This window comes from Asanoa sp. NPDC049475, assembly GCF_040676915.1.
Taxonomy (GTDB): Bacteria; Actinomycetota; Actinomycetes; order Mycobacteriales; family Micromonosporaceae; genus Asanoa.
In genome coordinates, this window is sequence record NZ_JBFAPY010000003.1 from 1 (window position 1) to 457,254 (window position 457,254).

General features: G+C 70.9%; 430 protein-coding genes, 5 tRNA genes and 4 pseudogenes (1 of these 439 only partly in view). 146 read left to right on the top strand and 293 right to left on the bottom strand.

The window, feature by feature from the left end; genetic code table 11:
* Positions 1–863: 863 nt before the first annotated feature.
* Positions 864–3,767 carry a preprotein translocase subunit SecA gene (secA, locus tag AB0J88_RS11120; protein ID WP_364346058.1) on the bottom strand — a complete coding sequence of 968 codons (2,904 nt, stop codon included), beginning with the start codon at positions 3,765–3,767 and terminating at the stop codon, positions 864–866.
* A 162-nt stretch (positions 3,768–3,929) separates the two neighbouring features.
* Here secA and AB0J88_RS11125 point away from each other — a divergent pair, with 162 nt between their 5' ends.
* The 4 genes from AB0J88_RS11125 (at position 3,930) to AB0J88_RS11140 (ending at position 8,083) form a co-directional block, all read left to right on the top strand.
* Positions 3,930–5,090, top strand: a complete 1,161-nt coding sequence (locus AB0J88_RS11125; protein ID WP_364346056.1) for a GNAT family protein — start codon at positions 3,930–3,932, stop codon at positions 5,088–5,090.
* Positions 5,087–6,199 carry a GNAT family N-acetyltransferase gene (locus tag AB0J88_RS11130; protein WP_364346054.1) on the top strand — a complete coding sequence of 371 codons (1,113 nt, stop codon included), beginning with the start codon at positions 5,087–5,089 and terminating at the stop codon, positions 6,197–6,199. The genes AB0J88_RS11125 and AB0J88_RS11130 overlap by 4 nt, the downstream gene beginning before the upstream one ends.
* A 65-nt stretch (positions 6,200–6,264) precedes the next feature.
* Positions 6,265–6,663 carry a hypothetical protein gene (locus AB0J88_RS11135; protein WP_364737876.1) on the top strand — a complete coding sequence of 133 codons (399 nt, stop codon included), beginning with the start codon at positions 6,265–6,267 and terminating at the stop codon, positions 6,661–6,663.
* Between the two features lie 22 nt (positions 6,664–6,685).
* A complete protein-coding gene (locus AB0J88_RS11140; protein WP_364737879.1) occupies positions 6,686–8,083 on the top strand; it encodes a glutathionylspermidine synthase family protein in 1,398 nt (465 codons plus the stop codon).
* Here AB0J88_RS11140 and raiA read toward each other — a convergent pair.
* The 5 genes from raiA to mtrA form a co-directional block, all read right to left on the bottom strand.
* Positions 8,072–8,710: a ribosome-associated translation inhibitor RaiA gene (gene raiA, locus AB0J88_RS11145; protein ID WP_364346048.1), complete on the bottom strand. Its 639-nt coding sequence runs from the start codon at positions 8,708–8,710 to the stop codon at positions 8,072–8,074. The genes AB0J88_RS11140 and raiA overlap by 12 nt on opposite strands.
* 253 nt (positions 8,711–8,963) lie before the next feature.
* Positions 8,964–9,677: a phosphoribosyltransferase family protein gene (locus AB0J88_RS11150; RefSeq protein WP_364346147.1), complete on the bottom strand. Its 714-nt coding sequence runs from the start codon at positions 9,675–9,677 to the stop codon at positions 8,964–8,966.
* On the bottom strand, positions 9,674–11,443 hold the full coding sequence (locus AB0J88_RS11155) for an LpqB family beta-propeller domain-containing protein (RefSeq protein ID WP_364346046.1): 1,770 nt from the start codon (positions 11,441–11,443) through the stop codon (positions 9,674–9,676). Before AB0J88_RS11155 ends, AB0J88_RS11150 begins: the two co-directional genes overlap by 4 nt.
* Positions 11,440–13,044 (bottom strand): MtrAB system histidine kinase MtrB, encoded by a 1,605-nt coding sequence (mtrB, locus tag AB0J88_RS11160; RefSeq protein WP_364346044.1) that lies wholly within the window; start codon positions 13,042–13,044, stop codon positions 11,440–11,442. Before mtrB ends, AB0J88_RS11155 begins: the two co-directional genes overlap by 4 nt.
* 94 nt (positions 13,045–13,138) lie before the next feature.
* Positions 13,139–13,828 (bottom strand): MtrAB system response regulator MtrA, encoded by a 690-nt coding sequence (mtrA, locus tag AB0J88_RS11165; RefSeq protein WP_116066793.1) that lies wholly within the window; start codon positions 13,826–13,828, stop codon positions 13,139–13,141.
* A 170-nt stretch (positions 13,829–13,998) separates the two neighbouring features.
* Between mtrA and AB0J88_RS11170 the strand changes: the two genes are divergently transcribed.
* The 5 genes from AB0J88_RS11170 to AB0J88_RS11190 are packed head-to-tail and all read left to right on the top strand — an operon-like array spanning position 13,999 to position 19,097.
* On the top strand, positions 13,999–14,862 hold the full coding sequence (locus tag AB0J88_RS11170) for a hypothetical protein (protein WP_364346042.1): 864 nt from the start codon (positions 13,999–14,001) through the stop codon (positions 14,860–14,862).
* Positions 14,859–15,443 carry a DUF4129 domain-containing protein gene (locus AB0J88_RS11175; RefSeq protein WP_364346040.1) on the top strand — a complete coding sequence of 195 codons (585 nt, stop codon included), beginning with the start codon at positions 14,859–14,861 and terminating at the stop codon, positions 15,441–15,443. The genes AB0J88_RS11170 and AB0J88_RS11175 overlap by 4 nt, the downstream gene beginning before the upstream one ends.
* Positions 15,440–16,816 carry a DUF4350 domain-containing protein gene (locus tag AB0J88_RS11180; RefSeq protein ID WP_364346038.1) on the top strand — a complete coding sequence of 459 codons (1,377 nt, stop codon included), beginning with the start codon at positions 15,440–15,442 and terminating at the stop codon, positions 16,814–16,816. Before AB0J88_RS11175 ends, AB0J88_RS11180 begins: the two co-directional genes overlap by 4 nt.
* Positions 16,813–17,790, top strand: a complete 978-nt coding sequence (locus AB0J88_RS11185; RefSeq protein ID WP_364346036.1) for a MoxR family ATPase — start codon at positions 16,813–16,815, stop codon at positions 17,788–17,790. The genes AB0J88_RS11180 and AB0J88_RS11185 overlap by 4 nt, the downstream gene beginning before the upstream one ends.
* Positions 17,791–17,792: 2 nt before the next feature.
* Positions 17,793–19,097 (top strand): DUF58 domain-containing protein, encoded by a 1,305-nt coding sequence (locus AB0J88_RS11190; protein ID WP_364346034.1) that lies wholly within the window; start codon positions 17,793–17,795, stop codon positions 19,095–19,097.
* 136 nt (positions 19,098–19,233) lie between these two features.
* On the opposite strand, the gene AB0J88_RS11195 is transcribed toward AB0J88_RS11190, so the two are convergent.
* The gene (locus tag AB0J88_RS11195; RefSeq protein WP_364346032.1) at positions 19,234–20,193 is read right to left on the bottom strand and encodes an RDD family protein; all 960 of its coding nucleotides are present in this window, start codon (positions 20,191–20,193) and stop codon (positions 19,234–19,236) included.
* A gap of 24 nt (positions 20,194–20,217) precedes the next feature.
* Between AB0J88_RS11195 and AB0J88_RS11200 the strand changes: the two genes are divergently transcribed.
* Positions 20,218–21,339, top strand: a complete 1,122-nt coding sequence (locus tag AB0J88_RS11200) for a stage II sporulation protein M (protein WP_364346030.1) — start codon at positions 20,218–20,220, stop codon at positions 21,337–21,339.
* Here AB0J88_RS11200 and efeB read toward each other — a convergent pair.
* From efeB to efeU, 3 genes are read right to left on the bottom strand one after another with little or no spacing between them, the layout of a single operon-like run.
* On the bottom strand, positions 21,332–22,600 hold the full coding sequence (gene efeB, locus AB0J88_RS11205; RefSeq protein ID WP_364346028.1) for an iron uptake transporter deferrochelatase/peroxidase subunit: 1,269 nt from the start codon (positions 22,598–22,600) through the stop codon (positions 21,332–21,334). The two genes, AB0J88_RS11200 and efeB, sit on opposite strands and share 8 nt — an antisense overlap.
* 4 nt (positions 22,601–22,604) lie before the next feature.
* On the bottom strand, positions 22,605–23,741 hold the full coding sequence (gene efeO, locus AB0J88_RS11210; RefSeq protein WP_364346026.1) for an iron uptake system protein EfeO: 1,137 nt from the start codon (positions 23,739–23,741) through the stop codon (positions 22,605–22,607).
* Between the two features lie 14 nt (positions 23,742–23,755).
* Positions 23,756–24,622: an iron uptake transporter permease EfeU gene (gene efeU / locus AB0J88_RS11215; RefSeq protein WP_364346024.1), complete on the bottom strand. Its 867-nt coding sequence runs from the start codon at positions 24,620–24,622 to the stop codon at positions 23,756–23,758.
* Between the two features lie 115 nt (positions 24,623–24,737).
* Here efeU and AB0J88_RS11220 point away from each other — a divergent pair, with 115 nt between their 5' ends.
* Positions 24,738–24,896, top strand: coding sequence for a hypothetical protein (locus AB0J88_RS11220; protein ID WP_364346022.1), 159 nt, complete (start codon positions 24,738–24,740; stop codon positions 24,894–24,896).
* Here the strand turns inward: AB0J88_RS11220 and AB0J88_RS11225 are convergent.
* The 13 genes from AB0J88_RS11225 to AB0J88_RS11285 form a co-directional block, all read right to left on the bottom strand.
* Positions 24,893–25,930: an AAA family ATPase gene (locus tag AB0J88_RS11225; protein WP_364346020.1), complete on the bottom strand. Its 1,038-nt coding sequence runs from the start codon at positions 25,928–25,930 to the stop codon at positions 24,893–24,895. The genes AB0J88_RS11220 and AB0J88_RS11225 overlap by 4 nt on opposite strands.
* A gap of 145 nt (positions 25,931–26,075) precedes the next feature.
* Positions 26,076–26,687 carry a nicotinamide riboside transporter PnuC gene (pnuC, locus tag AB0J88_RS11230; RefSeq protein WP_364346018.1) on the bottom strand — a complete coding sequence of 204 codons (612 nt, stop codon included), beginning with the start codon at positions 26,685–26,687 and terminating at the stop codon, positions 26,076–26,078.
* A gap of 191 nt (positions 26,688–26,878) precedes the next feature.
* Entirely contained in the window at positions 26,879–28,372 is a 1,494-nt protein-coding gene (gene ahcY / locus AB0J88_RS11235; RefSeq protein WP_364346016.1) for an adenosylhomocysteinase, read from the bottom strand.
* Positions 28,373–28,805: 433 nt separating this feature from the next.
* Positions 28,806–29,987, bottom strand: a complete 1,182-nt coding sequence (gene manA, locus AB0J88_RS11240; protein ID WP_364346014.1) for a mannose-6-phosphate isomerase, class I — start codon at positions 29,985–29,987, stop codon at positions 28,806–28,808.
* Positions 29,988–30,251: 264 nt separating this feature from the next.
* Positions 30,252–31,223 (bottom strand): cation diffusion facilitator family transporter, encoded by a 972-nt coding sequence (locus AB0J88_RS11245; protein ID WP_364346012.1) that lies wholly within the window; start codon positions 31,221–31,223, stop codon positions 30,252–30,254.
* A 10-nt stretch (positions 31,224–31,233) separates the two neighbouring features.
* A complete protein-coding gene (locus AB0J88_RS11250) occupies positions 31,234–32,445 on the bottom strand; it encodes an SIS domain-containing protein (RefSeq protein WP_364346010.1) in 1,212 nt (403 codons plus the stop codon).
* Complete coding sequence (locus AB0J88_RS11255) at positions 32,445–32,630, bottom strand: Trm112 family protein (protein WP_364346008.1); 186 nt, start codon at positions 32,628–32,630, stop codon at positions 32,445–32,447. The genes AB0J88_RS11250 and AB0J88_RS11255 overlap by 1 nt, the downstream gene beginning before the upstream one ends.
* Positions 32,631–32,677: 47 nt before the next feature.
* The gene (locus AB0J88_RS11260) at positions 32,678–34,057 is read right to left on the bottom strand and encodes a phosphomannomutase/phosphoglucomutase (protein WP_364346006.1); all 1,380 of its coding nucleotides are present in this window, start codon (positions 34,055–34,057) and stop codon (positions 32,678–32,680) included.
* A gap of 117 nt (positions 34,058–34,174) precedes the next feature.
* Positions 34,175–35,113, bottom strand: coding sequence for a hypothetical protein (locus AB0J88_RS11265; protein WP_364346004.1), 939 nt, complete (start codon positions 35,111–35,113; stop codon positions 34,175–34,177).
* Positions 35,114–35,254: 141 nt separating this feature from the next.
* Positions 35,255–35,557 carry a hypothetical protein gene (locus AB0J88_RS11270; RefSeq protein ID WP_364346002.1) on the bottom strand — a complete coding sequence of 101 codons (303 nt, stop codon included), beginning with the start codon at positions 35,555–35,557 and terminating at the stop codon, positions 35,255–35,257.
* Complete coding sequence (locus AB0J88_RS11275; protein ID WP_364346000.1) at positions 35,532–38,708, bottom strand: hypothetical protein; 3,177 nt, start codon at positions 38,706–38,708, stop codon at positions 35,532–35,534. The genes AB0J88_RS11270 and AB0J88_RS11275 overlap by 26 nt, the downstream gene beginning before the upstream one ends.
* Positions 38,705–38,986 carry a hypothetical protein gene (locus AB0J88_RS11280; RefSeq protein WP_364345998.1) on the bottom strand — a complete coding sequence of 94 codons (282 nt, stop codon included), beginning with the start codon at positions 38,984–38,986 and terminating at the stop codon, positions 38,705–38,707. Before AB0J88_RS11280 ends, AB0J88_RS11275 begins: the two co-directional genes overlap by 4 nt.
* Entirely contained in the window at positions 38,979–39,371 is a 393-nt protein-coding gene (locus tag AB0J88_RS11285) for a YbaB/EbfC family nucleoid-associated protein (RefSeq protein ID WP_364345996.1), read from the bottom strand. Before AB0J88_RS11285 ends, AB0J88_RS11280 begins: the two co-directional genes overlap by 8 nt.
* Before the next feature lie 273 nt (positions 39,372–39,644).
* Here AB0J88_RS11285 and AB0J88_RS11290 point away from each other — a divergent pair, with 273 nt between their 5' ends.
* From AB0J88_RS11290 to AB0J88_RS11300, 3 genes are read left to right on the top strand one after another with little or no spacing between them, the layout of a single operon-like run.
* Complete coding sequence (locus tag AB0J88_RS11290; RefSeq protein WP_364345994.1) at positions 39,645–40,670, top strand: polyprenyl synthetase family protein; 1,026 nt, start codon at positions 39,645–39,647, stop codon at positions 40,668–40,670.
* Positions 40,667–42,142 (top strand): GEVED domain-containing protein, encoded by a 1,476-nt coding sequence (locus tag AB0J88_RS11295; RefSeq protein ID WP_364345992.1) that lies wholly within the window; start codon positions 40,667–40,669, stop codon positions 42,140–42,142. Before AB0J88_RS11290 ends, AB0J88_RS11295 begins: the two co-directional genes overlap by 4 nt.
* A complete protein-coding gene (locus tag AB0J88_RS11300) occupies positions 42,139–42,912 on the top strand; it encodes a hypothetical protein (protein WP_364345990.1) in 774 nt (257 codons plus the stop codon). Before AB0J88_RS11295 ends, AB0J88_RS11300 begins: the two co-directional genes overlap by 4 nt.
* Here AB0J88_RS11300 and gabT read toward each other — a convergent pair.
* Positions 42,889–44,175, bottom strand: a complete 1,287-nt coding sequence (gene gabT / locus AB0J88_RS11305; RefSeq protein ID WP_364346145.1) for a 4-aminobutyrate--2-oxoglutarate transaminase — start codon at positions 44,173–44,175, stop codon at positions 42,889–42,891. The genes AB0J88_RS11300 and gabT overlap by 24 nt on opposite strands.
* Positions 44,172–45,608, bottom strand: a complete 1,437-nt coding sequence (locus AB0J88_RS11310; RefSeq protein WP_364345988.1) for a gamma-aminobutyraldehyde dehydrogenase — start codon at positions 45,606–45,608, stop codon at positions 44,172–44,174. The genes gabT and AB0J88_RS11310 overlap by 4 nt, the downstream gene beginning before the upstream one ends.
* 137 nt (positions 45,609–45,745) lie before the next feature.
* Here AB0J88_RS11310 and AB0J88_RS11315 point away from each other — a divergent pair, with 137 nt between their 5' ends.
* Entirely contained in the window at positions 45,746–47,185 is a 1,440-nt protein-coding gene (locus tag AB0J88_RS11315; protein WP_364345986.1) for an aldehyde dehydrogenase family protein, read from the top strand.
* Positions 47,186–47,313: 128 nt separating this feature from the next.
* The gene (locus AB0J88_RS11320; protein ID WP_364345984.1) at positions 47,314–47,748 is read left to right on the top strand and encodes an NUDIX domain-containing protein; all 435 of its coding nucleotides are present in this window, start codon (positions 47,314–47,316) and stop codon (positions 47,746–47,748) included.
* Here the strand turns inward: AB0J88_RS11320 and AB0J88_RS11325 are convergent.
* From AB0J88_RS11325 to AB0J88_RS11355, 7 genes are all read right to left on the bottom strand, one after another.
* Positions 47,745–48,248: a hypothetical protein gene (locus AB0J88_RS11325; RefSeq protein WP_364345982.1), complete on the bottom strand. Its 504-nt coding sequence runs from the start codon at positions 48,246–48,248 to the stop codon at positions 47,745–47,747. The two genes, AB0J88_RS11320 and AB0J88_RS11325, sit on opposite strands and share 4 nt — an antisense overlap.
* 339 nt (positions 48,249–48,587) lie before the next feature.
* Positions 48,588–49,781 carry a saccharopine dehydrogenase C-terminal domain-containing protein gene (locus tag AB0J88_RS11330; protein ID WP_364345980.1) on the bottom strand — a complete coding sequence of 398 codons (1,194 nt, stop codon included), beginning with the start codon at positions 49,779–49,781 and terminating at the stop codon, positions 48,588–48,590.
* Complete coding sequence (locus AB0J88_RS11335) at positions 49,781–51,175, bottom strand: FAD-dependent oxidoreductase (RefSeq protein ID WP_364345978.1); 1,395 nt, start codon at positions 51,173–51,175, stop codon at positions 49,781–49,783. The genes AB0J88_RS11330 and AB0J88_RS11335 overlap by 1 nt, the downstream gene beginning before the upstream one ends.
* Positions 51,172–51,963 (bottom strand): ABC transporter permease, encoded by a 792-nt coding sequence (locus tag AB0J88_RS11340; protein WP_364345976.1) that lies wholly within the window; start codon positions 51,961–51,963, stop codon positions 51,172–51,174. Before AB0J88_RS11340 ends, AB0J88_RS11335 begins: the two co-directional genes overlap by 4 nt.
* Positions 51,964–52,872, bottom strand: coding sequence for an ABC transporter permease (locus AB0J88_RS11345; protein ID WP_364346143.1), 909 nt, complete (start codon positions 52,870–52,872; stop codon positions 51,964–51,966).
* Positions 52,873–52,877: 5 nt separating this feature from the next.
* Positions 52,878–54,032 (bottom strand): ABC transporter ATP-binding protein, encoded by a 1,155-nt coding sequence (locus tag AB0J88_RS11350; RefSeq protein ID WP_364345974.1) that lies wholly within the window; start codon positions 54,030–54,032, stop codon positions 52,878–52,880.
* A 1-nt stretch (position 54,033) separates the two neighbouring features.
* Positions 54,034–55,266 (bottom strand): spermidine/putrescine ABC transporter substrate-binding protein, encoded by a 1,233-nt coding sequence (locus AB0J88_RS11355; protein WP_364345972.1) that lies wholly within the window; start codon positions 55,264–55,266, stop codon positions 54,034–54,036.
* Positions 55,267–55,437: 171 nt separating this feature from the next.
* Here AB0J88_RS11355 and AB0J88_RS11360 point away from each other — a divergent pair, with 171 nt between their 5' ends.
* The 3 genes from AB0J88_RS11360 to AB0J88_RS11370 all read left to right on the top strand — a co-directional run bounded on the left by AB0J88_RS11360 (position 55,438) and on the right by AB0J88_RS11370 (position 58,758).
* Entirely contained in the window at positions 55,438–55,938 is a 501-nt protein-coding gene (locus AB0J88_RS11360) for an Lrp/AsnC family transcriptional regulator (RefSeq protein WP_364346141.1), read from the top strand.
* Positions 55,939–56,065: 127 nt separating this feature from the next.
* Positions 56,066–57,412, top strand: a complete 1,347-nt coding sequence (locus tag AB0J88_RS11365) for an aspartate aminotransferase family protein (RefSeq protein ID WP_364345970.1) — start codon at positions 56,066–56,068, stop codon at positions 57,410–57,412.
* Positions 57,413–57,423: 11 nt separating this feature from the next.
* Positions 57,424–58,758 (top strand): FAD-dependent oxidoreductase, encoded by a 1,335-nt coding sequence (locus tag AB0J88_RS11370; RefSeq protein ID WP_364346139.1) that lies wholly within the window; start codon positions 57,424–57,426, stop codon positions 58,756–58,758.
* 134 nt (positions 58,759–58,892) lie between these two features.
* Here AB0J88_RS11370 and AB0J88_RS11375 read toward each other — a convergent pair whose 3' ends face one another.
* Positions 58,893–59,255 carry a DUF3499 domain-containing protein gene (locus tag AB0J88_RS11375; protein WP_089245310.1) on the bottom strand — a complete coding sequence of 121 codons (363 nt, stop codon included), beginning with the start codon at positions 59,253–59,255 and terminating at the stop codon, positions 58,893–58,895.
* 101 nt (positions 59,256–59,356) lie between these two features.
* Between AB0J88_RS11375 and AB0J88_RS11380 the strand changes: the two genes are divergently transcribed.
* Positions 59,357–59,800 carry a metallopeptidase family protein gene (locus AB0J88_RS11380; protein ID WP_089245308.1) on the top strand — a complete coding sequence of 148 codons (444 nt, stop codon included), beginning with the start codon at positions 59,357–59,359 and terminating at the stop codon, positions 59,798–59,800.
* 379 nt (positions 59,801–60,179) lie between these two features.
* Here the strand turns inward: AB0J88_RS11380 and AB0J88_RS11385 are convergent, their stop codons facing one another.
* The 4 genes from AB0J88_RS11385 to cofD all read right to left on the bottom strand — a co-directional run bounded on the left by AB0J88_RS11385 (position 60,180) and on the right by cofD (position 66,212).
* On the bottom strand, positions 60,180–60,443 hold the full coding sequence (locus AB0J88_RS11385; RefSeq protein ID WP_089245306.1) for a WhiB family transcriptional regulator: 264 nt from the start codon (positions 60,441–60,443) through the stop codon (positions 60,180–60,182).
* A gap of 866 nt (positions 60,444–61,309) precedes the next feature.
* On the bottom strand, positions 61,310–63,841 hold the full coding sequence (locus AB0J88_RS11390; RefSeq protein ID WP_364346137.1) for a bifunctional FO biosynthesis protein CofGH: 2,532 nt from the start codon (positions 63,839–63,841) through the stop codon (positions 61,310–61,312).
* A 149-nt stretch (positions 63,842–63,990) separates the two neighbouring features.
* Positions 63,991–65,238 carry a coenzyme F420-0:L-glutamate ligase gene (locus AB0J88_RS11395; protein WP_364345967.1) on the bottom strand — a complete coding sequence of 416 codons (1,248 nt, stop codon included), beginning with the start codon at positions 65,236–65,238 and terminating at the stop codon, positions 63,991–63,993.
* A 38-nt stretch (positions 65,239–65,276) separates the two neighbouring features.
* Positions 65,277–66,212: a 2-phospho-L-lactate transferase gene (cofD, locus tag AB0J88_RS11400; RefSeq protein ID WP_364345965.1), complete on the bottom strand. Its 936-nt coding sequence runs from the start codon at positions 66,210–66,212 to the stop codon at positions 65,277–65,279.
* Positions 66,213–66,302: 90 nt separating this feature from the next.
* Here cofD and AB0J88_RS11405 point away from each other — a divergent pair, with 90 nt between their 5' ends.
* Both AB0J88_RS11405 and AB0J88_RS11410 read left to right on the top strand, forming a co-directional pair.
* A complete protein-coding gene (locus tag AB0J88_RS11405) occupies positions 66,303–67,361 on the top strand; it encodes a hypothetical protein (protein ID WP_364345963.1) in 1,059 nt (352 codons plus the stop codon).
* A 676-nt stretch (positions 67,362–68,037) separates the two neighbouring features.
* A complete protein-coding gene (locus AB0J88_RS11410; RefSeq protein ID WP_364345961.1) occupies positions 68,038–68,967 on the top strand; it encodes a winged helix-turn-helix domain-containing protein in 930 nt (309 codons plus the stop codon).
* Between the two features lie 87 nt (positions 68,968–69,054).
* Here the strand turns inward: AB0J88_RS11410 and AB0J88_RS11415 are convergent, their stop codons facing one another.
* The 3 genes from AB0J88_RS11415 to AB0J88_RS11425 are packed head-to-tail and all read right to left on the bottom strand — an operon-like array spanning position 69,055 to position 72,406.
* Entirely contained in the window at positions 69,055–70,092 is a 1,038-nt protein-coding gene (locus AB0J88_RS11415) for a hypothetical protein (protein WP_364345959.1), read from the bottom strand.
* A 23-nt stretch (positions 70,093–70,115) separates the two neighbouring features.
* Positions 70,116–71,219 (bottom strand): sugar phosphate nucleotidyltransferase, encoded by a 1,104-nt coding sequence (locus AB0J88_RS11420; protein WP_364345957.1) that lies wholly within the window; start codon positions 71,217–71,219, stop codon positions 70,116–70,118.
* 44 nt (positions 71,220–71,263) lie between these two features.
* On the bottom strand, positions 71,264–72,406 hold the full coding sequence (locus tag AB0J88_RS11425) for a glycosyltransferase family 1 protein (protein WP_364345955.1): 1,143 nt from the start codon (positions 72,404–72,406) through the stop codon (positions 71,264–71,266).
* Between the two features lie 137 nt (positions 72,407–72,543).
* Here AB0J88_RS11425 and AB0J88_RS11430 point away from each other — a divergent pair, with 137 nt between their 5' ends.
* Positions 72,544–73,221 carry a TIGR03089 family protein gene (locus tag AB0J88_RS11430; RefSeq protein WP_364345953.1) on the top strand — a complete coding sequence of 226 codons (678 nt, stop codon included), beginning with the start codon at positions 72,544–72,546 and terminating at the stop codon, positions 73,219–73,221.
* On the opposite strand, the gene AB0J88_RS11435 is transcribed toward AB0J88_RS11430, so the two are convergent.
* Entirely contained in the window at positions 73,214–75,169 is a 1,956-nt protein-coding gene (locus AB0J88_RS11435; protein WP_364345951.1) for an acetoacetate--CoA ligase, read from the bottom strand. The genes AB0J88_RS11430 and AB0J88_RS11435 overlap by 8 nt on opposite strands.
* 88 nt (positions 75,170–75,257) lie before the next feature.
* On the opposite strand from AB0J88_RS11435, the gene AB0J88_RS11440 reads away from it, so the two are divergent.
* Positions 75,258–75,923 carry a hypothetical protein gene (locus tag AB0J88_RS11440; RefSeq protein ID WP_364345949.1) on the top strand — a complete coding sequence of 222 codons (666 nt, stop codon included), beginning with the start codon at positions 75,258–75,260 and terminating at the stop codon, positions 75,921–75,923.
* A gap of 85 nt (positions 75,924–76,008) precedes the next feature.
* Positions 76,009–77,547, top strand: a complete 1,539-nt coding sequence (locus AB0J88_RS11445) for a hypothetical protein (RefSeq protein ID WP_364345947.1) — start codon at positions 76,009–76,011, stop codon at positions 77,545–77,547.
* 10 nt (positions 77,548–77,557) lie between these two features.
* On the opposite strand, the gene AB0J88_RS11450 is transcribed toward AB0J88_RS11445, so the two are convergent.
* A complete protein-coding gene (locus AB0J88_RS11450) occupies positions 77,558–78,721 on the bottom strand; it encodes an acyl-CoA dehydrogenase family protein (protein ID WP_364346135.1) in 1,164 nt (387 codons plus the stop codon).
* Between the two features lie 272 nt (positions 78,722–78,993).
* Here AB0J88_RS11450 and AB0J88_RS11455 point away from each other — a divergent pair, with 272 nt between their 5' ends.
* Positions 78,994–80,421: a UDP-glucose/GDP-mannose dehydrogenase family protein gene (locus AB0J88_RS11455; protein ID WP_364345945.1), complete on the top strand. Its 1,428-nt coding sequence runs from the start codon at positions 78,994–78,996 to the stop codon at positions 80,419–80,421.
* A 180-nt stretch (positions 80,422–80,601) separates the two neighbouring features.
* Positions 80,602–85,899, top strand: a complete 5,298-nt coding sequence (locus AB0J88_RS11460) for a permease (protein WP_364345943.1) — start codon at positions 80,602–80,604, stop codon at positions 85,897–85,899.
* Here the strand turns inward: AB0J88_RS11460 and AB0J88_RS11465 are convergent.
* From AB0J88_RS11465 to mca, 9 genes are all read right to left on the bottom strand, one after another.
* Positions 85,896–86,342: a GNAT family N-acetyltransferase gene (locus AB0J88_RS11465; protein WP_364345941.1), complete on the bottom strand. Its 447-nt coding sequence runs from the start codon at positions 86,340–86,342 to the stop codon at positions 85,896–85,898. The genes AB0J88_RS11460 and AB0J88_RS11465 overlap by 4 nt on opposite strands.
* On the bottom strand, positions 86,339–86,836 hold the full coding sequence (purE, locus tag AB0J88_RS11470; RefSeq protein WP_364345939.1) for a 5-(carboxyamino)imidazole ribonucleotide mutase: 498 nt from the start codon (positions 86,834–86,836) through the stop codon (positions 86,339–86,341). Before purE ends, AB0J88_RS11465 begins: the two co-directional genes overlap by 4 nt.
* Positions 86,833–87,984, bottom strand: a complete 1,152-nt coding sequence (locus AB0J88_RS11475; RefSeq protein ID WP_364345937.1) for a 5-(carboxyamino)imidazole ribonucleotide synthase — start codon at positions 87,982–87,984, stop codon at positions 86,833–86,835. The genes purE and AB0J88_RS11475 overlap by 4 nt, the downstream gene beginning before the upstream one ends.
* A gap of 23 nt (positions 87,985–88,007) precedes the next feature.
* Entirely contained in the window at positions 88,008–90,005 is a 1,998-nt protein-coding gene (locus AB0J88_RS11480) for a thioredoxin domain-containing protein (protein ID WP_364345935.1), read from the bottom strand.
* Positions 90,006–90,203: 198 nt separating this feature from the next.
* Positions 90,204–90,641, bottom strand: a complete 438-nt coding sequence (gene coaD, locus AB0J88_RS11485) for a pantetheine-phosphate adenylyltransferase (RefSeq protein WP_364345933.1) — start codon at positions 90,639–90,641, stop codon at positions 90,204–90,206.
* 9 nt (positions 90,642–90,650) lie between these two features.
* Complete coding sequence (locus AB0J88_RS11490) at positions 90,651–90,935, bottom strand: hypothetical protein (RefSeq protein WP_364345931.1); 285 nt, start codon at positions 90,933–90,935, stop codon at positions 90,651–90,653.
* A gap of 264 nt (positions 90,936–91,199) precedes the next feature.
* The gene (locus AB0J88_RS11495; protein WP_364345929.1) at positions 91,200–93,725 is read right to left on the bottom strand and encodes a GGDEF domain-containing phosphodiesterase; all 2,526 of its coding nucleotides are present in this window, start codon (positions 93,723–93,725) and stop codon (positions 91,200–91,202) included.
* Positions 93,726–93,984: 259 nt separating this feature from the next.
* A complete protein-coding gene (locus AB0J88_RS11500; RefSeq protein WP_364345927.1) occupies positions 93,985–94,233 on the bottom strand; it encodes a hypothetical protein in 249 nt (82 codons plus the stop codon).
* 62 nt (positions 94,234–94,295) lie between these two features.
* On the bottom strand, positions 94,296–95,177 hold the full coding sequence (mca, locus tag AB0J88_RS11505) for a mycothiol conjugate amidase Mca (protein WP_364345925.1): 882 nt from the start codon (positions 95,175–95,177) through the stop codon (positions 94,296–94,298).
* Positions 95,178–95,300: 123 nt separating this feature from the next.
* Here mca and AB0J88_RS11510 point away from each other — a divergent pair, with 123 nt between their 5' ends.
* Together AB0J88_RS11510 and greA are read left to right on the top strand one after the other, a co-directional pair.
* Complete coding sequence (locus tag AB0J88_RS11510; protein WP_364345923.1) at positions 95,301–95,747, top strand: DUF4307 domain-containing protein; 447 nt, start codon at positions 95,301–95,303, stop codon at positions 95,745–95,747.
* Positions 95,748–95,834: 87 nt separating this feature from the next.
* Entirely contained in the window at positions 95,835–96,335 is a 501-nt protein-coding gene (gene greA, locus AB0J88_RS11515) for a transcription elongation factor GreA (RefSeq protein ID WP_364345921.1), read from the top strand.
* Between the two features lie 39 nt (positions 96,336–96,374).
* Here the strand turns inward: greA and ilvA are convergent, their stop codons facing one another.
* From ilvA to AB0J88_RS11540, 5 genes are all read right to left on the bottom strand, one after another.
* Positions 96,375–97,586 carry a threonine ammonia-lyase gene (gene ilvA, locus AB0J88_RS11520; RefSeq protein WP_364345919.1) on the bottom strand — a complete coding sequence of 404 codons (1,212 nt, stop codon included), beginning with the start codon at positions 97,584–97,586 and terminating at the stop codon, positions 96,375–96,377.
* The gene (locus AB0J88_RS11525) at positions 97,583–98,578 is read right to left on the bottom strand and encodes a DUF4328 domain-containing protein (protein WP_364345917.1); all 996 of its coding nucleotides are present in this window, start codon (positions 98,576–98,578) and stop codon (positions 97,583–97,585) included. The genes ilvA and AB0J88_RS11525 overlap by 4 nt, the downstream gene beginning before the upstream one ends.
* Entirely contained in the window at positions 98,575–99,285 is a 711-nt protein-coding gene (locus AB0J88_RS11530) for a DUF4328 domain-containing protein (protein WP_364345915.1), read from the bottom strand. The genes AB0J88_RS11525 and AB0J88_RS11530 overlap by 4 nt, the downstream gene beginning before the upstream one ends.
* Before the next feature lie 94 nt (positions 99,286–99,379).
* Positions 99,380–100,780 (bottom strand): amidase family protein, encoded by a 1,401-nt coding sequence (locus AB0J88_RS11535; RefSeq protein ID WP_364345913.1) that lies wholly within the window; start codon positions 100,778–100,780, stop codon positions 99,380–99,382.
* Between the two features lie 72 nt (positions 100,781–100,852).
* Positions 100,853–101,995: a cystathionine gamma-synthase gene (locus tag AB0J88_RS11540; RefSeq protein ID WP_364345911.1), complete on the bottom strand. Its 1,143-nt coding sequence runs from the start codon at positions 101,993–101,995 to the stop codon at positions 100,853–100,855.
* A gap of 23 nt (positions 101,996–102,018) precedes the next feature.
* Between AB0J88_RS11540 and AB0J88_RS11545 the strand changes: the two genes are divergently transcribed.
* Positions 102,019–102,429 (top strand): HIT family protein, encoded by a 411-nt coding sequence (locus AB0J88_RS11545; protein ID WP_364345909.1) that lies wholly within the window; start codon positions 102,019–102,021, stop codon positions 102,427–102,429.
* Between the two features lie 10 nt (positions 102,430–102,439).
* On the top strand, positions 102,440–103,294 hold the full coding sequence (locus AB0J88_RS11550; RefSeq protein WP_364345907.1) for an NAD(P)-dependent oxidoreductase: 855 nt from the start codon (positions 102,440–102,442) through the stop codon (positions 103,292–103,294).
* Positions 103,295–103,299: 5 nt separating this feature from the next.
* Here the strand turns inward: AB0J88_RS11550 and AB0J88_RS11555 are convergent, their stop codons facing one another.
* The 6 genes from AB0J88_RS11555 to AB0J88_RS11580 form a co-directional block, all read right to left on the bottom strand.
* On the bottom strand, positions 103,300–103,713 hold the full coding sequence (locus tag AB0J88_RS11555) for a type II toxin-antitoxin system VapC family toxin (RefSeq protein WP_364345905.1): 414 nt from the start codon (positions 103,711–103,713) through the stop codon (positions 103,300–103,302).
* On the bottom strand, positions 103,710–103,913 hold the full coding sequence (locus AB0J88_RS11560) for a hypothetical protein (RefSeq protein WP_364345903.1): 204 nt from the start codon (positions 103,911–103,913) through the stop codon (positions 103,710–103,712). Before AB0J88_RS11560 ends, AB0J88_RS11555 begins: the two co-directional genes overlap by 4 nt.
* Before the next feature lie 74 nt (positions 103,914–103,987).
* Positions 103,988–104,317, bottom strand: coding sequence for a nucleoside triphosphate pyrophosphohydrolase family protein (locus tag AB0J88_RS11565; RefSeq protein WP_364345901.1), 330 nt, complete (start codon positions 104,315–104,317; stop codon positions 103,988–103,990).
* Between the two features lie 53 nt (positions 104,318–104,370).
* Positions 104,371–105,030: a peptide-methionine (S)-S-oxide reductase MsrA gene (msrA, locus tag AB0J88_RS11570; protein WP_364345899.1), complete on the bottom strand. Its 660-nt coding sequence runs from the start codon at positions 105,028–105,030 to the stop codon at positions 104,371–104,373.
* Positions 105,031–105,188: 158 nt separating this feature from the next.
* Positions 105,189–106,427, bottom strand: a complete 1,239-nt coding sequence (locus AB0J88_RS11575) for a family 16 glycosylhydrolase (protein WP_364345898.1) — start codon at positions 106,425–106,427, stop codon at positions 105,189–105,191.
* A 100-nt stretch (positions 106,428–106,527) separates the two neighbouring features.
* Positions 106,528–108,225, bottom strand: coding sequence for a VWA domain-containing protein (locus AB0J88_RS11580; protein WP_364345896.1), 1,698 nt, complete (start codon positions 108,223–108,225; stop codon positions 106,528–106,530).
* A 440-nt stretch (positions 108,226–108,665) separates the two neighbouring features.
* Here AB0J88_RS11580 and AB0J88_RS11585 point away from each other — a divergent pair, with 440 nt between their 5' ends.
* The 3 genes from AB0J88_RS11585 (at position 108,666) to AB0J88_RS11595 (ending at position 112,598) form a co-directional block, all read left to right on the top strand.
* Positions 108,666–109,193 (top strand): GNAT family N-acetyltransferase, encoded by a 528-nt coding sequence (locus tag AB0J88_RS11585; RefSeq protein ID WP_364345894.1) that lies wholly within the window; start codon positions 108,666–108,668, stop codon positions 109,191–109,193.
* A gap of 640 nt (positions 109,194–109,833) precedes the next feature.
* Positions 109,834–111,594 (top strand): aminotransferase class V-fold PLP-dependent enzyme, encoded by a 1,761-nt coding sequence (locus AB0J88_RS11590; protein WP_364345892.1) that lies wholly within the window; start codon positions 109,834–109,836, stop codon positions 111,592–111,594.
* 44 nt (positions 111,595–111,638) lie between these two features.
* The gene (locus tag AB0J88_RS11595) at positions 111,639–112,598 is read left to right on the top strand and encodes a trypsin-like peptidase domain-containing protein (protein WP_364345890.1); all 960 of its coding nucleotides are present in this window, start codon (positions 111,639–111,641) and stop codon (positions 112,596–112,598) included.
* Positions 112,599–112,659: 61 nt separating this feature from the next.
* Here AB0J88_RS11595 and AB0J88_RS11600 read toward each other — a convergent pair whose 3' ends face one another.
* From AB0J88_RS11600 to AB0J88_RS11610, 3 genes are all read right to left on the bottom strand, one after another.
* The gene (locus AB0J88_RS11600) at positions 112,660–114,360 is read right to left on the bottom strand and encodes a choice-of-anchor A family protein (protein WP_364345888.1); all 1,701 of its coding nucleotides are present in this window, start codon (positions 114,358–114,360) and stop codon (positions 112,660–112,662) included.
* Between the two features lie 104 nt (positions 114,361–114,464).
* Positions 114,465–115,835: a cystathionine beta-synthase gene (locus AB0J88_RS11605; protein ID WP_364345886.1), complete on the bottom strand. Its 1,371-nt coding sequence runs from the start codon at positions 115,833–115,835 to the stop codon at positions 114,465–114,467.
* 64 nt (positions 115,836–115,899) lie between these two features.
* Complete coding sequence (locus tag AB0J88_RS11610) at positions 115,900–116,256, bottom strand: YkvA family protein (protein WP_364345884.1); 357 nt, start codon at positions 116,254–116,256, stop codon at positions 115,900–115,902.
* Positions 116,257–116,413: 157 nt separating this feature from the next.
* Between AB0J88_RS11610 and AB0J88_RS11615 the strand changes: the two genes are divergently transcribed.
* The 3 genes from AB0J88_RS11615 to AB0J88_RS11625 all read left to right on the top strand — a co-directional run bounded on the left by AB0J88_RS11615 (position 116,414) and on the right by AB0J88_RS11625 (position 119,632).
* Complete coding sequence (locus AB0J88_RS11615) at positions 116,414–117,517, top strand: SGNH/GDSL hydrolase family protein (protein WP_364345882.1); 1,104 nt, start codon at positions 116,414–116,416, stop codon at positions 117,515–117,517.
* Entirely contained in the window at positions 117,514–118,308 is a 795-nt protein-coding gene (locus AB0J88_RS11620) for an SGNH/GDSL hydrolase family protein (protein ID WP_364345880.1), read from the top strand. Before AB0J88_RS11615 ends, AB0J88_RS11620 begins: the two co-directional genes overlap by 4 nt.
* Before the next feature lie 61 nt (positions 118,309–118,369).
* Positions 118,370–119,632, top strand: a complete 1,263-nt coding sequence (locus AB0J88_RS11625; RefSeq protein WP_364345878.1) for an acetyl-CoA C-acetyltransferase — start codon at positions 118,370–118,372, stop codon at positions 119,630–119,632.
* A 46-nt stretch (positions 119,633–119,678) separates the two neighbouring features.
* Here AB0J88_RS11625 and AB0J88_RS11630 read toward each other — a convergent pair whose 3' ends face one another.
* From AB0J88_RS11630 to AB0J88_RS11640, 3 genes are all read right to left on the bottom strand, one after another.
* Positions 119,679–120,710 carry a hypothetical protein gene (locus AB0J88_RS11630; RefSeq protein ID WP_364345876.1) on the bottom strand — a complete coding sequence of 344 codons (1,032 nt, stop codon included), beginning with the start codon at positions 120,708–120,710 and terminating at the stop codon, positions 119,679–119,681.
* 114 nt (positions 120,711–120,824) lie between these two features.
* Positions 120,825–121,721 carry an ABC transporter substrate-binding protein gene (locus AB0J88_RS11635; RefSeq protein ID WP_364345874.1) on the bottom strand — a complete coding sequence of 299 codons (897 nt, stop codon included), beginning with the start codon at positions 121,719–121,721 and terminating at the stop codon, positions 120,825–120,827.
* Positions 121,706–123,544: a hypothetical protein gene (locus AB0J88_RS11640; RefSeq protein ID WP_364345872.1), complete on the bottom strand. Its 1,839-nt coding sequence runs from the start codon at positions 123,542–123,544 to the stop codon at positions 121,706–121,708. Before AB0J88_RS11640 ends, AB0J88_RS11635 begins: the two co-directional genes overlap by 16 nt.
* Before the next feature lie 101 nt (positions 123,545–123,645).
* On the opposite strand from AB0J88_RS11640, the gene AB0J88_RS11645 reads away from it, so the two are divergent.
* Positions 123,646–123,726: transfer RNA gene (locus tag AB0J88_RS11645), tRNA-Leu, on the top strand.
* A 24-nt stretch (positions 123,727–123,750) separates the two neighbouring features.
* Here AB0J88_RS11645 and AB0J88_RS11650 read toward each other — a convergent pair.
* Both AB0J88_RS11650 and AB0J88_RS11655 read right to left on the bottom strand, forming a co-directional pair.
* Positions 123,751–124,566 carry a GNAT family N-acetyltransferase gene (locus AB0J88_RS11650; RefSeq protein ID WP_364345870.1) on the bottom strand — a complete coding sequence of 272 codons (816 nt, stop codon included), beginning with the start codon at positions 124,564–124,566 and terminating at the stop codon, positions 123,751–123,753.
* A gap of 55 nt (positions 124,567–124,621) precedes the next feature.
* Positions 124,622–125,548 (bottom strand): sigma-70 family RNA polymerase sigma factor, encoded by a 927-nt coding sequence (locus tag AB0J88_RS11655; protein WP_364345868.1) that lies wholly within the window; start codon positions 125,546–125,548, stop codon positions 124,622–124,624.
* Positions 125,549–125,647: 99 nt separating this feature from the next.
* On the opposite strand from AB0J88_RS11655, the gene AB0J88_RS11660 reads away from it, so the two are divergent.
* The 3 genes from AB0J88_RS11660 (at position 125,648) to AB0J88_RS11670 (ending at position 127,628) form a co-directional block, all read left to right on the top strand.
* Positions 125,648–126,448, top strand: coding sequence for a Bax inhibitor-1/YccA family protein (locus AB0J88_RS11660; RefSeq protein WP_364346133.1), 801 nt, complete (start codon positions 125,648–125,650; stop codon positions 126,446–126,448).
* Between the two features lie 87 nt (positions 126,449–126,535).
* Entirely contained in the window at positions 126,536–127,297 is a 762-nt protein-coding gene (locus AB0J88_RS11665; RefSeq protein ID WP_364345866.1) for a Bax inhibitor-1/YccA family protein, read from the top strand.
* 10 nt (positions 127,298–127,307) lie between these two features.
* Positions 127,308–127,628 carry a hypothetical protein gene (locus AB0J88_RS11670; protein ID WP_364345864.1) on the top strand — a complete coding sequence of 107 codons (321 nt, stop codon included), beginning with the start codon at positions 127,308–127,310 and terminating at the stop codon, positions 127,626–127,628.
* Between the two features lie 162 nt (positions 127,629–127,790).
* On the opposite strand, the gene AB0J88_RS11675 is transcribed toward AB0J88_RS11670, so the two are convergent.
* Positions 127,791–128,624, bottom strand: a complete 834-nt coding sequence (locus AB0J88_RS11675) for an alpha/beta hydrolase (RefSeq protein ID WP_364345862.1) — start codon at positions 128,622–128,624, stop codon at positions 127,791–127,793.
* 104 nt (positions 128,625–128,728) lie between these two features.
* On the opposite strand from AB0J88_RS11675, the gene AB0J88_RS11680 reads away from it, so the two are divergent.
* The 10 genes from AB0J88_RS11680 to AB0J88_RS11725 all read left to right on the top strand — a co-directional run bounded on the left by AB0J88_RS11680 (position 128,729) and on the right by AB0J88_RS11725 (position 137,429).
* Positions 128,729–129,061, top strand: a complete 333-nt coding sequence (locus tag AB0J88_RS11680) for a PadR family transcriptional regulator (RefSeq protein WP_090788273.1) — start codon at positions 128,729–128,731, stop codon at positions 129,059–129,061.
* Complete coding sequence (locus tag AB0J88_RS11685; protein WP_364345860.1) at positions 129,058–130,035, top strand: hypothetical protein; 978 nt, start codon at positions 129,058–129,060, stop codon at positions 130,033–130,035. Before AB0J88_RS11680 ends, AB0J88_RS11685 begins: the two co-directional genes overlap by 4 nt.
* A gap of 178 nt (positions 130,036–130,213) precedes the next feature.
* Positions 130,214–130,912 carry a dienelactone hydrolase family protein gene (locus tag AB0J88_RS11690; protein ID WP_364345858.1) on the top strand — a complete coding sequence of 233 codons (699 nt, stop codon included), beginning with the start codon at positions 130,214–130,216 and terminating at the stop codon, positions 130,910–130,912.
* A gap of 9 nt (positions 130,913–130,921) precedes the next feature.
* On the top strand, positions 130,922–131,665 hold the full coding sequence (locus tag AB0J88_RS11695; RefSeq protein ID WP_364345856.1) for a uracil-DNA glycosylase: 744 nt from the start codon (positions 130,922–130,924) through the stop codon (positions 131,663–131,665).
* 2 nt (positions 131,666–131,667) lie between these two features.
* Entirely contained in the window at positions 131,668–132,375 is a 708-nt protein-coding gene (locus tag AB0J88_RS11700; RefSeq protein ID WP_364345854.1) for a DUF4129 domain-containing protein, read from the top strand.
* Positions 132,372–133,004 (top strand): hypothetical protein, encoded by a 633-nt coding sequence (locus tag AB0J88_RS11705; protein WP_364345852.1) that lies wholly within the window; start codon positions 132,372–132,374, stop codon positions 133,002–133,004. The genes AB0J88_RS11700 and AB0J88_RS11705 overlap by 4 nt, the downstream gene beginning before the upstream one ends.
* A complete protein-coding gene (locus AB0J88_RS11710; protein WP_364345850.1) occupies positions 133,001–134,053 on the top strand; it encodes a MoxR family ATPase in 1,053 nt (350 codons plus the stop codon). The genes AB0J88_RS11705 and AB0J88_RS11710 overlap by 4 nt, the downstream gene beginning before the upstream one ends.
* A complete protein-coding gene (locus AB0J88_RS11715; RefSeq protein WP_364345848.1) occupies positions 134,050–135,414 on the top strand; it encodes a DUF58 domain-containing protein in 1,365 nt (454 codons plus the stop codon). Before AB0J88_RS11710 ends, AB0J88_RS11715 begins: the two co-directional genes overlap by 4 nt.
* Positions 135,411–135,977 (top strand): hypothetical protein, encoded by a 567-nt coding sequence (locus tag AB0J88_RS11720; protein ID WP_364345846.1) that lies wholly within the window; start codon positions 135,411–135,413, stop codon positions 135,975–135,977. Before AB0J88_RS11715 ends, AB0J88_RS11720 begins: the two co-directional genes overlap by 4 nt.
* Positions 135,978–136,064: 87 nt before the next feature.
* A complete protein-coding gene (locus AB0J88_RS11725; RefSeq protein WP_364345844.1) occupies positions 136,065–137,429 on the top strand; it encodes an NAD(P)/FAD-dependent oxidoreductase in 1,365 nt (454 codons plus the stop codon).
* 15 nt (positions 137,430–137,444) lie between these two features.
* Here AB0J88_RS11725 and AB0J88_RS11730 read toward each other — a convergent pair whose 3' ends face one another.
* Entirely contained in the window at positions 137,445–138,371 is a 927-nt protein-coding gene (locus tag AB0J88_RS11730) for an oxidoreductase (RefSeq protein ID WP_364345842.1), read from the bottom strand.
* Between the two features lie 74 nt (positions 138,372–138,445).
* Between AB0J88_RS11730 and AB0J88_RS11735 the strand changes: the two genes are divergently transcribed.
* Positions 138,446–139,024, top strand: coding sequence for a TetR/AcrR family transcriptional regulator (locus AB0J88_RS11735; RefSeq protein ID WP_364345840.1), 579 nt, complete (start codon positions 138,446–138,448; stop codon positions 139,022–139,024).
* On the opposite strand, the gene AB0J88_RS11740 is transcribed toward AB0J88_RS11735, so the two are convergent.
* From AB0J88_RS11740 to eno, 5 genes are all read right to left on the bottom strand, one after another.
* Positions 138,980–139,897, bottom strand: coding sequence for a Ppx/GppA phosphatase family protein (locus AB0J88_RS11740; RefSeq protein WP_364345838.1), 918 nt, complete (start codon positions 139,895–139,897; stop codon positions 138,980–138,982). The two genes, AB0J88_RS11735 and AB0J88_RS11740, sit on opposite strands and share 45 nt — an antisense overlap.
* Before the next feature lie 10 nt (positions 139,898–139,907).
* A complete protein-coding gene (locus AB0J88_RS11745) occupies positions 139,908–140,411 on the bottom strand; it encodes an amino-acid N-acetyltransferase (protein WP_364345836.1) in 504 nt (167 codons plus the stop codon).
* Positions 140,411–140,929, bottom strand: a complete 519-nt coding sequence (locus tag AB0J88_RS11750) for a DUF501 domain-containing protein (protein ID WP_364345834.1) — start codon at positions 140,927–140,929, stop codon at positions 140,411–140,413. Before AB0J88_RS11750 ends, AB0J88_RS11745 begins: the two co-directional genes overlap by 1 nt.
* Positions 140,926–141,540, bottom strand: a complete 615-nt coding sequence (locus AB0J88_RS11755; protein ID WP_364345832.1) for a septum formation initiator family protein — start codon at positions 141,538–141,540, stop codon at positions 140,926–140,928. Before AB0J88_RS11755 ends, AB0J88_RS11750 begins: the two co-directional genes overlap by 4 nt.
* A 70-nt stretch (positions 141,541–141,610) precedes the next feature.
* The gene (gene eno, locus AB0J88_RS11760; RefSeq protein WP_364345830.1) at positions 141,611–142,897 is read right to left on the bottom strand and encodes a phosphopyruvate hydratase; all 1,287 of its coding nucleotides are present in this window, start codon (positions 142,895–142,897) and stop codon (positions 141,611–141,613) included.
* 126 nt (positions 142,898–143,023) lie between these two features.
* Between eno and nudC the strand changes: the two genes are divergently transcribed.
* The gene (gene nudC / locus AB0J88_RS11765; protein WP_364345828.1) at positions 143,024–143,827 is read left to right on the top strand and encodes an NAD(+) diphosphatase; all 804 of its coding nucleotides are present in this window, start codon (positions 143,024–143,026) and stop codon (positions 143,825–143,827) included.
* On the opposite strand, the gene AB0J88_RS11770 is transcribed toward nudC, so the two are convergent.
* The 5 genes from AB0J88_RS11770 to AB0J88_RS11790 all read right to left on the bottom strand — a co-directional run bounded on the left by AB0J88_RS11770 (position 143,773) and on the right by AB0J88_RS11790 (position 148,596).
* The gene (locus AB0J88_RS11770; protein WP_364345826.1) at positions 143,773–144,228 is read right to left on the bottom strand and encodes an ASCH domain-containing protein; all 456 of its coding nucleotides are present in this window, start codon (positions 144,226–144,228) and stop codon (positions 143,773–143,775) included. The genes nudC and AB0J88_RS11770 overlap by 55 nt on opposite strands.
* Positions 144,225–145,847, bottom strand: coding sequence for a DUF885 domain-containing protein (locus AB0J88_RS11775; protein WP_364345824.1), 1,623 nt, complete (start codon positions 145,845–145,847; stop codon positions 144,225–144,227). Before AB0J88_RS11775 ends, AB0J88_RS11770 begins: the two co-directional genes overlap by 4 nt.
* A 10-nt stretch (positions 145,848–145,857) precedes the next feature.
* Positions 145,858–146,967, bottom strand: coding sequence for a transposase (locus tag AB0J88_RS11780; protein WP_364345822.1), 1,110 nt, complete (start codon positions 146,965–146,967; stop codon positions 145,858–145,860).
* Positions 146,928–147,131 carry a helix-turn-helix domain-containing protein gene (locus AB0J88_RS11785; RefSeq protein ID WP_364345820.1) on the bottom strand — a complete coding sequence of 68 codons (204 nt, stop codon included), beginning with the start codon at positions 147,129–147,131 and terminating at the stop codon, positions 146,928–146,930. Before AB0J88_RS11785 ends, AB0J88_RS11780 begins: the two co-directional genes overlap by 40 nt.
* A 91-nt stretch (positions 147,132–147,222) precedes the next feature.
* Positions 147,223–148,596 (bottom strand): PLP-dependent aminotransferase family protein, encoded by a 1,374-nt coding sequence (locus AB0J88_RS11790; RefSeq protein ID WP_364345818.1) that lies wholly within the window; start codon positions 148,594–148,596, stop codon positions 147,223–147,225.
* A gap of 66 nt (positions 148,597–148,662) precedes the next feature.
* On the opposite strand from AB0J88_RS11790, the gene AB0J88_RS11795 reads away from it, so the two are divergent.
* Positions 148,663–149,607 (top strand): DMT family transporter, encoded by a 945-nt coding sequence (locus tag AB0J88_RS11795; protein ID WP_364345816.1) that lies wholly within the window; start codon positions 148,663–148,665, stop codon positions 149,605–149,607.
* Here the strand turns inward: AB0J88_RS11795 and AB0J88_RS11800 are convergent.
* The 4 genes from AB0J88_RS11800 to AB0J88_RS11815 form a co-directional block, all read right to left on the bottom strand.
* Complete coding sequence (locus AB0J88_RS11800; protein WP_364345814.1) at positions 149,571–150,512, bottom strand: MazG family protein; 942 nt, start codon at positions 150,510–150,512, stop codon at positions 149,571–149,573. The genes AB0J88_RS11795 and AB0J88_RS11800 overlap by 37 nt on opposite strands.
* A gap of 7 nt (positions 150,513–150,519) precedes the next feature.
* A complete protein-coding gene (locus AB0J88_RS11805) occupies positions 150,520–151,254 on the bottom strand; it encodes a hypothetical protein (RefSeq protein ID WP_364345812.1) in 735 nt (244 codons plus the stop codon).
* Positions 151,255–151,292: 38 nt separating this feature from the next.
* Positions 151,293–154,871, bottom strand: coding sequence for a transcription-repair coupling factor (mfd, locus tag AB0J88_RS11810; RefSeq protein WP_364345810.1), 3,579 nt, complete (start codon positions 154,869–154,871; stop codon positions 151,293–151,295).
* Between the two features lie 166 nt (positions 154,872–155,037).
* Complete coding sequence (locus AB0J88_RS11815; RefSeq protein WP_364345808.1) at positions 155,038–156,063, bottom strand: S66 peptidase family protein; 1,026 nt, start codon at positions 156,061–156,063, stop codon at positions 155,038–155,040.
* Between the two features lie 158 nt (positions 156,064–156,221).
* On the opposite strand from AB0J88_RS11815, the gene ppc reads away from it, so the two are divergent.
* The 3 genes from ppc to AB0J88_RS11830 all read left to right on the top strand — a co-directional run bounded on the left by ppc (position 156,222) and on the right by AB0J88_RS11830 (position 161,729).
* Complete coding sequence (gene ppc / locus AB0J88_RS11820) at positions 156,222–158,999, top strand: phosphoenolpyruvate carboxylase (protein ID WP_364346131.1); 2,778 nt, start codon at positions 156,222–156,224, stop codon at positions 158,997–158,999.
* Between the two features lie 36 nt (positions 159,000–159,035).
* Positions 159,036–159,788 carry a hypothetical protein gene (locus tag AB0J88_RS11825; RefSeq protein WP_364345806.1) on the top strand — a complete coding sequence of 251 codons (753 nt, stop codon included), beginning with the start codon at positions 159,036–159,038 and terminating at the stop codon, positions 159,786–159,788.
* Positions 159,789–160,265: 477 nt separating this feature from the next.
* A complete protein-coding gene (locus AB0J88_RS11830; protein ID WP_364345804.1) occupies positions 160,266–161,729 on the top strand; it encodes a hypothetical protein in 1,464 nt (487 codons plus the stop codon).
* A 58-nt stretch (positions 161,730–161,787) separates the two neighbouring features.
* Here the strand turns inward: AB0J88_RS11830 and AB0J88_RS11835 are convergent, their stop codons facing one another.
* The 4 genes from AB0J88_RS11835 to AB0J88_RS11850 are packed head-to-tail and all read right to left on the bottom strand — an operon-like array spanning position 161,788 to position 165,179.
* Positions 161,788–162,498 carry an ABC transporter permease subunit gene (locus AB0J88_RS11835; RefSeq protein WP_364345802.1) on the bottom strand — a complete coding sequence of 237 codons (711 nt, stop codon included), beginning with the start codon at positions 162,496–162,498 and terminating at the stop codon, positions 161,788–161,790.
* The gene (locus AB0J88_RS11840; protein WP_364345800.1) at positions 162,498–163,406 is read right to left on the bottom strand and encodes an ABC transporter ATP-binding protein; all 909 of its coding nucleotides are present in this window, start codon (positions 163,404–163,406) and stop codon (positions 162,498–162,500) included. Before AB0J88_RS11840 ends, AB0J88_RS11835 begins: the two co-directional genes overlap by 1 nt.
* Positions 163,403–164,272 carry an ABC transporter permease subunit gene (locus AB0J88_RS11845; protein WP_364345798.1) on the bottom strand — a complete coding sequence of 290 codons (870 nt, stop codon included), beginning with the start codon at positions 164,270–164,272 and terminating at the stop codon, positions 163,403–163,405. The genes AB0J88_RS11840 and AB0J88_RS11845 overlap by 4 nt, the downstream gene beginning before the upstream one ends.
* Complete coding sequence (locus AB0J88_RS11850; RefSeq protein ID WP_364345796.1) at positions 164,265–165,179, bottom strand: ABC transporter ATP-binding protein; 915 nt, start codon at positions 165,177–165,179, stop codon at positions 164,265–164,267. The genes AB0J88_RS11845 and AB0J88_RS11850 overlap by 8 nt, the downstream gene beginning before the upstream one ends.
* Before the next feature lie 183 nt (positions 165,180–165,362).
* Between AB0J88_RS11850 and cysC the strand changes: the two genes are divergently transcribed.
* Positions 165,363–166,865: an adenylyl-sulfate kinase gene (gene cysC / locus AB0J88_RS11855; protein ID WP_364346129.1), complete on the top strand. Its 1,503-nt coding sequence runs from the start codon at positions 165,363–165,365 to the stop codon at positions 166,863–166,865.
* A gap of 6 nt (positions 166,866–166,871) precedes the next feature.
* Here cysC and AB0J88_RS11860 read toward each other — a convergent pair whose 3' ends face one another.
* Both AB0J88_RS11860 and AB0J88_RS11865 read right to left on the bottom strand, forming a co-directional pair.
* The gene (locus AB0J88_RS11860) at positions 166,872–167,177 is read right to left on the bottom strand and encodes a hypothetical protein (protein WP_364345794.1); all 306 of its coding nucleotides are present in this window, start codon (positions 167,175–167,177) and stop codon (positions 166,872–166,874) included.
* A 217-nt stretch (positions 167,178–167,394) separates the two neighbouring features.
* Positions 167,395–167,973: a TetR/AcrR family transcriptional regulator gene (locus AB0J88_RS11865; RefSeq protein ID WP_364345792.1), complete on the bottom strand. Its 579-nt coding sequence runs from the start codon at positions 167,971–167,973 to the stop codon at positions 167,395–167,397.
* Between the two features lie 145 nt (positions 167,974–168,118).
* Between AB0J88_RS11865 and AB0J88_RS11870 the strand changes: the two genes are divergently transcribed.
* The 3 genes from AB0J88_RS11870 to AB0J88_RS11880 all read left to right on the top strand — a co-directional run bounded on the left by AB0J88_RS11870 (position 168,119) and on the right by AB0J88_RS11880 (position 169,801).
* Positions 168,119–168,808, top strand: coding sequence for a hypothetical protein (locus AB0J88_RS11870; protein WP_364345790.1), 690 nt, complete (start codon positions 168,119–168,121; stop codon positions 168,806–168,808).
* 203 nt (positions 168,809–169,011) lie between these two features.
* Positions 169,012–169,335 (top strand): metalloregulator ArsR/SmtB family transcription factor, encoded by a 324-nt coding sequence (locus AB0J88_RS11875; protein ID WP_364345788.1) that lies wholly within the window; start codon positions 169,012–169,014, stop codon positions 169,333–169,335.
* 1 nt (position 169,336) lies between these two features.
* Positions 169,337–169,801 carry an SRPBCC family protein gene (locus AB0J88_RS11880; RefSeq protein WP_364345786.1) on the top strand — a complete coding sequence of 155 codons (465 nt, stop codon included), beginning with the start codon at positions 169,337–169,339 and terminating at the stop codon, positions 169,799–169,801.
* A 33-nt stretch (positions 169,802–169,834) separates the two neighbouring features.
* On the opposite strand, the gene AB0J88_RS11885 is transcribed toward AB0J88_RS11880, so the two are convergent.
* Positions 169,835–171,805: a glycosyl hydrolase gene (locus tag AB0J88_RS11885; RefSeq protein ID WP_364345784.1), complete on the bottom strand. Its 1,971-nt coding sequence runs from the start codon at positions 171,803–171,805 to the stop codon at positions 169,835–169,837.
* 186 nt (positions 171,806–171,991) lie between these two features.
* Here AB0J88_RS11885 and AB0J88_RS11890 point away from each other — a divergent pair, with 186 nt between their 5' ends.
* Genes AB0J88_RS11890 through AB0J88_RS11915 form a run of 6 tightly spaced genes read left to right on the top strand, consistent with a single transcriptional unit; the run spans position 171,992 to position 180,104 of the window.
* Entirely contained in the window at positions 171,992–173,965 is a 1,974-nt protein-coding gene (locus tag AB0J88_RS11890) for a Wzz/FepE/Etk N-terminal domain-containing protein (protein WP_364345782.1), read from the top strand.
* Positions 173,943–175,334 carry a hypothetical protein gene (locus tag AB0J88_RS11895; protein ID WP_364345780.1) on the top strand — a complete coding sequence of 464 codons (1,392 nt, stop codon included), beginning with the start codon at positions 173,943–173,945 and terminating at the stop codon, positions 175,332–175,334. The genes AB0J88_RS11890 and AB0J88_RS11895 overlap by 23 nt, the downstream gene beginning before the upstream one ends.
* Positions 175,331–176,590 (top strand): hypothetical protein, encoded by a 1,260-nt coding sequence (locus AB0J88_RS11900; RefSeq protein WP_364345779.1) that lies wholly within the window; start codon positions 175,331–175,333, stop codon positions 176,588–176,590. Before AB0J88_RS11895 ends, AB0J88_RS11900 begins: the two co-directional genes overlap by 4 nt.
* Positions 176,587–177,459, top strand: coding sequence for a sulfotransferase (locus AB0J88_RS11905; RefSeq protein WP_364345777.1), 873 nt, complete (start codon positions 176,587–176,589; stop codon positions 177,457–177,459). The genes AB0J88_RS11900 and AB0J88_RS11905 overlap by 4 nt, the downstream gene beginning before the upstream one ends.
* Positions 177,456–179,060, top strand: coding sequence for a lipopolysaccharide biosynthesis protein (locus AB0J88_RS11910; RefSeq protein WP_364345775.1), 1,605 nt, complete (start codon positions 177,456–177,458; stop codon positions 179,058–179,060). Before AB0J88_RS11905 ends, AB0J88_RS11910 begins: the two co-directional genes overlap by 4 nt.
* Positions 179,061–179,102: 42 nt before the next feature.
* The gene (locus tag AB0J88_RS11915; protein WP_364345773.1) at positions 179,103–180,104 is read left to right on the top strand and encodes a glycosyl hydrolase; all 1,002 of its coding nucleotides are present in this window, start codon (positions 179,103–179,105) and stop codon (positions 180,102–180,104) included.
* Here the strand turns inward: AB0J88_RS11915 and AB0J88_RS11920 are convergent.
* A complete protein-coding gene (locus AB0J88_RS11920) occupies positions 180,101–180,814 on the bottom strand; it encodes a WecB/TagA/CpsF family glycosyltransferase (protein ID WP_364345771.1) in 714 nt (237 codons plus the stop codon). The two genes, AB0J88_RS11915 and AB0J88_RS11920, sit on opposite strands and share 4 nt — an antisense overlap.
* Before the next feature lie 104 nt (positions 180,815–180,918).
* Between AB0J88_RS11920 and AB0J88_RS11925 the strand changes: the two genes are divergently transcribed.
* The 5 genes from AB0J88_RS11925 to AB0J88_RS11945 are packed head-to-tail and all read left to right on the top strand — an operon-like array spanning position 180,919 to position 186,105.
* Entirely contained in the window at positions 180,919–181,866 is a 948-nt protein-coding gene (locus AB0J88_RS11925) for a sulfotransferase domain-containing protein (protein WP_364345769.1), read from the top strand.
* Entirely contained in the window at positions 181,863–182,780 is a 918-nt protein-coding gene (locus AB0J88_RS11930; protein ID WP_364345767.1) for a glycosyltransferase family A protein, read from the top strand. The genes AB0J88_RS11925 and AB0J88_RS11930 overlap by 4 nt, the downstream gene beginning before the upstream one ends.
* 31 nt (positions 182,781–182,811) lie before the next feature.
* On the top strand, positions 182,812–183,615 hold the full coding sequence (locus AB0J88_RS11935; protein ID WP_364345765.1) for an alpha/beta fold hydrolase: 804 nt from the start codon (positions 182,812–182,814) through the stop codon (positions 183,613–183,615).
* A complete protein-coding gene (locus tag AB0J88_RS11940) occupies positions 183,612–184,841 on the top strand; it encodes a hypothetical protein (RefSeq protein WP_364345763.1) in 1,230 nt (409 codons plus the stop codon). Before AB0J88_RS11935 ends, AB0J88_RS11940 begins: the two co-directional genes overlap by 4 nt.
* Before the next feature lie 58 nt (positions 184,842–184,899).
* On the top strand, positions 184,900–186,105 hold the full coding sequence (locus AB0J88_RS11945) for a hypothetical protein (RefSeq protein ID WP_364345761.1): 1,206 nt from the start codon (positions 184,900–184,902) through the stop codon (positions 186,103–186,105).
* Positions 186,106–186,299: 194 nt separating this feature from the next.
* Here AB0J88_RS11945 and AB0J88_RS11950 read toward each other — a convergent pair whose 3' ends face one another.
* Both AB0J88_RS11950 and AB0J88_RS11955 read right to left on the bottom strand, forming a co-directional pair.
* On the bottom strand, positions 186,300–186,926 hold the full coding sequence (locus AB0J88_RS11950) for an RraA family protein (RefSeq protein ID WP_364345759.1): 627 nt from the start codon (positions 186,924–186,926) through the stop codon (positions 186,300–186,302).
* 4 nt (positions 186,927–186,930) lie between these two features.
* The gene (locus AB0J88_RS11955; RefSeq protein ID WP_364345757.1) at positions 186,931–188,169 is read right to left on the bottom strand and encodes an MFS transporter; all 1,239 of its coding nucleotides are present in this window, start codon (positions 188,167–188,169) and stop codon (positions 186,931–186,933) included.
* An 88-nt stretch (positions 188,170–188,257) separates the two neighbouring features.
* Here AB0J88_RS11955 and AB0J88_RS11960 point away from each other — a divergent pair, with 88 nt between their 5' ends.
* From AB0J88_RS11960 to AB0J88_RS11970, 3 genes are read left to right on the top strand one after another with little or no spacing between them, the layout of a single operon-like run.
* Positions 188,258–188,614 (top strand): hypothetical protein, encoded by a 357-nt coding sequence (locus AB0J88_RS11960; RefSeq protein ID WP_364345755.1) that lies wholly within the window; start codon positions 188,258–188,260, stop codon positions 188,612–188,614.
* Positions 188,614–189,183, top strand: coding sequence for a helix-turn-helix domain-containing protein (locus tag AB0J88_RS11965; protein ID WP_364345753.1), 570 nt, complete (start codon positions 188,614–188,616; stop codon positions 189,181–189,183). The genes AB0J88_RS11960 and AB0J88_RS11965 overlap by 1 nt, the downstream gene beginning before the upstream one ends.
* A gap of 35 nt (positions 189,184–189,218) precedes the next feature.
* The gene (locus AB0J88_RS11970; RefSeq protein ID WP_364345751.1) at positions 189,219–190,241 is read left to right on the top strand and encodes an aldo/keto reductase; all 1,023 of its coding nucleotides are present in this window, start codon (positions 189,219–189,221) and stop codon (positions 190,239–190,241) included.
* On the opposite strand, the gene AB0J88_RS11975 is transcribed toward AB0J88_RS11970, so the two are convergent.
* The 6 genes from AB0J88_RS11975 to AB0J88_RS12000 all read right to left on the bottom strand — a co-directional run bounded on the left by AB0J88_RS11975 (position 190,238) and on the right by AB0J88_RS12000 (position 197,510).
* Positions 190,238–191,698, bottom strand: coding sequence for a metallophosphoesterase (locus AB0J88_RS11975; protein WP_364345749.1), 1,461 nt, complete (start codon positions 191,696–191,698; stop codon positions 190,238–190,240). The two genes, AB0J88_RS11970 and AB0J88_RS11975, sit on opposite strands and share 4 nt — an antisense overlap.
* Before the next feature lie 55 nt (positions 191,699–191,753).
* On the bottom strand, positions 191,754–192,764 hold the full coding sequence (locus AB0J88_RS11980; protein WP_364345747.1) for a dipeptide ABC transporter ATP-binding protein: 1,011 nt from the start codon (positions 192,762–192,764) through the stop codon (positions 191,754–191,756).
* The gene (locus tag AB0J88_RS11985; protein WP_364345746.1) at positions 192,748–193,902 is read right to left on the bottom strand and encodes an ABC transporter ATP-binding protein; all 1,155 of its coding nucleotides are present in this window, start codon (positions 193,900–193,902) and stop codon (positions 192,748–192,750) included. Before AB0J88_RS11985 ends, AB0J88_RS11980 begins: the two co-directional genes overlap by 17 nt.
* Entirely contained in the window at positions 193,902–194,843 is a 942-nt protein-coding gene (locus AB0J88_RS11990) for an ABC transporter permease (RefSeq protein WP_364345745.1), read from the bottom strand. Before AB0J88_RS11990 ends, AB0J88_RS11985 begins: the two co-directional genes overlap by 1 nt.
* Positions 194,836–195,762, bottom strand: a complete 927-nt coding sequence (locus tag AB0J88_RS11995; protein ID WP_364345744.1) for an ABC transporter permease — start codon at positions 195,760–195,762, stop codon at positions 194,836–194,838. Before AB0J88_RS11995 ends, AB0J88_RS11990 begins: the two co-directional genes overlap by 8 nt.
* Positions 195,763–195,872: 110 nt before the next feature.
* Positions 195,873–197,510, bottom strand: a complete 1,638-nt coding sequence (locus tag AB0J88_RS12000) for an ABC transporter substrate-binding protein (RefSeq protein ID WP_364345743.1) — start codon at positions 197,508–197,510, stop codon at positions 195,873–195,875.
* Positions 197,511–198,017: 507 nt separating this feature from the next.
* Between AB0J88_RS12000 and AB0J88_RS12005 the strand changes: the two genes are divergently transcribed.
* Both AB0J88_RS12005 and mdh read left to right on the top strand, forming a co-directional pair.
* Positions 198,018–199,181: a peptidoglycan DD-metalloendopeptidase family protein gene (locus tag AB0J88_RS12005; protein ID WP_364345742.1), complete on the top strand. Its 1,164-nt coding sequence runs from the start codon at positions 198,018–198,020 to the stop codon at positions 199,179–199,181.
* A 69-nt stretch (positions 199,182–199,250) separates the two neighbouring features.
* Positions 199,251–200,201 carry a malate dehydrogenase gene (mdh, locus tag AB0J88_RS12010; RefSeq protein ID WP_364345741.1) on the top strand — a complete coding sequence of 317 codons (951 nt, stop codon included), beginning with the start codon at positions 199,251–199,253 and terminating at the stop codon, positions 200,199–200,201.
* Here mdh and AB0J88_RS12015 read toward each other — a convergent pair.
* Entirely contained in the window at positions 200,198–200,992 is a 795-nt protein-coding gene (locus AB0J88_RS12015; RefSeq protein ID WP_364345740.1) for an MBL fold metallo-hydrolase, read from the bottom strand. The genes mdh and AB0J88_RS12015 overlap by 4 nt on opposite strands.
* A 97-nt stretch (positions 200,993–201,089) precedes the next feature.
* Between AB0J88_RS12015 and AB0J88_RS12020 the strand changes: the two genes are divergently transcribed.
* Genes AB0J88_RS12020 through AB0J88_RS12035 form a run of 4 tightly spaced genes read left to right on the top strand, consistent with a single transcriptional unit; the run spans position 201,090 to position 204,389 of the window.
* Positions 201,090–202,304, top strand: coding sequence for an NADP-dependent isocitrate dehydrogenase (locus tag AB0J88_RS12020; protein WP_364345738.1), 1,215 nt, complete (start codon positions 201,090–201,092; stop codon positions 202,302–202,304).
* A gap of 59 nt (positions 202,305–202,363) precedes the next feature.
* Complete coding sequence (locus AB0J88_RS12025; protein ID WP_364345736.1) at positions 202,364–203,149, top strand: methyltransferase domain-containing protein; 786 nt, start codon at positions 202,364–202,366, stop codon at positions 203,147–203,149.
* Positions 203,146–203,751, top strand: a complete 606-nt coding sequence (locus tag AB0J88_RS12030) for a pentapeptide repeat-containing protein (protein ID WP_364345734.1) — start codon at positions 203,146–203,148, stop codon at positions 203,749–203,751. Before AB0J88_RS12025 ends, AB0J88_RS12030 begins: the two co-directional genes overlap by 4 nt.
* Positions 203,751–204,389: a formylglycine-generating enzyme family protein gene (locus AB0J88_RS12035; protein ID WP_364346127.1), complete on the top strand. Its 639-nt coding sequence runs from the start codon at positions 203,751–203,753 to the stop codon at positions 204,387–204,389. Before AB0J88_RS12030 ends, AB0J88_RS12035 begins: the two co-directional genes overlap by 1 nt.
* A 27-nt stretch (positions 204,390–204,416) precedes the next feature.
* Here AB0J88_RS12035 and AB0J88_RS12040 read toward each other — a convergent pair whose 3' ends face one another.
* Positions 204,417–204,962, bottom strand: coding sequence for an HD domain-containing protein (locus AB0J88_RS12040; protein WP_364345732.1), 546 nt, complete (start codon positions 204,960–204,962; stop codon positions 204,417–204,419).
* 68 nt (positions 204,963–205,030) lie between these two features.
* Here AB0J88_RS12040 and AB0J88_RS12045 point away from each other — a divergent pair, with 68 nt between their 5' ends.
* Positions 205,031–205,456: a hypothetical protein gene (locus AB0J88_RS12045; protein WP_364345730.1), complete on the top strand. Its 426-nt coding sequence runs from the start codon at positions 205,031–205,033 to the stop codon at positions 205,454–205,456.
* Positions 205,457–205,464: 8 nt separating this feature from the next.
* Here AB0J88_RS12045 and purH read toward each other — a convergent pair whose 3' ends face one another.
* Together purH and purN are read right to left on the bottom strand one after the other, a co-directional pair.
* Positions 205,465–207,021, bottom strand: coding sequence for a bifunctional phosphoribosylaminoimidazolecarboxamide formyltransferase/IMP cyclohydrolase (gene purH, locus AB0J88_RS12050; protein ID WP_364345728.1), 1,557 nt, complete (start codon positions 207,019–207,021; stop codon positions 205,465–205,467).
* A complete protein-coding gene (gene purN / locus AB0J88_RS12055; protein ID WP_364345726.1) occupies positions 207,018–207,629 on the bottom strand; it encodes a phosphoribosylglycinamide formyltransferase in 612 nt (203 codons plus the stop codon). Before purN ends, purH begins: the two co-directional genes overlap by 4 nt.
* Before the next feature lie 106 nt (positions 207,630–207,735).
* Between purN and AB0J88_RS12060 the strand changes: the two genes are divergently transcribed.
* Complete coding sequence (locus tag AB0J88_RS12060; RefSeq protein WP_364345724.1) at positions 207,736–208,044, top strand: hypothetical protein; 309 nt, start codon at positions 207,736–207,738, stop codon at positions 208,042–208,044.
* A 31-nt stretch (positions 208,045–208,075) separates the two neighbouring features.
* On the opposite strand, the gene AB0J88_RS12065 is transcribed toward AB0J88_RS12060, so the two are convergent.
* Complete coding sequence (locus AB0J88_RS12065) at positions 208,076–209,542, bottom strand: DUF6350 family protein (protein ID WP_364345722.1); 1,467 nt, start codon at positions 209,540–209,542, stop codon at positions 208,076–208,078.
* Between the two features lie 647 nt (positions 209,543–210,189).
* On the opposite strand from AB0J88_RS12065, the gene AB0J88_RS12070 reads away from it, so the two are divergent.
* Positions 210,190–210,438, top strand: a complete 249-nt coding sequence (locus tag AB0J88_RS12070; protein ID WP_089245068.1) for a hypothetical protein — start codon at positions 210,190–210,192, stop codon at positions 210,436–210,438.
* A 51-nt stretch (positions 210,439–210,489) separates the two neighbouring features.
* Here AB0J88_RS12070 and sucD read toward each other — a convergent pair whose 3' ends face one another.
* The 3 genes from sucD to AB0J88_RS12085 form a co-directional block, all read right to left on the bottom strand.
* Positions 210,490–211,377: a succinate--CoA ligase subunit alpha gene (gene sucD, locus AB0J88_RS12075; RefSeq protein ID WP_364345720.1), complete on the bottom strand. Its 888-nt coding sequence runs from the start codon at positions 211,375–211,377 to the stop codon at positions 210,490–210,492.
* A 2-nt stretch (positions 211,378–211,379) separates the two neighbouring features.
* A complete protein-coding gene (gene sucC, locus AB0J88_RS12080; RefSeq protein ID WP_364345718.1) occupies positions 211,380–212,558 on the bottom strand; it encodes an ADP-forming succinate--CoA ligase subunit beta in 1,179 nt (392 codons plus the stop codon).
* Between the two features lie 327 nt (positions 212,559–212,885).
* Entirely contained in the window at positions 212,886–213,290 is a 405-nt protein-coding gene (locus tag AB0J88_RS12085) for a cobalamin B12-binding domain-containing protein (RefSeq protein WP_364345716.1), read from the bottom strand.
* A 346-nt stretch (positions 213,291–213,636) separates the two neighbouring features.
* Here AB0J88_RS12085 and AB0J88_RS12090 point away from each other — a divergent pair, with 346 nt between their 5' ends.
* Complete coding sequence (locus AB0J88_RS12090; RefSeq protein ID WP_364345715.1) at positions 213,637–214,341, top strand: M23 family metallopeptidase; 705 nt, start codon at positions 213,637–213,639, stop codon at positions 214,339–214,341.
* A 292-nt stretch (positions 214,342–214,633) separates the two neighbouring features.
* Positions 214,634–215,494, top strand: a complete 861-nt coding sequence (locus AB0J88_RS12095; RefSeq protein ID WP_364345713.1) for a M23 family metallopeptidase — start codon at positions 214,634–214,636, stop codon at positions 215,492–215,494.
* Between the two features lie 64 nt (positions 215,495–215,558).
* On the opposite strand, the gene AB0J88_RS12100 is transcribed toward AB0J88_RS12095, so the two are convergent.
* The 3 genes from AB0J88_RS12100 to pcrA all read right to left on the bottom strand — a co-directional run bounded on the left by AB0J88_RS12100 (position 215,559) and on the right by pcrA (position 219,106).
* Entirely contained in the window at positions 215,559–215,816 is a 258-nt protein-coding gene (locus AB0J88_RS12100; RefSeq protein ID WP_364345711.1) for a hypothetical protein, read from the bottom strand.
* Positions 215,817–216,037: 221 nt separating this feature from the next.
* The gene (locus tag AB0J88_RS12105; RefSeq protein ID WP_364345709.1) at positions 216,038–216,304 is read right to left on the bottom strand and encodes a hypothetical protein; all 267 of its coding nucleotides are present in this window, start codon (positions 216,302–216,304) and stop codon (positions 216,038–216,040) included.
* 393 nt (positions 216,305–216,697) lie between these two features.
* Entirely contained in the window at positions 216,698–219,106 is a 2,409-nt protein-coding gene (pcrA, locus tag AB0J88_RS12110) for a DNA helicase PcrA (protein WP_364345707.1), read from the bottom strand.
* Between the two features lie 195 nt (positions 219,107–219,301).
* Between pcrA and AB0J88_RS12115 the strand changes: the two genes are divergently transcribed.
* Together AB0J88_RS12115 and AB0J88_RS12120 are read left to right on the top strand one after the other, a co-directional pair.
* Positions 219,302–221,134, top strand: a complete 1,833-nt coding sequence (locus AB0J88_RS12115; protein ID WP_364345705.1) for a bifunctional metallophosphatase/5'-nucleotidase — start codon at positions 219,302–219,304, stop codon at positions 221,132–221,134.
* A 291-nt stretch (positions 221,135–221,425) separates the two neighbouring features.
* The gene (locus AB0J88_RS12120; RefSeq protein ID WP_364345703.1) at positions 221,426–221,719 is read left to right on the top strand and encodes a chorismate mutase; all 294 of its coding nucleotides are present in this window, start codon (positions 221,426–221,428) and stop codon (positions 221,717–221,719) included.
* 365 nt (positions 221,720–222,084) lie between these two features.
* Here the strand turns inward: AB0J88_RS12120 and AB0J88_RS12125 are convergent, their stop codons facing one another.
* Positions 222,085–222,843 carry a GNAT family N-acetyltransferase gene (locus tag AB0J88_RS12125; protein WP_364345701.1) on the bottom strand — a complete coding sequence of 253 codons (759 nt, stop codon included), beginning with the start codon at positions 222,841–222,843 and terminating at the stop codon, positions 222,085–222,087.
* Positions 222,844–222,942: 99 nt separating this feature from the next.
* On the opposite strand from AB0J88_RS12125, the gene AB0J88_RS12130 reads away from it, so the two are divergent.
* Positions 222,943–223,857, top strand: coding sequence for a MerR family transcriptional regulator (locus AB0J88_RS12130; protein ID WP_364345699.1), 915 nt, complete (start codon positions 222,943–222,945; stop codon positions 223,855–223,857).
* Positions 223,858–223,906: 49 nt separating this feature from the next.
* On the opposite strand, the gene AB0J88_RS12135 is transcribed toward AB0J88_RS12130, so the two are convergent.
* The 7 genes from AB0J88_RS12135 to AB0J88_RS12165 form a co-directional block, all read right to left on the bottom strand.
* On the bottom strand, positions 223,907–224,944 hold the full coding sequence (locus tag AB0J88_RS12135) for a dipeptide ABC transporter ATP-binding protein (RefSeq protein WP_364345697.1): 1,038 nt from the start codon (positions 224,942–224,944) through the stop codon (positions 223,907–223,909).
* On the bottom strand, positions 224,941–226,023 hold the full coding sequence (locus AB0J88_RS12140) for an ABC transporter ATP-binding protein (protein WP_364345695.1): 1,083 nt from the start codon (positions 226,021–226,023) through the stop codon (positions 224,941–224,943). Before AB0J88_RS12140 ends, AB0J88_RS12135 begins: the two co-directional genes overlap by 4 nt.
* A 19-nt stretch (positions 226,024–226,042) precedes the next feature.
* Positions 226,043–227,035, bottom strand: a complete 993-nt coding sequence (locus tag AB0J88_RS12145; RefSeq protein WP_364345693.1) for an ABC transporter permease — start codon at positions 227,033–227,035, stop codon at positions 226,043–226,045.
* A 107-nt stretch (positions 227,036–227,142) separates the two neighbouring features.
* Positions 227,143–228,891: an ABC transporter substrate-binding protein gene (locus AB0J88_RS12150; protein ID WP_364345691.1), complete on the bottom strand. Its 1,749-nt coding sequence runs from the start codon at positions 228,889–228,891 to the stop codon at positions 227,143–227,145.
* Positions 228,892–228,987: 96 nt separating this feature from the next.
* Complete coding sequence (locus tag AB0J88_RS12155; protein WP_364345689.1) at positions 228,988–230,037, bottom strand: ABC transporter permease; 1,050 nt, start codon at positions 230,035–230,037, stop codon at positions 228,988–228,990.
* A gap of 898 nt (positions 230,038–230,935) precedes the next feature.
* Positions 230,936–231,607, bottom strand: a complete 672-nt coding sequence (locus AB0J88_RS12160) for a response regulator transcription factor (protein ID WP_090788106.1) — start codon at positions 231,605–231,607, stop codon at positions 230,936–230,938.
* Between the two features lie 7 nt (positions 231,608–231,614).
* Positions 231,615–232,868 carry a PspC domain-containing protein gene (locus AB0J88_RS12165; RefSeq protein ID WP_364346125.1) on the bottom strand — a complete coding sequence of 418 codons (1,254 nt, stop codon included), beginning with the start codon at positions 232,866–232,868 and terminating at the stop codon, positions 231,615–231,617.
* A 154-nt stretch (positions 232,869–233,022) separates the two neighbouring features.
* Between AB0J88_RS12165 and AB0J88_RS12170 the strand changes: the two genes are divergently transcribed.
* The 3 genes from AB0J88_RS12170 to AB0J88_RS12180 all read left to right on the top strand — a co-directional run bounded on the left by AB0J88_RS12170 (position 233,023) and on the right by AB0J88_RS12180 (position 236,268).
* Positions 233,023–234,579, top strand: a complete 1,557-nt coding sequence (locus AB0J88_RS12170; protein ID WP_364345687.1) for a PspC domain-containing protein — start codon at positions 233,023–233,025, stop codon at positions 234,577–234,579.
* Positions 234,576–234,899 carry a hypothetical protein gene (locus AB0J88_RS12175; protein WP_364345685.1) on the top strand — a complete coding sequence of 108 codons (324 nt, stop codon included), beginning with the start codon at positions 234,576–234,578 and terminating at the stop codon, positions 234,897–234,899. The genes AB0J88_RS12170 and AB0J88_RS12175 overlap by 4 nt, the downstream gene beginning before the upstream one ends.
* Positions 234,900–235,017: 118 nt before the next feature.
* Complete coding sequence (locus AB0J88_RS12180; protein WP_364345683.1) at positions 235,018–236,268, top strand: phosphatidylserine decarboxylase; 1,251 nt, start codon at positions 235,018–235,020, stop codon at positions 236,266–236,268.
* On the opposite strand, the gene AB0J88_RS12185 is transcribed toward AB0J88_RS12180, so the two are convergent.
* From AB0J88_RS12185 to AB0J88_RS12205, 5 genes are read right to left on the bottom strand one after another with little or no spacing between them, the layout of a single operon-like run.
* A complete protein-coding gene (locus tag AB0J88_RS12185) occupies positions 236,265–236,861 on the bottom strand; it encodes an energy-coupling factor transporter transmembrane protein EcfT (RefSeq protein WP_364345681.1) in 597 nt (198 codons plus the stop codon). The two genes, AB0J88_RS12180 and AB0J88_RS12185, sit on opposite strands and share 4 nt — an antisense overlap.
* On the bottom strand, positions 236,858–237,547 hold the full coding sequence (locus AB0J88_RS12190; protein WP_364345679.1) for an ABC transporter ATP-binding protein: 690 nt from the start codon (positions 237,545–237,547) through the stop codon (positions 236,858–236,860). The genes AB0J88_RS12185 and AB0J88_RS12190 overlap by 4 nt, the downstream gene beginning before the upstream one ends.
* On the bottom strand, positions 237,544–238,653 hold the full coding sequence (locus AB0J88_RS12195) for a thiolase family protein (protein ID WP_364345677.1): 1,110 nt from the start codon (positions 238,651–238,653) through the stop codon (positions 237,544–237,546). The genes AB0J88_RS12190 and AB0J88_RS12195 overlap by 4 nt, the downstream gene beginning before the upstream one ends.
* Complete coding sequence (locus AB0J88_RS12200; RefSeq protein ID WP_364345675.1) at positions 238,646–239,905, bottom strand: AMP-binding protein; 1,260 nt, start codon at positions 239,903–239,905, stop codon at positions 238,646–238,648. The genes AB0J88_RS12195 and AB0J88_RS12200 overlap by 8 nt, the downstream gene beginning before the upstream one ends.
* A complete protein-coding gene (locus tag AB0J88_RS12205) occupies positions 239,902–240,516 on the bottom strand; it encodes a biotin transporter BioY (RefSeq protein ID WP_364345673.1) in 615 nt (204 codons plus the stop codon). Before AB0J88_RS12205 ends, AB0J88_RS12200 begins: the two co-directional genes overlap by 4 nt.
* Before the next feature lie 42 nt (positions 240,517–240,558).
* Between AB0J88_RS12205 and AB0J88_RS12210 the strand changes: the two genes are divergently transcribed.
* Positions 240,559–241,191 carry a TetR family transcriptional regulator gene (locus AB0J88_RS12210; protein ID WP_364345671.1) on the top strand — a complete coding sequence of 211 codons (633 nt, stop codon included), beginning with the start codon at positions 240,559–240,561 and terminating at the stop codon, positions 241,189–241,191.
* Between the two features lie 112 nt (positions 241,192–241,303).
* Here the strand turns inward: AB0J88_RS12210 and AB0J88_RS12215 are convergent, their stop codons facing one another.
* The 3 genes from AB0J88_RS12215 to AB0J88_RS12225 form a co-directional block, all read right to left on the bottom strand.
* On the bottom strand, positions 241,304–242,146 hold the full coding sequence (locus AB0J88_RS12215) for a CDP-alcohol phosphatidyltransferase family protein (protein WP_364346123.1): 843 nt from the start codon (positions 242,144–242,146) through the stop codon (positions 241,304–241,306).
* Between the two features lie 374 nt (positions 242,147–242,520).
* Positions 242,521–243,426 carry an NUDIX domain-containing protein gene (locus AB0J88_RS12220; protein ID WP_364345669.1) on the bottom strand — a complete coding sequence of 302 codons (906 nt, stop codon included), beginning with the start codon at positions 243,424–243,426 and terminating at the stop codon, positions 242,521–242,523.
* A 104-nt stretch (positions 243,427–243,530) separates the two neighbouring features.
* Positions 243,531–244,478 carry an NUDIX domain-containing protein gene (locus tag AB0J88_RS12225; protein ID WP_364345667.1) on the bottom strand — a complete coding sequence of 316 codons (948 nt, stop codon included), beginning with the start codon at positions 244,476–244,478 and terminating at the stop codon, positions 243,531–243,533.
* A 146-nt stretch (positions 244,479–244,624) separates the two neighbouring features.
* On the opposite strand from AB0J88_RS12225, the pseudogene AB0J88_RS12230 reads away from it, so the two are divergent.
* A pseudogene (locus AB0J88_RS12230) lies at positions 244,625–244,828 on the top strand (PspC domain-containing protein); the annotation flags it as partial.
* Between the two features lie 377 nt (positions 244,829–245,205).
* Here AB0J88_RS12230 and guaA read toward each other — a convergent pair.
* From guaA to AB0J88_RS12255, 5 genes are read right to left on the bottom strand one after another with little or no spacing between them, the layout of a single operon-like run.
* Positions 245,206–246,759, bottom strand: coding sequence for a glutamine-hydrolyzing GMP synthase (guaA, locus tag AB0J88_RS12235; protein WP_364345665.1), 1,554 nt, complete (start codon positions 246,757–246,759; stop codon positions 245,206–245,208).
* An 11-nt stretch (positions 246,760–246,770) separates the two neighbouring features.
* Positions 246,771–247,946 carry a hypothetical protein gene (locus tag AB0J88_RS12240; RefSeq protein WP_364345663.1) on the bottom strand — a complete coding sequence of 392 codons (1,176 nt, stop codon included), beginning with the start codon at positions 247,944–247,946 and terminating at the stop codon, positions 246,771–246,773.
* A gap of 44 nt (positions 247,947–247,990) precedes the next feature.
* Complete coding sequence (locus AB0J88_RS12245) at positions 247,991–249,328, bottom strand: HAMP domain-containing sensor histidine kinase (RefSeq protein ID WP_364345661.1); 1,338 nt, start codon at positions 249,326–249,328, stop codon at positions 247,991–247,993.
* The gene (locus tag AB0J88_RS12250) at positions 249,325–249,993 is read right to left on the bottom strand and encodes a response regulator transcription factor (protein WP_364345659.1); all 669 of its coding nucleotides are present in this window, start codon (positions 249,991–249,993) and stop codon (positions 249,325–249,327) included. The genes AB0J88_RS12245 and AB0J88_RS12250 overlap by 4 nt, the downstream gene beginning before the upstream one ends.
* A gap of 10 nt (positions 249,994–250,003) precedes the next feature.
* On the bottom strand, positions 250,004–251,653 hold the full coding sequence (locus AB0J88_RS12255) for a GMC family oxidoreductase (RefSeq protein ID WP_364345657.1): 1,650 nt from the start codon (positions 251,651–251,653) through the stop codon (positions 250,004–250,006).
* Between the two features lie 61 nt (positions 251,654–251,714).
* On the opposite strand from AB0J88_RS12255, the gene AB0J88_RS12260 reads away from it, so the two are divergent.
* Entirely contained in the window at positions 251,715–252,848 is a 1,134-nt protein-coding gene (locus AB0J88_RS12260; RefSeq protein WP_364345655.1) for an LCP family protein, read from the top strand.
* Here AB0J88_RS12260 and AB0J88_RS12265 read toward each other — a convergent pair.
* The 4 genes from AB0J88_RS12265 to guaB are packed head-to-tail and all read right to left on the bottom strand — an operon-like array spanning position 252,845 to position 257,615.
* Complete coding sequence (locus tag AB0J88_RS12265) at positions 252,845–254,248, bottom strand: M1 family metallopeptidase (protein ID WP_364346121.1); 1,404 nt, start codon at positions 254,246–254,248, stop codon at positions 252,845–252,847. The two genes, AB0J88_RS12260 and AB0J88_RS12265, sit on opposite strands and share 4 nt — an antisense overlap.
* Before the next feature lie 26 nt (positions 254,249–254,274).
* Positions 254,275–254,931 carry a TMEM175 family protein gene (locus AB0J88_RS12270; protein WP_364345653.1) on the bottom strand — a complete coding sequence of 219 codons (657 nt, stop codon included), beginning with the start codon at positions 254,929–254,931 and terminating at the stop codon, positions 254,275–254,277.
* 17 nt (positions 254,932–254,948) lie between these two features.
* Positions 254,949–256,067, bottom strand: a complete 1,119-nt coding sequence (locus AB0J88_RS12275) for a GuaB3 family IMP dehydrogenase-related protein (protein WP_364345651.1) — start codon at positions 256,065–256,067, stop codon at positions 254,949–254,951.
* A gap of 9 nt (positions 256,068–256,076) precedes the next feature.
* Positions 256,077–257,615 (bottom strand): IMP dehydrogenase, encoded by a 1,539-nt coding sequence (guaB, locus tag AB0J88_RS12280; protein WP_364345649.1) that lies wholly within the window; start codon positions 257,613–257,615, stop codon positions 256,077–256,079.
* A gap of 115 nt (positions 257,616–257,730) precedes the next feature.
* On the opposite strand from guaB, the gene AB0J88_RS12285 reads away from it, so the two are divergent.
* Positions 257,731–258,156: a DUF5319 domain-containing protein gene (locus tag AB0J88_RS12285; protein WP_364345647.1), complete on the top strand. Its 426-nt coding sequence runs from the start codon at positions 257,731–257,733 to the stop codon at positions 258,154–258,156.
* 54 nt (positions 258,157–258,210) lie between these two features.
* Here AB0J88_RS12285 and AB0J88_RS12290 read toward each other — a convergent pair whose 3' ends face one another.
* Positions 258,211–259,032 (bottom strand): helix-turn-helix transcriptional regulator, encoded by an 822-nt coding sequence (locus tag AB0J88_RS12290; protein WP_364345645.1) that lies wholly within the window; start codon positions 259,030–259,032, stop codon positions 258,211–258,213.
* Between the two features lie 215 nt (positions 259,033–259,247).
* On the opposite strand from AB0J88_RS12290, the gene AB0J88_RS12295 reads away from it, so the two are divergent.
* Positions 259,248–259,655 carry a WhiB family transcriptional regulator gene (locus AB0J88_RS12295; protein ID WP_364345643.1) on the top strand — a complete coding sequence of 136 codons (408 nt, stop codon included), beginning with the start codon at positions 259,248–259,250 and terminating at the stop codon, positions 259,653–259,655.
* A 48-nt stretch (positions 259,656–259,703) separates the two neighbouring features.
* Here AB0J88_RS12295 and AB0J88_RS12300 read toward each other — a convergent pair whose 3' ends face one another.
* From AB0J88_RS12300 to groES, 3 genes are all read right to left on the bottom strand, one after another.
* Positions 259,704–261,257, bottom strand: coding sequence for a molybdopterin-dependent oxidoreductase (locus AB0J88_RS12300; RefSeq protein WP_364345641.1), 1,554 nt, complete (start codon positions 261,255–261,257; stop codon positions 259,704–259,706).
* A gap of 74 nt (positions 261,258–261,331) precedes the next feature.
* Complete coding sequence (gene groL, locus AB0J88_RS12305) at positions 261,332–262,969, bottom strand: chaperonin GroEL (RefSeq protein ID WP_364345639.1); 1,638 nt, start codon at positions 262,967–262,969, stop codon at positions 261,332–261,334.
* 78 nt (positions 262,970–263,047) lie between these two features.
* Positions 263,048–263,362: a co-chaperone GroES gene (gene groES, locus AB0J88_RS12310; protein ID WP_089244996.1), complete on the bottom strand. Its 315-nt coding sequence runs from the start codon at positions 263,360–263,362 to the stop codon at positions 263,048–263,050.
* 209 nt (positions 263,363–263,571) lie between these two features.
* Between groES and AB0J88_RS12315 the strand changes: the two are divergent.
* Together AB0J88_RS12315 and ybaK are read left to right on the top strand one after the other, a co-directional pair.
* Positions 263,572–264,711: pseudogene (locus tag AB0J88_RS12315) on the top strand (methyltransferase domain-containing protein); the annotation flags it as partial.
* 22 nt (positions 264,712–264,733) lie between these two features.
* Positions 264,734–265,219 (top strand): Cys-tRNA(Pro) deacylase, encoded by a 486-nt coding sequence (ybaK, locus tag AB0J88_RS12320; protein ID WP_364345637.1) that lies wholly within the window; start codon positions 264,734–264,736, stop codon positions 265,217–265,219.
* 153 nt (positions 265,220–265,372) lie between these two features.
* On the opposite strand, the gene AB0J88_RS12325 is transcribed toward ybaK, so the two are convergent.
* The 3 genes from AB0J88_RS12325 to AB0J88_RS12335 all read right to left on the bottom strand — a co-directional run bounded on the left by AB0J88_RS12325 (position 265,373) and on the right by AB0J88_RS12335 (position 268,666).
* Positions 265,373–266,644, bottom strand: a complete 1,272-nt coding sequence (locus tag AB0J88_RS12325; protein WP_364345635.1) for an ABC transporter permease — start codon at positions 266,642–266,644, stop codon at positions 265,373–265,375.
* Entirely contained in the window at positions 266,641–267,462 is an 822-nt protein-coding gene (locus AB0J88_RS12330) for an ATP-binding cassette domain-containing protein (RefSeq protein WP_364345633.1), read from the bottom strand. The genes AB0J88_RS12325 and AB0J88_RS12330 overlap by 4 nt, the downstream gene beginning before the upstream one ends.
* Positions 267,463–267,556: 94 nt before the next feature.
* A complete protein-coding gene (locus tag AB0J88_RS12335; RefSeq protein WP_364345631.1) occupies positions 267,557–268,666 on the bottom strand; it encodes a substrate-binding domain-containing protein in 1,110 nt (369 codons plus the stop codon).
* Positions 268,667–268,909: 243 nt separating this feature from the next.
* Here AB0J88_RS12335 and AB0J88_RS12340 point away from each other — a divergent pair, with 243 nt between their 5' ends.
* On the top strand, positions 268,910–269,182 hold the full coding sequence (locus AB0J88_RS12340) for a DUF1707 domain-containing protein (RefSeq protein WP_364737899.1): 273 nt from the start codon (positions 268,910–268,912) through the stop codon (positions 269,180–269,182).
* Between the two features lie 10 nt (positions 269,183–269,192).
* Here the strand turns inward: AB0J88_RS12340 and AB0J88_RS12345 are convergent, their stop codons facing one another.
* The 12 genes from AB0J88_RS12345 to AB0J88_RS12400 are packed head-to-tail and all read right to left on the bottom strand — an operon-like array spanning position 269,193 to position 280,371.
* A complete protein-coding gene (locus AB0J88_RS12345) occupies positions 269,193–270,989 on the bottom strand; it encodes an ABC transporter ATP-binding protein (protein WP_364345627.1) in 1,797 nt (598 codons plus the stop codon).
* On the bottom strand, positions 270,986–272,683 hold the full coding sequence (locus AB0J88_RS12350; RefSeq protein WP_364345625.1) for an ABC transporter ATP-binding protein: 1,698 nt from the start codon (positions 272,681–272,683) through the stop codon (positions 270,986–270,988). The genes AB0J88_RS12345 and AB0J88_RS12350 overlap by 4 nt, the downstream gene beginning before the upstream one ends.
* A 43-nt stretch (positions 272,684–272,726) precedes the next feature.
* Positions 272,727–272,981 (bottom strand): hypothetical protein, encoded by a 255-nt coding sequence (locus AB0J88_RS12355; RefSeq protein ID WP_364345623.1) that lies wholly within the window; start codon positions 272,979–272,981, stop codon positions 272,727–272,729.
* An 11-nt stretch (positions 272,982–272,992) separates the two neighbouring features.
* The gene (gene tsaD / locus AB0J88_RS12360) at positions 272,993–274,036 is read right to left on the bottom strand and encodes a tRNA (adenosine(37)-N6)-threonylcarbamoyltransferase complex transferase subunit TsaD (protein ID WP_364345621.1); all 1,044 of its coding nucleotides are present in this window, start codon (positions 274,034–274,036) and stop codon (positions 272,993–272,995) included.
* Positions 274,029–274,466 (bottom strand): ribosomal protein S18-alanine N-acetyltransferase, encoded by a 438-nt coding sequence (gene rimI, locus AB0J88_RS12365; protein WP_364345620.1) that lies wholly within the window; start codon positions 274,464–274,466, stop codon positions 274,029–274,031. The genes tsaD and rimI overlap by 8 nt, the downstream gene beginning before the upstream one ends.
* Entirely contained in the window at positions 274,463–275,122 is a 660-nt protein-coding gene (tsaB, locus tag AB0J88_RS12370; protein ID WP_364345618.1) for a tRNA (adenosine(37)-N6)-threonylcarbamoyltransferase complex dimerization subunit type 1 TsaB, read from the bottom strand. Before tsaB ends, rimI begins: the two co-directional genes overlap by 4 nt.
* 38 nt (positions 275,123–275,160) lie before the next feature.
* Complete coding sequence (ung, locus tag AB0J88_RS12375) at positions 275,161–275,856, bottom strand: uracil-DNA glycosylase (RefSeq protein WP_364345616.1); 696 nt, start codon at positions 275,854–275,856, stop codon at positions 275,161–275,163.
* Positions 275,853–276,338, bottom strand: a complete 486-nt coding sequence (gene tsaE, locus AB0J88_RS12380) for a tRNA (adenosine(37)-N6)-threonylcarbamoyltransferase complex ATPase subunit type 1 TsaE (protein WP_364345614.1) — start codon at positions 276,336–276,338, stop codon at positions 275,853–275,855. The genes ung and tsaE overlap by 4 nt, the downstream gene beginning before the upstream one ends.
* Positions 276,335–277,402 carry an alpha/beta hydrolase gene (locus AB0J88_RS12385; protein WP_364345612.1) on the bottom strand — a complete coding sequence of 356 codons (1,068 nt, stop codon included), beginning with the start codon at positions 277,400–277,402 and terminating at the stop codon, positions 276,335–276,337. The genes tsaE and AB0J88_RS12385 overlap by 4 nt, the downstream gene beginning before the upstream one ends.
* Positions 277,399–278,520, bottom strand: coding sequence for an alanine racemase (gene alr / locus AB0J88_RS12390; protein WP_364345610.1), 1,122 nt, complete (start codon positions 278,518–278,520; stop codon positions 277,399–277,401). The genes AB0J88_RS12385 and alr overlap by 4 nt, the downstream gene beginning before the upstream one ends.
* Positions 278,521–278,530: 10 nt before the next feature.
* Positions 278,531–280,006, bottom strand: coding sequence for an NAD(P)H-hydrate dehydratase (locus AB0J88_RS12395; protein WP_364345608.1), 1,476 nt, complete (start codon positions 280,004–280,006; stop codon positions 278,531–278,533).
* Positions 280,003–280,371, bottom strand: coding sequence for a holo-ACP synthase (locus AB0J88_RS12400; protein WP_364345606.1), 369 nt, complete (start codon positions 280,369–280,371; stop codon positions 280,003–280,005). Before AB0J88_RS12400 ends, AB0J88_RS12395 begins: the two co-directional genes overlap by 4 nt.
* Positions 280,372–280,520: 149 nt before the next feature.
* Here AB0J88_RS12400 and AB0J88_RS12405 point away from each other — a divergent pair, with 149 nt between their 5' ends.
* Positions 280,521–280,802 carry a hypothetical protein gene (locus AB0J88_RS12405; protein WP_364345604.1) on the top strand — a complete coding sequence of 94 codons (282 nt, stop codon included), beginning with the start codon at positions 280,521–280,523 and terminating at the stop codon, positions 280,800–280,802.
* A gap of 10 nt (positions 280,803–280,812) precedes the next feature.
* Positions 280,813–282,420 carry an alpha/beta hydrolase gene (locus AB0J88_RS12410; protein ID WP_364345602.1) on the top strand — a complete coding sequence of 536 codons (1,608 nt, stop codon included), beginning with the start codon at positions 280,813–280,815 and terminating at the stop codon, positions 282,418–282,420.
* Positions 282,421–283,174: 754 nt separating this feature from the next.
* Here the strand turns inward: AB0J88_RS12410 and glmS are convergent.
* Positions 283,175–285,073 (bottom strand): glutamine--fructose-6-phosphate transaminase (isomerizing), encoded by a 1,899-nt coding sequence (glmS, locus tag AB0J88_RS12415; protein ID WP_364345600.1) that lies wholly within the window; start codon positions 285,071–285,073, stop codon positions 283,175–283,177.
* A gap of 363 nt (positions 285,074–285,436) precedes the next feature.
* Entirely contained in the window at positions 285,437–285,931 is a 495-nt protein-coding gene (locus AB0J88_RS12420) for a hypothetical protein (RefSeq protein ID WP_364345598.1), read from the bottom strand.
* Between the two features lie 97 nt (positions 285,932–286,028).
* Between AB0J88_RS12420 and AB0J88_RS12425 the strand changes: the two genes are divergently transcribed.
* Positions 286,029–287,051 carry an MmpS family transport accessory protein gene (locus tag AB0J88_RS12425; protein WP_364345596.1) on the top strand — a complete coding sequence of 341 codons (1,023 nt, stop codon included), beginning with the start codon at positions 286,029–286,031 and terminating at the stop codon, positions 287,049–287,051.
* A gap of 12 nt (positions 287,052–287,063) precedes the next feature.
* Here the strand turns inward: AB0J88_RS12425 and AB0J88_RS12430 are convergent, their stop codons facing one another.
* Both AB0J88_RS12430 and AB0J88_RS12435 read right to left on the bottom strand, forming a co-directional pair.
* Complete coding sequence (locus AB0J88_RS12430; RefSeq protein WP_364345594.1) at positions 287,064–287,828, bottom strand: ABC transporter permease; 765 nt, start codon at positions 287,826–287,828, stop codon at positions 287,064–287,066.
* Entirely contained in the window at positions 287,825–288,742 is a 918-nt protein-coding gene (locus AB0J88_RS12435) for an ATP-binding cassette domain-containing protein (RefSeq protein WP_364345592.1), read from the bottom strand. Before AB0J88_RS12435 ends, AB0J88_RS12430 begins: the two co-directional genes overlap by 4 nt.
* A gap of 67 nt (positions 288,743–288,809) precedes the next feature.
* Between AB0J88_RS12435 and AB0J88_RS12440 the strand changes: the two genes are divergently transcribed.
* Complete coding sequence (locus AB0J88_RS12440) at positions 288,810–289,565, top strand: TetR/AcrR family transcriptional regulator (RefSeq protein WP_364345590.1); 756 nt, start codon at positions 288,810–288,812, stop codon at positions 289,563–289,565.
* Positions 289,562–290,731: a pyridoxal phosphate-dependent aminotransferase gene (locus tag AB0J88_RS12445; RefSeq protein WP_364345588.1), complete on the top strand. Its 1,170-nt coding sequence runs from the start codon at positions 289,562–289,564 to the stop codon at positions 290,729–290,731. The genes AB0J88_RS12440 and AB0J88_RS12445 overlap by 4 nt, the downstream gene beginning before the upstream one ends.
* Here AB0J88_RS12445 and AB0J88_RS12450 read toward each other — a convergent pair.
* The 5 genes from AB0J88_RS12450 to AB0J88_RS12470 form a co-directional block, all read right to left on the bottom strand.
* Positions 290,728–291,102: a DoxX family protein gene (locus AB0J88_RS12450; RefSeq protein WP_364345586.1), complete on the bottom strand. Its 375-nt coding sequence runs from the start codon at positions 291,100–291,102 to the stop codon at positions 290,728–290,730. The genes AB0J88_RS12445 and AB0J88_RS12450 overlap by 4 nt on opposite strands.
* A gap of 62 nt (positions 291,103–291,164) precedes the next feature.
* A complete protein-coding gene (gene glmM / locus AB0J88_RS12455; RefSeq protein ID WP_364345584.1) occupies positions 291,165–292,514 on the bottom strand; it encodes a phosphoglucosamine mutase in 1,350 nt (449 codons plus the stop codon).
* Positions 292,515–292,606: 92 nt separating this feature from the next.
* Entirely contained in the window at positions 292,607–293,080 is a 474-nt protein-coding gene (rpsI, locus tag AB0J88_RS12460) for a 30S ribosomal protein S9 (RefSeq protein WP_364346119.1), read from the bottom strand.
* Between the two features lie 23 nt (positions 293,081–293,103).
* Positions 293,104–293,547: a 50S ribosomal protein L13 gene (rplM, locus tag AB0J88_RS12465; RefSeq protein ID WP_089244943.1), complete on the bottom strand. Its 444-nt coding sequence runs from the start codon at positions 293,545–293,547 to the stop codon at positions 293,104–293,106.
* A 129-nt stretch (positions 293,548–293,676) separates the two neighbouring features.
* A complete protein-coding gene (locus AB0J88_RS12470) occupies positions 293,677–294,756 on the bottom strand; it encodes a uroporphyrinogen-III synthase (protein WP_364345582.1) in 1,080 nt (359 codons plus the stop codon).
* A 119-nt stretch (positions 294,757–294,875) separates the two neighbouring features.
* Between AB0J88_RS12470 and AB0J88_RS12475 the strand changes: the two genes are divergently transcribed.
* The 3 genes from AB0J88_RS12475 to AB0J88_RS12485 all read left to right on the top strand — a co-directional run bounded on the left by AB0J88_RS12475 (position 294,876) and on the right by AB0J88_RS12485 (position 298,411).
* Positions 294,876–295,133 (top strand): DUF6364 family protein, encoded by a 258-nt coding sequence (locus AB0J88_RS12475; protein ID WP_364345580.1) that lies wholly within the window; start codon positions 294,876–294,878, stop codon positions 295,131–295,133.
* Positions 295,123–295,416: a type II toxin-antitoxin system PemK/MazF family toxin gene (locus AB0J88_RS12480; RefSeq protein WP_090788000.1), complete on the top strand. Its 294-nt coding sequence runs from the start codon at positions 295,123–295,125 to the stop codon at positions 295,414–295,416. The genes AB0J88_RS12475 and AB0J88_RS12480 overlap by 11 nt, the downstream gene beginning before the upstream one ends.
* A 70-nt stretch (positions 295,417–295,486) precedes the next feature.
* Positions 295,487–298,411 carry a hypothetical protein gene (locus AB0J88_RS12485; protein WP_364345578.1) on the top strand — a complete coding sequence of 975 codons (2,925 nt, stop codon included), beginning with the start codon at positions 295,487–295,489 and terminating at the stop codon, positions 298,409–298,411.
* A 127-nt stretch (positions 298,412–298,538) separates the two neighbouring features.
* Here AB0J88_RS12485 and thiD read toward each other — a convergent pair whose 3' ends face one another.
* Both thiD and AB0J88_RS12495 read right to left on the bottom strand, forming a co-directional pair.
* A complete protein-coding gene (thiD, locus tag AB0J88_RS12490) occupies positions 298,539–299,348 on the bottom strand; it encodes a bifunctional hydroxymethylpyrimidine kinase/phosphomethylpyrimidine kinase (protein WP_364345577.1) in 810 nt (269 codons plus the stop codon).
* Between the two features lie 89 nt (positions 299,349–299,437).
* Positions 299,438–300,382: an aldo/keto reductase gene (locus tag AB0J88_RS12495; RefSeq protein ID WP_364346117.1), complete on the bottom strand. Its 945-nt coding sequence runs from the start codon at positions 300,380–300,382 to the stop codon at positions 299,438–299,440.
* A 191-nt stretch (positions 300,383–300,573) separates the two neighbouring features.
* Here AB0J88_RS12495 and AB0J88_RS12500 point away from each other — a divergent pair, with 191 nt between their 5' ends.
* The gene (locus AB0J88_RS12500) at positions 300,574–301,527 is read left to right on the top strand and encodes a glycosyltransferase family 2 protein (protein WP_364345575.1); all 954 of its coding nucleotides are present in this window, start codon (positions 300,574–300,576) and stop codon (positions 301,525–301,527) included.
* Between the two features lie 13 nt (positions 301,528–301,540).
* On the top strand, positions 301,541–303,052 hold the full coding sequence (locus tag AB0J88_RS12505; protein ID WP_364345573.1) for a hypothetical protein: 1,512 nt from the start codon (positions 301,541–301,543) through the stop codon (positions 303,050–303,052).
* Between the two features lie 325 nt (positions 303,053–303,377).
* On the opposite strand, the gene AB0J88_RS12510 is transcribed toward AB0J88_RS12505, so the two are convergent.
* From AB0J88_RS12510 to AB0J88_RS12530, 5 genes are read right to left on the bottom strand one after another with little or no spacing between them, the layout of a single operon-like run.
* Positions 303,378–304,118: a class I SAM-dependent methyltransferase gene (locus AB0J88_RS12510; RefSeq protein WP_364345571.1), complete on the bottom strand. Its 741-nt coding sequence runs from the start codon at positions 304,116–304,118 to the stop codon at positions 303,378–303,380.
* Positions 304,115–305,257: a glycosyltransferase gene (locus AB0J88_RS12515; RefSeq protein WP_364345569.1), complete on the bottom strand. Its 1,143-nt coding sequence runs from the start codon at positions 305,255–305,257 to the stop codon at positions 304,115–304,117. Before AB0J88_RS12515 ends, AB0J88_RS12510 begins: the two co-directional genes overlap by 4 nt.
* A gap of 48 nt (positions 305,258–305,305) precedes the next feature.
* Positions 305,306–306,313 carry a lysylphosphatidylglycerol synthase transmembrane domain-containing protein gene (locus AB0J88_RS12520; protein ID WP_364345567.1) on the bottom strand — a complete coding sequence of 336 codons (1,008 nt, stop codon included), beginning with the start codon at positions 306,311–306,313 and terminating at the stop codon, positions 305,306–305,308.
* Between the two features lie 19 nt (positions 306,314–306,332).
* Positions 306,333–308,012 (bottom strand): ATP-binding cassette domain-containing protein, encoded by a 1,680-nt coding sequence (locus tag AB0J88_RS12525; protein ID WP_364345565.1) that lies wholly within the window; start codon positions 308,010–308,012, stop codon positions 306,333–306,335.
* Between the two features lie 27 nt (positions 308,013–308,039).
* Positions 308,040–308,660, bottom strand: coding sequence for a methyltransferase (locus tag AB0J88_RS12530; RefSeq protein ID WP_364345563.1), 621 nt, complete (start codon positions 308,658–308,660; stop codon positions 308,040–308,042).
* 112 nt (positions 308,661–308,772) lie between these two features.
* On the opposite strand from AB0J88_RS12530, the gene AB0J88_RS12535 reads away from it, so the two are divergent.
* Positions 308,773–309,504, top strand: a complete 732-nt coding sequence (locus AB0J88_RS12535) for a hypothetical protein (RefSeq protein ID WP_364345561.1) — start codon at positions 308,773–308,775, stop codon at positions 309,502–309,504.
* On the opposite strand, the gene truA is transcribed toward AB0J88_RS12535, so the two are convergent.
* From truA to AB0J88_RS12580, 9 genes are all read right to left on the bottom strand, one after another.
* A complete protein-coding gene (gene truA, locus AB0J88_RS12540) occupies positions 309,501–310,319 on the bottom strand; it encodes a tRNA pseudouridine(38-40) synthase TruA (RefSeq protein ID WP_364345559.1) in 819 nt (272 codons plus the stop codon). The genes AB0J88_RS12535 and truA overlap by 4 nt on opposite strands.
* 67 nt (positions 310,320–310,386) lie before the next feature.
* Positions 310,387–310,908, bottom strand: coding sequence for a 50S ribosomal protein L17 (gene rplQ, locus AB0J88_RS12545; protein WP_364345557.1), 522 nt, complete (start codon positions 310,906–310,908; stop codon positions 310,387–310,389).
* A gap of 32 nt (positions 310,909–310,940) precedes the next feature.
* Positions 310,941–311,963, bottom strand: coding sequence for a DNA-directed RNA polymerase subunit alpha (locus tag AB0J88_RS12550; RefSeq protein WP_089244909.1), 1,023 nt, complete (start codon positions 311,961–311,963; stop codon positions 310,941–310,943).
* A gap of 98 nt (positions 311,964–312,061) precedes the next feature.
* The gene (gene rpsD, locus AB0J88_RS12555; protein ID WP_203700048.1) at positions 312,062–312,688 is read right to left on the bottom strand and encodes a 30S ribosomal protein S4; all 627 of its coding nucleotides are present in this window, start codon (positions 312,686–312,688) and stop codon (positions 312,062–312,064) included.
* A 14-nt stretch (positions 312,689–312,702) separates the two neighbouring features.
* Positions 312,703–313,110 carry a 30S ribosomal protein S11 gene (gene rpsK / locus AB0J88_RS12560; RefSeq protein WP_030329919.1) on the bottom strand — a complete coding sequence of 136 codons (408 nt, stop codon included), beginning with the start codon at positions 313,108–313,110 and terminating at the stop codon, positions 312,703–312,705.
* Between the two features lie 19 nt (positions 313,111–313,129).
* Complete coding sequence (rpsM, locus tag AB0J88_RS12565; RefSeq protein ID WP_364345554.1) at positions 313,130–313,510, bottom strand: 30S ribosomal protein S13; 381 nt, start codon at positions 313,508–313,510, stop codon at positions 313,130–313,132.
* A gap of 156 nt (positions 313,511–313,666) precedes the next feature.
* Entirely contained in the window at positions 313,667–313,780 is a 114-nt protein-coding gene (gene rpmJ, locus AB0J88_RS12570) for a 50S ribosomal protein L36 (RefSeq protein ID WP_023358216.1), read from the bottom strand.
* Positions 313,781–313,873: 93 nt separating this feature from the next.
* Positions 313,874–314,095, bottom strand: coding sequence for a translation initiation factor IF-1 (infA, locus tag AB0J88_RS12575; protein WP_007073013.1), 222 nt, complete (start codon positions 314,093–314,095; stop codon positions 313,874–313,876).
* Positions 314,096–314,301: 206 nt separating this feature from the next.
* Positions 314,302–314,823 carry a DUF1707 domain-containing protein gene (locus AB0J88_RS12580; protein ID WP_364345552.1) on the bottom strand — a complete coding sequence of 174 codons (522 nt, stop codon included), beginning with the start codon at positions 314,821–314,823 and terminating at the stop codon, positions 314,302–314,304.
* A 41-nt stretch (positions 314,824–314,864) separates the two neighbouring features.
* Between AB0J88_RS12580 and AB0J88_RS12585 the strand changes: the two genes are divergently transcribed.
* Positions 314,865–315,641, top strand: coding sequence for a class I SAM-dependent methyltransferase (locus AB0J88_RS12585; protein WP_364345550.1), 777 nt, complete (start codon positions 314,865–314,867; stop codon positions 315,639–315,641).
* Here AB0J88_RS12585 and AB0J88_RS12590 read toward each other — a convergent pair.
* The 31 genes and pseudogenes from AB0J88_RS12590 to AB0J88_RS12740 form a co-directional block, all read right to left on the bottom strand.
* Positions 315,626–317,698, bottom strand: coding sequence for a prolyl oligopeptidase family serine peptidase (locus tag AB0J88_RS12590; protein WP_364345548.1), 2,073 nt, complete (start codon positions 317,696–317,698; stop codon positions 315,626–315,628). The two genes, AB0J88_RS12585 and AB0J88_RS12590, sit on opposite strands and share 16 nt — an antisense overlap.
* A 42-nt stretch (positions 317,699–317,740) precedes the next feature.
* A complete protein-coding gene (map, locus tag AB0J88_RS12595) occupies positions 317,741–318,598 on the bottom strand; it encodes a type I methionyl aminopeptidase (protein ID WP_364345546.1) in 858 nt (285 codons plus the stop codon).
* 17 nt (positions 318,599–318,615) lie between these two features.
* Complete coding sequence (locus tag AB0J88_RS12600) at positions 318,616–319,269, bottom strand: adenylate kinase (RefSeq protein WP_089244899.1); 654 nt, start codon at positions 319,267–319,269, stop codon at positions 318,616–318,618.
* A complete protein-coding gene (secY, locus tag AB0J88_RS12605; protein WP_364345544.1) occupies positions 319,269–320,597 on the bottom strand; it encodes a preprotein translocase subunit SecY in 1,329 nt (442 codons plus the stop codon). Before secY ends, AB0J88_RS12600 begins: the two co-directional genes overlap by 1 nt.
* Positions 320,598–320,827: 230 nt before the next feature.
* Positions 320,828–321,271: a 50S ribosomal protein L15 gene (gene rplO / locus AB0J88_RS12610; RefSeq protein WP_364345542.1), complete on the bottom strand. Its 444-nt coding sequence runs from the start codon at positions 321,269–321,271 to the stop codon at positions 320,828–320,830.
* Positions 321,271–321,453 (bottom strand): 50S ribosomal protein L30, encoded by a 183-nt coding sequence (gene rpmD, locus AB0J88_RS12615; protein ID WP_089244893.1) that lies wholly within the window; start codon positions 321,451–321,453, stop codon positions 321,271–321,273. The genes rplO and rpmD overlap by 1 nt, the downstream gene beginning before the upstream one ends.
* Positions 321,453–322,067, bottom strand: a complete 615-nt coding sequence (gene rpsE / locus AB0J88_RS12620) for a 30S ribosomal protein S5 (RefSeq protein ID WP_364345540.1) — start codon at positions 322,065–322,067, stop codon at positions 321,453–321,455. Before rpsE ends, rpmD begins: the two co-directional genes overlap by 1 nt.
* A 30-nt stretch (positions 322,068–322,097) precedes the next feature.
* The gene (rplR, locus tag AB0J88_RS12625) at positions 322,098–322,487 is read right to left on the bottom strand and encodes a 50S ribosomal protein L18 (protein ID WP_089244889.1); all 390 of its coding nucleotides are present in this window, start codon (positions 322,485–322,487) and stop codon (positions 322,098–322,100) included.
* Positions 322,484–323,023 (bottom strand): 50S ribosomal protein L6, encoded by a 540-nt coding sequence (rplF, locus tag AB0J88_RS12630; protein WP_364345538.1) that lies wholly within the window; start codon positions 323,021–323,023, stop codon positions 322,484–322,486. The genes rplR and rplF overlap by 4 nt, the downstream gene beginning before the upstream one ends.
* A gap of 17 nt (positions 323,024–323,040) precedes the next feature.
* Positions 323,041–323,448 carry a 30S ribosomal protein S8 gene (rpsH, locus tag AB0J88_RS12635; protein ID WP_116067063.1) on the bottom strand — a complete coding sequence of 136 codons (408 nt, stop codon included), beginning with the start codon at positions 323,446–323,448 and terminating at the stop codon, positions 323,041–323,043.
* Positions 323,449–323,521: 73 nt separating this feature from the next.
* Positions 323,522–323,707: a type Z 30S ribosomal protein S14 gene (locus AB0J88_RS12640; protein WP_033342853.1), complete on the bottom strand. Its 186-nt coding sequence runs from the start codon at positions 323,705–323,707 to the stop codon at positions 323,522–323,524.
* Between the two features lie 4 nt (positions 323,708–323,711).
* Positions 323,712–324,278, bottom strand: a complete 567-nt coding sequence (gene rplE, locus AB0J88_RS12645; RefSeq protein ID WP_089244883.1) for a 50S ribosomal protein L5 — start codon at positions 324,276–324,278, stop codon at positions 323,712–323,714.
* Entirely contained in the window at positions 324,278–324,592 is a 315-nt protein-coding gene (gene rplX / locus AB0J88_RS12650) for a 50S ribosomal protein L24 (protein WP_089244881.1), read from the bottom strand. The genes rplE and rplX overlap by 1 nt, the downstream gene beginning before the upstream one ends.
* Positions 324,593–324,594: 2 nt before the next feature.
* Complete coding sequence (gene rplN, locus AB0J88_RS12655) at positions 324,595–324,963, bottom strand: 50S ribosomal protein L14 (protein WP_089244879.1); 369 nt, start codon at positions 324,961–324,963, stop codon at positions 324,595–324,597.
* A gap of 64 nt (positions 324,964–325,027) precedes the next feature.
* Entirely contained in the window at positions 325,028–325,303 is a 276-nt protein-coding gene (gene rpsQ / locus AB0J88_RS12660; protein ID WP_089244877.1) for a 30S ribosomal protein S17, read from the bottom strand.
* The gene (rpmC, locus tag AB0J88_RS12665; protein ID WP_089244875.1) at positions 325,303–325,536 is read right to left on the bottom strand and encodes a 50S ribosomal protein L29; all 234 of its coding nucleotides are present in this window, start codon (positions 325,534–325,536) and stop codon (positions 325,303–325,305) included. Before rpmC ends, rpsQ begins: the two co-directional genes overlap by 1 nt.
* A complete protein-coding gene (gene rplP, locus AB0J88_RS12670; protein ID WP_090787916.1) occupies positions 325,536–325,961 on the bottom strand; it encodes a 50S ribosomal protein L16 in 426 nt (141 codons plus the stop codon). Before rplP ends, rpmC begins: the two co-directional genes overlap by 1 nt.
* A 5-nt stretch (positions 325,962–325,966) precedes the next feature.
* Positions 325,967–326,881: a 30S ribosomal protein S3 gene (gene rpsC, locus AB0J88_RS12675; RefSeq protein ID WP_364345534.1), complete on the bottom strand. Its 915-nt coding sequence runs from the start codon at positions 326,879–326,881 to the stop codon at positions 325,967–325,969.
* A gap of 134 nt (positions 326,882–327,015) precedes the next feature.
* A pseudogene (gene rplV / locus AB0J88_RS12680) lies at positions 327,016–327,465 on the bottom strand (50S ribosomal protein L22); the annotation flags it as partial.
* Between the two features lie 35 nt (positions 327,466–327,500).
* Positions 327,501–327,782, bottom strand: a complete 282-nt coding sequence (gene rpsS / locus AB0J88_RS12685; RefSeq protein WP_364345532.1) for a 30S ribosomal protein S19 — start codon at positions 327,780–327,782, stop codon at positions 327,501–327,503.
* A gap of 6 nt (positions 327,783–327,788) precedes the next feature.
* The gene (rplB, locus tag AB0J88_RS12690; RefSeq protein WP_089244867.1) at positions 327,789–328,628 is read right to left on the bottom strand and encodes a 50S ribosomal protein L2; all 840 of its coding nucleotides are present in this window, start codon (positions 328,626–328,628) and stop codon (positions 327,789–327,791) included.
* Positions 328,629–328,640: 12 nt separating this feature from the next.
* Positions 328,641–328,943, bottom strand: coding sequence for a 50S ribosomal protein L23 (rplW, locus tag AB0J88_RS12695; protein ID WP_089244865.1), 303 nt, complete (start codon positions 328,941–328,943; stop codon positions 328,641–328,643).
* Positions 328,943–329,590, bottom strand: a complete 648-nt coding sequence (rplD, locus tag AB0J88_RS12700; RefSeq protein ID WP_364345530.1) for a 50S ribosomal protein L4 — start codon at positions 329,588–329,590, stop codon at positions 328,943–328,945. Before rplD ends, rplW begins: the two co-directional genes overlap by 1 nt.
* Positions 329,590–330,246: a 50S ribosomal protein L3 gene (rplC, locus tag AB0J88_RS12705; protein ID WP_364345528.1), complete on the bottom strand. Its 657-nt coding sequence runs from the start codon at positions 330,244–330,246 to the stop codon at positions 329,590–329,592. The genes rplD and rplC overlap by 1 nt, the downstream gene beginning before the upstream one ends.
* A gap of 13 nt (positions 330,247–330,259) precedes the next feature.
* Positions 330,260–330,568: a 30S ribosomal protein S10 gene (gene rpsJ / locus AB0J88_RS12710; protein WP_007073037.1), complete on the bottom strand. Its 309-nt coding sequence runs from the start codon at positions 330,566–330,568 to the stop codon at positions 330,260–330,262.
* Positions 330,569–330,872: 304 nt separating this feature from the next.
* On the bottom strand, positions 330,873–332,066 hold the full coding sequence (gene tuf / locus AB0J88_RS12715) for an elongation factor Tu (protein WP_364345526.1): 1,194 nt from the start codon (positions 332,064–332,066) through the stop codon (positions 330,873–330,875).
* Positions 332,067–332,179: 113 nt separating this feature from the next.
* Positions 332,180–334,276: an elongation factor G gene (fusA, locus tag AB0J88_RS12720; protein WP_364345525.1), complete on the bottom strand. Its 2,097-nt coding sequence runs from the start codon at positions 334,274–334,276 to the stop codon at positions 332,180–332,182.
* Between the two features lie 33 nt (positions 334,277–334,309).
* Positions 334,310–334,783, bottom strand: a complete 474-nt coding sequence (rpsG, locus tag AB0J88_RS12725) for a 30S ribosomal protein S7 (RefSeq protein ID WP_089244855.1) — start codon at positions 334,781–334,783, stop codon at positions 334,310–334,312.
* Between the two features lies 1 nt (position 334,784).
* On the bottom strand, positions 334,785–335,159 hold the full coding sequence (gene rpsL, locus AB0J88_RS12730; protein WP_014440718.1) for a 30S ribosomal protein S12: 375 nt from the start codon (positions 335,157–335,159) through the stop codon (positions 334,785–334,787).
* A gap of 395 nt (positions 335,160–335,554) precedes the next feature.
* Positions 335,555–336,034: a hypothetical protein gene (locus tag AB0J88_RS12735; protein ID WP_364345523.1), complete on the bottom strand. Its 480-nt coding sequence runs from the start codon at positions 336,032–336,034 to the stop codon at positions 335,555–335,557.
* A gap of 71 nt (positions 336,035–336,105) precedes the next feature.
* Complete coding sequence (locus tag AB0J88_RS12740) at positions 336,106–336,450, bottom strand: hypothetical protein (protein WP_364345521.1); 345 nt, start codon at positions 336,448–336,450, stop codon at positions 336,106–336,108.
* A gap of 45 nt (positions 336,451–336,495) precedes the next feature.
* Here AB0J88_RS12740 and AB0J88_RS12745 point away from each other — a divergent pair, with 45 nt between their 5' ends.
* Positions 336,496–337,197, top strand: coding sequence for an APH(3') family aminoglycoside O-phosphotransferase (locus AB0J88_RS12745; RefSeq protein WP_364345519.1), 702 nt, complete (start codon positions 336,496–336,498; stop codon positions 337,195–337,197).
* Here AB0J88_RS12745 and AB0J88_RS12750 read toward each other — a convergent pair.
* The 19 genes from AB0J88_RS12750 to AB0J88_RS12840 all read right to left on the bottom strand — a co-directional run bounded on the left by AB0J88_RS12750 (position 337,194) and on the right by AB0J88_RS12840 (position 356,867).
* Entirely contained in the window at positions 337,194–337,703 is a 510-nt protein-coding gene (locus AB0J88_RS12750) for an AAA family ATPase (RefSeq protein WP_364345517.1), read from the bottom strand. The genes AB0J88_RS12745 and AB0J88_RS12750 overlap by 4 nt on opposite strands.
* A 165-nt stretch (positions 337,704–337,868) precedes the next feature.
* Complete coding sequence (locus AB0J88_RS12755) at positions 337,869–341,759, bottom strand: DNA-directed RNA polymerase subunit beta' (RefSeq protein ID WP_364345515.1); 3,891 nt, start codon at positions 341,757–341,759, stop codon at positions 337,869–337,871.
* 80 nt (positions 341,760–341,839) lie between these two features.
* Positions 341,840–345,271 carry a DNA-directed RNA polymerase subunit beta gene (locus AB0J88_RS12760; protein WP_364345513.1) on the bottom strand — a complete coding sequence of 1,144 codons (3,432 nt, stop codon included), beginning with the start codon at positions 345,269–345,271 and terminating at the stop codon, positions 341,840–341,842.
* 441 nt (positions 345,272–345,712) lie between these two features.
* Positions 345,713–346,099: a 50S ribosomal protein L7/L12 gene (gene rplL, locus AB0J88_RS12765; RefSeq protein WP_364345511.1), complete on the bottom strand. Its 387-nt coding sequence runs from the start codon at positions 346,097–346,099 to the stop codon at positions 345,713–345,715.
* Positions 346,100–346,141: 42 nt separating this feature from the next.
* Positions 346,142–346,696 carry a 50S ribosomal protein L10 gene (gene rplJ, locus AB0J88_RS12770; RefSeq protein WP_089244843.1) on the bottom strand — a complete coding sequence of 185 codons (555 nt, stop codon included), beginning with the start codon at positions 346,694–346,696 and terminating at the stop codon, positions 346,142–346,144.
* Between the two features lie 237 nt (positions 346,697–346,933).
* Positions 346,934–347,596 (bottom strand): hypothetical protein, encoded by a 663-nt coding sequence (locus AB0J88_RS12775; protein WP_364345509.1) that lies wholly within the window; start codon positions 347,594–347,596, stop codon positions 346,934–346,936.
* Positions 347,593–348,267, bottom strand: coding sequence for an ATP-binding cassette domain-containing protein (locus AB0J88_RS12780; RefSeq protein ID WP_364345507.1), 675 nt, complete (start codon positions 348,265–348,267; stop codon positions 347,593–347,595). The genes AB0J88_RS12775 and AB0J88_RS12780 overlap by 4 nt, the downstream gene beginning before the upstream one ends.
* Positions 348,268–349,673: 1,406 nt before the next feature.
* Positions 349,674–350,390, bottom strand: coding sequence for a 50S ribosomal protein L1 (gene rplA, locus AB0J88_RS12785; protein WP_364345506.1), 717 nt, complete (start codon positions 350,388–350,390; stop codon positions 349,674–349,676).
* A gap of 62 nt (positions 350,391–350,452) precedes the next feature.
* A complete protein-coding gene (rplK, locus tag AB0J88_RS12790; RefSeq protein WP_364345504.1) occupies positions 350,453–350,884 on the bottom strand; it encodes a 50S ribosomal protein L11 in 432 nt (143 codons plus the stop codon).
* A gap of 200 nt (positions 350,885–351,084) precedes the next feature.
* On the bottom strand, positions 351,085–351,831 hold the full coding sequence (nusG, locus tag AB0J88_RS12795) for a transcription termination/antitermination protein NusG (protein ID WP_364345502.1): 747 nt from the start codon (positions 351,829–351,831) through the stop codon (positions 351,085–351,087).
* Positions 351,832–351,897: 66 nt separating this feature from the next.
* On the bottom strand, positions 351,898–352,278 hold the full coding sequence (gene secE / locus AB0J88_RS12800) for a preprotein translocase subunit SecE (RefSeq protein ID WP_089244835.1): 381 nt from the start codon (positions 352,276–352,278) through the stop codon (positions 351,898–351,900).
* Positions 352,279–352,407: 129 nt separating this feature from the next.
* Positions 352,408–352,480, bottom strand: a tRNA-Trp gene (locus tag AB0J88_RS12805).
* Positions 352,481–352,561: 81 nt separating this feature from the next.
* The gene (locus AB0J88_RS12810) at positions 352,562–352,963 is read right to left on the bottom strand and encodes a MaoC family dehydratase (protein ID WP_364345500.1); all 402 of its coding nucleotides are present in this window, start codon (positions 352,961–352,963) and stop codon (positions 352,562–352,564) included.
* Between the two features lie 3 nt (positions 352,964–352,966).
* Complete coding sequence (locus AB0J88_RS12815; RefSeq protein WP_364345498.1) at positions 352,967–353,413, bottom strand: MaoC family dehydratase N-terminal domain-containing protein; 447 nt, start codon at positions 353,411–353,413, stop codon at positions 352,967–352,969.
* Positions 353,414–353,559: 146 nt separating this feature from the next.
* Positions 353,560–353,727, bottom strand: coding sequence for a 50S ribosomal protein L33 (rpmG, locus tag AB0J88_RS12820; protein ID WP_030436491.1), 168 nt, complete (start codon positions 353,725–353,727; stop codon positions 353,560–353,562).
* 104 nt (positions 353,728–353,831) lie between these two features.
* Positions 353,832–353,904, bottom strand: a tRNA-Met gene (locus tag AB0J88_RS12825).
* A gap of 13 nt (positions 353,905–353,917) precedes the next feature.
* Positions 353,918–353,990: transfer RNA gene (locus tag AB0J88_RS12830), tRNA-Thr, on the bottom strand.
* 92 nt (positions 353,991–354,082) lie between these two features.
* Positions 354,083–356,563, bottom strand: a complete 2,481-nt coding sequence (locus AB0J88_RS12835; protein WP_364346115.1) for a bifunctional diguanylate cyclase/phosphodiesterase — start codon at positions 356,561–356,563, stop codon at positions 354,083–354,085.
* A gap of 106 nt (positions 356,564–356,669) precedes the next feature.
* Positions 356,670–356,867 (bottom strand): hypothetical protein, encoded by a 198-nt coding sequence (locus AB0J88_RS12840; RefSeq protein WP_364345496.1) that lies wholly within the window; start codon positions 356,865–356,867, stop codon positions 356,670–356,672.
* A gap of 212 nt (positions 356,868–357,079) precedes the next feature.
* Here AB0J88_RS12840 and AB0J88_RS12845 point away from each other — a divergent pair, with 212 nt between their 5' ends.
* Complete coding sequence (locus AB0J88_RS12845) at positions 357,080–357,541, top strand: HEAT repeat domain-containing protein (protein ID WP_364345494.1); 462 nt, start codon at positions 357,080–357,082, stop codon at positions 357,539–357,541.
* Positions 357,542–357,654: 113 nt separating this feature from the next.
* Here AB0J88_RS12845 and AB0J88_RS12850 read toward each other — a convergent pair whose 3' ends face one another.
* A complete protein-coding gene (locus tag AB0J88_RS12850; protein ID WP_364345492.1) occupies positions 357,655–358,083 on the bottom strand; it encodes a VOC family protein in 429 nt (142 codons plus the stop codon).
* A 138-nt stretch (positions 358,084–358,221) separates the two neighbouring features.
* Positions 358,222–358,305 (bottom strand) — tRNA-Tyr (locus AB0J88_RS12855).
* Between the two features lie 147 nt (positions 358,306–358,452).
* Between AB0J88_RS12855 and AB0J88_RS12860 the strand changes: the two genes are divergently transcribed.
* On the top strand, positions 358,453–358,950 hold the full coding sequence (locus AB0J88_RS12860; RefSeq protein WP_364346114.1) for a YajQ family cyclic di-GMP-binding protein: 498 nt from the start codon (positions 358,453–358,455) through the stop codon (positions 358,948–358,950).
* Positions 358,951–359,193: 243 nt separating this feature from the next.
* On the opposite strand, the gene AB0J88_RS12865 is transcribed toward AB0J88_RS12860, so the two are convergent.
* The 15 genes from AB0J88_RS12865 to AB0J88_RS12935 all read right to left on the bottom strand — a co-directional run bounded on the left by AB0J88_RS12865 (position 359,194) and on the right by AB0J88_RS12935 (position 375,366).
* Positions 359,194–360,453 (bottom strand): MFS transporter, encoded by a 1,260-nt coding sequence (locus AB0J88_RS12865; RefSeq protein ID WP_364345490.1) that lies wholly within the window; start codon positions 360,451–360,453, stop codon positions 359,194–359,196.
* Between the two features lie 86 nt (positions 360,454–360,539).
* Positions 360,540–361,418 (bottom strand): zinc metalloprotease HtpX, encoded by an 879-nt coding sequence (htpX, locus tag AB0J88_RS12870; RefSeq protein ID WP_364345489.1) that lies wholly within the window; start codon positions 361,416–361,418, stop codon positions 360,540–360,542.
* 1,632 nt (positions 361,419–363,050) lie between these two features.
* Positions 363,051–364,538 carry an NADH-quinone oxidoreductase subunit N gene (locus tag AB0J88_RS12875; protein ID WP_364345487.1) on the bottom strand — a complete coding sequence of 496 codons (1,488 nt, stop codon included), beginning with the start codon at positions 364,536–364,538 and terminating at the stop codon, positions 363,051–363,053.
* A complete protein-coding gene (locus AB0J88_RS12880) occupies positions 364,535–366,058 on the bottom strand; it encodes an NADH-quinone oxidoreductase subunit M (RefSeq protein ID WP_364345485.1) in 1,524 nt (507 codons plus the stop codon). The genes AB0J88_RS12875 and AB0J88_RS12880 overlap by 4 nt, the downstream gene beginning before the upstream one ends.
* Positions 366,055–367,914, bottom strand: a complete 1,860-nt coding sequence (locus AB0J88_RS12885; protein WP_364345483.1) for an NADH-quinone oxidoreductase subunit L — start codon at positions 367,912–367,914, stop codon at positions 366,055–366,057. Before AB0J88_RS12885 ends, AB0J88_RS12880 begins: the two co-directional genes overlap by 4 nt.
* Positions 367,911–368,258, bottom strand: coding sequence for an NADH-quinone oxidoreductase subunit NuoK (gene nuoK, locus AB0J88_RS12890; protein ID WP_364345481.1), 348 nt, complete (start codon positions 368,256–368,258; stop codon positions 367,911–367,913). Before nuoK ends, AB0J88_RS12885 begins: the two co-directional genes overlap by 4 nt.
* Positions 368,255–368,758: an NADH-quinone oxidoreductase subunit J gene (locus AB0J88_RS12895; RefSeq protein ID WP_364345479.1), complete on the bottom strand. Its 504-nt coding sequence runs from the start codon at positions 368,756–368,758 to the stop codon at positions 368,255–368,257. Before AB0J88_RS12895 ends, nuoK begins: the two co-directional genes overlap by 4 nt.
* Positions 368,755–369,309: an NADH-quinone oxidoreductase subunit I gene (locus tag AB0J88_RS12900; RefSeq protein ID WP_364345477.1), complete on the bottom strand. Its 555-nt coding sequence runs from the start codon at positions 369,307–369,309 to the stop codon at positions 368,755–368,757. The genes AB0J88_RS12895 and AB0J88_RS12900 overlap by 4 nt, the downstream gene beginning before the upstream one ends.
* Positions 369,310–369,419: 110 nt before the next feature.
* Positions 369,420–370,196: a hypothetical protein gene (locus AB0J88_RS12905; protein WP_364345476.1), complete on the bottom strand. Its 777-nt coding sequence runs from the start codon at positions 370,194–370,196 to the stop codon at positions 369,420–369,422.
* Between the two features lie 95 nt (positions 370,197–370,291).
* A complete protein-coding gene (locus tag AB0J88_RS12910) occupies positions 370,292–371,014 on the bottom strand; it encodes a response regulator transcription factor (RefSeq protein ID WP_364345474.1) in 723 nt (240 codons plus the stop codon).
* Entirely contained in the window at positions 370,984–372,114 is a 1,131-nt protein-coding gene (locus AB0J88_RS12915; RefSeq protein ID WP_364345472.1) for a hypothetical protein, read from the bottom strand. The genes AB0J88_RS12910 and AB0J88_RS12915 overlap by 31 nt, the downstream gene beginning before the upstream one ends.
* Positions 372,104–373,270, bottom strand: coding sequence for an ATP-binding protein (locus AB0J88_RS12920; RefSeq protein ID WP_364737886.1), 1,167 nt, complete (start codon positions 373,268–373,270; stop codon positions 372,104–372,106). The genes AB0J88_RS12915 and AB0J88_RS12920 overlap by 11 nt, the downstream gene beginning before the upstream one ends.
* A 163-nt stretch (positions 373,271–373,433) precedes the next feature.
* Positions 373,434–373,841 carry an ester cyclase gene (locus tag AB0J88_RS12925; protein ID WP_364345468.1) on the bottom strand — a complete coding sequence of 136 codons (408 nt, stop codon included), beginning with the start codon at positions 373,839–373,841 and terminating at the stop codon, positions 373,434–373,436.
* A complete protein-coding gene (locus AB0J88_RS12930; protein WP_364345466.1) occupies positions 373,838–374,797 on the bottom strand; it encodes a complex I subunit 1 family protein in 960 nt (319 codons plus the stop codon). Before AB0J88_RS12930 ends, AB0J88_RS12925 begins: the two co-directional genes overlap by 4 nt.
* The gene (locus tag AB0J88_RS12935) at positions 374,797–375,366 is read right to left on the bottom strand and encodes an NADH-quinone oxidoreductase subunit C (protein WP_364345464.1); all 570 of its coding nucleotides are present in this window, start codon (positions 375,364–375,366) and stop codon (positions 374,797–374,799) included. The genes AB0J88_RS12930 and AB0J88_RS12935 overlap by 1 nt, the downstream gene beginning before the upstream one ends.
* Positions 375,367–375,388: 22 nt before the next feature.
* Here AB0J88_RS12935 and AB0J88_RS12940 point away from each other — a divergent pair, with 22 nt between their 5' ends.
* From AB0J88_RS12940 to AB0J88_RS12950, 3 genes are all read left to right on the top strand, one after another.
* On the top strand, positions 375,389–376,351 hold the full coding sequence (locus tag AB0J88_RS12940; protein WP_364345462.1) for a 2-oxoglutarate and iron-dependent oxygenase domain-containing protein: 963 nt from the start codon (positions 375,389–375,391) through the stop codon (positions 376,349–376,351).
* Between the two features lie 279 nt (positions 376,352–376,630).
* Complete coding sequence (locus AB0J88_RS12945) at positions 376,631–377,128, top strand: SigE family RNA polymerase sigma factor (protein ID WP_364345460.1); 498 nt, start codon at positions 376,631–376,633, stop codon at positions 377,126–377,128.
* Positions 377,121–377,867: a hypothetical protein gene (locus tag AB0J88_RS12950; protein ID WP_364345458.1), complete on the top strand. Its 747-nt coding sequence runs from the start codon at positions 377,121–377,123 to the stop codon at positions 377,865–377,867. The genes AB0J88_RS12945 and AB0J88_RS12950 overlap by 8 nt, the downstream gene beginning before the upstream one ends.
* On the opposite strand, the gene AB0J88_RS12955 is transcribed toward AB0J88_RS12950, so the two are convergent.
* The gene (locus AB0J88_RS12955) at positions 377,860–378,777 is read right to left on the bottom strand and encodes a helix-turn-helix domain-containing GNAT family N-acetyltransferase (protein ID WP_364345456.1); all 918 of its coding nucleotides are present in this window, start codon (positions 378,775–378,777) and stop codon (positions 377,860–377,862) included. The two genes, AB0J88_RS12950 and AB0J88_RS12955, sit on opposite strands and share 8 nt — an antisense overlap.
* A 90-nt stretch (positions 378,778–378,867) precedes the next feature.
* On the opposite strand from AB0J88_RS12955, the gene AB0J88_RS12960 reads away from it, so the two are divergent.
* Entirely contained in the window at positions 378,868–379,920 is a 1,053-nt protein-coding gene (locus AB0J88_RS12960) for a glucose 1-dehydrogenase (protein ID WP_364345454.1), read from the top strand.
* Here the strand turns inward: AB0J88_RS12960 and AB0J88_RS12965 are convergent.
* Both AB0J88_RS12965 and proB read right to left on the bottom strand, forming a co-directional pair.
* Complete coding sequence (locus AB0J88_RS12965) at positions 379,909–381,153, bottom strand: glutamate-5-semialdehyde dehydrogenase (RefSeq protein ID WP_364345452.1); 1,245 nt, start codon at positions 381,151–381,153, stop codon at positions 379,909–379,911. The genes AB0J88_RS12960 and AB0J88_RS12965 overlap by 12 nt on opposite strands.
* A gap of 22 nt (positions 381,154–381,175) precedes the next feature.
* Entirely contained in the window at positions 381,176–382,285 is a 1,110-nt protein-coding gene (gene proB, locus AB0J88_RS12970; RefSeq protein ID WP_364345450.1) for a glutamate 5-kinase, read from the bottom strand.
* A 60-nt stretch (positions 382,286–382,345) separates the two neighbouring features.
* Here proB and AB0J88_RS12975 point away from each other — a divergent pair, with 60 nt between their 5' ends.
* Entirely contained in the window at positions 382,346–382,651 is a 306-nt protein-coding gene (locus AB0J88_RS12975) for an MGMT family protein (protein WP_364345448.1), read from the top strand.
* A 6-nt stretch (positions 382,652–382,657) separates the two neighbouring features.
* On the opposite strand, the gene AB0J88_RS12980 is transcribed toward AB0J88_RS12975, so the two are convergent.
* The gene (locus AB0J88_RS12980) at positions 382,658–384,055 is read right to left on the bottom strand and encodes a gamma-glutamyltransferase (protein WP_364345446.1); all 1,398 of its coding nucleotides are present in this window, start codon (positions 384,053–384,055) and stop codon (positions 382,658–382,660) included.
* A gap of 89 nt (positions 384,056–384,144) precedes the next feature.
* On the opposite strand from AB0J88_RS12980, the gene AB0J88_RS12985 reads away from it, so the two are divergent.
* The 5 genes and pseudogenes from AB0J88_RS12985 to AB0J88_RS13005 all read left to right on the top strand — a co-directional run bounded on the left by AB0J88_RS12985 (position 384,145) and on the right by AB0J88_RS13005 (position 389,940).
* Positions 384,145–385,530 carry an MFS transporter gene (locus AB0J88_RS12985; protein ID WP_364345444.1) on the top strand — a complete coding sequence of 462 codons (1,386 nt, stop codon included), beginning with the start codon at positions 384,145–384,147 and terminating at the stop codon, positions 385,528–385,530.
* Positions 385,531–385,540: 10 nt separating this feature from the next.
* The gene (locus AB0J88_RS12990) at positions 385,541–387,004 is read left to right on the top strand and encodes an aminotransferase class V-fold PLP-dependent enzyme (RefSeq protein WP_364345442.1); all 1,464 of its coding nucleotides are present in this window, start codon (positions 385,541–385,543) and stop codon (positions 387,002–387,004) included.
* A 10-nt stretch (positions 387,005–387,014) separates the two neighbouring features.
* A pseudogene (locus AB0J88_RS12995) lies at positions 387,015–387,503 on the top strand (NADH-quinone oxidoreductase subunit B family protein); the annotation flags it as partial.
* Positions 387,504–387,811: 308 nt separating this feature from the next.
* On the top strand, positions 387,812–388,600 hold the full coding sequence (locus tag AB0J88_RS13000) for an SDR family NAD(P)-dependent oxidoreductase (protein WP_364345441.1): 789 nt from the start codon (positions 387,812–387,814) through the stop codon (positions 388,598–388,600).
* A 38-nt stretch (positions 388,601–388,638) separates the two neighbouring features.
* Positions 388,639–389,940, top strand: coding sequence for a DUF2252 domain-containing protein (locus AB0J88_RS13005; RefSeq protein ID WP_364345439.1), 1,302 nt, complete (start codon positions 388,639–388,641; stop codon positions 389,938–389,940).
* Here AB0J88_RS13005 and AB0J88_RS13010 read toward each other — a convergent pair.
* The 6 genes from AB0J88_RS13010 to AB0J88_RS13035 form a co-directional block, all read right to left on the bottom strand.
* The gene (locus AB0J88_RS13010) at positions 389,933–390,754 is read right to left on the bottom strand and encodes a prenyltransferase/squalene oxidase repeat-containing protein (protein ID WP_364345437.1); all 822 of its coding nucleotides are present in this window, start codon (positions 390,752–390,754) and stop codon (positions 389,933–389,935) included. The two genes, AB0J88_RS13005 and AB0J88_RS13010, sit on opposite strands and share 8 nt — an antisense overlap.
* Positions 390,755–390,886: 132 nt before the next feature.
* A complete protein-coding gene (gene moeZ / locus AB0J88_RS13015; RefSeq protein ID WP_364345435.1) occupies positions 390,887–392,068 on the bottom strand; it encodes an adenylyltransferase/sulfurtransferase MoeZ in 1,182 nt (393 codons plus the stop codon).
* 106 nt (positions 392,069–392,174) lie between these two features.
* On the bottom strand, positions 392,175–392,993 hold the full coding sequence (locus tag AB0J88_RS13020; RefSeq protein WP_364345433.1) for a DUF3152 domain-containing protein: 819 nt from the start codon (positions 392,991–392,993) through the stop codon (positions 392,175–392,177).
* A gap of 39 nt (positions 392,994–393,032) precedes the next feature.
* Entirely contained in the window at positions 393,033–393,776 is a 744-nt protein-coding gene (locus AB0J88_RS13025; RefSeq protein WP_364345431.1) for a DUF3152 domain-containing protein, read from the bottom strand.
* A gap of 158 nt (positions 393,777–393,934) precedes the next feature.
* Positions 393,935–394,900: an alpha/beta hydrolase gene (locus AB0J88_RS13030; RefSeq protein ID WP_364345429.1), complete on the bottom strand. Its 966-nt coding sequence runs from the start codon at positions 394,898–394,900 to the stop codon at positions 393,935–393,937.
* Between the two features lie 31 nt (positions 394,901–394,931).
* The gene (locus AB0J88_RS13035; RefSeq protein ID WP_364345427.1) at positions 394,932–398,306 is read right to left on the bottom strand and encodes a hypothetical protein; all 3,375 of its coding nucleotides are present in this window, start codon (positions 398,304–398,306) and stop codon (positions 394,932–394,934) included.
* A gap of 150 nt (positions 398,307–398,456) precedes the next feature.
* On the opposite strand from AB0J88_RS13035, the gene AB0J88_RS13040 reads away from it, so the two are divergent.
* Complete coding sequence (locus AB0J88_RS13040) at positions 398,457–399,125, top strand: TetR/AcrR family transcriptional regulator (RefSeq protein WP_364345425.1); 669 nt, start codon at positions 398,457–398,459, stop codon at positions 399,123–399,125.
* Positions 399,126–399,217: 92 nt separating this feature from the next.
* The gene (locus AB0J88_RS13045; RefSeq protein WP_364345423.1) at positions 399,218–399,442 is read left to right on the top strand and encodes a DUF3107 domain-containing protein; all 225 of its coding nucleotides are present in this window, start codon (positions 399,218–399,220) and stop codon (positions 399,440–399,442) included.
* A 19-nt stretch (positions 399,443–399,461) separates the two neighbouring features.
* On the opposite strand, the gene AB0J88_RS13050 is transcribed toward AB0J88_RS13045, so the two are convergent.
* From AB0J88_RS13050 to AB0J88_RS13060, 3 genes are read right to left on the bottom strand one after another with little or no spacing between them, the layout of a single operon-like run.
* Complete coding sequence (locus AB0J88_RS13050; RefSeq protein WP_364345421.1) at positions 399,462–399,854, bottom strand: type II toxin-antitoxin system VapC family toxin; 393 nt, start codon at positions 399,852–399,854, stop codon at positions 399,462–399,464.
* On the bottom strand, positions 399,851–400,135 hold the full coding sequence (locus AB0J88_RS13055) for a type II toxin-antitoxin system Phd/YefM family antitoxin (RefSeq protein ID WP_364345419.1): 285 nt from the start codon (positions 400,133–400,135) through the stop codon (positions 399,851–399,853). Before AB0J88_RS13055 ends, AB0J88_RS13050 begins: the two co-directional genes overlap by 4 nt.
* A 51-nt stretch (positions 400,136–400,186) precedes the next feature.
* Entirely contained in the window at positions 400,187–400,870 is a 684-nt protein-coding gene (locus AB0J88_RS13060; protein ID WP_364345417.1) for a ferritin-like fold-containing protein, read from the bottom strand.
* Between the two features lie 253 nt (positions 400,871–401,123).
* On the opposite strand from AB0J88_RS13060, the gene AB0J88_RS13065 reads away from it, so the two are divergent.
* A complete protein-coding gene (locus tag AB0J88_RS13065) occupies positions 401,124–402,773 on the top strand; it encodes a DEAD/DEAH box helicase (protein WP_364345415.1) in 1,650 nt (549 codons plus the stop codon).
* Positions 402,774–402,827: 54 nt separating this feature from the next.
* Here AB0J88_RS13065 and AB0J88_RS13070 read toward each other — a convergent pair whose 3' ends face one another.
* On the bottom strand, positions 402,828–403,475 hold the full coding sequence (locus AB0J88_RS13070) for a biliverdin-producing heme oxygenase (RefSeq protein ID WP_364345413.1): 648 nt from the start codon (positions 403,473–403,475) through the stop codon (positions 402,828–402,830).
* Between the two features lie 74 nt (positions 403,476–403,549).
* Here AB0J88_RS13070 and AB0J88_RS13075 point away from each other — a divergent pair, with 74 nt between their 5' ends.
* Entirely contained in the window at positions 403,550–404,539 is a 990-nt protein-coding gene (locus AB0J88_RS13075; RefSeq protein WP_364345411.1) for an MBL fold metallo-hydrolase, read from the top strand.
* Positions 404,540–404,541: 2 nt separating this feature from the next.
* Positions 404,542–405,678, top strand: coding sequence for an SAM-dependent methyltransferase (locus tag AB0J88_RS13080; protein ID WP_364345409.1), 1,137 nt, complete (start codon positions 404,542–404,544; stop codon positions 405,676–405,678).
* Here the strand turns inward: AB0J88_RS13080 and AB0J88_RS13085 are convergent.
* Positions 405,675–406,067, bottom strand: coding sequence for a hypothetical protein (locus tag AB0J88_RS13085; RefSeq protein ID WP_364345407.1), 393 nt, complete (start codon positions 406,065–406,067; stop codon positions 405,675–405,677). The genes AB0J88_RS13080 and AB0J88_RS13085 overlap by 4 nt on opposite strands.
* 346 nt (positions 406,068–406,413) lie before the next feature.
* Between AB0J88_RS13085 and AB0J88_RS13090 the strand changes: the two genes are divergently transcribed.
* Positions 406,414–406,821, top strand: coding sequence for a helix-turn-helix transcriptional regulator (locus tag AB0J88_RS13090; protein ID WP_089255043.1), 408 nt, complete (start codon positions 406,414–406,416; stop codon positions 406,819–406,821).
* On the opposite strand, the gene AB0J88_RS13095 is transcribed toward AB0J88_RS13090, so the two are convergent.
* Genes AB0J88_RS13095 through AB0J88_RS13105 form a run of 3 tightly spaced genes read right to left on the bottom strand, consistent with a single transcriptional unit; the run spans position 406,818 to position 408,332 of the window.
* Positions 406,818–407,804, bottom strand: coding sequence for a hypothetical protein (locus tag AB0J88_RS13095; RefSeq protein ID WP_364345405.1), 987 nt, complete (start codon positions 407,802–407,804; stop codon positions 406,818–406,820). The two genes, AB0J88_RS13090 and AB0J88_RS13095, sit on opposite strands and share 4 nt — an antisense overlap.
* On the bottom strand, positions 407,797–408,012 hold the full coding sequence (locus tag AB0J88_RS13100) for a heavy-metal-associated domain-containing protein (protein WP_364345403.1): 216 nt from the start codon (positions 408,010–408,012) through the stop codon (positions 407,797–407,799). Before AB0J88_RS13100 ends, AB0J88_RS13095 begins: the two co-directional genes overlap by 8 nt.
* Before the next feature lie 20 nt (positions 408,013–408,032).
* Entirely contained in the window at positions 408,033–408,332 is a 300-nt protein-coding gene (locus tag AB0J88_RS13105) for a metal-sensitive transcriptional regulator (RefSeq protein ID WP_089255046.1), read from the bottom strand.
* Positions 408,333–408,420: 88 nt separating this feature from the next.
* Between AB0J88_RS13105 and AB0J88_RS13110 the strand changes: the two genes are divergently transcribed.
* Positions 408,421–409,389, top strand: coding sequence for an NlpC/P60 family protein (locus AB0J88_RS13110; RefSeq protein WP_364345401.1), 969 nt, complete (start codon positions 408,421–408,423; stop codon positions 409,387–409,389).
* Here the strand turns inward: AB0J88_RS13110 and AB0J88_RS13115 are convergent.
* The 9 genes from AB0J88_RS13115 to AB0J88_RS13155 form a co-directional block, all read right to left on the bottom strand.
* A complete protein-coding gene (locus tag AB0J88_RS13115) occupies positions 409,386–411,509 on the bottom strand; it encodes a DEAD/DEAH box helicase (RefSeq protein WP_364345399.1) in 2,124 nt (707 codons plus the stop codon). The genes AB0J88_RS13110 and AB0J88_RS13115 overlap by 4 nt on opposite strands.
* Positions 411,510–411,548: 39 nt before the next feature.
* Entirely contained in the window at positions 411,549–413,141 is a 1,593-nt protein-coding gene (locus AB0J88_RS13120; RefSeq protein WP_364345397.1) for an asparagine synthase-related protein, read from the bottom strand.
* A 9-nt stretch (positions 413,142–413,150) separates the two neighbouring features.
* A complete protein-coding gene (locus AB0J88_RS13125) occupies positions 413,151–414,056 on the bottom strand; it encodes a DUF5715 family protein (RefSeq protein ID WP_364345395.1) in 906 nt (301 codons plus the stop codon).
* 278 nt (positions 414,057–414,334) lie between these two features.
* On the bottom strand, positions 414,335–415,438 hold the full coding sequence (locus AB0J88_RS13130) for a branched-chain amino acid ABC transporter permease (protein ID WP_364345393.1): 1,104 nt from the start codon (positions 415,436–415,438) through the stop codon (positions 414,335–414,337).
* The gene (locus AB0J88_RS13135) at positions 415,435–416,325 is read right to left on the bottom strand and encodes a branched-chain amino acid ABC transporter permease (RefSeq protein ID WP_364345391.1); all 891 of its coding nucleotides are present in this window, start codon (positions 416,323–416,325) and stop codon (positions 415,435–415,437) included. Before AB0J88_RS13135 ends, AB0J88_RS13130 begins: the two co-directional genes overlap by 4 nt.
* Entirely contained in the window at positions 416,325–417,053 is a 729-nt protein-coding gene (locus AB0J88_RS13140; RefSeq protein WP_364345389.1) for an ATP-binding cassette domain-containing protein, read from the bottom strand. Before AB0J88_RS13140 ends, AB0J88_RS13135 begins: the two co-directional genes overlap by 1 nt.
* On the bottom strand, positions 417,050–417,802 hold the full coding sequence (locus AB0J88_RS13145) for an ABC transporter ATP-binding protein (RefSeq protein WP_364345387.1): 753 nt from the start codon (positions 417,800–417,802) through the stop codon (positions 417,050–417,052). The genes AB0J88_RS13140 and AB0J88_RS13145 overlap by 4 nt, the downstream gene beginning before the upstream one ends.
* An 11-nt stretch (positions 417,803–417,813) precedes the next feature.
* Positions 417,814–419,016 (bottom strand): substrate-binding domain-containing protein, encoded by a 1,203-nt coding sequence (locus tag AB0J88_RS13150; protein ID WP_364345385.1) that lies wholly within the window; start codon positions 419,014–419,016, stop codon positions 417,814–417,816.
* Positions 419,017–419,131: 115 nt separating this feature from the next.
* Positions 419,132–420,247 carry a glycerophosphodiester phosphodiesterase gene (locus AB0J88_RS13155; protein WP_364345383.1) on the bottom strand — a complete coding sequence of 372 codons (1,116 nt, stop codon included), beginning with the start codon at positions 420,245–420,247 and terminating at the stop codon, positions 419,132–419,134.
* A 68-nt stretch (positions 420,248–420,315) separates the two neighbouring features.
* Between AB0J88_RS13155 and AB0J88_RS13160 the strand changes: the two genes are divergently transcribed.
* Together AB0J88_RS13160 and AB0J88_RS13165 are read left to right on the top strand one after the other, a co-directional pair.
* Positions 420,316–421,650, top strand: coding sequence for a potassium transporter TrkG (locus tag AB0J88_RS13160; RefSeq protein WP_364345381.1), 1,335 nt, complete (start codon positions 420,316–420,318; stop codon positions 421,648–421,650).
* Positions 421,643–422,308 carry a TrkA family potassium uptake protein gene (locus AB0J88_RS13165; protein WP_364345379.1) on the top strand — a complete coding sequence of 222 codons (666 nt, stop codon included), beginning with the start codon at positions 421,643–421,645 and terminating at the stop codon, positions 422,306–422,308. Before AB0J88_RS13160 ends, AB0J88_RS13165 begins: the two co-directional genes overlap by 8 nt.
* A 7-nt stretch (positions 422,309–422,315) precedes the next feature.
* Here the strand turns inward: AB0J88_RS13165 and AB0J88_RS13170 are convergent, their stop codons facing one another.
* The 7 genes from AB0J88_RS13170 to AB0J88_RS13200 all read right to left on the bottom strand — a co-directional run bounded on the left by AB0J88_RS13170 (position 422,316) and on the right by AB0J88_RS13200 (position 430,698).
* Positions 422,316–423,890 (bottom strand): serine/threonine-protein kinase, encoded by a 1,575-nt coding sequence (locus AB0J88_RS13170; protein WP_364345377.1) that lies wholly within the window; start codon positions 423,888–423,890, stop codon positions 422,316–422,318.
* Between the two features lie 41 nt (positions 423,891–423,931).
* The gene (locus AB0J88_RS13175; protein ID WP_364345375.1) at positions 423,932–425,476 is read right to left on the bottom strand and encodes a fused MFS/spermidine synthase; all 1,545 of its coding nucleotides are present in this window, start codon (positions 425,474–425,476) and stop codon (positions 423,932–423,934) included.
* Between the two features lie 18 nt (positions 425,477–425,494).
* Positions 425,495–426,523: a hypothetical protein gene (locus AB0J88_RS13180; protein ID WP_364345373.1), complete on the bottom strand. Its 1,029-nt coding sequence runs from the start codon at positions 426,521–426,523 to the stop codon at positions 425,495–425,497.
* 99 nt (positions 426,524–426,622) lie between these two features.
* Complete coding sequence (locus AB0J88_RS13185; protein ID WP_364346113.1) at positions 426,623–427,429, bottom strand: inositol monophosphatase family protein; 807 nt, start codon at positions 427,427–427,429, stop codon at positions 426,623–426,625.
* 10 nt (positions 427,430–427,439) lie between these two features.
* Positions 427,440–427,892, bottom strand: coding sequence for a response regulator (locus AB0J88_RS13190; protein ID WP_089255059.1), 453 nt, complete (start codon positions 427,890–427,892; stop codon positions 427,440–427,442).
* On the bottom strand, positions 427,889–429,508 hold the full coding sequence (locus AB0J88_RS13195; RefSeq protein WP_364345371.1) for an ATP-binding protein: 1,620 nt from the start codon (positions 429,506–429,508) through the stop codon (positions 427,889–427,891). The genes AB0J88_RS13190 and AB0J88_RS13195 overlap by 4 nt, the downstream gene beginning before the upstream one ends.
* Positions 429,505–430,698 carry a fused response regulator/phosphatase gene (locus AB0J88_RS13200; protein WP_364346112.1) on the bottom strand — a complete coding sequence of 398 codons (1,194 nt, stop codon included), beginning with the start codon at positions 430,696–430,698 and terminating at the stop codon, positions 429,505–429,507. The genes AB0J88_RS13195 and AB0J88_RS13200 overlap by 4 nt, the downstream gene beginning before the upstream one ends.
* A gap of 167 nt (positions 430,699–430,865) precedes the next feature.
* On the opposite strand from AB0J88_RS13200, the gene AB0J88_RS13205 reads away from it, so the two are divergent.
* A complete protein-coding gene (locus tag AB0J88_RS13205; RefSeq protein WP_364345369.1) occupies positions 430,866–433,259 on the top strand; it encodes a M28 family peptidase in 2,394 nt (797 codons plus the stop codon).
* Positions 433,260–433,314: 55 nt separating this feature from the next.
* Here the strand turns inward: AB0J88_RS13205 and AB0J88_RS13210 are convergent, their stop codons facing one another.
* The 4 genes from AB0J88_RS13210 to AB0J88_RS13225 form a co-directional block, all read right to left on the bottom strand.
* Complete coding sequence (locus AB0J88_RS13210; RefSeq protein ID WP_364345367.1) at positions 433,315–434,616, bottom strand: hypothetical protein; 1,302 nt, start codon at positions 434,614–434,616, stop codon at positions 433,315–433,317.
* A 97-nt stretch (positions 434,617–434,713) separates the two neighbouring features.
* Entirely contained in the window at positions 434,714–434,968 is a 255-nt protein-coding gene (locus AB0J88_RS13215; protein ID WP_364345365.1) for a Smr/MutS family protein, read from the bottom strand.
* The gene (locus AB0J88_RS13220; protein ID WP_364345363.1) at positions 434,965–435,330 is read right to left on the bottom strand and encodes a tetratricopeptide repeat protein; all 366 of its coding nucleotides are present in this window, start codon (positions 435,328–435,330) and stop codon (positions 434,965–434,967) included. Before AB0J88_RS13220 ends, AB0J88_RS13215 begins: the two co-directional genes overlap by 4 nt.
* A gap of 19 nt (positions 435,331–435,349) precedes the next feature.
* Positions 435,350–436,102 carry an ROK family protein gene (locus tag AB0J88_RS13225; RefSeq protein WP_364345361.1) on the bottom strand — a complete coding sequence of 251 codons (753 nt, stop codon included), beginning with the start codon at positions 436,100–436,102 and terminating at the stop codon, positions 435,350–435,352.
* A gap of 80 nt (positions 436,103–436,182) precedes the next feature.
* Here AB0J88_RS13225 and AB0J88_RS13230 point away from each other — a divergent pair, with 80 nt between their 5' ends.
* The 5 genes from AB0J88_RS13230 to AB0J88_RS13250 are packed head-to-tail and all read left to right on the top strand — an operon-like array spanning position 436,183 to position 440,664.
* Positions 436,183–437,805, top strand: coding sequence for an ABC-F family ATP-binding cassette domain-containing protein (locus tag AB0J88_RS13230; protein WP_364345359.1), 1,623 nt, complete (start codon positions 436,183–436,185; stop codon positions 437,803–437,805).
* 37 nt (positions 437,806–437,842) lie between these two features.
* Positions 437,843–438,169 carry a metalloregulator ArsR/SmtB family transcription factor gene (locus AB0J88_RS13235; RefSeq protein WP_176984772.1) on the top strand — a complete coding sequence of 109 codons (327 nt, stop codon included), beginning with the start codon at positions 437,843–437,845 and terminating at the stop codon, positions 438,167–438,169.
* Between the two features lie 53 nt (positions 438,170–438,222).
* Entirely contained in the window at positions 438,223–438,792 is a 570-nt protein-coding gene (locus tag AB0J88_RS13240; protein WP_364345357.1) for an NAD(P)H-dependent oxidoreductase, read from the top strand.
* A 31-nt stretch (positions 438,793–438,823) separates the two neighbouring features.
* Positions 438,824–439,816: an ATP-binding cassette domain-containing protein gene (locus AB0J88_RS13245; RefSeq protein WP_364345355.1), complete on the top strand. Its 993-nt coding sequence runs from the start codon at positions 438,824–438,826 to the stop codon at positions 439,814–439,816.
* Positions 439,813–440,664, top strand: a complete 852-nt coding sequence (locus AB0J88_RS13250; RefSeq protein WP_364345353.1) for an ABC transporter permease — start codon at positions 439,813–439,815, stop codon at positions 440,662–440,664. The genes AB0J88_RS13245 and AB0J88_RS13250 overlap by 4 nt, the downstream gene beginning before the upstream one ends.
* A gap of 404 nt (positions 440,665–441,068) precedes the next feature.
* Here the strand turns inward: AB0J88_RS13250 and AB0J88_RS13255 are convergent, their stop codons facing one another.
* Complete coding sequence (locus AB0J88_RS13255) at positions 441,069–444,731, bottom strand: AAA family ATPase (protein WP_364345351.1); 3,663 nt, start codon at positions 444,729–444,731, stop codon at positions 441,069–441,071.
* A gap of 38 nt (positions 444,732–444,769) precedes the next feature.
* Complete coding sequence (locus AB0J88_RS13260; protein ID WP_364345349.1) at positions 444,770–445,993, bottom strand: hypothetical protein; 1,224 nt, start codon at positions 445,991–445,993, stop codon at positions 444,770–444,772.
* Between the two features lie 76 nt (positions 445,994–446,069).
* Between AB0J88_RS13260 and AB0J88_RS13265 the strand changes: the two genes are divergently transcribed.
* From AB0J88_RS13265 to AB0J88_RS13280, 4 genes are all read left to right on the top strand, one after another.
* Positions 446,070–447,362, top strand: a complete 1,293-nt coding sequence (locus AB0J88_RS13265) for a citrate synthase (protein ID WP_364345347.1) — start codon at positions 446,070–446,072, stop codon at positions 447,360–447,362.
* A 111-nt stretch (positions 447,363–447,473) separates the two neighbouring features.
* Positions 447,474–449,078 carry an ABC-F family ATP-binding cassette domain-containing protein gene (locus tag AB0J88_RS13270; protein WP_364345345.1) on the top strand — a complete coding sequence of 535 codons (1,605 nt, stop codon included), beginning with the start codon at positions 447,474–447,476 and terminating at the stop codon, positions 449,076–449,078.
* Positions 449,079–449,087: 9 nt separating this feature from the next.
* The gene (locus AB0J88_RS13275) at positions 449,088–449,483 is read left to right on the top strand and encodes a TOBE domain-containing protein (protein ID WP_364345343.1); all 396 of its coding nucleotides are present in this window, start codon (positions 449,088–449,090) and stop codon (positions 449,481–449,483) included.
* 54 nt (positions 449,484–449,537) lie between these two features.
* The gene (locus AB0J88_RS13280; RefSeq protein WP_364345341.1) at positions 449,538–451,541 is read left to right on the top strand and encodes an FAD-dependent oxidoreductase; all 2,004 of its coding nucleotides are present in this window, start codon (positions 449,538–449,540) and stop codon (positions 451,539–451,541) included.
* Between the two features lie 3 nt (positions 451,542–451,544).
* On the opposite strand, the gene AB0J88_RS13285 is transcribed toward AB0J88_RS13280, so the two are convergent.
* The 3 genes from AB0J88_RS13285 to AB0J88_RS13295 all read right to left on the bottom strand — a co-directional run bounded on the left by AB0J88_RS13285 (position 451,545) and on the right by AB0J88_RS13295 (position 455,254).
* On the bottom strand, positions 451,545–452,201 hold the full coding sequence (locus tag AB0J88_RS13285; RefSeq protein WP_364345339.1) for a hypothetical protein: 657 nt from the start codon (positions 452,199–452,201) through the stop codon (positions 451,545–451,547).
* 780 nt (positions 452,202–452,981) lie between these two features.
* Entirely contained in the window at positions 452,982–454,502 is a 1,521-nt protein-coding gene (locus tag AB0J88_RS13290; protein ID WP_364346111.1) for an MDR family MFS transporter, read from the bottom strand.
* Positions 454,503–454,630: 128 nt separating this feature from the next.
* Positions 454,631–455,254, bottom strand: coding sequence for a TetR family transcriptional regulator (locus AB0J88_RS13295; protein ID WP_364345337.1), 624 nt, complete (start codon positions 455,252–455,254; stop codon positions 454,631–454,633).
* A gap of 153 nt (positions 455,255–455,407) precedes the next feature.
* On the opposite strand from AB0J88_RS13295, the gene AB0J88_RS13300 reads away from it, so the two are divergent.
* Together AB0J88_RS13300 and AB0J88_RS13305 are read left to right on the top strand one after the other, a co-directional pair.
* Positions 455,408–455,761, top strand: coding sequence for a hypothetical protein (locus tag AB0J88_RS13300; protein ID WP_364345335.1), 354 nt, complete (start codon positions 455,408–455,410; stop codon positions 455,759–455,761).
* A gap of 15 nt (positions 455,762–455,776) precedes the next feature.
* On the top strand, positions 455,777–456,739 hold the full coding sequence (locus AB0J88_RS13305; protein ID WP_364345333.1) for an ATP-dependent DNA ligase: 963 nt from the start codon (positions 455,777–455,779) through the stop codon (positions 456,737–456,739).
* On the opposite strand, the gene AB0J88_RS13310 is transcribed toward AB0J88_RS13305, so the two are convergent.
* Positions 456,736–457,254, bottom strand: the 3' portion of a protein-coding gene (locus AB0J88_RS13310; RefSeq protein ID WP_364345331.1) for an aldo/keto reductase. The gene runs 456 nt beyond the window's last position; the window shows 519 of its 975 coding nt (coding positions 457–975); its start codon lies beyond the right edge, outside the window — the gene reads right to left on this strand; the stop codon is at positions 456,736–456,738. The two genes, AB0J88_RS13305 and AB0J88_RS13310, sit on opposite strands and share 4 nt — an antisense overlap.

Below are 457,254 nucleotides of genomic sequence, written 5' to 3' on the forward strand. Positions count from 1 at the left end.
GTGGGCCGTGGGCCGTGTGGGCCGCGGCCGCGGGCCGCGGGCCGTGGGCCGTGGGCCGTGGGCCGTGGGCCGTGGGCCGTGTGGGCCGCGGCCGCGGGCCGCGGGCCGTGGGCCGTGGGCCGTGGGCCGTGGGCCGTGGGCCGTGGGCCGTGGCCCGTCAGTCGTGGCCGTTGCCCGTGGCCCGGGCCGTGGTCCACACGCCCGTGGCCCATATGCCCATGGGCCACACGCCCATGGGCGTGGAAGTCACCTCATACGCCCGAGTCCGTCCCCCATACGCCCGAGGCCGCGGCCGTCGCCCCTGACGGCCATGGCCGTGGCCGATACGCCCGTGGCCGCGGTCCGCGGCCTGTGGGCCGAGGCCCGTAAGCGCTGGGCCGTGATCATGTGTGAGCTATCTGGAAGACCCAGAGCCGAAACGTTGATCCGGTGCGCCAGATCTGGCCGACACGCCGTCCCAGAACCAGACCAGCCGCACCCGATCACGACCCAGGCCCATCCGGGACCAGACCGGCCACACCCGATCACCGCTCGCGCCGCCAACAACCAACCATCAGGGTCACGACACACCGCGCCGCAGCTCGACAGCGGCCAGCCCACTATCGCGGCCCGAGCCAACCACCGGCCTACACGCACAGCCAGCCAAACAGATGTTGATCTCTATCGGCACAACCGGACCACCGACACCCCTGGGCCACACCCACCAGCGGTAGTCAGGACCTACTCGTCTAATCGCCGCCTCACCCGAAACGCCGCAGGGACCGCGGCGGGTGGGGCGGGTCGTTGGCGTCACTGGATAGGAGGGAGGACACGAGAAAGCCCGCCTCCCAACAGGGTGGCGGGCTTTCTCAGAGCACCTCAGGTCACGGAGTCGGTGCCCCGTGGCAGCGCTTGTATTTCTTGCCTGAGCCGCATGGGCACGGCGCGTTGCGGGAGGGGCCGTTGCTCGGCTGGGCTGCCGTGCGGCCCGGGGACGGGCGGCGGCCCGGCGACGGGCGCGGGCGGTCGCCGGCCGCGGGGGCCGGGTTGCCGACGCCCAGGGCCGGCGCGTGCTGCATCGGGGGCTGCGGCTGGGTGTGCTGGACCGCAACCCCACCACCGCCGGCGGCTCCGTCGATCGTGGGGGCCGAATATTGCAGGCCGCCCTGCGGGCGCGACGAGCGGCCCAGGCCCTTGGCCTTGATCTCGATCGTGGCGTCGTCGGGCATCGGGAGGGCGCCGCCCGCGGCGGGCTCGGCTGCGGCGGGGGCCGGGGCCTCCTCGACCTGGACGTCCAGGTTGTAGAGGAAGCCGACCGTCTCCTCCTTGATGCCGTCCATCATCGTGGCGAACATCTCGAAGCCCTCGCGCTGGTATTCGACCACCGGGTCGCGTTGCGCGTAGGCCCGCAGGCTGATGCCCTCCTGCAGGTAGTCCATCTCGTAGAGGTGCTCGCGCCACTTGCGGTCGATCACCTGGAGCAGGACCATCCGCTCGAGCTGGCGGGTCGCCTCGGTGCCGAGCTCTTCCTCACGCCGGTCGTACGCGTTGTGCGCGTCGTCCTTCAACCGGGCGACCAGGAACTCGGAGTCGATGCTGTTGCGCTCGCCGCCGGCCTCTTCCTCGATGTCGTCGATCGTCACGCCGACCGGGTAGAGCTGCTTGAGCGAGGACCACAACTGGTCGAGGTCCCAGTCCTCGGCGTAGCCGTCGGCGGTCGCGCCCTCCACGTAGGCGCCGACCACGTCGTCGATCATGTGGCGGACCTGCTCGTGGAGGTCTTCGCCGTCGAGCACGCGCTTGCGCTCGGCGTAGATGACCTGGCGCTGCTTGTTGAGCACCTCGTCGTACTTGAGGACGTTCTTGCGGATCTCGGCGTTCTGGCCCTCGATCTGGGCCTGCGCGCTGCGGATCTGCCGGGTCACCATCTTGGACTCGATCGGCACATCCTCGGGGATGTTGAACCGCTCCATGACGGCTTCGACCGCACCCGCGCGGAAGCGGCGCATCAGCTCGTCCTGGAGCGACAGGTAGAACCGGGACTCGCCCGGGTCGCCCTGCCGGCCGGAACGACCGCGCAGCTGGTTGTCGATGCGGCGCGACTCGTGCCGCTCGGTGCCCAGCACGTAGAGCCCGCCCGCCTCGACCACCTCGGCGGCCTCGGCGTCGCAGTGCTGCTTCCAGCGGGGCAGGATCTCCTCGAACGCCTTGGCGTAGTCGTCCTCGTGCTCGACCGGGTCGAGGCCGCGCTGGTGCAGCTCGGCCGCCGCCAGGTTGTCGGCGCTGCCGCCGAGCAGGATGTCGGTGCCTCGGCCGGCCATGTTGGTCGCGACCGTGACCGCGCCCCGCCGGCCCGCCTGCGCGATGATCTCGGCCTCCTGCGCGTGGTATTTCGCGTTGAGGACCGAGTGCGGGATGCCGCGCCGGCGCAGGAGCTGCGAGAGGATCTCGGAGTTCTCGACCGAGACGGTGCCGACCAGGATCGGCTGGCCGAGCGCGTGCCGCTCCGCGATGTCTTCGACGACCGCGTTGAACTTGGCCTTCTCGGTCTTGTAGATGACGTCGGGCCGGTCGAAGCGGATCATCGGCCGGTGGGTCGGGATGCTGACCACGCCGACGTTGTAGACCTTGTTGAACTCGCCGGCCTCGGTCTGGGCCGTACCGGTCATGCCGGACAGCTTCTCGTACAGCCGGAAGTAGTTCTGCAGCGTGATCGTCGCAAGAGTCTGGTTCTCCTGCTTGATCTCGACGCCTTCCTTGGCCTCGATCGCCTGGTGCATGCCCTCGTTGTAGCGGCGGCCGTGCAGGATGCGCCCGGTGAACTCGTCGACGATCAGGACCTCACCGTCGTTGACGATGTAGTCCTTGTCGCGCTTGTAGAGCTCTTTCGCCTTGATCGCGTTGTTGAGGTAGCCGACCAGGGGCGTGTTGACCGACTCGTAGAGGTTGTCGATGCCCAGCCGGTCTTCGACCTTGGCGACGCCGCGCTCGGTGATCGCGATCGTGCGCTTGGCGTAGTCGACCTCGTAGTCGCCCTCGCCGTCCTTGCCGGGCTGGAGCCGGGCGACGACCGAGGAGAACTCGGAGTACCACCGGGCGGAGTGCTCGGCCGGGCCGGAGATGATCAGCGGCGTGCGCGCCTCGTCGATGAGGATGGAGTCGACCTCGTCGACGATCGCGAAGTTGTGACCCCGCTGCACCAGCTCGTCCTTCGACCACGCCATGTTGTCGCGCAGGTAGTCGAAGCCGAACTCGTTGTTGGTGCCGTAGGTGATGTCGCACTCATAAGCCGCCCGGTGCTCCGCCGCCGGCCGGTTGGGCAGGACCACGCCCACGGTGAGGCCGAGGAAGTTGTGCACCTGGCCGACCCACTCGGCGTCACGTTGCGCCAGGTAGTCGTTGACGGTGATGACGTGCACACCCTTGCCGGAGAGGCCGTTGAGGTAGGCCGGGAAGACGCCGGTCAGGGTCTTGCCCTCACCGGTCTTCATCTCCGAGATGTTGCCGAAGTGCAACGCCGCGCCGCCCATGAGCTGCACGTCGTAGGCCCGCTGGCCCAGCACCCGGTGCGCCGCCTCACGGGCGGTCGCGAAGGCTTCGGGCAGCAGGTCGTCGAGGGTCTCCCCCTCGGCGAGCCGCTCCCGGTATTGGAAGGTCAGGTCGCGGAGCTCTTCATCGGTGAGGTTGACGTAGTCGTCCTCGATCGAGTTGACCGCAGCCGCGATGGCCTTGAGCCGGCGCAGCATGCGTCCTTCGCCCGCACGAAGGAACTTTTCCAGAATCGACACGGATCAACGCTCCCCTAGACGGTCTGCCGAACTATCGTAGGCGCTCCTCCGGGCTGACTGTCAGGGGCGGTTCCCGACGAGCAGGTTATAACGGACATAACGAAGCTAACGCCAGGCGAAATCCCGTTATGCCCCGCGAGATGTGTCCGGCAGGATGACCGCGTGGAGCCCCCGAAGATCATCACAGGTGGCCTGGTCATCCGGGCGTGGCAGCCGGCAGACGCGGCCGAGGTGGAACGGGCCTGCCAAGATCCGGACATCCAGCGCTGGACCTCCGTTCCGGTGCCGTACCGCCGCGAGCACGCCGACTTCTTCGTGTCGCAACTCTCCCCCACGAAGTGGCAGGACGGCACCGGAGCCCCGCTCGGCGTCTTCGACGAGCGCACCGGCGAGCTGCTCGGCTCGACCGGGTTGATCTCCGTCACGGGTGAGAGCGCGGAGATCGGCTACTGGACCGCGCCCTGGGCCCGCGGTCGGGGGTCGGCCACCGCCGCCACCCGCGCGGTGGCCCGGTGGGCGATCGAGGCTCTGGGCGTACGCCGCCTCGTCTGGCGCGCCGAGGTCGGCAACCACCTGTCACGGCTGGTCGCGCTGCGCTCCGGCTTCACCATCGAGGGCATCGCCCGGCACGACATCGAGGACCGCGACGGCAGCCGCCGCGACGCCTGGGTGGGCTCGCTGTTGCCCGGCGACCCCACCGACCCCGAGGTCGCCGACGCCGACGTCCGCCGCGCCATCGCGTTCGCCGGAGAGCAGCCCGACCTCTTCGCGGCCACCCGCAGCGGGGAGATCAAGCTGCGCGCGCTCGAGGAACGCGACATCGACGCGATCGCCGAGAGCTCCAACGACCCGGAGACGGTCCGCTGGACCACGGTCCCCCACCCCTACCGCCGCGAGCACGCCGAGAGCTTCGTGCGGGACCTCGCACCCGGCAACTGGCTGCGCGGCGTCGGTGCCGTGTTCGCGATCGGAGAACCCGAGACCGACGCGTACGCCGGCCTGATGGAACTGCGGCTGCACCCCACCCGCTCGGCGCTCGCCGACGTCGGTTTCGTGGTGCCGCCGCACGCGCGCGGTCGTGGCTTCGCGCCGGCCGCCCTCGCCGCCGTCTGCGCCTGGGGCTTCACCTCGCTCGGCGTCGACCGGGTCGGCTGGTGGGCCAACGTCGGCAACGAGGCGTCCCGCCGGGTCGCGGAGAAGGCCGGCTTCACGTTCGAGGGCACCAACCGCCGCTACCTCGACCACCGCGGTGAGCGGATCGACGCCTGGACCGGCGCGCTGTTAGCGTCCGATGAGCCGTTCAACGGGAGGACAGCCGGATGAAACCGGAACCGATCGAAACGCCGACCGTACGGCTGCGCCTCCTTCGCGAGGACGACGCCGCGGACGTCGAGGCCGCCTGCAACGATCCGCGGATCCAGCGCTTCCTGCCGGCCCTGCCCCGTCCGTACACCCGTGAGAACGCCCTGACCTGGATCGACGACGAGTCGCAGTGGGCGGCCGGCGGAGCGAGCTTCGCGGTCGCCGACCCGGCCACCGACCGGCTGCTCGGCACGGTCGGCCTGCACCACGTCGACAGCGGCCGCGCGCAGGGCGAGATCGGCTACTGGGCGGCGCCGTGGGCGCGCGGCAAGGGCGTCACCACGGCCGCGACCCTGGCCCTGGCCGAGCGCGCCTTCGCCGAGGGCTTCGACCGGCTCGAGATCCTGGTCGACCTGGCCAATCCGAAGAGCGTCCGGGTGGCGCTGGCGGCCGGTTTTCACCCCGAGGGCACCCGGCGAGGTGCGGCCCGCAACGCCGACGGTTCGCGGCGCGACGTCATGGTGTTCGCCCGGCTGGTCGGTGACCCCGCCAAGCCGGCCCTGCGAGCGCTGCCCGACCTGCCCGGGGGCGAGCTCACCGACGGCGTGGTTACCCTGCGCCCGCTCGGTCCCGGCGACGAGGACTTCTACCACGAGCTGTTCAGCGTCCCCGACATCGTCGCGTCGCACGTCCCGCCGGTGCCACCGGACCGCGAGGAGATCCGGCTGCGCTGCGAGCGGGCGGAGAGCCGCTGGTTGCTGGGGGAGCGCATCGACCTGGTGATGGTCGACGCCGCCACCGGCGCACCGGCCGGCGACATCGGGCTCTACTACCAGGAGCCGCCGACCGGGCAGGCGATGATCGGCTACTGCGTGCTGCCGGCGTTCCGCGGCCGGGGCTTCTCCAGGCGGGCCAGTGTGCTGCTGTGCCGGTGGGCGTTCGCCAACACCTCGATCGCCCGGATGATCGCCGGCACCAACCCGACCAACGGCGGCTCGCAGCGCGTCCTGGAGGCGGCCGGGTTCCTGCGGGAGGGCTACCAGCGCAACCGGCTTCCGGGCATGGCCGGCGGACGCATCGACGACATCCTCTGGGCACTCCTACCCGGTGATCTCCGCGAGAACGGCTGAACGGATCATCGTCCTCGTTGCGATGGTCTATTAGTGTGAGCCCACTTGCAGCGCGGACCTGGGAGATGATGATGACTGCTCGGCGGCGCAACACCGCGCGCGTCGTGCTGGGCGCCGCGTTCCTCGGCCTGGCCGCCGGCGGCACCGCGGCCTGTGACTCGGCCGACGACGACCACACCTTCTACTGCGTCGACCAGAACGACACCGTCGTCGACGAGGACGACTGCGACGACGACGGCGACGGCCGCGGCGGCTTCTTCTTCTGGGCGCACTCGCCGCGCTACGCCAAGGGCCTCAAGCCTGGCGCGAAGCTACCCGGCGGCGGCTCGAAGTTCGCCTACAACGACGCGGCGCAGCGCAGTGCCTGGGGCCTGCCGGCGACCGGCCGGGTCAGCAACGGCACGGTGAAGTCGAACGTGGTCGGCAGCGGCGGCGACGGCAGCAGCAAGTCGTCCGGCGGCTGAGGTGCGACGAGTCGCGCATGGTGTGCAGCGGCAGGGCTGGGAGCAGACGAACGCGTCGCTCGGGCTGACGTACAACGCCACTCCCCTGGCCGACGGGCGCGTCCTGTCGTACTGGCGGGAGGGTCCGTTCTACGACTTCGACCTCGACGAGATCCTGGCGCTCGAGCAGGCGGCCACCACCCTGCACCGGATGTGTGTCGCCGCCGGTGACCACATCGTCGCCGGCTGCCCGCGCCGCGACCGCACGGTGCGCCGCGAGGCGTACCTGTCCGCCGAGTGCTGGCCCGACACCTGCCTCCTGGCGAAGATCGGCGTCCCGGAGTACGTGCACGAGCAGGTGATCCGCACCTGGTTCGACGGTGACAAGGACGCCTGGACGCACGCCGACAAGGACCTGTTCGGCGCCCACACGCACGCACCGCAGACCCCGGACTACTCGCCGAGCGTCTACGGGCGGTTCGACCTCTGGTACGCGGGCAAGGGCAGCACACCGAAGTTGCTCGAGTTCAACGCGCAGACGCCCACCGCGCTGCTGGAGAGCGCCGTGATCCAGTGGTCGTGGCTGGAGCAGACCGGCCAGACCCACCACCACGAGCGGCAGTGGAACGCCGTGCACGAGGGGCTGGTCGAGGCCTGGCGGCGCAACATGGCGGAGCTACGCGCGGCCCGACCGTGGCTGCCCGAGCGCCCGACGATCTATTTCGCGTACGAGACCAGCGAGACCTCCGGCGAGGACCGGATGAACGTCGCCTACCTGATGGAGACGGCGAACCAGGCCGGCTTTCCCACCGAGCTGATCGCGATGAGCCAGATCGGGGTCGACCAGGTCGACGGCAGCGTCCGGTTCCAGCAGGGGCAGTTCGAGGTCGGCCCGCAGATCGACGTGATCTTCATCCTCTACCCGTGGGAATGGCTCTGGCACGAGGAGGGCGGCCGGCCGATCTTCCGGAACATGGCCGACCCCACCAAGCGCGGCACGGTCTGGATCGAGCCGCCGTGGACCGCCGCGCTGTGGTCCAACAAGGGCCTGCTGCCGGTGCTGTGGGAGCTGTTCGGCGACAAGCCGGAGGGCGAGCTGCTGCTCCCGGCCTACTTCTCCGAAGACAAACCAGCCACGATGACGTCGTACGCGAAGAAGCCCATCTGGTCCCGTGAGGGCGCCAACGTCGAGCTCGTCCGCGACAACGTGCCGCTGGCCACCAACGCCGGCGAGTACGGCCGTGAGGGCTTCGTCTATCAGGAGCTCCGCGAGCTGCCGTCGTTCCCCGGTGCGGAAGGCGACTGCCACCCGGTGCTCGGCGTCTGGATGGTCGACGGCGAGCCGGCGGGCATGGGCATCCGGGAAGGAGTGGGCGTCGACGGGCTGATCACCCGAAACGACGCCCACTTCGTCCCGCACACGATCGGGTCACACCTGTAGCGAGATGATCCCGTAGTCGTAGCCCTTGCGCCGGTAGACGACGCTCGGCTGGCCGCTTTCCTTGTCGTTGAAGAGATAGAAGTCGTGGCCGACGAGCTCCATCTGGAACAGCGCGTCGTCGACGGTCATCGGCTCACCCGGGTGCTCCTTGACCCGGGCGACGTGCCAGGGCTGGTCGTCCTGCTCGTCCTGGTTGAGCACGGAGTACCGGTCGGCCGGGTCGTCGAGCACCGCGGTGCTCGACCGGGCACTGGGCACCGCCGGTGCCGCCGCCGACGGCAACGAGGCCGTGTGCTCGGCCACGGAGACGGGCGGGCGGCCGCGATGCACGCGACGCCGGTCGGCCGCCCGGCGCAACCGGCTGTCGAGGCGCGTGATGGCCGCGTCGAGAGCGGCGTAGAAGTCGGATGCGCAAGCCTCGGCGCGGACCACCGGCCCGCGGGACGCGCATGTGATCTCGACCCGTTGACAGTGGTCGGACTGACGCGGATTGCGTTCGTGGAATAGCTCGACGTCGACCCGGATCAACTTCTGGTCGTATCGCTCGACCTTCGCCAACTTGTCGGCGACATGGATCCGGAAATGATCGGGCACCTCAACGTTTCGGCCCTTGACGACGATGTCCACGCGTTACCTCCCACAACGATCTGTGCTGATGCGGTGGTGAATGAATGGCCGGCAACGCCGCGCGTCATGACCCTGGGCGTCGACCGACCGGACGGTGCGCCTCCTCTCGGATGCGGGTCCCCCTCGGGGCTGTGGACCACAGTCCTACCCCGGTGAATTTCACGCTAACGCCGGTTGGCGCTTCAGTCACCCCCTGTCAGCCCGGGGGTTCGGAGAAGTTTCGCCCAGTGGGCGCGATCGGGTGAAAACGGATCTACTGAGGGTGACGTTTGCGTGTCGCTGCGATAAGGGCGGCGGCTTCGACGGGAATCTTGGCGCGCGTCAGCAACGTCGTCAACGCGGCCAGCGTGGCGCCGGTCGTGACGATGTCGTCGACGACGACCACCGCGCTCCCGGAGGCGGCGCGTTCGGCGGCGCGGGCATGCCGGGACGGCCTGAGGCCGAAGGCTGCTGCGGCGGCAATTGCGCGCTGCGCACTGTCGAGGTGGGTGGCGTCCGGTTTCGGCAACGCACGCACCGGTTGCGCCACGAGTGTCGGCCAACCGGCCCTGCGCAACCTCTTCGCCGCGCGGTCGGCCAGGCGGCGGAGGTGGTCTCCGTGCCGTTCGCGGACCGCGGCCGCGGTCGAGGGCACCGGCAGCAGGAGGACCGGGCGGCGGACGCCACCGGCGGCCGTGGCAACGGACTCGGCCAGCAAGGCGCCCAGCGGGGCAGCCAAGGACACGCGACCACGTTCCTTGTACGCGAGCAGGGCTTCCCGGAGCGGGCCGGCGTACTCGCCCGCCGCGACGCAGGGCGGCAGGCCCGGTGGCGCCGGTTCAGGACGCACTGCTCGCGGGCGCAGAGCGGCCAGGGCGGCGGCACAGGCCGCGCAGGTTCCCTGGCGCAGCGGCACGTGGGCGGTGCGGCAGCCCGCGCACTCGGCCGGCAGCACCAGGTCGGCGAGCGCGGCGAGAACCACGGTCAGAAGACGAAGAACGGCGCGGTCGGCTGGGTGTCGCCAGAGCCCGGCGACGCGGTTGGTGCGTCGTCGACCATCGAGCGCACCAACTGCGTCGAGGAGCCCGCGGCCAGCCAGGCGAGATCCTGGGCCTGGTAGAGGATGGTGGCGGATCGGCCGAGCGCCTTGATCTCCGGATAGGCGGCGATCATCGCGATCCGCCCCTCCCCGTCGTAGATCCGTTGCGTGCGCCGCGCACCGTCGACGCTGACGTCGACGATCGACATGCGACCCTGGCTGTCCTTGCCGCTCACCGACACGGCGGTCTCGCCGCTCCAGGCCACCGCCGATACATCTGCCAGGGGGGTGCTGAGCAGCCGCGGGTTGCCCAGGCTCAGTTGGCCGTCCTGCATGACCGAGACCGGCACGACGTAGAGCTTCCCGTTGGCGATCACCGCGATCCGTTGGCCATCGAGCGCGGCCGCGACCGAGGTGACGTTGTTGAGGCCCCTGTCTGCCGGTTTGGTCGCCTTGCGGCCCGGGCCGAACGCGTAGAGCCCACCGTCGGTCGGCACGAGACCCGTCCGCGACCGCGGCAGCCAGACCGGCGGCGCCGTCGGCGTGACCCCGGCGACGGTTGCGAGCGCCTCGACCTGGCTGTCACCGGTGGCCGAGCCCATCCTCAGCTGGTTGGTCGTCGTGACGACGGCCGCGTCCAGCCCGGTGGAGGTCCGGTTCACCGCCGCCCACCGGACGTCCTTGTTGACCGGGTCGGCCAGCGGGACGGGCGCCGGGATGCCGGCCGGCGAGCCCAGCGCGCGGATCTTGTGGTCGAGCATCGCGTACGCGTGCGGCTGGGGGGCGATCGAGTAGGGCGTGCGCTCGATCAGGTCCCGCACGGGAAACTGGTCTTCGAGCTGACCGTTGATCTTGAGCTGCAACGACTGCGTCCCGAGGTCGCTGACCGTCCAAGCCACCTGCCGCAGGAGATAGTTGCCGCCCGCGTCGCGGTCGACCGCGGGCGGCGACCAGTTCATCGTGAGCTGGCCGTTGACGATGGGCGCGTTGATCAGCAGCTTGCTGTCCTTCGGCAACTCCAGGGCCACGCCCTCGAGCCACGGTGACGGGCCGCCCTCGATCATCGCCAGCAGCTCGGTCGGCACCCGGGACAGCGGCACCTCGCTGGGCAGCCAGCGCAGGTCCGGCACGAGCGCGGTGCGGTCGGTGTTCCAGAAGTAGACCGTGCGCTCGGTGTAGTAGCTCTTGAGCGCTTCGACATCGAGCAGCACGTCATCGGGCACCTTGGTCAGGCGCCAACCGCCCTCACTGCCGGACTCGGATCGCACCGTCAGGTCGTAGCCCTCGGCGGTCGAGGTCGGCGCCAGGATCTCGCCCGCGGAGTTGAGTATGCCGACCTGTTGGACCGCGACGTGGACGTTGCGACCGTCGTCCGCGACGACGATGTCGGTGACGCGCACCACGGTGACCTCGTCCTTGAGCGAGGGCTTGCGGGTGGCGTCGCCGGCCACGTAGTCCTGGAGGCGTTGGCTGGTGGTGCCGCCCGGGTCGAACTCGCCCGCCGCCGCGGTGAGGAAGTTGCGGACGAACTCCTTGACGGACGTCGCCTGCGTCCGCTTCGGGGGCGTCAACGCGATGCTGGTCTGCTGGTCGGCGCCGGACACCGGGCCGGCCCGGTCGACCTGGACGTCGGTGTGGTCAGGTATCCCGCACCCCGCCAGAAGACCCGCCGCGAGCCCGGCCGCGGCGACCAGGGCACCGACCCGGCGGCTCACGGTGCCACCTCCGCCGGAGCCTGGGTGATCGCGCGGGGCTGCGGCGCCGCGGGCAGGTCGGCGTCTTCGGGCACCAGCCGCACCGGCGAGGAGGTGAGCCGGTCGCCGGCGCGCACAGGGAGCGTCAGCCGGAACTGGGCGCCCTGACCCGGCGCACCCCAGGCCTCCAGCCAACCGCCGTGCAGGCGGGCGTCCTCGAGGCTGATGGACAGGCCGAGCCCGGTGCCGCCGGTCTGCCGAGCCCGGGACGGGTCGGCCCGCCAGAACCGGTTGAAGACCAGCTTCTCCTCGCCCGGCTTGAGCCCGAGGCCGTGGTCGCGGACCGCGACCGCCGCCGCCACCCCGTCGGTCACCAGCCGCACCACGACCGGTCGGCCCTCGGCATGCTCGACAGCGTTGCCGACCAGGTTGCGCAGGATCCGCTCGACCCGGCGCGGGTCGGCCTCGACGATGACCGGGCTGGCCGGGACCTCCACACGCAACTCCACCCCGCAGCGCTCAGCCAGGGCGCGCAGGGGTTCGACTCCGCGGTGGACGAGCGGCACCAGGTCGGTGGGCTCGGCGTCGAGCATGGCGAAGCCGGCGTCGTACCGGCTGATCTCCAGCAGGTCGGTGAGCAGGCTCTCGAACCGGTCGAGCTCGGTCTGCAGGATCTCGGCGGTGCGGGACACGTCGGCCGGGAAGCGCTCGCGCTCGGCGAAGATCAGGTCGGCCGCCATCCGGACGGTGGTCAACGGCGTGCGCAGCTCGTGCGAGACGTCGGAGGTGAACCGGCGTTGCAGGCGGGACATGTCTTCCAGCCGGACGATCTGGCGTTGGAGGTTGGCGGCCATCTGGTTGAACGAGGCGGCGAGCAGCGCCAGGTCGTCTTCGCCGGAGACCACCATCCGTTGGTCGAGCAGGCCGGCGGAAAGCCGCTGCGCCGTGCGCGCGGCCACCCGGACAGGGCGGACGACCAGCCGGGTGACGAGCGCGGAGAGCAGGCCGAGCAGCAGCACCAGCGTGGCGCCCGTGGCCAGCACGGTGGTGTTGATCTGGGTCGCCGCCGAGTCCTGGGTGGTCAGCGGCTCGATGTAGTAGAGCTCGACCTGCCCGAACTTGGTGCTGACCGGAGTGCCCTTGACCAGGTATTTCACCCGGCCGGCGCCGAGGTTGGCCGACCGGATGGCGGTCGCCCGGCCGCCGTCGCGGACCACCCGGGTGATATCGCCGCTCAGCACGCCGGAGATGTCGCCCGGGCGGGACTGCACGGCGGTGATCTCGTTGACGTTGTCGGCCCGGACCACGACCAGCCCCGAGCTCGGGTCCTGCGAGTCACCGCCGGCGAGGTTGGAGACGATGTCCTGGAGGGTGCCCCGCACGTTGGGCTCGTAGGGCTTGCCGAAGACGATGAGCTGCTCGCGGGCGAAGTCCTGGCCGCTGTCGAGCTGGGCGTCGACGCTCTGCTTGGCCCGGTCGAGCAGGATCGTCGAGCTGCGGTAGGCCACGACGTAGGCGAAGACGGCGACCAGCAGGCTGGAGACCACCAGGGTCAGCGTGACCACCCGGACCTGCAGCGAGCGGCGCCAGGTGTGCTCGACCGTGACCAGGAAGAGCGTCACCTGCCGAACGATGAGACCCCAAAGGGCCCGGGCACGCGCCCGGGCCGTTCGGAAGACTTCGTCGAGTGACGCTCTGCTCACAGCGAAACCCAGGTTATCCGGTGCCGGCCTTGTAGCCGACACCACGGACGGTGAGGATGATCTCCGGCCGTTCGGGGTCTGGCTCGATCTTGGCGCGCAGTCGCTGGACGTGCACGTTGACCAGGCGGGTGTCGGCCGCGTGCCGGTAGCCCCACACCTGCTCCAGCAGCACCTCGCGGGTGAACACCTGCCGCGGCTTGCGGGCCAGCGCGACCAGCAGGTCGAACTCGAGCGGAGTCAGCTTGACCTCTTCGCCGTCGCGCGTGACCGTGTGCGCCGGCACGTCGATGGTGATCTGGTTGCCGGGCGGTCCGATGGTCAACATCTCGGGCGCCGCGTCTTCGCCCCGGCGCAGCCGGGCGCGCATGCGGGCCACGAGCTCCTTGGGCTTGAACGGCTTGACCACGTAGTCGTCGGCACCGGACTCGAGCCCGAGGACCACGTCGACGGTGTCGCTCTTGGCGGTCAGCATGACGATCGGGACGCCCGACTCCGACCGGATCGACCGGGCCACGTCGATGCCGCTCATGCCGGGAAGCATCAGGTCGAGCAGCACGATGTCGGGCCGGTTGTCACGGAACGCGGACAGGGCACGCTCGCCGTCGGCCACGAACGAGGGCAGGAACCCCTCACTGCGCAGCACGATGCCGAGCATCTCCGCCAACGCGGGATCGTCGTCCACCACCAGAACCCGGGCTCTCATGGCACCAATATTCCATCTGCGTTCATCGCGGTGTGACCGGCCGGCCGGGGGAATATCCGCGCTGACCCGGTGACCGGTCCCCACAATTCGGTCGTTGAGCGCTGATCCGGGCCACCAGGTGCGCAATATCCCGCCCTCCGGTCCCCGAGCGTGACGTGCGCCATGCCACGATGACCGCTATCCCACGCAGCCTCCCGGAGTCGACCCTGGAAACGTCCGCCATTCCCCGGCGCCCCCTGACGATGGGCGAGCTGCTGGACGCCGCCCTCCTGGTGCTGCGCGGGCACGCCGCCGCGCTGCTGCCGCTGGCGGCGGTCCTGGCGGTCGGTGAGCAGTGGCTGCTGGGTCCGCTGCGCGAGTGGGTCGGCCTCGACCTGCTCGACCCGTTCCGGTCCCTGGACCGCAACCTCGGCCCGCTCTGGACGCTGCTCTGCGTCGGCGCCGGCTGCGAGGCGTTGATCATCGCGCTGGTGGCCGCGCCGGCGTCCCGCGCCGCCGGCGCCCTCCTGCTGGGCCGGCCGCTCGACAATCGGGGCGTGCTCGACCCGAGAGGCCTCCGCCCGGTCGCCACCCTCTTCCTGGCGCTGTTCGCCGGTCTGGTTGTCGCGACCCTGTCGTTCGCCGGGCCGGCCTGGGCGGTCGGCTTCGGGTTCTGCGCGCTGGCCGTGCCGGTGCTGGTGACGGACCGGGTCAACCCGTTCCGGGCGATCGGGCGGGGCATCGTGCTCGCCGGCCGGTCCGGCGCCCGCGGCGTGTGGGTGCTGCTGCTCGCGTACCTCACCTGGTGGTTGATCCGGTTGCTCGTCGGCACCGCGGGCGGCAACTTCCTCGCCCGCCTCGTGCCGCTGTCGCCCGACGCGCTCGGCGTGCTGCTCACCGCCATGCGGGTGGCGGTCAACACGCTGGCCTACGCCGCCCTCGCCTGCCTCGCCGCGACCCTGCACCTCGAGACCCGGTTCCGCACCGAGGGGCTCGACATCGCGCTGAGCCGTGGCCACGGTCCCGCCGAGGAGCCGCTGGCGGTGCGGCGATGAGCCGTTGGTGGACCGAGACCGCGGCGGCGCTCAGCGACGTCCTCGGTCTCGGCTGGGTCCTGCTCATCCTGCTGCTCCTCGCGACGGCGGTCGCCGTGCTCTGGTCGACCTGGTCGCGCCTGCGCTGGCCCCGGCTGCGATTCGGCCGCCGCCGCCGCCGTCGCCCCGCCGCCGAGCCCGAGAAGGCCGTGGAGCCGATGGCCGACGAGGCGGAGCCGGACGCCCTGCCCGACCTGCCGGCGGCGACATTCGTCTCCCGCGCGGACCGGTTCGCCGCGCAGGGCCAGTGGGCGGAGGCGGTCCGTGAGCGGCTGCGGGCGGTGGTCCGGCTGCTGGTCGACCGCAGGGTGATCGAGCACCATCCAGGATGGACGGTCACCGAGCTGGCGTCCGCCGCCGGCCGGAACGCGCCGGCCACCGACCAGCCGCTCAGCGCGGCCGGCACGATCTTCTCCGACATCTGGTACGGCGAGAAGCCGGCCACGGAAGACGACGACGCCAGCATGAAGCGGCTCGCGTCGGAGGTCGACCGTGCGGTGTCCGGCGGCCGGGTGCCGGCGAGCCGACGGGGCGGGTCATGACGACCACCGGCAGACGGGCCGCGCTGCGCCGGGGCTGGCGGCGCGGCCGGCGCACCCTGATCCCGTTCGGCGTGGTCGCCCTGCTGTTCGTCGGCACGCTGGTGACGCACGCCGTCGACACACCCGACAGCGGCGACGAAGCCTTCCTCTCCCCGGTCAGCGACGCGGCGATCGGCTCGGCCCGGCTCGCCGACGACCTGCGCGGTCGGGGCGTCACCGTCGTACGGCACACCGATCCGCGCGCCGCCCTCACCGACGCCGGTGGCGCGACGCTGTTCGTGCCCGCTGCCGAATACCTCGACCCGCAGAGTGTGAGCATGCTGCGGTCGCTGCCGGCGAGCACGCGGGTGGTGCTGGTCGACCCGCCGGCCCGGGCGCTGCGGGGCGCGGACGTGCCGCTGCTGCGTGGCGGGAGGCGGTGGGCGACGGCGCCCGTGACCTCCGGCGGCTGTGCGATCCCGGGCATCACCGAGGCCGGCGCCACGGCCGTGCGCCGGCAGTCCTACGTGGTCGAGGGGACGTTCGGCGGCGGCTACGACGCGTGCTACGACCGGGCCGTGCTGCGGTTCGGTTACCCGCAGGAAGTCGTGGTGGTCGGCGCGGCGGACCCGTTCCTCAACGGACGTCTCGACGAGCACGACAACCGCACGTTCGCTGCGGGCCTCCTGTCGACGCGGCCCAAGCTCGTCTGGCTCGACCTGCACGAGCGGTTCGAGCCGCCGGAACAGCCCAAGCCGAGCTACACCCCGGACCCGTCGGGGCAGGAGACCTACGAGCAGCCGACGGAAGAGCCGGCCGGCGAGTACACCGCGCCGCCCGCCCGCGACCGCGACGGCCCGCCCGGCCGGGGCAGCGCCGGCGACGACGACGGCGGCGACAGCGCCTCGATCACCGACGCGTTCCCGCCGTGGGTCTGGGCGATGCTGGCCACCCTGGGCGCCGCGCTGCTCCTGCTGCTCCTCTGGGCCGGGCGCCGGCTCGGCCCCGCGGTCTCCGAGCCGCTGCCCGTCGAGGTCCGATCCGGCGAGACGGTGCTCGGCCGCGGCCGCCTCTACCAGCGCGCCAAGGCCCGTGGCCCAGCCGCCGAGGTGCTCCGCCAGGCCGCGCGCAAACGGATCGAGCCAGCCCTCGGGCTCGATCCCGAACACACCCCTTCCGACGTGGTCGCCGCCGTCGCCGCCCGCACCGGGCGCGACCCGGCGCAGGTCGACGGGCTGCTCTACGGTCCCGCGCCGGCACACGACGACGAGCTGCTCGACCTGGCCCGGGCTCTGCACAGCGTGGCCGACGAGGTCGGCGGCGTCGTACCCGCGGGACAGTCCCGCGACACCCAGCCCGGCAGCGCCGGGCCCGACCAAGGAGAACCACGGTGACCCTCGCCGCCGGCCTGACCGCCGAGACCGATCCCCGGGTGGCCCTGCACCGGCTGCGCGCCGAGGTCGCCAAGGCGGTGGTCGGGCAGGACGCGGTCGTCACCGGGTTGCTGATCGGCCTGCTCTGCCGCGGCCACGTGCTGCTCGAAGGCGTACCCGGCGTGGCGAAGACCCTGTTGGTGCGGTCTTTCGCGGCCGCGCTGGACCTCGACATGAAGCGGCTCCAGTTCACCCCCGACCTGATGCCCGGCGACGTGACCGGCTCGCTGGTCTACGACCCGCACGGTGCCGCGTTCACGTTCCGCCAGGGTCCGGTGTTCACCAACCTGCTGCTCGCCGACGAGATCAACCGGACGCCGCCCAAGACCCAGTCGGCGCTGCTGGAGGTCATGGAGGAGCGCCAGGTGTCGGTCGAGGGCGTGCCTCGGCCGCTGCCGGAGCCGTTCCTGGTGATCGCCACGCAGAACCCGATCGAGTACGAGGGCACCTACCCGCTGCCCGAGGCGCAGCTCGACCGCTTCCTCCTCAAGCTCGCGGTGCCGCTGCCCACCCGCGACGAGGAGCTCGGCGTGCTGCGCGCACACCACCAGGGCTTCAACCCGCGCGACCTGTCCGCCGCCGGGATCCGGCCGGTGGCCACCGCGGCCGACCTGGCCGCCGGGCGCGAGGCGGTCGGCAAGGTCGGCGTGGTCGACATGGTGCTCGGCTACGTCGTCGACCTGTGCCGGGCCACCCGGGTCTCCCCCTCGCTGGAGCTGGGCGCGTCTCCGCGTGGCGCCACCGCGCTGCTCGCGGCGGCCAAGGCCTGGGCCTGGATCTCCGGTCGCGAATACGTCACGCCCGATGACGTCAAGGCCGTCACTCGGTCGACGCTGCGCCACCGGGTGCGGCTGCGCCCCGAGGCCGAGCTCGAGGGCGTGACCGTCGACCAGATCCTCGACGCGGTGCTCGGCACCGTACCGACCCCGCGCTGACCATGGTCACCTGGCGTGCCGCCCTGCTGCTGGGCCTCGCCGCGCTCACCATGCCGCTGTGGGCGGCACCGTGGTGGGCCGCGGCGGTCGCCGGCGGCCTCGTCCTGACACTGTCCGCTGTGGACTTCGCACTCGCCGCGGCACTGCGGGACCTCGTGCTGGCCCGCGACGGCGACTCGGCGGTCCGGCTCGGCCAGTCGGCCACCGTGCGGCTGCGGGTGCGCAACAACGGCACGCGTACGCTCCGCGCCGACATCCGCGACGCCTGGGTCCCGTCGGCCGGCGCGGTGACCCCGCGCGGACGGGTGGAGGTGCCGCCCCGCACCAGCGTGACGCTGCCCGCCGAGCTGACCCCGACCCGCCGGGGCGACCGGCCCGCCGTCCGGGTCACCGTGCGCTCGCACGGCCCGCTCGGCCTCGCGTTCCGGCAGCGTCTCGAGCACCCGGCCACCCCGCCCTGGCGGTTGCGGGTGCTGCCCCGGTTCGCGTCCCGCCAGCTGCTGCCCGAGAAGACCGCGCGGCTGCGCGTGCTCGACGGCACCATCGTGACGCGCGGTCGGGGCCAGGGCACCGAGTTCGACGCGCTGCGCGAGTACGTGATCGGCGACGACGTCCGATCGATCGACTGGCGGGCCAGCGCCCGCCGGTCCGACGTGATGGTCCGCACCTGGCGTCCGGAACGCGACCGCCGGGTGGTGTGCGTGCTGGACACCGGCCGCACCTCGGCCGTCCGGATCGGCGACGAGCCCCGGCTGGACGCGGCGATGGACGCGGCACTCCTGCTGGCGACTCTCGCGTCCCGGGCCGGCGACCAGGTCGACCTGCTGGCCGTCGACACCGCGGTGCGCGCGTCCGTGTCCGGTGCCGGCCGCCAGGTGCTGCTGGCCCGCCTGGTCAACGCGCTCGCGCCGCTCCAGCCGGCGCTGGTCGAGACCGACTTCGAGCTCGTCGTCGGCGAGGTCCTGCGGCGGGAGCGCAAGCGCGCGCTGATCGTGCTGTTCACCGCCCTCGAACCGGGCGCGCTGGGCGAGGGCCTGTTGCCGGTGCTGCCGAGGCTGGTCGCCCGGCACAAGGTCGTCGTGGCGGCCACGCACGACCCGGTGCTGCGCGACCTGACCACCCGCGATCCGGCCACGGCGGCCGACGTCTACGCGGCCGCGGCCGGGCATCGGGCGCTGTCCGAACGCGACCGGGTCGCGGCGGCCCTGCGCCGCGGCGGTGTCGAGGTGGTCGACGCCCCCGCCACGGAGTTCGCGGGAGCGGTCGCCGACACCTACCTGACCCTGAAGGCGCTCGCGCGCCTCTGACTTCGTGCGGAGGAAGGCACACGCGCCGCCACGCGGCGCCTGTGCCTGCCGCAGCGCGGCTTGGCCCGGCCCGGCTTGGCCCGGCCCGGCTTGGCCCGGCCCGGCTTGGCTCGGCGTGGCTTGGCTCGGCGTGGCTCTAGAAGGGTCGCGGTTGGTGGGCCGTGACCGGCCAGGCAAGCGGAGGCGTGTCGTCCGAGTAGGGCGAGCCAGGACGCACCAGCGCTTCCGCTGGTCCCGCCGACGGCAGGGCCGCCAACGTCTGCGGCACCAGGTCCGGCCAGATCGCCGCACTCACCGCCCGCGCGCGGGCGAGCCGCAGCCGAGCCCGCCGGTGCCGTTCGGCGATCACCGCGGCCAGGTAGGCCCAGCCCGGCACGTCCGGCGGGGGCGGCGGGGTGGTCACGGCGGCCACCTCGGCGGCCAGCGTGCGGCCCAGCTGGGTGCGCGCCGGTTCGCGAAGCTCCCGACCGCGGGCCAGGAAGTGCCGGACGGCCAGGGCGAGCTCGTCGGAGACTCCGGTGAGGTCGAGGGTGAGCGCCCACTCGGCCAGCCGGGGCGGCATGCCGGGCACCCAGCCCCAGCCCGCCGGCGTGCGCTCGTGGATCACCATGGTGCCGGCGACCAGGTCGCCGAGGCGCTTGCCGCGCGGGTTGCCGAGCATCGTCAACAGGGCGGCGATCCAGGTGACCGGCGGCAGCAGCACGCCCGGCCACTCGGTGGCGACGCCGACCAGGCTGCGGGTCAGGGCGTGCCGCAACCGCACCGGGCCACCGTCGTCGCGGACCACCCGCAGCCCCAGAGCGGCCTTGCCGGCCGTCCGGCCACGAAAGACGGTCTCGCAGGTGACCGGGTAGCCGACCAGCAACAACACGGTGCAGACCACCGTGATGCCCTGGATGGTGGCGTTGTCGAGGTCGGCCGGGATCGAGGACAGGAACGCCGACACGACGACGAACAGGATCAGGCCCAGACCGAGGATGACCAGCAGGTCGATGAGCAGGGCGGTGACCCGCGATCCGGCCCGGGCCGCGCGCACCTCGAGCTCCACGGCCTCGCCGGTGACGACCCGGTCGGTCGAGAGAGGTTGCGCGGTCACCCGCACAGTGAACACTATGAGCGCGTGGATCTCGACGCCTACGTAGCCGAGCATGACGCCGAGTGGCGGAGGCTGGAGCATCTCTCCGGCAAACGCCGCCTGGCCGCCGTCGAGGTCGACGAACTCGTCACGCTTTACCAGCGCACGGCGACGCATCTGTCGGTGGTGCGCAGCCGTACCCCCGACCCGGCTTTGATCGCCCGTCTGTCCCGGCTCGTGCTGGCCAGCCGGGCCGCGATCTCACCCGGCCGCCGGATGCGGCTCGCCGACGTCGGCCGGTTCTTCACCGTCGGGTTCCCGCTCGCGGCCTATCGCGCCTGGCCGTGGTGGTGCGCGGTGGCCACGCTGTTCACCGCGCTGAGCTTCTTCCTGATCTTCTACACCGCCGGGCATCCCGAGGTCGCCAGCGCGCTGATCGGCGACGAGGCGGCGCGCCGGCTGGTCGAGACGGAGTTCGCCGCCTACTACTCCGAGTACTCGCCGCAGACCTTCGCGTTCTCCCTGTGGACGCACAACGCCTGGCTGTCGGTGCAGTGCCTGGCGTCCGGCGTGCTGGTCCTGCCGGTCCTCTGGCTCCTGTGGAACAACGCGCTCAACATCGGGCTGAGCGGCGGCGTGATGGTCCAGTACGGCGAGGCGGAGCAGTTCTTCAGCCTGATCACGCCGCACGGCCTGCTGGAGCTCACCGGCGTCTACGTGGCCGCCGGCGTGGGCCTGCGGATCGCCGGCGCCTGGATCCGCCCGCCCCGGCACCTGACCCGCACGCGGGCGGTGGCCGCGGCCGGGCGCGAGGGCCTGCTGGTCGCGATCGGCCTGGTGATCCTGTTCGCGGTGTCCGGTGTGATCGAGGCGTTCGTGACGCCGTCGCCGCTGCCGCCGGTGCTGAAGATCGCCATCGGGGCCACGGCCTGGCTGGGCTTCATCGGCTACGTGATGCTGTTCGGCTCCGCCGCGGAGCAGGCGGCGAAAGCCCGCGCCACAGCGGCCGCGGAGGCCGAGCTCGCCGCGATACTGGCGGGTTCGGACCGAAGACGATCGACATTGGACTCGGGTCCGTCGGCGGCACGACCGTCGCTCCCGCCAGAGTCCGGGCCGGTCCCTGGCGGGCCCGTCCCTGCGGCGTCCGCGTCGGCACGTTCTAACTGAACAGGGCGCGGCCCCAGTAGTCGCCGCCGTCCCGCACGCCGGGCGGGCAGGCGAACAGGGCGCTCGACACGTGGCGGATGTACTCGTTCATCACGTCGTGCCGGGCGAGGTTGAGCTGGATCGGCACGAACTGCTTGTGCGCGTCGCGCTGGAACGAGATGAAGAACAGACCCGCGTTGAGCCGGCCGAGGCCGTCGGAGCCGTCGACGAAGTTGTAGCCCCGGCGCAGGATCCGGGCGCCGCCGTTCTGGCTGTGGTGGGCCAGCTTCACGTGCGCGACGTCGGCGATCGCCGGTTCGCCGTTCGGGCCCTTGACGGTGAAGTCGAGCTCGTCGAACTCGTTCTGGTGGCCGAGCGGCGCGCCGGTGCCCTTGGCCCGCCCGACGATCTCCTCCTGCTCACCGAGCGACGTACGGTCCCAGGTCTCGATGGTCATCCGGATCTTCCGGGCCACCAGGTAGGAACCGCCGTCCATCCAGGACGCTCCGTCGGCCGCCCGAGCCCACAGGTGCTCGTCGAGCAGCGCGGTGTCCTCGGCCTTGAGGTTGGCCGTGCCGTCCTTGAAGCCGAACAGGTTGCGCGGGGTGACCTGGTCGCGCGACGTCGACGAGGTGCGACCGAAGCCGAGCTGCGACCAGCGCACGCTGACCACACCCATGCCGATGCGGGCGAGGTTGCGGATCGCGTGCACCGCCACCTGGGGGTCGTTGGCGCACGCCTGCACGCACAGGTCGCCGCCGGAGATCTCCGGCTGGAGCGCGTCGGCGGGGAACTTCGGCAGGTCCGCCAGCGCGGCCGGGCGCTTGGCTGCGATGCCGAAGCGGTCGACGCCGGACGCGTCGCGGAACAGCGTCGGGCCGAAGCCCACGGTCAGCGTCAGGCCCGCCGGCGGCAGGTCGAGCGCCTCGCCGGTGTCGTCCGGCGGCGCCTCCGGGATCCCGTTGACCGCGCCGATCGTGCCCGCGTCCTGGCCCTGGGTCATCCGGGCGGCCGCCGCCGTCCAGTCCTGGAGCATCGACACCAGCCGGTCGCGGTCCTTGGTGACCACGTCGAAGGCGACGAAGTGCAGCCGGTCCTGGGCCGGTGTGACGATGCCGGCCTGGTGGTCGCCGTGGAACGGGACAGCACCACTGGCCGCCGACGCCGGAACCGAGGGTTCCGAGTCAGCGGCCAGCACGGCCGTCGCGCCGGCAGCGGCACCCGCGATGCCGGCCACGCCGACACCCGCGATCGTCATCGCCTTACGACGCGTGATTCCCATCTGCTTAACCCGCCACCACCGCGGCGACCTTGCTGATCGGCTCGGCCAGCGCGTTGATCGCGTCGGAGAGGGCCTTCAGGTCGTCCTGCGAGAGCTCGTTGTGGAACTTCCAGCCGTCGCCGTCGCGGTGCTTGGCCAGCGCGCTGTCGACGTTGGCGAACTCGGTGTCGAGCTGCTTGACCAGGTCGGCGTTGCGCTGCTCGAGCGCCGGGCGGAGCGCGGAGACGGCCGCCTTGGAGCCTTCGACGTTGGCGTTGAAGTCCCACAGGTCGGTGTGCGAGTAGCGGTCCTCCTCGCCCGTGATCTTGCCCGTGGCCACCTCGTCCAAAAGCTCCTTGGCGCCGTTGGCGAGCTGGAGCGGCGAGAGCTTCTCGGCGTTGGCCTTGGCGACGATCTCCTTGATGTTGACCATCAGCTCGTCGGCCATCGGGCCGGACTTGGAGATGTCGCCGGTCTTCCACAGGTCGCGCTCGATCGCGTGGAAGCCGGTGAACTTCATGCCCTCCTCGACGACCTCTTCCCGGCCGTCGATCTTGGGGTCGAGGTCACCGAAGATCTCGGCGACGGGCTCGATCCGCTCCCAGTACGTGCGGGCGACCGGGAAGAGCGTCTTGGCCTTCGCGACGTCGCCGGCCTTGACCGCGTCGACGAACTCCTGCGTCTTCACCAGCAGGGCGTCGGTCTGGCTCTTCACGTAACGCGAATAGCTGTCGGTGGCGTCCTTGAGGGCGGCGTCCTCGGTGAGCGGCGCGGCGGAGCCGTTGACCTTCAGCGGGCCGCGGATGCCCTTGCCGATCATCCCGGGCTTGCAGGCGGTCTCGTACGTGCCGGCGGGGAGCTCGACGTGCAGGTCGCGGCTCAGGCCCGGAACGATGTTCTCGACCTCGCCCATCACCCGGTCGCCGGCGGCGTACACGTAGAACTCGGTGACCTTGGCGCCCTTGTTCGTGATCTTGAACTGCACCGTGCCCGCGTCGACGTCGGTGATGCCGACCTCGCAGCCGGTGTCGCTGGCGTTGACCGCGATCGGGCCACCCTTGTCCGCGGCGGCGTCGGCGCCCTTGTCGTCGCTGCCGGAGCAGGCGGCCAGGCCGCCCGCCAACAGGGCGACCGCGACGGTCGCGAGGTATCTGCTGCGCATACGAGGACTCCTGATCAGGCCTGCGGCGAGGATGCCGAGGTGGTGGTTTCGATGGGCGCGGGGGCCGGCTTCGGCTTGCTCTTCGCCGGCTTGAGGAAGATCGCGAGGACCGGGATGCCGTACGCGACCCAAGCGATCGTCTCCAGGACGGTCGGCGCCGGGGTGATGTTGAACATGCCGGCGAGCAGGCTGCCGTACCAGGAGCCGGGGTCGAGGGTGCCGCTGATGTCGAAGGCCAGCGTGTTGATCCCCGGCAGCACACCGGACTCCTGGAAGTCGTGCACCGCGTACTTGAGGATGCCCGCGGCCACCAGGATCAGCAGCGCGCCGGTCCAGGTGAAGAACTTGCCGAGGTTGATCCGCACGGCCGTGCCGTACAGCAGGACGCCGATGACGATCGCGGTCGCGACGCCGCCGATCAGGGCGTAGAGCGGGCCGCCGTCGGTCTCCACTCCCTGCACCGCGGAGTAGAAGATCAGGGCGGTCTCCAGGCCTTCGCGCACGACGGCGAGGAACGCCATCACGGCTACCGCGATGGACCCGACCGCGAGCGCGTCGGTCATCCTCGTGCGCAGCTCACCGGCGATGGACCGGGCGGCCTTGCGCATCCAGAAGATCATCCAGGTGACGAAGACGACCGCCGCGAGCGAGGTGATCGCCTCGAAGAGCTCGCGGTCCTTGTAGTCGGCGAGCAGCGTGGTGCTCGTGTAGGTCAGCAGCCAGCCAAAGAGGACCGAGAGTGCGACCGCGAGCGCGACACCCGCCCAGACCTGGATGAGGCGGTCTTTGCGCTGGGACTTGACCAGGAAGGCAACCAGAATGCTGACCACGAGGGTCGCTTCCAGTCCTTCGCGCAGGCCGATCAGGTACGTCGCGAACATGTCAGCGGACTCCGGTCACGCTAGGTGATAGGCGCGCCTAAGTAAGGGCAGCCATACCTTCTCCCCGCCCGGCTGCGAAAGTCAAGCCGCGCGTTGAACGGGTAACGTCCCGCGCGTGAAGGCCTTCATCCCGTGGCTGACCGTGCTGGCGTTGGTCATCGCACTCAACGCCCTGCGGCTGCGACCACTCGCGACGGCGCTCGCGGTGGGCTGGCTGATCTACTGCGTGTGGACCTGGGTACGCCCGAAACGTCCGCAACGCCGCCCCAATTAGAGCGGTTCGGCCAGGTTCCAGCCCTGGGCGAGGAGGCGCGCGCAGGCGTCGTGCGCTGTCGCGAGCCGCTCCTCCAACGTCCCGGTCAGCTCGACGACCGGCACCGGCGCGCCGGCCAGCGCGGCCCGGAACCGGCCGGTCATCCACTCGCGAACGTGCTCACCATCACGCAGGCCGTCCTGCTCGAACGGCACCCGTTCGTGGTCGGTCAACAGGTAGAGGTCGGGCCAGCGCGCGGCGGCTCGCACCTTTTCCGAGGATTTGCCGAGATAGCGCTCTTCCCAGATCGCGGTGGCGCGGGCGTCGGTGTCGCAGACGAGAAGCGGACCACTGTCTCTGGCGGCCTCGTCGGCCGCGGCCTCCTGGCGGCGGGCCACCTCGACGAAGTCGGCCTCGTCCCAGGTGACGTCGAAGACGGTCGCGCCCGGACCGAGGGCGGCGAGCTTGCGTTCGGTGAGCTCGCGGCCGTACTCGGGGACCCAGGCCGTGCTGAACTCCTTTGCCAGCGCGCGGGCAACGGTGGTGGTGCCGGTCGACTCGGCGCCGACCACGACGACGCGGCGCACGAACCAGGCGCGCACCTGCGGCCTGAGCGCGTCCCAGTGGGCCACGGGGTCGGCACGGACGGCGGTGCCGGAGACGGGAACTCGTTCGCGGCCCGGATCGAAGGGGACGTGGTCGGCGTCGAACCTTCGTGCCAGCTCGGGGCCATATTCCTCGGAGGAGAAGACCGCGTCGATCTCGGCGTCGCCCGCGGCTTCCCGGAACAGCGCACAGTGCGCGTCCCAGGCGGCGGGGTCGTCGTAGTCGATCGGATGGTCGTCGTAGCGGCCGACGAACCGGACGTGCGGCGTCGCTTGATGCGCCTCCTCCAGCCACCGGACCCGCAGCTCCAACGGAATCGACTCGCGCCGCGACGGAGCGACCACGACGGTGACCGCAGCACACCGCGCGGCGGCATAGTGGATCAGCGCATGATGGCCGGCGTGCGGCGGATAGAACTTGCCGACGATCAGGCCGTGCCGGTGGATCATGCAGTCTCCAGGCTCGGGTGGCCCGCCAGGCGGTGCCGGTGATCCATGCCGCGCCGGCCGGCCATCCCCCTCACCAGGCTTTCGCGGCCCGCCGAGCCGTGCCCGTCACCCATGCTGCGCCGGCGGCTCAGACCGCGTCGGGCGGTCATGTCGTTGCCGGGGTTGGATGGCGGGCCGAGCGCCATTGGTGCAGGCCGAAGACGCAGAGGGTGAGGAAGATCAGATAGAGGGCGGCGGTCAGGTAGAGGCCCTTGTAGGCGTACAGGGGGATGTAGATCAGGTCGGCGGTGATCCACAGCCACCAGCTTTCCCAGCGTTTGCGGGTCTGGCCGTAGGTGGCGAGCAGGCTCAGTGCCGTGGTGACCGCGTCCGGGAACGGGACCGTCGAGTCTGTTGCCCGGTCGAGGAAGAGGGTGAGGGCGGCGGTGAGGGCGATGCCGGCTACGGCGATCACCGCCCACTCCCTCGGGCTGGTGTCGGAGACCTGGAGGCGGGTGCGGTGCTCGCCGCCGTAGAGCCAGGACCACCAGCCGTAGAAGCCGAGCAGCACGTAGAGGATCTGGAGGCCGGCGTCGGCGTAGAGGCCGGCGGTCCAGAAGACCAGCATCAGCAGCGCGACGTTGAGGATGCCGACGGGCCAGTTGCTGATCCGCTGCCGCGCGACGAGCCAGACGTTGAGCGCGCCGGTGACGAACCCGAGAACCTCGGCCCACGACGTCGGCGTGCCGCCGATCGTGAAGGCGGCATCCGTGAGCATCCGTGTTTCCTAGATAGACGATGGCCCTCCGCCGGCTGCGCCGGCGAAGGGCCATCGTCCTTGATTTTGATCAGTAACGGTAGTGCCCGCGGACCTGGCAGCGGGCGGGCCCGGGTTTGGCCCGCCCGCGGTCTCCGGCGGGAGCGACGGTCGCGCCCCCGACGAACCCGGGACCAGATCCTGCTTTGGATCTAGTACCGGTAGTGGTCCGGCTTGTAGGGGCCTTCGACGGCGACGCCGAGGTATCCCGCCTGCTCCTTGGTGAGCTCGGTGAGGTGGACCCCGAGGGCGTCGAGGTGCAGCCGCGCGACCTTCTCGTCGAGGTGCTTGGGCAGGGTGTAGACGCCGATCGGGTACTCCTCGAGCTTCGTGAAGAGCTCGATCTGCGCGATCGTCTGGTTGCTGAAGCTGTTGGACATCACGAAGCTCGGGTGGCCGGTCGCGTTGCCCAGGTTGAGCAGGCGGCCCTCCGACAGCACGATGACCGAGTGGCCGTCGGCGAAGCGCCACTCGTCGACCTGCGGCTTGATGTTGATCCGCTCGGTGTCGGCGCGCTTGGCCAGGCCGGCCATGTCGATCTCGTTGTCGAAGTGCCCGATGTTGCCGACGATCGCCTGGTGCTTCATCCGCGCCATGTGCTCGTTGGTGATCACGTTGAAGCAGCCGGTCGCGGTGACGAAGATGTCGGCGGTCTCGACGACGTCCTCGAGGGTGGCGACCTGGTAGCCGTCCATCGCCGCCTGGAGCGCGCAGATCGGGTCGATCTCCGTGACGATGACGCGGGCGCCCTGGCCGCGGAGGCTCTCGGCGCAGCCCTTGCCGACGTCGCCGTAGCCGGCCACGACCGCGACCTTGCCGCCGATCAGCACGTCGGTCGCCCGGTTGATGCCGTCGATCAGCGAGTGGCGGCAACCGTACTTGTTGTCGAACTTCGACTTGGTGACCGAGTCGTTGACGTTGATCGCCGGGAAGAGCAGGCTGCCGGTCTGCTGCATCTCGTAGAGGCGGTGCACGCCGGTGGTGGTCTCCTCGGTGACGCCCTTGATGCCGGCGGCGACCCGGGTCCAGCGGCGGTTGTCCTCCGCGAGCGAGCGGTGGAGGAGGCCGAGAATGACGGCGTACTCCTCCGAGTCGGCGGTGTCCACGCTCGGGGCGGCGCCAAGACCTTCGAACTCGGCACCCTTGTGTACGAGCAGGGTGGCGTCGCCGCCGTCGTCGAGGATCATGTTCGGGCCCTCGCCGTCGGGCCAGAGGAGCACCTGCTCGGTGCACCACCAGTACTCCTCGAGGGTCTCGCCCTTCCAGGCGTAGACCGGGACGCCGGCCGGCGCCTCGGGGGTGCCCTCGGGTCCGACGACGATCGCGGCGGCGGCGTGGTCCTGGGTCGAGAAGATGTTGCAGGACGCCCAGCGGACCGTCGCGCCGAGCGCGGTCAATGTCTCGATGAGCACCGCGGTCTGGATGGTCATGTGCAGCGACCCGGTGATGCGGGCGCCCTTCAGCGGCTGGGCAGCGGCGAACTCGCGCCGGAGCGCCATCAGGCCGGGCATCTCGTGCTCGGCGAGCTGGATCTCCTTGCGGCCGAAGGCGGCAAGGGACAGGTCGGCCACCTTGAAGTCGCCTTCGGCGAGGGTGCGCGGACGGTCCCCGGTCGACGCGCCGTGCGCCGGAAGGGTGCTGGTCATGAAAGCTCCTAGTCGGTCGCGTCCCTGCTGGGCTCTGCGGCTGATCGCGACCATCGAGCTTACGCGGAGGGCTGGTGTGAAGCAGCGTTACCCCGGGCTGGTCCGCTCCGGTCGCGGGGGGCGGCTCCGCGCTTCTCACCCAAGCCGGCGGCCCCCGTCCGCACATAGCGCACGGGGCGGTGGGTGGTCTGCGGACTAAACCGCTCGACCCCACACCGCCCCGTGCATCCCCCCGGTTTGGTTCCCCCGCGCGTGACTCGGACCTTCGTCGCGATAACGCTGCGTGGTTATAGAGTCACACCGCGCGATCGCCTCTGTCAAGAGAATGCGGATATTTCCTGATCTGTTCCGGCCTTGGTCGCCTGGCCTGGGCTCGCGGCTTCCGCTCCTGATCGTCGTTGCTGGAGTGGCGTTCTTCGGCTTGTGTCCGGGTTTAGTCGCCCAGGGAGGCGACATAGACCTCACCGGCACCGGCGATCATGAGCGGGCCGGCACTGGCTGGGCCCACCGCAGCGCGGCCTGGAGTGAGCGAGACCACGCCGGTGGCGTCCCCGATCGTGATCTCGCCCGCGGTGCAGAGGGCCAAAATCGGGCCGCTGAGGCTGAGTTGGGTCGGCCTGGTGACGCGGTGGAGGGCGAAGTCGTCGACGGGTACGGGCCAGGTGTGCACGCCCGGGGCGACTTCTTCGGGCTTGACCACTGGCTCTTCGAGTACGTCGAAGCGGAGCACTCGGAGGAGCTCGCCCACGTCGACTCGCTTCGGGGTGAGGCCGCCGCGGAGGACGTTGTCGCTGGCGGCCATGATCTCGACTCCGGACCCGCTCAGGTAGGAGTGGAGGTTGCCCGCCGGCATCCAGACCGCGTCTCCTGGGGCTAGATGGACGTGGTTGAGCAGGAGGGCGACCAGGACTCCGGGGTCGCTGGGGTAATGCTGGGCGAGGCGCCGCACCAGAGCGAGATCGTCGGCGAACGCATCGCCGGCGCGGTCGTCGCCCGCCGCATTGCCGGCGGGGTCGCTCGCGGCGTCGCCGACGGGGTTGCCTGCGGTGACCAGTTTGATCAGGTCGGTGCGGTTGCCTGGCCAGGTCAGGAGGAGCTCGACGGCGTCGGCCAGTTCGCGTCGGCGGAGGTGCTCCACGATCGAGGCCAGGGCCTCGCCGCCAAGGGCCTCCAGGGCGTCCGCGGAGCGGCGCGGGTCGCGAAAGCCGCACAAGGCGTCGAACGGCTCGATGGCGACGAGAAGCTCCGGTTTGTGGTTGGCGTCGACGTAGTTCGGGTCGCCCGCGGTGAACCGTTCGCTGGCGCGTTCCAGGTCGGGGTGGGCCTGCAACGACAGCGGGGCTTCGGCGGCCAAGAGCTTGAGCAGGAACGGCAGGCGAGGGCCGAAGCGGGCCACCGTGTCCGCGCCGAGCCAGCCCGTCGGCGCCGCCCCGATCGCGTCGGCCAGGCTCACCGGGCCGTCTTCGCCGTCCAAAGTCGACGGAGCGCCGGGGTGCGCGCCCACCCAGAGCTCGGCCTCCGGACCCGCAGTAGGCGCCGCGCGACCCTGTAGTCGGGCGAGCACCGTGCGCGAACCCCAAGCATAGTCGCGGATGGGGCTGTCAAGTAGTTCCACAGTGGCCGGTCCCTGGGGTAGGCGCTGTCGCGCGAAACGTGTGCCTGCTCGGCGTCCGGACCCCCGGCAGAGCCATCCCGGACGCCGTGCGGGCATCTGGCCGATCATCGCGCGCGGTGGTCGCCCGGTCGACCGCGAGCGGGTGTCGCGGTGACCCGCACGACACCGTGCGCGCCGTTTGGTCGCGTCGCACCTCGCAGATCCGGTCACCCAGGCCCGAACCGCCGATGACCGTCATGTCGGCTCACCCTGCCGTTGACCGGTCTAGTGAGCGTTGATGCCTTCGGCCGTTTCCGCGGCGGCGCCGTCACCGGCCGCAGCGGCCCGGGTGCTGTAGATGTCCGGTTCGAGGTAGATCACGCGGGCGATCGGGACCGCCTCGCGTACCCGTGCTTCGGCCGCGTTGATCGCCCGTGCGACCTCGTCGGCGTGGGCGTCGGGCGTCACCGCGATCTTCGCGGCCACCAGTAGCTCTTCAGGACCGAGGTGCAGGGTCTTCATGTGGATGATCCGGTCGACGCCGTCGCCGACCAGCGACTTCTCGATCGCCCGGGTGTTCTCCGGGCTCGCGCCCTCGCCGAGGAGCAGGCTCTTGGTCTCGACCGCGAGGATGATCGCGATGGCCACCAGCAGCACACCGATCATGGCGGTGCCGAGCGCGTCCCACTTGCCGTTGCCGGTGGCCAGGGTCATCGAGACCCCGAACAGTGCGAACACCAGACCGAGCAGCGCGCCGGTGTCTTCCAGCAGCACCACCGGTAGCTCCGGCGCCTTCGCCCGGCGGACGAAGGCGACCCACGACGCCTTGCCACGAAGCGGGTTGGACTCGTGGATCGCGGTGCGCAGTGAGTACGACTCGAGCGCGATCGCCACGACCAACACCGCGATGGGAACCCACTGCCACTCGGTGATGCCGTGCGGATCCTCGTACTTGTGCCAGGCCTCGTAGAGCGCGAACAGGCCGCCGACGCTGAACAGGATGATCGAGACGATGAACGCGTAGACGTAGCGCTCACGCCCGTACCCGAAGGGGTGTTCCGGTGTGGCTGTCCGGGTCGCCCGCCGCCCACCGAGCAGCAGCAGAAGTTGGTTGCCCGAGTCGGCCACCGAGTGGATCGCTTCCGCGAGCATCGACGACGAGCCGGTGAGGACGAACGCCAGGAACTTCGTGACCGCGATGCCGAGGTTGGCGGCAAGCGCCGCGATGATCGCCCGCGTGCCGCCGCCGGCACTCATGTCACTGCACTCATGGGTTCGAAAGCTCCTTCATCTCGGAAACGGCCGGCACCGCCATCGGATCCAGACCGTGTGCGAGAGCGAGGTAGACCGACGCGAAGTCAGGAACAGCGACCAGGGACGCCAGCCGCTCCAGCGACGAGCCGCCCTCGGCGGTGAGCACGTCGCAGCGCACGCCACGCCGCTCGGCCAACGTCTGGATCGCGTCCGCGCGGCGCTCCTCGACGGCGAGGGGCTCGTCGGTGTCGTCGTCGGCGTTGAGGCCACCGTCGCGCAGCAGCACCACGCGTAGTCGGCTGGCCTGCGCACCGTCTTCGTCGTCGAACGGGTCGGCGAAGATGTCCCGGTCGCTCTCGACCAGACCGCCGAACACGCCGTCGAGCAGGCCGACCCGGCCACGACCTGCCTCGCCGAGCGCCCCGGCGACCACCGGGTAGCGGGCGTTGGCTGACAGCGTGTCGGCGAACCGGCGCGCTGCCACGGTCGCCAGCGGCGACGAGCCCCAGACGATCGGCACCGAGCCGGCCAGGCCCAGCGCCAGCGACTTCGCCGGGTTGACGAATGACTCCGCGCTGGGCCGGCAGCGCTCGGCATCAGCGTCGAGCCGGGCCGCGGTCTCCGCGAAGTCAGCCTCGTTGACCTTGACCAGGCCCAGGGTGCGCGCGGCGAGCAGCACCGGCACCGTCAGCGCCCACAGACTCGCGCGGGCGGGGGCGCGGCGCGGCACAGGGATGAACGGGGCACGCGCCCGCTCGACGACCGACTGAAGCTCGGAGTCGGGTGCGCCGATGCCGACCAGCCGAGCTCCCCGACGGGCGGCCGCGTCTGCGGCGGCGAGCGCCTCGGGGCTGTGGCCGGACGCGCTGATCGCGATCACCACGTCGGCGGCACCCACCCAGCCGGGGACGCCGGCGCTGCGGTGGGCGATGACGGGCGCGCGGGACCGGGGACCCGCCGCCATCGCGAGGATCTCACCCGTGCGGGCGGCGGTGCCTGCGCCGGCGATCACCACGGCGCGGGGCAGGCCGTCGTCTTCGAGCGCGGAGAGATTGGCCTCGGCGGCGAGGGCCGCGGACTCGCGCACCTGGGCGCCGGCGGAGGCCGTCATCCGCAGCATGCCGCTCGGATCGTTCTCGGCCATCGCCTCCTGGTTGTCGAGCAGGGCCTCGTCGGCCACCCGCTGACCGCGCAGGCCGGCGGCACCGCCCACCGGGGTATCCATCAGCTCGCCTCCGGCGCCGGCGGGCGGGCCTCGTCGAGCAGGAGGATCGGGATGTCGTCGCGGACCTCGAACACCCGGTGACACTCGGTGCACGTCAGCGTCTGCGCCGCCGCGTCGTAGGTCAACGGAGCGTGATGTGTGTCGGGGCAGGCGAGGATGTCCAGCAACTGCTGATCCAGGGCCATCGTGCGGCTCCTTCCAGGTGCGGGCGGCGGGCCGTCCGGCGACGATCTTAGCGGCGGATGAGACCCAGGGCCTCGTCGCGGAGTTCAGCCATGCGCGTAGCCGTCGGCGCCTCGACGTTGAGCCGGAGCAGCGGCTCGGTGTTGGACGCACGTAGGTTGATCCACGCGCCGTCCGGGAAGGTCAACGTCAGACCGTCGAGCTCGTCGACCACGGCGTCCGGGTAGGCGGCGCGTACCTCCTGCTGCTTGGCCTTCTGGTCCTGGACCGTCGAGTTGATCTCACCGGACGCGACGTAGCGCTCGAACTCGGCGGCGAGCCGGGACAGCGGCTCGGGCTGACCGCCGAGGGCCGCGAGCACGTGCATCGCGGCGAGCATGCCGGTGTCGGCGAACCAGAACTCGCGGAAGTAGTAGTGCGCCGAGTGCTCACCGCCGAACACGGCATTGGTGCGCGCCATGTCCGCCTTGATGAACGAATGCCCGACCCGGCTGCGTACGGGAGTGCCGCCGTTCTCTCTGATGATCTCCGGCACGGCGCTCGACGTAATCAGGTTGTGGATGATCGTCTCGCCGGGGTGCTTGGCCAGCTCACGGGCGGCCACCAGCGCGGTGACCGCACTGGGGCTGACCGGCTCGCCGCGCTCGTCGATCACGAAGCAGCGGTCGGCGTCGCCGTCGAACGCGAGCCCGATGTCAGCGCCGTGCTGCACGACGGCGTGCTGGAGGTCGACCAGGTTCTTGGGCTCGAGCGGGTTGGCCTCGTGGTTGGGGAACGACCCGTCGAGCTCGAAGTAGAGCGGGACGATCGTCAACGGCAGGGCCTCGAGCGCCTGGTCGCCGAGGACCGCCGGGACCGTGTAGCCGCCCATCCCGTTGCCGGCGTCGACGACCACCTTGAGGGGCCGGATGCCGCGCAGGTCGACCAGCTCGCGCAGGTAGCGGGCATAGTCGGCGAGCACCTCGCGCCGCTCCGCGCGGGCACCCGGTGTGGGTGTCGGTGCGTCTCCGTCGAGGATGCGCTGGGCGTTGTCCCGGATCTCGGCGAGGCCGGAATCCAGGCTGATCGGCTTGGCCCCGGCCAGGCAGAGCTTGATGCCGTTGTATTGCGCGGGGTTGTGACTGGCCGTGAACATCGCGCCGGGCAGATCGAGCGTGCCGGCCGCGAAGTAGAGCATGTCCGTCGAGCCGAGGCCCGCCTCGACCACGCCGAGCCCCGCGCTGAGCACGCCCCGGGCGAAGGCGGCGGACATCCCGGGAGAGGTCGCGCGCATGTCGTGGGCGATGACCACGCTCGTCGAGTCGGGGTGCGTGGACGCGAGGAACTGCGCGAAGCCGGCGCCTAGCGCCTCAGCGACCCGCTCGTCCCACTGGTCCGGGACGACACCGCGGATGTCGTAGGCCTTGACGATCTGGGACAGCTCGGACAACGCACTCGCTCCTTGGACGATGCCAGCGTTTCGCCGCCGAGCGTAACGGAGGGGTGCGGGCGGCGCCTGAAGGCACTCGTGGGCTGTGGATAACCGCGGGCTGTGGATAACCCGATCTCAGTCCTCGATACGCGGGAAAATCACCGTCTGCTGGTCGCCGCCACCGGGCCCGGCCGCCGGACGGATGGGAGGAAGGAAGATGGTCTGCGAGTCGGGCGCCGCCGCCCGCCTTCCACGTCGCCCATGCTCGGGGGCGGGTCCGCCACCGGCCCGGTCAGCACGCAGCTGGCGCACCAGGAACACGATCAAGGCAGCGCCGACGCCGACCAGCACGAGCCCGCCGACCATGACCAGCCCGCTCATCCCGAGGAAACCGCTGCTGCCCGAGTCGTGCGGCGGCACCGGCACGCCGACGGCGAGCGGGCTCTTGTCCGGGTCGTCGAACGGCTCAGCCGTCGACGGCTCCTCGGTCTTGGTCCGGGCCGTAGGCGTAGGGGACTTCTTGGTGGGCTTCTTCGTCGGCGTCACCCGAGCGCCGTTGACCTGGGCCGCAGCCGACTCACTGCCGATGCCCTGCCCGCGCCCGTTGAACACCTGGCCGATCAGCGTGACACTGCCGCCCGGGGTCCCGTTGGCGAAGCTGACCCGATACCGGCCGACGGCGGTCTGCCGCTCACAGATCGTGGCGCGGTCCGGCGCGGTCCGCTCGGTGACCACCACGCCGGGGCCGGCGTCGGACACGACAACGGGCCGCCACTGCCCGCGGCTCAAGGTGTCGACCCGCACCTGGCCGGCGTTCATACCGTTGGCGAGTCGGATACCCAGGGCGGTACGCACGTTGACGCAGCCACGATCCCGGCGAGTGACGCTGACGGACGCGGAGCCGGGGTTACCGCCGGCGTTGAAGGTGCGCACGGCCCGCAGATCAATCCGCTCATCCGCGGCGCTGGCAGTGCCGGCGGAAACCACGAGCCCGACGCCGATCGCGCCGACCAGCCCGACACCGATCGCCAACAACGCCACCACCCGACGGCCACCACGCCGATCCGCCATCATCACCATCTCCCGTGTCCCGCGCTCACGTCCGGCGGACACGCTACCCGGTGGCCCTTGACAGGCCTGTCGCAGAAGGCCGCGAGATAGACCGTACGTAGTGGCACCGCAACAACCCGCAATGTCATGTTCCTGACGCCACACTCAGTCACCCTGAGGAGGCCTCCCCCGCCACCGAAACACCCAGCCGATCGTCTCTTCATCGGGCAGCTCCTCACCGCCCGTAATTTCGGGAACGATGCCTTCGGCGACGGAGCGATCGATGCTCTCCCAGCGATCATCGTTGCGGTCGTCATCGAGGAAACGCACGACCAACTCCGGGTTGTAGCTCCAGGCCTTGAGCTTGTGGTCCCACAGCAGGCCGTGCCCTGCGCTCACGTCCATGACGAAGAGGCCAGCTGCCCGGTCCCTGTCTCGCCTGTTATAGACGGCGTAGTAGCGGTACATCGTCGCCTCCTCCCTCAGGATGATCATCGACCGGGAAGTCGGCCGGGTCCAGCCCGAACTCGTGCACGATCTGCGCGAACGTCAGGCCGTTCGACTCAAGCCAGGCCCGATAGTCGCCCCAGACGTCTGGCTTTCGCCTTATCCATTTGGCGAAGCTTGTGTTTCTCGGTTGTGCGAGCTCGGCCAGTCCCGGAGGGATGCGTTCCGCCAGTCGTAACTGCTGGTTGACCGCGAGGGTGCGCAGAAAGGCATGAACGCGGCGAGGGCTCGAGCCGAACTCCCCCGGCGGGCCGTTGGTGCGGACAACTTGGTAAAGCCCGTGCGTCAACTTCCCCGCTCGCTGCGAGTCGGTTGTCGGCAGTTGGAGCTCCAATTGTTGGCCGCCTGGCGCGCGCAGCGTGAGATTCAGCCCGTAGAAACGGTTGCCCGCGGACCAGAAGTTCTTCAGCGAGTCTCCGTCAGTGGAGTACCCCAGGTCGGCGAGGCTACGAAGGACACACCGCACCGCCGGTGAGCAGGTCGAATCGCCGGGCACGACCATCGAGAATCGCAGAACATCGTTCACGTCTTCGGCGAACTGCTCCACTGAGTCATTCGTGGCTCGCGCCTCGTCGTCATACTTGCGGGCGAGGGACGCGAGACTCTTGATCCGTTGATCGGTGCCGTCCAGTCTCAACGGTGGATCGGCTTCCAACATCGCCGAGACCCGCGCGGCGACCGAGACGAGTTCCGCCTGAATCTCGTCAGCGGTGGCTTCGGCCGCAGCGCGGAGGCCATCAAGCACACGGCGTTCCTCGGCGTCAAGATCAACATCGAGCTCGTTCTCAGCCCAGCCGAGTACGACGGGAGTTCGTTCGGTTCCGAAGAGGTGAACGGGCAGGAGGCTGCGTTGATGAGCGGCGTTATACAAAGCCAACTCACCAAACGTCACTGCGACGGCGCCGCGCTCGTGGCGGATGGGTCCTTCGTCTCCGCCCGCGAACCAGGTGCCGTCGGGCAGCTCGCGGATGTCGTCGCGCAGAGGATGGGCGGCTGTGTGGTCCGGTGGCCATTCGTCTGGCCAATCCGCGAGTCGCTCCGACGGTGAGTGGACCACGACTGGGATGCGTTCCAGACCGGCGGTACGTGCGGCACGAAGTAATTTGTCATCCAAGGTCACGTAGGTGCCGTCGCCCCAGCGGACTCCGTGGATGGGAGGGCCCTTCCAGCCATTCGGTTGGATTTTGGTCGGCTGGCTTTCGTGCGTGGGGCTGATGCTGCGTTGGGTGAACCGGATCTGGTCCGTGCGCAGCATCGCCACCTTCGGCAGCGCGCGCTCGTAGAGGGAACGTTCCGCCGCGCTCAAGGTGCTCGGGTCGACGCCCAGGTCCGAGTACGTCGCTGATCCAACACCGATCGCTCTCAACTGCCGTTGAGTCGGGTCGCCGAACATCACGGCTAGTTGTGGCGGCAGATTGCTCGCTACCGCTCCGCTGGTGACAACGGTTGGCGACAAGGACTGCTGCGGCAGGCCGGCGACCGCTCCCGCATCCGTCGGGCTCGTCCTGACGGGTGTGCCGGCGACATCCGCAGGGGACGGGCTGCCGGGCTGGTTCCCGCCGGGCACGTCAGCTGAAGCCACAACGACAGCGGCGGGGCCGTCGGCCCCGAGCGTCACAGGCCGCAGGGCTCCGCTCACCGTGGAAGCCGATCCCTCGGAGCCGCCCCCGGCCGCCAAGTGTTGGACCGAACCAGCATCGGCGCCTCCGAACGGTGACGCTGGGATGCCGGCCTCGACCTTGCTTGGCACGGGTTCCAGCGCCACGTCGCCACGCGTTCCGGCCGACGACGTGAGATCGGCCGCTGCCAAGCCAGACTGGACCTCGTCCGCTTTCTCCAGAGCTCTCGTACCGTTGTCGACCGCGCCTCCGGAAATCTGGGCGCCGCCGGCCTGGTCAGGTTCGGAGGTCCCACCGACCGGGTCACGTTCCAGACCAAACCCGGCCGTGCGCGGCTTATCAAGCACTGCCGAGCCGTCGTCGACCGTGCCGCCGGTGGATCCGGCGGTGGCAGCCTGGCCCGCGCCGGTCCGATCAGGGTCGGAGGCCGCTCCAAACGGGTTACGTTCCAGGCCTAACCCGACCTCCAGCACAGCCGAACCGTGGTCGACCGCGCCGCTCGCGGTTCCGGAGGTGGCAGCCCCCGCGATGTCAACCTGGTCCTGGTCCGGGCCCGCGCCGACCGGACGGGGTTCCACGCCGGACCCGACCTCGATCGGCCTATCCAGCGACGCCAAACGGTGGTCGACTGTGCCGCTCGTGGCTCCGGATGCTGCGGCCCTCGCTGCCTCGGTCGGGTCAGGGAGGCCGGAACCCGTTGCCAGGCTCGCCGCTGTCTCGGCCAAGGACTCCGAAGCGGCCGACCGCCCCGCTTTCGCCGCCAACCCCGCAGCCGGGTTCGGGGCCAGGTGGCCAGCCGAACCCGCAACCCCGCCCGCGAAACCGCCCACCGCCGACATCCCCACGGCCCGCAGATCGAACAAGTCACGATGGCCGGCGGCACGCTGATAGGACTGGATGCCCGCCGACGTCCCAGCCTCCTGCGCCGACTCCGCCACCCCCGCGAACAGGACGCGTGCCACGGGCCGGGACAGGCGGCTGATCAGCCGCCCGAAGATTCGGTGGATTGCCGCCCGCGTGGCCGCGGCCGCCGCCGCTGCCGCCGGGCTCGCCGCGCCCGCGGTCAAGGCCATCGCCACCACCAGCGCCAGCAGTTCGATGGCTAGGAGGACCACCTCGATCCAGACCTCGATCTTCGCGGCCTCGATCTCGGCTCCGCACGACTCCACCGCCGTGCCCAAGGTGGCGAAGGCGTTCGGTAGTTGGCTCAGGCCCGCCGAAAGCTCACGCCACTCCTCCGCGAACGCCGACGCCGCCGGCCCCGCATACGCCGCCGACACTGCGGACGCTGCCGACGAGGATTCCGCCAGCACCTCCGACACCTGCGCCGAAGCCGCGTACCAGGCCTCCGCCACGTTCCAGACCGCGCGTTCGTCTCCCTCCGGCCACTGCACGCCGATCACCCATTCGAGGCACTCGTACGCCCACCCGGGCAGGCCGTCCCACGGCAAGGTGTCCAGCGGGTGTGGGATCGGGCTCGGCAGCACCGTCACGAAGGGAAGCGGCGCGCTGCCGCCCGGTCGCTGTCCATCGTGGATGATGACGCGGCCAGCACCGCCTCGCCCAGACGGCTCAGCGCCGACGCCATGGAGGACCACGCCGCCAGAGCAGAGGACGCGGCTGGCAGATAGGCGGACGCGAACGTCGCTCCGGCCTCGTCCGACCCCCACGGATCACCCGACGGGATCGACACCACCGACGACCTGCCTATCGCGGCCAGGTCGCGGGCCGCCGCGACGACAGACACCGGATCCAGGTAGACCTCAGCCATGACGACGCAGCAGGGCGTCGAACTGGCCGCTTCGCACGTAGTCGGCCACCCCCGATCCCGGCGGCAGATAGCCCGCCACCAGGTCCTGGACCGCCGCGGCGGACGACGACGTGGCATCGCGGACTGTCGTCGTGACCACCGCCGCCAGCTGGTCCGGTCGATGGGCGCGGTAGGCGCCCGGGTCCAGCGACAGCCGCACCAGGTGGCCGCGGGCGTCGACGGTCGCGATGACCAGGCCGTCGGCTGACTGTGCTGTCGACGAGAACGCGGACAGGCGTTCTCGCAGCTCAGCCATGCCCGCGCGGAGGCGTTCGTATTGGCCTAGGACCTCGTCGGCTCGCCCGCGGAGGGCGTCGTTGACCGCGCGGTCCGCGCGCTGTGCCATTGCCGATTCTCCCAACCCCGCAGGCAGAGATCACCGTAAGTCACGCAGACGATACCTGGAGACATAGATCGATGTGACCCCGTCGACACGAAGTTTCCGGTGCCGGGCCATGTCCCGGGGCCACCGCCGCGCGTTGAGGTAGGAGCCGGCTCACCTGACGGGTGAAACCCCAGGTCAAGCCCGCGTACGGGGTCTTGGCGCGCCTTGGGCGAACTGATCTTATGTGCCAAAAGGCCGCCGGAGCCGAACCTGTACAGATTGGACGGTGCAGACGTGACTGTCACCCTGGGAAACCGGTCCGCGATCCCGGCACCGCGCCGTGGGTCCGGGGTCTTCGAGCGCGCCCGGACGGTCACCGAGCCGGCACTGCGGGCCGCGGTCGACAGCCTGCCCCCCACGACCCGGCGCACCGTCGGCCACCACTTCGGGTGGTGGGACAGCACACGCACGGACACCACTGGCACGGACACCACAGGCAGGGAAGACCGCACGCGTACGCCCGCCAAAGCCATCCGCCCCGCCCTGGTCCTGGTGGCCGCCGAAGCGGTCGGCGGCACCCCCGTCGGCATGGCAGCCGTGGCAGCCGTGCCCGCCGCGATCCCGGCCGCCGTCGCCGTGGAGCTCGTGCACAACTTCGCCCAGCTCCGCGCCGAGAACACCATCGTGTCGAAGGTCTTCGGCACCACAGCGGCGCGACTCGCCGGCGACGCGCTTCTCGCCCTGGCCTTCGACGTGCTCGCCACGACCTCCCACCCCGGCACCGCGACCGCCGCCCACACGCTCAGCGCGACCATCGCACAGCTGATCGAGGGAGAGGCCATCACCGGCCTCGACGAGGACTTCCGCACGGCCCGCCGCCGCACCGGCGCCCTCCTGGAATGCAGCGCCGGCCTCGGCGGCCTGTTCGGCGGCGGCACGCCCGCCCAGATCGCCGCCCTGCGCGGCTTCGGCGCCGAACTCGGCCTGGCCATGCAGCTCACCGACGACCGGCGAGGCATCTGGGGAGCCGGACATCCCGACCTGCGCAACCGCAAGCGCACCCTGCCCGTGGTCGCCGCACTCGCCTCCAGGTCCGCGACCGCCGGGCGCATCGCGGAGGCGTACGAGGAAGCGTTGTCCGATGTAGACGCGAAGGAGCTGGCCGACGCGCTGGAGGCCGACGGCTGGCGCGACTGGTGTGTAGCCGAGGCCGAACGGCACCTGCGCGCCGCCCTCGATCAGCTAGAGCCCGGCATCACCACGGAGCGCCGCCAGGATCTGCGCGCGATCGTCCGGCTGGTCGGTGACCGGGACCGGTGAACCACCGTGTCGCCGCGGCGGTCTGCGCCGCGGCCTTCCTCAGCGCCCCGGCACCGGTCTCGGCCGCGCCGAAACCAGCGGTCTGCTACAACGCCACCTATCTGACGAGCGACCAGAGCCTGATCAGGCTCGACGACGACGCGACCAGCCCGAAGACCGTCGCCCGCTTCGACGCACCGCTGGACGCCGTCGCCTACGTGCCGGACACACAGAGGTTCTGGGCGCTCAGCGACGACCGGGTGATCAGCTTCGACCAGACGGGCCGGATCACCAAGAGAGCGCCAGTTCCAACCGCGCTCCAGGCACAAATCGCGACCAGCGCGGCGGCGGCCACCCGCGACCGCTGGATCGTCCGCACCGACCGCGAGGTCGTCACGTACAAGATGCCGGCTCTTGAGGAGGTCGAGCGGCACGAGATCGACGGCCCAGGCGCGGACATCCTGCTCAGACCCCAGATCGCCGACTGGGACCTCGACGGCGGCAAGCTCTACACGATCGCGTCAGGCCAGCTCCTCAGGATCGATCCCCACACCGGCAGGGCCACGCCAGTGGCCACCCCCACCGGTCTGCCCAGGACGGGCACCTTCGGCGCGATCACCATCGATCCACAAGGGACCCTGCACGCCCTCCACGACCAGACGGGCCGCATCTACGACGTCAAGCTCAGCAAACCGTCAGCGGCGACGACGAGAACCAACACGAGACCGACAACCAGATCGGACGCCGCCGCCTGCCCCGAGGCCTGGGACTACGGCGACGCCGGGACCCCGTATCCGACCAGCCGCGCGAAGAACGGGCCGCGACACAAGATCACCACCGGCCTGGCCCTAGGCCGGAGCGTCACCCCGGAGACCGATGCCACCAAGCTGGACCAGGACGACGCCCTGGCCCGGCCCGCGACGGTCGACCCCGACGGCACCCTGACGGTAGCCATCACCGTCACCAACCAGACCGGCCACAACGCCCTCCTGGCCGCCTGGCACGACCTGGACTGCAACGGCCGCTTCGACGACCGCGACGTCGCGACCAAGATCGTCAGGCCCAGCAGCGAACCCCGCACGGTCCACCTGACGTGGAAAGGAAAAGTCGCCCCGTCCACGCTGCGGATCCGCCTCTACGGCGGCCCGGACGGCTACAACGCGCCGTCACCGAAACCGACCGGTCCAGCCGACAGCGGCGAGGTCGAGGACCACCCGATCACCGCGGAACCCGCAGAACCCGTGGCGAGCAGCCACCCCACGAAGAAGAAACTCGACATCCAACCCCTCGCCGGCCCCCCGGCCACGGTGCCCGACCAGGGGGTCGCCCCGGTGCCGGTCCCCTACCCCGAGCGACCCCACCACCCGGTCGCCACCAACGCCAGGCCGATCGAGAAGGACCGTCTCCCGCTGACCTGGACGGTCTTCGTCGGGCTGCTGGTGCCGGCCGCGTCCGTAGCCGCCCGCGCGGCCGCCAAGAGAGGAAGTCGATGAACACGCTGCTCGCCGGGATCGCCGTGGTGCTCGCCGCGGCCCTCGCGTCCGTCATCGGGTTCACGATGGTGTCCCGCTGGGTGCCGCGGCGCTGGCGGGTCGCGGACGGCGACGCCGCCGGCACGGTCTATTCGACGATCGGCATGGTGTACGCGATCCTGATCGCGATCGCCGCCATCGCGGTGTGGGAGCCACGCGCCGACGCCGCGAGCAACACGGAGGCGGAGGCGAGCAGCCTGGTCGAGGCGTACTGGTCGGCCAACCGCCTCGCCCCCGCCGACCGGGACGACGTGCGCGGTCTGATCGTGGGTTACCTCCAGGTCGCCGGCGGCTCCGAGTGGGACCACCTGCGCACCGCGCACAGCGGCACGATGAGCGCCGAGAACCTGTCGACGGAGCTTCGCGAGCGGGTCGACGCGGTGCGACCCGCGACCGAGGCCGAGCAGGCCGCGCACCAGATGCTGGCCGGGCAGGTCAGCACCGCCGCGACCGCCCGCCGCGCCCGGATCGGCGACGCCGACTCCCGCATGCCGGCGCCCCTCTGGCCCATCCTGATCGGCGGAGCCGTGGTCAGCGTCGGGTTCCTCTACCTGTTCGGCCTGCGCCGCACGGTCCCCAATGGACTCATGTTCGCCACGCTCGGCGGCATGGTCGCCCTGATGCTCTTCGTCCTCTACCAGGTGGAGCTGCCGTACAGCCGAGGGTTCGCGGTCGATCCTGACGCGTTGCGGGCCGCTCTGGAAACGCTACGCGGCTCCGACGGCCTCTAAAGAGGAAGCCAGCACCTCGAGCCCGCGCTCCAGCGTGCCGTCGTCGATCACCAACGGTGGCAGGAAGCGCAGCACGTTGCCGTACGTGCCGCAGGTCAGCGTGAGCAGTCCGCGCCGGTGACACTCCGCCGAGACAGCGCTCGTGGTCACCGGATCGGGGGTCAGGGTGCCCGGCTGGGTGAGCTCGATGGCCTGCATGGCACCGCGGCCACGTACCTCGGCGATCCGCGGGTCCGCGGCGGCCAGGTCGCGGAGCCGGCCGCCCAACGTCAGGTCGATCCGCCTGGCGGCCGTGACCAGGTCGAGCTCGCGCATCGTCTCGATCGAGGCCAGCGCGGCGGCGCAGGCCAGCGGGTTGCCCCCGTAGGTGCCGCCCAGGCCACCGGGATGCACCGCGTCCATGATGTCGGCGCGGCCGGTCACCGCACCCAGCGGCAAACCGCCGGCGATGCCCTTGGCCAGGGTCATCAGGTCGGGCACGACGCCCTCGTGCGACGACGCGAACCAGTCACCCGTACGGCAGAAACCGGTCTGGATCTCGTCGGCGATGAACACCGCTCCCGCCTCGCGCGCCCACGCGGACAGCGCCGGCAGGAACCCCGGCGCAGGCACCACGAAGCCGCCCTCACCCTGGATCGGCTCGACCAGCACCGCGGCGACGTTGGTCGCGCCGATCTGCGCCGTGACGAGCTCCAACGCGCGGGCGGCGGCTTCGGCACCGGACAGCCCGCCGTCGCGCAACGGGTAGGACATCGGCACCCGGTAGACCTCACCGGCGAACGGGCCGAAGCGGTGCTTGTACGGCATGTTCTTCGCGGTCAACGCCATCGTGAGGTTGGTGCGACCGTGGTACGCGTGGTCGAACACGACCACCGCCGTGCGCCCGGTCGCGTGCCGCGCGATCTTCACCGCGTTCTCCACGGCCTCGGCGCCGGAGTTGACCAGCATCGAGCGCTTCTCGACGTCACCGGGGGCCAGCGCGTTCAGCGTCTCGCAGACGGAGACGTAGAGCTCGTACGGTGCGACCATGAAGCACGTGTGGGTGAACCGCTCCACCTGCTCGCGCACGGCCGCGACGACGCGCGGCGCCGAGTTGCCGACGGAGGTCACCGCGATGCCGGAGGCGAAGTCGATCCACTCCTTGCCGTCGACGTCGGTCAGGGTCCCGCCGCCAGCACGGTCCACATAGGAGCTGATGACCGAGCTGACGCCGCGTGCCACGGCGGCTGTCCGCCGCTTGTGCAGGTCCGACGAGGCCATCAGCCCTCCAGGTTGTGCATCACGTGCTTGACCCGGGTGTAGTCCTCCAGGCTGTAGACCGACAGGTCCTTGCCGTGGCCGGAGTGCTTGAAGCCGCCGTGCGGCATCTCCGACACGAACGGGATGTGCGTGTTGACCCAGACGCAGCCGAAGTCGAGCCGCCGGGTCATCCGCATGGCCCGGCCGTGGTCCCGGGTCCAGACCGAGGCGGACAGCCCGTATTCGACGCCGTTGGCCCAGCGGACGGCCTCGTCCTCGTCGGTGAACCGCTGCACGGTGATCACCGGCCCGAAGACCTCGTCCTGGATGATCTCGTCCCGCTGCCGCACGCCCGAGACGACCGTCGGCGAGTAGAAGTAGCCCCGCTCGCCGACCCGCCCGCCTCCGACCTCGACCGCGGCGTGGTCGGGCAGCCGGTCCACGAACCCGGTGACCCGGCCGAGCTGGTTGGCGTTGTTGAGCGGCCCGTAGAGCACGTCCTCCTCGTCGGGTCCGCCGGTCTTCGTGTTGCGGGCCTGCTCGACGAGCGCGGCGAGGAAGTCGTCGTGGATGCCCGGGCCGGCCAGCACGCGGGTCGCGGCGGTGCAGTCCTGGCCGGCGTTGAAGTAGCCGCCGACCGCGATGGCCTCGGCCGCCGCGGCCACGTCGGCGTCGTCGAACAGCACGACCGGCGCCTTGCCGCCCAGCTCCAGGTGGGTGCGCTTGAGGTCGGGGGCGGCGGCCGCGGCCACCTCCTTGCCCGCCCGGGTCGAGCCGGTGATCGAGACGAGCTGCGGCACGGGGTGCGCCACCACCGCGCGGCCGGTGTCGCGGTCGCCGGTCACCACGTTGAACACGCCGGCCGGGAAGAACTCGGACGCGATCTCGGCGAGCAGCAGCGTGCTGACCGGCGTGGTGTCACTCGGCTTGAGGACGACGCAGTTGCCGGCCGCCAACGCGGGAGCGATCTTCCAGATGGCCATCATCAGCGGGTAGTTCCACGGCGTCACCTGGCCGACGACGCCGAGGGGCTCGCGGCGCACGTACGACGTGTGCCCGGCCAGGTACTCGCCCGCCGACCGGCCCTCGAGCATGCGCGCGGCGCCCGCGAAGAACCGCAGCTCGTCGACCGCCGGCGGCAGCTCCTCCTCGGTGGTGAGCTGGCGGGGCTTGCCGGTGTTGCGCACCTCGGCGTCGACGAGCTCGGCGGCCCGGGACTCGACGGCGTCGGCGAACTTGAGCAGCGCGAGCTGCCGCTGGGCCGGGGTCACCTCACGCCAGCTCTCGAACGCCGTCGCGGCCGCCGTCATCGCCCGGTCGACGTCAGCCGGACCGGAGATCGGCGCCTGCGCGAAGACCTCACCGGTGCACGGGTCGAGCAGGTCGCTGAAGTTGCCGTCGACCGGGTCGACGTAGTCACCGTTGACGAAGTTGCGCAGCTGCTGCTTGTCGCTCATGGCGGGCGTCTCCAGGCTGGGGGCTCTGTTGCATGACGTATTCGCAACTCTCACGCCATCTTTGCGACCGAATCCGTTGCTGACAAGGGCTGTCGCCACCGTTTCCGCGAACCTGGCTGCTGAGTTACGCTGCGGCCGTGGACCAGCGCGCGTTCTACGTAGCAGGCCGGCCCGAGCACGGCACCGATCCGGTGACGGTCCGGCATCCCTTCGACGGTCATGCGGTCGGCACCACCACCTTCGCGACGTCCGAGCAGGTCGAACGCGCGGTCAGCGCGGCCGCGGAGGTCGCCGCCACGGCCGCGGCCCTTCCCGCGCACGCCCGCGCCGCCGCCCTCGACCACGTCTCCGCCCGGCTCAAGGAACGCGCCGACGAGGTCGCCCACCTGATCACGGCCGAGAACGGCAAGCCGCTCAAGTGGGCGCGCGCCGAGGCGGCCCGGGCCGTGTCGACGTTCCGCTGGGCGGCCGAGGAAGCGCGCCGGTTCGCCGGCGACCTGCAACGCCTCGACACCGACCCGGCCGCGACGGGCCGTCTGGCCGTGGTGCGCCGCTTCCCGCGCGGCCCGGTCCTCGGCATCGCGCCGTTCAACTTCCCGTTGAACCTGGTCGCGCACAAGGTCGCCCCGGCGATCGCGGCCGGCGCGCCGATCATCGTGAAGCCGGCGCCGGCCACACCGCTGAGCGCGCTGTTGCTGGGCGAGATCCTCGCGGAGACTGCACTGCCGGCGGGCATGTTCTCGGTGCTGCCGCTGCCGAACGAGCAGGCCGCCACGCTGGTGGAGGACCCACGGCTCCCGGTGGTCAGCTTCACCGGCTCGGGGCCGGTGGGCGCGTCGATCCGGCGTGCGGTGCCCGACAAGCACGTCACGCTGGAACTCGGCGGCAACGCGGCGGTGCTGCTGTGCGAGGACTGGACCGCGGACGCCGACCTGACCTGGGCGGCCGAGCGGATCGCGACATTCTCCAACTACCAGGCCGGCCAGAGCTGCATCGCGGTGCAACGGGTCTTCGTACACGAGTGGATCTATGACGGTTTCCTCCCCCGGTTGGTGGCCGCCGTAGCGGCGCTGCGCACGGGCGACCCCTCGGACGAGGCGACCGACGTCGGCCCACTGATCTCCGAGGCGGCGGCCCAGCGGGTCGAGTCGTGGGTGGACGAGGCGGTCACGGCGGGCGCGACGATCGAGGTGGGCGGCCTGCGCGCGGGAGCGACGTACCCGCCGACCGTGCTGTCGCGCCCCCCGAAGGACGCGAAGGTCAACCGCGAGGAGGTCTTCGGCCCGGTCCTGGTGGTGTCGCCCGTGCCGTCCGACGCGGCGGGCTTCGAGGCGATCAACGACTCGGACTACGGCCTGCAGGCGGGGGTCTTCACCCGCAACATCCAGACGGCCTTCACGGCCCACCGCACCCTCTCGGTCGGCGGGGTCATCGTCGGGGACGTGCCTTCGTACCGGGCCGACCAGATGCCCTATGGGGGCGTGAAGGGATCGGGGGTCGGGCGCGAGGGGCTGCGGAGCGCGATGGACGACTACACCGAGCCGCGGGTCATGGTCTTGACGGGCCTGGATCTTTAGTTTCTTTTACGCGCGTTCGCGGTGGGCACGACCGTTTGCTCCCGCGCGCAACGGGCGCGGCCCAAACCCGGGGCCGCGCCCTGCCTGGTCCGCGGTGGGTTGTCGTACCCGGGTGCTCTAATCCCGCCATGCATGTCATCGTCACGGGCGCACTCGTCGAAAACGGCTCGGTCCTGCTGGTGCACCGCAGCCCGACCCGCCATGCGTATCCAGATCTATGGGACCTGCCCGGAGGTCATGTCGAAGCGGGCGAGTCGCAGCTGGCAGCCCTGGCGCGCGAGATGCACGAAGAGGTCGGCGTGCACATCGCCACGGAGTCCTCGTCACGACTGGGCGTTCTGCACGCCGGCAGCGACGAGGACCCCGTTCACCTGAACGTCTGGCACATCGGCGACTGGGTCGGCTCGCCGACCAATCGTGCCCCTGACGAGCATGACGACATGGCCTGGGTAGCTCTGAGCGACCTCGGCGATCGTCCCCTGGTGCATGCCGGCCTGCCGGCATTGCTTCACTCTCTACCTGAGCCCGACCGACTACGCCGGCGCGACGAGCCGCTGGTCTAAGCCGACTCGGTGTTGGGGCCGCGGCGGCGTAGTTCGTCGACCGCGCCCATCGCGTCCCGGAGCTCACCCAGCCACTGGTCCGCGTGCTGACCTACGAGGCGGACGCACCAGGCCAAGGCTTCGGATCGGCTGCGGGCTACGCCGGCGTCCACCAGGGTGTCCAGGACCTGGCGGTCCGACTGGCGCAGGCGGGTCATCACCGGCGCCGAGAAGGTTGTGAACAGTGCCTCCGTCGAGCCGCAGGTGGCGCCCCAGCTGACTTTGCGGCGCCAGCGGTGCTCGATCTGTTGGGCGATCTTGATTCGTTGGTCTCGGGTGTCTTCGCGGTGTTGGGCGATGCGGCCCTGCTCCGCTGACGCTCGGTCCGCGTCCGACGCGTCATCGCCCAGCTGCGGCACGGGCAGCCGGCCAATGATCATGACCTCGTCGCGGTCGATCGTGACCGCGGGTGGGTCGGTGAACCAGCCGTCCGGCACCGCTCCGGCGATCCAGGCCGCCAAACCCTCCGACGGTGGTGGCTCGGCTCGTCCGCCTCGGCCGCCGCCTGCTTCCCATGGGCCTCGGAAACCCCTCATGGCGCACCTCCTGATTACTTGATTACAGCATTACACCGCTACAGGAGGGCGCACAGAGCCAAGCGGTTCGCCCTGAGCGAAAGCGCCGCGCATGTCAGCAGGGGGTTGTTGCGGATCCCGACAAGAGGCGGCGCCGGCTGATCAGCTCGCGGCGGCTTAGCCGCGCTGCTCGTCATCGTCCGCCGGGACCCGTGAGGTGGCGGATCGACAACCAATAGGACCGCGATTCGAAGCCGGTCCGACGACTACGAAGGAGCTACAGCGTCAGCGCATCGCCCACGGCGACCCGTAGGCCACCAGCAGATCCAGGAACGGCCGCGGCGGGAAGGCTTCCGGGCCCAGGACGCCCGCGCCTGACCAGGCGCCGTCGGACAGCAGCTCCAGCGCCACCACCGGGTTCACCGCGGTCTGCCAGACCACCGCCTGGTGGCCGTACTCGCGCATCGACCACTCGTTGTCGACCACGTGGTAGAGGTAGACCTCGCGCGGCGCGCCGGAGACGCCCGTGCCCCGCACCCACGTGCCGGCGCACGTCTTGCCCCTCATCAACGGCCCGAGGGTCGCCGGGTCCGGCAGGCAGGCCGCCACCACGTCGCGCGGGGCCACCGATACGTCGCCGACCTTGACCGGTACCGCCGAGTCCAGGCCGAGGCGGTGCAACGTCCGCAGCACCGCGATGAAGTCGGCCCCCAGGCCGTACTTGAACGTCACCCGGCCCGCGTCCACCCACCGCGGAATCAGCAGCACCTCTTCGTGCTCGACGTTCACACACTCGACCGGGCCGATGCCCTCCGGGAAGTCGAACACCTCCGGCTCCGAGAACGGCTCCGTCGTGAACCAGCCACGCCCGCGCTCGTACACCACCGGCGGGTTCAGGCACTCCTCGATCGTCGTCCAGATCGAGAACGACGGCGCGAACGCGTGCCCGTCGACCACCAGGTTCGAGCCGTCCCGCACCCCGATCTCGTCGATCGACGTGAACAGCTCGTCGGCCGCGTACCGGGCGAAGATGTCCGACAGCCCCGGCTCCACCCCGATCCCGACCAGCGCGAGCCGCCCCGACTCCTCCCACAGCGACGCCGTCTCGAACTGGGACGCACCGAGCACGACACCGGTCGACGAGTATGGAGATACGGGGTGCGGCTGCGACAGCGACATCGCCATGTCCAGATAGTCGGCACCGGCCGCGAACGCACCGTCGAAGATCGACATGACGAACCGCGGGTCGACCGCGTTGAACACGTGCGTGGCACCGGCGGCCAGGTCCCGCACCTCTGTCGACGACGACGCGTCGACCCGGGCGGCGGAGAAACGAGGGTCGTCGACCGAGGCCACCACTGCCGACGCTCGCTCCAGCGAATAGTCGGCCACCACCCACGACGAGAAGAACGAGCGCCGCGCGGCGATCGCGGCGGCGGCGGCGCCGACACCGCCCGCACCGATCTGTAGGACACGCATCAGGAATCGAACCCCAAACCGAATCTGTCGAGGGTACGCAGCCACAGGTTGCGCCGGCCGTCATGTGCGTCGGCGTGCGCCATCGACCAGCGGGTCGCGTTGATGACCAGTGAGCGCAACGGTTCCGGCGGGAACGGCATCGGGCGGCTGCGTACGAAGTCCAAGGTGGTCAAAGGTGTCGGAGAGCCGGACAGCAGGTCCAGCGCGACCCGCGCACCGAACCGGGTGGCACCGACGCCGAGGCCGGTGAACCCGGTCGCATACGCCAGCCGCCCACCCAGAGCCGTGCCGAAGAAGGCGCAGAACCGCGTGCAGGTGTCGACCACCCCGCCCCAGCGATGGGTGAAGGTCACCTCCGCCAACTGCGGGAAGGTCTCGAAGAAGTGCCGCGCCAACGTGGCGAACGTCGGCGCCTCACGGGCGAGCGACGGCGCCATCCGGTTGCCGTAGTGGTAGACGGCGTCGTACCCGCCGAACAGGATCCGGTTGTCGGCCGTGAGCCGGTAGTAATGGAACTGGTTGCCAGAGTCCGCCAACCCCTGGCGACGAAGCCAGCCGACGGACGCGAGCTGCGCCGCGGTCAACGGCCGGGTCACCAACGCGTAGTCGTAGACCGGCACGACATAGGCACGCAGCCGGCGCAGCAACGGCGGGAACGCGTTGGCGGCCAACACGACACCGCCGGCCCGCACCGCCCCACCGGCACAGCGAGCGAGAACCCCGGCCCCCGACCGCACCAGCCCCGTCACCCGCGTGTGCTCGTAGATCCGCACGCCCAAGGAGAGACAGGCTGCCCGCAACCCCCACGCCAACCGGGCCGGATCGAGCATGACCGTCCGGTCGCGGTGCCAGACGCCGCCCAGATAGGTCGGCGAGTCGACCTCGGCCCGCACCTCGGCCCGACCGAGCACCACCACGTCGTGCCCGTGCCGCCTGGCCAACGCGGCATCGGCGGCGAGGTCCGCGAGCTGGTGTGGTGCGGTCGCAAGCGAGATCTCCCCGGTGCGCTCGACGTCGCACCGGATGTCGAACAGCGAGATCGTGGCCAGCAGGGCGTCCAGGTTGGCCGCGCCAAGCGTCTCCAAGGTGGAGATCTCGTCCGGGAACCGGGCCGCCCCGTTGGCCAGGCCGTGGGTCAGCGACGACGCCAGGAACCCGCCGTTGCGCCCGGACGCCGCCCACCCGCAGGTGCCGGCCTCGACCAGCACCACGTCGCGACCGGGGTCGTCCTGCTTGGCCAACAGCGCCGCCCAGAGCCCGGCATAGCCCCCGCCGACGACCAGCAGGTCGGCGTCCAACGATCCGGAGAGCGGAGGCAGCGGGTCGGGGCGCTCGGGACGGTCGAGCCAGAAGACCCGGGGCTGCGCGTCCGCGAGCGCGCGACCGACGTTCATGCCACTCGCGCCCCCCGCCGCCGTCGCACGTTCGTCGCCAGCACCAGCAGCAGCGCGATCGCGAACATAGCCGTGCCGATCACGTTGACCTGCGGCGGGATGCCTCGCTGGTTGGCACCCCAAACGTACATGGGGAAGGTCACCGTGTTGCCCGAGTTGAAGTTCGTGATGATGAAGTCGTCGAAGGACAGTGAGAACGCCAGCAGGGCCGCGGCGACGATCCCGGGCAGCACCAGCGGCAGGGTGATCCGCCGGAAGGTCTGGAACGGCGTCGCGTAGAGGTCCATCGCGGCCTCTTCCAGCCGGGCGTCCATGCCGGCCAGCCGGGCCTTGACCGTGACCACCACGAACGACACGCAGAACATGATGTGCGCGATCAGGATGGTCACGAAGCCGAGCTGGAGGCCGCCCGCGGTGAACAGCGCCAGCAGCGACGTGCCCATCACGAGCTCGGGGGTCGCCATCGGCAGGAAGATCAGCAGGTTGGTCAGGCTGCGGCCGCGGAAGCGGTGCCGGGCCAGCGCGAACGCCATCAGCGTGCCCAGGATGGTCGCGAACACCGTTGCCAGGAGGCCGATCCAGGCCGAGCGGCTGACCGCGTCGCACAGGTCCGGCGGCCCGCACAGGTTGGTCCAGTTGTCGGTGGTGAACGCGTTGAAGTCGTACGACAGCCGACTCGACGGGCGGTTGAACGACAGGCCGGCGACGACCGCGATCGGCAGGAACAGGTAGAGCAGCACCATGAGGCCGACCGTCATCACCCAGTGGTCGGCGAGCCAACGCCTCATCTAGACCACCTCGTCAGTGCCGGAGCGACGCACGTACGTGAAGACGATGACCAGGATGATCGCCATCAGGAGGAACGACAGCGCCGCGCCCTGGGGTGGCTCCTGGCGGGACAGGAACGCCGAGTTCACCACGTTGCCGACCATGTTGGTGTTGGTGTTGCCGAGCAGCGCGGCGTTGATGTAGTCGCCCACCGCCGGGATGAAGAACAGCAGCGTGCCGGCGACCAGGCCGGGCATCGACAGCGGCAGCGTGACCTTGACGAACGTCCGGGTCGGGCTGGCGTAGAGGTCGCCGGCCGCCTCGAGCAGCCGGTAGTCGAGCCGTTCGAGGCTGGCGTAGAGGGGCAACACCAGGAACGGCAGGAAGTTGTACGTCAGGCCGAGTATCACCGCGACCGGTGTCGCGAGCAGCCGGCCCTCGTCGCCGAGCAGGCCGATGTCGCGCAGGAAGCCGACGAGCCAGCCGTTGTCCGACAGGATCGTCTTCCAGGCCAGCGTGCGCACCAGGAAGCTGGTGAACATCGGCGCGACCACGCAGACCAGCAGCAGGTTCTTCCACCGGCCGGCCTTCTGGGCGATCGCGTACGCCAGCGGGTAGCCGATCAGGATGCCGATCACGGTGGCGATGGCCGCGTAGCTGAACGAACGGACGAGCTGCGGCCAGGCGTACGCGATCGCGTCGGGGTAGTTGCCGAACTCCCACGTCATCGCGTAGCCGGTGGTCACCGAGCCCGACGGGTCGTAGAGGCTGGTCGCGCCGAGCTGGATCGTCGGCACGACGAAGAACAGGAACAGCCAGGCGGCACCGGGGAACAGCAGCAGGTACGGAAGCCAGCGCCGGCGGTCACGCCGTTCCGCTTGTACTCCGCCGGTGGGTGCGTCGACCGGGCGCGCACCGACCCCGGTCAGGAGTGTCACGACCCGACCCCGACCGCGTCCGGCGAGTCCAGCAGCGGGGTGGTCTGGTCGCCCTCTCCGGCCGCGCGCGGCAGCAGGAACGCGTGCTGCGGGTGCCAGTGCGCGGTCACCTCGGAGCCGACCGCGAACTGGGTCGCGTCACCGCCGTTGGGCGCGAAGACCGCGAGCTCGGTGCCCCAGCCGGTGCGCACGAGGTACTGCGTGCTCACGCCGACGTAGGACGAGTCGGTGATGACGCCGGCCACGGACTGGTGGCCGGCCGGCACGGCAGCGCCGGCCGGGACCAGGGCGAGCTTCTCCGGGCGTACGCCGAGGAAGACCGGACCCCGCTGCGTGCGCGACCGCTGCGCCGGCACAGCGAACCGCTGGTCGTAGGCTTCGACCAGGACGTCGCCACCGTGCTGACCAGCGGCCTCGCCGGCCAGCAGGTTGGACTGGCCCAGGAAGTTGGCCACGAACGCGGTCGCGGGGTACTCGTAGATCTCCGCGGGCCGGCCGAGCTGCTCGATCTTGCCCGTGTTCATCACGGCGACCGTGTCGGCCATCGTCATGGCCTCCTCCTGGTCGTGCGTGACGTGCACGAAGGTGATGCCGACCTCGGTTTGGATGCGCTTGAGCTCGATCTGCATCTGCCGGCGCAGCTTGAGGTCGAGGGCGCCGAGCGGCTCGTCGAGCAGCAGCACCTGCGGGTGGTTGATCAACGCCCGGGCCAGCGCGACCCGCTGCTGCTGGCCGCCGGAGAGCTCGGCCGGCCGGCGCTTGCCGAAGCCGCCCAGCTGCACCAGCTCCAACATCTCGTCGACCTGGCGCTTGACCTCGCGCACCTTGCGCCGGCGCAACCCGAACGCCACGTTCTCGTGGACGTCGAGATGCGGGAACAGCGCGTAGCTCTGGAACACGGTGTTGACCGGCCGCTGGTATGCCCGCAGCCGGGTGATCTCGCGGTCGCCGAGCCGGATCTCGCCGGTGGTCGGCTCCTCCAGCCCGGCGACCATCCGCAGCGTGGTGGTCTTGCCGCACCCGGACGCGCCGAGCAGTGCGAAGAACGCGCCCTGCGGGACGGTCAGGCTCAGGTCGTCGACCGCGGTGAACTCGCCGAACCGCTTGGTGACGTTGGTGATCCGCAGGTCGCCGGTCTCGGGTGCCGTCATCTCAGGCTCCGATGACCCGCTGGAACGCGGACTCGTACTCGCGCTCCTCGGCCTCCGTGAGCGCCTTGAAGACCTTGGTGTTCGACAGCAGCGCGTCGTCGGGGAAGATCAGCGGATTGTTCGCCAGCTCCGGGTCGATCTTCTCCATCGCTTCCTTGGCGCCGACGACCGGACAGATGTAGTTGACGTACGCGGCGAGCTCGGCCGCCACCGCCGGGTCGTAGTAGTAGTCCAGGAACGCTTCGGCGTTGGCCTTGTGCGTGGCCTTGTTGGGCACCGACGAGTTGTCGGAGTAGAGCATCGCGCCGCTCTCCGGCGCCACGAACTTCACCTTCGGGTCCTCGATGCCGAGCTGGATGATGTCGCCGGACCAGCCGATGCACGCCGCGATGTCGCCCTTGGCGAGTTCCGGCGCGTAGTCGTTGCCGGTGAACCGGCGGATCTGCCCGGCGTCGACCGCCTTCTGCAGCTTGTTGATCGCGTCATCGAACTGCGCCTTGGTGAAGTCCGACGGGTTGTGCCCGTTGGACTGCAGGATCAGCCCCATCGTGTCGCGCATCTCGGTCAGTGCGGTCACCTTGCCCTTGAGGTCGGGCCGGGTCAGCAGGTCGTCGACCGACTTGATCTCCTTGGTGACGTTGCCGTTGTAGGCGAGGCCCGCCAGGCCCGACTGCCACGGCACCGCGTACTCGTTGTTCTTGTCGAAGGGTCGCCCCTTGAGCGAGGGCAGCAGGTTCTTCTGGAAGTTCGGCATCTTCGCGGCGTCGAGCTTCTGCAGCCAGCCCAGCCGGATCATGCGGGCCGTCATCCAGTCGGTGAGCACGATGACGTCGCGGTCGGTCGGCTGGCACGCCGTGAGCTGGTTCTGCACCTTGCCGAAGAACTCGTTGTTGTCGTTGATGTCTTCCGTATAGCTGACGGTGATGCCAGTCTTCTGTTCGAACGCGACGAGGGTCGGGCGCTTCGACTCGTCCTTGTCATCGACGTCGATATATTGGGGCCAGTTCGAAACGGTGAGCTTCTTCTCCGAGCCGGAGCTGTCCTCGCTGACGCAGCTCGCCTCGGTCTGCTGCGCACCCTTGGTGCCGCAGGCGACGAGCGCGCCACCGGAGACCGCGAGTGCTCCGGAAGCGAGCGCACCCCGCATCAGGGTGCGACGGGACAGGGAGGAGCGCGTGAACGAAAGCAGGGCCGCGGCCTCGGGGGACAACGGCGGACGCGAGCGATTGCGCATCGGGGACTCCCGGGTTCGGTCTAGTTGGGGGGATCTAGACGACGACCGATCCTGACATGCGATAACCCCTGTCACAAGGGATTCCGTTGCCACTCTCGTAGTTGACGACGAAATACGGAAGACTTGCCGCTGTAATGCACGTCCTTTACTGAGGAGGATCTAGAAATGGGCATGTCGGGCAACGGGGCGGGTCCCCGCCGGGCTGTGGTCCGCGAAGGGGCCAGCCACGCGCTGCTCGACGATGTCGCCAAGCAGATCATCGAGCAGCTTCAGGAGGACGGACGGCGGCCGTACGCGACGATCGGCAAGGCGGTCGGGCTCTCCGAGGCGGCGGTCCGGCAGCGGGTCCAGCGTCTGCTCGACGCCGGAGTGATGCAGATCGTGGCGGTGACCGACCCGCTCCAGCTCGGCTTTCCCCGCCAGGCGATGATCGGGCTGCGCGTCGCCGGCGACCTGGAGCTGGTGGCCGACCGGCTGGCCGAGCTGCACGAGGTCGACTACGTGGTGATCACGGCGGGCTCGTTCGACCTGCTGTGCGAGGTGGTGTGCCGCGACGACGACCACCTGCTGGAGATTCTCAAGCGGCTGCGGACGGTCGAGGGCGTGCTCTCCACCGAGGCGTTCGTCTATCTCAAACTGCGGAAGCAGACCTATTCATGGGGTACGGCCTAGCTTCGGATTTCGTGGCGTTCTTGGCTTTTGGCTTCCGGAACCCTTGCCTCGCGCCAGGTTTTTGTGCGATAACCGTTGTAGGTGCTGCGAGCTCACCAGCTCGCACGACGACGCGATGGGGACTGCGATGGCCAACGCCACCGACCACCTGTGGATGCACTTCACCCGGATGTCCAGCTATCGCGACGGGGAGGTGCCCACGATCGTCCGTGGGGAAGGCGCCTACGTCTGGGACGACCAGGGCCGCCGCTACCTCGACGGGCTGTCGGGCCTGTTCGTGGTCAACGCGGGCCACGGCCGCACCGAGCTCGCCGACGCCGCCGCCAAGCAGTCCGCGGAGCTGGCGTTCTTCCCGCTGTGGTCCTACGCCCATCCGACCGCGGTCGAGCTTGCGTCCCGGATCGCCTCGCTGACGCCCGGCGACCTCAACCGGGTGTTCTTCACGACCGGCGGGTCCGAGGCGGTCGAGTCGGCGTGGAAGCTGGCCCGGGCCTACTTCAAACGGGTCGGCAAGCCGAACAAGCACAAGGTGGTCAGCCGGCACATCGCCTACCACGGCACCTCGATGGGCGCGCTGTCGATCACCGGGCTGCCGGGCATCAAGTCGGACTTCGAGCCGCTCGTGCCGGGCGGGATCAAGGTGCCGAACACGAACTTCTACCGCGCGCCGGAGCATGGGTCGTCTCTCGACGACTTCGGGCGGTGGGCGGCGGACGAGATCGCGCGGGCGATCGAGCGTGAGGGGCCGGACACTGTTGCGGCGGTGTTCCTCGAGCCTGTGCAGAACTCGGGCGGCTGCTTCCCGCCACCGCCTGGATACTTCTCGCGGGTTCGAGAGATTTGCGACGCGTACGACGTGTTGCTGGTCTCTGATGAAGTGATCTGTGCTTGGGGTCGGCTCGGTTACTACTTCGGGGCTGAGCGCTATGGCTACCAGCCCGACATCATCACCACTGCCAAGGGCCTGACCTCCGGGTACGCGCCGCTGGGAGCGATGATCGCGTCGGACCGGCTGATCGAGCCGTTCCTGGGCGCGACGGAGATGTTCGCGCACGGCATCACGTTCGGCGGGCATCCGGTGTCGTGCGCGGTGGCGCTGGCCAACCTGGACGTGTTCGCGCGGGAGGACCTGACGGGTCACGTGCGCTCTGTCGAAGGTGCCTTCCGGTCCACCTTGGAGAAGCTGCTGGACCTGCCGATCGTCGGCGACGTCCGGGGTGACGGGTTCTTCTACGGGATCGAGCTGGTCAAGGACAAGGCGACCAGGGCGACCTTCGACGAGGCGGAGTCCGAGCGACTGCTGCGCGGCTTCCTGTCGACGGCGCTGTTCCAGGCCGGCCTGTACTGCCGGGCGGACGACCGGGGTGACCCGGTGGTGCAGCTCGCGCCGCCGCTGATCTGCGAGCAGCAGCAGTTCGACGAGATGGAGCAGATCCTGCGTTCGGTGCTGACGGAGGCGTGGCAGCGCCTGTGATCTCGTACTGGATGGGGCCGCCGCCCACGTTGCGACCTCCGCTGTCGGGGTCTGTCTCGTGCGACGTGGCGATCGTGGGCGCGGGCTTCACCGGGTTGTGGACCGCGTACTACCTGAGCTCGTTGGATCCGTCGTTGCGGGTGGTGGTGCTGGAGAGCGCGTACGCGGGGTTCGGCGCTTCGGGGCGAAACGGGGGTTGGTGCTCGGCGCTGCTGCCGACGTCGTTGCCGTCGTTGGCCCGGCGCCACGGCCGCTCCGCGGCGATCTCCTTCCAGCAGGCGATGAACGCGACGGTCGACGAGGTCGGGCGGGTGTGCGCGACCGAAGGAATCGCGTGCGACTTCCACAAGGGCGGGACGGTGTCGGTGGCCCGGTCGTCGGCGCAGCTCGCCCGGGCTGCCGGGACTGTTTCGTCGTACGCCTCCTTCGGGTTCGACGAGGTGTCGCTGCTGTCGGCGCCCGAGGCGTCCGCGCGGCTCGGGGCGACGTCGGTGCTGGGCGGGGTGTTCACCCCGCACTGCGCGGCCATCCAGCCGGCTTCGCTGGTGCGGGGGTTGGCGTCGGTGGTCGCGGCTCGCGGGGTCGCTCTCTACGAGGGGACGCCGGTGACCTCGCTGCGGCCGGGGGCTTGTGTGACACCGTTCGGCACTGTGCGGGCACCGGTGGTGGTGCGGGCGACGGAGGGCTACACGGCGGGGCTGCCCGGTCATGGGCGAGCGGTGGCGCCGGTCTACTCGCTGATGGTGGCGACGCCGCCGCTGCCGTCGTCGACCTGGGACGCCATCGGGCTTGCCGACCGGGAGACGTTCACGGACTTCCGCCACCTGATCATCTACGGGCAGCGGACCGCTGACGGGCGGCTGGCCTTCGGCGGGCGGGGCGCGCCGTACCACTTCGGCTCGGCGGTGTCGCCGTCGTTCGATCTTGAGCCTTCGGTCTTCGCGGCGCTGCGGCAGACGTTGGTCGATCTGTTTCCGGTGCTGGGGCCGGTCGCGGAGATCTCACACGCGTGGGGTGGGCCGCTCGGGGTCACGCGGGACTGGACGGCTTCGGTGGGGTTGGACCGGGCGTCGGGGCTGGCGTGGGCGGGCGGCTATGTCGGGGACGGGGTGGGGACCAGCAATCTGGCTGGGCGGACGCTGGCGGACCTGATCCTGGAGCGGTCGTCTGAGCTTGTGGGGCTGCCCTGGGTGGGGCACCGGTCGCGGTCATGGGAACCGGAGCCGTTGCGGTGGCTGGGCATCAACGCGGCCCTGCGCGCGACGGCGTCGGCTGACGCAGCCGAGGCACGCACCGGGCGACCCGCACGACGAGCAGACCTGATCGCGCGGTTGGTGGGCGGCTGACCGCGGTCTTTCGTGCTCTCCTGGCTCGTGTGCTTTGCGACCCTCTGCCTCGGCGGCCTCAGCAGTGATCTCCTGCCACAGGGGTCCGCGAGGCTCCGCCCGCCGTCGGCAGCCTGCCCACCGGCCCGCTGGTGTTACTGGCTGGGCGGGATGACGCGGAGGTGGCCGCGGCGGCCTTGTTGGTGGCCTGCGTGCGGGAGGTCGTCGTAGTCGTCGTAGCGGCCTGGGCGGGCCGCCTCACGTACCGCGTCGGCCAGGGCGACCAGGTCGTCGGTCGTGGGTGGTGGCGGCTGGAACTCGCCCTCGTGGCGCACCACTTCCCAGCCGCGGGGGGCGGTCAGAGAGCGGGCGTGCGTCTCGCAGAGGTCATAGGTATGCGGCTCCGCGAAGGCAGCCAACGGCCCGACGACGGCGGTTGACTCGTGGTAAACGTAGGTCAGCGTGGCGACAGCCGGCCTGGGACAGCCGTTCCTGGAGCAACGCCGTGGAGACCTCACGGCGGCACGTTATCGCCCCCACCCGGGCGTTGCCCCGCCTTGCGCCGCGACACGCCGATCGCGGGGCTAGGCTGAGGCTGCTTTTCTCCAGGAGGTGCACGATGACCAGCCCCGCCAACCGCCGGCCGCCGTCCGGTCGGCGCCGTGACCGGCACGGTCGCGGGCTGCGGGGACGCTTGGTCCCCGCGACGGTGCCGCTGGCGCGTACCAAGGCAGAGATCTTCGATGATCTTGTCCTGGACACGGTCGAGACCCTGGAGCATCGGTTCGCGAAGGAGCTCGCCGGGGTCGAGTTCGCGGTGGAGGACGTGCCGCCGGAGCTCAACGTGTACGACACGGACGTGCTCGAAGACGGCGAGGTCCCGCTGGCCCGCCTCCTGCCGGGCCGCCCCGGCCGAGCCGACATGGCGCCGCGAATCGTCCTCTACCGGCGGCCGCTGGAGTTCCGCGCGATGGACCACGACGACCTGGCCGACCTGGTCCACGACGTGATCATCGAGCAGGTCGCCAACCTGCTGGGCCTAGACCCGGACGAGCTGAGCTGACGCCGGGCTGATCTTGCCCGGCCGAGCCAGCCGCTTGGCCGTATGACCTCTCGCGCGGCCGTCGCCTCCACCGCCTCACCCGGAATTCGACACGATCCGGGACACCTTGGGTGTGTCCGCGGTGGGGGTGTTCAATCCGCCAGCCACCTGTCCCGACGTGACAGCCGCAATCGCACCTGCCCGGACCAACCATCGGCGCATCCGACAGCTGCTCCAGTGCCCGCTCTTCCACCCACTCCGCCACCTCGGCGTGCCCCGGATGCGGTCGAGGGCCCGCATCGCTGGCGATGATGGCCCTCGTTCCCCGGTATGTTCTTGTGCCGCCTTCGGCGCGGGTTCCCCCTCCGCGCTTGGTGCCGGCTGACGTTTCGTTGCCCGGTCAGGCGACGACGCGCCGCTTCAGCTTGCGTCGCTCGCGTTCCGACAGGCCGCCCCAGATGCCGAACCGCTCGTCGTGGCCGAGCGCGTACTCGAGGCATTCGGCCTTGACGTCGCAGCGCGAGCAGATCCGCTTGGCCTCGCGGGTCGAACCGCCCTTTTCCGGGAAGAACGCTTCCGGGTCGGTCTGGGAGCACAGTGCACGCTCCTGCCATTCCGGCGCGTTGCCCAGCAGGTCGGCGACCTCGACACGGCCACCATCCATAACGTTGCCTCCTTTCGCACGCCGGCCTGCGACCGGCGTAACCCCCTCGCGGAAGGCCCTACTTTTTCGCCCGTACGGTCCGATTTGTCATGTCCCGTTCGAACGACCCCAGTGAAATTACACGCGTGTAATGCGTGCGTCGTCAAGCGGAACCTGATAAATAGGCCCACTCACCGGCGTGCCGTGGGCGACTCGCGGATGGCGCCGTGGTCCTTCGGCTCCCTACCGATCCAGACCCCAGGCGGGTAACGCTCGCTCGACCACTTTCCCACCAGCTCAGACGCCACAACCGCACATAAGAGATCAAACCACGACATCCCTAGCTTGATCCACCCGGCCTCCGCTAGTCCCCCGGTCGAGGGCACGAATCGGGCGAGTGATTACCCCTTTCAGATGATCATGCAAACCTGGTGGTTCGCTGTAGGAACCGTCAGCTTTCGGACCCGCTGAACCGCATCGGCTCCAGCAAACGCGAAGCGTCTCGAGCGGCTATCTCGAAAGTCGCGGCGGCCGACACCGGCCCGAATCAGCAGTGGCCCTTTGACGACGACCGGGACGCGCCGACCGCCATCCGGCCCACGCCCGGCGCCGCGAAGGCCAAACCGCCGCGCCCTTCTTCCGATCCGTGCGAGCGGACCAACCTCAACCCGACAGCTTGCCCATGCCAGGCGATCCGATCCAGTCCATGCGAGCAACGACGGATCCCCGCCGCGGGGCGCAGCCTGGCCTCACGATCGCGCAGCGACAGGCCAAGGCGCACGCAGCCCTCCCCGCCCGACATCACCGACAGACGGGCAGGACGCAGCCGGCCGAGCCCCGTGCCGGCGATCGGGGCGCCGCCGGCCGAGCCTCGCGTCGGCGGCGTGTCAGTGCAGGCCGTAGGCCGTCGTGCGTTCGCGGGCCGGGCGGCCGGCTGCGGTGGCTATGGCCTTGAGCTGCTCTACCGTGCGCGACGAGCCGTTGGCCGAGCCCGCCATGCGCGAGATGGTCTCCTCCATCAGCGTGCCGCCGAGGTCGTTGCAGCCGCCGTTGAGCATCGCGACCGTGCCCTCGTCTCCGAGCTTTACCCACGAGCACTGGATGTTGGCGATGCGGCCGTGCAGGAGTAGTCGGGCCATCGCGTGGACTACCCGGTTCTCGCGCCACGTCGGGCCCGGGCGAGCGATGCCCGCCAGGTAGATCGGGGCGTTGGTGTGGACGAACGGCAGGGCTACGAACTCGGTGAAGCCGCCTGTGCGGTCCTGCACCCCCGCCAGCACCCGGAAGTGGCCTAGCCATTGGCGCGGGTGGTCGACGTGCCCGTACATCATCGTGGAGCTCGACCGGATGCCTAGCTCGTGGGCCGTCGAGACCACGTCGACCCAGGTGGCGGCCGGGAGTTTGCCCTTGGTGAGCACCCAGCGCACGTCGTCGTCGAGGATCTCCGCCGCGGTGCCCGGGATCGTGTCGAGGCCGGCTTCGCGCAGGGTCTCCAGCCACTCGCGGACCGGCATGCCGCCTTTCGCGGCGCCCGTGACGATCTCCATGGGTGAGAAGGCGTGGACGTGCATGCCCGGCACGCGCTGTTTGATCGCGCGGACCATCTCGGCATATGCGGTGACCGGCAGCTTCGGGTCGATGCCGCCCTGCATGCAGACCTCGGTGGCGCCGGCCGCCCAGGCCTCCTCGGCGCGGTCGGCGACCTGGTCGACCGACAGGCGGTAGGCGTCGGCGTCGCGTTCGCGCTGGGCGAAGGCGCAGAAACGGCAGCCCACGTAGCAGACGTTCGAGAAATTGATGTTGCGGTTGACCACGTACGTCACGTCGTCGCCGACCGTGTCGCGGCGGACGTCGTCGGCGATGCGACAGAGCTCGTCGAGCGCCGTGCCGTCGGCGTTGAACAGGGCCATGGCCGCTGCTTCGTGCCGCTCCTCGAGCAGGGCCGCCGGGTCGGTTGCCGCCAAACGCAAGCCGGCCAGGACGTCGGACGGCTGGCGCTCCACCGACGCGCCCCGACCTAGGTCGACCGCTTCCGGCGCGATGCGTTCGGCTACCTCGGACCAGTCGCCGTAGACCGAGTCGAAGTCGCCACGGCGGTCGCCGGTGCGGCCGGTGGTGTCGATCGTCGCGTGCAGGTCGGTGCGACCGCCGGGTACGAACGCCTCGTCCGGCTCCTGCCAGGCCCGGCCGACCGGCCCCGTGCCCTCGGCCGCCAGCCCGCTCACCGGATCGGCCAGCGCCGCCACGTGGCCCGCCAGCCGGGGGTCCAGCCAGGGGTCGCCGCGTCGCACGTACTCGGGATAAATGGTCAGTCGTTCCCGCAGCGTGAAACCGGAGGCGGCCGAGCGGGCGGCAAGCTCGTCGATCATCGGCCAGGGGCGTTCCGGGTTGACGTGATCGGGGGTCACCGGCGAGACGCCGCCCCAGTCGTCGATGCCGGCGCGCAGCAGCAGGTCGTATTCGCCCTCGATCAGGTTGGGCGGTGCCTGGATGCGGGCGCCGGGGCCGAGAATGATCCGGCTGACCGCGATCGTCGCGGCGAGGTCGAGCAGCTCGGCGTCGGGCATGCCGCGCATCGCGGTGTCCGGCTTGGCCCGGAAGTTCTGGATGATGACTTCCTGGATGTGGCCGTATTCGCGCGCCGAACGGCGGATCGCGAACACCGAGTCGGCGCGCTCAACCAGGTTTTCGCCGATGCCGATCAGGATGCCGGTGGTGAACGGCACGCCGACCCGGCCCGCGTCGTCGAGCACCCGCAGCCGAACCGCGGGCTCCTTGTCGGGTGAGCCGAAGTGCGGGCCGCTCTTGTCGGACCACAGCCGGGTCGCGGTGGTCTCGAGCATCATGCCCATGCTCGGCGCGACCGGCTTGAGGCGCTGGAGCTCGGCCCAGGTCATGACGCCCGGGTTGAGGTGCGGCAGCAGACCGGTCTCTTCGAGCACGGCGATCGCGCTGGCCCGCACGTAGTCGAGCGTCGAGTCATAGCCCCGCGCGTCGAGCCATTCGCGCGCCGCCGGCCAACGCTCCTCGGGCCGGTCGCCGAGGGTGAACAGCGCTTCCTTGCAGCCCTGCGCCGCGCCTTCGCGGGCGATTGCCACGACCTCGTCGCGGTCCAGGAACGCGGCCGGCAGACGGTGCGGCACCGTGGCGAAGGTGCAGTAATGGCAACGGTCCCGGCAGAGGCGGGTCAAGGGAATGAAGACCTTGCGCGAGTACGTCACGACGCCCGGCCGCCCGGCATCGCGCAGGCCGGCGTCGCGGATGGCGCCGGCGACGCCCAGCAGCTCGTCGAGTGCCTCACCGCGGGCGGCCATCAGGTCCGCCGCCTCGCCCTGGTCGAGCGCCTTGCCGTCAGCGGCACGCGCCAGTGCCCGCCGGATGCTCGCCGGGGTCGGCGGCGGGGGCGAGGTCGGGATCAGATCAGCCACCGTTGAAGCGTAGGCCGTGCCACCGACAGGAATCCGTGGCGGCGGTCACGGCTCAAAAATCTTGGACGATCGGGAACCATCCGACCGCCTCGATCCGATGAAGAGGGTATGAACGAAGCCCACTCGGAGCGAGCACCACCTCAGCGGACGGTGACCACCACGTGTGGCCCCTGAGCGTCCTCGATGGTCTCCATCGTGGAACCGAGACCCTCGGCGGCCAATGCCGCACGCAGGCACTGTACGTCCACGCCCAACGACACGAGAGCCGCGCCGGTGGCCTCCGCAGGCCGACAAACGACGCGGCCACGGGCGACACCGTCGCGGGCGCGGACGTTATCGGCGTCGCGGGCGCGGGTGCCATCGCCGTCGGCGCCGTGGGGGCGCACGGCATCGGCATCGCGCATGTCATCGGCACTGCGGGCGTGGCCGCGATCGCCGTCGGCATCGGCATCGCTGGCGCGGACGCCGTCGCCATTGGCGTGCCAGGGGCCATTGCTGTCCCCGGGGAGCAGGTCTGCGGCGAATGTCGCCGTGGATCCGGGAGTGATCGTCGCCAACGCGCGGGTCAGCGCTTTTTCGACGTTGACCTCGTCCAACGCGGAGAAGGGAGGCTGACCGTGGTCGGACAGGCGGGCCGCGGCCCGGAGTCCGTCGGCGCGGGCTTCGGACGTGCCGAGCGAGAACAGGTCCTGATCAGCGCCACGAACCAGCACCGCGGCGCCGTCGCCGTCGGCTTCCGGGAGTGGGGCGTCGAGATATCCGCGTACGACCGCCACCGGCACCTGGGCGCACTTGCCCTTGACCAGCTCGCCGGCGGCGGCGAGCTCGTCGACAACGGCCATCTGGGTGATGGAGAGCTCGTTGCCGTACGGGTCGACCTCGCCCCGGTGGTCCCGGATCGCGGGGATACCGGCGGCACCGAGTGCGACGTCGGTGAGTCCGTTGCGCCATGGTCGGCCCATGGTGTCGGAGATCACTACGGCGACGTCGAGGCCGTGCCGCTCGCGCAGGGTGGTTCGCAGCGCGCGGGCGGAGGCATCCGGGTCCTTGGGCAGCAGCACCAGGTGGGCGCGGTCGACGTTCGAAGCGTCGATGCCGGCCGACGCCATCACGAAGCCGTGGTGGGTCTGCACGATCCGGGTCTGGCCGCGGCGGGCCACCGGGCGGGCGGTCTCGGCGCGCAACACCTCATCACGAGCGACCGCGCGCTCGTCACCGTCGACCGGCACGTCGACCAGGCTGCCCTCCGCCTTCGACACGATCTTGCTCGTCACCACCAGCACGTCGCCGGCGCGCAGCCACGGTGCGGCGGCGGTGATCGCCGCCGCGAGGTCGTCGCCGGGGTGCACGTCGCCGATGCCTTCGACTGGCAACACTTCGAGCCGCATGCCCACTCCCCCGCCACCGGCTACCGAGTCAGTCGCAGTCATACCAGTTCGACGGCCGCGCGGACCATCTCGGCCGTGGTCTGCTCGTCCGTCATCCAGAGCGGCACCGCCTTGACCGTGACCCCTGCCACCTCGGCACCGGCGTCGGTGCTGTCGACCAGCCAGCCGTCGAGGATGCCGCCGTCCCTGCGGGCGCCGTACATCCCGCCGACCGCGGCCGCCGTGCAGGGCACGCCCAGCACGGCAAGGCACTTGTCGGCCATGCCGCGCACCGGGCTGCCACCGATGATCGGCGAGAACCCGACCACGGGAGCGGTCAACGCGGCGCGCAGGCCCGGCACGGCCAGGATCGGGCCGATGCTGACCACGGGGTTGCTGGGTGCGACCAGCACGAGGTCGGCGGTGGCCAGCGCTTCGAGCACGCCGGCGGCCGGCTTCGCGGTGTCGGCACCGACGAACACGAAGCGCTTGGTCGGCACGTCACCGCGGTGGCGTACCCACCATTCCTGGAAGTGGATCGCCTTCTCGCCGTCGAGGTCGACCACCACGTGCGTCTCGAAGCGGTCGTCGGTGGCCGGCAACATGCGCACGCCCGGCTGCCAGCGCTGGCACAGCGCCTCGGTGACGGCGGAGAGGGGGTAGCCGGCGTTCAGCATCTGACTGCGCACCAGGTGGGTGGCGATGTCCTTGTCGCCGAGACCGAACCAGGTCGGCTCCGCGGCGTACGCGGCCAGCTCTTCCTTGACCGCCCAGGTCTCCCCGACCCGCCCCCAACCGCGTTCTGGGTCCGCGGCGCCACCCAGGGTATACATGACGCTGTCGAGGTCCGGACAAATCCGCAGGCCGTGCATGGTCACGTCATCGCCGACGTTGACGACCGCGGTCACCTCGGCACCGGTGGCTCGGGCATATGCCCGAACGCCGGTCAAGAACCGCGCGCCGCCAATACCACCAGCCAAAACGACGATGTGCATCTCGCAATCCTTACCTACACTGCCGGTTTCCCGGCGTCCGGGCGACTACGCTCACGAAAGCCATCTTCCGTCATCGCCCCAGGGGGAGCCGTGACCACCCAACCCGAGGCCGGGTCGACTACTGAACAGACCTCGGCCAACCAGATCACCAAACCCTGGCGCGAGCTGATCGCGCTGGTGCTGGTCGGCGCCAACGCCGTCCTGCTGTTCGTGGGGCTGATCGATCTGCTCGTGCCCTATTCGGCGAATGTCGGGTTCTCCAGCCGGGCCGGCGGAAGCTTCTTCGACTTCGCGGGCATCGAGGCGATCGTGCTGCCTCTGCTGGCCGTGCTCTTGGCCACACACCTGAAGCCGGCCGTGCCGCGCGCCAAGCTGGTCACGCAGGTGGCGCTGGCGGAGTACGCCGTGTCCGCCGTCTTCGGCGTGATCGCGCTGCTGGCCTGGCTGTTCGGCTCGCTGGTCGACGGCGAGGTCCGGGCGGCGTTCACGGGCCTGCTGGTCCGCATCGCGTACGCGGGCATCTTCGCGGCCGCCGGCTTCCTGATCTACAAGGTCTGGCGGACCCTCTACTACGTGCCGCGCCCCAAGCCACAGCCCGGCATGTACGGCGCACCGGCTGGCTACCCGCAGCCCGGTCCCGGTCAGCCTGGCTATGGGCAGGGCCAGCCCGGTCAGCCCGGGTACGGCGCACCCGCCGCCTACGGCCAGCCTGGCTACCCGCCGCCGCCGGCCTACCCAGGTGCGGCTCCGGGCCTCGGTGGTCCCGGCACTCCGGGTGGACAGCCCGCGGCAGGTCCGGGCGCGCCGGGTCAGCCTGGCGCCTACCCGCCGCCGGCCGGTCCCTCGGCCTCGGCGAGTGAGCCGGCCACCTGGCCGCCGGTGCCGGGTGCTGGTTCGCCGCAGGCGACCCAGACGATCACGGCTCCTCCGGTCTCGGCCCCGCCGGTGCCGCCGACGCCCACGCCCACGCCCGCGCCGGCCAGCCCGGCCGCGCCTGTCGCCGAGGCGGACGAGCCCACCACCGCGATCCCCACGCCAGAGGGCGAGCGGACCCAGGTGATCAACCCGGCCAGCCAGCAGCCGAGTGCCGGCTCCGCGCCGCCGCCGGCCGCGGCCGACGACGAGCCGACCCGGCCCGACGTTCGCTGAGACGAAATTCGGGGGCAGCAGGCCGGCACCATGCCGGACTCGCTGCCCCCGTTTTCATGTCCGCACCCAGACCCCGCCTGGGTGGCGTCAAAGGTCCCGTGATTCAGCACGGGTGCGCTGAGGCCGCGAAGACGCCGGGGGTGGAGGGCCAACGTTGCAAGGGGCCGGCGTTGGACGTGTCGAAAGCGCAGAGATCCAGCGCGTGCCTTGCGGTGGTTGGTGTACGGAGGCCCGCGACCCGCTGCGGGACCTAGCGGGTCGCGGGCAAGACTGTGTGGCCGCGACGGTGCAACCCCGGCCAGGCGGCACCACCCGCCGAGCCCCCACGTCGCGGCGGGTGGTGCCGTTGTGGCGCGGACCCGGGAGGAAGGTCGACGCGCGGCACGCCCGGCCGCCACCTCCACGACGAGTGGTCGCGGGCCCTCGTTGGTGTCGGCCGGGCGGCAATGCCGCCCCGCTCATGTGGGCGCTAACACGAGCATGGCCAAACCGCACGGTGAGTGCGAGGACTTTCAGCCAGAGCTGAAACATTGAGGTCAGCCGGTACGCTCAATCCCACGGACGCCCGCCATCCCCCTCCTGGAGCGGAGCCCTCGAGATCGTGCTGCGGATCCATTTCACCCGTGACGATGTCGCGCGCACGCGCGTCGCGCCCGGGGCGGATCCTGTTTGGGAGTTGATTCTCAGCCTGCATCTCTTTCAGGCCCGCCGGGCTGAGCGGGACCCGCTGCTCGCCGGTTGGCGGCGTGACGTCGCCGCCGGGCTTCGGCACAGCGACGACCGCGACAGCGTCCGGCTGTTGTTCGCGCTCAACCCGCCGCAGGGCTACTTTCCCGACTTCCTGACCCCGTTCGAGAGCCGCGCCGGGCTGTTGCCGGGGCTCGATGCGATCCGGTCGACGCCTACCGCCAACCTGCGCCGCGACCTGAACCGGCTGGCCTCCGGCAACGCGGCTGGCACGTCAGTCGCCAACCGGCTGCCGGTCAGCGTGTCCGACCTCGCCCGCGGTGACGTCGCGACGTTGCATCGGCTGACCGGTTCGATGGAGGCCTACCGGGCGCTGGCAATCGCTCCCTACTGGAGCCGGATCGAGAGTGCGGTCGAGGCCGATCGCAGCCAGCGCGCCCGCGCCATGCTCGCCGACGGGGCCGACGGGCTGTTGAGCAGCCTCCGGCCGGCCATGCGGTGGGACGGAGAAGTCCTGGAGGTCCGCCACTACCCGGCCGATAGGGACCTCCACCTCGACGGCCGCGGGCTGCTGCTCGTCCCCGCGTTCTTCTGCACGCGCACGCCGGTCAGTCTCGTCGACCCGGACCTGCCGCCGGTGCTCGTCTATCCGGTCGAGCGGCTCGGCGGCCTCGACCAGCCGGCCGAGCCAGGGCGGCCGGCCCTGGCCGCGTTGCTCGGCCGCACCCGCGCCCGGGTGCTCGAGGTGGTCGACGGCGGTTGCTCCACCGGCGAGATCGCCCGCCGGCTCGACATCTCGGCGGCCGCCGCCAGCCAGCACGCCGCCGTGCTGCGCAACGCCGGTCTCCTCGTCAGCCGCCGCGACGGCAACACCATGCTGCACACGTTGACCCCGCTGGGCCGGGCGATGCTCGACTAGGAGGCCGGGCTGCGACGAGCCCAGGCGCCGCGTGGCCGCACGGCACCTTCACGACGTCTGGACTCGACGCCAGATACGAGACAGGGCCTAGTCGTGCCAGAGTGCGATGCGGTGGTCCTCGTCGGTCACGTAGATCCGTTCGCCGTCCAGCACCGCGATCCCTTCCACGTTGTGGAACGGCGCCAGGTCGTCGACGACCTGGCCGGGCACCCGGCTGCCGGAGCCCAGGGCGAACCGCACGTGCGTACACGTGATGTCTCCGCCCGTCGGGTGGTCGTCGAGCAGCACCGAGCCCTTCCCCAACGCGTCGATCGAACCGACGACCGCCTCGAAACCGTCACCCGAGGCCGTCAAGGCGCGGAAGCCCGTCAGCGTGCCGGGCGGGGTGACGCCGGTCAGCGCACAGGCGCGCACCACCGCGGGCCACGTGCGCGGGTCGGCGTCGAACATCCCCTCCACCCCGGAGATCTCCACGAGGATCGGCTCGCCGTCCTGGGTAACCGGGAAGCGCAGGCCGAGCAGCAACGTGCCGGACGGCGTGAAGGCCGCGGCCTCGACGTTCACCGGCAGGTCCCCGGCGATCACCCGTGAGGTCCAGCTCTTCGCCTTCGCCGCACCACGCACCTGGGTCTCGCGGATGAACTGCCGCTGCACCCGCTCGCCGGGCGGCAGCGGGCTGATGTCGGCCGCCAGCAACGCATCGTTGATCGCCCGGTGCAGCCGAAGCTGGTTGCGCACCACGTGCAGCTTCACCACACCGCGAGCGGCGTCGTCCTCGCGGAACCGGGCGAAGAACGCCCGTCTCGGCCGCAGCGGGCCGCCCTTGGAGCCGAAGTGCGAGCCGACGACGTAGACCCATCCGTCGCGGTGCGCCAGCGCCTCTCCGTCCTCCGTGCGGCCCGCCTCCGCCCCGGCGTCGAAGCCCTGGTGGTGCGCCGCCCAGCGGCCCTCGTGGTCCTGCACGAGCAGGGCCACGCAGGCCTCGACCGGACCTTCGTCGAGCACCGTCCACAGGCCACGACGAGCGCCGTGGGCTTCCAACAAAGACGGCGAGAGTACGGGCAGCAGGTCACTGGCCTCGTTGCCGGCAACGGACAACTCCACATGGCGCAATGGGGCGGTCATGCGATCAGCCTAAGGACCAAGGGCTAGCAAAAACCCTCGTCGCCTCGTTCCTTGAGTTCGTCGACCAGTTGCTTGACCTCTTGGGAGCGCGCGCGGGAGCAGACCAGCACCACGTCGGGCGTGTCCACGATCACCAGATCGCCTACGCCGAGGGCCGCCACCAGCCGCCCCGAGTGCGGCACGACGACCAGGCGGTCGGTGTCGCGCAGCAGCACCCCCGGCTTCTCGCCCGGGTGGTCCGCGCCGCCGCCCAGGACCACGTTGCCGCGCGAGTCTCCCGGCAGCACGTCGCCCAGGGTCTGGAAGTCGCCCACGTCGGTCCAACCGAAGTCGCCGGGCACCGTGCCGACCTTGCCGGCCGCGGCGGCGCCCTCCATGACCGCGTAGTCGACCGAGATCTTCGTCAGGGTCGGCCAGACGGTCGTGACGACCTCGTCGCGGTCAGGCCGGTCCCAGGCCTCCGCGACCCGGCACAGGCCCTCGTGCAGGCTCGGCTGCTGGCGGGCGAGCTCCGCGAGGAACGCGTCGACCCGCCAGACGAACATGCCGGCGTTCCACAGGTAGTCGCCGGAGTCGACATACTGCTTGGCCAGCTCGTACGCCGGCTTCTCCGCGAACGCCTCGACCATCCGCACCGGACCAGGGCCGACCTCGGCGCCGCAGCGCAGATAGCCGTAGCCCGTCTCCGGGCGGGTCGGCTTGATCGCGATGGTCATCAGCAGGCCGCGCTCGGCACCAGCGACCGCCTGCCGGACCACTTCGACGAACTGGGCCGGGTTGGTGATCAGGTGGTCGGCGGCGAAAGCGCCCATGATCGCTGACGGGTCGTGCCGGGCGATCAGTGCCGCCGCGAGGCCGATCGCCGCGCAGGAGTCCCGCGCGGACGGCTCGACCAGGATGTTCTCCTCGGGCAGCGCGGTGAGCTGCCGGGCGACGGACGCCGCGTGGGCGGCGCCGGTCACCACCATCGTCTGCTCCGGGCCGGCCAGCGGCGCCACGCGCTCGACCGTCGCCTGCAGCAACGACATCGGGCTGCCGCTCAGCGGATGGAGGAACTTCGGCTGGTGGAGACGGGACAGCGGCCACAGTCGAGTGCCACTGCCGCCGGCGAGGATGACGGCGTGCATCGGGACATCATGCCGGACCCCCGCAAAGCTGGCAGCAGGGTCCGTCATGCGCGCGCCCGCTGCCAGGCCGCGATGTGCACCTCGGCGCTGGACTCCCAGGTGAACTCCTTGGCCCGGTCGAAGCCCGCCTTGCCCAGCGCCATCCGGCGCGGCTCGTCGTCGAGCAGCGCGGCCAGGTCGACCGCGATCTGGTCAGGGTCTTCGCTCGTGTACGCCACCGCGTCACCGCCGACCTCGGGCAGCGACAGCCGGGGCGTGGTCAGCACCGGCACCGCACACGCCATGGCCTCGAGGATGGGCAGGCCGAAACCTTCACCGAAGCTCGGGTACGCCGCGACGAGCGCACCGCCGAGGAAGCCGGGCAGGTCGGCGTAGCGCAGGTAGCCAGGACGCAGCAGGCGCAGGTGGCCCGGCACCTCGGCGACCGCGCGGTCGATGTCGTCGTCGTGACCCTGGCCGCCGGCGACCACCAGCGCGGGCGGGTTGGGCCGGTCGTGCACCGCCTTGACCCAGCCGCGGATCAGGCTCGGCACGTTCTTGCGGGGCTCCTTGGCACCGAGGAACGCGACGTAGTCGGTGCCGGCAAGACCCAGCCGAGCCGCGACGCGCGCCTTCTCCTCGGCGGTCGGTGGGTGGAAGGCGGTCGGGTCGACGCCGTGGTAGGCCACGTCGACCCGGGTCGGGTCGGCGTCGAGCAGCCGGATCAGCTCGTCGCGGGTCGCCTTGCTCGGCACGATCACCCGGTGTGCCCGCCGCAGCGAGGTCTTGATGGCGCTGCGGAAGAACGTGCGCCGGGACTTGTCGTAGTGCTCGGGCTCGGTGAAGAACGTGGCGTCGTGGACGGTGACCGTCACGGGGCAGCCGGCCCGCAGCGGGCAGGTGTAGAACGGCGAGTGCAGCACGTCGGCACCGACCTGCTGGGCGAGCAGCGGCAGGCCGGTCTGCTCCCAGGCGAGCCGGGCCGGCCGGTGCGCGACCGCGGCCGGCGCGGCGACCACCTCGGCCGCGGGCAGCATCCGGCTGTAACGCTCCGCGTCGGTGCGCAGCCCCACCACCGCGAGCTCCACCTCAGAGCCGATGACCTTGCCGAGCGCTCCTAGGAGCCCGTCGACGTAGCGGCCCACGCCGCCGCGGTCAGCGGGAACGCTGGTGGCGTCGACGAGTACGCGGGGCGGACCGGAAGTCACGGTGCGGGCTCCTCACGGGTGCGGTGTGTGCCAGGCCACTATGGTCCCAAGCCTACGCTGAGCCAGCGACGGGTCGGAGCCGGTGACACCGTGACGACACGGCGAACGATCGATGCCTAACCGGTAAGGTGCGACCGATGGTCGAAGAGAGCGCGGACGGAATCGCCCGGATGTTCGCGGCAGCAATCCGCCGAGATCCGACAAGACCGCTTTTGACGTGGTACGACGACGCGACCGGCGAGCGCACCGAACTGTCCGGCGCCACGCTCGACAACTGGGTCGAGAAGACCGCCAACCTGCTGGTCGACGGCTCGGGGCTGGGCGACGGCGACCGGGCCGGCGTGCTGCTGCCCCCGCACTGGCAGACCGCTGCCGTGCTGCTCGGCTGCTGGGCGGCCGGCGTGGAGGTCGCGAGCGCGCCCGGACCCGTGGACGTCCTGTTCGCCACCGAGGCGCGGGTCGCGGAGGGTGACGACTGGCCGGCCGGGGACCGTTACGCGCTGTCACTGCACCCGCTCGCCCTGCCGATGCGCGAGGTGCCGGTGGGCTGGCAGGACTACACGGTCGCGGTGCGGGTCTTCGGTGACGTCTTCGCCGCGTACCCCCGTGGCGCCTCCGACTGGAAGAGCGAAGATCCGTTCGGCCTGCGGCCGGGCGACCGGGTGTTGATCGACGCCGCGACCCACCCGGACCCGCGGGACTGGCTGCTCGCGCCGCTGGCCGCCGGCGCCAGCATCGTGCTCTGCGGCAACCTCGACCGGGCCAAGCTCGCCGGCCGGATCGCCAGCGAGCAGGTCACCCGCGACCTCAGCTGACGCCTTCGCGGGCCAGCTTCTCGAACGCGGCCAACGACTCCGGGTTGGCCAGTGCGCCCTTGGCCGCCGCGGTCTCGGCCGGCGTACCCGTGAGGATCTTCTTCACCGGCACCTCGAGCTTCTTGCCGGACAGCGTCCGCGGTACGCCCGGGATCCGGTAGACCGCGTCCGGGACGTGCCGTGGCGACAGGGCGGTGCGCAGCTCCTTGGCGATCTTGGCCGTCAGGTTGCCGTCGAGGTCGCGCTCGTCGGTGGTGACCACGAACAGCAGCAGGTCACCGGCGCCGCCCTCGCTGTCCTCCAGGTGGATGACCAGCGAGTCGGCGATCTCCGGCAGCCCTTCGACCACCGAGTAGAACTCGGACGTGCCCAGCCGCACGCCGCCCCGGTTGAGGGTGGCGTCGGAGCGGCCGGTGATCACGCAGCCGCCGTGCTCGTTGATGGTGATCCAGTCGCCGTGGCGCCAGACGCCCGGATAGACGTCGAAGTACGCCTCCCGGTAACGGCTGCCGTCCGGGTCGTTCCAGAAGCCGACCGGCATGCTCGGCATCGGCTCGGTGATCACGAGCTCGCCGAGCTGGTCGCGCACCGGCGTGCCGTCCGGCCCGAACGCCTCGACGGCCGCGCCCAACGCCCGGCAGGCGATCTCGCCGGACCGCACCGGGAGCAGCGGCACGCCGCCGACGAAGCCCGTGCACACGTCGGTGCCGCCGGACAGCGACTGGAGCTGGAGGGTGTCGCTGACGTCCGCGTACACCCAGGCGAAGCCCTCGGGCGGCAGCGGAGCACCGGTCGAGCCGAGCCCGCGCAACGCGGTCAGGTCGTGGTCGGCGCGTGGCACCAAACCGGATTTCCGACAGGCCAGCAGGAACGGCGCCGACGTTCCGAAATAGGTCATCCGCGTCTCTTCCGCCAGCTCCCACAGCGTGTCGAGGCTCGGCGCGCCGGGGTTGCCGTCGAACAGCACGATCGTCGCACCGACCGCCGGGGCCGAGACGAGGAAGTTCCACATCATCCAGCCGGTCGTGGTGAACCAGAAGAACCGGTCCGCCGGGCCGAGGTCGTGGTGCAGCGCGAGCATCTTGAGGTGCTCGACCAGGATGCCGCCGTGCCCGTGGACGATCGGCTTGGGCAGGCCGGTGGTGCCCGACGAGTAGAGGACGTAGAGCGGGTGGTCGAACGGCACCGGCGCGAAGGTCAGCGGCTCGTCGGTGGGGGCGGTGAGCGCGTCCCAGCCGGAACCCGCCTCCGGGCGCAGGTAGTTGATCATCACGAGGTGCTCGACCGACGGCAGCGCCGCCCGGATCGCCTCGACCTCGCCCGCGCGGTCGACCGGCTTGTCGCCGTAGCGGTAGCCGTCGACCGCGACCAGCACCTTGGGCTCGATCTGCTGCCAACGGTCGCAGACGCTGCGGGTGCCGAACTCGGGCGCGCACGACGAGAAGATCGCGCCCAGGCTGGCCGCGGCGAGCATCAGCACGTACGTCTCGGGGATGTTCGGCGCGTACGCCGCGACCCGGTCACCGGGCTCGACACCCAACCGGCGCAGACCCGCGGCGCACCTGCGTACCGCGTCGCGTAGCTCGTCCTTGGTCAGGGTCTGCGGAGCCCGGGTCTGGCCGTGCGCGATCACGGCGGGGTCGTCGCCGGCCCGGCCGGGCATCCGCAGCACGTTTTCCGCGTAGTTCAGCGTCGCCCCCGGGAACCACCGTGTGCCGGGCATGTGCCGATCCGTGATCGTTTCCGTCGGTGGTGTGTGGCTGACGACCTCGAAGTAGTCCCAGATCGAGCGCCAGAAATCCGGGATGTTCTGGACAGACCACAGCCGCAGCGCCTCGTAGTCGGCGAAGGCCAGACCCCGCTCACGTTCGAGCCAGTGCAGGTAGTGGCCGATCCGGCTGGTCTGGCGTGCGTCGGACGGCGGCGTCCACAACACCTCGTTGCTCATCCGGCCATCCTCCCCTATGCGAGGGCGCTGACATGTGGGTGCCGCGCACACATTCACGGTCCGGAACACCCTCCGGTACGGTGCTCGCGTGCGTCATCTGTGGAGCCTGCTCGCCGGCATCGTCGCCGCGCCGCTGGTCTGGATTCTGCTCGCGCTCGGCCAGGACGGATCGACCTCGACGATCACGACCTGGGCCGACACCTCCGCGTTCAACACCGCGCGGCTGATCGAGCCCGCGGTCTACCTCGCCGCCGCCGGGATCGCTCTCGGCGTGCTCGCCACGCTGCGCTGGTCGCCGCTCGGTCCACTGGTCGCCGGCCTGCTGCTGATGGCGCCGTACGTGGGCATGTTCATCGCCCCGCTGCGGGTGCGGTCGGCCGTGCCGGGTGGCTGGCGGCTGTTCGGCGACCCGCTGCAGCTTCGCCTGCCGCTCGACAACGGCACGCTGCTGTTCCTCGGCCTGCTGCTGGCGATGGCGGCCTTCAGCGTGCAGCGGTGGCGCCGCTGGCCGGTCGCCGCCACCGCCGCGCCGGCGGGGTCCGGTGTGGACGACACCGACCCCGACCTGTTCGGCGGCGGGTTCAGCCCCGACCCGGACACCCGTCCGCCGTCGCTGGCCTACCCACCGGCCGACGTGCCGGCTCCCCGGGCCGAGACGTTCGGCTCGCCACGCCCCGCCGACGTGCCCACCGCCGGGGGCTCCCCTTGGTCGTCGCCGCCGGCGCCGTACCGGCCGGACGGTAAGGCCGAATAGGCGACAGAGTTCGTCGCTCCCGCGGGGTACGGTGCGCTTCACCTGGGTCGATCCACCGGATTGACCGCAGCCCGCGGGAGGCCCGATGCGCCATCTCGGATCGCTGCTCTTGTCGCTGCTCCTGGCACCGGTCATCTGGGTGCTGGCCGGCTACGGGATGAACGAGGTCTCGATCGGCGTCGGGCGGTTCGACCTGCGCATGGTCGGCGGCTACGCGGCCCTCGCCGCGGCCGGTGTGCTGCTCACGCTGCTGGTGCTGACCCGGCTCTCCCCGGTGGGGCCGGCGACGGCCGGGCTCGCGTTCATCGTGGTCAGCGTGTGGGCCGGTCAGGACCCGGGACTGTTCCAGGACCTGTTCTCGGCCTCCGTGTTCGGCCGCCCGGCCGGCCTGGTCAACCCGATCGTGGGAATCGGCCCGGTGGTCGGCACACTGCTGCTGCTGACGGTGACCAGCCCGCGGCGCTGGCGGCGGCATCCGGCACCCGCGGTGCCCGCGCAGCCGGTCTATCCGGGGGCCACGGTCGGTCAGCCTGGCTACCCGCCGGCGGCCTATCCGACCTCGCCGGCCTTCGCGGCGGCTCCGGGATCGCCGGCCGCTCCCTACTCGACCGGGGTGATCTACGGCCAGGGGTACGGGCAGCCGGGTCCAGTGCCCGCGCCGACCTCGGGCGCTCCGGCTAGCGGCCCGCCCGGGTCGCCGTCGCCGGCCTCGGCGCCGCCGGCTGGGCCGCCGCCGCTATCCGGCCAGACGGTTCCGCCGCCGGCCTCGGGGCCGCCGCTGCTCCCGGGACAGTTCATTCCGCCGCCACCCTCTGGGCCGGCTGGGCCGCCCCCGTCCGGGCCGCCAAGTCCGCCGCCGCCGGCCAGGCAGATGGTTCCGCCGCCGCCCTCCGGGCCGGCTGGGCCGCCACCGCCGTCCGGGCCGCCAAGTCCGCCGCCCTCCGGGCCGCCCGATCCGCCGCCGCCCGCTGGGCAGATGGTTCCGCCTCCGCCGCGGCACGCGTCCGGGCCGCCGCCGGCGGCCGGGCCGTCGCCCGCCTCCGCCGGTGCCTGGTCGACGCCGCCGCGCCCGCCGGCGAGCCCGCCGCGTCCGCCGGGCAGCGAGCGGACGCCGCCGCCTCCGCCGCCGCGGTTCACGCCGCACGTGCCGCGCCAGCCGGGCGCCAGCGAGGCGGCCGACGCCACGGACGCCACGACGCGGTTGAGCCCGCCCACCGACGAGACCACCCGCATCACGCCACCGCCCGCCACGGACGAGACCAGCCGGCTCGCCCCTCCGGACGACGACGAGCAGACCACCCTGCTGAAACCGCCGGCCTCCGACGACGAACGGACCACGGTGCTCAAGCCGCCGACCTCGGACGGTGACGAGCAGTCCACGCTGCTGCGGTCCGCGACGACAGGCGAAGAGGCGACGGATCCTCCGGCCTCAGACAGCGACGACGAGCAGACGACCCTGCTGAGCCCGGCCGCCGACGACCCAGACGCGAGCGACGAAGCCGCCCCGGACGGCCGCACCCGGCCGCTGCACGGCACGCCGCCACCGCCGGCGGCCTACCCACCGCCGGGCCACGCCACCCCGACCACGCCGCCCACCGACCCGGACGCCACCACCCGGTTCTGAGGAGCGCCCGTCAGCCGTTGAGCAGCTGGCGGGCCATCACGACCCGCTGGACCTGGTTGGTGCCCTCGTAGATCTGCGTGATCTTGGCGTCGCGCATCATCCGTTCGAGGGGGTAGTCGCGCGTGTACCCGTACCCGCCGAGCAGCTGGACCGCGTCGGTGGTGATCTCCATGGCGGCGTCGGAGGCGAAGCACTTGGCGGCCGCGCCGAAGTAGGTCAGGTCGGCGTCACCGCGCTCGGACCGCCCGGCCGCCGCGTAGGTGAGCTCGCGCGCGGCCGTGAGCTTCATGCCCATGTCCGCGAGCATGAACTGCACGCCCTGGAAGTCGGCGATGGGCTTGCCGAACTGGTGACGTTCCTTCACGTACCCGAGGGCGTAGTCGAGCGCCCCCGACGCGATGCCGACCGCCTGCGCGGCGATGGTCACGCGGGTGTGGTCGAGGGTGCGCATCGCGGTGGCGAACCCGGTGCCGACCTCGCCAATCCGGCGCGAATCCGGAATATGCACATTGTCGAAGTAAACCTCGCGGGTCGGCGAGCCCTTGATGCCCAGCTTCTTCTCGGGTGCGCCGAACGAGACACCGGCATCCGACTTGGACACCACGAACGCCGAGATGCCGCGCGACCGGGCTCCCGGCTCGGTGACCGCGAAGACCGTGTAGAACTCCGACACACCGGCGTTCGTGATCCAGCGCTTGACCCCGTTGAGCACCCAGCCGTCGCCGGAGCGCTCGGCCCGGGTCGTCATCGACACGGCGTCGCTGCCGGCGTCGGGCTCGGAGAGGCAGTACGAGAACATCGCCTCGCCCCGCGCGACCGGCGGCAGGAACTCGGCCTTGACCGCGTCGGAGCCGGCCAGCAGCAGCGGCATCGTGCCCAGCTTGTTGACCGCGGGGATCAGCGACGACGCGGCACAGGCGCGCGCCACCTCCTCGATCACGATCGCGGTGGCCAGGGCGTCGGCGCCGGCACCGCCGTATTCGACCGGGATGTGCGGCGCGTGGAAGTCGGCCGCGCGCAACGCCTCGTACGACGCCTTGGGGAAGTCGCCGGTTTCGTCCGCGTGCGCGGCATTGGGCGCGACGCGTGCGTCACACAACTCTCGGACCGCGGCCCGGATGGTGCTGTGCTCTTCTGGCAGTTGGTAAACGTCGAACGAACCCTGAGTCATGATTGCGGCCCTCCCCTGGCCGGCGGACAGCGCCACCGGTAGCGTGCGTCGGGCATGTGTCTATCCGGCCCAGTGCTGAGGATACCGACCGGTAACGTTGGCTCGGATGCACAGTGGGTAGGCTCACGCACTATCCTCGCCTGCGCACGTAGGTGAACCCGCTCCGGCGGGCCAGAAGTACAGATGTCCTAACTGACGCGCCGTGCGGGCGCGGCCAGCCCCGACAACGACGTGGCGCACAGTGGCGCTGCCGAGCGTGAGCGGAGAACCAAGGCGTGACGATCCCGTACCCGAACACCCAGCCCATGCCGGCGATCGCGGCGGTGACGCCACCGTCCGGTGCCGCCCGCCCGCGGCTGACCTTCCTCGGCACCGGTTACCTGGGTGCGACGTACGCCATCTGCTACGCCGAGCTGGGCTACGAGGTGCTCGGCTTCGACGTCGACGAGGCGAAGATCGCCGGACTGGCCGCCGGCGTGGTCCCGTTCCACGAGCCCGGCCTCGACGAGCTGCTGCGGCGCAACATCGCCGCCGGCCGGCTGCGCTTCTCGACCGACTACCAGGAGGCCGCCGAGTTCGGCGACGTCCACTTCATCTGCGTCGGCACCCCACAGCGGGGCGACGGCATGGGCGCCGACCTGACCTACGTCGAGACCGCCGTGGTCAACCTCGCCCAGCACCTGACCCGCAAGGCCCTGATCGTCGGCAAGTCCACCGTGCCGGTCGGCACCGCCGAGTGGATCGAGCAGCTGGTCGGCAAGCACGTCGCGCCAGAGCTCGGTGTCGAGGTCGCGTGGAGCCCCGAGTTCCTCCAGGAGGGCTTCGCCGTCGAAGACGTGCTGCGCCCCAACCGGATCGTGGTCGGCGTCAAGAGCGACTGGGCCAACGGGCTGCTCTACTCGGCGCACAAGGGCGTCTTCGACCTGGCCGCCACCGAGGACCGCGAGGTGCCGCTGGTCATCACCGACTTCGCGACCGCCGAGCTGGTCAAGGTCGCCGCCAACGCGTTCCTGGCCACCAAGATCTCGTTCATCAACGCGATGGCCGAGGTCTGCGAGGTCGCGGGCGGCGACGTCACCCAGCTCTCCCGGGCGATCGGTTACGACCCCCGCATCGGCAACCGCTTCCTCCAGGCCGGCGTCGGCTTCGGCGGCGGCTGCCTGCCCAAGGACATCCGCGCGTTCCAGGCCCGCGCCCAGGAGCTCGGTGCCGGCGAGGCGCTGCGCTTCCTGCACGAGGTCGACCTGATCAACCTGCGCCGCCGCACCCGGGTGCTCAACCTGGCCGCCGACCTGCTCGGCCGCCGCTCCGGCCCGGCCGGTCCGGACCTGTCCGGCGCCCGGATCGCGGTGCTCGGCGCGACCTTCAAGCCCAACTCCGACGACATCCGCGACGCGCCGTCGCTGGCCGTCGCCGGGCTGCTGCTCAAGGCCGGCGCGGACGTCCGGGTCTACGACCCGGAGGGCATGGACAACGCCAAGAAGGCCGCGCCCGACCTGACGTACGAGGCCAGCCTCAACGACGCGGTCCGCGACGCCGACCTAGTCTGCGTGCTGACCGAGTGGGCCGACTTCCGCAACGCCGACCCGGTGGCCCTCGGCGACCTGGTCGCGGGCAAGAAGGTCATCGACGGCCGCAACTGCCTGGACCCGGCACTGTGGACCCAGGCCGGCTGGACCTACCGCGGGATGGGCCGCCCGTAACAGTCTGTTTCATCGAAGGGCGCTCCTGGGGTTTCGCACCCCGGGGGCGCCCTTTCACATTGGAGGGACGTCACCGATTTCGGGTGTCGCGTCCGGACACGCCCAAAGGGACTGTTCAATCGACGTCCAGTATGGGCATGCTTCGGTATAGGCGTCACTGTCCTGCCGCGAAGAGGTGCGATGGAAAGGTATCCGTGTCCCTCCTGCGGTCGGGAGATCGATCCGGCTCCCCGCTGCCCCTACTGCAATGCCGAGCAGGGTCGATGGGCCGACGAGGTGCAGCGCATCGAGCGCGAGATCGCCGAGATCCGCCGCCAGGACATCCAGCTCGCGCGTGACCAGCGGCTGCTCGCCCAGCGGATGCAGGCTGCCCGGTTCCAGCGCGACATCCTCGCCGCGGCCAACCAGGAACGGCTCAAGGAGCAGATCAAGAAGCCGCGCCGGGTGCTGCGCCGCCGGGCCACCAAGCGTCCGCCGACCGCCGACCCGACCGCTGCCCGGATCCCCCGGCAGCAGCCGACCGGCGCGGGAGCACCGCCGGAGCCGCCTCCGCCACCACGGGTGCAGGACCTTGACGACGAGGGGGTACGCCCGGAGGCGTCGCCCCGTGAGATCCAGAACGTCTACCTCGGCCTGGGCGCACTCCTGCTCGGCGTCGCGGCGGTGGTCTTCGCGGGCGTGACGCCGTTCGCGATCCCCCGCCTGGCGATCCTTGCCGGCGCGGCCGCGCTGATGTTGGGCGTCGCGCCGTTCGTCCGCGCCCGGCAGCTGAGCTCCACCGCCGAGACCGTCTCCGCGGTCGGCCTGACGCTCGTGCCGCTGATCGGCTACGCGCTCTACCTGGTCCCCGCCGTCCGCACCGGCCCCGTGCCCGGGGAGGTGTTCGGCGGCATCGTGTTCGCGGTGACGGCGGCGATCGCGGCGGTCTACGCCAGCGCGACCGGCCTCAGCGTGCCGCGCTACGCCACCGTGCTCGCCCTTCAGCCGGTCATCCCGCTGCTCGCGCACGGCTCGATCGACGGGCCGACCGGTTGGGCGTTCTCGCTGGCCGCCGTCGCCGCCATGGACGTGTGGCTGGGCCGGCAGTACGCCGCCTTCGGCTCCCTCGTCCCGCCCGCCTGGTCGGCCCGACTGGCGCCGCCCCGGCCGGCCACCCCCGCCGAGCCGCCCGCGGCCCAGCCCGTCGCTGACAAGACGACCGCCGGCGACGTCGACTCGAGCACAGCCCCGGCGGCCGCGGACACACCCAAGGTGTCCCGGATCGTGTCGAGCCCGGTGCCCGGGCAGCGCACCGACGACGAGGCCGCGGCTGAGCCCGCGGCGCGCCGTCCCGAGGCTGCCGCCGAGGAGGACGAGGTCCTGCTCGACGCCGGTCCCACCGACGCGCCCGTGTCCGGCCCGCCGCCGCAGACCGAGGTCGCCGCCCGCTGGCTGCGCGAGATGTCGTGGGTGCTGTTCGGCGTCGCGATCGGCGCCGCCCTGATCTACGCGGTGGCCGGGCTGGTCGAGGCCCGCACCCTGCCGGCGGCCACCGTGGCCGGCATCGCGCTGGTGCTGGCCGCCGGCATCGGGCTGATCGGCTCCCTCCAGCTCCGTCGCCGGCCGCTGCCCGACGTGGCTGGTGCCGTCATGACGCTGGCCATCATCGGCGCGGCCGGCCGGGTCGCCTCGGTCGCGCTGCCCGGACACGCGTTGGTCGTGGTCGCCGCGATCATCGCGCTGATCGGCTTCGGCGTCCGCGCCCTGCCCGACGACTCCCGCCGCGGCCCCCAGCTCGCCTCGACGGCCGCGCTGCTGGTGATGGGCATGGTGATCGCCGGCAACACGCTGCGCGCCGCGATCGCGCCGATCGACGCCTCGTTGCCGATGTGGCGGGCCGACCTGACCGCGTACGACGGGAAGCTGGACGCCGCCATCGGCTCCGCGCAGTGGCAGCTCGCGGTCGCGGCCGCCCTGCTCACCATCGCCGCCGTGCTGGCCGCCCCGCAGGAGATCCGGCGTGAGCTGGCGGTCGCCGGGGCGGCTCTGACCGCCCTCGCCGCGCCGGCCTCGTTCAACCTCGGCTGGGCCGCCGCGCCGTGGCCGCCCGCGATCGCCGCGATCGCCATCGGCGTGGCCGGCCTCTGGGCTCGCACCAACCGCGCCGGCGTCGCGCACGCCGTCGGCGCCGCCCTGGTCGGGCTGGCCGCGGCGGGTGCCTCGACGGCCCGCCCGGCGCTGACCGCCGCTGTGCTGTTCGTGATCGCCGCCAGCGGCGCGCTGATCGCCGCGGCCGCGCGATCGGGCACCATCCGCGACAACGCCGGGGCCGACCCGGTCGGCGAGTGGGCGGCCGGTGGTGCGGCGTTCGCGTTCCCGGGCGCGGTGGCGAGCTTCGTCGCCGCGACCGTGCCGAGCCCCAACGCCACCGTGCCGATCCTGGCCACGGGCTTCCTCGCGGTCTGCGCGACGCTCAGCTTCGCGGCGCTCAACCAGGTGGCCGAGCGGCACCTGAGCGTCCCGCTGACGGTCGGCACCGGGCTCGGCGCGATGACCGTCGCCGCGGCCGCGTTCGCCGCACCGCAGTCGATGGTCGCCGACAAGCTGGTCGGCGCGCTGATGCTGGTCGCCGCAATGCTGCTGTTCCTGGCACCGTCGATCGACCACGGCCGGCGGGCCGACCGGATGCTCGACGGCGCCGACTTCGCCTCGGCGGCCGCGACCACCGCGCTGATCGGTGCACTGGCCCGGATCGCGGCCATCCTCGCGCCCGGCGGGGAGATCGCCACCGTGGCCGCGATGATCCTGGTCGTCGCCATCGCCGTGCGGGCACTGCCCGAGGGCTGGCGGCGCGGCCCCGCCCTGGGCATCGCGGTCGGCGGCGGGGTGATCGCGGCGGTCGCCGGCTACCAGTCCCTCGCCGGTGGCCTGCGGATCCTCGCCACCCCCGGCGCGCTCTGGGAGGCCGACCTCTCCCGCTGGCCCGGCAGCACCGAGGCGGTCGGCGCGTGGCAGGCACCGGTGGCGCTCGTGCTGCTCGCCGGGGCGGCCGCGATCGTGCTGCCCCGTCCCTGGTCCTACGACGTCGCCGGCGTCTTCGTCGGCCTGGCCACGATCGGTGCGCCGGCCGCCCTCGGCCTGCCCTGGTACTCACCGATCCTGGTCGGCGGCGCCGTCGCCACCGTCTATGGCGTGGCCGCCGTGATGGCCGCCGACCCCCGGGCCGGCATCGCCCGCATCTGGGTGGCCGCCGCCGTCGCCCTGCACGCGGTCGGCGCCAGCGTCGTGCGCCCGTGGACCACCGCGGCGGCGCTCGGCATCATCGTGCTGATCGGCGCCGTCGTCGCGGGCCTGGCCGCCAACGCCGTGGCCGACCCGGTGGACGACGCCGGCCCGCGGTGGACGCTGTTCACCCGCCCCGGCGGCGGCACGGGCGCCACCACCGAGTCCGCCGGCTACCCCGGCGCGGAGGCCGCTGCCCCAATCGGGGTCGACACCCAGGTGCGGGCCGCGGGAGCCGTGCCCAACAGCCGGCCGGGAAGCGAACGGATAACCGTGCCGGCCGGCGACGACGACTTCGGCCCAGCCACCGGCGGCGGCGGGACCGCGACCATGACCCGGCCGCGCGCGACCGCCACCGGCGAGCGGGTGGTCACCTCGACCGAGATCGCCGCGCCGCCGCACCTGAGCACCGTCGGCGGGCTCGCCCTGGGCGGCGCGCTGCTGGCTCTCCCGGGCGCCCTGGCCGGCTTCGCCGCGTCGGTGGGCAGCTCCGCCGTCGTGGTGCTGACGGCCGCCCTGGCCGGCTCCAGCCTCGGGATGGCCCTGCTGGCGCTGACCCGCACCCGGATGGCGCCGTTCCTCGCGTACGCCTCTGTCGGACTGGCCGGCGGCGCCACGATCACCGCCGCCACCGCGCTCGGCACCGGCGTCTCGCCCGGCGTCTACGCTGCCGCCGCGGCGATGCTCGGCATCCTCGCCGAACTGTTGCGCGCGACCGTGTCGCCGGGCGGCGAGGCGGAGCGGGTCCGGCGGTGGAGCGCGTTCGGGTCCGGCCCCTGGCGCCGCCAGCTCGGCGCCTCCGGCCGGCGCTGGTCGCTGGAGCCGGCGATGGGTGCGCTGCTGCTGGCCGTACCCGGCATCCTCTTCGCGCTCTATGCCCTCGGCCCCGCGCTGATCGCCTCTCTGATCGACCCGCTCCAGGTGGTCAACCGGATATGGGAAGGGCCGCCCCTGGCACTGCTGGACCCGCCTGAGGCCGCCGTCGACCCGTCCAACGTGCTCTCCGCACTGCTGCTGACCGTGGCGGCCGGGCTCGCCGCGCTGGCGTTCTCCGGCGGCCGTCCGGCCCGCGCGATCCCCGTGGTGCTGCCTGGCATCGCGGTGACCATCCTGATCACGCCGGTGTCGCTCGGCCTCGGCTGGCCGCAGACCACCCAGGCGGCGTTGGCGGTCTTCGCGGTCGCCATGCTCTCCCTGGCGCTGACCCCGCCGCCGCCGGAGTCGGAGCTGGCGCAGTCGCTGCGCTCCGCCCGGATCGCCGGCTTCGTGATCGGCCTGGCCGCCGGCAACGCCGGCCTGTCCGGCAGCCTGGCCACCCGCGAGATGACGCTGTTCACGCTGGGCAGCGCGGTTGCGGTCGGCGCGGCGGCGGCCCTGTACGGCAAGACCGAGCGCGCCCGCATCCTCGGCTGGCTGTTCGCCGCGATCATGGCGCAGGCCTTCGTGTTGACGCTCGGGCTGGTCGGCGGCCTGCCGCGCACGACGTCGGCGTTCGGCGTGCTGGGCGTCGGCGCCGCGCTGCTGGTCGGCGCCGCGCTGGTGCCCCGGCTGCGCCGCCCCGAGGCGCAACGCGAGGCGACCACGGTGGAGTGGAGCGGCTACGGGGCCGGCCTGATCGCGTTCGCGCTGGCCTTCGACTCGCTGCCGCACCTGGCCGGCCTGCTGGCCGCCTGGGGCGCGGTGCTCGGCGTCGCGGCCGGCCGGCCCAACCGCCGGGCCTCGCGCCGCCGGGTCATCTTCTACTCGGCCCTGGGCTGCGAGGTCGTCGCCTGGTGGCTGCTGATGAACCTCGTCGAGGTGCGGCTGCTCGAGGCGTACACGCTGCCGTTCGCCGCGGTCGCGCTGGTGGCCGGCCTGATCGAGCTGCGCCAGCGGCCGTCGCTGGGCAGCTGGGTGGCGTACGGCCCGGCGCTGGTGACGGCGTTCCTGCCGACGACGGTGCTGGTGCTGACCCGCGACACCACCGACACGCGGGAGCTGCTGCTGCTGGTCGGCGCGGCGGCGACGCTCATCTTCGGCGCGATGGTCAAGCAGCAGGCACCGGTCATCGTGGGCGCGGTGGTCACCGGCATCTCGGCGATCCACTTCACCGTGACCCGGGTCGGCCCGTACTACGTCGTCCTGCCGATCGGCCTCATCCTGCTGGTCCTGGGCGCCAACAACGAGAACCGCCGCCGAGCCCAGGAACGCATCCGCAGCCTGCGCGGGATGCGCTAAAGCGTGTAGTGCCGCAACTGGACCGGGCCGCCTTCGGGACCGGTCCAGCCGGCCCTGGTGGTGTGGGTGTGCTGCCAGCCGTTGGCCGCGTAGAAGGCGACCGCGGCCGACCGCTGCTCGTCGGTGACCTCGAGGCTCAGCCGGATGCCGTGCTCGGCCGCCCAGGCCGTCGCCTGACCCACCAGCGCGGTGCCGACGGAGCGGCGGCGCGCGGCCGGCGTGACGAACAGCCGGCACAGCTCGCCGCCCTGGATCGCGACGTGGCCCGCGATCGTGCCTTCCGGCAGCTCGGCCACCCAGGCCCGCGCGAGACCGGGAGGATCCAGCCAGCCAACCGGATCCGAAGGCCAGTTCAGCGGGTACGCGTCAGCGTCGTGCACCGCGCGCAGCGCCGCGACGCAGCCCGGGAGGTCGGCCTCGTGACGGGGGCGGACGAGGATCATTCCGACCGCAGCGACGCCTTGAGGGCGGCTTCCTTCTCGGCGACCAGCACCTCGAGGCCGGCCTGGAACTCCTGCATGCGCTGGCGCAGCGCCGGGTCGGCGGCGGCCAGGATCCGGACGGCCAGCAGGCCCGCGTTGCGCGCGCCGCCGATCGAGACCGTGGCCACCGGCACACCGGCCGGCATCTGGACGATCGAGAGCAGCGAGTCCATGCCGTCGAGGTACTTCAGCGGGACGGGTACCCCGATCACCGGCAGCGGGGTGGCCGACGCGACCATGCCTGGCAGGTGTGCGGCACCGCCCGCACCCGCGATGATCACCCGCAGGCCACGATCCGCGGCCGTACGGGCGTACGCGATCATCTTGTCGGGTGTGCGGTGTGCGGACACCACGCCGACCTCGTAGCCGACGCCGAACTCGTCGAGCGCCTCCGCCGCGGCGCGCATCGTCGCCCAGTCGGAGTCGCTTCCCATGATCAAGCCGACGGCGGTCACTCGTGCGTCCCTTCGCGTAGCCACCAAGCCGCGCGGGCGGCGCGGGCGCGCAACGACGCCAGGTCGTCGCCCAGGACCGTCACGTGGCCGATCTTGCGGCCGGGACGGGTCTGCTTGCCGTAGAGATGCACGCGGGCGCCGGGGTCCTCGGCGAACAGGTGGTGCATCCGCTCGTCGATCGACATGCCGCCGGGCGGGCCACCGAGCACGTTGGCCGACACCACGACCGGCGCGGCCAGCGCGGTGTCGCCGAGCGGGTAGTCGAGCACCGCCCGCAGGTGCTGCTCGAACTGCGACGTCCGGGCGCCCTCGATGGTCCAGTGGCCTGAGTTGTGGGGCCGCATGGCGAGCTCGTTGACGACCAGCCCGGCCGACGTCTCGAACAGCTCGACGGCGAGCAGCCCGACCACGCCGAGCGCGGTAGCCAGGTCGATCGCGAGCTTCTGCGCCTCGACGGCGAGGTCCTCGGGCAGCAGCGGCGCCGGCGCCAGCACTTCGACGTTGATGCCGTCGCGCTGGACGGTCTCGACCACCGGGTACGCGGCGACCTGCCCGAACGGCGACCGGGCCACCTGCACGGCGAGCTCGCGCCGCAAGGGCACCATCTCCTCGCCGATCAGCTCCGTGCCGCTGGCCAGCACCTCGGCGGCCGCCGCGGGTGAGTCGACGACCCACACGCCGCGCCCGTCGTAGCCGCCCCGGGACGCCTTGAGCACCAGCGGCCAGCCGACCCGCTCGCCGAACGCGGCCAGGTCTTCAGGTGAGGCGATCGGCTGCCAGCGCGGCACCGGCGCACCGAGCTCCGACAGCCGCTCCCGCATCCGCCGCTTGTCCTGCGCGAACACCAGCGCGTCGGCCGAAGGAAAGATCTTGACGCCGTCGGCGGCCAGGGCGCGGATGTGCGCCTCCGGCACGTGCTCGTGGTCGAAGGTGACCACGTCACAGCTTTTGGCGAAGGTGCGCAGCGCCGCCAGGTCGGTGTGCTCGCCGATCTGCACGTCGGCGGCGACCAGCGCCGCACCGTCGTCAGGATGGGCGGCGAGCACCCGCAGCGACTGGCCGAGGGCGATAGCGGCCTGGTGGGTCATGCGGGCCAGCTGGCCACCACCCACCATGCCGACGACAGGCAGTCCGGTCCGTGAATCCATGGCGCGCGAAGCCTATCCCGGCCTTACCGGCGCGCGAGCTGCGCGGTGAGGTCCGCCACCGCGGTCGTCGGGCGATCACAGACGAAACCGCGGCAGACGTACGCCGTGGGTGCGCCGTCGACGAGCGGACGATCAGCCAGCAGGGGTACGCCCGGCGCGTCAGGAGCACCAACGAGCACCACCGCACCCGGCGGCGCGAGCTCGTAAGCGGTCGCGACCAGCGGATCACCCGTCGGGTCGTCCTGCGTGGCGATCACGATCTCGTACGGCCCGGACAGCAACGCCTCGCCGGTAGCGGCCGCATAACCGCTGAACCGCGGATACCGCGACACGATCGGCGCGACGGTCCCCAGCGCGGCCTCGGCCGCGTCCCGGTAGCGCGGCTCACCACTCAGGGCGGTGTAGCTGGTCAACGCCGCCGCGAGCGCCGACAACCCGGACGGTGTCGCGTTGTCGGTCGGGTCCGCCGGCCGCGTGACCAACCGCTCGGCATCGTCGGCGGTGTCGTAGTAGCCACCGTTGCCGGTCGGGAAGTGCGCCAGGGCGGCATCGAGCAACGCGCCGGCCAACGCCAACCAACGCCCGTCGAGCGTCGCCTGGTGCACGGCACAGAACGCCTCGGCGACAGCGCCGTAGTCGTCGAGCACCCCTGGCGGATCACCGACCAGACCGTCGCGCGAGACCCGCCGCAACCGGCCGTCCACCACGTGCCGCTCGGCCAACAGCGTCGCCGCCTTGACCGCGGCGTCCAACGACTCCGCGCCACCGGTGGCGAAGTAATGCTCGACCAGCCCGACGATCGCCATCCCGTTCCAGGACGCGACCACCTTGTCGTCCCGAGCCGGCTGCGGCCGCTGGTCACGGGCGGCCAGCAACCGCTGCCGAACATCCGCCCACCGGTCCACCACGGGCGGGTTCGCGTCGTCGATGTCGCGGGCGAGCCGCAGAACGCTGGCACCCTTCTCGAACGTCCCGGCAGCGGTCACCCCGAAAACACCGGCGGCGTACGCCCCGTCGTCGACACCGAGAGCATCGACCAGCTGGCCCGGCGTCCACGAGTACGTGAGACCCTCCACCCCGTCGGTGTCGGCGTCGAGAGACGAGGCGAAGCCGCCTTCGGGCGTACCCAGATCACGCACGACGAACTGCGCCGTCTCGTCGGCGACCCGGCGAGCCAACGGATCCCCCGTCAACCGCCACAGGTGCGTGTAGACGCGCAGCAGCAGCCCGTTGTCGTACAGCATCTTCTCGAAATGCGGCACGATCCACCGAGCGTCGACGGAGTAGCGAGCGAACCCACCGGCAAGCTGGTCATAGATCCCACCGCGAGCCATCGCCTCACACGTGTGCCGCACGACCTCCAACGACCGCGCGTTGCCGGTCCGCTGGAAGTGCCGCAGCAGGAAGAGCAGGTTCATCTGCGGCGGAAACTTCGGCGCCCCACCAAAGCCGCCGTTCTCACTGTCGTACTCGCCGGCCAACTTGGCGGCGGCCCCGTCCAACACCTCAGCCGTCAACGGCGCGCTGATCCCACCGAGCGCCTGCGCGCCGCCAATGGCCTCGACAACGGCAGCACCCTGCCGCATGACGTCTTCACGCTGCTCCTGCCAAGCCTTGGTCACCGACTCGAGCAGGCGGGAGAAGTTGGCCTTGGGAAAGTAGGTCCCGCAGAAGAACGGAGTCCCGTCAGGCGCCGCGAACACCGTCATCGGCCAGCCACCCTGCCCGGTCATAGCCTGGGTAGCAGTCATGTAGACCGCGTCGACGTCGGGCCGCTCCTCCCGGTCGACCTTGACGCTGACAAAGCTGTCATTCATCAACTTGGCCACACCAGCATCTTCAAAGCTCTCGTGCGCCATCACGTGACACCAGTGACAAGCCGCGTAACCCACCGAGATCAACACCGGCACGTCCCGGCGTTTGGCCTCCTCGAACGCGGCGCTCCCCCAGGGCCACCAGTCGACGGGGTTGTCGGCGTGCTGAAGCAGGTACGGGGACGTGGCGTCACCTAGGCGGTTCACTGTTCCAGCCTGTCACAGCCTTTGGGCTGTCGCTCTCAGCGCGCCCTCCGTCCCACGACCGGTCGCCCCTCGTCTCCTCGGGTTTCGGTTCGTCGTTGGTCGCGGTCCTGGGCGGGGGACACAGTCCATTGGGTGGCCTTCGCTTCGCCTTACCGGCTACGCACAATGTCCCGTTGGTGGGTCGTGCGTTCCGCTGGGTCAGGTTCGCAGAGTTCGTAGTGCCGTGGATGACATCGTCGCTAGGTCTGGGCGGGTTGGCACGAAGACTGTCGTGACGCCTAGCGCCTCGTTCATCGCCGCTAGCTCGTGTTCGCGGTCGTAGTCGGTCGGGTCGCGCACGCCACGGACTATCACGGTGCAGTCGTGGTGTCGGCAGTAGTCCGCGGTCAAGCCGTGCCAGGCGGCTACGGAGACGTTGTGCCAGTCCGATGGAAGCGCGCGCTCGATCTGGGCTGCCCGCGCCGAGGTCGGCTGGGTCGGGCGTTTGTCGTCGTTGACTGCGACCAGGACGGTGACGTGGTCGAACAACCGGCGTGACCGTTCAACGAGGTCGAAATGGCCCGGGGTGAAGGGGTCGAAAGTGCCGGGATAGACCGCTCGAATCGGGCCGACACCGACAGCAGGCGCGTGTGCCACCTGGTCAGGCTAGAGCGACGTGGAGGGCTGCTTCGCGCGGGTAGCCAGGCCGCAAACCGGACGGCCTTTGATCTCCGACGCCCACTCCCGCGCCAACGCGTCTGCCGCAGCGCGACCGCGCACGTGGGCGCGACGAGACTTGTCGCTGCCGGTGGTCGAGTAGGCCACCACGAGCCAACGCCCGCTCACCGCCCGCCAAGGCCACACGGCAACAGTCGCCAGCAGCGCCGCCAACCACATGACCAGCCACCAGACGATGGGCAGGAGATTCAGGGCGAGCACGATGCCGGTCATGTCGGCGGAATCGGGGAAGTCCCATCCCCTGTAGACGGGTCGCCAAGCAAGCCGCCGCCGCCCAACCCGCCAAACGTCCCACTCACCGGTCGCGCCCCTGGCCACCACTCGCACCAAGCCATTGTGTGCGTCGACGACAACAGAAAGCGACCCTGCGGCCTGAGCCACCCACTGATCGCGCAGCGGGGATCAACCAATGGACAGTGACCCGCGACCGGGAGCCGGAGTCGACAAACGCGGAAGTGGGTCAGGGCGGGGGACGGCTCAAGCCGACCCATCAGCCCGAAGCGGAAAGACCTTGGCCCGAGCCGAATCAGTAAGTTGGCTAAGAACGGCCACGATCTTGTCAGCAGGCATCGGCTTGAAGAAGTGGTAGCCCTGGGCCGCAGCGCAGCCCAAGTTCTCGAGGGCCGCGCGCTGGGCAGCCGTCTCGACGCCCTCGGCGACGACCCGAAGACCCAACTCCTGGCCGAGGTTGATCGTGAAGCGGACGATCGCGGCGGCCTGGGGGGACTCGGCCATGCGCATCACGAACGAGCGGTCCACTTTGACTTCGTCGACCGGCACCCGCTCGAGGAAGGCCAGCGATGAATAGCCCGTGCCGAAGTCGTCGAGGGCGATCCGGATGCCCATGGAGCGTAGGCCGGCCAGGACCTCGTCGATGACCTCCTGGTCGCTCATGACCACTGTCTCGGTGATCTCGAAGACCAACCGGTCGGGCCCGACGTTGTGCTGGCGGAGGAGCTCGGCGACGGCGTTCGGGAGGTGCTGGTCGAGCAGGTTGTGCGCCGAGAGGTTCACCGCGATCGGCACGTCCATGTCATGCGCGGCCACGTCTGCGGCGACCCGCAGGGCACGGTCGATGACGTACAGCGTGAAGGCTCCGAGGAGGTCGCTGTCCTCGGCGGCGCGCACGAAGTCGCCGGGCTTGAGGATGCCGCGGCGTGGGTGGCGCCAGCGGATCAGGGCCTCGACGCCGGTCGGTGCGCCCGTGGTCAGGTCGACCGCCGGCTGCAGCGCCAGCACGAGCTGGTCCTCGGCCTCGAGCGCCTCGCGGAGCTCGGACAGCAACGTCAGCTGGTCGGTGCTGCTCTCGTCGCGGCTGGGGTCGTAGCAGGCGGTGTTGCCGCCCCCACCTTCCTTCGCCTGCCGGAGCGCGATGTCAGCGCGGCGGAGCAACTCGCCCATGTTGGCCCCGCCGGCAGCCGCGACGACGACGCCGGCGGACGCCTCGACCGCCAGGGCGATGCCCTGCACCTCGGTGGTGGCGGCTACGGCGTCGACCATCTCGTCGGCCCGGTCCAGCGCGCGGGACGTGGTCATCCGCTCGGGGCCGGCGATCAGCAGCGCGAACTGGTCACCGCCGAGGCGGCCCAGCAGTTCGCCCGGCCCGGTCAGGGTGTTCATGCGGGTCGCGGTGGCGGCGAGCAGCTCGTCGCCGGCGGCGTGGCCCAGGGTGTCGTTGACGGCGCGGAACCGGTTGATGTCGAGGACCAGCAGCGCGATCGCGTGGTCGCGGCCGAGCCGGCGCAGGGCCGCGTCGCCCTGTGCGACCACAGCGGCGCGGTTGAGCAGGCCGGTCGGTGCGTCGTGCACGGCGTCGTACGACGAGCGTTCCTGGAGCAGTGACCACGCCCGGTGGGTGACGGCGTCGTGGAGGGCGACCGCCAGGGTGTCGCCGAAGGACCGCAGCGCGAACTCGTCGCGGGCGGACGGCAGGGTCGGGCTGGGCAGCGCGACCCGGATCTGGCCGACGAGCTGGCCGCGGACGGTGAGCTCGCGGACGAGCGTGGAGTCGTCGCCGTCGGTGGCCGGGCGCTCGTCGACGTCTTCGGCGCCGCTGCCGCCGTCGGCGTCGCCCCAGTGGCGCCGCCAGCCGCCGTCCATCCGGACCACGTCGAGGTCGACCCGTTCGGCGACCAGCAGGCGCAGCGCGCCGGCGACCCCGGCCGCGGCGACCTCTTCCTCGTCGAGTTTCTTGAGGGCGCTGGTCGCGCCCGCGAACTCTTCCCAGGCGCGGCGCTCGTCGGCGGCCCGCAGGCGCTGCCCGTAGGTCTGCTGGAGCAGCCAGAGCGCGGGCGGGAGCAGGAACAGCCAGGCCGGGTCGGAGTGGACCATGGCCACCACGGCGAGGCCGACGACGACGTTGCCGATGAACATCAGCAGCTTGTCGTTGAGCGCCCGCAGCAAAGTCGCGAACACGGGGACGCCGTGCACGAGGCGCAGGAAGAGCACGGCCAGCAGGGCACCCACGAGCAGGTACGTGAGCGCACCGAGGATCAGGGCCACGGCGAGCGGCGGGGTGAGCGGTGCGCCGATCGGGTCGGAGAGCAGGCAGGCGACCGTGACGGCGCCGGCGACCGCGACGGTTTGGCTGGCCGCGATGAACACGACCTCGAGCGGGGTGCGGAGCTTCGCGAAGACCGACATGAGGAGCCAGGCGGCGAACGTGCCGGCGAACGTGGCGGCCGGCAGCCAGCCCGAGGGTGCGGCGTAGAGGCCGATGATCAAGCCGGCCTCGCCCCAGGTGACGGATAGTCGCCCGGAGCCGATGCGTAGTCGGAGGCTGGCGAGCTGGGCCAGCGCCATCAGGCCGCAGGCGATGCCGAACCGGGCGGCCGGCGGCAGCGGGTCGCCTTCGCGGAGGAACGCCGGCCAGAGCAGCCCGCTGATCGTCGCGACGACCGCGAGCACGACGAGCATGGCGGTGAAGGCGTGCGCGCGGACGGGCACCTCGCTCGCGCCGGAGCCCCGGACCGCCCGGTCGATGCCGGCGCGCAGCGCGCTCATCGCTTGCTCCCGTCCATGGGACGGTCGACGTGAACGCGGCGATGATCGGCAAACGACAGATCATGCCGGGAGCGGCCGGCGATCGTCATCGGCGCCCCCTTCCGCGCACGCCACGGAAACCCACACGGGTCCCCACGGCGGAAGGCTAAGCCAATCCGAGTGGGCGCAACAGGGGTCAGACGTCTGGTTTGGCCGTCAATGGGTGCCGTCGTGCCTGGTCAGCACCGGATTGCCCAGTCTGGAACGAATCCAGTGGTGGTCAGGAACGGTCAATCGGGTCAGATGGTTTCGCGGCGACAGATTTCGCGGTGGTCGGATCCACGACACTGTCATCCGGTCCGGGGAACCGCTCGGGCAGCCGCCGGAGGCGGCTGTTCATGTTGCGGATCAACAGAACCGTCGCGGTGCCCAGCAGGATGATGAGCAGCAGCCCCATCGGGCCGGCCAGGCCGCCCTCCCGGGTGTCACCGAAGTTGTTGACCGCGAGCACGTCGACGACAGTCCGCATCGGCGGCACACTCCTTCTCAGCCCGGGGGTCGGCAGCGGCCCTTCACGCTACGCCCGCCTGCTCAGCGGGCGCGCACCGCCTCCCGTACGCCCGCGAACAGGTCGGACTCGGGCACCGGGCTGTCGACCAGCGACTTGACCAGCTCGAAGTCTTCGGTCGGCCAGACCTTGCGCTGGAGGTCGAGCGGCACCCGGAACCAGGCGCCGTCGGGATCGACCTGGGTGGCGTGCGCCCGCAACGCGTCGTCGCGGGTCTCGAAGTATTCGCCGCACTCGACCCTGGTGGTGACCCGGTCGCCCTTGTCTTCGCGGGAGTCCCAGTCCTTGAGCCAGTCGGTGTAGGGCGACTCCAGCCCCGCGGCCAGCATCGCCTCGTGGGTGGCGAGCAGCCGGGCCCGGCTCCAGCCGATGTTGTAGTAGAGCTTGAGCGGCTGCCACGGCTCGCCGAGGTCGGGGTAGCGCTCGGGGTCACCGGCCGCCTCGAACGCAGCCACGCTGACCTTGTGGCACATGATGTGGTCGGGGTGCGGGTAGCCACCGTTCTCGTCGTAGGTGGTCACCACGTGCGGCCGGAACTCCCGCATCAGCCGCACCAGCGGCGCCGTGGCCACCTCGAGCGGCTGGAGCGCGAAACAGCCCTCCGGCAGCGGCGGCAGCGGGTCGCCCTCGGGCAGCCCCGAGTCGACGAAGCCCAGCCAGGCCTGCTTGATGCCGAGGATCGCCCGGGCCGCGTCCATCTCGGCGCGGCGGATCTCGGCGATGTTCTCCCAGACGTCGGGCCGGTCGAGCTTGGGGTTGAGCACGCTGCCGCGCTCGCCGCCCGTGCAGGTCGCGACCAGCACCTCGACACCTTCAGCCACATAGCGCGCGGCCGACGCGGCACCCTTGCTGGACTCGTCGTCCGGATGGGCGTGGACGGCCATCAGACGCAACTGCTCTGCCACGGACTGCTCCCCCTCGAACCTGCCTCGGACCTGCTCATCCTCGGCTGCGAGGATGGAACCCTGCCATTCTGGCGGATCGCACCGACAAGATTTCGCCGGGACCTAGCCGCAGGGGTGCCCCCGTTGACCGAGACTCCGACATCAGCCACACCAACCACGCCGCCCGCGCCGGTGTTCCCGCCCGGCCGTTACGGCCGTCGGCGCGAGCCCCAGCGGCGCCGGCCCGTGCTGGTCGCCGGCCTGGCCCTGGTGGTCCTGGTGATCGGCGCGCTCGTGTCCGTCCGGCTATACAAAAACTACGGCGACCCGGCGTACGACGCCCAGGTAGTGACCTACACCGACATCAGCGACGCCGGGCTCACGCTCACGTTCCGGGTCACGATCCCAGAGGGTGGTCAGGCCAGCTGCGTGCTGCGGGCGCGCGCCAAGGACGGCTCCGAGGTCGGCCGCCAGGAGGTCGTGGTCCGGGACCAGTCCGGCGACGGTGCCACCACAACGGTCACCGAACGCCTGGTCACGACGGCTGAGCCGTTTATCGGAGAAGTGCTGCGCTGCGTACCCGCGCAATAAACGGGTGTTTCGGGCGCGACACCCGGTCGTCGATCGCTGGTAAGTTGGAAGTTCGTACTTGTCACCCGCCACCCAAGGAGATCGTCTGTGTCCACGACCGACCGCGGGACTCCCGTCACCTGGTTGTCCCAGGACGCGCATGACCGGCTCCAGGCGGAACTCGACGAGCTGATCAAGGCCCGCCCGGTGATCGCCGCCGAGATCAACGCCCGCCGCGAGGAAGGCGACCTGCGCGAGAACGGCGGCTACCACGCCGCCCGCGAGGAGCAGGGCAAGCAGGAGCACCGGATCAGCTACCTCAAGGAGCTGCTGCGCACCGCGCAGGTCGGCGATGCCCCCACCGCCGACGCCGTCGCGCCCGGCACCGTGGTGACGATCCACTTCGACGACGACGCCGACGACACCGAGACGTTCCTGCTCGGCTCGCGCGAGATCTCGGCGACCACCGACCTGACCGTCTACAGCCCTGAATCGGCGCTCGGCAAGGCCATCCTCGGCGCGCACAACGGCGACACCGTGACCTACACGGCCCCCAGCGGCGCCGACATCAAGGTCACCGTGGTCAAGTTCGCCCCCTTCGAGGGCTAGGCAAGCTGCTAGGTCGGCGGAGTTCCGACTCCGCCGACCTCACGCGAACGACACGACGTATCCGCTGGCTCGCAGTGCGCCGACCACCTGGTCGGAATGTTCCGAGCCGCGGGTCTCGACCGACAGCGCGACCTCGACCTCGCCGAGGCGCAGCCGCGGGTTCTGGCGCTGGTGCACCACGTCGACCACATTGGCGTGCTGGTCGGCGATCTGCCCCAGCAGGTTGGCGAGCTGGCCCGGCCGGTCCGCGCAGCGCACCGTGAACCGCAGGAAGCGGTCGGCCGCGGCGAGGCCGTGCTCGATCACCCGCATCAGCAGGAGCGGGTCGATGTTGCCGCCCGAGAGCACCGCGACCGTCGGCGGCTCGGCCTCGACGACGCCGGCGAGCAGCGCCGCGACGCCGACCGCGCCGGCCGGCTCGACGACCAGCTTGCCGCGCTCGAGCAACATCAGCAGCGCCCGGGAGATGTCCTCCTCGGTCACCGTGACGATCTCGTCGACCAGCTTCTCGACGTGCGCGAAGGTGATCTCGCCGGGGCAGCCGACCGCGATGCCGTCGGCGATCGTCGAATAGTTCGACAGCCGGGTCGGCTCCCCCGCCACCAGCGAGGGCGGGAAGGCGGCGGCGTTGGCGGCCTGCACCCCGATCACGCGTACGTGTGGATTGATCGCCTTCGCCGCCACGGCCAGCCCTGAGACGAGGCCGCCGCCACCGACCGCGGTCACGATCGTGCGGACCTGCGGGCACTGTTCGAGGATCTCCAGTGCGACCGTGCCCTGGCCGGCGATCACGTCGGGGTGGTCGAAGGGGTGTATGAAGACCGCGCCCGTGCGGTCGGCGAACTCCTTGGCCGCCACCAGCGACTCGTCGACCGTGGCACCGACGAGCTCGATGGCCGCGCCGTAGCCCTTGGTCGCCGCGACCTTCGGCAGTGGTGCGCCCTCGGGCATGAAGACGGTGGCGCTGGTGCCGAGCATCTCGGCGGCCAGCGCGACGCCCTGCGCGTGGTTGCCGGCGCTGGCCGCGACCACGCCGCGCGCGCGTTCGGCCCCGGAGAGCCGGGCGATCCGGACGTACGCTCCGCGAACCTTGTACGAGCCGGCACGCTGCAGGTTCTCGCACTTGAGCCAGGCCGGGCCGCCGAGTCGGGCGCTCAGGGGGCGGGAGGGTTCCATCGGCGTGGTACGCACGACGCCGGCGAGCAGCTCACGCGCCGCCTCGACGTCGGCCAGCCCGACAAGGTCCGTCATGCCCCGATGGTCGCACTTCCATCGCCGTCCGGCGCGGCGGCCCGTGGTGTTACGCCGATCACTGGGTCGGCCACGGGGGTGGTGCCGGCGCCGCCCGGGCCGGTGCCGGCGCCGGCGGCGCCCGCGCCGGGCGAGCCCGCAACGTCCCGGCCGGGCACGCCCGCAGCGTCCGGGCCGACGCCTGCTGGATCGATCCCCTGGCCGGCCTCGGACGAGGCGGCGGGATCCCAGCGCTCCGCGCCGGGCGGCTCGGCCGGCACGCCCCCGAGCGCGGTCGGCGCTCCGGAAGGGGCCGACAGGGCGCGGTTCTCCTCCTCGTACCAGCCTCGGTAGATCCGTTCCTCCTGCGCCGCGGAGGTCCGGGAGACGGTGAACGCGAACGCGGCCGCGGCGATGACGCCCGCGGCGCCGGCCACGGTGGTGCCGCGCGCGAGCTCTCCGTAGAAGTTCGACACCAGCTGCGGGTCGACGGTGTCGTACGCGTAGAGCGCGTTCTCGGCCCACAGGTTTCCGACGCGGTCGGCGATCCACGTGACCAACAGCGCGATCCACCAGATGACGGCTACCCGAGTGACCCAGCGATTGTGGGTGCTCTCCCGGGCCGCGTTCGCCATGATCCGGCCGGGCACGAACAGGTTGGCGATCGGCAGGAACCAGCCGCCGATGGCCCAGCCGGCCGGGATCGACGGCTTCGCGTCCGGGAACGCGTCGAGATTCTTGCGCGCCCGCCAGAGCCAGATGATCGTCAGCGCCAGCGACGCGAGCTGCAGCACGCCGTAGGCGCGGGCGGCGACGTCGACGACGCGTTCCAACGTCGAGGCGGTGTCGAGGCTGCCGGTGTATCCGCTCCGGTCGATGCTGATCTTGATCATCCAGCACAACACCGCGACGATCGCGAGGGCCAACGCGGTCAGGCCCACCACCACGATCGCGGCCACGGCCACCCCGCGGTTGCGATAGGTCCGGTGGCCTTCGTAGACGAACTGGTTCACGCGCTCGCCGCCATGGCCCGGTTCTGCTCCTCGTACCAGCCTCGGTGGATCCGCTCCTCCTGCGCCACGGAGATCCGCGTGACGGCGAAGGCGAACCCGATCGCGGCGACGAGGCCGGCAGCGGCGGCCACGGTGGTGACGGTGGCCCACGAGGCGTAGTAGTCCGCGAGGACGGCCAGGTCGGTGACGTCGACGGAGAAGCGCCGGCTGTCCGCCGAGGCCGCCCCGAGGCGATAGGCGAACATCGCCACCACCAGGCCGATCCACCAGACGACGACCGCGGCGGCCACGGACCGCTCGCGGGTGCTCTGGCGCGCCACGTTGAACGCGATGCGGCCGGGCACGACGAAGTTGGCGATCGGCACGAACCAGCCGCCGACGGTCCAGGCCTGCGACATGATCGGCGCCGCGCCCGGGAAGGCGTCGAGGTTCTTCCGCGCCCGCCAGAGCCAGATCATGGTCAGCCCCAGCGACAGGAACTGCGTCGCGGTGAAGACCAGCGTGCCGATCACCGTGAGGCGTTGGAACGCGTGCGCGGTGTCCAGCCGGCCCGCCACGGCCGCACGGTCGAGGCTGACCGCGATCGCCCAGAACAGCACCGCGACGGACGTCAGGCTCACCGCGGCCAGCCCGACCGCGACGGTCGCGGCCACGCCGACGCTGCGTACCCGATAGGTCCGGCGACCTTCGTGGACAGCCTCACTCATCAACGCATCCCCCGTTTTCGATCTTGAACGGAGGAGATTGTCCGTGTCGCGCGCCGAACCGGAGATCAACCGGACAGGCAGAGATCGACGCCGATCAGGCGGCGCCGGCCGGGTCCTCGACGCGCGGCCACGAGCGGGCGTGCCGGGGCCAGGGCGCGGCCACCTCGAACTGGCCGGCGATCGACAGCAGCAGCGACTCGCTGCCGGGCGGACCGACCAGCTGCACACCGAGCGGCAGCCCGTCGGGCCGCATGCCGACCGGCACGACCAGCGCGGGCAGGCCGGCGATGTTCCACGGCGCGGCAAAGGGCGCGTACCGCAGGCTGGTCGTCAGGTTGGCCCGCCACGACCGCGCGGACCACAGGTCGGCCGGCGGTGGCGCGGCGGCCAGGGCCGGGGTGACCAGCACGTCGACGTTGTTGTCGGTGAAGAAGTCGATCGAGCGCTGCCGCCAGGCGTCGCGGTCGTCCTGACGGACGTAGCCACGGCGGGTCACCCAGTCGCCCAGCTTCGCGTGCCGGCGGCTGCGCGGCTGCAGCGCGGCCCGGTCGAGCGAGTCGAAGTCGGCGTCGCTGGCCGCCGCGGCGAACCAGTGCGCCATGCCCTTCAGGCCGAGCGACACCGGATAGACCGGGTCGACCGAGGCCACGTCGTGCCCGGCGTTGACCAGCAGCTTCGACGCGGTCGCGACCGCCTCGCGGTTGGGTGGGTCCAGGCGGATGCCGCTCACCGGCGAGCGGGTCGACAGGGCCACGCGCAGCCGGGTGGGCTCGACCAGCTTCTCGGGGTTGCGGCCGGCCAGCACCCCGAACACCAGGGCCGCGTCGGCCACGCTGGTGGCGAGCACGCCGTGCTCACTGAGCCCGAACCAGCCGTCGGCGCCGAGCTCGCGGGGCACCACGTCGCGGCCCGGCTTGAGGCCGACCAGACCGCAACAGGCCGCGGGGATGCGGATCGAGCCGAGCCCGTCGGTGCCGTGCGCGACGGGCACCATGCCGCTGGCCACCGCGGCCGCCGCGCCACCCGAGGAGCCGCCCGGCGTGCGGTCGGTGCGCCACGGGTTGCGGGTCACCGCGGTCTCGTCGTCGGTCATGCCGAACAGCGCGAGCTCCGGCATCCGGGTGATGCCGACAGCCACCGCGCCCGCACCCCGCAGCCGGCGGACCACCTCGTGGTCCTCGGCCGCGACGGGCGTACGCGCGGCGGCGGAGCCGTTCCAGATCGGCATGCCGGCGATCGCGGTGTTCTCCTTGATCGCCACCGGGACGCCGGCCAGCGGCAGGCTGGACAGGTCCTCGAGGACGTCGACCTCCTCCGCCTCGACGATCGCCGCGCCGGCCCGGACGGTCCGGAAGGCGGATACGACCGGGTCGGCGGCGGCGATGTGGTCGAGATGGTCGGCGACGACCCGGGTCGCGGTCGTGTCACCACGCCGCACCGCACGCGCGATCTGGCGCGCGGTCGCACCGACCCAGCTGGGCACAGTCTCAGGCACGGGCCACCCTCCCCATCGGGCCGCACTCACCGGGCCGCTCCCGCGACCCGTGCCCCGCAGTGTCTCAATAGGTCAACCGAGCGCGCGCTCCAGGTCGGCCAGAAGGTCGTCACCAGTCTCGATGCCGACAGACAGCCGCACCAGGTCGGCCGGCACCTCGAGCGGCGAACCGGCCGCGCTGGCGTGCGTCATCCGGCCCGGGTGCTCGATCAGCGACTCCACCCCACCCAGCGACTCGGCCAGGATGAACAGCTCGGTGCTCTCGCAGATGCGTACCGCCGCTTCCTCACCGCCCGCGGCGCGGAACGAGACCATGCCGCCGAACCGCTTCATCTGCTTGGCGGCGGTCTCGTGCCCCGGGTGGGTCGGCAGGCCCGGGTAGAGCACCTCGGACACCGCCTTGTGGTGACGCAGGTAGTCGACCACGCGCTCGGCGTTGTCGCAGTGCCGGTCCATGCGTACACCCAGGGTCCGGATGCCCCGCATGGTCAGCCAGGCGTCGAACGGTCCGTTGACCGAACCCATGGCGTTCTGGTGGTACGCGAGGCGCTCGCCGAGCTCGTCGTCGCTCACGATCAGCGCGCCGCCGACGACGTCGGAGTGGCCGCCGAGGTACTTCGTCGTCGAGTGGACCACCACGTCGGCACCGAGGCCGAGCGGCTGCTGCAGGTAGGGCGAGGCGAAGGTGTTGTCGACGACCAGGAGCGCGCCGGCGTCGTGGGCCAGGGCGGCGGTCGCGGCGATGTCGTTGACGCCGAGCAGCGGGTTCGAGGGGGTCTCGACCCAGATCAGCTTCGTCTGACCTGGTCGGATCGCGTTCCGCATCGTGTCGAGGTGGTGGATGCTCGCGGCGGTCCAGGTCAGCCCCCAGCGCTCGGCCACCTTGGCGAAGAGCCGGAACGTGCCGCCGTACGCGTCGTCGGGGATCACCACATGGTCGCCCGGCTGGCAGACGGTGCGCAGCAGGGTGTCCTCGGCGGCGAGGCCGCTCGCGAAGGCCAGGCCGCGTCGACCGCCCTCCAGCGCGCGCAGGCACTCCTGCAGGGCGTCGCGGGTGGGGTTGCCGGACCGGCTGTACTCGTAGCCTTCCCGGGGCTGTCCGACCCCGTCCTGGGCGTACGTGCTGGTCTGGTAGATCGGCGGCACGACCGACCCGGTGCGCGCCTCCGGATCCTGGCCGGCGTGGATGGCGAGCGTCTCGAAACCGTAGGTCATTGGATGGAGGCTAGTCTTCGTCGGTGGCCGAGTGCGTGTTCTGCGGCATCGTGGCGGGCGAGGTGCCCGCATTCGTGGTGGGATCGACGGTGGAATGCGTCGCTTTCCTGGATACCCGGCCGGTGTTCAAAGGCCACACTTTGGTGGTGCCGCGCACACATCTCGTGGTTTTGTCGGATTTGCCGGCTTCGTTACTGCCCGGATATTTCGGGTTCGTGCAGGCGGTCGATCGGGCAGTGCAGTCCGCGCTCTCGGCCGGCGGTTCGTTCGTGGCGCTGAACAACCGCGTCTCGCAGTCGGTGCCGCACCTGCACACGCACGTCGTACCCCGGACGAAGGGTGACGGTTTGCGGGGTTTCTTCTGGCCGCGAACCAAGTACGCGACGGACGACGAGGCCCGGGACTACGCGAAGCGGATCGGCTCGGCGCTGTAGTTTCCGTGGGATGACAACACGAGTCGTCGTCACGGGCGGCAGCGGCAAGCTGGGCCGGGCCGTGGTGCGAGATCTTCTTTCGCACGGGTACGAGGTGCACAACGTCGACCGGGTGCAGTCACCCGATCCGGTGGCGCCGTTCACGCGGATCGACCTGGGCGACTACGGCCAGGTGGTCGAGGCGCTGTCGGGCATCGAGGACCGCTACGCGTCCGTCGACGCGGTGGTCCACCTGGGCGCGATCCCGGCACCGGGCCTGACCGCCAACGCGGCGACGTTCACCCACAACATCACGGCAACCCACCACGTCTTCGCGGCGGCCCGCGCGGCCGGCATCACCAATGTGGTCTGGGCAAGCAGCGAGACCCTGCTGGGCCTGCCCTTCCTGGAGGTGCCGCCGCCGTACCTCCCGGTTGACGAGGAATACCCAGCGCGCCCGCAGTCGTCCTACGCGCTGGCCAAACACCTCGAAGAACAGATGGCAGAGCAGTTCTGCCGCTGGAACCCGGCCCTGAAAATGATCGGCCTACGCTTCTCGAACGTCATGGAACCATCGGACTACGCGGCGTTCCCGTCCTATGCGGACGACCCGCGGCTGCGAAGCTGGAACGCCTGGTCCTACATCGACGCCCGAGACGGAGCCCAGGCGGTGCGGCTGGCGCTGGAACTGGAAGCGACAGGCATGGACATCTTCATCATCGCCAACGCGGACTCGGTGATGCCGCAGAGGTCAGCAGACCTGGCGGCAGAGGTCTTCCCGAACATCCCGATCACGCGCGACGTGGGCGAACACGGCACGTTCCTGTCGATCGAGAAGGCCCGCCGAGTCCTGGGCTACGAACCCCAACACACCTGGCGCTCCTGACGCAGCTATGCGCTGGGGTTCACGAGCACCAGCCCATGGTGTTCGACGAAGTCGGCGTAGTCCTTGACGTTATAGGTCGCGAGGGGCAGGCCCTCTGTGAGACAGGAAGCCGCGATCCAGGCGTCGTTGGACGGATGCATCCGGCCACGACGCCGACCGGCGGCCGACAAGCGGCCCCAGGCCTGGGCGGTCTCCCACCCGGCGTCGAGCATGAGGCAGTGGGACATCCATCCGTCGAGCGCGGCGAGGTTGCGATGGCTCCAGTCGCGTAGCGAGGCCCATTGCGTCAACTCACCGACGCTGACGAAGGTCAGGCACCACGCCGTGCCGACGAGACGTGCCGACATGGCTCGGTCGACCTTGTTTCGGAAGATGCGGGACGCGACGTCAGTGTCGAGGACGACGTAGTTCACGGTCACGCCAGATTCGCGTGGCGTTCCGCATCGACGTGGGACAGGAAGGCGGATAGCTCAGCGTCGCTTTCGAAGATGCCGAAATCGGCCATGTCCGCGAGGTCGCGAACCGGGACGATGCCACGACGTCGCGCTTGCTCGTCGAGCGACTCGCGACCATGCGAGAACCGCCGCGAACGGTCGAAGCGCTGAGCTCCGGTAGACATGAGTCACACCTCCGTCGCCCAGTGTGACAGCCCGGACGCCGATCCGTTGTCCCGTGCCGGCCAGCTTGGGTCGCTCAGCGGTTGTCGCCGCTGCCGCCCAGGACGCCTCGGGATTGGCGGCTGGCCAGTTTGGCCAGGTTGGCCTTCGCGATGTCGTCGAGGGACAGGTCGAGGTAGTCGGCGAGCACCGCCAGGTACCAGAGCACGTCTCCGAGTTCCCGGCCGATGTCAGCCCGGTCGATCCGGGACTCGTCGCTCTCCAGGTCCCGGACCCACTTCTTGAACTTCTCGGCGACCTCCCCCGACTCGCCGACCAGACCCAGGACCAGGTGGAGCAGTTCGTTCTTCTTGTCGCGGGGCGCGGCAGTGCGCAGCGCGCCCCGCTGATAGTGGTCCAGGTCCATGACGATCAAGTATGCGGGTCTGGCGCGGGTCCAGGGACCCGCGCCAGCGGCCGTCAGGCCGTCTTGGCCACGCCCACCGGGCAGGTCATTCCGTTCGGGCCGTGGTTGCAGTAGCCGTACGGGTTCTTCGCGTCCGACAGGTACTGCTGGTGGTAATCCTCGGCGTAGTAGAAGTCGGCCAGCTTGCCGATCTCCGTCGTGATGTCGCCGCGGCCAGTCGCTCGCACGATCGGGGTGAAGGCGTCCCGGGACGACTGGGCGGTTGCCAACTGCTCGTCCGTCGTCGCGTAGATCGCCGAGCGGTACTGGGTGCCCACGTCGTTGCCCTGGCGCATTCCCTGGGTCGGGTCGTGGTTCTCCCAGAAGACCTTGAGCAGGTCCTCGTAGTCAATCTTGCTCGGGTCGTAGACGACCTGGACCACCTCGGTGTGGCCGGTGCGTCCGGAGCAGACCTCTTCGTACGTGGGGTTGCGGGTCTGGCCGCCGGCGTATCCGGCCGCCGTCGAGATCACGCCCGGCAGCGTCCAGAACAGGCGCTCGGCGCCCCAGAAACAGCCCATGCCGAAGACGGCGACCTGGGCGCCCTCCGGCCACGGTCCGACCATCGGCGTGCCGAGCACCACGTGCTTGTCGGCCACCGGCAACCCGAGCGGGTGGCCCGGCAGGGCCTCACCGGGGGCGGGCAGGTCGGACTTCATTCGACGCAGGAACACGGTGGAAACTCCTCTCGTTCCGCCAGGTGTAACAGCGCGAACGAGACAACCCTTACCCGCGTACGCGAGGTAGGACCGGGTGTGACGGGTGAGCAAACGAAGGGGCCCACCCAGGACGGAAATGGGCCCCTTCGCCCGAAGCGGTCGGGCGGGCAGCGTCAGCTGCGCGACCACTTCTGGTTGGCACCGCCGCCGCAGTCCCAGATCTGCAGCCTGGTGCCGTTTGCCGAGCTGGCGCCCGTGGCGTCCATGCACTTGTTCGACTGGGGATTGACGATGTCGTTGGCGCTCGTGAAGGTCCACCGTTGCGCGCCGCTGCCGTTGCAGTCCCAGAGTTGCAGCTTCGCGCCGTTCGCCGTCGAACCCGACGGGACGTCGAGGCACTTGCCCAGCGCCCGCACCGAGCCGTCGGAGGCCCAGGTCCACTGCTGCGCGCCCGTTCCGTTGCAGTCCCACAGCTGCACCGCGGTGCCGTTCGCGGTCCCGGCGCCCGCCACGTCCACGCACTTGCCGCCGATGCCGGTGATCCGGCCGCCGCCGGTCGGCGGGTTGGTCCCACCCGGCAGGGCGTACGCGCGGACATAGTCGACGGTCATCGACTGCGGGAACGACGTCGAGCCGTCCGGGTAGCCGGGCCAGTAGCCACCGACCGCGACGTTCATGATCATGAAGAAGTTGTGGTCGAAGACCCAGCGGTCACCACCCAGATCGGCGGGCGTACGGCGCTGGTACTCGTTGCCGTCCACGTACCAGATGATCAGGTTGGGTGACCAGTCGACGGCGAAGGTGTGGAACGCGTCGGCGAACGCGCCACCGATCGTGTAGCCGGCTCCGATGCCCTCCGCGCCCGAGTAGCCCGGGCCGTGGATCGTGCCGTGCACCATGTTCGGCTCGCGGCCGATGTTCTCCATGATGTCGATCTCGCCGCTGGTCGGCCAGTTCACCGGGTTGCCGAGCATCCAGAACGCCGGCCAGATGCCCTGACCGCGCGGGATCTTCATGCGGGCCTCGAACCGGCCGTAGGTCCGGTTGAACGTGGCCGCGGTGAGCAGCCGGGCGGACGTGTACTGGCAGGTGCCGTAGTGGCACTGGAAGTTGGAGGGGTTCTCCCGGCGCGCGGTGATCACCAGGTTGCCCGCGCCGTCCATGGCGGCGTTGCGTGTGCTGTTCGTGTAGTACTGCTGCTCGTTGTTGCCCCAGCCGCTGCCGCCGATGTCGAAGCGCCACTTCGACTGGTCGACGGCGCTGCCGGCGGGTCCGTTGAACTCGTCGGACCAGACGAGCGCGCCTGGCGGTGGTGCGGCGCTGGCAGGAGCGGCGGCCAGCGGCACGACCAGCGTGGTCGCGACGAAGACGGCGCTCGCCGCGGCTGCGATCAGTGTGCGGGGACGGAGCACGACGATCACCTCATCAGCGGAATCCAATGACGGACGTAACTGTCTGGAAACCTGTCAGATAGATGAACGTCGTGTCAAGAGAGCGCTCTCAAAAGCTCGCTCAACCGTGCAGGCCGCCCGCCGCTACGTGGATGAACACCGCCGACACCTCGTTGGCCGTCGCCAGCGTGTCGACGTATCCCTCGGCCGGCTCGAGCGCCTTCTCCAGGGCCGCCGACGACTCCTTGGTCGCGGCGGCGTCGCCGAACACCACCACGCTCAGGCTCACCGGGCGCTCGGGGTCGGCCGCCGCACGCAGGTCCGCCGTCAGCGCCGAGAGGGTCAGCCGCGAGTCGGCATCCTGGTTGCGGCCGTCGGTGAAGATCACGACCCGGTTGGGTACGTCCTTACGAGCGTCATTCTGGGCGCTCTTGTACGCGGCGAGGATCGTCTCGTACAACCCGGTGCCCCCGGACCGGGTCTTGAGCTGCCCGCAGGCCTCGGTCGTCGCCTGCCGGTGCGACTCGGTCAACGACTCGGCGGGCAACACCTCGCGGTAGTCGCGCGGCGGGTCGAGCTGGTCGCCGAACTCCCAGAGGCCGATGCGGCTGTCGTCGGGCAGCAGGTTCTCCAGCTCCTCGCACCCCTGCGCGACGAGCTGGATCAGCGACCGGTCGGAACCCGGCGCCGGGTCGTCCATCGAGCCCGAGACGTCGACGACCACCAACAGGTCGGTCTGGCGGTCCTCGGCGTACCAGGTGGCCAGCACGTGGTCGACGTGGTGCGCGCCGAGGAACGGCATCGCCTTGGCGGCCAGCGACGGGAGCTGGCCGGCGCCCGGCGGCGGCTCGTCGGACGACGGGGGCCGCAGGCCGGTGGCGGTGATCGCTTCGTCCCCGGCGGCCGACTCCAGAGCGTCGAGCAGCCGGCCGAGGGCGGCCGCGCGGTCCTCGTCGGCCAGCGCCGCCTTGGTCGGGAACCAGGTGTAGCGCAGGGCCACCCGCCAGTCCTTGCCGGCGAGCACAGCCCGATCGCGGTCGAGCTTGCCGAGCTGCGGCACGAGCGCGTACTCCGCGACCAGGCCGACCTCGCCCGGCCTCTGGGGCAGCGCGACCGCGCCGCCGCGCACGGTGCGGGTCTTGAGGTACGCCCGGGACAGCACCTGGGCCGACGCGTCCATCCCCTGCCCCTCCCAGACGGTCTCCGCCATCGAGCCGGCGCCGACCATGCCGTCGCCGGAGGTGCCGGGCTCGCGTACGGCCAGCTTCACGTCGGGGTCGGTGTCGAGGAGGGTGGCCAGGGCAAGCCAGGAGTCGCCGGCGGCGCGCAGCTTCGTCGCGGTCGCCGCGTCGGTGACCATGTAGATCGGGCTTTCGGCGACCACGGTGCCGGCGCCGCCGGCACCGACCGTGTTCTCCGGACCGAGCCGGACCAGGTCGAGGTCGGGCGCGGTGCCGACCCACGAGGTGTCGTCAGGGATCCAGAGGTCGGCGCCGGTCTGGCGGACCGTGTCGGACGCGGCTCGGCCGTCGGCGACCACGATGTCCATCCGCACGCACTTGTCGGCCTTGCCGAGCTCGGGGGCCATGGCGGCGAGCACAGGCGCGAACGACGAGGCCGTGACCACCTTGAGCTTCCGCTCGCAGGCCGGGTCGCCGGACGACAGCGCCGACCAGCCGTCACTGCGGACGAGGATGATGCCGCCGACGACCAGGGCCGGCAGCCCGAGCAGCAGCAAGGTGAGCACCGTCCAGCGGGCCGCCCCTCCGCGGGCCGCGTGCTTGCCGATCACGTCGAACGATCCCCCTCGACTGGCCACGACCGTCCCCCAAAACGGTCGGTTCCGCGGATGCTGCCCCGAAATTCGATCTCTGCACTCGCGCCAAAAGTGGCATATGACCCAGAAAAAACCGTTGCTCGGCACCTCGTCGCGTGGATAGCGTGGCGATACACGGGAAAGGAGGTGGTCCAGCTTTGTATAGCACTGGGACTCGTGAGGTGGCTGCCCGCTAGCCGCTGTCCTTGACAGTTTTCGTTCGTCGAGACCGTGTGGCAGCGGTGCGGCGAAACTCAAGCAGCCACCCGACCCCCGGGGCGCCGGCCCAGTCCAGCCGGCCCGTGTTCGCACGGTCGTCCCCGGGGGTCGAACCTTTCCGGGGGCATCGTCGGGCGAATACCTAGGATTGAAGGCGATCCGTACGGACGACCTGGTTCGATCCGATCAGACAATCGGCTGACAGCCGTTCTGGAGCCATTTCCGTGACGCTCTCGCTACGACCCGCACAGGCCGCCGACATCGACGACATCGGTGCACTCCATTACAACTCCCGCATTGCCGCCTATCGCGATTTCGTGCCCCTTGCCGGGCTCAGCGCGCTCTCCCCGGAATCGCTCACCGCGTGGTGGCGAGAAAGATTCGCCTACGAGTCCGACACGCACCGGCTGACGATGGCGGTCGACGACGGCCGACTCGTCGGCTTCAGCTATGTCGGGCCGGAGGAATACCACGAACCCGACGTCGGCCAGTTGTACGCGATCCACCTCGACCCGGCGGCGCAGGGGCGCGGGATCGGGCGTGCGCTGATGGTCGACGCGCTGGAGGCGATGAGCCACCGGGGCTGGGAGCGGGTCGTGCTCTGGGTGCTCGAAGGCAACACGCACGCCCGGCGCTTCTACGAGCGCGGTGGCTGGCGGCCCGACGGCCGCGAACGCGAGGAAATGATGGGCGCGGCTCCCACCCGCCAACTCCGCTACGAACGGCGGAATTGGCTGGGCGAGAGTGCGTGACCTAGATATGCGGGGGAACCGATTGGTCACGCACCCTCGCCCGCCGTACCCAACCGTTGACCGGTGATGCCTGGCCGGAGGCATCGTGACCGACGGAGGCTAGTCGGTCCGGACCGCGGATGGGTGTTCGCGGGAATGCCGCTGTGCTGGCGGAGCACGCGGCGGTCACCGCTGGGGTTGAGGTCTTCAGTTAGCTGACAGCCGGCTCGCACGGACGCTGTTGAGGTCGTGCCGGGCTGTCCAGCCTTCACGCCATGAGCGACGGGATGCCGCCAGGGCGTGCTCGGCGACGCGCCGGGAGTGGCAGGGCCAGGCCCCACCGCATCCGTCGCAGCCACCGTCGCGGCCGGGTCGTGCGTGCCGCCCGAGCATGTCCCAGGCGTCTTGCCAGAGGAGCCGGTCGACAACATCGTCCGGCGCGGTTTCGCGGGCCGAGGTGGTCCGCACGGTATGGTCGACGCTGACCATCGGTCCCCCTTGTTCGCGGCGGCCCGCCGGCCGCCGTACGCATATGGAACCGTCTCGCGGTCGCCCGCAATCGGACAGTCTGTGCGACTTCCCGGAATAATCCGGTTTGTAAGGACTAGCGGGTCCCCGACAATCGCGTCCGAAACCCGTAGCGCGCTCACATAATGACCCCATGAGCAGGGCAGAGCCGCCCATGGCACCTGGACCTCCGGTCGGCGCAAAACCCGAGGAAGGGGAGCCGCCGCTGCTGCGCCTGATTCGCGAGGGCGTCATCGGCGATGACCAGGTGATGTGGGGGCCATATGGTCCCCGCCGGGTGACCTATGCCGACTACACCGCCTCGGGCCGATCCCTGGACTTCATCGAGGACTTCCTCCGCGCCGAGGTGCTGCCCCGCTACGCCAACACCCACACCGAGTCGTCCGGCACCGGACGGCAGACCACCCGGCTCCGCGAGGACGCCCGGGCGATCATCCGCGAGGCGGTCGGCGGGGACGCCGACACCGTGGTGATCTTCGCCGGCTCAGGCGCCACCGGCGCGATCGACAAGCTGGTCCGGATTCTCGGCATCCGGCTGCCGGCCGAGCTCGACGACGCCTACGCCCTGAAGGACAAGATCCCTCCCGAGCAGCGCCCCGTCGTGTTCATCGGCCCCTACGAGCACCATTCCAACGAGCTGCCCTGGCGGGAGTCGATCGCCGACGTGGTGGTCGTGCCCGAGGACGCCGACGGGCACGTGGACTGCGCGGCGCTGGCCGAAGCGCTGGCCCGGTACGCCGACCGGTCACTCAAGATCGGGTCGTTCTCGGCCGCCTCCAACGTCACCGGCATCCTGACCGACGCCGCCACGATCTCCGCCCTGCTGCACGAGCACGGCGCCCTGGCCTGCTGGGACTACGCCGCCGCCGGGCCGTACGTGGACATCGACATGGCCGGCAAGGACGCCATCTTCCTGTCGCCGCACAAGCTCGTCGGTGGGCCGGGCACACCGGGCGTGCTGGTGGTGCGCCGACACCTCCTGCTCAACCGGGTGCCGACCGTGCCCGGCGGCGGCACCGTCGACTATGTCAACGCGGTCGAGCACCACTACCTGAGCGACCCGACCCACCGGGAGGAGGGCGGCACGCCGGCGATCGTCGAGTCGATCCGGGCCGGTCTGGTGTTCGCGCTCAAGCGGGCCGTCGGCACCGAGGTGATCCACGAGCAGGAGGAGCGGTTCCGGCGGACCGCGACGGACGCGTGGGCGGTGAACCCGGCGATCGAGGTGCTCGGCAACCCGCGCGCCGACCGGCTCTCGATCCTGTCTTTCGTCGTACGCCGGCCGGGTGGTCGTTTCCTCCACCACAACTTCGTCGTGGCGCTGCTCAACGACCTGTTCGGCATCCAGTCCCGGGGAGGCTGCTCGTGTGCCGGCCCGTACGGCCATCGGCTGCTCGGCATCGACCTCGAGCACTCCCACCGGTTCGAGCGCGAGGTGATGGCCGGCTGCGCGGGGATCAAGCCGGGCTGGGTGCGGGTCAGCTTCAACTACTTCCTCACCGACGCGGTCTGCCGCTACATCGTCGAGGCCGTCGACCTGGTCGCCCGCGACGGCTGGAAGCTGCTGCCGGACTACCGCTTCGACCCGCACACCGGGCTCTGGCGCCATCGTCTGGGCCTGGCCGAGCCGGCGTTGCGCCTGACCGGGCTCACCTTCGACGCCGCCGGGGTGCGGTGGGCCGACGCGGTGCCCGTCGAACGGGCCACCGAGGAGGCGCTGCCGGGCTACCTGGCCGAGGCCAGGACGATCTTCAACGGGTACGACGGCAGCGGCTGCGTCGAGGGGGACGCCGGTTCCGCCGTCTCACCCGGCTTCGAAGCGCTGCGCTGGTTCGACCTGCCCGCCGTCTGCCTGGAGCCGATCGAACCCGCTCCCGCGCCCCTTTCGCTCTGAGCGAATACCGCAATCCCGGCGGGCCGAGCCGTGTTGTGGATGGCGTGGATACCGAACGGACCGAACCGGAGCGCGACGAGGGCGCCGCGCTCGACGCCTACTCCCAGGTCGTCACGACGGTCGCCGCACAGATCCTGCCCAGCGTGGCCGCCGTGGCGGTGCGCACCAGCCGGGGCGCCGGGGCGGGTTCCGCGGTGACCTTCACCGACGACGGTTTTCTGCTCACCAGCGCCCACGTGGTCGAGGGCGCGTCCGGCGGCACCGCGACCTTCGGCGACGGCGCCGAGGCCGGCTTCGACGTCGTAGGCCGCGACCCCCTCTCCGACCTCGCCGTGCTCCGCGTGCGCAACCCGGGCGCCCGCCCGGCCCCACTGGGCGACGCCGACCGGCTGCGGATCGGCCAGCTCGTCGTGGCCGTCGGCAACCCGATGGGCCTGGCCGGCTCGGTCACCGCGGGCGTCGTCTCCGGCCTCGGGCGGTCGCTGCCGGCCCGCGACGGGCGCGCCATCCGGCTGATCGACGACGTGATCCAGACCGACGCGGCGCTGAACCCGGGCAACTCCGGTGGCGCGCTGGTCGACTCCTCCGGCCAGGTGATCGGCATCAACACCGCGGTGGCGGGCTACGGGCTCGGTCTCGCGGTGCCGATCAACCGCAACACCCGGCAGATCATCGGAGACCTGATCCAGGACGGCCGCGTACGCCGTGCCTGGCTCGGCGTCGCCGGTGTGCCGGTGCCGTTGCCACCCCAGGTCACGCAGCGCTCCGGGCAGCGCAGCGGGCTGCGGGTGGTCGAGGTCGTGCCGGGCAGCCCGGCCGGGGTCGCCGGGATCTACCTGGGCGACATCCTGCTGACCGCGGGCGGCCAGCAGATCCAGAACGTGCAGGCCCTACAGCGCCTGATGCTCGGCCCGGCGATCGGCAACCGCCTGCCGGTGACCCTGCTGCGCCGCGGCGCGTACGTGGACGTCGTGACCGTCCCCGCCGAGCTCAGCACCCGCTAGACGTGGTCGAGCCGGCTCCCCCTGCCGAAGGGGAGCCGGCTCGGCCGGGTGGTGCCGGGTTCTACAGGGCGTGGCGGCGGTGGCGGCTCTTGCGGCGGCGGCCGAGGAGCAGCAGCGCGGCGCTGACCACCAGGATCGACAGGCCGGCGATCACCAGGCGGACGGTCGACGGGCGGGTCAGCTCCTCGCCGCCCTCCGCGCCACCCTGGCCGGGCAGCGGTCCGTAGTTGGCGACCACCGCGGGCTCCGTGCTGCCCGACGGCGTGGCGGTCGGTCCGGACGGGGTGGCCGCCGGGCTCGTCGCGTCGGCGCTCGGGAAGTACGGCAGGTTGTCGTCCCCCGGTTCCACCGCGCCGGCGTCGTCGGCCGGGTCGCCGTTTGCCGCGGGCTCGTCACTGGGCACCGGCTCGCCGGGCAGCACGGGCGCCTCGCCCGCCTGTGCGGGAGTCTCGGCCGGCACCACCGGAAGCTCCTGGGTGGCCGGCTCCGTGGGTTCCACCGCCGAGGGGGCCGGCTCGGACGGCGGCAGGAACCGTGGGTCCGTCGGCCATACCCACGGCAGCTTGCTGTCCATCGGCGCCGGATCGGTCGGGCCGGGCTGGTCTGTCGGCACTGCCGGATCGGTCGGGATCTCGCCGATGCTGGGCGGCTCCACGAACGAGGCGGTGGCGCTGGGCGTCGGTGACCAGGTCCGGACCGGAACGGTCCTAGCCGATCGCGTCGGTGCTGCGGCGACCGGCTCGGTGGTCGCCGGCGGCGCGGTCGCGGCCGTGCGGGATGTCGCCGCACCGCACTGCACCGTCGTGTTGAACGGCAGGTCGTGCGTCTCGCCGCCGTTGGCCGCTGGCGTGCCGTGCGTGTAGCTGCGTACCACGACGTTCCCTTCGTTGTTGGCGGAGTTGACGTCGGTGAAGGCCGCGTTCGGCGCGTAAATGGTGCCTTCCGCGGTGTCGGCGCCAACCTGCGTGATGCTGGTGGCGTCCGGGAAGTTCATCAGGATGTACGGCGCCTGCTCGTCACTGATCCCGGCGAAGTTCGCGGTGCGCCACTCGTAGTCGGCACCCGTGCCGACGTTGACCAGCAGCGGCGTCTCGGCGCTGGGCTGCGTGTTGAAGGTCAGGTCGGACAGGTTGTTGAACTCGGCGCCGGTCAGGTTCAGCACGTTGGTCTGGTTCGGCGTGAGCGACACGTACGCCCGGGTGCCCGGCGTGCTGACCGGGCGGTCCAGGACACCGCCGCCGGAGTTGCGCAGCTTCACCGTCTCGGCGCAGGTGCCGAACTGCTGCGACCGTTCGCGGAACGCGGCGAACACACCGGGGAAGTCGAGCGACTGCTGCACGTCGAGGCTGGCCTTGCGGGCGCCGGGGACGGGAGTCGCCGCGTCCGCGCCGCGCAGCACCACGGAAGCGCCGTCGTCCTTGCCGGACGCGCCGAAGACCTTGGCGTCGACCACCTTCGGCGCGCCGATCAGCGCCCGGCCACCGATCACCAGTGGGCTGTCGCCGCTGCCGACCCGCGCGTTGCGCTCCGTCGCGATGCGGTACGCCGAGCCGAACGTGAGGTCTCCGCCGATGGCGACCGGGCCTTCGCTCTCGGTGCCGGTCAGCGTCGCGTCGCGTTCGACGAGCACGAGGAAGCCGAGCCCGCCTTCGACCGGGTTGACCGGACCGGTCGCGGACGCCGGCGTCAACATCCACAGCGAAGCGCCGGCCGCGACGGCTCCCACCGCCGTCGCGGCCAACCATCTGGCTTTCCTGGCCATGCGTAAACCGCCCCCCGAAGCGAATAAACCTCCAAGAGGTAGTATTCACCGCGAATGGGACAGAGTTCGCGTTTTGCCTTAACTGGCCATTATCGGAAGAAAATTCAGCGCGAACCCAGGTGGGCCAGCAGGTCCTGCCGGGTGATCACGCCCTTGGGCTTGCCGTCGATCAGCACGAGTGCGGCATCGGACTTCTCCATGAGCGCCACGGCCTCGCTGACCGGCTGGCCGCCACCGATCATCGGCAGGGGCGAGTGCATGTGCTTCTCGACCATGTCGTGCAGGTGGGCCTGGCCGGTGAACAGCGCGTCCAGCAGCTCCTTCTCGACGATCGAGCCGGCCACCTCGCCGGTCACCACCGGGGGCTCCGCCTTGAGCACGGGCACCTGCGACACGCCGTACTCCCGCATCCGGTCGATCGCCTCGCGGACCGGGTCGGTCGGGTGCACGTGCACGAGCTCCGGCATCTCGCCGCTCTTGCCGGCCAGCACGTCCCGCACGGTCGGCTCGGCGCCGCCGGTGGCCAGGAAGCCGTACCGGGCCATCCACTCGTCGTTGAAGATCTTCGACAGGTAGCCCCGGCCGCCGTCGGGCAGCAGCACCACGATCACGTCGTCCGGGCCGGCGCGGTGCGCCACCTCGAGCGCGGCCGCGACCGCCATGCCGCACGAGCCGCCGACCAGCAGGCCCTCCTCGCGGGCGAGCCGGCGGGTGATGTCGAACGAGGTCTTGTCGGAGACCTCCACGATCTCGTCGCAGATCTCCCGGTCGTAGGTCTCCGGCCAGAAGTCCTCGCCGACGCCTTCGACCAGGTACGGCCGGCCGGTGCCGCCAGAGTAGACCGAGCCCTCCGGGTCGGCGCCGATCACCTTGACGGCGCCGCCGGAGACCTCCTTGAGGTAGCGGCCGACGCCGGAGATCGTGCCGCCGGTGCCGACGCCCGCCACGAAGTGGGTCACCCGGCCGGCGGTCTGCTCCCACACCTCGGGACCCGTCGTCTCGTAGTGCGAGCGCGGGTTCTCCTTGTTGGCGTACTGGTTGGGCTTCCAGGCGCCCGGGATCTCGGCGGCGAGCCGGTCCGAGACGTTGTAGTACGACCGCGGGTCCTCCGGCGCGACGGCGGTCGGGCAGACCACCACCTCGGCGCCGTACGCGCGCAGCACGTCACGCTTGTCCTCGCTGACCTTGTCCGGGCAGACGAAGACGCAGCGGTAACCCTTGAGCTGGGCGACCAGGGCCAGCCCCACCCCCGTGTTGCCACTGGTCGGCTCCACGATCGTGCCGCCGGCCTGGAGCAGGCCGGCCTTCTCGGCGGCCTCGACCATCCGCAGCGCGATGCGGTCCTTGACCGAGCCACCGGGGTTGAAGTATTCGACCTTCGCCAGCACAGTCGCGTCGATGCCGGCGGCGACGGTGCGCAACCGGACGAGCGGCGTGTTACCGATGAGGTCGACGACGTTGTCGTAGTAGCGCACGGCGTTGTGCCCTTCTGGTCCGCCCCGCCGGGTCGGCGGGTCGATCCCAGCCTACGTGCGCTGGTCAGCCCAGCACGGTGCCGGGTATGACCGCGTTCCGGCGGGCCTCCCAGGCCAGGAAGCGGTCGGTCTCGGCGAGCACGGTGCCGGCCAGCCACGTCACCATCACCACGTCGTCGACCAGCCCGAACACCGCGAGGAAGGCTTCCGGCACGAAGTCGAGCGGGGAGACCACGTAGATCGTCGCGGCGGTCATTAGGGCCAGGCGCAGGCCACCGTCGTACTCACCGGACGAGGTTGCCTTGATCATCCGGGGCAGGGCCGCCAGGCGCTTGCCCAGACCAGGACCACCGCGGGCACCGGCGGTCAACGCCTTGCCCAGTGCGACGAACGCCGCGGTGCGCTTCAACGTCTTCGCCATCGGCTATCGACCTCCTCCGCACCATGATGCCCAGAACGCGCCACCCTGAACCGCCGCGAGGTTTGATCCGCGAAACACCCCATGGAGCGTGGAGCACTTTTTGGGCGCAGCGGCGTTAGCCTCGTAGCCGGGAAGCGAAACATGGGGGGCACAGCCAATGGGGGCAGCCGAGGCACCGGCCTGGCGCACCGCCGCCCGGACGGTCGCGCGGTTCACGGCCGTCGGAGCGGGCGTGACGGCGTTCGGAGCGGTGGCGGGAGCCGCGCTCATCGTCGGGCAGGCCGAGCAGGCCCGCCGGCGCATCCCGCAGGCCCAGGAGCCGCCGCCGCGCGGTGACGGCGTCTACGGCACCCGGTTCCCGGGTCCCCCGATCGAGATGGTGGTCGTCGGCGACTCGTCGGCCGCGGGCTACGGGGTGCACAAGCCCCGCGAGACACCCGGCGCCCTGCTCGCGACCGGCGTCTCCCGCCGCCTCCAGCGCCCGGTCCGGCTGCACCGGCACGCCGTGGTCGGCGCCCTGTCGGCGGGCCTGCCGCACCAGGTCGAGGCCGCCCTCGAGCGCACGCCACACCCCGACGTCGCCGTGATCATCATTGGTGGCAACGACGTCACGCACCGCACCAGCACCCACATCGCGGTGCGGCATCTGGTCAACGCCGTCCGCAAGTTCCGCGCGGCCGGCGCCCGGGTGATCGTCGGCACCTGCCCCGACCTGGGCACCATCCAGCCCATCCAGCCGCCGCTGCGCTGGCTCGCCGGCCGGTGGAGCCGCCAGCTCGCCGCCGCGCAGACCGTCGCCAGCGTCGAGGCCGGCGCGTGGACGGTCTCCCTCGGTGACCTGCTCGGTCCCCGGTTCGCGGCCGAGCCGGCACGGATGTTCGGCCTCGACCGGTTCCACCCGTCCGCCGACGGCTACGCACTGGCCGCCGCGGCGATGCTGCCCAGCGTGCTGGCCGCGCTCGGAGCGCCCGAGGAGCGAGTCGCGCTCACGGCCGGCGAAGGTGTGCGCTCGCTGCCGCAGGCGGCACAGGAAGCCGCTCGCCAGCCCGGCACCGAAGTCAGCGGCACGCAGGTCGCGGGCCGTGACCGCGGCCCCGCCGGACGGTGGGCGCAGCTGCGCCATCGCCCGGCCGCGTGGTTCGGCCCCGGCCCGCGCGGTGCCCGTCGCCTGTTCGGGAACTTCCGCGGAGCCGCGCCGACGTTACCCTTGGAGCCGGCACGCGACGACGCGGAGCCGTCCACGGTGGAGGAGTTGGCATGACGTCTCGCGGTCTGGTCGGCCGGTTGGGCCGCACGGCCGCCATGACGCTGCTGGCCAGCGGCCTCGCCGGCACCGCATTGCTGGCCGGCGAGTTCGTCGCCGCCCGCAACCGCCGCTACGCGCAGCCGCAGCTCGGACTGGCCCTGCGCACCTCCGTGGGCCGCGAAGGCGCCCCCGAGGTGCGGCTGGTGCTGCTCGGCGACTCCACATCGCTCGGTGTCGGCGTCGACGACGTCGGCGACACGGTCGGCGGCCAGCTCGCCCGGCTGCTGGCCGACGACGCCGGGGTGCGCGTGCACCTGTCGTCCGTCGGCGTCTCCGGCTCGCGCTCCACGGACCTCACCACCCAGGTGGCCCGGGCGCTGCTCGGCGAACGGCCCGACCTGGCCGTCATCCTGATCGGCGCCAACGACGCGACCGCGCTGCGCCGGCCCGGCGAGTCGGCCGCTTACCTGGCGGCCGCGGTGCGCCGGCTGCGCGACGCCGGTGTCGAGGTCGTCGTCGGCACCTGCCCCGACCTGGGCGCGGCCCGCGCTATCGAACAGCCGCTGCGCGAGATCGCCGGCTGGTGGGGCCGCCAGACCGCGGCGGCGCAGGGCCGGGCGGTCCGAGCCGCCGGTGGGGCCGTGGTCGACCTCGGCGCGGAGACGGGCGCGGTGTTCCGGGCCGACGCGGGCACGCTGTGCTTCGACGGTTTCCATCCGTCGGCCGACGGCTACCGGGTTTGGGCCCACGCCCTGCTCCCGGCCGTGTCCGCGCTGGCCGGGCTGGGTCGGTCAGCCGCTCCCTGACCCCACGCGATTGAGAGGAATCACATCCTCACGCTCGGCGTGCGTCGGGTTAACGTGGGACATGGCCATCCAGTCTGACCGCGACGCTGTCATCGTCGCCACCGCTCGTTCGCCCATCGGTCGGGCCGTCAAAGGGTCGCTGCGGGAGCTGCGGGCCGACGACCTGACGGCCACCATCGTGCGCGCGGCGCTCGACAAGGTGCCCGAGCTCGACCCGACCACGATCGACGACCTCTACCTCGGTTGTGGCCTGCCCGGCGGCGAGCAGGGCTTCAACATGGCGCGGGTGGTCGCCACCATGCTCGACCTCGACGGGCTGCCGGGTGCCACGATCACCCGCTACTGCTCGTCGTCGCTCCAGACGACCCGGATGGCCTTCCACGCGATCCGCGCCGGCGAGGGCGACGTGTTCATCTCGGCCGGCGTCGAGTGCGTGTCGCGGTTCGCCCGCGGCTCGTCCGACTCGCTGCCGCCCGAGGCGCAGGAGCTCGTCGGCGGCCCGTGGGAGAACGCGCGCTTCGCCCCGGCCCGCGTGCGCTCGAAGCAGCGCGCGGCCGGCGGTGGCGAGGTCTGGCACGACCCCCGCCAGGACGGCGAGCTGCCCGACATCTACCTCGCGATGGGCCAGACGGCCGAGAACCTGGCCCAGGTCAAGGGCGTGAGCCGCGAGGAGATGGACGAGTTCGGCGTACGCAGCCAGAACCTCGCGGAGAAGGCTATCGCCGACGGGTTCTGGGCACGCGAGATCACCCCGGTGACGACGCCGAGCGGCACGGTGGTGTCGCAGGACGACGGCCCGCGGGCCGGTGTCACCCTCGAAGGCGTGGCGGGCCTCAAGCCGGTCTTCCGCCCCGACGGCCGCATCACCGCCGGCAACTGCTGCCCCCTCAACGACGGCGCCGCCGCGGTCATCGTGATGAGCGCGGGCCGCGCCCGCGACCTCGGCATCACGCCGCTGGCCCGCATCGTCTCGACCGGCGTCACCGCCCTGTCCCCGGAGATCATGGGCCTCGGCCCGGTCGGCGCGTCGCTGCAGGCGCTGAAGCGGGCGGGCATGACCATCGACGACGTCGACCTGGTCGAGATCAACGAGGCGTTCGCGGCCCAGGTCATCCCGTCCTACCAGGACCTGGGCATCCCGATCGACAAGCTCAACGTGATGGGCGGAGCGATCGCGGTGGGCCACCCCTTCGGCATGACCGGCGCCCGCATCACCGGCACTTTGATCAACTCCCTGGACTGGAACGACAAGACCATCGGCCTGGAGACGATGTGCGTCGGCGGCGGCCAGGGCATGGCGATGGTTCTGGAGCGGCTCAGCTGACCGCGTGCGTGCCCCGTCGGCCCAACGGCCGACGGGGCGCACGTGCCTAGCAGTTCGGTGCCGAGGTTCCCACGGCACAGACCACGCTGACACCGGGTGATGCGGTGCCGGACGTGGTCGAGGTGAAGACCGTTTGGGTCTCGCTGTTGAACTTCGGACCGAACATGTACGTCAGGCCCGAGTAGCCGTACGAGTTCACGGACGTCAGCAGCGTCGCCGTGGTGTAGACGGCCGGGTTGGTGGTGCCGTAGATCCACGGGCCGCCCGAAGATCCGCCGTTCATGTTGCAGGCGACGCCCCAGGTCGCGGCACCGTTCGGATCGTCGATCGTCGGGCCGGTGCAGTACACGAGGTCGTTGCCCTTGTACTTGCCTTCCGCGGGATACCCGAACGCCCACTTCGAGACGCTGTTGGCGACAGCCGTGGTGTTCAGGCCGTAGCCGCCGGTGGCGGCATCGAGCTCGGCGGTGCCGCTTCCGGCGATCCGGAGTCCGACCCGGGCGAAGCCGTAGTCGACGCGCACGGTCGCGTTCGACCCGAATCCGCTCGGGACGAAGTCGTCGTGGGCGCTGAGCAGGTTCGCCCGCCAGCAGCCGTCCGTCCGGGTGGCGCAGTCGTAGCTCGGTTGGGCGTCGAAGTTCGGCAGGTACAGGAAGTTGTAGGACCAGCCTTCGGCACCGTCGAAGACACAGTGCCCGGCCGTCAGGACGATCGAGTAGCCGTTGCTGGTCGAGCCGTCGTTGACGACGCTGCCGGAACAGATCCAGTCGGAGCCGCCGGAGGAGAACAGGATTCTGCCCGAGCGCTGCTGGATCGCGCCGCCGTTGGGCCACGAGGCGCCCGTGACCGCGCCGCCGGATGGGGGCTTGGCGTTCGGAACCATCTTCCCGGCGTCGGTGCGGACGTAGTCGCGGACCTTCGCGTGGGCGATCCGCGCGGGGGTCCAATAGGCGAGCACGCGGGCGTCCTCCCCGCGGTCCGACGCGGACGGGTTGGCCTGCGCGGGGGTGCCGAGCAGGCCGACAGCGACGAGGGCCACCGCACCGATACGCGCGGCGATCCGGATCGTAGGTCTCAACGTTCCTCCAGGGGGTCGTGGAGTTGAGCCGGTACCCCCAATAGCGCACGCATCGACGAACGTGTTTCACCTGGCGGAACGATGGTGATGGATGCGGTGATTCCAGACAGCCGGCTATCCGACGCGGGTGATCCGGCCGGGCGGTGGTTGTCCCACGGCGTCCGTGTGCAGGATCGCGGCCAGGGCCTCGACACCGTCAACCAGGCGGGGGCCGGCACGGACGATCAACGCGTCGGCGTCGACGGCCCAGACCGGGGTCGACGGGAAATGCGGCAGGATCGCGCGGGCCTGCTGGGCGGCGCCGACGACGTCGTAGCCGCACGGGGCCACGACGACGACGTCCGGGCGGGCCTCCTGGAAAGCGGCCCAGGTGGTCGCGGTCGAGCGGGCGCCCGGGTGGGCCACGACGGGGGTGCCGCCGGCGGCGGTGACCAGGTCGGGGATCCAGTGGCCGGCACCGAAGGGCGGGTCCACCCACTCCACCACCGCGACGCGCGGGCGGGGCCGCCCGGCCACCGCGGTCGCGACCGCCGACAGCCGGCCGCGTAGTCCGGTGACCAGGGTGGCGGCCGCCGCGGCGGCGAAGGCGCGGTCGCCGACCGCGATGATCGAGTCGAGCACCTCGGCCAGCGTGTGGGGGTCCAGCGTGAGGACGTCCGACTGGCAGCCCAGGTGGTCCAGCGCGTCCGTGACCCGGCCCGACGGCAGGGCGCAGACGCGGCACAGGTCCTGGGTCAGGATCAGGTCCGGATTCAGGTCGGCCAGGGCGTCCGCGTGCAGGGTGTACAGGTCCGTGCCGGTCTCCGCCGCCGATCGCACGTACGCGTCGATCTCCGCCGGGGTCAGGTCGCGGGTGTCCCGGCCCCCGACCACTATCGCCGGGTTGAAACCGGCCGGGACCGTGCACTCGAAGGTCACCCCGACCAGGTCGTCGCCCAGCCCAAGGGCGTAGACGATCTCGGTCGCGGACGGGAGCAACGAGACGATGCGCAGGGTCAGCCGACCTTCCACGTCGTCACGTCGGCGATCCGCGTGCCTGGGCCGATCAGTTGCTCCAGCGTGGTGCGCAGGGTGGCCTCGTTGACCGTGCCGTCGGCCAGCACCACGCACTGCGCCTTCCAGAAGGCGAAGTCGGCCTTGGCCTGCGCCCGCTGGAAGTCGCCGATGCCCGGCACGACGCCTTCCGTGGCGGCCTGTGTGATCAGCTGTGAGGTGGGCTGCTTGAAGGTGCCCATCGACGCCGTGCCGTTGGCGCCGTACGGCGCGATGAAGAAGCCCTCCGGGATCCCGAAACCGGCGTCGGCCGCCGCGGCCCAGCGCATCGGCCACGGTTCCTTCGGCGTCGCCAACGGGACCGGCACCATCACTCCGCCTGGTGAGACGCACTCGCGCCAGTGACCGCCGCTGATGAACTCCGGCACCGGGGCGCGGTCGACGGTCGGCAGCGGCTTCGGGAAGACCGGCACCAGGGCGATCGCCACCAGCACCGGCACCAGGACGCGGCCCGGCTGCCACTCCATCTTGAGCGCGGTGTCGACCGCGACGACGAGCACCGTCGCGATCAGCGGGATCAGCGCCAACGCGAACCGCATCGGCAGCGCGCCGTCGACGACCGGGAGGCCGAGGAGCAGCCGATAAGGCCCGCTGATGTCGCTGCGCGTGCCGTTGACGACCACCTCGGGGCCGAGCGACAGCGCCGCCATCACGACCGCGGCGATCGTGCACGCCAGCACCAGCGGGCGGCGGATCAGCCAGGCCGCGCAGCCGATCGCGACGAGGATCAGCGGCCAGCCGAGGAACGTGTTGTATTCGGCCGCGCCGGTGCTCAGCCGCGCGTTCTCGTCCTTGCCGAACAGCGACAGCGGCGAGATGGTCTTGAAGCTGGCCAGGTCGGCCGAGAAGAAGTGCGGGCTGAACACGCCGTTGGGCACGCTCTGCGGACCCTTGAACTGGAACCACAACGGGTACGCCAGCGCCACGACCGAGAGCACGACCGCGACCGCTAGGCCGCCCAGGGCACCGCGGAGTGCCCGGCGGCTGAAGGCGGGCCGGGCGCCGACGTAGACCAGCGTCATGATCACGAGGGTGAGCGCGGTGAGGAACAGGACCTCTTCACCGATGAACACCTGGATCGTGACGGTGAGCGCGAGGACCACGCCGAAGACCACGATGCGGCGCCAGTTGCGCCCGCCCTCGCGGTCGGCGTTGATCGGGTCCTCCGGGTCGGCGGCGCGGACGATGTTGACCACCGCCCAGATCAGCACCGGCACCAGCCACAGCGCGGTCATGTGGAGGTGGCTGTTGTTCTGGGAGATCATGCCGGGCGCGAAGCCGCAGAACCCGCCGCCGATGGCCGCGGCGAGCCGGTGCGTGCGCAGCACCCGCCGGAAGAGCAGGTAGAACGCGACCGCGGTGAGCCCGAGGGTCAGGGTGGCCAGCAGCGCGAACGTGACCGGAGCGCCGAACAGCAGGGTGATCGGCGAGAACAGCGCCCCGAGCGCGATGACCGTGGTGTTGGCCATCAGGTTGACCCCGTCCGGCGCGTTCAACCGGTCGGTGATCAGCGAGAAGTCGCCGTGCAGCACCCGCGAGTCGACCGCGAGGAACCACTCGTAGAGCGTCTGGTCCTCGGGGTTGAGGCCGAGCACCTTGCCGGTCGGCGAGGGCCACAGGCCGTGCATGACCCATGCCGCCAGCAGCAGGAAGCCGATGCAGATGGCCAGGTCCGCGAGGTGTGGCCGGAGCCGGTCGACCGACCAGCGCGCAAACCGCCCCGGCGCCGGTGGCGGGTCGGCGGGGTCGGCCTGCTGCGCGGCGCGGGCAGTGCTGGTCACGCGCTAGACCCTAGTATGCGAAGTGGCGTGGCACGTGCCGCCTCCACCGTAGCCGCGGCCAACCGGTTACCGTGACAGGCGGTTACCGTGAGAGTGACGCTGCCCGGGTGGTGGAACGGCAGACACGGCTGCCTTAAAAGCGGCTGCCGAAAGGCGTGCGGGTTCGAGTCCCGCTCCGGGCACGGCAAGGTCCAACGCAGACGATGTCAGGCGTGCCAGCGCCAGTTCTGCCGCGCGTAGCGGACCGTCAGGCCGGCGCGCACCAGGTTGTCCAGCGACGGGTTGCGCTCGCCCGGCGCGGGCCGCCCGGTCTCGGCCACCAGCCAACGACAGCCCGCCGCCCGGGCGGCCTCGGCCCGGGCGGTGATCAGCGCCGACTGTGCGCCCTGGTTGCGGTGGTCGGGCAACACGGTGCCGGCGCTGAGCGCGGCGACCGAGCCGTGGATGAAGAGGTTCCCGACGCCGACCAGGTCGGACCCGTCCCAGACGCCGTACGGCCGGAACGCCGGGTTCCGCACCGCCCCCGAGATCATCTGGTCCAGGCCCTCGGTCGGCATGCCGAACCCCCGCAGGAGCACCTGCGCCCATTCGTCGAAATCCGCCGCCTCCACCGGAGCGACCCGCAGCCGGGTGCCCCCGGCAGGCCGGACCGCCTCGACGGGCGCCGCGAGCTTGATCCAGGATCCGGCCGGCTCGAGGCCGAAGGCGCGCCTGATCTCCTCCCAGCCGGAAGGAAGCACCGCGGGCGCGATCTGGATGACCGCGCTCGGCGTGCCCTCTGACCGGTAAAACCCGATGATCCGATCGACCAGGTCCGGCGTCACGGGTTCGGTGAACCCGAACCCCAGTGCCTTGCTCCAGTAGCCGGAGGGATCGTGGCGCACGGACAGCACCACCCCGCCCCCGATCCTGGCGGCCGCGAGCCCCAGCCGCTCCCGGACGTCCGGTGCCGGTGAGCTCTCGTACGCGAACATCGTCTCCGCCTCGGCCCCCTCGACCGAGGCGACGAATTCTGTGGTCACACCGCCAAGATGCGGCAATCGGTCGCGAAGTTCGACGCCGACACGGTGTCCGTCGTCACGTGACCGGGCGCGGCAGGTGGAAGAGCCGCGTCCGCTGCACCAGGCCGCCCTCGCGGTGCTGCACCCAGACCGCTCCCGGCGGGCAGTGCGCCGGGTCGTCCGGCGGGCTGACCAGGTCGAACTCCCAGATGTCGAGGTCGCGGCTGGACACCACGTTGGTCACCCGGTGTCCCACACCGTCGGTCAGGTCGTTGTCCATGCCCCGCAGCAGGAACTCGTGGCCGGTGGCCTGGATGTCCGGCGGCCAGAACGACTCGACCGTCGGCGACCAGTCCTCGGCCAGCACCGTGGCGAACTGACCGCGATCCGCGGCGGCGAACGTCTCCTCGGCGTTCCGGCGGCGGGCCGCGGTGCGGGCGGTCGTGTCGTCGTGCGCGTGGTCGGCGGTGGCCAGGAGGGCCTCGGCCAGCTTCTTGCGGGCCTCGCTGAGCCGGCTGCGGACGGTGCCGACCGGCACGCCACAGGCGTCGGCGATGTCCTGGTACGAGGTGACGCCCGTGAAGTGGCGCAGCATGACGACCAGCCGCAACGACGGGGAGAGCTCGTCGAGCGCGTGCCATACCCAGTCCCGGGCGGCGTGCTGTTCGAGCAGCTCAGCCGGGTCGGGCTCGGCCGACGGCAGGGTCTGCGCCAGCCGCTCGTCCAGGGTGGCGGGGATCGGCCCGCGCAGCCGCATCCGGCACGCGTTCCGGACGATCATGCGCAGCCAGGGGCCGGCCGCCGACGGGTCACGCAGGTCGCCGATCCGCCTTAGCGCGACCAACGCCGCCTCCTGCACCGCGTCTTCGGCGTCGGGGCCGGCACCGAGGATGCCGTAGGCGACGGCGAGCTGGCCGGCTCGGTGCCGAGTGAGCAACGAACCCAGTGAGCTCACGTCGCCGGCCTGCGCGGCGAGCACCAGGTCAGAGTCGGTAGCTGGCATTTGGACCAAGGTACGCGTCGCCGGAACGTGATTCTCCACTTGTTCGCGCATTGCCAGTACCCTTTGGGCACCAAATTCTTCCCTCATGGAGGCGTGACTGTGAAGACGTCCAACCCGGTGCTGGCGGGGCTGGGCCAGGCAGCCGAGCGCGAACGCGCAGCCGGCCAGTCTGGCTACGCCCAGCCGTACCCGGCGGGCGCGGGAGCCTATCCGGCCGCACCGCCCGCGGTACGACCGATGTCGATCGACGACGTCGTCATCAAGACTGTCGCGCTCCTCGCACTCGTGGGCGTCTCGGCCACGGTCGCGTGGAACGCGATCCCTGACTCGATGGTGTTCCCGGCTCTGATCGTCTCCCTGATCGGCGGGCTGGGCCTGGGCCTGGTCATCTCGTTCATGCGGATGGCCCACCCGGCGCTGATCATCACGTACGCCGTGATCGAGGGCGTCTTCGTGGGCCTGGTCAGCGAGTTCTACGAGAACATCGCGGGCTACCGGGGCATCGTGCTCCAGGCCGTGGTCGCCACCTTCGGCGTGTTCTTCCTGATGGCCATGCTCTACAAGGCCAAGGTCATCCGGGCCACGCCGCGGTTCGTCAAGTTCATGGTGGCGGCGCTGGCCGGCGTCTTCGCGGTGATCATGATCAACCTGCTGCTGTCGCTGTTCGGCTTCAACACCGGCCTGCGTGACAACGGCGCGCTGGGCATCGGCTTCAGCCTCGTCTGCATCGTGATCGCGTCGCTCAGCTTCGTGCTCAGCTTCCACGAGGTCGAAGAGGGCGTCCGGATGGGCCTGCCCGAGCGTTACTCGTGGGTCGCCGCGTTCGGCATCCTGGTCAGCCTCATCTGGCTCTACCTCGAGGTGCTGCGCCTGCTGAGCTTCCTGCAAGGCGACGACTGACCCTTGGCCTAACGGAGCGCCCCCGACGTCGCAAGACGCGGGGGCGCTCCCATTTTCGGACGCTATGGTCGGAACCGGGGGTACGCCATGCAGAGTTCCAACCCGGTCCTGACCCATCTCGACGACACCGCCCGCACCGAGCGCCAGGTGCTCGGCCAGGCGCCGGCCACCGGCGCGATGACCGTCGACGACGTGGTCGTCCGCACGGTCGCCCTGCTCCTGCTGACCACGGCCGTCGCCGCGGTCTCGTGGTTCACCATCGAGAGCGGCCCGGCGCTGCGCTTCGGCATCATCGGCGGCTCGATCGCCAGCCTCGTCCTCGTGCTGGTGATCAGCTTCCGGCGGATCACCAACCCCGCGGTCATCAGCCTGTACGCGATCCTGCAAGGCGTGCTGCTCGGGGTGGCCAGCCGGGGGTTCGAGGAGCTCTACCCCGGCATCGTCATCCAGGCGGTGGTGGGCACCCTCGGCGTCTTCCTCGGCATGGGCCTGCTCTACCGGGCCAGGATCATCCGCGCCACGCCCCGGTTCACCCGGTTCGTGATCGGCGCGCTGATCGGGGTGGTCGTGCTCGGCTTCGCCAACCTGATCGTGTTCTGGGTCAGCGGCCGGCAGGGCCTGGAGGTCTACACCCAGTCCGGTCAGGTCGGGTGGGTGCCGTACGTCTTCGCGGTCGTCTGCATCGGCGTCGGCGCGCTCACCTTCATCCTCGACTTCAACGCCGTCGAGCAGGGCGTCCGGTACGGCCTGCCGCGCCGCTACGCCTGGTACTGCGCGTTCGGCATGCTGGTCGGCCTGATCTACCTCTACTGGCAGATCCTCCGCCTGCTGAGCTACATCCGGCGATAGGTTGTCGCTCGTGACGGATCAGGACCTTGGGCGCATCGTCGACCTGTTGACCCGGCAGGTCTCGCACTGGCAAGCGCCGCGGTGGGCGGCTCCCGCGGCGAACGGGGAGGGCACCCGGGGCGACGCGGTCTACCACCTGGTCCAGCGCCTCGCCGACCTCGCCGCCGACGTGGAAGGCCGGGTCCGCCAGGAGGTGCCGCGTCTCGACAACGACGCCTCACTCCCCGACCAGCTCCGCGTGGTCTCCGCCGACCTCATCGCCGCCGACCCGGCCCCGGAGATCCTGGTCGTCGCGGCCACCGACGTCGCCAACGTCCGCACCTTGCTCTAGGGCCTTTATCGTGGGTCAGGGTGGTGCGCCGGCGAGGTCGAGGCGGCGTCCGGGCGTGCGCGGAGGCCGGTCGGATACCGGTGTTGTATCTGGCCGGTCTCCGCGTGCGCCCGGACGCCGCCTGGATCCGGCGGCGTGCCGCCATGATCCACGATAAAGGCCCTAAGGCTTGCGGTAGCCGCCGGTCCACCACGAGGTGACCAGGTCGGCGTACGTGGTCGGCGCCTCTTCCCACGCGAAGTGCGCGGCGTCGATGATGTCGAGCTTGCTGTGCGGCAGGCGGTCGTGCAGGAACTCCGCGTTCGCCGTCGGCACCGCGCGGTCGTCCCGGCCCGCGATGATCTCGACGGGCGTCGTCAGGGTGCCGAGCTTGTCGCGGAGCACGGGCAGGTCCTCCGGGTAGGCCCGCGCATAGCTCATGGACTCGACGAACCTGTCTCCCTCGTACGACGAGAGGTAGTCCTCCCTGATCTTGCCCGGCAGGTCGTAGTCCTGGATGGTCCCCAGCGCCGCGTTGACGATCACGCGGCCGTCGACCGCGCGGTACTCGTCGACGCTCGGGCTCAGCACCCAGTCCCGCAGCGGCCCCTCCAGGGTGATCGGCACGCTGCTGGCCCCGCTTCCCACGACGAGGCTGCGCAGCCGGCCGGGGTGGTTGGCCGCCGCGAACAGCGCCGTGCCGGTGCCGACGTCGGGGCCGACCATGTGCGGCTGCTCGAGCTCGAACTCGTCGGCGACGCGCACCACGAAGTCGCCCATCGCGTGCGGTGACATCATCGCGTCGCGGCGCTGGGACCGGCCGAAGCCGGGCAGGTCGATCGCGACCAGGTGAGTGTCCTCGGCGAGGTGCGACCACATCTGGTCGAACGCGTAGACGCTCTCCGGCCACGGGCTGAGCAGCAGGGCGTCGGCGTCGCGCGGCGCGCTCTCGGCGTACCGGACGGAGAGCCCGTCGATCCGGCGGAACTGGGGTTTGATCTGCTGGGTTTTCGCCATTGACATCTCCTCCTCCCGCCGGACTTACCCGTAAATGCGGCTTTAACCCGTTTGGGCTACCCCGCGCTTGACACTACCTCGCAATGCGAAGTAGCTTCTCCACCGTGGACACCACCCAGCTGCTCAAGGGGGTGCTCGACCTCGCTGTGCTGGCCGTGCTCAAGGACGAGGACGGTTACGGCTACGACATCCTGCGCCGGTTGCGGACGGCCGGGCTCGACGAGGTCGGCGACGCCTCCGTCTACGGCACCCTGCGCCGGCTCTTCCAGGCCGGGCTCCTGACCACCTACGTCGTGCCGAGCGAGGAGGGGCCGCACCGCAAGTACTACGGCCTCAACGCCGCCGGTCGCGACCAGCTCAACCGCGCCGGCAAGACCTGGCGCACGTTCGCCTCCACGATGGACGGCCTGCTCGACGAACGGGGGGTGGCGGCATGAACGTCACGACAGAGCAGGAGGCTTATCTGGAGGCGGTTCGGCGCGCGCTCGCCGACCTCGACCCGGCTGTCCGCGACGAGCTTCTGGAGGACCTGCCGGAGCACTTCGCGGAGGTCGCCGCCGAGGGCGACGCCACGTTGGTCGAGCGGCTCGGGCCGCCCGAGGCGTACGCGGCCGAGCTTCGTACGGCCGCCGGTCTCGGCGTCGTGACCACGCCCACCGCCCGCGGCTTCGACGATCGGATCGCCGCTGTCGTGCGCCGGGCACGCGGCGTGGTCGGTGCGGCCGACCGCAAGACCGGCCCGCTGCTCGGCTACGGACGGGCCAGCGAGTTCCTCCGCATGCTGACGCCGGCCTGGTGGGTGCTCCGCGGATACCTGGCCGCGATGGCGATCACCTGGATGACCTCCAACGGCAACGAGGCCGGGCTGCTCCCTCGGCTCGGCGGCAGCACCCTGGCGGCCACGCTCCTGCTCGCGGTCTGCCTGGTGGGGTCGATCTGGCTCGGCCGCCGCGAGCCCACGCTCTCGTCGACGCCCCGGACCGGGCTCGCGATCGGCGGAGTGGCGCTGGTGCTCTTCGGCCTCGTCGTCTTCGACAAGGCCGACACGTACGGCGGCGGCTGGGACCAGCCCCAGAGCGTGTCAGGCAACCCGTACGAGTACATCCAGGACGTCTACGTCTACGACTCGAACGGCAACCCGCTGACCGACGTGAGCCTGTACGACCAGGGCGGCAACCCGATCCAGCTCGGCGATCCGTACCGCTGCCAGGAGGCGTTCTACCAGGCTCAGGCAGGCGCCCCGATGTATCCGTACTGCCCGAACCAGCGGCCCTACGTCGTCGCGCCGCGGGCCGGCCAGGTCGAGGAACCGCAGGCGGAGCCGACGGAGGTGGCGCCGACGGTCGACCCGAGCGAGACGCCGCCGCCGCCGACCACCACGCCGACGCCGACGCCGACGGGGACCAACTGAACATCATATCGATCCGCATCGAGGGCGACGCGGCGTGCACCGAGCGCGAAAAGCGAGGTGTATGCCACGTCGCTGTCGTCTTTCGTTCGCCCGTACGGCATGGCAAGGTTTTGGCACCGCTACCCGCGGACCGCATTTACGGCAGCCGACGATGTCTGACCCGACAGGAGGACGGCCCATGGGTACGAAGGTCAGTTTCCCGAGCCTTGGGGGCACCACCGACGGCTACCTCGCCGTGCCGGCCGGTGCCACCGCAGGCGCACCCGGCGTGATCGTGCTGCACGAGTGGTGGGGCCTCACCCCGCACATCACCGCGATCGCCGACCGCTTCGCCGAGGCAGGCTTCGTCGCCCTCGCGCCCGACCTCTACCGGGGCCGCTCGACGGCCGACCGGGAGACCGCACACCAGCTGGCCACCGACCTCTCGCGCGAGCGGGTCGCACACGACCTGACCGGCGCGGCCGAGTTCCTCGCGGCCCGCCCCGAGGTCGACGGCGAGATCGGCGCGGTCGGCTTCAGCATCGGCGGCAGCCTCGCCCTCTGGGCACCGACGCTCTCCGAGCGCATCACAGCCGGCGTCGGCTTCTACCCCTCGCTGCCCTGGGAGTGGGCCGCACCCGAGTGGTCCGGCTATGCCGGCAAGCACGCGGTGATCCACTGCACCGAGGAAGACGGCACCTCGGCCGCGCCAGCGATCACGTCGGCCGCGGACTCGATCGTGGCGGGCGGCGGCACCGTGAAGCTCTACGACTACCCCGGCAGCCGGCACTCGTTCTTCAACGACGACCACCCGGAGAGCTACGACCGGGTCGACGCGGTGACGGCCTGGGCACGCACCATCGAGACCGTACGGAGACTGGCGCCCACGGTGGTGTAAGAACAAGCGGTGGTGGTGCACTCCCCCGCCGAGGTCGTCGCGCGCGCGGCCGGCTCGGCCGACCTGTCCGCGCTGGACGCCGGCGTGGTCGACTGCTTCGCCTGCCCGCGCCTGGTCGCGTGGCGGGAAGAGGTGGCGGCGACCCGCCGGGCGGCGTTCCGTGACCAGGTCTACTGGGGACGGCCGGTGCCCGGTTTCGGCGCCGCTGACGCGCGCATCGCGATCCTCGGTCTGGCACCGGCCGCACACGGCGGCAACCGCACCGGCCGGATCTTCACCGGCGACCGCTCGGGGGACGTGCTGTTCGCCGCGCTGCACCGGGCGGGCCTGGCCAACCAGCCGACCAGCGTGTCCGCTGACGACGGGCTCGAACTGGACGACCTGCGGATCTTCGCGTCGGTGCGGTGCGCCCCTCCGGACAACAAGCCGACGCCGGTCGAGCGCGACACGTGCGCGCCCTGGCTCTGGCGCGAGCTCGAACTGATAAAACCGACTGTGCGCGTCGTGGTCGCGCTGGGTGCGTTCGCGTGGGCCGCATGGTGGCCGGCGATGAGCAGGGTGTACGGCGGCGCGCCGCCCAGTCCGCGCCCAGCGTTCGGTCATGGGGCACACTGGACGAGCCCGGACGGTGGAATTCCTCACCTGCTCGGGTGCTATCACGTCAGCCAGCAGAACACCTTCACCGGCCGGCTGACGCCCGCGATGCTCGACGACATCTTCGCTCGGGCCAAGGAGTTGGCCAGGGGGGCATAGGCATGGATCTCGCATCCCTGCGCCGCTGGTGGCCGCTCGCGCTGGTGGTCGGCCTGCTCGGCCTCGCCGCGCTGGCCGCCGGCCACTCGTCGCTGCAGATCGGCCAGGTCGAGGCCAAACCGGCGGCCGAACAGGCGCAAGGTGGGCAGGAGGACTTCAGCCAGCCGGTCCAGCCCTCTTTCCCACCCGAGGAGGAGGTCGCCGCGGCCGAGCCCCGCGAGCTTCCCGGCTGGCTCGCGCCGGCCGCCGGCATCCTCTGCGCGGCCGTCGTGCTCGTGGTCGTCGTGCTGGTGATCTGGATCCTGCTCCGCGACGGCCTGCGCCGGCTGCGCCGGCGCCCGGTGAAATACGCGGACCCGGCCGCACCGGCCCCCAACGCCGACCAGGTCGTCGCCGCCGTCGAAGCCGGCCTGACCGACCTGTCCGACACCGACGGCGATCCGCGCCGGGCGGTGATCGCCTGCTGGCTGCGGCTGGAGCAGGCGGCCGCCGCGGCCGGCACGCCCAAGCAGGTCGGCGACAGCCCCACCGACCTGGTCGCCCGGCTGCTGCATGCGCACCAGATCAGCGCCGACGTGCTGGCCGCGCTGGCCGACGTCTACCGCGAGGCGCGCTACGCCACCCACGCCGTCGACGACCGCATGCGCACCCAGGCCCGCTCGGCCCTCCAGCGGATCCGCACCGAGCTCATGGCAGGGGCGTCGGTATGACCCGCGCGGCTGACTACGACGACGATCTCGACGATCGCGTCGAGGACGAGACCCTGATCGACGACCTCTTCACGTTCGAGGAGGACGACGAGCCCGCGCGCCGGGGCGGCCGCTCCGGCACCGGCCTGCGCTGGTGGATCAAGGCGGCGTTCGTCGGGGCCGCGCTCGCGGCGGTCGCGATCTTCGGGCTGCGGGTGGCCGGCTACACGGTGCCGATCGTCGCGGTCGTCAGCGTCATCGTCGCCCTGATCGTGCTACGCCGGGTGACCAGCGCGCTCGTACCGCCCCAGCTGACCCGCCATCGCCGGCGCTCCTCGGTGGCGGCGACCGAGGACGGCTCGTACAACTTCAGCGAGCGCGACGCGCTTCGCACGGTGGTCGGCCGCTGGGAGCGCCTGCTGCAGCGGGCCGGCAGCGACGCCGGATCCGCCCGCGCCGTGCAGCGCACGCTCGCCGAGATCGTCGACGAGCGGCTGCGCCAGCGGCACGGCCTGACCCGTGCCGGCGAGCCGGACCGGGCGCGCGCGCTGCTCGGCGAACCGCTGTGGACCTATCTGGCCAAACCGCCCACCCGCAACCTGGCGCCGCGCGACGCGACGGCCTACGTCCAGTCATTGGAGAGGTTATGAAAGACCTGGTCCCGGTGCCCGTCTACGAGGTCGGCCGGATGGCGCGGGCGGTGCTCGACTCGGTCGGCAGCGTGGTGGTCGGCAAGCGTGACCCGCTCGAGCTCGTGCTGGCCGGCATCCTGGCCGGCGGGCACGTGCTCCTCGAAGACCTCCCCGGGCTGGGCAAGACGCTGACCGCGAGGTCGTTCGCGCAGGCGCTCGGGCTGGACTTCCGCCGGCTCCAGTTCACCCCTGACCTGCTGCCGGCCGACGTGACGGGCTCGTTCCTCTACGACCAGCGGCGCGCCGACTTCAGCTTCCGGGCCGGCCCGGTCTTCACCAACCTGCTGCTCGCCGACGAGATCAACCGGACACCGCCGAAGACCCAGTCGGCGCTGCTCGAGGCCATGCAGGAGAAGCAGGTCTCGGTCGAAGGTGTCACGTACCGGCTGGACCCGCCGTTCCACGTGCTCGCGACCGCCAACCCGATCGAGTACGAGGGCACCTACCCGCTGCCCGAGGCCCAGCTCGACCGGTTCCTGCTGCGGGTCTCGTTCGGCTACCCGAACCGCGACGAGGAGTGGGAGGTCCTCCAGCGCCGGATGTCCCGCCGGCAGGAGGAGGCCGAGCTCCAGCCCGTCGTCGACGCCGGCACGCTGCGCGGCATGCAGGCCGCGATCGAGGACGTCGCGGTCGAGGACTCGATCGGCCGCTACATCGTCAACCTGACCGCGGCGACCCGCGAGCACCCGTCGGTGCTGGTCGGTGCCTCGCCGCGTGGCTCCTTGGCGCTGCTGCTGCTGGCCCGCGCCAAGGCGGTCCTCGCCGGCCGCGACTACGTGGTGCCCGAGGACGTCAAGGAGGTGGCGGCGCCCGCGCTGGCCCACCGGATCACGCTGCGCCCCGAGATGTGGCTGCGCCGGGTCGACCCGTCGTTCGTCGTCGCCGAGGTGCTCGACCAGACGCCGGCCCCGGCCAGCGGCGCGCTGCCCAGCTACAACGCGATGACCGACACGAACCCCGGGGTCCGCCTCGCCGAGGTGCCGACGCCGTCTCGCCACGGGCAATGACTCTCCTTGAGGAACGGCCGGCGGTGCCCGAGGTGGTGGCGCCGGTCGAGGACGAGCAGGCCGAGCCGCAGTGGGTGCCGACCCGCGCGCTCGGGCGGGCGGTGCTGCTCACCGGCCTCATGCTGATCGCCGGTGTGCTGCTCGGCCGGGTCGACCTGGTGGTGCTGGCCGCGCCGTTCGCCATCGGCACCGCCTTCGCCCTGCGCCGCCGGCCGGGTGCGGTGCCTCGGATCCGGCTGGGCACGGACGACGCCCACCACGTCGAGGGCGCCTCGCTCACCGCAGGCGTGCAGGTGGTCAACCGCGACACCGTGGGTTATGACCTGGTCGTGGTACGTACCCTCGTCTCGCCCTGGCTCTCCGTCGAGAAGGCCGACCGCCCGCACGTCATCACGGTCGCCCGCGGCGGCTCCAAGGAGATCGAGCTCGACGGCGAGGCGTTGCGCTGGGGCCGGCACCCGCTCGGCCCGGCGTCCGCCCGGATCACCGCCTGCGACGGGCTGATCGCCGGACGCCCGGTGGTCAGCAGCGCCCGCAACGTCCGGGTCTACCCGTCGACCGAGCCGTTCGACGCCGACGAGGCGATGCCCCGCGCCGCCGGCCTGGTCGGCGGCCACCGCTCCCGGCGACCGGGCGAGGGCGGTGAGCTGGCCGGCGTGCGGATCTTCGGACCGGGTGACCGGCTGCGCCGCGTCGACTGGCGGGTCTCGCTGCGCACCGAGCGCCTGCACGTCGCCGCGACGCTGTCCGACCGGGACGCCGAGGTCGTGCTGCTGCTCGACGTGCTCAACGAGGCCGGCCGCTCCGGCGGGGCGAAGGGCTCCGCCTCGGTGATCGACATGACGGTCCGCTCGGCGGCCGCCATCGCCGAGCACTACCTGCACCGGGGCGACCGGGTCTCGCTGCTGGAGTACGGTCCGGTCGCGCGGCGGCTCCGCCCGGCCACGGGCCGCCGGCAGTATCTGACGGTGCTCGAGTGGCTGTTGGACGTGAAGGTCATTCCGGCCGAGTTCCAGCCGTACGACACGGTCTTCGGCTCCCAGGTGCTCTCGCACAACGCGCTCGTCGTCGTGCTGACCCCGCTGATCGACAACCGGTCCGCGGAGATGCTGGCCCGGCTGGCCCGATCCGGCCGCTACGTGGTCGCGGTCGACACGCTGCCTGAGCAGGCGGCGCCGCCGGTCCGCGGGCCGTGGACGGAGATCGCCCACCGGGTCTGGCGACTCGAACGGGACAACATGATCGACCAGCTTCGCGAGCACGGCGTGCCCGTGGTCGCCTGGGCGGGCGCCGGCAGCCTCGACACGGTGCTGCGCGACGTGGCCCGGCTGGCCTCGGCACCGAAGGCGGTGGGTCGATGATCGGGGCGCTCACGCAGAGGTTCCGGCGGCTGCACACGACCATCACCCGCGCCACGATGGTCCCACTGCTGATCCGCGTCGGCGGCTTCGCCGCGTTCCTGGCCGCGATGGGCTTCGCCTTCCCGCCCGCGCTGTTCTTCGGGCGTACCGTCGCAGCTCTGGTCCTGGTGGCCGCCCTCCCGGCGCTCGCGCCGCGCGGAGTGACCACCACGCTGCTCATCGTGGCGATCGTGGTCGGCTGGGTGATCGTGACCGCCGAGTCGGTCGAGGGCATCGAGCTTTGGCGCCTCCTGGGCCTGTCGACCTCGCTCTACCTGGCCCACTCCCTGGCCGCGCTGGCCGCGGTGCTGCCCAGCGACGCCCTGGTCGCGACCGAGGTCCTGGCCCGCTGGGTGGCCCGGGCGGCGGCGGTGGTGCTGGCCGCGGCGGTCTGCGGCGTGCTCCTGGTCTCGATCGCGGGCATCGGTGGCGACTCGTCGCTGACCCTGGCCGCGCTGGGCGGTCTGGTGGTCGCCGTCACAATCGCCGCTGTCCTGGGCTGGCTCGTCAAGCGCCGCGCCTGAACGTCATGCAGGTCACATGGTTGTCCTCCATCACAAATCGCCCTTCTGAGGCGGCGATCGCGGGGCGTTAAGAGGATCGTTGACGACGTGAGACCTCAACGGATTCTCGTGGTCGGTGCCGGGCACGTCGGGCTTTACGCGGCTCTTCGCATGTCGAAGAAGCTGCGTGCCCGCGAGGCCGAGGTGACCGTTGTCGATCCGAACCCGCACATGACGTACCAGCCGTTCCTCCCTGAGGCATCGGCGGGCAACATCTCCCCTCGGCACGCCGTCGTGCCGCTGCGGCGCGAGTTGCGCAACTGTCACATCGTCGCCGGGACCGTCACCGACGTCTCCCACGACCGCAAGGTCGCCACGGTGCAGCCGATCATCGGCCCGCCGCGCGAGATCGAGTACGACCACATCATCGTGGCGCCGGGCTCCGTCTCCCGTACCCTGCCGATCCCGGGTCTGCGCGAGCACGGCATCGGGTTCAAGACCATCGGCGAGGCCATCTACCTGCGCAACCACGTGCTCGACCAGCTCGACGTGGCTGCCGCGACCACCGACCCGGCCGTACGCGAGCGGGCGTTGACCTTCGTCTTCGTCGGCGGCGGCTACGCCGGCATCGAGGCCGTGGCCGAGATGGAGGACATGGCGCACGACGCGGTCAAGCGCTACTACCCGGAGCTGTCCACCGACGAGATGCACTGGGTGCTCGTCGAGGCGACCAACCGGGTGCTGCCCGAGGTCGACCGCGACATGGGCGCGTACACGGTGCAGGTGCTCCTCAAGCGCAAGCTCGACATCCGCCTCGGCACCCGCCTGGAGTCGTGCGTCGACGGCATCGTCAAGCTCTCCGACGGCGACAGCATGCCGGCCGACACGATCGTCTGGACCGCGGGCGTGAAGCCGTCGCCGATGCTCGACTTCGTCGACCTGCCGAAGGACCAGCGCGGCCGGCTCACGGCCAACGCCAGTCTCCAGATCGTCGACGGCGACGAGGTCGTCGAGGGCGCCTGGACCGCCGGCGACTGCGCCGCGGTGCCCGACCTCACCGGTCCGCCCGGGTCGTTCTGCTCCCCGAGCGCGCAGCACGCGGTGCGCCAGGCCAAGCAGCTCGCCGACAACATCCGCTCGGTGATCCGGGGCCGCAAGCCGAAGCAGTACAAGCACAAGCACGCCGGCAGCGTGGCCAGCCTCGGCCTGCACAAGGGCGTGGCCCAGGTCTACGGCATCAAGCTCACGGGCATCCTGGCGTGGCTGATGCACCGGGCGTACCACCTGAGCCGGATCCCGTCGACGAACCGCAAGGTGCGGGTCCTGATCGACTGGACGCTGGCCCTGTTCCTGCGCCGCGAGACGGTCTCCCTGGGTCAGCTGCACGACCCGAAGGAAGAGTTCACCGAGGTGACTCCGCACATTCCGGCGCCGCCAACCGAACGGGAACCGGCGATAGCCGGCCGCAGATGAGGCAGAGGGGCGCCCCTACCCGGGGGCGCCCCTCGTCGCTTCATAGGTGACACCGCTAAGCCGCTCCGACTCGGCCCAGAGACGCTCCTGGAGGGCGACGTCGCGGCTGGCCGGGGCGGCCGGCACCAGCACCGCGTCGCGCCCGGTGAACTCCCGCCATCCGCTCGGCCCGAAGTAGTCACCACCGGCGGCGTGCGCGTCGGTCGCCGCACGCAGGGACGGCAGCGCCGCCTGCCGCTCGTCTTGGATCAGCCAGGAGAACAGCCACTTCGTGCGCCGGCTGACCACGAACCGGAAATGCCAAGGGCTGTGCCGCATGAGTTCGGTGCGGGCGGCGCCCGGATGCGCGGCGACCGACCGGCCGGCGCTGCCCAACCGCCGCTGGAGAGCGAACGCGAAGAGCAGGTTGGCCAGCTTCGACTGGTTGTACGCGGCCTGCGGCACATAACCGCGGGTCGAATGCAGGTCGGCGAAGTCGATCCGCCCGCGCCAGTGGCCGGCACTGCTGACGGTGACCACCCGCGGGTCCGGGGCGGCGAGCAGGCGGTCGAGCAGCAACCCGGTCAGGGCGAAATGGCCGAGGTGGTTGACGCCGAACTGCAGCTCGAAGCCGTCCTCCGTGCGGCCGTAAGGCGGGATCATCACGCCCGCACTGTTGATCAACAGGTCCAGCCGGTCGTGCAGCTGGTGGAAGCGGTCCGCCGCGGTCGCGATCGAGGCGAGCGAGGCGAGGTCCAGGTGGAGCGGCTCGGCTACTCCGCCGGTTCGGCGGATCGCGGTCGCGACCCAGCCGGCCTTGGTCAGGTCACGGCAGCCCAGCACGACGGTCGCGCCGTGCTGAGCGAGCACCTCGGCGGTCACGCGCCCGATGCCGGTGTTGGCGCCGGTCACCAGCGCGACCTGGCCGCGGAGATCGCCGATGTCGTGGATCGTCCAGCTCATGACTCTCCCTCTATAATCGGGACGGGCATCCCGAATATACGGGATGAGCGTCCCGTTTAGGAAGGGGTCGAAACGTGCGTGCCGATGGCGTCCGGAACCGCCGCAGGGTGCTCGACGCGGCGATGGCGGCATTCGCGACGGACGGGCTCTCGATCCCGGTCGCCGAGGTGGCCCGCCGGGCCGGCGTGGGCACCGGCACGGTAAGCCGGCATTTCCCGACGAAGGAGTCGCTCTACGAGGCGATCGTCTCGACCCGGGTGGCGGAGATCGTCGGCCGCGCCGAGGAGCTCGCGGCCACGCACCCACCCGGGGAGGCGTTCTACGCCTTCCTGCGCTACATGGTCGACCAGGCGGCCGAGAACCGTGGGTTGGCCGAAGCGCTGGCCGGCGCCGGCTTCGACATCGAGGCGGCGGCCGCCAGCGGTGGCCACGATCTGGCCGGCACGGAGGCGGGCCTGCTGGCTCGCGCCCAAGAGGCCGGAGCGGTCCGTCCGGACGTGACCACCCCGGACGTCAAAGCGCTGATCGTGGGTTGCCTCGCCCGCGAGCAGACCGGCCCGGACGCGATCGCCCGAAACCGAATGGTCCAGATCGTGAGTGCGGGCCTGTTACGCGAGGCTGTACGCGATCCCGTCGAGGATGTCGTGCTCTGAGGCCACCACCGACGACATGCCGGCGCGCTCCATGATGATCCGCAGGACCAGGGCGCCGGCGCCGATCACGTCCGCGCGCCCGGGGTGCATGATCGGGTTTTCCAGGCGTTCCGCCGGTGTCTTCGACAGCAGGTCGGCGGTCACCTTCGCCACGTCGTCGTACGAGATGCGGGCGTGGTGGATCCGGGTCGGGTCGTAGCCCGGCAGGTCCAGGGCGATGCCGACCACCGTCGTGACCGAACCCGCGACCCCGACCAGCGTCGCCGCCTCCCGCCCCGGCACGGCCTCCAGCGCCCGGTCGACAGCCGCCGCGATGTCGGTCTCCGCCGCCGCCACCTCGGACGCCGTCGGTGGGGTGCTGTGCAGGTGCCGCTCGGTCATCCGGACGCAGCCGATGTCGACCGAGATCGCCGCAGACGGTCCGGCCGCCGACGAGCCCGTGACGAACTCCGTGGACCCGCCGCCGATGTCGACGATCAGGAACGGCGCCGGAGCGACCAAGCCACGCACGGCGCCCGTGTACGACAGGTGGGCCTCGGCGTCGCCGGTGACCACCTCGGGCGCCACGCCCAAGGTGGTCAGCACCATGTCGGTGAAGTCCGTGGCGTTGGCCGCGTCGCGGGACGCCGAGGTCGCGCACATCCGCACGCGGGAGGCGCCCAGCGCGCGAATCTGGGCCGTGTAGTCGGCCAGCGCCACCCGCGTCCGTTCGATCGCCTCCGGCGCCAGCCGGCCCGTCTGGTCGACGCCCTGGCCGAGCCGGACGATCTCCATCCGGCGGGTCACGTCGGTCAGGGTCCCATCGGCGCCCACGTCGGCGACGAGCAGGCGGATGGAGTTGGTCCCACAGTCGATCGCAGCTACCCGGGTCACAAGGTCGACACTACGAGAGATGCAACAACATCCGCGTGTTGCCCAGAGTGTTGGGTTTGACGCGTTCGAGGTCCAGGAACTCCGCGACACCTTCGTCGTACGAGCGCAGGAGCTGCTCGAACACCGCCTGCGGCACCGGCGCTCCGTCGATCTCCCGGAACCCGAACCGGCCGAAGAAGTCGGTCTCGAACGTGAGCACGAACACGCGGCGCACGCCGACCTCACGCGCGGCGGCCAGCAGCGCGGTCACCAGGTCGTGGCCGATCTTGCGGCCTTGGTGGGCCTGGTCGACCGCGACCGTGCGGATCTCGGCGAGGTCCTCCCACATCACGTGCAGCGCGCCGCACCCGACGACGGTGTCGCCGTCGACCGCGACCCAGAACTCCAGCACGTCCTCGTAGAGCGTGACCGTGGCCTTGCTGAGCAGCCGGCCGTCGGGGCTGAACGCGTCGATGAGTCCGCGGATCGCCCGCACGTCGCCGGTGCGGGCGCGCCGGATGACGACGTCGGCCATCAGTCGGCCACCTCGACGCAGGGGCCGCCCTCCCACCAGGGGCCGATCTGCTCCAGCGCCTCGTCGCCGAACGGGTTGACGCCGGGGCCGACGGCGAGCGCGTGCCCGACCAGCACGTGCAGGCACTTCACCCGGCCCGGCATGCCGCCGGCCGAGATGCCGTCGATCTCCTCGACGTGCGCGACCGCCTCGCGCCGCGCCAGATAGTCCTCGTGCGCGGCCCGGTAGCGGGCGGCGAGCTCCGGGTCCTCGGCGAGCCGGGCGGCCATCTCCTTCATCAGCCCGGCCGACTCCAACCGGCTGCACGCGGCCGTCATGCGAGGGCAGGTCAGGTAGAACAGCGTCGGGAACGGCGTGCCGTCGGCGAGCCGCGGCGTGGTCTCGACGACGGTGGGCAGGCTGCACGGGCAGCGGTGCGCAACCGCGCGGATCGCTCGCGGCGGCCGGCCGAGCTGGGCGCCGACGGCGGCACGGTCGCGTTCGGTGGCCTCTTCGCGCACCGGGGGCGGGGGGATCATCCTGCACTCTCCGCGTTGGCTGCTTCGACACTGGACCACAGCGTCCCGTACCAGGGATCGGGCTCGGGTGGCGTGGCTCCCGGCGGCGGGAGACCCGCGTCGCGAGCGGCGCCGTCCGGGTCGGAGAGCAGGATCAACAGCTCTTCGCCGGGGAGGACCATGAAGAACCGGCTCCTCGCCTGGGTCTTGATGTAGTTCGGGTCTTTCCACAGCGCGGCCTCGTCCTGCAGCCGCTTGATGGTCTCGCGTTGGGCGGCCTGGGCCGACTCCATCTCCGCGATGTCCGACTGCTGGTTGAGATAGACCCGGATCGGATACGTGTACGCCAGTGCCAGCGCGATCAGCACCGCCACCAGCACGGTGGCCCGGCCGGTCAGCCGGCGTGGCTGGGGCGCCGCGGTGCGGCGAGCGGTGCCGGCGGTGGCCCCCGGCGCGCCCCGGCGGGCGGCGGCCGGCCGGTTGGGCGAGCGTGGCGTGCCAGCCGAGCGCGCGGCCACGACGGTCTCGCGGCTGGACCTGGTGGTGCTGGCCCGGCCGGTTGCGGCACCGCGGCCGGCGCCGGTTGGGCGACGGGAGGGTCCCTGCCCGCTGGGCATGCGGCGCTGCGTCACTTCCCGACACCCCCTCCCCCGAGGTCCCGGCGTTCCGGGGCCTCCGCGGAGGCCCCGGACACACGCGGGGTCAGCTAGCCGAACGGTACCTCGGGAACGCCCCGGCACCCGCGTAGCGCGCCGCGTCCGCGAGTTCCTCTTCGATCCGGAGGAGCTGGTTGTATTTGGCAACCCGGTCGGAGCGGGCCGGCGCGCCGGTCTTGATCTGGCCGGAGCCGACCGCGACGGCCAGGTCGGCGATCGTGGTGTCCTCGGTCTCGCCGGAGCGGTGGCTCATCATCGTCGAGAAACCGGCCCGGTGCGCCAGGTCGACCGCGTCGAACGTCTCGGTCAGCGAGCCGATCTGGTTGACCTTGACGAGCACCGCGTTGGCGGAGCGCTCGGCGATGCCGCGGGCGATCCGCTGCGGGTTGGTGACGAACAGATCGTCGCCGACGATCTGCACCCGGTCACCGACGCGCGCGGTGAACGACGTCCAGCCGGCCCAGTCGTCCTCGGCCAGCGGGTCCTCGATCGACACGATCGGGTAGTCGGCGACGAGCTTCTCGTAGTACGCGCTCATCTCGTCGGCGCTGCGCTTCTCGCCCTCGAACGTGTAGACGCCGTCGGCGAAGAACTCGGTCGCGGCCACGTCGAGCGCGAGCACGATGTCGGTGCCCAGCCGGTAGCCGGCCTTCTCGACCGCCTCGGCGATCAGGTCCAGCGCGGCGGCGTTGGTCGGCAGGTTCGGCGCGAAGCCGCCCTCGTCGCCCAGGCCGGTGGACAGGCCCTTGGCCTTGAGCACGCTCTTGAGGGCGTGGTAGACCTCGGCGCCCGAGCGGACCGCCTCGCGGAAGGTCGGAGCGCCGATCGGCGCGATCATGAACTCCTGCACGTCGACGTTCGAGTCCGCGTGCGCGCCGCCGTTGAGGATGTTCATCATCGGCACCGGCAGCAGGTGCGCGTTCGGACCGCCCAGGTAGCGGAACAGGCTGAGCTCCGACGAACCGGCGGCGGCCTTCGCGACGGCCAGCGAGACGCCCAGGATGGCGTTGGCGCCGAGCTGCGACTTGTCGGGGGTGCCGTCGATGTCGAGCATCTTCTGGTCGATCAGCCGCTGCTCGCTGGCCTCGAAGCCCACGAGCTGGTCGACGATCCGGTCCTCGATGTTGGCGACGGCCTTCTCGACGCCCTTGCCGTTGTAACGGCCCTTGTCGCCGTCACGCAGCTCGATCGCCTCGAACGCACCCGTCGACGCGCCCGACGGCACCGCGGCCCGCGCGATCGTGCCGTCGTCGAGCCCGACCTCGACCTCGACGGTGGGGTTGCCGCGCGAGTCCAGGATCTCCCGGGCGACGATTCCCTCAATGGTGGCCACTGTTCAGACTCCTACCGTGTGTTGATGGTCGTGGTCTCGCGGCCGCGACGCTGCGTCCCCGTGAAAGCGTCGCCGCTGCGACGCGAAGTCCCCGCAAGCAGCGTATCGGGCGCTACTCTCGGCTCCGTGAGCCGGTTCGTGCCTGACGCCGTCGCCACGGCGCCGCCCAGCCCATCCGACCACTGCGTGCTCGTCGCAGGTCGCCGGCTGTTGACCCCGTTCCCCCGCCGCGGCGACCTCGACGCGCTCCCCGACGACGTGGCCTGGGTGCCGCTCGGCGCGCTCGACGGGGTCCGGGTCTGGGCCGCCGGCCTGCCCGAGCGGATCGACACCCTCGGCCGCTGGCGGGGCTGGCCCGCGGTCGCGGCGACGCTCGACGAGCCGCTCGCCGCGCTGGCCGGCCGAGCGTTACAGATCGTCACCTGGCGGCACAGCCACCGGTACTGCGGCGCCTGCGCGACGGAGCTGACCGACGTGCCGGGCGAGCATGCCCGCCGCTGCCCCGGTTGCGATCTGTACGTCCCGATGCAGCTATCCCCCGCCGTGTTGACCGCGATCCGCCGCGGTGACGAGATCCTGCTGGTCAAGCACACGTACGGGCCGAAAGAGCTGTGGGCGCTGGTCGCGGGCTTCGTCGAGGCCGGCGAGTCGCTGGAGGAGGCGGTGCACCGCGAGGTCGGCGAGGAGGTCGGCCTGACGGTCTCCGGCCTGCGCTACTTCGGCAGCCAGCCGTGGGCGATGTCGGGGCCGGGCGTGGTGCTGACCGGATTCCTGGCCACGGCGGCTCCCGACGCGGAGCCGGTCGTCGACGGCAAGGAACTGGCCGAGGCCCGCTGGTGGCCATTGAACGCCCTGCCCGACGCGCTGCCGCCGGCCTACTCGATCTCGCGCTGGCTGATCGACGCGGCCGTGGCCGAGTCGGCCCGGTAGACCACGCGAAACCGTTGGGCGACGATCAGCGTGTCGTCGTCGACGGTGAAGTCGGGGTCGCCCAGCTCCGCGCGCACCTCCGGGCTGTGCCAGAACTCCTCGTGCCCCGCCCGCCAGTCGGCCACCGAGGCGTAGCCCTCGCCCTCGTCGTACGCGTGCTGGAGGTCGACGTCGCCGACGCGGACCTCGCGCACCTCGGTCAGCTCGATGGCCGCGACCCGCCGGCCGTCGGAGTCGACCACGGCCTCGACCAGGCCCACCACGGGCAGCGGCTCGTCGACGTAGCCGGCCCGCAGCGCCGAGGTGCTCGTCTTGGTGCCGCTCAGGATCGCGGCGACGAGCTTGTCGCGCAGCGGGCCGGGGAAGCCGAACTCGGCCGTGGGCAGGTCGTCGAGGTTCACAGGCGGGGCTCCAGACCGAGCAGGAGGGGCAGGTGGCGCGGCGGCGGGGAGCCGTGCGCGATCATCGCGTCGTGCCAGGCCCGCGTCGAGGTGCCGGCCGGGCGGCGCAGGGCGGTGTCCAGGATCTCCTGGTAGCCGACGAAGTACGTGGACAGCTGCGTCGACGTGAGCAGGGCGCGGCGCCACTTGCCGGCCGCCTCGCCCTCCTCCTGGAAGCCGGGGCCGGTCATCAGCGCCATCGCCTCGTCCTCGGTCATGCCGTCGCAGTGCACGGCCTGGTCGAGGATCGCGTTGATGGTCATCCGGAGCTGCATCTTGAGCTGCTGAAGCCGGATCGGCAGGCCGCCGAAGCGCAGGCCGGTCATCAGCTCCTCGGCGTAGACCGCCCAGCCCTCCGCGAACGGGCCGGAGACGCCGAGCTTGCGCACCCGGGTGGTGCCCTGGAACCGGCGCGAGTGGGCGAGCTGGAGGTAGTGCCCCGGCATCGCCTCGTGCACGGTCAGGTTGCGGATCATGTGGTTGTTGTACTCGCGGTAGAACGACTCCACGCGCTCCGGCGACCAGTCGGCGGGGGTCGGCGAGATGCAGTAGAACGTCGGCAGCTCGGCGGTCTCGAGCTGGCCCGGCGAGTCGCAGTAGGCGACGGCGACGCCGCGGGCGAACTCCGGCATCTCCTGGATCACACAGGGGTCGTCGACGAGCGTGACCAGGTCGTGTTCGCGTACGAAGTCAGTGGTCTCGACCATCGTCGCCTTCGCCAGGTCGACGATCGTGTCGTTGTCGGGGTGCTCCGCGCCGAGCCGCCCGAGCGCCTCCCGCACGGTCTCGTCGGTCGCCGGCCCACCGGTCATCTCGGCGGCCGCGCGGCGCAGGTCCGCACCGACCCGCTCGAGGTTCTCCCGCGCCCGCTCGAGCACCTGGCCGGCGGTGAGCTCGGTGTCGAGGGTGTGCCAGAGCCGCGCCTCCCAGAGCCGGCGACCGAGCCGGGGATCACGCTCGGCGGTCGGCAACTGAGCCCGCAGCCAGTCGACGAACCCGTCCAAGGCGGCGACCGCGGCATCGGCGGCCGGCTCCACGGTGGACCGCATCGGCGGCGCCTGCTCCAGCATCGCCGGCACCTCGTCGCGCACCAGCGCGGCCGCGCCGGCGAACTGCCCGATCGCGGTCTCGACGTGGATCCGCGGCAGGTCCGTGAGCACGGCACGCGCGGTGGCCAGGGCGTCCGGCACCGCTTCGAGCCGCTGCGTCAGGCTTTCGAGGCGCACGTCGACCGGCGCGAACGGACGCGCGATCAGCTCGTGGATCAGGTCGCCCGGGTTGTGCACGAGCGGGTTCCACTCGTGCTCGCGTACCTCCGACAGCTCGAACATGCCGCGCTCGACCCGGGCGGTCAGGATCGCGTGGTCGACCTGCTCCTGAGTGTCGAGCGCGTCGCTGTCGACCTCGGCGAGCGCACCGCTGGCGTCGCGCAGCATGGCGAACCGCGCCTGGACCGCGTCGGCCGACAGATTGGGCAGCTCACCGTCGAGGCGATGGTCACCGGCCGACGCGGCGAGGTGCGGGTCACTGTCGAGAAGCGCGTCGACAATCCGCTCGGCAAGAGGCACGAACTCGGGCATGCGCTCCAACCTAGACGTTGACTTCCTTCCCCGCTTGAAGGCAGGGATTACCGTTACGGGAGCGCGTACGCGCAGCGAGCCGTTCCGATGGTTGGCGCTTCGCAGACCGGCTGTCGCCGAGGTCTCCACGCCCTGTGACCGCCAGCCCGGCGGCAAGAACGTTCTTCGCCGCGTTCACATCAGCGTGCGCCCGGTGCCCGCAGGCGACGCACAGAAAGAGGGCTTGGCTATCGCGGCTCTCTCTGGCGACATGCTTGCAGGCATTGCAGGTCTGCGATGTGAACGCAGGATTGACTTTGACGACGGTTGCGCCGTGCTGCCGAGCGGCGTGTTCAAGCCGCAGCAGGAAGCCACCCCAGCCCTTCGCGAGAATGGCTCTGTTCAGACCGGCCTTCTGCCGGACATTGCGGCCGGGCTGCTCGGGGGATCCTTTGGCGCTCGTGGTCATTTGCTGTATCCGCAGGGCCTCGACCGTGACCATGCCATGCGAACGAACCAACCGAACTGCGCTCTGGGCGGCAAAGTCGATCCGCCGTGCCCTGATACGCGCGTTGAGCCGGGCGAGTTGTCCGCGAACCGATTCCCGACGCTTAGATCGCGTGTTGCGGCCGCAGGACCGCAGTGACCGGGATAGCCGTTGCTGCAACCGCTGCAGGCGCGCCATCTCGTCGGGCGTCGCGAAAACACGGTTGAACGTCTCCCCATCCGACGTCGCCACCGCGATCACAACACCCAAATCGACACCGACCGGCGGCTTTCCGTTCGGGGCAACCTCGGCCGCGCCGTCCTCTACGCAGAACGAGATGTACCAGCGGCCACCCTCACGGGACACAGTCGCGTTGCGGATCGTGCCGCCGAGCGGACGACTCCAACGGAATCGCACCGGCCCGAGCTTCGGCAACCGAACCTGACCCCATCGGCGGTTGATTCGGCGCACCCTCATATGACTTGGATCAGGGAACCGGAACGATGGGGCTGAACGCGTCTTGGACCGCCACCGCACCTTCCACGTTCCGTGGGTCCTACAAGCCCGGTCCAGGTCGCGCAGCGTCTGTTGGAGCGTGTGCGACGGGGCCTCCCTCAGCCACTCGCACGCCGGGTCCTTCTTCGCATCGGCCATCTGACGAGCCTGTTCATGTATCCCACAAACGCGCCGCGCCGCCGGTACTCTCGGCGCTGCTCCAGTGCGGTGTTCCAAACGGCACGGCACACCGCGCCGAACCGCTCGGCATTGTCCTGCTGTTCGGCGGTTAGGGCCAGGAGGTAGCGGCGGCCGGTCAGCATTACGCGACCTTCCCCTTGCCTACGTAGGGTCACCGGTACCCTACATCGGCGTGCCCCTATTTCCTGCGCGACAGGCTCGACACACGAGTAGTCAGATGAGCTCGCTCAGCCGGTAAACGCTCGCGGCGATGCGGTCCGGTGGCTGGCTCGCGTAGCCGATGACCAGTCCCGGTGGGCCGCCCGGTGCGAGTCGCGTCGCGCTCAGTGGCACCGGGCCGAGGCCTGCCGCGTGGGCCTTTGCCGCCAGGGCGGCGTCGTCGGTGCCCGGCGGCAGTTCGACGACCAGGTGCAGGCCGGCGGCGACTCCGTGCACCCGACACTGCGGCAGGTAGGTGGCGAGCGCGGCGACCAGCGCGTCGCGGCGCCCGCGGTACGCGCGGCGGGCGTGCCGCAGGTGGCGGTCGTAGCCGCCGGTCGCGAGCAGGTCCGCGAAGGCGAGTTGCTCCAGCGCCGGTCCACCGTGGTCGGCCGCGTCCTTGGCGGCGTGCACCGCACGGCGGCGGTCCCGCGGCGGGCAGAGCCAACCCAGCCGCAGTGCCGGTGCCAGCGCCTTGCTGGCCGAGCCGAGGTGCGCGACCACGTCCGGCGCGAGTCCCTGCAGGCAGCCGACCGGGTCGCGGTCGTAGCGGAACTCGGCGTCGTAGTCGTCCTCGACGACGAGGCCGCCCGTCTCCCGCGCCCAGGCGATCAGCTCCGCGCGGCGGTGCGGGGCCAGCACGACCCCGGTCGGGTACTGGTGGGCCGGGGTGACCATGACGGCCTGGACGTCACTGGACCGCAGCACCGACACGTCGAGGCCGTCCTCGTCGACCGGGATCGGCACCAGCCGCAACCCGTGCGACGTCATATGGTCCCGGATGCTCGGGCTGCCCGGGTCCTCGACGCCGAACCGGTCGGCGCCCGCCAGGCGCAGGTGGTGCGCGATCAACGCGAAGGCCTGCGCGGCGCCGGTGGTGACGACGACGTCGTCGGCGGTGACCCGGGCGGCGCGGACCCGGCCCAGGTAGTCGGCCAACGTCTGGCGGACCTGTGGCGAGCCCGTGGCGTCGGTGTATCCGAGGTCGGAAGCGGTCGCGGTGGTCAGCACCCGCTCGTACGCGCGGCGCCAGGCGGCGCGCGGAAACCCGGCCAGGTCCGGTGTCCCCGGGCGCAGGTCGATCGGCAGGCTTTGCTCTGCACCCACCGACGCACCACCCCGGTCGACGAGTGGTGCGTCGGTGGGTGCAGAGCAAGCGACAGTAGTTCCCGAGCCTTGCTGCGAGATCAGTCGGCCTTCGGCGACCAGCTGCTCGAAGGCCGTGACCACCACTCCGCGGGACACCCGTAGGTCCGTGGCCAGTTGGCGCGTGGACGGCAGCCGCGCACCGGGCGCGAGCCGGCCGTCCGCGATCGCGGCCCGCAGGGCGGCGGTGAGCTGCTCGCCGAGCCTTGGTCGGGACCGGTCGAGGTCTAGCAACGCGTCCATGTGGTCTCCTCAACCGGGTCACGAGTGGACCTGTCGACCGGACCATTGTGCTCCTAGCGTCGAGTCGTGACCATCTCCAAAGGGACCGCCGTGGCCCTGTCCGTGCTCGGCATGACGCTGGTCGGCAGCTCGGTGGCCGTGAGCGAGCTCCTCCTCGACTATCCGACGCTGACCGCTCAGGCCATCCGCTACACCGCCGCCGCGGCCGTGCTCTTCCTGATCGCCCACCGGTTCCCGCGTCTCGGCGGCGCGCGGCCCGGTGTCCGTCCGACGGCCCGCGAGCTCGGCATCCTGCTCGTGGTCGCGGCGACCGGCATGGCGGGCTTCAACGCGTGCATCATGCTCGCCCTCCACCACGACACCGAGCCGGCCGTGGTCGGCACCGTCATCGGCGCCGCGCCGCTCGGGTTGGCTCTGCTCGGGCCGCTCGTCGCCCGCCGGCGGGGCCGGCCCAGCGCGCGGCTCGTCGCGGCCGCCGTGGTCGTGGTCGCCGGCACCGCGCTCGTCGAGGGCACCGGCCGGGCCAGCGGGATCGGCCTGCTCGCCGCCGCCGGCGCGCTGGTCGGCGAGATCCTGTTCTCCCTGCTCGCGGCCGTGGTCCTGCCCAGGCTCGGCGCGGTGCGGGTGGCCGCGTACAGCTGCGCCCTTGCCGTTCCTTTGCTGTTCGGCGGTGCGCTGGTGGCCGGGGAGACCGCCACCTGGCGGCTTCCGACCCCGGTCGAGGCCGGCGCCCTGGTCTACCTGGCGTTGCTGATGACGGTCACGGCGTTCGTCGTCTGGTTCATCGGCCTGGAGCGCCTCGGCATCGAGCAGGCCGGCATCCTGGTCGGCCTGATGCCGGTCGCCACGCTGGCCACCGCTGCCGTGATGGCGACGGCTCTGCCCGGGGTCGGTCCCGCACTCGGCGTGCTGACGGTCGCGGTCGGGCTGGCCTTCGGCCTCACGGGCCGGTCGCAGCCCACCGTCCGGCCAGATCAGGAGCGCTCGGCCGCCTTGACGGTCTCGGCGTAGCGCAGGGCCGCCGCGCGAAGCTCGGCCTCGGGGTCCTCGCCCGCGGCTCGGGCGGCGGCGACCAGCCGGAGCAGGCGGGAGCCGAGGTCGTCGCCCTCGGGCAGCGCGACGTCGATGCCGGCCCGCTCGGCCCGCTGCATGAACTTGGCGGCCAGCGCGAGCGCGGGCTGGGCCAGCGCGACCCCGTCCAGCACCGAGTCCCGGGACTTCTCGGCCTTCTTGATCTGCTCCCAGTTGTCGATGATCTCGTCGACCGAGCCGACCTCGGTGCCCGCGAAGACGTGCGGGTTGCGCCGGATCATCTTGTCCACCAGGCCGGCGGCGACGTCGTCGACCGTCCAGCGGCGCCCCTCGGGCAGCTCCTCGGCCAGCCGGGCGTGCAGGACCACCTGGAGCAGCACGTCGCCGAGCTCTTCGCGCAGGCCCGTGAGGTCCTCGGCCTCGATCGCGTCGTAGGCCTCGTAGGCCTCTTCCAGCATGAACTGGGCCAGCGAGCGGTGGGTCTGCGCCCGCTTCCACGGGTCGCCGCCGGGTGAGTAGAGGCGGTCCATCACGGCGACGGCGTCCAGCAGCCGGGCGCCGGCCGGGTCCCAGGAGCCGTAGGTCACCTCGAGCTCGGCCAGGCCGGGCTGCCGTGCCAGGCGTACGCCCAGCTCACGGGCCAGATCCGGGTCGCCGGTCGGCCCGGCCAGCCAGACCACGTCGCGGTCTCGGGCCTGCGCCAGCAGGGTGTCGACCGTCGGCGGAACGACGGTCACGTCCCCGCCGGCCTCCCGCACCGCATCCGTCAGCGGGCTCTCGGCGGCGGCCAGCACGGGCTGCGCGCGCACGGCGTCCCAGGCGGCCGCGGTCAACAGGCCGGCCGGGAGGCGCGGCGAGGTGACCAGCAGGAGGATGCGGGGCACTTCAGGCTTACGCGCGGTCGCTGACCGTGTCGCTGCCGACCAGGTACGGCAGGTCGTAGAAGACCGCACCGCCCTGGGAGGAGACCACCAGCGGGGCGGACAGCGGCAGGTAGCGCGGGTTGACCGTGGTGTCGTTGGCGGACGCCGCCTTCTCCAGCATGCCGGTGAGCTGGTACGCGGCCGACACGAACTCGCCGCCGCCGAAGGCCTGCTTGATCTGCGCCAGGTCGAAGCCCGCCTCGATCGCCTTGACCTTGACCAGCGCCGCGTAGACGCCCTGGAGCTGCTCGTCGGTCACGGCCGGCACCGAGGTGCCCATCTTGGCGAAGATGCCCTGCGACAGGTTGACCCACTCGGTGTAGTCCACCGCGTACTGGCTCGTCGCCGGGACGCCGAGCTCGCCGGCCACCTGGTCGGCGGTGACCGCGTTGACCGGCTGCACGCCCTGCTCCGACGCGACCTGACGGCCGAGGGCCAGCGTGACCTCGAGGTCGACGACCTGCTGGCGGCTGACCGCCGGGCCGGGCACCTTGGTCGGCTCGGCGGCAGGCTGCTCCTGCGCTGCCGGCGTCGCCGAGGCACCCGCGCCCGCACCGTCGAAGATCTGCGTCACCTGGTTCTCGGTGACCTTCCGGTCGCCGATGTAGGCGGCGACGGACGGCTCGGAGCGGCAGGCCGCCAGGCCACCCAGACCGAGGGCGGCGACGACCACGATCGACGCGATGCGGCGAGCACGAAGCATGGTCGACACTCTCTCACGAGTCGCCGTCAGCTCGATTGTCACCCCAGGACGTCCTTGACCAGTTGCTCGCACCATTGCAGCAGGGCCTGGTCGCGCAGCGGCTCCCCGCCGACCCGGCGCGTGGTCGGGCGCGGGACGCTGACCTGGTCGGTCGCCGCCTTGTAGACCGCGTCCGGGTAGTAGCGCTTGAGCCGCAGCTGCCGCGAGTCGGGCAACGGCATCGGCGAGAACCGCAGGTGGCGGCCTTGCACCGAGACGTCGGTGATCCCCTGCGCGCGCATCACCAGGCGGAACCGGGCGATGGCCACGAGGTTGCGGACCGGCTCCGGCGGCTCGCCGTAGCGGTCGGTCAGCTCGGCGACGATCTCGTCGAGCTTCTCGGCGTTGCGGGCCTCGGCCAGCTTGCGGTACATCTCCAGCCGCAGCCGCTCGACCGCGATGTAGTCGTGCGGCAGGTTGGCGTCGACCGGCAGATCGATCTTGAAGTCGAAGTCCTCCTCGGGCTTCTCGCCCTTGAACGCCGACACGGCCTCGCCGACCATCCGCACGTAGAGGTCGAACCCGACGCCCTCGATGTGCCCGGACTGCTCGCCACCGAGCAGGTTGCCGGCGCCGCGGATCTCCAGGTCCTTCATGGCCACGTACATGCCGGCGCCGAGCTCCGTGTGCTGGGCGATGGTGGCCAGCCGCTCGTGCGCGTGCTCGGTCAGCGGCTTGTCCGGCGGGTAGAGGAAGTAGGCGTACGCCCGCTCCCGGCCCCGGCCGACCCGACCGCGGATCTGGTGCAGCTGGGCCAGACCGAGCAGGTCGGCCCGCTCCACGATCAGCGTGTTGGCGTTCGGGATGTCGATGCCGGACTCGACGATCGTGGTGCAGACCAGGACGTCATATTCCTTTTCCCAGAACCCGACCATGACCTTCTCCAGGGCGTCCTCGCCCATCTGGCCGTGCGCCACCGCGATGCGCGCCTCGGGCACCAGCTCACGCAGCCGGCGCGCCGCCCGGTCGATCGACTCGACCCGGTTGTGCAGGTAGAAGACCTGCCCGTCCCGCAGCAGCTCGCGGTGGATGGTCGCGGCGACCTGGCGGTCGTCCTGCGCGCCCACGAAGGTCAGCACCGGGTGCCGCTCCTCGGGCGGGGTGGCGATCGTCGACATCTCGCGGATGCCGGTGATGGCCATTTCGAGGGTACGAGGGATCGGCGTCGCCGACATCGTCAGCACGTCGACCGAGGTGCGCAGCGACTTGAGCCGCTCCTTGTGCTCGACGCCGAACCGCTGCTCCTCGTCGACCACGATCATGCCGAGGTTCTTGAACCGGGTCGCCGACTGCAGCAGCCGGTGCGTGCCGATCACGATGTCGGCCGTGCCGGAGGCGGCCATGTCGAGCGTCTGCTCGGCCTCCTTGGGCGTCTGGAACCGGGAGAGCTGCCGGATCTCGACCGGGAACTGGTTCATCCGCTCGGAGAACGTGTTGTAGTGCTGCTGTGCCAACAGGGTCGTCGGCACGAGCACGGCGACCTGCTTGCCGTCCTGCACCGCCTTGAAGGCCGCGCGTACCGCGATCTCGGTCTTGCCGTAACCGACGTCGCCACAGATCAGCCGGTCCATCGGGATCGCCTGCTCCATGTCGTGCTTGACCTCGTCGATCGCCGACAGCTGGTCGGGCGTCTCGGTCCACGGGAAGGCGTCTTCGAGCTCGCGCTGCCAGGGCGTGTCCGGGCCGAACGAGTGCCCCTTGGACGCCTTGCGGGCCGCGTACAACTGGATCAGTTGGGCCGCGATCTCCCGGACGGCCTTGCGCGCCCTGGTCTTGGCCTTCTGCCAGTCGGTGCCGCCCATCTTGTGCAGCGCCGGCGTCTCCCCGCCGACGTAGCGCGAGAGCTGGTCGAGCTGGTCGGTCGGCACGTACAACCGGTCGCCGGGCTGTCCTCGCTTCGACGCCGCGTATTCGATCACCAGGTATTCGCGGCTCGCGCCGTTGACCACGCGCTGCACGAGCTCGACGTACTTGCCGATGCCGTGCTGCTCGTGCACGACGAAGTCGCCGTTGCGCAACTCCAGCGGGTCGATCGTGTTGCGCCGACGGCTGGGCATCTTGCGCATGTCGCGGGTCGTCGCGCCGCGCCCGCCGGTCACGTCGTTGCCGGTCAGCACGACCAGCTTGGACGCCTCGTCGACGAACCCGTGGTTGAGCCCGCCGCAGGTGACGAGGACGTCGCCGCTCTTCGGTGGTGCGTCGATGCTCTCGGTGAGCACGGCGCCGAGCCCGGCGTCGCGCATGACCTCGACGGCCCGCTGGGCCGGCCCGTGGCCCTCGAAGACGAGCGCGACGGCCCAGCCGGCAGCCCGCCACTCCTCGACGTCCTTGACAACGCGGGCGGTCTCACCGTGGTAGAGCGTGGTCGGCTGGGCGGACAGCGCGATCGCGTCGCCGGCGTCCGGGGTGACCGTCACCGCCTCGACCGGGTCCTCCCACGGCTGCGGCTCGGCCTCGACGACGCTCTCGACGAGGCCGAACGGCGAGACGGACCACCAGGGCTGACGCAGCTCGGCGGCGGCGTGGCGCACCTCGGCCAACGTCTTGAACGCGGCGGCCCCGAGGTCGATCGGCGCCTGCCCACCGACGGCGGCCGCGGCCCAGGAGGCCTGGAGGAACTCGTCGCTGGTGCGCACGAGGTCGTGCGCCCGGGTGCGGATGCGCTCGGGGTCGCAGAGCAGGACGTGCGTGTCCTTGGGCATGCAGTGCACGAGAAGCTCGAGCTCGTCGGCCCCGACCAGCGCAGGCGCCAGCGACTCCATGCCCTCGACCGGGATGCCCTCGGCCAGCTTGTCGAGGATCTCGAGGAGCTCGGGATGTTTCTCGCTGAGTTGTCGGGCTTTGCGCTTGACGTCGTCGGTCAGCAGCAGCTCGCGACAAGGCGGCGCGAACAATGTCTCGACTTTGTCGATGGTCCGCTGGTCGGCGACGGCGAAGGTGCGGATCTCCTCGACCTGGTCACCCCAGAACTCGACCCGGGAGGGGTGCTCGTCGGTGGGCGGAAAGACGTCGAGAATCCCACCGCGTACGGCGAACTCGCCGCGCTTGGTGACCAGGTCGACCCGCGCGTACGCCATGTCGTTGAGCCGGTGCGCGACCTCGTCGAGATCGGCGTCCTCTCCGGCCCGGAGCTCGACCGGCTCGAGGTCACCAAGGCGCTTGAGCTGGGGCTGGAGCATGCTGCGGACGGGGGCGACGACCACCTTGACGGGGTTGCCCTCGGGATGGGCCAGCCTTCTGAGCACGGCGAGCCGCCGCCCGACGGTGTCGGAGCGGGGAGAGAGCCGCTCGTGGGGCAACGTCTCCCAGGCGGGGTAGCTGACGACCTGGTCCTCAGGGAGCAGGCTGCCGAGCGCGGCGACGAGATCGTCGGCCTCACGGGAGGTGGCGGTGACGGCGAGCACGGGCCGATCGGCGCCGTGACTCTCGGCCGCGACAGCGGCGACAACGAAGGGCCGGAGCGCGGCGGGCGCGGTGAGATCGAGCCCGTCAGCGTCGGGAAACCCGGCCCGGGCAAGATCGCGCGCACGGGCCAACCCCGCGTCACCCAGGGCCGCGGCCAGCAGACCATGAAGCATGGATGATCCTTTCGGGCACGCAGAACGTCCCCCCGACCGACCAGGACGGGGGGTGCGACGTGCTGGTCAAGCGTACGCCCGACGTACGACAACCCGCCTCGGCGTTCTCCGAGGGATAGAACGACGTGGGTGCCCGTTTTGTTCCACTCGGGCGGACGAGCGGACCTCAGTAGCGGACTGAGATCCGGCGGGTCGCGGCGTCGATTGTCACCTCGCCGCCGTACGGGAGGATTTGTTGCGGGTCAGTGTGGCCTATGTCGAGGTCCAGGACGACCAGCGCCTCCGGAGCGTATTCGCCTGCCGCACGCAGCACCGCCGCCCGCTGGTCCTCCGCATACGCACGCTTGGCGTCCGGGGCCAGCCGGTTGAGGCGGTCCCAGCACTTGGCCCGCCCGACCAGGATCGCTGGGACGTTGGTCAGCCAGCCGCGTTCGCCCAGGTTGCGGAGCATGTAATAGACCTCGATCGCCGGCGGCATGTCTTCCGAGGTCTCCATGAAGAAGACCGCGTCCGCGGGCGGGGGCGCGACCACGTCGGAGGCGAGCAGCCAGGTCAGGACCTCGATGTTGCCGCCCCACAGCCGGCCGGTCACCGAGGCGCTCGGGCCGTGCCAGCGCCACCCGGGCGAGGCGAACATCGCCTGCTCGGCGTTCGCATAGTCGGGCGTGTGCCAGTCGACCGGCTCGTCCGTGTAGTCCGGCGACGGGGTCAGGTCGAACCAGCCAGGGCGGAACAACGCCGCTTCCAGGGAGTCGTGGGTCAGCGGGTGCATCGCGCCCGCGCGGCCCAGCTGCACCAGGACCGAGGCACCGTGGTAGCCCACGATGCCGAGGCCGCTGAGGTAGTTGAGCAGCGTGGTGTTGTCGGAGTAGCCGAAGAACGGCTTCGGGTGCGCACGGAGGGCCGCGGGGTCCAGATGGCGCAGAATCCGCAGTTGATCGTCGCCGCCGATCGTGGCCACGACCGCGTCGATGGTCGGGTCCGTGAAGGCCGCCATGACGTCGCGGGCGCGGTCGGCCGGGGACGCTCCGAGGACCCTGGTGGTGGGAAATTCCACCGGCTCGAGCTTGAAATCCTCGCGCATGCGGCGGAGGCCGAGCTCGAACACCTCGGGAAAGATCGCTGGGAGGCCGGCAGACGGGGAGATCACCGCGACGCGCGAACCAGGCCGAGGTTTGGTTGGGTACTCCATGCAGGAAGGCTAGTCACCAGCGCAAACAGGATTAACCGCCCAGGAAGCAACGGCCACACCGCCCGCCGGTCCAGTTGGCGCAGGTAGCATCATCATGCACGGGACAGCGCTGTCCGCCCCGCACCGCCGTAAGGAGCGCACCCGTGTCCGACCCCACTGTGCCGACCACTCCTGACGATCCCGATGCCGCCCTGCGGGCCGACATCCGCCGGCTCGGCACCCTGCTCGGCCACACGCTGGCCCGTCAGGAAGGGCGTCCGCTGCTCGACCTCGTCGAGGAGATCCGCGCGCTGGTCCGCAGCGACGCCGAGGCGGCCGCGACCCGGCTCTCGTCGATGGACGTCACCACCGGCACCAAGCTCGCCCGGGCCTTCTCCACCTACTTCCACCTCGCCAACATCACCGAGCAGGTGCACCGCGCCCGCGAGCTGCGGCGGAGGCGGGCGACTGCCGGCGGCTGGCTGGACCAGGCGGCCAAGTTGATCGCCGAGCGGGGCGTACCCGCCGACGAGATCGCCGCGGCCGGTCGACGGCTCGCCGTGCGGCCGGTCTTCACCGCGCACCCGACCGAGGCCGCCCGTCGGTCCATCCTGTCGAAGCTGCGGGCGGTCGCCGACGAGCTCGACGCCGAGGCCGCCGAGAGCGTGCTCTACGGCGCCCCGCCGCACGCCGACGACCGGCGCCTCGCCGAGCTGCTCGACCTGCTCTGGCAGACCGACGAGCTGCGCCTCGACCGGCCCGACCCGACCGACGAGGCGCGCAACGCGATCTACTACCTGCGCGACCTCTACGCCGACGCCGCGCCGCAGGTGCTCGACGACCTCGCCGACACGCTGCGCCGGCTGGGCATCGAGACCTCGCCGACCGCGCGTCCGCTGACCTTCGGCACCTGGATCGGTGGCGACCGCGACGGCAACCCGTTCGTCACCCCGAAGGTCACCCGCGACGTGCTGCTCATCCAGTACGAGCACGGCATCCAGGCCACCGAGCAGGCTCTCGACGACCTGATCAACGAGGTCTCGGTGTCCCGGCGGCTGCGCGGGGTGTCCCTCGACCTGTCCGCGAGCCTGGCCCGTGACCTCGACAACCTGCCCGAGGTCGCCGAGCGCTTCCGCCGGGTCAACGCCGAGGAGCCGTACCGGCTGAAGGCTCGTTGTGTGAAGGCCAAGCTGGCCAACACCCGGCTGCGGCTGGCCCGGGGCACCGCCCACGTGCCGGGGCGCGACTACCGCGGCACCGTCGACCTGATCGCCGACCTCGAGCTGATGCGCGCCTCGCTCGCCCGCAACGCCGGCCAGCTCACGGCCGTCGGCAAGCTGGCCAGCGCCATCCGCACGGTGTCCTCGTTCGGGCTGCACCTGGCCACGATGGACATCCGCGAGCACGCCGAGGCCCACCACGCGGTGCTGGCCCAGCTCTACGGCCACGTCGGCGAGGTCACCGACTACCGCAGCCTGCCGCGCGACGAGCGCACCAAGCTGCTCGCCACGGAGCTGTCCGGGCGTCGTCCGCTGGCCGGCGTCGGCACCGCGCTCTCCGATTCAGCGCGCAAGACGTTCGACGTGTTCACCGCGATCCGCGAGGCCCAGGACCGGTTCGGTCCCGAGGTCATCGAGTCGTACATCATCTCGATGACCCTCGGCGTCGACGACGTGCTCGCCGCGGCCGTGCTGGCCCGGGAAGCCGGCCTGGTCGACGTGCACAACAACCGCGCCGACGTCGGTTTCGTGCCGCTGCTGGAGACGCCCGCCGAGCTCACCGCCGGCGGCGAGATCCTCGACGAGCTGCTGTCGCTGCCGGCCTACCGGGCGCTGGTGCGGGCGCGCGGTGACGTGCAGGAGGTCATGCTCGGCTACTCCGACTCCAACAAGGAAGCCGGCATCACCACCTCGCAGTGGTCGATCCACCGGGCCCAGCGCGCGCTTCGCGATGTCGCTGCCCGGCATGGCGTACGCCTGACGCTCTTCCACGGTCGCGGCGGCACCGTCGGCCGTGGCGGTGGCCCGACCCACGAGGCGATCCTGGCGCAGCCCTACGGCACGCTGGACGGCTCGATCAAGGTCACGGAGCAGGGTGAAGTCATTTCGGATAAATACACCTTGCCGGCTTTGGCCCGGGAGAACCTCGAGCTGACCGTGGCGGCGGTGCTCCAGGCGACGTTGCTGCACACCGAGCCGCGCCAGCCGCTGGAGATGCTGTCCAAGTGGGACGACTCGATGGATGTCGTGTCCGCGGCGGCCTTCTCCGCGTACCGCGGCCTGGTCGAAGATCCTGATCTGCCCGACTATTTCTGGGCCTCGACCCCGACCGAGCTGCTCGGCGCGCTCAACATCGGCTCCCGTCCGGCCAAGCGGCCCAACGCCAACGCCGGGCTCGGCGGGCTGCGGGCGATCCCGTGGGTGTTCGGCTGGACCCAGTCACGGCAGATCGTGCCGGGTTGGTTCGGCGTCGGTTCGGGCCTCCAGGCGGCGCGGGCGGCCGGTCTCGCGCCGGTGCTCGAGGAGATGCACAACGAGTGGCACTTCTTCCGGACGTTCCTGTCCAACGTGGAGATGATGCTGACGAAGACCGACCTGTCCATCTCGCGGCGCTACGTCGACACGCTGGTCCCGGAGCCGCTGCGGCGGATCTTCGAGGTCATCGAGCAGGAGTACGAGCTGACGAAGCGCGAGGTCCTGGCGATCACCGGTTCCCCGGCGCTGCTGGAGAACAACGCGGTGCTCCAGCGCACGTTGGCGGTCCGGGACACCTATCTGGAGCCGCTGCACCACCTTCAGGTCGCGCTGCTGCGCCAGTACCGGGACTCGGGTGCGGCCGGGCGCGCGGTGGCCACGGCTCCGGGCGGGCGGCGGGGTCCGGGCGACGGCCAGGCGTTGGAGCGGGCGCTGCTGACCACGGTCAACGGCATCGCGGCGGGCATGCGCAACACGGGTTGATAGAAATCTGTCGCACCCTGCTGCGACCATCGATGCATGACGGCGGTTGACGCGCTGCGCGGAGCGGGAGCGTGGCCTCGGGTACGCCCGTGGTTGCGCTACCTGATCCTCGGGCTGTGGGTGGTCTGGGCCGCGGCGGCGTGGTGGACAGCGCCTCGGCAGTCCACGGTCGAACGGGCGATCGCCGACGCGGAGGCCGGCCGCGTCGTCGCGCACCAGAGCGTCGCGTCGTTCGGTGACGCCAACCGGGCGTCGCTGTGGTTCACGCCGGTCGGGCTCTCGTCCGGCGGGCCGCAGGAGGGCGTGTTCAGCGAGATCCTCGTCTGGCGCACCGGTTTCGGGCGGGTGCACTACGCGCAGGTGCAGCGCTACGAGGTCGAGAACGGCGGCCTGATCGAGGGCACGTCGGCCGAGGCGAAGCGGCTGGCAGCGGTGCTGCCTGAGGAGAGCACACCGCTCCTCTCCTTCGCGCCGGTGCTGGCCACCGTGATCGTGCTGCTCAGCCTGGCGATCCTGATCCAGGGGCCGGCGCCGGGTCTGGGCACCCGGTGGTTCTGGTTCTTCCTCGGCGGGTTGCCGTTCGGGCTCGGTGTGCTCCTCTGGCTGCGGGCCGAGCGCCCGTGGACCGAGCCCGAGCCGCCCGCGCCCGACAAGAAGACCGGCCAGCCGAAGCGGTACTCGGGGCTGACCGGTCTAGGTCTCATGATCCTCGGCGGGATCGGTCTCTCCATCGTGGTCGCTTTGTCGCGCTCCCTACCTGAGTGGCTCGTGCCGAGCGCGCTCCCCTAGCTGGTGCCCGGCGACGGCCAGCCAGTGGAGCGGGCGCTGCGGACCGCGGTCAACGGCCTCGCGGCCGGGATGCCCAACACCGGCTGAGCGCTCGGCGCGGGCGCGGTCACACATCGATTCGACAACCTGGCCGGTGCGGTCCGAAACGGACCGTCGTCACTGGCGCACGCACTTCGCCCGCGCCGTGGTCGACGGGTTGGCGGAACTACGCCATTGGTCGAGGCCGCTCCGGTGCCGCAGGAACATCCATAATGGCTCGGAAGCGATCGGGGGCGGTCGTTAGGAACGGTCCCACCGAATTGACGTACGCGAGCGAGGAAACAACCGATGTCCGAGGGACCCCGTTCCGTTCCCCCGTCCACCCCCGCCGTCCCGCCTCCGGCGGGTTACTGGGCAGCTGGCCAGGTGCCGGCCGGACGACCGCAGCCGCAGACTCCACAGCCTGGGCCGTCGGCCCACCCACAGGGTCCAGCGCCAATGGCGCCACACGGGCAGTTCCCGCCGCACGACCCGCAAGCGCAGTTCGGGTCGCACGTGCCGTACGGGCCTCCCGCGGTTGTCCCGCCGGCGGGCCCGAAGTCGAAGCGCGGGCTCTGGATTCTGCTCGGCTCGGTACTGGCGGTCGTGTTGCTGATCACGGGAACGCTGTTCGGGCTCAGGAGCTATTTCCAAGGTCAGCAGGCCGAGCGAGCCGCCGCGTACGCTGCCAGGGAAGACGAGCGCAACCCCATCAAGCGGGCAGAGATCGACGCCCTGCTGGCGGGACTGACCAAGGCGCTCAAGGACCGTGACGAGAAGGCGTTCCTGGCGGCCTACGACCCGGCGCAGAAGAAGCTGGTGAGCCAGCAGACCACGCTGTTCCGCAACCTGGTCAAAGTGCCCTTCGCTGAGGCCACCTTCATGCGATACGGAGGAGGCTCGGACTTCAAGCCGCTCGGCACCGGAGCCAGCGTCGAACAGCCTGTGGCGTTCGTGCACAAGCTCGACGGGTATGACCTGCACCCGGTGAGCGAAGAATACAGATGGACCATCGTCCGGACCGAAAAGGGCGCCCCGATCAAGGTCACGGCGGCGAAGGGGATCACCTCTGACGACTCGTTCGTCAGTTACTATCCCGCGCCCTGGGACAAGTGGCGCAACATCCACGTCGAGCGGACCAAGCACACGCTGTTCATCGTCGACGCGTCGTTGAAGGCCCAGGCCCGGCGGTACGCCCCGGAGGCCGAACGGGCCGCGGTGGCGAACCTCGCCGCTTGGCGGGCCGGCGGCGTGTCCGGCGCGATCCCGCAGGGTTTCGTCATCTCCTTGGTGAAGGGCAGAAAGGATCTGGGTTCGCTCTACCGGGAGTCCAAGGAGGTGCCGCCGGAGGCGGGGTTCTCCCTGGCGTTGTCGACTTTCGAGGACCCCAACGCACTGGTCGACGACGATACGAATCCCCAGGTCGGGGGCAGTCGCGTGGTGGTCGACCTGGGCAGCCCCTTCTTCAGGCCGAGTGAGCCCGACGGGCCTGGGCTGCTCTTTCGGCACGAGCTGGGACATTCTTTGGCGGCCGCGCTCACCTTCCAGAAGCCGTCGGAGTTCGCTAGCCGGTCATCATGGCTGATAGAGGGATTCGCCGAATACCTCGCGTACGAGCGGCGGCCCTGGACGGTGAGTGGCCGCACCCCGGCGGTCAAGCAGTCCCTGCGCGACGGCTACGCGTTGCGGCTGCAGGACGATTTCGACTTGAGCAACCCGGAGAGTTCCAACCTCGACTACTGGGCCGGCCATTCGGCGGTCGGCTACATGGCCGAGAAATACGGGGAGCAGAAGACCTTCGAGGTGGTCGCGGAGCATTACCGGGGGAAGGAGGTCGGGGACGCGCTACAACAGGTGCTCGGTGTCTCGGACAAAGACTTCAACGAGGCCTGGAAGAGTTACGTCCTCGCCAAGATTCGCTGATTCCCACCGGAAGTGGTGGTGGCCGGCGAGAGATATCTCGCCGGCCCCTCCCCTACATCTAGCTGGTCTCGCCGGTGACCGAGAACGAGCTCAGTTTGCGGATGGCCAGCACCAGGAAGCCGATCGTCACCACGATGCTCATCACGACCGCGACCGTGAACGACACGTTGCCGTTCAGGAACGGTGAGCCGGAGGCCTTGTCTGCGATGGCCAGCGAATACTGCTGCACCGACAGCACCCGGGTGCCGCTGACCAGGTTCGACAGGAGGCCTTCCCAGATGATCACGTAGACGAGGCCCAGCAGCACCGGGCGCCGGGAGATCAGGCTGAGCGCTACGAAGATCGTCGAATAGAGCACCGCGCCGACCGTGGAGCCGACGATCAGACCGAGTCCCAGCCGCGGGCCGGAGGCCAGCGCGCCGACGATGTAGAACGGGACCGCCGCGGTGGCGGCCGTGACCGCGATCGACACGAGCAGCTTCGGCACGATGATCCGCCAGCGGGCCAGCGGCTTCGAGAGGATGTGCGTGATCGTGCCGTCGTCGATCTCCGCGCCGAGCACGCCCGTGCCGACGATCAACGCGACGATCGGCAGCAGCGTCGTGAAGCCCATCGCGACGATGACCGGCTGGGTCCACTCCTCCGGGCCGACTCCTTCGAGCCGAGGGATGAGCGCGACCCCGATCATCAGGATCGGCAGGGGCAGGAGCAGCAGGAACCGGCGCCGGCCGAGCAGGCCGCGCGTGGTGATCCAGGCGACCGTGGACATCAGGCCTCCACCAGGTAAGAGAAGACGCTTTCGAGAGACTCGTCGGAGGGCAGCAGCCGGCGCACCCGGATGCCTTCCTTGAGCGCGATCCGGGGCAGCGCCCGGGTGAAACTGCCGTAGTCGCCGGCCCGCACCGTGAGCCCGTCGCGGGTCAGGTCGACGCCGTTGACCGACGGCTGGTGCATGAGCGCCACCGCCAGTCGCCGGTCGTCGGTCGACTGCACCGCGAACACGTGCGGCCGGTTGGTCATCAGCCGGCGGATCGTGCGGAAATCGCCGGACGCCGCGAGCCGGCCGGAGACCATGACCTGCACGGTGCCGGAGAGCTGCTCGACCTCTTCGAGGATGTGCGAGCTGAACAGGATCGTCCGGCCGGCCTGGCCGAGGCGGTGCAGCAGATCCATCATGTGCATCCGCTGCCGCGGGTCCATGCCGTTGAAGGGCTCGTCGAGCAGCAGCACGTCGGGTTCGTGCACCAGCGCCGCCGCGACCCGGGTGCGCTGTCGCATGCCCTTGGAGTAGGTGCCGATCCGGCGGTCCTGGAACTCGCCCATCTCGACCAGGTCGAGCGCCCGCGTGGCCGCCGCGGCCGGGTCGGGCAGCCCGTGCAGCTTGGCGCTGACGAGCACGAACTCGTGAGCGGTGAGGTACGCGTGGACCGACTCGCGCTCGCTGACCAGGCCGATCTTGCGGTAGACCTCGGGGTTGCGCCAGGTCGGCTCGCCGTCGACGGTCAGCGTGCCGCGCGAGGGTGCCAGGAAGCCGGCCATCATGTGCAGGAGCGTCGTCTTGCCGGCGCCGTTCGGGCCGAGCAGGCCGGTCACCCCGGGGCCGAGCGTCATGGTCACGTCGTTGACGGCGACCACGTTGCCGTACCAGCGGGACACGCCCGTGACGTCGAGGGTCATGACTGCGACACCTTCCGGTAGCGGGCGATCAGGAGCGTCACGCACAGTGCGATGAGGCCGAGCGCGACCGCGGCGTACAACGGCCCGAAGGAACCGATGCCGAGCTCCTCGCTCGAGCTCGACGGATCGAACAGCCAGTCACCGACGCCGCCGACGAGGCTCGCCGGGTTGAATAGCTGGGCGAGCTGGTGCGCCGTCTCGGACGGCAGGATGTAGAACATCGCCACGATCGGTGCGGTGATCAGGAACGAGCCGACGATCGCCGCCGCCGCGACCGCGCGCCGCTTGAGCAGTGACGCGACCAGGATCGCGATGCTGCCGAAGACGACCGCGTAGAGCGCCGTGTAGACCACGCCGAGGCCCGCGTCGGCCAGCTCGTTCATCACGTTGCCGAAACCCTTGACCGAGAACGCGGCCCCGATGAAGACCAGCACCTGGCCGCCGCCCCAGACGAGCACGATCGCGGTGACCAGGGCCGACAGCTTGGCCAGCGCGTAGTCGGCCGGGCGCAGCGGCCGGGAGAAGTAGAGCGGGAGCACACCGCTGTGCAGGTCACGGGAGACGAGCTCCGGCGCCGCGATCGCCACGAACAGCACCATCAGGGTGCTCAGCACCTGCGGCAGCTCCGAGTACTTCAGGACGACCTCGCCGGTCTGCGCCCGGATCGCCATGATGACGATGCCGACGATCGCGACCACGCCGACGATCAGCCAGGGGAAGATCTTCGCCTTGAAGCTGCGACCCAGCCCGAACACGGAACGCAGGCTCTGCGTGTAGAGCGCCAGGAACACGTCGCCGCGCCCGAGCCGCTCGCCCTCGTACCGCTGGTATCCGATGTCGTGGATGACACCCGCGGGGCTAGACATGCGCGGCCTCCCGGTCGGCGAAGAGCTCGGCCACCCGGTGGCGGCGCTGGTCGAGGCGGTGCAACGGCAGGTCGAGATCGGCCACCGCGGTCAGGATCCGGTCATAGGTCAGATCGTCTTCCAGGGGTACGAGCAGCGCGTGGCCGTCGCGGGTGACCGGCAGCCGCATCTCCAGCAGCCGCTGCTCGAGGTCCGTGTCGCCCTCGCTGACCTCGACGACCAGCACGTCGGTCGACGTGGTCATCGCGGAGACGTTGTCGGACCGCAGCAGCTTGCCGCCGTCGATCGCGATCAGGTGGTCGCAGATCCGCTCGACCTCGCCGAGCAGGTGCGAGCAGACCACCACGGAGATGCCGAACTCGGTGCCGATCCGCTGCACGAGCGCGAGCATCGCGTCGCGGCCCGCCGGGTCGAGGCCGTTGGTCGGCTCGTCGAGCAACAGGAGATCGGGATCGTGTACGAGCGCCTGGGCGAGCTTCACCCGCTGCTTCATGCCGGTCGAGTAGCCGCCGACCTGGCGGTAGCGCTCCTCGTAGAGACCGACGTGCCGGAGCGCCTCCGACGCGCGCTCACGGGCGGTGGTCTTCGGCAGCCCGCTCATCCGGCCGAGGTGCGTGACCAGTTCGGCGGCGCTGAGGTCGGGCGGCAGGCTGTCGTTCTCGGGCATGTAGCCGACCTTCGCGCGGACCCCCATGGGGTCGACGGTGGGGTCGAGCCCGAGCACCCGCACCCGGCCGGACGTGGGCGGCAGCAGCCCGAGCAGGATCTTGATCAAGGTCGACTTGCCCGCGCCGTTGGCGCCGACGAGCCCGATGATCCCCGGCTCGACGCTGACCGTGAGGTCGGACAGCGCGGTGACCCGGCCGCCGTACGTCTTGGTGAGCGACTCGGTCGCGATGAGTGTCACGCGGCTCAGCGTATGACCCAGCGTCACCTTCGTGGATCCGGCGCACCCCCGATCGTCGCCTTAGTTCTCCCTGAGACGCCTCCTAAGGGATAGGTGGGTCCGACTCGACCCCTCGGGTGGTGGGCTGAGACACTTGGGCGCGGATTGACCGAGGGGGTTGGTTTGAGCGAGCGCGGGTGGCTGATGCCCGACGAGATGCTGCGCGACGCGCCGGCATACAACCCTCGGCCGGGCGAACTCGCCGACCTGGAGCTGCTGCTCAGTGGTGCTTACGCGCCGTTGACCGGTTTCCTCGGCCGGGCCGACCTGACTTCCCTCCAGCGGCGCGGCCGGCTCGCCGACGGGACCCCGTGGCCGCTGCCGGTGACCCTGGAGGTCCCCGAGTCGCTGGCCCTCGGCCTCGTCCTGGAGGACCCGACCCGACGCTCGGTGGTGCTCACCGACCAGGAGGGCGCCCCGATCGCGGCGATCGAGGTCGACGACGCGTGGCCGACGCGCGAGGGCCGCTACGGGGTCGGCGGCGTGGTCCGGCAGATCGGCGACGGGCGGCACGGCCCGTTCCAGCGGCTGCGCCGGACGCCGGGAGAGGTACGCGAGCTGCTCCCGCCCGGCCGGGTGCTCGGCGTGGTCGCCGACCGCCCGCTGCACCGGCCGCAGTTGGCGCAGATCGCGCACGCCGCGCGTACCCTGGCCGCCCATGTCTTGATCTTGATCCCGGTCGGCGACGCGGGTCCGGGTGGCCTTTCGCCGGAGGTGCTGGTCCGCACGGTGTTCGCCGCGCGTGACCGGATGCCGCCCGCCACGCTGGTCGCGGTGCCCCTGGTCCGCCGGGGCGACGAGATCCGCGACGCGCTGCTGCGGGCGCGGGTGGCCGCGGCCTACGGCGTCACCCATCTGCTCTCGACGGGCGACATGCTCTCGGGCGGCGGGCCGCGGGTGCTGGTGCCGCGCGAGCTGGCCTACGACAACCGCGACGGCCAGTGGCGCTGGCGCGACGACATCCCGCCCCGCAACCGCCGGCTGGCGTTGTCGAACGAGGAGATCGACGACCTGCTCGACCGGGGCTTCCCGCTGCCGGAGTGGCACACCCCGCCGGCGGTGGCGAAGGAACTGGCCCGGGCGCGCCCGCCACGCCGCCAGCGCGGCCTGGTGGTGTTCCTGACGGGTCTGTCGGGTTCCGGGAAGTCGACGGTCGCGCGGGGCATCGCCGACCACCTGCGCGAGACCGGCGACCGCACCGTGACGCTGCTCGACGGCGACGTGGTGCGCCGGGAGCTGTCGGCGGGGCTGGGCTTCAGCAAGGAAGACCGCGACCTCAACATCCGCCGGATCGGCTGGGTGGCGGCCGAGGTGGCCCGGCATCGCGGGATGGCGATCTGCTGCCCGATCGCGCCGTATGCCGAGGCACGTCGCACGGCCCGCGAGATGGCCACGCTGGCGGGGGCCGGGTTCGTGCTGGTGCACGTGGCTACGCCGCTGGAGGTTTGCGAGCAACGGGACCGCAAGGGCTTGTACGCCAAGGCGCGAGCGGGCCTGATCAAGGGCATGACGGGAATCGACGACCCGTACGAGACCCCGCGCGACGCCGAGCTCACGATCGACACGAGCACGCTCAGCGTCGACGAGGCGGTCGCGACAGTCCTGGACTACCTGACCGAGACGGGCTGGGTCGAGCCCAAGCACTGAGCCGCCTCAGCCAAGGGTAAACTCGGCGACCAAGTCGACGAGGGTCCCGACCACGGCCGGAAACTCGGGGCGCGGCGGCTCGGGGCAACCGGGCAACTCGACCGGGGCGGGGAAGATGCGAAGCAGTGCGTCGACCGTGCGTCGCTGATGTGTCGGGTTCTCCGGGACCGAGGGCAGGACGGCGACGGGCGTGCCGATCGTGGCCAGTTCCTCGTCACGCAGGCCACGCAGCGTCTGACCCGCCAGCAGGTCGTCGACGATCCGCGCCGCGGCGCCGAGTGCGGTGAGACCTCGGCGGGTGCGCGCGTCCACCTCCGCGTCCCCGCGACCAAGGTGACCGGCCGGTCGGGCAGCGCGGCAGCGAGGTGGTCGGCCTCGGCCGTCCAGCTCGGTGGCCGCATCGCCCGGTCGGGCGCCAGCACCTCGATGCCGCGCCGCTCGAGGCCGGCCACGATCCCGGGTTGCCGCCAGAACCTGTCCGCGTCCATGTCGTCGTCCCACAGCCCGCCGTGGATCAGGACGACCGTGCTCACGAGGTGGGGGCCAAGCCGGCGAAGGCGATGCGGAGGATCTCGTCTGCCTGGGCCGGTGAGGGTGGGCGGGTGTGCAGCAGCGCGCGGTAGTAGATCGGGCCGTAGAGCAGTTCCACCACGTCGTCGAGGTCCGCGTCGGCGCGGATCTGGCCTTGCTCCCGGGCCACTCGCAGTCGTTCCCGCGCGGCGTTGACTCGCGGCTTGACCAGGCCGTCCAGGAAGGACTTGGCCAGTTCCGGGTCGTCCTGCGCCGCTCCTATCAGGCTCAGGTACGGCGCGAAGTCGGGGCTCGACAGGATCGACGCCACGCCGGCCATCTGGGTGCGTAGGTCCGCCAGCAGGTCGCCGGTGTTCGGGAAGTCCGTTGCCGAGCCGGCCAGCTCGTTGATGCCCTCCTCGACCACCGCGGCTTTGGACGGCCACCAGCGGTAGATCGTCTGCTTGCCGACGCCCGCTCGCTTGGCGATCTCCTCGACCGTCGTGCGGGCCAGGCCCTGCTCTCGGCACAGGGCGAGGGCCGCCTCGACGATCGCTTGGCGCGACCGCTCGTTGCGGCGGTCCAGGTTCGGGCTCATGCGTCGAACGATAGCAAGAGACGAGACGGTCCGTCTTGACGGATGGGCGAACCGGAGCCTAGCGTCGAAACATAGCGAGACGATACGTCTCGTCGCGGCTCGCCCAACAACGGCGCCGCACCACACCGAACGAAAGGACTCGCCCATGAGCGAGGCAGCGATCCGCCGCACCGCCGGCACCTTCGGCATCCTGGCCAGCCTGTTCATCGTCGTGCAGGTGCCGCTCTACTTCCTCTACGAGACACCGCCCGATTGGGACATCCTGACCCGCAGCCTGGTCGGGATCACCGGCTGCACGCTCTACCTGGTGTTCTTCGCCGGGCTGCGGCAGCTGATCCGCACGGTCGACCCCCGCGCGGAGTGGCTGGCGAGCCTCGTCCAGATCGCCGGCACACTCTGGGTCGTCATGGTCTTCGTGACGCAGTCGATGGAGGCCGGCGCGGCCATCTCCGTCGACCACGACATCGACACGACCACCACCGGCCCGTTCGCCCCGGCGCAGTACCTGATGCAGGGCGGGATCTCCCGGCTCCTGGTGGCGCTGTTGCTGATCTCGCTGGGCATCGCGGTGGGCCGGCTGCGGTTCCTGCCGTCGTGGGTGGGCCGCTCGGCGTACGTCCTCGCCGTGATCAACCTGGCCTTCGTGCCGGCGGTGTTCTTCGGTGACGACGCCGCCGACTTCTACAGCGCGCAGGGTTGGGGCACCACCGCCAGCATGGGCGCGCTCTGGAGCCTGTGGACACTCGCGGTCAGCATCAGCACCCTGCGCAGCGCCCGCGACGCGGAGGCGGCGACGCGGCACGCGAGCCACCCGGAAGTGCCGGCCTACGCCTGACGAACACCCGCCGACGTGCCCGGGTTCGAGGGGGACCCGGGCACGCGGCCGTCCGCACCCGAGTCGCGCTGAGATGCGCGACCCGGACGGCTCGAAGTACCACCGCCGCCGCTAGAAACCGCGAACCGCTTGACATCAGCACCCGTGAGCAGCATATTAAACCTATGAGTTGATTAACCGAGTGGTTGAGGAAGGCGGCAGCGGTGGACCGGTTGAGCGAGGTGTTCAGCGCTCTCGCTGACCCCACGCGGCGGGCGATATTGGCTCGGCTCGCGGAGGGCGAGGCGACGGTCAACGAGATCGCGGAGCCGTTCCCCATCAGCCTTCAGGCCGTGTCCAAGCACCTGAAGGTGCTCGAGCGGGCCGGGCTCATCACGCGAGGCAAAGAGGCGCAGTGGCGGCCGTGCCGGTTGGACGCCGCGCCGTTGCGAGGTGTCGCCGAATGGGTGACGGAATACCGGCGCTTCTGGGAGGAGCGCTACGACGAGCTGGGCACGTATCTGACGAAGATCCAGAAGGAGAACTGAGATGCCCCAGAACCTGACCGTGACCACACCGTCCGACCTCGAAGTCAAGATGGTGCGCGTGTTCGACGCGCCGCAGGCGCTGGTCTTCGAGGCGCACTCGTCGTGCGAGCACGTCAAGCACTGGTGGGGGCGCGGCAATCCGCTCGACTGCGAGATGGACTTCCGGGTCGGCGGCGCCTGGCGCTTCGTCGAGCACGCTCCCGACGGCGACTGGGCGTTCCGGGGTGAGTACCGGGACATCGAGGCGCCGAACCGGATCGTGCAGACCTTCGAGTTCGAGGGCATGCCCGGCCAGATCTGCGTCGAGACGCTGGAGCTCACCGAGGAGGGCGGCAAGACGACCGTCACCAGCGTCACGCGCTTCGACACCAAGGAAGAGCGCGACGGCATGATCGAGTCCGGGATGTCCGAGGGCGCCGGCCAGTCCTACGACGCGCTGGCGGCGTACCTCGCGAAGCTGTCGTGAAGCAACGGGTGCCCCCGCGAAAGGGGGCACCCGTCACTCCAGGTCCACCTGGAAGTTCTGGTCGAGACCGAGCCGGCGGTACGCGGCCAGGCCGTCGGCGGTGCGCGTCACGCGCGAGTCCTTTCCACTCTGGTCGGCCGGCGTGTCGAAGTAGACCATCGCCTTGAGCCGCGGGAAGAGCGAGATCTGTTTGGCCACCGAGTCGAACACCTCGGCCTGGTGGTCGCGGTCCTGCGACGAGTACCAGACACCCCACTCGGCCAGCATGAACGGCTTGGTCGGATGCCGCTGTGCCGCGTAGTTGTAGAAGCCCGGCCAGTTCGGCGCGGTGCTCGACGTGCGGTTCATCAGCTCGCTGAAGTCGCCGTAGCCGTGCTCGCCGGGCACGCTGTGCGCGTAGACGTCCCAGCCCAGCCAGTCGACCACGTCGTCACCGGGATACAGATCCTCCCACCACGACTGCGTCAGCCACGGGATGTACGCCATGTGCACCATCACCGTCACCAGGTTGGTCACGCCCTGCGCCCGGATGCGGTTGACGACGTACCGGAACATGTTGCGGTAGTCGGTCGCCGTGTAACCGGAGCCGCTGTTGGCTCGGACGTCGTTCTCCGGCTCGTGGTGCACGGTGAAGAAGAACGGCTCGGTGAAGTTGTCGCGGATGTGCTCGGCCAGCCGGTCCAGATAGTTGTCGGTGTCCTCGTCCCCCCGGGCGATCTGCCCCCAGCTCGCGCCGGTCGGCTTCCAGTTGAGGAAGAGCAGGCGCGGCTTGGCCGGGTCGCGGGCGATCCGCATCTCCATCGAGGTCGGGAAGATCTCCGTGCCGCGGTGGTAGGCGTGGTAGATCGCCTGCGTGCGCCCGGTGTCCGACTCGAAGTCGACCAGCGCCTCGTCACGTGGCTGGTCGGTGTGCGCACCAGGTGCGACACCCCAGAGAACACCACAGGTGGGTACGAGCTTCGCCCCCAACGTGCAGCGCGGATCACCCGGGGTGGTGGTGGGAGTCGGCGCCGGCGTGGTCGGCCCGGCGGTCGGTGACGCGGTCGGGCTCGCGGTCGGACCAGGTGTCGTCGGGTCGGTGGTCGGAGTCGGCGTCGTGGTCGGAGTCGGGTTCGTAGTCGGAGTCGGGTTCGTAGTCGGAGTCGGGTTCGTAGTCGGAGTCGGGTTCGCGGTCGGAGTCGGGTCGTCCGTCGGCGTCGGGTCGTCGGTGGGTGTCGGATCGTCCGTCGGGTCCGGCAGGCCGGGCAGGTCCGGCAGGTCCGGCAGGTCCGGCAACGGCGGCAGGCTCGGCCGCGGGAACGACGGCACACCGGGCACGTCGTCGGGATCCGGCACGCCTGGCGCGCCGCCCACACCCGGAATCCCGGGCGCTCCGCCGCCTCCGGGAATCCCCGGCGCCCCGCCGGCCCACGGGAACACGGCGTCCTGCCACGACACCCGCAGCGTCGGCTCGATGCGGCCCTGTGCCGGGCGCACGTCGTCGGCGTCGAAGAAATCGGCCAGCCCACCGCCGGGCGCGGTCACCGCGAACGCGTACGTTCCCCGGCCCTTGATCGCCTTGGAGACGTCGAACCGGACCGACCTGTCGGAGCGTCCGGGCCGGGCCGCGGCGATCACCGAGCCCAGGCGCGGCGCGGTGCGCCGGTCCAGCCGGTCCTCCAGCCACGAGGTCGCGGGCACCTGGCTGAGCTCGATCAGCGGTGGCAGCGCGCCGGCCCGCCGGGTCAGCGTGAGCTCGGCGGCGGCCGGCTTGCGCTTGGCCCGCTGGCTCGTCACGTCGAACTTGAGGTAGGTGACCGCGGCGCCGCCACCGATGCCCCCGGCCACCAGCTGGAGCCGGCCGCTGTTCGGCCCGTCAGCCACGGTCGTGGTGTAGCCGTCAGCGCTCGCGGCCAGGCGAAGGTCAGGGTTGGACCCGAGGGCTCCGCCGACGACGCCCAGCAGGATGGCGAAGCCGGTAAGGCCGGCCGCGATCGCGGTCCGGACGCCAAGTGGTCTGACCATCAGGTTCCCTCCATCGTGACGCCTGCTTACCGGCGTGGCTGATGGTGCACACGTCCGACTTTATCCAAAATCAGCTACTTAGGAGCATTAGCGGTTTTTATGAGTGACTGACTCATACGCCCTATGTACTATTTCGTCCCCCGACGGGCGAGTTACGCGATACCCGGCACGCCCGTTGAACCTCCCGTGGAAACCACCGGCCCCACCGCCCCGGACCTGTCGGACTACCTCGGCCTGCTCCGCAGGCAGTGGTGGCTGGTCGTGCTCGGCTGTGCGCTCGGCGTCGGCGCCGGCTTCGGCGCCACCCAGGTCATGCCGAAGACCTACGAGTCCGTCACCTCGGTGCTCGTGCAGCCGGCCGGCCAGGACACCAACGTGGCCGGCGGCCGCACCAAGGGCGACATCAACCTCGACACCGAGGCGCAGCTCGTCGGCTCGACCCAGATCGCGGTCGGCGCGGCCGATCTGCTCCGCTCCGGCGACGCGCCGGACGTGCTGGCCAAGGGCGTGTCGGTCACCGTCCCGCCGAACACCGCGGTCCTGGAGATCACCTACAAGGCGCCGGACCCCGCCCGGGCGCAAACCGGTTCCCACGCCTTCGCCGAGGCGTACCTGCGCAACCGCGAGGCCAGCGCGCAGGCCGGCATCGACGCGCAGATCTCCGCCCTGAACAGCAAGGTCAAGCAGCTCAACACGAGCCTCACGCAGATCAACTCCAAGCTCGCCGATCTGCCCCGGGACAGCGCGTCGCGGCCGAGCCTGGAGAGCCAGCGGAGCACCAACCAGAGCCAGCTCAACTCGATCAGCGGCAAGCTCAACGACCTGACCACCGAGACGGTCAGCGCAGGCAAGATCATTAGTGACGCGCAGCTGCCCAGCTCGCCGAGCAAGCCCAACGGAAAGCTCAACCTGGCCACCGGCGCGATGCTGGGACTGCTGCTCGGGCTGTCGGTCGCGGTCGTCCGGGAGCGGCTCGACCGGCGGGTCCGCGCGGCCGCCGACGTGGAGCGGGCGGCCCGGGTGCCGGTGCTGGCCGAGCTCACGCTGGCCAGCGGCCCACAGCTCGACGAGGTCTTCCAGCCGTACGCGACCGGCGGCCGCACCTTCAACCGCCTGCGGAACGAGGTGCTGGCCAGCCTCCGTCCCGAGGACCGCGTCGTGGTCGTGGCAGGTGCCAGCCGGGGCGTGGCATCCACCCTGGTCGCCGCCAACCTGGCCGCCGCCATGGCGCGCAGCGGCAGCGAGGTGCTGCTGCTGGGCGCCCACCTGCCGGACAGCATCGCCGACGCAGCGCCGCTGGCCCGGCTGTTCGGAATCGGCGCCACTCCTGGTCTAGGGGACGTACTGACCGGCAAGGTCCCGCTGCGCGCGGCCGTGCAGCGGGCGCCCCGCGTGCCGTCGCTGCGGGTGATCACCACGGGTGGCACCGGCAGCGCCGGCGGGCTGCTCCAGTCGCAGGCGCTGCGTCAGGCGCTCGGCCAGCTTCGCCGCCGGGACTGGTACATCGTGATCGACGCACCCTCCACCGCCAGCAGCGCCGACGCGCAGAGCCTGGCCCGCCTCGCCGACGCGGCCATCCTCACCGTCGAGCTGCGCCGCACCCGCCGGCCGGAGGTCGTCGACGCGGTCGCCCAGCTCACCCGGGTCGGCACCCCGCTGCTCGGCACCGTGGTGATCCCCCGGCTGATGCCGGCCGTGGAGAGCCAGTCCGCGCTCGGCGACGACGACACGGATTTCAGCCACGACGAGGACATGCCGGACTTCGACGACCTGCGCGACCTCGACGCCTCCGGCGACGTGCTGCGCGACCGACGCGGCGAGCGCGCGACGATCGGCGAGCGCGGCGAGCGCGGCGAGCGGGGTGACCGCGGCGACCGAAGCGACCGCGGTGAGCCCCGCGGCGACCAATGGGCCGACAAGGGCCGCGACCTCCCCCGCGCCCGGCCCGCCGGTTCCGAGGAAGACTCCGGCGACCTGAGCGTGGCCGGCGTCAACCTCTCCGGCGACCAGCCCCGCCTGCGCAACCGGCCGACGTCGCCCCGCCGCCCGGGCCGCGCCAAGCCCGAGGACCCCGACACCGCGGTGCTGCGCCGGCTCGACGGCGAGACCCTCCGCGACATGGACCGCGCCGCCAACAATGGTCAGCACACCGCTTCGTGACCGCGGCCGCCCCGCTTCGGCGCGGCGGCCGCTGGCAGCGGACGTCTGGCTCCCCGCCTGGCCGCTGACCGGAATCCTGCTCCTCTATCCACTGTGGTGGGCACTCGGCCTCGGCGTCCTGATCTTCCCGTTGGCCGCCGTGCCGATGGCCTGGTACCTGATCAAGGTCCACAGCGCCGGCCGCCCCGTACGCCTGCCACCCGGTTTTGCCTTCTGGGTCGTGTTCCTGGCCGTGCTGGTCATCGGCGTGGCCGTGCTCGGCGCCGACCCGACGGGCACGGTGCCCGAGCGCGGGCTGGAGCGGATCCCCGGCGTGCTGTTCCGGCTCGGCGAGTACGCGGCGCTGACCGTGCTCCTGCTCTACGCCGGCAACCTGACCGAGCGCGAGCTACCCATCGCCAAACTGGTCCGGCAGCTCGCCTGGCTGTTCGCCGTCACGGTCGCCGGCGGCCTGCTCGGCGTCTTCGCGGGCACGTTCGAGTTCACCTCGCCGATCGAGCTCCTGCTGCCCGAGCACATCCGCGACAAGGGCTTCATCCGCAGCCTGGTCCACCCGTACGCGGCCCAGATCCACGACATCCTCGGTGACGACCGGCCCCGCCCGGCGGCGCCCTGGGGCTACACGAACACCTGGGGCAACAACTTCTGCCTGCTGATGGTCTGGTTCTGCGCGGCCGTGTTCGGCTCGGTCAACCGCCGCCGCACCAAGATCCTCGCCGTGGCCTGCCTCGCGGCCTCGGTCATCCCCGTGGTCATCTCGCTGAACCGGGGGCTGTGGATCGGCATCGGCGTCGCGGCCCTGTACGCGGCCGTCCGCCTGGCTCTCGCCGGCCGGGTCTGGGTGATCGGCGTCCTGATCGCCGCGCTCGCCGCGGTGGGCGCGGCCCTGGCGGTCACCCCGCTGGGCGACGTGGTCACCGCGCGGCTCGACAACGGCAAGTCCAACGGCGTCCGCTCGTACCTGGTCGAGCGGGCCGTGACCGGCGCGGTTGAGTCACCGTTGATCGGCTTCGGGTCGACCCGCACCACGATCGGCGGGCGGAACTCGATCACCGTCGGCGAGAGCCACGACTGCGAGCGGTGCGGCAACTTCACCATCGGCGGCAACGGCCAGTTCTGGCAGCTCATCTTCGCCCACGGGGCGATCGGCACCCTGGGCTACCTGGGCTTCTTCGGCTACGGGCTCTGGCGGTTCAGGCGGGACCGCAGCCCGATCGGCATCGCCGGCGGTTGCGCGCTGGTCGGCTCGTTCGTGGCGATGTTCTGGTACAACACGCTGGTCACCCCGCTGGCGTTCATGTTCCTCGCGTACGCGCTGCTCTGGCGCAACGCGCATCAGCCCCGGGAGAAGAGCGGAGTGACCCCTTGAGCCCTGTCGCCACGGCGCCGGCCCACCTACGCGCGCGGGACGCCCAGTTACGTTCGGCCTACCTGCGCGAGGTGCTGGACCTGCTCTATCCGGCACCCTGCTTCACCGACGGGGCTCCGGGCGACGACACCGACGGCCGGGTGGCCGGCACGGCGGTGGCCGACTACCTGGTGGTGCCCGACGTGCGGCGGCCCCGCCTGCTGGTGCCGGCCCGGTCCCGGCGGATCGCCGCCGCCGCGGTCCGCCGGTACGCCGAGCCGCAGGGCCGGATCGCCAAGCTCAAGCGGGACGCGGTGGTCACCGCGCTGCGCAGTGGGGCGAGCGCATTGCTGCTGCGGGACCGGATCCGCGTCTACGGGCCGGATGCCGAGACCATCGACGGCTACCTGCGGCGGGCGCTCGGTGCCGACGTCACGTTGAGCATCCACATCGGACCGGCGCGGGCCAACCGCAAGCCGGTGCTGCAGCTGATCGCCCGGGACGGTCACACGATCGGCTTCGGCAAGCTGGGCACCGGGCCACTGACCCGCCGGCTGGTGCGGGCCGAGACGTCGGCCCTGCAGGCGTTGTCGCACGCCGTGGTCGACGACGTCACCATCCCCACCGTGCTGCACAGCGGGCAGTGGCGGGGCCACCAGGTGCTGGTCCAGAGCGCGCTGCCGGTCTGGCAGCCGAGGGCGCCGCTCGGTGCCGAGCGGCTGGCCGCCGCCCAGAAGGCCGTCGCGCTGTGCTGCGGCACGTCCAAGGGCTGGCTGTCGACCAGCCCGTACTGGTCGGAACTGCGCGAGCGGCTGGCCGGGGTCACCGACCGGCCGGACGGTGCCGCCCTGGCCGCGGCCGCCCGTGACCTGGCCGCGCGGGCCGGCGACACCGACCTGCGCTACGGCGCCTGGCACGGCGACTGGGCGCCGTGGAACATGGCGGCGCTGGCCGGATCACTGCTGGTCTGGGACTGGGAACGGTTCACGCTGGGCGTGCCGATGGGGTTCGACGCGCTGCACTACGAGTTGCAGCGCCGGATCCAGAGCGACCCCGACGCGGAGGCCGCCGTCGAGCGCACCGTCACCCGGGCACCGCGGCTGCTCGCGCCGTTCGACGTGCCGAGGGAGGCGGCCGAGCTCACCGCGCTGCTCTACCTGATCGACCTGGCCACGCGTTATCTCGCCGATCGGCAGGCCGAGGCCGGTGCCCGACTCGGTGTGCTCGGCACCTGGCTGCTGCCCGTCCTCGTCCGCCGCGTGGAGGCGTTCCGGTGAAGTCGTCACATGTCCCGGCCCCGGTCAAGCGGATCGTCCATTTCGGATCCCGGTCGTACGGCCGGATCACCGCGCCCGCCCGGATGCTCCCGTCGTTCCTGATCTGTGGCGGTCAGCGGTGCGGCACGACCTCGCTGTACCGCGCGCTGGCCGCGCACCCGGTGGTGCTCAAAGCGGTGCTGCACAAGGGCGTGCACTACTTCGACACGGCGTACCAGCACGGACTGTCGTGGTACCGCGGGCATTTCCCGCTGCAGCGCACGGCGGACAAGGTGGCCGAGCGGTTCGGGATGCCGGCCCAGACCTTCGAGTCGAGCCCGTACTACATGTACCACCCGCACGCGGTCGCCCGGATCGCCCGCGACCTGCCCGGCGTCAAGCTGGTCACGCTGGTCCGGGACCCGGTCGAGCGCGCCTACTCCCAGCACGCCCACGAGCTCGCCCGCGGGTTCGAGGCCGAGCCGTCGTTCGCGCGGGCGCTCGCGCTCGAACCGGGCCGGCTGCACGGCCAGGAGGAGCGGCTCGCCGACGACCCGACCTACTACAGCTTCGCCCACCAGCACCACGCCTACCGGGCACGCGGCGAGTACGCGACGTATCTCGCGGCGATGGCCGGCCGGATCGGCCGCGACCGGCTGCTGGTGGTGGAGAGCGAACGGTTCTTCACCACGCCGGAAGAGGTCTACGACGAGGTGCTGGCGTTCCTCGGGCTGCCGAACATGGGCTACCCGGAGTTCGAGCGGCACAACGCCCGGCCGCGCGAGTCGGCCATGGACGAGCGGACCCGGCGCGACCTGACCAGCCATTTCGCGGCGTACGACGACCGCCTGACCGAATGGCTCGGCCACCCGCCGGTCTGGCGCCGATGACCGCGCCCCCGGCGCTCCCCGCGTTCGTCGCCGACTCGCCAGAATCGCCAGAAGCCGCGGCGGAGACGAAGAAGGCGATCGGCGGTGTCGCCCGGGGCGGGGTGGCGGGGATTCTCGGCGCCGGCGTGGCCGGGCTGGCCGGGCTCGCGGTCACCTGGCTGGTGGCACACCGGCTCGGGCCGGAGCACGCGGGCGCGTTCTTCGCCGCCACGGCGGCCTTCGTGCTCACCTCGACGCTCGCGAAGCTCGGCACCCAGACCGGGCTGGTCTACTGGCCGGCCCGGCTGCGCGCCCGAGGGCACGGGTTCCTGCTGGGCGCCTGCCTACGCAGCGCGTTCGCGCCGGTGGTGTGCGCGGCGCTGGCCGTCGGCGTGGCGCTGTTCGTGGGCGCGCCCGAGCTGGCCCGGCTGACCGTCGGTGACGCGGCGCCGCCGGTGCACGCGGCGCTGGTCACCCAACTGCGCCTACTCGCCGCGTTCGTGCCGCTGGCCGTGCTGTCCGACACGCTGCTCGCCGCCACCCGTGGCTACCGGCTGATCCGGCCGACCGTGCTGCTCGACAAGCTGGTCCGGCCCGGCCTCCAGACGGTCGGCGTGGCGGCGGTGGCGGTCAGCGGCGCGGCCGGCCCGAGCCTGTTCGCCCTCGCGTGGGCACTGCCGTACGTGCCGACCGCCCTGCTCGCCGGTTACGCGCTGCATCGCGCGCACACCAGGACCATGGGCGACATCGTGCCGACCCGGGTGAAGCGCTCGCACCGGGTCAGCATGCGCCGGGCGTTCTGGCGCTTCACCGGGCCGCGCTCGATCGCCTCTGTCGCCCAGCTCGCCCTGCAACGGGTCGACGTGCTGCTGGTCGCCGCGCTGGCCGGGCTCGGCGCCGCCGGCCTCTACGCGGTCGCCGGGCGGTTCGTCGTGCTGGGCCAGTTCGCCAACCAGGGCATCTCGCAGGCCGTGCAGCCCCGCCTGGCCGAGGCGCTCGCCCTCAAAGACCGCGCCGCCGCCAACACCCTCTACCAGACCGCGACCGGCTGGCTCGTGCTGCTCACCTGGCCGCTCTATCTGCTGGTGATGACATACGCGCCGGCGTACCTGGGCATCTTCGGCTCCGCCTACCGCGACGCGGCCACCATCGTGGTGGTGCTGGCCGCCGCGATGTTGGTGGCGACCGGCTGCGGGATGGTCGACATCGTGCTGTCCATGGCCGGCCGGACCGCCTGGAACCTGGGCAACGTGCTGGTCGCGCTCGGCCTGACGATCGCGCTCGACCTGGCCTTGATCCCCAAGCTGGGCGCGCTCGGAGCCGCGATCGGGCTCGCCGCCGCGGTCGTGGCCAACAACGTGCTGCCGCTCGCCCAGGTCGGGTTCGGGATGGGACTGCACCCGTTCGGCAGCGGCTGGCTGTCCGCGGCCGGGGTCACGGTGCTCAGCTTCGGCGTCGCGCCACGGCTCGTCGGCCTCGCCCTCGGGACAGGAGCCGGCGCCACCGTGACCGCCCTGGGTGTAGCGGTCACCACGTATCTGGCCGGTGTCCGCCTCCTGCGCGGGCCGCTCGCGTTGGACGCGTTGAAGGCGCTTCGCCCGGGTCGTCGCAAGAAGCGCTGACCCGCGCCGGGTTTACGGTCCGTCCGACGAAAGAGGAGAAACGTGGTCGCGCGTATCCCCGCCGCCGTTGTGTCCGTCATCGTCCTGGCCGCCGCACTGGCCGGATGCACGGCGACCGACCCGTCGCCGGCGCCGTCAGCCGATTTCGGCCGGCATCCGCCGGGGGTCGCGACCAGGACCGGACCGTTCGAGAGCGGACCGGTCAAGGCACCCACGGACAAGGTCTGGGTCGGCGCCTGGGTCAAGCCGGCGGTCTGGGGGCAGGCGGGACGCCGCGACGCGGTGCTCGGTGTCGAGAAGAAGCTCGGGCGGCGGTTCGACGTCATCAACACCTACCGGACCTTCGACGAGAAGTTCTGGACCGAGACCGACAAGGAGTACGTCAAGCGGGGCAGCATCGTCATGGTCAGCTGGGCCTCCGGCGACACGCGGTCCATGCTGGACGGTCAGCACGACGAGATGATCCGCGCCCAGGCCAAGCGCGTCGCGCGGGCGAAGCGGCCCGTGATGATGCGGTTCCGGTGGGAGATGGACCGGCCCAACCTGCGGGCGACGATGTGGTCGCCGGAGGACTACATCGCGGCGTGGAAGTACACCCGGCAGATCTTCAAGGAGGAGGGCGCGACCAACGCGTCATGGGTGTGGTGCCCGACCGCCGAAGGCTTCGACCGGGGTGACGCGCCGGCGTTCTATCCGGGCGACGACCAGGTCGACTGGACCTGCGTCGACGTCTACGCGAGCAGTTCGTACCGGCCACTCGACGAGCTCATGGGCAACTTCCTGAAGTGGGCGGGCCAGCGGCCGAAGCCGATCATCGTTGGCGAGTTCGGGGTGGCCCGCGAGTGGGGTCCGGACCGCCGCGCGGAGTGGATGCGGGACGCCACCCGGGTGTTCCAGGCCAACCCGCAGATCCGCGCGGTGGCCTACTTCGACTCGGATCCGGACGACAACCCGTCGACGCTGCACTTCAAGATCTCGGACGACGAGCAGGCGTTCGCGGCGTTCCGCGAGTTGGCGGATGCCCTGGCCGGGGACCGGCCCTAGCGTCGTGTCGCGGTGGCCAGCAGGCGCAGGGCGTACGGGGCGTCGTGGCGCAGGTAGCGGCGGGCCAGTCTGCGGGGTTCGGTCTTGAGCCGGTGCGCCCACTCCAGGCCGGCCCGCTGCATCCACGCCGGCGCGCGGTGCTGGAGGCCGGCGACGAAGTTGACGGCCATGCCGCAGCCGAGGAACCACGTGTCGGGCAGTTCGGCGCGCAGCCTGCCGATCAGCCGCTCCTGCCGGGGGAAGCCGATGCCGACGAAGACGAGGTCGGGTCGTGCCGCCTTGACGGTGGTGACGGCCCGGTCGACCGCGGCGGGGTCGGCGTCGAAGCCGAAGGGTGGGGACTCGTGGCCGGCGATCCCCAGGCCGGGGAACCGTTCGGCCAGCTTGTCGGCGGCCTGCTCGGCCAACGCCGGTGAGTCGCCGCCCAGGACGAACACCGAGCGGGCGTCCTCGGCCAGGCCTGCGGAGAGCGACCAGATGAGGCTGGAACCCGTGACCCGCTCCGGCAGCGGGTTGCGGGCCAGCCGGCTGGCCCAGACCAGCGGCATGCCGTCGGCGACGACCAGGGTGGCGTCGTCCAGGAAGGACCGCACCTCCGGGTCGAGCCTGGCCCGCCGGACGATGTCGACGTTGGGCGTGAGGATGCGCCCGCCGTCCCCGCGCTTCAACGCCTGCCGCACCACGGTGACCACTCGACGTTCGGTGATCATGTGGAGCCGCGAACCATCCAGGTGAACTCGGGCAAATCCGTAATGAAGCGACACTTCGGCTCTCCCGCTCGTTATGTATGTGAAACGAGCAAAGGTGGGTAAAAGTGGCACGAGTTCTCTTCGTCGGCGGACTGGGCCGCAGCGGCACCACGCTGGTCGAACGGCTGCTCGGTGAGCTGCCCGGGGTCTGCGCGCTCGGGGAGGTCGTGCACCTCTGGCAACGCGACATCCGCGGCGACGAACGCTGCGGATGCGGCGACCGCTTCTCCGCGTGCGAGTTCTGGACCCGGGTCGGCGAGCTCGCCTTCGGCGGCTGGGCCAATGTCGACGTCTACCGGGTGCTGGCACTCCAGGCGGCGGTGGAACGGACTCGGCACATTCCCCGGCTCGCCTCGACCCGGCTGCCCGAGGACTATCGCGTGCGGGTGAGGGAGTACGCCGGTTACTACACCGCCGTCTACCGGGCGGCCGCCGAGGTGACCGGGGCGTCCGTGCTCGTGGACTCGTCCAAGCACAGCGCGCTGGCCCACTGCCTGCGCTGGTCCGCCGACCTGGACCTGCGGGTGGCACACGTCGTGCGCGACCCGCGCGGCGTCGCGCACAGCTGGACCAAGGTGGTGGCCCGGCCGGAGACCGACGGCGAGAGCGAGATGACGCGCTACTCCCCCGGGCGCTCGGCGATGCTCTGGAATGCGCACAACGCCGCGTTCGGCCTCCTCGCCCGCCTCGGGGTGCCGTTGCTGCGGGTGCGCTACGAGCAGTTCGTCGCCGACCCCCGCGCCGCCCTGCTCGAGCTGGCCTCCTTTGCCGGGCTCGGTCTGGGCGAGTCCGATCTGGACTTCCTCTCCGAGTCCCACGCCGACCTGACCCTCGGCCACAGCGCCGCCGGCAACCCGATGCGGTTCTCGGTCGGCCGGATACCGCTGCGCCGTGACGACGGCTGGCTGCGCGGCCTCCCCAACACCGACCGGCGTCTGGTCGGTGCCGTGTGCGCCCCGCTGCTGCGCGCGTACGGCTACCCGGTCATGGTCTCCCGCGGAGGCACGCGGTGACGCCCTGGCCGTCGGTCGGTGTGGTGATCCCGACCCGGAACCGGCCCGAGTTGCTCCGGCGGGCGTTGGAAGCGGTGCGCCGGCAGGACTATCCCGGACAGTTGCGGGTCGTGGTGGCGTTCGACCAGACCGAGCCGGACCTGTTGCTGGCCACCACGGACGGCGTACCGGTGATGGTCATCTCGAACTGGCGCACGTCCGGTCTGGCCGGCACCCGCAACAGCGGGATCCTCGCCCTCGACACCGACCTGGTGGCCTTCTGCGACGACGATGACGAGTGGGCGCCGGACAAGCTGCGGGTGCAGGTGCCGGCGCTGCAGGCCTCCTCGGCCGAGTTCGCGACCTGTGCCATCGCGGTGTCGTACCAGGGAAAGGTCACTCCCCGGCTGGCCGGGATGGCCTCGGTCGGCGTCGCGGAGCTCGCCCGCTCGAGGATGGCGATGCTGCACTCGTCGACCTTCCTGATGAAGCGGTCCGCGCTGGTCGAGTCCGACCGGATCGGGCTGGTCGCGGAGGACGCGCCGGGCTCGCAGAACGAGGACTGGGACCTGCTGCTGCGGGCCGCCCGCCGGCATCCGATCGTGCACGTCGACGAGCCGCTGGTGCAGGTGCTCTGGGGGCGCAGTTCGCATTACGCGTACGAGTACCAGACCAAGATCTCCTCGCTGCGCTGGATGATGGAGCGGCATCCGGAGATCAGTGGCTGCGCACCTGGCGCGGCCCGGGTCTACGGCCAGCTCGCCTGCTGGAACGCGGCCTCCGGCAACCGCGCCGAGGCGTGGAAGTGGACGCGGCAGGCCGTGAAGGCCAACTGGCGCGAGCCGCGCACGGCGATCGCGATGGCCGCCCTCACCCGCGCGGTCAAGGTGGAGAACGTGCTCTCGACCCTGCACCGGTACGGCCGGGGGATCTGAAACTGTCACTGGTCGCGGCTACATTCACGCCGTGAAGGTGACTGTCGCCGACGGCGTCGGGCTCAACGTGCTCCACACGGCGGGCCCGTCGGCGCCCGCGTTCGTGCTCGTCCACGGGTTGGCGTCCAACGCGCGCCTCTGGTCCGCGGTGGCCGCCTCGTTGGCTGCCGCTGGGCATCCCTCCTATGCCGTCGACCTACGCGGGCACGGCGAGTCAGACCTGCCCTCCTCGGGGTTCTCCACGGCGGTCGCGGCCGCCGACCTGGCCACGGTGATCTCTTCCCTCGGTCTCGAGCGACCCGTGGTGGCCGGGCAGTCCTGGGGCGGCAACGTGGTGGTGCGGTTGGCGGCCACCCACCCTGACCTGGTCGGTGCGCTGGCTCTGGTCGACGGCGGGTGGATCGACCTGCCTTCCACGTTTGGTTCATGGCCGGCGTGCGAGGCGGCGTTGCGGCCACCTCCGCTCGACGGGCTGCGGGCTGCGGACTTCCGCGCTCGGCTGCGGTCCGGACATCCCGACTGGTCCTCGGAGGCGATCGAGGCGACGCTGGCCAACCTACGGGTCGGCCCTGACGGGCTCGTGTCGCGGCGGTTGCCGGTCCCACGGCACATGGAGATCCTGCGGAGCATGTATGACGAGCCGCCTTCGCAGTGGTATCCCGCGTTGACGATGCCCGTCCTGCTGATGCCGGCCGGACGCGGTCTCCCCTCGCCCGCGGTCGCCGACGCCATCCCCCGCGCCCGCGTCCGTCCTTATCCCGGTGGCGACCACGACCTGCACGCCCAACGGCCCGCCGAGGTGGCCGCCGACCTGCTGTCGCTGGTGCGGTCATGAGCCGGCTGCTGGTGGTCATGGGCTCCGGTGAGACGGCGCCGACGATGGTCAAGCCCCACCGGGCGGTGTTCGAGCGGGTGACCGGGCCGGGCGTGCTGCTCGACACGCCCTACGGCTTCCAGTCCAACGCCGACGACATCTCCGCGCGCGCGGTCCGCTATTTCGACCAGAGTGTCGGGCGCGCGGTCTCGGTGGTCTCCTGGCGCCGGCCGCCGGTCGACGCGGTGGCCCGCGAGCTCGCGCTCACGTCGCTGCGGGCGGCGGGCTGGGTGTTCGCCGGGCCGGGCAGCCCGACCTACACGCTGCGCCAGTGGCGGGACACCGCCGTGCCGGAGCTGCTGGCCGACAAGCTGACCCGTTCGGGCGTGGTGCTGTTCGCGTCGGCGGCGGCGTTGACCTTAGGCACCCACACGGTGCCGGTCTACGAGATCTACAAGGCCGGCATCGAGCCGCACTGGGAGCCCGGGCTCAACCTGATCGAGGCGGTGTTGGGTTTCCCGGCGGTGCTCATCCCGCACTACGACAACGCCGAGGGCGGCAACCACGACACCCGCTACTGCTATCTGGGCGCGGAGCGCCTGGCGTTCCTGGAGGCCGAGCTCCCGCCTGGCCATCTGATCATCGGCGTCGACGAGCACACGGCGGTCGTCTTCGACCTCGACGCGAAGACGGCGACGGTGTCGGGCAACGGGGTGCTGACGCTGCGCCGGAGCGGCGAGAGCGCGATCTTCCCCGCGGGCTCGGTGCTGTCGTTCGGTGACCTTTCCGCCGGTCCGTCGGCCACTGTCATCGCCGCTCCGATCCTCGCCGCGCCGGCGGTGGCGGCCGACCAGCCGTCGTTGCGGGGCACGGCCGATGCCCTGGAGGTCCGGTTCACCGCGGCCCTCGACGCACGCGACGTCGCCACCTGCGTGGCGACGATGCTCGAGCTCGAACAGGCCATCGTCGACTGGGCGGGCGACACCGAGACCAGCGACGGCGCCGACCGTCCGCGGTCGCTGCTGCGCGGCATGGTGGTCCGGCTCGGCGAGCTGGCCCGGCGAGGCGCGGCCGACCCGGCGGAGACGGTCGGGCCGTTCGTCGAGGCGTTGGTGGAGCTACGCACCCGGGCGCGGGAGCACCGCGACTACGCCACCTCCGATGCGGTGCGCGACCGGCTGACCGCGGCGGGCGTCGAGTTGCGCGACACCGCCGACGGCCCGACCTGGCACCTCATGACCGATTAGCCATTGCTCGCCCCGCATAGAATTCCACACGCGACCGTCCACGAAGGGGCCGAGCGTCATGGAGGACCGGACCGTCTCGAAACTGCGGGTCCAATACGAATCGGACTGGCCGCGTTATCAACGGTTCGCGGACGCGCTGCGCATCCTGCTCGACAGCCTGTGCCGGGAGACCGAAATAGAGATCGACTCGGTGCAGGCGCGGGCGAAAGACGGCAAGAGCGTCGCGGAGAAGCTTCGCCGCAAGACCTACAAAGACCTGGACGCGCTGACGGACAAGGTCGGGGTGCGCGTCATCACCCGATACCTCGGCGACGTCCAGGAGGTCACCGATCTGGTCGAGCGCGAGTTCGAGATCGTCGAGGCGGTCCACCACGGCCGCGGCAATGTGGCCACGTTCGGCTACAGCAGCGAGCACATGCTGATCCGGCTCCGCGAGCCGCGCAGTTCGCTGCCCGAGTGGAGCGACTACAAGGACCTGGTCGCCGAGTTGCAGGTCCGGTCGATCCTGCAGCACGCGTGGGCGTTGATCAGCCACAGCCTCGAATACAAGACCGAGAGCGAGGTCCCGGAAGACGGTCGCCGCAAGCTCTACCGCGTGGCGGCGATGCTGGAGGCCAGCGACGAACTGTTCGACGACTTCCGCGAGAGCGTGACGTCCACCCGGAAGCGCTACCGCTCGCAGGAAGGCCGCGCCGAGTGGCGAAGCCTGCCGGTCGACCGGGACGCCCTCCGCGAGATGTGGTCCAAACTGCCGATCCGCCAACTCCACGAGTCGGCCGTAGCGGCGGGCTGGCGATCCGACGCCGACACGAAGTCCATGATCGACCTGTGGTCGACGGCAGAGGGGCAGAGCGACACGTCGGGGTTCTGGGAGAGCAGCGTCTCACGGCTGGTGGCGGTCCTGCGCCGGAGCGGCATCGACAACCTGGGCGAGCTCGCCGACCTGATGACGACGGTGGCCAACGAGGCGGCGTGGTTGACGGCCTTCCGCGAGGAGAGCACCGCCTACACCCCGTGGGCGGTGGCCCCGGACATCGTGCTCCTGTACCTGATCTGCGTCGGCGGCGACGCGGAACTGGAACGCATAGCCCGCCGAAGCGGCCTGAACGAAGACCTCACGGACGCGGCGGCCCGCTTCTCGAAGCGCCAGCCGACCACCGAGCGCGCGACACGCGACCGGCCCGCCGGCAGAGCGCCTCAACCACCCCGCCAAACCGGACCACGCGGCGACCGACCAGCAACCCAACCCGCAGCATCGGACTAGCCGCTTAACGCGAGCAACACCGCCGTCACAGCCAAGCCACCTTTCCGCACCATCCGGACCACCCGCTTGTCGCGAGCAAGACCACCCGTCGCAACCGAGCCGCCCTTTCCCGGCCATCCAGACCAGCCGCTCATCGCGAGCAAGGCCAACCGTCGCAACCGAGCCACCCTTTCCGGGCGATCCGGAGACGTCGCTTACCGCTCGACGAAGCCGTGCTCGCGCAGGATGGCGTCGATGCGGGCGCGGTGGGCAGCTTCCCACTCGTCGAGGGTCTCCGCCGCCTCCGCGGCGAGCTTCGCCTGGGCGTCGGCGAGGACCGATGTGCGGCGGTCGTGCGGGATCACCACGACGCCCTCCTCGTCGGCCACCACCAGGTCGCCGGGCTGCACCAGCACGCCTCCGCAGCGGGCCGGCTCGTTCAGTGGGGCCACGGCCGCCTTCGTGCCCGGCTTGGGAACCACTCCTCGGGCGAAGACCGGGAAGCCCATCTCGCGCACCTCGGCCAGGTCGCGGATCACGCCGTCCACGACGAAGCCCGCGATCCCCCGCCGCTGTGCGACGGCGCAGACGTTCCCGCCGGCCACCGCATAGTCGACGTCCCCTGTCTCGACGACCACCACCGAGCCGGCCGGTGCACGGTAGATCGCCGCGTGCAGCATCAGGTTGTCGCCCGGTGGGCAGCGGACCGGATAGGCCGGACCCGCGATCCGCGGCGCCGGCGTCCACAGTGGGCGGATGCCGAGATCCATCACCTGGTCGCGGTCGAGCAGGTCAGCGAAGGTGGTGGTGGGCACGTACGCGAACTCGTTCAGTAAGGGCACGTTGTCAACGCTTTCCGTTGGATAGCACGCTCGGGACCACGGGCACCCGCTGGCGCAGGCCCCACCGCACGATCGGCGGGTAGGCCAGGCCGGCCACCGCGAACACCGCCGCCAGCGCGATCCAGCCCGGCCCGCCCCAGCCTATTACCAAGCCCGTGAGCAGCGGCGGCGCCAACATGTTGCCGATTTGGCGCCCGGTTTGCAGTGCGCCCTGGTACTGGCCCTGTGCCCAGTCCGGCGCCAGGTCGAAGGCGACGGCGAACGTCGCGCTCGACAGCCAGAGCTCGCCCAGCACGTGCACCGCCGCGGCCGTCAGGATCAGCGCGCCGGCCAGTCGGGCCGAGCGGCCTGCGGTCAGGGCGAAGAGGACGCAGGAGGCGGCCACTACCAGCGCCCCGCGGCGGCTGACCGGCACCGCTTCGGTCGCCGTCGACACGCCTCGGGACGCCCAGACCTGGAGCGTCACGCAACCGACCGTGTTGACCAGCAGCGCCGCGGACACCACGGCCGCCGGTGCGTGCGTGCGGGTGACCAGCCACAGCGGCAGGGCCAGCGCGAGCAACCCGTTGTAGAGGGCCGCGACCACGCCGTCCACCAGCGCGAACGCCACGAACGGACGATCTCGCAGGGCCGCCAGCCGTGGCCCGCCGACCGGCCGCGGCGCCCGCGTGACCTCGCCGGCGCGGCTGGCCACCACGGCCGCGAGCAGGTAGCTCGCCGCGTTGCCGAACAGCACGGCCAGATACCCGGCCCGGCTGTCGAGCAGCAACGGCACCGCGGCCGCGGCCGTGCCGAGGGCGATGCCGGCGTTGTTGGTCGAGCGGATGAACGCGCGCGTGCGGACCCGCTCCTCCGGTGGCACCGCACCCGCGATCATCGCGCCGGTCGCCGCTTTGACCGTCGCGTCGCCCACCGCGATCACGCAGGCGAGCAGCGCGTACGACCACAGGTGGTGCACCCGCGTCAGCCCGGCGAAACACCCGGCGAGCGCGACCAACGCCGTCACCTGCACGCGCCGGGCACCCCACCGGTCGACCAACGCCCCCATCGGCGTGCTCAGCCCGATCCCGGCGAACGCGGCGGCGCTGAGCCCCAGCGCGACCTGACCCGGCGTCAGCCCGACCGACCGGGTGAGGAACAACGCCCCGGTCGCCAGGTACGCGCCGTTGCCAACGGTGTTCACCAGGGTGGCGAACATCAGGACCCGCGGCGTACCGGGCGCCGGTAGCAGCTTGCCGATCACGGACCGATCTAACAGTACGTACGTACGGTTTGCAACTATGAGGGCGCTCACGTGGTAACCGGACTCGCGAGTCCGGTACGGTCCCGCCATGGCATTCGCTCGCATCAGCGACGCCGTCCGGGAGCTGGCCTTCGAGCCGACGCTCCCGCCGGACGAGGCGCTCGACAGGTACTACGCACCCGACTACACCCACCGCGCCGACGGGGAGGTGCTCGACCGAGCCGCCTTCGCCGAGATGGTGGCCGGCATGCGCGCCCGCATCGCCCGCGGCACCGTCACGGTCCTCGACGAGCTCCAGGTCGGCTCGACGTACGCCGAACGACACGTCTACGACGTCACGATGACCGACGGCACGGAGTTGCACCGCGAGATCTACTTCTTCGCCGAGTACGCGCCGGACGGCCGCTTCCGCTCGGTCAACGAGACCGGCTTCGACGTGCCCTGATGGTCGGCCCACCGAGTCGCGCGGACGCCCGGCGCAACCACGACCGGGTCCTCGCCGCCGCCCGCGAGCTGTTCGCCCGGCACGGCCTGAGCGTGACCGTGCCCCAGGTCGCCGAGCGCGCCGAGGTCGGCCGGGCCACGGTCTACCGCAGCTACCCCACCAAGGACGACCTGATCCTGGCGGTAGCGCGAGACGGGTTCCGCCAACTGGACGAGCGCCTCGACGCGGCACTGGCGGATCCCGAGCCGTACGCGGCGCTGTGCGGTTTCGTCCCCGATCTGTTCGAGACGCTCGCCCGCGACCGCGGCCTGGCCGAAGCCTTCTTCGAAGGCCACCTCGTGCCCGCCGCCGAGCTGCTGCGAAAGCTCGCCCAGCTCGTCGAGGCGGCCAAGCCATCGGGCCGGATCCGCCAGGACCTGACCGAGCTCGACCTCCGCGTCGTCCTGTGTGGACCGGCCCGCCAACTGATCGAGTTGGACCAGTGGGACCCACCGACCTGGCACCGATACGCGGGCATGGTGCTGGATGCGCTGCGGCCCAGTCGCGTACCCGAGGGGCTCTCGGGTTAGATTTGGCCGGCCAGAAGATCAGCATGGAGGTCGGCATGCGCTACCGGAAGCTCGGGTCCACGGGAACGATCGTGTCGACTCTGTGCCTCGGCACGATGACGTTCGGCAACGAGACGGACGAGGCCGGCTCGCACGCCCAGCTCGACCGCTTCGTCGAGGCCGGCGGCACCTTCCTCGACACCGCCGACGTCTACTCGCGGGGCGTCTCCGAGCAGATCATCGGGCGCTGGCTGGCCGCCCGGCCCGGCGTACGCGACAAGCTCGTGATCGCGACCAAGGGCCGCTTCCCGATGGGCGACGGCAACAACGACGCCGGACTGTCCCGGGTGCACCTGTCGCGGGCGCTTGACGCGAGCCTGGCCCGGCTCGGTGTCGAGACGATCGACCTCTACCAGGCGCACGCCTGGGACCCGCAGACCCCGATCGAGGAGACGCTGCGCTTCTTCGACGACGCCGTGCGCGCGGGGAAGATCCGTTATGTCGGTGTCAGCAACTTCGTCGGCTGGCAGCTCCAGAAGGCGACGCTGCTGGCCCGGTTCGCCGGGCAGGCGCCGATCGTGACGGTGCAGCCGCAGTACAACCTGCTGGCCCGCGACATCGAGCACGAGGTCGTGCCGGTCTGCCTCAACGAGGGCATCGGCATCCTGCCGTGGTCGCCGCTCGGCGGCGGCTGGCTGACCGGCAAGTACCGCCGCGACGAGCTGCCCACGGGCGCGACCCGGCTGGGCGAGAACCCGAACCGGGGCGTCGAGGCGTACGCCGGCCGCAACGCCGCCGAGCAGACCTGGGAGGTCGTCGATGCCGTGCGCGAGGTCGCCAAGGCGCGCGACGCGTCGATGGCGGCGGTCGCGCTGGCCTGGCTGGCCGACGCACCCGCGGTCACGTCGGTGATCCTCGGCGCCCGCACGATCGAGCAGCTCGACGACAACCTGACGGCCGGCGACCTCGTGCTCGACGCCGCCGAGCGCGCCCGCCTCGACGAGGCCAGCGCCCCGCGCGTCGCCGACTACCCCTACGGCCCGGCCGGCGTTGGCCAGCAGTCCCGCAAGGTCCCTTAAGAGCAGCCGACGAACTGCGCCGGTCCGAGGTCGCAGTTCGTGCCCGTCACCACCGCTCCGGTCTGGTCGAAGAAGCGCACGTTCCAGCCCGGCGACAGGTCCCGCAGGACCGCGTAGCCGAACTCGCGCCGGGTGATCAGCTGGCCCAGCGGCTCACCGTCGACGTTCTTGCCGATCATGTCGGCGTCGACCCAGTCCTGGCGGTCGAGCGTGGTGCCCGACGCCCCGACGGTGAGCTGCGGTGGTCGCCGGGCCGCGGTGGTGACGCCGAAGTCGAGCGCCTGGTAGAGATGCACGTGGCCCGACAGCACCACGTCGATCCGCTGGTCGAGCTGGTGCGCCGCCGACGCCCGCACCGCGTCGTCGAGCAGCTCGTCGATCCACTCCGGGTTGTTGTTTGCGGTGCGCCCGTGCACGGCCCACAGCGGCGTGTGGCTGAGCAGGAAGTTGTCTCCACCGCGGACAAGGTTGTTGTTGATCTGGTTGAACTGCGCCGTGTAGGTCGCCAGCCGGGCGCCGTGGTCGCAGGTCGACCCCTCGTCGGACGCGCACGACGTGTCCATCAGGATCAGTCCGAGCGTCCCGGCGTCGATCCGCTCCGGCGGCGTGAAGTCCTCGGGGCTCGACCCGGAGCACGCGGTCGTGCTCGGCGTGGTCGCCAGGTAGCGGAACCAGACCTCCCCGCTGCGCCCGCAGTTCTCGTGGTTGCCCCGGACGAACACGAACGGCGCCTGGCCGAGCAGCTTCTCCGCCGGCAGGAAGAAGTCGGTGACCAGGCAGCCCCAGGTGTGCGCGTTGTTGCCGAGCCCGGCGGCACCACACAGCGGCGTCGGCTGCCGGCTCGGCCTGGTCCGGTAGAGGTAGTCGCCGACGTGGACGGCCAGGTCGGGCGGCACCGGCCGGACGGCGGCGCTGTCCGTCACCGGTATCAGCGGCCAGCCGGGTGGGGTGCAGTCCTGCATCGGCCCAGCGGCCGGGATGCGGCACCCCGTGTCACCGATGACGGCGATGTTCTCGGGGCGCCGCTTGCTCGCGCCCGGCTGCGTCCAGTCGGGCAACGGCACGACACCGAACGGATCGGGATGCACGGGCACGCCGACACCGCTCACGTCGATCCGCGCGGCGGTCGCGGCCCGGTCGACCCGCAACGCACAGAGCGTCGCCGAGGTCGGATAGCGACCGACACGAGACTCGACGGCCATCTGCCGCGGCGACGACTGCCCGCCGACGGTGACCACCAGCGCAGGGCAGCCGGTCTCCGGGGTGGCGTACCTGACCTGGGTGCCGCTCGGCGTCAGCTGCGTCCAGGCCCAGCCCATCCGCGGCGGGTCCTGCGGCCCGTAGCCGCTGTCCTGTCCGGCATCCGGCCGCGCGGCAGGCGCCGGCCCGGAACCGAGCGCCGCCACCAGCACGACGCTGACCGCGACCGCGAACCGCATAACAGATCGACGTTTCACCCGGGGGATCATTCCAGGAGAAACCGAGCAAATAGGGCAGTGACACCCGGCGGGCTCAGGCGATGACCTGGTGCAGCTCCGCGTAGTGGCAGGCGGAGGGGTGCGGGTCGACGGCCCGCTGCGACAGCGGTGGCTCCTCGCTCGCGCAGCGGGGCTGCGCCTTCCAGCAACGCGTCCGGAAGCGGCAGCCGCTGGGCGGGTCCGCCGGCGACGGCACGTCACCGCTCAGGCGGATGATCTGGCGACGCGCGCGGGCCGTCGGGTCCGGCACCGGAACCGCCGACAGCAGAGCCTGCGTGTACGGGTGCGTCGGGCGCAGGTAGACCTGGTCGGCGGTGCCGGTCTCGACGATCCGGCCGAGGTACATCACGGCGATCCGGTCGCTGATGTGCCGAACCACCGACAGGTCGTGCGCGATGAAGATGTACGCCAGCCCGAGCTCGTCCTGCAGCCGTTCCAGCAGGTTGACCACCTGCGCCTGCACCGAGACGTCCAAGGCCGACACCGGCTCGTCGCAGATGATCACCTCGGGCCGCAGGGCGAGCGCGCGGGCGATGCCGATGCGCTGGCGCTGGCCGCCCGAGAACTGGTGCGGGTAGCGGTTCGCGTGCTCCGGCGACAGGCCGACCTGATCCAGGAGCTCGCGTACCGCCTGGTCGCGGTTGCCCTTCGGGGCCGCCTCCGGGTGGATGTCGAACGGCTCGCCGACGATGTCCGCGACGGTCATGCGCGGGTTCAGCGACGTGTACGGGTCCTGCATGACCATCTGCATCGACCGGCGCAGCCGGCGCAGGTCGCCGGCGCGCATCCGGAAGAGGTCGTGGCCCTTGAGGTAGGCCCGGCCGGCCGTCGGCGACTCGAGCCGCATCAGCAGCTTGGCCAGCGTCGACTTGCCGCAGCCGGACTCGCCGACCAGCCCGAGCGTCTCGCCGGGACGCAGCTCGAAGCTGACCCCGTCGACCGCCTTGACCGCGCCGACCTTTTTCGGCAACAGCACGCCGCGGCTGATCGGGTAGTGCTTGACGGCGTTCTCGACCCGCAGGATCGGCTCACGCAAGACGGGCATCGAGCGCCTCCGGCGGGAAGTGGCAGGCGCTGGCCCGGTCGAGCCGGCCGATCCGCGTCAGCACCGGCGAGGTCATCCGGCACATCTGCTGCGCCCACGGGCACCGAGGGTGGAAGGCACAACCCTCGGGGATGGCCGTCGGGTTCGGCGGGGTGCCGCTGATCGAGTGCAGACCATGGCCACGGTGGTCCAGGCGAGGGACCGAGGCGAGCAGGCCACGGGTGTACGGGTGCGCGGGCGACGCGTACAGCGTGTGCACGTCGGCCTGCTCGACGACCCGGCCGGCGTACATCACGGTGATCCGGTCCGCGACGTCGGCGACCACGCCGAGGTCGTGCGTGATGAGGATGAGCGCCATCTCGAGCTCGGCCCGCAGCGTCGCCAGCAGGTCCATGATCTGGGCCTGCACCGTCACGTCCAGGGCGGTGGTCGGCTCGTCGGCGATCAGCACCTTCGGCCGCATGGCCAGCGCCATCGCGATCATGACGCGTTGCCGCATGCCGCCCGAGAACTCGTGCGGGTAGTCGTCGACGCGCTCGGCCGCGGCCGGGATCTGCACCATGTCCATGAGCTCGATCGCGCGGCGCCGCGCGTCGGCCTTGCCGATCCCCCGCCGGGACCGGAGCGCCTCGGTGATCTGCCACCCGACCGGGAACACCGGGTTGAGGGCGGACAGCGCGTCCTGGAAGACCATGGCGATCTCCTGGCCACGCACCTGCCGGCGGCGGTCGGGAGACACCGTCAGCAGGTCCTCGCCGCCGAACACCACCTGGCCGCCGCGTACCACCGCCGGTGGGGTGTCCAGGATGCCCATCACGGCCTGCGCCGTGACCGACTTGCCGGAGCCGGACTCGCCGAGGATGGCCAGCGTCTCGCCGGGGTCGACGTGGAACGACACGCCGTTGACCACGCGCGCGACGCCGTCCCGGGTGTCGAACTCGACCCGCAGATCGCGCACGTCGAGCAGGTGCTCACCGGAGCGCGGCTGGTTGACCCGCGCCCGGCTCGGCGGCGTCGACCAGGCCGCGGTCGGCGTGTCCCAACCGCCCCGGTTCGGGTCGTCCCAACCGGCGACGACCGGCGCGGACTGTCCCTGTTGGGTCGGCCATTGCTGCTGGTACGGATTCGAGTGGGTCATCAGCGCAGCTTCGGGTCGAAGGCGTCCCGGATGGCGTCGCCGAGCATGATGAACGCGAGCACCGTCAGGGTGAGGAATACCGAGGGCGCGACCAGCGGCACCGCCGCTTCCCGCACGTGCTTGCCGGCGGTGGCGATGTCGATGCCCCAGGAGATCGCCGGTGGTCGCAGGCCGATGTTGAGGAACGACAGGGTCGCCTCGGTAGCGATGAACGTGCCGAGCGCGATGGTCAGCACCACGATGAACGGCGCGAGTGCGTTCGGCAGGATGTGACGCCACATGATCCGCAGAGGGCCGGCCCCGAGCATCCGGGCCGCGGCGACGTAGTCCTGACTTCGGGCGGCGATCACCGACGAGCGCATGACCCGGGCCGCGGTGGTCCAACCGAGGATGCCGAGCACGATGACCACGGTCGCGATGCCGGAGCCCTGGCGGTCCGCGGAGAGCCGCTTGCTCAGCACGATGGCCGCCAGCAGCAGCGGGATGCCGAGCACGACGTCGACCACCCGGGACAGGATCGCGTCGAGCCAGCCGCCGAAGTAGCCGGCCAGCATGCCGAAGACCAGGCCGATGACCCCGGTCATGAGTACGGCGAACACGCCCACCAGCACGGAGGCGCGGGCGCCGTGCACGGTGCGGGAGAAGACGTCGCAGCCCTGGAAGTCGTAGCCGAAGATCGCACCGCCGGACGGCCCGGCGAACTGGCGGCGGGTGTTGCAGGCGGTCGGGTCGGCCGAGCTGAACCGTCCCGGCGCGACGGCCATCAGCACGATCAGCACCACCAGGGCCGACGCGACCCAGAAGATCCAGTTGCGGCGCAGGTCGTACCAGGCGTCGGCGGTGAGGCTGCGGGTCTTCGCGGTCGCCGCGGGGCCGGCGGGCGGGTCGGCCGAGGGGCGGACACCGAGCTCGGTGGTCGCCGCCATCTCCAGGTCACTCATACCGGATCCTCGGGTCGAGTACGGCGTAGAGCAGGTCGACGAGCAGGTTCGTGACCAGGAAGACGACGACCAGCACGCTGACGAAGCCGACCACCAGCGGGCCGTCCTCGGTCTGGATGCCCAGGAGCAGCTTGGAGCCGACGCCCGGAATGTTGAACACGCCCTCGGTGATGATCGCGCCGGCCATCAGGGTGCCGAGGTCGACACCGATCAGGGTGATCACCGGGATCAACGAGTTGCGCAGCACGTGCACGGCGACCACCCGGCGGGCGGAGAGCCCCTTCGCGCGGGCGGTGCGCACGTAGTCGGCACGGACGTTCTCTGCGACTGACGCGCGCGTCAGCCGCAGCATGGTCGCGGTCGAGGCCGCGCCGAGCACGAGCGCCGGCAGGATGAGCCCGTAAAGGCTGGGTCTGGCGCCGGCCGTGGTGGGGAACCAGCCGAGCTTGACGCCGAAGACGAGCTGGGCGATCGGGGCAAGCACGATGATCGGCAGCCCGACCACGACCAGGGTCAGCGCGAGCGTGGTGTTGTCGAAGACGCTGCCCCGACGCAAGCCGGCGACCAGGCCGGCGGCGATGCCGAACAGCGTGGCGAAGAACAGCGCGAGCAGCGCGAGTTTGATCGTGTTGGGCCAGGCATCGGACATCACGTCGCCGATCGGCCGGCCGGTGAGCGTCTTGCCGAAGTCGCCGGTCAGCAGGCCGCGCATGTAATAGCCGTACTGCACCAGGAACGGGTCGTTCAGGTGGTACTGCTCGGTCAGCACCTGCCGGACGTTGTCACTGACCGGTCGGTCACCCGCGAGCGCCTGGATGGGGTCGTTCTGGTTCGCGAACATCAGCGCGTACACCACGAAGGTCGTCCCGATGAAGGTGACGACCATCTGGAGCAGACGCCTGATGATGTAGCGAGCCATGCGTGCCAGTCTCTGTGCGCCGGGTGCGGGGTGATGAACTTACCTCGCGTCTCCTGACGGCCGACGACCGCCGGTCCCCGAAAGAACCGGCGGTCGCGCGGTGCGTCAGGTCAGCCCAGCACCTCGATCTGGTTGAGGTCGATCCGGCTGAACAGGTCGACGACCACGTTCTGCACGCGGGTCGAGAACCCGTAGTTGTTCTGCGTGAAGCGCAGCGGAATGACCGGAAGCTGCTGGGCCAGGATGTTCTCGGCCTCCTGGTACTTCTTGATCGACTCTTCCGGCGTGTTGGCCGCGGCGCCCTCTCCGACCAGCCGGTCGAAGTCGGCGTTGCTGAAGCCGTAGTAGTTCGACGAGCCCTTGGTCGTGTAGAGCGGACCCAGGTAGCTCTCCATGGACGGGTAGTCCATGGTCCAGCCGAGCCGGAAGATGCCGACCGGCTTCTTCTCCTCGACCTTGGTCAGCAGGTCCGCGATCTTCGCTTCCGGCGCGGTCACGCACTCGACGCCGAGGTTGGCGTTGAGCTGGTTGCACGTCGCGTCGATCCAGTCCTTGTGCGGACCGTCGGAGTTGTAGGCGAGCGTGAGCTTCTTGGGACCGTCGTTCTGCTCGTAGAGCGTCTTGGCCTTGCCCGGGTCGAACTCGCAGGCCTCACCGCAGGTGTTCTCGCGGTAGCCGGCGACGACCGGGGAGACGAACGAGCGGGCGGACTGCTGCGAGCCCTTGAACACCGACCGGACGATCTCGTCGCGGTCGATCGCCATCGAGATCGCCTTGCGCACCTCGGGCTTCGAGAACTCCGGCTCGAACGTCGGGAACGCCAGGAACTGGAACTGCGACGCCGAGCTGCGCTGGAAGCGGTCGCCGAGGTCGTCGGGCGCGGTCACGATGCTCTCGGTCGGGATCTGCGGGATCACGTCGAGGTTGTCGGAGAGCACGTCCGCGTACGCGGCGCTGGGCTGCAGGTAGATGCGGAACTCGACGCCGCCGACCTTGGGCTTCGCGCCCGGGTAACCGTCGTACTTCGCGACCTCGACCTTGGCGTCGTGCTCCCACTTGCCGTTCATCTGGAACGGGCCGTTGCCGATCGGGGCGGCCTCGAAGTCTTCGTTGATCACGCCGGGAGCGGAGAAGGCGGCCTCCGGCAGCGGGTAGAACGCGCTGTAGCCGAGCACCGTCTCGAACTCCGTGAACGGCTCGGACAACGTGACCTGGAACGTCAGGTCGTCGATCTTCTTCAGGCCGCTCATCGTCTTGGCCTTCGGCGGCGCGGGCTTCTCCGGGCCGTCGGCGCCGTCCGGGTCCTCGCCGAGCTGGGTGGCCCCGAAGCCCTGGATCCGGCTGAAGAAGTAGCCGTTGTTCTGCGCGTTCTCGCCGTACGCCGCGTAGTTCCAGGCGTTGATGTAGTTGTCGGCCTTGACCTTCTCGCCGTTGTGGAAGGTGTAGCCGTCCTTGAGCTTGATGGTCCAGACCCGGTGGTCGTCGGAGGCCTCGACCGACTGGGCGGCGTCCGGCACCGGCTTGAAGTTCTGGTCGTAGTTGACCAGGCCGGCGTAGAGCGCGGACAGCACCTGGATGCCGCTCGCGTCGTTGGTGTTGGACGGCAGGAGGTGCTGCGGTTCGGAGATCTGGATGCTGACCACACCCGTCGGATCGACCTTCGCCGAGTCGCCGCTGTTGCATCCGACCAGACCGGCGGTGACGGCCAGGGGAACGACGGTCCGGGCGATCAGCCTGCGAACCTGCATGGAGCCTCCTTGGTGGCACTTGCTCGCGCGCGCGGGTCGACGCGCCACCGGTCGGGTGACGCAGTGCAACGTCGGCAAAGGTAAGTCAACGGACTCCCTCAGCCAAACCGGCGGATCACGACGAGGTCACGGCGCCGGCCCGCCGGGTGTTGCGGTCAAGCTCTTCGTCTGTTGTGGAACGGCCACACAGCGCAAGGTCCACGAGTGGGCCGCGCCAAATTATGCCTCAGGTCTCGGGGCAAAACGGCCCGTCCTCAAGACCGACATGTCGGACATGGAGCGTGGATCGCCGCGAGCAAGCAACTACCCGCTGTGAGCGGTGCTCGATCGAGCGGGCCTTACCTGCGGACCGATCGCGCGCCCGTCGGGGCCGGTTGCCACATCCGCCCGCGCCGGGTCGCGTCGCCTCGCCGACCAATGTGGTCGATCGACACCGAAACCCGAGCGCCCGGATCGCCGTCGGCGTGGCGACGTGACCAAAATGCCCCAATTTCCGATCATCGTATTATGCGACTCCGTATCGCAATAGCCGCATCTGCCGTCCTAACCGCACTGATCGGAACCGCCGGGGTCGCCAGCAGCGCGCACGCCGGCCCGAAGGCCGACCTCACCGCCGTGGTGCGGCAACTGCTGATCGCCCGGAGCAAGTCGTCGGCGGTCACCGCGCCCGAGCCACAGGTCAACATCGCCCCGCGCACCACGAACACCTGGGGCTTCGGCACCGCGGTGCTCGTCGCGAAGGAGGCGGCCGGAGCGTACCCGGAGGGGTGGCTCTTCATCGCCCACCGCGACAAGAAGGGCTGGACCGCCGCGCTCGAGGGCGAGCCGGCGTTCGCCACCCTCGCCGGCAAGTCGCCGATCCTGAGCGCCGAGGAGCGCCAGGTGTTCGGAGTCGACCGCCGGGCCGAGAAGTCGCTCGACAAGCGCACCGGCCTGCGGCTGCCGTACGCCAACGGCCAGTCCTGGATCCTGACCGGCGGCCCGCACCGGATGAGCAACACGGTCCGCAGCTCGATCGACCTGTCCGGTGGTGACGGCCGGGTGCTGGCGGCCCGCGCCGGGCTCGCGTACACGATGTGCTCGTCGGGCAAGGGTTGGCTCCGGGTCATCCACGACCGCGGCTGGGCCACGGACTACTACCACCTCTCCGGCAACATCAAGGCGAGCGGCAAGAAGGTCGCGGACGGCGAGTTCCTGGGCAACATCGGCAACGACGTCTCCTGCGGCGGCTCGTCGACGGGGGCGCACGTGCACTTCTCCCTGCGCTACAACAACAAGTACTTCGCGATCGACGGCACCGCGATCGGCAAGTGGGTCATCGAAGAGAAGCCCGCCCTGTACGACGGGTTCGCGCTGCACGGCTCGACGCGGGCCGAGGTCGGCAACGAGCTCTACAACTACGGCCGGCTGGGCTTCCGCCAGGGCATCGTCGACACCAACGGCGGCGGCAGCACCATCCACCGGTCGGGTCCGGGCGTGAGCTATGCCCAGGTCGGTGCGACGGGGGACGGCGAGACCATCGACATCGTGTGCTCCAAGCGGGGCACCATGCACACCGGGCGGAACGGGTTCACCACGAACCTGTGGAGCAAGCTGCGGGACGGCAGCTACATCAGCGACGCGTTCCTCTGGACCGGGCGCAGTGACCCGGTGAACGGCTGGTGCCCCTAGGTCCGGCGGTCCTGACCGGCGCTGATACGGTCGCGGGAAATCTGCCGGTAACAGGGAGTTGAGGCGACCATGGGCAAGAAGGTCACCGTCGTCGGTGCCGGTTTCTACGGCTCGACGACGGCGCAGCGGCTGGCCGAGTACGACGTCTTCGAGACCGTCGTGCTGACCGACATCATCGACGGCAAGCCCGAGGGTCTCGCCCTCGACATGAACCAGTCCCGGCCGATCGAGGGCTTCGAGACCGAGGTCATCGGTGTCACCACGGGCACCGACGGCTCCGGCTACGAGAAGATCGCCGGCTCCGACATCGTCGTGATCACCGCCGGCCTGCCGCGCAAGCCGGGCATGAGCCGGATGGACCTGCTGGAGACCAACGCCAAGATCGTCCGTGGCGTCTCCGAGCAGGTGGCCCGGCACGCGCCGAACGCCGTCGTGATCGTCGTGTCGAACCCGCTCGACGAGATGACCGCGCTGGCCCAGATCGCCACCGGCTTCCCGAAGAACCAGGTGCTCGGCCAGGCGGGCATGCTCGACACCGCCCGGTTCAGCAACTTCGTCGCGGAGACGCTGGCCGTGCCGGTCGGCACCGTGAAGACCCTGACGCTCGGCTCGCACGGCGACACGATGGTCCCGGTGCCCTCGCAGTGCACGGTCAACGGCAAGCCGCTGTCCGAGCTGCTGCCGGCCGAGAAGATCGACGAGCTCGTCGTTCGCACCCGCAACGGTGGCGCCGAGGTGGTCGCGCTGCTCAAGACGGGTTCGGCCTACTACGCCCCGTCGGCCGCCGCGGCCCGCATGGCCCGCGCGGTCGCCGAGGACAGCGGCGCGGTCCTGCCGGTCTGCGCCTGGGTCGACGGTGAGTACGGCATCTCCGGCGTCTACCTCGGCGTCGAGGCCGAAATCGGCGCCGGTGGCGTGAAGCGGGTCGTCGAGACCGACCTCACCGAGTCGGAGAAGGCCGCCCTGGGCGAGGCCGCCGAGGCGGTCCGCGCCAAGCAGGGCGACGTCGCGAACCTCTAGATCCTGATGAAGGGGTCACCCAGGTGGGAAACCGCCAGGGTGGCCCCTTTTTCGCGCGCGTCACGCAACAGCTCCACGCGGGTCGTGCGGGCGAGATCCGGATCCATTTCATGGTTGTACGCCGTCTCCGGCGCGACCACCTGCACCGCGTGCACGAACAGGTCGCCTGTGAAGACCATCGTGTCGCCGCCGTCTTCGAGCAGGACGCACTGATGGCCAGGGGTGTGGCCCGGAGTGTGGATGACCCGCAACCCCGGCGCCAGCCGGTGTTCGCCGTCGACCGCGTCGAGCTGACCGGCGGCCAGCAGCGGGTCCAGCGCATAGGGTCCGGCCGGGGCCGCGTACTCCCGGATGGTCTTGATCTCGGTCTGCTGCATGACGTAGCGCGCGTTCGGGAAGAACGGCTTGCCCGCCTGCGTCGCCCAGCCGATGTGGTCGGTGTGCAGGTGGGTCAGGACGACCGCGTCGACCTCGCCCGGGTCGATGCCGGCCTCCGCGAGCGAGGCGGGCAGCCGGCCGGGCACCGGTGCCCATTCGGCGGCGGGCGAGTCGGCCGGGCCGATGCCCGCGTCGACGACTGCGACGCGGTTGCCGAGGCGGATCGCGAAGCACCGGAAGCGCAGGAGCCAGTCGCCGCCGGCGGTCACCGAGGCCGGGTCGGTCTCGTCGGCTTTGCGCCAATCATCCGCTGACGCGGTGGGAAATGCCTTTGTACGCGGTTCGAAAAAGGGACCTTCACCGTCAGGCAGGACGATGATCGTGGCTTCTCCGACCTGGTGCTGGAGGGGCATCGCCCGATGCTCCCACGGCGAGGGGCGCGAGGAGGGCCCCCAAACGTCTGCAGTACGCTCGTACTGCTAACGAGAAGTCCGAGAGGAGCGCCGGCGAATGGCCAAGATCAAGGTAGCGAATCCGGTCGTCGAGCTCGACGGCGACGAGATGACCCGGATCATCTGGAAGCAGATCCGCGAGCAGCTGGTCCAGCCGTACCTCGATGTCGACCTCGAGTACTACGACCTGTCGATCCAGCACCGCGACGCGACCGACGACCAGGTCACCGTCGACGCGGCCAACGCCATCAAGCGGCACGGCGTCGGCGTCAAGTGCGCGACCATCACCCCCGACGAGGCCCGCGTCGAAGAGTTCGGCCTCAAGAAGATGTGGCGTTCGCCGAACGGCACGATCCGCAACATCCTCGGCGGCGTCGTGTTCCGCGAGCCGATCGTGATGTCCAACGTGCCGCGCCTGGTGCCCGGCTGGACCAAGCCGATCGTGATCGGCCGTCACGCGCACGGCGACCAATACAAGGCGACCGACTTCGTGGTACCCGGCCCGGGTCGCGTCACCATCACCTACACGCCGGCTGATGGTTCTGAGCCCATGGAGTTCGAGATCGCCGACTTCCCCGGCGGCGGCGTCGCGATGGGCATGTACAACTACGACGAGTCGATCCGCGACTTCGCCCGGGCCTCGTTCCGTTACGGCCTGGAGCGGCACTACCCGGTCTACCTGTCGACCAAGAACACGATCCTCAAGGCGTACGACGGTCGCTTCAAGGACCTGTTCCAGGAGGTCTTCGACGCCGAGTTCAAGGAGGCGTTCGCGGAGGCGGGCATCACCTACGAGCACCGGCTGATCGACGACATGGTCGCGGCGGCGCTCAAGTGGGAGGGCGGCTTCGTCTGGGCCGCCAAGAACTACGACGGCGACGTGCAGTCGGACACCGTGGCGCAGGGCTTCGGCTCGCTGGGCCTGATGACCTCGGTGCTGATGACGCCGGACGGCAAGACCGTCGAGGCCGAGGCCGCGCACGGCACGGTCACCCGGCACTACCGCCAGTGGCAGAAGGGCGAGAAGACGTCGACGAACCCGATCGCGTCGATCTTCGCCTGGACCCGCGGCCTGGCCCACCGGGGCAAGGTCGACAACACCCCGGCGGTCACGGACTTCGCCAACAAGCTGGAGCAGGTCTGCATCGAGACCGTCGAGGGCGGCCAGATGACCAAGGACCTGGCCCTGCTCATCTCCCGCGACGCCCCGTGGCTGACCACCGACGAGTTCATGAACGCACTCGACGAGAACCTGGCCCGCAAGATCGGCTAATGGGTTTCCGGAGCCCGTCCACGCTAGCCGTGGGCGGGCTCCTTCTATCTACTGGATGCATGTCCTACGCGATGTCCGCGTCGGCGGCCGAGTACTACGAGTCGACGTTCGTCCCGGCGCTGTTCGGCCCGTGGGCGCGGCGGGCGGTCGCGGCCGCCCCGTTGATGCCCGGAATGGCCGTCCTCGACGTGGCCTGCGGCACCGGCGCGGTCGCGCGGGCAGCGGCCCCGGTGGTCGGCTCGACCGGCACCGTGGTAGGGGTCGATCGGAATCCGGCCATGCTCGCCGTGGCTCGGCGGCTGCGTCCGGAGCTGCGCTGGGTCGAGGGTGACGCGTGCGCCTTGCCGTTCGCCTCTGGCGTCTTCGACGTGGCCATCTCGCAGGCCGGGCTGATGTTCTTCGGCGACCGGGTCTCGGCGCTGCGGGAGCTGGGCCGGGTGGCGCGGCGGGTGGTCGTGCAGGTGCCCGGCCGGCTCTCCGAGAGTGCCGGCTACCGCGCGCTGGCCGAGGTGGTCTCGCGGCACGCCGGCCCGGCGACCGGTGACCTGCTGTCCGTCTACTTCAGCGCCGGGTCGCCGTGGCTGCTGGCGGATCTGATAGCGCGGGCCGGCCTGCTGGTCGACCGCCTGGAGACCTGGACGGGTGCGACCCGGCTGGACTCGCTGGACACCTTCCTCGCCGTGGAGCTCCTGCCGTTCGGTGCGCTCGACCCTGAGGTGCACGACCGGGTCATCGCCGACTGCCGCACCGCCCTGGCCCGTTTCGTCGACGCGGACGGCGCCGTGGCGGCCCCGCTCGAAGTCCAGCTGGTCACGGCGCGGGCGGATGGCATGCTGTCGGGGTGATCGAAGCGGGTGCGACGTACGTTGACGAGCGGTTCGCGGTCGAGGACTGGGCGCTGGACGAGCTCGACCGGGTCACCTTCGAGCGCTGTGCGTTCGACGAGGTCGACCTGACCGAGGCCGTGCTGACCGGTTGCCGGTTCGACGAGTGCGACCTGTCGATGGTGAAGCTCTCCAGCGCGGTGCTGACCCGCTGCGCCCTGTTGCGCTGCACGATCCGCAAGTCCGTGTTCTTCAACGCCCAGCTCGACGACTGCAAGCTGACCGGCACCACGTTCGACGAGTGCGACCTGCGCCCGCTGACCGTGACCGGCGGCGACTGGTCGTTCGTCGTGGCGCGCGGCGCGAAGCTCAGCGGCGTCCGCCTGGCCGGGGTCAAGCTGCGCGACGCCGACCTCAGCGACGCCGACCTGACCCGGTGCGACCTGCGGGGCGCCGACCTGGCCGGCGCCCACCTCCGGCAGGCGGCGCTGAAGGGTGCCGACCTGCGGGACGCGGACCTCGCGAACGTGGCGCTGAACGAGATCGACCTGACCGGCGTACGCCTGGATCTGGCTCAGGCGGCTCTGGTGGCGACCAGCTACGGCGCCATCGTCGAGCCGTGATGGTTCCGGTGCCGGCCGGGGAGGTGACGCTTTCCGACCGGCGCACGCAACGCCGCTGGCCGGTCACGGTGGACGCCTTCCAGCTGGGCGCATTCCCGGTGACGCAGGCCGAATATGCGGCGACGACCGGTGCCCGCCCGAGCACGGCGGCCGGCGAGCGGTTGCCGGTGGAGACGGTCTCGTGGTGGGACGCGGTCCGGTTCTGCAACGCCCTTTCGGCGGCCGAGGGCCTGGCTCCCGCCTACGCTCTTCGCGGCGACGAGGTGGACTGGGATCGGTCGGCCGACGGCTACCGGCTGCCGACGGAGGCCGAATGGGAGCACGCGTGCCGCGCCGGCACGACCGGCCCGCGCTACGGCGAGCTCGACGAGATCGCCTGGTATCGCGCCAACTCCGGCGACCGGATCCACGAGGTCGGCACCCGCGAGCCCAACGCCTGGGGCCTTTCCGACATGCTCGGCAACGTGTGGGACTGGTGCTGGGACGTCTACGACGCGGAGGTCTACGGCACGTACCGGGTCCTCCGCGGCGGCGGCTGGTTCGACGAGCAGTGGAGCTGCCGCGCCTCGGTCCGGCGCCGCAGCCACCCGACCTTCCGCGTCGACGATGTGGGCTTCCGCGTCGCCCGCTCCCGATGAACCGGCCGAGCTGATCCGATCCCACCTCTAGGCGGGATGACGCGCCTGGTAGTCCAGCCGGTCGTCAGCACCGGCCGCGATGACGTCGAGGATGTCGTCGAGCCCGGCGAAGGCCTCCCACCGCTCGATGTCGCAGGCGGCCGCGATGCGCGCCGTGACCAGGTCTTCGAGGTCCGGCACCCGCTTCGCCTTCCAGACCTTGTCGGCCAGGCTGACCAGGTGGTCGTCGACGGTCGTGCCCGGCGCGGTCCAACTGCCGTGCGTACCGGCGAACCGCGCCAGATCTGGTGCCACACCACGCGCGACGAGCAGCGCCTCGCCTGCGGGCTCATGTCTTGATCCGGGACCGGTCAGCTCCTCGCGGTGGACCACCTTGCCGATGTCGTGAGTGGCCGCGCCATAAAGGACGGCGGCCCGATCGAAGGCCAGCGCCGGAAAGCGGGCCGCGAGCGCGTCGGTCAGCTCAACGGCGACATCGTGTACGGCACGCAGGTGCGCGACCAGCCGAGCCGGTGCGTCGAGCGCCACCAACAGTTCCTTGACCACATCCGGCAACGGCCGCAGCGTTCGCATCCGCACCACAGTAGCCAGGATGGAACCTACGACCGTCGCCGTGGCTCTGCCTAGGCATGGTCATGGGGGTGCGACGTCTCGGTGTGGTGCTGGCCGGTTCGGTGCTGGTGCTCGCGGGAGCGTGTTCGGGGGATCGGGAAGTCGCACCACCGGCCGCTTGCTCGTCGCCGGTCAACAACGAGATGCGGGGCACCGGGTCGCTGTGGGCGTTGTTCTTCCCCACCCAGGGGCAGACCGCACCCGTGGTCGCCGGGGCCGAGGTGAAGATCGTGTGGAAGATCGGCGGCGAGGGCGACTTCACCGTCTCCGCGACCGGCCCCGACGGCGCCCAGGCGAAACTGGCCTGGGGGCCGACGGGACACGGCAGCAGCACGTGGGAACGCCCCGGCACCGAGTACGGCACCGGCCTCGTGTTCCCCACACCCGGCTGCTGGACGATCACCGCCGCACGCGCCAACGGCGAACGCGGCGAGCTCCGGCTGACCGTCGCCTAGGGCCGGTCCTAGTGGAAGAAGTGCCGGGCGCCGGTGAAGTACATGGTCACCCCGGCCGCCTCCGCTGCCGCGATCACCTCTTCGTCGCGCATCGAGCCGCCCGGTTGCACGACCGCGCGTACCCCGGCCTCCGCCAGGATCTCGAAGCCGTCCGCGAACGGGAAGAACGCGTCCGACGCGGCGACCGCGCCGGCGGCCCGCTCCGCGCCGGCCCGGGAGACCGCCAGCCGAGCGGAGTCCACGCGGTTGACCTGGCCCATGCCGACGCCGACCGAGGCGCCGTCGCGGGCCAGCAGGATGGCGTTGGACTTGACCGAGCGGACCGCCCGCCACGCGAACGCCAGGTCGGCCAACACGTCGTCCGGAACCGGGGTGCCGACGGCCAGGCGCCACGCGGCCGGGTCGTCGCCCGGCGCGTCGATCGCGTCGCGCATCTGCACCAGGACGCCGCCGGTGATCGGCTTCCACTCGGCTGGCAACGGTGCGAAGGCCGGTGCCTTCAGCAGGCGGATGCTCTTCTTGCGGCTCAGGATGTCCAGCGCGCCGTCGGCGAAGGCCGGCGCCACCAGCACCTCGGTGAAGATCTCCGCGACCTGCTCGGCCATCTCGACGGTGACCTCGCGGTTGACCGCGATCACGCCGCCGTAGGCCGACACCGGGTCACACGCGTTGGCCTTGCGGTGGGCGTCGGCCACGTCGTCACCGACCGCGATGCCGCACGGGTTGGCGTGCTTGATGATCGCGACGGCCGGGGCGTCGAAGTCGTGCGCCGAGCGCCACGCGGCGTCCGCGTCGACGTAGTTGTTGTAGGACATCTCCTTGCCGTGCAGTTGCTCGGCCTGCGCCAGCCCGGGCGGCGACGACGGGTTCGTGTAGAGCGCCGCCTGCTGGTGCGGGTTCTCGCCGTACCGCAGCGGCGTCTCGACGTGGAGCGTGAGCCCGGCGAAGGTCGGCCATTCGGCGGGCGCCACCGTGGTCGCGAAGAAGTCGGCCACCGCGACGTCGTAGTCCGCGATGTCGGCGAACGCCTTCGCCGCCAGGGCGCGACGCTCCGCGAGGGTGAACCCACCACCGGAAACAGCGTTGAGCACCATCGGGTACGCCGCCGGCGAGGTCACCACCGCGACCGAGGCGTGGTTCTTCGCGGCCGCGCGGACCATCGCCGGGCCGCCGATGTCGATCTGCTCGATGGACTCGTCGACCGAGGCGCCGGACGCGACCGTCTCCTGGAACGGGTACAGGTTGGACACCAGTAGCTCGAACGGCGCGATGTCGAGGTCCGTGAGCTGTTCGAGGTGGGCCGGCAGGCGGGTGTCGGCGAGCAGGCCGGCGTGCACCCGCGGGTGCAGCGTCTTGACCCGGCCGTCGAGCACCTCCGGAAAGCCGGTCAGGTCCTCCACCTTGGTGACCGGCACGCCCGCGGCCGCGATCGCGGCGGCTGTCGAACCGGTCGACACGATCTCCACGCCGCCGGCGTGCAGGGCGGTGGCGAGCTCGGTCAGCCCGGTCTTGTCATACACGCTGACCAAGGCTCGTCGCAGCGGCCGCCGCGCGTCGTCGTTCATGGGATGGTGACCTTCCTTCCGGTGATGGTCCAGCCCTCGCGGACCAGGCGGCCGACGTTGTCGACGAGTTGCTTGCGCTCGGCGACCTTGATCCGCTCGGTGAGCGTCTCCTCGGTGTCGTCCGGCAGGACCGGCACGGCGACCTGGGCCACGATCGGTCCTGTGTCGACACCCGCGTCGACGAAGAACAGCGTCGCTCCGGCGAGCTTGACCCCGTAGTCCAACGCGTCGCGCGGCCCGTGGATGCCGGGGAACGCCGGCAGCAGCGCGTTGTGCGTGTTGAGGTAGCGGTCGCCGAAGGCGCTCAGGAAATGGTCGCCGACCAGCTTGAGGAAGCCGGCGGAGACGACGAGGTCGGGCTTGTGCTCGGCGACGCGCTGCGTCAGCGCGACGTCCCAGGCGTCCCGGGTCGGATGGTCTTTCACCCGTTCGACGAAGGTCGGCAGGCCGGCGGCGGTTGCCCGGTCGAGGCCGGCGATGCCGTCGCGGTCGGCGCCGACCGCCACCACCGTCGCGCCGTAGCCGGGATCGGCACAGGCATCGAGAAGGGCGGCCAGGTTGCTGCCGGAGCCGGAGATCAGAACCACGATGCGAGCGGACGCGGGCACGTAGGTAGACGATACCGGCCCACCTGCTCACCCCTTGCGACCGGCCTTGACGCAGTGATGATCTTCCAGGAATATTTCCAGGTCAACGACCCTGGAAGGACACTTCGTGACCAACCCATACCCGCCGCAGGGTTACGGCCCGCCGGCCCAACCGCAGAACAACACGATGGGCCTCGTGGCGCTGATCCTCGGCATCGCCTCGATCCCGCTCGTGTGCTGCGCGCCGCTGGGCCTCGCGGCCGGCATCGCCGCCGCCATCCTCGGCCACCTGGGCAAGCAGAAGGTGGCGCAGGGGCTGGCGAACAACCTCGGCCAGGCCAAGGCCGGCTTCATCTGCGGCATCGTCGGCGCCGCCCTGGCCGTGCTGTCGATCGTGCTCGGCCTGCTCAACGTCTTCAACTCGCCCGGCCTCTGACGGACGGACCGACCCTCGCCGGGCCCCGTTGTCACGGACCGGCGAGGGCTCGGGTCGCCGCGGCGCCGACTGTGGCGCCGATCGTCACCACGACCGCGCCGGCCAGCGCGACCTGCCAGGGCACCGGACCCATCTCGGCCAGCCGGGGGCCGCCGACCGGCCCTCGTGAGACCAACGCGGCCGCGCCGAGCAACAGACCCGCGATCGGCCCGCCCAGCGCGGCGGCGCCGACCAGCGAACCCCACGAGCCCCGCCGGCCGCCCAGGTGTCCGGCGGCCACGTCTCCGGCCCGCAGCCTGAGCACCCGGCGGGCCAGCAGCCAGCCGGCGACCATCCCGGCCAGCACCGGCACCGCCAGCAGCAGCGCACCGAGGCCGCCGACCGGTCCCTTGGGGATGCCCGCGGCGAGCGGCAGCGGCAGCAACGTGCCGACGTCGACCTCGGTGGTCCGCACGACGGTGTCCACCCCGACAGCGAAACCCGGACCCAGCAGGTACGCGGCGGCCCAGATCGCGGCATTCGGCGCGTACGCCAGACAGATCAACGTGATGCCCACCTGCCCGGCGACGCCGGTGCGATAGGCGCCGAGCACGTCGGCGGCGTCACCGCCGCTGAGGGCGACCGAGAGGCCCGCCATCGCGGCGCCGGTGCCGAGCACGAGGATCGTGCCGACCACGCCCGTGCGGATGCCGTCGCGCAGCACCGGGTTCATCCGCACCGCCATGACCCGCAGCGCTCCGGTCACCCGCAGCGCGCCGACCAGCGCGGCCAGGAAGCCGAAGACCAGGAAGTGCAGGAAGGCCTGCGACGCGGAGGTCTCGAGACCGGGGCGGTCGACCAGGAGCGCCGCGGCGGTGCCGACCACGCCGTAGCCGAGACCCACGGTGCCGGCGACCGCGGCGGCCTGCATGGGTGAGCCGCGATGGGCGATGCCGTACGCCCGGCTGGTGTGCACGCCGGCCCGGCTGACCCGCCAGGCGGCGAAGACGGCAACCGCGAGCGGTGGCAGGCCGAGCGGGCCGAGCGAGGTGCCCAGCGGCACGCCGTGCGCGAGCAGCCAGCCGGCCAGCCCGGCCCGGGTGGCCCCGCCGAGCGCGTTGACCCCTTCGCTGAGCTGAGCCAGGGTGAGCACGACGGCCACCGGCAGGAACGAGAACACCGCGGCGAAGAGGGCGGCGACCGGGCCGGCGACCAGCAGCGGTGCGCGGCCGGGTGGCGGTGCCGTGCGCTGGCGGGGCAGCCGGACGGTCGGGCGGTTGCCCACGTCGATCCGCTCCGTCGGGCGGTTGCGGAGCTCGGCCTCGTCGGGCTCGGGGTCTGCGTCCGGCTCGTCGTCCGTCTCGGCGGCGCGCTCGCGGACCAGAGGCGGGTCGTCGTGGCGCGGCAGGTCTAGACCGATCGCCTCCGCGTCCGTGCCCATGCCGGGGATGGGGCCCGTCGCCGGGTCCCGTCGGTCGTCGGCGGCCGGTGACTGGCCGTCGGGCGTCGGACTGCGCATCGCCGCCTACTTTTTCACGCCGGCCCCACTGGTTACGCGCGACACCACGGACCTCGATCATCGCGTCAACCGGCGAAAGCGGACAAGCTTCGTAAAATAGGGGATAACATACGGCGAACCACCTGATTCGGTCCCGAACGACCGGGAGGCGCCGCATGACCGCCGAGTATCCGCCCCGCGGGCAGGAGCCGGACGAGCCGCACCGATCCGCCGGCCCGCCACCGCCCGGCGGTGCCGGCTCCGCGTCGGGCCCTCCCGATCCCGCGTGGGGACCGCCCGGAGCACCGACCGGGCCGTCCTATCCGCCCGGTGGACCGGTGACGCCCGGGGCCGATCCGGACCCGCCGGGTGCGTACCCGCCGCCGTCCGACGCGCCGTCGGGCTATCCCGGCTACCCCGGTCAGGCGTCCTATCCCCCGCCGCCGGGGCAGGAGCCGCCACCGGGCGGCTATCCACCGGGTCAGGAACCGCCGGGCTACGGTCCGCCGGTCGGCTACCCGCCACCCGGGCAGCAGCCCGGCTACCCACCGCCGCCCGGGCAGGAGCCCGGCTACCCGCCGCCTCCCTACGGAGGCGGTGGCGGACCGGGAGGACCGGGCGGGCCGGGCGGGCCGGGCGGCCCCGGTGGTCCCGGTGGGCGCTTCCCGATGGGGCGCGGCTCGGGCTGGGGCGCGCAGGACCACTCCAAGTTCTGGGGCATCCTGGGCATCGTCATCGGCCTGATCTGCTGCGGCGTCCTCGGCATCATCTTCGGCGTCCTCTCGCTGCGCGACGCCCGCCGATTCGGCCAGTCACAGCTGCTCGGCTGGCTGGCGATCGCGCTCAGCGTGATCAACATCGTGGCCAGCCTGGTACTCAACTTCACCCGGCAGTACCCGGGCGTCTACTACCACTAGGAACGCGAACGGGGGACGGCGCGAACGCCGTCCCCCGTACCGTCGCAGGCCCTATCGGCCCTGGATGGTCTCCCGCATCAGGCGCGCGGTCTCGCTCGGCGTCTTGCCGACCTTGACCCCAGCCGCCTCCAGCGCCACCTTCTTGGCGTCGGCCGTGCCGGCCGAACCCGAGATGATCGCGCCCGCGTGGCCCATGGTCTTGCCGGGCGGTGCGGTGAAGCCGGCGATGTACGCCACGACCGGCTTGGTCACGTGCTCCTTGATGAAGGCCGCCGCGCGCTCCTCGGCGTCGCCGCCGATCTCACCGATCATGACGATCGCGTCGGTCTCGGGGTCGTCCTGGAACGCGGCCAGCGCGTCGATGTGGGTCGTCCCGATGACCGGGTCGCCGCCGATGCCCACGCTGGTCGAGAAGCCGATGTCGCGCAGCTCGTACATGAGCTGGTAGGTCAGCGTGCCGCTCTTGCTGACCAGGCCGATCCGGCCGGCGGGGGTGATGTCGGCGGGGATGATGCCCGCGTTGGACGCGCCCGGGGAGGCGATGCCCGGGCAGTTCGGGCCGATGATCCGGGTCCGCTGACCCTTCTCGACGTTGTAGGCCCAGAACGCGGCGGTGTCGTGCACCGGCACGCCCTCGGTGATCACCACGGCCAGCGGGATCTCGGCGTCGATCGCCTCGACCACGGCGGCCTTGGTGAACTGCGGCGGCACGAAGATGACGGAGACGTCAGCCCCGGTCTCCTTCATCGCGTCGGCGACCGACGCGAAGACCGGCAGCGACGTGCCGTCGAAGTCGACGGTGGTGCCCGCCTTGCGGGGGTTCACGCCGCCGACCACGTGGGTGCCAGCCGCCAGCATCCGGCGGGTGTGCTTGGAACCCTCGGAGCCGGTCATCCCCTGGACGATGACCTTCGAGTCCTTGGTCAGCCAGATTGCCATTGTCAGACCCCCGCAGCCGCGAGCTCGGCGGCACGCTCGGCCGCACCGTCCATCGTGTCCACCCGCTCGACGAGCGGGTTCGCCGCGCCGTCCAGGATCGCCCGGCCGGCCTCGGCGTTGTTGCCGTCCAAGCGGACGACCAGCGGCTTGGTGACCGCCTCGCCGCGCTGCTCGAGCAGCGCCAGCGCCTGGATGATGCCGTTGGCGACCTCGTCGCAGGCGGTGATGCCGCCGAAGACGTTGACGAACACGCTCTTGACGCTGGGGTCGGAGAGCACGATCTCGAGGCCGTTGGCCATCACGGCCGCGCTCGCGCCGCCGCCGATGTCGAGGAAGTTGGCCGGCTTGACGTTGCCGTGCCGCTCACCCGCGTACGCGACCACGTCGAGAGTCGACATGACCAGACCCGCGCCGTTGCCGATGATGCCGACCTGGCCGTCGAGCTTGACGTAGTTGAGGTCCTTGGCCTTGGCGGCCTGCTCGAGCGGGTCGACCGTGCTCTGGTCGACCAGAGCCTCGTGGTCGGGGTGCCGGAAGCCGGCGTTCTCGTCCAGCGTGATCTTGGCGTCGAGGCAGAGCACCCGGCCGCTGGACACCTTCGCCAGCGGGTTGACCTCGACCAGCGTAGCGTCCTCGGCGACGAACGCCCGCCACAGCTTGATCGCGATCTCGATGATCTCGTCGGCCACCTCGGCGGGGAACTGCGCCTTGGCGACGATCTCCTTGGCGGTCGCGACGTCCACACCCTTGTTGGCGTCGATGGCGACCTTGGCCACGCGCTCGGGGGTCTCCGCGGCGACCTGCTCGATGTCCATGCCGCCCGCGACGCTCGCGATGCACAGGAACGTGCGGTTCGCGCGGTCGAGCAGGTAGGAGAAGTAGTACTCCTCCACGATGTCCGCCGTCTCGGCGAGCATCACCTTGTGGACCGTGTGGCCCTTGATGTCCATCCCGAGGATGTCGGTCGCGCGGGCCACCGTCTCCTCCGGCCCGTCGGCCAGCTTGACGCCGCCGGCCTTACCGCGGCCACCGACCTTGACCTGGGCCTTCACGACCACACGGCCGCCGAGGCGCTCGGCGATCGCGCGGGCCTCCTCCGGGGTCTCGGCGACACCACCGGCGAGCACGGGGAGCCCGTGTCGCTCGAAGAGATCGCGCCCCTGGTACTCGTACAGGTCCACGTTTACGCGTCCCGTCCTCGTCTCCGCGACGCACCCTTGCGCCGCGCCCATTCTGGTGTTTGAGGGGAGCCTATCCACGGGGGCGGCGTCGGCAACCCGGCCGGGTCACGGGTGTGCGGCACTCCACAGGATCGGGCTTCCCGGAAATTTCTGAGATGGCGCGTAACCGCCGGATAAGGGCGTCGTTGACTTCAGTGTCGGCACGCAAGCGACAAAGCCGACGAAAAACGGCCGATGCCCTGTCGGTCGAGGGGTGGCGGCGGGGCATCGTGCATAGAGAGGCCGGGCGTGTGAGGGGTGCGTCCGGCCTCTCCCCTTATTCCTGACTTACCCGACTGGCTGAGCCACGTTTTCGCGTACCCAGTCGACGATGCCCTGGGTGGTCGCACCCGGCGTGAAGATCTTCGCGACGCCCATTCGCTGCAATTCGGGAATGTCGCCTTCGGGAATGATGCCCCCGCCGAAAACCACGATGTCGCCGGCGCCGCGCGATTCCAGCAGTTCGACAACGCGCTTGAACAGCGTCATGTGCGCGCCGGAGAGGACGGACAGCCCGACGGCGTCGGCGTCTTCCTGGATGGCGGTCTCGACGATCTGTTCGGGCGTCTGGTGCAGCCCGGTGTAGACAACCTCCATGCCCGCGTCGCGCAACGCGCGCGCGACCACCTTGGCGCCACGGTCGTGCCCGTCCAGGCCGGGCTTCGCCACCACAACCCGTATACGTGCGCTCATGCTGTCCTCCGCGGGGGCTACGTTGCCTGAACGAACGGTAACCCGATCACTCCCTTAGGGGCGACACCGGGTGCGGCGTGCCACATGACAATACGTAATGCTCGATGTTACGGAGAGCTATTAACGAGGCTCCCCACAAAAGGTTACGAAATCAGGCAATCCACTGCGGACGGTCGGACTTAATGTCCGCGAAACACTCGCTCAGCTTGAGAGTCGCTTAAGGGACGGCTACCGTGTCCACGGCTGCCAAACCGATTCCCCCCGGAATGGCACTGCGGATCACCGGCGTTCACCCCCCGTGACAAACGCCGTCTCCGCCTTACTGTTCCGACAACGGAGGGTGTGCGTGCGCCAGCGCTTGTCGTCTGAGAAGGACCGCTATCGCGGTCGTCGGCGCGTACCCACCCCGCCTCGCAGCCGCTACGCGATCGTCGTCACCGGAGCCTTCGTCGGTGCCGGTGTGGTCGCCCTCGGCGCGAGCGCGATGCCGGACGCCAAGGCCGTCGACCCCCAGGTTCTGGCGGACCTGCACGGCGCCACCGTCGACAACGCCTTCCAAGATCGTGCTGACCAGGCCGGCAAGGCCTCGCGGTCCGAGCGCACCGACAAGATGGAGACCTCGCTCGCCGAGTCTCCCGACGTCTGGCAGCTCCCGCTCTCCGGCTACACCTTCACCAACCCCTACGGGGTGCAGGGCAAGCAGCTGCACGCCGGCATCGACCTGGTCGCACCCGAGGGCACGCCGTTCGCCGCGGTGCACGACGGCGTCGTCAAGGAAGCCGGCTGGATCGGTGGATACGGGATGGCCGTGATCGTCGACCACGGCGACGGCACCGAGGTCATCTACGGGCACGCCCGGCAGCTCCTGGTCCAGAAGGGCCAGCAGGTCAAGGCGGGCGACATGATCGGCCTGGTGGGCAGCACCGGCCACGCGTACGGCTCGCAGCTCTGCATCGAAACGCAGGTTGACGGCGAGTCCACGGACCCGATCCCGTTCTTCAAGGAGCGCGGAGTGGACATCCAGCTACAAGTTGCCTCAATCTACGGCTGAGTAGCCGCCCCTGCACGCAGGGTATTGTCCGTCGAACCGCCCGTCGCGAATGCGATGGGCGGTTTTTCGTTGCCCATCGACCGGCAAAGTTTCCTACGCCACAGTGACCGCTGTGACGCCGGTCACTGATCTTGCTGCGCCGCTTACCGGGTTGTAGCGGTCCAGATCGGGACATAGCCTCCCTCACTCAGCGTGGTCATCGACACGGCATACGCATGGCTGTCGCCGCGTTGAATACGGCTCGTACAACGATTTGCCGGTCCGTGCCGCACAACCACGGAGGTTCACCCTCGTGCAATCGAACTACCCGTACGACCAGCAGCCTGAGCAGGAGTTCCACGCTCAAAACGGGCCAGTTGAGCCGACGCCGCCGGCGCCGCTCGGGGTCCGCGACCGCGTGCGCTCGTCGCTCGCCGGGCGCGGTCGCGTCGCCGCGCTGGCCGCCGTCGGCCTGCTCGGCCTCGGCATCGCGGGTGGCGCTGTCGCTACTCTGGGTAACGATGACTCGACATCCCCCACCACCATCGCCGTGGCCGACCAGCAGGCGCGCATCGACGCCGCCAGCCGCGCCGACCGCGCGCTGCGTTCCCCCGTCGCGGTTCCGACCGTGAGCCCCACCACCGAGGCCGCCACCCCCAAGGCCGAGGCGAAGGACCCCAAGTCGGACAAGAAGAAGGCCACGGCCACCAAGAAGGCCGCCCCCAAGGCCGCCGCGAAGCCCAAGCCTTCCGGTCCGACCATCTCGAAGGCCGGCTGGACCTCTCCCATGCCGGGCTCCGAGATCACCTCCTGCTTCGGCATGCGCTGGGGTGTCCCCCACCAGGGAATAGACTTCGCGATGCCGGAGAACACCCCTGAGCGGGCCGCAGCGGCCGGCACCGTCATCGCCGCCGGCTGGGCGTACACCGGCTACGGCATCTCGGTGGTCATCGACCACGGCGACGGCTACTTCACCCACTACGCGCACCAGAACCGCACCGCGGTCGAGGTGGGCCAGAAGGTGAAGGCCGGCCAGATCATCGGCTACGAAGGCTCCACCGGCGACTCCACCGGCCCCCACCTGCACTTCGAGGTGCACCAGGGCGCCATGTGGAACCAGATCGACCCCGCCCCGTTCTTGAAGGAGAAGGGCGTGCCGATCGTCGGCTGCTAAGGCTTGTCTCGCCCCCCGGAAACGATGGGTCCGACTCCACCCGGAGTCGGGCCCATCGTCGGTTTCAGGTCAGCGTCGCGCGCCGCCTCAGTCGCACGAGCCCCAACCCGGCGAACGGCGCGACCAGGAGACAAAGCACTCCCACGTTGTGCAGCAGCGCCAGCCCGACCATCGGAAGCGCCAGCACGACGACGCGACCGCGGACCGACCCGGGCAACGCGGGCACGGCCGCGGCGAGCAGGACGGTGGTGACGGCCACCACGGTGACGCCCAGCGCACCGGTCTCGTACCGCCGTTGCCCGCCGACGGGCAGCCACGGCACCGTGCCGGTGAACGGCGGGCGCGGGAGCCAGCCGGTCAGCGCGGCGACGAAGGCGATCGTCGGGAAGATCGCGAGCAGACTACTGATATGTGTCGAGCAGTGAAGGCTCCCGTGCGCCCCAGGCAGGAGTCGAACCCGCTATCCGCCGCTTTAGAAGCGGCCGCCCGGCCGTTGGACCTCTGGGGCTTGGCGGTGGGCGGCCTACACCGCCCACCCATGGGTTAGGACGCGTCGGATTCCACTTCGGTTGCACGCGCGGTCTTGAGTTCGTCCGAACTGAGCGATCGGCCGAGCTCGTCGAGCGCGCGAAGGACGAACCGCTGGTTGACGACACGCTGGTTCAGCCGCTCGAGGGCGGCGGCCTGCCGCCAGACCTTCTGCTGCAGCCAGCGGGTCGCCTTCGGCAGGTCACCGGCGAGCTGCGCTTGGAGCGCGTCGCGCTCGGCCGCCAGCTCGACCAGTTGAGCCCTCAGGTCAGTCGTGGTCATGGATTGTCACCTCCCCTCGCGGTCTTGAAGGCGAGAGGGAGGTGCGCGACGAGCCGCCGATCGGGCGACTCGATCGCGACAGCGGTGAGAGCACCGTCGAGATCAGGTTCGTGGAACGCGACGGCGTCAGGGGCATCGGCGCGCAGCCGGGTCAGGGCGAGCTCGTCCGGTGCGGCCAGCAGGACGACGGTCTGGGGCGCATGGCCATGACGAGCGGTGAAGACGATCGCGGCGTGCGCCAGTTGGGCGGCCTGGTCACCGGGCGGGAGGTCTTCGCGGGTGACGAGGTAGAGGCGGCGGCCCTATGGGTGCGGCATGTCTTCAGGGTAGGAGGGTGGGTCAAGAGTGCCCTCCCCGATTCGCCCTCACCCACAGCGCGCAACCAAGGACGATCTAGAGCTTCTCCACCGGTGCGTGCCGAAGGACCAGCCACATCGTCTGGTCACCGAAGTCGATCTGAGCTCGGGCACTCGGCCCCTGACCCTCGACAGCGAGCACGCGCCCAAGCCCGTACCGCTGGTGATTGACCCGATCCCCCACCGAGACCTTGGGCGCCGCCTGCCGCAGCTCAGAAGCCGTCGACAGCTTGCTGCCGTCGATCCCCAGCCGCTGCGCCAGCGCGGCGGCCTTGGGCGTGCCACCAGAAAAGCCGCCACCCCGCGCGGCCCCGCCGCTGGCCGAGCCAGCCCCACGGTTGCCGACCCCGCCCCCGGTGCCGGACCACGACGTGTAAGAACCCTCGGTGCGCTCCCAGCGCACCAGCTCTTCCGGGAGCTCCGCGATGAACCGCGACGTCGGGTTGTAGGACGGCGCGCCCCAAGCGGACCGCGTCACGGCCCGCGACAGATAGAGCCGCTGCCGGGCACGGGTGATGCCCACGTACGCCAGCCGCCGCTCTTCCTCCAGCTCGTTGTTGTCGCCGAGCGCGCGCATGTGCGGGAAGACGCCGTCTTCGAGGCCCGTCAGGAAGACGATCGGGAACTCCAGGCCCTTGGCCGTGTGCAGCGTCATCAGGGTGACCACGCCCTGGTGTTCGGGGTCGTCAGACGGGACCTGGTCGGCGTCGGCGACCAGGGCGACCTGCTCCAGGAAACCCGCCAGGGTGGCCTGCTCGTCGTTGCCCTCGACGCGTTCGGTGAACTCGCGGGCGACGGAGACCAGCTCCTGGAGGTTCTCGACGCGGCCCGCGTCCTGCGGGTCGGTGCTCTCCTCCAGCTCGGCCAGATAGCCCGAGCGGGTCAGGGTCGCCTCCAGCACCTCTTCGGGCGGTGCCGTCTCGGAGAGCTCGCGCAGCCCGTCGAGCAGCGCCACGAAGTCGGCGATGCCGTTGACCGCGCGGCTGGAGATGCCGGGGGCGTCGGCCGCCCGGCGCATCGCGGCGCCGAAGGAGATGCGGTCGCGGGACGACAAGGCCTCGACCGCGCCCTCGGCCCGGTCGCCGATGCCGCGGCGTGGGGTGTTCATGATGCGCCGGATGCTGACCGTGTCGTCGTCGTTGACGATGGCGCGCAGGTAGGCGAGCGCGTCGCGGACCTCGCGCCGCTCGTAGAAGCGGACGCCGCCGACCACCTTGTAGGGCAGGCCGACCCGGATGAACACCTCTTCGAAGACGCGGGACTGCGCGTTGGTGCGGTAGAAGACCGCGACGTCACCGGGGCGCGCGTCGGCGTCGTCGGTGAGGCGGTCGATCTCGCGGGCCACCCAGTCGGCCTCGGCGTGCTCGGTGTCGGCGACGTAGCCCACGATGCTCTCGCCGGCGCCCTGGTCGCTCCACAGGCGCTTGGGCTTGCGCGACGGGTTCCGGCTGATCACCGCGTTGGCCGCGTTGAGGATGGTCTGGGTCGAGCGGTAGTTCTGCTCCAACAGGATGGTGCGGGCGTTGGTGTAGTCGCGCTCGAACTCGAGGATGTTGCGGATGGTCGCGCCACGGAAGGCGTAGATGGACTGGTCGGCGTCACCGACGACGCACAGCTCGGCGGGCTCGAGGCCCTCGGTGCCGGAGACCAGCTCCTTGATGAGCTGGTACTGCGCGTGGTTGGTGTCCTGGTATTCGTCGACCAGGACGTGCCGGAAGCGTCGCCGATAGTTCTCTGCGACGTGCGGGTGCGACTGGAACAGGTGCACCGTCGTCATGATCAGGTCGTCGAAGTCGAGCGCGTGCGCCTCTTTGAGGCGGCGCTGGTAGAGCGTGTAGGCCTCGGCGACCGCGCGCTCCATCGGACCCTTGGCGCGGTCGGCGAAGGTCTCCGGGTCGACGAGCTCGTTCTTCAGGTTGGAGACCTGGGCGGCCAGGCCGCGGGCCGGGTGCCGCTTCGGGTCGAGGTCGAGCTCGCGGGCGACGAGCTGCATCAACCGGCGGGAGTCGTCGGCGTCGTAGATCGAGAACGTCGACTTGAGGCCGGCGTGCTCGTGCTCGGCGCGCAGGATGCGCACGCAGGCGGAGTGGAAGGTCGACACCCACATCAGCCGGGCGCGGTTGCCGACCAGCGCGGCCACCCGCTCCTTCATCTCGCCGGCCGCCTTGTTGGTGAACGTGATCGCGATGACCTGGCCGGGGTGCACGTCGCGGGCCGCCAGCAGGTAGGCGATGCGGTGGGTCAGCACCCGCGTCTTGCCGGAGCCGGCACCGGCCACGATCAGCAGCGGTGAGCCCGCATGGGTCACCGCGTCGCGCTGTGGGCCGTTGAGGCCGGCCACCAGCGCTTCGGGGTCGAGTTGGGGCCGCCTGGGCCGGCTGTCGGCATCGTCGGCGAGCACAGCGGGCCGGCGGTCAGGACTGGGGATTTCGAAGAGAGCACGCATCGCACCGCGAAGTCTATTCCGACCGTCCGACAACTTCCGGAGGCGGCGGTGCGACCGAACGGCCCGCTCGGACCCCTATCCGACACCCTCATGTCATCAATGCAGGTCTGGTGTCTTGTCCCCCGAAAGAGAACGATGACCTCTGTCGCGTCTCCCCGTCCGGGTGACGCCCCAATCGATCACACAGGATGTGAAATGCCGATCACGAGTCGACCTAGCCGGTGGCTGCGCTACCTCGCGGCACCGGCCATCACCCTCGGGGTGATCGTCGCCCTCCCCGGGGCCGGCCCGTCGCCCGCGTCCGCGGCACCCGCGCTGACGCCGGTCTCGGTCACCTTCGGGCAATCGCACGGCGCCAAGCTGGCCCAGGGCAACCTGCTCGGGTTCAACGACTTCCACGGGTCCATCGACCCGCCGACCGGGTCCGGCGCCGCCGTCACCGGCGTTCCGGCCGGCGGCTCGGAATACCTGACCACCGCGGTCAAGCGGCTGCGCGCCGAGGCGAAGAGCGAGGGCCGCACCAGCACCACCGTCGGCGCCGGCGACATGGTCGGCGCGTCGCCGCTGGTCAGCGCCGCGTTCCACGACGAGCCGACGATCGAGATGCTCAACGTGCTGGGCATGGAGATCACCTCGGTCGGCAACCACGAGTTCGACGAGGGCACCGACGAGCTCAAGCGCCTGCAATACGGAGGCTGCCACCCGGTCGACGGCTGCCAGGACGGTGACCCGTTCTACGGCGCCGACTTCACGTACCTCGCGGCCAACGTGGTGACCAAGCGGCTCAACCTGCCGCTGCTGCTGCCGTTCAACATCCGGATCGTCGACGGCGTGCCGGTCGGCTTCGTGGGCATGACCCTCGAGGGCACACCGGGCATCGTCAACCCCGCCGGCATCCAGGACGTCAACTTCAAGGACGAGATCGAGACCGCCAACAAGTACGCCACGCTCCTGCGGCTGCTGGGCGTCAAGTCGATGGTGCTGCTGCTGCACGAGGGCGGGTCGCAGTCCGGCACCCCGCAGACGGTCGACACCTGCACCAACTTCGCCGGGCCGGTCGTCGACATCGTCAAGGGCCTGCGGCCGGAGTACGGCATCGTCGTCTCCGGTCACACGCACCGCTTCTACTCGTGCTCCGTGCCCAACTCCGCGGGCAACCAGGTCGTGGTCACCAGCGCCGGCACCAACGGCCAGCTGGTCACCGACATCGACTACTCGCTCGACAAGAAGACGGGCAAGTTCGCCGCGATCACCGCGCGCAACGTGATCGCCGAGAACGGGGTCCGCAACGCGGACGGCACCTTCCAGACCAACCCCGACGGCACGTTCGTCCGCAACCCGGCGCTGGTCGACCCGGCGGCGAAGCGGCTTGCCGACAAGTACCGCACCGCCGTCGCTCCGATCTCCAACCGGGTGGTCGGCTCGATCACCGGCGACATCGTCCGCGACAACCAGCCCAACCAGGAGAGCCCGCTCGGTGACGTGATCGCCGACGCGCAGCTCGCCTGGACGCAGACGGACGGCGCCCAGATCGCCTTCATGAACCCGGGCGGCATCCGGGCCTCGCTCTCGTACGCCAACTCCCCCGGCGGCGAGGCACCCGGCCAGGTGACCTACGGCGAGGCGTTCACCGTGCAGCCGTTCAACAACCTGGTCGTCACCCAGACGGTGACCGGCGCGCTGATCAAGAACGTGCTGGAGCAGCAGTTCGTCGGCTTCGGCGGGCAGACCAGCCAGAAGGTGCTCCAGGTTTCCGCGGGCTTCACGTACACCTACGACACCACGCTGCCGGCGGGCTCGCGGGTCAGCAACCTCGCGCTGAACGGCACCCCGATCGACCCGGCCGCCACCTACCGCCTCACCACCAACGACTTCCTGGCCAACGGTGGCGACGGCTTCACCAACCTGACCGGTGGCACCAACCGCACCACGGCACCCGGTTTCGACGTCGACGCACTGGTCGCCTACATCGGCGCGAACGCACCGGTGGCGCCGGGACCGGCCAACCGCATCACCCGGCTCGGCTGATTCGCCCGTGAGCGCCCGTCCTGTCCCGCTGGTCGGGATGGGTCGGGCGCCACACCCCGGTGGCTCTTGCGTCTGTTTGGGAGCCGCGGGCATACTTGCCAACGTGATCCAGCGTCCGCGATTTTACTTTTACTACGGCACCGGGAGTCCGGCAGCTGTAGGTCGCGCCTGAGCACAAGACCTGCGAAAAGCCCCGGGCTCCTGGAGCCCGGGGCTTTTTCTCGCCTCGGGGTCCCAGCGCCGCCCCACCCAGCCAGAAGAGAAACCGAGATGGCCCCCGAGGAGCACGACATGAGCACCAACGCCGTCGCACAGCCGACCACCGGCACGGAAGACGAGGACGCCGCAGCGCGCATCCGCGCGATGCGCGAGCGGATCGACGCGATCGACACCGCGCTGATCGAGCTGTGGCAGGAACGCGCTCGGCTGTCGCAACAGGTGGGCGCGACTCGGGTCGCCTCGGGTGGCACCCGCCTCGTGCTGTCGCGTGAGCGGGAGATCCTGGAGAAGTTCCGCACGGAACTCGGCGCCGACGGCACCCAACTCGCGCTGCTGATCCTGCGCGCGGGCCGCGGGGCGCTCTGAGAAACGCCCACGCCGCCGCGCGTACGGGGGCGGCATGGGTCTATGCCCGTCTACGACCGGACCACGTTCCCGCGTCGGTAGGCCGGGGCACGCTCGACCCCGAGCTGGCCGGGTGGCTGCCGCACGGTCCTACGCTCGGCGCGGACGTGTCCATCGCGCAGGGCCGACGCGACCACGAGATGCTCGGCGAAGGGCCGTAGCCGGACATCGGCGCGGTCCACACGCTCGTGCTGCCCGGGCCGCACGGTACGTCACGCCGATGAACGCGGACCCACGGGTTCCCGCAGTTCACCCGCTGGTCCGCGGCCTGCCACCAGGCCACGATGGAGCTGTCCGACCTAATCGGCAGCCGGATCGGCTGACTCTCAGCCGGCGGTGAACACGGACCACGTCTCGGCGGTGCGGAAACCCATGGCGGCGTAGAGCGGCTCGCCCATCACCGAGGCGTTCAGGTACGCGGTTCGCGCGCCCTCGCGGTAGGCGTCACGGAGCACGGCCGCCGTCGCGATCCGCCCGTAACCCCGGCGGCGGTGCTCCGGCGGCACGGAAATGTTGAAGACGCCGACCGTGTCGTCGACCCGCACGCCGAACGAGGTGGCGACCACCGCTCCGGCGACCTCGACGACGTAGGGCGCCATGGCCGGGTTGTCGAGCAGCGCGGGCGCGCTGAACCCCGTGAAGATGTGCTCCGGGGCCTCGAAGCCGGCGGCCAGCGCCCGGCGGTAGAGGTCGCTCTCCGCGCCCGAGATGCGGCGCACGGTGGGCTCGTCCGTGGTCGCGTCGGCGTCCGTGAGCTCCTTGACCATGAACGGCAGCAGGCTGCTCCGGTCGAGCTTGTGGTCGGCCGCGACCGCCGCGACCCGCTCGGCCGCGTCGGCGTTCCGCACCTGCAGGCTCCACGGGAGGTCAGCCAGCCGCGGCGAGGCCGCGAACGCCGCCACCTCGTCGGCGTCGACCGCCGGCCCGATCTGGATCACGCCGTTCATCGTCGGCACCGGCAGGCCGGTGACCAGCTCCGCCGTCCCGCGCGGGCCGAGCCGCTCGTACGAGCCGGGCAGTGCCTCCGTGCACAGCACGATCGCCCGCCGCCAAGCCTCGACCAGGTCGTCGATCTGTTCCCCCATGCGCCCGACCGTACGAAACCGCTGGCCGCGGAGGTAGCTGTCGTGGCCCAGGTCATAGCGTTTGCATCTCCAGCTGGTGGAGGTCGGAAGGTGGACGGCATGCGGTACTCGATAGGAGACCTGGCGCGCCGCACCGGGCTGCCGGTGCGCACGATCCGGTTCTACTCCGACGCCGGGCTCCTGCCGCCGACCGACCGCAGCGCCGCCAACCACCGCCGCTACGACGTCGCCGCGGTCGCGCGCCTGGACCTCATCCGTACGCTCCGCGAACTCGGCCTGGACCTGGCCACGATCCGGCGGGTGCTGGCCGAGGACCTCACGGTGGCGCAGGCCGCCGACCGGCACGCCGACGCGCTCGACGTGCAGATCCGGGTGCTGCGGCTGCGCCGGGCCGTGCTGCGTGCGGTGGCCAGGCGCGACACCGACCCAGAGGAGATGGCTCTCATGCACCGTGTCGTCCAACTGTCCGAGGCCGAACGGCACCGTCTGATCGAGGACTTCGTCGACCGGGCCTTCGGCGGCATCGACGCCAACCAGGACTTCGTCGTGTGGCTGCGGTCGACGCAGCCCTACCTGCCGGACGATCCGAGCACCGCCCAGGTCGACGCCTGGGTCGAGCTGGCCGAGCTCGTCCGCGACGAGGACTTCGTCGCGAGTGTGCGACGGATGGCCGAACACCAGGCCGCGGAGATCGCCGAGGGCGGTCGGATGGGCCTGCACCACAAGCTGACCATCGAGGTACGCGACCAGGTCAGCGCGGCGATCGCGGCCGGCGTCGAGCCGACCGGGCCGGAGGCGGCCGTCGTACTGTCCGATGTGGTCGCACGCTACGCCGAGACCTTCGAGACGACGGACTCCCCCGAATACCGAGCGAAGCTGTTGGCCCGGCTGCGGACGGCCAACGACCCGCGGACCGAGCGGTACGTCCACCTGATCGGCGTGATCAACGGCTGGCCGACCACGCCGCCGCTGGCTCCGGTCTTCGACTGGTTGATCACGGCCCTGGCACGGTGAAATGCGAAAGAGGCAGGTCGGTGACCTGCCTCTTTCGTACGACCAGGCACTACTTGATCGTGCCGTCCTCCGGGAAGTGGCACGCGGCGGTGGTGCCGTTCGGCTTGATCGTGAGCGGCGGCTCCTCCGTCGCGCAGATCTCCTGTGCCTTCCAGCAACGGGTGCGGAAGCGGCACCCCGACGGCGGGTTGAGCGGGGTCGGCACGTCGCCCTCGAGGCGGATGCGGCCCGAGGCGCCCATCTTGGTCACGTCCGGCACCGCCGAGAGCAGCGCGCGGGTGTACGGGTGGGCCGGGCGCTCGTAGATCGAGTTGCGGTCGCCGATCTCGACGAGCTTGCCGAGGTACATGACGCCGATCCGCTGGCAGAAGTGCCGGACCACGGCCAGGTCGTGCGCGATGAACACGAACGCCAGGTCGAGGTCGCGCTGGAGGCCGCGGAGCAGGTTGATGACCTGCGCCTGGATCGACACGTCGAGCGCGGAGACCGGCTCGTCAGCGACGATGATCTTCGGCTTCAGGGCCAGCGCGCGGGCGACACCGATGCGCTGGCGCTGGCCGCCGGAGAACTCGTGCGGGTACCGGTTGTAGTGCTCCGGGTTGAGGCCGACGAGCTCGAGCAGCTCCTGGACGCGCTTCTTCACGCCGCCGGGCGGGTTGATCCCGTTGACCTGCAACGGCATCGCCACGATCCGGCCCACCGTGTGCCGCGGGTTCAGCGACGCGTACGGGTCCTGGAAGATGATCTGCATGTCCTGCCGGAGCTGACGCAGGCCGCCGCCCTTGGCGTGGCTGATGTCCTTGCCCTCGAAGGTGATCTTCCCCGAGGTCGGCTCCAGCAGGCGCACCAGCATGCGACCGGTTGTGGTCTTGCCACAGCCGGACTCACCGACGAGCCCGAGGGTCTCGCCCGGCTTGACGGAGAAGCTGACACCGTCGACGGCACGCACCAGGCCGGTCTTGCCGAACAGGCCGGACCGCACCGGGAAGTGCTTGGTCAGGTCTTCGACCACCAGCAGCGGCTCGCCGGACGGGCGGGACGGCTTGACCGGCTCGGTGCCGGGCTCCTGGACCAGGGTCTCGGTCATTGCGCGACTCCAGCGGACGGTGCGATGTCCTCGGCGTAGAACTTGGTGCGGTCCGCCTCGGACAGATGACAGGCGACCAGGTGACCCCGTTCGAGGACCTGGTGAAGCTCGGGCACCTCGGTGAGCGACCGGTCGCCGTTGCGGCCGGCGTAGCGGCAACGCGGGTGGAAGGCGCAGCCGCTGGGCAGGTTGATCAGCGACGGCGGGTTGCCCTTGATCGGCACGAGGTCTGCGTCGGAGTCGCCGTGCAGCGACGGCACGCTGGCCAGCAGGCCCCACGTGTAGGGGTGCTGCGGGCGCCGCATGACCTGCTCGACGGTGCCGAACTCCACGGCCCGGCCGCCGTACATGACGAGCACCTCGTCGGCCACCTGCGCGACCACGCCGAGGTCGTGCGTGATCATGATGATCGCGGAGTTGAACTCGCGCTGGAGGTCCTCGAGCAGGTCGAGGATCTGCGCCTGCACGGTCACGTCGAGCGCGGTGGTCGGCTCGTCGGCGATCAGCAGGTCGGGGTCGTTGACCAGGGCCATCGCGATCATGGCGCGCTGCCGCATGCCGCCCGAGAACTCATGGGGGTACGAGTCGGCCCGGCGCGCGGGCTGCGGGATGCCGACGCGGCCGAGCATCTCGATGGCGCGCTTCTTCGCCTCGCTCTTCGACGCGTTCGGGTGGTGGACCTTGTAGGCCTCGGCGATCTGCGCGCCCACCTTGTAATAGGGGTGCAGCGCGGACAGCGGGTCCTGGAAGATCATGGCCATGTCGCGGCCGCGGAGGCGCCGGGTCTGCTCCTCGGTCATGCCGACCACGTTGCGGTCGCCGACCAGGATCTCGCCGGAGATGCGGGCACGCTTGGTGTTGTGCAGACCCATGATGGTCAGCGAGGTCACGCTCTTGCCGGAGCCGGACTCGCCGACGATGCCCAGGGTCTTGCCGCGCTCGACCGAAAACGACACTCCGTCGACGGCCTTGACCACGCCGTCTTCGGTCGGGAACTGCACACGCAGGTCGTTGACCCGCAGGTACGGACCCTTGTCGGTGGTCGTCGGGCTGTTCGGCGCCGAGGCTGGTGCGGTCACTGTTGTTCTCCCTCGCGCTTCAGCTCAGCCGGACCCGTGGGTCGATCACGGCATACAGCAGGTCAACGATCAGGTTGGCGATGACGATGAACACCGCCGCCAGGAGGACCGTAGCCACGACGATCGGCAGGTTCAGGAAGTTGACGGCCTCGACGGTCTCCTTGCCGAGACCACGCAGGCCGAAGATGGTCTCGGTGATGAACGTGCCACCGAGCGACGCACCGATGTCGAGGCCGGCGATCGTCACGATCGGCGTGATCGCGGCGCGCAGCGCGTGCTTGGTGTAGACGCGGCTCAGCGGCAGGCCCTTGGCCCGGGCGGTGCGCACGTAGTCCTCGGAGAGCGTCTCCAGCATCTGTGCGCGCGACAGCCGGGCGTAGATCGCCGAGTTGAGGAACCCCAGCGTGACCCACGGCAGGATCAGGCCGCTCGCCCACTGCAGCGGATTCTCGGTGAACGGGGTGTACGACGGGAACGGCAGCAGTCCGGTGGCGTACACGGTGCCGTAGAGCAGGATCAGGCCGAAGAAGAAGACCTGCATCGACGCGCCGGTCAGCGAGATGCCGATCGCGACCTTGTCGAACAGGGTGCCTCTGCGCAACGCCGAGATCATGCCTAGCGAGACGCCGATCAACAGCCAGAGGATCGCGGCGCCGATGACGATGCTGACGGTGACCGGCAGGGTACGGCCGAGGATCGCGGTGACGGGCTCGTTGTTACGGAAGGAGTAGCCGAGGCAGGGCGCGTCGCAGCGCTGCTCGAAGGCGGATCCCTCGGCGTACGTCCGCCCGACGAAGACGCCCTTCATGAAGGCGGTGTACTGCTCGACGATCGGCTCGCGCAGGCCGAGGCGGGTCTCCACCGCGGCGATGCTGGCCGGGTCGCAGTTCTTCCCGCACATGACCTTCGCCGGCGACGACGGCACAGCGAAGAACAGCCCGAAGACGATGATGCTGATCGCGATGATCGTCGCGACGCCGACGAGCACGCGGCGGGTGATGAACCGGACCATGGGACGCACCTATCCGATGACGATTGCCGGGCCGGGTGCGGGTGGCTGTCCTGTGGGAAGCCACCCGCACCCGATCACAGCGGTTCAGGGAACGCTAGTGGAACCTGTTACTGCTTGACGTAGATCTTGTTCAGCTGGATGGCGCCGAAGGCGTCACTCAGGAACACGTTGCCGACCTTCGAGCCGAAGAGCTCGTGGGTGGCGTCGTAGTACGCCGGGATCTCGGGAAGGAACTCGGTCATGATCTTCTTGTCGAGCGCCATCCACGCCGCGTCCTGCTCGGCCGCGGACAGGGTCTTGATGCGGTCGATCTCGGCGTCGATGCTCGGCTCGGCGAAGTAGGCCAGGTTCTGGTTGCCCTCGTCGACGATCTCGCGGCTGTCGTACAGCGGCGGGATGATGGTCGAACCGGTCGGCCAGTCCGAACCCCAACCGTGCAGGTAGAGGTCGAACGGGGTGTTCTTGCGGCCGACCTCGTCGTAGTAGCTGGTCGCCTCGATGGCCTTCAGGGTGACCTGGAAGCCCGCCTTGACCAGGCTGGCACGGATCGCCTCAGCCTGCGCGGTACGCAGCGGCGTGTTGCTGTGCGCCAGCACCAGCGGCGGCGGCGTGGTGCCGCCCAGGATCTCCTTGACCTTGTTGACGTCACCGGTCGCCGGAGCGTTGTAGGCGTCGTACGCCTCGAAGCCCGCGGTGGTCGGGGACATCAGCGTGCTGGCCGGCGTACCGGCCGAGGTGCCACCGATCGCCTTGAGCGCGGCGTCACGGTCGAGACCGTAGTAGAGCGCCTCACGGATCTTCTTGTCCTTGATCCGCTGGTTGTTGATGCCCAGGTACCAGACGTACTGCGTCGGGCCCTTGGCAACACGCTCGGCCACACCGGCACCGGTGGTACGCGGCAGAACGGCCGGCGGGGTGTCACCCCAGGTGATGCTGGCCTGGTCGGCCGGCGCGTCGGCGACGAGCCGCTCAGCGATCTGCTGCTGGTCGAGACCGAAGGTGAACTTGTAGACGTCCGGGTACGCGGTGCGGATCGGGTCCGTGTTGGCGTCCCAGTTCGGGTTGCGCTCCAGCTCGAGCACGTTGTCGCGGGTGTAGGACTTGACCTTGTACGGACCCGAGGAGAACGGCTTCAGGTCGTACTGGCCCTTGGTGTCCTTGGCCTGCGGCACCGGCGCGGACGTCGGCAGCGCGGCCGCGTACGGCATGTCGCAGTGCGGGGCCGCGAAGGTGAACTTGATGGTCTTGTCGTCCGGCGTCTCGATGCCGGCCGGCATCTGGCCACCCTCGTAGGGGCCCTTGTAGGTGGCGTTGTAGGCGCCGCCCGGGTAGAGCCACTGCTGGATGTAGTGCGGACCCTCGTTGAGCTCCGGCGCGAAGCTACGCGCGATGCCCCACGCGATGTCCTTCGTGGTGATCGCCGAGCCGTCCTCGTACTTCAGGCCGTCGCGGAGCTTGAACTCCCAGACCTTGCAGTCCTTGTTGACGTCGGTGCCCGGGTTCGTGGCCAGGTCGCCGACGAGCAGCATCTTGCCGCTGCCGTCCTCGACGTAACCGTTGAGCGAGCGGTAGATCAGGTTGCCCGTCAGCTGCTGCACGTTGACGTAGTTACGGGCAGGGTCGAGGTGCTCGAAGTCAGCCTGCTGCATGACCGTGAGCGTGCCGCCCTTGGTGGCACCGTCGACGGCCTTCGCCGGCCCGGTGTTGTCGGCGGCCTCGTAGGAGATCGACCCGGACTGGGTCTGCGCCTGCGGCGTGTCGCCGCCCCCGCCATTATTGGTGGTTTCACTACAACCCGCGGCAGTAAGTGCCACGGTCAGAGCGCCGACAACCAGCGCCCCTCCCTTAAATCGCACGATCTTCTCCCTTCCCGCCCGGCTGGGGGCTCCCTCAGCTCCCGAGATTTCCGAACGAAACGTGCGTGTTGCAAAGTCTTGTGATGCTCCGCGGGTCTAGCGCGTGGACTTCGGGTCCAAGGCGTCCCGCAGGGAGTCACCGAGCAGGTTGAATGCCAACACCAGGATGAAGATCGTCAGGCCGGGCCACAGCGTGTAGAACGGGTCGCTGGCCACGTAGGCGATCGAGTTGAAGATCATCCGACCGAGGTCGGGAGTGGGCTCGATGACGCCGATGTTGACGAACGCCAGCGCGGCCTCGGTGGTGATGAAGGCCGGCACGTTCAGCGACAGCGTGACCAGGATGGGCGCCCAGATGTTGGGCAGCAGCTGCCGGAAGAGGATGTGTCGCGTGCCCGCGCCGGCCGCTCGGGCGGCCTCGACGAACTCGCGCTCGCGCAGGGCGATCACCTGGCCGCGGACGAGCCGCGCGGTGTAGGTCCAGCTGAACATGCCGAACGTCGCGATGATCAGACCGACGCGGAAGCTGGCGGGGATCGCGTCGCGAGCGCCGAAGAAGCGGTCCTCGACGATCGGGATGACCGCCAGCGCGAAGATCAGGAAGGGGAACGCCAGCGTCAGGTCGATGACCCAGTTGATCGCGCTGTCGAGCCAGCCGCGGGCGTAGCCCGCGAGGATTCCGATCAGGACGCCGATGGTCGAGGCGACGATCGCCGAGGCGAACGCGATCAGCAGCGAGGTGCGCATGCCGTAGACCAGCTGCATCAGGATGTCGCGGCCGTTGCCGGGCTCGAGGCCCAGCCAGTGCGTGCTGTTCATGCCGCCGGCGTAGCCGAGGGGCATCGCGAAGTCGTTGAGCTTGTCGGTGAACGGCTGCGTCGGCGACATGCCGCGCAGCTTGCCGATCACCGGCGAAAGGAGCGCGATGATGCCGAGAATGACGAGCGTGATCGCGCTGATCGCGGCCGTGCGGTCGCGCTTGAGGCGCAACCAGGCGAGCTGACCGGGCGAACGACCGACGAACTCTTTCTTCTGCGCCTCAACGGGGGCGTCGACCGGGGAATTGACCTCCAACGCGACGGTCCCGCCAAGGCCGTCGGTCGCGCCGGCGGCAGGGACGTCATGCGCCGAGTCGGTCTTCCTCATGGACGGGGGCCTCCTAGATCGGACGAAGGGTCGCTTCGCCTGTTCGGCAAAAGCTAGCCGTCATGAAGCGACTTCGGAATAGTCGAATGCATCGTTCAGATAACAGTGATGTCAGCGAACGGGCAGTCAGGTGTAACAGCGAGCCGACCGTGCACATCAGACGGAAGGCAGCGCAAATCGGACCAAATCGACCGCGCTCTACGCGATCGCTTGGTGGCGATTTGCGCCGATCCACCAGTGTGTCCAATAGCCACCCGCCAGCGTTCCGACACGCTCCGTGCAGCCGACGAGACGCGCCAGCGGAGATTTTAGGTTGCACGGATGGGCGAAGATTGTGATGGAGCCTTGCGGCCGCGCGGCGAGTTGTGTCGACCGCCGGCCACGTAGACGGCGGTCCGCCGCTGCTTGCCCAACCCACGTCCACCGGCCAGGCGAAGCGACCGGACAACCGGCGCGGCAAACGCAGCCGCTAGATCAACACATCTCGCCGCCGGACACAAGAGTTTGCCCCGAGCATCTAACAGGCCGGCAACAATTCACCACGATCGGTCGGCACGACATTGCCCTCCGTCAACCTTCAGCAGCCGCGAATCACTCTCGACATCGCGAGGCACGCGCCAACCTGCAATGAGCCCAAGCCCCCACCACGGAATCCGGCCACGGCCCGCAAGGGCACCCGCTGTCGCGGCCCGCAGCGACTGGGCGTCGTGCCGAGACACGCCGCGGTGGTTGGGCTCGCCAACAGGCGGACCTGGCAGCGCAGCGCAGCGGAGCGGTCTCTGGCGGGAGCAACGGTCCGCACCACCGCGGACCCGAGTAAATCCGAATGTTCAGACGAAGCGGCGCGTCACCCACCCGATGCGGGCGCTACCCAGAGACATCGGGTGGATTCGAATATTTACACCAGGCGGCGGTCGGCGGCCCAGCGGGAGAGTTCGTAGCGGTTCGACATCTGGAGCTTGCGGAGGACGTTGGACACGTGCGTCTCCACGGTCTTGATGGAGATGAACAGCTCCTTCGCGATCTCCTTGTACGCGTAGCCGCGGGCCAGCAGCCGGAGCACCTCGCGCTCCCGGTTCGTCAGCTGGTCCAGCTCCGGGTCCGCGACCGCGGTGTCCGAGCGGCTCGCGAAGGCGTCCAGCACGAAGCCGGCCAGGCGCGGGCTGAAGACCGCGTCACCGTCGGCGACCCGGCGGATCGCGGCGGCGAGCTCCTCCGAGGAGATGGTCTTGGTGACGTAGCCGCGGGCGCCCGCGCGGATCAGGCCGATCACGTCTTCGGCCGCGTCCGAGACGCTGAGGGCCAGGAAGCGGACCTGCGGATGGGTACGGCGGACCACCTCGAGCACCGCGCGGCCGCCGCCGTCGGGCATGTGGACGTCGAGCAGGACCACGTCGGGCTCGAGTGCTCCGATGCGGCTGACGGCCTCGGCCACGGTGCTGGCCTCGCCGATCACGTCGACCCGGCCGGCCAGTTCGGCGCGGACGCCGGCCCGGAACATGGCGTGGTCGTCGACGACGAATACCCGCAACGCCTGTGGCGCCTCGGTCGGCGTGGGGTTCTCGGTCATGTGACGCTCACCTGTCCTTGCTGGCGTTTGCTGGGGTCGACATCCGTGCGATCGGCAGGAACAAGCGCACCTCGGTGCCGGTGCCCGGCTCGCTGCGGATCTCCGATCGGCCGCCGTGGCGGGCCATCCGTCCGATGATCGAGCCGCGCACCCCGTGTCGGGTGTCTTCCACTGTAGAGGGGTCGAATCCCGCACCGCGATCGCGGACGAAGACGCTCAGCTGGTCGGGTTCGGCCTCGGCGTAGAGCGACACGGTCTGCACCTTGGCGTGCCGGGCGGCGTTGACCATGGCCTCCCGCGCGGCGGCGACCAGCGCGCCGACCCGTTCGTCGGTCTCCCGGTCGCCGACCACGACGGTCTCGACCGTGATCGCGAAGGTGTCCTCGACCTCGGCCGCCGCCTGCTCCAGCGCCGCCGCGAACCGCTCGGTCGGGGACGCCGTCGGCTTGTAGAGCCAGTTGCGCAGCGAGCGTTCCTGGCCGCGAGCCAGCCGCTGGACCACCTTGACGTCGCCGGCGTTGCGCTGGATCAGCGCGAGCGTGTGCAGCACCTGGTCGTGCACCATGGCGGCGACCTCGGCGCGCTCCTGTTCGCGGATCCGGCCCTCGCGCTCGGCCCGGAGCTGGTTGAACGTGCGCCACAGGGCCGGGCCGGCCACCACCGCGACGCCGAACAGGCCGACCAGCGCGAAGATCACGCCGTTGATCACGGCGCCGATGTCGCCCGACGGCGCGTAGACCGCGACCACGCCGATGACACCGGTCGCGACGAGTACGCCGCCGCCGATGAAGCGCAGGAGGAAAGCCCGTCGGTCGCTCTCGTCAACCACCGCCGCCAGCCACGGCATCGAGGGCAGCGTCTCGCTCCACTGCCGGCGCCGTTCGGGGTCGGACTGGTGCCAGATCACGCCCGCGCCGACCGCGACCAGGGCGATCAGCCAGCCTCCGGTGGCCGCCGCGCCGACGGAGTTGAGCAGCAGGGCCTGGGTGATCAGGACCCCGATGCCGATCAGCAGGAAGGGCAGCACCTGGGCCAGGCCGCGCCGGGTCGTGTCGCCCGAGGTGCGGGGGCGTTGCGGCAGGACCGCCCAGAACGCGGCGTAGAGCAGGAGCCCGAGCCCGCTGAACCCCAGCAGCAACACGAACGCCACGCGCACCCGGGTGGGTGGCACACCGAGGTGCTCGGCCAGTCCGGCGGCGACACCGGCGACCATGCGGCGGTCGCGGGCGCGGTACAGGCGCGGTGCGGCTTGTGCGGTGATGGCGGGCCTCCTTTCGGGTGATTTCGATGGTCACACGTGAAGACGTGCCGCGACCACGGGGAGGCCCCCTAACCTGGGGCGCCGTATTTCTCAGGGTGCGCTCAGGGTCCGCTCCGGAGGTCGCTCGGGCCAGGGCACCGCCAATATCGACGGTATGACCGAGACCCCCGAGACACCGGCCGGCGCGCGCCCGGCGGACGAGGCCGCCGCGCCGCCGCCCGGACCACCACCGCCGCCCCCGCCCGGGGCCGGCACCCCCGGTGCCGGCGCGCACGGGGCCGGCACGCACGGGGCCGGCACGGCGCCGGGCACGGCCGGCTTCGCCACGCGGTACGGGCTCACCCGCCCGTACAACGGCCGATACCTCGCCGGGGTCTGCGCCGCGATCGGCCGGGCCACCAACACCGACCCGATCCTGTGGCGCGTGCTGTTCGCCGTGCTCACCCTGTTCTTCGCCGTCGGGGTGCTGATCTACGTCACGGCCTGGCTGCTGATCCCGGCCGAGGGCGACACCGCCTCGCCGATCGAGTCAGTGCTCGGCAAGGGCCGGTCGAGCATGTCGCCGGTCACCGCGATCGTGCTCGGTGTCGGTTGCACGGTGTTGTTCGGCTTCCTGGTCACCGACGCGTTCCGCGCGGTCGTGCTGGGCGCCGCGATTCTGATAGGAGGCGCGTTGCTGCTCAACCGCAACCAGCGCGGGCCGCAGCCCGTGCCGGCCGGGCCGGGGGACGACCGGTTCACCTGGTCCAACATCTCGCCCTGGTCGGGCTCGGCACCCTGGGGCGGCGCCACGCCGTGGCGGTCCGCTCCGGAGCAGCCGACCCAGCCGTTCGCCGCCGCACCGGCCCCTTCCGGGCCGCCGCCGGTCGCGGTCGACGAGCCGACCCGGACGTACGAGGAGTCGACCCTGAGGCACGAGGAGCCGACACGGACGTACGACGCGCCGCAGCCGACCGCGCAGTTCCCGCCTACCGCCGGGCCGTACCCGCCGCGGCAGCAGGGATACCAGCCGCCGTTCGCGCCCTACGGCCCGTACGGTGGACCACCGCCCCCGCCCCCAGCCTCCCCGCCGAAGCCCGCCAAGCCGCCGAAGCCACCGAAGGAGCGCTCGGCGCTGGGCTTCGCGACCTTCTCGATGATCTTCATCGCGATGGGCGTCGTGGCGATGCTCGACCTGCTCAACGTGATCCGGGTGCGCCCGACCACGTATTTCGCCGCCGCCCTGCTGACCATCGCGCTCGGCCTGCTGGTCGGCGCCTGGCTGGGCCGCGCCCGGTGGCTGATCGCGCTCGGCCTGGCCGCCGCGGCGGCGCTGGGCATCTCGTCCATCGCCGAGTACCAGATCGACCACGACAAGATCGGGCCGCGCGAGGCGGTCTGGGAGCCGCGGTCGATGGACGAGCTCCGGCCCAGCTACCGGCTGCCGTTCGGTGACGCCCGGCTCGACCTGACCAGCCTCGACTTCACCGGCCAGTCCAGGGCGGTCGACGTCAACATCAACGCGGGCGACCTCGAGATCCGGGTGCCCGAGAACGTCGACGTGCTGGTCGACGTCAACGTCGACGCCGGCGACGCGCAGATCTTCGACCGGTCGACCAGCGGTCTGGGCCAGTCGATGACCGTAGCGGACAACGGCCCCGACGGTGAGGGCGGCGGGTCGCTGCGGCTGACCATCAGTGCCAACGCCGGACGCGTGGAGGTGACCCGATGAAGGCGCACAAGACCGACGCCGTCTCACTGGTCTTCGCCGTGATCTTCATGGCGATCTTCGGCTGGTGGGTGTTCGCCCAGGTCGTCAACGTCAACGTGCCGGCCGCGGGCTGGTGGGTCGCGTTCGGGCTGATCCTGCTGGGCCTGCTCGGCCTGTTCGGCGCGGTCCGGTCGGCGCGCAACGCCAACGCGGCTCAGCGGTCGGCGACCCCGGTCAGCCCGGCCACCGATCAGTTCCCGTCGATCGACCCGGAGCCGACGGCCACCGCGGACCTCGGCAGCCCCGTCTCGGCTCCGCCGCGCGGTCAAAACGACGACTGAGCCCCGCGCCACCTATGCTGGCCGGTGGAGGTTTTCACCTCCGCCGGCCAGTGCCATGTCAAGCAGGCATCACCGACCGCCGGCATCACCAATTCGATCGCTGAGGAGCCAGCCCGACATGACCGCCTCCCCCGCGCACCCCGCCGACCGCGGCCGCGACAGCTACGGCGAGCGCGCCGCGCGCACGCTCACCGCCGAGCTCGCCCGCCACGCCGGCCCCAAGACCGCCCTGGTGGTCGGTGCCGCGCCGGAGTCGGCGGTGCTCCAGGCCGCGATCGACGCCCTGCTGCCGGGCGACGCGCTGGTCGTCACCCCGGGCGCGGGCACCACCAGCGCCGCGCTGCGAGCCCACGTGCACCAGCAGGGCCAGTGGGTCACCGACCGGGTGCGCGTGGCCGAGTCGGTCGGCGAGGCCGACCCGGCCCAGGTCGTGATCGTCGCCGAGGCGCAGACCGGCTCCGCGGAAGACGCCCGGGCGACCATCGACGGCCTCGCGAAGTACCTGGCGGACGGCGGCGTGCTGTCCGTCGGCGCACCGGCGCTGCCCGGCCTGACCGGTGGTGCCGCCGCCGAGCTCGACCGGCAGGCCGCCCTCTTCGGCGTGGGCTCCGACCTGGTGCTGGCCAACCGGCCGCCGGTGCGGGTGCATCGGCTGCGGTTCTCGCCGGCCGACGCGGCGCTGGCCGAGCGGCTCGCCCCGGCCTACCGGCCGTCGAGCGTCCCGCTGACCCGCTCGATGCACATCGACTCCAACGGCGTGGCCGCCGCCGGCATCGCCCTCGGCGTGGCCGCGCTGACCCGTCGCGCCCGCCCGTCGTCCAAGCTGTGGCTGGTGCCGGCCCTGGCGGCGCTGCCGGTCGCCGCCTTCTTCCGGGACCCCGAGCGCGACGTGCCCGAGGACCCGACTGCCGTGGTGGCGGCGTCCGACGGCAAGGTCCTGTCGGTCGAGCGGGTCACCGACGAGCGGTTCGGCGAGGGCGAGTTCCTGCGGGTCGCGGTCTTCCTGTCGGTCCTCGACGTGCACGTCAACCGCAGCCCGGTGGCCGGCAAGGTGGTCGACTACTTCGTCACCGACGGCGGCTACGCGGCCGCGATGAAGCCGGCGGCGGAGCACAACGTGGCCGCGTACACGGTGCTCGACACCCCGCGCGGCACCGTCGTCGTGGCCCAGCGGACGGGCCTGATCGCCCGCCGGATCGTGCAGCGCGCGCCCGTCGGCGCGCTGCTGGCCCGGGGCGAGCGCTTCGGCCTGATCCGGTTCGGTTCGCGCACCGACGTCTACCTGCCCGCCGGCACCGCGGACGCGCTCGTGGCGCCTGGCGACCGGGTCGTCGGCGGCGCGTCGGTGATCGCCCGGTGGCGCTCCTAGTCGACGCCGCGGGCGTTGAGGGCGTCCGCCAGGTCGTCCGAGTGCTTCAACGCCATGATCAATAAAGGCACGACGAAGGCCAGGGGCGCCACGGGTACGCCGCGGGCGCGCTGGGCCTCCCGGATCTGAGTCGCGAAACCGGCGATGACCGGGATCGTCGTGATGGTCATGGAGAGCATCAGCGCGACCCGGCTCGGGTTGACGCCCAGCCGGCGCAGCGGCGTCAGCGCGCGCTCGATCGCGTCGACCAACTGCTCGGTGCGGGTGGTCAGGGTGACCAGGTTGGCCAAGAGGATCACCACGACCACCCGCACGACGTTGGCCGCCATGGTCAACGCGGGCAGGAAGAAGACCTGGCTCAACACCATCACGAGCACCAACCAGCGCAGCTTGTACGCCTGGCGGGCGATCTCGAGCGCGCCGAGCCCCGCGACGAGATAGCAGCCGGCGACCGCCAGCGCGGTGCCGGTCAGCGTCCAGGGGTTCGCCGGGGCGAGCGAGACTCCCAGCGCGAGCGCCATGACGACGAGGAGCTTCGGGCCGGCCGGCAGGCGGTGCAGCAGGCTGTCGCCGGGGCGGTACAGGGAGATCACGTCTGGTCCTGGTCGTGCTCGTACCGCGCGATGACCGGATCCGGGTCGCCCTGGTCGACCACCTGGCCGTCCTCGAACCGCACGACGATGTCGCAGCGCGCGGCCAGCCGCAGGTCGTGGGTGGCGAGGACGAGCTGCTGGGGCATCTCGTCGAGCAGGAAGCGGGCGATCCGCCGGCTGTTGGCCGCGTCCAGGTAGGCGGTCGGCTCGTCGGCCACCACCAGGCCCGGTTCGCCGATCAGCACCGCGCACAGGGCGAGCAGCTGCTTCTGGCCGCCGGAGAGGCTGTGTGCGGGCGAGTCGGCGTACTCGGTGAGCCCGACCCGCTCCAGTGCGGCCGCGACGCGCTCGCGGACCTCGCCGCGGGACAGCCCGCGGCCGCGCAGCGAGAAGGCGGCGTCCTCGGCGACCGTCGGCATGATGATCTGGGTGTCGGGGTTGCTGAACACGAACCCGACCCGGCGGCGCAGCTGCCTCGACTGCCGGACGGGGTCGATGCCGTGCACCCGCACCTCGCCCGTGGTCGGGGTGACCAGGCCGTTGAGCGTACGGGCGAACGTCGACTTGCCGGACCCGTTGGAGCCGATCACCGCGATTCGGCGCTGGTCGAGGTGCAGCGAGACCTCCCGCAGCGCGACACGGCCCGGGAACTCGACCGTGACGGCCGACAGCTCGATCTCGGTCACCGGACGACCTCGAACAGCGCGGCCACACCGAGCCCGCCGCCGACGGCCGCGGTGGCCAGGCCCAACGTGCCGGCCGGTGCGCCCGACCGGACGAGGCGGCTGAACAGGCGGACCACGCTGACGGCGCCGCTCGCGCCCCACGGGTGGCCGAGCGCGAGCGCGCCGCCGTCGGCGCAGACCCGCTCGTCCTGGTCGGGCAGCCCCAGTCGGGTGAGCGCGGCGAGCACCTGCGCGGCGAAGGCCTCGACGATCTCGATGGCGGCGATGTCGGCGAGCGTGACGCCGGCGGTCGCCAGGAGGCGCTCGACCGCCGGGACCGGGCCGAGGCCCGGCAGCGCCGGGTCACAGCCGACGGTGGCGGTGGCGATGACCGCCAGACCCGTGCCCCCGGGTGCGAGCGCGACGGCGGCGGCCCCGTCGCTGTCGCGGCAGGAGTTGCCCGCGGTGAGGGTGTCGCCGGCTCCGGGGAACAGCGGTGGGAACCGGTCGAGCATCGTCGGGATGCGTTCGCGTGGACCGGCGTCGGCGGTCACCCCGGCCAGCGGCACGAGCTCGGCGTCGAAGCCTCCTCGGCCGCGGGTCAGGACCGCGAGGCGGTGGCTCCGAGCGGCGTACGCGTCCTGGCGGTCGCGGTCGATCCGGTCCAGGATCGCGAGGTCCTGCGCGGCGCGGACCATGTCGGGGTCGGGATGACCGGGTGGCGCGAACGGCGCCCGGTCGTAGGCCACGCCGCCGGCGATCCGGGTCGGCGCCGTGGAGCAGCTCTCCACCCCGCCGGCGATGCGCACTCGGTGGTCGCCGGCCCGGATCGCCTCGGCCGCCGTGATGATCGCGGCCAGGCCGCTGCCGCACTGCCGGTCGATGGTCATGCCCGGCACGCTCACGTCCAGGCCAGCCGCCAGCGCGGCGACCCGGGCGACGTTGCCTCCGGGACCCACGCAGTTGCCGAGGACGACGTCGGCCACCTCGGCTTCCGTGTCGTCCGCGCAGGCGCGGATCACCGGCGCGGCCAGCTCCGCGGCGGTCAGCCCGGCGAGCGCACCGCCCTGGGGCGTGATCGGTGTGCGCCGCGCGGCCACCACGACCGGCGTGTTCGCGTCAACCAATGCGGGTCACCCGCCCTTCGATCGCCGCGTGGCGGATCTGCTCCCTGGCCGGCTTGCCGGTGGCCGTCCGGGGCAGCTTGTCGGTCCAGAACCAGCGTCGCGGCCGGTGGGTGCCGGTCAGCAGCGTGCCGGCCTGGCTGCGCAGCTCGGCGGCCGTGGGCGGCCGCCGGCCCGGCTCGGTCTCGATCAGGGCGGCGACCAGCTCGCCGGCGCGCTCGTTCGGCAACGCGAAGACCACGGCGTCGGCGATTCCTTCGATGCCGAGCAGGGCGGCCTCGACGTCCTCCGGCACGACGGTCGCGGCGGCGGTCAGGATGGCACCGTCGCTGCGGCCACGCAGCCGCAGCGGACCGGTCAGGTCCGGGTCGACGAGGTCGCCCACGGTGCCCCAGCCGTCCTCGTCACGCCGGAAGGGTCCGTCGGTCCCGGCCGCGCTCCGGCCGGGACCAGAGTCGTCGGTCGCGGTCAGGTAGCCGGCGGCGAAGTAGGGGGAACGGACCCACAGGACACCGTCTTCGACGCGGAGCTCGACGCCCTCGAACGGGCGCAGGCCCTGGCCATCGGGGTCGACCGCGACGAACGACAGCTCGGCGGCGCCGTAGTAGCTGACCACCCGGATCCCGGCCGCCTCCGCGCGGGCGCGCAGCTCCGGGTCGAGGCGTGCGCCGCCGATCAGGGCGACCCGCAGCCGGTGTGGGGCGCCGGTCTCCAGGATGTCGCGCAGCGCGTACGGGGTGCCGTGCAGCACGGTGGCGTACGCCAGGTCGGCGGCCGAAACGGTGTGGGTGCGGGGAAGCAGCACCGCGGCACCGAGCGACCGCGCGTGCGCGACCGAGAACATCGTCACCGAGGAGACCAGCGGGGACGGCAGATAGAGGACGTCGTCGCCGGTGAGCCCGGTCAGTCGCTCGACGGCCGGGAACGAGGCCGCCCAGGACGCGGCGGTCCGCACGATCATGCGCGGCGCGCCCGTGCTGCCCGAGGTGAACGTGCCCCACCCCAGGCCCGGCACGGGTGGGGCCGACTCGACGCGACGGCGCAGGCCGGCCCAGTAGGTGGCGTCCCAGCGGTCGTCGCCGACCAGCGGCACACCACCGGCCTCGTGCACGCCGAGGGCGGTGATCAGGGCGGTGACCCGGTCGGGATGACGGATGGGAACCGTTCGGCCTTTTACGTGACCGCTCGCCGCGGCGATCCGGTCGCTGAGCTGTGCCGCTGACAGGACCGCGTCCCCGCAGCGCAGTGCGGTCACGAAGGGACCCGCCGGAGCCGGGTGGGGTTGCCGAACGCACGGGGGTACGCGCGCCAGAGCGCCATCGTGATCACCGTTGCGGCCACCACCTTGAGCAGGTCGCCGGGCAGGAAGGCGGCGCTGGTGGTCGCGGTCTCGCGCAGCGGCAGCCCGGTGACCGCGGACTGCACCGGGATGCCGATCGCGTAGACCACCAGGGCGCCGCCGACGAAGCAGCCGACCGCGGTCCGCCACCAGACCGGCGGGCGGCCGCCGAGCCGGACGATCGCGCCGACCACGAAGGCGCCGAAGATCCAGCCGATCAGGAAGCCCGCGGACGGACCAGCGAAGACGCCGGCACCGCCTCGGCCGCCGGACAGCAGCGGGAGGCCGGCCAGGACCAGCACCAGGAAGATGACCACGGCGGCCGCACCGCGCCACGCACCCAGCACCGCGCCGGCGAGCATGACCCCGAGGGTCTGCGCGGTGATCGGCACGGCTCCGCCGATGGGTATCGCGCCGGGAAGGCCCAGCACCGCCAGGATGGCGGCGAAGGCCACGATTCTCGTGATGTCGCGCGTTTCGAGCCTGCGAGATCCGTCCATCGTCTCCCCCTCTTGAACGCCGTTCACCTGAACACCGTTCTCCTGAACGGCGTTCACTATAGTGGTGGGATGCCGAGATCGGATAGCGCCGGGTATGTCCGCAACAGCCGCGATGATGTCGTGAGCGCGGCCCTCGGGATTCTCGACCAACAGGGTCTGCCCGACCTGACCATGCGGCACCTGGCAACCACGCTCGGCGTCGCGCCCAGCGCGCTGTACTGGCACTTTCCCAACAAGCAGTCGCTGCTGGCCGCGGTCTCGGACCGGATCATCGCGGGCGCGCGCCCGACCCAGGCGTCTCCGGACGACTGGCAGGCCGCGGTCCGAGCCGAGGCAGCGGCGCTGCACGACGCACTGCTGGCGTTCAAGGACGGCGCCGAGGTGGTGTCGAGCACGCTCGCACTGGGGCTGGGAGCGGAAGACCTGCAGCGGCGGCTGACGGCGGCTCTCGGCCGCGGCGGCTTCGACGACCGCACGGTCGCGCTGGCCGCCGAGACGATGGTGCACTTCATCGTGGGCCACGCGTTCCACCGCCAACAGCGCATGCAGGCCGACAGCCTGGGCGCGGTGGCCGAGCGGCACTCGCTGGACCACAAGAACCCGACCGACCAGCCCCACGAGCCCCAGGCGTTCGAATTCGGGATCACGATGCTCGTCGCCGGCCTGGAGGCGGCCCAGACCCGCCAGCCGCGACCCGCCTGACTCGAGCCGGCCGTCGACGGCCGGCCACCATGCCGGCCCGGCGCAGATCATGACCCAAGGCGAGCCAAAGGCCCCCGCCGTTTCCGGTGGGGGCCTTTGGCGTGTGTCCAGGTCAGGCGGTGCGGCGCTGGCGGAGCCAGAGCAGGGGGCCGCTGGCCAGGTACGCGATGACGATCGCGAAGAACGTGGCGCGGATGTCGAGCAGGCCGCCGATCACCGGCACCAGGAGCAGCCACGGTGGCAGCTTCACCAGTCGGGCCAGCTTGGCGTACGGGAAGCTCGAGACCATCGTGAAGGCCAGGATCGCGACGCCGGCCACCACGAAGGTGCCGGAGACGGGCAGGCCGATCAGGACCGCCAGCGCGAGTACCGCCGCGGCCATCGTCGTCGGCACACCGCAGAAGAAGCGGCCGTCCTTCGGCGAGACGTTGAAGCGGGCCAGTCGGATCGCGGCGCAGCCGGCGACCAGGGCGCAGGCCACCGCGGCCGCGGCCGTGGAGACCGTGCCAGCCAGCGAGGCGTAGACCACGACCGGTGCGGCGAGGCCGAACGAGCACATGTCGGCCAGCGAGTCCATCTGGGCACCGAACGGGCTGGCCACGCCGAGGCGGCGGGCGAGCATGCCGTCGAGACCGTCGAAGACGACGCAGGCGACGAGGCAGATCGCGGCGATGCGGACGTCGCCCTGCATCGCCAGGAAGATGGCCAGCAGGCCGAGCCCGAGGCTGGCCAGCGTGCAGCCGTTGACCACGGTGAACTTCGCGCGCCGGGCGAGCGTGCGCTCACCGGGCAGCAACGGGATCGACATGCCAGCGGCGGGAGCGGGCTCGCTCGGGCCGACGGCCGGGCTGACGGGCGCGATCGCCTGGATCTCGCGGACAGCCAGCGGGTCGATGGAGTGACTGTCCGGGTGCACCACGGCGACCCGGGAACGCCGCCCGACGCGTACGCGCAGGACCTGCCGGGCGAGCGTGCTGCCGCCCCGACGAAGGCCATACCACCGGCGACCGCCGGGGCGCGGACTGTCGAAAGCGAGGCGCGGACTATCGGTGGTGATACGCCGACGCCAAGGGGCTCTCGGCACGTGGTCCTCCAGGTCCGGATCGGATCTCTCCGCCGCCAGATCGAACAACCGCCCGATCTTGCGGTCTACACCATCGCACAGATGGGGCTGGTTGGCGAGACTCGTACACGGTTCTATCGGATGAACCAGGCACGAACGCGACAGTTTTCATTTAAGCGGCATAGCCGACGGTACGAGCTCTTGGCCCAACCACCGATTATAGGCCCTAGGCAGCCACATTGGTGATTTGTGGGTGTCTGGGCAGCTCAGGCGGCCCAAGCGTCGGTAGCGGTCGCCGCGACATCGGTGAGCGTCAGCCCGCGGAGCTCGTCGCGGCCGAACCAACGGGCGTCGACCGTCGATCCGTTCACCTCGGCAACCCGGGGCTCGGTGGGCGTGCTGACCGCGACGCGGTAGATCACCCGCACCGCGTGCCAGTCCATCGGATGTGGCTCTGGCCCGATCGCCCGCGGGTTGTGGCGGTCGGACACCCCGAGCAGCTCGACGACCTCACCCACCTGGCCGGACTCCTCCGCGATCTCCCGCAACAGCCCGGCAGCCGGCTGCTCGCCGAAGTCGGTGCCGCCGCCGGGCAGGTGCCACTTGCCCGCACCGGGAAACCCTTGAGAGATCTTCGTCAGGAGTACGCCGCGCGGCGAGGTCACCAACCCGTAGGCGGCGAACCTCTGGCCCCGGTCCTTCCTCTGCGGCGGCGGCCGACGGCGCCCGAGGGGGTGCGGTGCGGCGAAGTCCAGCGGGACGACCGGCTGGCCGAGGATCTCGGCGGTGAAGGGCATGAGGCGCAGGTCGGCCAGGTCGCGCTGGTCGACCCAGGCGACGTCGTCGCTGGTGCCGGCCGCTTCCCTTCGGAGGGTGCCGCGGAGCACGCGGACCTCGTACACGATCAGGTCGTAATGCCAGACGACCTCGATGTCCCGGAGCTCGCGCACGGACGCGAGCGCGGTCAGTGGACGGCCGAGCTCGATCTCGAGGCCGGTTTCCTCGCGGTACTCGCGGACCAGCGCGTGGGCGGGTGCCTCACCGTGTTCGAGACCGCCGCCGGGGAGCTGCCAGACCCCGGGAAAGTCGGACTTGTCGGACGAGCGGGCGAGCAAGACCCGATCGCCGTCCCGGCACAGCCCGTACGCACCGATTCGCCGCCGTCGCTCCATCGAGAACGATCTTACCGGCCGGTACGCCGGCGCTCCTGTCGCAGGAAGCCACGAGGTCGCGATCCGGGGTACGCCGCCCAAGCGCTCGTTCTCGAGCGCTCCCGTCACTCAGGGAACGCGGCGCGGACGGCTTCGGCGGTGACCTCGGTGGTCGCTGACGACGGCAGGTCGCGTAGCTCGTCGGCCGGGAACCAGCGCGCGGCGTCGGTCGAGCCGCCCACATCGGCGACGCGGGCAGCGACCGGGCTGTCGACGGCGACCCGGTAGAACGCGCGGACGCCGTGCCAGTCGATCGGGTAGCCCTCGGGGCCGAGCGACGCCGCGTCCCGGTGGCTGGCCACGCCGAGCAGGGAGACGAGACGGCCGGTCTGGCCGGTCTCCTCGACCAGCTCGCGGAGCAGGGCCGCGCCGGGCTGCTCGCCGAAGTCGGTGCCACCGCCCGGGAGGTGCCAGCAACCCGCGCCGGGGTAACCCGGGGCGACCCGGGTCAGCAGCACACGCCCGTCGGGGTCGGTGGCGACCGCGTAGGCGGCGAAGCGCTGGGCGCGGTGCAGGCCGTCGGGGCCGGGCGCCGCGTAGAACGACGGGAAGTCGGGGGTCTCGTCGGGGCGCAGGTCGATCGAGCCGGGCGGCAGGCCGAGCGCGTTGGCCGTGAACGGGCGCAGCGGCAGGCCCTTGGCCTCGTCGAGGGTGTGCCAGCGGGCGAGGTCGGTGGGCTGGCCGACCCGGTCGACCAGGGTGCCGCCACGGACCGACGCCGCGTAGATGAGGCGGTCAGTGTGGATGGTGACGCCGCGGTGCGGCAGGGCGCGCATGTCGGCGAGGACGTCGTGCAGGCCGGTCACGGTGATCGAGAGACCGGTCTCGGCCGCACTCTCGCGTACCACCGTGTGGTTGGGGTCCTCGCCATGATCGACAGCGCCGCCGGGAAGGGACCAGGCGCCCGGGGTGCCGGACCGCGTGGACGCCCGGACCAACAGCACACGACCGCTGCCGTCGGTGCAGACGGCATAAGCGGCGATGCGGCGGACAGGCTCGAGCGCTGGGGTCACAGAGGGAGATTCTTCCCGAATCACTCGACACCTCCGGGGCTGGAGTCGGATTGCTGACACTTGATCACCCGCAGGGGTCAAGTTTCAGGGTACGGGTCCGGGCGGTACCCGAGGTAGAACCGTCCTGCCGGGTGGACCGTAGAAGCATGACGACGAGCGCGAACCCACCGTACAAACAACTACGCCGAACCACCGACGACAAGATCATCGCAGGCGTCTGCGGCGGCCTCGGCCGCTACTTCGGCGTCGACCCGGTCCTGATGCGAGTGATCTTCGCGGTCACCGTGGTCCTGACCGGCGGCCTGGCGCTGCTGGCGTACCCGGTGCTGTGGTTCCTCATGCCGGAGGACCGTCAGGCCGCCGGGACCTGGGGTCCGGGCGGCGGAGCGCCGGCGGACTGGCAGGCGCAGACCCGCGGGGGCAGCTACTACCAGCCGCCGACGTACCCGGGGCCGACGAACCAGCAGCCGGGTCCGCAGGCGTCCTACGTGGAGCCGACGTACCCGACATCGAACGCGGACCCCGGTCCGACAACGGGCACGGGCTTCGGCACCGGAACGGGCACGAACGAGGGCGACGACCCGAACACCACGCCGCGCGCGTAGGGGGCGGTTCCGGTCGTCGACGGAACGTTGCCGGCCCGCACAAGCGGGCCGGCAACAGCCGAGCCTGCCTACCGCAGCCACGCGGGCGCGAGCCGGTCGTGATGGCTTAGTGGTTGGTTGGGCTACTCCCACTCGATGGTGCCCGGGGGCTTGCTGGTCACGTCGAGGACCACGCGGTTCACCTCTCGGACCTCGTTCGTGATGCGGGTCGAGATGCGGGCGATCACGTCGTAGGGCAGGCGGGACCAGTCCGCGGTCATCGCGTCCTCGCTGGACACCGGGCGCAGGACCACCGGGTGGCCGTACGTGCGGCCGTCGCCCTGGACACCGACGCTGCGGACGTCCGCGAGCAGGACCACCGGGAACTGCCACACGTCGCGGTCGAGGCCGGCCGCGGTGAGCTCCTCGCGGGCGATCTGGTCGGCCGCGCGCAGGATGTCGAGCCGGTCGCGGCTGACCGCGCCGATGATGCGGATCGCGAGGCCCGGGCCGGGGAACGGGTGCCGCCAGACCATCGGGTCGGGCAGGCCCAGGGCCGTGCCGAGGGTGCGCACCTCGTCCTTGAACAGCGTGCGCAACGGCTCGACCAGGCTGAACTTGAGGTCGTCGGGCAGGCCACCCACGTTGTGGTGCGACTTGATGTTGGCCGTGCCGGTGCCGCCGCCGGACTCGACCACGTCCGGGTAGAGCGTGCCCTGCACCAGGAACTCCACGTCGCCTTCGGCGGCCACCTCGCGGGCGGCCTGCTCGAAGACGCGGATGAACTCCCGGCCGATGATTTTGCGCTTCTGCTCCGGGTCGGTCACACCGTCGAGCGCCGCGAGGAACCGGTCCGCGGCGTCGACCACCTTGAGCTTGACGCCGGTCGCCTCGACGTAGTCCTTCTCCACCTGCTCGGCCTCGCCGGCCCGCAGCAGGCCGTGGTCGACGAACACGCAGGTGAGCTGGTCACCGACGGCCTTGTGGACGAGCGCCGCCGCCACCGCGGAGTCGACGCCGCCGGAGAGGCCGCAGATGACCTCCTTGTCGCCGACCCGCTCGCGGATCGCGGCGACCTGGTCGTCGATGATGTTGTCGGGAGTCCAACTGGGCTCGATGCCGGCGATGTCGTAGAGGAACCGCGTCAGCACGTCCTGGCCGTGCGCGGTGTGCATGACCTCGGGGTGGAACTGGGTGCCGGCGCGCCGCCCGACCAGGTCCTCGAACGCGGCCACCTCGGCGCCCGGCGTAGCGGCGGTGACCGTGAAGCCGGCCGGCGCCGCGGTCACGCTGTCGCCGTGGCTCATCCACACCGGCAGCGCGGCCGGCAGGTCACGCAGCAGCACACCGGCCTCTGGGGCCACGGTGAGCTGGGTGCCCCCGAACTCGCGGCGGCCGGTGTGGGCCACCGTGCCGCCGAGGGCCTGGGCCATCGCCTGGAAGCCGTAGCAGATGCCGAACACCGGGACACCCGTGTCGAACAGGTCGCTGTCGACCTGCGGGGCGCCAACCTCGTAGACGCTGGACGGCCCACCAGACAGGATGATCGCGACCGGATCCTTGGCCAGCATGTCCTTGACCGGCATGGTGTGCGGCACGATCTCGGAGTAGACCTTCGCCTCCCGCACCCGGCGTGCGATGAGCTGTGCGTACTGCGCGCCGTAGTCGACGACAAGAACCGGGCGTGGCGTGGTCATGCGTCCGGAGTTTACCGACCGTGCCCGGCCAGCCGTCGCTCGCTCACCCCCTCCGGAGCGTGGGCGGGACGCATCTCACGGCGGCCGACCACCCATCGGGTGACGACCAGCAACAGCACTGCCGTCGCGGCGAAGACGCCGTTGCCGATCCAGCGGAGCCGATCGTCCGGCCCGTAGAGCGAGGTCAGCACGAACGCCAGCCAGGCATAGGTCAGCAATGCCCCCGCCAGCAACCCCAGCAGGTGCCGGTCGCCCCAACCGGGTCGCCGCGCCAGCCACGCCACGGTGACGGCGGCAATCGACGTGGTCACGACATCGATCCCGAACCCGAGCCAGTTCTCCGGGACGGCGGCGTGCGCGCTGGCAGTAACGAAGGTCACTACGCCAACCACCCACGGCCGCGGCGGCCCCGCACGACCGTCGGCGGTCGGCGCTCGTCGCCGGTGCGGCCCAACCAAGGCCACCACGCCGCTCGCCCAGGACCGCCGCGGCCACGAACGGCCGTCGGCAGGCGCCGCTCGCCGCTTTGGCGGCGCGACGGAGGGCACCATGCCGGTGGCCGACGGCCGCAGTGGCGGCGGATGATCGCCGGCGGGCGGTGATAGTCGGCGGCGCGGTATCAGGAAGCTCAGGATGATCAGGGCTATCGCCGTCACCGCGGCCACCGTGAGTTGGTGTGGTGCGGCCAGAAAACCCTCCTGGTCGCGTAGGTCCTTGAAGATCAGCCAACACCCGAGCAGGTAGCCCAGCGCCGTGAACGAGAGCCCTACCGGACCCAGCCATGGCTGATCGCGCCGGCTTGGGAACCACAGCTCGACCAGGGCGATCGGCACCCCGATGCTCCACACCGCGTGGCCGACGAGGAACGCGGCCGCGTTGTAGGCGCTTATCCCTAGCCATGGCACCGGGGTCACACCCGTTTGGTCCAGGCTCTCGAAGGTCTGGTTGAACAGCGACTGGTCGACCAGACCGGCCTCGATCACTCCGTAGGCGGTCGCCAGCAGGAAGATCGTCGGCCAGCCGCGGCCAGTGCGGCGGGTCAGTTCGCGCACCAGGAGCGCTCCGCAGCCGTAGAGCGGGACCAGGAAGGGCAGCAGCGGCAGGCGCTCGATCGAGATGTTGCCCAGCAGGTATTCGCCCACCCACGGGGCGAGCACGAGCAGCAGGAGCACGGACCAGAAGCGCATGGGAACAGCCTGGGGGCGGGCTGTGAGAGGGCGGTGAGGGGCGATTAAGAATCTGATGAGAGTGGGAGCGTCACCGTGAAGACCGCGCCGGCGACCGAGATCGTGCCGCCGTGTGCCGTCACTACCGACCGGGCGATCGCGAGGCCAAGACCTACGCCGCCAGACGGCGCCCCAGAACCCCGGAAGAACCGCTCGAACACCGCTGACTCGAGGCCGGCCGGCACACCCGCACCTTCGTCGGCCACGACCAATCGGGCAACCCCGTCAGCTCCGGAGACCGACACCGTCACCGTGCCTGTGCCGTGGTTGAGGGCGTTGTCGACCAGGATCCATACCAACCGCCGCAAGGCGTCGGCGTCGCCCAGGACCATTGCCGGGTCTGAGCCCGCGCAGGACACCGATGCCTGACGGCAGACCGAGCGTGCCACCGCCAGCAGGTCCACCGAGGACAGCGCCGGGGACGCTCCGCCGTCCGAGCGGGCCAGCAGCAGCAGGTCGTCCAGCAACCGCGCCATCCGGGCGCTGTCCGCTTCGAGATCCGCCAGCGCGTCAGCACGATCGGCAGCCAACGCGTCAGGGTGCGCCAGCAGGAAACCGACGTTCCCCCGGATCGTCGTCAGCGGCGTACGAAGCTCGTGCGAGGCGTCAGCCGTGAAGCGACGCTGCGCCGCCAAAGCTGACTCGGTCTGTGCGTACGCCGACGCCAGCCGGTCCATCATCGTGTTGAAGCTGACCGTCAACCGCCCGAGGTCGTCCCGTTGCCGCACCGCGGGCAACCGTCGGGTCAGGTCCGCCGACCCGCCCACCGAGTCGGCCAGCGACGCCAGCACCCGCAGCGGCCGCAGCGCCCGGCCCACCGCGAACCACGTAGCCGCGAACGCCGCCACCAGCCCCAGGAACCCGACGACCGCCAACACCCCGACCATCCCCCGCCGCTCCGCCTGGAGCGCCCGGATCGGTTGCGCGGCCACGACGTGCCCCTGAGCCCACGGCACCACCCAAACCCGGGTCGGCACGCCCGAGAGCGACACCGTCGCCCCAGACCCAGCCGCCACGGCCGGCAGCGCGGACGAGGAACGCGGCGGCCAGGCACCCACGTGCCCCGTCGACGAGAGCACGGAGCCCGAGGAGTCCAGCACCACCACGATCGCCTCACCGGTCGCCACCGCGTCGACCAGAGTCAAGGGCCGGGCGGTGACCGAGGACGGCGGCATATCGCCGAGCGCCCGCGCCGCCGCCGACGCTCGCGAGGCCAGCAGACGATCCTGGTCGGTGGCGAACCCGTACGACAGCAGCACATAGATCAACACCGCGACCACCGCGTAGATCACCGCCACGACGGCGACGCCGAACAGCGTGACGCGCGCCCGGATCGAGATCACCGCAGCACGTACCCGACGCCGCGCACGGTCTGCACCAGCCGCGGTTCGCCACCCGCCTCCAGCTTGCCCCGCAGATATCCGATGTAGACGTCGACGACGTTGCTGGCCACCGGCTCACCGCCCCAGACCGCCGACAGCAGCTGCGACCGGCGGAAGACCTGACGCGGATGCCGCACGAGGTACGCCAACAGGTCGAACTCCAACGCCGTCAGAGCGACCGGCCGCCCACCCCGCCGCACCTCCCGAGCCCCGGGATCGACCACCAGATCGGCGAACCGCAGCACGTCGACCGAGGCCGGCGCCCGCCGCAGCAGGGCCCGCACCCGAGCCAGCAGCTCCTCGACAGCGAACGGCTTGACCAGATAGTCGTCAGCACCCGCGTCGAGCCCGTCGACCCGGTCACCGGTGGCGTCCCGGGCCGTCAACATCAGCACCAACGCCGTCCCGCCGGCGGCCCGCAAAGCCCGGCATACCCCGAAGCCGTCGAGCCCGGGCAGATTCACGTCGAGCACGACGAGATCGGGCGAGGACCGGATCGCCGCGGCCAGCCCGGCCGGCCCGTCGGACGACAGGCTGACCGCATAGCCCGCGTACTCCAGCGACCGGCGCAAGGCGGCGGCCACCCGCGCGTCGTCCTCGATCACGAGCACCCGCGCCGCCGTCATGGCCGGCAGGCTAGCGCAGCGCGCCCGGCGCCGTGGGTGGCACAGCGGGCGACGACGGCCAGACGCGATCCACCGCCGCATAGGGAGCACCCAACGGGGGCCGCGGATCGGCCGAGCCCTTGTTGGGCCAGAACGACAACGCCCGCTCGGCCAACGCCGTGATCGTCAGCGACGGGTTGACACCGAGATTCGCCGGCACCGCCGCGCCGTCGACCACGTGCAGCCCCGGATGGCCGTACACCCGTTGATAGGGATCGACCACCCCAGAGGCAGCGGACGCGCCGATCGCCGCACCTCCCAGGATGTGCGCGGTGATCGGAATGTCGAACGCTTCGGTCAACGACCCGCCCGGGACCCCACCGATCTCCTCGGCCAACAGCCGGGCCGCCGTGTTGCCCGCCGGCACCCACGTCGGGTTCGGCGCGCCGTGGCCAGGCGTGGACACCAGCCGCCCGCGCCGCCAAGCGAGTGTCAGCGAGTTGTCGACCGACTGCATCACCAGCGCGATCACCGTGCGCCGGGACCAGTCCCGCACGGACAGCGCGCGCAGATAGGTCAGCGGCTGCCGGCCCAGCGTCGCCAGCAGCCGCCGGACGCGGTGCGGGCCGCCGTCGACCAGCGCCGACTGGAGCAGCCCCATCGAGTTGGAGCCGCGCCCATAACGGACCGGTTCGATGTGCGTACGCGCGTCGGGATGGAACGAGCTCGTGATCGCCGCGCCCTCCGAGTAGTCGACCCGACTGCGCCCAGCCACCGTCGCGCCCAGGATCGACTCGGAGTTGGTCCGCACCAGCGCGCCCAGCCGGGACGAGAGACCGGGCAGCGCGGACGAGAACAGGAGCCGGACCGTCCCGAGCGCCCCGGCCGCGAACACCACCTGGTCGGCCTCGACAACGGACCGCCGCCGGCCGCCGGTGCGAACAGTGGAGATCGCGTACCCGGAAGAAAGGGGTCGCACCTCGACCACGGTGGTCAGCGGCCGCACCGATGCGCCCAGCTGCTCGGCCAGCCAGAGATAGTTCTTGACCAGGCTGTTCTTGGCGCCGTGCCGGCACCCGGTCATGCACGCGCCGCAGTGCAGGCAGCCGGTGCGCGCCGGCCCCGCCCCGCCGAAATAGGGATCGGAGACGGTCTCACCCGGCCGGCCGAAGTGGATGCCGACCGGCGTCGGGTGGAAGGTCGAGCCGACCCCCATCCGGTCGGCCACCGCGCGCATCGCCCGGTCCGCGGGGGTGGTCAGCGGGTACGTCGCGACGCCGAGCATCCGTTTGGCCTGGTCGTAATGGGGTGCCAGCTCGGCCTGCCAGTCGGCGATGCCCTGCCACTGCGGGTCGGTGTAGAACTCCGGCAGCGGTTCGTAGAGCGTGTTGGCGTAGACCAGCGACCCGCCGCCGACCCCGGCACCGGAGAGCACGAGAACTTTGTCGCCGGCGGCGCCCCGACGCGCCGGACGCAGCACGTCGATCCGCTGGATCCCGAAGCACCGCAGCCGGGGCGCCCAGAGGAAGCGCCGCAGCCGCCAGGAGGTCGCGGGCAGTTCGTCGTCGGCGAACCGCCGCCCCGCCTCCAGCACGAGGACCGAGTAACCCTTCTCCACCAGGCGCAACGCGGCGACGCTGCCCCCGAATCCGGAGCCGATGACGACCACGTCGTACCGCATGCCCTCATCATTACCGGCCGGTAGGTATTGCGCCATCGCGAAATCCCGTCATCATTTCGGCGTGACAGGCACGGGGAACGAAGCGCACGGGTTCTGGCAGCGACTCGGCGGGCGCAGGCCCGTGCTCCTGGTCGCGGCGGCGGTGGTCATCGTGCTGCTGATCGGCGGCGCGGTGTTCGCGGCGACCCGGGGCGACTCCCCCGAGCCTTTGGCTGCCCCGTCCAGCCCACCAGTCGCCACCGCGGAAACGACCCCGACCCCGACCCCGACCGTGCAACCCGGCGCCGACATGCGTGGCCCGCTCGACCTCCTGCTGGTCGGCGTCGACACCCGCGTCTCCGTGCCCGGCTGGGAGCCGCACGCCGACGCGGTCCTGATCCTGCACGTCGACGCGGACCTCGAGAGCGGCTACCTGTTCTCGTTGCCGCGCGACCTGGTCGTCGACATCCCGGCGTTCCCGAAGGCGGGCTACCGCGGCGGCACGACGAAGCTGACCCACGCGATGAGCTACGGCAGCCGGCGCGGCAAGGGCGAGCCCTCGGCCACACAGGGCTATGAGCTGCTCAGCAAGACGGTCAGCGCGTACACCGGGATCAAGAGGTTCCAGGCCGGAGCGATCCTGAACTTCGGCGGCTTCGAGAAGCTGATCAACGAGCTCGGCGGCATCGACATGTACGTCGACCAGAAGGTGGTGTCGAAACACCGCCAGCCCAACGGCAAGCCGCGGACCCTGAGCGGCGGCGACTACGTGGGGCCGCAGGCGACGTACAACCCGGGGAACCGGCATTTCAAGGGCTGGCAGGCGATCGACTATGCCCGGCAGCGCTACACCGCCGGCGGCGACTACGCCCGGCAGCGCCACCAGCAGCAACTGATCAAGGCGATCCTGGCGAAGGCGCTGTCGACGGGCCTGCCCACCGACGCGGACGCGATCCAGCGGCTGATCAAGGCGCTGGGCAAGTCGGTCGACGTGATGGCCGGAGAGCGCACCCCGGTCGAGTACGGCTTCGCCCTGTCCAAGCTGCGTCCGGAGACGCTGACGCTGGTCTCCCTGCCGGGTGGCAGCGTGGGCAGTGGCGGCGGCTACCGGGGCGAGCAGCTGACCAAGGAAGGCCGCGACTTCATCAAGCAGCTCCGGGCGGGCAAGGCGGACGCGTACCTCAAAGCCCACCCGAAGCTGGTCGTCAAGCGTTAGCCGGCGGGCTTCGGAGGCGCGGTCTTCGAGGTCAGCCAGGTCATCAGGAAGTCGCGGAGCGGCTTGCCGGCGATCCGCTCGGCCAGGGCGATGAACTCGTCGGTGGTCGCGGTGGCGTTGCGCTTCTGGCTGGTCCACTCCTGGAGGATCCGGAAGAACGCGTCGTCGCCGACCTCGAGCCGCAGGGCGTGCACGGTCAGCCCGCCGCGCACGTAGACCGAGTTGCCGAACAGCCCCGCCTTGCCCGGGTCGTAGGTCGGGTCGGTCCAGGTGACGCTGTCGTACGCCTTGTCGAAGGAGGTCTGGACCGGCACCTCGGTGTCGTGCTCCGCCCACAGCCACTCGGCGTAGGTCGCGAAGCCCTCGTTGAGCCAGATGTCCTTCCACGCCTTGATCGACACGCTGTCGCCGAACCACTGGTGTGCGAGCTCGTGCGCGACGACCCACTCGTTGGTCGCGCTGCCGAAGAAGGAGTCGCTGTAGACCGGGCGGGACTGGGTCTCCAGCGCGTACCTGATGCGGCCGTCGACGACCACGATGCCGCCGTACGCGTCGAAGGGGTACGGCCCGAACTGGGTGGCCAGGAAGTCGGCGACCTCGCCGGTGCGGGCCATCGCCTTGTCCGCGTTGGAGCCGCGGGGCAGCCCGGCGTCGACGGCCGTCACGAACGGCTTGCCCTGGTGCGTGGCGGTGGTGACGCGGTAGTTGCCGATCACCACCGTCGACAGGTAGCTGGCCAACGGCTGCGTCTCGCTCCAGCGCCAGGTGGTCCAGCCGTCCTTTTCGGTCTTCTCCCCCGGCACGCCGTTGCTCAGCGCGGCGACGCCGGACGGAACGGTCATCTCCAGCGCGAAGGTCGCCTTGTCGCTCGGGTGGTCGTTGACCGGGTACCAGCTGCTCGCCGACTCGGGCTGGCCGAGCGCGATGGCCCCGGTCGCGGTGGCCAGCCAGCCGCCGGTGCCGAGCTCCGGGCTCGTGATCGCCTGCGGCACGCCCGCGTACGTCACCGCGGTCGTGAAGGTGCTGTCCTTGCGCAGCCCGGTCTTGGGCGTGACGACCAGCTCGTCGCTCTCGCGCCGCTGTTCGGCGGCCGCACCGTCCACCGTGACGGCCGAGACCTCCGGGCCGCGGAAGTCCAGGTTGAACCGGGAGAGGTTCTGCGTGGCCTTGGCGGTGATCTTCGCGGTGCCCTCGAGGCGGTCACTGGCTGGGTCGTAGCGCAATGCCAGCGCGTAGTTGGTGACGTCGTAGCCACCGTTGCCGTAGGTCGGGAAGTAGGGGTCTCCGATGCCGGCGGCGCCGGGGGCGAAACCCTCGTCCGCCGAGCCGGAGTCGGTGCAGGCGGCCGCGCCGCCGATGGTCAGGACCGTCAGGACGGCGAGCGCCGATCGCCTGATCATCATCACCAGAGCCTAATCGTCGGTAGTCACGGACGCGTCTCACGACGCGGTCGGTTGACGGGGCGGTCGGACCTGCCGCTGAACCGCTGCACCAGAACCAGGAGGACCAGCGAAACGAGCCCGACCTCGCGGTTGACCAGCGTGAGCAGGATGGCGAGGGCGAACACCGCGGTGGTGCCGACGGTCGGCAGGATCTGGTCGCGCACCGACCGTCGGTCGTCGGCCGGCCGCAGCCACGGGTGCACGGCGACGTACCAGGCCTGGAAGAGCATCAGGAGGCCGATGCCGAGGAGCACGAGCAGGTAGAAGATGGCCGCACCGTCGTTGGTCGCCTCTTCGGTGAAGAGCCGAGCGGTCGGGTACGGCAGGAAGACGATCAGCAGCAGCCAGAAGGTGTTGATCGTGAGGAGCTTCTCGTCGTAGTCGACGAGGTACTCCCACAGCCTGCGGTGAGCGCCCCAGAACTGCGCGATGACCAGGAACGAGACGAGGAAGCCCAGGATCTCCGGCGAGAAGCGGTCGAGCTGGTCGACGACCGGCTCCTGCGGGTTGTCCGTGGCGATGTCGACCAGCGGCAGCACGAGCAGCGTGAGCGCGATCGACATGACCGCGTCACTGAACGAGATGGCGCGGTCGAGTCCACGACCGCGCCGCTCCCGTGCTTCGTCCGCCGGATCGGACATAAGCCCCAGTATGGGGCCTAGCGATCGATGACCAGACCGACCTTCTGGAACTCCTTGAGGTCGCGGTAGCCGCACTTGGCCATCGCGCGCTTGAGACCGCCGAACAGGTTGAGCTGGCCGTCCGGGTCGTCGGCGGGGCCGTAGAGCAGCTGCTCCAGGCTGCCCAGCGGCGGGCCGGCGACACCGAAGGCACCACGCGGCAGCTTCGGGTGGCTGGACACCGAGTGCCACCAGGCGCCGTTGGCCGGCGCCTCGGCCGCCTGGGTGAGCGGCTCGCCGAGCATCACCGCGTCGGCGCCGCAGCCGAGCGCCTTGGCGATGTCGCCGGAGGTCTGCACGTCGCCGTCGGCGATCAGGTGCACGTAGCGGCCGCCGGTCTCGTCGAGGTAGTCACGGCGGGCCGCGGCCGCGTCGGCGATCGCGGTGGCCATCGGCACCCGGATGCCGAGCACGGTGTCGGTGGTCGACCACTCGTCGGCGCCCACGCCGACGATCACGCCGGCCGCGCCGGTGCGCATCAGGTGCAGCGCGGTCTTGTAGTCGGTGCAACCGCCGACGATGACCGGCAGGTCGAGGTCGGCGATGAACTCCTTGAGGTTGAGCGGCTCGTCGGTGGTCGAGACGTGCTCGGCCGAGACCAGCGTGCCCTGGATGACCAGTATGTCGACGCCCGCGTCGAGGATCACCGGCGCCAGCGCGAGCGTGTGCTGCGGAGACACCCGGACCGCGACGGTGACGCCGCCCTCACGGATCTCGCGGACCCGCTCGACGATCAGCTCGGGCCGGATCGGCTCGGCGTAGACCTCCTGCAGCCGGCGGGTCGCCGGGGAGTCCTCGTCGAGCGCGGCCAGCTCGTCGAGGATCTTGCTCGGGTCCTCGTAGCGGGTCCACAGGCCCTCGACGTTGAGCACGCCGAGACCGCCGAGCTGGCCCAGGGCCACGGCGGAGGCCGGGCTCATCGAGGCGTCGCTCGGGTGCCCCACACAGGGGATCTTGAAGGGGTAGGCGTCGAGCTGCCACGACGTCGACACGTCGTCGACGTCGCGGGTACGGCGGCTCGGCACGATTGCGATGTCGTCCAGGTGATAGCCGCGCTGCGCGGTCTTCCCTAATCCGATCTCGACCACGTCACGCACGGAGACTCCTTATCGGGAGTGGTAGTTGGGTGCCTCGACGGTCATCTGGATGTCGTGCGGGTGGCTCTCCTTGAGCCCGGCCGCGGTGATCCGGATGAGCTGGCCGCGCCGGTGCATCTCGGTGATGTCCTCCGCGCCCACGTAGCCCATGGCCGCCCGCAGGCCGCCGATGAGCTGGTGCGCCACCTGGGACAGCGGGCCGCGGTAGGGCACCTGGCCCTCGACGCCCTCCGGCACCAGCTTGTCCTCGGAGAGGACGTCGTCCTGGAAGTAGCGGTCCTTCGAGTAGGACCGGCCCTGGCCACGCGACTGCATCGCACCCAGGGAACCCATTCCCCGGTACGACTTGAACTGCTTGCCGTTGATGAAGATCAGCTCGCCGGGGCTCTCCTCGCACCCGGCCAGCAGGCTGCCCAGCATCACCGAGTGGGCGCCGGCCACGATGGCCTTGGCGATGTCACCGGAGAACTGGATGCCGCCGTCGGCGATCACCGGCACGCCGGCCGGGCGGGCGGCCCGGGTCGCCTCCATGATCGCGGTGATCTGCGGCACGCCGACGCCGGCGACGACCCGCGTGGTGCAGATCGCGCCCGGACCGATGCCGACCTTGACCGCGTCGGCGCCGGCCTCGACGTGCGCCTTGGCGCCCGCGTAGGTCGCGACGTTGCCGCCCACGACCTCGACCGAGGTCTCCCGCTTGAGCCGGGCGACCATCTCCAGCACGTTGCGGCTGTGGCCGTGCGAGCTGTCGACCATCAGCACGTCGACACCGGCGTCGATGAGCAGCCGGGCGCGCTTGTAGGCCTCGTCACCGACGCCCACCGCGGCCGCGACCCGCAGCCGGCCGGCGTCGTCCTTGGTGGCGTTGGGGTACTGCTCGCTCTTGGTGAAGTCCTTGACCGTGATCAGCCCGCGCAGCCGGCCGTTGTCGTCGACGAGCGGCAGCTTCTCGATCTTGTGCTGCCGCAGCAGCGCCAGGGCCTCGTCCTTGGTCACCCCGACCTGGGCGGTGACCAGCGGCATCCGGGTCATGACCTCGTGCACGGGGGTGTTGCCGTTGGTGACGAAGCGCATGTCGCGGTTGGTGACTATTCCGACCAGCGCACCGCCGTTGTCGACCACCGGGACGCCGGAGATGCGGTAGCGCCCGCAGAGCGCGTCGACGTCGCGGATGGTGTCGTCCGGGCTGCAGGTCACCGGGTTGGTGATCATGCCGGCCTCGGAGCGCTTGACGAGGTCGACCTGGAGCGCCTGGTCTTCCATCGACAGGTTGCGGTGCAGCACGCCGATGCCGCCGTTGCGGGCCATCGCGATCGCCATGCGGGCCTCGGTCACGGTGTCCATCGCGCTGGACATCAGTGGAATGCCGAGACGCACGTTGCGGGTGAGGAAGGTGCCGGTCTCGACCTGGCTCGGGACGACGTCGCTCTCCCCCGGCTGGAGCAGGACGTCGTCGAAGGTCAGGCCGAGCGGCACGGTCGCCGCGGAACCCGCTCCCGGGTCTCCGAAGGTGCCGACCGGCAGGTCGTTGACGGGCGAGTTGTCCATGGTTTGTCCCCTCAGCGGCGCGATACGCCATGCTACCCGCGCGGGCGCGCGGCCCGGCCGGCGCGCCCCGGTCCGGGCAGGCGCGATGGGCCGGAAAACGACTACGGTGGGAAGGGTGAACGACGAGCCCATCGATCCGTTCAAGGACGACCCCGCCGCGGGCCTGTCCGACGACGCGGGCGACGACGACCCGACTCTCGACCCATTGACCGAGGTCGAGCGGCAGGACGTGCTCGAAGACCTGGCCGATCTCGAGGTTTACCAGGCGCTGCTTGGGCCGGTCGGGATCCGCGGGCTGGTCATCGAGTGTGAAGACTGCCACGAACCCCACTATTTCGACTGGGACCTGCTCCGCGGCAACCTGCGTCACCTGCTGAGCTCAGGCCGGCCGCGGGTGCACGAGCCGGCCTACGATCCCGATCCCGACCACTACGTCACCTGGGAGTACGCCAAGGGTTACGCCGACGGCGTGCACGACACCCTGGCCGACGAAGCCGACGATCCCGAGCCACCCGGCGGACCGGGCGGCCCGGGATCGTAAGTCGCCTCACACCTGACCGGCCAAGGAGAGGGGTGCGGCCGGTCGGTGCGTGAGTCAGGCCACGAGGCCCGATCGGAAGCCGGCGGCAACGGCGTGCGCACGGTCGCGCGCGCCCAGCTTCCGGAACAGTCGCCGAGCGTGGGTCTTCACCGTGTCCTCCGACACGAACAACTCACGCCCGATCTCGGCATTGCTCTTCCCATCGGCCATGCCGCGAAGCACCTGGAGCTCCCGCTCGGTGAGCGCGGCTCGCCGGGTGACCGGCTCCTCACGCGCGCCGTAGCGGTTGACCGGGTCCGGCTGGCCCCCGAAGTAGCGACCCTCTTCGGCGTTGTCGCGGACGTCGATGCCGGGGCCGACATCTCCGCGCTGCACCGGGACGACGGCGGTCGACTCGGCGAGGCCGATCTGTGGGTGTCCGGCACCCACTCCGGCCTGCATCCGCATCGGCCCGGCGTTGCGGCTGGCCGCGGCGCCGGCGAGACCGCCGACCGCGGCCGGCACCCGGCCGGCGACGCAGAGCAGCAGCACCGCCTTGGCCACGACGCTGACCAGATCCTGGTCACCGCCCTGGATCAAGGCTCGGGCTCCGGCGTTCACGGCGGCGGCCGCGATCCTCGGGTCCTCGGACCCGAAGAGCACGATCGTCGCGCCCGGCGCCCGCCCCAGCACGCGCTGGGTGAATCCGACGGTGTCCGGTCTGGTGACGGCTGTGTCCGCGAGCACCACGTCAGCGGGGCGCTCGGCGAGACGGAGCAATACCTCGGGCTCGGATACCGCAGTTCTGACGGCGCCGGCTACTCCGAGCCGGGCCGCTGCCGCATTGACGTTCTGCGCGGCCTGCGATGTCCGAACGCAAACGAGGACAGTACGCACGGTGGTCCTCCTCTCCTCATAGAAGAGGACCACGCAGCGCTGAGATCATTACGGCGTTTCAGTGGAAAGAACAGGAAAGTTCCGGACAGTTCGCCACGCCGATGCGATAGGTGCGCGCAACGAATCGATCAGGCACGTGTGAGGTGACACCGCCTGGGGTAGTGACACCCCAAGTCCAGTACGGCGCGGAGGCGCGCGCGGAAGGAGGGGTGCCGATGTCCAACGTACGCAGGCTGCCCGGTCCCATCGACGAACGTTGGGACTGGCAGCGGCTAGGTGCCTGCCGAGGCCGCGACAGTGCCCAGTTCTTCCATCCCGACGGAGAGCGCGGCTCGTCCCGCAACCGCCGCGAGATGAAGGCCAAGCAGGTCTGCGGCACCTGCCCGGTGCGCGCCGAGTGCGCCGCGCACGCCCTCTCGGTGCGTGAGCCCTACGGCGTCTGGGGCGGTTTCAGCGAGTCCGAACGGCTCCGCCTGCTGGCGGTGGGCTGGGAGGACCTGGCCGACCGCAGGCAGATCAGGGTCGACGTCGAACGGCTCGAGGCCCGCCTCGGCCGCCCGCACAAGGCGGTGCCCGCCCAGCTTCGGCCGTCCCCCGCGCCGGCCCAGCGGCGCGCCAGCTGACCACCTCATTCTTCCGGTCCGGGACCCCGAGTGGTCCCGGACCGCTGTTCATCCGACGGTGACCGAGACGCTGTGGTAGCCGGTCGCCCCGTCCGGGAGCACATCCGCCGGCTGCGAGGTCTGCGTCGCTCCGGTCCTGTCGGTGGCCCGGACCTTCAGTTCGTGATCGCCTTCGGTGGCGTCCCAGTTCCACGACCACTGCACCCAGGTGTCGTCGGAGACCGCGCGGGCCAGTCGGGCCTCCTGCCACAGTCCGTTGTCGACCTGCACCTCTACTTTGGCGATCCCCCGGTGCTGCGCCCACGCGACACCGGCCACCGTGATCGGGCCGGGCCGCAGCCCGTTGCGCCCGCGCGGGGTGTCGATCCGGGACTGCGTCTTGATCGGACCCTTCGCCGACCAGCCCCGTGGCACCCAGTAGGCGTCGTAGTCGGCGAAGCTGGTCAGCTCGAGCTCGACGACCCATTTGGTGGCCGAGACATAGCCGTACAGGCCGGGCACGACGACGCGCACCGGGAAGCCGTGCTCGATCGGCAGCGGAGCGCCGTTCATGCCGACGGCGAGCATCGCGTCACGGCCGTCGCGCATGACCTCGGTCGGCGTGCCGCAGGTCCAGCCGTCGGCCGAGCGACCTACCACCTGGTCCGCGCCGTCGAGCGGCTGCGCCTCGTCCAGGAGCTGCTTCAGGGGTACGCCGAGCCAGCGCGCGTTGCCGATGAGGTCACCGCCGACCTCGTTGGACACGCAGGCCAGGGTGACGTAGCGCTCGATCATCGGCCGGGCCAGCAGCTCGGCATAGGTCAACCGGATCTCCTTGCGCACCCGGCCGTGGATCCGCAGCGTCCAGTCCGTCGGGTCGACCTGCGGCACGACGAGGGCGGTGTCGATGCGGTAGAACGCGTCGTTCGGTGTGACGTAGGACGAGAGGTCGGCCAGCCGCAGGTCGGCACCGGCCGGCACCTCAGGCGCCGGAGTGGCCGGAGCCGGCAGGCGCACCTCGGCGCGGGCCGTCGACACACTGCGCCGGGTCGAGAGCCAGCGCCCGGCGAAACCGAGTGCGACCGCGCCGGCGATGAACGCGAGGCCGCCACGGAGGAACCTGCGCCGGCCGGCGATCGCCTCTTCCTCTTCCTGGACGCTTGGTGCGACGAGCTCTGTCACCTCGGCCGGGGCCAGTGGGCCGACGACCAGCAGCCAGAGGGTGGCGCCGGCGGCGGCGGCACCGAGCAGGGCCGGCAGGGCGGTCGCGGGTCCGGCGTCCGGGCGGGTCAGGGCCGCGGCGACGCCGACCGCGGCGAACACGCCGATGCCCGCGAAGCCGGCCCACAGCCACCGCACGGAGAGCGCACCGATCACGGCGGCGAACAGTCCGAGCAGGATCGCGGTGCCGACCAGCAGGGCGGTCTTGTCGTGCACGCCGAACAGCGTGATGGCGAACTGCTTGAGGGACTCGGGCACGTGGTCGACGACCACGCCGCCGACGGCGACCAGCGGGGCGCTGCGCGACCCGGTCACCACGGCGACCACCTCGGCCAGGCCGAGCGCGACGGCGGCGGCCGCGACCCCGGCCAGCGCACCGAACTTCCACGACTTGCGTGTCACGCCCGCAAGTGTGCTCCAAACAGAACCGCGCGGCCGGGGTCGCCCCTGGCCGCGCGGATCTCGTAATGGATTTGTCAGAAGCCCGGGCCGTGCTGGTGGCCGTGGCCGTGGCCGTGACCGCCCTCGGCGGGCTCCGCCTTCTCCGGCTTCTCGACCACCAGGCTCTCCGTGGTGAGCAGCAGGCCGGCGATCGACGCGGCGTTGAGCACCGCGTTGCGGGTCACCTTGACCGGGTCGATGATGCCGTCCTTGGCCAGGTCGACGAACTCACCGGTCGCGGCGTTGAGGCCGTGGCCCCAGTCCTTGTCGCGAACCTTCTCGACGATGACGTAGCCGTCGTGGCCGGCGTTCTCGGCGATCCAGCGCAGCGGCTCGACGAGTGCCTTGCGGACGATCGCGACGCCGGTCTTCTGGTCGCCGGTCAGGCCCAGGTCGCCGTCGAGCACGGAGACGATCTGCACCAGGGCGGCGCCGCCGCCGGGCACGGTGCCCTCCTCGACCGCGGCCTTGGTCGCCGCGATGGCGTCCTCGATGCGGTGCTTGCGCTCCTTGAGCTCCACCTCGGTGGCGCCGCCGGCCTTGATCACCGCGATGCCGCCGGACAGCTTGGCCAGCCGCTCGGCCAGCTTCTCCTTGTCCCAGTCGGAGTCGGAGGCCTCGATCTCCTTGCGGATCTGGGAGACCCGCTCGGAGACCTCGGTGCTGCTGCCGCCGCCGTCGATGACGGTGGTGTTGTCCTTGTCGATGACGACGCGCCGGGCGGTGCCGAGCTGGTCGATGCCGACCTGGTCGAGCTTGTAGCCGAGCTCCGGAGCGATCACCTCGCCGCCGGTCAGGATCGCCATGTCCTGGAGCATCGCCTTGCGGCGGTCACCGAAGCCCGGCGCCTTGACGGCGGCGATCTTCAGCGTCTTGCGCACCGCGTTGACCGCGAGCGTCGCGAGCGCCTGGCCCTCGACGTCCTCGGCCACGAGCAGCAGCGGCTTGCCGGCCTGGACGACCTTCTCCAGCAGCGGCAGCAGCTCCTCGACCGCGGAGATCTTCTGGGTGGTGATCAGGATGTACGGCTCGTCGAGCACCGCCTCCTGCGCCTCCGCGTCGGTCACGAAGTGCGGGGAGATGAAGCCCTTGTCGAACTGCAGACCCTCCGTCACCTCGAGCTCGGTGGCCAGCGTCGAGCCTTCCTCGACGGTGATGACACCGTCGCGGCCGACCTTCTCCATCGCCTCGGAGATCAGCTCGCCGATGGTGGCGTCCTGGGCCGAGATGGTGGCGACGTTGGCGATGGAGCCCTTGGTGTCGACGTCGGCGGCCTTGCCCAGCAGGGCCTCGGACACCGCGTTGGCGGCGGCGTCGATGCCGCGCTTGAGGTCGCTCGGGCTCGCGCCGGCGGCGACGTTGCGGAGGCCCTCGCGGACCATGGCCTGGGCCAGCACCGTCGCGGTGGTGGTGCCGTCACCAGCCACGTCGTTGGTCTTGGTCGCCACCTCCTTGACGAGCTGCGCACCCAGGTTCTCGTACGGGTTGGTGAGCTCGATCTCCTTGGCGATGGTCACACCATCGTTGGTGATCGTCGGAGCGCCGAACTTCTTGTCGAGGACGACGTTGCGCCCGCGCGGGCCGAGGGTGACCTTGACCGTGTCCGCGAGGGTGTTGACGCCGTGCTCGAGCAGGTGTCGCGCGTCGTCCGAGAAGCTCAGGATCTTCGCCATTTAAGTCCCTTCAAACGCACGGTGCCCCGGCCCGGGCAGAACCGGTCCGGGGCACCACGCACTTCAGCTTGTGATCAGTTACTTCTCGATGACCGCGAGGACGTCGCGGGCGGAGAGCACCAGGTACTCCTCGCCGGCGTACTTGACCTCGGTGCCGCCGTACTTCGAGTAGATCACCGTGTCGCCGACCTTGACGTCAACCGGAACGCGGTTGCCGTTGTCGTCGACCCGGCCCGGGCCGACGGCCTTGACGGTGCCCTCTTGCGGCTTCTCCTTGGCGGTGTCGGGGATCACGATGCCCGACGCCGTGGTCGTCTCAGCCTCGTTGGCCTGGACGAGAATCCGGTCCTCGAGAGGCTTGATCGCAACCTTGGTCGCGGTAGTCACGGGCATACCCTCCTGGGGTATCAGGTTCGTAGCCGGCCGAGAATCCGACCGGCGCCAATTTGCCTCATGCCACCAGGGCGGGACCGTCGTCGCGGGTGCCGGACCTGCCTGGCGTTGTTGGCACCCTCAGACTGAGAGTGCTAATCGCAGGTTATTCCGCGACTAGCACTCCGTCAAGGAGAGTGCCAGCTCGCCACACCCGGGAGAATCACTTCGTGGACCTGCACGACCTGCGTACCCCCGACGGCGAAGCCGCCCTGGCAGCGGCGACCGACCTGGTCGGTGGCGACCCGCTCGCCGCAGCCGCCGCGCTGCGCTCGGCGGGTGTGCCGCCCGACCTCGCGGCCGCCGCACTCACCCAGGCCACGCTACGCCGGCAGGCGGTGGCCAAGTTCGGTGCCTCGGCGAGCGACATGTACTTCACCCGGGCGGGGCTCGAACAGGCGACCCGGTCGGTGGTGGCCGACCGGCGGGCTTCGCGGTTGGTGGCCGCTGGGGTTCGGTCCCTCGCCGACCTGGGCTGCGGGATCGGCGCCGACTCGCTGGCCGCGGCTCGGGCCGGGATCCGGGTCGTCGGCGTCGAGATCGACCCGGCCACGGCGGAGGTCGCGGCCGCGAACGGCACCGGCCTGTTCTCGGTGGTGCGGGCCGATGCCACCACCTTCGACGTCAGTGGGTTCGACGCGGTCTTCTGCGATCCGGCCCGGCGCCAGGCCGGTGGGCGGCGGGTGTTCGACCCGGCGGCGTACTCGCCGTCCTGGGATTTCGTCGCCGACCTGGCGGCCCGCTCTCCCCGGGTGGCGGTCAAGGTGGCGCCGGGTTTCGACCACTCCCGGGTGCCGCCGGGCGCGGAGACCGAGCTGGTCAGTGTCGACCGGGATGTGGTCGAGGCCACCCTGTGGTGCGGCCTGCTGGCCTCGGTGCCCCGCCGGGCGACGGTGATCCGCGCGGGGGTGGCATCGGCGCTGACCGGCTCGGGCACCGTGGCGGCACCGGTCGGCCCGGTCGGCGGTTACCTCTACGACCCCGACGGCGCGGTGGTCCGGGCAGGCCTGGTCGCCGAGTTCGCCGCGACCGTGGATGGGCGGTTGGGCGACCCGACCATCGCGTACGTGTGGACCGACTCGCCGGCACCGACCCCATTCGGCCGCTGTTTCGCGGTGACCGACGTGCTGCCGTTCTCCCTGAAGCGGCTGCGGGCGGAACTGCGCTCCAGGGACGTCGGCACGGTGGAGATCCTCAAGCGGGGCTCGGCGCTGGACCCGGCCCAGTTCCGCCGGGACCTGCGGTTGCGGGGACGGGCCTCGATCTCGCTGCTGCTGACCCGGGTGGCGGGTGCGCAGGTGGCAGTGCTCGCGACACCGATAACCTTCGAAGGTGGCCAAGAAAGCGCAGGGAACGCCGGCGACGGTGGTGTTGACCCGCGAGAAGGTCCCGTTCACGACGCACCCCTATGACGTGGACCCGAAGACGTCGGGCTACGGCGAGGCGGTGGCGGCGGCGCTGGGCCTGGAGCCGGCGCGGGTCTTCAAGACCCTGATCGCGACGGTCGACGGACAGCTAGGCGTGGGTGTGGTCCCGGTGGCGCGAACCCTCGACCTCAAGGCGTTGGCGGCCGCGCTCGGTGGCAAGCGGGCCGCTATGGCTGAGCCGGCGGCGGCCGAGCGGGCTACCGGGTACGTCACCGGGGGGATCTCGCCCCTCGGGCAGCGGTCGCGGTTGCCCTTGGTGCTGGACGACTCGGCTCTGGCGTTCGAGACCATCTTCGTTTCGGCTGGGAAGCGGGGGTTGCAGCTAGAGCTCTCCCCCGCAGACCTGGTCCACCTCACGGGAGCCGCGGTAGCGGCAATCGCCACGGGCTAAGGCCGCACGCAGCCAATAGGCCGCTCGCGCGGCCCAGGGGTGGGTCCCCGCAGCTCGGGTGGGGTCCGGGGCAAGGCCCCGGAGACGCGACCACCACAAGCGCCGAAAAGCCCCCGACGGCCGAAGCCATCGGGGGCCTTCCAAAACGATCGGCTAGACCCGACCGGTAGACCGCGCCCGCCGACGCGAGATCGCGTCGACGCTCGCGGCGACCAGCAGGACCAGACCGGTCACCATGTAGACCACGCTCGACGGCTGGTTGAGCAGGCCCATGCCGTTGATGATGATCGCGATCACGAAGCCACCGAGGATGGCGTCGACGATCCGGCCCTTGCCGCCGAAGAGGCTCGTGCCGCCGATGACGGCCGCGCCCACCGCGTACAGCAGGGTCGAGGCGCCGCCCGTGCCGGGCGAGATCGAGTTGTCGCGGCTGGCGAGCATGATGCCGCCGACCGCTGCCAACGTCGAAGCGATCATGAAGCAGGCCAGCTTGACCAGGCCCACGTTGATGCCGGCGCGGCGGGCCGCTTCGGCGTTGCCGCCGACCGCGTACACGTGCCGGCCGAACGACGTCTTCGTGAGCAGGAAGGTCAAACCGACCAGCAGGACCAGCAGCACCGCCACCACGATCGGGACGCCCTTGAGCGAGGTGATCGCGGGGTTGCGGCTGCGCTCGATGCTGAGCCAGTACGTCGCCAGGCCGAGCAGCACCGCCAGTGCGGCGATCTTGGCCAGGGTGACCTGGATCGGCTCGAACGTCAGGCCGCTGGAACGGCGCTTCGCACCGCGGCGCAGGACGATGGCCGCGTAGCCACCGACGATCACCGCGAACAGCACCCAGCCCAGCCAGACCGGCATGTCGTTGTTGTTGATCGCGCGCAGCGTGTCGTCGCGGATGGCGATGGTGCCACCCTCACCGATCAGCTGGAGCAGCACGCCCTGCAATCCGAGGAACGCCGCCAGGGTCACGACGAACGACGGAATGCCCAGCTTGGCCACCAGCAGACCGATGAGCAGACCGACCACGGCACCCGTGAGCAGACAGGCGATCAGGCCCAGGGGCCAGGACCAGCCCCAGCGCGTGACCACGACGCCCATCACGGCGGCCGCCGTGCCCGCCGTGTAACCGGCGGACAGGTCGATCTCGCCGAGCAGCAGGACGAAGACCAGGCCCATCGCGATGACGATGACGGCCGCCGCCTGGTGGATCAGGTTGGCGAAGTTGAACGCGTTGGTGAACGTGTTGGGGCGCAGGGCCGCGAACACGATGACCAGCGCGATGATGCCGAGCAGGGCGGGCAGGGAGCCGGCGTCGCCGCCGCGGACCCGCGCCCACCAGTTGCCGACCGCCGTGCCGAGCGGGTTGCCCGGGCCGGTCTCCTCGACGTGCTCTTCGGTCGTCTCGACCTTCGTCGGGGCGGTCATTTCAACTCCCCGTTGCCGTTGGTGATGCCACCGATGGCATCCGACCGTCCGGTCGTGATGACCTCGACGACCTGGTTGCTCTTGACGTCCTTGGTCTTCATCTGCGCCGCCATGCGCCCCAGGTAGAGGACCGAGATCCGGTCGGCCACCTGGAACACGTCGTTGAGGTTGTGGCTGATCAGCACGACCGCGAGACCGTTGTCGGCCAACTGGCGCACCAGCCGCAGCACCTGCTCGGTCTGCGCGACGCCGAGGGCGGCGGTCGGCTCGTCGAGCACCACGAGCTTGGAGTTCCAGATCACCGCGCGGGCGATCGCCACCGTCTGGCGCTGGCCACCGGAGAGGCTGGCGACCACCTGACGGATCGACTTGACCGTGCGAACCGAGAGGCCGGCCAGCGTTTCCTGGGCCCGACGCTCCATCGTCGCCTCGTCGAGGATGCCGTTCTTCGTGACCTCACGGCCGAGGAACAGGTTGTCGACGATGTCCAGGTTGTCGCAGAGCGCCAGGTCCTGGTAAACGACCTCGATGCCGAGCTCGTTGGCGTGTTTGGGGTTCGTCACCGTGACCTGCCGGCCGTCGAAGACGTAGTCCCCGGAATCGAACGGCTGACTGCCGGCGATTCCCTTGATCAGGGTGCTTTTGCCCGCGCCGTTGTCGCCGACGAGCGCGGTCACCTGTCCCGCATATGCATCGAAGTCCACGTCCTGCAGGACGTGGACCGCACCGAAGCTCTTGTTGATACCGCGCAACGACAGCAGTGGCGCGGCGTCATCGGTCGCCGTCGCCGCCCCCGCAGCGCCCTCCGGCACCGTCATGGTCACCTCACTAGTTGTTTCCCGGCCCGGCAGTAACCGTGGCCTCAAGCGCCCAAAGGCCCGGCAGGTCTCCCTGCCGGGCCATCGGCGTCACTTACTGAACGCCTGCCGAAGTGCAGAGCGCGGCGTACTGGCCGGTGCAGATGTCGCTGGCCTTCCAGAAGCCATCCGCGATGACGTCCTTGACGGAGTCCTTGTAGATGGCCTGCGGGGTGGCGAGCGCGGAGGGGACGTCCTTGTTGAGGACGGTGTCCTTGACCGTGCCGTTGACCAGGTCGCTGCCCGGGGTCTCGCCGTTGATCAGCGCGATCGCGAGCTTGGAGGCCGTGTCGGCCTCCTTCTTGATGGCCTTGTAGACGGTCATGCACTGGTTGCCGGAGAGGATGGCCTGGAGGCCTTCCTTGCTGGCGTCCTGGCCGGTGACCGGCACCTTGCCGTTGAGACCGTTGGCGGTCAGACGGGCGATGATGCCCTGGGCCATGGTGTCGTTGGCGGAGATGACGCCGTCGACCTTGCCGCCGGCCTGGGTGTAGAGCTGCTCGAACGCGGTGCCCGCGATGGTGGCGTCCCACTTACCGGTCTGGTCACCGACGATGGTGTAGTCGCCGCTGTCCACCTTCGGCTTCAGCGCCTCGACGTAGCCCTGCTTGAACAGCGCGGCGTTGTTGTCGGTCGGGTCACCGTTGATCTGAACGATGTTGGCCTTGGTCTTGCCAGCGTCGGTCAGGCACTTGGTGAGGCCTTCGCCCATCAGCTTGCCGACCTGGACGTTGTCGAAGGAGACGTAGTAAGACGCCTCGCCACCCAGGGTCAGGCGGTCGTAGTCGATCGTCTTGATGCCGGCGCCCTGGGCCTTCTTCAGGCAGGCGCTGCCGGAGTCGGAGTCGAGGTTGACGATCAGGAGGACGGAGACGCCCTCGTTGATCATGCTGTCGCACAGGGTGCCGAACTTGGCCTTGTCACCATCGGCGTTCTGGATGTTGGCCGTGATGCCGGCGCCGTCGAACGCTGCCTTGAGCAGCGGACGGTCGTTGGCCTCCCAGCGCGGAGAAGTGGAGGCGTCGGGCAGGATCACGCCGACCTTCTTGGCGGCGGTGCCGCCACCGGTGGAGTCGCCACCACCGTCGTCGGACCCACAACCCGCAAGTGCCAGCGCGCCGACCGCCATAGTGGCGACAGCGACCGACAAAAATCGGTTACGCATAACCTTGGACTCCTTCATGGCCGTTGAACGGACCGCGCGGGGGCGAACGGCGTTGTCAACCTCCCGGACCCTGGCGATCCGAAACACAAAATACTCGCGCATTTGACGCGCTACCTCGCGCGGTCGGCACGCTGCCGTAACGATCCGGTCACGGCACTGGAACCGGCTTGTATGCGTTCGGGCGAGCCGAGAAAGCGCTCTCAGAGCGTACGCTTTCGCCCGCGGAGAGGGGATAGGTTGACTTTGGATACTCGTGCGTCGGACGACGATCGACAGCGCGTGGTCGAACTGTTACAGCAGCACACCGCCGCTGGTCGACTGAGCCTCGACGAGTTCACGGATCGTGTCGGAAACGCTTACGCCGCCAGCACTCTGCGTGATCTGGCGGTGGTGACCAGCGATCTTCCGCCGCTTCCTGAGAGCCCACACACAGGTCGCCGTGACCTACTTGTGCTCTTCGCCGTCGCCGCCGTGACCTTGCTGTTACTGGGCCTCTACATGACCGTGACCCGTTGAGAGCGAACGATTACGCCACTGTCGAATAAGGACTTTGGCGCTGTTTCTGGGCCGAATGCCCTTCCTCGCCATGCCACGACCGCCAGAGCGCGGCGTACGAGCCTCCGGCGGCGACAAGCTCGGCGTGCGAACCGAGCTCCGTGATGCGTCCGTCCTCCACCACCGCGACCCGGTCCGCGTCGTGCGCCGAGAAGAGCCGGTGCGCGATGGCGATGACGGTGCGCCCCTGCAGGACTGCGGCGAGTGACCGCTCCAGGTGCCGGGCCGCCCGCGGGTCGATGAGCGAGGTGGCCTCGTCGAGCACCAGGGTGTGCGGGTCCGCCAGCACCAGCCGCGCCAACGCGAGCTGCTGAGCCTGGGCCGGCGGCACGGTGTGGCCGCCGGTGCCGACCACGGTGTCCAATGCGGACGGAAGGGTCTCGACCCAGTCGAGGGCGTCGACCGCCGCCAGCGCGGCCCGCACCTCGTCGTCCGTCGCGCCAGGCCGGGCCATCACCAGGTTGTCGCGGATCGTACCGATGAAGACGTGGTGCTCCTGGGTCACCAACGCGACGTGCGAGCGAAGCTCGTCCAGCGGCAGCGACGCCAGCGGGACGCCGCCGACCGTGATCGAGCCGCCCGTAGGAGCGTGGATGCCGGCCAGCAGCCGGCCCAGCGTCGACTTGCCGGCCCCGGACGGACCGACCATCGCCAGCCGCTCCCCCGGCTCGACGGTCAGGTCGATGCCGTGCAGGACCTCCCGACCCTCCACATAGGCGTACCGCACGTCCTGCGCGACCAGGCGCTGACCGCGTCCGGACGGCTGCTCTGCGGTTTCCACGGTCGGGGCGGGCCGGCCCGCTACACCGAGCAGCCGGGCCAGCGAGGCGCCGCCGACCTGGAGCTCGTCGAGCCACGACAGCAGGCGGTCGATCGGGTCGACCAGAGCCTGCACGTAAAGGGTCGCGGCGGTGACCTGGCCCAGGGTCACCCAGCCCTCGAGGTAGAACCAGCCGCCGACGAGCAGCGTCGCCACGACCGGCACCACGTAGCCGACCTCGACGATCGGGAACCAGACGGTACGCAGCATCAGCGTGTATCGCTCCGCCGCGTACGACCGGGCGATGTCGCTGTCGGTGCGCGCCCGCCGGCGGTCCTGCAGGCGCAGCGCCTCCGTCGTGCGGGAGCCCTCGACGGTCTCGCTGATCCCGTCGGTGATGTCGGAGTAGGCGGCGTTCTCCCTCAGGTAGCCGGCCGGCGCGCGGCGCAGGTACCACCGGGTGCCGAACCAGAGCATCGGCACCGCGATGAGGCAGGGCAGGGCCAGCAGCGGGCTGGTGAGCAGGATCGCGCCGACCACGAACACCGCGGTGACGGTCGCGATCAGGGTCTCGGGCACGGCGAAGCGAACGCTGTGCGAGAGCGCGGAGACGTCACGCGACGTGCGGGTGAGCAGGTCGCCCGTGCCAGCTCGCTCCACCGTGGACAGTGGGATGGCCAGGATCCGGTCGACGAACTCCTCCCGCAGCTCGGCCAGCACCCGCTCGCCGAGCCGGGCCGAGCAGAACGCGGCGAACCGGGTCAGGATCGCCTGCGTGACCACGAAGGCCGCGATGGCCAGCGCGACCTCGTCGACGGTGCGGCTGGTGGTGCCGGCGGACAGGCCCTCGACCAGGTTGCCGAGCAACCGCGGCGCGACGAGCCCGGCGACGGCGGCCAGACCGTGCAGGCCGAGGGCGAGCGCCAACGACCCGGGATGACGCCTCACCAGGGTGCGCGCGTACCGCCGCACCTCCTGGGCGTCAGCGACGGGGAGCTGCCGAGTCATTCGTCCTCCTCCCGGGTAACGGCGGCGGCGTAGTCGGGGCGGCGGCGCAGCAGGTCGCGGTGGGTGCCCGCGGCCACCACCCGGCCACCGTCGACGAAGGCGACCTCGTCGGCCTGGTCGAGCACCAGCGGGCTGGTCGTGCAGACGACCGTGGTGCGGCCGGCGCGGGCGGTGCCGAGCCGGGCCGCGATCCGGGCTTCGGTGTGCGCGTCGACGGCACTGGTCGGCTCGACCAGCACCAGCGTCTCCGGGTCGGCGACCAGCGCGCGGGCCAGCCGGAGCCGCTGTTGCTGGCCGCCGGAGAACTCGCGGCCGCGCTCGGCGACCACGGCGTCGAGCCCCTCAGGCAGCGCGTCGACCACGTCGGTGGCGCTGGCCGCGTCGAGAGCGTCCGCCACGTGCCGGTCGCCCTTGCCTGCCGGGTCGAGCTCGTCGCGCAGGGGTCCGGCGAACAGCCGGGCGTCGTTGTCGGCCAACAGGATCCGCTCGCGCACGTCGGCCAGGTCCAGCTCGGCCAGGGGTACGCCGGACAAGGTCACGTCGCCGTCGGCGAACCGGCCGAGCCGGTCGGCGATCGCGGCCGCGTCGCCGGGCTCCCGGGCCGCGATGGCGGTCAACCGCCCGGGTCGGACGGTCAGGCCGGACTCGGCGTCGACCAGCGGGCCGTGCGAGGCGGTCACCGGTGCGGCGGGCGAGCTGAACTCGGGCTCCAGCGTGAACATCCGCACCACCCGGCGGGCGGCCACGTGGCCCCGGGTCAGCCGGTCGATCGTCTCGGTGAGCTGACGCAGCGGGCTGACCAGGAACGCCGCGTAACCGTAGAGGGCGACGAGCTCGCCGGCGGTGATCTCGCCGCGCAGGGCGAACCGGGCGCCGAGCCAGGTGACCAGCACCAGGAACATGCCAGGCAGCAGGATCTCCGCAGCCGCGAGGAGGGACTCGATCCGCGCGACGCGTACACCGGCGGATCGCAGATCCTGTGACTCGGCGCGATAGCGGCCGGCGAACGTCGACTCGCCGCCCACGCCGCGCAGCACCCGTAGGCCGGCGACCAGGTCGCCGGCCCGGGTGGTCAGCTTGCCCTCCTGGTCGCGGTAGGCCTGCTGGCGGCGCTGGAGCGGTTTGATGAGCGCGCCCGCGATCAGCATCATCACCGGCACGCCCACGACGACCACCAGGCCGAGCGGCACCGAGGTGGTGATCAGGATGACGCCGACGGTGACCACGGCGACCAGCGAGCCGGTGCCCCGAGCGGTGATGTCGAGGGCGCCGCCGATGTGGTTGATGTCCGAGGTGCCGATGCTGACCACCTCGCCCGTGGACAACCGTTTGGGCAGCGTGGCGCCGATCCGGTTGGCCTCCTGGACGGTGAGTTGCACCGTGCGGTAGATGGCGGAGAGGTAGTTGAACGCGGCCATGCGGTGGCGCAGGATGCCGGTCACGCCGGTGACCAGGCCGAGGCCGAACAGCACCGCGCCCCAGCGCAACAGGCCGTCCCGGTCGCGGGCGGCCAGGCCCGCGTCGATCGCCCGGCCGACGGTGGCGGGGATCAGCGCCTGGCTGACCATCCAGAGCGTCGCGAACGCGATCGCGGCGAGCAGCGAACGCCAGGTGCGAGCAGCCAGCCACAGCAGATAGCGCGTGGCCGACCGGACGTCGGGGTTGCCGGGATCGCCGACGGGTAAGGGCCGCATAACAGCCCGAAGCTAAATGATCAACTTTGGGCGGCGCCACCGATTATCGGTCGACGAGCGTGAAGTCCCACTCGTGCGGTGGCCTGGCCACCAGCATCGTCGGCGGTGCGGCCAGCGGCTCGGGGTCGCTGCGCCATCTGGAAATCACGACGCAGCGGTCGTCGGACGAAGAGAACACCTCGCTGGTGATGTGCAGCGGGCTGACCTCGATGCGCGGCAGGGCGGTGTCGCAGACCCATTCGACGAGGTCGGGCAGTCGCCCCTTCTCGGCGCGGGCCTCCCACATGCGCACGATCACGTCGCGGGACATTACACACTCACGAGCGTCAACGGCATCGCGGAGTCGGCCGGCAGATCCAGCCGACTGGGCCGGACCCCGGCGGCGACCAGGTGCGAGCCGAGCGCGGCGACCATCGCGCCGTTGTCGGTGCACAGCTTCGGCCGCGGCACCCGCACGGTGATGCCCGCCTTGGCGGCGCGCTCCTCGGCCAGGGCGCGCAGCCGCGAGTTGGCCGCCACCCCGCCGCCGATCACCAGCGTGTCGACGCCGTGCTGCCGGCAGGCGTCGATCGCCTTGGCAGTGAGCACGTCGCAGACAGCGTCCTGGAACGAGGCCGCCACGTCGTTGACCGGCACCGGCTCGCCGGACCGCTCGCGCGCCTCGACCCAGCGGGCCACGGCGGTCTTCAGGCCGGAGAACGAGAAGTCGAAGCGGTGGGCGGCCTGGTCCTTGGCGGCGGTGAGGCCGCGCGGGAAGGCGATCGTGGCCTGGCCGTCGCGAGCCGCGCGGTCGATCGGCGGCCCGCCCGGGAACGGCATGCCGAGCAGCCGGGCCACCTTGTCGAAGGCCTCGCCGGCCGCGTCGTCGATGGTCGACCCGAGCGGGGTCACCCCGCCGGCCAGGTCGTCGACCAGCAGCAGCGACGAGTGTCCGCCGGAGACCAGCAGGGCGATCGCCGGCTCGGGCAGGGGGCCGTGCTCCAGCGTGTCGACCGCGACGTGGGCGGCCAGGTGGTTGACGCCGTAGATCGGCTTCTCGGCGGCGACGGCGTAGCCCTTGGCGGCGGCGACGCCGACCAGCAGCGCTCCGGCCAGGCCCGGACCCGACGTCACGGCGATCGCGTCGATGTCGGCCAACGTCACGCCGGCCTCGTCGAGCGCCCGCTGCATCGTCGGCACCATGGCCTCGAGGTGGGCGCGGCTGGCCACCTCGGGCACCACGCCGCCGAACCGCGCGTGCAGGTCCACACTGGACGCCAGCGCGTCGGCGAGCAGCGTCGTGCCACGGACGATGCCGACGCCCGTCTCGTCACAAGAAGTCTCGATGCCCAGGACCAAGGGTTCGTCAATCACGTCTCATCACCAGTGCGTCCGTGTTGCTGGGTTGGTAATAGCCACGGCGTACGCCGATCGGCTCGAAACCGTAGGTGGCGTAGAGCTTCTGGGCCGGTGCGTTGTCGACGGCGACCTCGAGCAGCACGGCGTGGGCCCTGCGGCGGGCGGCCTCGGCGAGCAGCGCCTCCAGGATCGTGCGGCCGATGCCCTGGCGCTGCGCGTCGCGTACGACCGCGATGTTCTGGATCCAGGCCTCGTCGCCGTTGACCGCGAGCCCGCCGTAGCCCAGAATCCGGCCCTCGTCCTCGGCGACCAGGTAGTAGTGGCCGCTGGAGAGCTCGTTCCAGAACATGCCGGCCGACCACTTCTCGGCGCCGAACAGGTCCTCCTCGATCGGCAGCAGTTGGGCGATGTGCCACCACCGCAGCCGGGTCAACGTTCCGGTCACTGGAGCACCGGCTTGTGCCCTCCCGCCGCGGCGACAGCATCCGGGCGGCGGAGGTAGAGGGGCGTGAGCGGCTCGGTCGGCGCACCGGCGAGGATCCGCTCGGCGGCCAGCCGGACGAACGCGTCGACCACCGGGTAGCGCGGCTCGTCGAGAACCTTCACGCCGAGCCGGTCGGCGTATTTCAGGGCACCGTCGCCGAGCGCGACGGTGGCCTGCCGCGCGACCACGTCCGGCACGTCGACGTGCGGACCCTCGATGCGCGCGCCGGCCTGGTCGTAGAGGGCCCAGTAGACCTCGCGGCGGCGGGCGTCGGTGGCAACCAGCGTGACCTGGCCCGGCACGCCGCCGATGGCGTCGAGGGAGCAGACGCCGTACGTCGGGATGCCCAGGACCTGGCCCATGCTGGCGGCGGTGACCAGGCCCACCCGCAGCCCGGTGAACGGACCCGGGCCGGTGCCCGCGACGATCGCCGTGAGGTCGCGGACCGTCGCGCCGGACTTCCGGAGCACCTCGTCGATCTCCGGAGCCATCAGCTCGCCGTGCGCCCGACCGTCGACCGTGCGCAGCTCGGCGATCACGGTGTGGCCGGTCGGGGTGACGTCGGCCAGCGCCGCGGTGACCGCGGGGGTCGACGTGTCGAGAACGAGAACGAGCACGATATGCACCTTATCCGGCGCGCTGGGGTGGGTGCCGCTCAGGCGGGGTCTGGGGTGCCCGCCGAACGGCTCCAGTCGATCGGCGTCAGGCCGGCGTCGGCCAGGGCCTTGTTGGCGGCGCTGAAGGGGCGGCTGCCCAGGAACCCCCGGGGGTTGAGCGGGCTCGGGTGGCCGGCCTCCAGCACGACGTGCGCCGGGTTGGTGACCAGGGCCGCCTTCTTGCGGGCGTAGCTGCCCCAGAGCAGGAACACCACCCGGTCGGGTTGGTCCTGGAGGGCGCGGATGGTGGCGTCGGTGAACGCCTCCCAACCCTTGTTGGCGTGCGACCCCGCGGCTCCCTCGCGCACCGTCAGCACCGCGTTGAGCAGCAGCACCCCTTGCCTGGCCCAGCCTCGCAGGTCGCCACCGTCGGGCGCGGCGGCGCCGAGATCGGCGGCGAGCTCCTTGTAGACGTTGCGGAGCGACGGCGGCACGCGTACGCCTGGCTGCACGCTGAAGCTGAGCCCGTGGGCCTGGCCGGCCTTGTGGTACGGGTCCTGGCCGAGGATGACCACGCGGGTGTCGGCGGGCTTGCACAGCCGATAGGCGGTGAACAGGTCCGGCAGCGGCGGGAAAACCGCTGTGGCCGCGTATTCGGCAGCCACGAACGCGCCCAGGTCGGCGGTGGCGGCCGGGTCGAGGTGCGATTCCAGCGCGGTGCGCCACTCGTCGGGCAGCAGGTCGGGCAGGTTCACCGGGCGTCCTCCGTGAGCGTCGCGACGCGGGCGGCCCAGTCGCCGCCGGTCGGCTCCAGCTCGATCACCCTGGTGTCGTCGTCGCGCCGGTCGATGCGCACCTGGAGGTGGTCGTCGCGTAGCTGCTCGACGATGCCCTCGCCCCACTCGACCACGGTCACCGCGTCGTCCATCGACGCGTCGAGGTCGAGCCCGTCGATCTCGGCCAGCGGGTCGGCCGCGGCGCCGATCCGGTACGCGTCGGCGTGCACCAGCGGCACCGTGCCGCCCCGCGCCGGGTCCGGCCGGTGCACCCGGGCGATCACGAAGGTCGGCGAGGTGACGTCACCCAGCACGTGCAGACCCGCGCCGATGCCCTGCACCAGCGCGGTCTTGCCGGCGCCCAGCGGGCCGGTGAGCACGACCAGGTCGCCGGCGCGCAGCACGGCGGCCAGCCGGGCACCGAACGCCCGCGTGTCGTCCACAGTGGTCAGCTCGATCATGCCGAGATCTTCTCCAGGAAGGTGATGAGCGTCGAGTTGACCTCGTCGGCATGTTCGAGCATGACGACGTGGCCACTGTCGCTGACTTTCACGAACTCCGCGTCGGGCAGGTGCCGAAGGATCTCCTCGGAGTGCGCGACGGGTGTGATCATGTCTTTGTCGCCGACGATTATCACGGTGGGCGTGCGCTCGAGGGCGGCCAGCGCCGGATAGCGGGCGTGGGTGTAGAGGGTGCGCAGGTAGCGGGCGACCGTGTCGACCGAGGTGCGCGAGTTCATCTTCTCCACATAGGACACCAGCGACGGGCTCGGCCGCGACTCGCCGAAGCCGTAGCGCCGGGTGAGCAGCCAGGCCAGATCGGTGGCGGCGACCCGCGTGCGGTCGATGGCCGGGCCGGTGAGCCGGGTCGCGCTGTTGACCAGCGGCAGCAGCGGGCCACCGACGCGGCCGATCAGCGCGGGCAGGCCCAGCCTGGTCTCGTCGATCAGGCCGCCCGAGGTGGCGATCAGCACGCAGCCCTTGACCCGGTCCTCGAAGAACTCCGGGTAGAGCTCGGCGAACGCCATGATGGTCATGCCGCCCATCGAGTGCCCGACCAGGATCAGCGGGCCGTCGGGGACGGTCTCGGCCAGCACCGCGTGCAGCGTCTCGCCGAGCGCCGGGAGCTCGTATTCGCCGGTCTCCATCCGGCCGGAGCGGCCGTGGCCGGGCTGGTCGTAGAAGACCATGCGGTGTTCGCCACGAGCCGTCAGCGCGCTGCGCTGGAAGTGGAACGTGCCCATGTCGAGGCAGAAGCCGTGCACGAAGACGATGGTCGGCTTCGGGTCTTGCGGCGCGGCTGCCGGCTCGACCACTTCGACGTGGATGTCGGTGCCGTCGGCGGTGGTGACGACGAGCGACTCGTCATAGGGCAGGCGGTCAAACGGCTCGTCGACGTACGGGTCGGACACGCCGCGCTTCGAGCGGCGGACGACCGCGCGTTCGACCGCGATCCCGGTGGCGATGCCGGCCGCGGCCAGACCGACCACCGCGCCGACGATTCCCGCGCGGCGTCGGGTGCTCATCCACCGTCCTTCTCGTCGTAGACCCGCTGGACTCTGGTGCTTCCGAAGCGGGTGACGATCTCATAGTTGATCGTGTCGATCGCGTCGGCCCAGTCGTCGGCGGTGGGGCCGCCGTTGTCGCCGGAGCCGAACAGCGTGGCCACGTCACCCGGCGCGACCTGCTGGTCGCCGACGTCGAGCACGATCTGGTCCATGCAGACGCGGCCGGCGATGGTGTGGCGGACCCCGTCGATCGCGACCGGCCCGACGTTGGACGCGTGCCGCGGGACACCGTCGGCGTAACCGAGCGGGACGACGGCGAGTGTGGTCTCGCGGTCGGTGGTGTAGGTGTGGCCGTAGGAGACGCCGGTGCCGGCCGGGACCCGCTTGGTGAGCATGATCCGGGCGCGGGCGGTCATCGCCGGGCGCAGGCCGTAGCGCTCACCCGGGACCGGCGACAGCCCGTAGACCGCGATGCCCGGGCGCACCAGGTCGAAGTGGGCGTCCGGCCGGGTGAGTGTGGCGGCCGAGTTGGCGATGTGGCGTAGCTGCGGGCGGACGCCGAGCCGCTCGGCCACCGCCAGCGCGTCACGGAAGGCGTCGAGCTGGAGGTCGATGGTCTCGTGGCCGGGCGCGTCCGCGTAGACGAAGTGGCTCCAGATGCCGATGATCTCGATCGCGCCGTCGGCCTGGGCCTTGGCGGCCGCCTCGACCAGGGCCGGCCAGTCGTCGGCGGTCGCGCCACCCCGCGAGAGGCCGGTGTCGATTTTCAGATGCACGCGGGTGGGTCGCTGGGCCTTCTGGCCGGCTGTGATCATCTCGTCGAGTTGGCCGAGGCTGGCGGCGCTCAGGTCGATGTCGTTGGCGACGCCCTCGTGCAGGGGCAGGCCCGGGGCGAGCAGCCAGGCCAGGACGGGTGCGGTGATGCCGGCGCGGCGCAGGCCGAGCGCCTCGTCGAGGGTGCACACGCCGAGCCACGTCGCGCCGCCGGCCAGGGCGGCCCGGGCGGCGGGGACCAGGCCATGGCCGTAGCCGTCGCCCTTGACGACCGCCATCACCGCGGCGCTGGTGCCGGCACGCAGCCGGGCCACGTTGGCGCGGATGGCGTCGAGGTCGACGCGGACTTCGGCTTGCCACATGGTGCTTAGCCTACTTGGGGGTAACGACGTTTTCCGGGTCACCCGGGCGGAGGTCGTTGACTACGGGGCGTAGAGCGGCGGCCACGTCGGACGCGCTGACCGGGCCGTGGCGGGCCGCTTCCCGCCCGGCGAGTCCGTGCAGGTAGGCGGCTGTGACGGCGGCCACCTCCGGACGCAGGCCGCCGGCCAGCAGGGAGCCGAGCAGGCCGGCCAGGACGTCGCCCGTCCCTCCGGTGGCCAGGGCCGCGCTGCCGGTCGGGTTCGCGTACGCCTGGCCGCTCGGGGTCGCCACGATCGTGCGGTCACCCTTGAGGAGGACCACCGCGTTGGTGTGCGCGGCCAGGCGCTGGGCGGCGGCGACCCGGTCGGGACCGGGCTCCTCACCGGCCAGCCGGGCGAACTCGCGGTCGTGCGGGGTCAGCACCAGCGGCGCGCTGCGGCCCCGCATCAGGTCGGCCATCGTGCCGTCGACCAGCAGGTTCAGCGCGTCGGCGTCGAGCACCACCGGGAGGCTGCTGGCCAGGACCGTGCGTACCGCGGTGGCCGCCGCCTCGTCCGTGCCCAGGCCGCTGCCGACGACCCAGGCCTGCACCCGACCCGCGTCGGTGATCCGGTCCGTGGCGACGACGCTCGGGTGCGCCTGCACGACGTACTGGCGGGCGCCGCCGGCATAGCGGACCATGCCGGTCGGGCCGGCCAGCGCGCCCCAGGTGGACAGGATCGCGGCACCCGGGTACGTCGTGGAGCCGGTCGCGATGCCGACCACGCCCCGGGTGTACTTCTCGTCGGTCGGGCGGTGTTTCGGCAGCGCGTCGGCGATGTCTTTCCGGTCCGGCACCAGGATCGCGGGGTCGGCCTTGAGCCACGGACGCAGGCCGATGTCGACCAGTTCGACCTCGCCGGCCAGCGGGGCGGCCGGGCCGACCACGTGGGCCGGCTTGAGGCAGCCGAAGGTGACGGTGACGTCGGCCTGGACCGCTTTCCCTGGTACGTCGCCCGTGTCGACCTCGACACCGCTGGGCACGTCGACGGCGACGATCATGGGGCGCCGGCCGTCGCGGCCCCGTCGGCCGGTGGCTTTGTGCAGCATGGCCGCGGCACCGCTGCGCAGGCCGCCCTTGGCACCAATGCCGACGATGCCGTCGACGATCAGGTCCACTGTGCGGGGCGGCTGCTCGGCGGTGCGGCCTCCGCCGGCTTTCAAGGCCTTCAGGCCCGCTTCGTGTACGCGGCCCGGGTCCAGCACGATCGCGGTGACCGCGGCGCCGCGGTTGGCCAGGATCGCGCCGGCGTAGAGGGCGTCGCCGCCGTTGTTGCCCGGGCCGACGAGGAGCGTGACGTGTGAGCCGTACACGTTTCGCAGGATGAGCGCGCAGCGGCGGGCGAGGCCCGCGGCGGCGCGTTGCATCAGGGTGCCCTCCGGGAGGCGGGCCATCAGGGCCTCTTCGGCCGCGCGCACGTCGGCGACCCGCCAGGCTTTCCTCATTGCTCCGCCACCACCATCGCGGAGGCGATGCCGCCGTCGTGGGAGAGCGAGAGGTGCCAGCGGTTGACGCCGCGTTCGGCCGCCGCCGCGGCGACCGTGCCGCTCACCGTGAGCCAGGGTCGGCCGTCCGGGTCGGTGACGATCTCGCAGTCGTGCCAGTGCAGGCCGGCGGGGGCGCCGAGGGCCTTGGCCACGGCTTCCTTGGCCGCGAACCGGGCGGCCAGGGACTCCGGTGGGCGCGGGTTGCCGGAGCCGGTGAACCGCTCCGCCTCGGTGAAGAGCCGGTCGCCGAGCAGTGGTGTCCGGGTCAGTGCCCCGGTGAACCGCTCGACGAGGACCACATCGATCCCGACAGCGACGATCATCGGTCCACCCTATTAGCAATGCGGGTACGCGGTGCACAAGCCTTGTGGACAGCCGCGGTTCCCCGGCTCCTTCGCTTGTCCACAGCCTGATTCTCGGGCCTTGTCGCCGCCCTAGCGTGACCTCCTGACTTCTTTCTGGGGAGGTTGACGTGGACGGTGACCTGCGGGTCGATCCCGGCTTGTTGCGCGACCGGGCGACCGAGCTCGACCTGGTGGCCCGCGCTCTGGCCTGCGGCCCTGACGACCTGTGCGTCCCGGCGCCGGATTGGGCGGCAGGAGCCTCCCTCGCCGGCTTGGCGGGCGAGGTGTCCTCGGCGCTGGGCGCGGCGGCTGCACGGGTGGCCCACTCGGGCGGGCTGCTACGTGACGCCGCGCGCTCCTATGAGGAGGCCGACCTGCGGGCGGCGATCCGGCTGCACCGGGTCGGGTGAGTGTCCCGTGGTGACCTACGCGCAGTTGTGGCGGGCCGACCCGGCCCGGTGGCGGGCGGCGGGTGCGGCCTGGGCTCGGTTGGCGGCCGACGTCGGGCGGCGCGCTGCCGAGCTCGGCGCGGTGGCCGGCCGCGTCTCCGACGGCTGGCGGGGCGCCGCGGGCTCGGCGGCCGGCGGGCACGTGCGCGCGCTGCGCGCACCGCTCGTCGCCGCGCGGCTGGCGTTCGTCGAGACAGACCAGGTGCTCGCCGGGTTCGCGTCCGCGCTGACCCGGGCCCGAGGGATGCTCGCCGCGGCCGTGGCCGGGGCGGCGCCGGCACATGTCGAGATCGACCGCATGGGCCGCACGGCGCCGGACGTCTCGGTCACGGGGATCGACCGGGTCGCCGCCCTGCACGCGGCCGACCGGGTCGGGACCGAGATCGTCGTGGCGCTGGCCGCGGCCACCAACGCCGACCGGGAGACCGCCGCGGCCCTGGACCGGCTGGCCGCGGCGGCCGGCGCGGGCTGGCCGACGGCACCGCCCCGGCACCGGCCGGCGGCCGGCGCTTCTCCGAGATCCGTCCGTGAGTGGTGGGCGGGGTTGACGTCGGCGGAGCGGCGGTGGCTGCTGGTGCACGAGCCGTTGCACGTCGGTCGCCTCGACGGTGTGCCGGTCGCGGCCCGAGACCAGGCCAACCGGGCTCTGCTGGCGGGGTGGCGGGCCGATCTGGTGCGGGAGCGGGCCGAGGCGGTCCGCACGGCGATGCCGCGCCACGCGGCGGTCTCCGCCAGCCTGCGGCTGGTAGGTCTGATCTCGGGCATCGACGCGGTCGACGCCCGGTTGTCAGCCGAGACGGGCGAGCGGGCCTATTTGCTGAGCCTGGTGCCCGAGGGCGACGGGCGCGTGGTGCTGGCCCTGGGCGACCCGGACAGGGCTGACAACGTGCTGGCCTACGTGCCGGGAATGACCGCCGACCTGACCGCGGTCCGCGACGACCTGGCCCGCACGGAGGCGATGTCCGCCCGAGCGGCCACGGTGGACCCGGCCCAACGCACGTCGACGGTGCTGTGGCTCGACTACGACGCGCCGTCCCACCTCGGCGAGGCGGTGTTCGCGACGCGGGCGCACGACGCGGGGCCGGGGCTGCACCGCTTCGCGGAGGGCCTACGGGCGACCCACGAGGGCCCGCCGGCACACCAGACGGTGCTGGGCCTGAGCTACGGCTCACTGACGGTCGGGGCGACGGCGAGCTCGACAGGCCTGTCCGCCGACAACCTGATCTTCGTGGGCTCACCGGGCGTCGGCGTCGACCACGCGTCAGCGCTGGGCTTGCCGGCGTCGCGAGTCTGGTCGACGACGGCGGCCGACGACCCGATCGCCTATTTGGCGCCGGGCTGGCAGGAGCCGTTCAACCGACTGGGAGCGGAGCTGGCCAACCCGTTCCGGCCGGACCTACGTCCACACCCCAACGAAGACCTGTGGTTCGGCCCCAACCCGAGCAACCCGGATTTCGGCGCCCAGGTCTTCACCAGCGACCCGGGCGGCCACAGCGGCTACTGGCGCGCGGACAACGACGCCCTGACGGACATAGCCCGAATAGCCCTGGGCCCAGAACACCAATCCCAAGTCGAATGAGAGCGGGCGCAGTCGCCTGAACCAGAACGGTCAAGCGCGGACGGCCGTCCGGGTCGCGTCGGCAGGGCGCGCCTGCAGAACCCGACCGGCCAGCGCCGACCGGTCGAGGCAAGATCGAGCAGGAGTGCGGACCGGCCCGCTGTTGTTGTCTCGACCTGGCGTCGCTGTCGCCGCGTTCGGGCAGCCGCGGCGGGTGCCACCGCGGCCGTCCCCGCGCGGCCCGCACCCGTCCACACAAACCGCGGCGGTGCTACCGCGCCGTCCCCGCCCGCACCCCTCCACGCAACCGGGCCGCCACGTCGGACGGACGTCGTCGCAAGACGGGCAACGCCCGCCGAGGCAGGCCAGACCCTTCGCCGCCGATCTGCGCGCCGAGCGCCATCGGAGCGGTCACCTAATCGCGGTGTCGGGCCGGTCATCGCCGGGCTCAGGCGATACCTCGGGCCGACGGCGAAGCGCTTGCCGTGCAGGCCTGCCAGCGATGATCGGCCGGACCAGGTCGGTCGCCGGCGGTAGCAACCAGGGCCACGGGCCGGCTGTCGCCAGTCCCACGCCCGCGACCCATCCGGATACAAGTACTCGCGTGCTGCCGAAGCAGCACGCGAGTAGTTAGGTCATCGCTGGGCGACCCATCGCGGACCTGGCAGCGTAGCGAAGCGGAGCGGTCCCCGGCGGGAGCGACGGTCGCAACCACCGCGAACCCGGGAAATGATCGGCTCCCGGGTCTCCAGATCCTGACCTCCGCCGTTTGCCCTTACTCGACCGTGACCGACTTCGCGAGGTTCCTGGGTTGGTCGACGTCGTGGCCGCGGGCGGAGGCGATCTCGCAGGCGAGTACCTGCAGCGGGACCGTCGTGACCAGCGGGGCCAGCAGGGTCGGTGTGCGGGGCACGTAGATCAGGTGGTCGGCGTAGGGCACGACCGCCTCGTCGCCGTCTTCGGCGATCACGATTGTGCGGGCGCCGCGGGCTCGGACTTCCTGGATGTTCGAGACGATCTTGTCGTGGAGCATTCCTCGGCCCGCGGGTGAGGGGACCACGCAGACGACCGGGGTGCCGTGGTCGATCAGGGCGATCGGGCCGTGCTTGAGCTCGCCGGCCGCGAAGCCCTCCGCGTGGATGTAGGCGAGTTCCTTCAGCTTGAGCGCGCCCTCCAGGGCGACCGGGTAGCCCACGTGGCGGCCGATGAACAGGATCGTGCCGGCGCTGGCGAGGTCACGGGCCAGCTCGCGGACCGGGTCCATGCGGCTGAGCAGCGTGCGCAGCTTGTCGGGCATCTCCTGCAACTGCTCGACGACGGCGCCCACCTCGTCGGCGTACTTGATGCCCCGGACCTGCGCCAGGTGCAGGCCGATCAGGTAGCAGGCGACGACCATGGTCAGGAAGGCCTTGGTCGAGGCGACCGCGATCTCCGGGCCGCCGTGCGTGTAGAGCACGGCGTCGGACTCGCGCGGGATGGTCGAGCCGTTGGTGTTGCAGATGGCGAGCACTCGGGCCTTCTGGTCCTTGGCGTGCCGGAGCGCCATCAGGGTGTCCATGGTCTCGCCGGACTGGGAGATCGCGACGACCAGAGTGGAGCGGTCGAGCACCGGGTCGCGGTAGCGGAACTCGCTGGCCAGCTCGACCTCGCAGGGGATGCGGGTCCAGTGCTCGATCGCGTACTTGGCGACGAGCCCGGCGTGGTAGGCGGTGCCGCAGGCGACGATGAAGATCTTGTCGACGTCGCGCAGGTCCTGGTCGGTGAGGCGGACCTCGTCGAGGCGGATGTCGCCCTGCTCGGTCAGTCGGCCGATCAGGGTCTCGGCGATCGCCTGGGGTTGCTCGGCGATCTCCTTGAGCATGAAGTAGTCGTAGCCGCCCTTTTCGGCCGCCGACGCGTCCCAGTCGATGTGGAAGTCGCGGCCGGTGGCGGCACCGCCACCGAAATCGGTGATCTCGATGGCGTCGGGGGTGATCAGCACGACCTGGTCCTGGCCGAGCTCGATCGCCTCCCGGGTGTGCTCGATGAACGCCGAGACGTCGCTGGCCAGGAAGTTCTCGCCGACACCCCGACCGACCACGAGCGGTGAGTTGCGGCGGGCCGCGGCCACGGCGCCGGGCGTGCCGGCGTCGGTCGCGAGCAGCGTGAACGCGCCTTCCAGCCGCCGGCAGACCCGGCGCATCGCCTCCGCGAGCGCCTGCGGGCGGTCGATGCCTGGGTTCTCGAGGTGTACGGCGGCGAGGGCGATCTCCATCAGGTGCGCCGCGACCTCGGTGTCCGTGTCGCTGGCGAACTCGATGCCGGTCGCCTCCAACTCGGCCCGCAGCGCCGCGAAATTCTCGATGATGCCGTTATGGATGACCGCGACCCGGCCGTTGCGCGACAGGTGTGGGTGGGCGTTGCGGTCCGTCGGGCCGCCGTGGGTCGCCCAACGGGTGTGGCCGATCGCGGTCGTGCCGCTGCCGATGTGGGTCTCGGCGGAGTCGGCCGGGCGCTCGGCGAGGGCCTTCTCGAGGTTGGAGAGCTTGCCCGCACGCTTCTCGGTCAGCAGGCAGTCGGCGCCGACGACAGCGACGCCGGCCGAGTCGTAGCCGCGGTATTCGAGTCGCCGCAGCCCGTCGAGCACGGTGCCGAGCGCCGGGCGGGCGCCCACGTAACCCACGATTCCACACATGAGCCAGACTCTAGCCGAAAATCGCTCATGGCGCGTGCTCGAAAGTGTGCCTATCAATCATCTGACATGAGCGATGCACCGTGTACGTTCCGTGCCCGCCGAGCACTCTCACCAGCCCGGTCGAGACCGCCCGTTGTGGACCGCAACCGGTACTGTCGGCCCGTATCGCATCGGCCGGACGGAACCGCCGTTTGACGGCTTTCCGCTTGCCCGAGGCATCGGTTTCGGGGACGCTCGACGGCGTCCCGCGCCGTGGGTCGCCGCCCATGGCCGCCCCTCGCTTGGAGCGCAGATGAGCCGTCCCACCCCGCCCGAGCCCGACGAAACGGGAGACGGCGAGCACGCGTCGGACAGGACGCAGGCCTATCCGCCTCCGCCTCCGTTCCCGTCGACCACCCCGGCGCCCCCACCGCCGACCACGGACACCGAACCGACCGCACCGCTGAGCCCGGCTGGGCCGACGGCTTCGGTCAGCCCGGCCCCTCCCGCGCCGCCGGAAAGCGCCGCGCCGCTCGCGCCGTCGGCCAGCCCCGCGCCGCCCGCGCCGTCGGACCCGCCCGCGCCGCCGGCGCCGCAGGTCAGCTCCGCGCCACCCGCGCCGCGAGCACCTGAGGCTGAGGAGACCGAGTCTCTGACCGTGACCGGGTCGGGAGCTGCGGCCAGCCCGGCGCAATCCACGCCCCCGGTCAGTTCGGCTCCGCCGGCGCCCTCGGCCAGCTCGGCTTCGCCAACACCGCCAGTCAGCTCGGCTCCCCCGGCGCCGTCGGCCAGCTCGGCTTCGCCAACACCGCCAGTCAGCTCGGCTCCGCCGGTCAGCTCGGCGCCACCCGCGCCCACCGCCGGCCCCGCTTGGCCCACGCCGCCCGTCAGCTCGGCCCCGCCGAGGCCTTCGGCCCCGTCCTACCCGCCGGCCGGCGGAGCGCCGCCCGCGGCCGGGTTCACCTTGCCTCCGGCGGTGCCGGCCGACGCGCCGCCCCCGCCGGGCAGTGACGCGGGACCGACCGCACCCCTGGCCAGCGACACCGCGCGTCCGCCGTCCTCCGGTGGGCAGCCGACCACTCCGCTGCCGCCGCCCACGGCCACCCCGCCACGCGGTGGGACGCCGACCTTCACCCCCGGCTCCGCGCCGGTCTATCCCACCGGCAGTCCGGTCGGTTATCCGTCCAGCGCGCCGCCCGGCTATTCCACCGAGACCCCGCCCGGCGGCTCGTACCCGAAGACCTCGCCTCTGCCCGATCCCTACAACCCGGGTGAGCCGAGCCCCTACGCCCGCCCGCCGGGCACCCCGGCCGACGCCCCGTTCGCTCCCCCGGACGCCGCCGCTCCCAGCGGGCCCTACGCGCCCCCGGCCAACCCCTACGCCCCGCCGCCCAGCCCGTACACGCCCGGCTACGGACCAAGCGCTCCGTACAACCCCTACAACGCCGCTCCGGTCTATGACCAGCCCGTCAAGAAGAAGCGGGGCAACGGGCCGATCATCGCCCTGGTCGTGGTCCTCGCCCTGCTGTTCTGCGGCGGCGCCGCCACCGCCGGTGGCCTGTTGATCGCCAACGCCGGCGGCGACGAGGACCCCGTCGTCACGCAGCCGACGAACCCGGCCGCCCCGGACCCGGATCCCGTCGACCCGTTGCCGACCTTCGACCCGGACGACGATCCCCAGGGCCTGCCGACCGAGTTGCCCGGCCTGCCGGGGATCGCCGGCAAGACCATCGTCTACGAGGTCACCGGCACGGGACGCGCCGACATCACCTATGTCGACGATCTCGCCGGCGAGACCCGTCAGCTGAAAAACCAGAAGCTGCCGTGGACCCACGAGTTCACCAGCGGCACGGGTTCCCTGCTGTTGACCGTGAGCGCCACCCGGTCCAACGGTGACAACGAAGGCCTGGGTTGCCGGATCACGGTCAACGGCAAGGAGTCGGCTTCGGACAACGGCAGCCTCATCGGCGCCTTCTGCATCGGGACGATCTTCGACTGACGCAACCAGCAATCAGGCGGTGCGGCGGCGGAACAGCACCGCCGCCCAGCTGAACGCCACCAATGTGATGCCGCCGAACCAGAGCAGGGCGATCCACCAGCTCGACCCGATCGGCGTGCCCATCAGCAGGCCGCGCGTCGTCTCCACGATCGGCGTGATCGGTTGGTGTTCGGCCACGCCGCGCAGCCAACTCGGCAACGTGTCGACGGGCACGAACGCGCTCGAGACGTACGGCAGGAAAGTGATCGCGAAGGTAGCGCCTCCGGCCGCGTCCACCGTGCGCACCAGCAGGCCCAGGCACGCCGCGAGCCACGAGATCGACAGCATGAACAGCGCCAGGAAGCCGATGGCCGCCAGCCAGTCGGTGACGCCGGCGGCGGGTCGCCAGCCCACCAGCAGGCCCACCCCGATCACCAGAGCCATCGCGACCAGGTTGCGCACCACGCTGGCGACCACGTGTCCGGTGAGGACGGCCGAGCTCACCACCGGCATCGAGCGGATGCGGTCGATGAGCCCGCCGACCATGTCGTGGGTGACGCTGACCGCGGTGGTCGACGCCCCGAAGCCGGCACAAAGGATGATGATTCCGGGTACGACGTAGTTGACGTACGCCGTGCCCGAGTTGATCGCGCCGCCGAAGATGTAGACGAAGATCAGCATCAGCATGATCGGCAACATGACCGCCATCAGCAGCGCCTCGACGTTGCGAGCCGAGATGCGCAGGCTGCGGCCGATCATGGCGAGCGAGTTGTCGACCGCCCAGTAGGCGCTGGTCATCGCGGGCCACCTCCGGTCAGGGCGAAGAACACGTCATCGAGCGTGGGCCGGTGGACGGCGACCTTGTCGACGGTCGCACCGATCTTGTCCATCCGGTCGAGCAGTTCGCGCACCTCGGCCGCGGTGCCGTTGGTCGCCACGGTCACGGACGTAGCGGTCGAGGCGACCGGATCGAGGTCGGCGACCGCCAACGCGACGGCCGCGGGCGACGCGAACGACAGCGAGACCCGCTCCCCGCCGACCCGCACCTTCAGGGACTCGGCGGTCCCGTCGGCCACCGCCACCCCGCGGTCGATCAGCATGATCCGGTCGGCCAACTGGTCGGCCTCTTCCAGGTACTGGGTAGTCAGGAAGATCGTCGACCCCGCGTCGGCCAACTCGCGCACGAACGCCCACATCTGTTGCCGGCTGCGCGGATCGAGCCCGGTGGTCGGCTCGTCGAGAAAAATCACCGGCGGCGAAGTGACCAGGCTCATCGCGAGATCGAGCCGGCGCCGCATGCCGCCCGAGTAGGTCTTGACCAGCTTGCGCCCGGCTTCGGCGAGGTCGAACCGCTCCAACAGCGCATCTGCCCGCCGGGAAGCCGCCGACCGCCCGAGCCGCCGCAACCGACCGACCATGACCAGGTTCTCCCGGCCGGTCTGCAACTCGTCGACCGCCGCGTACTGCCCCGTCAGACTGATCTTCTGCCGCACCTCGAAGGCCGAGGTCACCACGTCGTGCCCGACCACCGAGGCGCGCCCGGCATCCGGCCGGACCAGCGTCGCGAGGATCCGCACCAGCGTCGTCTTGCCGGCACCGTTCGGACCGAGCAGCCCGAACACGGTCCCCGCCGGCACGGCGAGGTCAATGTCGGTCAACACCTGTTGCGCACCGTACGACTTCGAGACTCCTTGGACCTGGATCGCGTCCACGCCCTCCCCCAACTGTTTATGGCCTACGCTAATTGGTTTAGGCTATACGCAGTTTTAGGATGAAGCAATGTCCGACCTGCCACCCGGTGTCGACGTGCTGTGGGGACGCCGCGAGCCCGCCAAGCGCGGCCCGCGCCCCAACCTCAGCATCGACCAGATCGTCGACGCCGCCATCGAAATCGCCTCGGCCGAGGGGCTCGGACCCCTCTCGATGAACCGGGTGGCCGAGAAGCTGGGCAAGTCGGCGATGTCGCTCTACCGCTACGTGCGCACCAAGGACGAGCTGCTCCAGCTGATGATCGACGTGTGCGCCGTCAAGAACCCACCGCCCGAGCCCGACCAGGACGCGGGTTGGCGACCCAATCTGGAGCGCTGGGCGTACGCCCTGGTCGAGCTCTATCGCCGTTTCCCCTGGGTCCTGCACGTGCCACTCGGTCCGACCCCGCCCGTCGGCCCCGGCCAGCTCACCTGGCTTGACCGCGGCCTGGCCTGTTTCCGCAGGACCAGCGTGCCCTCCGAGCTCCGGATCGGCGTGGTGATGCTGCTGCTGGTCTTCATCCGCGGTCAGGTCCGCATGGCCCAGGAGATCAACCAGGGCGCGGCCGGTGTCGCGCTGGGTTATCCCGCGTACGACAGGATGTTGCGGCTGGTGGTCGACAAGGACCGACTTCCGGACCTCGCCCAACTGCTCGACGACGGCATCTTCGACGACCCCGAAGAGGGGATGAGCGAACAGGAGCTCGACATGGAGGTCAGGTTCGGCCTCACCATGATTTTCGACGGCATCGAGCGCCTGGTCGCCGCCCACGAGGAGGAACAGTGACGGACCCGTTGGTCGCGCGGATGCGCCCGTTCGGCACCACGATCTTCGCCGAGATGTCCGCGCTCGCGGTGCGCACCGGCGCCGTCAACCTGGGCCAGGGCTTCCCGGACACCGACGGTCCGAAGGAGATGCTGGACGCCGCGGCGGAGGCGATCCACAACGGAGCCAACCAGTACCCGCCCGGCCCGGGCATTCCGGCGCTGCGGGCCGCGATCAGCGCGCACCAGCGACGGTTCTGGGGCCTCCACTACGACCCGGACGGCGAGGTGCTGGTCACGGCCGGCGCGACGGAGGCGGTGGCGGCGGCCATCCTCGCCCTGTGCGAGCCCGGCGACGAGGTGGTCTGCTTCGAGCCCTACTACGACTCGTACGCGGCCGCGATCGCGCTCGCCGGTGCCGTCCGCCGGCCGGTGACGCTGCGGCCGGACGCCGACGGCCACTACAGCGTGGACCCCGGCGAGCTGCGTCGCGCGTTCGGCCCGCGTACCCGGATGGTGCTGTTGAACTCGCCCCACAACCCGACGGGCAAGGTCTTCACGCGCGCGGAGCTGGCCCTGGTCGCGGAGCTGTGCCAGGCGCACGACGTCTACGCGGTCACCGACGAGGTCTACGAGCACCTGGTCTTCACCGACGCCGCGACCCCGCACGTGCCACTCGCGACCCTGCCCGGCATGCGCGAGCGCACGCTGCGGATCTCGTCGGCCGGCAAGACCTTCTCCTGCACGGGTTGGAAGATCGGCTGGGCCAGCGGGCCGCGCGAGCTGGTCTCGGCGGCGCTGCGGGTCAAGCAGTTCCTGACGTTCGTCAACGGCTCGCCGTTCCAGCCGGCCGTCGCGATCGCGCTCGGCCTGCCTGACGACTACTTCGACGAGTTCCGCGCCGGGCTGCAGGCGCAGCGCGACCTGCTCGTCGCCGGTCTGCGCGACGCCGGCTTCGACGTGCTGCTTCCGGAAGGCACCTACTTCGTCACGGCCGACATCACGCCGTTGGGCGGCACCGACGGCGTGGAGTTCTGCCGATCGCTGCCGGAGCGCTCCGGCGTCGTGGCGGTGCCGACCCAGGTGTTCTACGACCACGAGGACGCCGGCCGCCGCCTGGTCAGGTTCGCCTTCTGCAAACGACCGGCCGTCCTCAACGAGGCGGTCGCCCGCCTGAGGAAAGACTAGAAGGAGTACGGACCGAAGCGGCCCCAGACGACCACGGCGGCCAGCACGAGCAGCACCAGGTTGGCGATCACCATCGGCGTCTCGCGCCGGCGGCCGTGCACCACCACCGCGCCGATCATCAGCAGCACGATGCCGACGGCGGCCAGCGGCACGAGGATCTCGGCGACGCCGAACAGCGCCGGCAGGATCAGGCCGACGCCGGCCAGGATGTCCAGGGCGCCGATCGCCTTGACCGCGTTGGGCGAGAAGCCTTCGGTCCAGCCCAGACCGGTCTCGATCAGCTTCTCTTTCGGCTGGAGCATCTTCATCAGGCCGGCGGCGACGAACGCACCGCCGAGCAGAACGGCGATGATCCAGAGCACGACATTCATGGGGGGTGTCCGATCTCCTAAAAGTTGAATCGTCAACTAAAGGAGATCGAACGTCAAGATTCTCAGGCCGGCGACGCGGTACGCACAGCGGAGGCGAGCCGCTCCGCGACGTCCTGAGCGACCTCGGCGGTGGCCGCCTCGACCATCACCCGCACCAGCGGCTCGGTGCCCGACGGGCGAAGCAGCACCCGGCCCGTGTCGCCGAGCTCGGCCTCGGCCGCCTTGGCCGCCGCCAGCACCGCGGGGTCCTGCGCGCCGACCGTACGGTCGCCCACCCGCACGTTGATCAGCACCTGCGGCAGCTTGGTGACCACCGACGCCAGCTCGGCCAGCGACTTGCCGGACGTGGCCATCCGGGCCATCAGGTGCAGGCCGGCGAGCACACCGTCACCGGTGGTCGCGTACGCCGGCATGATGATGTGGCCGCTCTGCTCGCCGCCGAGCGCGAGCCCGGAGGCGCGCAGCTCGTCGAGCACGTAGCGGTCGCCCACCTTGGTCTCGACCAGCTTGACTCCCTGGTCGCGCATGGCGATCTTCAGGCCGAGGTTGCTCATCACGGTCGTGACCAGCGTGTCGTTGGTCAGCGTGCCGGCCTCGCGCATGGCCAGGGCCAAGATCGCCATGATCTGGTCGCCGTCGACCTCGTCGCCCGTCGCCGTCACCGCGAGGCACCGGTCGGCGTCGCCGTCGACCGCGATGCCCAGGTCGGCGCCGTTGGCGATGACCGCCTCCCGCACGGCGTCGAGGTGCGTCGAGCCACAGCCGTCGTTGATGTTGAGGCCGTCCGGCTCGGCGTGGATCGCGATCACTTCGGCGCCCGCCTCGCGGTAGACCACGGGGGCGATGTCGGCGGCGGCACCGTTGGCGCAGTCGACGACGACCTTGAGCCCGGCCAGCGGCTGGGTGATCGAGCCGATCAGGTGCTGCACGTAGTGGTCGGCGCCGTCGAGCAGGTCGTGCGCGCGGCCGACGCCCGCGCCCGTGGGCCGGGTCCAGCCGGCGGTGCCGGCCTCGATCGCCGCCTCGATCCGGTGCTCGATGTCGTCCGGCAGCTTGTGCCCGCCGGCCGCGAAGATCTTGATGCCGTTGTCGGGCATCGGGTTGTGCGAGGCCGAGAGCATCACGCCGAAGTCGGCCTTGGTCTCCGCGACCAGGTAGGCCACGGCGGGGGTGGGCAGCACGCCGACCCGCACCACGTTGGCGCCCGCGCTGGTCAGGCCGGCGACGGTGGCCGCCTCGAGCATCTCGCCGGACGCCCGCGGGTCGCGGCCCACGACGGCCAGCGGCGGGTGGGACCGGTCGACTTCGGCGAGGGTACGGGCGGCGGCGACCGCCACGGCGAGCGCGAGCTCCGGGGTGAGGTCGGCGTTCGCCTTACCGCGTACCCCGTCGGTGCCGAAGAGACGACCCATCTGATCCTCCGCTGTAATTCGGGTCCGGGAATGCCAACGGCCGGGACGCCGTCGCCGTGGCGATGGCGGTTCCCGGCCGTGTGGTCAGTGAATCAACGCTTGGAGTACTGCGGAGCCTTACGGGCCTTCTTGAGACCGTACTTCTTGCTTTCCTTGACCCGCGCGTCACGGGTGAGGAAGCCGGCCTTCTTGAGCGCCGGGCGGTCGTCGGGCTCGTTGGTGATCAGCGCACGGGCGATCGCGAGGCGCAGCGCGCCGGCCTGCCCGGTGATGCCACCGCCGCGGAGGTTGGCGATGACGTCGAACGCCTCGGCCTTCTCCGTCGTGACCAGGGGCTCGCGGATGAGCTGCTGGTGGACCTTGCTCGGGAAGTACTCCTCGAGCTCACGGCCGTTGCACGTGATCTTGCCGCTGCCCGGCACGATGCGCACGCGGACGATGGCTTCCTTGCGACGGCCCACGGTCTGGATCGGGCGGTCGCCGCGCGGGGCGCGGGTCGCGGGGGCGGGCGTCGGAGCGGTGGCCTCGGCGACGGCGACCGGGGTGGCCGCGCTGACATCGGTCATGTTGGTGACTTCCTCGTCCGCGCTCACTGCGCGATCTGCTTGATCTCGAACGGCACCGGCTGCTGCGCGGCGTGCGGGTGCTCGGCGCCGGGGTAGACCTTCAGCTTCTTGATCAGCTGACGACCGAGCTTGTTGTGCGGGAGCATGCCCTTGACGGCGAGCTCGACCGCGTGTTCGGGGCGCTTCGCGAGGAGCTCCTCGTAAGCGACCTGCTTGAGACCGCCCGGGTAACCGGAGTGGCGGTAGGCGACCTTGTTCTGCCGCTTGTTGCCGGTCAGGGCGACCTTGCCAGCGTTGATGACCACGACGAAGTCGCCGGTGTCGACGTGGGGGGCGAAGGTCGGCTTGTGCTTGCCGCGCAGCAGCGTGGCCGCGTGGGTGGCCAACCGGCCCAGCACGACGTCAGACGCGTCGATGATGAGCCACTGACGCTCGATCTCACCCGGCTTCGGGCTGTACGTACGCACAGGTTTACCTTGTCTCGTCGTCGGTCTGGGGTCGCGCGCCAGAAAGTAAGTCACGTCGCGCACAACAGCAGACAACAATACCTGCTGCGAGCAGGCAGGGTCAAAACGGGGTTGTGGCCGGGGCCACCGTCAGTCTACAGCCAGTCGGTAGCCGCGTTTGACCACGGTCTGCACCACTCTAGGGGCACCCAAACCGGCCCTCAGCCGGGCCACCGCCATCTCGACGGCGTGCTCGTCAGCGCCCCTCGGCAGGGTCCGCTGGAGGGCGCCCCGGGAGAAGACCCGGCCGGGCTCCGCGGCCAGCGCCCGGAGCACCGCCATCGGGCCCGGGGCGAGTGGTTTCAGGGAGCCGTCGACCACCGCCGCGTGGCCCCGGAGGGTGAGGTCGTGGCCGGCCGCCCGCACGCTGACCGCCCGTGGCGGGAGCTCCTTGACGATCGTCCGCACGAGGGCGCTCAGCCGGGGTTTCGCCGGTGCGACCACCGGGACGCCGTGCCGGCGCAGCGGGGCCGCCGTGACCGGACCCACGCAGGCGGCCAGCACGTCGTGGCGGAGGGCGTCGAGCACGTCGTTGCTGCCCGGCCCGGCCGCCCGCAGCAGGGCGTTGACGGCGGGGGCGGAGGTGAACGCGACCGCGTCGACCAGGCGGCCGGTGACCAGGTCCACCAGGCGGTGCAGCGGGGCCGGGTCGAGCGGGGGCGCCCAGCGGTACACCGGGATCTCGATCACGGTCGCGCCGGCGGCCTCCAGTGCGGAGGTCCACTCGGGCTGGCGCTCGCCGGGCAACTGCATGGCCACCACCTGACCGCGTACGCCCCGGTCGCGGAGGTGGTCGATCACCTCCGCGTAGCTCTCCTCGATCGGCGCCGCGTGGTCTGGCCCCCCTCGTACCCGGGGATCCCTGGTGACCAGATACGCCTGGGCCAGGACTCCGCGCAGCGGCTCCGCCAGCCCCCAGCCGGCAGCCGCCTCCAGCCAGCCGCGCATGCCGATCGAGGTGTTGGCGACCACGATGTCCGGCGGGCGGTCCAGGCAGGCTCTGGTGGCCGCGCGCAGCTCGCTGTCGTCCGCGAGCGGGACGATGCGCAGGGCGGGCGCGAGGACGACCCGGGCGCCGCTGCGCTCGAGCAGCGCGCCAAGAGTGTCTCGGCTCCGGTCGGCAGTGACGCCAACGGTGAAACCCGTCAGTTCGCCGGACCGCTGGGCCATGCCGGAAGCGTGCCGGTGTCCCGTTTCGGCGCGGCGTCCCGTTTGTTTCAAAAGTGCTAAGAGCTGCGGTGTGGTCGCTGAGAGGTACTCGTCGGATGCATCTTGGTATGGTCGTTGGTATGACCGCGAAGGTGACCCTCTCGTTCTCCGACGAGACCATCGAAGAGGCCCGCCGGTTCGCCAAGCGCGAGGGGATGTCCCTGTCCGCGTGGATGGACCAGGCCGCCCGGGAGAAGGCGGTCCGCGAGCTGTTCACGGCGCACGCGGCGGTGGTCGGCCGGGCCGGCCAGGAGCTCGAGGCCGCCGCGCTGGCCGACGAGCGCGAGGCGGCGATGGTCGACGAGGCCCTCTTCGGAGGCGACGGGCGTGCCGCGTAGGGGCGAGATCTGGCGCATCAACGGCGCCCGTGAACGCCTCGGCCTGGTGGTCAGCTCCGACCTCTACAACAGCACCGACGTACCCATCCTGATCGTGGTCGAAGTGGTCGAGTCCGATCTGTTGCGTGACTCACCGTTGGCCGTGCCGATGGGGTCCTATGTGGTCATGCCCGACCGGCTGTCGTCGCCGATGAAGAAGTGGTTCACCGAGGTCGTCGATGTGGCCGACAGTGACACGATGTTCCGCGTCTCGCGCGCCCTGCGCATCCTGCAGAACCTCTGACCCTGCGTAGTTATCCACAGTCTCCGATCGGCGGGTGGCGGTCCGCTGGCATGGGCCGTACCGTGCCCGCATGGCCTATCGGACCTGGGGCAGGGTGCTGCTCACGGCGCTCGGCGTCGGCCTGCTCGCTGGTGCCGGCCAACTCGGCTTCGCCTACGGGCTAGGCGTGGTGCGGTTCGCCCGTGACTTTGAGCAGTCGCCCGGGCAGTGGACGGCACACCTCGCCTGGGTGGCGTGGTTCGCGATGCTGGCCGCGGTCGCCGGTGCGCTGGCGGGCCACTGGCTGGCCGCGCGCGACGACCTACGACCGACGATCGGCGCGCGGGTAGCGGTCGCCGTCGCCGGCGGTGTCGGCGCGATGGCCGTCGCGCCGCTCGCGATGTTGCCGTCCCGGGTGGCGACGATCGGCTCCGGCAACGCGGTGACGATCGCCGGCCTGTCCGCGGTCCTCGGCGCGCTCGTGGGCGTGTTCGCGGCGGTGGCGGTGCTGTCACAGCGGGTCGCCGGGCTCAACCTCGGCGCGGTCGCTGTCCTCGTCTGGCTGGTCGCGCTGCTGTCGGTCGCTCCGTCGCTGGGCCCGGACGATCCGCTGCCGAACGTACGCCTCGGCGTCCTCGACGCGACCTGGCTCGGCGACGGTCTCGCCCAGCGGCTGGCCGTGATCGTGATGCCGGCGATCGCGCTGGCGGCCGGCGCCGGCATCGGCGCCCTGGCCCGTTGGCGCGGGCTGCCGCTGATCCCGGTCGCGGTGTCAGGCGTGGTGGGTCCGGCAATGCTGGCGGTGGCCTACCTGATCGCCGGCCCGGGCGACGACCCCGACCGCTACCAGGCCGCGCCCTACTGGGGTGCGCTGATCGCGGTGGCCGCTGGTGGCCTGGGCTCCGTCCTGGCCGCGGTGGCGCGGCAGCTCACCGGCGGCGAACGACCGGCGCCCAGCGCGCCGGGGCGGCACGGCGACCACACCGCGGAGGTGTTCCCGGGCCGCGCGACCACCGACGACGACCCGAAGGCGCGCGACGAGGAGCCGACCCGCCCGTTCAACGCCTGGGGCGACCCGACCACGACGAGCTCGTTCGACCGCGGCGACCTCGATCCGCCGCCGCCCCCCAAACGCGACGACGACCTCTTCGGTGGGAGCGCGAGCCCGCGCGATGCGCTGGGTGGCAGCTTCAGCACCCCTGGTCAGGACGACCCGCTCGGGGGGAGCCCTGGTCGGGACGACCCGCTCGGCGGGTCCGGCCAGGGGCGGGCGCGGGATCTCGGCGATGTCGAGCGGTCGGCGCCGCCGTGGGTCGGCGACGGGCCGACGAGCGGCTCGCTGTTCAACCCGCCCACGCCGGTGGCGCCGCCGCGGCAGCCAGAGGTCGTCTCGCCTCCGCCGGGTCCGGAGCCAACGCCGATCCGCCCCTTCGACCGGCAGCCCGCCAACGGGCCGGGTGACTGGCGCACCGACAAGACCTCGAGCTTCACGCCGGCTTCGGTGCCGGTGGTGCCGGCCAACGGCCCCGCGCGGCGCGACGACGGCGACGTCCAGCAGCGACCCACCGCGATCCGGCCCCAGCCGCCGGCGCCGAGCCGCGTGCCGCGCCAGTCGAACGCGGGTGACGCCGGCGACCTGGCCCCGATCGACCTGCCGGACCAGCCCGCCCGCACGGGTTCCGGCGCGGGGCGGCACGGCGGACCGGTGCGGCTCGACGACCCGACCCAGACCAGCGGCGCGAGCCAACTCGGGCGACGCGGCGCTCCGGAAGAGCCGGCCCAGACCAGCGGCGCGGGCCAACTCGGGCGACGCGGCGCTCCCGAAGAGCCGGCCCCGACCAGCGGTGCCGGACGTCTTGGCAGCTCCGGGCGGCACGGTGGCGCCGACGACTCGGCTCAGACCGGTGGCGCCGCGCAGTCGAGCCCGTCGGACTGGCGCAGCCGATCCAACTGGTCCGGCGGCTCGGCGGGCAATGGCGAAACCGATCGCGAGATGCCGGACTGGCGGCTCGCGCCGCCGGCCTGGACCCCACCGCCTCCGATCACGCCGGTGGCCTCCCCCGACCCGACGGTCAGCGGACCGGCGGTGACGCCAGAGCCCCGCGTCGAAGCGACGCCGGCCGAGGCCGCACCGGCCAAGGCGCCCGAGCAGAAGCGCCGCGGCCTGTTCCGCCGCAAGAACAAGTCCGAGCCGACGACACCCGCACCGGCCGAGAGCGACTGGGTCGACGTGCCGACGGCGACAGACCCCGCGCCCACCGCCGACGACGCGCCCGCGGGCGACGACGGCGAGGCGCCGACGGGTCCGCGCGGCTTCGGGTTCGGTGGGCTGGTCAGCGGCCGCTTCGGCGGCGCCGCCCAGGCGACCGAGCCGACCGACGCCTGGGCCGACCGCGACACGGGCTCGCGCACCGGGAGCTTCGACGCCGGGCCGACCCGCCGGCGCCCGGGCGCGCTCGACGGCGACGCGGGGTTCGGCGGCGAGACCAGCTCCGTGCCCGACACCAAGGACGAGGGCGGTCGGCGGTCGTGGGCCGACCGGGCTCGCGGCCGCGACGACGAGACCCCAGCCGAGTCCGCCGCCGACGGCGGCACGGCGGCCAAGGAGCCGGGACGGCGGAAGGGCGGGCGCTCCGAGCGGCACCTGCGCAGCGTCGACCTCGGCGGCGACACGGGCAGTTGGGACATCGACGACCCGGAGCCGGCCAAGCCGACCAACGACGAGGACGCCAAACCGGACGGCGCCGAGCCGGCACCGTCGCGGGGACTCTTCCGTCGTAACCGCAAGGACAACACCTCCGAGGCCGCCGAGGCGCCGACCGAGCAATCTGACGAGCCGGCACCCGAGCCCGCCCGCGGGCGCCGCGGCAAAGGCGTCGACAAGCCGATCGGGCAGCGCGACGAGGAATACGTCGACTGGGTCACCGGCCTCGGTGCCCCCGAGCCGGTCAACGAACGCCGCCGCGACGACACGCCGCGCCGCAGCCTGCGGTCGACGACGCAGAAGGACGACTAGGCCCTGGCTCGTATCTGGGCCCGTCGCAACCGGCCTCAGATACGAAACAGGGCCTAAGCGGGTGGGTCCTGCCGATCAACGCGAGCCGAGCCGCCCTCGTGCACCGCGTTGATCGGCAGGGCGGGCCTCAACCAGCGGAGAACGCCGCGAAGGTCGACCAGCCGAAGTGGTCCAGCGGTCCGCTGCCGCTGCCCAACTGCCAGTCGCGGGCGCCGGACAGGCCGCGCGACACGTACTCCTTGGCGAACACCAGCGCCTCCAGGACCTCTTCGCCCAGGGCGAGGCGGCCGGCGATCGCCGCTGCGAAGGTGCAGCCGGTGCCGCGGTTGTTGCGGGTCTGCACTCTCGGGTAGCGCAGGAACCGGGCACCGGCATCGGTCCAGACCGCGTCGACCGCCTCGTCGCCCGCGACCATGTCGCCGCCTGTCACGACCACGAACCTCGGGCCGTTGGAGGCGATCTGCGCGGCCGCGCCCGCCATGTCGGCTGGAGTGGAGACCTCCCAACCGACCAGGGCCGACGCCTCCTCCCGATTGGGTGTGACGACCGTGGCGTACGGCAGCAGGCGTTCGAGGGCGCTGACCACGCCCCGGCGGCGGCCGGCGGCCGCTTCCAGGACCGGGTCGACCACCAGGTTCGGCAAGGCCCCGGCGCGGGCCTTCGCCGTCACCGCGGCGGCCGCCTCCGCCGTCGCCAGCATGCCTACCTTGACCGCGGCCACCGGAATGTCGTCGAGCACCGCGGAAAGCTGCGTCGAGACAACGTTGCCGGGCAGTTCGAACACGTCCTGCACGCCGCGGGTGTTCTGAGCGGTGACCGAGGTCGCGACGGATGCGCCGTAGAGCCGCATCGCCGCGAGGACCTTCAGGTCTGCCTGCAAGCCGGATCCGCCACTGGAGTCCGAGCCGCCGATCGCGAGCACCGCGAGTGGTGTCATGGGTTTCCTCCCGCCTCTCGTCCTACACCAGGTAGCACGAGCGGCGGGACGAGCAACGGACTAAATCGCACTAACGATCGACAGGCGGCTCACCCGAGCGCGCGCAACGCGGCCAGATCCTCTGCGGAGGGTTGCCACTCGACCGCGGCCGTGTTCTCGCGGACCTGGTCGGGGCTGGTGGCGCCCGCGATCACCGAGGCGACCGCCGGCTGCGCGGCCAGCCCGCCGAGCGCGACGTCGAGCAGCGAACGCCCCCGTTCCTCCGCGTACGCCCGCAGCGCCTCGATCCGGTCCCACGGCGCGCTGTCGAGCCGGCGCATGAACCGTTCCTGGGTCAGCCGGGTGCCGGCCGGTGCGGCCTGGCCGCGCCGGTACTTGCCGGTCAGCAGGCCGCTCTCCAGCGGGAAGAAGGGCAGCAGCCCCAGCCCGAACCGCTGACAGGCCGGCACCAACTCGGCCTCGACCTCGCGGTTGAGCAGGCTGTAGTGGTTCTGCGCGCTGACGAACGGCGCCCAACCGCGGGTCCGGGACACCCAGGCGGCGTCCGCCACCTCCCAGGCCGCGAAGTTGGAACAACCGATATACCGCACCTTTCCGGCCGTCACCAGATCGTCGAGCGCCGACAGCGTCTCCTCGATCGGCGTCGCCGGGTCCGGCTCGTGCATCTGGTACAGGTCGATGTAGTCGGTCTCCAGGCGGCGCAGCGAGCTCTCGACGGCCCTCAGCACGTAGCGGCGGGCGCCGCGCGCACCGAGGTCGGGACCGTTGACACCGGACATCGGCTTGCCGAACTTGGTCGCCACCACCACGTCCTCGCGGCGGCCCTTGAGCGCCGCTCCGAGGAAGCGTTCCGAGAGTTCGTGCCCGGGACCGCCATATGTATCCGAAGTGTCGAAGAAGTTAATTCCGAGATCCAGCGCGGCATCGACGACGGCGGCTGCGCCGACCTGGTCGATATCCCGGCCGAAGGTGTTGCAGCCGACCCCGGCAATCGAGACGACAAGTCCCGAGTTGCCTAGCCGGCGATAGCTCATCGCGCTCACGAAGCACTCCAGAAAGACGGTTCAATCACACCGAGCGCCCATTTCCGTACGCGGGGCGACGGTGTCGGCCGATGACCCGCACAGCAACGCGTGGCACTATCCTTTGCGCGGGCATTGCTAGAGTCTGACACTTTGCGGCGGCCATTCGATTCGGTCGCCCCCGATGGGAAGCGTGGACCGGAATGACGGCACCTAACAGGTTCCTGCAGCGGTCTGCCGCCGCGGAACCAGCCGACGTCGCGGCGCCGGAGCGGCTGGACGTGACGGTCGTGCTGCCGTGTTACAACGAGCAGGACCATGTGCTGAAGGAGATCGAGCGAATCTCCGCGGCGATGGACCGCAGTGGATACAGCTACGAGCTGCTCGCGATCGACGACTGCTCCACCGACAACACGCTGGCCGTCCTCCGCGAGGCCGAGCTGCGCTTCCCGAACCTGCGCGTGATGCCGTTCCACCGCAACGGCGGCTCGGGCACGGCCCGCCGGATCGGCACCCGCGAGGCATACGGCGAGATCGTCGTGTGGACCGACGCCGACATGACCTACCCCAACGAGCGCATCCCCGAGCTCGTGCAGCTCCTCGAGAAGGACCCGAGCATCGACCAGGTCGTCGGTGCGCGGACCAGCGAGCAGGGCACGCACAAGATGCTGCGGGTGCCGGCCAAGTGGGTCATCCGCAAGATCGCCGAGCGGCTCGCCGGCCAGAAGATCCCCGACCTCAACTCGGGCCTGCGCGCGTTCCGCCGCGAGGTCTCGCTGCCCTACCTGCGTCTGCTGCCCCCCGGGTTCTCCTGCGTGACGACGATCACGATGGCGTTCCTGCACAACCAGCACGACGTGCGGTACGTGGCGATCGACTACTCGAAGCGCGCCGGCTCGTCGAAGTTCCACTTCGTCCGCGACGCCTACCGCTACATCCTTCAGGTCGTCCGCATGGTCATGTACTTCAACCCGCTCAAGGTGCTGATGCCGCCGGCGCTGTGGTTGATCGGCATCGGCCTGGTCAAGATCGTCTACGACGTGATCGCGCACCCGGTGCGGGTCGCCAACAACACGACGATGATCCTGATGGCTGGCCTGATCATCGGGGCCGTAGCCCTGCTGGCCGACCTCATCGTGCGGTCGCGCTCCGAATAGAGGGTGGCCCGCGATGACCGCAACCGACGTTGCCACCCCTGAGAAGACCACGGAAGAAGAGCCGCCCCGGCCCACCTCAGCCATACAGGACCGCTGGGGCTGGCTCGGCGTCGGTGCGATCACCCTGGTGCTCGCCGCGACGTGGATCCCGCGGATCAACCTGCCCTTCGGCGACAACCACATGGGCCGGATCATCAGCCGGTACGCGTTGCACCTGGCGAACCTCCACGAGAAGGGCATCGTCGGTTCGGACTTCAGCGCCGACTGGGAGCCGTACGCGAACTCGGCGTACGCGCACCACCCGCCGCTGCTGAACATCCTGACCGCGCTGTTCGGCTCGTTCCCCGGCGACCAGCCGATCGAGGTGTGGCTCTCGCCGTACCTCCTGGCCTTGCTGATCGTCCCGGCCGGTGCGCTGCTGCTGCGCGGGCTCGGTCTGCGGTGGTCGGCCACGCTGCTCGCGGTCGGCCTGATGGCGGCGACGACCTTCTTCTGGGTCTACGCCCCGATCATGTTCGACCTCGGCCCGATCCTGCTGATCTCCGCGGTGGTCGTGATCGCCCGGCGCAAGGAATACCAGCCGTCGCGCGGGCTGCTGGCGATCGGTGTGGTCGCCGGCCTGCTCTCGACGCTGGTCTCCTGGCCCGGCATCGGCTTCGCCGGCGCGATGGGCCTGTGGCTGCTGATCGGCCGCCGCCGGATCGACCGGGTCGTGCTCTGGATCGGCGGCGCGATGGTGATCGGGCTGTTGATCAGCCTGACCTTCATCGTGGGCGTCAGCGGCATCGCGGACCTGACCAACCAGGCCGAGTTCCGCACGCAGGGCGGCACGTTCACGGCGCGCCAGTTCGCCGGCCGCCAGGTCCGCTACCTCGACGCGCTCCTGCCGATCTGGTACCTCGTGCTGCTCGTCGTCGGCACCGTCGCCGGTCTGCTCGACAAGCGCACGCGGCTCTTCATGGCCTTCGCCGTGGTGTTCCAGGGCTTCTGGACGATCATCCTGAACAACGGCGCCTACATCCACGAGTACTGGAACTACCCGGTGCTGATCCTCGGCCTGGTCGGGATGGGCACCCTGCTGGACCGGGTGATCACCTGGCTGACCACCCGGGTGCCGAGCCGCGCGACACTGGTCGGCACGGCGGCCGCCGGGCTGGCCCTGGTCGCCGCGCTCGCGGTGATCGTGACCGGCCCGGTCGACCGCAGGTACGTCGAGGACCCCACCGACGCGGGCGCGCTGGTCTCGGAGAACGGCCCCGGCCCGGGCCAGAAGGTGGCGTGGGTAGCGGGCGGCGGCCTGTCGACGCCGCGGTGGTACGCCTACTACTGGGACCTCGCGCCGAAGGGCGTCACGCCGGAGATCCTGGACGGCACCGAGGGCAACCCGACCGACCTGGTGCTGATGGACCTCCGCCGCGTCCCGAAATGGCTGCCACCGAACATCGGCGACCGCGCGTTCGCCAAGGACGGCACCTACGCCCTGATCAAGTTCTCGGACCTGAAGGCCGCGGAGATCACCCCGTAAGCAGCGATCGACCAAAGCCGCCGCCTCCCGACCGATCACCGGGGGCGGCGGCTTTGCCGTTCCGGCGGTCAGGGCGACTGACGACCGCCACGGGCCGCCCGTTAGGGCGACCGGCCAAGGCCGCAACCCGGACACAGACGGCAACGCGGGCGGGCGACCGGCCAAGGCCGCAACCCGAACGCAGACGGCGACGCGGCAGGGCGACCGGCCAAGGCCGCAACCCGGACACAGACGGCAACGCGGGCGGGCGACGCCGCCACCATCGCCAACCACAAGACCGCCACCCCCGACGTACGGGGATGGCGGCTTCGGTGTTTGCGGCGAGCTACGCGGCGGGGCGCTTGGCCACCGCGACCAGGCCCGGACCCTTGCCCGGACGCAGTCGCTGAAGGCCGATCCACGGCGCGACCGCCGCCTTGATCAGGGTGCCGGCGGCGGCGCCGCTCGGCTGGAGGATGCGGCCCGAGCCCGAGGTGCGCTCCTCGGCCGTGTCGCCCTCGGCGGTCTTGCCGCCGGCCAGCCGGTCGCGGACCGAGTCGAGCAGGTAGCCGAGCGGCCACCCGTAGTGGATCATCTCCACGTCGACCCCGCCGGCCTCGGTGAGGCGGGCGGTCAGCGACGCGGCGTCGTAGCGGCGGTAGTGGCCCACGAGCTCGTCCCACGGCCCGAACCGGTCCGGCTCGGACGGCACCGACAGCACCAGGTGGCCGCCGGGCTTGACCAGCGGCATCCAGCCGGCCAGCGCGCCCGCATCGTCGGCGATGTGCTCCAGGACCTCGAACGCGCAGACCACGTCGTACGTCGTGCCCGAAGGGACCTTGTTGTGGTCGCCGTGGATCACGGTGCCGCCCAGCGGGGTGATCCGCGCGTGTGCGGTCTCGAAGCTCGAGTCGTCGGGCTCGGCGGCCAGGTAGGTGGCCATCCCGGCGAGCCGGCTGCCCATCGCGCCCTGCCCGCAGCCCAGCTCCAGGATGGTCGTCGGGTTCAGGTCGGACACGACCCGGCGTACGACGTTCCAGCGCAGCGCGGCCCGAGGGGCCAGGGGCGGGATCTGCGGCGTTGTCATCGGGTCTCCTGCATGGCGGGTGGCTGGGGGGAGGTGCTGCCGACCCGCACGCGGATCGGCTCGACAACGGTGGCGGCGGCGAACCGGTCGGCCGCGCGGGCGGCGGCCCTGCCCTGGTAGGCGGCGAGCAGCGCCGGGTCGTCGGCCAGCGACCGCAGGGCGGCGGCCAGCGCCGAACCGGACCCCGGCGGCACGAACAGCGCGTCGTCGCCGAGCGTGCGGCGCTGCGGCGCGGTGTCGGAGGTGACGATCGCGCACGCGGCGGCGGCGCCCTGGAAGACCTTGGTCGGCACGACGTTCTGCGCCTTGTCGGTGGTGCCGAAGATGCCGAGCGAGACGTCGTGCGCGGCGACCAGGCCGGGCAACTCCTCGGCGGTGACCCAGTCGACCCAGGTGACCCGCGGGTTGCCGGCCGCGGCGGCGCGGCAGGCCTCGTAGTCCTGCCCCTTGCCCACCATCGTCACCGAGATCCGCTCGTCATCGGCGAGCGACGCCAGCGCCTCACCGAGATAAGAGGTGCCGTGCAGCGGCGTGAAGAGCCCGACGAAGATCACCTTGAGTGGGCCGTCGGGCCGCGCGGCCGGGCGCGCCGCGCCGGCGGCGAACCACTGCTGGCCCGCGCCGACCAGGGCGACGACGCCACGCGGGGCCGCGTCGGCGGGCAGGGCGGTCAGGTGCTCGTCGGTGTCGACCACGACCACGTCGGCGGAGCCGAGCGCGCCCCGGTCGATCCAGCGCATCAGCTTCGACTTGATGCCACCGCCGCCGGAGGCCGTCAGGCTCCGGTCGCGCGCTGTGCCGGCCGCCGAGACCAGGTGGTCGAGCACGATCGGGGTGCGGCGGAACAGGCGCCGGGCCAACCGGACGTCGAAGTGCCCGAGGTAGCCGACCAGCACGGCGTCGGCCGCCGGCGCGCGCCGCGCACGGATCGCGAGGAGCGTCCAGCAGCGCGCGAGCATCCAGGCCAGCTTGGGCAACCGCCACGGCTGGCGCAGCATGGCGACGCGTCCCGCGGTGTCGAGCGCCAGCGGGACGTTGACCTCGACAACCTCGTCACCGGCCGCCCGGAGACCTTCGATCAGGACGCCGACGCGGGGGTGACGGTGGACGTCGTAGGTACCGAAAGCGAGCCAACGCACCGCGGTAGCGTAACGGACCCGCGCGACCAGGACGGCCGGCGGTAGGTGCTATTCGCCCGCGACCGCGGCCGGTGCGGAGTCCGGCACCGTATCGATGTCTGGCGTGGTCACGATGGGGCGCTTGCGCTTACGGTCAGTGAGCAGCGCCACAGCCGGCCAGGCGAGATCGGCCACCGTCATCAGCAGGCGCGACACCAGCGCGGCGACCAGCGCCACCGGCTCGGTCACCGACCCGGCGAGCAGCACCACCAGCGCCGTCTCGCGTGGGCCGAGGCCGGCGGGCGCGATCGCGAGCAGGAAGCCGATCGACCAGGCGCCGGCGAACGCGGCGACGGACCGGATGATCAGATCGGAGCCGCCGGCGCCGAAGTCGAGGAGCAGCGCCCACAGGTGCGCGCCGTAGCAGAGCCAGGTGGCCACCGCCCAGAACACCGCCAGCCCGATCCCCCGGGCCGACAGCGGCTTGGGCATCTGCTCACGGCGGGCCAGCCGCATGGCCAGCCCCAGCAGCCGGTTGAGCACCGGTGGCAGCAGCACCACGACGGCCACGGGCACGGTGAGCAGGGTCCACCAGTAGTTGCGCCACGCCTCGCCGCCGAGCAGCGGCAGCACCACTGCGGTCAACAGCAGGCCGGTGCCGAGCGTGATGAACATGGTGATCAGCACGGCGGCGGCCGAGGAACGACCCGGCACGTTGTACGCCTTGCCGAGCCGCATCTGGGTCAGCACCGGCCAGACCTTGCCGGGCAGGTACTTGCCGAGCTGGCCGACGAAGAAGATCCGCATGGCGCCGGTCAGCGGCACGTGGCTGCCGAAGTCGGCGAGCAGCACCCGCCAGCCCAGGAACGAACACCAGACCGCGGCCAGCGAGCCGACCAGGGACAGCGCGATCGCCGGCACCGACAGGTCGCCGAGCACGCCCTGGACCTCGGACCAGCGCTTGCTCACCGAGTACGCGACGTAGGCCAGGAACGCCGCCGTAATGACGATCTCGACGACCCGGCGCAGGACGGACTTGCGCTTCTTCACCGGGGCAGCGGCGGCGGCTTCTGACACAGGAGCACCCTACCCACTCTCACGAGTCACCCCAGACCGGCTCCGGCGTCTCCATCACTTCACCGTCGCCGGCGAACCGGATGAAGCGGTCGAAGGAGCGCGTGAACCAGCGGTCGTGGGTGACCGCGATGACCGTGCCCGCGAACGCCGCCAGACCCTGCTCCAGTGCCTCCGCCGAGGCCAGGTCGAGGTTGTCGGTCGGCTCGTCGAGCAGCAGCAGCGTGCAGCCGGACAGCTCCAGGAGCACCACCAGAAAGCGCGCCTGCTGGCCGCCGGAGAGCGTGCCGAACCGCTGGTCGCCCTGCCCGGCCAGCTCGTAGCGGTTCAGGACCTTCATCGCCTGGTGCCGGTCGAGCCCGTCGCGGTGTTCGTCGCCGCGCCACAGGATCTCGACCAGCGTGCGCGACATCAGCTCGGGCCGGTCGTGGGTCTGCGAGAAGTGCCCGGGCCGCACCCGCGCGCCGAGCCGGGCCACACCGCCGTGCGCGACGGCCGCCAGCTTCTCGCCACCGTCGACGGGCAGGTTGGCCGGGTCGGGGTCGGTGCCGCCGCGGGCCAGCAGCCGCAGGAAGTGCGACTTGCCAGTGCCGTTGGCGCCGAGCACCGCCAGCCGGTCGCCGTACCAGAGCTCCAGGTCGAACGGATAGGTCAGCCCGTCGAGCTCCAGCCCGGTGCAGATCACCGCCCGCTTGCCGGTGCGCCCGCCGGTCAGCCGCATGCGGATGTCTTGGTCGCGCGGCGGCGTCGGCGGCGGACCGGCCTCCTCGAACTTGCGCAGGCGGGTCTGTGCGGCCCGGTAGCGCGAGGCCATGTCGGAGTTGTAGGCCGCCTTCTGCTTGTACATCAGCATCTGCTCGCGCAGCTTCTGATGCTCTTCTTCCCAGCGCCGCCCGTCTTCCTCGAGCTTCTCGTGCCGCGCCACGCGCGCGTCGTGCCACGAGGCGAAACCGCCGGGGTGCACCCAGGCGCTGCCGCCCTCGACCGCGACCACCCGGTCTGCGGTCTGCGCCAACAGCTCGCGGTCGTGGGAGACGTAGAGGACGGACTTGGCCGACTCACGCAGCCGGGCCTCCAACCATCTCTTCCCGGGTACGTCGAGGAAGTTGTCGGGCTCGTCGAGCAGCAGCACCTCGTCGGTGCCGCGCAGCAGGAGCTCGAGCGCCACCCGCTTCTGCTGGCCGCCGGAGAGCGTGCGCACGGGCCGTTGCCGGGTCTCGTCCCACGGCTTGTCGAGCACGATCGTCGACACGGTGTCGAACAGCACCTCGGCGTCGTAGCCACCGGCCTCGCCCCAGGCCGCCAGCGCGTCCGCGTACGCCACCTGTGCCTTGCCCGCCGCCGTGCTGAACTTGCCGCGCAGCTCGGCCGCGTGCATGGCGGTCTCGGCGGCGGTCAGCCGCTCGCCGGCCGCGCGCAGGGGCGGCGGCGCCAGCGAGAGCACGAGCTGTTGGAGCGTGGTCTCGTCGCCGACCATGCCGATGAACTGGCGCATGACGCCGAGCCCACCGGCCCTGGCCACCACGCCGGTGCGCACGGGCAGGTCGCCGGCGACCATCCGCAGCAGCGTGGTCTTGCCGGCGCCGTTGGGGCCGACCAACGCCACCTTGGCGCCCTCGCCCACCCGGAACGAGACGTCCGCGAACAGCTCACGGCCGTCGGGCAGCACATGCCCGACGCCGGCGACATCGATGTAACCCACGCCGAAATGGTGCAGGACGAAGCCGCCCTACGTCGCGTCAATTCCGCCCGGCGACGCGACCCGCAGCACCCGGAAGCCCTTCTGGCTCGCGTGCCGGGTCACCTGCCAGCCCTCTTCCTCGAGCCAGCGGTGCAGCGAGTCGCCGCCCAGGTGCCGGCCCGCGACCAGCCAGGCCACGCCGTCCGGCCGCAGCCGGGGCAGCCACCGCCCCAGCAAGGCGTGCAGCTCGGTCTTGCCGACCCGGAACGGCGGGTTCGACCAGATCTGCGCGAACCTGACACTGTCGTCGACGTCTTCGGGCGCCGACACCCGCACACCGAGCGGCCCGCCGTTGGCCGCGGCCAGGGCGCGGGCGCGCGCGTTGACGTCGACCGCGTAGACGGTCGCCGACGGGGCGACGGTGGCCAGCACGCACGCGATCGGTCCGTAGCCGCAGCCGAGGTCGAGCAGCGCACCGCTCTCGGTGCGGTCGGGCAGCTCGGCCTTGCGCAGCAGCACCCCCGTGCCCGGGTCGAGCCGGTCGGCGGAGAACACCCCACCGGCCGCGCGCAGCCGGAAATCGTGTTCGCCGGCGGCGAACTCGACGGTGCGCTCGGCACCCGCCGTCGCGGCGTCCGGCTCGGCGGTGAAGTAATGGTCCCCGGTCACGCAACGCATTCTCGCCCACGCGTGGTCGGTCACTCGAATGGGCGCCACCCGTTCGGCGGGAGACCGCCGAATTCCGGCCGGACGCGCGACGACACCGCCTAGCGTGGCCCGCGTGCTTCTCGGGCGCGTACTCGCGGCCTGGCGGTCACCGGACTGGCGGCCACCGCGGCAATGGCGGCCCACCTGCGTGCTCACCGCACTGGCGGTGCTCGCGCTGTGCGGCTACGGCATCTACCTGGTGGCCGGCGACGATCCACCGGTCGCCGGCGCGGAGGCGACCGGGCAACCGGCCGCCGCCACCGTGCTGCGCGAGCTGACCTCGCGGGCCGACGACCCACGCCCCCTGAGCGCGAACGAGGTGTTCCCGGGCGAAGTGGTGGTCGCCGGCGCGCGCTATCGGGTGCTGCGGGTGCAGACGCTGGAGCGCTGTGCCGTGGCGGCCGACGGCGAGGTCGTCGCTCTGCTCGAGGCGGCGGGCTGCAACCAGGTGGTGCGGGCGACGCTGCGCTCCCCCGACGGCGACTACGCGGTCACCGCGGGGCTGCTCAACCTGGCCGACGCGGACGGCGCCGAGACGGTGCGCGCCGGGATCAAGGATCTGCTGGACGACGAGAGCGGCCGGCTGCGCGGCCTGCTGGCCGGCAGCGGGACCGGCGGCCTGGCCCGCGACACCGCCCAACTCGGCTGGCACGCCCGCGGGCATTTCCTGGCGTACGCGGTGATCGCCCGCACCGACGGCGGCAAGATCTATCCGGACGACCCGGCGGCCCGGCAGGTCCTCTCCGACCTGATCGAGCAGCACCTGCGGACCCGGGTGCTCGACCGCCGCGCGGCCGGGTTCTAGCTGGCGGGGGTGCGGAGGCGACGGGTGGCGGTGGCGCGGGCCGCCAGTGCGCCCGGCTCGTCGGGATAGCCCACCGCGACCAGCGTCAGGCCGTGCGGCGGGGCGACGGTGACGGCGCTGCTGCGCTCGCGCTTGGTGAGCTGGCTGGCCGGCCACTCCGGCGGCCGGCGACCGTCGCCGGCGACCAGCATCGCGCCGACCAGGCTCCGCACCATCGCCTGACAGAACGCGTCGGCCTGCACGGTCGCGACCAGCACACCGTCGGCGACGACCCGATGCCACTCCAGCCGGGTCACCTCGCGCACCGTGGTCGCGTTCTCCTTGCGCTTGCAGAACGCCGCGAAGTCGTGCTCGCCGTGCAGGCCCGCGGCGGCCGCGTTGAGGCGCTCCAGGTCGAGGCTGCGGGGCCAGGCGAGGGTGTCGCGGCGGCGGAGCGGCTCGGCGCCCCAGGGCGCGTCGGTGACGCGGTACTCGTAGCGGCGGAACGTCGCCGAGAACCGCGCGTCGAACTCGGCGGGCACCTCGGCCAACGCGGTCACCCGCACGTCGGTCGGCAGCAGCCCGGCCAGCCGGCGCAGCAGCGTCGGCCCGGTCGCCGCCCACACCGGGTCGGGCAGGTCGACGTGTGCGACCTGCCCGGTGGCGTGCACTCCGGCGTCGGTGCGGCCGGCCACGGTCAGACCCGTCGCCACACCGGCGCCGAGCACCTGCTCCAGGACCGCCAGGATCGAGCCGGCGACCGTACGCCGCGACGGCTGCACCGCCCAGCCGGAGAAGTCGGTGCCGTCGTAGGCGATGTCCAGTCGCGCGCGCACGTCGTACCCCCTGATGAGACGAAGAAGGCGCCCCGCGAAGGGCGCCTTCATCGTCGTGCCGTGCTGCTTACTTGTCGTCGTCCTTCGACTCGGTCTCGTCCGAAGAGGAGACCGGGGCGTCGGTCGACGTGGCGGTCGGGGGCTCTTCCTCGCGGGTGAGCGCCTCGACCTTGTCCCGCTGTGCGGCGGCCTTGCGGGCAGCCTTCTTCGCCGGAGCGGCGGGCGCCTCGGCGAGCTCCTCGACCAGCTCGATGATCGCCATCGGAGCGTTGTCGCCCTTGCGGGGGACGGTCTTGATGATCCGCGTGTAGCCGCCGCTGCGGTTGGCGTAGCGCGGTGCGATGTCATCGAACAGGGCAAAGACCACGTCCTTGTCCCGGACGACGGTCAGCACCCGGCGCCGGGCGTGCAGGTCACCGCGCTTGGCCTTGGTGATCAGCTGCTCGGCGAGCGGACGCAGGCGCTTCGCCTTCGTCTCGGTCGTGGTGATCTTCCCGTGCCTGAACAGCGCAGTGGCCAGGTTGGCCAGCAGCAGCCGCTCGTGCGCCGGGCTACCGCCGAGGCGGGGACCCTTGGTGGGCGTGGGCATCGTTGGTGCTCCTCAGGTGTCGCAGCGGGGTGTCAGAGCTGCTCGGTCTCGCGGTAGTCGTCGGTGTCGTAGTCAACCTCGCCGAAGGAGTCCACGACGTGCGCGGGGTCGAAGTTGGGCGCCGAGTCCTTCAGGCCCAGACCCATGCCGGCGAGCTTCATCTTGACCTCGTCGATCGACTTCTGACCGAAATTCCTTATATCGAGGAGGTCGGCCTCCGTGCGCCCGATGAGCTCACCGACGGTGTTGATGCCCTCGCGCTTGAGGCAGTTGTACGAGCGGACGGTGAGGTCCAGCTCCTCGATCGGCAGCGCCAGGTCGGCAGCGAGCTGCGCGTCCTGCGGCGACGGGCCGATGTCGATGCCCTCGGCGGTCTCGTCGAGCTCACGAGCCAGGCCGAAGAGCTCGACCAGGGTGGAGCCGGCGGACGCCAGGGCGGTGCGCGGGCCGATCGACGGCTTGGTCTCGACGTCGATGATCAGCCGGTCGAAGTCGGTGCGCTGCTCGACACGGGTCGCCTCGACCTTGTAGGTGACCTTCAGCACCGGCGAGTAGATCGAGTCGACCGGAATCCGGCCGATCTCGGCACCCGCGCTCTTGTTCTGGTTCGCGGTCACGTAGCCACGACCCCGCTCGACGGTCAGCTCCATGTCGAGCCGGCCCTTGCTGTTGAGCGTGGCGAGCTTGAGATCCGCGTTGTGCACCGAGACACCGGCCGGGGGCTGGATGTCGCCCGCGGTCACGTCGCCGGGGCCCTGCTTGCGCAGGTACATGCTGACCGGCTCGTCGTGCTCGGAGCTGACGCACAGCTCCTTGACGTTCATGACCAGCTCGACGACGTCTTCCTTGACGCCCGGGATGGTGGTGAACTCGTGCAGGACGCCGTCGACCTTGATGCTGGTGACGGCCGCACCCGGGATCGAGCTGAGCAGGGTGCGCCGCAGCGAGTTGCCGAGCGTGTAGCCGAAGCCGGGCTCGAGCGGCTCGATGGTGAACTTGGAACGGGTCTCGCTGATCGACTCCTCGGAGAGGGTCGGCCGCTGAGTGATGAGCACTTCGTTTCTTCCTTCGTTCGGGACCGCCCACTATTTGACGGTCGCCTTGTGGTTGCCCCACGCCCTGGCCGAGGGCCAGGGCGTGGGGCCACCGAGCGCTACTTGGAGTAGAGCTCGACGATCAGCTGCTCCTGGACCTGGGTGTCGATCACCTGGCGCGCCGGGAGCGAGTGCACCAGCACCTTGTGCTGGGTGGGGATGGCCTCCAGCCACGCCGGCACGGTCTTCGAACCGGCTTCGGCCTGGGCCACGATGAACGGGGTCAGCTCCTGCGACTTCTCCCGCACCTGCACGATGTCGTGCTCCTTGACGCGGTACGAGGGGATGTCGACCTTCTTGCCGTTGACCACGAAGTGGCCGTGCTTGACCAGCTGGCGGGCGTGGTCGCGGGACTTGGCGAGGCCAGCCCGGTAGACCACGTTGTCGAGGCGCGACTCGAGGATCTGGAGCAGGACCTCACCGGTCTTGCCCTTCTTCGAGACCGCTTCCTCGTAGTACCCGCGGAACTGCTTCTCGAGCACGCCGTACACGCGGCGGGCCTTCTGCTTCTCACGAAGCTGCAGAAGGTATTCCGTCTCCTTGGTGCGGCCGCGGCCGTGCTGCCCGGGCGGGAAGGGCCGGGACTCGAACGGGCACTTGGGGCCGTCGCACTTGCTGCCCTTGAGGAACAGCTTCATCTTCTCCCGCCGGCAACGGCGGCAGTCAGCACCTGTGTAGCGAGCCATCTCTCTCTAACCTCTCAGACCCGACGACGCTTCGGCGGACGGCAACCGTTGTGCGGCTGCGGGGTGACGTCGGCGATCTGGCCGACCTCGAGGCCCACGGCCTGCAGCGAACGGATGGCGGTCTCCCGGCCGGAGCCGGGGCCCTTGACGAACACGTCGACCTTGCGCATGCCGTGCTCCATGGCCCGACGCGCGGCGGCCTCGGCGGCCAGCTGCGCGGCGAACGGAGTCGACTTGCGGGAGCCCTTGAAGCCAACCTGGCCCGCGGAGGCCCAGGAGATGACCGCACCGGTCGGGTCGGTGATCGACACGATGGTGTTGTTGAAGGTGCTCTTGATGTGCGCCTGCCCGTGGGCGACGTTCTTGCGTTCCTTGCGCCGGACCTTCTTTACAGCGGCCCCGGCACGAGCCTTCGGTGGCATAAGTCTTCTGCGCTCCTAGTTACTTCTTGCCGGGCTTCTTCTTGCCGGCGACGGTCCGCTTCGGACCCTTACGGGTACGCGCGTTGGTGCGAGTCCGCTGGCCACGGACGGGGAGACCCCGACGGTGCCGGATGCCCTCGTAGCAGCCGATCTCGACCTTGCGGCGGATGTCAGCGGCGACCTCGCGGCGCAGGTCGCCCTCAACCTTGAAGTTGGCCTCGATGTAGTCGCGGAGCTGGACCAGCTCCTCGTCCGTGAGGTCCTTCGCACGCTTGTCCAGGGAAACGCCGGTAGCGCCAAGGGCTTCCTTGGCGCGGGTCCGACCGACCCCGTAGATGTAAGTGAGCGCGATCTCCATGCGCTTTTCGCGCGGGAGGTCAACGCCGGCTAGACGTGCCATGTGCGGGCGTACTCCTCGTGTGTTCGCGGAGGTCTGTGCCCATCCCGCCCCGCGTGCCCGCGCGGGCCCTGGCCTCCGACCAGGGGTTTACCACGAGTCGCCTTAGCTCCCGCGGCTGGGACGAGCTTGTTCAATTAGGCGAATGCCGCCCGGGACTCAGCCCTGGCGCTGCTTGTGGCGCGGGTCGTCACAGATGACCATGACCCGGCCGTGCCGGCGGATGACGCGGCACTTGTTGCAGATTCGCTTGACGCTCGGCTTGACCTTCACGGTTTGCCTTTACTTCCCATCAACGCCCGGCGGCGCCGCAGTGGCAGGCCGGACCGTCGTAACGGACGGGGACTGGTGTCCCGTCGCCAGGTGTTACTTGTAGCGGTAGACGATGCGCCCACGAGTCAGGTCATAGGGTGAGAGCTCCACCACGACCCGGTCCTCGGGCAGGATACGGATGTAGTGCTGCCGCATCTTGCCACTGATGTGAGCCAGTACCTTGTGGCCGTTGGCGAGCTCAACCCTGAACATGGCATTCGGCAATGGCTCGATGACCCGACCCTCGATCTCGATGGCCCCGTCTTTTTTCGGCATATCCTCCGCTGTCCTGACGTCGGTGTTCCCAAAACAACGCACAGAGTCTCCCGAGCGAGGGATCGCCCAGGCCAGCCGCGGGCCCTGTCGACCGCCGAAGCGCGATGGCGGGCATGACAGAGCGGACGCTGTGCGCCGACACTACATACTACGCGGGGGTACGCATCGACGCCAAACCGGCGTCGACGTTGTCCTCCGGGACGAGGTCAGTCCTCGTCTTCCTCCTTGGCCCGCTTGCGCTTCTGCTCGCGCGCCTGCCCGGCCGCCCACTTCTGCGGCTCGCCGCTGGCGAGTCCGCCAATCGTCGAGACCAGCAGCACCGCGCCCCACGGCCCGGCCACCCAGGCCGGCCAGAAGTAGAGCCACTCCGCGGTCATCAGGCAGATAACCGCCCATATCGCGACGACGATCGCGACGGTGGCGAAGTAGCCGTCCCAAGTATGCGCCAGCCACCGGGCGGTGGCGTTCGGGAACCGGCCGTCGGCGCCGGGCACCAGCGCGTCGTTGTGCCTCGGCACCAGGACCTGCGAGCCCGCGGTGGGAGTGGAGGTGTCCGGGAGGTCGTCGAGCAGCCCGTCGAGGTCGCCGTACGTCTTCGCCGCGTAGGTCTTCTGCAGCCGTTCGTCGTATTCGGGTAGGTCCAGCCGCCCGAGTTCCAGGGCCGTCCGGAGTTGGTCGGCAACGTGCTGCCGATCCGAGTCACCCGCCCGCATCTGGCGCCGGTCCATAGTTCGAGGATGCCACCGGCGGCCCGCTAACGTGCGGGCTCATGAATGTCTCCGCGAATTACGCCAACGACGAGAATCTCCGAACCCGGCAGGGAATCTGGGCGTACGGGAGCAAAGGCCCGCTAGTCGGGCGGGTGCTGGACCTGGTCGACCTGGCCGCCGGCGCCACCGTCATCGACGTGGGCTGCGGAAACGGCCGCTACCTGGCGACCCTGCGCGAGCGGGGTCATCGCGGCCCTCTGGTCGGACTCGATCTGTCGCCCGGGATGGCGGCAACCGCCCGATCGGCGTCGGGAGCGGCGACGGCGGTCGCGGACGCACAGACGGTCCCGATCCGGACGGGCGCGGCACAGGTCACCCTCGCGCCACACATGCTCTACCACGTCCCGGACATCCCGCTGGCCCTGGCCGAGCTGCGCCGGATCACCGATCCCGCCGGTCGCGTGGTCGTCGTCACCAACAGCACCCACCACGGTCACGAGGTCGACGATCTGCTCGCCGACGTCACCGGAGACCTGCTGGGCACTCCGGTCCGGATGGCGTGGGACGGGCACCGGTTCCGCACGAACAAGGCCGACGAGCTGTTGCCGACCGTCTTCGCGGAGATCGAGAAGCGCGACCTGGGTCAGTTGGTGCCGGTGCGGGCGGCGACGGCCGTCCGGGGCTACGTCGAGAGCCTGCCGCCCGAAGCGATCGCGGTGCCCGTCGATCGGCGTGACGAGGTGCTGGCCGAGCTGGAGCGGCGGGTCGACGAGCACATCGCGGCGCACGGCAGCTTCCCGGTGACGAGCGGGGCCACCGCCTACGTCTGCGGCTGAAGCGCCTCGCGCAGGAAGTCCACCTCGATCTCCAGCACGTGCGCCGCCTCCGCGCCGGTGAACATGTGGCTGCTGGTCGGCAGGGTCAGCAACCGGTGCGGTCGGCCGGCGGCGAGCAGGGCCGCGGACAGCTTCAGCGTGTGCGCCGGATGCACGTTGTCGTCCAGCAGCCCGTGGATCAGCAGCAACGGCCGGGACAGCGCGGGTGCGTCGGCGATCAGCGAGTCACGGTCGTACGTCTCCGGGTTGTCGTCGGGATGCCCGAAGAACCGCTCCTGCCAGTGGGTGTCGTAGAGGCGCATGTCCGTGGCCGGCGCGCTGGCCACGGCGGCGTGGAAGACGTCCGGCCGGCGCAGCACCGCGCGGGCGGCGAGATAGCCACCGTAGGAACCACCGCGGATGGCGACCCGGCTCAGGTCGAGGTCCGGGTGCCGGTCCGCCGCCGCACGCAGCCCGACGACCTGGTCCTCGAGGGCTGCGGCACCGGCGTCACCGCGCACCGTCTTGTCCCACCGCGGTCCGCGACCCGGTGTGCCCCGACCGTCGACCACCACCACGGCGAAGCCCTGGTCGGCGAACCACTGCGAGGTCAGGTACGCGGCCCGCGCGGCGAGCACCCGCTGGGCGCCCGGGCCACCGTACGGGTCGAGGAGCACGGGCAGCCGCCGCTCGCCCGGTGTGTGGCCGGTCGGCAACAGCACCGCGGTCCGCAGGCCGAGGTCACCGGCCTCGAACAGGTCCGGGCGCGGCTCCACCGGCGCGGCCAGCGCGTGGCTGGCCAGCGGGGCCGGCGCACCGCCCTCGGGCCGCACCGTCACCCGGGCGCCCGGCTCGGCCAGGTCGTGGCTGACCAGGACCGTGGTGCCACCGGCCCGCAGTCCGTCGTGGACGCCGTCGGTGTCGGTCAGGCAGGTGAGGCCGGTCGGCACGGACCACTCCCAGACCTGCTGGCGGGTCGGCTCGGCGGACCCGGCGAACAGCACGGTGCCACCGTCGACGGCCAGGATCGCACCGACCTGGAGCCCGGGCGGCGTCACGAGGTCGCCGCCGACCAGCAGGTGCCGGGTCTCGTCCCGGTCCTCCGTCCAGATCAGCGCGCCACCCGCGGTGCGGGCCGGCGTGCCCGGCACCAGCTCGACCCACGCCGGGTCGCGCTGCTCGTGCTCGACCGTGGTCGCGCCGGTGTCCGGGTCGGCGCGCAGCACGCGCACCCTGGTCTGTGCGCGGTTCTGCACCGCGACGGTGAGGCCGACCGCGTCCCACAGGACGCCGGTGACGTACTCGTGCGCCCGCCGGTCCCATGAGACTTCGACCCGCCCGCCGGCCAGGTCGAAGACGTGCAGGCTGACGTCGGCGTTGGCGGTACCCGCGACCGGATAGCGCAACGCGATTGGCGCGGCCGACGGGTCCGCGAGGTTGGCGATGTGCCACAGCTGGACGCCGCTCTCGTCCACGCGGGCCACCGCCACCCGGCGGCCGTCCGGCGCCCACCACCAGCCGCGCGTGCGGTGCATCGACTCGCCCGCCACGTGCTCGGCCAGGCCGTAGCCGACCGCCGGCCCGTCCGGGGCGGCAAGGACGCGCGCATCGGTGCCGTCGACACCGATGAGGTGCAGCCCGTCGCCACTGACATAGCCCACCAGCCGGCCATGCGGATCCGGCCGAGGGTCGACGACGTCGCCGGCGGTGGGCAGGGTGCGCACGACGCCGTTGTCCGGTTCCACCACGACCAGCTCGCCGCCGAGCGCCAGCGCGACCACCGACTGCGTGTCGTCGCAGGCGAAGCCGGTCACCCCGCCGGCCAACTGCCGGCTCCGCTCCCGCCGCCGCTGTTCGGCCGGCGGCAACGCGGACTCGTCGAGTCCCATGTCACGCGGATCGAGCAGCAGCCGCTCACGGGCCGCCACGACGTCATAGGCCCACAGGCACGCGACCGGGTCGTCGCCGGCCCGGCTGCGGGCGAAGAGCACCTGCCGCCCGTCGGAGCGCACGACGAACTGACCCGGGAGGCCGAGCGTGAAGTTTCGGGTCCTGATCCGCAGTGCCGGAAAATCCATGCCCAAAGATAGATCAACAGCCGCCGCGGAGCGGCCCCCTGGTCAGGAGGAGGCGGACGCGGACGACGCGGTGGCCCGCGCCGAGAGCAGGTCGCCGAGCCGGGCCCGGCCGCCGTCGACCGCCGTCAGCACCCAGACGCCGTCGTCGAGCAGGGCGATCGAGTGCTCGACGTGCGCGGCCACCGAGTGGTCGCGGGTGATCACGGTCCAGCCGTCGTCGAGCTCGACCGAGCGGGGCGAGCCCATCGTGATCATCGGCTCGATGGCCAGGCACAGGCCTGGCGAGAGCTTGATGCCGCGGCCCGGGCGGCCGTGGTTGAGGACGTGCGGGTCCTGGTGCATCTCGGTGCCGATGCCGTGCCCGCCGTAGCCGTCGACGATGCCGTAGTTGCCGCCGGCCCGCACCGCGGTCTCCACCGCGTGGCTGATGTCGGTCAACCGGCCACGTCCGGAGCGCACCCCGCGGGCCGCGGCCGCGATGCCGGCCCACATCGAGTCCTCGGCGACCGAGGCCATCTTCACCAGCTTCGGGTCGACGTCGCCGACCGGCACGGTGATCGCCGCGTCGCCGTGCCAGCCCTCGAGGATGGCGCCGCAGTCCAGCGAGATCAGGTCTCCGTCGCGCAACACCTGGCTGGGCGACGGGATGGCGTGCACGATCTGCTCGTTGACCGAGGAGCAGATCGAGCCGGGGTAGCCGTGGTAGCCCTTGAACGACGGGGTGCCACCGGCGTCACGGATCACCCGCTCGGCGATCGCGTCCAGGTCGGCGGTGGTCACACCCGGCGCGACGGCCGCCCGCATCGCTGCCAGCGCACTGGCCACGACCAGGCCGGCCCGACGCATCAGGTCGATCTGCTCAGGGGTTTTCAGCTGAATGTCCAGCTGGTGTCGGCGCATCAATCGAGACTAACCGCTTAGCCGCCGTACGACCGCAACGCATCGATCGCCCGGACGGTGACGTCCTCCACGGGGCCGGTGGCGTCGATGCCGACCAGCTTGCCCTGGGCGCCGTAGTAGTCGACCAGCGGCGCGGTCTTCTCGGCGTACTCGACCAAACGCTTGGCGATCGTCTCGGCCTTGTCGTCGTCACGCTGGAAGAGCTCCGAGCCGCAGCGGTCGCAGATGCCTTCCCGCGACGGCGCGTCGAACTCGACGTGCCAGATCTTGCCGCAGCCACGGCAGGTGCGCCGGCCGGAGAGCCGCCGGATCACCTCGTCGTCGTCGACCACGAGCTCCATCACCAGGTCGAGCGCGGTGCCCAGGTCGGCCAGCAGCTTGTCGAGCGCGGCCGCCTGGGGCGTCGTACGCGGGAAACCGTCGAGCAGGAAGCCCTCGCCGGCGTCGGGCTCGGCAAGCCGCTCCCGGACCATGTTGATGGTCACCTCGTCGGGCACCAGCTTGCCGGCGTCCATGTAGCGCTTGGCCTCGACCCCGAGCGGGGTCCCTTGCGAGACGTTGGCGCGGAAGATGTCCCCGGTCGAGATCTTGGGCACGGCCAGGTGCGCGGCGATGAACTCGGCCTGCGTCCCCTTTCCCGCGCCCGGAGGACCTACGAGAACAATTCGCACTAGCGCAGGAACCCTTCGTAGTTCCGCTGCATGAGCTGGCTCTCGATCTGCTTGACCGTCTCCAGCCCGACGCCGACCATGATCAGCACGGCGGTGCCGCCGAACGGGAAGTTCATGTACTGCTGACGGTCGAGCCAGATGAAGAAGAAGCTCGGCAGGATCGAGATGACACCCAGGTAGAGCGCGCCGGGAAGGGTGATCCGGCTCAGGATGTAGTCGAGGTATTCAGCTGTCGGCTTGCCCGGCCGGATGCCCGGCACGAATCCACCGTACTTCTTCATGTTGTCGGCAACCTCGGTCGGGTTGAACGTGATCGACACGTAGAAGTAGGTGAAGAAGATGATCAGCAAGAAGTACAGCGTGATGTAGATGTAGCTGGTGGGGTCGACCAGGTTGTTCTGGATCCACGACTGCCACCCGTTGAGGTTGTTGCGGTCGTAGAACTGCAGCAGCAGCGCGGGCAGGTAGAGCAGCGACGACCCGAAGATTACGGGGATGACGCCGGCCTGGTTGACCTTGAGCGGGATGTAGGTGGACGTGCCGCCGTACATCCGCCGACCGATCATGCGCTTCGCGTACTGCACCGGGATCCGGCGCTGGGCCTGTTCGATGAAGACCACGAAGAAGATGATCAGCAGGACGAGCGCGATCACGAGGAAGAACTTCCACCAGCCCTGGCTGATCTTGATCTGCCAACCCTCGCTGGGGAGGCGAGCCATGATCGAGGTGAAGATCAGGACCGACATGCCGTTGCCGACGCCGCGGTCGGTGATGAGCTCGCCCAGCCACATGACCACGCCGGTGCCGGCGGTCATCGTCACGACCAGCGCCACCAGGGTGACCCAGGTCGGCAGCTCGGTGTTCGGGACGATCGGGAACTGATCGCACTGGTTGTTGAACAGCTGACCCGAGCGGGCGAGCGCCACGAACGCGGACGCCTGGAGCACGCCCAGGCCCAGCGTCAGGTAGCGGGTGTACTGCGTGATCTTCGCCTGACCGGCCTGACCCTCCTTGCGGAGCTGTTCCAGTCGTGGGATCACGACGGTCAACAGCTGCAAGATGATCGAGGCTGTGATGTACGGCATGATGCCGAGCGCGAAGACCGACAGCGACAGCAGCGCACCGCCGGAGAACAGGTTCAGCAGGTTGAAGACGCCACCCGCGTTGTTGTTCGCCATCAGGTCCATGCACTTCTGCACGTTTCCGTAGGAAACGCCCGGGCTGGGCAGCGTGGCGCCCAGTCGGTAGACCGCGATGATCCCGACTGTGAACAGTAATTTCTTGCGCAGGTCAGGCGTGCGGAACGCACTGATAAATGCGGAGAGCAACGTCTTCCTCCTGCGCGGGCGACCGCCGGGGTCGTGGCGGCTCGGGGTGGCTGTCGGTAATGGTCCGACACCCTGTCGGGAACGGACTCTAACTTATCTGGCTCGGGCGGTGACCGGCTGGCCGCGCCCATCCATCAAAAACGATATCCGGCCGCATCGCTCCGGATCAACGCCGGAGGGGCGCGGCACCTGACGGTCCTTGGACCGTCGGCGCCGCGCCCCTGCCCGCGCTACAGCTCGGTGGTGGCGCCACCAGCGGCGGCGATCTTCTCCTTCGCCGACGCGCTGAACGCGTGGGCGGAGATGCGGAGAGATACGCCACTCAGGTCACCGCTGCCGAGCACCTTGACCGGCTGGCCCTTGCGGACCGCACCGGCGTCGACGAGCTCGGCCGGGCCGACCTCGCCGCCGTTGGGGAACAGCTCGGCCAGCTTGTCCAGGTTGACGACCTGGAAGACGACCTTGTTCTGGTTGCGGAAGCCCTTCACCTTCGGCAGGCGCATGTGGATGGGCATCTGCCCACCCTCGAACGCCGCCGAGATGTTCTTGCGGGCCTTGGAGCCCTTGGTGCCGCGACCGGCGGTCTTGCCCTTGGAGCCCTCACCGCGACCCACGCGGGTCTTGTCGGTCTTGGCGCCGGGAGCCGGACGCAGGTGGTGAACCTTGATGGTCATTACTCGACCTCCTCGACCTTCACGAGGTGGTTGACCTTGAAGATCATGCCCCGAATCTCGGGCCGGTCTTCCTTGACCACCACGTCGTTGATCCGCTTCAGGCCGAGCGACCGCAGGGACTCCCGCTGGTTGTGCTTCGACCCGATCTCGGACCGGACCTGAGTGACCTTGAGCCGTGCCATCACGCACTCACCCCAGCCCGGCTGGCGAGCATCGCGGCCGGAGCCACGTCCTCGACCGGCAGGCCACGACGGGTCGCGACCGCCTCGGGCGACTCGAGCGCCTTGAGGGCCGCCACCGTCGCGTGCACGATGTTGATCGGGTTGGACGACCCGAGGCTCTTGGAGAGCACGTCGTGGATGCCCGCGCACTCCAGCACGGCGCGGACCGGCCCACCGGCGATGACGCCCGTACCGGCCGAGGCCGGCTTGAGCAGCACCACGCCGGCGGCGTCTTCGCCCTGCACCGGGTGCGGGATCGACGCTGCGATCCGCGGCACCTTGAAGAAGTGCTTCTTGGCCTCCTCGACACCCTTGGCGATCGCCGCGGGCACCTCCTTGGCCTTGCCGTAACCCACGCCGACCGTGCCGTCGCCGTCGCCGACGATCACCAGGGCGGTGAAGCTGAAACGCCGACCACCCTTGACGACCTTGGCGACACGGTTGATCGCGACGACCCGCTCGAGGTGCGGAGTCTTCTCGACGGGCGCGTTTCCGCGGCCGCCCTCACGGCGGTTGTCGCGGCGACCACCCTCGTTGCCACCGGACCCGCCGCCACGGCGCTGTTGACCTGGCATCAGCAGCCTTCCTTTCTCAGATGTGACGGGTTAGAACTCGAGCCCGGCTTCGCGCGCGGCGTCGGCCAGCGCGGCGATGCGACCCGCATACTTGCTGCCGCCGCGGTCGAAGACGACCTTCGACACGCCAGCAGCCTTGGCCCGCTCGGCGAGGAGCGCGCCGACCTTGCCGGCCTGAGCGCTCTTGTCGCCGTCGGTGCCTCGGATCGAGGCATCCAGGGTCGACGCCGAAGCCAGGGTGTGACCCTTGGCGTCGTCGACGATCTGGGCGTTGATGTGCCGCAGCGAGCGGGTGACGACCAGGCGCGGACGCTCGGCCGAACCCACCAGGTGCTTGCGGACGCGGAAGTGCCGACGCGCCCGGCCCACGGCCCGCTTCGCGGCGACGCCGCGACGGCGCTTGAGTAGCGTGGCGGTCACTTCTTACCTGCCTTTCCAGCCTTACGGCGGATGACCTCGCCCTGGTAACGCACGCCCTTGCCCTTGTACGGCTCCGGCGGACGGATCTTCCGGATGTTGGCGGCCACCTCACCGACCTGCTGCTTGTCGATGCCAGCGATGTGGAACAGCGTGGGCCGCTCCACGGTGAAGGTGATGCCCTCCGGCGCCTGGACGACGACCGGGTGCGAGAACCCGAGAGCGAACTCGAGGTCCTTGCCCTTCGCGGTCACCCGGTAACCGGTGCCGGCGATCTCCAGCGACTTGCGGTAGCCGTCGGTCACGCCGACGACCATGTTCGCAACCAGCGTACGGGAGAGGCCGTGCAGTTCCTTGGCCTTGCGCTCGTCGTTCGGGCGCTTCACGACGAGCTCGTTCTCGGAGCGCTCGATGGTGATCGGCTCGGCCAACGTGTGGCTGAGCTGACCCTTCGGGCCCTTCACCTGAACGGTCTGGCCGTTGATCGTGATGTCGACGCCGGTGGGAACCGGGATCGTCTTACGTCCAATTCGCGACATTTCTGCAAACTCCCCGGTTACCAGACGAAGGCGAGGACTTCCCCGCCCACGCTCCGCTTGCGGGCCTGCCGGTCGGTCAGCAGTCCCTGGGACGTCGAAATGATCGCCACGCCCAGACCGCCGAGCACCCGCGGGAGCCCGTCCGACTTGGCGTAAACCCGCAGACCGGGCTTGGACACGCGCTTGATCCCGGCCAGGCTCCGCTCACGGTTCTGGCCGTACTTGAGCTCGACGACCAGTCGCTTGCCGACGACGCCCTCAGCGGGCTCCTCGACCGCCCAGGTGGCGATGTAGCCCTCGCTCTTGAGGACCTCGGCGATGTTCGCCTTGATCTTCGAGTAGGGCATCGTCACCCGGTCGTGATAGGCCTGGTTGGCGTTGCGCAGACGGGTGAGCATGTCTGCGATCGGGTCGGTCATCGTCATGAGTTCTCGTCAACCTTTCTCGCCGTGGTTCCCCGCCAAGGGCCTGCGGCGAAGCGGCATTTCGGGTGGTGGCTTACCACGAGGCCTTGGACACGCCGGGGAGCTCACCGCGGTGAGCCATCTCCCGGATGCAGACCCGGCAGAGACCGAACTTGCGGTAGACCGCCTTAGGACGCCCGCAGCGCTGGCAACGGGTGTACGCGCGGACCGCGAACTTCGGCTTCGCGGCAGCCTTGAGGATCAGCGCCTTCTTAGCCATGTACTCAGTTCTCCTTGAACGGGAAGCCCAGGAGCTTGAGCAGCGCCCGGCCCTCGTCATCGGTCGTCGCGGTGGTTACCACCGTGATGTCCATGCCCCGCACGCGGTCGATCCGGTCCTGGTCGATCTCGTGGAACACCGACTGCTCGGTAAGCCCGAACGTGTAGTTGCCGTTGCCGTCGAGCTTGCGGGCGTCGAGGCCGCGGAAGTCGCGGATACGCGGGAGGGCGATCGACAGCAGCCGGTCGAGGAACTCCCACATCCGGTCGCCCCGCAGGGTGACCTTGGCGCCGATCGGCATGCCCTCGCGCAGCTTGAACTGCGCGATGGACTTGGTCGCCCGGCGGACCAGCGGCTTCTGGCCGGTGATCGTGGTCAGGTCACGGACCGCGCCGTCGATCAGCTTCGCGTCGCGGGCCGCCTCACCGACACCCATGTTGACAACGATCTTGACCAGGCCCGGGATCTGCATCGGGTTGGCGTACGTGAACTGCTCGCGCAGCTGTCCCACGACCTCGTCGCGGTAGCGCTGCTTCAAACGCGGCAGCGTCTTCTCGGCTGTCGTGGTCATCACAGGTCCTTACCGGTGCTGCGGGCGACGCGAACCTTGGTGCCGTTCTCGTCGACGCGGTAGCCGACCCGGGTCGGCTTGCCGTCGGAGTCCAGGACCATCACGTTCGAGACGTGGATGGGGGCCTCCTGCGTGACGATGCCACCGGTCTTGGCGCCGCGCTGGGTGGTGCGGATACGTTCGTGCTTCTTGACCCGGTTGACGCCCTCGACAAGGACCTTGTCCTGGCGCGGCATGGCCTGGATGACCTTGCCCTTGGCGCCCTTGTCCTTGCCGGCGATGACGACGACCGTGTCGCCCTTCTTCACCTTCATGGCTAGAGCACCTCCGGTGCCAACGAAATGATCTTCATGAAACGCTTGTCCCGCAGCTCACGGCCGACCGGGCCGAAGATACGGGTGCCACGGGGGTCGCCGCCATCTTTGATGATCACGGCGGCGTTCTCGTCGAAGCGGATGTACGAGCCGTCCGGACGCCGCTTCTCCTTCGCGGTGCGGACGACGACCGCCTTGACGACGTCGCCCTTCTTCACACCGGCGCCGGGGATGGCGTCCTTGACCGTGGCGACGATCACGTCGCCGATGCCCGCGTAGCGCCGACCCGAGCCGCCGAGCACCCGGATGCACAGGATCTCCCGTGCACCCGTGTTGTCGGCGACACGCAGTCGCGACTCTTGCTGAATCACGTCTATCTCCTCTGTCTGCCAGTCCTCCGGCGCTGCCGGAGCTTGGAAGAACCGGTCGGCTTACTTACTTCGCGCGCTCGAGGATCTCCACGACCCGCCAGCGCTTGGTGGCGGACAGCGGACGGGTCTCCATGATCAGGACCCGGTCGCCGATGCCACACGAGTTCTGCTCGTCGTGGACCTTGAGCTTGCTCGTACGCCGCAGAACCTTGCCGTAGAGCGGGTGCTTGACCCGGTCCTCGACCTCGACGACGACGGTCTTCTCCATCTTGTCGCTCACCACGAGACCCTCACGGGTCTTCCGGCGGGCCCGCTCGGGAGCGGTGGTGTTCTCAGTCATCACGCAGTCACCTCAGTTGGCGCGGCCGAGAGCCCCAGCTCACGCTCACGCATGATCGTGTAGATCCGGGCGATCTCCTTACGGATGACCTGCAGCCGACGGTTGTTGTCGAGCTGGCCCGTCGCGGACTGCACGCGGAGGTTGAACAGCTCCGCCTTGGCCTCGCGCAGCAGCGAGATCAGCTCCTCTTCGGGAAGCTCTCGCAGCTCAGAGGCCTTGGTGCCCGCTGCCATCAGGATTCACCCACTTCGCGTGTCACGATGCGGCACTTCATCGGAAGCTTGTGGATCGCGCGACGCATCGCCTCTCGCGCGATCTGCTCGTTGGGGAACGACATCTCGAACAGCACGCGGCCGGGCTTGATGTTGGCCACCCACCACTCGGGCGAGCCCTTACCGGAACCCATCCGGGTCTCGGCGGGCTTCTTGGTCAGGGCCTGGTCCGGGAAGACCGTGATCCAGACCTTGCCACCACGCTTGATGTGGCGGGTCATCGCGATACGAGCCGCCTCGATCTGACGGTTGGTCAGGTACGCCGACTCGAGCGCCTGGATTCCGAACTCGCCGAAGACCACCCGGTTGCCGCCCTTGGACGCGCCGTGGCGGTCCGGGTGGTGCGGCTTGCGGAAGCCCTTCGGGGGCTTACGCGGCATCAGCATCGAAATCAGCCCTCCTGCGCTGAGTTTTCCGACCCAGCAGAAGCTGCTGGCGAAGTCGCCGGCGCGGCAGGAGCCGCAGCGGCGGTGTCGTTCGTGGTGGGCTCGGCGGCCGGAGCCGCAGGAGCCCCACCGGTGGCCTCGGCCTGGGCGGCCTGCTGAGCAGCCCGACCCGCCTCGGTGCCGCCGGCGGTCGTGCCGGACGAGCCGGACCGGCCACGGCGCGGACGCTCGGGACGGTCGCCGCGCTCGCGGCGCGGACGCGGAGCGCCGGCCTCGGGCTGGGCCTCCCGACCCGGAACCGCGTCGCCCTTGTAGATCCAGACCTTCACGCCGATGCGGCCGAACGTGGTGCGGGCCTCGAAGAACCCGTACTCGATGTTGGCGCGCAGCGTGTGCAGCGGGACCCGACCCTCGCGGTAGAACTCCGTGCGGCTCATCTCCGCGCCGCCGAGGCGGCCGGAGACCTGTACCCGGATGCCCTTGACGATCGGGTTCTTCATCGCCGACTGCATGGCCTTGCGCATCGCCCGGCGGAAGCTGACCCGGCTCGACAGCTGCTCGGCCACGCCCTGCGCGACGAGCTGAGCGTCGGACTCGGGGTTCTTCACCTCGAGGATGTTCAGCTGCACCTGCTTGCCCGTGAGCTTCTCGAGCTCGCCGCGGATCCGGTCGGCCTCCGCACCCTTACGGCCGATGACGATGCCCGGCCGGGCGGTGTGGATGTCGACGCGGACCCGGTCGCGGGTGCGCTCGATGTCGACCTTGGAAATCCCGGCGCGCTCCAGGCCCTTGGACATCATGCGGCGGATCTTGACGTCCTCGCCGATGTAGTCCTTGTAGAGCTTGTCCGCGAACCAGCGGGACTTCCAGTCGGTCGAGATGCCGAGCCGGAACCCGTGCGGGTGAACCTTCTGACCCATTACTCGGTCCCTTCCTCGGCGGTCTCGTCCGCCTTGGCCTTCGCCTCAGTCGCCTTCGTGGCCTTGGTCGCCTTGGTGGCCTTCTTCGCGGCCTTCTTGGCCGGAGCCGGCTCCTCGGCGGCGGTCGCCTCGGTGGTCTCCTCGGCGGCGGTCTCCGGCGCGGCCTTGGCCGGCGCGGCCTTCTTGCTGGCCGCCGCCTTCTTGCCCGGGCGGTTGGCCGGAGCCACCGCCTCGACCGCCACGGTGATGTGGCAGGTGCGCTTGCGGATCCGGTAGGCCCGACCCTGTGCGCGCGGCCGGAACCGCTTCATGGTCGGACCCTCGTCGACGAACGCCTCGCTGACGAGCAACGCGTCGGGGTCCAGCCGCTCGTTGTTCTCCGCGTTGGCGATCGCGCTGGCGAGCACCTTGTAGACCTGCTCGCTCGCCGACTGCGGAGCGAACTGGAGCACCGTGAGCGCCTCTTTCGCGGGCAGACCGCGGACGAGGTTGACCACTCGGCGCGCCTTGTTCGGCGAGATGCGCACGTGGCGCGCAACCGCCCGTGCGCCCGGAAGCGCCGGAGCGTCGCCCTTGACTGGCATCGCTGTAACCCCTCTGATCCTCTATCTGCACCGCGTCAGCGGCGGCGGCTCTTCCGGTCGTCCTTCTCGTGACCCTTGAACGTGCGGGTCAACGCGAACTCGCCGAGCTTGTGCCCGACCATGGCCTCGGTGACGAACACCGGGACGTGCTTGCGACCGTCGTGGACGGCGATCGTGTGCCCGAGCATCTCCGGGATGATCGTCGAACGGCGCGACCACGTCTTGATGACGTTCTTCGAGCCCTTGTCGTTCTGCGTCTCCACCTTCTTGACCAGGTGGTCGTCGACGAACGGGCCCTTCTTCAGGCTGCGTGGCATCTCGGGTTATCCCCGCTTCCGGTTGGCGTAACGACGGCGGACGATCAGCCGGTCGCTCGGCTGGCCCTTACGGCGGGTGCGACCCTCCGGCTTACCCTGCGGGTTGACCGGGTGGCGACCACCGGAGGTCTTACCCTCACCACCACCGTGCGGGTGGTCGACCGGGTTCATCGCGACACCACGGACGGTCGGGCGCTTGCCCTTCCAGCGCATGCGGCCGGCCTTGCCCCAGTTGATGTTCGACTGGTCGGCGTTGCCGATCTCGCCCACGGTCGCGCGGCAGCGCACGTCGACCCGGCGGATCTCGCCCGAGGGCATCCGCAGCGTCGCGTACTGGCCCTCGCGGCCCAGCAGCTGGATGCCCACGCCGGCCGAGCGGGCCAGCTTGGCACCGCCGCCCGGGCGGAGCTCCACGCCGTGCACCTGGGTGCCGACCGGGATGTTGCGCAGCGGCAGGTTGTTGCCGGGCTTGATGTCAGCGCCCGGGCCCGACTCGACCGCGTCGCCCTGCTTCAGGTCCTTCGGCGCGATGATGTAGCGCTTCTCGCCGTCGGCGTAGTGCAGCAGCGCGATGCGCGCGGTGCGGTTCGGGTCGTATTCGATGTGCGCGACCTTGGCCGGCACGCCGTCCTTGTCGACCCGCTTGAAGTCGATGATCCGGTACTGACGCTTGTGACCGCCGCCGTGGTGCCGGGTGGTGATCCGGCCGTGCGCGTTCCGCCCGCCCTTCTTCGGCAGCGGAGCCAGCAGCGACTTCTCCGGCGTCGACCGGGTGATCTCAGCGAAGTCGGCGACGCTGGAGCCACGCCGGCCCGGCGTCGTCGGCTTGTACTTACGGATAGCCATTGTCTATACCCCTCAGCTGACCGGGCCGCCGAAGGCCTCGATGCGGTCGCCCTCAGCCAGCTTCACCATCGCGCGCTTGGTGTCCTTGCGCTTGCCCCAGCCGGTGCGGGTGCGCTTGCGCTTGCCCTCACGGTTGAGCGTGTTGACGGTCAGGACGCGGACGTTGAAGATCTGCTGGATAGCGATCTTGATCTGCGTCTTGTTCGCATCCGGGTGCACGAGGAACGTGTACCAGTTGCGGTTCAGCTCGCTGTAGCTCTTCTCCGACACGATCGGCGCGACGATGATGTCGCGCGGATCCGCGATGGTCGCCATCAGTTCTCCTCCTGCGCGGCCTCGGCCGGCACACCCAGGAACTCGTCCAGGGCGTCCTTGGTGAAGACCACGTCGTCGGCCACCAGCACGTCGTACGTGTTGAGCTGGCCGGCCTCGATCAGGTGCACCCGCGGCTCGTTGCGCAGCGACACCCAGTTGTTCTCGTCGGTCTCCGGGAGCACGACGAGCACCCGCTTGGCCGACGTGACCTTGGCCAGCGTGGCCAGGGCGGCCTTGGTGGACTTGGTGTCGCCGGTCACGAAGCTCTCGACGACGTGCACGTGCCCGCCGCGGGCCCGGTCGGAGAGGGCGCCACGCAGGGCGGCGGCCTTCATCTTCTTGGGGGTCCGCTGGCTGTAGTCACGCGGGACCGGGCCGTGCACCACGCCACCGCCGGTGAACTGCGGTGCGCGCAGCGAGCCCTGCCGGGCGCGGCCGGTGCCCTTCTGCTTGTAGGGCTTCTTGCCGCCACCACGGACTTCGCCGCGGGTCTTGGCCTTGTGCGTGCCCTGGCGCGCGGCGGCCAGCTGGGCCACCACCACCTGGTGCATCAGCGGGATGTTGGCCTGTGCGTCGAAGATGTCGCCGGGCAGCTCCACCGAGCCGCTCTTGCCACCGTCGACGGTGATCACGTCGACCGAGGTCATCACGCACCACCCTTCGTGAGCGCCTTAGCCGCCGAGCGGACCAGGATCAGCGCGCCCTTGGGGCCGGGAATGGCGCCCTTGACGAGCAGCAGGTTGTTTTCGGTGTCGACCGCCTGAACGGTCAGGTTCTGCACGGTGTAGCGGCGGCCGCCCATGCGACCGGCCATCCGGACGCCCTTGAAGACGCGACCCGGGGTCGCGCAGGCGCCGATCGAGCCGGGAGAGCGGTGCTTGCGCTCGACACCGTGGCTGGCGCGCAGGCCGTGGAAGCCGTGCCGCTTCATGACACCGGCGAAGCCCTTGCCCTTGGTGCGGCCCGTCACGTCGATGGTCGCGCCGGGCGTGAACGCCTCGACGGTGACCTCTTGGCCGAGCTCGTAGTCGCTCGCGTCAGTCGTGCGCAGCTCGACGATGTGCCGCCGCGGTGCGACGCCGGCCTTCGCGTAGTGACCGGCCTTCGGCTTGTTGGCCTTGCGCGGGTCGATCGCGCCGTAGGCGAGCTGCACGGCCGAGTAGCCGTCCTTGTCACCGGAGCGGACCTGGGTCACGACACAGGGGCCGGCCTGGACCACGGTGACCGGGACGACGCGGTTGTTGTCCCAGACCTGGGTCATGCCGAGCTTGGCGCCCAGGATGCCCTTCACTTGCCTGTCCATGAGTTCGCAGTCCCTACAGCTTGATCTCGATGTCGACGCCGGCCGGCAGGTCGAGGCGCATGAGCGAGTCGACCGTCTTCGGCGTCGGGTCGATGATGTCGATCAGCCGCTTGTGCGTGCGCATCTCGAAGTGCTCGCGCGAGTCCTTGTACTTGTGCGGCGAGCGGATGACGCAGAAACGGTTGATCTCCGTGGGCAGCGGCACCGGGCCCGCGACCTGCGCCCCGGTGCGGGTCACCGTCTCGACGATCTTGCGCGCCGACGAGTCGACGACCTCGTGGTCGTAGGCCTTGAGCCGGATGCGGATCTTCTGTCCCGCCATGGTGGCTTCTGTTCCTTCTCTCGATGCCGCTCTTGTCGTGGGTTTGACCCCACTCCTCCGACCCCCGCGGTCGGGCGTGTCGCGCCCTGTGGCCAGGCTCCGCCGCAAAGCGGCGGTGTCTTTCGGGGCCGGCGCCTCTTTGTAAGAGGCGCTACGCGCGAAGGGTGGCTGCTGAGCCATCTGGCCCCCCTCCCGGCGCCAGATGGCACCGGAGGGGCCGCCCAGGGGCCGCAGCCACCCGTCGCGTACGCAACCTGACTAGTATGCCGGATGCGATCCGGCAGGTCTAATCGGGGTTACCTTTTTACTTGATGATCTTCGTGACGCGACCGGCGCCGACCGTACGACCACCCTCACGGATCGCGAACTTGAGGTTCTCGTCCATGGCGATGGGCTGGATCAGCTTGACGGTCATCGAGGTGTTGTCGCCCGGCATGACCATCTCGGTGCCCTCAGGCAGCGTGACGACGCCGGTGACGTCCGTGGTCCGGAAGTAGAACTGCGGACGGTAGTTCTGGAAGAACGGGGTGTGCCGGCCGCCCTCCTCCTTGGAGAGGATGTAGACGGTCGCCTCGAACTCCGTGTGCGGGGTCGAGGTGCCCGGCTTGACGACCACCATGCCGCGCTCGACGTCCTCGCGCTTGATGCCGCGCAGCAGCAGACCGACGTTCTCACCCGCACGGGCCTCGTCGAGCAGCTTGCGGAACATCTCGATGCCGGTGCAGACCGTCTTCATCGACTTCTCGCGGATGCCGACGATCTCCACCTCCTCGTTCGGCTTGAGCACGCCGCGCTCCGCGCGACCGGTGACCACGGTGCCACGACCGGTGATCGTGAAGACGTCCTCGATGGGCATGAGGAACGGCTTCTCGGTCTCACGCTCGGGCTGCGGGATCGCGGTGTCGACCGCGTTCATCAGCTCCATGAGCTTGTCGGTCCACTCGGGGTCACCCTCGAGGGCCTTGAGCGCGGAGACGCGCACGACCGGCAGGTCGTCGCCCGGGTACTCCTGAGCCGACAGCAGCTCACGGACCTCGAGCTCGACGAGCTCCAGGAGCTCCTCGTCGTCGACCATGTCGCTCTTGTTGAGCGCCACGACGATGTAGGGAACGCCGACCTGGCGAGCCAGCAGCACGTGCTCGCGGGTCTGCGGCATCGGGCCGTCGGTCGCCGCGACCACCAGGATCGCGCCGTCCATCTGCGCGGCACCGGTGATCATGTTCTTGATGTAGTCGGCGTGACCCGGGCAGTCGACGTGCGCGTAGTGCCGCGCCTCGGTCTGGTACTCGACGTGCGCGATCGAGATCGTGATGCCGCGGGCCTTCTCCTCCGGCGCCTTGTCGATCTCGTCGAACGGCGTGTAGGGGTTCACGTCCGGGTACCGGTCGTGCAGGACCTTGGTGATGGCCGCGGTCAGCGTCGTCTTCCCGTGGTCGATGTGACCAATGGTGCCGATGTTGACGTGCGGCTTAGTCCGCTCGAACTTCGCCTTCGCCACTGGTGTCCTCCTCAAGGACTTCTTGTTCCGTACGCCCTCGGCACCCTATGGCACCGACGACACTGTCCACTTGGTGGGTGCTGGGACGATGAAGTCCCAGCACCCTCACACAGCTATTCGCCAGTTGCCTTGGCGATGATCTCCTTCGCGACGTTCTGCGGAACCTCGGCGTAGGAGTCGAACTGCATGCTGTAGCTAGCCCGGCCCTGGGTCTTCGACCGCAGGTCACCGACGTAGCCGAACATCTCCGACAGCGGCACCAGGGCCCGGACGACGCGAGCGCCGGAGCGCTCCTCCATCGCCTGGATGATGCCCCGCCGGGAGTTCAGGTCGCCGATCACGTCGCCCATGTTCTCCTCGGGCGTCGTCACCTCGACCGCCATCATCGGCTCGAGCAGTGCCGGGTCGGCCTTGCGGGCCGCCTCCTTCAGCACCATCGAACCGGCGATCTTGAATGCCATTTCCGACGAGTCGACCTCGTGGTACTGACCGTCGAGCAGGGTCAGCTTGAGGCCCACCAGCGGGTAGCCGGCGAGGATGCCGTACTGCATGGCGTCCTGCGCGCCCGCGTCCACGGAGGGGATGAACTCCTTCGGGATGCGGCCACCGCTGACGGCGTTCGCGAACTCGTAGGTCGGTGCGTCGTTGTCGAGCGGCAACGGCTCGAGGCTGACGATGACCCGCGCGTACTGGCCGGAGCCACCGGTCTGCTTCTTGTGGGTGTACTCGATCTTGTCCACCTTGCGGCGGATCGTCTCGCGGTACGCCACCTGCGGCTTGCCGACGTTGGCCTCGACGTTGAACTCACGCCGCATCCGGTCGACCAGGATGTCGAGGTGAAGCTCGCCCATGCCGGAGATGACCGTCTGGCCGGTCTCCTCGTCGTTGCGAACCCGGAAGGTCGGGTCCTCCTCGGCGAGGCGCTGGATCGCGGTGCCCAGCTTCTCCTGGTCGGACTTGGTCTTCGGCTCGATCGCCACCGAGATGACCGGCTCCGGGAACGTCATCGACTCCAGGATGACCGGGTTGGCCGGGTCGCAGAGGGTGTCACCGGTGGTGGTCTGCTTGAGACCCTGCACGGCGATGATGTCACCCGCCTGCGCGGTCGCCCGCTCCTCACGCTTGTTGGCGTGCATCTGGTAGATCTTGCCGATGCGCTCCTTGCGGTCCTTGGTCGAGTTGATGACCGGAGAACCGGAGTCCAGCGTGCCCGAGTAGACCCGGACGTAGGTGAGCTTGCCGAGGTGCTTGTCCGTCTGGATCTTGAACGCGAGGCCCGCGAACGGCTCCGAGTTCGACGGCTTGCGCAGCAGCGGGGTCTCACCGTCGGTGGCCGTGCCCTCGATCGCCGGGATGTCCAGCGGCGACGGCAGGTAGTCGACGACCGCGTCCAGCATCGGCTGAACGCCCTTGTTCTTGAAGGCCGAACCGGTCAGGACCGGGTTGGCCTTGCCCGCGATCGTGGCACGCCGGATGGCGGCCTTGAGGTCCTCGACGGTGAGCTCCTCGCCCTCGAGGTACTTCTCGGTGATCGTGTCGTCGACGTCGGCGAGCGTCTCGATCAGCTTCTCGCGCCACTCGGCGGCCTGGTCGGCGAGGTCTGCCGGGATCTCTTCGATCGCGTAGTCCTCACCCTTCTGGGTCTCGCCGCGCCAGGTCAGCGCGCGCATCCCGAGCAGGTCGACGACGCCGATGAAGTCGGCCTCGTTCCCGATCGGGATCTGCAGCACCAGCGGGGTCGCGTTCAGCCGGTCGATCATCATCTGCACGCAGCGGAAGAAGTCGGCACCGGTGCGGTCGAGCTTGTTGACGAAGCACATCCGCGGGACGTTGTACTTGTCGGCCTGCCGCCAGACGTTCTCGGTCTGGGGCTCCACGCCGGCGACACCGTCGTAGACGGCCACCGCGCCGTCGAGGACCCGCAGCGACCGCTCGACCTCGACCGTGAAGTCGACGTGGCCGGGCGTGTCGATGATCTGGATCGTGTGATCCTTCCACTCGCACTTGGTGGCGGCGGAAGTGATCGTGATGCCCCGCTCCTGCTCCTGCTCCATCCAGTCCATGACGGCAGCGCCCTCGTGGACTTCACCGATCTTGTACGTGATGCCGGTGTAGAACAGGATCCGCTCGGTGGTCGTGGTCTTACCAGCGTCGATGTGCGCCATGATGCCGATGTTGCGAACCTTGGCGAGCGCGTCTGCGGCGGCCACTTCAATCCCTCTTCGTCGTCGTTCGGGTGGCGGTTACCACCGGTAGTGAGCGAAGGCCTTGTTGGACTCCGCCATCTTGTGCGTGTCCTCGCGTCGCTTCACGGCGGCACCGAGGCCGTTGCTGGCGTCGAGCAGCTCGTTCATGAGGCGCTCGACCATGGTCTTCTCGCGGCGGGCCTTCGAGTACTGCACCAGCCAGCGCAGACCAAGGGTGGTCTGGCGGGGCGCGCGCACCTCGATCGGCACCTGGTAGGTGGCGCCACCGACCCGGCGGCTCTTCACCTCGATGGCCGGCTTCACATTGTCCATCGCCCGCTTGAGGATGACGACGGGGTCAGTGCCGCCGCTCTTCTCACGAGCGCCCTCGAGCGCGCCGTAGACGATGCGCTCGGCGAGCTGACGCTTGCCACGCATGAGGATCTTGTTGACCAGCTGGGTCACCAGCGGGGAGTTGTAAACCGGGTCCGCGACGAGCGGACGACGCGGAGCGGGTCCCTTACGCGGCATGTCAGCTCTTCTCCTTCTTGGCGCCGTAGCGGCTGCGGGCCTGCTTGCGGTTGCGGACACCCTGGGTGTCGAGCGAGCCACGCACGATCTTGTAACGCACGCCGGGAAGGTCCTTCACACGGCCGCCACGCACGAGCACGATCGAGTGCTCCTGCAGGTTGTGGCCGACACCGGGGATGTACGCGGTCACCTCGATCTGGCTGCTCAGCTTGACGCGGGCGACCTTGCGCAGCGCCGAGTTGGGCTTCTTCGGGGTGGTCGTGTAAACGCGCGTGCAGACGCCGCGCCGCTGAGGGCTGCCCTTCAGCGCGGGGGTCTTCGTCTTGCTCGTCTTCGCCTGCCGGCCCTTACGGACCAGCTGCTGAATCGTTGGCACCGGGTTTTCCGCTCCCTTCGGCCGCTGTCCAGCGGCCGCGCCGTCGCCTTAACCGCCCGGGTGGACGGTTCTCCAACACTCCGACCGGGCCAGGTGCTCCCGGTACCCGCGGTCGGGCGTGTCGGCCTCTCCACGGTCCCCGTGCGCGCTGACGCGAGCCCGGGTTTCTGCCATTGTTCGTGCTCACGCACTCGGCGGCGATGTCGCTGCCTGGCCTAAACGGTGCGCGCACGCACGGATTGCCCGGGCGAGCCCGGGCACGAAAGGAAAGAGTACCCACCGCGAGGGCGCAGGTCAAAACCCCTGTGACACCCGCGGCTGGCCTCTATCTCCGTCAATTGTAGCGGCTGCCCCGGAGCACTGCCGAGCGAGGGACTTCGGCGTATTGGACCGGTTTACGCAGCTACCTGCAGCCCCACGGCGGCGAAGAACGCCAGCAGCGCGATGGCCAGGCCGACGATCCCGCAGATGAGCCCGCTCGACGCGAGCCCCTGCCCCTGGAACCGCATCGAGGCGGCCGGCCCGACCTGCCGAATCTGCCGGCGGCCGAGGATCCCGAGCGCCACACCGGCCACACCCGCGGACACCGCCAACACGGTGAACGCCCCCGCGGCCCAGGCACCCCAGCCGGCTTCGGCGCCGACGAGCCCGAAACAGAGCACGACCATCGAGACCACGATCGACGCGATGCCCGCGATCAGCGCACCGATGGCCAGCCCGGACGTCGCCGGCGGCACCTCCAGATGCACGATCCCGAACGCGGTGCCCGGCACGGCCTCGACCCGCCGGGTGCGCTGCTGCGCGTCGGTAGGCGGCGGCACCGAAACCGGCCGCGGCTGATTCACCGGGTAGACCGGTCCCCCCTGCTGCGCCACGCCCACGAGCATGCCATGCCGGACCACATCACCCGAGGGGGTACAGATTTCCTCGACGTTTAACCGCGCCGTCAGTCAACGCCGGGCGCGAAGTCCTGCACGCCACCCGGCCCGGCCGACTTCAGAATCCCGATCACAGTCGCGACCACCACGGTCGCGACACACAGCATGATCCCGATCCAAGCGAGCCGCTCACCCCGCCGAACCCACGAACTGCCGGTCAAGAACCCACCGGACGCGTACGCCTCCCGCCGAGCCTGCCGAGCGAGCAACAGAGCGATGGTCGCGGGCACCACCCCACCGACCAGAACCCCGGTCACCGCGGCCAGCAACCCCAGCCCGAACACAGCCCCGGCCTTGGAAGACCGAACCGGATCCGGATCAAGCGGATGCCGCAGCGCCTCAGTGGGTTGCACACCGCGACCCTACCCACCAACCCCACCCCCCGGCACGATGATCGCGTGACCCACTGGCACCCGATAACCACGGGCAAATCCAGCGCGAAGGTCTGGCGGTCCACCGACGCCTACCGCAAACAAGGCGACCAAACGGAGATCGCAGCTGAAGCAGCCCGCCTGACCTGGCTGGCCAGCCAGAACTTCCCGTGCCCGGAGGTCCTGGACCACACCCCCGGCACGCTGATCACCAAAGCACTGCGCGGCCGCCCGGCGGATTCGTGGCCCGCGCGGCCCATGCTGGCCACCGCGATCGGCGGCCTACTCCGCGACCTCCACCAACTGCCAGCATCCACCTGCCCGTTCGACCGCCGACGGTCGACCGCGATCAGTGAGGCAGAGGCGGCGGCTCACAGGGCGGAGGTCGACCCGGCCAACCTCGACGCCACCCGCGCGGGCTGGCCGATCGAACGTCTACTCGCCGAGCTACACGCCACTCGCCCACGCGACCCGGAAGACCTGGTGGTCGGCCACGGCGACCCCTGCCTCCCGAACATCTTCTTCGACGAGGACGCCAAGCCCACGGGAGTGCTCGACGTCTCCCGCCTAGGCGTGGCGGACCGCCACAACGACCTGGCCATAGCCACCAGAAACCTGACGGCGAACTGGTCCGCAGCCGAGGCGGCCCAACTCCTGACCGCCTACGGCCTTGGCCACCCGGACCCAGCCAAGATCATCTTCTACCGCCTACTGGACGAGTTCTTCTAACGATTCACAAAGTCGATCAAGATCTCGAGCCGAGGGACGTACCCCGACGTCGTGTCCACGCGGAGCTCCGGCACCTCAAGCGCGATCCGCTGAAAGTCGCGCACCGCCCACTGCCCATCAGCATGCGCGGACCGACTGCGCTCCCCCATCCGCCGCCGAGCAACCTCGCCGTCCACATAACACTGAATGATCTTCACGTGGGCCAGCGGCAGCAGGGCGGTCAGGCCGGGCCGCCAGAGCCGATCCTGAAACGCCGCCTCGGCCACGGTCGTGACGCCGGCCGATAGAAGCAGCCGCAACGCCTCGAAGAAGGTCTCCAGAGTGCGAAAAGCCAGCTCGTCGGCCAACGCAGGCACGTAGTCGTCGACCCGGTGAACCATGCCCTCTTTGATCTCATCGCGACAAACGGCCGGACACCCCACGGCTATCGCCAACGCATGCGCCAAGGTCGTCTTCCCCGCCCCCGGCGGCCCACTGACAACAACCAAAGTCGGAAGACGCCCCATCAACGGCTCCCAATGGGCTGCGGCCCGCGACCAGGCATCAGAGGTCGCGCTCTATGCGGCCTGTCGGCACTCACAATATTCTCCCCCGCCCTGGACCGCGCCCACCAACGGCGAAGGCGCCCTCCCCACGAAGGGGAAGGCGCCTCCGACGAACACGGACCCGACTTAGCGGTAAGACCCGAAGTCGAAGTCGTCGAGCGGAACAGCCTGACCAGCCGCAGGACCGAAGCCGTAGTCCGTCTCCGGGTACCCGGTCATCGAGTACACCTTGGCCTTGGCCTCCTCGGTCGGCTCCACCCGAACGTTGCGGTACTTGCTGATGCCCGTACCGGCCGGGATGAGCTTTCCGATGATCACGTTCTCCTTGAGGCCGATCAGCGAGTCGCTGCGGGCGTGGATCGCCGCGTCCGTCAGCACTCGGGTGGTCTCCTGGAAGGAGGCCGCCGACAGCCAAGAGTCCGTGGCCAGCGAGGCCTTGGTGATGCCCATCAGCACCGGACGACCCGCGGCCGGCTCGCCACCCTCGGACACGAGCCGGCGGTTCTCCGACTCGAACAGCGCCCGATCGACCAGCACACCCGGCAGGAACTCGGTCGAGCCGGAGTCGATCACGGTCACCCGCTTGAGCATCTGGCGGATGATGATCTCGATGTGCTTGTCGTGGATGAGCACGCCCTGCGAGCGGTAGACCTCCTGGACCTCGTTGGTCAGGTGGACCTGGACCGCGCGCGGACCGAGGATGCGCAGGAGCTCGTGCGGGTCGATGGTGCCCTCGGTGAGCTTCTCGCCCACCTCGACGTGCGCACCATCGGCGGCGCGGAGCTTGACGCGGCGGGACACCTTGTCGTGGACGATCTCGTCGCTGCCGTCGTCCGGCACGATGATGATCTTCCGCGAGCGCTCGCCGTCCTCGATGCGGATGCGACCCGGAGACTCCGCGATCGGCGCCTTGCCCTTGGGGACACGGGCCTCGAAGATCTCCTGGACACGGGGCAGACCCTGGGTGATGTCCTCACCCGCGACGCCACCGGTGTGGAAGGTACGCATCGTCAGCTGCGTACCAGGCTCACCGATCGACTGGGCGGCGATGATGCCGACCGCCTCGCCGACGTCCACGGTCTTGCCGGTCGGCAGCGAACGGCCGTAGCAGGCCGCGCAGACGCCCAGCTTCGACTCACAGGTCAGCACGCTGCGCACCCGCACGGTGTCGACACCGGCGGCCACGAGCTTGTCGACCATGATCGAGTTGAGGTCGGCGCCCCGCTCGACCACGAGCGAGCCGTCGGCACCCTTGATGTCGTCGGCCAGCGTCCGCGCGTGCACACCGGTCTCGGCGTGCTCGTGGACGATCAGCTTGCCGTCGGCGGTGGTGGTGCCGACCTGCATGGTGATCGCCCGGTCGGTGCCGCAGTCCTCCTCGCGGATGATCACGTCCTGCGAGACGTCGACCAGACGACGGGTCAGGTAACCCGAGTCAGCGGTACGCAGAGCGGTGTCAGCCAGACCCTTACGGGCACCGTGCGTGGAGATGAAGTACTCCAGCACGGACAGACCCTCCCGGTACGAGGCCTTGATCGGCCGCGGGATGATCTCGCCCTTCGGGTTGGCCACCAGACCACGGATCGCGGCGATCTGGCGGAGCTGGAGGAGGTTACCGCGGGCACCCGAGTTGATCATCTTCCACAACGGGTTTTCCTGCGGCAGTGCGGTCTCCATCTCCTTGGCGACCTCGTTGGTCGCCTTGGTCCAGATCTCGATGAGCTCGCCGCGACGCTCCTCGGCGGTCATCAAACCACGCTGGTACTGCTTGTCGATCTGCTCGGCCTCGCGCTCGTAACGCTCGAGGATCTCCCACTTGCGCGGGGGCTGGATGACGTCTTCCATGCCGATCGTCACGCCGGACCAGGTGGCCCAGTGGAAACCGGCCTCCTTGAGCCCGTCGAGGGTCGCGGCCAGCGCCACCTTCGGGAACCGCTCGGCGAGGTCGTTGACGATCGCCGAGAGCTGGCCCCGCCGGATCTCGTAGTTCACGAAGCGGTAGCCCGGGGGCAGCGTCTCGTTGAACAGGATCCGGCCCAGGGTGGTGTCGACGGTCAGCTGCTCGCCGGCCGTCCACTCCTCCGGAGCCTCCCACTTGGGCTGGCCCGCGCCGTTGTCGACCTCGATGACGTTCTGCAGCCGGACCTTGATCGGTGCCTGCAGGTGCAGCTCGCCGTTGTCGAACGCCATCCGTGCCTCGGCGTCCGAGCTGAACGACCGGCCCGCGCCCTTCTCCTCCGGAGAGAAGTGGGTGAGGTGGTAGAGACCGATGACCATGTCCTGGGTAGGCATGGTGACCGGCTTGCCGTCGGCCGGCTTGAGGATGTTGTTCGACGACAGCATCAGGATCCGCGCCTCGGCCTGGGCCTCGGCGGACAGCGGCACGTGGACCGCCATCTGGTCACCGTCGAAGTCGGCGTTGAAGGCGGTGCAGACCAGCGGGTGGATCTGGATCGCCTTGCCCTCGACCAGCTGCGGCTCGAACGCCTGGATGCCGAGTCGGTGCAGCGTCGGTGCGCGGTTGAGCAGCACCGGGTGCTCGCCGATGACCTCTTCGAGCACGTCCCACACCACCGGGCGCTGGCGCTCGACCATGCGCTTGGCGGACTTGATGTTCTGGGCGTGGTTGAGGTCGACGAGCCGCTTCATCACGAACGGCTTGAACAGCTCGAGCGCCATCTGCTTGGGCAGGCCGCACTGGTGGAGCTTGAGCTGCGGGCCGACGACGATGACCGAACGGCCGGAGTAGTCGACGCGCTTGCCTAGCAGGTTCTGCCGGAACCGGCCCTGCTTGCCCTTGAGCATGTCGGACAGCGACTTCAGCGGACGGTTGCCCGGGCCGGTGACCGGCCGGCCGCGGCGGCCGTTGTCGAACAGCGCGTCGACGGCCTCCTGCAGCATCCGCTTCTCGTTGTTGACGATGATCTCGGGAGCACCCAGGTCGATCAGGCGCTTGAGGCGGTTGTTCCGGTTGATCACCCGGCGGTACAGGTCGTTCAGGTCGCTGGTCGCGAACCGGCCACCGTCGAGCTGGACCATCGGCCGCAGGTCCGGCGGGATCACCGGAACGCAGTCGAGCACCATGCCGAGCGGCGAGTTGCGGGTGTTGAGGAACGCCGCGACGACCTTGAGCCGCTTGAGGGCACGGATCTTCCGCTGGCCCTTGCCGCTGCGGATGATCTCGCGCAGCAGCTCGGCCTCGGCGTCGAGGTCCATGTTCTGCAGCAGGGCCTTGATCGCCTCAGCGCCCATGCCACCGGTGAAGTACTCACCGAAGCGGTCGCGCAGCTCGCGGTAGAGCAGCTCGTCGGTGACCAGCTGCTTGGAGTCGAGCTTGCGGAAGGTGTCGAGCACCTCGTCGAGGCGGTCGATCTCGCGCTGCGCCCGGTCGCGGATCTGGCGCATCTCGCGCTCTCCGCCCTCCTTGACCTTGCGGCGCACGTCGGCCTTGGCACCCTCGGCCTCCAGCTCGGCCAGGTCGGCCTCGAGCTTGGCGGCGCGACCCTCGACCGCGGAGTCCCGGCTGTTCTCGGACTGCCGCTTCTCGGCGAGGATCTCGTTCTCGATGGTGCTCAGGTCACGGTGGCGGGCCTCGGTGTCCACGCTGGTGACAACGTAGGACGCGAAGTAGATGATCTTCTCGAGGTCCTTGGGCGCGAGGTCGAGCAGGTAGCCGAGGCGGCTCGGCACGCCCTTGAAGTACCAGATGTGCGTGACGGACGCGGCCAGCTCGATGTGGCCCATCCGCTCACGCCGGACCTTGGAGCGGGTCACCTCGACGCCGCAGCGCTCACAGATGATGCCCTTGAACCGGACGCGCTTGTACTTACCGCAGTAGCACTCCCAGTCGCGCTGAGGACCGAAGATCTTCTCGCAGAAGAGCCCGTCCTTTTCCGGCTTCAGGGTGCGGTAGTTGATCGTCTCGGGCTTCTTGACCTCGCCGTGCGACCACTGACGAATGTCGTCAGCCGTGGCCAGGCCAATGCGCAGCTCGTCGAAGAAGTTGACGTCGAGCAATTTATGTCCCTCGAGTCTGTCGTTGCTCTTACCTACCGGGCGGGGAGCCGGGAGCCCCGGTGAGGGCTCCCGGCCCCAACTCACACTTCCTCGACGCTGCTCGGCTCACGCCGCGACAGGTCGATGCCGAGTTCCTCCGCAGCGCGGAACACCTCGTCGTCGGTCTCGCGCATCTCGAGGGCCACGCCGTCGCTGGAGAGCACCTCGACGTTGAGGCACAGCGACTGCAGCTCCTTGAGCAGCACCTTGAACGACTCCGGGATGCCCGGCTCTGGGATGTTCTCGCCCTTGACGATCGCCTCGTAGACCTTCACGCGGCCCAGGACGTCGTCGGACTTGATCGTGAGCAGCTCCTGCAACGCGTACGCCGCGCCGTAGGCCTGCATCGCCCAGCACTCCATCTCGCCGAACCGCTGGCCACCGAACTGCGCCTTACCACCCAGCGGCTGCTGCGTGATCATCGAGTAGGGGCCGGTCGACCGAGCGTGGATCTTGTCGTCGACCAGGTGGTTCAGCTTCAGGATGTAGATGTATCCGACCGCGATCGGGTCGGGCAGCGGCTCGCCGGACCGGCCGTCGAACAGCTGCGCCTTGCCCGAGCCACCGACCAGCTGCACTCCGTCCCGGTTGGGCAGGGTGCTGCTGAGCAGCCCGGTGATCTCTTCTTCCTTGGCACCGTCGAAGACCGGCGTCGCCACGTTGGTGTCCGGCACGGACTCGCCGGCACCGATGGACTTCAGCGCGGTCTTCCACTTGGCGTCGTCGCCGTCGATCTTCCAGCCGGTCTTGGCGACCCAACCGAGGTGGGTCTCCAGCACCTGGCCGATGTTCATCCGGCTCGGCACACCGAGCGGGTTGAGCACGATGTCGACCGGCGTCCCGTCCTCGAGGAACGGCATGTCCTCGACGGGCAGGATCTTCGAGATGACGCCCTTGTTGCCGTGGCGGCCGGCGAGCTTGTCGCCGTCCTGGATCTTGCGCTTCTGTGCCACGTAGACGCGGACCAGCTCGTTGACGCCCGGGGGCAGCTCGTCGCCGTCCTCGCGCGAGAAGGTGCGAACGCCGATGACCGTGCCGGTCTCGCCGTGCGGAACCTTCAGCGAGGTGTCCCGGACCTCACGCGCCTTCTCACCGAAGATCGCGCGGAGCAGCCGCTCCTCCGGGGTCAGCTCGGTCTCGCCCTTGGGCGTGACCTTGCCGACCAGGATGTCGCCGGTGACGACCTCGGCACCGATCCGGATGATCCCCCGCTCGTCGAGGTCGGCGAGCATTTCCTCGCTGACGTTCGGGATGTCGCGGGTGATCTCCTCCGGCCCCAGCTTGGTGTCGCGGGCGTCCACCTCGTGCTCCTCGATGTGGATCGAGGTGAGGGTGTCCTGCTGCACCAGCTTCTGGGACAGGATGATCGCGTCTTCGTAGTTGTGACCCTCCCAGGGCATGAACGCCACGAGCAGGTTGCGCCCGAGCGCCATCTCGCCCTCGTCGGTGCACGGACCGTCGGCGATGACCTGACCGGCCTCGACGCGGTCGCCCTCGAAGACAACCGGCTTCTGGTTGACGCAGGAGCCGGAGTTCGACCGACGGAACTTGTGCAGCAGATAGGTCCGGCGGTGGCCGTCGTCCTGGTGCACCGTCACGTAGTCGGCGCACAGGTCCTCGACCACGCCACCGACCTCGGCCACGACCACGTCGCCGGCGTCGACCGCGGCACGGTATTCCATGCCGGTGCCGACGAACGGGGACTCGGCCTTGACCAGCGGCACGGCCTGACGCTGCATGTTGGCGCCCATCAGGGCCCGGTTCGCGTCGTCGTGCTCGAGGAACGGGATCATCGCGGTCGCGACCGACACCATCTGGCGCGGCGAGACGTCCATGTAGTCGACCGCGGTGCCGGTCACGAAGTCGACCTCACCGCCCTTTCGGCGGACCAGGACGCGGTCCTCGGCGAAGGTGCCGTCAGCCTTGAGCACGGCGTTGGCCTGTGCCTTGACGTAACGGTCCTCTTCGTCGGCCGTCAGGTAGTCGATCTGGTCGGTGACCACACCGTTGTCGACCTTGCGGTACGGCGTCTCGATGAAGCCGAACGGGTTGACCCGTCCGAACGTCGAGAGCGCACCGATCAGGCCGATGTTCGGGCCTTCCGGCGTCTCGATCGGGCACATCCGGCCGTAGTGGGACGGGTGCACGTCGCGGACCTCGAAGCCCGCGCGCTCACGGGACAGACCACCCGGGCCGAGCGCGCTCAGCCGGCGCCGGTGGGTGAGACCCGCCAGCGGGTTGGTCTGGTCCATGAACTGCGAGAGCTGCGACGTACCGAAGAACTCCTTGATCGCAGCCACCACGGGGCGGATGTTGATCAGAGTCTGCGGCGTGATCGCCTCGACGTCCTGGGTGGTCATCCGCTCGCGGACGACGCGCTCCATGCGGGAGAGGCCGACCCGAACCTGGTTCTGGATCAGCTCACCGACCGTGCGCAGGCGCCGGTTGCCGAAGTGGTCGATGTCGTCGGCCTCGTAGCCCTCCTCACCGGCGTGCAGCCGGCAGAGGTATTCCACGGTGGCGACGATGTCGTCCTCGGTCAGCGTGCCCTTGTTGATCGGGACGTCGAGCTCGAGCTTCTTGTTGAACTTGTATCGACCGACCTTGGCTACGTCGTACCGCTTCGGGTTGAAGAAGAGGTTGTCGAGCAAGGTCTGGGCGTTCTCGCGCGTCGGCGGCTCGCCCGGGCGGAGCTTGCGGTAGATGTCGAGAAGCGCCTCGTCGGCACCGGCGATGTGATCCTTCTCGAGCGTCGTCATCATGAGCTCGGACCAGCCGAACCGCTCGCGGATCTGCTCGTTGCTCCAACCGATCGCCTTGAGCAGGACCGTCACGGCCTGCCGACGCTTGCGGTCGATGCGGACGCCGACGGTGTCGCGCTTGTCGATGTCGAACTCCAGCCAGGCGCCCCGGCTCGGGATCACCTTGACGCTGGAGAGGTCGCGGTCGGAAGTCTTGTCCGGCTGCTTGTCGAAGTAGACGCCCGGGGACCGGACGAGCTGACTCACCACGACCCGCTCGGTGCCGTTGATGATGAAGGTGCCCTTGGGCGTCATCATCGGGAAGTCACCCATGAACACGGTCTGGCTCTTGATCTCGCCAGTGGTGTTGTTGGTGAACTCCGCGGTCACGAAGAGCGGCGCGCAGTAGGTCAGGTCCTTCTCCTTGCACTCTTCGATCGAGGCCTTGACCTCGTCGAAGCGGGGCGCGGAGAAGGAAAGGGACATGGTGCCAGAGAAGTCTTCAATCGGACTGATCTCTTCGAGAATCTCTGCGAGACCCGAGCGAGCGTGCGGATCATCAGCCGACCGGCCCTGCCACGCCTCGTTGCCAACCAGCCAGTCGAACGACTCGGTCTGGATGGCGAGGAGGTTGGGGACCTCGAGGTGTTCCGTGATCCGGCCGAAAGAGATTCGGCGGGGAGCGAAAGCGCTCGACGTACGACTGGTCTTCGCAGGGCGGGAAGCTGCCAAGATGCGTCCTTCCGAGGACCGGTGTTGCTAAACGGCCGTTGTTCGTGCAGTCCGACGGGCCCTACCCGCAAACGCCCAGATGGACATTACGGACAGGGTCAAAGACGGAAGACACGGCAAACTAGCAGTGTAGCCGAACGGCTAACCGCTGTCCAGCCCGCAGCGCAGGAGATCGCGGAGCGTGTCTCGGGGCACCCATTGGCGCCTCACTGGCCGCTCAGAACGCGTCTTCTGCACCTCAATCAGGTCTGGTGTCCCATACCCAACCGGTGGCTGTCGCAAGCGCGGAAGGTCTTGCTTGATGCCAGCGTGCCTGTCAGCACACTCCGCGTCAAGGGTTATGACGCGGGTCGGACCAGGTCTTTGAACTTGATCCGAATCCAGCGTACGCCGACGGGCGGCGATCCCGTGAGAATCGCCGCCCGTCGGTTGGTTCGGTACTTACTTGAGGGTGACCTTGGCGCCTTCGGCCTCGAGCTTGGCCTTGGCCTTCTCCGCGGTCTCCTTGTTGGCCTTCTCGAGGACGGCCTTCGGCGCGGCCTCGACCAGGTCCTTGGCCTCCTTGAGGCCCAGGCCGGTCAGCTCGCGCACGACCTTGATGACCTGGATCTTCTTGCCGCCGTCGGCGTCGAGGATGACGTCGAACTCGTCCTGCTCCACAGCCTCTTCGGCGGGGGCGCCACCGGCCGGGCCGGCAGCCGCGACCGCGACGGGGGCGGCGGCCTTGACGTCGAAGGTCTCCTCGAACTGCTTCACGAACTCGGAGAGCTCGATCAGCGTCATCTCCTTGAACGCGTCGAGCAGCTCGTCGGTGCTGAGCTTCGCCATGTTTCCTTACCTCTTTTGGTAGATCGTGGGTCGGTGATGCGCTCAGGCCGCGTCGGCGGCCGGTGCGCCTTCCTGCTCGCGCTTGTCCTGCAGAGCGGCGACCGTGCGGACGGTCTTCGACAGCGGCGCCTGGAACAGGGCCGCGGCCTTGGCCAGGTTGGCCTTCATGCCGCCGGCCAGCTTGGCCAGCAGCACCTCGCGGGACTCGAGGTCGGCGAGGCGGTTGACCTCAGCGGCCGTGATGGCCTTGCCCTCGAAAACGCCGCCCTTGATGACGAGAAGCGGGTTGGCCTTCGCGAACTCGCGCAGGCTCTTCGCCGCTTCCACGACGTCGCCGGAGACGAAGGTGAGCGCGGTAGGACCGGTGAACAGCTGCTCGATGCCGTCGATGCCCGCCTCAGAGGCTGCCCGCTTGGCCAGCGTGTTCTTGGCGACCGAGTAGGTGACTTCCTTGCCCAGCGAGCGCCGCAGCTGGGTCAGCTGCGACACCGTCAGGCCCCGGTACTCGGTCAGCACGGTGGCGCCCGAGCTACGGAACTGCTCGGTGAGCTCGGCGACGGCGGTGGCCTTGTCGGCCCGAACCGGCTTGTCCGCCATGTCCCTCCTTCCAAATGCTCGAAGCTGGCTTGCTCGGCTCCGCGCAACGAAAAACGCCCCGGCGCAGGGCGCACGGGGCGGGAGGGCGGCTTGCGGCCGCGGGCTCTCGAACCGTTCAACCTGCGCGGGCCGCCCCGTCGTGCGGGAGCCTTCGACCGCGCCTTGCGGCGCGATGACCAGCGGTCTCTGGTGGAACTTCGTCACGAAGAGTACGCGACGCGCCCGGCCAGCGCCAAATCAGCTTCGGGAGCGCCTCAGCCGTGCGTAGATCACCCCGACCACGGCTGCCCACAGCGCGGCCTGTCCGGTTAGTGCCAGGATGCTCGCGCTCTCCGGCCGCCCGGCCAGGTGGCGGGCGGCGGCCATCAGCGGCGGGGCGAGCCAGGGCGCCACCGAGTTGTCGAGACCGAGGACGATCGCCAGCACCGAGCCGGTGACCAGGACGGCCACCCCGTAGAGGGTCGACCGGGTGATCGGCCGGCTGGCCAGGGCGCCGAGGCCGACCGCGCCGGCCAGGGCGGCGGCGTGCGCCCACAGCCCGGGCGCGATCCCGCCCGGCCCGGTGATGCCGCCGACCAGCCAGGGCAGCACCATCGCCAACGCGACGGTCCCGAGGCCGACGATGCCGGCGGCCGCGAGCCCGGCGACGATCTCGCGGCGCAGCCCGACGGCACTGACCGCCAGCCGGCGCTGCACGTCGGGCTCGGTGTCCAGGACGAGCTTCGCCTGCCAGGCGATCACGGGGAAGAGCGCGACGGCGGAGAACCCATAGGCCTCAGCGGCATCGGATTTCCCACCGCCGTAGATGATGCCGACGACGACCAGGGTGCCGAGCAGGCCGGGAAGCGCGCGGCCGCTGCGGAGGAAGGCGGTCAGCCGCATCCGTACCAGTGCGGTCATGCCCTGACCCGCGCCTTCGTCCGGACGCCGACCACGTCGTGCCCGCCGGCCCGCAACGCGGCCGCGGTCGCCTCGGCGTCGGCGGCCGGCACGGCGATCTCGATGATCGCGGTCTCGTCGTGGTGGTCCCGCCCGGGAGTAACGGTCCCGTCGGCAACGGTCCAGGTGACGGCGTCGGGCAGCCGCCCGGTCTCACCCCGATGATCACTGACCAGCACGCGCCCACCCGCGGAGACGACCTCGGCGACGATCTCGGGCACGAGCTCGCGAGCGGCCGCGTCGAGGCCCTCCCAGGGCTCGTCGAGGACGAGCAGGCCCGGATTGGGAACCAACGCCTGCGCGAGCCCGACCTTCTGCGCGGTTCCCTTGGAGAGCTCACCCAACCGGGTGCCGCGGTAGGGCGCGAGCCCGAGCCGGTCGACCCAGGCCTCGACGACGTTCCGGTCCACGGCTCCGTGCAATCTCGCCATGGCCGTCAGATAACCGACGACGGTGAATGGCTGGTCAGCGGGAAACCGCTCAGGCACCCAGCCGACAGGCTTGGGCCGCTCGCGAACTACGCCACCGCTGGGCCGCAACACACCCGCGGCGAGCTGCAAGAGGGTCGACTTCCCGGCGCCGTTGCGCCCGAGCACGACCACAGTGCCGCCCGCCGGCAGCTCAACGGACACCTCCCGCAAAACCCACGGCCCACGCCGCCCATAGCGGTAAGAAACCCCGTCGAGTCGCACGCGCCGACTCTCCCACGCCCACCTGAGAAACGAAACCGCCCAGACCCATCGCGCGGCTCGGGCCTGCTTGCCCACGGTCAGCTGGTCGCGTCTCCGGGGCTTTGCCCCGGACCCCGCCGCGAGCTGCTGGGACCCAGGGGAAGGGGCGGGTCCCGCTGCCGGACTCCGCGAGACCATCAGGATCTTCGGGTGGTGACAAGGTCGTTCGTCCGGTGGGGCGCTCCACCTTGTCACCACCCGAAGATCCTGACAACACAACTACGCCCGACAACGGGACCCGCCCCAGGCCGCGGCCACGTATGAAACTCGCTTCGAACGGAACCGAACCTAGGCGGCGACTTCGACGCGAACGCCACCTCAACCAACGACACACTCGACCACAATCGAATGTGCGCCACCTCCAGCCACCAACAACGCATCACGAGCACACGGAACCGACGCGCGGTTGACGACCTGAACGCGCCCGACGACCCGACCGGCGCAGGCCCCGGCACCCGACGACGCCCCTGCGGCGCCGCGCGGCCCCGGTTATCCGGCCACCACCGCACGGCACACACCCGGCACTCCGGGCGCACGCCAGCAGCGACTGAAGCTTCGAATACCAGGAGCCGTTGAGTTCAAGTCCGCGCTCGCCGACGGCGAGCAGTAAGCCAACGCCCCGTCGACCGCAGACCGGGCAGCGGACTGCTGGCAGCTGGCTGTGATCGTGTGCGCCACATCGAGACGACATCCCGATGCATCCAAGATCATGTGAGGCTGGTCCGGGCGACACGCCGCAAGACATGTCGACCTGATGCACACGATCACGTTCGCGGGCGTCTCCGATGCTGATGGGACGCACACGATCATGAGCGTGTGCTGAACGAGCATGGTCGGGCTCGCCGATCTCGCCTCCGACGGCGTCCCCCTCGACGCTGACGATGTCCATCCTCGGCACTGACGGTGTCCATCCTCGGCACTGACGGTGTCCACCATGGACCCGGACCTACCCACGCCCCCGGCCAACCGACGAAGGCCCCAGACGCACCGCGACCAAAGGGACTGTGTCCCGGTAACCGCAGTCGAAGTCCCAAACGGTGGACTGGGTCAGGGCGGGGGAGGATGTTGTGGGTGCCGACAATAGAGGTCGCGCTCTTTGCGGCCTGTCGGCACCCACAACATCCTCCCCCGACCAAGACCGCAACCCAACGCGAAGAACGAGCCCGTCCAAACGAACAGCGCCCAAGAGCCACTAAACCCACGACGAACGCCGAACCCTGGCGGGAGCAACGGTCGCGCCCACGACGGACCCGAGTCAAAAAAATCGCCCGCCACCCCGAAGGGTGACGGGCGATTAAAGGCAGAACTCAGGCCTCAGACGAGTCGCGCAGGTTCTTGACCACGTTCGGGTCGACCGGAACGCCCGGCCCCATGGTGGTCGTGAAGACGACCTTGCGGAGGTACTTGCCCTTCGAGGCCGACGGCTTCGCGCGCAGGACCTCGTCGAGGACCGCGGCGTAGTTGTCGACCAGCTGCTCCTCGGTGAAGGAGGCCTTGCCGATGATCAGGTGCAGGTTCGAGTGCTTGTCGACGCGGAAGGTGATCTTTCCGCCCTTGATCTCGTTGACTGCCTTGGTCACGTCCATGGTGACCGTGCCCGTCTTCGGGTTCGGCATGAGGCCGCGCGGGCCCAGGATCCGCGCGATCCGGCCGATCTTGGCCATCTGGTCGGGCGTGGCGATCGCCGCGTCGAACTCGAGCCAGCCCTCTTGGATGCGGGCGACGAGCTCGTCGGTGCCGACGGCGTCGGCTCCGGCCGCGGTGGCTTCCTCGGCCTTGGCGCCGGCTGCGAACACGATGACGCGTGCGGTCTTGCCGGTGCCGTGCGGCAGGTTGACGGTGCCGCGGACCATCTGGTCAGCCTTACGCGGGTCGACCCCGAGGCGCATGGCGACCTCGACGGTGGGGTCGAACTTGACCACGGTGGCGCCCTTGGTGAGCTTGACGGCCTCGGCCGGGGTGTAGAGCTTGTCCCGGTCGATCTGCTCGGCCGCCTTGCGGTAACTCTTGCTGCGCTGTGTCATTGCTTTTCTATCTCCTGTGGTAGTTGGCGGACCGCGTCAGCGGCGGCCCTCCCACGAACTGATTAGTCGCGGACCGTGATGCCCATCGACCGGGCGGTGCCGGCGATGATCTTCTCGGCCTGCTCGACGTCGTTGGCGTTGAGGTCGGCCATCTTGCGCTCGGCGATCTCGCGCACCTGGGCGCGGCTCACGGAGCCGACCTTGGCGGTGTGCGGCGTGCCGGAGCCCTTGGGGACGCCGGCGGCCTTGATCAGGAGACGCGCGGCCGGCGGGGTCTTCAGCACGAAGGTGAAGGTCCGGTCCTCGTAGACGCTGATCTCGGCCGGGACGATGTCGCCCCGCTGAGCCTCGGTCTCCTTGTTGTACTGCTTGCAGAACTCCATGATGTTGACGCCGTGCTGGCCGAGCGCGGGGCCAACCGGCGGCGCGGGGGTCGCCTGACCCGCCGGCAGCTGCAGCGTGAAGGTCTTGACGAGCTTCTTCTTCGGAGGCATGTCACTTCCTGGGCTTGGGTGGACTCATGTCCGCACCTCGCTTCGCGAGGTCCGGTCCTGAGCGGAACTGCTGAGCCGGCTGGTTCGTTCGCTCCGCTCACTCACTGGCCGGAGGCCCGGGCTCTGCTCAACCGGGCGGAGCAAAGCGCACGGTTGAGCGCGGCCCCGGCGGGCCGACGTACAAGCGTAACTCAGCGGTTTTAGATCTTCGCGACCTGGTTGAAGTTGAGCTCGACCGGCGTCTCGCGACCGAAGATCGAAACGAGCACCTTGAGCTTCTGCTGGTCGGCGTTGATCTCGCTGATCGTCGCGGGCAGCGACGCGAACGCGCCGTCGGTGACCGTGACCGAGTCGCCGACCTCGAAGTCGAGCACCTTGACCTCGACCTTGGTCTTCTTGGTCTGCTCGGTCTCGACCGCCGGCGCCAGCCACTTCAGCACCTCGTCGAGCGACAGCGGTGCGGGACGGTCGGCCCGGTCGGTGGCGCCGACGAAGCCGGTGACTCCAGGCGTGTTGCGCACGCAGGAGTACGACTCCGGGCTGAGGTCCATCCGGACCAGGATGTAGCCCGGGAAGACCTTGTTCTGCACCTGGAGGCGCTTGCCGTTCTTGACCTCGACCTCTTCGCGGGTCGGCACCTCGACCTGGAAGATGAACTCCTCCATGTCGAGGCTGGTGATCCGGGTCTCGAGGTTGGTCTTGACCTTGTTCTCGTAGCCGGCGTAGGAGTGCACGACGTACCAGTCGCCGGGCGCGTAGCGCAGCTTCTGCCGAAGCTCGGCAACCGGGTCGAAGTCGTCGTCAGGCTCGACCAGCGCGGTCTCGCTGGCCTCCGCTTCGCTGGTGTCAGCGTCGCTGTTCGCGGCCTCGCTCGAACCGTCGGTGTCCGCCGTGGCCACTGACGACTGCTCGTCGATGGTCTCGCCGGTCTCGTCGTACTCAGGCACGCTCATTCACTTCCGTCTGTGTGTTGGCCGGCGCGGCCGGCCGTGTTGGGCCGCGGCGCCGCGCCATCAGTTGCCGAAGACCGCCAGGACGCCCTTGGCGAAGCCGAAGTCGAGGACGGCCACGATCGCCAGCATCACCGCGACGAACACGACCACCACGGCCGTGTACGTCAGCAGCTCCTTGCGAGTCGGCCAGATGACCTTACGCAGCTCTGCGACGACCTCGCGGAAGAACCGGGCGATCCGCCCGAAGAATCCCACGCGACCGGTTTCGGTGCGCTTGCTGGTGCTTTCACCGGCCTTGGCGACGCGGGAACGCGTTGCGGTGCCGCCGCGCGATACCGGTTCGTCTTCGTCGGTGGCGTCGTCGTCGACAGCGTCGTCGAACGCCTCGTCCTCAAGGCGGTCGTCGGCGAACTCGTCGTCGCGCCGATTTTTCTCGGCCACTTCGCCCTCCGTCGCGGTCGTGGTGCTTCGGTAACGCCGACCTTAGCGGCTTTGTGGGGCTGGCCGATCGCCGACAGGGGCCCTGCTCGGCGATGCCAATCCCACGTCAAGCCGGTCAGGCCATAGGCGCAGGGGTGACAGGACTTGAACCTGCAGCCTGCGGTTTTGGAGACCGCTGCTCTGCCAATTGAGCTACACCCCTTTGCGAGGTGCAACCCTACGAGCGCAAGCAGCGTCGCAGGAGTCACGGACCCCACGGCGGACCAGTGTACGGGTACGGGCCCTACTTTCCCAACCGGGAGGTTCGCACCGTCGCCCGCGCCTGGGAGAGCACCTTCTCGCCCCCGCAGACGGCCGTGATGGCCAGCACGGTGTGACCCTCGTCTGTGGTGCTCTTCACCTGCGCGGAAACCTCGATCTCGGTGCCGCTCTCGTCGTCGGGCACCGGCACCGGCCGGCTGAACCGGACAGAGAAGTCGACAACGGCGTCGGGTGCGCCGGCCCACTCGGTGACCGCACGGCCGACCAGGGCCATGGTGAGCATGCCGTGGGCGATGACCCCGGGCAGGCCGACCTTGGTGGCGAACCGCTCGTTCCAGTGGATCGGGTTGAAGTCGCCCGACGCGCCCGCGTAGCGGACCAGGTCGGCCCGGGTTACCGGGTATTTCTTCGTGGGTAGGTCCATGCGTCAGCCCTCCCCGCGGATGACGAGCTTTGACCACGCGATCGCGACGGATGCGCCGGACGCGTCGGTGATGTCGGTGCGCGTGGTGATGAAGTCGTGGCCACCGCGGGAGATGATCTCTTGGATCGTCTGCCGGCCGACGAGCTCGTCACCCGCGACGATCGGCCGCGTGTATTGGAACCGCTGGTCGCCGTGGACGACGCGGGAGTAGTCGATCGCCAGGTCGGGGTCGTCGACGACCGCGTTGTTGGACGCGAACGAGACGACGGTCGGGAAGGTGGGCGGCGCGATCACGTCGGCGTAGCCGAGCGCCCGGGCCGCGTCAGGGTCGTGGTAGGCGGCGTCGGTCGCGCCGATCGCCTTGGCGAACTCGCGGATCTTCTCGCGGCCGACCAGGTAGGCCGGGGTCGGCGGGTAGCTGCGGCCGACGTAGGACGGGTCCAGGGGCATGTGCCTAGCGTAGAGCGAGGTGTGCCCTGTGGGGCGGAGGCGGGCGTTGCCTAAGTGTTGCCAAGAGTTTGGCAACACCTCGTGCTGGCACGACAACGGCCGGCTCCGCCGATGGCGGTGCCGGCCGTGGAAGCTTTGGCTGCGGGTTAGCGCGTCTCGCGGTGGACGGTGTGGCGACCGTCGCGCGGGCAGAACTTCTTCAGCTCGATGCGGTCCGGGTCGTTACGCCGGTTCTTCCGAGTGATGTAGTTCCGCTCCTTGCACTCCGTGCACGCCAAAGTGATCTTGGGACGGACGTCGGTCGCCTTGGCCACGGCGGGGTGCCTTCCTCGAAACGGTTGTGAACCTACCGGCCGACCAGATTACCTGGTGGCGCGGTCACCAGCAAAACGGGCGCCAGCGGCGCCCGAATCAACAGTAGCGGTGGCCGGATTTGAACCGGCGACACAGCGATTATGAGCCGCTTGCTCTGCCAACTGAGCTACACCGCCGCGGGTGGAACAGAGCCCCCTTACGGAATCGAACCGTAGACCTTCTCCTTACCATGGAGACGCTCTGCCGACTGAGCTAAGGGGGCGCGCGATCTAGCTCGCTGACGCGCAGGGGTAAGAGTACACGGCTGTTGTCAGGCCAGGAAATCGGGATACCAGTGCCGCGCGGGCGACTATCTCAGGTGACCGCGCGCAGGCGCCTGACCTCGCCGGCGGCCGTCGACTCGGCCTCCGTCTGGGCCGAGAACCAGGCCTCCAGGCGCTCGTACGGCAGCGGCCGGCTGAACAGGAAGCCCTGGCCGACCTCACATCCGATGTCCTGCAGGAGCTCGAGGGTCAGCTCGCTCTCGACTCCTTCGGCGACCACCGTCAGCCCGAACTGCTGCGAAAGGGTGACGACGGCGTTGACGATCGCCAGGTCGGCCGGGTCGGTGGCCATGCCCTGCACGAAGGAGCGGTCCACCTTGACCTCGTGCACCGGCAGGCGACGCAGATAAGACAAAGACGAGTAGCCGGTGCCGAAGTCGTCGACCGACAGCCGCACGCCGATGTCGCGCAGCCGGCGCAGGGTGGGCATCGGACGGTCGGTGCCGTCGAGGACGCCCTCCTCCTTGATCTCGAAGGTCAGCCGGTGCGGCGCCACGCCGTACTCCCCGAGCAGTTCCTGCACCCGGGTCGGGAAGTCCGCGTCGATCAACGTGCGCGCGGCGAGGTTGACCGAGATGGACAGCGGATGGTCGGTGGCGGCCCAGTCGCGGCACCGCTTGAGACCCTCCTTGAGCACCGCCTCGGTGAGCCGCGCGAGCTGGCCGGTGTGCTCGGCGACCGCGACGAAGTCTTCCGGCGGCACGGCGCCGTGCGCGGGATGCTCCCAGCGGGCCAGGCACTCGACGCCGAGCAGCCGCCGGTCGGTCAAGGTCACCTTCGGCTGGAAGTAGACCTCGATCTGGTCGTTGTCGAGGGCGCGCCGCAGGTCGCCGGCCAGGGCGAGGCGGCGCACGGACCGCGACTCCAGCCCGGCGTTGAAGAGCTGGATGCTGCCGGGCACGGTCTTGGCCGCGGTGGCCGCCAGGTCGGCCCGCTGCAGCAGGAGGGCGGCGTCACTGCCGTGATCCGGGTGTACGACGATGCCGACCGCCGTCTCGACGTCGAGCGTGAGCGAGCCGAAGACCATCTCGTCACGGATCTGCTGGCGGATCTGGGTGGCCAGCGCCTCGGCTTCCTCGGCTCCGCTGACCCGCAGCGTCACCACGAACTCGTCACTGCCCAGCCGGCCCAGGAGCGCGCCGGCGGGCGCGACCCGGCGGAGCCGGCGGGCCACCTCGGCGAGCACCTGATCACCCGCGACGTGCCCCATCGACTCGTTGACCTGGCGCAGGCCGTCGACGTCGAAGAGGAGGACCGCGACCTGTTCGCCGGGCGCGCCGACGCCGACCGACTCCTCGATGGCGGCGGTGATCCGGCGCCGGTTGGGCAGGCCGGTGAGTGCGTCGTGGTAGGCGTCATGCCGAAGCCGCTCGACCAACCGCGAGTTTTCCACCGCGACCGCGGCGTGCGCGGCGATGGTCTCCAGCAGGCGTGCGTCGCCGGGTCCGAGAGTGGCGGCGTCACCCAAACGGTTGGCCACCTCCAGGGTGCCGATCACGGCGGACCCCGCCCGCAGCGCGACCACGATGGCGTCTTTGGATCGGGTCCTCGCCAGCTCCGCGCGCAGCTCTTCCCCGCCGAGCTTGTGCCCGACGGCGACGGTCTCGCCGGTCTCTCTGACCCGCCGACGGAGGGACTCTGGCACTCCGACGAGGTCGACCAGGCCGGTGTCATCCACTCGGGCGCTCAGCAGCACCTCGGGATAGCGGCCGAGGGCCGGCAGCCAGAGGGTCGCGTACTCGACCTGGAGCAGTGCCCGCACCCGGTGCAGAAGGACGTCGGTCAGGGTGCCGTCGTGGGGGGTGTCGGCGATCGCGCGGGTCAGGTCGTAGATCTCGCTCAGCGTGCGGTGCTGGCGCACGAACTGCGAATAGGAGCGGTAGGCCGCGATGAAGCAGCTGGCCAACGCCGCGAGCAGCAGTGCGGCCCATGCCCCCTGCTGAATGATCAGCAGGGTGATCAGGCCGATCGTGATGTTTATGCCCGACACGATCAGACCGGGGATCGCGATCTGGCTCAGCACTCGGGTGGAGATCCGACCCTGGACCAGAGTGATCACGCCGACGGTGGTGGCGAGTGTCAGCGTCGCCATGCCGACGACGGCGACCGCGAGCACGGCGAGGGCGTAGGGGCCGGCCTCGAACGGCGTGCCTGGTTCGTGCAACGGACCGAACGCGAACACGATGAGACAGGCCAGCGCGGTGCCGGCGGCGTTGCTGGCCACGTTGAACCAGAGCTTGACGGGCGCCGACCGGTGGATCTGCCGCGAGATGATGACCGCCAGGACGCGGGCGAGGATGAGCGTCAGCGGCGGGATCGCGTAGAGCGCGAGCAGCAGCGGGATCTCGGTCAGGACGATCTTGAACGCTTGCCGGCGGACCTGGAAGACCAACGGGAAGAGGTCAGCGACGGCGAACAGGCCGAGGAAGAGCAGCCCTAGCAGCCACGAACCGGCGAAGTCGGGCAAATTCAGGCCGATGAAGAGCGTTACCAGGACGGTGAAGAGGCCCATCGGACCGGTGATCAACCAGGCCAGGTCCTCTGAGCGACGAACGTTGCTTCGGGCAGCGGTCACCGGTTAGCGCCTTCACTGTGGGCGCGTGATAGCGCCGGCCTGGTCAGCCCCAGTCGAACGAGAACGCCGAAAGCGCGGACTCCGAAGCGGCACTGGAGATGGCGGACCCCATCGCGGGCACCTCGGAGCGGTCGACGTAGACCGCGGCGGAGGCGACGCCGCCAGCGACCAGGGCACCGAAACCGAGGACGGCGAAGACGGCAGCCCGGCCGACCCAACGGCCGAACAAGCGTGCACGCATCTGGCTGCTCCCTGTCGCAGGTGGGACTTACGAGTAAGGAGATGGTGCCACATCATGCATGGCGACGCACAGAGCATCGGGCCGGGCCCGAACCATCGGCAGATGAAAACCCAACCAATCGTATGAGGCCAACCTTAACCATCGCTTTGGTCGGTCGCATTTGTCCAGTCGGAAGTCCACCACTTCGGCTTACGACCGGTGACAATCTGCGGGTGAACGGCCGACCCCCAACGGTGTACGCGCCGCCGCCGCGGACCAGGATTCTCGCCGAGTGCGAGCGGCGCGGCCGGGACGCGGTGGTGGACGGCTGCATGGCGCTGCTGTCCGGAGCCGATGACCGGGACGTGCCCCTCATCGTCGTCCTGGGTGGTCCGGCGACATCGTGGGCACTCGATCCCGAGGGCGGTGGCCCGGGATCTTCCCGCTGGTACTGGGTTCGCGTCTGGGCGGCGCGCGGTCTGCTCTGGGCGTGGGAGGACCGCGCGGCATCGACCGTCGTGGGCGCTCTCGGCGACCCCGAGTGGCGGGTGCGTGAGATGGCCGCGAAGGTCATCGCCCGTCATCTGGTCGGCGACGCGTTGACGGCGGTCACCGAGTTGAGGACCGATCCGATCCCCCGGGTACGCGCGGCGGCGCACCGCGCGGTGGTCGCCTTGACCGCTGCCAGCGCCTGACCAGCGGGTTGGCGGAGTTTGATCTAGAAGATGGAGACATGCTTTTTCTTGCGAATGGCGCGAACGTCGCCTGAACCATCCTCCGACATCCGCGTTGGCTCGGCGTTGGTTCGCTAGGCCGTGGGCGCCGGGCGCGGCGGCCAGTGCCGGTGCGCGTCGTCGTCCGGGCTCATCAGGCCGATCTGGTGACCGTCCGGGTCCGCCACGATCGCGTAGCGCGAACCCCAGAACGCGTCGAAGGGCACCTGGCGGCTCTCGTGCCCGGCGTTGACGATCTTCTGCCAGAGCTCGTCGACCTCGTCGCGGCTCGCCAAGCGGGTGCCGATCACGCCGCTGCCGGGTTGGTGCTGCTTGGGCGAGCCGCTGTTCCACAACCGGATCGACTCAGCCTCGTCGAGCTCGACCCGCAGCCCGCTCGGAAAGTGGAACTCGACGTGCGGCCCGGTCGGCTCGCCGTCCCAGCCGAGCAGTCGGTAGAACGCGAGGCTTGTGGCGAGATCGCGTACGACGAGATTGATCTGAGCGACCACCGGACCAGCCATCGACCTAGATTGCCACGGGCCAGTGCCGGGCGCATGACGGAATGTCACTCGACCCCGCGCAAAAGGCGTACAGATAAGCGCCGAAAATGAAACGACCCCGGACCGCGTATTGCCGGTCTGGGGTCGTTGCTTGTCGCCTGGTGGCGGGTAGAGGATTCGAACCTCTGTAGCTTTCGCGACGGATTTACAGTCCGCTCCCATTGGCCGCTCGGGCAACCCGCCAGGGCGTGCCGCCACACCGGATGCGGCAGCGGAAGCAAGGATAGCGGTAGCACCGGCCCGGAATGCAACCGGGTACGGTCGGCATGTCCGAGCCGCCGTGCCGGCCGTCGACATCGCCAGAACACCGCACCGAGTTGGAGCATGATCATGGCAGCGAACCCGTCCTTCGACGTCGTCAGCAAGGTCGACCAGCAAGAGGTCGACAACGCCGTACGACAGACCGAGAAGGAGCTTGCGACCCGTTTCGACTTCCGCGGCACCGGGGCGGAGATCACCTGGGCCGGCGGCGAGGCCGCCGTCAACCTCAGCGCCGAGACCGAGGAGCGGGTCAAGGCCGCGCTCGACGTCTTCAAGGAGAAGCTGATCAAGCGGAACATCTCGCTGAAGTCGCTGGACGCCGGCGAAGCCCGCGCCTCGGGCAAGACCTACAAGATCGACGCCAAGATCGTGCAGGGCATCGACTCGGAGAAGGCCAAGGCGATCAGCAAGAAGATCCGCGAGGAAGGCCCGAAGGGAGTCCAGGCCCAGATCCAGGGCGACCAGCTTCGCGTGACCGGCAAGAAGAAGGACGACCTCCAGGCGGTCATCACCCTGCTCAAGGGCGGCGACTTCGGCGTCGCGCTGCAGTTCACGAACTACCGCTAGCGGCGACCCGCGGCCTACGGGCGGCGTCAGCTCTTCTCGGCCCGGCCGCGCGACCCGCGACCGGGCCGAACCCCGTCGGGAGGGTCAGGCCGCCTCAGGCGCCGAGCCCACATCAGCCCTCGCGGCCGGGCGGCCGGCACCCAGGACAGAGACGAACCGGGTAGGCCGCGTGTCTTCGACGACGAGGGCCAGGCCTTAGGAGATCGAGACAGGCGGCGAGGCGCGCCAGAACACGGGCCGGCGTCAGGCGGTTTCGGGCTCCAGGGCCGCGTCCAGGCGTACCGCCGCGTGCTTCTCCGCCCTTGCGATCGGCCCCCCGGACGGAGCCGCGACCAGAGCGCCCACCGCCACCGCCACCCCCGCGAACACGAACGCCCACGGCGGACCCGCCTTGTCGACGAGCCACCCGGCGCCAGCGCCACCAACCGCGGACGCACCGACCGACACCGTCACCACCCAGGTATAGGCCTCGTTCAACATCGATCCAGGAGCGATCCGCCCCACCATCGTGTTCTCCACCGTCAGCCCGGGCGCGATCACCACACCCCCGAACACCAACGCGATGCCCAGCCACAGCGGCGAGGGCATGACCGCGAACACCGCGAACGTCCCCGCCAACAGGGTCAACAGCATCGTGAACTGGCGGGTCAGGTTGGCCGCCGGCCGGCGGGTGCCGAACCAGAAGCCGCCGGTCGCGCTGCCCACCGCCCAGACCGACAGCAGTACCCCGGCCAACGTGTCCGGGTCAGAGACGCCCTCCGCCGCCGCGAAGGCCGGCACGGTCACCCCCGTCGCGCCGAACGCCGTGCCGAGGCCGAAGACGCAGACCAGCAGTGCCGGGAAGCCCGGGACCTTCAGCGGGCCGAGGCCCTTGGCGTGGGTCGACGGCGGATGCGGCTGCCAGCCGCGCATGACCTTGCCCAGGGCCACCACGACCGTGCCGACCAGGGTGACCACGCCGGCGCCGAGCAGTGCCGCGGTCGCGTCGGCGAAGAGGAGGAAAGCCGAGACCAGGAGCGGGCCGAGCACGAAGACGAGCTCGAACAGCGCGGTCTCGGCGGCCAGGGCGAGATTGCGCAGGGCGTACCGGCCGGTCGCTGGTGCCGTCACGTCGTTCCAGGCACCGCGCAGCGCGGCGCTCATCGGTGGGAAGGTCGCGCCGGCCACCGCACTCGCCGCGTAGATCACGGCCAGGCCTTTGTCGTGGGCTACGACCAGGGCGAGCAGGGCCAGCGGGTGCGCCACACCGGTGACGAGCAGCACCCGGGTCGGGCCGATCCGGTCGGCTACGCGCCCGGCGAGGGGGCTGAGCAGCGCTCCGGCCACCGCGTAGATGCCGCCCGCGATGCCCGCCGTCGAGAAGCGGCCGGTGACGTCCTCCACCACCAGCAGGAGGGCGAGCGGGGTCATGCCGATGCCGAGCCGGCCGATGATGCCGAAGACGAACAGCACCGGAGCGCCTGGGATGCGCCAGACCACCAGGTACTGCCGCAGCGCTGCCACCAGACACCCCCTGTAACGACCGAAAGACCAGCCGAACCTAACGGTCGACTGGTCTTCCGGCCTAACTGTTTACAGGGTGACGCAGGTTACTGGAACTGCACCGGACCGACCTGGCGGTTGGCCATCTCCTCCAGCCGGCGGACCCGGTCGGCCATCGGCGGGTGGGTGGAGAACAGCTTGGCCAGGCCCGCACCGCGCAGCGGGTTGGCGATCATGAGGTGCGCGGTCGTCGTGTACTGGTTGTCGGCCGGCAGCGGAAGCTGCCGAGCGCCGGCGTCGATCTTGCGCAGCGCGCTGGCGAGGGCGAGCGGGTCGCGGCTGAGGGCGGCACCGGAGGCGTCGGCCTGGTACTCGCGGTTCCGGCTGATCGCGAGCTGGATGATCGACGCCGCGAACGGGCCGAGGATCAGCATCGCGAAGAACACGGCCGGGTTCTGACCCTCGTCGTCGTCACCGCCGACGGGCAGGAACCACGCCAGGTAGGCGAGGAAGGTGATCATGCCGCCGATCGCCGCCGCGACGCTGGAGATCAGGATGTCGCGGTTGTAGACGTGCGACAGCTCGTGCCCGATCACCGCCCGCAGCTCGCGGTAGTCGAGGATCTGGGTGATCCCGGTGGTCACGCAGACCGCCGCGTGCTGGGGGTTGCGCCCCGTGGCGAACGCGTTGGGCTGCATCGTGGGGCTGACATAGAGCCGGGGCATCGGCTGCCGAGCGTCCGCCGCGAGCTCCCGCACCATCTGGTAGAGCGCGGGGAACTCGGCCTCACTGACCGGCCGGGCCCGCATCGACCGCAACGCGATCTTGTCAGACCAGAAGTAGCTGGTGCCGTTCAGCAGCAGCGAGATGATCAGGGCGATAACCAGACCGGACGTGCCGGCGACCGCGAAGCCGATGCCGAGAATGAGCGCTGTGAGCAGGCCTAGAAGCGCGGCCGTCTTGAGGCCGTTGAAATGCCTGTGCAACGCGTCCCTCCTTCAGAACGCGGGTGGGGTGATCCCGCTGAACTGTTCAACACCCCTCGTCCATCGACCATGCCCGCGCCAGCTGAGAGTTCGCTGAAGGTGAAACCGTCAATCGGGACGAAGGGCGATTAAGGGCAGGTTTTCCCGGGTTCGTGCGGGTGCTGGCCGTTGCTCCCGCCGGGGACCGGGCCGGGCCTTGGGGGCCCGTCCCTGCCACGTCCGCGGCACACGAGCCGAAGGGCCGGTCGGTTTGGGTGTCGTTCTTGCGCTGTGCGTCCGGGTGGCGCTGTCTCGGAGATCGCGCGGTGGGCGCTCGTCCCCGCTCGCTCGAAGTCGAACGACCCGGGCCGTAGGTCGCGGCTCGCCGGCCGCGCCGTAAGAGCTTCACCGCAGGCCCACGCCATTCTCCCCGGCCGCCGGCCGCGAAGTTGGCGCCTCGCGCGGAGCCCGCCCGGACTCGACCGGCCCCGGCAACGTCTCGCCGGCCCGCCCGCCGGGCCGCCAGAGCCTCAACGCTTGCCTCCGCCGAACTCCGATGACCGCGCCACCGACCGCCGCCCGCTCCGCCGGAGCTTCACCCGGACCCGGCCCGAACTCCAACGAACCCGGCCATAGCCCGCCGCCTGCCGGCCGCGAAGTCGGCGCTTCACGCCGGACCGCGCCCGAACTCGACCTGCCCCGGCAATGTCTCGTGAGCCGCCGGCCGGGCTGCCAGAGGTTCAACGCGGCCCTCCGCCCGAACTCCAACGACCCCGCCATTCCCCACCGGCCCACCGCCAGAGCTTTACCCCTGGGACCCGACCCAGGTCAGGGGTTGGGACGTTTGGTTGGCTTGGTGGTCGCGTCTCCGGGGCTTTGCCCCGGACCCCGCCGCGAGCTGCTGGGACCCGGGGGAAGGGGCGGGTCCCGTTGTCGGTCTTCGCAAGGGCATCAGGATCTGCGGGTGGTGACAAAGGTCGTTCGTCCGTGGGGCGCTCCACCTTGTCACCACCCGCAGATCCTCATTTGTGGGCTACGCCCGACAACGGGACCCGCCCCTCGCCGGCGGCTTTTGGCAGCGCCAGCTTCAACCCCAACCGATCGGACGGGCTGCCGATCATGAGAGCCAGATGATGGCCGCGGACAGCAGTAGGGCGGCGCGGTAGATGGCGGTGTCACCGTGGCGGATGTCCCGCTTGGCCAGGCAGGTCCGAAGTATGGGCAATTTTGCGCCGCGGCGGCAAGCTCTCGGACGGCTGGTCGGGAGGGTGGCCCGTCGGGCGGTCAGTCCTTGATCATGTGCGTCTCATCAATAGCCTTAGGCGTCTTTTTCATGATCGTGTGTGGTCGGTCGATACGTTCGACGGCGTGTCGCCCAGACCAGGCTCACATGATCATGGCCGGGCCGGGGCGTCGTCTCGATGTGGCGCACACGATCTCTGTCCACCCTGACCGCCTTGGACATTCTCCGAAGCCGAGGTGGCCTGCGCGGGACTTAGCCTCGGCGGCCCGCCTGCGAACAGTTAGACCCATCCGCCTAGTTGGGACCACGATGGTCGGCAGGATGGGCCATGGACCCGACGGCCGCTGCCCGCCGCTTCCGCTTCTCTGCCGGCCGTCTGTGGCCCGCGAGCGCTCGCGTCGGGTGGGGTGTTAGCCCGCTGCCCAGTTCAGGACCAGTTGCGGGGCGAAGCCGACTGCCAGCGCGAAGGCGGTTGCTACTGCTAGGACTCCGGCTGTTGGCCACGGCACTGCGCGGGACGGGCGGTTCAGCGGGTCCGGGGCGTACAGGAGCGCTGCTACTCGGACGTAGTAGGCCAGGCCGATCACGGCGTTCAGGGCCACGATTATCGCTAGCCAGCTCGAGGCGCCCGTCAGTAGGGAGCGGACCACGGCTACCTTCGCGAACAAGCCTGCCAAGCCTGGCGGCAGGCCCGCCAGGCCGATCAGGGCCAGCGCCAGCGCCGCTCCCACCCAGCGGTTGCGGCGGGCCGCTCCCCGGTACGAGTCCAGGCGGCCGCCGTCGGCGTCGGGGGCGCGCAGCGCGACAACCGCGGCGAAGGCGCCCAGTTCGAGGACCACGAAGAAGATCGTGTAGGCCACCGCTGCCGTAACCGCCGTGGAAAACGCTTCGGCTGTGCGGCCGTCGGCCAGCGCCAGCGCGCCCAGTGGCGCCAGGATGTAGCCCGCCTGCGCTACCGACGACCACGCGAGCAGGCGGGTCATGCGGATCTGGCGCAGCGCCACCAGGTTGCCGACCGTCATGGTGAGCACCGCGAGTGCGGCCAGGACCGGGCCGGTGACCGCCGGCGGCAGCGCTACCGTCACCACCGCGAGGAGGGCCACGACGCCGCCGAGCTTCGAGGCTGTCGACAGATAAGCCGCCACCGGCAGTGGGGCGCCGTCGTACGTCGGTGGCGCCCATGCGTGGAACGGGACCGCCGCGACCTTGAAGGCCAGACCCAGCACCAGCAGCGCGATGCCGGCCGAAGTCAGCGGCAGGTCCAGCGCGCGGACCGGGTCTCCCCCGGCCAACGACACGTCGCCAGTCAGGGCCGCGGCCAGGGACGACAGGTGCAGTCGGCCCGTGACCGCGTAGAGCAGGGCCGCGCCCAGCAGCGAGACCGCCGTCGCCACGACGCTGACCACGAAGAACGTGACCGCCCCGGCGGCGCTCTCCATCGTCTGGCGGCGCATGCCGACCAACACGTACAGCGGGAGGGTCAAGGTCTCCAGCGCGATGATCAGGGTGATCAAGTCGCCGGCCGAGCCCAGCACCACACCGCCGGTCATCGAGCAGGCGAGTAGGAAGCAGTATTCGCCTGTCGGTGCTACGCCGGCTCGCAGCAGCGGGGCCGAGAGCAGCAGCACGGCCGCCGTCAGGAAACCGAACAGCGTCGCGAACAGTGCGGAGCGGCCGTTGACCACGTAGGAACAGCCGTCCGGCAGGCAGAACGTCGAGCGATCGCTGCCGGCGCCGACGACCAGAGCGACCACCGCGGTCGCCAGCGCCCCGCAGACAGCGATCGTCAAAGTGACAGGCCGCCGGGCCACGAACAGGTCGGCCAGCAGCACCAGCACCGCTGTCGCCGCGGCCAGATAGCCCGGCAGCAGCGCGACATGGTCGACGGCCTGGGTCACGGAGTCACCGCCTCGACCAGCGACTGCACCGGCGCCGCGGAGAGGCTGAGCACCACTGCCGGCACGAGACCCACGAGCAGGGCCAGCACCACCAGGGGGGACCAGGCGACCAGCTCCATGCCGTTGATCCGCAGCGCCGGCGGTGGTGGCGCTTCGACCGCGGGCGAGGCCGCGCCGTGGGTGACCTTGCGGAGCATGCGCAGGAAGTACGCGGCGGTCAGTGCACCACCGATCGCGGCCAGCACGCCCAGCGTCACCCAGCCGGCGCCGCCCCGCTCGAAGGCGGCCACGACAGCGAACGCCTCGCCCCAGAAGCCGGCCAGGCCGGGCAGCCCGAGTGAGGCGATCGCCGCGAACGCCAGCAGGCCGGACAGCCACGGCGACCGCTCGCGCAGCCCGCCGAGCACCGCGAGGTCGCCGGTGTGGAACCGGTCCTTGACCGCTCCGGCCAGGAAGAACAGGAGGCCGGTGATGATGCCGTGCGCGACGTTGCCGATCAGCGCGGCCTGTATGCCGGTCGCGGTCAGCGTGGCCACGCCGAGCAGCACGAAGCCCATGTGGCCCACGCTCGAATAGGCGATCAGGCGCTTGAGCTCGGTCTGCGCGAGACAGACCAGGCAGCCGACCAGGATCGCCGCGACCGCCAGCGCCCCCAGCAGCGGCGCGGCCCAGCGCGCCCCCTCGGGTGCCACCCCGACGGCCACCCGGATCAGGCCGTACGTGCCCATCTTCAGCAGCACACCCGCCAACAGCACGCTGCCCACCGTCGGCGCCTGCGTGTGGGCGTCCGGCAGCCAGGTGTGCAGCGGCCAGAGCGGGCTCTTGACCGCGAACGCGATAGCGAGCAGCGCGAACGCGGCGAGCTGGGTGTTGCGCGTCAGCGAGACCGAGCCCGACGTCAGCGTGATCAGGTCGGCGGTGCCGGCGGCGGCGACCACCGTGAACACGCCGACCAGCAGCAGCACCGAGCCGAACAGGGTGTAGAGGGCGAACTTGCGGGCCGCGTGTCGGCGCTGCTCGCCACCCCAGCCGGCGATGATCGCGTACATCGGCAGCAGCACGACCTCGAAGAACACGAAGAACAGCACGAGGTCGAGGGCGAGGAAGGTGCCGAGCATGCCGACCTCGACGACCAGCAGCAGCGCGACCAGCGTGGACCCGCGGCCGCCCGCCGGCACGTGCCACAGCGTGTAAAGGCAGCACAGCAGGGTCAACAGCGTGGTCAACACCACCAGGGGGTACGAGACGCCGTCGACACCGAAGTGCAGCCGCAGGTCGAGCGCCGGCACCCAGGAGGTGTCGACCGAGGTCCACGGCGCGATGGGTGGCGCGCCCACGCCGGACGGCGCGTAGGAGAACCAGCCGGTGGAGTGCGAGTAAGCGCCGAGCAGCAGGCTCGCGACGAACGCCAGCGCGGCGAACACCGTGCCGAAGAGCCGGCCGGCGCGATCCGGGAGCAGAGAGCCGGCGGCACCCACGGCAGGCAGGGCCAGCACCGCGATCAGCAACGCCTCGCTCATGTCGCACTCCCGTAGAGCGCCGCGGCGAACGCGAACAACAGCACCCCGGCGAGCAGGGCCGTCGCGGCCCGGGGCAGCCCGGCCCGGTGCCAGGCGGCGAGCACGTCACCCGCGTCGGCGGTGCCCTGGCCGGTGCCTTCGACCGCACCGTCGACGACGCGCTGATCGGCGGACGAGACCCGGCGGGCCAGCGCCACCACCGGACGGACGACGAGCCGGTCCTGCACGGTGTCGAGCCAGAACGCGTTGTCGAACGTGGACCTCAGCGGGCCGAGGAACCGGGCCGGGTCGCGCGCCGCATCGCGCCGCCACAGCGCCCAGACCAGCACCAGCCCGACCACCAGCGCGGCTAGCGGGGCCGCCGTCTCAGCACCTAGGTGGGACAGCGAAGCCTCCGGGACATCGACCACGAACGGGGTGAGCCGCGCGCCGAAGTCGTCGGCGAAGGCCAGCAGCCCGAGCAGCGCGCTGGGCACGGCCAGCACCACGACCGGCACCGTCATGGGCCAGGACGGCTCGTGCGCCGCCGAAGCCCCGGGCGAACGCGGGGCGCCGAAGAACGTGCGCAGCCACAGCCGGCCCGCGTACCAGGCGGTGACCAGGACCCCCGCGAGGCCGACGCCGTAGACCAGACCCGGCAGCCAACCGGCTTCCGCGGAGGAGGCGGCGTGCAGCACCGCGTCCTTGCTCCAGAAGCCGGCCAGCGGCGGCAGGCCGATCAGCGCGCCCAGCCCGATGGTCATGGACCAGAAGGTGGCCGGCATCCGGCGACGCAGCCCGCCCATCGCGGACATCGAGTTGCTGCCCACCTCGTGGATGATCGAGCCGGCCCCGAGGAACAGCAGGGCCTTGAAGGCGGCGTGGGTGAGCAGGTGGAACAGCGCGACGGCCGGCGCACCGACGGCGAGGGCGGCTGCCATGTAGCCGATCTGCGAGACCGTCGACCAGGCCAGCACCCGTTTGATGTCGTCCTGCGCGGTCGCGGCGAGCGCGCCGATCAGCACGGTGACCACGGCCATGACGCCGAGCACGACCAGCGAGGGGTCGCCGAGCACGAACACCGGGTAGAGCCGGGTCACCACGTAGATGCCGGCCGCGACCATCGTGGCCGCGTGGATCAGGGCGGAGATCGGCGTCGGGCCGGCCATCGCGTCGGGCAACCAGGTGTGCAGGGGGAACTGCGCGCTCTTGCCCGCGACGCCTGCGAGCAGCAGCAATGCCGCGGCGGTCACGGTGGCGGCCGGCAGGCCGGGCAGCGAGGCCAGCACCTGCGTGATCCAGAAGCTGCCCGCGTTGACGCCCAGCAGCACGATGCCGAGCAGGAACCCGATGTCACCCACCCGGGTGACCAGGAACGCCTTCACAGCCGCGGCCGGTGCCTCGGGCAGTCGCCGGTCATGGCCGATCAGGAGGTACGAGCAGATGCCCATGATCTCCCAGCCGACCAGCAGCAGTATCAGGTCGCCGGCCACCACCACCAGCAACATCGCAGCGGTGAACAGGCTGACCTGTGCGGCGTACGGCGGATAGCGGTCGTCGTCGTGCAGGTAGGCGGTGGAGTAGACCTGGACGGCCAGCGCGACCACGCCGACCGCGACGGCCACCATCGTCGTCGCCGAGTCGATCCGCACGCCCGCGGTGACCGACAGGTTGCCGATCTGGACCCACTCGACGACGGTCTCGAACGGCTCGTCGACGCGGACCGCGAGCACGATCGCGACCACCACTGCGCCCGCCGCACCGGCGATCCCGAGGGCGGCGGCCGCGGTCCGGGAACGCAATGGAAGAACGAAACCCGAGAGAGCGGCCACCAGGGGTACGACGGGAAGCAGCGGCCCCAGCACGTCAAGACTCATTCGCGCACCAGCCGAGGCTCGTCGAGCTCGCTGGCCGGCGCGGCGTCCAGCCGCACGGTGTCGACCGCGACGCTGGACCGCAGCCGGTATAGCTGCAAGACGATGGCCAGGCCGACCCCGACCTCGGCGGCGGCGAGCACGATGACGAACAGCGCGAAGACCTGACCGCCGTGCGGCAGCGTGGCGCGGACCGTGGTGTCGGCGGTGACCAGGATCAGGTTGACGGCGTTGAGCATGAGCTCGACCGCCATCAGCACCAGGACCGCGTTGCGTCGGCGGAGGACTCCGTAGACGCCGGCGCCGAAGAGGAGCGCGGCGACCACGTACGGGATAACCGGTCTCACGGTCTGCTCCCGATGTCCGGCCGGGACACGATGATGGCTCCGACCAGTGCCGCGAGCAGCAGCACGGAGAGCACCTCGAACGGCAGCACCCACGAGCGGAAGATCTCGGTGCCGATGGCCTCCGCGTTGCCTGGGCGCGGCAGGTCGACCTTGGTGAAGCGGAACGCGTCGGCGAACAGGGCCGCGAGGCCGAGCCCGGCGCCGCCGCCGATCAGCGCGGCCGGCAGGCCGGGGCGGTTGAGGTCCGGCGAGCGGCCGATCGGCGCCCGGGTCAGCATCACCGCGAACAGCAGCAGCACGACGACGGCACCGACGTAGATCAGCACCTGGACCCAGGCCACCAGCTCGGCGGTGAGCACCAGGTAGAGGCCGGCAATGGCGCCGAGACAGACGACCAGGTAGAGGCCGGCCCGGACCAGCTGGTCGGTGGTCACCACGAGGACGCCGGAACCCACCGCCACCGCCCCGAGGGCCAGCAGCAGCATGTCGGCGCCCGTCACCTCGGCGCCCTCGGCGGCCGGGACGGGCGGCCGGCGTCCGGTTCGCCGCCGGCGGCGCGCTTGGCCGCGGCCGACTCCTCCTTGGCCGGCTCGCCGTTGGGGTCGTGCGCGGGCGGCGGAGGGACGGTGTCCATCCACTCGCCGAGCTTGTCCTTGTCGTGCAGGAGGTTCTTGATGTCGTATTCCGCGTATTCGAACTCGGGCGACCAGTAGAGCGCGTCGAACGGGCACGCCTCGATGCAGATGCCGCAGTACATGCACAGCGAGAAGTCGATGTCGAAGCGGTCGAGCACGTTGCGCTGGCGCGCCCGGGCCGCGCCGGGCACGACGACCTCTTCCTTGTGCGAGTCGATGTAGATGCACCAGTCGGGGCACTCACGCGCGCACAACATGCACACCGTGCAGTTCTCGGCGAGGAGAGCGATCACTCCACGCGACCGCGGCGGCAGGTCAGGGGCCACATCCGGGTACTGATGGGTGTGCGAGCGGCGCGTCATCGTCTTCAGCGTGACGGCCAGCCCCTTCGCCAACCCTGCTCCGGGTACACCCATGACCCATATCCTGCCGTGAGTGGTTGTCTTGATTCAATCCGTGCGCCCAATGCGAACAGGACGCCCCTCGCGGGACGCCCTGTTTGCCGGGGAGGGGTTGGACCGACGACCTAGGCGGGGCCGCCGCCAGCCAGGCCCCACTGTTGCTGGACCGGGGCCGGGTGGTAATAGTCGTCGCGGTTGACGAACTCGACCGGCAGCCCGCCCGGCAGGGCGACGCCACGCTGCGGGTCGGTCAGCTCGTCGAGCAGCAGGGCCGAGCCGGCCCGCAGCTGCAGCGCGTCACGGTCGCGCGGCGAGAGCTCGACGATGTCGGGGTTGGTCAGGCGGAACTGCGCGATCGAGCGGCGCACCGTTAGCGCGAGCTCCCGGCCGTCGGCCGCGACACCGCCGGCGAGCATCAGCGCCGGGCGGCGGTTGGAGCGCATCGAGTCGCAGACGATCAACACACCCTGCGGGCCGGGCGCCGGCAGCAGGTGCAGCCGCCACGGCCACTGCCAGAGGATCTGGCCGGTGGCGATCCGGGTGCCGCCGCCCAGGGCGGGTCGGCGCTTGGGCCGCGGGCGGGCGAACGCCGGCGTGGAGCGATGCCGGGGCGCGCCGACCCGGGCCAGGTCCCAGTCGTCACAGACGTACGCGAGCCGGCGATCGGTGATCGTCACGTCGGCGTAACGGGGCAGCGTCCAGCGTCGCTCGGCGTGCCCGTTGGCGACGCTGCCGCCGGCCGGGCCGACGAGGTAGCCAGCGACGTTGACCTGCCCGCGCCAGAGCACCTCTTCGCCCGGCTCGAGCACGACGGCGCGCTGGCGGTCGAGCATCGGGCTGGAGTCGTCGGCGGTCGGGTCGTCGAACCGGTATGGCTGGATGAAGAAGGGTGTGGCACTCATGGGGAGGGGCCTCCAGGGTGAGGAACCTGTCACCATGTTGGCCTCGCCGCCACGCAGTGTCATGACAGTCAACCGGGGGTCGTTCGATCGGCGGGTTAGGGCAATGGCCGATCGGGTGAGGCGTATGACCGGTACGTCCCGATCTCCTCGGGGCGGATCAGCCCGTCCTCGATCGCCCGCGCGAGCAGGGCCGACTTGGTCGCCGCCGGCCGCCCGGCCCGCGCGTACTTGATGCGCGCGCGGTCCACGTACTGCTTGACCGTGTGCTCGCTGATCTGCATCCGTTTGGCCACCGACGCCTTCGACATCGACTGGAACCAGAGCAGCAGCGCCTCGCGCTCCTTGTCGGACAGCGCCGGCCGGGAACTGCGCCGGTCGCCGACCATCGCACCGGCCAGCGACGGTGGAACGTAAGGCCGGTCGGCCGCGGCCGCCAGCACGGTCTCGACACAGTGGTCGCGGCCCTCGTGCTTGGCCAGGAACGCCACCGCCCCGGCGTCGAGGACGGCCAGGATCGTCGACGCCTCGTGGTGCTCGGAGTAGACCACCACGCGCTGCCCGGCCGCGCTCAGCTCGCTCACCTTGTCGATCGCCATCCGGCCGTGCAGCCGCAGGTCGAGCAGGATCACGTCGGCCGGGCCGGCGCTCAGCACGGCGTCGACGTTGTCGCCCGTCGCGACCACCTCGAGCCGCGGATCGGCGGCCAGCCAGGAGCGGACACCTTCGAGCACCACGGGGTGGTCGTCCACGATCGCGACCGAGGTCCGCGCGCCCCCCGACCCGTACGTCATGCCGCCCGCCACCGTGTCTGCGTCCATACCAGTTCCTCGTCCCGCTCGTACCAGTAGTCCACTACGCCGTCCATGGCCCAGGAGTGCGACTCCTTGGCCGGACCCGCCGTCGCCGGAGTGGTCAGGCTGACCACCACCTCGTCGGGCTGTGCCACCACCGTCACCCGCGCCCAGTCCCGCGCGGTCGCCAGCGTCGCCGCGAGCGGCTCGGCCAGCCGGCGCCGGATCGCGACGTCGAGCTCGGGCAGCTCGCCGACCGCGATCAGGTCGACCGGCACACCCTGCCGCTCGGCCACGTCGACGCAGGCGCGCAGCTCGTGCAGCAACGGGTCGGGCACGTCGTCGGACTCGGCGATCAGCCGGCGGAGCTGGGCCGCCGCGAGCGCGCAGGCCCGCTGGACGTCGGCGTCGGCCGGGTCGGCGCGGCCGGTGGCGAGGTCGTGCAGCAGCGCGCCGGCCGCCTCGGAGACGATGCCGAGCCGCTCCTGGCGTTCCCGCTGGGCGTGGGCCGCGCCGAGCCGCTCCGACTCCAGCGCCGCGCGCTTCGCCTCGCTGGCGGCCGCCTCCTGGGCCGTTCCACGGAGCACGGTCGTGGCCACCACCAGCACGATCGGCAGCACGCCGGTGCCGTAGACGTACATGACGAACCGGCTCAGGTCGACGGCGCCGTTCGCTTCGCCGCTCGCGGCGAGCACGCCGACGAGGCCGAGCGCCGCGTTGGCGAGGAGCACAGCGACGAGCGCGCTGACGCGCTTGTCATAGAGCAGCAGGAGCGCGAACCACCCGACGGTGCCCCATGCCCAGTTCATGCCGGTGAAGAACTGGCCGCCGGGAGTGATCGCGATGATCAGCGCGTCGACGATCAGGAGCACGGTCAGCAGCGGGGCGACCGGCACGGCGAAGCCGTAGAACAGCCGCGCGGTGCCGAGCACGCCGACCAGGGCGAACAGCACCCAGCCGGCCAGCGCCGCCCACGCCACCCGGTAGTCGCTCCAGCCGCCCACGATGCCTGGCACGTTGACGGCGAGATGCCAGCCGAACGCGATGGCGACGGCGGCGATCCGGCCGCCGCGGTCGGCGGTGGCCACCACGGCGGCACCGGCCACGCGCAAACGCTCAGCCGACATCGACCCACTCCAGCTGGATCCGGGTGCCGTTGCCCGGCGCCGTGTCGATCCGGGCGGTGGCACCGACCGCCGCCATCCGGGCCATGATCGATTCGCGGATGCCGTACCGGTAGGGCGGGATGGCGGCCATGTCGAAGCCCGGGCCGACGTCGATCACCTCTACCACGACGGACCCACGGGTCCGGTGCAGGCGCAGCCAGGCGACCGCGTTCTCGGCGTGCCGGACCACATTGGACAGGGCGGCGTCGGCGCTCTCGGAGATCGCGTCCGCCACCGCGGACGGCACGAGGCAAGGCTCCAGGGCGGCGGTCAGCGGATAGCCCTCGTAGCGCTCGACGACGACCCGGAGCCGCTCGTCGAGGGACACCTTGGCAGCGGGGTCGATCACCGGTCGACGCGCCGGGTCGAAGAGGGTACGCAGGTCGGAGGAGGCCCGGGCGCGCAGCATCGCCGACTGGCCGGCGACACCGCCGAGGCCGACCATGGTCAGCGTGGAGAGCACCGTGTCGTGCAGGTCGCGGTTCTGCTTGCGCTCGGCCTCGCGCGCCGCCCGGGCGATCACCGTCTCCCGGTGGGCGCGCTGGTAGGCGGTGAACACGCCGTCGGCCGCACGGGCGCTGCGCCGGGTCACGTAGACCAGACCCGCCGCGAGGAACGTCTGTGCCACCAGCACGGCGGAGTGGCTGAGCGCCTCCGCGGTGTGGCCCGCGACGATCGCGCCGACGCAGTACGCGGCCGCGATGGTCAGCCCGAGCAGCACGCCGTGCACCACCCGCACCGGGAACTGGGCGGTGATGATCGACGTGCTGGCCAGCACCGCGACCCAGCTCACGCCGCCCGGCATGACGTCAGGCGCGACGAGTATGCGCATCGCCAGGCAGGCCACGATGGTCAGCCCGCAGTCGATCAGCACCACCCGTGCCCGGATGCCGTTCTCGACGGTCTGCCGATAGAACACAAAGGACCAGATCGTGAGCACGACCACGGCGATCGCGAGCGGGACGGCTTGAACGGGCGGCTCCCGGACCGCGAGGGCGACCGCCGCCACGGCGATGCCGCAGCTCAGCCGGATCGCCGCCGGGGCCATCGCGTAGGCCCGGGCCAGGGCGACGGCGGCCGGGTTGGCGGTCGGCTCCGCGTCGGGCACCTCCGGCACCGGAGCGAGCATGATCGGCTCTGGAACGGACCACGGCCGGTCCGGCGGACCGGGAGGCGGCCGCCGGAGGCTGGGAGTGGGCACCGACGCACCCAGATGCGTGTCGATGTCGGCATTCAACCACGCATTGCAAGCGTACGGTCGCCCGCAGGGTTCGCTTTTGTTAAGCCGGGGGCAACATTTCTACGCCTAGTTGCTGGAGCAGTTGGAACAGCTCGTTGATGCTCCAGACGTCGGCGATCAGCCCTTCGGGGTCGAAGCGCAGGAACGTGGCACCCGAATAGCTGACCACGGTGCCTGTTGGTGGCACCGGCCCGAATTGACCCGTCTGGGTGCCGGCGGCCCGCCAGTGCACCGCCGCCCGGTCGCCGCTGACGATCAGGTCGACGACCTTGTAGCGGAGATCCGGAAAGGACGCTCGCCGCTCCTGGTGCCAGGCGAGCACGCCGACCGGGCCGCTCGCGCCCAGGCCGGGGCAGTCGGGCGCGATCAGCTCGTACGCGCTGGCCTCGTTGGCGCCGTTCCAGACGTCGGCGATCAGCCGCCGGACGGCCGCCTCGCGGTCGGTCACAGCGCCACCCGCACGGCCGCGGTCAACACCAGTTGGCCCAGCGACACCGGCACCAGGACCAGCCAGCACAGCCGCTGCAACTGGTCTTCGCGCAGCCGGGGATAGGCGACCCGGAACCAGATCACCACGAACGCGACCGCGAAGATCTTGATCAGCGTCCACAGCCAGCCGAGCTGGTCGTCGAACGGGCCTTTCCAGCCGCCGAGGAACAGCACTGTGGTCAGCGCCGCGATCACCACGATGCCGACGTATTCAGCGAGCAGGAAGAACGCGAAGCGCAGGCCGGTGTATTCGGTCAGGTAGCCGAACACGAGCTCGGAGTCGGCGATCGGCATGTCGAACGGCGGCCGGCGGATCTCGGCCAGCCCGGCCACGAAGAACACCAGCAGCGCCGGGAGCTGCCAGAGCAGCCACCACGGTCGCCACGCCTCGACGATGCCGGTCAGGCTCAGCGTGCCGGCCGCCATCGCGACGCTGGCCGCGGCCAGCACCATCGGCAGCTCGTATCCGAGCAGCTGGGCCGCACCCCGCAGGCCGCCTAGCAGGCTGTACTTGTTGGCCGAGGCCCACGCCGACATCAGCACCGCGACCACGCCGACGCCGAGGACGGCGAGCACGAAGAAGAGACCGACGTCGAGGTTCTGGCCGACCAGGTCGCCCGGACCGAGCGGTATGACGAGCAGCACCAGCAGGTAGGGCACGAGGGCGACCATCGGCGCCAGCCGGAACACCGCCCGGTCCGCGGCGGACGGCGTCACGTCCTCCTTCTGCACGAACTTGATGCCGTCGGCGATGAGCTGCGCCCAACCGTGGTACGCGCCGGCGTACATCGGGCCGAGCCGGCCCTGCATGTGTGCCATCACCTTGTGCTCGGTCTGGCCGACGACCAGCGGGAGGACCAGGAACGCGGCGACGACGCCGACCACGCGGACACCGATCTCCAGCCAGAGGGGCATCAGGCCGGCCCCCACTCGCCCGGTGCCGGCACGCCCGGCGGGCGCATCGGCGCGCGCTTGCTGGTGCCCGCCTCGCTCTCCCCCGGCTCCTTGGCGCCCGGCCACGACTTGGCGACCCGGGCCGCGAGCACGAACTCCTTGCGCAGCGGATGGCCCTCGAACTCCGGCGGGAGCAGCAGCGGTTTGAGGTCGGGGTGGCCGGCGAAGTCGATGCCGAACATCTCGTGCGTCTCGCGCTCGTGCCAGGCCGCGCCCGGGAAGATCGGCACGACCGTGTCGACCACCGGCTCGGCCCGTGGCACGCGCGTGCGTAGCAGCACACCGTGGTGGTGAGTCGTCGACCAGAGGTGGGCGACCACCGCGAAGCCGTCGTCGAGCTCGTCGACCGCGGAGAGCCAGTCGAAGAAGTCGCAGGCCAGCGCGGTGTCGTCGCGGGCGACCCGGACCGCCTCGGCCCAACCGGCGGGAGGCACGTCGACGGTCGCGCGGGCGTGCGCGTTGCCGCCGGAGACGGAGGCCTCACCGGCGACCAACCGGGTCAGCCGCGCTCCGATCTCCTCCGGGGTCATGCGGAGATCCTAGGCTCTGCACATGGCGGAGACGAGGCTCCCGGTGATCGATGTCGGCCCACTGCGTAGCGGCGGCGACCCGGACGGGGTGGCTCGGGAGATCGAGTCCGCGTGCCGGGACACCGGGTTCTTCTACGTCACCGGGCACGGGATCCCGGGCGAGCTGCTGGCCCGGCTGGACGCGGCGGCCCGGGCGTTCTTCGCCCTGCCCGAGCCGGAGAAGCTGGCGATCGCGATGCGGCACGCCGGCCCGGCCTGGCGGGGGTATTTCCCGCTGGGAGGCGAGCTGACCGCCGGCCGGCCGGACCACAAGGAAGGCATCTACTTCGGCGAGGAGCTGGCCGACGGCGACCCGCGCACGGGGCTCCCGCTGCACGGGCGCAACCTGTTCCCGGCCGGCGAGCTGCGCGGTGCGGTGCTCGAATACATCGCCGCGTTGACCGGGCTGGCCCAGGACGTCATGCGTGGGGTCGCCCGCAGCTTGGACCTGCCGGCCGACTATTTCGCTTCCGGCTACACCCGGGTGCCGACGGTGCTCTTCCGGATCTTCCACTACCCGCCGCAGCCGCCGGACACGGACGAGTGGGGCGTCGGCGAGCACACCGACTACGGCCTGCTCACGCTGCTGGCGCAGGACCCCAACGGCGGTCTGGCGGTACGCACGCCGGGCGGCTGGGTCGACGCTCCCCCGCTGCCGGGCACGTTCGTCTGCAACATCGGCGACATGCTCGAACGGCTGACCGGCGGGTGGTACCGGTCGACCCTGCACCGGGTGCGCAACGTCAGTGGCAACGAACGGCTGTCGTACCCGTTCTTCTTCGACCCGGACTTCCTGGCGGAGGTGCCGCCGCTGCCTGGCCGGGCGCGCACGACGGCGACCGGTGAGCCACGCTGGGACGGCGCGGACCCGGTTGCGTTCACCGGCAGCTACGGCGACTACCTGACGGCGAAGGTGGCCAAAGTCTTCCCGGAGCTGTGGGGCTAATCCGTTTCGGGGCGTTCGTCGAGGCGGTGGTTGCGGTCGGGTAACCGCCCGGCGCGACGCATGGCGTCTGCCTGCGCCGGGTCGCCGTAGCAGCTGGGGCAGCTCTCGTCGTCGCACGGGTCCTGGACCAGTCGACGGGATTGCGAGCCGTTGATTTGCCGCGATCGCGTCATGGCTCTCAGTTTCACCCAACAACGCCCTGGCGTCGGCCGAATTACGACAATGAGCACGGCTGCGTGGACGGGATACTGTGTGGGTGCCGTCGACCCCGGGAGAGTTGTGCCCGACAAGCTCGACTTCGCGGAGTTCTACGCCGCGTGGTTCCGCCCACTGACGCATCAGCTGTTCGCCCATACGGGCGATCTGGCCGAGGCGCAGGACGTGGTGCAGGAGGCATTCTGCAAGGCCTGGCCACGCTGGTCCACATTGGATGACCCTGGCGCGTGGGTACGCCGGGTGGCGTGGAACCTCGCGACCAGCCGCTGGCGGCGGGCGCGCCGGTTGCTGCACCTGACCCGCGGCGTGCGCGAGGAGCACACGCCAGGGCCGGGTCCGGACGCGGTCGCGCTGCGCGCCGCCCTGGCCACCCTGCCCGAACGGCAGCGCCAGGCGGTCGTGCTGTTCTACCTGGCCGACGTGTCGATCGCCGAGATCGCGGAGCTCACCGGCGCGGCCGAGGGCACGGTCAAGTCCTGGCTGCACCGCGGGCGGGCGACGCTGGCGCTGCGGCTGACCGACGACGACGTGCACGCGAGCCCGGAGGTGCGCAGTGCGTGAGCCGCCACCCGACCGGGTCCATGACGCGTTCGCCGAGCTCACCGAGTCGGTCGACGCGCTGCTGCGCCCGCCGGGGGTCGAGTCGGTGCGGGAGACCGTCCGGCGCCGGCGGCAGCGCCGCGTCGGTGGGGCCGCGGCGGCCGCGCTCGCCGTCGCCGGAGTCATCGCGCTCGCCCGGCTGCCGTTGATGGAACAGCCGACGCACATCCAGGCCGAGCCACCGGCCGAGGGCGGCACGACGACGCAGCCGAGCATGCCGCTCCCGCCGTTCGCACCGCCGACGTCCGCGGCCACCGAACCGGCGACCAGCCCACCGGCGGCCACGGTCTCGCCCCGCGACACCGCGGTCGACGGGAACACTCCGTCGACGCAGCCCGACGGGGCGGCGCTCCCGCCGCCGCCGAAGTGCGTCTCGGAGGTGACCGCCGCCGCCACGGGCAGCCAGTTGGTGATCTCGGCCGGGCCGGTCTGCCCGCAGGCGGAGATCGTGGTGTCCTGGGTGACCTACGAGACGCAGCGGGACGGGTCGCAGACGCTGTTCGCCACCGAACGGCACACTTTGACGGCACGGGAGCCGCAGGTGACGACCACGCTGCGGGAGTCGCCGGTCTGCGTCGGCCCCTGGTACGCGCTGCGCTCCGACCCGCCGATCCCCGCGATCATCGCGGCGGGCGAGGTCGCCCCGTTCCCGAGCGACTCGGTGCTGGCCAGCGAGGACGGCGAGATCTGCCTCAGGTGAGGTCGAGCGACCAGGTCTCGTCGACGAGGTCGGCGCCGAACTCGTGCACCGGTTCGGCCCGGTCGAGGTGGAATCCGGCCCGCTGGTAGATCCGGCGGGCCTCGGCCATCGCGTCGTAGGTGCTCAGCACCATCCGCCGGTAGCCGGCGCGGCGGGCGAACCGCAGGCACTCGTCGACCAGCCGCCGGCCCAGCCCGAGCCCTCGGGCGGCCGGCTCGACCAGCAGGATCCGCAGCCGCGCGGTGTGCTCGTCGTCGGCGACGCACATGATCGAGCCGATCGGCTCGCCGTCGGCCTCGGCGATCCACAGTGCCTCGCGGGTCGGGTCGGCGCCGGCGCCGTAGTCCCCGACGATCCGTGCGACGTAGGCCTCGAACCGGGCGTCCCACCCGTGCGCGTGGGCGTAGAGCTCGCCGTGCCGGCGGACGATCCAGCCGAGGTCGCCGGCCACCGGCGGGCGCAGCACGACCAGGCCCACCGGGTCGGTGGGGCGCAGGACGTCCTGGATCGCGTCCATCGCGCCCAGGAGCCGGCGGCGCTGGCCCTCGGCGAGGGGCTCCAGCAGGGTGCCGACGTCGGCCCGGGAGCGCGCGTCGAGATCGCGCGCGGCGGCCCGGCCGGCGCTGGTCAGCGCCACGACCTGCCGCCGGCCGTCCGCCGCCGACCGCGACCGTTCGGCCAGGCCGTCGGCCTCGAACCGGGTCAGCACGCGGCTCAGATAGCCGGCGTCGAGCCCGAGGGCGCTCCGGAGGTCGACCACCTCGACCCGCTCGGCCTGGGCGAGCTCGAAGAGCACCCGGGCCTCGGACAGCGAGTAGGGCGTGTCGAGCAGGCTCTCGCCGAGCACGCCGATGACCCGCGTGTAGAAGCGGTTGAAGGCGCGGATCCGCGCGACCGGCTCGACAGTCATTGCCCACTCCAACCATTTCGTTGACTGAGTCAAACGATAGGCGCGGTCCGTTTCTGAGCGCAAGGTGGACCTGGGCCGCAAGATGGTCCTATGCGGGCACTGACCGTCACACCTGGCACCAAGGACTCGCTGCGGCTCGACGAGGACTTCCCCGAGCCCGCTGAGCACGAGGGCGGGCTGCTGGTGGAGGCCGTGGCCGTGGGGGTGTGCGGCACCGACCGCGAGATCATCGCCGGCGACTACGGCGAGTCCGCGCCCGGCGAGGACCGGCTGGTCATCGGGCACGAGTCGCTCGGCCGCGTGGTCGAGGACCCGACCGGCCGGCTGAAATGGGGCGACCTGGTGGCCGGCATCGTCCGGCATCCCGACCCCGTGCCGTGCCCCAACTGCGCCCAGGGCCAGTGGGACATGTGTCGCAACGGGCAGTACACCGAGCACGGGATCAAGGGCCTCGACGGCTTCGCGCGGGATCGCTGGCGGATCGAGCCCGAGCACGCGGTCAAGCTGGACCAGTCGCTCGGCCTGCTCGGCGTGCTCCTGGAACCGACCAGCGTGGTCGCCAAGGCCTGGGAGCTTATCGACCGGTTCGTCGAGCGCGACCCGTGGCAGCCGGAGAACGTGCTGGTCACCGGGGCTGGGCCGATCGGCCTGTTGGCGGCCATGCTCGGCAAGCAGCGCGACCTCGACGTGCACGTGCTCGACCTGGCCACCGACGGCCCCAAGCCGCAACTCACCCATGACCTGGGCGCGACGTACCACAGCAAGCCCGTGCACGAGCTCGGCTTCGCGCCCGACCTGGTGCTCGAGTGCACGGGCGCCGCGCCGGTGGTGTTCGGCGTGATGGACGCGGTCGGCCCGTGCGGCGTCGTCTGCCTGACCGGGGTGTCCACCGGCGGTCACCAGATCCCGGTCGACGCGGGCGCGCTCAACCGGGCGCTGGTGCTGGAGAACAACGTGGTCTTCGGCTCGGTCAACGCGAACGCCCGGCACTGGAAGGCGGGCGCCGACGCGCTGGCCGCCGCCGACCGGAAGTGGCTCAACCGGCTGGTCACCCGCCGGGTGCCGGTCGAGCACTACCGCGAGGCGTACGCCGATCCGCAGGAGGGTGACATCAAGGTGGTTGTGGAATTTCTAACCGCGTAGCTGTCCTTCGCCGGTGACGACGTATTTGGTGGAGGTCAGCTCGGGCAGGCCCATCGGGCCGCGGGCGTGCAGCTTCTGCGTCGAGATGCCGATCTCGGCGCCGAACCCGAACTCGCCGCCGTCGGTGAACCGGGTCGACGCGTTGACCATCACCGCGGCCGCGTCGACCGAGGCGACGAACTCGCGCGACGCGGCCAGCGACTCGGTAACGATCGCCTCGGTGTGCTGCGTGCCGTAGCGCCGGATGTGATCGACCGCCGCCGCCAGCGACGGGACGACCGCGGCCGAGATGTCGGCCGAGAGGTATTCGGTGGCGAAGTCGTCGTCGGTGGCCGGGACCACGTCGGCCGAGTGCGCGGCGACCTCGGGCGAGCCGTGCACGGTCACCCCGGCCTCGGCGAACGCGGCCAGCACCCGGGGCAGGAACGCGTCGGCCACGTCGGCGTGCACCAGCAGGGACTCGGCGGTGTTGCAGGTCGACAGCCGCTGGGTCTTGGAGTTGAGGACGATCGCCAGCGCCTTGTCCAGGTCGGCCGCCGCGTCGACGTAGACGTGGCAGTTGCCCACGCCGGTCTCGATCACCGGGACCGTCGACTCTTCGACCACGGCCCGGATCAGCGAGGCGCCGCCGCGCGGGATCAGCACGTCGACCAGCCCGCGGGCGCGCATCAGCTCCTTGACCGAGTCGCGGGTGGACGAGTCGAGCAGCTGCACAGCGTCGGCCGGCAGCCCCGACACCTCGAGCGCCTCGCGCAGGATCTCGACCAGCTTGGCGTTGGAGTTGGCGGCCGACGAGGAGCCGCGCAGCAGCGCCGCGTTGCCGGACTTGAGGCAGATGCCGGCGGCGTCGACGGTCACGTTGGGCCGGCCTTCGTAGATCATGCCGACCACGCCGAACGGCACCCGGACCTGGCGCAGCTCGAGCCCGTTGGGCAGGGTCGAGCCGCGGACCACCTCGCCGACCGGGTCGGGCAGGGCGGCCATCTCGCGCAGCGCGCCGGCGATCGCGGTCACCCGGGCCGGGGTCAGCGCCAGCCGGTCGAGGATCGCGTCGGAGAGCCCGGCCGTGCGGCCGGCGGCCAGGTCGGCCGCGTTCGCCTCGATGATCTCGGGCGAGCGGGCCACCAGCGCGTCGGCCATGCCGAGCAGAGCGCGGTCCTTCACCGCCCGCGGCGTGGCCGCGAGGGTGACCGCCGCCACCCGGGCCTGCTCCGCCTGCTCCCGCACGCTCATGCCGTCCTCCATCGGGTCGAATTCACAACAGTACGAGGTCGTCGCGGTGGACGACCTCACGTTCGTAGCCGGGGCCGAGCTCGGCGGCCAGGTCGCCGGTCGAGCGGCCCAGCAGCGCCGGCAGCTCGACGGCGTCGTAGTTGACCAGGCCACGGGCGACCGGGGCGCCGGCGTCGTCGACCAGGTCGACCGGGTCGCCGGCCGTGAAGACCCCGTCGACCGCGGTGATGCCGGCCGGCAGCAGCGACTTGCGCCGGGCCACGACCGCCTGCACGGCGCCCGGGTCCAGGTGCAGCCGGCCGCGCGGCGAGGTCGCGTGGGCCAGCCAGAACAGCCGGGCGGCGGGCCGCTGGGAGACCCGGTGGAACAGGGTGCCGACCGGCTCGCCGGCCAGCGCGTCGGCCGCGTTCGGCGCGGAGGTCAGCACCACCGGGATGCCGAAGCCGGTGGCGATCCGGGCGGCCTCCACCTTGGTCACCATGCCGCCGGTGCCGACACCGGAACGCCCAGCGCCGCCGACTGCCACCCCGGCCAGGTCGGCCTCGGCGCGCACCTCGTCGACCCGGCTCGCGCCGGGCTTGCGGGGGTCGCCGGTGTAGAGGGCGTCGACATCGGAGAGCAGCACCAGCAGGTCGGCGTCGACCAGGGCGGCGACCAGCGCGGCGAGCCGGTCGTTGTCACCGAACCGGATCTCGTCGGTGGCCACCGTGTCGTTCTCGTTGACGATGGGGACGGCGCCGAGGTCGAGCAGCTTGCGCAGCGTCCGGTACGCGTTGCGGTAGTGCGCGCGGCGGGTCACGTCGTCGGCGGTCAGCAGCACCTGGCCGACGGTCAGGCCGTGGCGGGCGAAGGCAGCCGCGTAGCGCCCGATCAGGAGGCCCTGGCCGACGGACGCGGCGGCCTGCTGGGTGGCCAGGTCCCGCGGGCGCCGGGGAATGGCCAGCGGGGCAAGGCCGGCGGCGATCGCGCCGGACGAGACCAGCACCACCTCACGCCCGGACCGGGCGGCGGCCGCCAGCACGTCGGCGAGGGCGTCGACCCGGCCGGCGTCGAGCCCACCGTCGGCCGTGGTCAACGACGACGACCCGATCTTGACGACGATCCGGCGTGCCGTCGTTACTGCTTCGCGCACGGGTCCATTCTGCGCGGTCGGTCACTCAAGATCACTTTTATATCCCATAGTGTGGCCGGCGTGGAGCCGGAGGAGTACGTGGAAGAAGTGCTCGCCGTGGTCGAACGGATCCCGCCGGGGCGGGCGATGTCCTACGGCGCGATCGCGGACTACCTCGCGGACCGCTCCGGCCGGTCCTCGGCCCGCCTGGTCGGGGCGATCATGGCCAAACACGGCGGCAGCGTCCCCTGGCACCGGGTCGTGGCCGCCAACGGCCGGGTGGTCCCGGGCCACGAGAAGGAGGCGCTGGCCCGCCTGGTGGGCGAGGCGACTCCGCTGAAGAACGGCCGCGTCGACCTCACCCGTGCCGCTTGGTGGCCGGAGTGAGGGCTGCTACAGGAGTTGGCCCGTTCCTCCTCGGCGGGGGTCGCCGCCCGCGCCGGCCACGCCGACCGCGCTGACGCCGCCGAAGAAGTGGTTGAGCTCGTCCCACTGCACGATCGTGTAGCCCGCGCGGGCGAGCTCCGCGAGCTCGTCCTCCGGATATCCGAGTTCCGCGTGCACCGCGTCGTCGACCACGTGGAACCGGGGCCGGGCCACGGCGGTCTCCGTGTCGAGGCCGTCGACCAGCACGCCGAGCAGCGTGTCGACCAGCGCGGTGCGGATCCGCGAGGCACCGGCCGAACCCGCGGCCAGCACCAGGTCGCCGTCGTCGCCGATCACCACCAGCGGGCACATCATCGACTGCATCCGCTGGCCGGGTGCCATGTCCTCGGTGATCAGCTCACCTTCGCCGAGCATCGAGTTGAGGTTGATGCCCAGCCCGGGCAGCCAGACGCCGGCCCCGATGCCGAGCGTCGTGGTGATCACGCAGGCGTTGCCCTCGGCGTCGACGACCGACACGTTGGTGGTGTCACCCAGTCGGGGCCGGCCGAACTCGCGCAGCGCGTCGGCCACGGCGACGGCCCGCTTCGGCCGGGACAGCTCCTGGATCGGGTCGGGCAGGGCGCGGATCGTGCGGATCGTGCCGTTGAGGTCGGTGCGCGCGTAGACGTCGTGCCCGGCCAGCCGCGCGTGCTCCACGGGCAGTTCGAGCACCTGGTACGCGGCCAGGTCGGCGGGACCGATCGCACCACCCGCACCCCGGACCGCCTCGACCAGCAGGTCGCCGAAGCGGCCGGTGTAGAAGATGTCCGGACCCTCGTCGGCCAGGCCGTCGAGCGCCTTGTCCAGGCCCGGGTGGTGCAGGGTCTCGCCGCCGCGCAACAGCCGACCGCCGGGCGCGTAGATCTCGCCGCCGTCGCTCGGGGTCAACGCCGGCGCGACGCTGACCAGCGTGCGGGCCTGCGCCTCGGGCAGCGCGACCCCGGCGCGGGCCAGCAGCACCGCCGGCTCGACGACCTCGTGCCATGGCAGGCGGCCCCAGCGCCGGTGCACCTCGCCGCAGCCGGCCGGCACGCCGGGGATGCCCACGCTCGGGCCGCCGATCGAGTACGGCATCGGTACCCCGCCGAAGGTGACCTCGATCGGCAGCATCGGTTGCGGCGCCACGTCGCCGTCCAGCCCCGGGATCGAGCAGAAGAAGTCGAGGCAGGTGACCGTGCGGTTGGCGGCGTCGTAGAAGGTGGCGAAGCCACCGCCACCTATTCCGGTCAGCACGCTCTCCGAGGCGGAGCAAGCCAGCACCGCGGCGACCGCCGCGTCGGCGGCCGAGCCGCCCGAGGCCAGCACCCGGAGGCCGACCTCGGTGGTTGCCGGATGCCCGGCTGCCACACCGGCTTTCACCGGCATCACCCCTTTTACGTCCGATAATCCCGCTCGGCCAGCAGGGTAGAGGTAAACCTCCCGCTCTCGCGTGCGGATCGCTAACATCCCGCCTCATGGACGCGCGGCGCAGCCAATCGGCGATCACCCGATCGGGTACCCAGCTACCGCGCCGGGTGCACGCCGGATACGCCCTGGGTTCGCTGGTCACCGGCGCGTTCGGCACCGTGCCGGGCCTGCTGCTGGCGCCCTACCTGACCGACACCCTCGGCGTGGCGGCCTGGCTGGCCGGCGTGCTGGTGTGGGCGCCGAAGGCCTGGGACGTGCTGGTCAACCCGGTCGCCGGGCGGATCTCCGACCGCACCCGCAGCCGGTGGGGCGCGCGCCGCCCGTACCTCCTGGTGGGTGGTCTGGCCCTTGCCGTGCTGTTCGCGGCGATCTTCGCGGCGCCGTTCGGCTCCGGCCAGGGCGCCTACGTCGCCTTCGCGTTCCTGCTGGCCGCGACCGCGTACGCGTTCTTCCAGGTGCCCTACGTGGCGATGCCGGCCGAGCTCACCGACTCCTACAGCGAGCGCACCCGGCTGCTGACCTGGCGGGTCGCGGTGCTGGCGATCGCCATCCTGGTCTCGGGTGCGATCGCACCGCTGGTGGTCAACGCGGGCGGCGACGGGATCCCGGGGCACCGCTGGATGGGCGTGTTCGTGGCCGGCCTGATCGTGGTCGGCACGATCGCGGTCTTCGTCGGCACCTCGCGTGCGCCGACCGGCACCGTCCGCGAGAGTGAGCCGACGCTGCGCGCGCAACTGGCCGTGGCGTCCCGCAACCGACCCTTCCGGCTGCTGCTGATCTGCTTCGTGATCCAGGCGGTCGGCATCGCGATGATCCTGGCCGGCGTGCAGTACTTCGCCGACCATGTGCTCTACTCCCCCGACACCGGGCCGACGGTGCTGTTCGCCTGTTTCGTCGGGCCGGCGCTGCTGGTCATGCCACTGTGGAGCCGGGTGGGGGCCAGGGTCGGGAAGGCGCGGGCGTACGTGCTCGCGTCGCTGCTGTTCGCCGCCGGCGCGGTGCTGCTGGTGCTCGCGCCGGTGCTGCCCGCCGTGGCGGTCTACCTGATCGTCGGGGTGCTCGGCGTCGCGTACGCCGGTCAGCAGGTCTTCGGCCTCGCCATGCTGCCGGACTGCATCGCCTACGACACGGCCCGCACCGGCAAGCGGCAGGCCGGGGTGTTCACGGGTCTGTGGACCGCCGGCGAGACGTTCGGGCTGGCCCTCGGCCCGGGCATCTATCTGCTGGTCTTGCAGGTCTTCGGCTACGTCTCGTCGTCGTCCGGCGAGGCGGCCGCCCAGGACGACACCGCCCGGCTGGGCGTGCTGCTCGGCTTCACGGTGCTGCCCGGTCTGCTCGTGGGGCTGGCGGTGCTGTTGATGCGCGGGTACGACCTGACCGAGGCCAAGCTGACCACGGCGGTGGGTGCAGCCGAAGCGGCGGCGATCAACTAGCGTCTCCGCCATGGTGGAGGCGTTGCCACAGCACGGAGTCCCGGCGTCCCAGGTTCTCGACGAGTTGCGCGCGCTGCGCCGGGCCGACCAGCCCACGCACGGCGGCCGCCTGTTCGCCTACGTCTACGACCCAGCGGTCGAAGGGCTCGACGACCTGGCCAACGCGGCGTACGCGATCTCCGCGTCGGTCAACGGCCTGGACCCGACCGCCTTCCCGTCGCTGCTGGCGATGGAGAACGCGCTCGTCGGCGCGGCCGCCCGGCTGTTGGGCGGTGGGCCGGGCACCACCGCACCGGACGTCGTGGGCAGCGTGACCAGCGGTGGCACCGAGTCGCTGATCCTGGCCGTCAAGGCGGCGCGGGACGCCCGGCCCGACATCGCCGCGCCGCGCATCGTGGTGCCGGTGACCGCGCACGCCGCGTTCGCGAAGGCGACGCATTACCTAGGCATGGCGCTGGACGCGGTGCCGGTCTCTCCTTCGACGTTGCGGCCCGCGGTTTCGGACGTCGCCGCCGCGATCACCGACGACACCGTGCTGGTGGCGTGCTCGGCGCCGTCGTACGCCCACGGCGTGATCGACCCGGTGGCGGAGATCGCCGCGGTGGCCGCCGCCGCCGGGGTGCGTTGCCACGTCGACGCCTGCTTCGGCGGGTGGACGCTGCCCTACCTGCGCCGGCTCGGCGCCGACCTGCCGGACTTCGACTTCGCCGTGCCGGGTGTCACCTCGATCTCGGTAGACCTGCACAAGTACGCGTACGCGCCGAAGGGCACCTCCGTCCTGCTGCACCGCGACCCGTCGCTGCGGGCGCCGCAGTACTTCGCGTTCGGCGACTGGCCCGGCTACACGATGATCAATCCGGGTGTCTCGTCGACGAGGTCGGGCGGACCGATCGCGGCCGCGTACGCCACGCTGCGCCGGATCGGCGACGACGGCTATCTGAGGCTGGCCGAGGTCACCCGGGACGCGGTGCGTGGCCTGGCCGCCGCGGTCGAGGCGGTCGACGGGTTGCGGCTCATGGCGCCGCCCACGACCACCGTCGTCTGCTTCACCGGACCGAACCTGTTCGTGCTGGCGGACGAATTGACGGCGCGGGGCTTCCACACGCAGCCGCAGATGCACTACGGCGACATCCCGGCCAGCATCCACCTGACAGTGACGGCGTCGGTGGCGCCGCATGTGGAGGAGTTCGCCGGCGCGCTGAAGGAGGCCGCGGCGGCGGCCAACGCCCGCGGCCCGGTCGACCTGCCGCCCGAGGTGTTGGCGCTCGTGACCGCGCTCGACCCGGCGGCGCTGACCGCGGAGGTGGTCGCCGGCCTGGCGGGCGCGCTCGGGCTGGGCGGTGGCGACGGTGCGGGGCCGCTGCCGGATCGCGTCGCCGCGGTCAACACGCTGCTGGACGCGGCACCCGTGCCCGTGCGGGAGCGGTTGCTCGTAGAGTTCCTGGGCCTGCTGCAGCGCCCGAGCTTCGACTAGCCTGGAGATCGTGGAACTGCCAGCCGTGCTCGGAGAGCCGATCCGGTTCGTGCTCAACTGGGGTCGGCGCTACTCGCTCTGGGTCTTCAACTTCGGCCTGGCCTGCTGCGCGATCGAGTTCATCGCGAGCAGCATGGGCCGGCACGACTTCATGCGGCTCGGCGTGATCCCGTTCGCGCACGGTCCGCGGCAGGCCGACCTGATGGTGGTGTCCGGCACGGTCACCGACAAGATGGCGCCGGCGATCAAGCGGCTCTACGACCAGATGCCCGAGCCGAAGTACGTCATCTCGTTCGGCGCCTGCTCGAACTGCGGCGGACCGTACTGGGACTCCTACTCGGTGACGAAGGGCGTCGACCAGATCATCCCGGTCGACGTGTACGTGCCCGGCTGCCCGCCCCGGCCCGAGGCGCTCATGCACGGCATCCTGCGCCTGCAGGACAAGATCGCGGGTGAGCCGGCCGGGCCAGGCGGCGTGCCGCGACCCGACCCGCTGGCGGCCCGCAGCGCCCTGACCGCGCCCCTGGTGCCGGCACCGGACGGCACGAACCGACCGGTGACACTGCCCGACAGCGTCAACCCACAGGCGGCGGTGCCCGTCAGCACCAGCCGGCCGGTGGAGCACCCCGACCGTGTCGACTGGGCACACACCCCACCCGTCCCGCTGGCCACGCCGCTCGGTCCTGACGGCACGTTGCCGGTCCGCGAGGCCACCGGCAACCGGGCCGGTGCCTCGGCGCCGTTCGGCGACGACGCGGTGCCGCTGGACGAGGGCACCGTCGACTACCACCACCCCACCGGCGACTGATGTCGCGGATCCTGATCACCGGTGCCTCGGACGGGCTCGGCCGGGCGCTCGCGCTGGCGCTGGCCGAGCGCGGGCACGAACTGGTGCTGCACGGCCGCGATCCCGAGCGGCTCGCCGAGGTCGCCGACGCGACCGGGTCCGTGGCGCTGCGCGCGGACCTGGCCGAGCTGGCATCGGTGCGCCGCCTCGCGTCCGAGATCGGCGACCGCTACGACTCCCTGGACGTGCTGGTCAACAACGCCGCCGTCGGCTTCGGGGCGCCCGGTGCACCCCGCGAGCTGACCCGCGACGGCATCGAGCTGCGGCTGGCGGTCAACTATCTGGCCCCGTACCTCCTCTCGCGGTTGCTCCTGCCTTTGCTGCGTAAGCCCGTGACAGCGCGGATCGTCAACGTCGCGTCGATCGGACAGGCCGACATCGACCTCGACGACCTGATGATGGCGCACGGGTACGACGGAATCCGCGCGTACCGCCGGGCGAAGCTGGCCATGATCTGTGACACCTTCGACCTCGCGGAGCGACTGTCCGGCACGGGCATCACCGTCAACTGCCTGCACCCCGCGACCTTGATGCCGACCACGTTGGTGCGGGTCGCGGAGTTCGCCCCCGTCTCGACCCTCGAGCAGGGACTACGTGCCACGCTGCGGCTCGTCGACGACCCGGCGCTGGACGGCGTCACCGGCCGCTACTTCGACGGCGAACGCGAGGAACGGGTGCGCGCACAGGCCTACGACCCCGCGTTCCGGGCCGCACTGGCCGACCGCGCCGCCGCGTTGACGGAATCTTGACATGACCACGGTGGCGCGCGAGGTCTAGCGTTCGGCGCATGACCAACGAACGGCGTTCCGCCCAACTGGTGGACGTGCTCACCACCGAGTTCGGCCAGCTGATGGCCCTCGACCCGGCCGCCTTCCGGCGCAAGTTCCGCAAGATGGCGGCCTCGCCGTTCGCGTTCTACCGGGGCAGCGCCGCGGTGTTCTACGCCGACCTGGCCGGCGAGTTCGCCGACGACCGGTTCCTCGACGAGCACACGAGCCGGGTGTGGATCCACGGCGACCTGCACGCGGAGAACTTCGGGACCTACATGAACGGGTCCGGCGAGCTCGTCTTCAACGTCAACGACTTCGACGAGGCGTACGTCGGGCCGTTCTCCTGGGACCTCAAACGGTTCGCGGCGAGCGTGGCGCTGATCGGCTACGCGAAGGCCCTCTCCGACGACGTGATCGCGGACCTGGTCGGCCGGTTCGCCAACGCCTACCTGACCGAGCTACGCGCGATCGCGGCCGGCGGCGACGACGCGATCGGCTCGATCACCCTGGCCAACGCCGACGGCGTGCTGCGCACTGTGCTCCAGCAGGCGCGGCTGAGCACGCGGGTGGCGATGCTCGACACGCAGACGACGATCGACAACTACGAGCGCCGCTTCGCCCTCGGCGACGGTGTCTTCGAGATCGACGACGCCCGGCGCGAGGCGGTGCTGGCGGCGTTCGACGCGTACCTCGACACCCTGCCCGCGCACCGCCCGGTCGCCACCCGGATCAAGGACGTCGTGCTGCGCAAGGGCGTCGGGATCGGCTCGGCCGGGCTGCCCTCGTACAACCTGTTGTTGGAAGGGCACACCCAGGCGCTCGAGAACGACGTCGTCATCTACATGAAGCAGGCGCAGGTGCCGGCGGTGGCCCGGCACATCACCGACGGGCGCGTGCGGGGCTACTTCCACCACCAGGGTCACCGCACCGCCGAGTCCCAGCGGGCGTTGCAGGCGCACGCCGACCCGTGGCTGGGCTACACCGAGCTCGACGGGGTCGGCCAGTTGGTGGCGGAGGTCTCGCCGTACGCGGCCGACCTGGACTGGGCCGACGTCAACGAGCCCGAAGAGCTGGCCGGCGTGGTGGGCGACCTGGGCCGCGCAGTGGCCCGCATGCACTCGGTGGCCGACGACGAGTCGAGCCACGACCTGGTCGACTTCTCCACGGAGGAGGCGATCGTGGCAGCGGTCGACAAGGACGAGCACGGCTTCGTCGCGCACCTGGTCGACTTCGCGAAGCGCTACGGCGTCCGCGCGCGCGAAGACCACCAGATCTTCGTCGACCTGTTCCGCAACGGGCAGGTGCCCGGCCTCACCTGAAGGCGCGGATAGCAGCCAGCGTGGTGTGCACGTCGAACGCCTCGCCGTCGTCGCTGGCCCAGCCTCCGTCGCTGCGTTGGGTCTGGGCCAGTCGGCGCGCGGCGGCGGCCAGCAGCGTGTCGTCGGTCGACAGGCCGACCCGGCGCAGGGCCGAGGCCATCGCGGTCACGTCGGACGGGGTCATGTCGCGGACCCGGTCGGTGAGCACCACCTGGATCCGAGCCGACTCGTAGTACATCTCCTGGCGGTAGAGCACCGCGGCGCCGAGCCAGCCGGCCGCCAGGAACGACGGCCAGGTGCCGTCGGGGTGCAGCGCGGAGGCGAACACCTGGGCCGCGCCCTGCACCACGCCGGCGTAGACGCCGCCCACCCGGTGGTCGAACGGACCCGCCGCCCGGGCGTCGTGGCCGGCGACGGTGAGCCAGAAGCCGGCGTTGGCGGTCAGGTAGAGGGTCGCCTCCGGGTCGCCCGGGGTCGCCCACGGCGGCGCCCAGCCGGACAGCGACGGGTCTTCCTCCCAGGTGCCGTCCGGCCGCTGTCGCGTGGCCAACCAATCCAGCGCCCGGCGGGCCGCGGGGCGGCCGAGCGCACCGAGGTCGTCGAGCTCCGCGAGCCGGAAGCAGGTCGCGTCGACCGAGGCCACGTCGCCGCCCCAGATCGCCGGCCAGCCGCCGTCGGCCGCCTGGCCCACCTCGGCGTCGTCGAGAATGGCAGGCTGGGGCGGCGCGCCCACCCGCAACCACGACAGGCGGGCGCGGTCGACCGCGTCGCCATGGGCGACCACGAAGCCGATCGCCGCGTCCAGATCCACCACGGCCGAAACGGTACCGCCGGAAAGGCGAGTCCGCCTCAAGCGGTTGGCCAAGGTCAACTGCCCGTCGGGCAGGTTTAGAGCTGAGAAAAGCCAGTCTCGCCGCGACGACGAGACTGGCTTTTGTCGGTTTGTTCAGTAAGCGGGAAGGCTCGGATCGATCTGCTTGATCCAGGAGAGCACGCCGCCCTGGAGGTGCACGGCGTCCTTGAAGCCGGCCGCCTTCACGGCCGCCAGCGCCTCCGCGGAGCGTACGCCGGACTTGCAGTGCAGCACGATCTGCCGGTCCTGTGGCAGCGTGGCCAGCGCCTCGCCGTTGAGGATGTCGCCCTTGGGGATCAGGGTCGAGCCCGGGATCCGGACGATCTCGTATTCGGCGGGCTCACGGACGTCGACGAGGAAGAAGTCCTTGCCGGCGTCCTGCCACTCCTTGAGCTCCCGCGCGGTGATCGTCGCGTCGACGGTCGCCTCCTGGGCCTCGACGGAGACCGCGCCGCAGAAGTCGTCGTAGTCCTCCATCAGGTCGGTCAGCGTCGGGTTCTCGCCGCACAGCACGCAGTCGGGGTCCTTGCGGACCTTGATCTTGCGGTACGACATCTCCAGCGCGTCGTAGACCGTCAGGCCACCGACCAGCGGCTCGCCGATGCCGGTCAGCAGCTTGATCGCCTCGGTCACCTGGATGGAGCCGATCGACGCGCACAGCACGCCGAGCACGCCACCCTCGGCGCACGACGGGACCATGCCGGGCGGCGGCGGCTCCGGGTAGAGGCAGCGGTAGCAGGGACCGTGCTCGGCCCAGAAGACCGACGCCTGGCCGTCGAAGCGGTAGATCGACCCCCACACGTACGGCTTGCCGAGCAGCACCGCCGCGTCGTTGACCATGTAGCGGGTGGCGAAGTTGTCGGTGCCGTCGACGATCAGGTCGTACTGGGAGAAGATCTCCTTGACGTTGTCGCGGTCGAGCGCGGTGTTGTGGATGACCACGTTCACCAGCGGGTTGATCTCGCGGACCGTGGCGGCGGCGGACTCGGCCTTGGGCTTCCCGATGTCGGACTGCCCGTGGATGATCTGCCGCTGCAGGTTGCTCTCGTCGACGGTGTCGAACTCGACGATGCCGAGCGTGCCGACCCCGGCCGCGGCGAGGTACATCAGCGCCGGCGAGCCCAGGCCGCCGGCGCCGACACAGAGCACCCGGGCGTTCTTGAGCCGCTTCTGCCCCGTCACCCCGACGTCCGGGATGATCAGGTGGCGCGAGTAGCGGCGGATCTCGTCGACGGTGAGCTCGGCGGCGGGCTCGACGAGCGGGGGCAATGACACGTTGGGTCTCCCCGGGTGTGATCGGATCGATGAGGTGGTGCCGAGCAATTGTTGCTCGACACACGCCCCACTGCCATGACACGCGCCACGCCCTCTTGACGTGCCGTCAGGGAATAGGCGGGCCGGTGTAGCGCCGGCCGTCGACGTACGGCCAGCCGTTGGGCAGGCAGCCCTGCATGCCGTACGTCTGCTGCTGCATCACCGGCGCCGCCTTGCCGGGTGCGGGGCAGGCCTCGTGGCTGTGCCCGAGCTGGTGACCGACCTCGTGGTTGACCGCGTACGCCTGGTACTGGCCGAGCGGCGCCTCGAACCACGGCACGGCGCTCACCCAACGGTCGGCGTTGATGACCACCTGGTCGCCGAGCTGGCACGAGGTGAACCGCTCGGTGTCCAGGCCGCCCTCGGCGCACATCCGCTCCGAGGTGCCGGCGCTGGCCAGATAGATCGTGAAGTCGGCGGTCTGGTCGGGGCCGACCCGGCGGAGCCGGAGCTTGCCGTCGGCGATCCAGCTCCGCTTGTCACCGAGGATGGTGTCGACGGACGCGACGAACGGCGCCAGCTCCAGGTTGATCCCCTTCTCCACCGCGACGTGGAACCGCCGCAGGTCGGTGCCCCGGCCGAGGGTGGGTCCGTCGCTCCGCTCGGTGCTGAAGACGCCGGGGCCGTCGGGCGCCGGACCCGGCTGGCCGGTCGGCGACGGGCTGGGCGCCGAGAAGGGGCCGATCTGCCCGGGGACCGGCGACCCGGCCTGGGTCTGGCTCGGCTGGGGTGCCGCGTCGGGTGAGCGCCGCGCGTGGTTGACCGCCATCAGCAGGGCGGCCGTCGCGATCAGCGCGAGGCCGACCGCCAGCATGCCGCGATGACGGTCGGGCGGGGGCACGGGTAGCGGCGTACGTGGTGCGGGAAGCCGGTGGCCGGTCGCCATGAATCAACACGATGCCAGGTCATTTCGGACATTGCTCGCTTATTGATTGGCTGAGGGACCGGTGTTGAGCTTTCCGTCGACGTACGGAAACGGATTCGCCCTGCAGCCGTTGAGGCCGAGGGTCTGCGTCATCATCACCGGCGCCGGCTTGCCCTTGCCCGGACACGACACGTGGTGGTTGCCGAGCTCGTGCCCGGTCTCGTGGTTGGCCACGTACGTCCGGTAGACCGAGAGGGGGGTCTTCGCCTCGATGTACTCGGGAACGGACATGTTCCACCGGTCGAGGTTGATGATCACTTTCCCGACGGTCCGGCACGAGGTGTACGGCTCGCCGTTCACGTTCGTGTTGGTGCCGCCGCGGGCGCACATGTCGTGCGAGGTGCCCGCCGTGGCCAGATAGACGGTGAAGCTGTAGTCCTCGCCGTCCGCGACCCGCTGCAGCCGCAGGTCGCCGCTCGCGATCCAGCTCCGCTTGTCACTCAGCGCGGCCTCGACCTGGTCGCCGAACGCCTCGATGTCTTCCTTGGACCCGTTCTCCACCGCGATCCGGTAGCGGCGCAGCGTCCCCGACTTGCCGACGACCTTCCCGGTGGTCTTGCCGTACTTGAACGTGTTGTCGCCTCGGCGCGGCGGAGTGCCCTTCAGCCGGTAGACCGGCGGAGGCGCCTTGGTCGGCGTCGCGGTCGGCGGCGAGGTAGGCGACCCGGTGTCCGCGACGCCGGACGGCACGGTCTGTGCCGCCGAGTTGGGCTGTCCGCCGCGCAGGGGCAGACCGAACAGCATCAAACCGATGCCGACTACGAGCGACAGGGCGGCGACGATGAGTACGCGGGTCGGACCGCGACTGCGGCGCGACCGTCGATCGCGAGACCGGCCACGAGGAGGTTGGGGGTGCCTCGCATTGATCATGCTGGGCCTCAGCCTGCCACACGACCACCTGATCAGGTGACCCCGGCCCGCTCCCGCTCGTATTCGTCCAACAGGGCGAGCACGCCTCGGGCCACGATCCGTGGCACTTCCATCTGCGCCACGTGACCGACGCCGTCGAGGATCAGCAGGCGGCTGTCCGGGATGACCTTTGCCACCTGCGGCGCCACCCTGATGTCGACGAGGCGGTCCTGGCGGCCGCCCACCACCAGCGTCGGTGCGGTGATCTGGGAGGCGATCTTCCACATCGAGTTGGCGCCGGGCAGGTACGCGCGGAGGAAGCTGCTGACCAGGCCGCGCAGCGAACGCACGTAGGCGTCGAAGTAGTGCGCCGCCTCGTACCGAATCTTGATCTCCTCGACCGCCTCGCGACGGCGCTGCTCGCTGACCCGCGTGACGTCGTTGAAGCAGGCCTCGATGACCTGCGCGGCCAGCTCCTCCGGGGCGTAGCGGCCCATCATCCAGGCGGCCAGCCGGTCGGCGCGGGGCAGCGCGAGCAACGGAACCACCGGGCCCTGCAGGGAGCGGCGCGGGTCGAGGAACGGCATCGCCGGCGAGATCAGGGTGAGCGTGCGGATCAGGTCGGGGCGCAGGCCGGCCATCCGGACCACCACCGCGCCGCCCAGCGAGTTGCCGAACAGGTGCACCGGGCCGCGGTCGGCCACCTCGATGAGGCGGATCATGCGATCGGCGAACGCCTTGATCGTGTACTGCTTCGCCGGGCCGCTGCGGCCGAAGCCGGGCAGGTCGACCGCCTGGCCGTCGAGCCGGTCAGAGAGCAGACCCGCGAGGTCTGTCCAGTTCTGCGAGGATCCGCCCAGGCCGTGCACGTAAAGCGCCGGTTGTGCCTCTGCGGAGGTGCCCGGGGTGTCACGCACGAAGGTCTGCTCGCCGTCGACGACCGCCATGCGACCGGGCCACGGGGGCGGCATCCGGTCAGGCCCGAAGACCTCGTCGGCGCCTAGCAGAGCGCGCTTCATGAATATATTGTGCCCGGCTCGGGCCCCGGTTTCAGTCGGAGAGCAGCGCTTCCAGACGACGATTTACGGAAGCAAGTGTCGCACGTACGACAGCTTGCCGCGGATCGCCCGAAACCAGTGCAGAGCCGGCAAGCTGCTCAACCCACCCGCCACATACGAGGAACACGACAACCACCGCAACCTCACAGTTGCCGAACGGTACGACCGCCGCGTGCTCGACGAAGCAGCGGCCACGGTCGTCGGCCCGGGCGGCGGTGCGCAGAAGCTCGTCGATCGCCGTCGCGGCGGAGACCGCGCAGAGCCGCAGCACGTAGCCGTCGACGGCCGGGCCGGTGGCCAGCCCGTTGGCCACGCGCTTCCCCGCGGCCAGCCGGGTCTCCACAGTGGCGTCCAAGCCGAACGTGCTGACCTGCACGTGGTCGATCACCACGCGCGGGCCGGGGTTGGCGCCCGGGTTCAGGGGGCGAGACGGCGCCGACTCGGTGGTCGTGATCTGCCCGCCCGAGTACGCGGTCGCGGCGGCCATCACCGGATGACCACCCACGCTGCCGATGATGCCGGCGGCGCTGCCCAACTCCGGGAACGAACCCGACGCGGGCTGGTCGGACCCGGTGCGCGGGTCGGACTCCCGGGTGCCGCCGTAGACGTGGCCGGTCTCGGCCGGCCGCTTGCGTGCGGGCTCGGTGCGGTGCGGCAGGCCGGACGCCGGCGCCGCGGACACGGGTGTGTCGGCGACGTGGGCGGCGGCGGCCGCCCGCTGGGCCAGGTCGCGGGTGTCCACTCCCGACTGCGCGCCGACGTCGGCGCGGCCGCGGTGCGCGTTTTGTTCGGGCTCGGCCGGGGGCTCGAAGCCCGGCGGGGTGGCCGCCGGCGGCGTCTTGGCGGCGGACGCGTCGACCGGACGGGGCGACGGCTTCGCGGTCTCGGCCGGGCGGGGGGTCGGCTTGGTGGCTTCGGCCGGGCGTGGGGTCGGTTTGGCCACGTCGGCGGGACGCGGTGCCGGGCGCGTGGGCTCGGCGAGGCGCGGTGCCTGGCGGACGGCCTCGGTCGGGCGGGGCGCCGGCCGGACGGCCTCGGGCGCCCGCGGGCCTGGATCCGCCGATGGCGGAGGCACGTAGCCGCCGCTGCGACTGAACCCGGTGGGCGGGGTGTCGGCACCGAGGGGGGTCTCGGGCGACGCCATGCCGGGAAGCTGGGGCGCCGCGGCGAGGCCCATGCGTTCCTGGAGCAGGCGGGCGACGTGCCGGCTCACCTCGGCCGCGTCCGCGCCGTCGGCCAGGTCGAGGCGGAGGCTGTGTGCGCCGGCCGGGGTCTGGCGCAACGAAGCGTCCTTCACCCCGGAGACGCCGCGTACGGCGTCGAGGATCGCGTCGACGTCGAAGCCGTCAGGACGCTCCCGCTCCTCGGGCAGGTCGGGCCGGCGCAGGTGGGTGGCGATCCTGGCGAGTTGCGGCGGGTCCGCCGGGGCGTCCGAGGGCGGCTCCGGCATGGTCGGCACGTCGGGCTCGGCCGGCACGCGCTGCGGCAGACCGGACAGCTCGTCGATCATCTCGTCGACCACCGACCGCGGCTGCTCGGACGCCGGGCGTTCGATCGGCCGCTGATGCAACGGCATGGGCGACTCGTCGCCGCCGGGGCCGCCGCTGGGTGCGCCGTTGGTCGCCTCGCCGCCGAACCGGCTGTTGGTCCGCTCCGCGGCGAAGCCGCTGCTGGCCGGTTCCGCGGCAAAGCCGCGCCGGGCGCCGTCACCGGCCGGGAAACCGCTCCGGCCTGCGCCGGAGGGCGGCCCGCTGGTCGGCTCGCCAGGGAAGCCACGCGGGGCGGGGTCGCTGAGCTGCTCGGGCTGCCCTTCCGCGTTGCCGGTCGCATCGCCGTTGGCGATCGAGTCGCGGCTGGCGATGGAGTCGCGGCTCGCGATGGAGTCCCGGCTGGCGATCGGGTCGCGGTTGGCGATCGGGTCGCCGTTGCTGCTCGCGAGGCGCAGTGGCGGGCGGACCGGGGCGTCGTCATTCGGTCCGACGGCCGGCGACACCGGTGCCGGCGGTGCGGCGGCGGCGCGGCGGCCGGACAGGTCGGTCGGGCGGTCGGGTTCCGCCTGCGCCACGCGGTCGCCACCGTCGGGGAACGCTTCCGTCGAGGGCGTGGCCCGTTGACCGTCGCCGCCCGGGAAAGCGCGGGTCAACCGGCTGGGCGTGACCGACGGGTCAGCCTGCTCGCCGGCCGGAAAGCTGCGGCTCAGACCGGCCGAGCGCCGGTCGACCACGGGGAAGCTGCCCGAGGCGGTGGGCTCGGCGCGGCCAGGGCCGGGCTCCACGACGGGAAAGTCGCCCGAGCCCGACTCCGGGGTCGGCCGCCGCGGTGACACCGTCGGGTGGCCGCCGGTGACGAAGCGGGCGTCGTCGCCTGACGGCGCTTCGCCGCCACGGATGTAGCCGGGCAGCGTGTTGCGCTGCGGCGGCTGGGCCGGCGGAGGGAAACCGCGGCGGCTGGGCAGGGTGCCGTCCTCAGGCAGGGGCATCGGCCCGGCGGTCGACGGCTCGGCCGGCTGCGGGGGCGAGACGGGTCGCGGCGCGGGCACCTGGATGCGGCCGGCCGGCGAGGTCGGCGCGGGCGGCGCCGGGGACCACGGCCACTCCGGAGCCCAGTCGGGCCCGGCGGCGCCGGCGCCGGGCCGGAAACCGCCTGGATAGGGGTCGGCCCCGGGCTCGGTGGGCGCACCGGCCGCGACCGAGCCGATCGGCGGGAAGCCGCCGGTGGCCGGGTCGGTGTCGTCAGGACGGCGGCCCTCGGTGGGCTGGCCGTCGGTGGCCGGACGCGACGGCTCGTCCTGACGCGGCCGGAAGCGCACGGGCGGCGCGGGCTCGGCGAAGCGCGGCGGTGCGGGCGGAAAGGGCACCGCGAAGGGGCCGACGGCCCCGCCCGCCGGTGGGGCCGGTGGTGCGGGTGGCGCGACTTCGGGCGTCGCGCCGTCGGTCGGCGCGGGAGCCCAGCCGGGCGCCCACGGTGACGGCGGCTCGGGCAAGGGCTCCTCGGCCCCGGGCTGCGGCGCCCAGCCGCGCCACTCGGGTTCGCCACCGGCGGGCGGCGTGGTCGCGGCCGGCCAGGGCGGTTGCTCGTCGCCGTGGGCCTGGGTCGGTATCGGGGAGTGCGCGGCGTCTTCCAGGTCACCCTCGTAGGGGTAGGGAGGCGCACTCGCGGAATGCACCTCGGAGGAGCCGTTGACCTGCTGGCGCGGCTGTCGGGAGGCGGGCACGATCGGCGTCAGCAGGTTGGCGTAACGAGACCTGTGCCACGCGGACGGTGTGCCGGAGTCGCGGTCACGGTCGGCCCAGGCGTCGGGGTCGCGAGAAGCCGGCGGGTTGCCGCCGCCCCCCGGTGCGTCGCCGGGTTGACCTGAATCATCCACCGTGCACTCCTCGGTCGCCCTCGCTGAGGCTACCGTGTGGGCACGGTCGCGATAAGTTGCAATCGCGGTCCAATTCACCGACCGATGCGACGAGGCACCGATCGGATGCGTTATCCGCGGTCGATGGATGTGGGATTTCGGAGGTAAACCATGGTGGCGGCTTCGGGCGATGCCCAGCCGGACGGACGGCCGACCCGGCTGCCCCGGTCGGCACGCCGAAAGCAGCTGCTCGCGGCGGCGCAGGAGGTGTTCGTCGCGCAGGGCTACCACGCGGCCGCGATGGACGACATCGCCGAGCGCGCCGGAGTCTCCAAGCCCGTGCTCTACCAGCACTTTCCCGGCAAGCTCGAGCTCTACCTGGCGCTGCTCGACAAGCACTGCGACGCGATCGTCGCGCAGGTGCAGGCGGCGATGGAGGCGACGAGCGACAACAAGGAACGCGTACGCGGTGCGGTCGAGGCCTATTTCGACTTCGTCGACCACGAGAGCGAGGCGTTCCGCCTGGTCTTCGAGTCCGACCTGCGCAACGAGCCGGCCGTCCGGGAGCGCGTCGAGCGGGTCGAGCGGGGCTGCATCGCGGCGATCACCGACACGATCATCTCGGACACCGGCGTCAGCAAGTCCCGGGCCGAGCTGCTCGCCTCGGGCCTGGTCGGCGCTGCCGAGACGGCCGCGCAGTTCTGGCTGGCCGGCGGTCGGCAGGTGCCCAAGGCCGAGGCCGAGGCGCTGCTCGCGGCCCTGTCGTGGCGGGGCATCGCGAGCTTCCCGCTGCAGGGCGAACCCCAGGAAGGTGTCTGGGCGGAAGGCGAACCCGTCTGACACGCAAGCCGCCGTCGTCGTTCACCCCACGGATCGGATAGCCTTCGCAGCGGTGCCGGTATCGACCGCGCACCACGACGAGGAGGGCTTCCGTGGAGGTCAAGATCGGCGTGCAGTACGCGCCGCGCGAGCTGGTCATCGAGAGCTCGCAGTCGCCCGCCGAGGTGGAGAAAAGCGTCACCGAGGCGATCGCGAACGAGGGCACGCTGTCCCTGGTCGACGAGAAGGGCCGCCGGGTCATCATCCCGGTGAGCAAGCTGGCCTACGTCGAGATCGCCGAGGCGACTCGCGGCACGGTCGGCTTCACCGCTCGCTGATACCGAACAGGGGTCGGATTCACTCCAACCCCGGTGCGGCGGCAGGCAATCCGACCGCGCGCGCCGCGTCGAGCATGCGCTTGTCATAGGTCACCAGTGTGTCCAGCGCCGGGCCGAGTGCCTGCGCGCTGGCCACGTGGATCGCGTCCAGCGTCCGAAGTCCACGCGGCAGGTGGCCGGCCGCATCACGGACGTCCTCGGTGACGAGGATTTCGGTGAACGTTCGAGTGAGCATGTCCATGGCGCCTGGAAAGTCGCCGACCTGGTCCAGCGTGCGGACAGTCTCCACGAAACCGACGGTGCTGGTTCCCATCGGCACCCCGGGCTTGCCGGCCAGGAACGTGCGGAGTGCGATCGCGGGCGGTCGACCGCTGACGAGCGTCACCAGCGCGGATGCGTCCAGATAGATCATCTAGTGTCCTCGTCGCGCTCCGCGAGCAGGATGTCGAGCGGCGCCGGGCCGGAGCCCACGTCGAAGGTCGGCACCGCGTCGAGGTCATCGGTCGTGCTCGACCGCAGTTTGATCAAACCTTTTGTCACCAGGTCGGCATATCGGCTCAAGGCCCCGGAGCCGGGTAGAAGCACCGCGATCACCTTGCCGTGCCGGGTGACCTCGATCGTTTCGCCGTGCTCAACCCTGGAGAACATCGCGCTGGGGTTGTAAGAGAACTCGCGTACCGAAACGCTGCTCATGAGGGCCTCCCGGTGTTCCTACAACACCGGAATTGTACCTACATCTTGCGTCTAGTTGTTGAGGCCCAGGGCCGTCATCCGGGCGCTGTGCGCGTTGGTGATGCGGCGAAACAGGGCCTGGACGGCGGCCTGGTCGCCGCCGCTCGTGACGATCAAGGTGGTCAGGGCCGCTCGTTGGCCCGCCACCTTTGTCGCCTGCGAGTAGACCTCGCCGACCAGGCGCCGCGCCCACATCGACAGGCGGTGGCGGGTCTTCGGGTCCGCCTCGATCGCCGCGCGGATCTCCGCGGTCGCGAACTCGTCGTAGCGCTTGTCGTGGATGACGTCGAGGACCAGCTGGCGGTCGGGCTCTTCGATCAGCTTGGCCATCTCGTGGAAGAAGTCGTCCGCCACCCCGTCGCCGACGTGGGCCTTGGTCAGCGCCTCGAGCCAGTCCTTGGGCTCGGTCGAGTCGTGGTACGCCTGCAACACGCCCACGTAGGGGGCCATCGCCACTTCGGGGTCGGCGCCGATCTCGGTCAACCGGGCGGCCAGGCGGCCGTAGTTGCCGATCTCCACGGCGGCCATCTCGCTCAGCGCGGCGCGGCGGCGCAGGTCCGGCGCGAGTCGGGCATCGGCCGCCATCCGCTCGAAAGCGGACAGCTCGCCGTAGGCCACCATGCCGAGCAGGTCGACCAGCGCCTCGGTCGTCGCGGAGGGCGTCGGCGCAGCCGGGTCGGCCAGCTCAGGAGTCACGCCCGCAGGTTACTCCCGCCACCTGATCGACGAGAGGTGCGCCACACGCCCAGGCCCAGCCGGCGCATCAGCCTCACGTTCGGCACCGTCACGGGGCCAATCCGGTAACATGGTCACGTTAGCCGTGGGCGGGTTGATCCCCACGGCACGCGTGTGCGGCCCGCGACTCACCTCGCGTGTGGCCCGCGCCATATCCGATATCGCGCCCTACGACACGACGGGGCGCACCACGAGAGGGCACCCCGAACACCACATGAGTGAACTAATCGAACCCGCGGGCGACGCGCTTGTCCCGACCGCGCCCGTCCGAACCGACTCCCCCACCTTCGCCGAGCTTGGCGCCCGCCCCGAGACCGTAGAGGCCCTCGCCGCCGCCGGCATCACCAACTCCTTCGCCATCCAGGAATACGCGATCCCGATCGCGATGCGTGGCACCGACCTGATCGGCCAGGCGCCCACCGGCACCGGCAAGACCCTCGGCTTCGGCGTTCCGCTGCTCGAGCGCGTCTTCGCGCCGGGCGAGGGCTCCGACGGCGTACCGCAGGCACTGGTCGTCGTGCCCACACGTGAGCTCGGCCTCCAGGTGGCCAAGGACCTCGCCGCCGCCGGGCGTACGCGTGGCGTCCGGGTCCTCCCGATCTACGGCGGCGTCGCCTACGAGCCGCAGATCGAGACCCTCAAGAGCGGCGTCGAGATCCTGGTCGGCACGCCCGGCCGCCTGCTCGACCTGGCCAAGCAGAAGCAGGTCCGACTGGACCGCGTGCACGCGCTGGTGCTCGACGAGGCCGACCGGATGCTGGACCTGGGCTTCCTCGACGACGTCGAGAAGATCCTGGCGATGCTCCCCGAGGACCGGCAGACCATGCTGTTCTCGGCCACCATGCCGGACCCGATCGTCGCGCTGTCCCGCCGCTTCCTGCGCCACCCGGTCACGATCCACGCCGGGCACACGGCCGAGACCGGCCCGTCGCCGCAGACGCAGCAGCTGGTCTACCGGACCCACTCGCTCAACAAGGTCGAGGTCGTCGCGCGCATCCTCCAGGCGGAGGGCCGCGGCCTGACCATGATCTTCACCCGCACCAAGCGGGCCGCCGACCGGCTCGCCGAAGACCTCGACTTCCGCGGCTTCGCGGTGGCGGCGGTCCACGGCGACCTCGGCCAGGGCGCCCGCGAGCGGGCCTTGCGAGCGTTCCGGGCGGGCAAGATCGACATCCTGGTGGCCACCGACGTCGCGGCCCGCGGCCTCGACGTCTCGGGCGTCACGCACGTGATCAACTACGACTGCCCAGAAGACCAGGACACCTACACCCACCGCATCGGTCGCACGGGCCGCGCCGGCGCCAGCGGCGTTGCGGTCACGTTCGTCGACTGGGACGACATGCCTCGCTGGCGGATCATCGACAAGACCCTCGGCCTGGACATGCCGGAGCCGCGGGAGACCTACCACACCTCGGCGTGGCTCTACGAGGAGCTGGCCATTCCGACCGACGTGACCGGCACGCTCCCGACGGGCGAGCGCACCCGCGCGGGTCTGTCGGCCGAGAAGGAAGAGGACCTGGGCGGCGGCCGTCGCCGGGGTCCGGCTCGCGCCGAACGCCCGGCCCGCACCCGGTCCCGCCGCCGCAGCGGTACGCGCGACGACGCCGACCCGGCAACCTCGGACGCACCCGCAGCCGGCGCGGCCGATGGCGAAGAGGCCGCGCCGACCAGCACCCGGCGCCCGCGCCGTCGCCGCCGGGCCGGCGAGGTCGTCGCGGGTGAGGCCGTCACCGAGGCGACCGGCGCCGAGCCGACCGCGGTAGCGGTCGCCGACACCGACGGCGAAGCCCCGGCCAAACCCCGCACCCGCCGCCGTCGCCGCTCGCGCGGCACAGGCGGTTCCGCCGCCCCGACCGAGGCCTGACCAACAGCGAGGGCGGCCACGCCCGCCTCGGCTGGTCGGTTCGGCGAAACGCGACTATGCGACCGCCAGGTCTTCGAAGACCTGGCGGTTGTGCGTGAAGGCGCGTTTTGCCTCGTCGATGAAGCGTGTCTGTTCGTCGGTGGACCACGGCGCCGCGTCGAGGAGCTCGCGGTAGCGGCGCTTGACCGCACCCGCCGCCACACCCGGGAACTCGTAGAAGCGGGTCCCCGCCGCGCCCACGCCGTACTCCTGGCGTAGTGCCTTCTTGACCATCTGCCCGCCGGACAGGTCGCCCAGGTAGCGCGTGTAGTGGTGGGCCACGAACGCCGGTGCGTCCGCGAAGGCCACCGCGCGCAGGCGAGCCACGTAGTCGCGGGTCGCCGGCAGCGGCGTGATCTCCGAGCGCCAGCGCGGCCCGCGCAGGTGGTGCAGGTCGGCGGCGAGCGCGGGCAGCCGGTCGAGGCCGAAGCCCACGAACCCACCGGCCACCGGATCGGCGCGCATGGCGTCAGCGGCCCGCTCGAGCGTCTCGTAGATGAAGTAGTGCTGCGTGGCCAGCCGCGCATACGCCGCCACGTCGAGCCGCCCCGCCATCAGGTCACCGACGAACGCGGTGGTCTCCGCGGCCTCGTGGTCGGCGCGGGTCAGGGAACGGACCCGGGCCGCCAGACCCAGGGTGCTGACCATGTTGACCTCCCGCACCCGGCGTGGGTAGTGCCGTGAGCTTAGGCGAGCCTTACTTGACGGTCCAGTGGTGTCGCGCGGACGGTGGGTGGGTGTTCGATCCCAGCAGCGTCCGCCGCCGCCTCGAGCGAGCACGCCGTACGCACGGCGGGCGGAACTGGCCACCGACCTTCGCCGACCGGCTGACGGCACCGCTGCCCGGTGCCGGAGACGTCGCGCGGATGATGCGCGAGAAGCGCCCGACCAGCGCCGACAAGGTGAGGGCCGGCCGGGCGATCCCACAGGAGCCGCGGACCACCCTGCCACCGGCCGACCCGGCGACCACGGCCGTAACCTGGGTCGGGCACGCGAGCTTCGTGCTCCAGATCGGCGGGCTGACGGTGCTGACCGACCCCGTCTGGGCACAGCGGATCCCGCCGTTCATCGCCCGCTATACCCAGCCCGGCGTGGCCTGGGCCGGGCTGCCCCGGATCGACGCGGTGGTGATCTCCCACAACCACTACGACCACCTGGACGCGCCGACCATCGACCGGCTGCCACGCCAGACGCCCATGCTCGTACCCGCCAACCTGGCCTGGTGGTTCCGCCGCCGCGGCTTCCAGGACGTGACAGAGCTCGACTGGTGGGAGTGCCGGCGGATCGGCCCGGTCGAGTTCACCTTCGTGCCGGCGCACCACTGGAGCCGGCGCAGCCTGGCCGACACCAACAAGAGCCTCTGGGGCGGCTGGGTGCTGACCAGCGACAAAGGCCCGCAGATCTACTTCGCCGGCGACACCGGCTACGGCACCCGGTTCGCGGAGATCGCCGCCCGCTTCCCCGAGCTCGACCTGGCCCTGCTGCCGATCGGCGCGTACGAGCCGCGCTGGTTCATGCGCAACCAGCACCTGAACCCTGAGGACGCGGTCCAAGCGGCGTTCGATCTGGGTGTCCAGAAGGTCGCGGGAATGCACTGGGGCACCTTCCCGCTCAGCAGCGAACCCCTGCTGGAGCCGCCGGAGCGGCTGCGCGCCGCGTGGACTAGTGCCGGCCGTGACCTCGCCGACCTCTGGGAGCTGGCCATCGGCGGAACGCGGACAATGTAGGTATGCCCGAAGACCTGACCGCCGTCCTCGGCGAGGTGCGCGACCTGCTGCTCGACCCCGGCCTGACCCGAGCGGTCGCGGCCGGCAAGCGGCGCGGGGCCACGCCGTCGGTGGTCCGGGCCGAGCTGCGCCCCGTCGCGCTCAAGGCCGGCCGGCGACTGCAGATCGTCACGAGCGACGGAGCCCGCCCGCACACGACCAATGTGGTGCCCGGTCCGGACGCGGAGGCCGCGGTCGACGCCCTGCTCACGGAGCCGTTCGGCAACTGGCACGTCGAGAGCGCCGGCGCGACCGTGCAGGTCCGGGTGACGAAGAAGGGCGACGCCCAGGTGCACCGGCGGGCCGCCGACGAGCCGAGCGGAAAACCCGAGGCCCATGACCGGGTACGCGAGCACCTGCTGGACCCGGGCGACCCGCTGTGGGAGGTGATCGGCGGCACCGCGGCCAAGCGGCGCCAGGTCGACGCGTTCCTGCGGGCGCTGGCCGCCACCCTGCCCGCCGAAGGGTTGCCGGCACCGCTGCGGGTGGTCGACCTGGGTTGCGGCAACGCCTACCTGACCTTCGCCGCGTACCGGTGGCTGACCTCGGTGCGCGGGCTCGACGTCGAGATGGTCGGTGTCGACGTGCGCGAGGACCAGCGCGAGCGCAACACCGCGCTGGCCGAGCGGCTGGGCTACGGCGCGCGGCTGCGGTTCGTCGCCGGCAGCATCCTGGACGCCGAGGTCGAGCCCGCTCCGCACCTCGTGCTCGCCCTGCACGCCTGCGACACCGCGACCGACGAGGCGCTCCATCGCGCCGTCGACTGGGGCGCCGAGTGGATCCTGGCCGCGCCCTGCTGCCACCACGACATCGCCGCGCAGCTGCGCAAGCAGACCGCGCCCGGCCCGTACCACCTGATCACCGGGCAGGGGATCCTGCGGGAGCGCTTCGCGGACGTCCTGACCGACTCGCTGCGGGCGGCGCTGCTCCGATCACATGGCTATCGCGTCGACGTGACGGAGTTCATCGACTCCGCCCACACGCCACGAAATCTGTTGCTGCGGGCGCGCCGGACCGGCCAACCGACGGCGCGGGCCGAGTACGACGAGCTCGTCACGACCTGGCAGGTGCGACCCCGGCTGGCGGAGCTGCTGGGTTAGCGGCGGCGCTCGCCCGGGGTGGGCCAGCCGCCGGACTGGTCCGGCACCGCGCTCGGGAAATGCACGACGTTGTCAGTGTCCTCGTCGTCATGGTGCGCGGCGAACGCGGTGTTCCAGGAAATCTCCACGAGCATTTTTCGAAACTCGGCGTGCCGGTCGGCGGCATTCGCCTGCAACGCCATCCGAATCGCCAGGCACATGCCGACCAGCGTGGTGGTAATCGCGCCCGCCGCGGCGAACAGGTGCCATCCCGTGACCTGGCCACCTTGTATCGCCAGGACGAGCAGCCAGATCCAGAAGGCAAGCGCGAATATCGCGGCCTTCACGACGAAGAACAGGCTTATCGCGCCTGGTCGATTGGGAACTGGGCGGTCTTCTGGTGGGGCCATAGTCGCATCCCGTCGTTCTCCACTCTCGGGGCGTGAGCATAGACGACCGACAACGGTCTGGTAAGTCACCGAAGAGGGCGCACGCCGGTGGTGTGGTGTCCTGCCGACCCCCCGCCGGCGGGACACCACACCAGCACCACGGGCCGCCGGCCCATGGCCACAGCGCGGACGGTGCGCGGTTCGACACTGTGGGGAGGGTCCCACGCACGGGTCCGAACAAGACCTGCGGCGACTCTAGAACAGTCCCGCGGACGGGACTAGTCAGCCGAACGGCCCGTTGCAATCTGAGCCGCACGGGTTACCCTTTCCGGTGACGATTCACTACCGCGGGGAGGGCGATCGGCCGATGGCCACTGACGATTCGCCGCAGGCTGCGTTCGCGCGCTTCGTCCGGCGGGCCGTCGACGATGCCAAGAACGCCCGTGGATGGACGGTCAACGACCTGGCATCCGAAACCGGCGTTGGTCGATCGACGCTTTTCCGCTGGTTGGCCGGCGACTGGCACGACTATCCCGAGCTCGCCAAGGTGCAAAACTTCTGCGCCGCACTCGACGTGCCGGTTTCGGCCGCGTTCCGGGCACTCAACATGCCCGGCCGCACCCCCGGCGTGACCGCCAGGCCGAGCCGGGTCGACAAGGACCTCCAGGTCATTCTCGACCGGCTCACCGACCCGACGGTCTCCGCGGCCGAGAAGCGGCACATCCGCGAGGCGCTGCGCCGCCTGGCCACCCGGCCCATCCGCAAAACGGCCTAGTCGACCCGCACCGTGAACTCGGCGGTGTGCACCTTCCCGGCCACCTGGAAGTCGAAGAACGCCCGGTAGCTGCCGGGGCTCGGCGCGGCCAGCCAGAACTTGACCGTCCCCGGCGTGCGCTGCTCGTCGGGGTGCACGTGCAGGTAGCCCACGTCGCCCGCTCGGAGCACCACGAGGTGTCCGTACGAGCCGAGGTAGGGCTCGAGGTCGGCGACCGGGTTGCCGTCGCGGAACACCCGGAACTGCAACGGCTGGGTCGCACCCACGGTCGGCGTGCCCTCGTAGGTGACGGTGAACTCGCCGGCAGTGGCCTCGCGGGCCGCCGCGGGCAACGGCTTGGGAGCGTAGTCGCCGGCCACCACCAGGTCGGTGCCGAGCGTCGCGGCGATCTGCGCGCCGGCCGAGTCGACCAGCGTGAAGTCGGCGAACGCCCGCCACAGCCCCGGCGAGCCCAGCGTCAACGGGATGCTCCAGGTGCCGTCGGAGGCCATCGTCGGGTGCAGGTGCTGGTAGCCGGACAGGTCACGGCGGGCCACCACCAGGTGCAACTGCTTCTCGTGCACGACCGCGAACTGTTTGACCGGCTGCCGGTCCGGCCCCTGCACGGTGAACCGGAAGTCGGCCTTCTTGCCGGCCGTGAAGTCGGTGCCGGCCGGGACCAGCGTGTAGCCGCTGCCGCTCAGGCTCAGCCCGCCGAGGTCGGCGCCGGCGGTCGCGGTCATCCCGCTGCTGCCGTGGTCGTGCTCGGCGGTGCCGGGCGCGTGGGCGTGGTTGGTCGCTCCGGTCGACGGCATCGCCATGCCACCAGCCGCGCTCGCGCCGTCGGCCGGCCGCTCACCGCCGGTCAGCTTGCCCAGGCCGAAGCCGCCGACGAGGGCGAAGACGAGCCCGGCCACGAACAGGCCCAACTTCAGCCCGGACCGGTCGGGCTCGGCCGCGGGCGGCGGCGTCGTGCGGGTCTTGGTGCGCGCGGCCTCAGGCATCGGCGGCGACGAGCTCGTAACCAGCCTCGTCGACCGCGGCCCGCACGTCGCCCAGCGCGAGCGGTGCGTCGCTGGTCACGGCGACCGCGCCGTCGGCCAGGTCGATCCGCACGTCGGTGACACCGGGCAGGGCGCTGAGCTCGCTGGTCACCGCGCTGACGCAGTGGGCGCAGGTCATGCCGGTCACGGTGTAGGTCGCGGTGGACATCTCGGGGCTACCTCCGGGGTTCAGGAACGGACGAGCCGGGCGATGGCGTCGGTCGCCTCTTTGACCTTGGCGGACGGGTCGGTGCCGTTCTCGGCGGCCTCCATCACGCAGTGCGCGATGTGCCCCTCCAACAGGCCGACGGCGACGGCCTGGAGCGCCTTGGTCGCCGCAGAGATCTGGGTGAGGACGTCGATGCAGTAAGTGTCCTCTTCGACCATCCGGTGGACGCCGCGGACCTGCCCCTCGATCCGCTTCAGGCGACCCAGCAGGGCCTGCTTGTCGGCGGCGTACCAGTAGGGGCCTTGGTCCTCGGCGGTCATGCGCTCGAATATACCCCCCGGGCGTATCCATGACTAGTCCGCTATGCCCGCATCGTGGCTTCTGCCCGGCTCGGCTCGTTAACCGACCGTGCCGATCATCACACCAGGCGCACGCCGCACCTTGACCGCGGCCGCCGCATTGCTGGCCCTGCTCGGTCCGCTGGCCGCGCCGGCCGCCGCCGACCCGTCCGCCGCCGAGGTCGAGAAGCGCCTCAAGAGCGCCGCGCACCAGCTCGAGGTGGTCATCGAGCAGTACAACGACCTGCGGTTGGAGGTCAAGCGCGGCCGCGCCGAGGCGGACCGGCTGCAGGCTCAGCTCGCACCGCTGGAGGCCGCCGCCGAGGCCCGCAGCGCGGAGGTCGGCACGTTGGCCGCGGCCGCGTACCGGACCGGCCGGGCCGCCGGCGTGATCGGGCTGCTGCACTCGGGTTCCCCGCAGGCGCTCGGCGACCGGCTCGCGATGCTGGAGGCGCTCGGCACCCAGCGCGGCCGGGCGATCGAGGCACTCGCCGCGGCCAACGACAACGTGGCCGCCGCGCGGGAGAGCCTCGGCGCGCTCGCCGCCAAGGAGAAGATGCACGGCGCGAAGCTGCTCGCCAAGAAGCGCCACATCGAGGGCGAGATCGCCCGGCTCGACGCGCTGCGGTTCGACCTCGGCATCCCGGACGCCGAGCCGATCTTCGCCGATCCACCGCCGTTGCCGCCGGGCGCCGCGAGCGCCGCGGTGCGGTTCGTCTACGCGCAGCTCGGCAAGCCGTACCAGTGGGGCGCCTCGGGTCCCGCCGGCTACGACTGCTCCGGGCTCACTGCCGCCGCCTGGCAGGCCGCCGGCGTCAGCCTGCCGCACAACGCGCGTGCCCAGTACGGCGCCGTCAGCCATGTCAGCCGAGGTCAACTGCGCCCGGGCGACCTGGTCTTCTACTACGGCAACATCCAGCACGTCGGCATGTACGTCGGCGGCGGGCGGATCATCCACGCGCCGCAGCAGGGCGAGCGGATCAGGTTCGACCGGGTCGACTACCAACCGGTCCACGGGTACGGGCGACCGCGCCGCTAACCGGCGATCGCGAGCGCCAGTGGCAGCACAGCCGGCGCTCCGGCCGCCCGCAGCTCGCGGGCGACGATCGTCATCGTCCAGCCCGAGTCGACCAGGTCGTCGACGAGCAGCACCGGACCATCCACCGCGGACAGTGCGGCGGCCAGATCCGGCGGGAGCTCGAACGTCCCGTGCAGGGCGCGTACGCGCTGGGCGCTGTTGCCCCGGGCGCCGCCACCCGACGGCGGTGCCGCGGGGCCGGGCTCGACCTGGCCGAGCAGCCGGAGCCGCCCGATCTCGGCGATCCGGGCGGCCAGCGAGCTGACCAGCTCGGGGCGCCGGCGCGACGCGATGCCGACCACCGCGACCGGCCGCACCGGCCACGGGTCGCTCCCGCGCGACCAGTCCTTGAGCACCTCGACCACCGCACCGGTGACGTCGTCGGGCAGCGGACCGTCGGGGGCGTCCGGGCCGAGCAGGTCGCGCAGCCGGCCGCCCCAGCCGAGGTCGGAGAGCCGGCCGACGGCCCGGCCGGGCTCGGCCTGGTCGTCGGGGCCGAGCTTGCCGCGCACCTCGGACAGGCCGGTCGGCCAGAGCTTCTTCGGCGCGATGGTGACGCCGGCCTGGCCCAGGAACGCCTGCGCGGCCGCCAGCGCCGGTGCCGACACTTCGGCCGCGACGAACGGCGCGGTGCAATTGTCGCAGCGCCCGCACGGCGCCGCGGCCGGGTCGTCGAGGCTGCGCCGCAGGAACTCCATCCGGCAGTCGCTCGTCGTGACGTAGTCCCGCATGCTCTGCTGCTCGTCCGCCCGGGTGGCCGCCACCCTCCGCAGCCGCGCCGTGTCGTAGACCCATGGTTCGCCGGTGGCCACCCAGCCGCCGCGGACCCGGCGCACCGCGCCGTCGACGTCGAGCACCTTGAGCATCATCTCGAGGCGGGTGCGGCGCAGGTCGACCATCGGCTCGAGTGCCTGGGTCGACAGCGGGCGGCCGGCCACGTCCAGCGCGTGCAGCACGTCGCGGACCTGCTGCTCCGGCGGGAACGCCAGGGACGCGAAGTAGCGCCAGATCGCCTCGTCCTCGCGGCCCGGCAGCAGCAGCACGTCGGCGTTGCGCACCGCGCGGCCGGCCCGGCCGACCTGCTGGTAGTAGGCGATCGGCGAGGGCGGCGCGCCGAGGTGCACGACGAAGCCGAGGTCGGGCTTGTCGAAGCCCATGCCCAGCGCGGAGGTGGCGACCAGCGCCTTGAGCTTGTTGTCGAGCAGGTCCTGCTCGGCCTGCTGGCGGTCGGCGTCGTCGGACTGGCCCGAGTAGCTGGCGACCGGGTAGCCGCGCTGACGGAGGAACTCGGCGGTCTCGGTGGCCGCGGCGACGGTCAGCGTGTAGACGATGCCGGAGCCCGGCAGCGCGTCGAGCTGCTCGGCCAGCCAGGCCAGCCGCTCGGCCGGCGACTCCAGAGAGAGCACGCCGAGCCGCAGGGAGTCGCGCTCCAGCGAGCCGCGCAGCACCAGCGCGTCGCCGAGCTGCTCGGCCACGTCGTCGGTGACCCGCTGGTTGGCGGTCGCGGTGGTGGCCAGCACCGGGGTGCCCGGCGGCAGCTCGGCGAGGAACGTGCGCAGCCGGCGGTAGTCGGGCCGGAAGTCGTGGCCCCAGTCCGAGACGCAGTGCGCCTCGTCGACCACCAGGAGGCCGGTGGTGGAGGCGAGCTTGGGCAGCACGTTGTCGCGGAAGTCCGGGTTGTTGAGCCGCTCGGGGCTGATCAGCAGCACGTCGACCTCGCCGGCGGCGATGTCCGCGTGGATCATCTCCCAGTCGTCGAGGTTCGCGGAGTTGATCGTGTGAGCCCGGATGCCGGCTCGCTCGGCCGCCTCGACCTGGTTGCGCATCAACGCCAACAGGGGAGAGATGATGACGGTTGGCCCGGCAGTGCCAGTCGTGCCGGCAGAGCCGGCGGATCCCGACGAGCGCAGCAGCGCCGTCGCCACGAAGTAGACCGCGGACTTGCCCCAGCCGGTGCGCTGCACGCAGAGCACCCGGCGCTTCTCCTCGACCAGCGCCGAGATGGCCGTCCACTGGTCGTCGCGCAGCTTCGCGTGGTCTCCCGCGAGCCGGCGCAGGATCTCTTCAGCCCGCTCCCTCACCCGGTCAGTTCTACCAGTGGTGAGGGAGCGGGCGTGGAGTCAGTACGGCGCGCGGGCGCCGGTGAACCAGCGCAACGCCCCCGCGAAGTCGCGGGCGTGTTCGAGCAGCGTGTAGTCCTGCCGCACGGCCGACTCGCGGATCGCCGCGTCGAGGTCGTTGCCGCACTTGGTCAACACGTGGTCGAAGTCGCGCCGGATCGGTTCGAGCAGGCCGTACCCGAACGCGTGGTGGGTCCGGGCGTACCTGGCCTTGTAGAGCCGGGCCCGTTCGTGCAGCCCGGACGAGTACGACATCGGATTCTTCGGTCGTTGCCGGATGTAGTCGGGCAGGATGTCGGCGAACGCCTCCCGCACGATCCACTTCTCCTTGCCGTTGCGCATCTTCAGCGACAGCGGCATGCGCATCGCGAGCTCCACCAGGGCCAGGTCGAGGAACGGCACCCGCGCCTCGACGCCCTGACCCATGCTGGTGCGGTCGACCCGCTGCAACTCCGTACGACAGAGGTTGCGGATCTTGTGCAGGAACAGCCGGCGGGCCGCGGCCGGGCCGACCTCGTGATACATCGGGTACCCGCCGAACAGCTCGTCGGAGCCGTCGCCGGTGAGCACCACCTTGACGCCGGTCTCGTGCACCCGGCGGAACAGCGGCACGGACACCACCGCGTTGATGATGTCGCCGTACTCGGAGAGCTCGCCCATCCTGATCGCTTCCCGGATCTCGCCCATCCGGATGTCCCGCGGCCGAAGCTCGACCACCTCGTGGTGCACACCGAGGTCACGGGTGAGCCGCCGGGCGTAGTCGAGGTCCGGACTGCCCGGAGCCCCGACCGTGAAGGCGACACAGTCCGGGTGCATCTCGCGCACCTGGAGCAGCGTCAGCGAGCTGTCCAGCCCACCCGAGAGCACCACGCCGACGGTGAGATCGGTGTCCACGCGCACCCGGATGCTGTCCTGGAGGGCGGCGCGGACCAGCTTCGCCGCCTCGTCCGGGTCCTCGATCGGCACCTGGTCCTCGCCGAGGCGGAGCAGGTCGACGTACGGGTTCAGCCGCGGCCCGGTGACCGGTGTCGCCCAGCCGTGGTGGCCGGGCGGCACCTCGGTGACCCGGGCACCGACCGGCACCAGCGCCTTGACCTCGGACGCGATGTGGATCCGCCCGCCCCGCCGCGACCAGTAGAGCGGCTTGACGCCGAGCGGGTCACGAGCCAGGAATACCCGGCCGGTGGCCCGCTCGACGATCGCGAACGCGAACTCGCCGCGCAGCTTGCCGACCGCCGCCTCGCCCCACTCCAGGAAGGCCTCGAGCACGACCTCGGTGTCGCTCTCGCTGCGCAGCTCCCGCCCCGCGGCGACGAGCTCAGCCCGCAGATCGCGGTAGTTGAAGACCTCGCCGTTGTAGCAGAGCACCCAGGCCTCGTCCGGCGAGACCCAGGGTTGGACCGCCCGGTCCCGGTCGACGATCCGCAGGCGCTGGGTGCCGGCGAGCAGTCCTGTCGCCGGCCCCCCGCCGATGGTCCGCAGGTCCGCCGGCAGCTCTTCCTGGACGTCGCCGCGCGGCGTCAGGGACTCGAGCATCCGCCGGAAGAGCGCGGGGTCGGCATCGTTGCCGACGATGAGCGCGATACCGCACAAAGTGTCGGGTCACCTTCTCCCGGTCTCGTACCTGGTGGCGAACTCCCGTCGCAGTTCGGCAACCGCGACCGGGCTGACGCAGACGTGCCACGCCTGCCCCTCGTCGATCACGTTGACGTCGCCCGCCGTCTGGCGGTCGAGCAGCACCTTCTCCAGCGCCTTGCGGGCCGAGAACCGCTCGAACCAGGCCATCTCCACGTCGACCGCCCAGCCCACGCAGTGCGCGCTGGGCGACATGGCCGCGTACCCGAGGTCGCGCAGGTGCTGCTGGTGCCGGACGCTGCGGGTCATGCTGGTCACCCAGAGAGCCGGGGTGCCGTGCGGCGCCTGGCGCTGGAAGTCGGCCGCGACCTGCCCGAGCAGCGCGATCGTCTCCGGCCGGCTGTAGGTGAACCGCAGCCCCGCCGTCCGAGGCCAGCGATCCGGCGCGACCCGCCGGGCGACGGCCCGCATCGCGCGGGTCGCGAAGGTCTTCGGCTGCCGCCGGTAGCGGAACGGCAGCAGACCCGCCCGCCGCAGCTTCTCGATGTCGATCAGGTCTGGCGACGTGAGCACGTCGGAGGTGGTGGCGAACGGTGTCGTCTGCCCCCACCACATCGCCTCGACCTGCGCGAGCAGGAAGATCCGCACCTGCGCCGCCAGGTCGGCGGCGGAGCTGCGGGTGCTGGGCTTGTAGTTGCGGACCTCTTTGAGCAGCCATTCCACCGTTCCGGTGAGCCCGCGGGGCGTCACCGAAAGGACAGCGGTGAAGTTAGGCTCCACGAGCCTTTCGATCAGGACGGTCTCGGCCTTGGCGGTGTCACCGGGGTCGAACCCCTGTCCACTGTGGCCGGCCAGTTCGATGAGCAGGCTTTCGACGGCTTCGCGATAGGCGACCAGATCAGGCCCGGATGCCGCCGGGCGCGGCGTGGGCAATCGTTTTCGCTGCTCGTTCTTGACCGCGTTAGCGGGTATTCGAGTCGACATTGGGCCCCCCGTTCTTCCCCCGTAACAGGCGGGTATTCCGGATCCGAGCCTAATGACGCTTTCGTCCGACCGAGGGTGAATGCAGCTTGTGAGGGGTTTTCATCCTTTTTTGAGTTTAAAACGAAGATCCGGTCCCGGGCGCGCTGTGGCCGCGACCGTTGCTCCCGCCGGAGACCGCTCGCTTCGCTTCGCTGCCAGCTTCGCCGCTGGTCCCGGTGCTTCTTCTGTCAGTTCGCTGGTTTCCTCTTCAGGGCCGCGGTGATCGGGGCGATCCGGCTGCGCAGGCTGGCCAGGCCGCCCGGGAAGAAGTAGACCGCCAGGATGAAGATGACGCCGAGCACGAAGAGCGGTTGGCCCAGTGGGCCGGGGAGGTCGGCGGACAGCGAGGTCAGGCGGTGGTCCAGGTACATGTAGAGGATGCCGCCCAGGACCGGGCCCCAGCGCGTGCCGGGGCCGCCCAGCACGACCATCACCAGCAGCGACAGGGTCAGCTCCGAGCTGGTGACGTGGGGCGACGCGCCACCCACGACCAGCAGGTAGACCACTCCGCCCAGGGCCGCCAAGGCGCCGGCCAGGGTGAAGGCGACCAGCTTGTAGCGGTAGGGATCCAGGCCCAGCACGCCGACCCGGCGCTCGTCGTCGCGCAGGCCCGCCAACACCCGGCCCGTCGGGGACGCGGCTACGCGCGAGACCACCAGGACGACCACTACGAGATAGGCCAGGGCCAGCCAGTACAGGTTGACGGTGTTGCCCACGCCGATCAGGAAGGCCGGCAGGCCGTCGCTGGCCAGCGGGAGGCCCTCCTCGCCTCCGGTCAGGCCGCCGAAGTCGCGGGCCACCAGGATCGCGCCGACCTGGGCGAAGGCCAGCGTCACCATGGCGAACGCGATGCCGGCCGTGCGCAGCGCGATCGCGCCCAGCAGCGCCGCCAGGATCGTGCTGCCGACGACGGCGAAGACCGCCGCTTGCCAGAGGGGGAGACCGGCGCGGGTGACCAGCACGTCCGTGCCGTAGATGCCGGCCGCGAAGTAGAGCGCGTGCCCGAACGAGAGCAGGCCCGTGCGGCCGAAGAGCAGGTCGTAGCTCGCCGCCAGGCCGCCGAAGACCAGGCAGACCGCCAGCAGTTGGAGGTTGCCGGGCTCGTTGAGCACGCCGTCGAGAAGGCCGGGCAACGGCAGCGTCGAGTACGGCAGCAGGACCGCCACCACCAGCGCCACCAGCGGGCCGAACGCCGCGAGCCGACGCCAGCGTCCCCTCGGAGGCGTCGTGTCCAGCTCCGGCGGCGTCGCCGCGGGTGGCGCCTCGGCGCTCACCGGCACAGCCTGCGTCATGCCGTGACCGCCCTTCCCGCGATGCCCTGTGGCCGGACCAACAGCACGATCGCGAGCAGCGCGACCACGCAGATGTCGCCGAGTCCGGCGGTGCCGTAGTAGTTGACGAACTGCTGGAGCAGGCCGACGGCGACCGCCGCGTACGCCGAGCCGACCACCGAGCCCATCCCCCCGATCACCACGACGATGAAGGCGAAGATGAGCAGCGACCCGCCCTGCGCGGGTGACACGGATCCGAGGTAGACGCCGCCGAGCGCGCCGGCCAGCGCGGCCGCGGCCCCGCCGATCGCGAACACCAGGGTGAACGCCTTGCGCACGTCGATGCCGAGCGCGGTGACCATCTCCCGGTTCTCCACGCCGGCCCGGATGACCAGGCCGACCCGGGTGAACCGGAGGAAGAGCAGGAGCAGCGTGAGCACGGCGGCCGCCGCGAGGATCAGCAGCAGCGACGCGTTCGGGATGTTGGCGCCGCCGATGCCGGTGACCCCGCGGGTCCACTCCGGACGCGGGAACGGGCGAGGGTCGGCGCCCCAGGTCGCCTGGAGCAGCGCCACGCCGGCCAGCGAGAGGCCGACGGTGACCAGGACCTGCTCGATCGTCCGGGAGTAGAGGGGCCGGATCAGCACCAGCTCGACGAGCGCCGCGACCGCCGCGCCGGCGAGCACGCCGAACGCCGCCGCCAGCACGAAGCCGAACCCGGTCGGGCCGGCGCCGGGCAGGTGGCCGGCCGCCCACCAGGTCGCGTACGCGCCGACCGAGAGGAAGAGCCCGTGCGCGAAGTTGAGCACGTCGGCCAGGCCGAAGACGAGTGAGAGCCCGGAGGCGACCAGGAAGTACAGCGCGGCCAGGCCGAGCCCGGTCAGCGTCAGCAACACGAACGTCGACATCAGGCGTGCACCCCCGCGCTGCCGACTCCGAGCAACGCCCTGGTCAGCTCCGGTTCGCCGAGCAGCCGCGACGCCGCGCCGGTCCAGGCCACCCGGCCCGCGGCCAGCACGACCGCGTCGCGGGCCAGCCGGCGGACCACGGCCAGGTTCTGCTCGACCAGCAGCACCGGCACCTCCTCGGCGACCGCTTCGAGGGCCTCCGCCACCTCCGTCACCACCTTCGGTGCCAGGCCTTTCGTCGGCTCGTCGACCAGCAGGAGGGTGTTGTCGGCGAGCAGCACCCGGCCGATGGCGAGCATCTGCTGCTGCCCGCCCGAGAGGGTGCCGGCCCGCTGCTTGGCTCGCTTCGAAAGCTCCGGAAAGAGCGAGAACACGCGGTCGTACGCGGGCGCGGCCCCCGGCCGCTCGGCCAGCCGCAGGTTCTCGGCGACGGTCAGTCCGGCGAACACGCACCGGTCCTCGGGCACATAGCCGAGCCCGGCGCGGACCAGCCGGTGCGTCGGGGTGCGCAACGTGTCGACGGTGCCGAACGCCGCCGACCCGGACACCTCACCGCCGCGCGGGGTCAGGCCGACGATCGCGCGCAGTGTCGTGGTCTTGCCGACGCCGTTGCGGCCGAGCAGCGCGGTCACCCCGGTCGGCGCGACGGTGAACGAGACGGCCTGGAGGATGTGCAGGCCCGCGATTCGTACGCTCAGATCGCTCACGCGAAGGATCGGGTCCGTCACAACCCCTCCCCCAGATAAGCCTCCTGGACGCCCCGGTGCGCCATCACGGCGTCCGGGGTGTCGCAGGCGAGCAGTGCGCCGTGGTGCATCACCGCGATGCGGTCGGCGAGGTCCAGAATCACGTCCATGTGGTGCTCCACCATGAGGACCGACCGCCCAGTGGCTTCCGCACCCCGGGTCAGGCCGCGGATCACCGCGACCAGCTCCGGCACGTCTTCGGCGCTGACGCCGGCCATCGGCTCGTCGAGCAACAGCACGGTCGGCTCACCGGCGAGCAGGAGCGCGATCTCCAGCTTGCGCTTCTCACCGTGGGCCAGCGTGCCGGCCAGCGCGTCACCCCGATTGCCGAGGCCGACTGTGTCGAGCGCCCGGTCCGCCGCCTCGGCGACCGCCGCGAACGACGACGCCCGGCGCCAGAGGGCGAGCGAGCCGCCCTGGTGCGCCTGGACGGCGAGCCGGACGTTCTCGCGTACCGACAGCGACGAGAACACCGACGACGACTGGAACGTCCGCCCGAGACCGCGCCGCGCGCGGCGGTGCGGCGGCAGCGCGGTCACGTCGTCTTCGCCCAGCCAGACCGTGCCCGCGGTCGGCTTGCGCAGCCCGCTGACCAGGTTGAACAGCGAGGTCTTGCCGGCGCCGTTAGGTCCGATGACGCCGAGGAACTCGCCGGGGGCGAGGTCGATGTCGACACCGTCGACGATCGCGACCTCGCCCACCCGCCAGGTCAGCCCCTTGGTGCGGAGCACGGCCAACTCGCTCAGCCCTTCATCGCGGCCGCCGGTGGGGCGACCTCCTCGGGGGTGAGCGCCTTCTCGAGCTTCGCGGTGAGCTGGTCGCCGCTGCCGGTCAGGGTCGCCTGGTACATCGGCTGGAGCAGGGCGTGGTCCTCGGCGCGGACGGTCATCTTGCCCTTGACCCCGTCGAAGCTCCAGCCCTCCAGCGCGCTGATCATCTTGTCGACGTCGTCGCCCCCCTGCTCGACCGCCCGGACCACCATCTGGGCGGCGGTGAAGCCGTCCGGGTGGAACAGGTCGAGGGTGCCGCCGACCGCGCTCTTGGCCGCCTGGGCGGCCGGGTTGTCGCTGGCGCCCTCGAAGTAGTGCGACAGGAACGAGATCTTCGTGCCGGCCGCGCCGAAGGTCGGCCACGAGGCCCGGATGTCGAGGCCCGTGACGACCGTCGTGGAGGCGAGGATGCCCTGCTGGTCGAGGGTCTGCCACATGGCCGGCGCGGTCGTGCCCGCCCACGCGACGAACAGCAGGTCCGGCTTGGCCGCCTTGAGCTGGCTGGCGAACGGCGTGAAGTCGGTCGCGCTGGCCGGGGCGAGCACGCTGCTCACCGTCGCGCCGGCGCCGCCGATGACCGCCTTGACCGCGGTCTCGTTGCTCTTGCCGAACGCGCTGTCCTGACCGAACACCACGACCTTCTTGCCGGCCGCGTCGCCGATGAAGGACTTGGCGGTCATGACGTCCTGGTACGACTGCCGGCCCGAACGGAACGTGTACCTGTTGACCCCGGTGACCGCGTCGGTCGCGGCCGGACCCGAGATGAACAGCACCTTGTTCTGTGCGGCCAGCGGCGCGACCTGGAGCGCGACACCCGAGGCGGTCGACCCGGCGATGATCTTCGTGCCCTGGCCGATCAGGTCCTTGGCCGCGGACACCGCCTTGGCCGGGTCACCGGCGTCGTCGACCTCGGTGACCTCGATCGCCCGGTCGCCGACCTTGTTGGTGCCGTCGGTGGCGTACGCGAGGCCGGCCTTGAAGCCGTCCAGGTACTGCTTGCCGTAGGACGCCAGCGCGCCCGTCTGCGAGTACACGATGCCGACCTTGACCGGGGCCGTGGCGTCGCCGCCGCCGGTCGCCGTCTCCTGCGGGCTGCCGCAGGCCGTGGCTGATGCAGCCACCGCTATCACTGTGGCGGCGGTGACGAACGCCCGCCGCATCGCCTTAACCGTCATGGCGACACACGCTAGGTGCATCGATGTGACCCCGGCCATGTGGCCGCCGACCATATATGTGACGCGGAGATGTACGGAAGGGCCCCTCGCCGTTGCCGAGGGGCCTTTCGGGTGCTCAGTGGTGGGACTGCGGGCGGGCGGCTCGGGCGGCCACCGCCGTGTCGGGCTGGTCGCTGAAGACACCGTCGAGGCCGAGCGAGAAGAACAGCTCGTACTCGGCCGTGATGTCGCCCCGGGCGTTCGGGTCGGTGCCGATCCGGTGGTCGACGGCCAGGAACTGGTTCTCGACGCGGAACGTCCAGGCGTGCACGTCCAGCCCGACGCGATGCGCGTCGCGGATCACCGTGGTCGGTGCGAGCAGCTTGCCGGTCGCGTCGCGGGGCACCAGCAGGTTCTTGTTGGCACCGATGCCGTCCGCGTACGACGAGATCCACTTCAGGTTGGCCGGCGAGACCAGGTCCTGGTAAGTGCGCGCGTCACCGGCGACCACGAAGTCGTAGGGCTTGCCGGCCGCGTCGAGCAGCTGGGCCAGCCGCACGTCGGTCATCCGGGCCAGCTTGCGCAGGTTGGCCGTCTCGAACGACTGGATGATCACCGGCGAGCTCTTCTTGGTGAGCCCGTTGGCGCGCAGGACGCGGACCAGCGGCTCCTCCAGCGCGAGCCCGATCGACTGGAAGTAGGTCGGGTGCTTGGTCTCCGGGTAGATGCCGATCGTGCGGCCGGTCCGCCTGCTCTCGGCCTTGGCGAGGTCGATGACCTCCTGCAGGGTCGGGATCGGCAGCTGGCCGTCGAACGCGGTGTTGGTGACCCGCACCTGGGGCAGCCGCTCCTTGGCCCGCAGCGTCTTGAGCTCGGCCAGCGTGAAGTCCTCGGTGAACCAACCCGTGATCGCGTTGCCGTCGATCGTCTTGGTGGTCCGGCGGCCGGCGAACTCCGGGTGGGCGGCCACGTCGGTCGTGCCGGAGATCTCGTTCTCGTGCCGGGCGACCAGGTGGCCGTCCTTGGTGGATACGAGGTCGGGCTCGATGAAGTCGGCGCCCTGGCGGACGGCCAGGCGGTAGGACTCCAGCGTGTGCTCGGGCCGGTAGCCGCTGGCGCCGCGGTGACCGATGACCAGGGGCTGCTTATCGCCGTGGCGCTCCTTGGCGGCAGCGGCGGCGGGCAGGACGGCCGGTGCCGCGATGGCACCCGCGCCGGCCAGCGTGAGGGAGAGTGCAGTACGTCGTCGCATGCGCCGCAGTCAATCGATGTCCGACGACCGGCGCTTGGCCGCACGGTGAACGTGGTAAGAAATGCCTGATGCGCCGCTCGCTGCAGCACCCCGCCCGGATCGTGCCGTTGGCGTTCCTCGGCGCGGTCGTCGTCGGCACGCTGCTGATGACGCTGCCGGCGGCGCGGGTGGAGCCCGGCGGGACACCGTTCGTCACGGCGCTGTTCACGGCGACCTCGGCGGTCTGCGTCACCGGCCTCGCGGTCGTGGACACGGCGACCTACTGGACCGGCTTCGGCCAGGTGCTGCTGACGGTGCTGACGCAGATCGGCGGCTTCGGCATCATGGCGATGGCCACGCTGCTCGCGCTGCTGGTGTCGCAGCGGCTGGGGTTGCGCAGCCGCCTGATGGCCCAGGCCGAGGACTCGTCGCTGCGGCTCGGCGACGTGCGATCGTTGTTGGGCCGGATCGCGCTGACCATGGCGACGTTCGAGACGGTCATCGCGGTGATCGTCGGGGGGCGGTTCTGGCTGGGCTACGACTACTCGTTCGGCAAAGCTGCCTGGTACGGCGTCTTCCACTCGGTGCAGGCGTTCAACAACGGCGGCTTCGCGCTGTTCAGCGACTCACTGGTCGGGTTCGTCGACGACCCGTGGATCTGCCTGCCGCTGACCATCGGCGTGATCGCCGGCAGCATCGGCTTCCCGGTGCTGTTCGAGCTGTTCCGCGAGATCGGCAGTCCGTCGAAGTGGTCGACTCACACCCGCCTGACCGTGTTCGGCGGCATCATCCTGCTGTTCTTCGGCTTCTTCTCGCTGCTCGGGCTCGAGTGGGACAACCCCGACACCCTTGGCCCGCTCGGGGTCGGCGAGAAGATGCTGGCCGCCTTCTTCCAGGACGCGATGACCCGGTCGGGCGGCTTCAACACGGTCGACGTGGGCGCCTTCCACAGCGAGTCGCTGGCCCTGTCGACCGCGCTCATGTTCATCGGCGGCGGCAGCGCCAGCACCGCCGGTGGCATCAAACTGACCACGTTCTTCCTGCTGGCGTACGTCATCCTGGCCGAGCTGCGCGGTGAGCCGGACGTGGTGATCGGCAAGCGGCGGATCGCGGAGACCACCCAGCGCCAGGCGATGACGGTCGCGCTGCTCGGTGTCGGCCTGGTCGCCACCGGCACGTTCGCGCTGCTGGAGGCGACCACCAACGTCTCCTTCGAGGCGGCGCTGTTCGAGGTGACCTCGGCCTTCGCGACGGTCGGCCTGTCCACCGGCATCACTCCCGGCCTGCCGACGACGGCACAGTTGATCCTGGTCGTTCTGATGTTCATCGGACGCGTCGGGACGATCGCGGTAGGGTCGGCCATCGCCCTGAACACCCAGCGCAGGCTGTATCGATACGCGGAGGAGCGACCCATCGTTGGCTGACAAGGGAGGCGACGACAACGTCGTCGTGATCGGGCTCGGGCGGTTCGGCGGTGCGGTCGCCGGGTCGCTGCAGAGGATCGGTCACGAAGTGCTGGGCATCGACAACGATCCGAAGCTCGTGCAGGAGTGGTCGGAGCGGCTGACCCATGTCGCCGAGGCCGACTCGACCGACGAGGAGGCACTGCGCCAGCTCGGCGTCGCCGACTTCACCCATGCGGTGGTCGGCATCGGCACACACATGGAGCAGAGCATCCTGACCGTGCTGGCGCTGGTCGAGATCGGCGTGCCGCACATCTGGGCCAAGGCCATCTCGGCCAAGCACGGCAAGATCCTGTCCTCGGTCGGCGCGCACAAGGTGATCTACCCGGAATCGGCCATGGGTGACCGAGTCGCCCACCTGATCACCAGCCGGATGATCGACTTCATCGAGTTCGACGACGACTTCGCGATCGCCAAGACCCGCGTGCCGCAGGCTGCGGTCGGCAAGACGTTGGCGGAGCTGGGGCTGCGTGGCCGGCACGGCGTCACGGTCGTGGGCGTCAAGGAGCCTGGCAAGGAGTTCGCCTTCGCCACCCCGGACATGGCCATCCCGGCGAACGCCACCCTGATCGTCTCGGGCACGGTCGGCAAGGTCCAGAAGTTCGCCGCGACGACCTGACCGCTAGCTAGCCCGGCCCCTTGCCGCCTTTGCCCGGACCCGTCGGACCAGGCCCTTTGCCGCTGGAGTCGGCCTTCGCGGGCTTCGGCGGCTTGGGCTTCGGCTTCGACTTGGCCACGACCGGCTGCTTCGCCGAAGGCTCCCGGGTGGTCGGCGTGCTGACCGTGGTCACCGTCGAGATTCGCGGCACGCAGAACGCACCGTCGAGCCGGAACTCCACGGGGAACGCGTTCGACCGCGCGTAGCTGCCCGACAGCCGCAATCCGGCCGACCCGCCGGCCTGCACCGGAGTCGACCCGGCCGAGCGCAGCACGACCGTGCTGCCCTGCTGGTCGACCTTCGCCGTGCCGGCCCGGGTCAGCTTCTGGTCACCGGGGAAGGTGAAGGCCAGCGACCAGTCCGAGACGGCCGCCGACCCCGCGTTGACCACGGTCAGATCGGCGTCGAAGGTCTTGCCGGAGTCGCGCCGGAGCGCGTACCGGACCTCGCACGCCGGCTTCTCCGGCGCGGCCGCCGGTGCCGCGAGCGCCGTCGTCGTCACCACTCTGGTCGGATCCCCGCCACCCCGGGTCGCCGCGAAGGTCGTGCCCACGACGCCCAGGGCGACGACGGCGGCGGCCGTGCCGAGCACCTGGCGGCGGCGGCCGGCCAGCAGGGCGCCAGGTCGGGTGAACGCGGCGATGCCGGACGCCGGCACGACACCGCGCGGCTCCGGCTCGTCCGTCCGCGGCAGGATCGTCGTGTTGGCGGCGTTGCCGACCCCGGCGGGCGCCGGGGAAACGGGCCGGGGCAGGCGTCCGGTCACTCCGGTCAGCACCTCGACCACCTCGGCGCTGGTCGGTCGCTCGTCCGGCGCCTTCGCCAGGCAGCGCAGGCACAGCTCGGCCACCTCGTCCGGGAGCTCGTCGATGTCGGGCAGCGGCGACGGCTCCGCGTAGAGGTGCGACCGCAGCAGTTCGGTGCTGGACTTGCCGGGCCACGGCAACCGGCCGGCGAGGCAGCGGTAGAGCAGCAGGCCCAGGCCGTAGACGTCGGCGGCCGCGGCGACCTGTCCGCCCGCGAGCCGCTCCGGCGCGATGTAGGCGGGTGTGCCGAGCAACGCGCCGTCCGGACCGAGCTCCTGCTCGCCGACCACCGCGGAGATGCCGAAGTCGAGCACCTTGGCTCCGGCCGCGGTGAGCAGCACGTTGCCCGGTGTCACGTCGCGGTGCACCACCCCGCGCGCGTGCGCGGCGGACAGTGCCGAGGCGACCTCGGCGCAGATCGCCACCGCGTCGCGCCATGGCATCGGCGTCGCGCAGGCGGCCAGCGGAACGCCGTCGACCAGCTCCATCACGACGTACGGCGCACCAGCGGACTCGCCGTAGTCGTACACGTTGGTGATGTGGGGGTGGCTCAGCCGCGCGGCGGCCTGCGCCTCGGCCCGGATCCGCGCGCGGAACACCCGGTCGTCGGCGAGCGAGGGCGCGAGCACCTTGACCGCGACCTGGCGCCCGAGCACCTCGTCGTAGCCGCGCCAGACCACGGACATCCCGCCCGCACCCAGCCGCTCCACCAGCCGATAGCGCCCACCCACGTCCATACGGGTGTCTTGCCCGCACAACGCGGGTTCGAACCCGTTCGTCAGCCGTTGTTCGCGAGAAGCTGGTCGACGGGCGCGTACTCGTCCGTGAGCGGCTCGGCGTCGCCGACGAACGCGGACAGTTCGTCGCCCGTCACGATGGTGGTGTCGCCGCCGTCGTCGTCCTCGGTCAGCCGCGTCTTGAGCTGGTCCATCGGCAGCGGCGCGGGCGAGGCCACGATGACGAAGTTGGAGCCCTGCTCGCCGGCCAGTGACCGCACCGGCGCGATCAGCGCGACGTGCGGGAACTCGGCCCGCACGGTCGCCACCTCGGCCTTGACGAAGCGCAGCGGCGGGTAGTCGATGACGTTCTGCGCGTAGATGCCGTCGGGCCGGACCACGCGGCGGACCTCCGCGGCCATCTCCCGGGTGGCCAGGTGCCAGGGCACGACCAGGTGGCCGAACGCGTCGCCCACGACCAGGTCGGCGCTGGCCGTCGGGCGCCGCGCGAGCAGCATCCGGGCGTCCCCCACCTTGGTGGTCAGGTCCGGACCCTGGCGCACGCCGAGCTCCCGCTCGTCGAGGTCGACCAGCGCGCCGTCGAGCTCGTACACCTCGTTGCTGGAACCGGGCCGGGTGGCGGTGACGTAGCGCGGCATCGTGAACCCACCGCCGCCGAGGTGCACCGCGTCGATCCGCTCGGTGCCGGGCGCGACGACGCCGGACACGGCGCCGAGCCAACGGGTGTACGCGAACTCCAGGTAGGTGGGGTCGTCGAGGTCGACGAACGAGTGCCGGGCGGAGTTGAGGAACAGCGTCCGGCCGCCGTCGCGGGCGGGGTCGGGCACGACCGCCGCGCAGTGGTACGCGGTCTCGACGTCACACGGCGTCGGCGCGGCCGTGGAGAGCGCCGCCCCGGCCAGGCCGACCACGGCGAGCAGCGCACCGGCCCGGCTGGTGCCGGCCAGCGCGAGCCGCTCGGTGCGCCGCAGGTAGGCGCCGACGCCCAGGCCGGCGAGGCCGAGCGCGACGGCCAGCGCGATCAGGATGACCGAGGTGGGCAGCGCGGCGACCAGGATGAAGCCGGTGACCAGCGTCGCCGTGACCGCGCCGAGCGTGCCCACACTGGACAGCTTGCCGACCACCTGCCCGGTGTTGCGCAGATCGCCGAGCTGGAGCTTGACCACCAGCGGGGTGACCGCCGAGAGCAGGAACGCCGGGATGAACACGGCCAGCGCGGTGAGCAGCAGGATGCCGCTGACCGCCTCGCCGCGCAGCGCCTCACCCGCGTAACGGACCACCGGCAGCGTCACCGCGGTGGCGATGCCGGCCAGCACCAGCGCGCCCGGCAGCAGCGTGCGCGGGTCGCGCTTGTCGGCGATCCGGCCACCGGTCCACGCGCCGTACGCGATCGCCGCCAGCGCCACGCCGATCACCGAGCTGGTGACCTGGAGCGTGACGCCGAGGTACGGCCCGACCAGCCGCAACGCCACCGTCTCCAGGACGAGAACGGCACCGCTGGCCATGAACACCAGGAACGCGGCGAGACCGCCGGGCAGTGGACGACGTTCGGGCGCTTCGACCGCTGTGGCGGCGCTCTGGTCCATTACGTCAGGTTAGTGGGATCAAAGCATGGAAAGGTGCACGTGGTTGGTGTGGTCCGCGGCCGGACTGCCCGAACCGCTGTAGGACTTCCACCCCGTGCCCGGCATCCAGATCTGGCGGTACCAGATCACGTACATCACGCCGAGCGCGTTGGCGTTCTTGATGAAGTAGGCCGCCAGGTTGTTGCCGTAGGTCTTGTCGCCGCCGGTCGCGCTCCGGTCCTCGAAGCCGTCGGTCGCGGCGGCGAAGTCGCAGGCCCGCCCCTTCGGATGTTCGCCACCGCCACCGGAGCGGTGACACGAGACGTAGCGCCTGAACCCGTCGGACTGCGCCTCCCGCAGGGCGTGCAGGGTGCGCGGGGTGATGCAGCCGCTGGCCGGCGTCGGATCGTCGATCGTGCAGGACTCCGAGGGCCACGATCCGTCGGCGTTGCGCGGCGCGGGCTTGGCCGCCGGCGAGTTCGCGTTGATGTAACCGGCGGTGGTCGTGCCGCCGCCGATGCTGCGCAGGGCGCGCTCGGCGTCTTCCTTGCGCTTCTTGAGAGTCGCGACCTGCTTCTGCTGCTCGCGGATCTCGGCGTCGAGCTGGGCCTTGGCCTGCTGCGCCGCCTCGTGTGCCTCGTTGTAGCCGCGCAGGGCGCCGGCGTCGCGCTGGGCCATCACCTCGAGGCTGCCGGCGCGGGCCAGAAAGTCGTCCGGTGAGGCGCTGTTGAGCAGCGCGGACAAAGTGGTCAGCCGACCGGTGCGGTAGGACTCGACGGCCATCACACCGACCTGGGCGCGCATGACCTCGACCTGGGTGTCGAGCGCGTTCACCTCTTTGTTGAGGCGAAATGCCCGCTTCTTCGAGTCGTCGAGCTTGCGCTGCGCCTCGATCTGGCCTTTGGCCGCGGCCTCGAGGGTGTCGCGAAGCTTCTTCTCGTCGTTTTCCTTAGGTGCGGTCGGCGCGGCGTACGCGCCGGTGACTGGAGCACCGGTAGCGACCACCACGGCCGCGAGCAGCGCGGCGAGCAGGACACTCCACCGCCGTCGCGTAACCGTCCGAGGCACTGGGATTCCCTTCCGTCACAATGGTTCCCCCGCTGGCCGCCGGACAGAGTACCCGATCAGGAGCGACCCGGCCGTCCCGCGAGTTTTGGTGACGGACAGTCACGGAACGAGTGCGCCGGCCACCGTTCGCCAGGTCTGGTCGTCGATGGCCGCGAGCAGTCCCTCGCCCGGGTCGGGCGCGACGACGTACTCCGCGCCGTCCAGCCGGCGGACGACGCCGCCCGCCTCGCGCACCAGCAGGGCGCCCGGCGCGTGGTCCCACGGCCAGGTGCGCCACGACATCGCGAACTGCTGCCGACCGCCGAGCAGGTCCAGGTACTCCCGGCCGGCGCAGCGCTGGCCCGAGGTGACCTCGCCCAGCCGGTCGCCGCCGCCCTCGACCCGGGCACGCAGGTTCGCCGGGTAGTAGGTGGTCGCCGCGACACCGCGCAGTTGGTCCGCCGGGAGCGGCGCGGCCGGCTCGACCCGCACGCCGTCGAGGAACGCACCGGCACCGGCGGCGGCGTACCCCATCAGGTCGTCGACCGGGTCGTAGATCCAGGCGGCGGCCAGTCCCTCCTTGTCCACCAGCGCCACCATCAGGCAGAAGGGCCCTTTGCCGGCGGCGTAGTTGGCGGTGCCGTCGATCGGGTCGACGATCCACGCCGGCTCCGGGCCACCGATGCGCGCGAGCACGGACTTGTCGGCGGCGTAGGCCTCCTCGCCGACGACGACGGACCCGGGCAACAGTTCCAGCAGGCCGGCGGTGAGCACCTCCTCCGAGCGGCGGTCGGCGACCGTGACCAGGTCACCCGGGCCTTTCTCGCTGATCTCCGAAGCAGCGAGGTGCTGGTAGGAGGGAAGGACGACGGTGGCGGCGGTGTGCCGCACCAGCTCGTCGACCTGACTGCCGAGTTGTGCGTCGATCACATTTGTCCTAGTTGCGAGGGGGGAGCTTGACCACACTGACGAAGAACTCGTCGATCTGGCGTACGACCGAGATGAAGCGCTCGAAGTCGACCGGCTTGGTGACGTAGGCGTTGGCGTGCAGTTGGTAGCTGCGCAGGATGTCCTCGTCGGCGGCGGACGTCGTCAGCACCACGACCGGGATCCGGCAGAGCTCGTCGTCCTTCTTGATCTCTTCCAGCACCTCGCGGCCGTCCCGCCGCGGGAGGTTGAGGTCGAGCAGGATCAGGTCGGGAGCGACCGCGTCGGCGTACTGGCCCTCGCGGCGCAGGTAGGCCAGCGCCTCCGCGCCGTCGGAGACGACGGTGAGCCGGTTGCGCAGCTTGTGCTCCTCGAACGCCTCCTGCGTCATCAGCACGTCGCCGGGGTCGTCCTCGACCAGGAGCACCTCGATCGGGCTCTTGCCGTCAGCCGGAGCAGTCATGCCGCCACTTCCTTAACGCCGTCCGTGTCGTGGGTGGGTTCGGTCTGGCTCGGCGGCTGGTCCGCGGCCGGGGTCTCGTCGTCGCCGGGAGTCTCGGCGAGCACCGGCAGGGTGAATCGGATGATCGTGCCCTCGGTCGCCTCGAGGTCGACCCAGATCCGACCGCCGTGGTACTCGACGATCTTCTTGGCGATGGCCAGCCCGATGCCGGTGCCGGGGTACGCGTCCTTGGAGTGCAACCGCTGGAAGATCACGAAGATCTTGTCGGCGAACTCGGGCTCCACGCCGATGCCGTTGTCGGCGCAGGTGATCTCCCACTCCTCGCCGACCTGGCGCGCGGAGACCTCGACCCGGGGCGGTACGCCCGGGCGGCGGAACTTGATCGAGTTGCTGACCAGGTTGGTCAGCAGGTTGGTCAGCAGCGCCTCTTCGCCGAGCACGGTCGGCAGGTCGTGGAAGACGAGCTCACCACCGGCGTACTCGCGGGCGCTCTCGGTCTGGCTGCTGACCTGGTTCATCACGTTGTCGAGGTCGATCTCGGTGAAGCCGGCCGTGGCCCGGCCGATCCGCGAGAACGCCAGCAGGTCGTTGATCAGGCGCTGCATCCGCTGCGCGCCGTCGACCGCGAACGCGATGTACTGGTCGGCACGCTCGTCGAGCTGGCCGGCGTAGCGACGTTGCAGGAGCTGGCAGAAGCTGGCCACCTTGCGCAGCGGCTCCTGAAGGTCGTGCGAGGCGACGTAGGCGAACTGCTCCAGGTCGCGGTTGGACCGGATGAGCTCCTCGGCCTGGCGCTGGAGCTGGCTGTTGACCCACTCGATGCGCTCGCGGGCCGCGCCGACCTCGCTCAGGTCCGCCGCGATCTGCTGCCGCATCGCGTCGATGTCGGCCGCGAGCCGGCTCAGCTCCGGCGGGCCGATCCCGGTGATCCTCCGCTGGTAGTCACCGGCGCGCACGTCGCGCACCTGGTCGGCGAGGTCGGTGACCGGGCCGATCACCACCCGGTTGAGGGACACCAGCAGCGCGACACCGGCCACGATGATCACCGCGGCTGCGACCACCAGCAGGAACACGAGCGTGTTGCCCGTGTTCCGCGCCTTGTCGGCCACGGTGTCGCGAAGTTCCAGCATCTGCCGCTGCAACTCGTCGAGCGATGCCCGCATCTCGTCGAACCGCAGCCGCGCCTGGTCGGTGACGAAGGTGCGCGCGGTCGCCACATCGGGCGCGGCCACCACCGGCTCGGCGACGCTGGTCCGCCACGCGGTCGCCTGCTCCTCGATCCGGTCGAGCTGGCGGGCGATGTCCGGCTCGTCGTCGAGCAGCGGGCGCATGAGCGCCACCAGACGCTGTTCGGCCGCGACGCCCTCGGTGTACGGCCCCAGGTCGCTGCGGTCACCGCTGACGGCGTACCCGCGGATGCCGGTCTCCTGGTCGAGCAGAGCGCTCTGCAACCCCTGCGCGCTGGTGCGCAGCGGGCCGGTCTTGTCGAGCAGGGTGTCGAGGTGGTTGCGGTTCTGCGCGGCGACCGTGGCGGCGACCACCGCGATCAGCACGAGCACGACGCCGACCAGCGACGTGAGCGTCACCAACCGGCGCCGCAGCGTCCATTGCTTCATCGGCCACCGCCCGCGGTGACCAGCAGCATCGCGACGTCGTCGGCGAGCGCGCCGCCGTTGCCGTCCTCGGCGCGCCCGACCAGCCACCCGGGCAGGTCGGCGAGCGGCACGCTACGTCCGGCTTCGACAAGCTCGACCAGGCCCGGCACGTCGAGCCGTTCGTCACCCGCGCCCACGCGTCCCTCGATCAGGCCGTCGGTGTACATCAACAAGGACCAGTCATCGCTGTCGAACTCCAGGTCGTAGGCGCGCGGCGGACGCGGAGCGACCCCGAGCAGGAGCCCGCCGGGCGCCGGTACGGGAGCGACCCTACCGTTGCTCAACAGCAAGGGTGTCGGATGACCGGCGAGCCGCACCGTCGCCCGGTTGGCTTTCAGGTCGATCCGGACCGTGGCCACCGTGGTGAACGTCTCCGGCAGCCGCCGCTCGCTGATCAACACCTGCTCGAGCGCCGGCAGCACCGCGTCGTCGGGCACACCGGCCAGCACCAGCGCGCGCCAGGCGACCCGGAGCATCACGCCGAGGGCGGCCTCGTCGGCACCGTGGCCGCAGACGTCGCCGACGATCAGGTCGACCCGGTCAGGGTTGCTCTGCACCACGTCGTAGAAGTCGCCGCCGATCAGCGCCGCGTGGCGCCCGGGCCGGTAGAAGGGGTGCACCCGGATCCGGTCGGTCTCCATCAGCGGGCGCGGCAGCAGGCCGCGCTCCAGCCGCGCCGACTCGGCCTGGCGCAACTCGACCTCGCGCAACCGCAGCGCGTCCTCGTCGGCCCGTTTGCGCTCGACCGCGTAGCGCAGCGCGCGGGTCAGCAGCACGCCGTCGACCTGGCCCTTGACCAGGTAGTCCTGGGCGCCCTCGGCGACCGCGACCACGCCGAGGTGCTCGTCCTGCCGGCCGGTGAGCACGCAGACCGCGGCGCCGCCTGACTGCGCGAGCACCTGGCGGAGCCCGTCGAGCCCCTGCGCGTCGGGCAGACCGAGGTCGAGCAGCACACAGTCAGCATTGGCCATCAGGGGGCGGGCGTCCGCGAGGCTCTTCGCGTTGACCAGGTCGACGGCCGCGTCGGCCTCGTCTAGCAGCTCGCTGACCAGGAACGCGTCGGCGTCGTCGTCTTCGATCAGCAGCACCCGCAGGCGCTGCACAGCCGGCTGTTTCTGCCCAGGCTGAGGCGGCACCGCGACTGCTGCCACTTGCCGGTTGGCCACGTCACCACCCTCTCGGCTTGATCGTTGTCGCCACTCAACTGACCCCGCGGTGTGCAACCGTATGGCACCGTGCACCCACCGTGCCAGGCGGACCCGCCCGGGGTTAACGCTGCGCATCTAAGGTGATCTCACTTTGCGCGAAGGAGACGTGGGTGTCCGCAGGAGTTCAGGAGTCGACCACCCCGGTCCGAGAGCCCGCCGACCGGGCGCTGGCGAACCCCGCACGACGGGCATTGGCGGCCCTGGTCGCCGTCGCGGCGCTCGGCGCGATCGGTGTCATCTCGTTACTCGACATCCGGCCGCCCGCGCCGAAGCCGGTCTCGGCACCGGCCGGTGAGTTCAGCGCCGGGCGTGCCGCCGCGCACATCGACACCGTCGCCGCGCGGACGCACGTAGCGGGGAGCGCCGCCAACGACACGGTGCGTGACTATCTGGTGCGCACGCTGTCGGGTTTCGGACTGCGAACCTCGGTGCAGGACGCGATCGGCGGTGAGGCCGGCGACCTCAGCGGCAGCGCCGGCGCGGCCGCCGTCGCCCACGTCCGCAACGTCGTCGCGGAACTGCCCGGCAGCGACCCGACGGGCACCGTGTTCCTGGTCGCGCACTACGACTCGGTGCAGGTCGGCCCCGGTGGCAACGACGACGGCGCCGGCACCTCCTCGATCGTCGAGGTGGCCCGCGCACTGACCCAGGCCGGCCCGCTCCGCAACAACGTGGTGTTCGTGCTCACGGACGCCGAGGAGGCGTGCCTGTGCGGCGCGCTCGCCTTCGCCGCCAATCACCCGCTCGCGCAGGACGGTGGCGTCGCGCTCAACCTGGAGGCGCGCGGCAGCACCGGTCCAGTGATCATGTTCGAGACCTCGCGCGACAACGCGAAGCTGGTCGACGTGTTCGCCCGGTCGGCCCCCCACCCGGTCGGCACCTCGTTCGCGGTCGAGGTCTACCGGCTGCTGCCCAACGACACGGATTTCACCGCGTTCCTCGGCAACGACTTCGTCGGCCTGAACTCGGCCTACATCGACGGCGGCGCGCTCTACCACACCCCGCTGGACACCCCGGCCTCCGTCGACAAGCGCACGCTTCAGCAGCACGGCGACAACGCGCTCGGCCTGGTGCGCGCGTTCGGCGCCAGCGACCTGGACTCGCTGCGGGCGAGCGGCGACGCCACGTACTTCCCGGTGCCCGGCACGCTGGTCGTCTATCCCGGCTGGCTGACCTGGCCGCTGGCCGGGGTCGCGCTGCTCCTGGTGGCCGCTTTGGCCGTGTTCGCCGTCCGCAGCGGCCGCGCGACCTGGGGCCGGGTCGCCGGCGGGTTCGGCCTTGCCCTCGTGCCGATCGTCGCCGCGCCGTTGGCCGCCCAACTGCTCTGGATGCTGGTCACCGCGCTGCGCCCCGGGTACGTGTCGCTGCTCGACCCGTACCGGCCGATGCTCTGGCGCCTCACCGTCGTGCTGCTCGCGGTGACCGTGCTGTTCACCTGGTACGCGCTGCTCCGCCGCCGCATGGGTCCGGCCGCGCTGGCGATCGGCGGCCTGGCCTGGCTGGCCGTGCTCGGCCTGGTGCTGGCCGCGCTCACCCCGGGCGGCTCCTACCTGGCCGCTCTCCCGGCGCTGGCCGGCGCGATCGGCGGGCTGGTGGCGCTGCGCCTGCGGGATGCCTGGGCGGTGGTCCCGCTGACCGTTGCCGCCGCGGTGGGCGTCGTGATCCTCGCGCCGACCGTGGTGCTGCTCTTCCCGGCGCTCGGCATGGCGATGGGCGGGGTGGGCGCACTGTTCGCCACGCTGCTCGGCCTGGCCGCCCTGCCGGTGCTCGACCTGCTGCTGCCCGCGGCCGGTGGCCAGCGTGGGCTGACCGCCCTGCGGGCGCGCCGGATCGGCCTGGGCGTGCCGGTGCTGGCCCTCGTGGCCACGCTGGCGGTCGGCGGCACCGCGTTCGCGGTCGACCGGTTCGACCCGGCGCACCCGGTGCCGACCCACCTCATGTACGCGCTCGACACCGACAACGGCCAGGCCAAATGGGTCAGCTACGAGTCGTCACCGCAGCCGTGGACGGCCGGCTACGTGTCGAACAAGGAGGACCTCGCCGCCAGCTTCCCGGAGATCGGTGGCGAAGAGGTGCTGACCGGCCCGGCCCAGGCGGCGAGCCTGCCGGCGCCGGCGGTGACCGCGCTGTCGGACTCGGTCTCGGGCGGCAGCCGGACGATGCGCCTGCGGGTCGTGCCCCAGCGGCCGGTCCGGGTGGCCGCGCTGCACGTCGAGGGCGCCAGCGCGGCCGTGGAGAAGGCCAGCGTCGGCGGCTTCCCCGTGCCGGTGGACGCGTCCGGGCCGTGGTCGTTCGGACTGATCTTCCACGCACCACCGGCGGACGGCTTCGAGGTGGAGCTCGTCCTGCGGCCGACCGGCGGCGGTCCGGTTCGGCTGCGGGTCGAGGACGGCAGCGACGGGCTCGAGAACCTGCCGGGCTTCCGGCCCCGGCCGCCGGGCGTCGGCGTGATGGGCAGCCACAGCTCGGAGTTCGTGCTGGTGGCGAAGACGTACAGCTTCTGACGCGCGTAGGCCCCGCCGCCGGTTGACCAGCGGCGGGGCCCGAGCGGGTCGGCTGTCAGGCCGCGCGGTGCCGGCCGATGACCCGGCTGCGGCGGCGGAACATGGTCACCGCCAGGCCGGCGAGGACGAAGGCGAGGCCGGTCGCGGTCAGGCTGAGCACGGTGCCGCGCGAGGTGAGCCGGGCGTCCTCGGACTGGAGGGCGACGGTCGCCGGGCCGGGGCTTTCGGCCGGGCCTGGCTCGACCGAGGTAAGCGCCTTCGGGAGGTTCTCGATGTCGGCCGTGGTGCTCGATCCGAAGCCGCTGTAGTTGAGGCCGGTGGTCGGCGAGGTCTGCCAGTCGATCATGGGGCTGGGTGAGCCGCTGTCGGTGGGGCCGGGATCCCCGCCCGCGTCGCCGAGGCCGTTGTCCCCGCCGCCGTCGCTGTAGCCGCCACCATCGCTGTAGCCGCCACCATCGCTGTAGCTGCCGCCGTCACTGCTGAAGCCGCCGTTGTCGCTGTACGCGCCGTTGTCGTTGCCGAGGACCGCGCCGGGGTCGCTGAACGTGCCGCCACTGTCGCCGAGCATCACGCCCTGGCCGTTCGGGACCGCGCCACCGTCGTACGCGGACGGTCCGTTGTCGAGGACGGTCCCGTCCGTGTACGGGCCGCCGCTGTTCGGCAGGCCGTCGTTCGCGACGGTACCGGGCACATCGCTGTAGACACCGGTGTCGGCGGCGCCGCCGCCGGCCGGCACCTCGGGAACGACCGGCGCCGGGTCCGTGTCCGGCTCGGTCAGGTCGACCGAGCCGTGCGGAAGCTGGTTGGCGCTCGGTGTCGGCGTCGGTGTCGGGCTGGGCGTCGGGGTCGGTGTGGGTGTCGGGGTCACGCTCGGCGTCGGCGTCGGCTCAAGCGCCCGGACGGCCGCCGGCTCGATCACCGGCCCGACCGCGGCGGCCGGGCAGGTGTGGGCGATGGTGAAGTCGCGGGCCGTGCCGGTGATGGCCGCCATCCCCGCGGTCAGCCGCGAGCCACGCTCGACCGCGATCCAGGCCTGGCTCTTCTCGACGCCACCGTCCGCGCTGGGCGCCTCGCGGATCACCTGCCGCTGGTCCAACGTCGTGAACGTGCCGGTGACAGAGACGAAGTCACCGGACCGGTCGCCACGAAGCTCGAAGACCCAGACATCGCGGTCCGCGTACGGGCCTGCACCCAACCCCGGAACGCATCGCTGGTCGTCGAACTCGGCGGCCGTCGTGGGCACGCTCAGCGGAAGGACGTTGACGTACATCTCCGCGCTGGCGATCGTCGGCGCGGCGACGCCCAGACCGGATCCCAGCACCGCCGCCAGCGCCGCGCGCAGCGATCGTCCCCTCATCCCGTTCCCCCGAATCAGACATGAGACGCACCCAGGTGCGATCGTGCCCGATTCCGGACGAGAATGTGGAGAATTCCCTTATTTGCGTCGGCGCCGCCTACTTATGGCGAAAATGGACGAACAAGCGCCCGAAGTTCTTCGAGTCCTTCTCGACCCGGTGGTAGAGCCGCTTGACGTCCTTCTGGTCGAGGAACCGCAGCACCTTTTTCTTCAGCGCGCCCGAGCCCTTGCCCGGAATGATCTCGACGAGGGTGGCCTTCTTGGCCACCGCCTCGTCGATGATCCCGCGCAGCGCCCGATCGATGTCGTGGCCACGGTTGTAGATGTCGTGCAGGTCCAGCTTCAGCTTCACCGGGGTTTGACCTTCGACTCGACCCGCACCAGCGCCTGCGCGTAGTCGGGGTGCTCGGCATGCATCGCGGCGGCGATCCGCAGATGCGTCAGCGCCTCGGACGTGCGGCCCTGGCGCTCCAACGTGCGCCCGAGCACGTGGTGGGCGTAGTGGTCGCTCGGGTCCCGCTCGACCAGCGCCCGCAACTGCTCCTCCGCGCGGCCGAGCTGGGCCGTCTGGAAGTAGGCGCGCGCCAGCAACTGCCGCACCGACGCGTTGTCGGGCTCGGCCTCGACGATCGGCACCAGCAGGCGCACCGCCTCCGTCGGGTCACCGGCTTCGAAGAACAGGGTCGCCCGGCGGTACTCCTCCAGGAGATCCATTGCCACCTCCACCTCGTTGTCAGGGTCGCCGCAACGACCACGCCCGCACACCACCGAGGATGCCGGCGGTGTTCGGCACCACGACCACGTCGTCACCCATCCGGGTCAGCTGCTCCGGCCGGACCAAACGGGAGTTGCCCCCGCCCAGGTACAGCCGGTCCCAGAGAAACACGGGTCGCAGGCCGTCCACCACCGTGCGGACCCGCCTGGACCAGAACGCGTCGCCTAGTCGGCGGCGCTCGTGCTCACCGATGTACGTGTCGTAACTCATGCCCCAACGCACCGGGGCCTGTGAGAATTCCAGGTGCGGTGCGAGCGTCCCGCCGTCGAAGAGGGCGCAACCCAGCCCGGTGCCGAGGGTTATCACCAGCTCCAGCCCGGCACCGGCGACCACACCGGCACCATGCACCTCGGCGTCGTTGAGCACGAGCACCGGCGTGCCGAACGCCTCGGCCAGCGCCGCCTGCGCGTCGAACCCGGTCCAGTCGGCGACCAGGTCGGGATCGACCTTCGTACGCGGACCCGATCTGGTCACATAGTGCGGAGTCGCCACGACCACGCCATGGCGGATCATGCCGGGCATGCCCACCGTGACCCGGTCCGCCGTGGGCAGCCGGGAGCCGAGGTCGAGCAGGGTCTTCACGAAGAGCGCGGTGGGCAGGGGGTACGGCGTCGGCACGCGCAACGGCCGCGCCCGCATCGTGCCCGCCTCGTCCAGCACCGAGGCCTTGATCCCACCGCCCCCGCAGTCGATGGCCAACGTCGTCACCACCCGCTCAGTCTGCCGGTCAGGGGAGCGTCGCACTAAACGGAGCCCAAGATCGACGATCGGTTGGATACCCTTTTCTGGCCATGACCACGCTGATCGCCAAAGACCTCGCCGCCGGGCACGGTGACAAGGCCCTCTTCTCCGACCTTTCGCTCGTGGTCGCCCCGGGTGACGTGATCGGGCTGGTCGGCCCCAACGGAGCCGGCAAGTCGACCCTGCTCCGCACGCTGGCCGGGCTGATCCCCGCCGAGCAGGGGAGCATCGCGCTCAACCCGCCCACCGCGACGGTCGGCTACCTGCCACAGGAGCCCGACCGGCGGCCCGGCGAGACGGTCCGGGCGTTCCTGGCCCGGCGCACCGGCGTGGCGGTCGCGCAGGCCACGCTGGACACGGCGACCGAGGCGCTGACCGAGGGCCGGCCGGGCGCCGACGACGCGTACGCGACCGCACTGGAGCGTTGGCTCACGCTCGGTGGCGCCGACCTCGACGAGCGGCTCGACGAGATCGATCTCGGGTTCTCCCCCGAGCTGCCGATGACCGCCCTCTCCGGTGGCCAGGCGGCCCGCGCGGGGCTCGCGTCGCTGCTGCTCAGCCGCTACGACATCTTCCTGCTCGACGAGCCGACCAACGACCTCGACCTGGCGGGGCTGGCGCGACTGGAGGAGTTCGTCACCGGCCTGCGCGCCGGCACCGTCCTGGTCAGCCACGACCGCGAGTTCTTGGCTCGCACGGTGACCAGCGTGCTCGAGCTCGACCTGCACCAGCAGCAGGTCAACCACTTCGGCGGCGGCTATCAGTCCTATCTGGACGAGCGGGCGGTGGCGCGGCAGCACGCGCGGGACGACTACGAGGAATACGCCCAGACGAAGGCCAACCTCGAGGCGCGGGCGCGTACGCAGCGGAACTGGATGGAACACGGCGTCCGCAACGCGCGGCGCAAGTCGAAGGACAACGACAAGATCGGGCGGAAGTTCCGCGCCGAGGCGACCGAGAAACAGGCCGCCAAGGCCCGGCAGACCGAGCGTCTGATCGAGCGCCTGGACGTGGTCGAGGAGCCCCGCAAGGAGTGGGAGCTGCGGATGACCATCGCCGCCGCGCCCCGGGCCGGCGCGGTCGTGGCCACCCTGCGCGGCGCAACCGTCCACCGCGGCTCGTTCACGCTCGGCCCCGTCGACCTCCAGATCGACTGGGCCGACCGGGTGGCGATCACCGGACCCAACGGCTCAGGCAAGTCGACGTTGCTGGCCGCACTGCTCGGCCGGCTGGCGCTGGACGCCGGCGACGCGCACCTCGGCCCCGGTGTCGTGGTCGGCGAGGTCGACCAGGCTCGTGGCGCCTTCGTCGGCAACGAACCGCTGGTCGACGCTTTCCGCGCGGCCACGCCCGGGATGGCCCCGGAGGAGTCGCGCACGCTGCTGGCCAAGTTCGGGCTGCGCAGCGACCACGTGCTGCGGCCCGCCGCCACGCTGTCGCCGGGCGAGCGTACGCGGGCAGGATTGGCTCTCCTGCAGGCCCGCGGCGTCAACCTGCTCGTGCTCGACGAGCCGACCAACCACCTCGACCTGCCGGCGATCGAGCAGCTCGAGTCGGCGCTCGACGGCTATCCCGGCACGCTGCTGCTGGTCACCCACGACCGCCGGATGCTCGACGCGGTCCACGTCAACCGCCGGCTCGCGGTCGCCGACGGTCGTGTGTCCGAGCTTTAGACTTGACTTATATAACCGGCTGCTAGACAGTCGAGACGTGCACGCGTTCGACGTCCTCGGCGACCCCGTCCGGCGGCGGATCCTGGAGTTGCTGGCCGACGGGGAGCTCGCGGCCGGCGAGATCGGCGCGGTCGTCCAAGCGGAGTTCGGCATCTCGCAACCGGCCGTCTCGCAACACCTGCGGGTGCTCCGCGACAACGGTTTCACCACCGTCCGCGCGGCCGGCACCCGCCGCCTCTACGCGGTCGACGCCACCCCGTTGCGGGAGGTCGATGCCTGGTTGGAGCGCTACCGCCGGTTCTGGACTCAGCGGCTGGACGCCCTGGAGACGGAGCTGGCTCGCGGCCGTCGCGAGCGCCGCTAGTTCTCGTCTAGCGGGCCGTCTCGCGCCTTCCTCGCAGAGGGGAGGTGGTCACCATGACCGACGCGCCGCTGCGGTTGGCGGTGATCATCGGGAGCACCCGCGAAGGGCGGGTCGGCGACCGGATCGCACGCTGGTTCGCCGCTCAGGCCGCCGGGCGCCCTTCGCTCGCTGTTGGGATCGTCGACCTCGCCTCGTACACGTTCCCCGCCGATTACCCGGCACGGGCGACGCCGCAGATGTCGGCGTTCGCCGCCGAGATCGACGGTGCCGACGCGTTCGTCGTGGTCACGCCCGAGTACAACCACAGCTTTCCCGCCTCGCTCAAGCAGGCGATCGACTTCGCGTACGACGAGTGGCACGCGAAACCGGTCGGCTTCGTCTCGTACGGGTGCCGCTCAGCCGGGCAGCACGCGGTCGACCAGCTCCGCACGGTCTTCACCGCCCTGCACGCGGTGACGGTCCGTGACTGGGTCGGCGTGGACCTGCTCGACGGCGCCGACGACCTCGACGCGCGGCTGGCGGGTGACGTACCCGTACAGGCGGCTCAGGTTCTGCTCGATCAGCTCTCGTGGTGGGGCCGCACGCTGCGGTCCGGCCGCGCCGCACACCCCTACGTCTCTTGATCTTTGTCATTTCGTCACGGAGGGAACCATCATGAGCGACCGCCCAACCGGCCACGCGATCGAGGCTGCGGGGTTGGTGAAGACGTTCGGCGACACCCGCGCCCTCGACGGCATCGACCTCGCTGTGCCTGCTGGCAGCGTCTACGGCCTACTCGGCCCGAACGGCGCGGGCAAGACCACGGCCGTCCGGGTGCTGGCCACCCTGACCCGCCCCGACGGTGGCACCGCCAGGGTGTTCGGCCACGACGTGGTGCGCGAGGCCAACGCCGTGCGTTCGAAGGTCAGCATGACCGGCCAGTACGCGTCGGTCGACGAGGACCTCACCGGCTTGGAGAACCTGATCCTGCTGGCCCGCCTGCTCGGCCACCGCAAGCGGGGCGCGAAGGCGCGGGCCGAGGAGCTGCTGGCCGCGTTCGGCCTGACCGACGCGAGCGACCGCCAGGTGAAGAAGTACTCCGGCGGCATGCGGCGCCGGATCGACATCGCGGCGAGCATCCTCAACACCCCGGAGCTGCTCTTCCTCGACGAGCCGACCACGGGCCTGGACCCGCGCAGCCGCAGCCAGGTCTGGGAGATCATCCGGTCGGTCGTCGCACACGGCACGACGGTCCTGCTGACCACGCAGTATCTGGACGAGGCCGACCGCCTGGCCTCCCGGATCGCGGTGGTCGACCACGGCAAGGTCATCGCCGAGGGTACGCCCGGGGAGCTCAAGTCCTCGATCGGCTCGGGCACCGTCCACGTGCGACTGCGCGACGCCGGTGCCCGGCCGAAGGCGCTGGAGGTGCTGGCGCGGGCGCTCGGCACCACGGTCGAGCCGGAAGCGGATCCCGTGTCGCTGTCGGCCCGGGTCGACGGCTCGGACTTCGAGGCGAGCACCCAGGCGGCACGAGCGCTGTCGGAGCTGGCCGCCGCCGGCATCGTGGTCGACGACTTCTCCCTTGGCCAGCCGAGCCTGGACGAGGTGTTCCTGGCGCTGACCGCTGTTCCCGCTGCCTCTTCTGAGATGGAGTCCGTCCGATGAGCACCGCTGCCACGTCGTCCGACCTGCAGACTGTCTTCGTCCCGTCGCCCGAGACCCTGGGTGCGGTCCTAGCGCCCGGTGCCCGACCGCCAAGGCCGAGCGCGTGGTCGGCGTCGGTGACGTTCGGCTGGCGGGCGATGCTCAAGATCAAGCACGTACCCGAGCAGCTCTTCGACGTCACCGCCTTCCCGATCATCATGACCCTGATGTTCACCTACCTGTTCGGCGGTGCGCTGGCCGGCAGCACGGGGGCGTACCTGCAGTTCTTCCTGCCGGGCATCATGGTGACGAGCGTCGTGATGATCACGATGTACACCGGCATCGGCCTCAACACGGACATCGAGAAGGGGGTCTTCGACCGCTTCCGCACACTCCCGGTCTGGCGCCCGTCAGCCCTGGTAGGCATGATCTTCGGCGACGTCCTGCGCTACATCTTGGCGGCCCTGGTCATCCTGGGCGTAGGCCTGATCCTGGGCTTCCGCCCGTCGGGCGGGGTCATGGGGGTAGCAGCGGGCATCGGCCTACTGGTGGTCTTCTCGTTCGCGTTCTCCTGGGTCTGGACGATGTTCGGCCTGATCCTGAGAAGCGAGAAGTCGGTAATGGGCGTGAGCATGCTGGTCCTGTTCCCACTGACCTTCCTGAGCAACGTCTTCGTGGAGCCGTCGACGATGCCGGGCTGGCTACAGGCCTTCGTCAAGGTCAACCCCATCACCCACCTGGTCGACGCCATCCGGTCGGTGATGGCGGGGTCGCCTGATGCGTCGAGCATCATGTGGACGTTCGCCTGGAGCGCGGGCTTCGTGGCCATCTTCGGCTTCCTGACGATGTACCGCTACAACCGACGCTGAGCCGGTTACGGAAAGGCGGCCCCGCACTTCGGTGCGGCGCCGCCTTGCGTCTGGGTGTCGCGCGTCGTCTTGCGGTCACGCTCGTAGGCCAGCCTGCGGGTCCGATCGCGGAGGCCGACCGTGGCCCGAACCTCGCCGATCAACGCGGGGGGTGAGGGCGAACCAGTCGCCTACAGGCGCCAAGTCCTCGCAGTGGTCGGCGCGTAGCGGCAAGCGCCCGTCGGGACCGCTTCGCCGAGGTCGGCGGCCAGGTCTGGGTGGCGCTCGTCGATCTTGCGCCAGGTGTCGCGGATGCGAGCGGGTCACTTTCTTGCGGGCACGCTCGGCCTCGTCGCCAGTCGGCGGTGGCCGGCCACGAAGCGGAGCGCGCCGGTCCGCGGTCGGCGTCGGGCGAAGGCAGTCGCCTACAGCCGCCATGTCGGCACGGCGGGTGGGGCGTAGCGGCAGGTGGCGCCCGTGGAGACCGCTTCGCGAAGGTGGGCGGCCAGGTCTGGGTGGCGCTCGTCGATCTTGCGCAAGGTGTCGCGGATGCGAGCCGTCACGGTCTTGCGGGCGCGCTCGGCCTCGTCGCCCAGCCTCCGGGTGCGGCCGCCCAGGCCGGCCGCCGCGCGGAGTTCCTCGATCAGCGCGCGGCGTTCGGCGTCGAACGTGGCCAGCTTGCTCTCGTCGCCGCGGTGGGCGGCCAGGTCGATCGCCTCGTCCAGCTCGCTCAGCCGACGCTTGTAGCGGGCCTTGGCCTCGTCGTCGAGTACCGGGTCGCCGCCCATTCGGCGTGCCGCCAGTAGTTCGGGGCCGGCTGTCGGGTCGAGCAGCACCACCGCCGCGATGTCGTCGCCGGGGTGGCTCAGCAGTTCGTGGAGGTCGCGTAGTCCCTTCGCGTCCGGTAGGTGCACCACCTGACCCGCGAATGCCAGCCGCCACACATCGCCTTCCCGGCGGAACTCCGGGGGCAACGATTCCGTCGTGATGCCTCGTGCGCCGTCCTTGTCAACGCCGCCTACGGAAGGCAAGCGTTCGAATCGTGCGGCGTCACCGCCGGCACCGTCAGCAGGCCGCGAGCGTCCACGTGGTGCGACGTCCCCGCCGCCACCGTCCGCAGACCGCGAGCGTTCGAACGCCGCTACGTCACCGCCGCTGCCGTCGGCAGAGCGCGAGCGTCCGAACGGTGGGACATCACCGCCGGCGGCGCGTGCAGAACCCGCGTGCTCCACTCGCGCGATGTCTCCCTGGGCAATGCGCGCAGAATCCGGGCCTTCCGCACCGGTTGGCCCTCCGATGGGCGCCGACCCGGCGGGGTCCAGCGAGCGGCCCGCCGTGACAGATCCTGTTTCGGCGGCTCGCGCCGCCGGATTCTCGGAGACAAGACCGCGCGTGTCGTCCACCGTCGTGTCCGCCCACGGAAGTGACCAGGCCGCCGCATCCTCGCCTTCGCGGCCCGCACCCGCATGCCCGGAGGGCGCCGCGATGCCCGCCCGTCGCTCAGGCCGCACTGAGGCGCGCCCCGAGCGCGCAGCCAACGCGCGAGCCTGCTCAACCACGTGCGGCATGTCCAGGTCGGTGGCCTCTCGCTCCACTTCGGACAGCAACGACGCTGCCGACGCGCCCTGGGCCAGCCACGCCTCGGCCAGGCCAAGACGGGCCAGGACCGACCACGGCCGAGCACCCATCCGATCGGCGGCCTCGGAGGCGCGCGCGAACCCCTCCGCCGCCTCGGTCCACCGCTCCTGCGCGGCGTCGACCCGGGCCAACCAAAGCGAGACCGGCCCACTCACGTCGCAGCCGTAGAGGGACACCAGCCACTCGCCCGCATAAGGCGAGAACGCAGCCCGCGCACGGGCGCACAGGTCCGGATCGCGCGTCAGCACCGCCAGCTCCGCCACCAGCCGCAGGAACAGCGGCTCCATCCAGCGCTGGTAGCCGCGGTCGCCCGCGTCGGTCTCGGCCACGTGGCGCAGGCCCGGCCCGGGGTCGCCCAGGGCGACCGCGGTGAGGGCGGTGACCAGCGGATAGTAGGGCGGGTGCGCCGCCAGCCGCCTCGCGATCAGCGACGACGCCTCCGTGAACCGCCCCCTCAGCATCAGCAGCGCCCAGCGGACGTGTTGGCCCATGTACGCGTTCTCGTCCTGGTCGCCGTCGATGAAGCCGGCCAGGTCCGCGTGTAGGGTTGCCGCCTCCGTGAAGTCGCCGCGCAGGGTTGCGATGATGCTGCGGTCGATGGTCGACATCATCCGGGCCATCGCGACGTCGAACCGCTCGGTCATCGCGTGCAACGCCTGCACCTGCGCGTAATAGCCCGGGTCGCCCATCTCCAGCAACGCCACCCAGCGCAACGACGCCGCGAAGGCCGCTGTCTGGCGGTCGCCGGAGCGCGTGGCTACGGTCTCCATCTCGGCCATCAGCGCCGCGCGCTCCGGGGCCGAGCCCAGGCCCCAGATCGAGTCGTGTCGGCTCCACAGGCTGAACGCCAGCGCCTCGTCGTTGTTGTTGGCTCGGGCCTCCGCCTCGGTGCGGGCGATCAGGTCGCCGACCAGCCGTTGGCGGGACAGCTCGGAGCCGTCGCTGCCCACGTAGCGGGCGTGTGCCTCGCGCAGCAACGCCTCGATCACCGCGGCGCGGCTGCTCTGGGGGCCGCGGTGGCGCTCGGCGACCAGGGCCACCCGGGCCAGCACCGCCGGCTCGTCGAGCGTGCGGGCCACGTCGGCGGCGGTCTCGATCTGCGCCCAGGCCTCGTGACGCGAGCGGCCGTGGAAGAGCTCCATCGACAGGTCGAGGTGGATCTTGACCCGGCGGGTCGGGTCTTCGACGCGCTCCAGCGCGCGGCGGAAGTGGTTGTGTGCCTCCTCGGGCGCTATTCGGCCCGAGGCGTCGAGGGCGGCGGCCACCAGGTGGTCCACCGCCTGCGCGGACGGGATGACGTCGCCCGCCGCGTACGCGTGCCGGGCCAGATCCGCCGGGAACAGCCGGCCGCGCAGCGCGGGTGTTTCGTCGACCGCCTGCACCACCGCGGCGTGGCGGGTGCGCCGGTCGTCGTCGGAGAGCCCGTCGTAGAGCGTCTCGCGCACCAGGTCGTGGCCGAACGCGAACCGCCCACCGCCGCGGCCGACCACCAGCCGCGCGGTGATGGCCTGGTCGAGCAGGCGGTCGACCTGCGGCACCGGCTCGGCGACGACGGCGGCCAGCAACTGCCGGTGGAACTCGTGGCCGAGCACCGAACCCGCCGTCAACAACTCGACCAACGAACCCGGCAGGAGGTCGAGCCGGCGGCGCACCGCGTCGCGTACACCCGGGGGTATCGCGGTCAAGGACCCGTCGGCCCGCCACAGCCGGGCGGTCTGCTCGACGAAGAACGGGTTGCCGCCGGTGCGCCGGTGCACCTCGGTCACCACGTCGTCGGTCGGCGCCCGGCCCGCCGCCCGCTCGATCAGCGCGCCCACGTCGGCCGGCTCGAGCCCGGTCAGCGTGACCATGGTCGCCTTGGCCTGCAGGGGCAACAGCAGCGGCCGCAGCGGGTGAGCGGCCGACTCGACCTCGACGTCACGGTAGGTGCCGACCAGCAGCAGTCGCTCGAACCAGGTGTGCTGAGCCGCGAACTCGAGCATCCGCAGCGAGGCCGGGTCGGCCCAGTGCAGGTCGTCGAAGACCACCATGACCGGCGCGTGCTGGGAGGCGGCGGCCAACGCGGCGGTGACCCCGTCGTACAACGTGAATGCCTCGGTGTCGGGGTCTGACGTCTTGCCGAGCAGCACCGCGAGCGCCGCGCCGCCCACCTCCTGGATCTCCGCCCACTGCTCGGGCGAGGCGTGCCGGCGCAGCCCTCGCAACGCCTGCACCCAGGGCCAGTAGCCGGGTGCGCTCTCCGAGTCCCAGCAGCGCCCGCCGAGCACCGTCACACCGCGCGCCCGCGCCTCGTCGACCGCGCCGGTCACCAGCGTGGTCTTGCCGATGCCGGCCTCGCCGGTGACCAGCACCAGCCCACCGTGGCTCTCGGTCACCCGGTCGACCTCGGCGCGCAGCACCGCGGCGGGATGCTCCCGCCCGATGACCGTCTCCCCCACCCGGGTCCCCATGACCCATAGACGGTATCGGAAGCCACCGACAGAATTAGTTACGCCAGCAGACCGGGATAAAGCAGTGCCAACTGGTGCGGGAACGCCGCGATGAGGCGCAACTCGTCATCCGTGAGCGGGCGGCCCGTCGAGGCGTTGCAGAGCTGCACCAGCTTGAAGGTCAGCTCCGGCTCGGTGACCGCGATGCCCAGCCCCTCCATGACGTGCCGGAATCCGGCCATTCCGCCGTACTCGCCGGTCAGCACCACCCGACCGCCGCGCTCGTGCCAGTCCGCCGGGAAGGGGCCGAGCACGTTCTCGTCGTACAACTCGTAGTTCCGATGGTCCTTGAGCGCGCCGTCGGCGTGGATGCCCGACTCGTGCGCGAACGCGTTGCGCCCCACCCCGGGCTGGTTGATGGCCAAGGGCTGGTTGAAGGCGTACGCGGCCCAGTAAGCGAACCGGCGTGCCCAGGATAGGTCCAGCGGATCGCCGATCTCCACCCGCTCGGCGACGCCGAAGCCGTTGTGCAGCGCGAGGATCGTCGAGACCAGGTCGGCGTTGCCCGACCGCTCACCGATCCCGTTGACGCAGGTGTTGATCCAGGCGTCCTGGCCGGCGTCGAGGTCACCGAGCGCGCCCGCCACCGAGTTGGCCACCGCCATGCCGAGGTCGTTGTGGCAGTGCGTCTCGACCGGCATGCCGACGGCGCTGGCCAGCTTCGCGAACCGCTCGCCGATCCGGCCGGGTGTGTCGCCGCCGATCGTGTCGCAGTAGCGCACCCGGTCCGCACCCGCCTCCTTCGCCGCCAGCGCGAACTCGGTCAGGAACCCGAAGTCGGTCCGCGAACCGTCCTCCGCGTTGACGCCCACGGTCTCGACCCCGGCCTCCTTGGCGGCCCGCACCGCGCCGACCATCTCCGCGACCACGGCGGCCCGGTCGAACTTGCCCTTGAACTTGTTGCGCAACATCTGGTCACTGGTCGAGATCGAGAGGTTGTAGTGCTTGAGGCCCAGCGGCGTGGAGGCGGTCACGTCGCCGGCCACCGCCCGGGTCCACCCGGACAGCCGCAGGTCACCGAACGCTCCGGCCTCGGCCAGCGCCACCTGCGCCCGCACGTAGGGCACCTCGTGGAACAGGAACGGGAAGCCGATCTCGGACTGCGCGACCCCGAGCTTCCCCAGGTAGAAATTGACCATCGTCTTGCCGAACTTGGACAGCCCGGTCCGGGCCGTCTGCACGCCGTCCCGGTTGGTGACGTCGAGGAAATGAATGCGTGGCATAACCTCAGGTTGACAGTCTGGGTTGCGGTCAGTCAATGTTGACTAAAATCAACATGAGATCGGGTACGGAGGCACGATGGAGCAGGTCACGGGCTGGTTGACGGCGGAGGAGGCGGCCGAGCGGCTGGGTGTGAAGCCAGCCACGCTGTACGCGTACGTCAGCCGCGGTGTGCTCGGCCGCCGCCGGTCCCCGTCGGGACAGAGCCTGTTCGACCCGGCCGAGGTCGAACGGCTGGCGCGGCGTGGCCGTCCCCGCCAGCGCCCTAGCGGTGCGTCGGAGGTGGTGATCGAGTCGCGGATCACCGCTCTCGGAGCGGACCGGCCGTTCTATCGAGGACGCGACGCTCTCGAACTGGCTGCCTCCGCTTCGTTCGAGGAGGTCGCCGAGCTGCTCTGGACGGGGAAGCTCGCGACCGGTCCACGCGGATGGCGGGCGGGCGACGCGGCGTTGACGGCCGGACGGGCGGCCAGCGCGGCCCTGCCGCGCGATGTGTTGCTGCTCGACCGGATCCAGGCTGTGGTGCCGGCGTTGGCGGTGACCGACCCGCTGCGCGGCAACCTTGATCCCAGGGCCGTTGTCGACGTCGGGCGGGCGCTGGTCGCCGGGATCGTCGACTGCCTCCCGGTCCGCGGGCCGGCGGCCGACGACCGCGAGATGCCGCGAGCCGCCGCCGCGGCCGACGGAGCTGCTGATGCCACCGAAGAGGATCAGGCCAGCGATACGGGCTCGCCCAGCGACATCGAGGACACCATTGCCGGGCGGTTGGCGACCCGGCTCGGTGCGGACAACGGGTTCGTCGACGGTGTCCGCGCGGCGTTGGTGCTGCTCGCCGACCACGAGCTGGCCGCCTCGACGCTGGCCGCGCGGGTGGCCGCTTCGGTCCGCGCCGACCCCTACGCGGTGGTCACCGCCGGCCTGGCCACGGTAAGCGGGACCCTGCACGGCGGCGCCTCGCTCGGCGCCGAAGCCCTGCTCGACACGCTGGCCGACCCGGCCGACGCCGACGCGGCGATCGGCCTGATGCTGCGCCGTGGCGAGCGGATACCCGGCTTCGGCCACACCGTCTACAAGTCCGGCGACGGACGCGCAGGGGCGCTGCTCGACCGGATCAGCGCCGCCGCTTCCGACCATCCGGTGCTGCTCAGCGCGGAGGCGCTGCTCGCCGCCGCACGCCGGCGCCGGCTCCCCGAGCCCAACATCGACTTCGCGCTCGCGACGCTTACCCGGGCGGCCGGGATGCCCACGGGCGCCGGTGAGGCGATCTTCGCGATCGCCCGCGTGGCCGGTTGGCTGGCGCACGCCATCGAGGAGTACGAGCGCCGGACACCGCTGCGGCTCCGCGCCATCTACATCGGACCCAGCGAATAACCCCTTGGATCGACCGGCTGACCCCGTTACTGTGGTCGCCGACGGACAGAGAGGGGCAGGCCGATGCGGATCTGAGGTTGTCGACGTTTCCGACAACCCTGGAGGACCGCCATGTCTCCTGCCATCCTGATATCCGACCTCACCTTCTCCTGGCCTGACGGCGAGCCCGTGTTCGACGGGCTCGACCTGGTGCTCGGCGCCGGCCGCACCGCACTGATCGGCACCAACGGCTCCGGCAAGTCCACGCTGCTGCGGCTGGTCACCGGTGCGCTCACACCTGCCCAGGGCACCGTCCGGGTCGACGGCACGCTGGGCTACCTGCCGCAGGACCTGACCCTCGACGCCGGCCGCCCGGTCGACGACGTGCTCGGCATCGCCACCACCCGGCGGGCGCTGGCCGCGGTCGAGCGCGGCGACGCTGATCCGGCTCACTACACGACGATCGGTGACGACTGGGACGTCGACGACCGCGCTCGCGAGACGCTCGACCGGTTCGGCCTCGGCCACATCGGCCTGGACCGGGCCGTCGGCGCGCTCTCCGGCGGCGAGGCGGTCCTGCTCGGGCTCGCCGGCCAACTGTTGCGCCGACCGCGCGTACTCGTGCTCGACGAACCGACCAACAACCTCGACCGCGCCGCGCGTGAACGGCTCTACGCCACGGTGGCCGCGTGGTCCGGCGTCCTGCTGCTGGTCAGCCACGACCGCGAGTTCCTGGAGCTCGCCGACCAGGTCGCTGAGCTGCACAACGGCGGGATACGGCTGTTCGGCGGCACGTTCAGCGAGTACGAGCACGCGCTGGCCGTCGAGCAGGAGGCCGCGCAGCGCGCCGTGCGGGCCGCCGAGAGTGACGTGCGCCGTCAGAAGCGCGAGCTGGCCGACGCGCACGTGACGCTGGCTCGGCGGGTCCGCTTCGGCCAGAAGAAGTGGGACAACAAGCGCGAGCCGAAGGCCATCATGAACCAGCGGAAACGCGAGGCGCAGGTGTCCGCCGGCAAATATCGCGGCCTGCACGAGGACCGGCTCGCCGGCGCGCTCGAGCGGTTGACCTCGGCCGAGGGGGCGGTCCGCGACGACGCCGCGATCCGGGTCGACCTGCCCGCGACAGCGGTGCCCTTGGCCCGCCGGGTGGCCAGTGTGCGCGACGCGGTGTTGCGCAACGGCGCCAAGATCGACCTGGACGTGTACGGACCGGAGCGGATCGCGCTGCTCGGCGTCAACGGCTCCGGCAAGACCACGCTGCTGTCCGCGCTCGCCGGCCGGGTCCCGGCCGAGCGCGGCGAGGTCGACGTGGCCGTCCCGGTGCGGTTGTTGCCGCAACGACTCGACGTACTCGATGACGATCTGTCGATTGTGGCCAACGTGCACCGGCTGGCGCCGACGGCCGGTGACAACGCGATCCGTGCGCGGCTGGCCCGGTTCCTGTTCCGTGGCGCCAGGGCGGAACGGCCGGTCGGCTCGCTGTCCGGCGGCGAGCGGTTCCGGGCCACGCTGGCCGCGCTGATGCTGGCCGACCCGGCGCCGCAGTTCCTGCTGCTCGACGAGCCGACCAACAACCTCGACCTGACCAGCACGCGGCAGCTCGGGGAGGCGCTGGCCGCGTACCAGGGCGCTCTGGTCGTCGCGAGTCACGACCTGGGCTTCCTGCGGACCCTCGGCATCACCCGCTGGCTGCGGCTCGACGGCGCGCTCAGTGAGTCGGACCCGCCGCCTGCGTAGGGTGGCGGTGTGGTGCGGTTTCGAATCAGCGAGGCGGCGGAGCTGCTCGGCGTCAGCCCCGACACGGTCCGCCGGTGGATCGACGCCGGCAAGCTCCCCGCCGACCGCGACGAGCACGGGCACCGCCTGGTCGAGGGCACCGAGCTCGCCGCGTTCGCGCGGGCCCAGCACGAGCAGGCCGAGGGCGGCGAGACCTCGGCCCGCAACCGGCTGCGCGGCATCGTCACCGCGGTGGTCAAGGACGGGGTGATGGCGCAGGTCGACATCCAGGCCGGCCCGTTCCGGATCGTCTCGCTGATGAGCCGTGAGGCGGTCGACGAGCTCGACCTGCGGGTGGGTTCGGTGGCTACGGCCGTCATCAAGTCGACGACCGTGGTAGTGGAGAAGGCGGCGGCACGGCGTTAAAGTCATCGATGTACGAGCGGCGGCGCGCTCACCCCGATCCGGGAGGAGAGCTCCGTGCCGTCCATCTCTCGTCGTGGCCTGTTGCGCGTCGGCGGTCTTGCCGTCCTGGCCAGTGGCCTGTCCCCGTCGGCGCTCGCCGCGCCCGTCGTCACCGCTGACCTCGTCGTCTACGGCGCCACCGCCGGCGGCCTGGTGGCCGCGATCCAGGCCCGCCGCATGGGCCGGACCACCGTCGTGCTGGAAGCGTCGAACAACCTCGGCGGGCTGACCACCGGCGGGCTGGGCCAGACGGACAGCGGAACGGCCGCGTCGATCAAGGGAATCGCGGGCGAGTTCTACAGGCGGATCCACGCGGCGTACGCGGGAACGCCGGTGACGCCCACCTCCCCCGCCCGGTTCACCTTCGAGCCGCACGTGGCGCGGGCGGTGTTCGACGAGATGCTCGCCGCGGCCGGCGTGCCGGTCTATTTCGGGCTCCGGCTGGCGTCGGTCAGCAAATCGGGCAACCGGCTGGTCGAGGTCGTCGGCGAGAACGGGCAGGCGTTCCGGGGCGCGATGTTCGTCGACGCCTCCTACGAGGGCGACCTCATGGCTCGGGCCGGGGTCTCGTGGACGGTGGGCCGGGAGAGCAACGCCACCTATGGCGAGACCATCAACGGGGTGCAGGTCCGCAGTGGACACCAGTTCAACTTCCCGGTCTCACCCTATGTCGTGGCGGGTAACCCCGCTTCGGGCCTCCTGCCGGGCATCTCGTCCGCGCCGGTCGCCCCGACCGGTTCTGGTGACGGGCTGATCCAGGCCTACAACTACCGGATGTGCCTGACCCAGGCCGCGTCCCGCGTTCCGTTCCCGAAGCCGGCCGGCTACGACGCGGCGCGCTATGAGCTCTTGCTGCGCTACGTCCAGGCCGGCTGGAACGGGCCGTTCTTCACCACGCACGGCGTCGGCGGCGGCAAGACCGACTCCAACAACAACGGCGCGTTCTCGACTGACTTCATCGGTGCCAACTATGCCTATCCGACGGCTTCGTACGCGGTGCGCGACAGCATCGCCGCCGACCACCGGACGTACCAGCAGGGCCTGATGTGGTTCCTGGCCAACGACCCGCGCCTGCCGGCGTCGATCCGCTCCGCGACGGCGTCGTGGGGCTTGGCGGCCGACGAGTTCACCACCAGCGGCGGCTGGCCGCCGCAGCTCTACGTCCGCGAGGCCCGGCGGATGGTCTCGGCTCACGTCATGACCGAGCGCAACTGCCGCGGGCAGGAGCCGGTGCCGGACTCGGTCGGCCTGGCCAGCTACACAATGGACTCGCACAACTGCCAGCGGATCGTGGTGGGCGGCCTGGTCAAGAACGAGGGGGACGTGCAGATCGGCGTGCCCGGGCCGTACGGGATCAGCTACCGCTCGATCGTGCCGACCGAGGCGGAGTGCGCCAACCTGCTCGTGCCGGTGTGTCTGGCGGCCAGTCACATCGCGTACGGGTCGATCCGGATGGAGCCGGTCTTCATGATCCTCGGCCAGTCGGCGGCCACGGCGGCGATGCTCGCGCTGGGGGCGTCGTCGTCGGTGCAGCAGGTGCCTTATGCCACTCTGCGCGCCCGCCTGCTGGCCGACGGCCAGCTGCTGCAATGGCCGCCGCCGTCGGCGCCCGGCGAGGTGGTCGTCGACAGCCACGACGCGTCCGTGACCCGCGCCGGAACGTGGGTGTCGAGCACGTCGATCGGGGGTTACTGGGGCAGCGACTACGAGCACGACGGCAACACGGCCAAGGGGGTCAACCGGCTGCGCTTCCGCCCGTCGCTGCCGGAGTCCGGGACCTACACGGTCTACCTGCGCTGGACGGCGGACCCGAACCGGGCGAGCAACGTGCCGATCGACATCGTCCACAGCGCGGGCGTGACGACGCGCTCGGTCGACCAACGAAGCAGCGGCGGGACGTGGGTGTCGCTGGGCTCCTACGCCTTCGCGGCCGGCACCGGCGGCAGCCTGCTGATCCGCACGGAGAACACCAACGGCTACGTCATCGCCGACGCCGCCCAGTGGGTGCTGACGACGTGATGCTCACGAACAGCGACAGAGCCCGGGTTGCGAGACGGCGACGCCGCACGACGGGCAGACCAGAGCCGCCGGCTGCGCCGGTGCACCGGTCAACGCGGCGATTCTGCCCGGCTTCATCTTGCGATCGCGCCTACTGACGGCGTTGGAAGGTGCATTCAGCACCGCCAAGGCGGCTTGCACGTCGATCTCCGTGATCTGTGTCCAACCACGGCGCCGCAGCCGAGCGGCCATCGCCTTCGCGGTGAGCCAAGGGTCCTTGGCCCACAACGTGCGGACATCGCCCGCGAACTCCCTCGGTCCTCGCGCGCCGACCGCTTCCATCCGCGGGCGCCGCTGCCTCGGCTCGTTTTCGAGAGCGCGGTTGACACCGTGTTCCGTGATGCCAACGATGCCTTTCTGGCGCAGCAGCGCTGCGATCTGACCGGCGGCCAGTTGAGGTGACCTCGCACGCACAGCATGGACAAGATCGATGATGTCCTGCCTCGGCGGCCAAGGCGAAGCCCCCTTGTGCCGTTGGTGTGGCTTTCCTCCTTTGGCCTTGGCCTTCGCCTGAGTCTTGTTCTTGGTCTTGGTCTTGGTCGCACCTTTGTTCTTGGTCGGGCCATTGGGCTTCGCCGCGCCGGCAACCCGCGCCATAGCCTTGGCCGCATTCGCGGCCACCACGGCCCTTGTCGTCCCAGCGGCCTTCGACACCACCTTCGCCGCACCGACGGCCTCGGCCCCGGACCTCGCCCCACCGGCAGCCTCCGCCCCGGACCTCGCCCCACCGGCAGCCTCCGCCCCGGACCTCGCCCCACCGGCAGCCTCCGCTCCAGACCTCGCCCCACCGGCAGCCTTCGCTCCAGACCTCGCCCCACCGACGGCCTCGGCCCCGGACTTCGCCAACCCCGCGACCTTCGCTCCAGACTTCGCCGTTCCAGCGGCCTTCGCGTTGGTCCTTGTCGACGCCTTTGCCTTGCCTGGCGTGCGCCGTCTTTGCGGAGGCACGCGGGGTTGTTCTCGGGGCAGTCGATCCAGCCATGAATCCCGGTTTCGGTCGGGTGCGTCGTCGTTTTCAACGTCATATCGCGGATCCTGAAGGTATCGGCCGCCGCGGTCGGCGTACCAATCGCTGATGCTCCCCTGACCAGCCAAGCCGCCCGCCATCCCCTCGCCCGCCCGCGACGCCGCCAACTGCGATCTTCGCGTGCTGTGTCGGCTGTTCGGTAGGGGCGAAATAGCCGGACGAAGGTCGGACCTTAGGACGGTGAATTCGATTCCTCACCGAGTCGGCCGGCGGCAGCGGACTTCGCGCACCGCAGCGGCCACGACCAGCTCGGCCCCGCCATGTTCGCTAGACACGATCGGCCGGCTGGCTAGATCGGCGAACAGGCCGCCGCGGATACGAGGGCATGCGAAAGGCCCCCTGCCGCGCCGCGGCAAGGGGCCTTCACGCCTTTGTCAGTGGACGGCGGTCGTCTCCGCGGCGAGGCGTTCGTCGCCGCTCAGGGTGGACAGGGGCTTTTCCTTGATGAAGACCACTGCGAGCACCGCGAGGAAGGCGATCGGAGCGCCGATGAGGAACAGTTCGGCGGTGGCCGAGCCGTACACGTCGGCGATGATCGCTCGGATCGGGTCCGGGAGGTTCTTCAGGTCCGGGACCTCCGCGGTGCCGGAGCCGCCGCCGGCCGCCGCGCCCAGCTTCTCGGTCAGGCCGCTGGTGACCTTGCTCGCCAGGACCGCGCCCAGCGCGCTGACGCCGATCGCGCCGCCCATGCTGCGGAAGAAGGTCAGCACCGAGGTGGCGGCGCCGAGCTCACCGGCCGGCACGTCGTTCTGCGCGGCCAGCACCAGGTTCTGCATCAGCATGCCGACGCCGATGCCGAGGACGGCCATGAAGACCGAGATCAGCACCACGCTGGTGTCGGCGCCGATCGTGCCGAGCAGCAGCATGCCGACGGTCATCACCAGGGCGCCGCTGACCAGGTAGATCTTCCACTTGCCGGTCTTGGTGATCAGCTGGCCGGCGACCGTCGACGAGACCAGCAGGCCGAAGATCAGCGGAAGGCTCATCAGGCCGGCCACGGTCGGGGACTTGCCGAGCGAGACCTGGAAGTACTGCGCCAGGAACACCGTGCCGCCGAACATGGCCACGCCGACCAGGATCGAGGCGACGGTGGCCAGGGAGACGGTCCGGTTGCGGAAGATCCCCAGCGGGATGATCGGCTCCGGAGCGCGCGACTCCACCAGCACGGCCAACGCCAGGATCACGATGCCGGCGGCCACGAGCACGGCGGTCTGCCACGACGCCCACGCGAACTTGCTGCCCGCGAGGGTCGACCAGATCAGCAGGGTGGAGACGCCCGCGGTGATCAGCAGGGCGCCGAGCCAGTCGATCCGGACCTTGCGGCGTACGACCGGGAGGTGCAGGGTCCGCTGGAGCAGGAAGATCGAGAGGAGGGTGAACGGCACGCCGAGCAGGAAGCACCAGCGCCAGCCGAGCCAGCTCGTGTCGACCAGCACGCCACCGATCAGCGGGCCGGCGATCGTGCCGACGCCGAAGACGGCGCCGAAGATGCCGGAGTACCGACCCAGCTCACGCGGCGGAATCATCGCCGCCATGACGATCATCGCGAGGGCGGTCATGCCGCCGGCGCCGACGCCCTGCACGACCCGGCTGACGATCAGCACCTCGACGTTGGGCGTGAAGCCGGCGATCAGCGAGCCCGCCACGAACAGCCCCAGTGAGAGCTGGATCAGCAGCTTGCGACTGTAGAGGTCGGCCATCTTGCCCCAGAGCGGCACGGTGGCGGTCATCGCGAGTAGCTCGGTGGTGACGATCCAGGTGTAGACGGACTGGCTGCCGTCGAGGTCGGCGATGATGCGCGGCAGCGCGTTGCCGACGATCGTCGATGCGAGGATGGACACGAACAGGCCGACCATGAGGCCGGACAGGGCTTGGAGCACCTCGCGCGCAGACATTCGCGCTGGCGCCTCGCTGCCGGGCGGCGACTCGGGCGAGGCCGCCGCGGCCGGCTCGGGCGAGGTGGTGACGTCGGTCATTGACTGTCCTTCGTGGAGGGATGTACGCCGGCCAGCGCCGGTTTGGTTCAGCTTCTGGGGGTTGACGGCTCGGCGAGCCCACTGGCGACCAGGTCGAACGCCTCGTCGACCAGCTTGGCGAGCGTGGCGCCACGGCTGTTCGGCTCAGCGTTGGCCCACCGCATCAGCGCGACCCGGAACGCGGCGCCGGTGACCGCGGCCGCGACACCGGGATAGCTGTGGCCGGCGGGCAACCCGAGCCGGTCAGCGATCGCGGCGGCCACCGCCAACTCGGACTCGACGCTGGTCGCCAGCAGTCGCGGCAGCAACTGCGGATTGTCGGCAACGATCCGCATCCGCAGGCTGACCGTCTCCCGGTGGTCCTCCATCTGGTGGATCACCGGCACGAACGCCAGCCGCAGCGCCTCGAACAGACCGATCTCGGCCGGCAACGAGCGCAACAGGTCGAGCGCGCCCCCGATCTCGCTGTCGCCGCCGAGCACCGCCTCGTCCTTGCTGGCGAAGTAGTTGAAGAACGTCCGCGAGGAGACGTCGCACGCCTCACTGATCTGCTCGACCGTGACGTGCTCGAGCCCGTGCTCGGCCACCAGCCGCAGCGCCGCGGCGGAAAGCGCGGCCCTGGTGGCCAGCTTCTTCCGGTCGCGACGACCGAGTGCGGGTGCGGTGCTCATGACGGACACCATACCGGTCAATCTTGCACGACGCGAAAAGTTTTAGCGTGTGAAGCAGAGCACAAATCAGGGGTACGTCAAGACCCGTCCAACCCGCATAGCGAACCCGTCAAGATCGTGGATGCACTCTAGTAGCCGCGCTGAGCTGGGCGCATGGCAATTACTCGCCACCCGACGACCCCCCGGGTGGCCCCCGGTCTCGAGCTCGGAATCGGCGCCGTCGCGGCCGTCGTACTCACGATCATGCTGGCCTCCGCGCCTCTTCCGCTCGGAATGGCCGGCCTCGCGATCGCCACTATCGTCGGCGCGGTCCTCATCCCGGACTGGCGCTACAGTCTCGGCCTGGCGGTCATCACCTACTTCCTGTTCGTCGGCTTCATCGCCGGAGACATGGGCGTGCTGTCCTGGCGCGGCCACGACGCCCTGTGGCAGTTCGTCGCGTTCGGCCTCGCGTACATCGCCGGTCTTGTCCTGCGTTGGTTGATGCACACCCCACCCGCCGGCTGACGCGGTCGTGGAAACATGGGGCGCATGGCTGGTGAAGAGCGCGACGGAGTGCCGCTGACCAACCTCGACCAGGAGCTGTTCGACGGCGCCGGCGCGACGAAGCGCGACCTGGTCGACTATCTGGATGCCGTGCACGGGCGGATGGTTCCGGCGTTGCGCGATCGGCCGCTGTCGGTGATCCGGGTGCGGCCCGGGCAGCCGCCGTTCATGCAGAAGAACCTGCCCAAATACACGCCCGACTGGGTCGCCCGCGCTGACGTCTGGGCCGACCGGTCCCGGCGCATGGTCAGCTACGGGCTGTGCAACGACCGGCGGACGCTGATCTGGTTCGCCAACCAGCGGGCGGTCGAATACCACCCTGGTCTGGCGCTGCACACCGACTGGGCTCACCCGACGCACCTGATCCTGGACCTCGACCCACCCGAGGGTGAGCCGTTCCGGTTGGCGGCCCAGGCGGCCCTGCTGGTGCGCGAGGTGCTCAGTGCGTGCGGGATGGCCGGCGCCGCCAAGACCAGCGGGGCCAAGGGCGCTCACGTGTTCGTACCCCTGGCGGACGGGTCGGCCCACGACGACGTGGCGGCGGCGACGCGAGCGATAGCGGCGCGGGCCGAGCGGCTGGACCCGGCGCTCGCCACCACCGCGTTCATCGTCGAGCAGCGCGAGGGCAAGGTCTTCCTCGACTCCACGCGGGCCGGCGGCGCGACGGTGGTGTCGGCCTACAGCCCGCGGCTGCGACCCGGCGTGCCGGCGTCGTTCCCGCTGCCCTGGGGCGCCCTGGAGGCCGCCGTGCCCACCGATTACACGGTCCACACGGCCATCGCGGCGCTGGGCTCCGGTGACCCGTGGGCGGATCTCATGCCGGCGCCGCAGCGGCTCGATCCCGACCTGGTCGAAGAGGGACACACCATCCCGATCGCCCGCGTGGTCGCGATGCACGAGGGCAAGCGCCGCGCGCGGGAGAAGCGCGCCGAGTCCTAACGATCGATGGGGGTCATGTCCGCGTAGCGGTCGCCGACCGCCGGGCGGATCGCGCTCAATCGGTTGAGCTGGCCGTCGGTAAGCACCAGCGACTCCGCGGCCACGTTCTCCTCCAGGCGGGAGACCCGCGTCGTACCCGGGATCGGCACGATGTCCGGCCCCTGCGCCAGCAGCCAGGCGATGGCCACCTGCGCCGGGGTGGCACCGGCTTCGTCGGCGACGGCGCGCACCTCGTCGACGATCAGCAGGTTGTCCGCGAAGTTGTCGGCGCTGAACCGCGGAAGCGTGCTGCGGAAGTCGTCGCTGGGCAGGTCCTGCGGGGTCGTATAACGGCCCGTGAGAAAACCTCGGCCGAGCGGCGAGTACGCGACCAGCCCGATGCCGAGCTCGCGGAGCAGCGGCAGCACGTCGTCCTCGATGTCGCGCGTCCATAGCGAGTACTCGGATTGCAAGGCGGTGATCGGGTGGACGGCGTGCGCCCGGCGGATGGTCTCGGCCGAGGCTTCGGAGAGTCC

Coding starts and splice junctions, on each gene's coding strand:
- AB0J88_RS11130 (WP_364346054.1), top strand. CDS start 5,087: ATGAAACCGGAACCGATCGAAACGCCGACCGTACGGCTGCGCCTCCTT.
- AB0J88_RS11135 (WP_364737876.1), top strand. CDS start 6,265: ATGATGATGACTGCTCGGCGGCGCAACACCGCGCGCGTCGTGCTGGGC.
- mtrA (WP_116066793.1), bottom strand. CDS start 13,828: ATGAGAGCCCGGGTTCTGGTGGTGGACGACGATCCCGCGTTGGCGGAG.
- AB0J88_RS11170 (WP_364346042.1), top strand. CDS start 13,999: ATGACCGCTATCCCACGCAGCCTCCCGGAGTCGACCCTGGAAACGTCC.
- AB0J88_RS11175 (WP_364346040.1), top strand. CDS start 14,859: ATGAGCCGTTGGTGGACCGAGACCGCGGCGGCGCTCAGCGACGTCCTC.
- AB0J88_RS11180 (WP_364346038.1), top strand. CDS start 15,440: ATGACGACCACCGGCAGACGGGCCGCGCTGCGCCGGGGCTGGCGGCGC.
- AB0J88_RS11190 (WP_364346034.1), top strand. CDS start 17,793: ATGGTCACCTGGCGTGCCGCCCTGCTGCTGGGCCTCGCCGCGCTCACC.
- efeB (WP_364346028.1), bottom strand. CDS start 22,600: ATGGGAATCACGCGTCGTAAGGCGATGACGATCGCGGGTGTCGGCGTG.
- efeO (WP_364346026.1), bottom strand. CDS start 23,741: ATGCGCAGCAGATACCTCGCGACCGTCGCGGTCGCCCTGTTGGCGGGC.
- efeU (WP_364346024.1), bottom strand. CDS start 24,622: ATGTTCGCGACGTACCTGATCGGCCTGCGCGAAGGACTGGAAGCGACC.
- AB0J88_RS11225 (WP_364346020.1), bottom strand. CDS start 25,930: ATGATCCACCGGCACGGCCTGATCGTCGGCAAGTTCTATCCGCCGCAC.
- pnuC (WP_364346018.1), bottom strand. CDS start 26,687: ATGCTCACGGATGCCGCCTTCACGATCGGCGGCACGCCGACGTCGTGG.
- ahcY (WP_364346016.1), bottom strand. CDS start 28,372: ATGACCAGCACCCTTCCGGCGCACGGCGCGTCGACCGGGGACCGTCCG.
- AB0J88_RS11245 (WP_364346012.1), bottom strand. CDS start 31,223: ATGAGTGCCGGCGGCGGCACGCGGGCGATCATCGCGGCGCTTGCCGCC.
- AB0J88_RS11250 (WP_364346010.1), bottom strand. CDS start 32,445: ATGGATACCCCGGTGGGCGGTGCCGCCGGCCTGCGCGGTCAGCGGGTG.
- AB0J88_RS11255 (WP_364346008.1), bottom strand. CDS start 32,630: ATGGCCCTGGATCAGCAGTTGCTGGACATCCTCGCCTGCCCCGACACA.
- AB0J88_RS11265 (WP_364346004.1), bottom strand. CDS start 35,113: ATGATGGCGGATCGGCGTGGTGGCCGTCGGGTGGTGGCGTTGTTGGCG.
- AB0J88_RS11270 (WP_364346002.1), bottom strand. CDS start 35,557: ATGTACCGCTACTACGCCGTCTATAACAGGCGAGACAGGGACCGGGCA.
- AB0J88_RS11280 (WP_364345998.1), bottom strand. CDS start 38,986: ATGGCTGAGGTCTACCTGGATCCGGTGTCTGTCGTCGCGGCGGCCCGC.
- AB0J88_RS11285 (WP_364345996.1), bottom strand. CDS start 39,371: ATGGCACAGCGCGCGGACCGCGCGGTCAACGACGCCCTCCGCGGGCGA.
- AB0J88_RS11300 (WP_364345990.1), top strand. CDS start 42,139: ATGAACACGCTGCTCGCCGGGATCGCCGTGGTGCTCGCCGCGGCCCTC.
- AB0J88_RS11310 (WP_364345988.1), bottom strand. CDS start 45,608: ATGAGCGACAAGCAGCAGCTGCGCAACTTCGTCAACGGTGACTACGTC.
- AB0J88_RS11320 (WP_364345984.1), top strand. CDS start 47,314: ATGCATGTCATCGTCACGGGCGCACTCGTCGAAAACGGCTCGGTCCTG.
- AB0J88_RS11330 (WP_364345980.1), bottom strand. CDS start 49,781: ATGCGTGTCCTACAGATCGGTGCGGGCGGTGTCGGCGCCGCCGCCGCC.
- AB0J88_RS11335 (WP_364345978.1), bottom strand. CDS start 51,175: ATGAACGTCGGTCGCGCGCTCGCGGACGCGCAGCCCCGGGTCTTCTGG.
- AB0J88_RS11340 (WP_364345976.1), bottom strand. CDS start 51,963: ATGAGGCGTTGGCTCGCCGACCACTGGGTGATGACGGTCGGCCTCATG.
- AB0J88_RS11350 (WP_364345974.1), bottom strand. CDS start 54,032: ATGACGGCACCCGAGACCGGCGACCTGCGGATCACCAACGTCACCAAG.
- AB0J88_RS11355 (WP_364345972.1), bottom strand. CDS start 55,266: ATGCGCAATCGCTCGCGTCCGCCGTTGTCCCCCGAGGCCGCGGCCCTG.
- AB0J88_RS11360 (WP_364346141.1), top strand. CDS start 55,438: ATGTCGGGCAACGGGGCGGGTCCCCGCCGGGCTGTGGTCCGCGAAGGG.
- AB0J88_RS11365 (WP_364345970.1), top strand. CDS start 56,066: ATGGCCAACGCCACCGACCACCTGTGGATGCACTTCACCCGGATGTCC.
- AB0J88_RS11370 (WP_364346139.1), top strand. CDS start 57,424: ATGGGGCCGCCGCCCACGTTGCGACCTCCGCTGTCGGGGTCTGTCTCG.
- AB0J88_RS11380 (WP_089245308.1), top strand. CDS start 59,357: ATGACCAGCCCCGCCAACCGCCGGCCGCCGTCCGGTCGGCGCCGTGAC.
- AB0J88_RS11385 (WP_089245306.1), bottom strand. CDS start 60,443: ATGGATGGTGGCCGTGTCGAGGTCGCCGACCTGCTGGGCAACGCGCCG.
- AB0J88_RS11395 (WP_364345967.1), bottom strand. CDS start 65,238: ATGCGGCTCGAAGTGTTGCCAGTCGAAGGCATCGGCGACGTGCACCCC.
- cofD (WP_364345965.1), bottom strand. CDS start 66,212: ATGCACATCGTCGTTTTGGCTGGTGGTATTGGCGGCGCGCGGTTCTTG.
- AB0J88_RS11415 (WP_364345959.1), bottom strand. CDS start 70,092: ATGACCGCCCCATTGCGCCATGTGGAGTTGTCCGTTGCCGGCAACGAG.
- AB0J88_RS11420 (WP_364345957.1), bottom strand. CDS start 71,219: ATGCACGCCGTCATCCTCGCCGGCGGCAGTGGCACTCGACTGTGGCCG.
- AB0J88_RS11430 (WP_364345953.1), top strand. CDS start 72,544: ATGGTCGAAGAGAGCGCGGACGGAATCGCCCGGATGTTCGCGGCAGCA.
- AB0J88_RS11435 (WP_364345951.1), bottom strand. CDS start 75,169: ATGAGCAACGAGGTGTTGTGGACGCCGCCGTCCGACGCACGCCAGACC.
- AB0J88_RS11445 (WP_364345947.1), top strand. CDS start 76,009: ATGCGCCATCTCGGATCGCTGCTCTTGTCGCTGCTCCTGGCACCGGTC.
- AB0J88_RS11460 (WP_364345943.1), top strand. CDS start 80,602: ATGGAAAGGTATCCGTGTCCCTCCTGCGGTCGGGAGATCGATCCGGCT.
- AB0J88_RS11465 (WP_364345941.1), bottom strand. CDS start 86,342: ATGATCCTCGTCCGCCCCCGTCACGAGGCCGACCTCCCGGGCTGCGTC.
- AB0J88_RS11475 (WP_364345937.1), bottom strand. CDS start 87,984: ATGGATTCACGGACCGGACTGCCTGTCGTCGGCATGGTGGGTGGTGGC.
- AB0J88_RS11490 (WP_364345931.1), bottom strand. CDS start 90,935: ATGACCGGCATCGTGCTCGCCCTGAATCTCCTGCCCATCGTCTGGTGG.
- AB0J88_RS11495 (WP_364345929.1), bottom strand. CDS start 93,725: ATGAGCGCGCTGCGCGCCGGCATCGACCGGGCGGTCCGGGGCTCCGGC.
- AB0J88_RS11500 (WP_364345927.1), bottom strand. CDS start 94,233: ATGCGGACTGTCGTCGACGTGCTCGCGGTCAACAACTTCGGTGACACC.
- ilvA (WP_364345919.1), bottom strand. CDS start 97,586: ATGACGGACCTTGTCGGGCTGGCCGACGTCGAGGCGGCGCGTGAGCTG.
- AB0J88_RS11530 (WP_364345915.1), bottom strand. CDS start 99,285: ATGAGTGAGGCTGTCCACGAAGGTCGCCGGACCTATCGGGTACGCAGC.
- AB0J88_RS11540 (WP_364345911.1), bottom strand. CDS start 101,995: ATGACCTACGGTTTCGAGACGCTCGCCATCCACGCCGGCCAGGATCCG.
- AB0J88_RS11550 (WP_364345907.1), top strand. CDS start 102,440: ATGACAACACGAGTCGTCGTCACGGGCGGCAGCGGCAAGCTGGGCCGG.
- AB0J88_RS11560 (WP_364345903.1), bottom strand. CDS start 103,913: ATGTCTACCGGAGCTCAGCGCTTCGACCGTTCGCGGCGGTTCTCGCAT.
- AB0J88_RS11565 (WP_364345901.1), bottom strand. CDS start 104,317: ATGGACCTGGACCACTATCAGCGGGGCGCGCTGCGCACTGCCGCGCCC.
- AB0J88_RS11590 (WP_364345892.1), top strand. CDS start 109,834: ATGAGCAGGGCAGAGCCGCCCATGGCACCTGGACCTCCGGTCGGCGCA.
- AB0J88_RS11600 (WP_364345888.1), bottom strand. CDS start 114,360: ATGGCCAGGAAAGCCAGATGGTTGGCCGCGACGGCGGTGGGAGCCGTC.
- AB0J88_RS11610 (WP_364345884.1), bottom strand. CDS start 116,256: ATGGCGAAGACGTTGAAGCGCACCGCGGCGTTCGTCGCACTGGGCAAG.
- AB0J88_RS11615 (WP_364345882.1), top strand. CDS start 116,414: ATGGGGGCAGCCGAGGCACCGGCCTGGCGCACCGCCGCCCGGACGGTC.
- AB0J88_RS11620 (WP_364345880.1), top strand. CDS start 117,514: ATGACGTCTCGCGGTCTGGTCGGCCGGTTGGGCCGCACGGCCGCCATG.
- AB0J88_RS11625 (WP_364345878.1), top strand. CDS start 118,370: ATGGCCATCCAGTCTGACCGCGACGCTGTCATCGTCGCCACCGCTCGT.
- AB0J88_RS11655 (WP_364345868.1), bottom strand. CDS start 125,548: ATGCCAGCTACCGACTCTGACCTGGTGCTCGCCGCGCAGGCCGGCGAC.
- AB0J88_RS11665 (WP_364345866.1), top strand. CDS start 126,536: ATGCAGAGTTCCAACCCGGTCCTGACCCATCTCGACGACACCGCCCGC.
- AB0J88_RS11675 (WP_364345862.1), bottom strand. CDS start 128,624: ATGGCGAAAACCCAGCAGATCAAACCCCAGTTCCGCCGGATCGACGGG.
- AB0J88_RS11685 (WP_364345860.1), top strand. CDS start 129,058: ATGAACGTCACGACAGAGCAGGAGGCTTATCTGGAGGCGGTTCGGCGC.
- AB0J88_RS11690 (WP_364345858.1), top strand. CDS start 130,214: ATGGGTACGAAGGTCAGTTTCCCGAGCCTTGGGGGCACCACCGACGGC.
- AB0J88_RS11700 (WP_364345854.1), top strand. CDS start 131,668: ATGGATCTCGCATCCCTGCGCCGCTGGTGGCCGCTCGCGCTGGTGGTC.
- AB0J88_RS11705 (WP_364345852.1), top strand. CDS start 132,372: ATGACCCGCGCGGCTGACTACGACGACGATCTCGACGATCGCGTCGAG.
- AB0J88_RS11710 (WP_364345850.1), top strand. CDS start 133,001: ATGAAAGACCTGGTCCCGGTGCCCGTCTACGAGGTCGGCCGGATGGCG.
- AB0J88_RS11715 (WP_364345848.1), top strand. CDS start 134,050: ATGACTCTCCTTGAGGAACGGCCGGCGGTGCCCGAGGTGGTGGCGCCG.
- AB0J88_RS11720 (WP_364345846.1), top strand. CDS start 135,411: ATGATCGGGGCGCTCACGCAGAGGTTCCGGCGGCTGCACACGACCATC.
- AB0J88_RS11730 (WP_364345842.1), bottom strand. CDS start 138,371: ATGAGCTGGACGATCCACGACATCGGCGATCTCCGCGGCCAGGTCGCG.
- AB0J88_RS11745 (WP_364345836.1), bottom strand. CDS start 140,411: ATGGCCGACGTCGTCATCCGGCGCGCCCGCACCGGCGACGTGCGGGCG.
- AB0J88_RS11750 (WP_364345834.1), bottom strand. CDS start 140,929: ATGATCCCCCCGCCCCCGGTGCGCGAAGAGGCCACCGAACGCGACCGT.
- AB0J88_RS11775 (WP_364345824.1), bottom strand. CDS start 145,847: ATGCCCGAGTTCGTGCCTCTTGCCGAGCGGATTGTCGACGCGCTTCTC.
- AB0J88_RS11780 (WP_364345822.1), bottom strand. CDS start 146,967: ATGGCCGATGCGAAGAAGGACCCGGCGTGCGAGTGGCTGAGGGAGGCC.
- AB0J88_RS11785 (WP_364345820.1), bottom strand. CDS start 147,131: ATGCTGACCGGCCGCCGCTACCTCCTGGCCCTAACCGCCGAACAGCAG.
- AB0J88_RS11790 (WP_364345818.1), bottom strand. CDS start 148,596: ATGGACGCGTTGCTAGACCTCGACCGGTCCCGACCAAGGCTCGGCGAG.
- AB0J88_RS11805 (WP_364345812.1), bottom strand. CDS start 151,254: ATGCTTCGTGCTCGCCGCATCGCGTCGATCGTGGTCGTCGCCGCCCTC.
- mfd (WP_364345810.1), bottom strand. CDS start 154,871: ATGCTTCATGGTCTGCTGGCCGCGGCCCTGGGTGACGCGGGGTTGGCC.
- AB0J88_RS11815 (WP_364345808.1), bottom strand. CDS start 156,063: ATGGAGTACCCAACCAAACCTCGGCCTGGTTCGCGCGTCGCGGTGATC.
- AB0J88_RS11825 (WP_364345806.1), top strand. CDS start 159,036: ATGACGGCGGTTGACGCGCTGCGCGGAGCGGGAGCGTGGCCTCGGGTA.
- AB0J88_RS11830 (WP_364345804.1), top strand. CDS start 160,266: ATGGCGCCACACGGGCAGTTCCCGCCGCACGACCCGCAAGCGCAGTTC.
- AB0J88_RS11835 (WP_364345802.1), bottom strand. CDS start 162,498: ATGTCCACGGTCGCCTGGATCACCACGCGCGGCCTGCTCGGCCGGCGC.
- AB0J88_RS11840 (WP_364345800.1), bottom strand. CDS start 163,406: ATGACCCTCGACGTCACGGGCGTGTCCCGCTGGTACGGCAACGTGGTC.
- AB0J88_RS11845 (WP_364345798.1), bottom strand. CDS start 164,272: ATGTCTAGCCCCGCGGGTGTCATCCACGACATCGGATACCAGCGGTAC.
- cysC (WP_364346129.1), top strand. CDS start 165,363: ATGCCCGACGAGATGCTGCGCGACGCGCCGGCATACAACCCTCGGCCG.
- AB0J88_RS11865 (WP_364345792.1), bottom strand. CDS start 167,973: ATGAGCCCGAACCTGGACCGCCGCAACGAGCGGTCGCGCCAAGCGATC.
- AB0J88_RS11870 (WP_364345790.1), top strand. CDS start 168,119: ATGAGCGAGGCAGCGATCCGCCGCACCGCCGGCACCTTCGGCATCCTG.
- AB0J88_RS11880 (WP_364345786.1), top strand. CDS start 169,337: ATGCCCCAGAACCTGACCGTGACCACACCGTCCGACCTCGAAGTCAAG.
- AB0J88_RS11885 (WP_364345784.1), bottom strand. CDS start 171,805: ATGGTCAGACCACTTGGCGTCCGGACCGCGATCGCGGCCGGCCTTACC.
- AB0J88_RS11895 (WP_364345780.1), top strand. CDS start 173,943: ATGGTCAGCACACCGCTTCGTGACCGCGGCCGCCCCGCTTCGGCGCGG.
- AB0J88_RS11910 (WP_364345775.1), top strand. CDS start 177,456: ATGACCGCGCCCCCGGCGCTCCCCGCGTTCGTCGCCGACTCGCCAGAA.
- AB0J88_RS11920 (WP_364345771.1), bottom strand. CDS start 180,814: ATGATCACCGAACGTCGAGTGGTCACCGTGGTGCGGCAGGCGTTGAAG.
- AB0J88_RS11940 (WP_364345763.1), top strand. CDS start 183,612: ATGAGCCGGCTGCTGGTGGTCATGGGCTCCGGTGAGACGGCGCCGACG.
- AB0J88_RS11945 (WP_364345761.1), top strand. CDS start 184,900: ATGGAGGACCGGACCGTCTCGAAACTGCGGGTCCAATACGAATCGGAC.
- AB0J88_RS11960 (WP_364345755.1), top strand. CDS start 188,258: ATGGCATTCGCTCGCATCAGCGACGCCGTCCGGGAGCTGGCCTTCGAG.
- AB0J88_RS11965 (WP_364345753.1), top strand. CDS start 188,614: ATGGTCGGCCCACCGAGTCGCGCGGACGCCCGGCGCAACCACGACCGG.
- AB0J88_RS11970 (WP_364345751.1), top strand. CDS start 189,219: ATGCGCTACCGGAAGCTCGGGTCCACGGGAACGATCGTGTCGACTCTG.
- AB0J88_RS11980 (WP_364345747.1), bottom strand. CDS start 192,764: ATGCCCGTCTTGCGTGAGCCGATCCTGCGGGTCGAGAACGCCGTCAAG.
- AB0J88_RS11985 (WP_364345746.1), bottom strand. CDS start 193,902: ATGACCCACTCGAATCCGTACCAGCAGCAATGGCCGACCCAACAGGGA.
- AB0J88_RS11990 (WP_364345745.1), bottom strand. CDS start 194,843: ATGAGTGACCTGGAGATGGCGGCGACCACCGAGCTCGGTGTCCGCCCC.
- AB0J88_RS11995 (WP_364345744.1), bottom strand. CDS start 195,762: ATGGCTCGCTACATCATCAGGCGTCTGCTCCAGATGGTCGTCACCTTC.
- AB0J88_RS12000 (WP_364345743.1), bottom strand. CDS start 197,510: ATGCAGGTTCGCAGGCTGATCGCCCGGACCGTCGTTCCCCTGGCCGTC.
- AB0J88_RS12005 (WP_364345742.1), top strand. CDS start 198,018: ATGCGACTCCGTATCGCAATAGCCGCATCTGCCGTCCTAACCGCACTG.
- mdh (WP_364345741.1), top strand. CDS start 199,251: ATGGGCAAGAAGGTCACCGTCGTCGGTGCCGGTTTCTACGGCTCGACG.
- AB0J88_RS12015 (WP_364345740.1), bottom strand. CDS start 200,992: ATGCCCCTCCAGCACCAGGTCGGAGAAGCCACGATCATCGTCCTGCCT.
- AB0J88_RS12020 (WP_364345738.1), top strand. CDS start 201,090: ATGGCCAAGATCAAGGTAGCGAATCCGGTCGTCGAGCTCGACGGCGAC.
- AB0J88_RS12025 (WP_364345736.1), top strand. CDS start 202,364: ATGTCCTACGCGATGTCCGCGTCGGCGGCCGAGTACTACGAGTCGACG.
- AB0J88_RS12035 (WP_364346127.1), top strand. CDS start 203,751: ATGGTTCCGGTGCCGGCCGGGGAGGTGACGCTTTCCGACCGGCGCACG.
- AB0J88_RS12040 (WP_364345732.1), bottom strand. CDS start 204,962: ATGCGAACGCTGCGGCCGTTGCCGGATGTGGTCAAGGAACTGTTGGTG.
- purH (WP_364345728.1), bottom strand. CDS start 207,021: ATGAACGACGACGCGCGGCGGCCGCTGCGACGAGCCTTGGTCAGCGTG.
- AB0J88_RS12065 (WP_364345722.1), bottom strand. CDS start 209,542: ATGCGCAGTCCGACGCCCGACGGCCAGTCACCGGCCGCCGACGACCGA.
- AB0J88_RS12070 (WP_089245068.1), top strand. CDS start 210,190: ATGGGGCGCGGCTCGGGCTGGGGCGCGCAGGACCACTCCAAGTTCTGG.
- sucD (WP_364345720.1), bottom strand. CDS start 211,377: ATGGCAATCTGGCTGACCAAGGACTCGAAGGTCATCGTCCAGGGGATG.
- AB0J88_RS12085 (WP_364345716.1), bottom strand. CDS start 213,290: ATGAGCGCACGTATACGGGTTGTGGTGGCGAAGCCCGGCCTGGACGGG.
- AB0J88_RS12105 (WP_364345709.1), bottom strand. CDS start 216,304: ATGACCACGACTGACCTGAGGGCTCAACTGGTCGAGCTGGCGGCCGAG.
- pcrA (WP_364345707.1), bottom strand. CDS start 219,106: ATGCGTGCTCTCTTCGAAATCCCCAGTCCTGACCGCCGGCCCGCTGTG.
- AB0J88_RS12115 (WP_364345705.1), top strand. CDS start 219,302: ATGCCGATCACGAGTCGACCTAGCCGGTGGCTGCGCTACCTCGCGGCA.
- AB0J88_RS12120 (WP_364345703.1), top strand. CDS start 221,426: ATGAGCACCAACGCCGTCGCACAGCCGACCACCGGCACGGAAGACGAG.
- AB0J88_RS12125 (WP_364345701.1), bottom strand. CDS start 222,843: ATGGGGGAACAGATCGACGACCTGGTCGAGGCTTGGCGGCGGGCGATC.
- AB0J88_RS12130 (WP_364345699.1), top strand. CDS start 222,943: ATGCGGTACTCGATAGGAGACCTGGCGCGCCGCACCGGGCTGCCGGTG.
- AB0J88_RS12135 (WP_364345697.1), bottom strand. CDS start 224,944: ATGACCGAGACCCTGGTCCAGGAGCCCGGCACCGAGCCGGTCAAGCCG.
- AB0J88_RS12145 (WP_364345693.1), bottom strand. CDS start 227,035: ATGGTCCGGTTCATCACCCGCCGCGTGCTCGTCGGCGTCGCGACGATC.
- AB0J88_RS12155 (WP_364345689.1), bottom strand. CDS start 230,037: ATGAGGAAGACCGACTCGGCGCATGACGTCCCTGCCGCCGGCGCGACC.
- AB0J88_RS12160 (WP_090788106.1), bottom strand. CDS start 231,607: ATGACCGAGAACCCCACGCCGACCGAGGCGCCACAGGCGTTGCGGGTA.
- AB0J88_RS12170 (WP_364345687.1), top strand. CDS start 233,023: ATGACCGAGACCCCCGAGACACCGGCCGGCGCGCGCCCGGCGGACGAG.
- AB0J88_RS12175 (WP_364345685.1), top strand. CDS start 234,576: ATGAAGGCGCACAAGACCGACGCCGTCTCACTGGTCTTCGCCGTGATC.
- AB0J88_RS12180 (WP_364345683.1), top strand. CDS start 235,018: ATGACCGCCTCCCCCGCGCACCCCGCCGACCGCGGCCGCGACAGCTAC.
- AB0J88_RS12210 (WP_364345671.1), top strand. CDS start 240,559: ATGCCGAGATCGGATAGCGCCGGGTATGTCCGCAACAGCCGCGATGAT.
- AB0J88_RS12220 (WP_364345669.1), bottom strand. CDS start 243,426: ATGGAGCGACGGCGGCGAATCGGTGCGTACGGGCTGTGCCGGGACGGC.
- guaA (WP_364345665.1), bottom strand. CDS start 246,759: ATGACCACGCCACGCCCGGTTCTTGTCGTCGACTACGGCGCGCAGTAC.
- AB0J88_RS12240 (WP_364345663.1), bottom strand. CDS start 247,946: ATGCGCTTCTGGTCCGTGCTCCTGCTGCTCGTGCTCGCCCCGTGGGTG.
- AB0J88_RS12250 (WP_364345659.1), bottom strand. CDS start 249,993: ATGACGGCGGCGCGGGTGCTCGTGATCGAGGACGACGCGCGGGTGGCC.
- AB0J88_RS12255 (WP_364345657.1), bottom strand. CDS start 251,653: ATGCGGTACGACGTGGTCGTCATCGGCTCCGGATTCGGGGGCAGCGTC.
- AB0J88_RS12265 (WP_364346121.1), bottom strand. CDS start 254,248: ATGATCAGGCGATCGGCGCTCGCCGTCCTGACGGTCCTGACCATCGGC.
- AB0J88_RS12270 (WP_364345653.1), bottom strand. CDS start 254,931: ATGTCCGATCCGGCGGACGAAGCACGGGAGCGGCGCGGTCGTGGACTC.
- guaB (WP_364345649.1), bottom strand. CDS start 257,615: ATGGACAACTCGCCCGTCAACGACCTGCCGGTCGGCACCTTCGGAGAC.
- AB0J88_RS12295 (WP_364345643.1), top strand. CDS start 259,248: ATGTCCAACGTACGCAGGCTGCCCGGTCCCATCGACGAACGTTGGGAC.
- groL (WP_364345639.1), bottom strand. CDS start 262,969: ATGGCGAAGATCCTGAGCTTCTCGGACGACGCGCGACACCTGCTCGAG.
- groES (WP_089244996.1), bottom strand. CDS start 263,362: ATGCCCGTGACTACCGCGACCAAGGTTGCGATCAAGCCTCTCGAGGAC.
- AB0J88_RS12325 (WP_364345635.1), bottom strand. CDS start 266,644: ATGACCGCCCCGACGAAGGTCGAGACGACCGAAGAGCACGTCGAGGAG.
- AB0J88_RS12330 (WP_364345633.1), bottom strand. CDS start 267,462: ATGACGGTGCCGGAGGGCGCTGCGGGGGCGGCGACGGCGACCGATGAC.
- AB0J88_RS12335 (WP_364345631.1), bottom strand. CDS start 268,666: ATGCGTAACCGATTTTTGTCGGTCGCTGTCGCCACTATGGCGGTCGGC.
- AB0J88_RS12345 (WP_364345627.1), bottom strand. CDS start 270,989: ATGACTCGGCAGCTCCCCGTCGCTGACGCCCAGGAGGTGCGGCGGTAC.
- AB0J88_RS12350 (WP_364345625.1), bottom strand. CDS start 272,683: ATGCGGCCCTTACCCGTCGGCGATCCCGGCAACCCCGACGTCCGGTCG.
- tsaE (WP_364345614.1), bottom strand. CDS start 276,338: ATGATCGAGCTGACCACTGTGGACGACACGCGGGCGTTCGGTGCCCGG.
- AB0J88_RS12385 (WP_364345612.1), bottom strand. CDS start 277,402: ATGAGCACCCGACGCCGCGCGGGAATCGTCGGCGCGGTGGTCGGTCTG.
- alr (WP_364345610.1), bottom strand. CDS start 278,520: ATGTGGCAAGCCGAAGTCCGCGTCGACCTCGACGCCATCCGCGCCAAC.
- AB0J88_RS12395 (WP_364345608.1), bottom strand. CDS start 280,006: ATGAGGAAAGCCTGGCGGGTCGCCGACGTGCGCGCGGCCGAAGAGGCC.
- AB0J88_RS12400 (WP_364345606.1), bottom strand. CDS start 280,371: ATGATCGTCGCTGTCGGGATCGATGTGGTCCTCGTCGAGCGGTTCACC.
- glmS (WP_364345600.1), bottom strand. CDS start 285,073: ATGTGTGGAATCGTGGGTTACGTGGGCGCCCGCCCGGCGCTCGGCACC.
- AB0J88_RS12430 (WP_364345594.1), bottom strand. CDS start 287,828: ATGACCAGCGCCTACTGGGCGGTCGACAACTCGCTCGCCATGATCGGC.
- AB0J88_RS12440 (WP_364345590.1), top strand. CDS start 288,810: ATGTCCGACCTGCCACCCGGTGTCGACGTGCTGTGGGGACGCCGCGAG.
- AB0J88_RS12450 (WP_364345586.1), bottom strand. CDS start 291,102: ATGAATGTCGTGCTCTGGATCATCGCCGTTCTGCTCGGCGGTGCGTTC.
- glmM (WP_364345584.1), bottom strand. CDS start 292,514: ATGGGTCGTCTCTTCGGCACCGACGGGGTACGCGGTAAGGCGAACGCC.
- rpsI (WP_364346119.1), bottom strand. CDS start 293,080: ATGACCGATGTCAGCGCGGCCACCCCGGTCGCCGTCGCCGAGGCCACC.
- AB0J88_RS12470 (WP_364345582.1), bottom strand. CDS start 294,756: ATGGCCCAGCGGTCCGGCGAACTGACGGGTTTCACCGTTGGCGTCACT.
- AB0J88_RS12475 (WP_364345580.1), top strand. CDS start 294,876: ATGACCGCGAAGGTGACCCTCTCGTTCTCCGACGAGACCATCGAAGAG.
- AB0J88_RS12485 (WP_364345578.1), top strand. CDS start 295,487: ATGGCCTATCGGACCTGGGGCAGGGTGCTGCTCACGGCGCTCGGCGTC.
- thiD (WP_364345577.1), bottom strand. CDS start 299,348: ATGACACCACTCGCGGTGCTCGCGATCGGCGGCTCGGACTCCAGTGGC.
- AB0J88_RS12495 (WP_364346117.1), bottom strand. CDS start 300,382: ATGAGCTATCGCCGGCTAGGCAACTCGGGACTTGTCGTCTCGATTGCC.
- AB0J88_RS12500 (WP_364345575.1), top strand. CDS start 300,574: ATGACGGCACCTAACAGGTTCCTGCAGCGGTCTGCCGCCGCGGAACCA.
- AB0J88_RS12505 (WP_364345573.1), top strand. CDS start 301,541: ATGACCGCAACCGACGTTGCCACCCCTGAGAAGACCACGGAAGAAGAG.
- AB0J88_RS12510 (WP_364345571.1), bottom strand. CDS start 304,118: ATGACAACGCCGCAGATCCCGCCCCTGGCCCCTCGGGCCGCGCTGCGC.
- rplQ (WP_364345557.1), bottom strand. CDS start 310,908: ATGCCCACGCCCACCAAGGGTCCCCGCCTCGGCGGTAGCCCGGCGCAC.
- rpsD (WP_203700048.1), bottom strand. CDS start 312,688: ATGGCTCGCTACACAGGTGCTGACTGCCGCCGTTGCCGGCGGGAGAAG.
- rpsK (WP_030329919.1), bottom strand. CDS start 313,110: ATGCCACCGAAGGCTCGTGCCGGGGCCGCTGTAAAGAAGGTCCGGCGC.
- rpsM (WP_364345554.1), bottom strand. CDS start 313,510: ATGGCACGTCTAGCCGGCGTTGACCTCCCGCGCGAAAAGCGCATGGAG.
- infA (WP_007073013.1), bottom strand. CDS start 314,095: ATGCCGAAAAAAGACGGGGCCATCGAGATCGAGGGTCGGGTCATCGAG.
- AB0J88_RS12580 (WP_364345552.1), bottom strand. CDS start 314,823: ATGGACCGGCGCCAGATGCGGGCGGGTGACTCGGATCGGCAGCACGTT.
- AB0J88_RS12585 (WP_364345550.1), top strand. CDS start 314,865: ATGAATGTCTCCGCGAATTACGCCAACGACGAGAATCTCCGAACCCGG.
- AB0J88_RS12590 (WP_364345548.1), bottom strand. CDS start 317,698: ATGGATTTTCCGGCACTGCGGATCAGGACCCGAAACTTCACGCTCGGC.
- map (WP_364345546.1), bottom strand. CDS start 318,598: ATGCGCCGACACCAGCTGGACATTCAGCTGAAAACCCCTGAGCAGATC.
- rplO (WP_364345542.1), bottom strand. CDS start 321,271: ATGACCATCAAGGTTCACCACCTGCGTCCGGCTCCCGGCGCCAAGACC.
- rpmD (WP_089244893.1), bottom strand. CDS start 321,453: ATGGCACGGCTCAAGGTCACTCAGGTCCGGTCCGAGATCGGGTCGAAG.
- rpsE (WP_364345540.1), bottom strand. CDS start 322,067: ATGCCAGGTCAACAGCGCCGTGGCGGCGGGTCCGGTGGCAACGAGGGT.
- rplF (WP_364345538.1), bottom strand. CDS start 323,023: ATGTCGCGAATTGGACGTAAGACGATCCCGGTTCCCACCGGCGTCGAC.
- rpsH (WP_116067063.1), bottom strand. CDS start 323,448: ATGACGATGACCGACCCGATCGCAGACATGCTCACCCGTCTGCGCAAC.
- AB0J88_RS12640 (WP_033342853.1), bottom strand. CDS start 323,707: ATGGCTAAGAAGGCGCTGATCCTCAAGGCTGCCGCGAAGCCGAAGTTC.
- rplE (WP_089244883.1), bottom strand. CDS start 324,278: ATGACCACGACAGCCGAGAAGACGCTGCCGCGTTTGAAGCAGCGCTAC.
- rplX (WP_089244881.1), bottom strand. CDS start 324,592: ATGAAGGTGAAGAAGGGCGACACGGTCGTCGTCATCGCCGGCAAGGAC.
- rpsQ (WP_089244877.1), bottom strand. CDS start 325,303: ATGACTGAGAACACCACCGCTCCCGAGCGGGCCCGCCGGAAGACCCGT.
- rpmC (WP_089244875.1), bottom strand. CDS start 325,536: ATGGCAGCGGGCACCAAGGCCTCTGAGCTGCGAGAGCTTCCCGAAGAG.
- rplP (WP_090787916.1), bottom strand. CDS start 325,961: ATGCTGATGCCGCGTAAGCCCCCGAAGGGCTTCCGCAAGCCGCACCAC.
- rpsC (WP_364345534.1), bottom strand. CDS start 326,881: ATGGGTCAGAAGGTTCACCCGCACGGGTTCCGGCTCGGCATCTCGACC.
- rpsS (WP_364345532.1), bottom strand. CDS start 327,782: ATGCCACGCAGCCTGAAGAAGGGCCCGTTCGTCGACGACCACCTGGTC.
- rplB (WP_089244867.1), bottom strand. CDS start 328,628: ATGGCTATCCGTAAGTACAAGCCGACGACGCCGGGCCGGCGTGGCTCC.
- rplW (WP_089244865.1), bottom strand. CDS start 328,943: ATGGCGACCATCGCGGATCCGCGCGACATCATCGTCGCGCCGATCGTG.
- rplD (WP_364345530.1), bottom strand. CDS start 329,590: ATGACCTCGGTCGACGTGATCACCGTCGACGGTGGCAAGAGCGGCTCG.
- rplC (WP_364345528.1), bottom strand. CDS start 330,246: ATGGACAGGCAAGTGAAGGGCATCCTGGGCGCCAAGCTCGGCATGACC.
- rpsJ (WP_007073037.1), bottom strand. CDS start 330,568: ATGGCGGGACAGAAGATCCGCATCCGGCTCAAGGCCTACGACCACGAG.
- rpsG (WP_089244855.1), bottom strand. CDS start 334,783: ATGCCGCGTAAGGGACCCGCTCCGCGTCGTCCGCTCGTCGCGGACCCG.
- AB0J88_RS12750 (WP_364345517.1), bottom strand. CDS start 337,703: ATGGGGCGTCTTCCGACTTTGGTTGTTGTCAGTGGGCCGCCGGGGGCG.
- rplL (WP_364345511.1), bottom strand. CDS start 346,099: ATGGCGAAGCTCAGCACCGACGAGCTGCTCGACGCGTTCAAGGAGATG.
- rplJ (WP_089244843.1), bottom strand. CDS start 346,696: ATGGCGGACAAGCCGGTTCGGGCCGACAAGGCCACCGCCGTCGCCGAG.
- AB0J88_RS12775 (WP_364345509.1), bottom strand. CDS start 347,596: ATGACCGCACTGGTACGGATGCGGCTGACCGCCTTCCTCCGCAGCGGC.
- rplA (WP_364345506.1), bottom strand. CDS start 350,390: ATGACACAGCGCAGCAAGAGTTACCGCAAGGCGGCCGAGCAGATCGAC.
- rplK (WP_364345504.1), bottom strand. CDS start 350,884: ATGCCTCCGAAGAAGAAGCTCGTCAAGACCTTCACGCTGCAGCTGCCG.
- AB0J88_RS12810 (WP_364345500.1), bottom strand. CDS start 352,963: ATGGACCTACCCACGAAGAAATACCCGGTAACCCGGGCCGACCTGGTC.
- AB0J88_RS12815 (WP_364345498.1), bottom strand. CDS start 353,413: ATGCCCCTGGACCCGTCCTACGTCGGCCGCAGCTACCCGCCGACCCCG.
- AB0J88_RS12835 (WP_364346115.1), bottom strand. CDS start 356,563: ATGGGCCTCTTCACCGTCCTGGTAACGCTCTTCATCGGCCTGAATTTG.
- AB0J88_RS12840 (WP_364345496.1), bottom strand. CDS start 356,867: ATGCGTGCACGCTTGTTCGGCCGTTGGGTCGGCCGGGCTGCCGTCTTC.
- AB0J88_RS12850 (WP_364345492.1), bottom strand. CDS start 358,083: ATGGCTGGTCCGGTGGTCGCTCAGATCAATCTCGTCGTACGCGATCTC.
- AB0J88_RS12860 (WP_364346114.1), top strand. CDS start 358,453: ATGGCAGCGAACCCGTCCTTCGACGTCGTCAGCAAGGTCGACCAGCAA.
- AB0J88_RS12880 (WP_364345485.1), bottom strand. CDS start 366,058: ATGAGCGAGGCGTTGCTGATCGCGGTGCTGGCCCTGCCTGCCGTGGGT.
- AB0J88_RS12885 (WP_364345483.1), bottom strand. CDS start 367,914: ATGAGTCTTGACGTGCTGGGGCCGCTGCTTCCCGTCGTACCCCTGGTG.
- AB0J88_RS12900 (WP_364345477.1), bottom strand. CDS start 369,309: ATGGGTGTACCCGGAGCAGGGTTGGCGAAGGGGCTGGCCGTCACGCTG.
- AB0J88_RS12905 (WP_364345476.1), bottom strand. CDS start 370,196: ATGAGTGCCACACCCTTCTTCATCCAGCCATACCGGTTCGACGACCCG.
- AB0J88_RS12910 (WP_364345474.1), bottom strand. CDS start 371,014: ATGGACGCAGACACGGTGGCGGGCGGCATGACGTACGGGTCGGGGGGC.
- AB0J88_RS12915 (WP_364345472.1), bottom strand. CDS start 372,114: ATGTCGGCTGAGCGTTTGCGCGTGGCCGGTGCCGCCGTGGTGGCCACC.
- AB0J88_RS12930 (WP_364345466.1), bottom strand. CDS start 374,797: ATGCCCCTCTGGCTGGAGATCGGTGTCCGCGTGGTCGGCGTCGTCGCC.
- AB0J88_RS12935 (WP_364345464.1), bottom strand. CDS start 375,366: ATGACCCCGGAGGAGATCGGAGCGCGGCTGACCCGGTTGGTCGCCGGT.
- AB0J88_RS12940 (WP_364345462.1), top strand. CDS start 375,389: ATGGCGGAGACGAGGCTCCCGGTGATCGATGTCGGCCCACTGCGTAGC.
- AB0J88_RS12955 (WP_364345456.1), bottom strand. CDS start 378,777: ATGACTGTCGAGCCGGTCGCGCGGATCCGCGCCTTCAACCGCTTCTAC.
- AB0J88_RS12960 (WP_364345454.1), top strand. CDS start 378,868: ATGCGGGCACTGACCGTCACACCTGGCACCAAGGACTCGCTGCGGCTC.
- AB0J88_RS12965 (WP_364345452.1), bottom strand. CDS start 381,153: ATGAGCGTGCGGGAGCAGGCGGAGCAGGCCCGGGTGGCGGCGGTCACC.
- AB0J88_RS12980 (WP_364345446.1), bottom strand. CDS start 384,055: ATGCCGGTGAAAGCCGGTGTGGCAGCCGGGCATCCGGCAACCACCGAG.
- AB0J88_RS12985 (WP_364345444.1), top strand. CDS start 384,145: ATGGACGCGCGGCGCAGCCAATCGGCGATCACCCGATCGGGTACCCAG.
- AB0J88_RS12990 (WP_364345442.1), top strand. CDS start 385,541: ATGGTGGAGGCGTTGCCACAGCACGGAGTCCCGGCGTCCCAGGTTCTC.
- AB0J88_RS13000 (WP_364345441.1), top strand. CDS start 387,812: ATGTCGCGGATCCTGATCACCGGTGCCTCGGACGGGCTCGGCCGGGCG.
- AB0J88_RS13005 (WP_364345439.1), top strand. CDS start 388,639: ATGACCAACGAACGGCGTTCCGCCCAACTGGTGGACGTGCTCACCACC.
- AB0J88_RS13020 (WP_364345433.1), bottom strand. CDS start 392,993: ATGGCGACCGGCCACCGGCTTCCCGCACCACGTACGCCGCTACCCGTG.
- AB0J88_RS13025 (WP_364345431.1), bottom strand. CDS start 393,776: ATGCTGTTCGGTCTGCCCCTGCGCGGCGGACAGCCCAACTCGGCGGCA.
- AB0J88_RS13030 (WP_364345429.1), bottom strand. CDS start 394,900: ATGAAGCGCGCTCTGCTAGGCGCCGACGAGGTCTTCGGGCCTGACCGG.
- AB0J88_RS13040 (WP_364345425.1), top strand. CDS start 398,457: ATGGTGGCGGCTTCGGGCGATGCCCAGCCGGACGGACGGCCGACCCGG.
- AB0J88_RS13050 (WP_364345421.1), bottom strand. CDS start 399,854: ATGATCTATCTGGACGCATCCGCGCTGGTGACGCTCGTCAGCGGTCGA.
- AB0J88_RS13055 (WP_364345419.1), bottom strand. CDS start 400,135: ATGAGCAGCGTTTCGGTACGCGAGTTCTCTTACAACCCCAGCGCGATG.
- AB0J88_RS13065 (WP_364345415.1), top strand. CDS start 401,124: ATGAGTGAACTAATCGAACCCGCGGGCGACGCGCTTGTCCCGACCGCG.
- AB0J88_RS13080 (WP_364345409.1), top strand. CDS start 404,542: ATGCCCGAAGACCTGACCGCCGTCCTCGGCGAGGTGCGCGACCTGCTG.
- AB0J88_RS13085 (WP_364345407.1), bottom strand. CDS start 406,067: ATGGCCCCACCAGAAGACCGCCCAGTTCCCAATCGACCAGGCGCGATA.
- AB0J88_RS13090 (WP_089255043.1), top strand. CDS start 406,414: ATGGCCACTGACGATTCGCCGCAGGCTGCGTTCGCGCGCTTCGTCCGG.
- AB0J88_RS13095 (WP_364345405.1), bottom strand. CDS start 407,804: ATGCCTGAGGCCGCGCGCACCAAGACCCGCACGACGCCGCCGCCCGCG.
- AB0J88_RS13100 (WP_364345403.1), bottom strand. CDS start 408,012: ATGTCCACCGCGACCTACACCGTGACCGGCATGACCTGCGCCCACTGC.
- AB0J88_RS13105 (WP_089255046.1), bottom strand. CDS start 408,332: ATGACCGCCGAGGACCAAGGCCCCTACTGGTACGCCGCCGACAAGCAG.
- AB0J88_RS13130 (WP_364345393.1), bottom strand. CDS start 415,438: ATGACGCAGGCTGTGCCGGTGAGCGCCGAGGCGCCACCCGCGGCGACG.
- AB0J88_RS13135 (WP_364345391.1), bottom strand. CDS start 416,325: ATGTCGACGTTCGTGTTGCTGACGCTGACCGGGCTCGGCCTGGCCGCG.
- AB0J88_RS13150 (WP_364345385.1), bottom strand. CDS start 419,016: ATGACGGTTAAGGCGATGCGGCGGGCGTTCGTCACCGCCGCCACAGTG.
- AB0J88_RS13155 (WP_364345383.1), bottom strand. CDS start 420,247: ATGCGACGACGTACTGCACTCTCCCTCACGCTGGCCGGCGCGGGTGCC.
- AB0J88_RS13160 (WP_364345381.1), top strand. CDS start 420,316: ATGCGCCGCTCGCTGCAGCACCCCGCCCGGATCGTGCCGTTGGCGTTC.
- AB0J88_RS13170 (WP_364345377.1), bottom strand. CDS start 423,890: ATGGACGTGGGTGGGCGCTATCGGCTGGTGGAGCGGCTGGGTGCGGGC.
- AB0J88_RS13175 (WP_364345375.1), bottom strand. CDS start 425,476: ATGGACCAGAGCGCCGCCACAGCGGTCGAAGCGCCCGAACGTCGTCCA.
- AB0J88_RS13190 (WP_089255059.1), bottom strand. CDS start 427,892: ATGACTGCTCCGGCTGACGGCAAGAGCCCGATCGAGGTGCTCCTGGTC.
- AB0J88_RS13195 (WP_364345371.1), bottom strand. CDS start 429,508: ATGAAGCAATGGACGCTGCGGCGCCGGTTGGTGACGCTCACGTCGCTG.
- AB0J88_RS13210 (WP_364345367.1), bottom strand. CDS start 434,616: ATGAGGGGACGATCGCTGCGCGCGGCGCTGGCGGCGGTGCTGGGATCC.
- AB0J88_RS13220 (WP_364345363.1), bottom strand. CDS start 435,330: ATGGATCTCCTGGAGGAGTACCGCCGGGCGACCCTGTTCTTCGAAGCC.
- AB0J88_RS13230 (WP_364345359.1), top strand. CDS start 436,183: ATGACCACGCTGATCGCCAAAGACCTCGCCGCCGGGCACGGTGACAAG.
- AB0J88_RS13240 (WP_364345357.1), top strand. CDS start 438,223: ATGACCGACGCGCCGCTGCGGTTGGCGGTGATCATCGGGAGCACCCGC.
- AB0J88_RS13245 (WP_364345355.1), top strand. CDS start 438,824: ATGAGCGACCGCCCAACCGGCCACGCGATCGAGGCTGCGGGGTTGGTG.
- AB0J88_RS13250 (WP_364345353.1), top strand. CDS start 439,813: ATGAGCACCGCTGCCACGTCGTCCGACCTGCAGACTGTCTTCGTCCCG.
- AB0J88_RS13255 (WP_364345351.1), bottom strand. CDS start 444,731: ATGGGGACCCGGGTGGGGGAGACGGTCATCGGGCGGGAGCATCCCGCC.
- AB0J88_RS13260 (WP_364345349.1), bottom strand. CDS start 445,993: ATGCCACGCATTCATTTCCTCGACGTCACCAACCGGGACGGCGTGCAG.
- AB0J88_RS13265 (WP_364345347.1), top strand. CDS start 446,070: ATGGAGCAGGTCACGGGCTGGTTGACGGCGGAGGAGGCGGCCGAGCGG.
- AB0J88_RS13270 (WP_364345345.1), top strand. CDS start 447,474: ATGTCTCCTGCCATCCTGATATCCGACCTCACCTTCTCCTGGCCTGAC.
- AB0J88_RS13290 (WP_364346111.1), bottom strand. CDS start 454,502: ATGTCTGCGCGCGAGGTGCTCCAAGCCCTGTCCGGCCTCATGGTCGGC.
- AB0J88_RS13295 (WP_364345337.1), bottom strand. CDS start 455,254: ATGAGCACCGCACCCGCACTCGGTCGTCGCGACCGGAAGAAGCTGGCC.
- AB0J88_RS13300 (WP_364345335.1), top strand. CDS start 455,408: ATGGCAATTACTCGCCACCCGACGACCCCCCGGGTGGCCCCCGGTCTC.
- AB0J88_RS13305 (WP_364345333.1), top strand. CDS start 455,777: ATGGGGCGCATGGCTGGTGAAGAGCGCGACGGAGTGCCGCTGACCAAC.